We start from the raw sequence: 461,373 nt of genomic DNA, 5'->3' as shown, positions 1-461,373 counted from the left end.
TGCGTAATTCAAACAGATAATTACGCACAGTATAAGGCGATAACTGCCGCTCTGAAGTTAAGTAGCGTTCAAAGCGCGCAAATAAGCTTGTTTGTGCCATCGGCCGCCCTTGTTTGATTTAACCTTGCCTGCGTTTACAGCCCACGTCAGATTAACACTATTGCTTGGAGCATGCGCTAGAACTTAGGCAGCATGTGATCCAGTAAACGTCTTAACTGATCAAAAAATAAATTATCCATTCCTGGGTGAAAATGAGTCGAGTCAGGACTGGCGACAGCAAAAATAACCTGGCCATTCTCATCTGACAGCTTAGTCAGTGCCACAGATCCCACTTCACCGCCGAATAAGCGTTTAGACTCAGACTGAGTCAAACGGCCAAAATAATGGCCCAACGAAATACGATGACGCCAAATATTGGCCAACTCACTGTCGATATCATGCACTGTGATTAACCTAACATGGCTAAAGCCGTAGTGATGTTTTAGCCCTTCTGACAGCACTTGCCTGAGTTCACCTAAGTCTTCACAGGCCAATAATTTGTGGGATAAATCATTATTAAAATGGAATATTTTCTCGTTTTCTTGCGCGCAAACCATCAAAGAAGTGATTTCTTCCTCTAGCTGGGTAACTCGCTGACGCAGTACCTCTTGGCGACGCTCAACTAAAGAAACTGTCCCCCGCTCTTGGTGAGGTAACTGGAGTGACAATAATAACTCAGGGTAGCGATTGAAAAAGTCTGGGTTATCCAGCAAATATTCACGCACTATGTGCTCATCCATGGCGGCATCGAACTGCAAAGGCGTGCCTAGCATTTCCATCGCAGCCATGGGGTTAGCAATGCCCGCTTGGTTGCTGTTGGTGGCAAGTGCATCAGCCGCTTTGGGTTTGGCCATAAGCTTAAGTTTATCGTTAAGGCTGGCGCTTGACTCTGGAGTCAGGTGTTCTGTCATAACTGAATTTGTCCATCGTAAACGTGTTCTGCTGGGCCGGTCATCCATAAAGGCTTACCTTCGCCGTCCCAATCAATGTGCAATGTACCGCCAGGTAAATCAACCCTAACCTGACGTGAAAGCTTGTCTTGCAGCTGACCTATGGCCGCTGCAGCACAGGCACCCGTACCGCAGGCTAAGGTTTCCCCGGCGCCGCGCTCATAGACCCTAAGCTTAATGTGCCCCGGATTAATGATTTGCATAAAGCCCACATTGACCCCTTTACTGAAACGTTCGTGACGGGTCAAAAGCGCGCCAATTTCATCCACGGCCACAGTGTCAATGTCATCCACTTCGATAACACAATGGGGATTACCCATGGAAATAGCACCGCAGAGAAAGGTTTGCACTGGCGTTTGCAACAGATAAGTTTTTTCGACTTTCTTGGCCTTAAAAGGAATATTGCTAGGATCCGTCACGGGCACGCCCATGTTGACCACTACGCTACCATCACGCTCAAGCCTTAGTGTCATCTTCCCAGAAGAGGTGCTCACGCGAATTTTATTCTTCTGTGTCAAACCCTTATTGCGAACGAAGCGGGCAAAACAACGGGCGCCATTGCCGCACTGTTCGACTTCGCTGCCATCGGCATTAAAAATGCGGTAATGGAAATCTAAGTCGGGATCATAGGGGGGTTCGACCAAGAGTAGTTGGTCAAAGCCCACACCAAAATTACGGTTAGCAAGGCGACGGATCTGCTCTGGGGAGAAAAATACATTCTGGGTCACGCCATCGACAACCATAAAGTCATTGCCTAACCCGTGCATCTTAGTGAAATGGATCAAATGCGCCTTCCTTTATCAAACCTATTATTATGTGAGCGGGTGATTATGCTTTCTTGCCTAGTTTACGGCAGCAATTGCTCACCTTGCCAGAGTTGTTGACGTTTTTCTCGCTCGCGAACCACAAACGCCTGTGAACCATCGACCATGATTTCCGCCACTCGTGGGCGAGAATTATAATTTGACGACATGGCAAACCCATAAGCCCCGCATGAGCGTATTGCTAACAAATCCCCTGCCACAACAGCTAGCTGGCGATCTTTACCTAAAAAGTCACCGGTTTCACATACTGGGCCCACAATATCAAATGCTTGAGTCGCGGCATCGCTTTGCTGCACGGGAATGATTTTTTGCCAGGCACTGTATAACGCTGGTCTCAGTAAATCGTTCATGGCGCCATCGACAATGGCAAAACGCTTATTGCTATTTTCTTTAAGGTATAAGACTTGAGTCACAAAAATACCCGCATTGGCAGCAATGGCACGCCCTGGTTCGAAAATAAGGGTTAATTTTCGCTCCCCGAGACGCTCAACCAAGGCGGCGGCATACACCTGCGGCGCTGGCGGAGTTTCATTATCATAGGGAACCCCTAAACCGCCACCCACATCTAAATGCGATAATTCAATACCAAGAGCGGTTAACCTATCCACTAAACCCAGCAGTCTATCCATGGCATCCAAGAAAGGTTTAAGCTCGGTTAATTGCGAGCCGATGTGGCAATCCACTCCTTTAACGTCAATATGAGAAAGGGCTGCGGCGCGAACAAACACTTGCTCGGCCTCTTCCATAGCGATACCAAACTTGTTTTCTTTAAGGCCAGTTGAAATATAGGGATGGGTGCCGGCATCCACATCGGGATTGATCCGCAGCGATACTGGCGCCTTAGTATTCAAAGACTGAGCAACAAGGTTTAACTGCTCAAGCTCGGCGCTCGATTCGACATTAAAGCAGTAAATACCCAGTTCCAATGCCTGTTGCATCTCCTCGACCGTTTTACCCACGCCGGAGAACACCACTTTTTTGGGATCGCCGCCCGCTTCAATGACCCGCGCAAGCTCGCCCCCTGACACAATATCAAAACCACTGCCAAGCCTAGCTAACACATTGAGCACCGCCAAGTTCGAATTGGCTTTGACTGCATAACAAATTAAATGAGGGTGAGTTCCCACCGCATCATCGAAGGCACGCCAATGACGCTCTAGGGTGGCCCGAGAATAAATATATACTGGCGTGCCATGCTGCTGGGCTATTTCTGCCACAGAGCAAGATTCAGCAAACAAATTTTGGTCTTGATAAATGAAATGATCCAAGGGGGCGTCCTTTTATTAACGGCTATATTCGTGTCGGCTTTTACGCCTTAGCAATTGACTACTTAGTGGCAGGGCTCTTTTCAGCCTCTACCTCGCTAATGTGGCTTTGATTCGCCTCTGGCTCGGGGGATTTATATAAAGGTCCCTTCTGGCCACAGGCACTTAGGACTAAGCTAGCAAGTATCATTAATAAAATCAGTCTCATTTTTCTCAACATCTGTGCATCTGGTGGCTAATGGCCTTATAATCGCATTCATAACGTAGAAAGCAAAGGATAGAAATGCATGGCCATGACAGATACTGAATTTCATCAACTCGTTGATGCTATGTTCAGCCAGATTGAAACCGCAATTGAATACGCCATCGATGAGCAAGATGCCGATGTAGATATCGATGCCAGCGGCAATGTACTGCAGTTAGAGTTTCAAGATAGATCGCAAATAGTCATCAATAAACAAGAACCTTTGCATGAGATTTGGATTGCGACTCGCTTTGGTGGCTACCACTTTGCCTTTAAAGAAAACCGTTGGTTTGACGAGCGTAATCAGCAAGAGTTTATGCCGTTTGTGATTGATGCTATTCATAAACAATCGGGTATTGAGCTTAAGTTAACTGCTTAAGCTGTTATTAACTCACCAACAACATTCTATTAAGCCAAGCTTTATGTGATTAGCTCATTTGCGCTTGGCTTTTTCTTGACGCCGAAACAACTCATTCAAATTAAAATCTGCTTTGCTTCAAACATTCACTTAGGCTCGGTTACAAAAATGGCCACTCAGTGATAGCATTGTCACAATTTTGCTCTTTGATGGAAGCGTTTCACATGTCTCAACATCTTATTCGTATCGCGACTCGCAAGAGTCCATTGGCCTTATGGCAAGCTGAGTTTGTCAAAGCGGAACTCGAACGTATTCACCCTGGCTTATCGGTCGAGCTCGTCCCTATGACCACCAAAGGGGATGTACTGTTAGATACACCTCTAGCAAAAGTGGGCGGGAAAGGGCTATTCGTCAAAGAGTTAGAAGTTGCCATGTTAGAGGATCGCGCCGACATCGCCGTGCATTCTATGAAAGATGTTCCCGTGGATTTCCCCGAGGGCCTAGGCTTAGAAATCATCTGTGAACGTGAAGACCCACGTGATGCCTTCGTTTCAAACAACTTCGCCAACCTAGCCGAGCTGCCAAAAGGCGCCGTTGTGGGCACCTCGAGCCTTCGTCGTCAGTGCCAGATCCGCGCCATGCGACCAGATTTAATTATCAAAGACTTGCGCGGCAATGTGGGCACTCGTCTGGCGAAACTCGATAGCGGTGACTATGATGCCATCATACTCGCTGCAGCAGGTCTTATTCGCTTAAAACTCATCTCGCGCATTGCCAGCTATATCAGCCCTGAAGAATCATTACCTGCCAATGGCCAAGGGGCTGTCGGCATAGAATGTCGCACTGATGATGCCAGAGTGAAGGCATTGCTCGCACCACTTGAACATTTAGAGACTCGTTATAGAGTCATTGCTGAGCGCGCCATGAACACTCGCTTAGAAGGCGGCTGCCAGGTACCCATTGGCGCTTATGCTGAAATTGAAGGCGATGAACTTACACTGAGGGGCTTAGTGGGTAATCCTGATGGCAGCCAGATCATCACAGGCCAAGTCAAAGGCCTTAAGAGTGAAGCGAGTCAATTAGGTGAGCAGTTGGCTGAAATATTATTAGCCCAAGGGGCTAAAACAATTTTAGATGCTGTATATGGCAAGGCATAATGACTAAGCACGCGATATCACCTTCTTCAATAGCAAGGGTGCTAAATCATTGGCAAATAGGTAAGCAAAACTTATCATGAAAGTATTACTTACTCGCCCTGAAGGGCGCAATCAACAGATGGCCGATGCACTGACTCAACTTGGCATCGGCTACCACTTGTGTCCTTTACTTGAAATAACCCCATCGAACACCCCACCTAAAGCCAGTTTTTTTAGCGCTGATAAACTGGTGTTTATCAGTGCCAACGCGGTGTATTTCGCTGCCAACAATTTGAACAATCACTTTCCTATGCACTGTGAGTACTTTGCTGTGGGCGAGGCGACTCAGATGGCGCTAGCTGAATATCAAGTAGTAAGCCAAAGCGCGCCCAGCTCGCAACAAGACAGCGAAGGACTCTTGTCACTTTCCCAGCTGCAAGATGTGGAGTTGCAAAAAATAACGATTGTGAGGGGCGAAGGCGGCAGAGAAACGTTAGCGCAAACCTTGTCTGAACGGGGGGCAAATGTCGACTATTGGCAAGTATACCAACGTAGTAAGCCAGCACTCGATCCCAAGTCAGTTTGTCAGCAATGGCAAGACCTAGGAATAGACACGTTAGTGCTCACCAGTGGCGAAGCCTTAGCAAATTTAATGGAACTTGTGCCGAAAGAGCTATTTGCATGGCTGCGCTCATGTCATATGATAGTCCCAAGTCACCGTGTTCAAGTTCAGGCTATATCCCAAGGGTTTCATCGTGTTAGCAATGCGAATGGAGCAAGTACTCAAGCCATACTCACTGCATTGGCGCTTTAACCTCAGCGGCATTTAGTGACAAAAGTATGATAGCGCTTGGATAAATGAATAAAAGACACGGCTCGTTAATATCGATGGGCTTAAAACAATACAACACCTTTAGCTCATAAATTTTGTCATCGGGCTATAATAAGCTAGCTGATTTTTCAAGGACGGTTTCATGGAACATACTGATAAAGAAACAAAAAAAGCCGCCCCAGCAGCAGGATCTACAACTCAAGCGGCACCTGCTGATCCTAAAAGTTCACCCTCGACACATGCAGTGGAAAAAGAAGCCGTTAACACAATCAACAAGGCAGATAAAAAAATGAACAAGGCCGCGACGCCCTCTTCCCAAACGCCAAGTAAATGGCCAATGCGCTTGGGTTTATTATTGTGCTTTATCATTGCCTGTACGGCCTTGGCAGCAAGCTATTGGCTTTATAGTCAGTCGGTTTTACTCAAGTCAGAACTTGCCGCTAAACAATTGCAGGCCCAGCAAATCACAGGTTCGGTCAACACTAGCCTAAGTTACGCTAAAGCTAAGATAGAGTCTCTTGAAAAACAGCAGCAGAATAATGCGAATGCCTACCAAGAATTAACCGCAACCCAGGCCACTATTGAGCAATTACAAACTCAAGTGAACGCCTTGGCTCAACGCAGCCCAAATCATTGGATGGCTTCTGAAGCTGATTATTTGGTAAGAATGGCTGGTCGAAAAATTTGGTTAGAGTCAGATCTTCTCACTGCGGTGCAATTATTAGAGTCTGCCGATGAACGTATTGCTGCAATGCAAAACCCGGCGTTATTACCTATACGTAAAGCATTATCTCAAGATATCGCTCAGCTTAAATCCATTAAATTGTTAGACACTTCGAGCCATATTCTAGCCTTGGACAACCTAATAATAAAACTCGATAACTTACCCCTTAATGCCAACAAGACCCTTGCATCCAGCCCAGTAACAACCGATGCCAAACTTTCAGATGATATCGGCGATTGGCAAGCTAACCTGAGAAAAAGCTGGCAAACCTTTAGCAGCAGCTTAGTCACCATCAGAAAGCGAACTACAGATCTTGAACCGCTATTATCGCCTGAGCAGCAATGGTATTTAACTGAAAATATCAAAAATAAACTTTTACAGGCGCAACGAGCACTGCAAGATAAAAATAACTCTGAATTTCAGCAATCATTAGCCATGGCCAAACAATGGTTAGGCCAGTACTTCGACCTACACCAAGCAAGCACTGCAGCAGCCATTGAAACCATCAATAAACTCGCTGAAATCAAGCTCACGCCCATAACACATCAACAACTAACCGCAGCACCGCTGTTAGAGCAATTAGTTACCTTTGGTGATTTATCAGCCCCTGCTGGGGAGCCAACACTATGATCAAGGCGCTTATTATTGTTGCTATCATTTTAATTGGCCTATGTGTCAGCCCATTATTTATTGATAATACGGGTTATGTCTATATCGCAATTGGTGAATACCAGATTGAAACTAGCCTCATCGTTGCCATAACAGCACTGGTTGCCACTGTTATAATCATGCTGCTGACTAAATGGCTGCTAGGCCTCATCATTAATCTTGCCCTCAGTAGTAAGCATTTACCGCTCCGCTGGCGTCAATCTGCAGCAAAAAAGCATACCTTACAAGGTGCTATTGCCATGGCCGCTGAAGATTGGCCGTTAGCAGAAAAAAGTATGCTAAAAGGCGCGGCAAATGGTGAGTTACCGACCTTAAACCTCTTAGTGGCGGCCCAAGCCGCCCATAAACAAAAGAAAACACAAGCTCGAGATGAATATTTAGCCTCAGCAGCTGCCGAACCCACGGCTCAGGAAGCCGTGTCTATCTCCAAGATACGTTTTTTCATGCAAGATGGTGAGTTCAGCTTAGCCCGTATGGAGCTAGATAAATTAACTCCGACCAGTAAAAGTCCTGATGCAATAATACGTATTTCACTTGAGCTCTACCCTAAGCTTAAAGACTGGCAAGCATTGAAAACCTTACTACCTATTGCTCAGAAAAAACAACTTGCTTCAACTGAAATAATCAATCAATTGACGTTCGATGCTAATAGTCAGTTGGTAGCACAAGCAGCCACTAAAAATACACAAGAGTTAGATAAAGTTTGGCATTGGCTAAGTAAATCAGAGAGGCAAGATCCTTTATTAGCACTTATATATATAAAAGGTTTAATCAGTTTTGGTCTCGCAGAAGAAGGCAACAAACTACTCATTAAGCTAGTCAAACATGAACCATGTGGAACCATTTTCGAAGCTTTACCTGAACTTGTCACCGCGCAAGATAGTGAAATTCGTAAACAACTTATGCGACATGAGGCTAGTTTCGAAAATGATGCCAGTTATCAAGCATGCGTTGCAAAGCTGTGCTTGCAATCTAGGGATATCAAGGAAGCTAAAATAAGATTGCAAAGCGCCTGCCGATTAGCTCCGAAAAGCGAATATTGGTTAGCATTGGCGCAAGTCCAAGAGCAATTGGGTGAGAATACCAATGCTGCACAGTCATATCGTCACGCTTCAACATCCCCTTCAACGGCATGCAGCTTAGTTTAGCTAGTTTGTCATGAATCATTCATGACAAACCCAAGACAATGGCCCGCTTCTAGCGGGCCATTTGTTATCAATACTTTAATGCTCAAATTCACATAGGTAGTTAGCAGTATTCATGGTTCATCTCACTCAAATATTTATATCAAGTCATTGGTATAATATTTTAATTACTAATTTTCAGATAGTTAAAATAAAAATGACACACGTCAAAAAATTGACTACCCATTGCGAATGTTCTATAATTGTTGTTCTGTGGTGAATTTATCTCTTTTTTGCTGTTGCCTTAAACAACTCGGCACCCAAAATCTTAGATTCATCTTAAAAGTATTGCTTTAAATCAAAGCTGTTGGGGGCTTGTATGGGATCTGTAACTACGACTAAAAATGGTGTGCTGAGTACTGCTGAAGGAAACGTCACCTTAACCGTAAACAATGAAACACGTAATGTCCAAGCTGGGGAGACGATTCCTGCTGGCGCGACACTATTCTTTGCAGACAACCTACCTTATGTCATCACCTACAGCGACGGCAGCACAGAGACTAACGCAGCGGATTTCTTTGCCGACACTGATAATGACGACCCTGCAGCCCTTGCAGAAATTCAAGCATTACAAGATTTAATTGCATCTGGTGAAGACCCAACAGAAGACCTACCTGAAACCGCTGCGGGTACACCAACGGGTAATCAAGGCAATTCAGGCTTTGTTTCAGTAGGTCGTAGTGGTGATGAAACATTAGCCGCATCAGGTTTTGATACCACAGGCTTTACTGCAGCCCCAGCAGCCACGCCTAGCGATGATTTCATCGATACTAATGATTCCCCCTCAGTTCTAGCAAACGATAGCAATACTATTAATGAAGATGGTGTGGCCACAGGCAATGTGTTACTAAACGACAGCGACACGGACACAGTCTTGACAGTAACAAGCTTTGAAGTCGGTGGAACCAGCTTCCCAGCTGGCACATCTGTGACCTTAGAAGGCGGCGTATTAGTGCTTAATGCCGATGGGTCGTACACTTTCACTCCCAATGAAAATTGGAACGGCAGTGTTCCTGTTATCACTTACACCACAAATACTGGCTCAACGGCCACTTTGACCATCACTGTCACCCCTGTTGATGATCCATCTGTACTTGACAATGACACCAACACAATAGCTGAAGACACAGTTGCTAGCGGCAATGTACTGGATAACGACAGTGATCTTGATAACACTTTGACTGTGACCAGCTTCGAAGTAGATGGCACTAGCTATACTGCTGGCACCTCAGTAACGCTTGAGGGCGGCGTATTAGTGCTTAATGCCGATGGCTCTTACACTTTCACTCCCAATGAAAATTGGAATGGTAGCGTCCCCGTTATCACTTACACCACAAATACTGGCTCAACGGCCACTTTGACCATCACAGTCACCCCTGTTGATGACTCATCACTACTTATTAATGACACCAACACAATCGCTGAAGACACAGTTGCAAGCGGCAATGTACTGGATAACGACAGTGATCTTGATAACACTTTGACTGTGACCAGCTTCGAAGTAGATGGCACTAGCTATACTGCTGGCACCTCAGTAACGCTTGAGGGCGGCGTATTAGTGCTTAATGCCGATGGCTCTTACACTTTCACTCCCAATGAAAATTGGAATGGTAGCGTCCCAGTTGTCACTTACACCACCAACACAGGTTCTACTGCCACACTGACCATCGAAGTGACTCCTGTGGATGATCCAGCTGCGTTTGCTGGCGATGACATTGGCGCAGTGACCGAAGATGCAAGCAATCCAACTCTAGTTGACACTGGCACTTTAACTATCAATGACGCCGATACAGGACAATCTGTATTCCAAGTCGGCAATGGCACACCAAGTGTCGGCGCCTTGGGCAGCTTAACCATTGATGCAGCGGGCAATTGGACTTATAACGTTGCTAACGCAGATGTACAGTACTTGGCCGAAGGCGAAACCAAGGTTGAAACCTTTGTGGTCTTAAGTGCTGATGGCACAGAACACACCATCACCATCACCATCACCGGCACTAACGACATTCCCGTGATTGCTGGCGATGACATTGGCGCGGTGACCGAAGATGCAAGCAATCCAACTCTAGTTGACACTGGCACTTTAACTATCAATGACGCCGATACAGGACAATCTGTATTCCAAGTCGGCAATGGCACACCAAGTGTCGGCGCCTTGGGCAGCTTAACCATTGATGCAGCGGGCAATTGGACTTATAACGTTGCTAACGCAGATGTACAGTACTTGGCCGAAGGCGAAACCAAGGTTGAAACCTTTGTGGTCTTAAGTACTGATGGCACAGAACACACCATCACCATCACCATCACCGGCACTAACGACATTCCCGTGATTGCTGGCGATGACATTGGCGCGGTGACCGAAGATGCAAGCAATCCAACTCTAGTTGACACTGGCACTTTAACTATCAATGACGCCGATACAGGACAATCTGTATTCCAAGTCGGCAATGGCACACCAAGTGTCGACGCCTTGGGCAGCTTAACCATTGATGCAGCGGGCAATTGGACTTATAACGTTGCTAACGCAGATGTACAGTACTTGGCCGAAGGCGAAACCAAGGTTGAAACCTTTGTGGTCTTAAGTGCTGATGGCACAGAACACACCATCACCATCACCATCACCGGCACTAACGACATTCCCGTGATTGCTGGCGATGACATTGGCGCGGTGACCGAAGATGCAAGCAATCCAACTCTAGTTGACACTGGCACTTTAACTATCAATGACGCCGATACAGGACAATCTGTATTCCAAGTCGGCAATGGCACACCAAGTGTCGGCGCCTTGGGCAGCTTAACCATTGATGCAGCGGGCAATTGGACTTATAACGTTGCTAACGCAGATGTACAGTACTTGGCCGAAGGCGAAACCAAGGTTGAAACCTTTGTGGTCTTAAGTGCTGATGGCACAGAACACACCATCACCATCACCATCACCGGCACTAACGACATTCCCGTGATTGCTGGCGATGACATTGGCGCGGTGACCGAAGATGCAAGCAATCCAACTCTAGTTGACACTGGCACTTTAACTATCAATGACGCCGATACAGGACAATCTGTATTCCAAGTCGGCAATGGCACACCAAGTGTCGGCGCCTTGGGCAGCTTAACCATTGATGCAGCGGGCAATTGGACTTATAACGTTGCTAACGCAGATGTACAGTACTTGGCCGAAGGCGAAACCAAGGTTGAAACCTTTGTGGTCTTAAGTACTGATGGCACAGAACACACCATCACCATCACCATCACCGGCACTAACGACATTCCCGTGATTGCTGGCGATGACATTGGCGCGGTGACCGAAGATGCAAGCAATCCAACTCTAGTTGACACTGGCACTTTAACTATCAATGACGCCGATACAGGACAATCTGTATTCCAAGTCGGCAATGGCACACCAAGTGTCGACGCCTTGGGCAGCTTAACCATTGATGCAGCGGGCAATTGGACTTATAACGTTGCTAACGCAGATGTACAGTACTTGGCCGAAGGCGAAACCAAGGTTGAAACCTTTGTGGTCTTAAGTGCTGATGGCACAGAACACACCATCACCATCACCATCACTGGGACTAACGACACCCCGGTTATCGGCGAAGACAGTCAAGCCAGTGGCACTGTGATTGAAGCGGGTAATTTAGATAACGGCACCAATGTTGTCGGCACCCCAACAGCCACCGGCCTACTTGTGGCAACCGATGTTGATGCAGGCGCAGCGCTAACCTGGAGCGTGCAAGGCACGGCTGATAGCACTTACGGTGCCTTTAGCGTTGACCCTGTAAGCGGCCAATGGACTTACTCACTCGACAATGCCGCATCCGTCACACAAGCGCTGGCCGAAGGTCAATCTGCAGTGCTGACATTCACCGTGCGCGTCACGGATGAGCATGGTGCTTATGCTGAGCAATTGGTGACCATCACCATTACCGGCACCAATGACAGCCCCGTTATCACCAATGATGTCAGTCAGTTAGCGGGCTCCGTGGTCGAGGCAAGCGCCTCCGATAGCGGCACACCGACTGCAACAGGTCAATTGTCAGCGACCGATGTCGATGCCAATGCGACCCAAGCATGGAGCGTACAAGGCACCGCCGACACCACCTACGGCACCTTTAGCGTTGACCCAGCGAGCGGTCAGTGGACCTACACCCTAGATAACGGCTTACCGGCCACTCAAGCGCTGGCCCAAGGCCAAACTGAAACCCTCACATTTGTGGTGCGCGTCACCGACGATAAAGGGGCTTATGTTGACCAGACGGTCACCCTGACCATCACCGGGACTAACGACACCCCGGTTATCGGCGAAGACAGTCAAGCCAGCGGCACTGTGATTGAAGCGGGTAATTTAGATAACGGCACCAATGTTGTCGGCACCCCAACAGCCACCGGCCTACTTGTGGCAACCGATGTTGATGCAGGCGCAGCGCTAACCTGGAGCGTGCAAGGCACGGCTGATAGCACTTACGGTGCCTTTAGCGTTGACCCTGTAAGCGGCCAATGGACTTACTCACTCGACAATGCCGCATCCGTCACACAAGCGCTGGCCGAAGGTCAATCTGCAGTGCTGACATTCACCGTGCGCGTCACGGATGAGCATGGTGCTTATGCTGAGCAATTGGTGACCATCACCATTACCGGCACCAATGACAGCCCCGTTATCACCAATGATGTCAGTCAGTTAGCGGGCTCCGTGGTCGAGGCAAGCGCCTCCGATAGCGGCACACCGACTGCAACAGGTCAATTGTCAGCGACCGATGTCGATGCCAATGCGACCCAAGCATGGAGCGTACAAGGCGCCGCCGACACCACCTACGGCACCTTTAGCGTTGACCCAGCGAGCGGTCAGTGGACCTACACCCTAGATAACGGCTTACCGGCCACTCAAGCGCTGGCCCAAGGCCAAACTGAAACCCTCACATTTGTGGTGCGCGTCACCGACGATAAAGGGGCTTATGTTGACCAGACGGTCACCCTGACCATCACCGGGACTAACGACACCCCGGTTATCGGCGAAGACAGTCAAGCCAGCGGCACTGTGATTGAAGCGGGTAATTTGGATAACGGCACCAATGTTGTCGGCACCCCAACAGCCACCGGCCTACTTGTGGCAACCGATGTTGATGCAGGCGCAGCGCTAACCTGGAGCGTGCAAGGCACGGCTGATAGCACTTACGGTGCCTTTAGCGTTGACCCTGTAAGCGGCCAATGGACTTACTCACTCGACAATGCCGCATCCGTCACACAAGCGCTGGCCGAAGGTCAATCTGCAGTGCTGACATTCACCGTGCGCGTCACGGATGAGCATGGTGCTTATGCTGAGCAATTGGTGACCATCACCATTACCGGCACCAATGACAGCCCCGTTATCACCAATGATGTCAGTCAGTTAGCGGGCTCCGTGGTCGAGGCAAGCGCCTCCGATAGCGGCACACCGACTGCAACAGGTCAATTGTCAGCGACCGATGTCGATGCCAATGCGACCCAAGCATGGAGCGTACAAGGCGCCGCCGACACCACCTACGGCACCTTTAGCGTTGACCCAGCGAGCGGTCAGTGGACCTACACCCTAGATAACGGCTTACCGGCCACTCAAGCGCTGGCCCAAGGCCAAACTGAAACCCTCACATTTGTGGTGCGCGTCACCGACGATAAAGGGGCTTATGTTGACCAGACGGTCACCCTGACCATCACCGGGACTAACGACACCCCGGTTATCGGCGAAGACAGTCAAGCCAGCGGCACTGTGATTGAAGCGGGTAATTTGGATAACGGCACCAATGTTGTCGGCACCCCAACAGCCACCGGCCTACTTGTGGCAACCGATGTTGATGCAGGCGCAGCGCTAACCTGGAGCGTGCAAGGCACGGCTGATAGCACTTACGGTGCCTTTAGCGTTGACCCTGTAAGCGGCCAATGGACTTACTCACTCGACAATGCCGCATCCGTCACACAAGCGCTGGCCGAAGGTCAATCTGCAGTGCTGACATTCACCGTGCGCGTCACGGATGAGCATGGTGCTTATGCTGAGCAATTGGTGACCATCACCATTACCGGCACCAATGACAGCCCCGTTATCACCAATGATGTCAGTCAGTTAGCGGGCTCCGTGGTCGAGGCAAGCGCCTCCGATAGCGGCACACCGACTGCAACAGGTCAATTGTCAGCGACCGATGTCGATGCCAATGCGACCCAAGCATGGAGCGTACAAGGCACCGCCGACACCACCTACGGCACCTTTAGCGTTGACCCAGCGAGCGGTCAGTGGACCTACACCCTAGATAACGGCTTACCGGCCACTCAAGCGCTGGCCCAAGGCCAAACTGAAACCCTCACATTTGTGGTGCGCGTCACCGACGATAAAGGGGCTTATGTTGACCAGACGGTCACCCTGACCATCACCGGGACTAACGACACCCCGGTTATCGGCGAAGACAGTCAAGCCAGCGGCACTGTGATTGAAGCGGGTAATTTGGATAACGGCACCAATGTTGTCGGCACCCCAACAGCCACCGGCCTACTTGTGGCAACCGATGTTGATGCAGGCGCAGCGCTAACCTGGAGCGTGCAAGGCACGGCTGATAGCACTTACGGTGCCTTTAGCGTTGACCCTGTAAGCGGCCAATGGACTTACTCACTCGACAATGCCGCATCCGTCACACAAGCGCTGGCCGAAGGTCAATCTGCAGTGCTGACATTCACCGTGCGCGTCACGGATGAGCATGGTGCTTATGCTGAGCAATTGGTGACCATCACCATTACCGGCACCAATGACAGCCCCGTTATCACCAATGATGTCAGTCAGTTAGCGGGCTCCGTGGTCGAGGCAAGCGCCTCCGATAGCGGCACACCGACTGCAACAGGTCAATTGTCAGCGACCGATGTCGATGCCAATGCGACCCAAGCATGGAGCGTACAAGGCACCGCCGACACCACCTACGGCACCTTTAGCGTTGACCCAGCGAGCGGTCAGTGGACCTACACCCTAGATAACGGCTTACCGGCCACTCAAGCGCTGGCCCAAGGCCAAACTGAAACCCTCACATTTGTGGTGCGCGTCACCGACGATAAAGGGGCTTATGTTGACCAGACGGTCACCCTGACCATCACCGGGACTAACGACACCCCGGTTATCGGCGAAGACAGTCAAGCCAGTGGCACTGTGATTGAAGCGGGTAATTTAGATAACGGCACCAATGTTGTCGGCACCCCAACAGCCACCGGCCTACTTGTGGCAACCGATGTTGATGCAGGCGCAGCGCTAACCTGGAGCGTGCAAGGCACGGCTGATAGCACTTACGGTGCCTTTAGCGTTGACCCTGTAAGCGGCCAATGGACTTACTCACTCGACAATGCCGCATCCGTCACACAAGCGCTGGCCGAAGGTCAATCTGCAGTGCTGACATTCACCGTGCGCGTCACGGATGAGCATGGTGCTTATGCTGAGCAATTGGTGACCATCACCATTACCGGCACCAATGACAGCCCCGTTATCACCAATGATGTCAGTCAGTTAGCGGGCTCCGTGGTCGAGGCAAGCGCCTCCGATAGCGGCACACCGACTGCAACAGGTCAATTGTCAGCGACCGATGTCGATGCCAATGCGACCCAAGCATGGAGCGTACAAGGCACCGCCGACACCACCTACGGCACCTTTAGCGTTGACCCAGCGAGCGGTCAGTGGACCTACACCCTAGATAACGGCTTACCGGCCACTCAAGCGCTGGCCCAAGGCCAAACCGAAACCCTCACATTTGTGGTGCGCGTCACCGACGATAAAGGGGCTTATGTTGACCAGACGGTCACCTTGACCATCACCGGGACTAACGACACCCCGGTTATCGGCGAAGACAGTCAAGCCAGTGGCACTGTGATTGAAGCGGGTAATTTAGATAACGGCACCAATGTTGTCGGCACCCCAACAGCCACCGGCCTACTTGTGGCAACCGATGTTGATGCAGGCGCAGCGCTAACCTGGAGCGTGCAAGGCACGGCTGATAGCGCTTACGGCGCCTTTAGCGTTGACCCTGTAAGTGGCCAATGGACTTACTCACTCGACAATGCCGCATCCGTCACACAAGCGCTGGCCGAAGGTCAATCTGCAGTGCTGACATTCACCGTGCGCGTCACGGATGAGCATGGTGCTTATGCTGAGCAATTGGTGACCATCACCATTACCGGCACCAATGACAGCCCCGTTATCACCAATGATGTCAGTCAGTTAGCGGGCTCCGTGGTCGAGGCAAGCGCCTCCGATAGCGGCACACCGACTGCAACAGGTCAATTGTCAGCGACCGATGTCGATGCCAATGCGACCCAAGCATGGAGCGTACAAGGCACCGCCGACACCACCTACGGCACCTTTAGCGTTGACCCAGCGAGCGGTCAGTGGACCTACACCCTAGATAACGGCTTACCGGCCACTCAAGCGCTGGCCCAAGGCCAAACTGAAACCCTCACATTTGTGGTGCGCGTCACCGACGATAAAGGGGCTTATGTTGACCAGACGGTCACCCTGACCATCACCGGGACTAACGACACCCCGGTTATCGGCGAAGACAGTCAAGCCAGCGGCACTGTGATTGAAGCGGGTAATTTAGATAACGGCACCAATGTTGTCGGCACCCCAACAGCCACCGGCCTACTTGTGGCAACCGATGTTGATGCAGGCGCAGCGCTAACCTGGAGCGTGCAAGGCACGGCTGATAGCGCTTACGGCGCCTTTAGCGTTGACCCTGTAAGTGGCCAATGGACTTACTCACTCGACAATGCCGCATCCGTCACACAAGCGCTGGCCGAAGGTCAATCTGCAGTGCTGACATTCACCGTGCGCGTCACGGATGAGCATGGTGCTTATGCTGAGCAATTGGTGACCATCACCATTACCGGCACCAATGACAGCCCCGTTATCACCAATGATGTCAGTCAGTTAGCGGGCTCCGTGGTCGAGGCAAGCGCCTCCGATAGCGGCACACCGACTGCAACAGGTCAATTGTCAGCGACCGATGTCGATGCCAATGCGACCCAAGCATGGAGCGTACAAGGCACCGCCGACACCACCTACGGCACCTTTAGTGTTGACCCAGCGAGCGGTCAGTGGACCTACACCCTAGATAACGGCTTACCTGCCACTCAAGCGCTGGCCCAAGGCCAAACCGAAACCCTCACATTTGTGGTGCGCGTCACCGACGATAAAGGGGCTTATGTTGACCAGACGGTCACCTTGACCATCACCGGGACTAACGACACCCCGGTTATCGGCGAAGACAGTCAAGCCAGTGGCACTGTGATTGAAGCGGGTAATTTAGATAACGGCACCAATGTTGTCGGCACCCCAACAGCCACCGGCCTACTTGTGGCAACCGATGTTGATGCAGGCGCAGCGCTAACCTGGAGCGTGCAAGGCACGGCTGATAGCGCTTACGGCGCCTTTAGCGTTGACCCTGTAAGCGGCCAATGGACTTACTCACTCGACAATGCCGCATCCGTCACACAAGCGCTGGCCGAAGGTCAATCTGCAGTGCTGACATTCACCGTGCGCGTCACGGATGAGCATGGTGCTTATGCTGAGCAATTGGTGACCATCACCATTACCGGCACCAATGACAGCCCCGTTATCACCAATGATGTCAGTCAGTTAGCGGGCTCCGTGGTCGAGGCAAGCGCCTCCGATAGCGGCACACCGACTGCAACAGGTCAATTGTCAGCGACCGATGTCGATGCCAATGCGACCCAAGCATGGAGCGTACAAGGCACCGCCGACACCACCTACGGCACCTTTAGTGTTGACCCAGCGAGCGGTCAGTGGACCTACACCCTAGATAACGGCTTACCTGCCACTCAAGCGCTGGCCCAAGGCCAAACCGAAACCCTCACATTTGTGGTGCGCGTCACCGACGATAAAGGGGCTTATGTTGACCAGACGGTCACCTTGACCATCACCGGCACTAACGACACCCCGGTTATCGTTTCCGCAACTAATGCAACAGTTTCAGAAGAAGGCTTAATTAATGGCCTAGTGGATAATCAAGGTAATACTGACTCTACAAATGCGACTGTCGTCTCAGGAACCATTAACATTCAGGATGCTGATGGTGACGCTCTGACGGTATCTCTGTCAGGTCCTGCTGGGTTTACTTCTGGCGGCGATGCGATTGCTTGGATTTGGAATGCTTCATCTCACACTTTAACGGGTTATACAGGTACGCTCAATTCGGCCTCTTACTCAGAAGTCATGACCATAGCGCTGACTCCACCTCCAGCGGGTTCATCTGGTAACTGGGGCTATACATTGACGCTGCTTGATGTACTAGATCACCCCATTACTACAGAAGAAGACATACTGACACTTGCATTAGGGGTCAATGTAAGTGATGGCACTAACTCTACAACAGGTACGCTAACTATCGTTGTTGAAGATGATGCCCCTGTATTGTTGGAAAGCACAGCTGTTAACGTTACAACCATTGATATTCCTGACTCGTTAGTAGGTAAATTCAATTTAACCAACAAAATCGGTAATCATAACTCGCTTGATTTTGATGGCTTTACCATAACAGCCAAAGGCTTTACCTCTGCCACAAATTCAGCCTTAATTAACTCTCAAATTAATGGTTCAGAGTCTGGTATCGGGGTGAAAAGCGCCGGAGCACCGTACCATAACCTTGAAAATGAAGTTGACTTTAGGAAGTTTTCCGACGGTTCTTCTGCATCAGAAGAAGTTATTGTTAAACTCGATGCGGATACTATTGCTTACGGCGTGAAAATTGAGTTTGCTAAGATATATGGCGGCGAGCTTGAGAGTGGAGTTGTTGAATTCTGGCGTGATGGCCAATTGGTTTCGATCCAAACCTTCAACTCAGATGCTTCCAGTGGTAATTATGCTAAGAACTTCGAAGTGCTAGCTGGCGGCTTCGATACTATGATCATTCGTGCTACTGACAATGGTAAGCCTGCGAGCCATCCTGATAATAGTGATATGACCATTAAGTCTATCGAATTTATTGGTACAGCAGCTCCTATCGCAATTGCTTATGCGACAGGTACGTTAGCCCAAGAATGGGGAGCGGACGGCAAAGGCGCCTTCGAGTTTATGGGCAGTAATGAATCAGGTTTAACCACCGCAGATGGTCAAGCCATTACTATGACCTTAGTTGGAAACACTTTGGTTGGCAGAACTGATGCAGGCGATTTAGTCTTCAAAGTTGAGTTTACTCCAAGCACAGGTCAGTGGGATTTCTTCCAATACGAAGAAATGTTAACGCCTGTAGGGGATAATGACATCGACTTTAGAGTTAGGGCCACTGATGGAGATGGTGATGGTGTAATCTCAACCTTCGCTGTGAAGCCATTATTGGATACGGTTCCACCAACTGCACCTAGTGTTCTAATTCTGGATGATGTGAATAATAATGGCATATTAACCAATGCTGAAATCAACGATGATGGTGTGCAAATACAGGTTAATGTGGACCATGCGGATCTCGCTATCGGTGGCCATGTCACGCTAAATATTAATAATGCGGGTACCCCTGAAACATTACAATTAAAACTGAACTCCTCTGGTGAATTAGTCAATTTAGATGGAACGCCTCCAGCAAACACGAGCTTTAGCTACAGTAATGGTGTAATAACATGGACTGAGAGTACTCCTGACTCAGGTCAATCAATCACTGTGGATGCCACCCAAACGGATCTTTCTAATAACACGTCAATCAGTGCAACTGATACAGCGGAAGTTAGAATGACCTATGAATATGCTTCAGGTACTCATGGTGATAATACTATTGTGGGCACTGAGTCGAATGACATTATCGTCAGTGACCAAACAGGCATTCAAGTGGTTGATGGCCAGAATTACAATATCGCATTCATTGTTGATACCTCAGGAAGTGTGGGTACAAGTGCATTAAATACCATGAAAACTCAGTTAACCTCGGTATTTAATACTTTAAAAGCCAGTGCAATCGGTGTTCATTCTGGAGTGGTAAAAATACTGTTAGTGGATTTTGATACAGGACTTAAATTTGCAGTTTCTGTCAATTTAGCTGAGGCTAATGCTCTATCGACATTAACTACAGCGCTAGGCACTATGAGCTCTGGCGGCAATACCAATTACAAAGCAGGCTTTGATGCGGCCACCAGCTGGTTCACGAATGGAAGTGCCAGTACTAACCATGGCACTAACTTGACCTACTTCATCACTGATGGCCAGCCCAATACCGATGCGAATAAAGCACCAGCCGCATTTGCGTCACTTAATGCCAAATCTACTGTAGAGGCTATCGGCATAGGCAACGGCATTAATTACACCACACTTGCTGCATATGATACCGATCATACGCCAGTGACGGGTGTTAATGCCAACCAGCTTGCTGCTGTTATCTTAGGTACTGAAAATCAGTTATTACAAGGTGATGATACCGTTGATGGTGGAATTGGTAATGACATCATATTTGGCGATTTAGCCAAATTTGCAGGTATCGCAGGCCAAGGCTTCCCTGCTCTTAAGGAGTATGTCGCCTTACATACAGGTCAGAACGTTAATGACGTCGATATCAAAGCCGTTCATGCTTATATCACCAACCACATTCATGAGTTTAATTTAGCGAATGTTAATGATGGGAATGATACTTTACGCGGCGGTAGTGGTAATGACATCTTATTTGGCCAAGGTGGTAACGATTTACTAATAGGCGGCAATGGCGATGATACCTTAATCGGTGGCCTAGGTGATGACACCTTAACTGGCGGTGATGGACGTGATACGTTTGTCTGGTCTGCTGGTGAAACCGGAATAGATCACATTACTGATTTCAACATCAATCAAGATAAGTTGGATTTAAGTGATTTATTAATCGGTGAAGAAACCGGTAATTTATCTGACTATTTAAGCTTTAGCTTCAGCGGTGGGAATACCACTATTACTATCGATGCTGACGGAACAGGAGCAGGTACAGCAAATCAATTCATCGTACTCGATGGCGTGGATTTATCAGTTCAATATGGTAGCGCTAATACCGGTGACATAATTAATGGTTTGCTGGGTACCAATGGCAATGGTGCCTTGATTGTAGATACCCTAGCATCAACAGTTAATTCATCATCAGAGCAACTTATGCGTCATTTTGATGAATACAGCAAGAATGATGGTTCTTTACTACCTTAGTCTTTAACCCTTTTTATCGCTTAAACGGCTTATAGCAATATAAGCCGTTTTGATAAATACTTTGCATAATAATAATCATTCAAGGATAAGTATTAAAGGTGTCAGCAATTGCCCCTAAAAGCCAAGAACAATGGACCATATCAGCCTCTCAGAAAGTGACTGTGGATCCCCTTCTTGATTCTCTTGTGCTACTTACAGACCATTTTGGCAGTCCCTGCTCGAGTGATTCACTGACTGCAGGCTTGCCTTTAAATAGCGCAATCATTACGCCAGACTTATTACCACAAGCCGCAGCTAGAGCGGGTCTTGCGGCAAAATTATCCCGTAAAGATCTCAATCAAATGACAGGGCTGATGATGCCCTGCATTTTGTTATTAAAAGACAAAAAAGCCTGTGTGTTAAGGGCGCTGGATCTTGATGGTGATAAAGCGACTATTCAGCTACCAGAAACAGGCGGGGAAGAAATATTAACCTTAGGTGATTTAGAGTCACTTTATGTCGGTTATTTATTTTTAGTCAAGCAAGAGTATCGCGGTGATAAGAGTTTTGACGTTCACTTACATGACAACACAACTCACTGGTTATGGCAGACGGTAAAAGAGTCCGCGCCCATTTATAGAGATGCTTTAATTGCTTCTGTATTAGTCAACCTATTTGCCCTAGTGTCGCCACTGTTTATCATGAATGTTTATGATAAGGTCGTGCCTAACCTTGCATTTGAATCCTTATGGGTGTTAGCCATAGGTGCCGGGATAGCCTATATTTTTGACTTTATTATGCGGCAGCTTCGAAGCTATTTAATCGACGTGGCAGGCAAAAAAGTCGATATTATCGTCTCTTCAAAACTATTTTTTAAAGCCATTGGTATTCCTCTATCTAAACGCTCGCCAAGTGTCGGCGGTACAGCAAGGCAGCTAGGTGAATTTGATAGTATTCGTGAAATTTTAGCCTCCGCAACCATCACGACACTCGTTGATTTACCGTTCGCGATATTTTTTATCATCATTATCTATATCGTTGCCGGCGATCTAGCACTGATCCCTGTTATTGCCAGTATTTTGATTATAGGTTTCACACTGTATATTCAGCCAAAACTCAAAGCGGCCATAGAAGAAAGCAACCGCTTCGCCAGTCTTAAGCATGGTCATTTGATTGAAAGTTTAACGGCCATCGAGTCCATTAAAGCCAACGGGGCTGAGGGATTAGTTCAAAAAAGCTGGCAACAGATGATAGGCCATACCGCAAATTGGCAATTAATCACCAAAAAGCTCACTAACCATGTGACCCATGTTGCCAACTTCATCGTTCAATTCAGTGTTATTTGTATTGTCATTCTTGGGGTGTATCGAGTCGCTGATAATGAGATATCCATGGGTGGCATTATTGCTGCGGTTATCTTAGCAAGCCGTGCGATATCGCCAATGGCGCAACTGGCAGGCTTAATTACACGTGGTAACCATACAGCCAGTGCATTGAGACAACTTGATCAAATAATGACGCAAGAGGATGAATTTCAAAATAAAGGCCATCTTGCCAGTCAGTACAGGTTACAAGGGAAAATTAGTGCCGATAATATTGCATTTTGCTTCCCAAATTCAGAAAGGCCAGCCTTACACCCTATGTCCATGACAATACAACCAGGTGAACGAGTCGCCATTATTGGCCGCAACGGTTCAGGGAAAAGTACGCTCGCTAAAATGTTAGTGGGCTTATATCAGCCCACCCAAGGTAGCCTAAGCTATGATGGACTTGATTCTGGCCAAATTCACCCTAGCGACCTGCGTAGAAACTTTGGTTATTTGCCGCAGGATGTGACCCTTTTTCATGGCACCATAAGGGATAATATTTTATTTGGCACCAGGCAAGTTACCGAGCATCAGCTCATTAGAGCCGTGCAACTGTCTGGGGTTAGCATGTTCACAAACTTAGAATCTGAAGGCTTAGATCAACAGGTTGGAGAAGGCGGTTTATCCTTAAGTCGTGGCCAACGCCAAACGGTTGCATTAGCCAGAGCAACACTTAACGATCCTCCTGTACTTATGATGGATGAACCCACAGCCAGTCTAGATGCTAGGGCTGAAAAACAATTTATTCGCTCTATGCAACATGTATCAAAAGATAGGACCTTATTGCTTATCACTCATAAGATGCATTTATTAAAATTAGTTGACCGAATAATCGTCTTAGATCGTGGGCACATATTGGCCGATGGACCGAAAAAAGAAGTATTAGAGAAGCTCAATTATGGCTTACTCGCAGGAGCACAAGCCAATGAGCAATAAACTCACCAGTCAAGATCTTGAAATGGTTAATGATGTTTATGGTGCCATGCTATCAGATGCACCAACAGGCCATAGACTGATTATCTGGACGCTTACAGGCATGATGGTCAGTTTTATCATTTGGGCTTATTTTTCTGAACTAGATCAAGTCACCACGGGCACAGGTAAGGTGATCCCTTCCTCTCAAGTGCAATTAATTGACAGCTTAGATGGCGGTGTATTGCAGGAGATTTTCGTTGAAGAAGGTGTTCTGGTTACCAAAGGGCAGCCACTTGCGCGTATCGATGACACGCGTTTCCGTTCTGATTTTGCCCAACAAGAACAAGAAGTTTATGGATTGCAAACCAATGTGCTAAGAATGCGCACTGAGTTAGACAGCATACTTATCTCTGACATGTCGTCAAACTGGCGTGAACAAGTACTTATTACTAAGCAAGACCTAGTATTCCCTGTCGAACTGATAGAGCAAGAACCTGAGCTAGTGAAACGTCAGCAAGAAGAATATAACGGCCGTTTAGATAATTTAAGTAATCAACTTGAAATTTTAGTCCGTCAAATTCAACAGCGACAACAGGAAATTGAAGAGCTTGCCTCTAAAATAACCACCTTAACTAAAAGCTACCAGTTGGTGTCTCGAGAATTAGAACTGACTCGCCCCTTAGCTCAAAAAGGCATAGTCCCTGAGGTTGAGCTGCTGAAACTAGAGAGAACGGTCAACGATATTCAGGGGGAGCTTAAAACCTTAAGAATTTTACGCCCGAAGATGAAAGCCTTAATGGATGAAGCCATTCTTAAAAGACGAGAAGCTGTTTTCATTTACGCTGCTGACTTACGCGCGCAACTTAATGAATTACAAACTAAACTATCAAGAATGAACCAAGCTCAAATCGGTGCATTTGACAAAGTGAGTAAGGCTGTTATTACATCCCCGGTAAACGGGACTATAAAAACAATACATATCAATACATTAGGCAGCGTTGTTCAGCCGGGGGAGGAGATTATTGAAATTGTTCCATCAGAAGATCAATTACTGATAGAGACTAAGATTGCCCCTAAAGATATTGCATTTTTGCACCCAGGCTTGCCCGCAATAGTCAAAGTCACAGCCTATGATTTTACCCGTTACGGCGGATTACAAGGCACTGTAGAACACATAAGCGCCGATACATCTCAGGATGAAGAAGGCAATAGCTTCTACACCATAAGGGTAAGAACAAAAGAATCGAGTTTAATAAAAGACGATGGCACGCAGATGCCAATTATTCCTGGGATGTTGACTAGCGTTGATGTCATTACAGGAAAAAGATCAATACTTGAGTACATCTTAAATCCAATACTAAGAGCAAAAGATACAGCGCTTAGAGAGCGTTAGGCTAGAGAACCTGGAGGGTTTTTTACATGAACAAATACACACATACTGGTCTTAAATTAACAGCAGTAGCCCTGGCTGTTATGCTGTCATCGGCAGCACAAGCACAAACGCTTGAGCAAGCGGTTGCCCATACTTTGGATACTAATCCAGAGTTACGCATTGCCTTTAACCGCTTTAAAGCCCGAGAAGAGCAAGTTAATCAAGCTTACGCGGGTTATATGCCAACTGTAGATGTTTCTGGCGGCTACGGCTGGGAACAAACTGACAGCGTATCAACACGACGTAAAGCAGGGCAAGGGGATGTCGATTCTGACGGTAAAATCGACCTTGAACGCGGCGAACTTGGCGTCAGCATCAAGCAAATGCTGTTCGATGGTTTCTATACCAGCAGCGAAGTCGATCGCTACTCCTATGAAGCCAGTTCGGATCAGTGGGCTTTATTTGCCGCTGCTGAAGATATTGCATTGGAAGTGAGTAAGGTCTACCTAAAATTTATTCACACAGAGCAAGTGCTTACTCTTGCAGAGAAAAACTTGCAAAGCCATAAAGACATCTATGATCAAATTAAACAAAGAACCGACTCTGGCTTAGGTTCTATTGCAGATTTATCGCAGATATCGGGCCGTTTAGCGCGAGCCAATGCCAATGTAATTTCAGCCAAAAACAACATGTTTGATGCTAAGGCACAATTTGTTCGTATCGCTGCCGCTGCCCCTGAAAACCTAATCATGCCAGTACCGGATGCAGACATGTTACCTGCAGATATGGGCTTGAGCCTTAAAATGGCCCAAGATAACCACCCTATCCTTAAGTCTGCTGCCAGTGACATTGGTGCAGCAAAACATGAGCGTGAGTCAGCCCAAGCTAACTATTACCCTAAAGTAACGTTAGAGCTAAACGGTGGTTGGAATAACAACACCAATGGTGAAGACGGTTATAGTGCTTTCAATAGCCAAAACGTCAATGGTTACACCAATGACTTAGCCGCCATGGTTCGAGTGAAATATAACTTGTTTGCCGGTGGTAAAGATTTAGCTCGCGAGAAAGAAACCGCATACAAGATCAATGAAGCGAAAGAAATCCGTGAACGTGCTCATCGTCAAGTCATTGAAGGGGTCAATTTAGCCTGGAATGCCTATGAATTACTGGCACCACAAAAGCAGTACATACGCGATCATGTTGTTGCAGCCAAAGATACCCAAGTGGCTTATTCACAGCAATTTAACTTAGGTCAACGTACCCTGCTCGATTTACTCGATACTGAAAACGAGTTATTCGAAGCCCGTAAAGACTATTTACAAGCAGAATATGATGAAACTGTTGCCCAGTATCGTGTACTTAATGCGACTGGACAGCTATTGGAATCTTTACGTGTCACTCGCCCATCGGTATGGCAGGGAGAGCGTCACTATGAAGGAGGAGTAGGCGAATGAATAAATTACTAGTATTACTCATGCTTGCACTAAGCACAGGCTGCTCGATGAATGATATCAGTTCGATGGACAGCCCTACAGAGCAAAAATTTGATCTCAACGATCAAGACAGAGACGGTGTCATAGTCGCCCGTGAACGCTGCCCAGAAACGTTATCGGGGGCCACTATTAGCAACTATGGTTGTGGCCAAATTAAGCCAATTCATGAACGCCAGGAGCTTAAAATCTTGTTCCCAACTAACTCTTATGTTCTGGACCCGCAGTATTACGGCCAGATAGAGCTAATTGCCAACATGATGAAGCAATACCCAAACACTAACGTAACCATTGAAGGTCACTGCAGTAAAAAGGGAAGTTATGAGTTAAATATGGCGCTGTCACACAATAGAGCTAATGCGGTAACGCAAGTATTAACGAGCCAATTTGGCATAGCGCCAAGCCGATTAAACGCTATTGGGTATAGCTTTGATAGGCCAGTCGATATGAGCGACACTGAAGAAGCCCATAGACGTAATCGTCGTGTGATTGCCGAAATCAGTGGTGAGGATACCGCTGCCGACCTGAAGTGGAATATTTACACAGTAGATAAGCAAGTAAACTAATCTGGCCCTGCTGTTTCGTTAACAAGGAAATAGCCGTTATACTTGCGACGAAAGGCATTTGCTTTATGTCTCAGCCCTGCTGAATATAAACAAATGCCTGTTCGTCATTTAGACGCCAGATAATAAACAAAGGGCAGGGAATTATTGGTCTTATTTACCAAGCTGAAAACTAAATCTTTGAGTAGGAGAGCTTGTCAGATATCTCTGCTGACATCGGTTCTATTAGGTTCATACCTATATGCATCTCCCACTCAGGAATTAAATTCCGCAAAAATTATTTCCACCTTGACTGCACATTATGGTGAAAGAGCAGGTTTGCGTGCTAAGGCTTGGTTTCAGGTGTTAAGCAAAGCCGAACATGTCGACGAACAAGAAAAGCTAAAGATGGTAAATCAGTTTTTCAATTTATTTCGATTCGTAGAAGATAAAACCCTATGGGGAGATTCAAATTACTGGGCTACCCCGATGGAATTTATCGGTGTAAACGGTGGAGACTGTGAAGACTTCTCCATTGCTAAATATTTCACCCTGTTACAACTGGGCGTAAGTGAAGATAAATTGCGTATTACTATGGTAAAAGCAACCACTATGAATCAATACCATATGGTACTGGCTTATTACCCCACGCCAAGTTCGATACCTCTGGTATTAGATAACCTTGATCGTGAAATAAAACCCGCAACTCAGCGTAATGACTTATTACCTGTATACAGTTTCAACGGTAAACAGCTCTGGCTAAACAAAGAAAAAGGCCGTGGCGTTTTAGCAGGTTCTTCATCTCGATTAAAGAAATGGAATGACCTAAAACACAGGTTAGGTGTCGATAGACTGCGCCAACCAAAATTAAAAATGGAGTAGTGACAAAGATGACCCTGTTCCGTCAGATCTATGCGTTATTGTTCGGCCTTTTCTTGTTAACGATAACAAGTGTCGCCTATGTACAATTCCACGAAACGCAAAATTTTCTAGTTCAACAAATGGACTCAGATCTAAATAATGCCAGTAATTCGCTAGGATTAATGTTAGTCCCGGTGCTCGAGTCCGGTGATGCTGTCGGTGCCGAAACCTTGGTTAACGTTATTTTTGAGGGCGGATATTATCAACAAATTAAGCTCACTTGGCTTGTCGATGGTAAACAACAAGTTTGGAATAACGCCATTCGAGTTGAAAACGTGCCACAGTGGTTTATTGATCTTGAGATTTTTAGCACTATCACCAAACAAAGCACTATCACCTCAGGCTGGCTACAGCTTGCCGAAATAGAAATTACTGCTCACCCAGGCTTTGGTTACCACGAGCTGTGGCGCATTATTACCAATACCATCATGGTGTTTGCAGTACTGTTCTTAATTGCCATCTTATTAGCCCGTGTGGGACTCACATTAATTCTAAAACCTTTGCACAACCTCTCTGAACACGCTCAGAGAATCGCTAAGCGTCAGTTTGGGCCTGACATGCCAACTCCTAAGACTGAAGAGCTTAAAGAGCTTGTGCGGGCTTTTAACAGCATGTCATCTCAGTTAAAACAAGTATTCAATTCACTGGATGAAGAAGTCTCAGCATTAAGAAAAAAGAATTTAGTAGACCAAGTCTCCAACCTGCCAAATCGTCAGTATATGGTCAGTCGCTTAAATGGCTGGTTAACTGAACCCAGTGGTGGTGCACTCTTCCTAGCAAAATTTGATTGGCTAGAAGAAGTCCATAGCAAATATGGATATCAAGTCAGAGATGAAACTATTCATCTGTTAGCTCAAAAAATGGAACAACATTTACAAGAAATAGCCCCATCAGTTATCGCGCGTATTGCTGCGTATGAATTCGCTTTTCTCGTTGAAGATGTTGAACACGATCAGCTCAATAAATACTTACAAACGCTGATACGCACCTTAAACAAAGAAATATCTAAAGCCGGATGCAAGCCCAACGAAGGCTTCGCCTTGGGTGTGGCTGAACGATTTGGTCAAATGAAAGTTGCTGATATTATGGCTCAAGCAGACAACGCCTTGCAAAAAGCCCTATTAGAAAACAAAGTCTTCCATTGGTTTGAGACCTCACAACAACAACTCTTTAGCAGAGAAGAATGGCGAGATAACCTTACCTTAGCCATCAGCGAGAAACAATTTCAATTCAGATGGCAACCCATTCAATTTTGTGACAATCAGCAAATCAGTCAGCGTGAACTTTATTGTCAGCTCCAGTTAGGTGACAAACTACTCCACGCAGGCCAGTTTATGCCTTATATTGAACTGCTTTCTTTAGGCTCTCTGCTCGACAAGTGCCTCATTGAAAAGGTCGCTGAGTCTAAGTTATTAGAGAGAAATTATGAATCCGTTGCCATCAATTTAACCCATAACAGTATAGGTGATACTGACTTCCATCTATGGTTGAAGCAGGTATTACGCTCAACACCTCATGTGGAAAGGATGTGCTTCGAAATCCCAGAAGCCAGTGTATACAGCGATCTGGATGCCTGTGAAAAACTGTGCAGTATTATCAGAGACAGTGGTGCCCATTTTGGTATAGACCACTTTGGCAGACAATTTGGCTCTATGGCTTATTTACAGAGTTTACGTCCAAGCTATGTAAAATTAGATCAGTCTTTCGCGTATATAGACGACAACCAGCACAACAGTGAATTATGCCGCGCCTTGGTTAACGTCGCTAAAGGATTAGACATACAAGTGATAGTTACAGGTATTCAAGAAGAAGATCAGCTTGAACGTTTCAGAACCTTACGACTAGACGCTTACCAAGGTTTTATTGCACCGCCTGTCAATATTAAATCCTAGTCTTCAAAATTAAATATCTAAAACGCCAATTTTCTTAGCTAATTGGCGTTTTTTTACACCTAAATTTAAACCTATTACAGCTATATTGATGCGCTTACATGGGCCTATTTAACCTCAACTAGGATAAGAAACTGAATTAATCGCCCTCTTTGTAATCAGAACTTTCGACCAAGAAGGAACCAATCATGCAGAGGGATTATGGATAATTTAGTGGTTGTATTTTGTGATGTCGATGATTTTTGTGCTGTATTTATTCCTCACACTATGCAGTTATTTTTTCTAGTATGCATTTGTTGCTTATTAAAGTGATGAAACTTAACTCTGCTATGTTTTATCTGGCCTATACATGATTAATCTTGAACACTAGGAGCAGCAAATGGAACTTATCTATACCGCACAAGCTAAAACAACCGGTGGCCGTGAAGGTCGCTCAGTATCTTCAGATAACAAACTCGATATACAGCTAAGCACGCCGAAAGAATTAGGCGGCGCAGGTGGCTCGGGTACGAATCCTGAGCAACTGTTTGCCGCAGGTTATTCGGCCTGTTTTATTGGCGCGATGAAATTTGTCGCAGGGCAAGATAAAATCAACCTACCGACAGATTTGAGTGTCACCGCCGATGTCGGCATTGGTGGTAACACTAAGGGCGTGGGGTTTGCCATCGCAGTCGTGCTCAACATTAGCCTGCCCTCTATGGATCCCGATGCGGCTAAAGCCTTAGTCGATAAAGCCCATCAGGTTTGCCCCTACTCGAACGCGACCCGTGGCAATATAGACGTAGAGTTAATCATCAGCCACTAACTAATGAGTGATTGCACTTTAGAGAGCAATTTTAGATAAGCCAGGCCAAGAGCCTGGCTTTTTATATTTATTGATAGCTTGGGTAGCCTATTCTGGCTGATGAGTGCTAATCTTGTCGGTGTATTTTGAATTTATTGTCTTTTTTATATCACACAGCTTATTAGAGCGAACTTTTTGAGGTAACCCATGCCCATCAAAGCCGTATTATTTTGCGTTATTTTCATCTTGGGCATATCTGCAACGCCTCTGATAGCTGCAAGCTTGGAGATTAAGGTGACAGATAGCCAGCAACTGGCGATTTCTGATGCTGTCATCGAATTATTTCCCGCACAAATATCAGCAGGACAATTATCGACAGTAACTAAGCCATCAGCAGCAAAAGCTTTTGAGATGTTCCAAAAGAACCGGACGTTTGTTCCCTTTGTATTAGCTGTTCCTAAAGGCACTCACGTCGATTTCCCCAATCTTGACCGCACGCGCCACCATGTTTATTCCTTCTCGGAAGCAAAACCCTTTGAACTTAAGCTCTATATAGGCAAGACGGAATCGCCTGTTCTTTTCGACAACCCAGGTTTGGTTGCGCTAGGCTGTAATATTCACGATTATATGCAGGCCTTCATTTATGTGGCCGAAAGCCCTTTCGTTGCCGTCACAGATGAAAATGGCGAGCTAACCTTTGACGATTTACCCCAAGGCCAGTATCAAGTAAAAATTTGGCATCCGTGGCAAACCACTGTCATGCCGCTGTCTGAGCTTAAGATCAGTACAGAGCAAGCCAAATTAGCGATTAATTTGGCGATAGAGCATCAAGCTAAACCTTCAGCCCCTGCGGCAGGGTTTGGCACACAAACCAATCTTAAAGGTCCTTAATGCTAACCAGTTTTCGAGCCCGTTTAATTATTACTTTGTTGCTGGTATTGACCTTAGTGCAACTTATCACCGCAGTGGCAGTGCTCACGGCCACTCGCGAAGATAACCTTTTGCAACAGCAAAAAAGTTTGGATATTGGTGTCAACGTTTTTAATGAAGTACTTAGTAATCGTGGTAATCAGCTTAATCAAAGCTTATCCGTGCTCAGTGCTGACTTTGGATTTAAGCGCGCCATCGCCACAGGAGAGCAAGAGACAATATCATCTGTGCTAGCCAATCATGGCACTCGGATTGGCGCCCATGCGGCGGTAATATTATCCCCCAAAGGCGCACTATTAAGCTCAAGTCTTGCCGACCTCAAACAAGCAGATATCGACGCCTTATTTGAAATGTCGGCTAATAAAGGTAAGGGCTTGAATATCTTAAGCCTAGAAAATCAAAGCTATCAATTTGTGTTGCAGCCAGTTAAAGCCCCAACACTGATTGCTTGGGTCGGGATGGGCTTCTTGCTCGACAACAAAGTGGCGCAGCAGGCTAAGGCCATTACAGGTATCGACATCAGTTTTGTTAATCAAACCGAAAATAGCCTCAAGCTAGTTTCAACCTTGGCTAAAGCCGATAGTCAAAGCCTGTTATCCAAGGTCAATATTAACAGTTTGCTGAATCGCCCCTCCCTCTCCTTGCCAGACGATCATCTGTCTACTGCGATTGCCTTAGATCCCCGTCATGACAAGCTTTGGGCTGTCTTGCATCAATCTAATGCCAAATGGCAGCAAAGTTACCTGCAATTGCGCAATACCTTGATGCTGATTTTTGCCTTCACCTTAGCCTTTGCCTTGATAATTGCCACTTGGCTTGCCACAGGACTCAGCACCCCGCTTGAACGCTTGGTCCGCTATGCCAGAAAAATCGGCCAAGGCCAAACACCTGAACGCATCCAAGGTGCCCCCACTGAGTTACAAGCCTTGGCAGACAGTTTAGTGCTGATGCGTGAAGACATAGAGGCGCGTGAGAAAGACTTATTGTTTCAGTCTCAACACGATGATCTCACTGGGCTTCTCAACCGCTTTTCAGTCAAACGCCAGCTGGCGGAGCAACAAGAGTGCTTAAGCGGTAGCTTGATCTTGCTCGATATTAAGCGCTTTCGCCATATCAACGACATCATAGGCTTCAACAATGCCGATCGTTTGCTGGTATTGTTTGCCCAGCGCTTAACTCAATTAACCCCAAGCCCTGCTCGAATCGCACGATTAGATGGGGATGCTTTCCTATTGCATTACCCAAGCCCGATGGAAATTGAACTCTTGCATCTGGCACTTAATAGCCTAGAAGCGCCTTTTTCCATCGATGGCTCAAAGATTTCAATGGAAGTCAGGGCGGGTTTGGTTTCCATTGCGGCCAACGGCTACGACATAGATATACTCATTCGCCGCGGCGAAATAGCGCTCAATCAGGCGCGGGCTGAAGATGTGCGCATTCTGAGTTATCGCCAAGGCTCGGATGAGCAATATCAAAGAGAGCTCAAGATTATTCGCGACCTCCCCCTTGGACTTAAATCAAACCAGCTTTATTTAGTGTTCCAGCCTAAGGTCACGCTAGCATCAAACCAGTGCGCCGCAGCAGAAGCCCTGATCCGCTGGCAGCACCCGGAATTGGGCTTTATTGCCCCAGATGAGTTTATTCGTTTGGCCGAAAACTCAGGCAATATCAACATGGTCAGCCAATGGGTCGTCAATGAGTCCATAAAGCAGCTGGCTGCCTGGCAACAACAAGGGATAATACTGAAACTTGCCATTAACTTATCTGCCCACGACTTAAGTAATAAAGCACTTCCCAGCCAAATCGCCACTCAACTGAATGCTCAGGGCCTAGCTTATGACGCATTAAGCATAGAGGTGACCGAAGGCGCTGTGATGAAAGATCCAGACGCCGTGATTGCGGTACTGCAAGATTTTCGTGATATTGGCATCTCGATTGCGATAGATGATTTTGGTACGGGTCACTCATCCCTGGCCTATTTAAAGCTACTGCCCGTTGATGAGGTCAAAATTGATCGTAGTTTCGTCAAAGACATGTTCATCAACAAGCAAGATGCCATGATAGTTGAGACCAGCATTCAATTGATCCATGGTTTAGGCATGAGCGTGGTGGCCGAAGGGGTCGAAGAGCAAGAAACCGTTGAGTTACTCAAAGCAATTAATTGCGACATCATTCAAGGTTATGTATTTTCAAAACCGTTAAAAAATGAAGACTTTTCACTTTGGTTTCATGATTTTAATCAAGTTTAGGCGACGACTATGTTTAACTCCTCATACCTAACATCAGCCATTCCCCCTTTGCACATCAGAGGTTTGTTACTGCTAACTTGTGTATTGGCTAATAGCGCCATGGCCGATACCAGCCGCGTTATCGCCACAGGCGGTGCCACAACAATAGAAGGCAGCGCCGGCGGCGGACTGGTACCTTGGGCTGTGATCAACGGTTACAACAGTAGCGATGAATGGTCGGCAAGCGCCATGGCCACTCATGTGCAATTGAATGATTTTAGTTTGAATGTCACAGGAGCCAGCCTGAGTTTTGATAATAGCGTCGAGCTCAGTGTGGCAAGGCAAACCTTCAACCTCGATACCCTAGGTGGTGAATTAGCCCAAGATATCATAGGGCTTAAGTATAAAATTGCCGGTGAGCTGCTCTACACTCAACTGCCGCAATTGAGTATCGGCGTGCAATACAAACGCCTAGATGACTTCACTCTGCCAAGCTTAGTCGGCGCCAAGGATGACTGGGGCTTTGATGTGTATTTGGCGGCCACTCAGCTTTATTTCGATGCGCTAGCGGGACATAATCTCTTGCTCAACGGCACAGTGCGCGCCACCAAAGCCAACGAGTTGGGCCTATTGGGGTTTGGCAGCCAGACTAATGATGATTATCAGCTGGTTATCGAGGTTTCGGCAGCACTACTGCTTAGGGATGACCTTGCCCTAGGGGTTGAATATCGTCAGAAGCCCAACCAACTGGATTTTGCCCGCGAAGATGATTGGCAAGATGTGTTTATCGCCTGGTTTATCAATAAACACCTTTCTGTCACTGCCGCTTATACTCAGTTAGGATCAATTGCGGGTTTTGATGACCAACAAGGTTGGTATTTATCCTTTGAGGGCACCCTATGACCTCCGCTAACCCCAAAATACTACTCATGCTCAGCTGCATGCTATTACAGGCCTGTGTTTCGTCGTCAACAGGGGTAGGCAATACTGTGAACAAAATAGATAGTGCCGAAACAGCTAAAGACTCAAGCCTGTATTCGGCCCTAGGCAAGCAAGGGGGAATTGCCGCCATCGTCGACGGCCTCTTAGCTGGGATAGCGGCAGATCAGCGCATAGTACAGCATTTTAGGGACACGGATATCACCCTGTTTCGTCAGCGGTTGATTGAATACCTGTGTTTAGTCACGGATGGCGGCTGCGTCTACCTAGGTGAGTCCATGGCCGAAAGCCATCAAGGGCTTGGGATCACTCAGGCACATTTTGACGCCTTAGTGGGCCACCTTATCCATTCCATGAAGCAGCAGTCGGTGCCTCTAGGTACTCGTAATGCATTACTTAAACGGCTTGCATCCAAGTATGAGGACATTAGCTATCGATAATGTGGCAGGGCAGCGCTTGCTTGCTCTCGAAATCGCTAAATAGAACTCACAGCTGATGGCTTAAAAGCTCACCTTAAGGCTCATATTGTTACAAAAGCCAACTGGCATCTATGGGGTGAAATTGCCCCGCTGAATCCATTAAGGATTTAGCCGTTAAACTGGGCACCCCATAGACCTGCGTGTCTACCCCGTGTTTTTGGTAGATTTTAACTAGCAAACGATCAAAATCACCATCTCCGGACAATAGAATCACAGTATTCACATCTGCTGCCGCCTCCATCACATCGATAGTAATACCCACATCCCAATCACCTTTGGCCGAGCCATCGGCGCGCTGAATAAAGGGCTTAAGCTTGACCTCAAAACCTATGTGTTTGAGCGCATCTTGAAACTTAAGCTGGCCGTCATCCCCCTTATGTATGGCATAAGCCACCGCTTGCACTATTTCGCCTTGCTGGCTCACCAGTTGCCATAATTTTCGGTAATTAAACTGCCGACCATAGGCTTCACGGCAGGTGTAATAGATGTTTTGCACATCCACAAAAAGGGCTATTTTTTTCGATTTTGCTTCGGGCAATGAAATGGCCAAGGGAATATCCAATAGGTAAGTGCAGCTGCCATTAACAGCCACGAAATAAGCCAATATAGCACAGCCCTTCCATGATTTGTGTTACTAGAAAGCTGTAATCGACGATTAAATTACCACATAAAAACAGATAACTAGACCAATAAATGACACTTCTTGACACTTCATAAACCTTCTTTACTTTTGTGATGTTAAAGCTGGGCTAACATAAGCCTATCCTAAAATTAACGGCTCCCATCCCAATCAATCACGCCTTGCCAAAGCACATCACAAAAACTAATAACAAGCGCTCACATCAGCCCTTATAACCGCCCTTTTGCAGCAATGAATGAGTACCCAGCTTATGAAAAATACCGACAACAAACCACAGCCTCACCTAAGATTGACGCCGCTTACGCCTCCTTTAACACCAATAAAACGCACTAGCGCTCTGGCAGTCATAGTCAGCAGTTTATTGTTATCAGCGTGCGGAGGTGGCGATGATGCAACGCCAAGCGAGCCAGTCACAACACCTGTGGTGCCTAGCGTGATAAGTGCCAGCCTCAGCGCCACCAGCCAAGGGAGTGAAACTGGACCAACGCACATGATCTTTACCGTGAGCTTAACTGAAGCCAATAATAGCGGCGCCGCTATTAGCTTCAATTTAACGACGGATGCCAGCAGCACCGCAAAACAAGGCGAAGACTATCAAGCTTTTGACTCTGTTTTAGCTATTCCAGTTGGAGAAACTAACGCTAGCCTGACTATTAACGTGATTGACGACAGCGACATCGAGGCCTTAGAAACCTTAACCCTTAAGGCTAGTAGCGCAGTAAGCAATTCTGCCAGCCTCAGTGTCAGTCAAGATACAGCCACTGCAACCATTACCGATAATGATAGCCAAGGGAGCGACCCAAGTTACAGTCAAAATCTCACCCCAAGCAGTAACAACTTAAGATTTACCGCCAACATAGTGACCCAAGCTGACACCCAAGTGCAGATGCAATTTAGCACCCAAGGCATGCCTGTAAAGCTCACCCCTTTAAGTCCACTTGGTAACACTCACGACTTCAACCTTTACGGTTTGCGCCCTGAAACCCAGTACCAAGTCAGCGGTCTCATTCACTTAAGCACGGGTGACATAGTGCAAACTCAAGCGCAGACAATCACCACTGGCGCTCTGCCTGCTGGTTTACCCACAGTGCAACTTATCAGTCAAAATACGACCACCAGCGCAGGTGGCTTAACGTTCTTATCATCCACTGACGCAGAGACTGCAAGGTTTTTTGCCGTCGATGAAACTGGCGCCGTTGTTTGGTACCTCGATGATGACAGCATCAATATGTCAGCAGCGCCCACGATTAAATCCTTAGGACAGGGACAACTGCTACTGTTACTGAGCCGTGAAGCCAGGATCATAGACATGACAGGGGCGACCATCAGCAGTTTTAGCTTGCCTGCCTATCACCACGATGCTCTGCTACTGCCTAATGGCAACCTACTTGCCTTAGTTGTCCAAACTCGTACTGTGAATGGTAAAAGTTTAAAAGGCGATGAAATTATAGAAGTTAACCCGACTGGAGATATTATCTGGCGCTGGTCAAGCTTAGATCACTTAGATACCTCAAGATTTCCCGGTGCATTATCCCAAAGGGTTTTAGATAACGGTGATATCGATTGGAGCCATTCTAACGCCTTAGCTTACTTAGGACATGACGATAGTATTTTACTATCGAGTCGCTCCCAGAGCTGGGTGGTCAACATAGATAAAGCCAGCGGGAATATTGTGTGGATTTTTGGTGATAACACCGGCGCTAATAGCACCTTGCAGGACAAGTTTTTCACTTTGGAGTCTGGCAGTTGGCAGGCCAATCAGCATGCGCCTATGTTTACCTCTGTAGGGGACTTACTGATATACGATAATCGCAATGAAGCTGCACTGCCTGGAGCGAGCAACAATAGTCGTGCAGTCAAGTACAGCTTGAATACTCACCTTAAACAAGCCACTCAAATTTGGGAAGCCATAGCACCAAAATACACATCATCATTGGGTGATGTAGACGAATTAAGTAATGGCAATGTGATGTACACCTCTGGTGGACCAGGCAGCAATAGCGATACTCATATCGTCGAAGTATCCAGTGATGCTAGTGCACAAACCCTATGGGAAATAAAGCTTGCTGATACGTCTGTGTATCGCGCCGAGCGTTTGAGCTGGGATGAGTTTTTACTCAGCTCAGTGCAAACTTCTACACCAAGCACAGACCCTATTTTGAACCCAAAAATAGACACAGTGAATTGCCAAGAAGCGAAGCAATTTGTCGACACTAATAACAGTGCGAACTACATAGATTATGATATGGATGGCCGCACCAATGCCGATGTCTATGGCAGCGAACACGCGCCATCACTTGGCGTAAGCTGTGACAGCGACACCTTGTACATAGACACCAATGGCGCCACTAATTTTGACTGGGTCAATCTAGGTCAGGGCAATGGCGGGCCTCAGGCAAATAATTATCATTGGGTCATTCCTCGTAACCCTGAACTCACCACAGAGCAAGTCGCCATTCCTCTACTTGGCCCTGTTGCCGTCACTGTGACTGGAATTCAAATCTTTGGTCCCAATGAGAATGGCGCCGATAACTTTGCCGACCCTGTGACCGATGGCCTACTTAACTATTGCGGTGGTCACACCCGAGACTATCACTTTCACGAACGGGCAAAATGTTTCTTCGAATATCCCACCTTAGGGGGCGCCAGTTCATTATTAGCGCCACAAACCGCCGGTGTGGTATTGGGCTATGCCTTCGACGGTTTTCCTATCATGTCGCCTTGGGAATGCACAGACTCAAGCTGCACCAGTGTTGTCCAAGTCAACAGCAGTTACCGCTACACAGGTAGCGGGGATTACAGCAATGAAAATGCTTGGCAGAACCATGTGTATGAAGCGAGTCTCAGTCCTTTGGATCAATGCAATGGCATGATGAGGCCTGACGGTAGTTACGCCTATTATGCCACTGAAACTTGGCCCTATTATTTAAGCTGTTATCGCGGCCCGACGCACTTGGTCGGTGAAAATAATCCCAGAGGTTAAGCTGAAAATAGCCGGCTCTTGATGTAGAGCCGACAATCTTGACCTTTATAACGCCAAGTAAACAGGCAACTTTAGAATAAAAAAAGGCACCACAGATGATAACTCTCAACACGCTGCGCTCCAGTTGTTTTTCAAAACTTAAACTAGCTATAGCATTGATTTTATTGCTTTTAACAAACTTAGCGTTTGCCCATGGAGATGAAGCACTTGAGGTGATTGATTTAAGGCCCGTGAAAGTGAATTTTCATTTAAAAGCCTTAGCGACTGACTGGTTTACCCCTCAAGGCGATACTCAAGGTAAGCGTAAAAGCATCACTTTTAGTAAGGCATATTTAGCCTCTTTCAGCCTCAATTTAGTCCCCTGTTTAGTACAACAAAAGCCGCTACTCACCAATATTGACGCAGGATTTTTTCATGCCATATTCCCCAAAGCTTATGCCAATCATGGCGTTCGATTTGACATGCCAACGCAAATTCCCTTAATGCTAGGGCAAGATCTGAGTCAAGACTCGGATCAATTTGTGGGCGAATTTATGCTTCCCATTGGCCGCTATTGTGAAATCAACTACACCATGGCGCACATTACCTCAACAGCGCAGCAGCCAGCAATGACGCCTTATTCATTGTACCTAGCAGGTGAGTATCACCAATCAAGCACCACAAACGAGCGCCATCATTTAGACCACAAACAAGCCATTGAGATCAGCGCTCGCTATGCCTACGGTCAAAATGTTCCAGTAGATTTTGAAGTCACAGCCACCACAAAGTACACTCACGATGCTAACTTAACCATTACCCTAGCACCAGAAGCAGCGTTTACAGCGGCATTAAGCGCCAATAACTTAGCCAAAGCAGAACATTTAATCGCAAGAGGGTTACTGCTTGCAATTCCAAAGCAACTCAAGGCTAGCTACACGGAAGCGCCAAAAACTCAGTGATCTTTAATATCAAGGTCGCCAAACTTCTGCTAGCACACTGGTTAAATTTCCTGCTAGAGTGATCTAATCTGCTTAATGTTTATTAACAAAATCAGGGTTCTAGTATGGGTTCTAGTGTCGATGGTGGGGAATCGTTTGATCTGGTCATCATAGGTGGCGGCATCACAGGTGTCGCCATAGCTCAATTTGCTCGGGCAGCCGGTTACAGTGTCTGCCTGCTGGAGCAAGCAGAGATAGGCGCTCAGACTTCTGCCAACTCAAGTAAGCTCATTCATGGTGGGCTGCGCTATTTAGAATCCGGACAATTAGGCCTAGTTTACAAATCCTTAGCCAATAGGCGCACGCTACTCTCGCTCGCCCCTAATCTTGTCAAACCCATACCCTTCACCATACCTGTGTACCAAGACAGCCAGCGGCCTCCTTGGCTAATCCGTTTAGGATTGAGCCTGTATTGGCTGCTCAGTGGTTTCTCTGAGTTAGGCCGCTTCCGTACCATTCCACCATCGCAATGGGCTAATCTTGGCGGGATAAAACAGCAAGGGCTTAAGGCCGTATTCCAGTATTGGGATGCACAAACCCATGACAAAAAGCTCACTCAAGCCGTTGCCAGCAGCGCTATAACGTTGGGCGCTAAACTTCTCACCCAGGCCAAATGTACCCAGTTAACCCATCAGGGTATGGATGCCCCCCAAGGTTGTCATTGGTTAGTGCGCTATCAGTTAAAGCCTGAGCAATTAAAACAGGCTCAGCGACATAAGAGTCAGTTGCAAGCAGACGGCCAGGATTACTCAGAGAAACAGTACACACTGGCTGCCCGTATGGTGATTAATGCTGCAGGTCCTTGGGTCAATGAGGTGCTATCATCTCAGTCAACAACAAATAGCCTCACGCCGCTCGCCATAGATTGGGTTCAGGGCAGCCACCTAGTTCTGGACATTCCTGCGCCCGAAGGGATTTTTTATTTGGAATCACATCTGGATAAACGGGTGATTTTTGTTATGCCCTGGGAGGGCAACACCTTAGTTGGCACCACAGAAACCTTGCGATCCTCTTTGCAGACACCCATAACGCCACAAGCCGATGAAATTGATTATCTATTGCAAATTTATCAGCATTATTTTCCTAAACGCCATAGCCTCGAGCAGCTCAACAGTTTAATTATTGGTCATTTTTGTGGCGTTAGGGTCTTACCTAAGGCGAAAGGAAAACTCTTTAATCGCTCACGAGACACCCTCATTGTGCCAGGAACCTTAGGGGTGGACGGCTTTGAACCAAGATTACTGAGTATCTATGGCGGCAAACTCACCACCTTTAGGGATACGGCCAAGCAAGTGCTGGCCGACATACGCAAACAACTGGGTAGCAGAGACGTCATCGCCGATGTGGACGCCATCTCTTTAGGCGATGAGCCTTAAGCGAATGCCATGCTGCTAGGCTTAAGCCCTAGGTCATCTCCCCATTAATAAAACCTAAAATTGCCATTCATAACTTAGCAGTCGCCGCCTTTACAGGTATTGAGTCGCTCTTGGGCCGCCTTGTCTTTCGCCAGCACTTGTTTTAAGTCTTCCATCCGCTGACGCACTGCCACACCATAGGTATGATCGTCTCCCCACAGGGCGGCAAGCTCATGCAAAGAGGCATTATCATGCTGACTAAAGAGATCGCCAGCGCGCTCTGCCACTGTGCTTGAGTTCCCTAGCAAGGTTAAGGCTTCGATGCCAAGATTCACCGCAGAGTCGAACGTTTCACGCTTAAAGCTGGTCACGCCTAAGCGCAGGTATTGATAGGCGTGTCGCCTGTCGATAGCCCGGGCGACTATCTTAAGTTGAGGGTAGTGTTTGTGGGCAAGCTCGACGATTTCCAGTGCTTTATCGGGTGCATCTATGGCAATCACTAATAGTTGAGCATCTTTAGCCCCAGCGGCTTCCAGCAAGTCTTTTCTAGCCGCATCGCCATAAAAAACCTTATTACCAAAGCGGCGCAACATGTCAATTTGACTGGGGCTGTGATCTAAAATAGAGAGATGATACCCCTGAGCCGATAACAGGCGCCCCACCACTTGGCCAAAGCGGCCGTAGCCAGCAATAATGACACTGTTTGTCGCTTCAATTTCATTGTCATACTCAGGATTTTCCGGTGTTTTCTTTACTAACAAACGCTCATAAAACATCAGCAATAAGGGGGCGCACAACATGGATATGGTGACCACTAAGGTCACGACTTTGGTTTGCTCTAAGGTTAAAATCTCTAAGTTTTGCGTCAAGGACAAGAGCACAAAGGCAAACTCCCCCCCCTGAGCTAACGCTAAAGTAAACAGTAACTTCTGCTCGCCTTGCATCTTAAATCCCTGTGCCAACACAAATAACACTAGCGCTTTAACCAGCAATAAACCTAACACTAATCCGAGGACCAACAAGGACTGTTCTAACAGTAACGGGAAGTCAATCGAGGCGCCGACTGTGATAAAAAACAACCCTAGCAGCAAGCCTTTAAAGGGTTCAATATCCACTTCTAATTCGTGGCGAAATTCGCTTTCGGCCAATACCACACCAGCAAGAAAGGTTCCAAGCGCTGGCGACAATCCAATTTTTTGCATGATAACCGCAATCGCCACCACTAAGAACAGGGCTGAAATAGTGAAAATCTCCCTCAGGTGAGTCTCGGCAATATAGCGAAACAAAGGTGCACTCACATACCGGCCAGCGAGAATAATAGTGCCGATGACCCCCAAAGAAATCATCACCTGCAGGTAGCTTGGGAGGTGGGCTATCATATTGCCATGATCGGCTTGGGCGGCATTGATATCGGTGAACGCCAATAGGGGGATCAAGGCTAAAATGGGGATCACTGCGATGTCTTGAAATAACAAGACTGAGAAGGCATTTTGCCCCGCATCTTGTTTTATCCAGCCTTTCTCGGTCAAAGTTTGTAACACTATGGCAGTGGATGACAGCGACAACATCAGCCCTATGGCCAGCGCAGTTTGCCATTGAAGCTCAAACAAATAAAACCCGATGGCGAATATTAATCCAGCGCTGAGTAGCACCTGCAAGCCACCTAGCCCTATGATGGAATGCCTCAGCTTCCAGAGTCTTGAAGGTTGCAGTTCAAGGCCCACTAAAAATAGCATCATCACCACGCCAAATTCGGCAAAGTGCATCACATCTGTCTGTTCACCTACCAAGCCTAACAGGAAAGGACCGATGAGGATCCCAGCTAACAAGTAGCCAAGGACAGAACCTAAGCCTAATCGTTTAGCTACTGGGACTGCGACTATGGCCGCCGCGAGATAAATTACCGCCATTTCTAACATCATCAAATCCTTTATCTTAATTCTTTAAGCATTCAAATGTATCTGTTTACTGCAATATAAATCAACCGCTTACCACTGTGATTTATAGGATAGAATCCTATCATAGAGATTAATACCAATCGCATCGACTAATCTTATTTATTATCTGGTTATGCAGTGGGTGCGTCTTAACCCCTAATGTGAACACCACAAATACAATGCCATGCTAAGGATAAGCCTTAACTTAAGATGATGCATTTGGCCTTTATGACTCATGAACTTGCTGAGTCATTTTATTTCTCATATGCTCAATCTATCGGCTCACTCATTCAAAGGCAGCCTAGATGACCATGCTTACCTTCGCATTAGATGATATTAATCACTTACAAGAATCGGCTCAGGTTGAGTTTAAATTGGCCGGCGGCCGTGATGGCACAGGCCAGTTACCTGAAGATATGTGGGAAACCTACAGCGCATTCGCTAATACTTTAGGCGGTGAGATCATTCTTGGGGTGCGTGAAGACAAGGGCGAATTCACCATTGAGGGCATAATCAATCCTATGCCCATGCTGAGTGAAATTTGGGAAATCCTTAACAACCCGACCAAGATAAGCCACAACATACTGGCGCCAACTGATGTACAAATCATTGAAATTATGTCAAAAAAACTTATTCGCCTTCATATCCCTGCAGTAGATAAAAGCCTAAGGCCCATCTATCTTGGCCAAGATCCATTTTCTGGCAGCTATTTCAGAGTAGGAGATGCCGACATGCGCGCCAGTCATGAACAAGTGAAACAAATGCGCCAGCGTTCAGGCATAGACTTAACCTTAACTAAACGCTGCTGATATGATAAAAATTTTATTTTTATCATGGCCTTACAGCAATGATAGCATTATCCCTATGTCATTGATTATATGATCTAATGGCGATACAACATTTACAGTCTTTTAAGCATGGCAACTTTATCAGACAAAGTAATACTCGCCCTCTCTAAACAAAATAAAATGATAACGAGAAGATCCGCCTATTAGCCGTAGCTACCTTCCTGCAAATTAATAATCGTTCAGAAGTCGCCAGACGCTTTAAAAAAACTGCAATCTAATACCAATCGTATTAATTATCTGGTCATTCAGCGGGAGTTCAAAGGGGTGTAATGGTCTAATGAAACTGGAGTGATTTTCAGCTTAAAATACACAAAATCTTATCGGTATTAAACATGACCAGAAAAAGCGCAGTCCATATCAGCCCTCTTCAAAAATTAGAATATGCCAAGCTGATGGTCGAACAGGGTTACACGAACAAGCAAATTGAAGATATGTCAGGTGCCGGTAAATCTGCGGTGTCTAGATGGAAAGTGCAGTATCAAGCTGAATTAGCCGGTGAAACCCCAGAAAATGCCAAAGCATTAACTGAAGACCAACGAAGAATACAGCTTCTAGAAGCCCAACTAAAACAAGCCATGAGGGATAATGATATCTTAAAAAAGGCTGCAGCTTTCTTCATTCGAGACAATCAAAACTTAAAATGATGCGCGAAGTAAAGAAAGCAAACCCCGAGTTTAAAGTGAATGAGTTATGTCGCGCCTTCGAAATAAGTTGCAGTAGTTTCTATTACAAACCAATACCGTTAAGTATTAATAAACAGTCAGTTATGCAGTTGGTTGAGGAAGTTTTCACTGATTCTTACTCTACTTATGGCAAACGAAGAATACAGGCTGAACTACTTGATTTAGATTGTAGAGTAGGTGTTTACGCTATTTCTACGGTCATGAAAAACTTGGGGCTAAGGGCGATTAGGCCAAAGAAAAAGCATTACTATCCTAACCAAGGTGAGGAGCAAGTTTACGCCCCTAATTTGCTTAGACGACAGTTTAATCCTACGACTTATAATACTCACTGGGTTGGTGATATTACCTATATAAAATCACATCAAGGCTGGAGTTATTTAGCCTGTGTGCTTGATTTAGGAACCAAAGAGATCGTTGGGTATGCTTTATCAAGTCAACCCAATGCAGCATTAGCGACAGCGGCCTTAAATAACGCGATACAACGTAAGAGGCCCAATACACAGGCATTGATGTTTCACTCCGACCAGGGCTGTCAGTACTCAGCCAAAGTGTTTAGAGAGCGGCTAAAACACTTAGGTATCGAGCAAAGCATGAGTCGTAGAGGCAATTGCTGGGATAATGCGGTGATGGAACGATTTTTTAGGAGTTTAAAGACTGAAAGATTAAACCAGTTGGCATTTATAAAGAGGGCGTTCGAAATTCTGTGTCAGGTTAAGTTTAAATTTCTAGCACGCTGTCTAAACGCCCTTCAAAATAAATCGCTAACTGAGATAAACAAAGGCTCCAATTGTGAATGGGCATTGTCCATTTATTCGAGGCGTTCAATATGCCAGCATAAAGTAGCTTCAACAAGCTATTTTCATTAGGAAAAGCCCCTTTAGTTTTGGTTAACTTCCTAAATTGACGGTGTACCGCTTCCACCGCATTCGTGGTGTAAATTACTTTTCTGATGTGCTCTGGATACTTAAAATAGTGCGATAAATTGTGCCACTTACGGCGCCAAGAATTAATAACAAGTGGATAAGCCTCGCCCCATTTCGCTTCTAGTTCATCTAACGCTAGCTCCGCCGCTTCCTTGCTCACCGCGCGATAAACACACTTTAAATCGGCCATGAACGCCTTCTGGTTTTTCGAGGCGACGTACTTCATTGAGTTGCGAATTTGGTGAATGACGCACAACTGCGTCTCTGTATTCGGGAAGATACTGGCGATGGCTTCAGGAAACCCCGTCAGGCCATCAACACAGGCGATAAGGATGTCTTTTACGCCGCGATTATTAAGATCGGTCAGCACAGATAACCAGTAATTAGCCCCTTCATTTTCAGATAAATGCAGGCCGAGTATTTCTTTTTTTCCTTGCATATTAAGGGCTAGCAGGGTGTACACCGCTTTGCTGATGTAACGGCCATCTTCTTTGACTTTGTAATGTATCGCATCGAGCCAGACAATCGGGTAGTGGCTGTCGAGTGGGCGCTGTTGCCAGGCTTTAAGCTCAGGAATGAGCTTGTCAGTTATGGCGTTAATGGTCACGCTGGAAACATTAATGCCGTACATTTCCTCGACGTGCTGATTGATGTCACGGTAGCTCATGCCCATGCTGAACATCGACAGCACTTTGCGGTCGATTTCATCGGTGAGCGTGGTTTGGTTCTTCTTGATGAGCTGAGGTTCGAAGGAGCCATTTCTATCGCGAGGCGTTTCTAGCTCAAAGCTGCCTGACAGGTGCTTAATCGTTTTAGCCGTTTTACCATTCTTGCGGTTAGGTTGCTCATCATGAGCCAAGTGCTGCTCAAGTTCGGCTTGAAGCGCCGCTTCGGTAAGTTGTTTAATCAAGGGGCCAAGAATACTGTCTTTGCCTGTGAGGTTTTTACCCGCTTGAAGATCTTTAAGGGCTTGTTCAAAGTTAAAAGGTTGAGTCATGTGTCATTCCTGTTTTTGTACAGTTTACTGAAATGACACAGAATTATGAACACTACCTTTATAAATCACAGCGCAGTAGTGAGCGTGGTTGAGCAATATATTCAGTTCTACAATTACAAACGCAGACATTCGGCAATAGATTATAAGACGCCACATCAAAAATATAATGAGTTAAAAAAAGCGGCTTAAAATCTCTCCAGAAAAACTTGACCATTACAATAGTGGTGCTATGTCAAAAGTCTTCAACGCAGAGAAACCCCCTTTGAAACCCGCCCTTCGGGAGCGTCTCAAGCGTTCCACTTCATTGTTGCATTCCTGTGCAAGAATGAGGTTTGAAAGGGAACAACCCTTACTGCATTAATGCGCCTTGAATTGAAAAGCTTGAGGCGCTCTGATAGATCACATAATTAATGTGATTGGTATAAAGCCAGCGATATACTCCTGTCTATCTTCCTTATGATCGCGTTGATATTTGATTTTAAGATGGATGAGGCAGCATTAAAAGCAAATGTCGATAGCTACAGGCAATGATCTGATCCTTGATGGTGCTGGTTGGTATACGCAGGACCTAGCCGAAGTTAACGATATTGTTGAGCAATGCTGTACTGCATGGAATACGTTCATTGAACGTCGAAATAGGGTAAAAAGATTATGTCATAGGGATTGGGCTAAACTGGAAGTCTTTAATCGTAATGGGTATCAGTTTTTGATGTTCATTCGTAAATTTTAGATACGAAAAAGGCCTTTGCATTCCTGCAAAGGCCTTCATCTGAAGTTGGCGGAGCGGACGGGACTCGAACCCGCGACCCCCGGCGTGACAGGCCGGTATTCTAACCAACTGAACTACCGCTCCTTTAGCAATTTGCTTACGCTGCATGCTAAATTCTTTTTAAGTCGCTGATATGTCATTATCAGGAGACTTTCTCTTACGAGAAATTAGGCGCCTGGAAATGACCTACTCTCACATGGGGAGACCCCACACTACCATCGGCGATACTGTGTTTCACTTCTGAGTTCGGAATGGGATCAGGTGGTGCCACAGCTCTATGGTTTCCAGACAAAAAATTGTACGGAACAAATTTTTAACGCACTTTAGTGCGGCCCGTTAGGGTCAAATACAGGGATGTATTTGATAAATTGCTCCTATCTAACGCACTCATTTGTGCATTAAATAATAATTCGGAAAGCTGATTTCGTTTTGAGTTCGCACTTTATTAAGCGCTCTATTTCTATTACTAAGGTTATCAGTAAAACCCATCTGGGTTGTATGGTTAAGCCTCACGGGTCATTAGTACAAGTTAGCTCAACGCCTCACAACGCTTACACACCTTGCCTATCAACGTAGTAGTCTCCTACGGCCCTTTAGAGAGCTTAAAGCTCTAGGGATGACTCATCTTAGGGCTCGCTTCCCGCTTAGATGCTTTCAGCGGTTATCGATTCCGAACGTAGCTACCGGGCAATGCCATTGGCATGACAACCCGAACACCAGCGGTTCGTCCACTCCGGTCCTCTCGTACTAGGAGCAGCTCCCTTCAATCATCCAACGCCCACGGCAGATAGGGACCGAACTGTCTCACGACGTTCTGAACCCAGCTCGCGTACCACTTTAAATGGCGAACAGCCATACCCTTGGGACCGACTTCAGCCCCAGGATGTGATGAGCCGACATCGAGGTGCCAAACACCGCCGTCGATATGAACTCTTGGGCGGTATCAGCCTGTTATCCCCGGAGTACCTTTTATCCGTTGAGCGATGGCCCTTCCATTCAGAACCACCGGATCACTATGACCTACTTTCGTACCTGCTCGACGTGTATGTCTCGCAGTTAAGCTGGCTTATGCCATTGCACTAACCGTACGATGTCCGACCGTACTTAGCCAACCTTCGTGCTCCTCCGTTACTCTTTGGGAGGAGACCGCCCCAGTCAAACTACCCACCAGGCACTGTCCCTAACCCCGATAAGGGGTCCAGGTTAGAACATCAAAACTACAAGGGTGGTATTTCAAGGACGACTCCACACAAACTAGCGTTCATGCTTCAAAGTCTCCCACCTATCCTACACATGTAGGTTCAATGTTCAGTGCCAAGCTATAGTAAAGGTTCACGGGGTCTTTCCGTCTAGCCGCGGGTATACGGCATCTTCACCGCAATTTCAACTTCACTGAGTCTCGGCTGGAGACAGCGTGGCCATCATTACGCCATTCGTGCAGGTCGGAACTTACCCGACAAGGAATTTCGCTACCTTAGGACCGTTATAGTTACGGCCGCCGTTTACCGGGGCTTCGATCATGAGCTTCTCCGAAGATAACCCAATCAATTAACCTTCCGGCACCGGGCAGGCGTCACACCGTATACGTCATCTTGCGATTTTGCACAGTGCTGTGTTTTTGATAAACAGTTGCAGCCACCTGGTATCTGCGACTGCCGTCAGCTTAGGGAGCAAGTCCCATCACCAACAGCAGCGTACCTTCTCCCGAAGTTACGGTACCATTTTGCCTAGTTCCTTCAGCCGAGTTCTCTCAAGCGCCTTGGTATTCTCTACCCGACCACCTGTGTCGGTTTGGGGTACGATTCCTACTAACCTGAAGCTTAGAAGATTTTCCTGGAAGCATGGCATCAACTACTTCATCACCTTAGTGACTCGTCATCAGCTCTCAGCCTGTACATTAAAGTACGAATTCCCGGATTTGCCTAAGAATTCAACCTACCACCTTAAACGCGGACTACCAACGCCGCGCTAGCCTAGCCTTCTCCGTCTCTCCATCGCAGTTAGCAGAAGTACAGAAATATTAATCTGTTTCCCATCGATTACGCCTTTCGGCCTCACCTTAGGGGTCGACTCACCCTGCCCCGATTAACGTTGGACAGGAACCCTTGGTCTTCCGGCGAGGGGGTTTTTCACCCCCTTTATCGTTACTCATGTCAGCATTCGCACTTCTGATACCTCCAGCGTGGGTTACCCCTTCACCTTCAACGGCTTACAGAACGCTCCTCTACCGCGCACTTCTAATGAAATGCACCCGTAGCTTCGGTGACTAGCTTAGCCCCGTTACATCTTCCGCGCAGGCCGACTCGACTAGTGAGCTATTACGCTTTCTTTAAATGATGGCTGCTTCTAAGCCAACATCCTAGCTGTCTAAGCCTTCCCACATCGTTTCCCACTTAGCTAGTACTTTGGGACCTTAGCTGACGGTCTGGGTTGTTTCCCTTTTGACAACGGACGTTAGCACCCGCTGTCTGTCTCCCGAGTAGTACTCATTGGTATTCGGAGTTTGCAAAGGGTTGGTAAGTCGGGATGACCCCCTAGCCTTAACAGTGCTCTACCCCCAATGGTATTCGCTCGAGGCGCTACCTAAATAGCTTTCGAGGAGAACCAGATATCTCCGAGTTTGATTGGCCTTTCACCCCCAGCCACAAGTCATCCGCTAATTTTTCAACATTAGTCGGTTCGGTCCTCCAGTTGATGTTACTCAACCTTCAACCTGCCCATGGCTAGATCACTCGGTTTCGGGTCTACACCTTGCAACTAAACGCGCAGTTAACACTCGGTTTCCCTACGGCTCCGCTATTCGCTTAACCTCGCTACAAAATGTAAGTCGCTGACCCATTATACAAAAGGTACGCAGTCACGGTCTCAAGAACCGCTCCCACTGCTTGTACGTATACGGTTTCAGGTTCTATTTCACTCCCCTCACAGGGGTTCTTTTCGCCTTTCCCTCACGGTACTGGTTCACTATCGGTCAGTCAGGAGTATTTAGCCTTGGAGGATGGTCCCCCCATATTCAAACAGGATGTCACGTGTCCCGCCTTACTCGTTTTCATCTACGGTTAGTTTTCGTGTACGGGGCTATCACCCTGTGCCGCTGGACTTTCCAGACCATTCCACTAACACCCCATAGACTTAAGGGCTAATCCCCGTTCGCTCGCCGCTACTAGGGGAATCTCGGTTGATTTCTTTTCCTCTGGGTACTTAGATGTTTCAGTTCCCCAGGTTCGCCTCATCACGCTATGTATTCACGTTATGATGACCACTTGTGTGGCCGGGTTTCCCCATTCGGACATCGTTAGCTCAAATGCTTGTTACTAGCTCGCCAACGCTTTTCGCAAGTTACTACGTCCTTCATCGCCTCTGACTGCCAAGGCATCCACCGTATACGCTTGGTCACTTAACCATACAACCCAGATAGGTTTCTTCTTTTCGCTTGTTATTCATCTTGTTATGCATCGTTTTCAGTGTCACTCCTCAATCATGTAGCGCTGCTACACTCATTCGTCGTTCCACTTCAAGCCTTGCCTAACAAGCGATTAACTGCGCTTACCTTTTGCATAAACAAATGATAAGAAAAACACTGAGTCGTACGTCACTCAATAAAGAGTGAGACCAGCTTGGTTTTTACTTGTCTCACCTTCCGGGTAGGAAGTGGACACGCCTTAGTTTTAAAAATATTCAAGACACTTAATAAAGTGTTTTGAGAACTCATATTCGTGTTTGCACACAAATATTATTTTCGCACTAACCTAATCACACAAACGACAACGAATCGTCATTTCTGCGCCTTTTAGTTAGTACTATCAGCTTTCCAAATTGTTAAAGAACAATGCTAACCGGCTCGCGGCGCATTTCACTCTACCCTTTATTCTCATAAGAGAAGTCAGGTTAACAAGTAATCTGTGTGAACACTCAAGGTGATTTCTCACTTTCAGGTATGAGTTAGTCGTATAGGTAAGGAGGTGATCCAGCCCCAGGTTCCCCTAGGGCTACCTTGTTACGACTTCACCCCAGTCATGAACCACAAAGTGGTGAGCGTCCTCCCGAAGGTTAGACTACCCACTTCTTTTGCAGCCCACTCCCATGGTGTGACGGGCGGTGTGTACAAGGCCCGGGAACGTATTCACCGTGACATTCTGATTCACGATTACTAGCGATTCCGACTTCACGGAGTCGAGTTGCAGACTCCGATCCGGACTACGACGAGCTTTGTGAGATTAGCTCCACCTCGCGGCTTTGCAACCCTCTGTACTCGCCATTGTAGCACGTGTGTAGCCCTACTCGTAAGGGCCATGATGACTTGACGTCGTCCCCACCTTCCTCCGGTTTATCACCGGCAGTCTCCCTAGAGTTCCCACCATTACGTGCTGGCAAATAAGGATAGGGGTTGCGCTCGTTGCGGGACTTAACCCAACATTTCACAACACGAGCTGACGACAGCCATGCAGCACCTGTCTCACAGTTCCCGAAGGCACACCTGCATCTCTGCTGGCTTCTGTGGATGTCAAGAGTAGGTAAGGTTCTTCGCGTTGCATCGAATTAAACCACATGCTCCACCGCTTGTGCGGGCCCCCGTCAATTCATTTGAGTTTTAACCTTGCGGCCGTACTCCCCAGGCGGTCTACTTAATGCGTTAGCTTGGGAGCCCAGTGCTCAAGGCACCAAACTCCGAGTAGACATCGTTTACGGCGTGGACTACCAGGGTATCTAATCCTGTTTGCTCCCCACGCTTTCGTGCATGAGCGTCAGTCTTTGTCCAGGAGGCCGCCTTCGCCACCGGTATTCCTTCAGATATCTACGCATTTCACCGCTACACCTGAAATTCTACCTCCCTCTACAAGACTCTAGTTCGCCAGTTCCAAATGCAATTCCCAGGTTGAGCCCGGGGCTTTCACATCTGGCTTAACAAACCGCCTGCGCACGCTTTACGCCCAGTAATTCCGATTAACGCTCGGACCCTCCGTATTACCGCGGCTGCTGGCACGGAGTTAGCCGGTCCTTCTTCTGTCAGTAACGTCACAGCAACGTGCTATTAACACGCTACCTTTCCTCCTGACTGAAAGTGCTTTACAACCCGAAGGCCTTCTTCACACACGCGGCATGGCTGCATCAGGGTTTCCCCCATTGTGCAATATTCCCCACTGCTGCCTCCCGTAGGAGTCTGGACCGTGTCTCAGTTCCAGTGTGGCTGATCATCCTCTCAGACCAGCTAGGGATCGTCGCCTTGGTGAGCCATTACCTCACCAACTAGCTAATCCCACCTAGGTTCATCCAATCGCGAAAGGCCCGAAGGTCCCCTCCTTTCCCCCGTAGGGCGTATGCGGTATTAGCAGTCGTTTCCAACTGTTATCCCCCACGACTGGGCAGATCCCTAGGCATTACTCACCCGTCCGCCGCTCGCCGGCAAAGATAGCAAGCTATCTTCCCGCTGCCGCTCGACTTGCATGTGTTAGGCCTGCCGCCAGCGTTCAATCTGAGCCATGATCAAACTCTTCAATTAAAGTTTTTTTGAAACACCCACTCTTACATAATAAGAAGGAATGTTTCGGCTCAATGAATTCTGATTGCTTTATCAACCGAAGTTAACAAAGTCTTTTGTACATATTGCTATGGACATTCATCGTTGCATTGAGTTTAAATTTTTTGATTATCTAAAGCAGTTAAACTGATTTAAATAATTGTCGAATAACTCAATACCTGTGAGTGTCCACACAGATTTCTTGTTCGTATTGTTAAAGAACTTGATGTCGATTTTTCAGACATCGCCGTTAGACGCTAGGTCGTTGGCTTGGGCTGCGTATTCTACGCAATCCGTTGTCAGCGTCAAGTGTTTTTTCAAACTTTCTTTTCGCTTTGATTTAACCGGTTAACTCTTTCAAATCAACCTATAAACCAAACTGACTCAGCGCTGGTGTGAACCATTTGCCGTGTCAGTGGTTGCGCATTATAGGCAGATCATAATTTTACGCAAGCGCTTTTGTGTAAAAAGATCGTCTTTTGGCGATCTTTTTACATCTTATCCACTTAACTACACGATATGCACTATTTACCCCCAATGTTATCCACAATTTGGTATTTAAAGACCATTTCAACGCCCTTCTTAGTGAGTGTTATGACGATTAGAGTTGGTTTCATTCGCCGCTAAAACAAAAAGGCAGCCTAATTAGGCTGCCTTTACTGACTGGATCTTGTTTACTTGTCTTTAGAAGTATCTAAGTCGGTCATTACCATAGCGTCGATTAGCTTAACTTACCGTGACACTGTTTGTATTTTTTACCAGAACCACAGGGACAAGGATCGTTGCGGCCCACTTTGTCACCTTCACGGATCATTGTCTTAGGTGTGTTGTCGCTAGATGCTTGAGACTCATCAGTTAATGCTTCCGCTGCAGCATGTTGATAGTCACGTTGAATTTTCGCTTCTTCTTCACGGCGACGCTGCTCCATGTCATCAACATCTGATTGTGCCTGAACTTGCACTTTAGATAGCACGCTGATTACATCATGCTTTAACGAATCTAACATTTGTTGGAATAGCTCGAAAGATTCGCGCTTGTATTCCTGCTTAGGATTCTTTTGTGCATAACCACGTAGGTGTATGCCTTGACGCAAATGATCCATCGCCGCTAAATGCTCTTTCCAGAGTCCGTCTAACGTTTGCAACATGACCGCTTTTTCGAATTGACGTAGCACATCGGCTCCGACCATAGCCTCTTTAGCTTGGTATGCATCACTCCACGAAGCCACTATGCGCTCACGCAAGGTTTCTTCATGCAAGTCTTCTTCTTTCTCTAACCATTGCTGAATTGGCAATTGAATGCCAAACTCCTGGTGGAATCGCTGCTCAAGCCCAGGTACATCCCACAGTTCTTCCAGTGATTGACGTGGAATATATTGATCCACTAGATCATTTATCACATCGGCTTCGATATTTTTGATGGTGTCTTGAATGCTCGTTGCGTCCATCAACTCATTACGCTGTGAGTAAACCACCTGACGTTGATCGTTAGCCACATCATCGTATTCAAGTAATTGCTTACGAATATCGAAGTTACGTGCTTCAACTTTACGCTGTGCATTCTCAATGGCCCGCGATACCCAAGGATGTTCGATGGCTTCGCCTTCTTCCATGCCGAGTTTCTTCATCATGCCGGATACTCGCTCTGAAGCGAAGATACGCATTAAGCTGTCTTCCATGGAGAGATAGAAGCGTGATGAACCCGCATCACCTTGACGACCTGAACGACCACGAAGCTGGTTATCGATACGACGAGATTCGTGACGTTCTGTACCTAAGATATGTAAACCACCTGCAGCAATAACGGCGTCATGATGGATTTGCCAATCGGCACGTATTTTTGCTATTTGCTCATCCGTTGGATTGGTTAAGTTTTCAATCTCAACCTTCCAGTTACCACCCAAGACGATATCCGTACCACGACCCGCCATGTTAGTGGCTATGGTTACCGCGCCGGTGCGGCCTGCTTGAGCCACAATCTCAGCTTCTTTTTCATGGAATTTAGCATTAAGTACGCTATGGGGAATTTTGGCATTTTTCAGCAATGATGCCAATAATTCAGACTGCTCAATGGAAACTGTACCTACGAGCACGGGCTGACCACGTTCACGGCAACCTTCAACATCTTTAATAATCGCAGCGTATTTCTCACTGGCCGTCAAATACACCAAGTCAGCCATATCGTTACGAACCATAGGCTTATTAGTTGGTACGACGACGGTATCTAAACCATAAATGTGTTGAAATTCAAATGCTTCAGTATCAGCAGTACCCGTCATACCGGCAAGCTTTTCATACTGACGGAAGTAATTCTGGAACGTTATCGAGGCTAGAGTCTGGTTTTCATTTTGAATATGAACCCCTTCTTTGGCTTCAACCGCTTGATGTAAGCCTTCTGACCAACGACGTCCAGGCATAGTACGGCCAGTATGCTCATCGACTATGATCACTTCATTGTCTTGTACTATGTAATCAACGTCTTTTTCAAATAAGGTGTGGGCACGCAATGCCGCATTCACGTGATGCAGTAGTGAAATATTCGCCGCGGAATACAGAGAGTCACCTTCGGCTAACATGCCTGATTCAATTAACAAGAGTTCAACTTTCTCTTGACCACGTTCAGTCAAATGAACCTGCTTGCCTTTCTCGTCTATGCTGTAGTCGCCTTCGCCAACTTCATCTTCTGTGTCTTCTTTTTCTTGACGGATAAGCGATGGAATAAGCACATTCACTTTACGGTAATGCTCTGAACTGTCTTCAGCTGCACCAGAAATAATCAAAGGGGTACGAGCTTCATCGATAAGGATTGAATCCACTTCATCGATAAGCGCATAATGCAGCGGACGCTGAACGCGCTCTTGGGGTGAGAACGCCATATTGTCGCGCAGATAATCGAAACCAAACTCATTGTTGGTACCGTAAGTGATATCTGCTGCGTACGCCATTTTCTTTTCGGCTTGGCCAATACCCGCAACGTTAATTCCGACGGTTAAGCCTAAGAATTCAAATAATGGGCGGTTATTTTCCGCATCTCGACCAGCAAGGTAGTCATTCACCGTAATCACGTGAACGCCTTTACCGCTTAGACCATTTAAGTAAGCGGGCAGTGTCGCGGTCAGTGTTTTACCTTCACCGGTACGCATCTCAGCAATACGATTACTGTTTAGCACCATGCCGCCTAAGAGCTGCACATCAAACGGGCGCATCTCAAACACACGGACAGAGGCTTCACGCACAGTGGCGAAAGCTTCTGCCATAATGTCGTCTAAAGTTTCACCTTTTTCTAAACGCTCACGAAACTCAAGGGTTTTTGCTTTGAGCTCATCGTCCGACAGCTTTTGAAAGTCTGCTTCTAATGCGTTAATTTGGGTGACGATTTTGCCAAGGTTTTTTAAGGTACGGTCGTTTCGACTTCCGAATAATTTTGTCAGTAGTTTGCCTAACATCTTAATCACTATCTCTTGTAGGTTGAGTTTAATTGAGTGCGCTAACCGCTAATGCTATTAACTTGTCTTGCGATAGACATATTTTCGAGGATCGATTTGCTGACCACTACGCAATACTTCGTAATGTACATGGGGACCGGTAGACCGGCCTGAACTTCCCATATTGGCAATCTTCTCGCCTTTGGCAACCACGTCACCTACGTTTACTGACAAAGCCTTATTATGCCCATAGCGCGTGCGCAGACCATTACCATGATCTATCTCCACTAATTCACCATAACCAAACATGTTTCCGGCCCAAGTAACTACACCAGCTGCTGTTGCAATCACATCGGCCCCTTCTGTTCCGGCGAAGTCTATGCCTTTGTGCATAGTTCTCCTGCCATTAAAAGGGTCATTTCGTAAACCATAGGGCGAAGATAACCAACCTTTATAGATTGGTCGCCCTGATATATAACGCTCTTCATCTATATGGAGATTAGATGCCACTGTTTCAAGTAGAGACAGCTGAACATTATTATTATCAATTCTTGCAGCCAGCTTATCCATATCGTCGATAAGCTGGTTTAATTCAATGCTTGAGCCAAATTCGCTTGGGCCGCCTATGCCGATTTCAGTGCTGAAATCAAATTGGTCATCGAGGAGGTTGTGCTGAGCCACTTGTTGGCCAAGGGCTTCTAGGCGGGTAATTTTTGCTTGCATCTTGGCGACATGTGTCACCAAGGTCACCAATTGGGTTTCGGTTGCATTTTTAAGCTGCAGTACTTGCTGCTTCTGTTGTTCCCGCAGCTTTTGATTCTTGTCGGCTTTGGCTTGCTGGCTTTCAAAACGATCGCTACTGTATTGATACAGGCCCGTGCCTGAAGCAAGTAGAAGGATAGGCAGCAATAACCAGCGTTTGCTCGGTTGCCAACGGGTTACGCCATTTCGACCTTGGATAAAAACTGTTACACTCATAGCCTAAACCAGCCATTTTATTATTATATGAAAAAGCCCCCCCAAGACCTCAGCAACTTAGTACATCAATTCGGGAAACTGCCCGAAATGGCTGAGAAAGCAGAACTATTGAATAATCTGAATCAACATGTGAAGCAGATCCTCAATGGCCCTGTGGCGCAGGAGCTAAAAGTCGCTAACCTTCGCCAGGGTGTTCTTGTGATTGAAACCACATCTGCAGCCTGGGCCGCCAGAATAAATTTTCAGAAATCTGCATTATTAACCCAACTGCAGAATGAGACGCTTCCAATGCTTACCGCAATTGAGGTTAAAGTCAACCCAGGATTAGCCTTAGCGCAATCAAAAACCAATGTCGCACACACTCAATTGAGCTCGGTCGCCGCTGAACACTTGCAAGCACTGGCAGAAAACGTGGAAGGGTCCCTAGGTGAGAAACTAAAACGGCTGGCTGCATTGGCCAGCCGTAATAGGCAATCTTAACGCGCTATGCGAAGGCTTGAGTGCCTGGCACCATAAAGCTCACAGGCACATCGGCTTCTTTATCGAAGCTCACCAATTCCCAAGCATCTTGCTGTACTAATAAGGCTCTAACTAACTGGTTGTTCAGCGCATGGCCGGTTTTGAATGCACAAAACTCTCCGACTATCGCATGACCTGCTACATACAGATCACCGAACGCATCTAGAATTTTGTGTTTTACAAACTCGTCCTCATAACGCAGACCATCGGGGTTGAGGACGCGGTATTCATCCAACACAACCGCATTTTCCATGCTGCCACCCAGGGCGAGATTATTAGCACGCAAGTACTCGATATCGCGCATAAAACCAAAAGTACGGGCACGGCTGATGTCTTTTACAAACGCAGAGGTCGAAAAGTCCATCACCATATGCTGCTGACTACGGGCAATTTCAGGATGATTAAAGTCAATTTTAAAATTAACTCTAAAGCCTTTAAATGGCTTCAATTCAGCCCATTTATCGCCGTCTTCAACACGTATTGTCTTGTTGATTTTAATGTATTTCTTTGCCGCAGCCTGCTCTTTAATTCCCGCACTTTGCAATAAAAACACAAAGGGGCTGGCACTGCCATCCATAATAGGGATTTCAGGGGCATCGACTTCGATAACAGCGTTATCTATGCCAAGTCCAGCTAAGGCTGCGAATAGGTGTTCTATGGTTGAGATACGAATACCCGCGTCATTCACAAGTGCGGTACACATAGTAGTTTCACGCACTAACTCCGCCTTTGCAGGGATAGACACTGCAGGGCTGAGATCGGTACGTGTCAGTACTATCCCAGAATTAACGGGGGCAGGCATAATGCGCAGCGTCACCTTGTTGCCGGAATGTAATCCAACACCAGTGGTCTGTACCATTTTTTGAACAGTTCTTTGAAAAATCATTCAGTTACCCGTCGTAGTCTCAATAAAAATCTCATTTTTTGCTGCCATGACACGAGATCAAGCGGCAAACAAGAGCGATATGCTAGCATAAATTTGGCTGATCACAAAAAAATCAGTCAAAGAGACCAGTGATATCGTCACCTTTCAGAGCGCTAACTTGCTGCTAAGCCACGGGGCACTCATGCCAACTTATCGACTCGAGTGCATCGCTGGCTCATACTTAATCGGCTTGCTTACGCAGAAATGCCGGAATATCTAAGTAATCACCATCGGCCCGTGACATAGGTGTCGCCATAGGCGCAACCGCTGGCTGCATTGCCGCAGCTGTGTTGCCATTGCCTTTAGTCGACATGTAGTTTTGTACTGGCTCTTCAACCTGTTCAGCACGCACTTCCGCCACAGGCTCTGGACGAGGAGTAGGCTTAGACACTAACTGGATGTCTGGCTTCTTTTCAGCACCAATACCGGTTGCAACCACAGTCACACGTAATTCATCACTCATTTCTGGGTCGATAACCGCGCCCACTACCACAGTCGCGTTTTCAGACGCGTAAGCCTTAACATGGTTACCCACAGTTTCCAGCTCTTCGATGGTGATATCCATACCCGCAGTGATGTTAACTAACACGCCACGTGCACCGGCTAAATCGATATCTTCCAATAGAGGACTTGCCACTGCAGCTTCAGCCGCTTCTTCAGCGCGATCATCACCACGAGCGACCCCTGTGCCCATCATGGCATTACCCATTTCTGACATCACGGTTTTCACGTCGGCGAAATCGACGTTAATCAGGCCTGGACGAGTGATAAGCTCGGCAATACCTTGCACTGCACCTAGTAACACATTGTTGGCTGCGGCAAACGCATCCAGAAGTGAAGTTCCACGGCCCAATACTTTTAATAGTTTTTCGTTAGGGATGGTGATCAACGAATCCACATGCTTAGCAAGCTCGGCAATGCCTTGCTCTGCATACATCATGCGCTTCTTACCTTCGAACGGGAACGGCTTAGTCACTACAGCAACGGTCAGAATGCCTTGTGAGCGAGCAATTTCAGCTACCACTGGCGCCGCACCTGTACCTGTGCCACCACCCATACCGGCCGCGATAAAGATCATGTCCGAGCCGCGAATTGCCGCGAGGATATTTTCCCTGTCTTCTTCTGCCGCTTGACGACCCACATCTGGGTTAGCGCCAGCGCCTAGGCCTTTAGTGACATCGCGTCCCAACTGAATTGTTGAGCCAGCACTCGATTTACGCAATGCCTGAGCATCGGTATTTGTGACGATAAACTCAACACCTTCGATGCTGTGCTTAACCATATGCTCGACAGCGTTACCGCCGCCACCACCGACACCGATGACCTTGATCACCGCTTCGTCTGAATGTGTATCCATGATCTCAAACATAGTCTGATCTCCGTTAGTCTGCGTTATTAAAACTCACCCTTAAACCAGCTTTTGACCCGATTCAAAAAGCTAGTAACCCCTTGGCGCTCTGGTCGTTCGAACTGACGTTCTATGACTCGTCTAGCGCCATAATGAAGCAAACCTATTCCTGTTGAGTAAATAGGTTGATCAACATATTCGTATAATCCTTTCACTGGCAGCGGCGATGCTACCCTAACTGGCATGCCAAAGGTAGCTTCGGCGATATCCACGGCACCCGATATTGACGATGTGCCGCCTGTGAGAACTATGCCAGCGGCGATTTGATCTTCAAAACCGCTCTTCTGTAATTCTTTAAGTACTAATTCAAACAATTCTTGATACCTAGGCTCAACCACTTCGGCCAAGGTATGACGCGACATGCTGCGAGAAGGTCGCCCGCCCACTGAGGGCACTTCGATACTGTCTTCTCGGCTAACCATAGCGCTACGAGCACTGGCAAACTGCACCTTGATTTGCTCTGCATGGGTCAATGGCGTTCTAAAAATCTTGGCGATATCTGAAGTCACCTGATTACCGGCTACCGCAACGACTGCGCAGTGACGCAAAGCGCCATTGGTGTATACCGCGATATCTGTGGTGCCGCCACCAATATCGACAATACATACACCTAAATCTTTCTCATCATTGGTGAGCACAGAATCTGCCGAGGCAATCCCTGAAAACACCAAATCGTCAACTTTTAGACCACAGCGCTCAACGCTCTTAGTGATATTTTTTGCCATATCGTTAGCACAGGTCACTATGTGCACCTTGGCTTCCATACGCATGCCCGACATGCCGATGGGGCTTTTAATGCCGTCTTGCACGTCGATGGCGTATTCCTGCGGTAACACATGAAGAATGCGACGCTCCGTTGGAATTTTTACCGAACGCGCCGTGTGGATCACATTGTCCACATCTTCTTGGGTCACTTCTTCGTCGTTAATCGACACCATGCCATTTTCATTCTGACAATGTATGTGTTTACCCGAGATACTTAAATACACAGATGAGACTTGGCAATCTGCCATAAGTTCGGCCTGATCTAATGCTCGCTGTACGCTGCGCACAATAGAGTCAAGATCGTTAACCCCACCCTTGTCCATCCCTCTGGAAGGATGATTGCCTAAGCCGACAACACTAATTTCGCCGTCAGGTAGCACTTCGCCAATGATCACAGCCACCTTAGAGGTGCCTATGTCTAGCCCGACGATGAGGTTTCTTTCCTGATTTTTGATCATTTATTGTCGACTCTCTTATTTTGTCTCATTCCAGCCCACCGCAAATCCTGTGTCATAGCGTAAATCGACCTTGGCAACGGGCTTACTACTCTTCTCTAATGTCGGATAGACATTGATAAATCGTTGCACGCGGGACATCTTATCCTCGCGGCCAAGCTCAAGCAAAATGCCATTGTCTAACTGAGCACGCCAAGCGCGTCTCGGGCTTAAACTCAAACTCACCAATTTAAAACCGTTTATGGTCAGTAAATCATTGAGCTGCTTAAAACTGGTTAGCACCTCTTTGGCCATGGTTTCTGGCCCCCAGAGCACTGGTAAGGCTGCAAGCTCTGAGATCAAAGGCGCTTCGAATACTTCACCTTGCACATTAAGCCAGGCTTTATCGTTCCATCTGGCCACTGTCACTTGCTCTGTCAGGTGCACCTTAAACTGTGCCGGCCACTCTCGGCGTACCTTGGCCTTATACACCCAAGGCAGGGACTCTAAGACTTGCTGTACTTCAACCACATCGGCACTGAAGAAACTGCGTTGCATTAAATCTTGTAATGCATCTTGGATCTCATCGTCCTTGGTGAACGTTCGCTCACCTTTTACCGCTATCGCTTCTATGGGTAAGGCATCGGCATCGTTCAACAAGGCGTGCAATTGCGTACCTCCCCAACCGATGGCACCTAGCACACTCACAAGAAACACCAGACCAGAGTAAAAATACCAATTTACCCTAGATAAGGTCTTTCTGAGTTGACGCCCCTTATCGCTCCACGACACGCTATTTTCGCCCCTGAATCTGCCGCAGAAGGTGCTTCTGCCAATCGGTCATTGTATCGACCTTTATCATTAAACTAAAGCCAGTAACTAACACCAATTGATTGATTATTAGCCACTTTACAGACTGTTTTACTATTCGAAGCCTAAATTTGTACTTGCCAAGAGTTTTGACAAGGCGCCTATATTGCCAGCGCCTTGAGTCAAGAGTAAATCCCCAGCTTGTAATACATCCGGTAATACACTGGCTAGTTGATCCGGACTTGCCACAAAAATAGGGTCTATCTGCCCACGCAAGCGAATGGAGCGACATAAGGCCCGTCCATCCGCACCAGGAATTGCCGCTTCACCTGCCGAGTAGACATCCAGTAATAACAGGCAATCGACCTGAGACAAGACTTCAACAAAATCATCATATAAGTCACGGGTACGGCTATATCTGTGGGGCTGATACGCCATCACTAGGCGCTTATCCGGCCAACCGGCACGGGCGGCTTTGATGGTCGCCAACACTTCACTAGGGTGATGACCATAGTCATCCACCAACATCACTTGACCATTGGCCGTGTTGAATTCGCCCAAATGCTGGAATCGGCGACCTATGCCTTCAAACTCAGCTAATGCCTTAACGATAGACTCATCATCGATATCATCTTCGCTGGCAACGGCAATCGCCGCTAATGCATTGAGCACATTGTGCTCGCCAGGTAAGTTAAGCACTAAGGCTAAGTCTTCTTTGTCTTTTCTACGGACCACAAACTGGCTTTGATGACCAATCTGGTTAAAATTCAATGCTTGCACATCGGCATCTTGACTAAAACCATAGGTGACAATTTGACGGCCCACCCTAGGCATGATTTCACGGTTGATTTCATCATCGATACACATGACTGCCACCCCATAGAAAGGCAGGTTATGCAAAAAGTCCACAAAGGTGGTTTTTAATTTCTCAAAATCGCCGCCATAGGTGTCCATGTGGTCGGCTTCAATGTTAGTGATTACGCTCACCATAGGCTGCAGATGCAAGAAGCTGGCATCACTTTCATCCGCTTCGGCAATCAAGTAGCGACTCGTGCCTAAACGGGCATTGGTGCCTGCGCTATTAAGCAGACCGCCAATCACAAAAGTAGGGTCACGCTGTGCCTGGGCATACACGCTAGCAATTAAACTCGTGGTGGTCGTCTTACCATGGGTGCCAGCAATGGCAACCCCATGACGATAACGCATCAGTTCGGCGAGCATCTCGGCGCGGCGAACAATCGGAATACGGCGCTCTTTGGCAGCAATGATTTCTGGGTTTTCATGATTAATCGCCGTCGATACCACCACCACATCGGCATGTTCTACGCTGTCAGCATGGTGGCCAATAATCACTTTGGCTCCAAGGCTAATTAATCTGTCGGTCACACTGTTGGTGGCTATATCTGAGCCACTGATGTGATAGCCTTCATTGACTAACACTTCTGCAATACCGCCCATACCCGCGCCGCCAATACCGACGAAATGGATATGCTTGATCCGTCTCATTTCTGGGATCATGCTACGTAATTGCTTGTATTTCTCTGTATTGGTCATCTCAACTCTTTCTCGCAAGTTCGGCACAAATCTCGGCCACTTTATTGGTTGCATCTAACACGGCAACCTCTCTAGCTTGTTTGCCCATCTGCACCAATACCTCAGGGTTATTGGCGAATAAGCTCAGCTTTTCAGCTAAATTGTCACTGGTTAATATGGCTTGAGGTAATAAAAAGCCCGCGCCTGCGTCCACTAGAATGGCGGCATTGACAGTTTGGTGGTCGTCCACCGCATGGGGATAAGGCACCAAGATACTCGGCAACCCCACGGCAGCAAGCTCAGACACAGTCAAGGCTCCTGAGCGGCACACTACCACATCAGCCCAACGATAAGCCGCTTCCATATCATCAATAAACTCGGCTACATTCACATTGACGGCCTGCCCCATCTGCTGGTAACAGGCTTTAGTGGACGCTAAATTGTTTTTTCCAACTTGGTGCCAGACGGTAATCGACAGGCTGCGGCTCAGCTGAGCCACGACGTTAGGCATTACTTCATTGAGTACCTTAGCCCCCAAACTACCACCGACTACAAGCACTTTTAACGCATCATGTTGCCCTTGCTGCTTCATGCTACCCAAGAGTGCCAACTCTTCCCTAACGGGATTGCCGACCACTTGTACACTCTGGCCCGCTAACGCAAACGTATTGGGGAAGGCGCACAATACCTTAGTGGCGATACGCGCCAACAACTTATTGGTCATACCCGGAATGGCATTTTGCTCATGCAAGACTAAAGGAATACCAGCTAAACGCCCGGCTACCCCCCCTGGACCACTGGCAAAACCGCCCATGCCCAAAATAACCTGCGGCTTAAACTCGGCAATCACTTCACGGGCCTGCATGATAGAGCGCATGATTTTAAAAGGCGCGGCTAAAGTACGCAGTAAACCATTACCACGCACCCCTTGGATGTCGATAAAATCAATATCAAAGCCATGCTGAGGTACTAGGCGAGCTTCCATTCTGTCAGCTGTGCCTAACCAGCGTACTTGCCAGCCTTTTTCGGCTAGATTCTTGGCAACGGCTAAGGCTGGAAAAACATGACCACCTGTACCGCCAGCCATGATTAAAATTCTCGGCGCCATGGGATTGACTGTCATTATTTGATTCTCCCTTCTATGGCTTGAATGGCACTTAAACGGCGCTCATGATCGATACGTATAAGTAACATGGCCGCTGCCGTCATCACCCATAAACTACTGCCGCCGTAACTAATAAAGGGCAAAGTTAAGCCCTTAGTCGGTAACATGCCTATGCTTGCACCCACATTAACCACTGTCTGAAAACAGATCCAAATGCCGATGCCATAGGATAAATAACCTTCGAACGGTTTGGCATTCAGTAGGCATAAGTTGCCAAGTCGGATGGCCCTTAGTGCTACAAAAAATAACACCAGCAACACGCAAATAATGCCAATAAAACCTATTTCTTCGCCTATTACCGCAAAAATAAAGTCGGTGTGAGCCTCAGGTAAATAGGCCAGTTTCTGGATGCTATTGCCTAACCCCTGACCGAACCAATCACCACGTCCATAGGCCATCAAAGACTGAGTTAACTGATAACCACTGCCGAAGGGATCTTCCCAGGGGTCCATAAATGAGGTCACTCGGCGCATACGGTAGGGTTCAAACAACACCAAGCCGACGAAGGTGATGATGCCAAACATCACCAGCACCAAGAAATCGACAATTCTAGCACCAGCTAAAAACAACAAACTCACGGTACAAACGAACAACACCACCACAGTACCTAAGTCAGGTTGCAAGATAATCAACAAAGCAAACAAGCTGTATACACCGATAGGCTTATAGAAACCCTTGCGGTTTTCTCTCAATTCACCATGGCGCCGCACTAAATAACCCGCCATATAAATCACAAACACAAACTTTGCCAATTCTGCCACTTGGATGCGAATAGGGCCCACCGATAACCAACGCGTCGCGCCGTTCACTGTGGTGCCCACAACCAATACCGCCATTAACATCAGCAGCACCATTAATACTAAATAGGGACTGTATTCTTCCCAGCGGCTGAGCTCAGTGTTAAGCACAAAGTAAGCAATCACCACGCAGCCAAACAAATAAGCGACATGACGATAAATAAAATGAAACGGATCCCCCGTTAGCTTCTGCGCTTCTGGCATTGAGGCCGACATCACCATCACAAAGCCAAAACAAATCAGCGCGATAATGGCGCATAATAAGCTGCGGTCATAAGTCATCATGGAGGATGTTGCGCTATCACCCAGTAGTCGGTTCCAAGACACATTAATGCCGTGGCGAAGAGGCTGAGTTCTCAACTCGTTAGACACCATCGGGGAGCTGCTCCACCAATTGCCTAAAGTCATCACCCCTTGCCATAAAATTCTTATACATGTCTAAACTGGCGCAGGCGGGTGATAGCAAGACGATGTCGCCTGAATATGCCATTTCAGCGGCTTTGGCTACCGCTTCTGCCATGGTGGCAACTTCAATGGCGCCTGGCTTTAATTTTGCTAGTTTATGGCCATCCCTGCCCAAAGTAATAAGCTGCACAACATTGCTAAGCGCTTGAGTCAAAGGCCTAAAGTCAGCGCCTTTACCGTCACCTCCGGCAATTAAGTACACTTCACCAAGATGAGTGCTTAAGCCTTCTAATGCCGCCACAGTAGCGCCAACATTAGTCGCTTTAGAATCATTGATGTAAGACACGCCCTGTTTAACCGCCACCAACTCACAGCGATGGGACAAGCCGCTAAATGTCTTAGCCACTGTGACCATGGGCTCTTTTTCGACGCCGCAGGCATGCACTAACGCCATTGCCGCCAGTAGATTGCCATGGTTATGACTGCCAATTAAGGCCACATCTATGAGGTTAATGATGTCGCTATCGCCGTGATATATCTTACCGTCACCTAAGCCCCAAGCATCACCATCTGGTACCCCTAAACCAAAATGGTTTTGATTCATGGGTTCATGGGGGTAAGTCAGCTCATCATCTAGGTTATACATGATGAAACGGCTCTGATCGTATAGGCGCAATTTAGCATTGCGATAAGCGGTTAAATCACTGTATCTGTCCATGTGATCTTCTGAAATATTTAAACAGGTCGCGGCGATACAATTAAGGCTATAGGTGGTTTCTAGCTGAAAACTCGATAATTCGAGCACATAATAATCCACGTCCATGGCGAGCAAATCTAATGCTGGCGTGCCTATATTGCCGCCAACTGCAACCTTCAACCCCGCCGCCAACAGCATTTCATAGACTAAAGTGGTGACAGTGGTTTTCCCGTTCGAGCCGGTAATGCCAATCACGCAGGGCTTTTTATCGGCAATGGCGCGAGCAAACAGCTCAACATCACCTATGACTTCTATGCCCATGTCCATCGCCGCGCGCACTTCTGGGGTATCTATGGCAATACCTGGGCTTATCACTAGCTGTTGTGCCTGGACTAAATAACGGCAATCGAAACCACCAGTAATCAGCTCAATATCGGCAAACTCTTGTGCTAATACATCGGCCCCAGGAGGATTGCGTCTGCTATCCATCACCAAGGGCTTGATGCCTTGAGACACTAAATAACGCACTACAGAAAGCCCTGTGGCCCCCAGTCCTAGTACTATGTGCGTGAATTGAGTTTGCATCTCTAATTACCTTAACTTCAACGTGGCAAGGCCAAGTAACACTAAAAACAATGAAATAATCCAAAAGCGCACGATTACCCGTGGCTCTGGCCAACCTTTAAGCTCATAGTGGTGATGAATTGGCGCCATGCGGAAAATACGCTGACCACGCAACTTGTATGAACCCACCTGCAAGATCACAGACACGGTTTCCATCACGAATACCCCGCCCATGATCACCAATAGAATTTCCTGACGCACTAATACCGCGATAGCACCTAATGCGGCGCCCAAGGCCAGTGACCCCACATCACCCATGAAAACCTGCGCTGGGTAAGTGTTAAACCAAAGAAACCCAAGACCTGCTCCCACAATGGCGGTGCAGACTATCACCAGCTCACCCGCTTCAGGCAGATGAGGAATATGCAGATAATTGGCGAACTGTACGTGACCCGATAAATACGCGATCAGTGCAAACGCACCAGCCACCATCACAGTGGGCATAATCGCTAAACCGTCCAGCCCATCGGTCAGGTTCACCGCATTACTGGCGCCAACAATGGTGAAATAAGCCAGCACGATGAAGACCAAGCCCAATTGCGGCATCACATCTTTGAAAAACGGTACCACAAGTTGCGTTTCACCTGGCAAGGTTGAACTGCTGTACAAGAACACAGCAACCACAAGCGCCGCCAAAGACTGCAGAATGTATTTCCAACGGGCAATTAAGCCTTTCGTGTCTTTACGCACCACTTTTCGATAATCATCGATAAAACCAATAGTGCCGAAGCTACCCAGCACAAACAGCATTACCAGCACGTAGCGGCTCTCAAGATCGCCCCACAACAAGACGCTAACAAAGATGCCCGCTAGGATCAGCAAGCCGCCCATGGTCGGCGTACCACGTTTAGAAAAATGTGACTCAGGGCCGTCATTACGCACCACTTGTCCAATCTGCAATAACTGCAGACGGCGGATAAGTTTAGGACCACACCATAGGCTAAACACCAATGCAGTCAACAAGCCCAAGATGGCGCGAAATGTCACATAAGAAAACACATGAAACCCTGTATGAAATTGGGTTAAATATTCGGCTAGATAAACCAGCATCTACGCTAACTCCCCATGCTCGTAAGCATTTAATAAATTCTCTACCACTCTTTCCATGCGCGCACTGCGAGAGCCCTTGACTAACACAGTCACAGCGCCGCGATTGGCCTTAATCGCCGAGGTTAATTCCACAAGCAAAGCAGGCAGCTCAGCATAATGCGGGCTGCCAAAGGCTAAACTGGTATTTTCACTCAAGCTGCCACAGCAAAATAGCGCATCGATTTGTGCCTCTTTTGCTTGTTGGCCGACTTGTGCATGTAAATGGGCCGCATTGTCGCCTAATTCGCCCAAATCTCCCAGCACTAAACAACAAAAACCGTCACGATTTTTAAGCCAGTCGATGGCGGCGCTGACAGAACTAGGGTTAGCGTTATAACTGTCATCTATGACCAGCAGGCGCCCTAAGGTATGAGGCTGCATCCGGCCTTTCACTGGTGCAAGCCTTGCCAGGCCACTAACGATGTCAGTTAAGCTAATGCCTAAGGCTAAACACATGGCACTGGCTGCCAGTGCATTACTGACCTGATGAATACCGGCCAAAGGCAATTGCACAGCCAACTGCTGCCCTTGATAGTGAATAGTAAAGCCATAGCAGCCCGCAGCATTCATGTTAAGCCCAGTGGCTTGAATGTCTGCGTTAGTATTAGCTTCACGGGAAAAACTCAACTGCTTAAACGCCTTGGCCTTGGTTTTCATTAGCTCACAAAATGCATCATCGGCATTAATGACTGCTACACCATCGGCACTTAGGTGATTAAATATCTCAGACTTAGCCTCGGCTATCCCTTCTATGGAGCCAAAGCCTTCTAAATGAGCACTGCCAATGTTGTTCACTAAGGCGACTCTCGGGCGCACTAATGAAGAGGTGTAATCGATTTCGCCCTTGTGATTAGCTCCCAGCTCAAATACTCCGTATTCATCAGCTTGGCTTAATCGCAATAAGGTTAACGGCACACCGATTTCATTATTAAAATTACCGGCGGTGTAAAGCACTTGATGCCCTTGAGATAAAATACTGGCAAGCATTTCTTTTACACTTGTCTTACCGTTTGAGCCGGTCAGCGCCACGCATATTGGCGAGACAATATCTCGCACTAGCGCGCCGATTTCACCCATGGCTTTTTGGCTATTTGCCACTATGAGCTGAGGAATATCCAGCGCAAGCTCGCGCTCCACCAACAAGGCCTTGGCACCATTTTCTATGGCCGTGGCGGCAAAATCATGGGCATCGAAACGCTCACCTTTGAGTGCCACAAATAAACAGGCTGCGGGTATTGCGCGGCTGTCTGTGCTCACATTGGCTATGGTGAGGTTTTCTCCAAGGTGCTTGGCATTTAACTTTTGGGCTAATGCGTCCAAGGTTAATTCGATCATAATGTCACCTGAGATAATGTCAGTGCCAAGGCGCGTTCATCATAATCTAAACGCTGCCCAGCAATTTCTTGATAGGTTTCATGCCCCTTGCCCGCCAAAAGCACTATGTCTCCTGCCTTAGCAAGTGTGGCAACCCGTTTAACTGCGCTGACTCTGTCCACTTCCATTAAGGCATTTTCAGGCTGAGTTAAGCCCTTAAGCACATCGCCAATGATGGCGCTTGGATCTTCACTGCGAGCATTGTCGCTGGTGACCATTAACTTGTCGGCAAACCGCTCGGCAGCTTGGGCCATCAAGGGCCGTTTGCCTTTATCTCTGTCACCGCCACAGCCAAATACACACCATAATTGCCCATGGCAATGAATACGCAGCGCTTTTAGGGCTTGCTCTATGGCATCTGGCGTGTGGGCATAATCCACCACTAGGCTGGCACCTTGTGGCAGGGAAAAACGCTCCATGCGTCCAGCAACTGGCACTAATTTTGGGGTGACGGCGAGTAAATCCGCCATGGCCACTCCACTAAGGTGTAAAGCGGCAATAGCGGCTAATAAATTAGATAGATTAAATGCACCTAATAGTGGCGATACCAGCCGCGCTTTATGTTGAGAGACTGCGTTTTCGCCAAAGTCGTGATAATAAAAATCCCCTTGCACACCGGCATCATCAAAATGAAGCTTATCCGTGTAATAGCAAGCCTTGGCATTGGGGCTAACACTAAAGCCTTTACGTTTAGTGGCGGCAAGTTCCTCAAACCACTGGGCACCTGTGTCATCATCAAGGTTTAGCAATGCATATTTGAGGCTTGGGAATTGAAATAGCCGCTTCTTAGCGCTGGCGTAAGAGGCCATATCTCCATGATAATCAAGATGATCGCGCGTTAAGTTAGTAAACACTGCAATATCAAAAGGCACAGCTGTCACTCGCCCTTGCACTAAGCCATGGCTTGAGACTTCCATGGCACAAATATCTGCGCCCTTGACATCAAAGTCATGTAACTGTGCCATGACAGTGACGGCATCGGCGGTAGTGTTGCCACTATCAACTAACTGGCCCCACAGGCCATTGCCTAAAGTGCCCATAACGGCGGCTTTGCCGCCCAATAAACTAGTGAGCTGTGCGATCAATTGGCTTACAGAGGTCTTGCCATTGGTGCCAGTGATTCCAATAAGTGCCATTTTTTGTGGCGTTAGTGGATAAAACTGCGCCGCAACGGCACTAAGCTGACTGCTTAACTGAAAGAAATTCACCACAGGCCAAGGCGTGATACCGCTGCCTAGATTTTCTACCTTTCCATGGGAATCAGGGTCATCCGTATGCACCAAGGCCGCTACCGCGCCTTGGGCTTTCGCTTGTTCGATATAAGCACGGCCATCCACTTGATGCCCGGGCAAGGCAATAAATAAACATCCTTGCGTCACTTTACGGCTGTCTAAGCTCATGCTGGAGGCTGATTCAACCCCAGCGTAATGAAACCAAGGGGCTAAAATATCAGATAAACGCATCATTGAGCCCTCCTAGGTGCTGCGGCAAGTTGCACTTGCTCGCGCTCGGTTATGGGCTCCACATTTAACATTTGCAGGGCCGCCGACATTATTTTGCCGAAGGCAGGTCCTGCCACATCGCCGCCATGATAACGGTCACCCTTTGGCTCGTTGATCACTATCGCAATGGCAAGCCTTGGGTTATGCACAGGCGCAACCCCTGCAAACAGTGACATATAGTTATCACCATAACCACCGGCGACCGCCTTACGGCTGGTGCCCGTTTTACCCGCGATAGGGTAACCGTCGATATGTGCCTGAGTTGCAGTGCCGCCTTTTTCAGTCACGCCCACCAGCATTTGCATCACATCTCGAGCCACTTTCTCATCGATAACCCGCTCGCCCTGAGGCGCCTGCTTAAGTTTCAACACCGAAACAGGGTAGGAAATTCCGCCGTTGCCTAAAGTCGCATACATGCGTGCCAATTGCAGCGGGGTGGCAGTTAAGCCGTAACCGTAAGATAAGGTCGCCCGTTCAAAATCAGACCAACGGCGTCGATCATGAATCACCCCTGCACTTTCCCCCGCAAGGTTAATGCCTGAATAATTACCTAGCCCCATGGCCTGATAGGTGCCAAGTAGCTGCTCAACTGGGATAGATAAGGCCACCTTACTGATGCCGACGTTGCTGGATTTAACCAAAATTTTCGCTAACGACATGTCGCCGTAATTAACGGGGTCGCGTACCTGACGGCCGCCCACCCTCATCCAGCCTGGTGAGGTTGAAATCACATCATCGAGCTTGACGGCCCCAGCTTCTAGGGCTGCGACCATAGCAAAAGGCTTAACCGTAGAACCAGGTTCGAAGGTGTCGGTAAGGGCACGGTTGCGCATGCGATGAGATTGCAAATTGTCACGCGCATTGGGGTTGTATGAAGGGGTGTTGACCATGGCCATGACTTCGCCCGTGTGCACATCTAAGATGATCACAGAACCTGAGGTGGCTTGGTTAATTTCTGTGGCGCGCTTAAGTTCACGATATGCCAGCTGCTGTAATCGCTGATCGATACTGAGCACTAAATCATTGGAGCTCGCGCCTTCTTCCACTACATCAAGGCGCTCGACCACTTGGCCATCGCGAGATTTACGCACTCTCTGCTTGCTGGGGGTGCCCGTCAGCCAATCATTGTAGGTATTTTCTATGCCTTCGATGCCGACATCGTCAATGTTAGTGATGCCAATGAGCTGCGCCGCAGTTTCACCCGCGGGGTAATAGCGACGAGATTCAGCTTTAAGGTAAATACCGCCTATCTTTAACTGCTTGATATAATCGGCGACAGCCGAAGTCACTTGGCGTTTAAGGTAGATAAAACGTTTCTTAGGATCCCGTTTGACCTTATTGACAATCTCATCCACCGGCTCTTGCAGCACGTCGGCCAGCGCTTGCCAGCGGCGCATGTCTTTGAAGGCATTTTGATCAAAGGAATGCTTAGGATCGGCCCATACCGCCATCACAGGCACGCTAACCGCCAACATTTCTCCGTTTCTGTCGGTAATAAGCCCACGTTGAACCTGATTACTGCTGGTTCTTAGGGTACGCATATCACTTTCGTAACGTAGCTTTTCTGGCTCTATGATTTGGATAAACGCAGCGCGGGCTAGCAAACTGGTAAATAGCAGAAACACAAAACCCACCACTACGTATAAACGCCATGGAATGAGTTCTGGATTAGTCTTCTTTGTTTTTAGCTTAGCTTGTTTAGCCATTTACCCTATCTCATTGAAGCCTTATGACCACCTCTTGACTCGGCAGCGGTCTGGACATGTCCAGATCCTTGGTCGCTATCCTTGTCACTCGACTGTGTTCAGATTGCGATTGTTCTTCTAACAGCAAATTTCGCCATTCTATGTCTAGCCTGTCACGCTCTTGCAATAAAAAATCCCATTGCGAGATCAATTTTCGACTCATGTGGCTGGTATGCACCACGATCACAGCATTGAATATCACTATGATTGATAGCAAGAGCACCCATTTGTGCTGCCAAATATCCTGTAAAATCAGGCGGGATAATTTTAATGGCGACTGACTCACGACCCACTCCTGCGTTAATAATCCAGCCGTTCTGCAACCCTTAACACTGAGCTACGCGCTCTGGGGTTTTGTTCAACTTCAATCTCCGAAGGCTTCATTGCTTTGCCTAAGGTTTTGAGTTTTTTTGATTTATTAATTTCAGCTTCGGTTATAGGCAAGCCATGAGGCACACTTTCGCCTTGGCTGTGGCGGCGCATAAAACGCTTCACCATGCGATCTTCTAACGAATGAAAACTGATGATCGACATACGCCCATGGGGAGCAAGTACATTCACAGCACCCTCTAAGGCCTGATCAATTTGCTCGAGTTCGCTATTGATGTATATCCTGATAGCCTGAAACACTCGTGTTGCAGGGTGCTTGTTACGCTCTTTATTCTTGGTGATACGCGCAATTAAATCCGCCAAGTCCTTGGTGCGCAAAAACGGCGTTTTCTCTCGATCTGCAGCAATACAGCGGGCAATATGACGAGAATTTTTCTCTTCGCCGTAAGTTTTAAATACCCATGCCATGTCTTCAATTTCGGCGCGCGCTATCCACTGGGCAGCTGTTTGCCCTTGGCTATTGTCCATACGCATATCTAAAGGACCATCACGCAAGAAACTAAACCCGCGTTCGGCATCATCTAGCTGGGGTGATGACACCCCTAAATCCAGTAATACACCATCAATTTTTCCCACCAAACCCAGCTCAGCGACATAATCGGCTAGCTGACCAAAACCGCCATGGACAATTTGAAACCTGGGATCGTCGGCAAACTGCTTAGCCGCTTCTATGGCTTGAGGGTCTCTATCAATCGCAATTAAGCGACCATTGGGGCCTAAATGACTCAAGACATGGCGCGAATGCCCACCACGGCCAAAGGTGCCATCGATATAGATGCCATCTGGCTGGATATTTAAGCCATCTACCGTCTCTTTGAGTAATACGGATAAGTGGGCAAACTCTTGACTCATTTGTTTCTTCTTATTTAGTTATTGTGCTTATAGTGAAAAATCAGCCAATCTGTCTTGGCTACTAAGATCTTGGCTTTGGATCAATGTTTGACTGTCATCCATTTGCTGCTGCCAAGCGGCTTCATCCCATAATTCAAATTTATTCAATAAACCGACCAACATGGCCTTTTTATCCAACCCTGCATACTGCCTCAGCGTGGGTGGCACCAACACACGACCGTGACTATCAAGTTCGCACTCATGGGCGTGACCTAAAAGCCTGCGCTTAAAAGAGCGCTCTACAGGATTAGTGTCAGAAAGGGTTAACAACTTCGCTTCAATCAGCTCCCATTCTTGCAGAGGGTAGATTAAAAGGCATTGAGACTGGATATCTATGGTAATAACGATAACGCCTGTGCCATGGACATGCAGCTGGTCCCGGTATCGCATTGGAATCGCGATCCGCCCCTTGGCATCCATATTGATAGCACTAGCACCTCGAAACACGATATTTCATCCTTGTTTTTGCTCAAATGAAGCGAAAAGATCCACAAAAAACCACATTTCTCCACGAATGCTAAGTTTAGGGATAGTAGACAAGTATTGTCAAGCTATGTCTGGATATTATAAATCCAGTATCCAAGCGGGTTAGAAGCAAGTTATTGTGTCAATAAATGGGGGGTAAAAAGTGGCTGGAACGGAGGTAAATCAAAGAAACCATAGACATATATGGTTAAAGTTTTATCAAACCTAGGCAAAAGACTCAGGTTTTCTCGTCAGAAAACTGACTTAATCGTGCAAATTTATCGTTTTTTACCCCGACTTCGTGATAAAAAAGATCGCTAAATATAATCGACACACATCTAAATCGACGAGTGCCTTAGTTTATGTCCGTATCTCACCAAATTCGCCGAGCCCATAAATGGCTGACCTTATTTTCCGCCATTCAATTACTGCTCTGGCTCAGTTCAGGGGTTTATATGGTGGTGATGGATATCGACTTTATTCATGGCGATAGCTTAGTGGTACAGAAAAATGAACCCATAAACACTGAAACGCTCACCCTAACACTGGATGAGGTGCTGGCCCGCTACCCTGAGGCCAGTCAACTAAGCCTCTTTGCCGTCCATGGTGTGACCTATTATCGGCTCACTGTCGAGGGGAAAACCTTGCTACTCAACGCCATCACAGGCCAAGTGCCCACTCTATTAACCCAGACTCAAGCCATGGCCTCCGCCCAATCCTATTACTTAGGTGAGGTTCTCCCCACCAGCGCCACACTTTATCTGGATGAGCCGCCCGCTGAAATCAGCCCAAGGCTATTACCTTTGTGGCAGGTCAACTTCAGCCCGCTTAATACCAGCCTCTATCTCAATGCCAGCACGGGTGCCTTAGTCAGCAAGCGCCATGATTACTGGCGCTTATTCGATATCATGTGGATGTTACACATCATGGATTATGACACCCGTAATGATATCCACAACCCACTGCTTAGCATAATGGCTTTGCTTGCCTTACTCACAGCGCTTGCTGGTATAGCCCTAACCTACATCAGCTTTAGAGCAGCCCCTATTAGCGCAGATAACTTGGATGACAAGTTAGTCAGTGCTAACAATAAGGAGGGTAAATAATGATCCTGAGTTGGCAAGTACTGCACAGGTGGCTGGCGCTAATCATAGGTTTACAGCTGTTGCTGTGGATAGTTTCAGGACTCGCACTGAACCTAATTCCAAGCAGCGTATTCAATACCGAGCTTCATAGAAAGCCTATCGAGACTAGCGCCATAAGCTTAGTCAACCCCGGACAAACAAAGCTGGCGTCCTTGTCGACATTAGCCGCTAAACTCATGGATAAGCACTTAGTCAGCATTGAATTAACGCTCCTCTTCGATGAACCCATGTATCAAGTACAGCTTATAGATAAGGGGCAACTTGATGGCCCACACTTAGCCTATTATTGGGCCAAGGATCTTAACCCCGTTAGCTTGAGCTTAGACAATTTGAGCCTGCTTGCGCGCAATAGCTATCAAGCTAATGCTGAGAACGCCACTTCTCCAGCCAGTTTCGCCAAGCCCCTATTACTGCCAACTGAGGAAAGTGGTTTTCAAACTCAAGCCCCAGTATATTTAGTGGCCGTGAATGATGAGGCGCAAACGCGTATTTATCTTAATGGTGCATCTGGTGAGGTACTCGCCCACAAGAACAGCCGTAGCACAATCAAGCAGTGGTTATTCATGCTGCACTTTATGGATTATGCTCCCGAAAACGGCCTGACCTTTAATCACCTGTGGATCCAAATCATTGCCTTGTTTAGTTTATTACTTGGCGTCAGTGGCACGGCCTTAGTCATAAAGCGTCTGTATCAAGGCCATTACAGCCTAAAATCACCTTTCAGTCGTTGGTTTGGTCTTAGCAGGCAAGCAGCAAGTGCCCAAGTCATTCGTGTGTTCGATAAGCAAAACACACCTCTGAGCCGTTTGTCATTAGAGTCAGGCGCATTGCTAACAAGCTTAAACCACCCCAAGGAACGCATAAAGACTCAGTGCGGTGGGGGGGGCAGTTGCGGCTTATGTATGGTGCGCTTCATGGATACGGCACCAAAGCCACAAGAGGCTGATATTGCTAAGATTAGTCGTAGGAAGTTGGAGCAGGGTTATCGTCTCAGCTGCCAACATGATGCAGCAGATTGCCAAACACTGGCACCACAGCAGACAGAAATTAACATTGCGCTTACGACTCGTGGACAGTTAAACACATGGTGTGACTAAAAAAACCGCAATAATGGCCGATATAGAGGTATACTAGCCACATAGTCATTCAGGAGGTTTCATGGGCTTAGACAGCATTTATGCCATGCTTGCCAGACCCGTTCAGGCGCTTTACAACCGCAAGCGTAATGTGAACAAGGTGAGTCTCACTGATGACATACACCCAGACAGCCACGAGTCGCCTCAATCTCAACTCCCCCCCAGCACGGCTAAAAATCAAGAGGCAAGGATCAAACCGAATCTGGTCAAGGCTAAAGAAAAAACCGCATCAAGCATAAATCCAGACAAGGAAATGGCATCAGACATGGCTGTCGACGATGGCGCAATAGCTAACAGCAAAGAAGCAGAGGCTGATATCGTGCTACCTAATGGTGAGCACATTAAACACATAGACATAGAGGTTTAAGGCTTATCTAGTCAAGACGGCTAGCTCTGCGACTGCGCCCCTAAAGATTAGGTCATGACTTGCTTAACGGCATTTTTCCAACCCAGATAACGACTATCTCGCTCCAGTTCTGTCATATTGGCATTAAATGTCTTATCTATAGTGGTGATATTGTGCAGCTCTTCAATAGAGGCCCATACCCCAACTGCTAACCCGGCAAGAAACGCCGCCCCCATAGCAGTGGTCTCAATGTTTTTCGGTCTTATCACTGCAACATCGGTAATATCAGCTTGAAACTGCATCAAGAAATCATTTTCGACCGCGCCGCCATCTACCCGAATGTGTTTAATATCACCCCCTGAGTCCTTCACCATGGCATCGAGCACATCACGGCTCTGGTAGGCGATAGCTTCTAACGCGGCGCGCACTATGTGTTTACGATTAGCACCACGAGTCAGGCCCACCAAAGCGCCTCTTGCGTCAGCATCCCAATAAGGGGCGCCGAGTCCCACAAACGCAGGCACTAAATAGACCCCATTAGTGTCTGCTACTTGTGTTGCTAATGCTTGGCTGTCTCTGGCATGTTCAATCATGGCCATTTCATCCCTAAGCCACTGAATAACCGCGCCGCCCATAAATACCGCCCCTTCCAAGGCGTAATTTACCTGCGTTTGCGGCCCGATGGCGACGGTAGTCAGTAGCCCATGTTGAGAGGTTACCGCCTGTTCGCCGGTATTCATCAACAGGAAACAGCCAGTACCGTAGGTGTTTTTCACCATGCCTTGTTCGACACATAGTTGACCAAACAGCGCCGCTTGTTGATCCCCTGCCATACCCGCGATAGCAATCTGGCCACCGACGATGTCAGTATGGCCATATACGGCGCAGGAAGGCTTAACTTGCGGCAACAAAGAAGGAGGAATATCGAAGGCTTGCAGTAATTCTGGATCCCAGCTTTGACTATGAATATTAAACAGCATGGTACGGGAGGCGTTGGTGGGCTCGGTGACATGCACAGCCCCATGGGTCAGTTTCCAGACCAGCCAAGTGTCAATGGTACCAAATAGCAGTTCACCCGCCTCAGCTTGGGTACGGGCTCCTGGCACAGTATCCAAAATCCATTTAATTTTACTGGCCGAAAAATAGGGATCTAACACTAAGCCAGTCTTCTGACTTATCATGGTTTCAAGGCCTTGAGCTTTGAGTTGTTGGCAAATACCCTGACTGCGACGACATTGCCACACGATTGCGTTATAAATAGGTTTACCGCTGCGCTTATTCCAAATCACTGTGGTTTCACGCTGATTTGTGATACCTATTGCAGCAACATCTTGGCTTTCAATGCCGGCTCGGGCCAACACTTCGATTAAAGATGAACTTTGAGAAGACCAGATTTCCATGGGGTCATGTTCGACCCATCCTGCTTGAGGATAACGCTGAGTAAACTCACGTTGAGCGGTAGCGACAATATTGGCTTTATGATCAAACACTATCGCCCTTGAGCTGGTAGTACCTTGATCTAAGGCGACAATAAACTTAGTTGGTGTGCTTTTTTCAGCCATGATTGCAACGTCATTCCCTGTGTAAACACCCACTTAGCTTGATTAATATATGGAGACAAGGGCTCAAGCTAAGGAGTGAACTCTACGATATTGCCGCTTAATTTACCTGAGCATTAGTGGCATCGCAAACATGAGCTGGGTAATACCATACGCTAGCAATTTTATTCTGCTTAAAACGGTACACCCCAAGGCTGCATTGCATGAACCATTTACCTTCATTTTGCCATTTGACTTGTTCAACCGTGCTGATGAAATCCCCTGAGTTAACTAAGTTCACGATTTTGGCATGGGCACTGCTGTAACCGCTGAAGTAATTTTGCATCGCTTCGCCTAATTCTTCCTTATCTGAGGTCTCTAGCGCCATCGCACCTTCAGATATAGAAAACCATTTCACATCATCCGTGGTGTGACTCTGCATCGATTGCACATTCTTTTGATTAAAGCCTTCAACAAACTGCTTCACCGCTGAAACCTGCGCTTCATTGGCATGACTTATTTGGCTAAATAACATCGCAGCCAATAACACCCACATTTTATTCATTTATGCTTACCTTAGGATTAAAATTTGAGCGAATTCTAGCATGTAATTAATTCTACACCAGCAGAAGGTTGTTAAGGCAGTAAACCAAAAAGCCCTGTATAAACAGGGCTTTTAATTACAATCGATTATTCGAAGTCAATAACTTAAAACGTATAGCTCAACTGGCTACCTACTAGCCACACATCGCCACTGGCTTCACCATTAAAGCCAATTTCTGCCAGGCCCAATAAGTTCTGGCTCTCGCTGATTGGCGCATCACCGATAGAACGAATATAAGTCACAGCAAAATCAATCATTAGATTTTTTGAGACTTGATAAGCCGCACCAGTACTTAACCATAGGCGGTCTGAATCGGGAATGGTGGTGGTTCTATGGGCGTCATCCACAGCGGTTTTATCCAAGGCTACACCCGCACGAACTAACAAAGCATTGCTCGCTTGATAGCTTGAACCTAAGGCAAAGCGCCAGTTATCTTTGAAGTTTTCTTCTTTAACCAGATCTGTCTCAAGGTTGCCCACAGGCTTCACATCACCTGGGAAATGTGCCACTAAACGCTCAAATACACTCCACTGAGTCCAGTTCACACTGGTATGAATGGCAAGCTTCTCTGTCAGCTCATGGTAAGAGGCAAGTTCTGCAAAAGCGGGCAGTTCAAGGGGTAAATAACCTTCTATAGCCACATCTTGGCCACCAGTATAGCTTAACCCTGCCGCAGAACCTGCAAGCTCAAGCTCCACTCCGCTGTGATAAGCCAAGCCGAGTCTGTGACTTGGGTTAATCTGCCAGCTTGAACCTAACGTCCAGCCATAACCTATGTCATCACCTTGCATAGACTTAAGCTGAGTACCTGCTGACGGCAGACGTGCTGCAATGCTAGCAGGGACATTGGGATGACTGCCTATAGCGCTAATCCAAGCAGGGGTGCTTGCTGATATTTCACCTTCGCCATACACCAAGCGCGCGCCTGCACCTAAAGTGAACGCATCATTTACGCGGTAAGCAAGATTGGGATTGAATTCGACTGTTTTCACCGAAGTGTGACTACCAAAGATGGCGGCCGCGTGATCCGCGGGCACTTCTGTGGCTAATCCATAGTTGGAATTCACCCCAAGGCCCAGAGTCCAATCTTCATTTAGTGGATTAGCGTAGTAAAAATTAGGAACTAACGCACTGGCGGCAACGTCTTTTCCATCGGCAGGGATCACCACTTCAGCCGAACCAAATAAGGGTGAGCGTAGGGAGACATCACCATCTACGTCAACATTCGTCATCACGTAAATACCACCCAAGGAGACTTGCTGGCCTTCAAGGTAACTTAACATGGCAGGGTTACGCGCTTGAGTTGAGGCATTGTCAGCCATAGCGGCTTCGCCAGCAAAGGCTCGGCCTTGACCTGTGGCAGAGTATTCAGCCAGCTGGAAACCTGCGGCATTCACTGGCGCAGTTGAACCTACGACTAAGGCACTGATGGCCAAGGTTAACACGGTTTTTTTCATTATGATTCTCTGTGTCTATACAAATACTAGATTGCGATTACGGCCAGATATAGAGTAAAAACTCAACTCCGTGACAGCAGTGTACTGCCACAACATAAGTTTGCAACCTCTGGCCAAAAAACAGCGTATAAAACTATTATTTGTATCTTTACAGCATTTATCACTACAACGATTGAGTGATGAGATCTTCACCAATAAATTTGAGCGTACACAGAAATAGATCACAGACGTGAATAAATTTAAAATTAAAAAATAACATTGAATTTCAATAGCTTAAAGAAACATTGAAGGAGAAGAAATAGCATAACTGTTCGCTTAAACTAAACAGCATAATTCACTTCAAGCTAATATTGGAGGATTGAATACAGAAACAAATGTTTATTATCAATGTCTTAATGAGTTTTTAAAGATAGTAATTCACAGTGATAAATATCACTGATTAAAAATAAGACGAAATAACAACAACTTTTTACGACCAAATATACAAGTGTACGCTCAATAGTCTTAAGCCAGCCATTTTTAAGCTTTTGATGAAGATGAACGCTGATATTCGGACAACCACAGATAGACTTGGTTACATCGGCGGGTTAACTCACCGGCGTTAATGTGATTACGACTCACGAACTCAGACACGAATTCCCAATTCCCTTGCATATAGGCGATGGCCAAGGCTAAACATTCAGCCAGCTCACCCTGTTGATGCAATAAGGCATTATTGATTTCTGGCGCTAATGGCAGCGAGTGCAACACCTTTTCCATGGGTTTATCTAGAATGGCATCCAAGGTTGAGAATAGTCCGGTTAAAAACGCGGCATCCGCCAGTTTATTCAACTTCATCACCTTGGCGATAACTTCACACAATCTAGCCCTTAACATAGTATTTTGGATCAAGATTTGGGGTTTATCGGGATTAAGCTGCGCCATCACAATAAGACAGACAAATTTGCGTAATTGATTTTCTCCTAGAAAAATCATCGCTTGCTTTAAAGAGATAATATCTTTCACATGGGAAAAATAACTCGAATTTACAAAACGTAATAGCTTATAGCTCAAATCCATATCTTGAGTAAAATAAGCTTCCAATTTTCGATAACTAAAACTAGGCTTCATCACTTCCGTGTAAATCGACATTAAAAACGGCTGAGACAGCTCGACTTCATTGCCTTTAACAATTTCAGGTTTATAAAAGAAATAACCTTGAAAATAATCGAAACCTAGGGCTTTAGCGTGTAAAAAGTCCGCTTGTGTCTCCACTTTCTCTGCAAGCAAGCGGGTCTTTTTCTGTTTCAACTTTGGCAATATATGCGCAATAGTGTCCAAAGGAGTGGCAACAATATCAATTTTTATTAGTTTAAAAAGGGGTAAGAATCTATCCCAAGCTGGGCTGTAAATAAAATCATCCAAGGCAAGATGGTAACCTGAATCAAATAATTGCTTTAAAATCGCAAAATTATCATCGTTTGGTTCCACAGTTTCTAGCACTTCAATCACTAAATTCTTATATGGCAAGATATGAACTAAATGCTCTTTCAATAGGCTAGTAGGGAAATTAATTAAGGCAGGCTTGCCATCTGTCATATCCTCAATATCCATGCTCAAAAAGCTATTGACCAATAATTTAGCCGTAGCCACCTTGTCAGGCACATCCACAGGGAAACAGTTCTTATAACTGTCTCTAAATAATAATTCATAAGCAACAACCCGCTGCCTTCGGTTCAAAATAGGTTGTCTTGCCGTGTAAAAATGCATTTAGTCCCTCAAGCCTTGGCTATTTTTTAATCTTGACATTAATCCTCTCACTCACTAAATCAGTATGAGCGATACAATTAATTTTGCCATGAAGCAAGGCTCCCTATTTGAGTTAAATAAAAATAACCTCTTATGTTTACAAACTACTACAGCAAGAAAATGATTGTTTTTCACTCAACTTTAGCCGATTTCTGCCGATAGCCTAGGGAAGACAAAGAATAACAAGGATGATGTATGTCAGGTCTAGATAGTCTCTATGCCATGTTGGCAAGACCCGTGACGGCGAACGTAAAACTGAAACGTAAGGTGGTGCAACCCCATCAGGGCAAAGACATAGCCGAAGATAGCCATGAGTCGCCTCAATCACAATTGCCTCCTCGCATCACGCGGCCCAAATCTGAGCGGCGTAAAGCGAGTAACAATCGCTACATCAGAGCCTATGACAGGCGGCAAAAGAAAGCCCATTTAGCCTCCGATCCCGCCCCTAATATTGATATTAATGTTTAACGGCAATACACCATGACTATATTTGGTCCGAGTCTAGTTTCAGGCTAACCAAGCCGGAATATTAGCCTCATAGGCAGAAATAGCCTGCCCATGGGTTAAGGTTTCCCCTACGGCGTCCAACCCATTTAGCAATTTATGCCGCGCAGATTCGACTAAGCTAAAAGGAAATTCAGCACCGCTGGGCGATATGACTCGAAGCAATTGAAGATCGACACTCACCTGCGCGCCCAACTCCCCTTGCACTTCATCCATTAACTGCTGCACCTGAGCTTGAGTCAAGACAACGGGCAACAAGCCATTGTTAATGGCATTACCATAAAATATATCGGCAAAACTTGGGGCGATCACCACTCTTAAACCAAAATCAGCCAACGCCCAAGGGGCATGTTCACGGCTCGAGCCACAGCCAAAGTTCTCTTGAGCCAATAAGATGGAAGCGCCTTTATAACGCGATTGATTCAAGACAAATTCTGGGTTCGGTTTTTCGCCGGCATCATCTAAATAACGCCAGTCATGAAATAGGTGCACTCCGAAACCATCTCGAGTGACCTTTGACAGGAACTGCTTAGGGATTATCTGATCGGTATCGATATTAGCGCTGTCGATGGCCACGGCTAAACCGCTATGGGCTGTAAATGCTTGCATGTATTACCCCTATATTTAGTAAGGTTTACGAATATCGACAAAGTGGCCCGCAATCGCGGCAGCGGCAGCCATGGCGGGGCTCACTAAATGAGTACGGCTTCCACGACCTTGGCGACCTTCAAAATTACGATTACTGGTGGAGGCGCAGCGATCGCCAGCCTCTAACCTGTCATCATTCATGGCCAAACACATGGAACAACCGGGTAAGCGCCATTCGAAACCTGCATCGATAAAGATTTTATCTAAACCTTCTGATTCGGCCTGCAACTTCACTTGACCCGAACCCGGCACCACGATAGCCACCACGCCTTCAGCCACCTTACGGCCCTTGGCGTGAATCGCCGCCGAACGTAAATCTTCGATACGTGAGTTGGTGCATGAACCGATGAATACTTTGTTGATGCTGATGTCAGTCATCTTAGTGCCAGGCGTTAAGCCAATGTACTCCAATGCTTTCACCATGCTGCTGCGTTCTGTGCTATTGATTTCGTTAGCAGGATTGGGAACTTCACCATCGATGGCGACCACTTGCCCAGGGTTAGTTCCCCAGGTTAACTGCGGCGCAATATCTTGAGCCTCTAACACCACTTCAGCATCAAATTTTGCTTCTGCATCCGTGTAAAGTTGTGACCAAGTGGCAATGGCGTGCTGCCAGTTGTCATCTTTGGGAGCAAACTCACGGCCTTTTAAATAGTCAAAAGTCGTTTGATCTGGCGCCACCATCCCCGCTTTCGCACCCATTTCAATAGCCATATTGCACAAGGTCATCCGTCCTTCCATGGACAAAGCACTGATGGCTTCACCACAAAACTCCACCACAAAGCCTGTGCCACCATCCATGCCTAGCTTTCCTATGATGGCAAGCACGATATCTTTGGCCGTAACGCCCTCAGTCACCTTGCCGCGCACTTCCACCTTCATGGTTTTTGCTTGTAACTGCCTTAAAGTTTGCGTCGCCAGTACATGCTCAACTTCTGAAGTCCCTATGCCAAACGCCAAGGCACCAAAAGCACCATGGGTTGCCGTATGCGAGTCGCCGCAGACAATGACACTGCCCGGCAAGGTTATTCCAAGTTCAGGCCCCATGACGTGTACTATGCCTTGATTAGGGTGATGAATGTCGTACAGCTTCACCCCAAAGTCTTTACAGTTTTGCGCTAAGGTATCAACTTGAATGCGCGCCATAGGGCTTAGGGCATCTAGGCTCGCGCTCTTGGTTGAGGTGTTATGATCCATGGTAGCAAAGGTTTTTTGCGGCGCACGTAATGGCCGGCCCGCAGCTCTTAAGCCACTAAATGCTTGGGGTGAGGTCACTTCGTGCACCAGATGACGGTCCACATAAATAATCGGCGCTTCACCAGCTGGACTAGCCACTAAGTGTGCATCCCAAACTTTCTCATACAAGGTTTTTGCCCTTGCTGTTACGACTGTTTTTATGCCTTCTTTTACAATAGCTTGACCCATTACACACCTTCCCGTATTGCTGCGGCAATATAGTCGCCCATCTGAGTTGTCGACTTTGCTTGGCTGCGCTCATCCGCGCTCAATAACTCAGCGGTTAAATAACCTGCCTCTAAGGCTTTGGCTACACCGCGCTCGATGGCGCTGGCCGCTTCCTCTTGTTTTAAACTGTGACGCAACATCAACGCTGCCGATAAAATTTGTGCAACAGGGTTAGCAACTCCTTGGCCTGCTATATCTGGGGCACTGCCACCCGCTGGTTCATACAAGCCAAAGCCTGTGCCATTCATGCTCGCCGATGACAACAAGCCCATAGAGCCAGTTAGCATGGCAATTTCATCGGATAAAATATCGCCAAATAAGTTTGAACACAGCATGACATCAAACTCATTGGGGCGGCGCAGTAGCTGCATAGTGGCATTATCGATATAGATGTGTTCCAAGGTGACATCAGGATAATTCACTGCCACTTCTTCAACCACTTGACGCCATAATACTGAGCAAGCCAGCACGTTAGCTTTATCTACCGAAGTGACTTTTTGCTTGCGGCCACGGGCCGCCTCGAAGGCAATCTGGGCAATACGGCGGATTTCTTTCCGGCTATAGCGCATGGTATCGAAGGCTTCTTCTGACTCACCTTCTCCTTGGCGACCTTTAGGTTTGCCAAAGTAAATTCCGCCGGTGAGTTCTCGCACGCACAAGACATCGAATCCCCGAGCTGAGATATCACTCCTTAGGGGCGACATATGCTCCAGGCCTTGATGCAACTTAGCCGGACGTAAATTACAAAACAGTTCAAAATGGGCCCGTAGTGGCAGTAAAGCACCGCGCTCTGGTTGGCTATCTGGGGCTAAATGCTCCCATTTAGGCCCGCCGACACTACCAAAAAGAATCGCATCTGCCGCCTCACAGCCCTTAATAGTGTGTTCAGGCAAGGGGCTGCCATGATTATCTATGGCGATACCGCCCACATCATATTCGCTGTATTCGATGCTTAAGCCAAAACGTTGCTCAACTTCCTTGAGCACTTTGCGGGCCTCTGTCATCACCTCTGGGCCAATACCGTCCCCTGCTAACACTGCTATTTGATAACTCATACCCCGGCGTGCTCCCTGTTAAATTGAATTTGTGATTTGATGTCCGCAACTTTGTCGGCGCGGCAAATAAGATTCATGACGTGCACTAACGCTTGGGCCGATGCCTCGACCACATCGGTTGCCAAGCCCACACCGTGGAAAGTGCGTCCTTGATACTTGGCGGTAATATCCACTTGCCCCAACGCATCTTGCCCTTGACCTTTTGCGCTTAATTTATAACTACTGATCTCAACCTCGCGGCCACTGGCGCGAGCTATGGCCTTGTAAGCCGCGTCTACTGGACCGTTACCTATGGCAGCCTCAGTCAAGTCTTCACCCTCGACTTTGATGCGTACTGTGGCCGTGGCCACCCCTTCGCTGGAATCTGAATGCACCGACAGATGCTGCAAACGGTAGTGATCATCCTCCGCCACCTGAGTTGCCATAAAGACGATAGCCTCTAGATCATAATCAAATACTTGACCTTTCTTGTCGGCAAGTTTCAAGAACTGCTCATACAAGCTATCGATGTCAAAATCATCAGTGTGATAACCCATTTCTTCCATGCGATGCTTGATCACGTGCCTTCCGGAGCGAGACGTCATATTAAGATTATTTCTGTGTAGCCCTATGCTTTCTGGCGTCATGATTTCATAGGTGTTCTTGGCTTTTAACATGCCATCTTGATGAATACCTGAGGAGTGAGAAAAGGCATTGCTACCAACAATCGCCTTATTGGCCTGAACCGGCATATTGCACAGCTGACTGACAAGATTTGAGGTGCGGTGGATTTCCTTGGCAACGATACCCGTCTCAAGCCCTAATTTGTCTTTGCGAGTGGCTAATATCATCGCGATTTCTTCCAAGGAACAGTTGCCGGCTCGCTCACCTATGCCATTGACAGTACATTCCACTTGGCGCGCGCCTTTCTCGATAGCGCCGATAGAATTGGCCACCGACAGACCCAAATCATCGTGGCAATGCACTGAGATAATCGCCTGATCAATATTAGGCACTCGATTAAACAAGGTTTCGATAATGGTGCTAAATTCACTGGGAATGGTATAGCCGACGGTATCAGGGATATTAATGGTGCGAGCACCCGCTGTGATGGCGGCTTCAACCATGCGGCACAAATTATCAATTGGGGTGCGGCCAGCATCTTCACAGGAGAATTCAACATCATCAGTAAAGCGCCGTGCGTATTTAACGGCGTTTACGGCCATGGCCAGCACATCATCAAAACTGCGTTTTAATTTACTCTCAACATGAATGGTCGAGGTAGAAATAAAAGTATGGATGCGAAACTGTTCGGCCACAGCGAGTGCTTGCGCCGCGGCATCTATGTCAGCAGGCAAGGCCCGAGCTAAGGCACAAACGCGACTATTTTTAATGGTTTTTGCTATGGTTTGCACTGAATTGAAATCACCAGGGGATGACACAGGAAAGCCCACTTCCATCACATCGACGCCTAAGCGCTCCAAAGCTAGAGCAATTTGCAGTTTTTCTTTCACCGACAAACTCGCCGCTAAGGCCTGCTCACCATCTCTTAATGTGGTATCAAAAATAATCACTCTGTTAGGCATAGTGTCTCCAAAATAGTCAATTCATTCGCTGGGTCACTGGGCCTAAAAACAAAAAACCCGCGACGATTAGCGCGGGTTTAGTGTTAATTTTGCTGTTTTACTTGCAACACCACACACTCCGCACAAAAATGTCAGAGAGGAGAAGGAGTCCGAGTTGCAAGTAAGTGTGTTTCATTATTTTTTGGCTCAAAGTTAACCGTTAAATCAAACGGCAAACCCAAATAAAGTTTGCCTGCTGAGCCCTATTGATAGCGTGTGGCTATAAAAGTGTCAACCCATTTTTCACTCCATGAAAAACATTCACTTTGAACACGGCCATAAATTGCGTTCTTTTTTGCCGCAGATTCTCCTGAATAGATTAGCCTGCACAGAGAGTCAAACCTAGGTATACTGACACGTTTTTTACGCCTTTATGATGAGCAAAATGTCGATGAAGTTAACTGCGAATTTATCTTTTCTGTGCCTAGTTACCCTGCTGTTTACTATGGTGCCATTCGAGTTAGCTGCCCAGCATGTGGCCAGCCAAAGCGCTCACATTCGCGTCGATAATATTAATGCTTCAATTGAGGAACATTTAGACAGGATCAACCTGCTAAATCATCAATACTCAGATAAGGCTAAGTCGCAGTTAAGCCAAATAGAGCAAGCCGCCGCTCAACACCTGTTAACCGATGCTGAAACACTGCGTTTAACGCTACTGCAATGTTACAATTTATTCGAATATGGCGAGCATGATGCTACCTTACTTAAAGCTAAAGCGGGCCTGACTCAGGCAAGAGCATACAAATTGGACGCCATAAGCCCCTACTTTGTGCTCTGTGAAGCCGATGCCTTAAATTATCATGGTGAAATAGACAAAGCCCTTGCCTTAATAGATAGCGCCATTGAATTAGCCCGCAAATATCAACAGCCTCAAGCTCTTGTTAATGGTCTCTATCTAAGAGCCATCATAGACCTGCAAATTGAAAATCCAAATTCGTCCATGGAAGACTTGCGCCTCGCCTTAGAAATCTACCCTCAAGCTATGGCCCAATCGCCTGGCTGGCAATTAGTGCCTAAGGCCTATCTACTTACGGCCATGGGCAGCTTATTTTATTCTATAGGAGATATTTCGCAGGCGATTTTTTATACAGACAAAGCCAGAGAGGATGAAAATGCTGTGGGGAAAATGGAGTATTTAATATTAACTAACTCAGCAAGTTTAAGCTTGCGCAATAATGATGAACCATTAGCAGATAAATATATTAACCAGACAAAAAAGCTCATTGCAGAGATTCCTCATCCTATAGACCAAGCCATTAGTCATGACTCTTTAGCACTCATTGATTTTACCAGAAATCGGCTCGACAGCGCCGAGGCTCAAATCAAAGCCAGCATCGACATCTACATCGAATATCAGCAAGCTATACGATTAGCGCGTTCAAAACGTCTTTTAGCACAAATTTACTTTAAACAGGGCCGAGATAAAGAAGCTTTGGAAATAATCGAGCAAAGCATAGCGCTAACAAAAAACTCAGCCCGAAACTTAGACCTACAAGATATTTATACTGTACTGGTTAATTACTATGCCAATAAAAAGAACTTTGAGAAAGCTTACGAGTACCAAGTGCTTCGTTTCGCACTTGAAAAAAAAATTAGTGCTAAAATCAATCAGGCCCGCTTCTTACAATTTAAAGCCAGAGCCAATGAACAGGCTCAACCTACAAACCACAACTCCAGCGTGACGCCAAGCCAACATTATTTAACCTTAGGCCAAACCTATGGCTTAGTGGCCCTTGGCTTAATTTTTCTGCTTGTTAGCATCTTATTTTTCATCAAAAAAGAGCCCAAGCTACCGCCCTTAAGCCGACCATTTGATGAACAAGAACACGAGGTCAATGGCATCTTAAAGAGCGCTAAACGAGCGGGATATCCATTAAGCATCTTACTGCTCAACATCAGTAAAATCCGCCAGGTTGATTTAGCCGACTTGCAAACCTTGCTTGTAAACACGCTGCGAGAGCAGGATACCCTCAAGCGCCATTCCCTAGATGAAATCATTATTTTCCTGCCATATACCTCATTGGAGGGGGCAAGACGAGTTGCAACACAGGTAAATATGAGCGTGCACAGCTGGCAAGCTGACAGTAAGGTGGAGATGGGGGCTGCCAGTTTGCAGCAATTAGACAGTTTCGAGCAACTGCTTAAAAAAGCCCAATTAGATCAACTGAGTAATCTAAAGCGGCAGCAATAACGCTTAGTTAACTATTAACCATTAGCAAGATATTGGCTTATTTCATCTAAAAACTCACCCCCAAAACGGCTCAGTTTGCGCTCGCCTACCCCATTAACCGCCAACATTTCACCTGGGCTTGTGGGCAGCATGGCTGACATCTCTGCCAAGCTGGCATCGTTAAATACCAAGTAAGGCGGGATATCGTTTTTCTCGGCGATTTCACGGCGTAATAATTTAAGCCGCGCAAATAGCTGCCTATCATACTGTTGCGGTGCGCGGCTATTACTGGCTTTACGTTTACTGCTGACTAGCTGAATACGCGGCTCGGCAAGCTTCAAGGTCTGTTCGCCTCTCAGTACTGGCCTTGCTGCATCATTCAAGGTTATCGAGGAGCCACGGGTCACATCCTGACTGGCAAGGCCTAAATGAATCAACTGGCGAGTGACACTGAGCCAATGTTCCGGACTCTTGTCCTTGCCTATGCCCCAGGTGGATAACTTGTCATGGCCCCTATCCAGCACATTGGCCGCTTTTGAGCCCCTAAGTACCTCAATCAAATGATTGATGCCAAAACGCTGACCTAAGCGGAATACACACGATAAGACTTTCTTAGCATCTTCACTGCCATCGTAACGCTTAGGTGGGTTAATGCAGATATCGCAGTTACCACAAGGTTTTGATGCGCTTTCATCAAAATAGTGTAATAACACTTGGCGGCGGCAAGTTTGTGCCTCGGCGAAAGCCGCCATGGTATGCAGTTTATGAAACTCCACCTGCTGCTGCGGACCGGGTTCTGACTGCTCAATTAAATGCCTAACCCGGCCGATGTCGGCAGGGTCAAACAACATATAGGCCTCTGCATCCAAGCCATCACGACCGGCACGACCGGTTTCTTGATAATAGGCTTCCACGCTTTTGGGAATATCGTAATGCACCACAAAACGCACATTGGATTTATTGATGCCCATGCCAAATGCCACTGTGGCAACCACGATATCGAGCTGATCTTTAAGAAACTTATCTTGCACGTCGCCGCGCTCTTCTTGGCTGCGACCGGCATGATATGCCTCGGCCTTTAATCCTTGTAACCGCAGTCTTTCAGCAACCTCATCCACTCGCCTGCGACTACTGCAATAAATAATGCCGCTATTGCCCGACTGAGACGCGATAAACTGCTTCAGCTGGCTTGCTGCATTGAGCTTTTCTGCCACTGTGTAGCGAATGTTGGGTCTATCGAAACTGGATAATAAACAAAAAGGCTCGATATTCAGCCGTTCACAGATGCTCTTACGAGTCGCTTGATCTGCGGTGGCGGTTAGCGCCATTAAGGGCACATGGGGAAATAACTGTTTTAAGCGGCCAAGTTCGGCGTATTCAGGCCTGAAATCATGGCCCCACTGACTGATACAGTGCGCTTCATCGACGGCAAAGAGACTGACATGCAAATGTTGCAGCCGCTCGATAAAATCCTCGCGCAATAAGCGCTCAGGGGAGACGTACAATAATTTAATTTCACCGCTGTGCAGTTGCCTTAACACATTCATGCTCACCTCTCGAGGCTGAGATGAATTTAAATAAGCGGCGGGTACTCCGGTTTGAATTAGGCTGTCGACCTGATCTTTCATTAATGAAATCAGAGGGGAAACCACTATGGTCAAGCCTTGGAATAATAAAGCCGGCAACTGATAACAGATGCTCTTGCCACCCCCAGTGGGCATGATGACTAAGGTGTCTTCTCCCGCTAAAGTCCGCTCCATGACTTCCCGCTGGCCTTCGCGAAACGAGCGGTAACCGAATACTTGCTGCAGACGTGCACTCAACTCATCTTCCGATGACGTTAATCTTGGGTCCAAGTCTGGGCTTAAATTATTCATTTCACTTCTGCACTCGCTGTTGGGATCGACATTCTAAAACAGCTGGCGCCCTATGTCTTGGCGTAAAGGGGAAAAGCTAACAATTTACCTGTTTGCAACCTAAGCCAACTCAGGCTAGATTAATTACTCTAGCCTTACTTATCCACAGTGATGAATGAGTTAACAATGAATAACAATAAGTACAAGGACAGCTATGAGCAATAACATTAAAACCTTAGCACTCGCTCAAGTAGCCGAGGTGTTTGATAAACACGTGCCTTTCCATAACTTGCTGGGGCTCGATATCAAGCGTTACGATGAAAATGGCGTCGAAGTGGTGGTCACCATGAAGCCCGAGTTAATCGGCAACATTCACCAGCAAATTCTCCATGGCGGTGTGACTGCTACTGTATTAGATATTGTTGGCGGTCTCACCGCGTTTGCAGGCTTAGTGTCCAGCCATGATGATTGGACTCTAGAAGCACTGCAAGAAAGGCTCACCACTTTGGGTACTATCGATTTACGCATAGATTATTTAAGGCCTGGACGCGGTGAGGTGTTTACTGGCACCGGCAGCGTTATTCGCTCAGGTAATCGGGTGTCTGTGTGCCGCATGGAGCTTCATAATGAACAAGGTACTCACATCGCCTTCGGCACAGGCACCTACATGGTGGGCTAAGTGCTGTGCTGATAAAAATGCTTAGATTATCGTTTTGTTTACGCTTTCAGCTTAGTTTAAGCGTAAATGAATCATGACTTCGCCTTGAGTCTCGCAAGGCTGACGCCTACAATCGCCTCTTCATTCTCAAGGTCATCATTCAATGTCTGAACTCGAATACCGTAAAGGCGTCATTCTTGCTATCTGCGCCTACTGCTTGTGGGGCGTTGCTCCGTTATATTTTAAACTTATTCAGCAGGTTTCCCCCCTCGAAATTTTAATGCACAGGGTGTTGTGGTCTTTTGTACTCATGGTGGTACTGATGCAGTTTGTTGGAGGCTTTAGCCGCCTCAGGCAAGTCTTTAAGCAGCCAAAACAACTGCTTGTATTACTTATCACCTCCCTGCTGATAGCCGGCAACTGGTTGATTTTCATCTGGGCGATTAATAACGACCATATGCTAGATGCAAGTCTTGGCTACTTCATCAACCCGTTATTCAACGTCTTGCTGGCGATGTTATTTCTCGGTGAGCGCTTACGAAAACTGCAATGGGCGGCGGTGGCATTAGCCAGTTTAGGGGTAATTATTCAGCTGATTTCTTTTGGTTCTATCCCGCTGGTGTCTTTAGTATTAGCCGCCTCTTTTGGTTTTTACGGCTTACTGCGCAAGAAAGTTAACGTGGATGCCAAAACCGGCTTACTGGTGGAAACCGCCATCCTAGCTCCTGTCGCCTTAGGGTATTTATTACTCACCTTAGACAGTTCCAGCGCCAGCATGCTCACCAATGATTGGACATTGAATCTTACCTTAGTAGCGGCGGGGGTTGTGACCACTGTGCCCTTATTGTGTTTTGCGGGCGCTGCTGTACGTATTCCGTTTTCAATCTTAGGCTTTTTCCAATATATCGGCCCAAGCATCATGTTTATCTTGGCGATAAAACTGTTTAATGAGCCTTTCGATATAGAAAAAGCCATCACCTTCGGCTTTATTTGGGTGGCATTAATGATCTTTGTCAGCGATTTATTACTGCAGCGACGCCGCAATAAAAAAGCCAAAAACGCGTAAAACTCTCGGGGTTAATTCAAAAAACAAACATAAAAATGCCGACATAGGTCGGCATTTTTTTATGAGTAGTTTCATCTGTATTCTATCAATAAAGAGTCACAGCTACAGATCCAGCGCCAGAATTTTTGAGCGTCTGTGATAGTTATATAACTGCTTTTTCTTATTAGGCAAGGCATCAACCTCGACAATATTAAAGCCATGCTCTAAGAACCAATGAATGCTGCGGGTGGTTAACGCAAACAGACGACCATAACCCCGCACTCTTGCCTGGCCTATGATGTTATTAAGCAGCACACTGCCTCTGTCCGCATCACGGTAATCGGGATGCACCACCAAACAGGCAAATTCGCCGGCATTGTCTTCCTCAAATGGATACAGTGCCGCGCAGCCTATCACTAAATTATCCCGCTCGATCAGCATAAACTGCTCGATTTCCATTTCCAACTGCTCACGAGAACGGCGCACTAAGATACCTTGCTCCTCCAATGGACGAATGAGGTTTAAAATACCGCCTATATCGCTAATACTGGCACGGCGAAGGCGCTCGGCGCTTTCTGTAACAATTTGGGTGCCGATACCTTCACGGGAAAAGAGCTCTTGCAGTAGCGCACCATCATCGAGATAACTCACCAGATGGCAGCGAGGCACACCTCGGCGACACGCATCGACACTGGCTTTAAGGAACGCCATAGTGCCAATGGAGGCGCTGGTATCTTGAGACATGGTTTTCAACATCTCTTCCACTTGATTTGGCATCAGCTCGGCAATGACTTCGCCTTGTTCGCCCACTATGCCATTTGTGTCGCTAAAGCCGATGATTTTATCGGCCTTGAGTTTAATGGCGACCTGGGTTGCCACTTCTTCGGCGGTGAGATTAAAACTCTCGCCTGTAACTGACGCGGCAATTGGGCCCATAAGCACTATGCCGTTATTATCCAATTGGCGTCTAAGGCCTAAGGCATCGATGCGGCGCACCTTACCGCTATGGCAAAAGTCTACGCCATCTTCCACCCCTAAAGGCTGAGCAATCACAAAATTACCACTGACTAAGTTAATCTGCGCATTTTGCATCGGGGTATTACCTAAGCTCATGGATAAACGAGCCGTAATATCAAATTGCAATGCACCCGCCACTTGCTTAATGATTTTTAAGGTATCTTCATCTGTGATGCGCACACCATTGTGGTAAGCCGGTTCAATACCCGCGGCCTTAAGCCCCTCATCGATCTGCGGCCGTGCACCGTAAACCAACACCACTTCAATGCCGAGGGAATGCAGCAAGGCGACATCATTTAGAATACCGCGAAATTGAGGGTGGGCAAGGGCTTCGCCACCTAGCATGACGACAAATGTCTTGCCCCTATGTCCGTTCACATAGGGGGCGGAGTGACGAAATCCATCTACTAGTTCAGTGGTTCTCACAGGTTCATTCACCTCAAATTAAGTTGTAGAGTCTATATCACGCGGTTAATAAGCTAGTGATATGACTGATTAAATGCTCACACTCTATATTTCCAAAGCATGTGACATCAATAAAAACGCAATCCTATTGCATTTTAATGCAGTTTTAAATCATTTTATCGCAGATGTGGTTATATATCTTTCTCGACAAGTGTAGTGCATTTTATTACAGACATAAAAAAAGCCCCTCGAGAGGGGCTTTTTAAGAATCAAAAATCAATTACTTGATTTTAGCTTCTTTATACATAACGTGCTGACGAATAACTGGATCAAATTTCTTGATTTCCATTTTCTCAGGCATGTTACGCTTGTTCTTTTCAGTAGTGTAGAAGTGACCAGTTTTAGCACTAGATACTAATTTGATCTTCTCACGATTACCTTTAGATTTAGCCATTTTCTATTATACCTTCTCGCCACGGGCACGAAGTTCTTTAACAACTACTTCGATACCTTTCTTGTCGATAATACGAATACCTTTAGTAGATACACGTAATTGCACGAAGCGCTTTTCTTCTTCTAACCAAAAACGGTGGTTTTGTAGGTTAGGTAAAAAACGACGACGAGTCGAATTTTTTGCGTGCGAACGGTTGTTACCAACCATTGGCTTCTTGCCAGTTACTTGGCATATTCTTGACATGTCAATCTTCTCCAAAACAATTTTTAACGCTCGAGCATTAATGTGCCTCGTATGGCCGTCGCCCGAGGCACAAAGAGGGCGCATTTTATACACGTTCCCAAAGCTAAGGTCAAGTGGTGTTTAATTTAACCAACCTCGCTCTGCGAAGGATACTATTTCAAAATCACCAACAACCATATGATCTAACAAAGAAACATCAATAGTTGCCAATGCATTTTTTAATCGCTCAGTTATTCGCCTATCGGCCTGACTGGGCTCAGCGATACCAGACGGGTGATTATGACATATGATAACCGCCGCAGCCCTTTTTTCTAACACTAAGCTCACCACTTCACGGGGATAAACTGAGGCTGAATCTATGGTACCACGGAACAATTCTACAAATTGGATCACTCTATGTTGGCTATCCAACAATAATAAGGCGAACACTTCATAGGAGCGGTCTGCTAATTGTCTCATTAAATAGTCCCGAGTTAAATCAGGATTTGTCAAAATTTGCCCTCTTTGTAGATTTTCACGAGAAATTCGCTTAGAAATCTCGGCTGCGGCCTGTAATTGAGCATATTTTACCGGTCCAACACCTGGGATCTGACATACTTTGTCCTCAGTCGCCGTCATTAAACTGCGCAAACCACCAAAATGACTGAGCAATAATCGTCCCGTGGTGAGTGCATTTTGGCCTGAGATGCCATTTCTAATTAACACTGCCAGCAATTCTGCATCACTAAGCCGCGCCGCTCCCTGTTGCAGCAGTTTATCTCTTGGACCTTCACCTTGAGGCCAATCCTTAATGGCCATCTGCACTCCTTGGCTGAATGATGCAAAGCATACCCTGAGTATGGTCTAAATTTTCAGTTTAGAGTGTCACTAACCGCCACGCTTTATGCTATCTTAGCGGCAATTAAGACTCAGCTTAGGTGATGAATGTCATGCTAACAGGTAAGAAAATTTTACTCGGGATTGGTGGCGGAATTGCAGCCTATAAAGCCGCCGACTTGATCCGTCGTCTCAAAGAGCGCGGCTGCGACGTCCGCGTAGTCATGAGCCAAGGGGCGCAGGCCTTTATTACCCCACTGACCATTCAAGCCTTATCGGGGCACCCTGTGTCTAGCGATTTATTAGATCCCGCCGCAGAAGCTGGCATGGGCCACATAGAACTGGCACGCTGGGCCGATGCTATGCTCATCGCTCCCGCTACGGCCAACCTTATAGCACGTATTAATGCAGGCATGGCCGATGAACTGATCACCACCACGTGCTTAGCCACCAGCGCCCCGATTATTTTATGTCCCGCGATGAACCAGCAGATGTATCAAAATCTAGCCACCCAAGATAACTTAGCCAACTTGCAGCGCCGTGGTTTTCCCCTCTGGGGGCCAGCATCAGGTAGCCAAGCTTGCGGTGAAGTCGGCCCAGGCCGTATGCTGGAGCCGTTAGATATTGCGCATATGCTCGAACTATTTTTTGCACCCAAACTATTAACGGGTCATAAATTGCTGCTCACCGCTGGCCCCACCCGTGAAGCCATAGATCCTGTGCGCTATATCTCCAATCACAGCTCAGGCAAGATGGGGTTTGCCTTAGCGAAAGCCGCCGCTGAAATGGGCGCCGAGGTCACCTTAGTGGCGGGGCCGGTGAATTTAGCCACCCCTCATGGGGTCAAACGTATCGATGTAGAATCAGCCGAGCAGATGCTAGAGGCTGTCATGGCCCAAGTGGATGAACACAATATCTTTATTGGCTGCGCCGCCGTTGCCGATTATCGCATCGCAACGGTTGCCACAGATAAAATCAAAAAATCGGCTGAGCAAATGCAACTTGCGCTAGTGCGTAATCCTGATATCTTAGCCACGGTTGCTCAGCACAAGCCCAAACTCTTTACCGTAGGCTTTGCCGCTGAAACTCAAGATGTTGAGAAGTATGCTAGAGGTAAATTAGAGAAAAAACAGCTAGATATGATTGCAGCTAATGATGTTTCTATTCAAGGTTTGGGCTTTAACGCCGATGACAATGCACTTGTGGTATTCGATAAAGAATCCTGCCAGCATTTACCAGCAACCAATAAACTGACCCTAGCCCGCCAACTACTGACACTGATAGAGCAAAAATTAACAGCACAATGAAAACTCCTATAGAAGTCAAAATTCTCGACCCGCGTATAGGAACCCAGTTCCCATTGCCAGCCTACGCCACCCCAGGCAGTGCTGGCATGGATTTACGCGCCATGGTAGACACTGAGCTCACACTCGCACCCGGTGAGACTAAGCTCATCCCCACAGGTATCGCCATCCATGTGGCCGACCCAAGCCTTGCCGCGGTCATCTTACCGCGATCAGGTCTAGGCCATAAACATGGCATAGTACTGGGTAATTTAGTGGGTCTAATCGACTCGGATTATCAAGGCCCCTTAATGGTGTCTTGCTGGAATAGAAGCGATACGCCCTTCACCCTAACCTTAGGTGAGCGGCTTGCACAATTGGTATTCGTGCCTGTGGTTCAGGCGCAATTTACCTTAGTGGACGAGTTTGAACGCTCAGATCGTGGTGAAGGCGGATTTGGTCATTCAGGTACCCAATAGCCCTCTAAAGTTGTCACTGAGCCAAGGAAATAGTAATGGCCACTAGCCCAAAAATAAATCGCCGCGAACACATTTTACAGTGTCTGGCACAAATGCTGGAAACCAGCCCAGGTCAAAGGATCACTACCGCTAAGCTTGCCGCTGAAGTGGGTGTTTCTGAAGCGGCCTTATACCGGCATTTCCCCAGCAAGGCACGGATGTTCGAAGGATTAATCGAGTTTATCGAAGACGCTATTTTATCGCGGCTTAATCTCATCATGGATGAAGAGAAAGATACCATGATGCGCTGCCAATTAGTGCTGCAGTTATTACTGGTATTCTCTGAGCGTAACCCTGGCATTTCACGGGTACTTAATGGCGATGCCCTCTTAGGTGAAAACGAAAGGCTACGCAGTCGCATCAGTGTGCTGTTTGCCAAAATTGAAACTCAGCTTAAGCAAATACTGCGGGAAAAAACCTTAAGAGAAGGCCAAGGCTTTAACCTTGACGAAGCCATCTTAGCAAACCTGCTGTTAGCGGTTGCCGAAGGCCGCATCGCTCAGTTTGTCCGCAGCGAATTTAAGCAAAAACCCACACTGCACTTCGATGAGCAATGGACCTTCATTCAGCAACAACTGCTTAGAAGTTAACGCACCGAGGCATAAAGTTAACTGCTTGATAGGATTATCCTGTTAATTTTATGCTTGTTTTTGTAAAATCCCGTCAACATAATTTATTATCCACAAGGATGTATATGAAAGCCCTCATTCTCGGCGCAATAATGGCGTTGTGCTGCCAAAATGCCGCTCAAGCAAACTCACTGTTACAAGCCGAACGATTTAGCCGTGGTGCCGAATTCTCCAATGTTAAGCTGTCACCTTCAGGTGAATATTTAAGTGCTATTACCAATCATGAAGGCAAAGATACGCTCATCATTTTAAATACCAGCAACAAGAAATTGCTTAATGCATTGAACTTCCCTGGTAATGCCCAAGTTGGTGATTATGAATGGGCCAACAATGAACGTATCGTACTGCAAAAAGTGTATTTAAAAGGCTGGACCAATGTACCTCAATACTATGGCGAGTTGATGGCCGTCAATGCCGATGGCTCCCAGGTCCAATACCTGTTTGGCTACAATAGCAATGTCCAACAGACTGGTTCACATATTAAAAAGAATACTCCTATTAGGGCGACAGCTTTTATATTAGATCCACTACCTGATAATAAACAATTTATGCTGGTCAACGCCATTCCTTGGGATGGTAAACGTTCACTCGACTTTTCATTAATCCAAAGTGTTTATCGTGTTGATTTGTATAATGGTAAACGAACAAAAGTCATGAAAGCACCGGTTGGCTACGCTCGTTTTATGACAGATCATACAGGGGAAGTAAGGTTTTCCATTGGCGAAAATAAAAACAATAACACCAAAGTTTTTTATCGCGCCGATGGTAAGTGGCAAGACAGCAAAACGCTTAATCTTGGACTCAGCGATTTAACTCCTATCTCCTTTGCAGATAAACCTAACAGTATTTATGCTGCCGGTCGCGAAATGGGGCAAACGCTAGGCGTGTATAAAATCGATCTCGAAACTGGCGACAAACAAAAGATATTACAAGACCCAAAACTAGACCCCACTGACTATTGGGTAAATCAACAAACTAAACAGCTATATAGCGTCGAATATCAAGATAGCTACCCCACCTATGCCTTCGTTGATAATAAAGACAAACACAGTGTTCAACTTAAACAGCTAATTGCGTCATTTCCAGGCTACCAAGTACATATTGTCAGCGAAACTCGTGACAGCAAACAGCAGTTAATACGCACTTTTAACGATCGCAATCCTGGTGATTATTACCTATTCGATACCGAGAAGGTCAAACTTAGCTATCTGTTTTCAGAAAAGAAATGGCTAGATCCTGAGCTGATGGCTGAAGTTAAACCGATTAGTTTTACTAACCGTGATGGCATTGAAATTACAGGTTATCTCACCCTACCACACGGTCTTGAAGCCAAAAACTTGCCTTTAGTTGTTAACCCTCATGGTGGCCCACACGGGGTGCGTGATGTCTGGGGATTTGAGCCGCAAAATCAGCTTTTTGCTAGTCAAGGTTATGCAGTGCTTCAAGTAAACTTTCGTGGCTCTGGTGGCTTTGGAGAAGCATTTGAAAAGGCTGGCCACCAAAAATGGGGGCTTGATATTCAGCATGATATTATCGATGCCACCCACCATGTGATTGAGCAAGGATTTGCCAATAAAAACCGCATGTGTATCGTCGGCAGCAGCTTCGGTGGTTACAGCGCGCTGCAAAGTGCCATTATTGAACCTGACATGTTCAAGTGCGCCATAGGTGTTGCTGGTGTGTACGACTTACCACTCATGTTTGATGAGGGGGATATATCAGAGAGAAGCGCGGGTTTGAGTTTCTTAAAACAAGTACTCGGTCAAGATAAAACCATACTCAAAGCCATGTCACCGAGTTACAACACAGACAAACTCAAAGCCAAACTGCTGTTAGTGCATGGTGGCGACGATGAGCGTGCGCCTATCGAGCAGTTAGAGTCTCTGGAAGAGGCCCTCAAAGCCCGTAATTATCCCTATGAAAAAATGATAATGGATGATGAAGGTCACGGTTTCTATAACGACGACCACAGGGCGAAATACTATCAGAAGATGTTGAGCTTCTTAGACGCCAACCTTAACCTCTAAGCTTACAACTAGTATGAATGCATAAAAGAAAGCCGATATTTGAATAGGTCGGCTTTTTTATTGCCTCTAGTATTAATTTGCAGCAAATCACGCTATTCTCCCTCCCCCTTGCGGTGTAACGCCATAAAGGTTTTTAAGGTACACTCATTAGCAGTATGACAGAGTCGTTGGAGGATAAGATGGCATTAAGTGACGCCGCAATCAAAGTACAAGCTGCACTGAACGAGCGTGGGCTAGAAACCCCTATGCTGCCAAAAACTTCAACACCTGAAGAGCGTAAGATTAAGATTGAGCACCATATGCGTGAGATCTTAACCTTGATGTCCTTGGATTTAACCGATGACAGCCTGATGGATACCCCAAGACGCATCGCTAAGATGTACGTGGATGAGATTTTCTCAGGCCTAGATTATGACAACTTCCCTAAAATCACTGTCATAGACAACAAGATGGGCTTCGATGAGATGGTCAGGGTGCAAGATATTAGCCTCACTAGCACCTGTGAGCACCATCTAGTCACCATAGATGGTTTAGCCACAGTGGCGTATTTACCGCGGGCTAAAATCATAGGCCTCTCTAAAATCAACCGCATCGTGCGCTTCTTCGCCCAACGCCCGCAGGTACAAGAAAGACTGACACAGCAGATTTTAGTGGCATTGCAAACCTTGCTCGAAACCAAAGATGTGGCAGTAAAAATTGATGCGGTGCATTTCTGCGTTAAATCTCGCGGCGTGATGGACTCTACCAGCTCGACTACCACCACATCCTTAGGCGGGATTTTTAAATCCAACCCAGCCACCCGCGCCGAATTTTTACAGCAAGCCAAATTCTAGAGTACGGATTACGGATTACGGATTACGGATTACGGATTACGGATTACGGATTACGGATTACGGATTACGGTAAAAGTGTAATAAAAAGCTGCATCAATATTACTATTGTGCAGCTTTTTTAATTTTCTAATCTTAGCTAATCAGCTTGCCTAAACTAGATTCCGTATTGCTCACGGTAAGCACTGACGCTAGCAAGCTCTGCTTCCATGCCAGGTTTTGCCGATAGGTAATTGATTAAATCGGCAAGCTTGACGATAGAAACAATTTTACAGCCAAAGTCTCGCTCAACCTCTTGAATCGCCGATAACTCACCCTTGCCTTTCTCTTGCCTGTCTAAAGCAATCAAGACCCCAGCGAGCGTCGCTTGATGCGCTTGAATGATATCCATGGACTCACGAATAGCCGTCCCTGCAGTAATCACATCATCGACCAACATGACTCTGCCTGTAAGCTCGCTGCCCACTAAGCTGCCACCCTCACCATGGGTCTTAGCTTCTTTGCGGTTAAAGCAATAAGGCACATCCAGATTGTGGTGATCGTTAAGCGCCACCGCTGTGGTGGTCGCAATAGGGATACCCTTGTAAGCGGGGCCAAACAACAAGTCGAACTCTATACCTGCATCCATTAAGGCCGCGGCGTAAAAGCGCCCCAAACGCGCCAAGTCGCCACCTGTGTTAAATAAACCTGCATTAAAAAAATAAGGGCTAGTACGGCCAGATTTTAAGGTGAATTCACCGAATCTTAATACCTTACGCGCTAAAGCGAACTCAATAAACGCTACTTGATACTCTTTCACTCTGACTCCTCACTGTTTCTATTGGCTTTAAAAGGGTAAAAAAAAGGGACCCATAAGGTCCCTAACTACTGATTAATTCAATGCGCTTTTCTGCACATCGACGATCTCGCGAATGCTGTTTTTCGCCAGACCCAATAACTCGTTTAACTCTTCGTGGCTGAATGGCTCACCTTCGGCAGTGCCCTGCACTTCGATGATTTTGCCGGTTTCAGTCATCACCACGTTCATATCCGTTTCAGCCGCGCTGTCTTCTAGATATTCTAAGTCACTAATGGCTTCACCTTTATAGATGCCAACACTGACAGCAGCAATAAGGAACTTAAGTGGGTTAGACTTGATAATGTTCTTAGCGCGAGCCCAGTTAAGTGCATCAACCATAGCCACACAAGCACCAGTAATGGCCGCAGTACGAGTGCCACCATCGGCTTGAATAACATCACAATCGATAACGATAGTGTTTTCACCTAGGGCCTTCATGTCAACGGCCGCGCGCAATGAACGGCCGATTAAACGTTGAATTTCCTGAGTACGACCAGACTGCTTACCACGAGCGGCTTCTCTGTCCATACGGCTGTGAGTCGAGCGTGGCAACATGCCATATTCCGCCGTTACCCAACCTTGGCCTTGGCCCTTAAGAAAACGCGGTACGCCTTCGGTGAAGCTCGCAGTACAAAGAACCTTAGTCTCACCAAATTCCACCAACACTGAACCTTCAGCATGGGCAGTAAAATTACGGGTAATAGTGATAGGGCGAGTTTGTGCTGGCGTACGTTTACTTGGGCGCATGAAAAGTCCTGTGGGCTGTGTCGATTCTGGGCGCACATTATAGAGCTTAGTGCAGCGATATACCATGTTAGTGGGTAATTCTCTTAACGCTTATATTGGTATTAATCTTAACGCCTTAACTCTACAAGGGAAAAAGACTATAATCGGTCAAGGCTCAAACACACTTGACCGACAGCACTTACATTCGCTGACACCTAAAAGTAAAACAGCACCCACAAGGATATCCAATGATCCAAAGTATGACAGCTTATGCTCGTATCGAGCACAAAGCCCAATGGGGCACGGCCTCATGGGAAATTCGTTCAGTCAACCAGCGCTACCTAGAAACTTATCTGCGCCTCCCTGAGCAATTTAGAAGCTTTGAGCCTGTCCTTAGGGATCGTCTGCGTAAACGCCTCAATCGCGGTAAAATCGAAGTCAATCTACGTTATGATTTAACCGACAACTCCAGCAATGAGTTGCAACTGAATCAACCGCTCGCCAAGCAGCTGCTTAATGCCGCCAACTGGTTAAAACAGGAAGCCGGTCAAGGGGACGTGAGCCTCACCGACATTTTGCGTTGGCCCGGGGTACTCGCCAGTGCCGAGCAAGACATGGATGCCATAGGGGCAGAACTCATGACAGCCTTTGACTCTGCCATAGATCAATTCATCGAAGCTCGCGGACGTGAAGGCGCTGCCATAAAAGACATGCTACTTAGCCGTTTAGATGGCGTCACAGAACAAATCGCCGCCGTACGCACTCACATGCCAATGGTAATGCAATACCAGCGTGACAAGCTCACCAACCGGTTAGCCGAAATTAGCGGTGAGCTAGACCCCGCCCGCATCGAGCAAGAAATGGTGCTACTGGCACAAAAGCAAGACGTCGCCGAAGAAATGGACAGACTCGAAGCTCACGTGGTTGAAGCCCGCCGTATCCTCAAGAAAGGCGGCAGCGAAGGTCGCCGTTTAGATTTTATGATGCAAGAATTCAACCGTGAATCTAACACCTTAGCCTCAAAATCCATCAGCGCAGAAATCACCGCCGCCGCGGTAGAGCTTAAAGTGCTAATCGAGCAAATGAGGGAACAAATACAAAATGTTGAGTAATGTTTCCGCGGTCACGCTAGAACACTAAAAACCCTATAAAGCCTCAATTTTCGAGGCTTTTTTGTTTTCACCCGTTTCTGTTTGTTCGTAGTTGTTGTAGTATTTGTGGTGGGCAATACGGTGGGCAGCTACCACAAACAAAAATAGCAATGGTGGGCATGGAAGATAATGGCAACAATAACAGCAAAGCAAATACAGACTTTCGCCAATGGTGAACCCAAAAGGCACCCTATTGGTGGCGGCCTCTACTTCGTCGTAAGAAACAGTGCCACTCCTTATTGGATGCTGCGCTATACCTCCAATGGCAAGCGTAAAGAAATCACTTTGGGGCAATTCCCTTACCTTTCACTTGCCGATGCTAAAGCGGAAGCCGCCATTCAAAAGCGGGATATAAACGCTGGCTCAGATCCCCTTATTGTTCGCCAACGAATCAAAGAACAATCCATCAAAGTGGTTGATGATTTATTTAATGACTGGTACGAGTCGGACTTAGTTAAGCGGCTTAAACACCCACATATTCCACAACGGGTATACCGCAATGATATAAAGCCCGCCATCGGAGAAATCCCAATAGATCAAGTGAATGCCAGGGACATTAGGGCTATCGTTCAGAAAATTGCTCAAGAAAGGCCGACAACCGCCAATGATGCGTTAATGTATTTGAAGCAGTTATTCAGGCATGGCATCAAGTTAGATCTATTAGGAAACAATCCTGCCAGTGCATTTACTGTTTCTGACGCTGGCGGCGTTGAACTCAGCAAAGACAGAGCCTTGACCTTCCCTGAGATAGAAAAAGCGTTCAAGCTATTCAAAGCCAACGCTATGAGCTTCACCCGTGATAACTATTTAGCCTGCGCCATGCTGGTCACTTTGGGCCTTCGTAAGAGTGAGCTATGCTGCGCCATGTGGAATGAGTTTGAGTTAGATAAGGCCCTTTGGCACTTACCAGAAGGCAGAAGCAAGACAGGTGCACCTATTACCATTCCACTCCCTCGCCAGGCTATGGAATGGCTGAATGAGCTTAAAATCAGATCTTGTGGCTCTGCCTATGTCTTTCCAGCTCGCCGAACCTCAAGCAAGCCACACATGGGCAATGACACGCTTAACAGAGCTATTTCTAAGCTGTTTGGTCGTGAGCCAGGGCGTAAGGTGCAACCACCAAACCTTATGGGGGATATGCTGCTTTTTACCCCACATGATTTAAGAAGAACTTTCAGGACACTGGCTGCATCCCAAGGTGTGCCTGGTCATGTCGCCGAACGCTGCTTAAACCACAAACTCAAAGGTGTAGAGGGCATTTACGACCGCCACGATTACCTAGAAGAACGCAAGGAAGCTCACGCTAAAGTGGCTGATTTACTCGACCCAATAATCAACGGATGATGAAGATGGAAATCATATCAAGCACTGCACAATTACCAACCTGGTATACACCTGAACGATATATACATTTGAAACGTGCAAGTTACGATGTGATCCTGAATGAACTTTGGTTACGTCATCATGCCAACGAAGACATTGAACAAGGAAAGGAGTGTAAAGAACTATCTTTACTATTTAATAAGCGGTTTATAAACGACTTAGACATTCCTCCAGATGACGCATACAACGCTCTTGGATTGAATGTAAAATTAATATCATCCCCTGTTCTTAAGATATTAGCAGGAGAAGTCATGAGGGACTGTGATGCCACTGATAATAGATATGTCCATGAAATTGGGATGTGCAATCTATTTGGGGATGGTTTTGTAAGCCTGAATTTAAAGCTGGCAACTAATAGTGAAATTATTGATGAGTTCACAATTCTATTAGACAAACTCAGAAAAGAATCAAATATCCCAGAGCCTAAACGCGAGTTCAGGAGTGTAGAGAAATTCGATGCTATTTTTCAAAACCATGTGTTTGAGTATATAGACCTAACTCTTTGGGCCAAAGCCAATAACTTAAAAATTCCACCTAGAGTGTTTGCTGAGGCTATCGTCAATGCTGATAAAACCCCTGCCTTTACTGCAACTGAAATCCAAAACAAAGTTCAGAGAAATGCTCAACAAATCTTGAGTATTAGCTATTTGAAACAATTAGAGGTGGATATAAAAACCCATAGAATCTAATTTTCATCTCATCTTCTTAGGTAAGAAGATGAGCGTTTTTATTCTAATATTCCCCCTAGTATATGCCTGAACTTACCAACACACGTTGAGGCATATCATGACCATCCAATACACCCGCCCTACCCCTGAACAACGCCAGGAACTGCTTAAAGTCGCTGGCGAATCAGATCGTTTAGTTCGTGAGAATGAACGTAAGCAAATCACCACCTTGTCTCGCTCGAGAACCTGGGAGCTAGAACGCTTAGGGCTGCACCCTATCAGAACCAAGCTTGGCGTGAACTCAGTCGCCTGGCTACTCTCAGATCTACTTTGGTTTATCTATCACCCCACACTCACTCAAGCAGTATCAAGTCCCCGTACGACTAGCAAAGCCCAGTTAGGAGCACAGAAATGAATACTCTCTTTCACAATGGGCTAACACTGCCGCTTAGTGATGCACATGTATATCAAAGGCGCGGCATCATCCTCGCTTATCGCAATCAGGAACCTTTGCACTTCACTATTTTACGCTGCCAAGAAGGTAGCGAAGTTCAAACCTATTTTGGTGCGGCTAGAGTAGACAGTATCCAAGACTTTAAAACCATCATGGACTACGGCGATAAGTTCGAGATCGTTAACTCATGGTTTAACTGTCACCAACAGAGACTAGAAACCCCATGTTAAACAACAGAAACACAGACAAATCTCTATTTTCACTTAAACGAGGCTACATGGATAAGGCATGGCAAAAAGACGGCAAAGTCGCAGTGCACATAAACGCTATATCAGTATCCCGCACTGTGTATTGGATTCGACTAGCTACGCTGACCTTAATGGCAGTGCCATCAAATTGCTGACCCTAATCGTTAGGCAGTGGAATGGCTATAACAACGGCAATCTAACCTGTACTTGGGACCAAATGAAACCCTACTTCGGCGGCCAAGACACAATGAGAAGTGCCCTAAAGGCGCTCATTAAACATAGATTAATCGAAGTCACGGGCACAGGCTCAACATCGAGAAAAGGCGGATTACCACCAGTGCTATACGCAATAACCTGGGAGTCAGTAGATGAATATCGTGGACAAGGACAGATGACAACAAAACCGACATTAAGCCCGATTCGGAATGACTGGAATAAGATTAACGACCATAAGATTTCAAAATCACCTGTACTAAAAATTGGTGCAAACACCAGCTAGTCAGTCCCAATAATTGGTGTAAACCGCCTTTAATTGATAAACAGCAAACACCAATTACTGGTGTTTGGGTAACTCACAACAAACCAATTATTAACAATAACAATCAACAACTTAAATTTAACTTATACAGTTTAGAATGCGTAAGGGTTTGTCCCAAAATCTGGTGTGCTTTATATAAGCCATACCCAAACAACAAATTAACTCACTTTATGTCAGAGGAATTATAAGAATGTCAGCTAAAACATTTACTGCGCTAGAACAAATAGAAGTCAAAACCTCACAGATTAAAGCCTTAACAATTCTTGCCCAAGGGAGTCATATTGAAGAATTAAACTCAGAGGATATTGGGCATTTCTTCAACACCCTAACCGATATGACCAATGATATTCAAAACAGCCTTGCCACCTTAAATACCACTCTTAAAGCAAATAAGTAGGCTAATCATGTCAAGAGTGCATTCAGCTAGGGATCGTGACGAATTTGGAGTAATTCTTGATGCGTTGGAACGAAATCACGGACTTAAAGCCCGCTGGCTGGCAGAGTTAACCGCACTATGGGCATTAAGGATCAGCGATTTACTCGCAATTACAACCGCTCAAGTTGATGAGTCTTTTAATACTGGTGAATTCACCATTATCGAGACCAAGACTCAAAAAAATAAAGTGATCACCTTAACCCCTCATGCCATTAAATTACTTAATAAAATGAGACTGACATTCCCAAACAACATATATCTGTTTGAAAGCCGTCATGGAGGTTCGAGAAAACCATTAAGTCGTAAGACAGCTTGGCGTTGGATGTCACAAGTAGAACCTGACGTAATCAAGTGGCGGCGTACCTGTGGCCGCTTAGGGGGCGTTAATCTCGGTACTCACTCTTTGCGTAAGTCAGGCTCACGATTACGACAGCAAGCAGGTGTGACTTTAGAGGAATTACAGCAATTACTTAACCATAGTAAGCCAGAAACAACCATCAACTATCTGGACAATAACGAACAAGACTTAGTCGATACCTTTGTCGCAGGAGATATAGCGCTATTTGGTGAGGGGATCTTAGATCAAAAGAACAATTGAGACAGTTTATAAGTTGCGTCCCAAATGAAAGCTAACACACTGATTTTTATAGATTCATAAATACTAGGATTGATAAGTATTTTAAGCAACCGTTATCAAATAAATCACCGTTTAAAAAGCTGTTATATCAATCTATTACAAGAATTACTCAGTCATTTAAAAACATCGGGGGACCCTGGGGGTTTCAACTTTAACCACGGGTACGAGGCCCGCGGTATCTGGAAAATTATTGCGGCCCCTATGCAACAGCAGCAATGTTACCAGGTCACTGGAAAAAGCCTTGTCTTTACTAGGCTACAGGCTGCCGTTTGCCTCATTTTAGCTACGACGAACGGCGATAAACCGCGGTGTTGTAATTAACTTAAACAAACATCAACAGAGTAGGAGAAAATTTTGAATATAGACTCGAAAACAACAATAGCTGGACTGCCAGCAATGAACGCACGAAAGCTTGTCAGCAGTATCCCCTTTGAAACCAATGGTTTCTCTATTCAATGCTTTGCCAATCGATTTAAGATAAGCCAGGAGATCGCTAAAACCCGTATAGAAGCGTTTGAGTCTGAGGGATACTTTGAAAAAGTCAGGGATGATGGCAAGACAACCCGCTGGCAACTCACCATGAAAGCCGCCACGTTAGCCCAAGCCAGTGCCGCCAAGAAAATTAAGCGAGCAACAGCCGACAAGCACTATCAGGCGTTTCTACAACGAGTCCATGAAATCAATTGCAATGACTCATACCTGTATCGAGTAACCAAGGTAGCATTGTTCGGCAGCTACCTATCAGGGACAGGGCCTGTGAGTGATATCGACTTGTTCATTTGGGTATCATGTAAGCCGAAATTTGATACTGACTTTTCAATAATTCGAGAGCAGAGAACCAAGGAAATGCTCGCTGAAGGTCGCCGCTTTAAAAATTTAAGCGGAGAAATGCACTGGCCTGAATTGGATGTGAGAAAATATCTAAAAAACGGTTCAAGAGTCATCAGCATTCAGGGGCATAACGAAGGCTACGAGCTATTTGAACATAAAATTGTATTTGGCATAACCAACTAGAAGCGGAATGTCTATCTTGACTTAGTCAAGACATCCGAAAGTAATATGACTCATAACAGGCCTTTGGTGATAAGTGATGCTAGCATGCAAGAGAGTCTGGTAAACTCCCATCTTTACTCTACCGGACATAGTGATTTTTTGGCTATTCGAGCGTAATACCGTCAGTCCGATAAAGTACACACCATATTTTTAGTAATTAGTTGGATAGTGAAGAATTCACGGTCTCCAGAGGCTTTTTTATGTACAACGTCAATTTTAAAAAATTTTTAAGCCTTTACCAAAATCCACTGCCTTCAACCCGGTCTGGACCTTTGTTTAATGCTTTCTCTTATCCTACCAAAATTTCTCCTGAAGCCATCGCAGTATTCATAGCTTCACATACGAAGCCTGGTGGGACTGTGTTGGATACATTTGGAGGAAGTGGCACAACTGGACTTGCGGCTCTTTTATGTGATAAACCAACTGAAGGCATGAAAAAAATGGCATCAGATTTGGGTATTGAGCCAGAATGGGGGCCTCGAAATGCGCATATTTTTGAGATCGGAGTATTAGGATCTTTTGTATCCAATACACTTTGCAACCCTCCAAATCCAACTACTTTTTCAGAAGCAGTGAAATCACTAATCGAAAGAGCAAACAAAAAATTAGGTTGGATGTACAAAGCAAAAGATATGTGTGGCAATGAAGGTTTTATTCGTCACATTATTTGGTCAGATGTAGTCGTCTGCTATCACTGTAAAACTGAAGTATCGTATTGGGATGCTTCTGTCCAGAAGAGTCCTCTTGCACTCATGTCAGTTTTTAATTGCCCATTTTGTAAAAAAGAATGTGTCATTAATGATTGTGAAAGAGCATTAGAAGAGGTTGTAGATGATTTTTCAAATAAGATATTAAAACGAAAAAAACGAATACCTACTAGAATTTATGGTCAAAGCGGGAAAAGTAAATGGCAAAGAGAACCAAATCCCGAAGATTTGCAATTAATTGATCTTATTAAAATACATCCTCTTCCTTCAACTTCTCCAAATATGGAAATAGAATGGGGTGATTTATATCGTTCAGGTTACCACAAAGGAATATCTCATCTTCATCATTTTTATACCCGAAGAAACTTTATCGTAATTGCAACACTTTTTGAACTATGCAACGATTTTGAAGAGGTCATAAGAGATGCGCTTCGATTGCTAATACTTAGTTATAACGCAACACATTCTACTTTGATGACAAGAGTCGTTGTAAAGAAAACTGAAAAAGATTTTGTGCTTACTGGAGCGCAAAGTGGTGTCTTGTACGTAAGTGGTTTACCAGTTGAGAAAAACATTTTTCAAGGTATACAACGTAAATCTACAGCTTTTGAAAAAGCATTTTCACTTGTTCGCGGAAGTACGAGTAAAGTAGTTATAAATAACTCTAGCAGTGAGAAACTTAGTCTCCCTGACGGTTGTATAGACTATGTTTTCACTGACCCTCCATTTGGGGACTATATTCCCTATGCAGAATTAAACCAAATTAATGAATTATGGCTAGGTTCAACTACCAATCGCACTCAAGAAATTATTGTTAGTAAAGCTCAAGGAAAAGGAGTAGAGCAATATAGTCAAATGATGGCATCCGTGTTTTCTGAAATAGAGCGTGTTTTGAAGCCTGAAGGATTAGTAACGGTAGTTTTTCATTCTGCTAAATCAAATATTTGGCAAGCTCTGACTAATGCTTATCAAAAGGCTGGGCTTTCGGTTCGTGCAACAAGCGTGTTAGATAAATTACAAGCAAGTTTCAAGCAAGTAGTTTCTACCGTATCAGTGAAAGGTGATCCGCTCCTTTTATTAACTAAAGGGGAAGTGGAGCATGCGACAAAGTTTAATGCTAGTGACATTATGGATGAAATATTAAATAAAGCATCAATCGCTGTAGGTGTTGAACAAACTTCAGAAAGGCTCTACTCAAGGTTTGTATCTCGCTGCCTAGAGCTTGGTATCAAAGTTGATATAGATGCCAAATTATTTTATTTGAAAAAACAAGAATATTTGAAGGATAAATAGTGAGTCCAACAGAAAGTTTTGCCACAAAAGAAGGCTTTGTAGGAGAGGCTGAGCGACGAAAGAGGTTGGGACAATACTTCACTGGTGTTCGATTAGGTAAACTACTAGCTTCATTGGCAAACGTAAGTATAGCAAAATCTGTGATAGACCCTATGGCTGGTAATGGAGATATGTTAGCTTCTTGCTTAGATCTAGGTGTTCCATCGAACTCCCTCAGTGCTATTGAAATTGATCCGATTGCATACCACGGATGTGTAAGCCGAATTAAAGGTGGAGACATCATATTGGGAAACGCATTTAATCTTAAATCTTTTGAAAGTTTAAAATTAAAACAATGGGATCTAGTTATAACCAACCCCCCATATGTGCGTTATCAAAGTATGTCGTTGAAAGCTGGTGAGGAATTTTTATTACCAGACGCGAAAGAAGTTCGTAATGGCCTTTATAGCATCATAGACTCACTTACTTCTTTAGATAAAATCGACAAAACACTATTTAAAGAACTAATACATGGATACTCAGGTTTATCTGATCTTGCAGTTCCTTCTTGGATACTAAGTGCTGCTTTAGTAAAAAATGGAGGATATTTAGCATTAGTACTACCAGAATCATGGCTTTCTAGAGATTATGCATTGATCATTCACTATCTACTTCTTCGTTGGTTCAAGATTCAGTTTATTGTTGAAGATGAGCACGCTTGCTGGTTTACTAATGCTCAAGTAAAAACAACGCTTTTAATTGCTCGCAGAGAACCTCGTAAAGCATCCGCTTTTCAACCCATGAATAACGACACTTTTCTTAATATTAAAATATCAAAAAAATCAATAGGAACTAATAGCCTGTTAGATAATGTATACCCTGGTCGTGAAAATAAAGAAAAATATTTTTCAGACCAAGCAAGGAAATGGTTAAAAGAAGGTACTCAATTTAAATCAGAAAACATTGAAGTAATTCACGTACCATTTTCACATGTCATTAGAAATATTGAAGGCGTATGTAGAAAACAAAAATGGTTCCATAAAATAGAAGATGAGAGCACTAATTCTTCGAATTTTTCATACGTAAATTTACCGTTAGATTTACACAAATGGTTAGTAAATAGCATCAAATCTATACCCATTTCTTCACTAGAAGAAATGGGTATAGATATTGGACAAGGCCTGCGGACTGGAGCTAACTCTTTTTTTTACGTAGAAGCATGCGGAATTGATGGGGAAAATGTAGAGGTACAACTTTCAAAATCATTCAATTATGGCAAGATTAAAATTGATAGATCTTGTCTTCAACATGTTTTACGTCGACAATCTGAACTACCAAAACATTATGTTATTGATCAATTAGAGCTAAAAGGCAGAGCCTTATCACTGCAAAATCATGCATTATTCGATGATATAGAGACAAACGGTATTTTAGCAAAAGAATCATACCGAATTATAAATAGTGAGTTAGAGTTTTTAATTAAAAAAGCTGAAACATTGAATTTTGGAACAGATAATATACCCAAAAAGATAGTTGAACTATCGGCTGTAAAACCAAATATAAGAACATCTAAAATAAAACAAAATATACCACCCAAGTTTTGGTATATGCTTCCAGAATTTGTAAAAAGACATAAACCTGATTTATTTATACCGAGAGTAAACAATGACTCTCCAAAGACATTTTTTAATCCTGGACGTTTATGTTTAATTGATGCTAATTTTTCAACAATTTGTCTAAATGACAATTCAGTTTTTGATGTTTACGCGTTACTAGCATTACTTAATTCATCTTGGTGTAAAGCAGCTCTTGAATATACATCAAGTGTTATGGGTGGTGGAGCCTTAAAAGTAGAAGCTACACATTTACGTCGTTTACCAGTTCCAAATTTTGAACCAATAACTTGGAAAAAGTTTTCAATTCTTGGTCAAAAATTATCAACTACCAAAATATCTGAAAAGTGTAATGAAATCATTGAGCATATTGATATTGAATTCGCTAAAAGCTTTTTCTCTGAAGAAGATGCCCCCCTAGCGGTACACGAACTAAGAAAACTAATTCAAGATGCGGTTCTGCGAAGGAAAGCGCATAAATAATAAGGTATTAATATGGATATTATTTTTGATATCGAAGTGGCAAAAAATCACATTAATAATGCAATATTACTCGTTAAAAATAAAGCTTCTGAAGCCAAGGTACGTGATTCATTTTCCCAGTACCTCCCTCAAATGTTCCCTGAAGCACCTTGGTGGGTCAAATATCATGCACTGGGGAGTGAAGAGCACGTAAAATTTCATAAAAATGGAAAGGTGCGTTCAGGGTTTGTTGATACCCTTATTGGTGCGACTGTAATTGAATATGAAAAAGACCTTACTGTACAAACAATTTTTGAAGCAGGTTATGGACAAGTAAAGGATTATTGTGCATCACTTCTTAATAAAAACCACAATAAAGAAATTATTATCGGAGTACTTTCGGATACCGTTAGATGGCATGCCTATCGAATTTCTGAAGTATTACCTCTTTCATATATTGCAGGTGCTACAACATACGGACGAGAACATGTTGTACTGGAAGAATTGGAACAAGTTGATCTTTCAAGAAATGCTGATGATGCATTATCTCTCTATTATTTTTTAACACGGTATCTCGGTCGAGAGGGTGCTAGGCCTCTTGGCGCGAAAACTTTATCTTTTGACTTAGGATTCGAAAGTACTTTCTGTGCGCAACATATTAATGCTGTTCGAGACATAGTAACGCAAGCATTTGAAAGTAACAAAAAATATTCAGATCTGATTAAAAAGCTCTGGATTGATTTTGTTTCTTATATTGGTGATTCTGAAGATACAAAATCATTCGATGAAGAGTCCTATATTTCTGAACTTTACATGCTAACTCTTGCAAAATTACTTTGCGCCAATGTGTTAGAAAGCAAAGCTTTGAAAAGTGACAATGCAGAAATAGAGTCCATTTTGAATGGTTCCTTTTTTAAAGCTAAAGGCTTAACAAATCTTGTTGAATATGACTATTTCGGCTGGCTAAATGATACGCCATATGCAATTCATTTAATTCCAATAGCGAAAGACATTCAAAGTGATTTAAGAGCATATGATTTTAAATCAGTACCTGAAGAAGACTTGTTTGGTACATTGATGGCTCAATTAGCCAGAAGATCGCATCGTATATTGTTAGGTCAAGAATGGACGCCTGCTTGGCTAGCTCAAAAGGTTGTAAAAAATGTTTTTGATAAGTTACCTGAAAACGTTGATCCACTATTAGTTGATATGTGTTGTGGATCTGGGGCAATGGTAATAGAAGTTGTTAAACAGAGCAAACACCGACTCATGAAATTAGGTGTATCTGCCAGCAATGGTGGGATGATACGACTATCTAAAGCAATAACAGGGTTTGATATCGACCCTCTCGCTGTAATGTTGGCCAAAGTTAGCTGGGTATTGGCTGCTCGCGATTGGTTCGGTGGTCTAGATGCTGGTGAAATAGCAATACCAATTTACCACGCTGACTCATTATTTGCTGTTACACCTATTTCAAAAATTAATGACTTAAAAAAAGAAGAGAAATTCCACACTCTTTCACTTGATAACATAGAAATTAATCTTCCAGCATTTCTCATCACACCAGAATGTAGAATGCTGTTTGAAATGATTATCGATAGAGGTTATGAAATTGCGATGTACAGTGCTGACCAAGAAAAGTCTGCTATTACAAAAAAAATAACTGATAATATGGTCAATAAATTACTAAATGAGAGCAGTTCAGTCTTATCTTTAGCAGATATCACTTCAGTTAAAGATTTTTCTCATGATTTACTGAATGCACTAGATCAACTTCAACGTGATGGACGAAATGGAATTTGGGCATTTGTACTAAGAAATAGCTATAGACCAGGACTTGTTGCGGGTCAATTTAACGGTGTTGTTACAAACCCTCCTTGGTTAGCATTAAGTAAAGTAGCAAATAATCCATACAAAAATGCTTTACGTCAGAGAGCTGAAAACTATGGGATTAAACCTGAGGGTTCATCTCACTTACATATTGAGATGGCCACTGTATTTCTTTTACATGCCATTGAAAGGTATCTTCTAGAAAATGCTGTTATTGGTTGTATCCTCCCTGATAGTGTACTTAACGCGCATCATCACAACTTATTTAGAAAAGGAAATTATCTAAATTCACACCGTGCTGTTACTTTTGATGTTAATGAACTTTGGCGTATAGAAAAGGGAACTTTCAAAAATGAAGCTATAGTTCTTTACGGTAAAAAATGTAAGCATGAATCCAGAGAGTTTTTTGATGGAAAAATTGTGAGCCCATTAAGTTCTTCTGACTTAACATTTCATAATGTTCAACAAGGAAATAGAACTGCTTGGACAGATAAAAAAGTAATAGGGAAGGCAAAGTTTGGTTTGTATAACCCTGCTAGTTTTAATCAAGGACCTGATATCATGCCACGCACTCTCATATTCCATGATTTCACTCCAGGAACACAACATACTCCGAAATGGAAAATTAGCCCAATAGATCGGACAGTAAGTGATTTTAGATATTTAGTTACTCAAGCGAAGAAGCATAAGCATTTTACACTTAATGCAGACTCTGTTAGTGACACATTCATTTATGACATTTTACTATCAAATCATTTAACTCCATTTGGTATTTCGACTCCAGCAAAAGGTTTATTACCCATACTAAAAGTTGACAATGGAACTTGGGAATCGGTATCGGAAATTGATCTATCTTCATTTTCCTATGGCACCTATTCTGCTTTTAAAAAAATATTCAAAGAGTCTAGAACAACATCCGCTGAGTTTTTTGACAAACTAAATACAAATAGAGGAAAACTAGTCTCACAAAATATACCAACACATGGATGGTTAATTCTCTATGGTGCGGGGGGGAGTAATGTATGTTCTACTTATATTAAGTCTAATGCTTATTCACAAAACAAATTAATTATTGACCAAACTTTATATTGGTCTCACGTTCAATCAGAAGAAGAAGCTTTATATCTTACAGGTTTACTAAATAGTGAAGCTGTATGCCTGGTTATAAAGGAATTTCAACCTCGTGGGGCTTTTGGTGAAAGGCATATTCACAAACTTCCGATTGGTGCAACACCACCATACAATCCAATGGATATAGTTCACATAGAAGTTGTAGCGACAACTAAACAGCTTATGGTTGATTGGGATAATTTTAAAAAGTCTATTCCTGATGAGATTATGCAACTCCTAAATCCCAATTCATCTTCATTATCTATCCGTCGAAGAAAAATTAGAGAAAAAATAAAAAATTTACCAAGCTATCCTGCATACGAGCAAGCATGTAGAGATTTATACGGTTTATAGATAGTTGAGGTAAACCTATAGGGTCTCATAATACTTATATTGCGGCCTTTATTGTAAAAACCGGCGTAAAATAAACTTATTAAACAATGATATATGGATTGCGTTTGACTGTTGACAAATTATTCAGCATTGAAAAACTGGCTCTAATCATTTATGCGCTCCTTGCTTTGTTTATACCTACTTAGTGGTGGGCAAATAGGTGGGCAAACTACAGGGTAAGATTCAGATCACAAGTAAAATACTTGTATTTAAAGTGTTTTTAAATGCAAATCAACAAGCAAATACAAAATGTTGAGTAAATTGCCTGGAGCAATTTATCGCGGCTGAAAAGCGCCCGTGAGTATCAGGGAAGATACCAATAATCATGTTTTAGCCAATTCCAGAGAATTCTAAAAGCCGTTATAACACAGGTTGTTACGGCTTTTTTTTGTTTTTATAGGTTCGTGTTTGTTTGCTATTTTTTAAGACAAAGTGGGACTAAAATGGGAGACGGCTTGAGTAGATGTTATTAATGCAACCTGATTAATTCCCGTTTCTAAGTGATGCAGATGAACGTTCTAGCCCAGGGGTTGAGCTTAATTGAGCCTGTCATTAGTTAACTACCACACTTTCTAAGCTATGCGCTTAACTCTGTCAGTTAATCCGCTCAATATTGAATCCCGTATGTGCGCTGGAAAATCATCTGGCAGCTGCGCCTTAACCTTCACAACCACAGCCTCTACCTTGTCAGCAATGTCGTGCATCATCTCCATCATAATCCCAGTATCAAAGCCCACAGCTTTAGCGGTTTGGATAAAGTGCCGTGGGAAAATTTGGTTGATTTGATATTTCTTACCTTTCGTCGCCTTGAACCCCATCGCAAGCTTGGCATCGCGAATATTTAAGCCTTTACCGCCAATAACAGGGTACATGGATAAAATATCGTAAAAAGGCGTTAGTCGATATCCGCCATCGGCCTCAATGAACAGTGAGAAGTTTTTAGCATGGCCATCGGTTGCGGCTAAAAGCCAAAACAAAACCTGGGACTTGATGAAGTTAACTCTGTCTCGCTCTGAGTTCATCGAACCCAATAGATAAGGCATAATTTGTTCAATACCCGGGCCACCATGGCTCTCATATTTTTTCGCTGGTGGAATATTTAATGCCTGACAAAAGTCTTCTTGGGGCAGCCGCATAATCCATTGACCATCAGACGAGAGCCTGCGATCGAATCGCTCCACAGCAAGCGCTTTAATATCACCCACTTTGATTATTGAGCACTCGGGTGCATCTAATCCAAACTCTCTGACTATCATCATGCACAGGTATTCGTTTTCGACGCTGTCAGACATATTTATGCTGTGGGAGTGGCTGTTTATTTCACCTATGGGCAGCTTAATAATATGGGTCGTGGGTGTCGATTTGATAGGCAGTCGCCACTGTCCATTGAGTTTAAGTAATGCCGTCTTTTCTTGGGCACCGGCAATAGAAATCCTAAAGTCATCGTCATCGGCTAACATGCCTAAGGGGATATTTGACTGATAACCCTTGAGTACTTTTTCCAACTGCTTTTCGGATAGCGGTTTAGACTCAATCTTTTTTACATCAAAGGGAGTCTGACCATGGGGGATAAGCTGTAATGCACCCACACTGTCTTGACCAATTTTAGCCAGTAGGTCAAACGCATGGGTCGAATCAGCATTATGACGAGCAACGACTCTGTTTCTCACTTCGAGATTATCAGGTAGCAAATTATCGAAGAAGTTATAAACTTCATCACCTTTATAAGCTTGCTTGCGTAGCGGCATAGACAAAGAAATTGGGCGACTACCGGGTATCGCTAACCACTGCGGGGCATACGCAAACTGATGAGAGCCTGTGGATGATTTGGTAAATTCACCCACAAGGTAGCCATTCATATAAACATCGAGCACTGCCATTACCACTCCTCCTTCCATTCTTGCTCAGGCACTGTGGCGTTACCATGGCGGCGCTCATCCACCAGCTGTGGATTTCTAACCTTTATATCTAGCTCTAGGTTTAATGCAGAGAGGATCTTAAACAGCGTTTCTAATTTGGTCGAATCTGGGTTCAGCTCAAAGCTTGACACTGTATCCTGGCGAATACCGACCTTGCTCGCCACCTTGCTTTGCGAGAGCTGCGCATTCAGTCGCGCATCTTTTAGATACGTACTAAGCTGCTTTGCGTTGGTCACCTTCATGATAGCTTTACCTTTAAACTGTACTTAACGCTTACTGTACACGCTAAAGCAGGTAAATCAAGGTTTACACGCTTAAACCGTTAAAAACACATTCACACGCTATAGGCGTTAAATATAGTTCAACCCGCTACAGCGGGTAACCTGACCATAAAATACAAAAGAAATGAGGGAGTCATTGCCAAGGAGTGCGGAATTTAATTGAAATGCAAAAACGACACAGCTAACCAGCTAACCAGTTAACCAGTTAACCAGTTAACACTTAACACTTAACAAAATGGGACTAAAGTGTTCACACTGAGGATGTATATCGCTAATTCTTTTTCCGAAGGAAAAGTCCCATACGGATAAACACTTCAATCGTGTTGTTTGCCGTTATATAAGCCATAAACATTTTTTTATTGCTAATTTGGAGCAAATCAAACGCACGTTTTAGGTGTGTTTGAACAGAACTGCTTTCAATTGTCAGCAAAGAGGCAATTTCTTTCACTGATATATTCAGCGTTGACAGAGACAAGCACTCTACTTGCCTTCGAGTTAACTTAGTACTGAGCAGCTGTTGGATCACATCAAACAGCTTTTCAGTACTATTGGATTCTTGCTGACCGAACCGAGCATCGAAAGACGTGCCAATAAGCTGACTGATGATACTTTGAATATGAACCTTGGATGAATAACGAATAACCTTGTCCTGCATAAAAACAAAATTGGTTATTCCACTATAAATAATTGGCCTACCCGTTGCTGAAATATCAAGGAACTCCCCCAGTTGGCGCCCCTTGGCCGTCCATTCGATAATCACTTCACCGTTATGTGTAGCAACACTATTTTCCGTATAGCTTAAGGTTGGAAATGCCCGATACCATAATTTCAATGTATCGCAAAAAGATTCATAGCCGACTGACAGTTTGATCGGACTTTCTATGGTCGTATTTTGGGTCATCATATCTTTGATATGATCGGATGTTTTATCATTCCATGTCAGCTCCATCAGCGCTTGAGCCTTACGAATGCAGGTTTGTCTATGAGTAAAAATAATCACCTTCCTAGCATTATCTTTTGTCTACGCCGCTGCGCAATTTACTTGTCGTGGCTCACACTTCCCTTACATGATCAGCTGTACCAATGATCTTACCCTCTTGAGCGAAAAGGAGCCAATCAACAATCCGAACGTGATCAATGAGCAGCCTAATACTTTTTGTAAGGATATCGCTTCTTGAAACAAAATATTTGAGCCTAAAATAGCAAATATTGGCACCAGTAACGTAAACGGGGCTACCTGTGAGAGAGGATATAAAACTATCATACGATTCCAGATCCAGTAACCAAATAATGTTGTAGCGTAGGCTTGGTATAAAATAGAAAACACTGCCATCCCCGTCAGGTTATCAAGCAAGGTCGTGAAAGCAGAAGCCCCAATCTGAAAGTATGAAATTAGAAAAAGCGGGATCGGTGCAAACAACATGGACCATAAGGTAAACGCGAATGCATTTTTGGTATTTGACTTCTTAATTAAAATCCCAGAAATAGACCATGCAAAAGCGGCAACGAGAATAAGTACAACTCCCTGAACATTTACCGAACCATCCGTAACCATCAAGCCAACGGCTAGCCCACTCAAGGAAATTAACGAGCCGATTAAACGGCTCGGGGTGACCGATTCCTTAAGTAAGAACCAACCAAGGCATAGCCCAAATATTACATTAGTTTGCAGCAGCAAAGCCGCCATGCCAGGAGATAAACCGCTACTGATAGACCAAGTTGACAACCCCCAAACACCGACGCCAAACGTTAGGCCATAACCGATGAGGTAAAATAGGTGTACATCGGGCTTTTTCACAAAGAATATGGCTGGGATCACTGCCAAGGTAAACCTCAGTCCAGTCAACAACATGGGATCAATGCCATTCAGTCCCAGTTTGACCATAGAAAAATTAATTCCCCATATAGCCATAATAAAAATACACAGGGCATAGTCTTTTATATTCATTCGTTAAGTTGCCATTGAGCAAACTGCTTGGCGTAATAAGTAACAATGAGATCTGCACCTGCCCGTTTAAACCCTGTCAGGGTTTCCAGTACCGTTGCCCGCTCATTTAAGACGCCGATGTTAGCCGCGCATTTAATCACAGCATATTCACCACTAACTTGATAGGCGGCAAGTGGTAAAAGGGTGTTGCTGCGCAATGTGGATAAAATATCTAAATATGGTGTGCCTGGCTTAATCATTAATATATCGGCTCCCTCTTGCTCGTCCAGCATTGCTTCATGAAGCGCTTGTCTCGAATTGGCATAATCCAGCTGATAGGTATGCCGATCCCCCTTAAGCTCACATGCTACTGCATCTCTAAACGGACCGTAGAATGAAGAGGCAAACTTGGCCGCGTGGGCCAAGATAGCAACATGGCTGAAACCTTCCTTGTCCAAGCCTTGGCGGATAGCCATCACCTGTCCATCCATCATTGCCGAAGGGGCTAACATATCGGCACCTGCACGAGCTGCATTAATGCATTGCTTCACGAGGTTTTCAACTGTGGCATCATTATCTATGCTCTGCTGTTTCAGCACGCCACAATGACCATGGGTTGTATATTCGCAAAAGCAAATATCAGGGATCACCATCATATTCGGACACACTGTCTTAATGGTCGAAATCATCCTCGCCAAAAGCCCTTTGCTATTCCAAGTATCACTGCCACAGTTGTCTTTGTGGTGACTAATACCAAATGGCATGACGTAGCGAATCCCTAGTGCATTGAGCGCTTCAATTTCAGCGCCAAGCTGAGCTTCAGGAATCCGTACCAGACCAGGTAAACTCGTTATGGGCACTGGGTTGGTGATATTTTCCTCGATAAATATCGGATAGATTAAATCACTTAATTTGACTTCGTATTCTCTTACCAGCTCTCGCATATTAGGAGATGAACGAAGACGGCGTAATCGTTTAATTAAACGAGATCCTGAAGTGTTACTTGAATAAGGCATATGTACTCCGTGGGGATATGCGGTAATAATTAACTTTTCCATAAGTTCGCTTTAGGTCTCGTGATAAAATCGAGAGGATCCTAGCAGATCTCAACATAATTCATGCCCCCAAAAAATAGGGACAAATAATTCCTCCACACGGTTACCGTCGACGTAAAAATGCCACACTAACGGTCACGCCAGAATACTAAAACAACAGAAAATTGTATCGTGATTAGAAAGACGACCTTAAACGACTCATTTTATGAGTTGATTAAACCCCCTATTCGCATCATAGCGTGATGCGAATAATCGCTTTTCTTTTGAATCAGGAGTTGCATCAAGAGTTGAATCAAGAGTTGAATCAAGAGTTGAATCAAGAGTTGAATCAAGAGTTAAATCAAGAGTTAAATCAAGAGTTAAATCAAGAGTTGAATCAATAGATGGTTAAGCAAGGCATCTATCCTGACACTGGGGGAATACAAGCCAGTATCAACACTTAGGCAACATAAGTCGCAAAACAAGCAGCGCGACCGCTACTCGCCACCTTAGCATGCTTGTGCTGTGACCTAGAGAATGGGCTGCTTGGTGAAATCAGCCTCAGGTGGACGCTGTACCCGTTATCATTTAAAAGACTAACGAGGTATTCGGCGAAATTCCACAACGGCCTCACGATACAATTCGCCTAACCGGCGGTGAAATTAACCTGATACAGACCCTATGATCCACCGAAAAAAACTTAGATTATCCTACTGCTAATTTTGCAGCTTCATGCCACATAGCGTCCGGCATAGGCGTCATTAATTTCCAAGTAATATTCATGGGTTGAGTCCCCGAGTGCGCCATGTAAATCACTTCGCCAAAATTGACAAAACCCATGGTGCGGCCGTTTTCATCTGTCGCTTGCTCACGCACAAACAAAATCAATTTACGACCCTCTTTTTCATGCTCAATGTAACCCAGACCTCTGCCATATTCGGGCCTTGCACTATTTTGAGATTGCCAATGGAATAACGATTCATTGATCGCGTAATCATGGTACATGGTCGTTGGTGAAAATTGTTTAACTGACTTTTTCAAGGTCACAAACAGCAACTCAACATTAAGCGCTTTAAGGACTAAAACGCCTTCACGGGCAGTCGATTTTTTGCCAAAATAACTTGCGCCACTGGCTGCAAGTATCTGCTCTCTGGTATATCTTGAATGTACTTTCAAAGATGGGATTGCAGGGATAAGCATTTCAAGTTCATTATGATGTATACGCTCAATAAGTAACGATATGACATCAAGGAGTTCAGCTTGTAATTGAGCATGTCTCAACGCTGCTAAGCTTTGCTTAATGCTGGTAAAACCTAGCTCGGCGCCCGACTTATCCCAAAAATTATAATGGCACATTAGTGCAAATTGGCACTGAGTTGCATCCATATCGTCGAAGCTGAAATTATCAATAATTAGCTGCTTTAAAAACTGTAAATATGAGATAGAACTGCAAGCAAACAAATGATTATTGATCGCGCGATAATAGGCTTTAGCCAGACTCGCATCTAAATTTGGCTCATTTATTTGGTTTTTACGTGCGCTCTCAACGAGTTCTAACCAGCTCATCTTTAGCTTATAAATATCTTCTAAATTAACATTTGGATTAAAGCGTAAAAAATTAACCAAGCTTAAGGTAAGCGTACTTTGGTGCCCAAAATTGTTAATGAGCTGTCGCAGCCTGCTAGCATTCATGGTTGCACGGCTAATATTTCGTAAAATCATTGCCTGAGTCTGTTCTTCTAGCTCGATCCGACAGCCTAATGGCAAGTGAGGAAAATCATTGGTTATCTCATCTTTAATCGATTGATTCGTTTTACCAACCAGCGCGCGAAACTTTTGCGAAAAGTCATATTCATCACGAGAATTACCCACAAAGTCCAATACCGTGCAGCACTGTTTATCATCGGTTAAACGCAATCCACGCCCTAACTGCTGCAAAAAGATGGTTAAGCTTTCAGTTGGACGTAAAAACAATAATGTATCAACGTTTGGAATATCGACACCTTCGTTGAAAATATCCACCACGCATAATATGTTCACATGACCGCTAATTAAACTCTGGCGTTTTTGTTGCCTCTCGTGACTATTATCACTGGTGAGCACATCCGCACTAATACCGGCTAGGTTAAACTTACTCGCCATGTATTCTGCATGTTCTTTGCTGACACAAAACGCCAAAGCTTTTATTTGATGAATGTCAGTGACTGTATCATTCAGGCTGCTAATAATGCGCACAACTCTTTGTTCATTATGAGTATATAAATGACTTAGCTCTGCAATATCATATCGCCCTTGATGCCATTTAATTTTGCGAAGATCGGTATCATCATCAATAGCAAAGTATTGGAAAGGACATAAATAGCGCTGATTGATTGCTTCGGGTAAACGAATTTCAGCCGCGATTACGCCACAAAAGTCATCCAGAATGTTTTGCCCATCATGACGCTCTGGCGTGGCGGTTAACCCCAATAAAATCTTGGGTGAGAAATGCGCTAATAATCCTCGATAACTATTAGCAGCGATATGATGTACTTCATCGATCACAATATAATCATAAAAATCAACGGTGAGCGGTAAGCTTAATAATTGCAGGTTTAAGCTTTGTACCGAAGCAAACAAGTGCCGGTAGCTATTAGGCTTGTGCTCAGCAACCCACAATTCACCAAACTGATTATTTTTCAATACACCACGGTACGCAGACAGAGCTTGCTTAAGAATTTCTTGCCGATGAGCCACGAATAAAAAGTTGGCTTCTGGGTGCTGTTTATAAAAACGGGCAAAATCAAACGCTGAAATAAGTGTTTTACCTGTGCCCGTTGCCGCAACCACTAGATTTTTATAGCGCTGATGAACTGTGCGCTCAACATCCAGCTGTTCAAGGATTTCTCGCTGATGTGCAAAGGGTTTTATATCAAAATGAAATGCGCTGTCGTCACTGTAACCGCCCTTAGCCTCACGTAATGCTTCTTGAAGCTTGTTTTTAGATCCAATATCGCCCTTAAATAATTCAAATTCACTGGATTGCCAATATGATTCAAAGGTGTTGAGGGATTTATCTATTATGTGGGGGATTTCTTGGGTGGTTATTTTTAAATTCCATTCAAGGCCACTGGTTAGCGCAGAATGGGACAAATTCGATGAACCTATGTATCCAGTATGAAATCCTGTATTACGCAGAAATAAATAGGATTTCGCATGCAGGCGCTCGCGCTTAGTGTTGTAACTCAATTTAACTTCTGTGTTAGGCAGGCTAGCTAAAAACTCGACCGCCTTAGCATCTGTCGCCCCCATATAAGATGTGGTGATGATCCGCAGGGTTTTCCCGCTTCGAGTGAACTCTTCAAGTTCATTTTTAAAAATTCGAATGCCGGCCCACTTAATAAAAGACACTAACCAATAAATTTTATCCGCTGAACGGATCTCGCGCTTTAACTCTGTGTCCAAAGAAATTCCGGCATTGCTGCCACAAAAAAGTTCACTTTGACTTAACCCTGTTAACGGGTAAATAGCCTTAGTAAACGCTGGAAAGTCTGTCGCTATAGGATTTGTTTTATCAAATAGTGCCGTTAATATACGGCCTTTACTATCGAGTAAATTTTCAGTGATCAATTGATCATCTTGAACATGATCTTTTAACCACAGCACCAACTTATTTGCTAAGCCGATTTGCTCTGTGAGTTGATTATCGCCACTGGGAATTGCACCTATGGCACACTCGATAATCTTGCTCAAAAACCTCGACAGCCAAACACTGGCCTCCGCGCTCTCTAATGGCCGCTCACCTAGATAAAACACATCACGATTGATGCTTTTATCTATCAGCTGAGTGATGAGCTTTTCATAAATACCAACTTGTTCCATGTCAGATAGGCCTTTAAAAAGTAAAGAGGATCAGAAGCATGATATCAACGCCAGTGCATTATGACTATTAATGATATTTATCAATAGTTAAACATGTGACAAGGTACTGAATAGATGCGCCATGGCAATTTGCCAGCAGACCGTCAGCCCCATGGCCGCTCTTTGGCATCTGACTTACATGGAAGTGGGAAATGTCATTATGATGATGGGATCATCATTGACCATGCCATCGCGGCATTTATGAGTCCTTTCACATCAGACGAGGCTGTTCGACTTAAGTTTAAATCAAGTGCCATGGACGACTTTGGTTTACATAACGTTGGTTTAAATAGATGCGGTTTACACTGAAGGCGGCGTGTCAGTACTTCTTGGTTGTACTCAAGCATCATGGTCAGCCAGTACTCAGGGTTCCTGTTAAACACCCACTCGCTGTAGATAGCTATCAAGGCGAACTAAAAGACGCTACTAGCCTGTACTGCACGCCTTTAACCAACACTTTTTTACGCGTAAAAGTGCGCATGAGTAGTCCGGTTAACACCTACCAAAGCTATGAAGTTCAAAGAAATAGGACTAACCCATATCAAATGGATTTTTTGCTGTTCCGTCATTAAGTAATTCAGACGCGATGGCATTTACCTCAGCCTGAACATACGCCCAGTATTCAGGATTATCTAGGGTTCTCTCTTTAATTTGCTTAGGGATAAAGCGGCTCATTTCCATGTTGAAGTCGTTACGTACTTCATCTTCTGTCATCAGTTTGCCCAACTGTACAGACAGTGCTTGACGAAAATCTTCGGTTTGCTTCTGTCTGGCGACGAGTTTTTTTTCAACCAGTGTCTTTGATAAGTTAATGCCGCGTTGCTTGATCCAAACAATATCCCATATATCACGAGGCTTTATGCGCCTTGCGCGATACGCTAACGCGATCAGCTTATCAGCCAGTGTTTCTTGTAAAGACTGTACCGGAACCAAGATCCCTTCTGTCGGTACAACGATGTCGTAATGATTGAGTAACGGGCGCTTTTCGATATCGAATGACGGAATAGCACAGACGTCAATATGCATTTTTTGCCGAGGCAAATCAGGTCGATTAGCCTCTTTTATAATACTAATTTTCCAAGAAACTGTATCCCCCTGCTGCTCGCCGGAAGGTTTGTTGACCCAAACTTCTGTTTCATACTTGTTCTGAATATAGGTTTGGATTTCGGACTCCAACCCATCAAACTCCGAGGGTTTGAAATCATGACCGCCGTTAAAATCAAGGTCTTCCGACAGTCTGCTGCTGTTGTAGCACATACGTAATGAGGTGCCACCAATAAAGGTCAATCGCTGCATAACACCCTGTTTGATCAGCACATCCATAATGTCATGATGCAAGATCTCTTTTTCTATAACAGGTGTCACTGCTGCATAGTCAGGGTTTGCTTGGACGATTTGACGAATTTGCTGCTTCAACATACTTTCTCTCCCACACTCTGCCTCATACTTAGCTCTCCAACATATGTAGATTGCGCTGACAGTGTTTTAGGTCAGCAATCGCTTGTTCTTTGTACGCTCGGTACATTTTGATATCGGGGTCATAGTACAAATTGGGAGCAACTTGCTCGATTGGCTTTTTAGTATGGGTAAATTCGATCACGCCATAGGGCGTATCAAAACAACCACTTCGACCTTTAGTCACCACAGTAACTCTGCCCATCACGATTTGTGAAATATCGCCTGTATGACTGAGCTGGCTTTCGAGGCTGATGTAGTTCAATACGCCACTTCGCAGCTTTTTGATAATTTTATAAATGGCAGTCTCAGGCTCAGGAGGTGTAATAACGCTTTCATAGAAACCTTTAATCACTCGTCTTAGTCGTCTTTTCTTTACGCAATCTGTTAGGAACTTTCTAAAGGCTGGGTCACAAGGCACACCAAGCATAAAAGCCAGCTCAGTTGCACTGTGAATGCCGCCGCCCGCTTTAACCGCTTTTGCTAATACGTTTAATAGCTCATCTGATTTTGCCATAGGTCTACACTAAGATACCAATAGAGTAACTTAGTGTAGTCCTACGCCTGAGTTTGGACAAGATAAAAGTCTATAAAATATCATTTTTACCCTGCCATCGCGGCATTTGTGAGTCCTTTCACATCAGTCGGGGCTGTTCGACTTAAGTTTAAATCAAGTGCCATGAGTTTCTGCAGCACACCTAACAAAACACTTTTACGCGCGTAAAAGTGCCATGAATCACACTTTTATGCGCATAAAAGTGCGGATTTACACATTTTATTGCGCATAAAAGTGTGGTCATTGCTATACTCTTCGCTATAAATGCACCCTCTCGGTAAAAAGCAAAGATGCAGCGTACGTTACTAGACTCATTGATAGCATGGAAAAATCAGCCTATGCGTAAACCATTGCTGATTGATGGTGCTCGCCAAACGGGTAAAACCTTCTTACTGAAAACGCTTTTCGGTAAAACATTTACCCATATATTGCGCATAGACTTTCTGGAAAATCCTGCCTACAAAGAAGCCTTCGATGGCTCACTTTCACCAGATGAGTTATTGATGAACCTTGAGCTTATCACCAACCAATCCTTTAACCCCGAAACAGACTTACTTATTCTGGATGAGATTGGCGAGTGTGAACGCGCTGTTACTTCTCTTAAATATTTTGCAGAAAAAGCACCGACCTACTTTGTGGCGGCAAGCGGCTCAAACATAGGTTTACTTAACACCTTTCCGGTTGGCAAGGTCGAGCAATACAATTTACGTCCTTTGACCTTCCAAGAGTTTATTTATGCATCCAAAGAAGCGCCCTTGATCAAGGCATTTGATACACAAGTGAACTCACCTGCAGCGCACAGCAAATTAATGGATAAACTCACGGATTATTTTTTTACTGGCGGTATGCCTGAGGCGGTTGCCGCCTGGTATCAATTCAAAGATATCAGCATTTTGGAACGCGTTGAAAAGGTGACTAAAATACATTCTGACTTAGTCGCTGGATACCAACGTGACTTTGGTAAGTATGCCGGTAAAGTGGATGCGACCCTGATAGAATCCGTTTTTAATAGCATCCCAGCGCAGCTTTCTTTGGTGATGGATGATTCTGTTAAACGCTTTAAGTTTAAAAACGTTCACGAGCGTAAATCTCGCTATAGCGATTTTGAAACGGCTATTCACTGGCTAAGATGCTGCCGTTTAGCCCTAGCTAACTACGCCATTGAAGGCACACCCAAAGCGCCACTTGCCGCCTACAAAAAAGACAATAGGGTTAAGTTGTTTCTGTTTGATGTGGGCTTGCTTAACCATATGCTCCGCTGCAGCTATAAAGAAATAAAGCAACAAAACTACGAGTACAAAGGCTACATTGCTGAAAACTTTGTTCAGCAAGAGCTCACCGCCATGGGTTTAGACCCGAGTTACTCTTGGAATGATGCACGAGCAGAAGTCGAGTTCATTGCCTCAAATGATGAAGGTGCCATTTTCCCAATTGAAGTAAAAAGCGGTAAACGCACTCGTGCTAAATCGCTGGCATCCTATATAGACAAATGTGCACCGAGCAAAACATTCAAACTCACGGGTAGCCAGGGTTCTTCAGCATTAGAGCAAACCAATATAGTGATGCCGTTATATTACACCCAATACTTACCTTCAAAATGGTAACTGAAATCTCCATCCTAAATTTAACCAGCCACACATAGTTAAATTTTCACGCAGGCTTTTTAACGTCAGCAGGTTACGCCAATGCTGAAAAGGTGAGCCATGACGCTTCACCACGAGAAAGGTGAGACGACCATCAGCCCCATGGCCGCTCTTTGGCATCTGACCCAGTTTTTAAACAGTGCCCCAAGTAATAACAGTATTGTGGGCATGGTTGATTATTGGCTAAGCCAGTTTTGCTGAATGTTATGGATTGAGTCTTGATATGTCGACGGAATCGACACAGAAAAAAGTTATGTCGAAAAAACAACAAAAAATCGACATATCAATTTGAAGCCATACACCCTTTTTATGACGGAAATGGCCGAACGGGTCGTATTTTAAACGTTTTGTACCTTATTGAATCTGGTCTTTTAACGCTACCTATTTTGTACTTAAGTCGTTTCATCGTTCATAACAAACAAGACTATTATCGCCTTTTGAACCAAGTAACCAAAGCTCAAAATTGGGAAGAGTGGCTGTTATTTATGCTAAAAGGTGTCGAGCAAACTGCTATATGGACCTGTGAAAAAATCACAACGATTAGAGCACTTATGGAAAGTACAACAGATCACATAAAAGCACAGCTACCCAAAATATATAGCCATGAGCTTGTTCAGCTTATTTTTGAACAACCCTATTGCCGTATCAGCAACCTAGTTGAACGTGATATTGCAAAACGCCAAACTGCTTCAAGCTATTTAAAGCAATTAACTGATATTGGTGTGCTGCAAGAAATCGACTCAGGAAAGGAAAAATTATTTGTACATCCACGCTTGATGAAGCTAATGACAAAAGACAGTAATAGTATTAATGCTTTTTGAGGCGAGCAATATCCCTAGCCGCTTAACAACGACTTGCCATTGCTTAACCGCATTTAATACTTCATCGTAAATTTGAGTGGCTTAGGCTTGAGAAAGCCGAGCTGCTTGATGAAACAAATGCTGGGATCCCAAGCGACTTGCGCTTACAAAATACTGCTGAAGCAGTAATGCCAAGCTGTTTGGCTAACATGGGATCGGGCATTGTGCCTAATTTGGCCACGGCCTCAGGATTGGCCCATGTGCCTTGGTGACCGGTCCAGATAGGAATGTTGAGCTTAATACGTTGTTTCGATATCACGTTCGAGGTCACTTTAAAGCGATATGCTAGGCGCTCATCGGCCATGGTGCCCAGTAGAGCGAGGCGTTTTTTAGTCCAACGAAACGGCTTGCTACTCAACAAAGGTTTTATCTTCATTTCAATGCGTTTGTTGCGCACCGCCGTTGAGCTTATACCGATAAGTTTACCCGTTTGGGGATCAGATAATGTTCCCAACAAGGCTAATTCACTCGCCAGCCAACGTCTAGGTCCATGATGGGCAGGGATCTTGAGTGATTCGCGCTTGTGCCTCACCGCAGCGACATCACAATGCCACATTTGAGCTAAGGCTAGGTCTTCACTGCGACCTAGGGCTGACAATCTTAACGCATTCCATTCGGGCTCTGACAAAATTCGATAAGGCTTTATATGCAGCGCTTCCCGGCGGTACTTCACACTCAAAGGACTCACGGCCATCATCTTGGCAATTTCACGATCGCTCACTGTGCCTAGCAGGGCTTCCTGCTCTGGGGTCCACTTTATTTGATTTTTCCTGGGCAGTTTCGGCGCCGGTGCCAAGCCTCGAAATAATCGATTGACTCTTATGGGCCAACGACTGATATCAAACGTCTTTGCAAGCTCGACATCAGACTTGATACCCAATAGGCTCACGACGGCTGGCGGTATACTGGGCGGCGAAGGCGGATCGATAGCATTCAATGCAGGAATCGACAACAGCAGACGCTTTAAATACACAGAGGCCACGCAAATCTCAAAATATTCAGCAAAATCTTTATCCGAAATCTCGCCTAAATTATCTAGCATCTGTTCACTCCACTCGATAGTGGCGCTGCGGCGAAACGGATCTACGCCTAATTGATAGCGCCTATGAGTGACCTGCAAATGATTTATGTTGAGTTTTTCTGCGATAATATTATCAAAATCAGTCCCTAAGAGCAGATCCTCTTCCGACGTCCACTGGTGGCGCGCACTGCCTTTTCGCAATAACTCAAATATGGGGGGTACAAATGCTAAAATGTTCAATTGATCTCGACGAGCGTTAACGATAGCGCGGGTCGTCTCCAGCAAGCGGGCCACTTGGGTGTCTGGCATAGTGCCCAACAGGGCATCCGCTTGCGCCGTCCAGTCAAAGCTGCTGCGCTCAATATCCGCATGAACCGTTGGGATTTGATGCAGCACACGCAGATCCCGCACTTGATAAGGGCGAACACCAAACGTCGCCGCCACTTTAAAATCACTCATGGTGCCTAATGCGGCCAGTAATTCTTGGGATGCGTGAATAACCTCTTTCATGTTACACCGTCATATCTATTTGAATCATAGCCTTAGATTAGCAGTAGATTTCATTAACACCAGCGCCCAGTTCCTTGGCTTGTTGGCGGCGTCTCATAAAATTTAACGAACCACCCATTGCTAAATTTTGGATGTTATCTTTTAAGTCAACAGATTACGCCAATGCTAAAAAGGTGAGTCATGACGCTTCCCCAAGAAATAGGCGAGACGACAGTCAGCCAGAGCTCAGGGGCCCTGTTAAACACCCACTCGCTTTAGTAGTCATAACTATCAATCGAGCAAAAGCCGCTCATGAGTTTCTGCCCACAGCTAACAAAACACTTTTACGCGCGTAAAAATGCCACGACCAACATTTTTATGCGCATAAAAGTGTGGCCATGGTTAAGTTGTTTCTGTTTGATGTGGGCTTGCTTAACCCTATGCTCCGCTGCAGCGATAAAGAAATCAAACAACTACGCTACGGCTTTGTGTCCATGAAGAAGGCGGCTACATTGCTGAGGTTCAGCTACTAAAAACTTTGTCCAACAAGCGCTCACCGCCATGGGCGTTGACCCGAGTTACTCTTGGAATGATGCACGAGCAGAAGTCGAGTTTATTTTGGCAAATGATGAAGGTGCCATTTTCCCAATTGAAGTAATTGGCTACGTTTGTCTTTTTATTCAATCCATTTTAGCTGTGTGCGATTAATACTTGGCACAGTGGCGAGTTGATGTAGTAATTGGCTCGACCGACTTTTTGTTTCGCCAAAAAGCCGTGCTCGACCAGTTGTTCTAAATACTTGGTGGCGGTGATACGCGTGACCCCAAGCTCTTCGACAATAAAGTCAATTTTGGTGTAGGGGTGGTTAAACAGGTTATTGAGTAAATCTTGGCTATAGAGCTTTGGCAGTTGCTCACGAATACCCTGTTTGACATTCGCCATGAGGGTTTTCATTTCGGTGATCAGAGAAATGGTATTTTGCGCGGTGTCGATAATGCCATCGAGCATAAACAGTAGCCAAGGTTCCCAATTGCCACTATCACGTACCGCTTGTAAGTTGGCGTAGTAGTTCGCTTTGTGATGAATAATAAAACGGCTTAAATACAACACGGGTAAATTGAGCAGATCTTTGGTGACCAAGTACAAAATATTGATGATACGACCGGTGCGGCCATTGCCATCGTAAAAAGGATGAATAGTTTCAAACTGGTGGTGGATAATGGCCATTTTAACTAGCGGGTCGGCATCGCACAATTCATCGTTATTGATAAATTGCACTAGGTTATCCATCAAGCTGGCGATCTCGTCGGCATGTTGTGGTGGTGTGTATACCACTTCGCCGGAACGGGCATTTTTCAAGTCGGTTCCCGGTAGCTTACGTAGCCCTGCGGTGTTGTGCTCAAGGTTTTGCTGAATGGCGAGAATATCGCTCAGGCGAATGAGCTTGCTTTGTCTGGCGCTCTGAAAGCCTTGTTTTAATGCATAGGCGTAATCTTGTACTTCTTTGGTTGCGGGGTTGGTAATGGCCTCTTCAAAGAGGTTGGCTTTGTAGAGTTCATCATGGGTGGTGACGATGTTTTCAACTTCAGAGCTGTCTTTTGCCTCTTGTAAGGCCAACGTATTGATTAAAATAGCCTCATTGGGAATGCTTGCCGCCACGCCTTTTAGTTCGGCCAAGTAGCGATGCGCTTCAGCCGTTTTTTTGAGCACAGCACGGGTCTCCCATTGCTCAATGTTGGCCAGTGGTAAGGGGGCAATGGGGGTAGACATAGCTAAATTTCTTCCTTTTTTATACGCGATGATAATTTAACACATAGATTTTCCCGTAAATTATACATTTTCCATATGTAATGTATAGTTTTAGCATTTATTTATACATTTTAGCATTATGCTTGCCGCGCTTTGACACTGTTGCTTAGGCGCAGGCCTCGGCTGGCCCCTCTCTTTGTATAAACCTAGGGCCTGTTGATCTTTCAAGGTTGTTTTTGCAGCGAATTGTTGGCCATTTGTACAAGGCAGAGACTTTGAGGTGTAGTTATTCTACATAAAAAGTCGATAACGCCGTAAAAATGGCCAACAAACGCTGCCCGAAGGGTTCGGCTAAAAACGTTTTACTCTTTGTTGAATGGATTTTGCTTAGATGACTAGGCATCAATCCATTCGCCTCGATTAAAATGTCTTTAACTCGAACAAAACTCAACCAGCAAAGATCAACAGGCCCTAGGCATAAAGGTACTGCGGCCAAAGTGCGGTTTTGGCCTTCACATCGAGCAAACGCAAAGAAGAAAGAGAGCAATTGAGAGACTGCTTTATACTCGGCTAGAACGTAATAACACTTTCATGCGCATAAAAATGTAAAATTTCACACTTTTCGGCGCGTAAAAGTAAAACTCCGCGACTTGAGTACTTGCCTGCACATTTTGAGTCCACTGGGGATCCAACAATCAGAGGTCTACACAAAGTTACCTTAATTGGTAACACTCGCGTATTAAATTGTGAATTTAAAGGTTTGTGTCAACAGTGGCTGTATCTGCACTTTTCGCGGTTCGCGCGGCTCTGCAAACAACCGCTTAGGGTCGAGGGTAATAAATCCCCAAAACTGTAAAAAACGTTTCAGAAAGCGTGAATCAATACCCATGCCGAGCTGCGCTTGTGGCGTGCGGTATTTATCCGCTGGAAACTGATGCAGTAAATCAGGGAAAGCCGTGGCAACCTCATCAATTAACTCATCTACGCTGGCATGGCTTTGCAAGCGCCACAGCATAAACAACCAGAAGGTGCTCAAAACAGCATCATGCTCCCAGCTATCTAAGTATCCCCAGTTGTACTTGGTTATTGCCGCTTCCAACATAGGTAGAAAAAACGCCGTTAAACCTTGGCTTTGATACTGCTTCTGGGCGGCTTTCTTAACATGATAACTTCCGCTTTTACGGTAAATAATCCCTGAAAGCTCGGCCAGAATGCGAGTGTAATGAAGCGCGTTAAATTTATCTTCATTACTGCCAGCATACTCGCTGATACTGATATTAGTGCTAAATTGTGCCACAGCAAATTCAGGCAGCAACCCACTGGCTTGTTTTACTAATTTAGTGGGTAAGTTGCCTTTGCTCGTCGCTTTGAATGAGCCATTTTGCGCCATGGCCTCATCTAAGATCACCTCCAAATAGCGCATCACAGGGCTGCTCGATAAGTCATCGGGGGGGCTTATTGCTACACAATTGAGTTCATTGAACGGCGCATACAGCCAATTAGCCATTTGCGCTGGCGACAGGCCACAAAAGTCAGCAATGGGGCGGTTATTTTGCGCGAACGCTTTTTGTTGAAGCACAAGATCCAACTCATCATGGGTCAAGTTGGGGTTCATTGCGGTGACCTGTGAAATATCATCCAATAGCGCTGAATTCTGCTTTGAAATCGCATCCATACAACAATTTTTGTATTTTTTAGCACTGCCACAAGGGCAAGGATCGTTACGCCCAGTCTTCATTATTTTCATTCCCGTTACTTTTAAACTCTACTATTATATCAGGCACTTACTCCAAACAAAAAGCAGTTTAATCTATGATAGTCATGCACTCTAACCAATTGCAATTTGGAGTTATTGAGCCTTTTACTCCGAGATCTTTGCCGAATGATTTACGCTTTGTATTTAGCTGCGATGCAGTGAGAAGTGATGGCTATAGCCGCAAAAAACGACTGAGCCACTACACTCATAGATAACTTAGCATTGATAAACCTTATGAGGAGTACCATTGGCTGATACAGCATTTTTACAGCGTAAAATGGTGCTCTATTATGACGATAGGGGGCACGCCGACACCCTTATCCATGAGTTATCCCGCTATCAGGATGTATCTCTCGTCAAAAAGCGGCTAACGCTCGGTGATTATCAATGTCATGATTGGCTTATTGAGCGAAAAACCTTGGCCGACTTGGTTCATTCACTATGTGATGGACGCTTATTCTCACAAGTGGCTAGATTGGCAGCAAGCTCTCATCATACCGCTCTGCTCATCGAAGGCTGCGCTCAAGATATTGCCAATTACCAAATCCACCGAGAAGCCCTTATGGGGGCGATTTGCGCCATTACACTCAATTTTCACATCCCAATACTGCGAAGCCTATCACAACGTGAAACGGCAAAAGTACTGTATTTTTGCATCACTCAATTATACCGTAATGACACTGATTTGCAGCTTACTGGGCGTAAACCCAAGCGCAAAAAAGTCGCCAACTTTTTATACTACAAAGTTTGCCTGATGTAGGCCCTAAGCTTGCCAGCAGGCTTTTACATCACTTCAACAATGTTGAAGCTGTGTTCATCGCTTCAGAGGCCGCATTAATGCAAGTTGATGGCATAGGCAAGCAGAAAGCCAAAAAGATCCGTGAAATCCTAACCCACAGCTGAATTAAACAAAAAAAGACGCCGAGGCGTCTTTTTTGTGTTAGGCCTAGGTTATTTTGCTAGCCTTGGCACTTGTTTTACCCAACCTTCTGGTGCAGGGCTGTTGCCTTTTTGCAAGTCAGTGTAGAGCTTGTAGATGCGCTGAGTAAAGGGGCCTACTTTGCCATCCCCTACAGTCACAATACGGCCATCTTCAAAGATGTATGAGCCTACCGCCGATACCACGGCTGCGGTGCCAAAACCGCCGGCTTCAATGATTTCGCCAGATTCTATGTCGGCAATAAATTTATCCAACATCACGGTTTCTTGCCTGACTTCACAACCCAATAAATGCCCGAGTTCGAGTATCGATTTCGAGGTGATAGATTGCAATATGGTGTCGGTGAAGCTTGGGATGATCACTGTGCCATCTTTAAGCACATGGAAATGGTTCATGGCACCCACTTCTTCAATCTGGGTGTTGCTGGCATCGAGATACAATACCTGAGCCGCACCGTACTCGGCCGCCGCTTTACCTGCTCGCAATGACGCCGCATAGTTACCCGCCGCTTTTGAGGCGCCAGTGCCACCCGCTACCGCACGGTGGAACTTCTTACTGATAAGCAAACGAATGGCATTATTCACCCCAGTGGCATAATAAGCACCGCTTGGGCTCATGATGACGCAGAAGGTGTATTTTTGGCTTGGGCTAACAGACAATCTGTCTTCGGTTGCAAAAATAAATGGCCGAATATATAAACAGGCGCCGTCTTGCTGTGGGAACCACAGTCTATCCACATCGATCAGCGCATTAATTGCCGCAAGTTGCATCTCTTCAGGCAGATTAGGAATACAGACGATATCCGCAGAACGGTTCATACGCTCGGCATTCTTGTCCAATCTAAAAGTATAGATTTCACCGTCTTCATGCATAAAGGCTTTTGCGCCTTCAAAAATCGACTGACCATAATGCAGCGACATAGCGCCTGGGGCCATCTCAAACGGGCCATAAGGCACAATACGGGGATCGCGCCATTCACCTTCGCTGTAATCCATCATAAACATGTGATCGGTTCTTAAGCTGCCAAAGCCCAAATTACCTTCTGGAATAAAAGCTTGTGTACGACGCTCTGAAACCGGTTTTAAGTTATATTTTATGTCCATTGCATACCACCTTTAAGTCTATGCTTGCAGCCTATGGAGGCTTGATAATAAAGTCAAGCAATCGACTTAAAAGCGCAGGTTAATTAGCGTTACGCACAGTGCACAATCGGCCGCCAATCTAAGTCATTTACTATGCAATTAACTATCGGACTAGCTAAGCCACTAACTAAACCTCTAGCTAAGCATTAATTGCTGCGATCACAGATATTTCTACCCGATATTCAACTTCGGCGATAGCTGCCTCGACACAAGCTCGAGCCGGCGCGCATCCTTGTGGCACCCAAGCATCCCAAACCAAATTCATCTCATGGTAATCTTGCATGTCCTTGAGGTAGATGGTGGCCGATAGCATTTGCTCACGGTTACTGCCCGCTTGCAATAATAAGGCGTCGACCTCTTCTAGCATGGTGCGTGTTTGCTCAGTAATATCACTGAACTTATCTTTGGCAACTTGACCACATAAATAGACGGTATTGTTATGGATAACTATGCTGCTCATGCGGGCGCTAACATCAAGACGTTGGATCATGTTTTCTCCACAAAATCGGTAAATTAACAGTCTGGGATCGAGTTTATCAATGCTTTGCTAAAGGCGCCAAAGTTTATTCGAAATAGATGGATATGAAAGTGAGGAAACAAAGCCCAACAAAATATGTATGAAAAACACGCAGCAAATCACAACGACACCGCCGAAGACGGTGACTAGCAGTAAAAACACCACAAATTGAGTATTTTATTGAGTTTTTTTTACATGCGGGCCGCTAAAGGCTGTTCCTAACGCCCAAGTCACTGTTAAAATCGGCGTTCCATCCAGAAACCATAGGACTCCCCATGAGCCTCGAATTATTGTCCCAACTGGAAACCAAAATCCAGGCCACGCTTGAAAACATTGAGCTACTAAAAATGGAGCTTGAAGAAGAGAAGCAAAAGAGCACACAATTGGCTGAAAAGAATCAAAAATTACAACAAGACCTAAACTCTTGGAGTGACAAGGTTAACGGTCTTGTTGGTTTGCTTAATAGCGAAATCTAAACTGCACTCGTTTGCTGTTGGGATTCTATCAGCGCATTGAGCTCACTAATAGCCTGCTTTACTTTTGGCAGGCTTTTTTTCGGCATTAAAAAACGCCCTTTTTCAAATTCCAATCGCCCCAAATCCTGCACCCAGACGACACCCGTTAAAAATATGCGGGCATGCTTTACGATGAGCTTAGGCGCGTAAACAGGAAACATCCTCATACAACCTCCGTTTTCATATTATCTGTTTTACTCCCCTTGTTGGCTTAATTTATGTTTCACACATTCATTTATCAACACTGAGCTCAGGTGTATGAGCATCACAAAGCCGTTCAAAGGTTACCAGTCAGTTCACTATCATCCTTTTTGACCATGAAGCTTAACTGAGAGTTCATTTTTGGCTGATTATTTTTCACACTTTTTATCCATCTAAAAAACAACATAAAAATGACACTTGCCAATTTTTTGACGCTCCGCTAAATTACAATGGTTACTCAGGGTAAAAACGAGTCATTTGACTCAACACCGTATTGTCTCTTGCGAGCATACGGTTTTTTTTTGCCTTTTTTAGGAAACAAAAAAGGCGCCTAAGCGCCTTTAAAAACTAAACCAACGGCTTACTTAAGTTTTGTTAAATGGTATGCAATCGCTAACACTTCATCGAAGGATTTAACCGCACCTGTTTCAACGCGGTACTTGCCGTTAACCACCAGTGATGGCACCCCTGAGAGTTTGGCATTTTCTGTATCACGCTTCATTTTAGACATCTGTGCATTCACCATGAATGAATTCGCGGCAGAATCAAAATCTTTGCCTTCTACGCCATTTGCCACAAACAAGGCGCGCACATCATCACGATTAATTAAGCGCTTACGTTCGTCATGAATAGCGGCGAAAATAGCCGCTTCCATTTTCTCATCCACGTTTAACTGGTGAGCAACGGCGAACGCCCGTGACATCTCAACGCCCATTTCATTGCCGATAAACTCAACGTGCGATTGGCTAAATACAACACCTTCTGGCAAGGTTGTTTTTATTTTCGGGACAACTGTCTTAGAAAAATTGTAACAGTGACCGCAAAAAAAAGAGAAAAACTCGGTGATCTCTGGCTTCTCTGTGGCGGGGCCATCATTAATCACTGTGTAGTGAACGCCTTCTTTATATTCGGCGGCTACGGCTGACAATGGAGCGATTAATAGCGCAGCGGCCATAAGTAGTGCTTTTTTCATGTAACTTCCTTCTTTATTCAAGGCTATAAATTCAACAATGGGGTGTCGTTATCTTGGCAAACCTTATCATAATCCTAAACTTAAGCTAGGCTCAAATGCTAAACATGAAGCATGTTTAACAAAAGCACTAAACTTAAGCGCAACAGATTAATAGCCCAATAAACTCAGCGGCGGCTCATCGAGCGCACTTAACTGCTCTTTGAAACTTAAGGTCTGCTGCTCCCAATACTTAATGTCGCCAAACCAAGGGAAGTTCATTGGAAAGGCACCATCAGACCAGCGCTTTGCAAGCCAGGCGTTGTAATGCAGCATTCTTAAGGCTCGCAGCGGTTCAATGAGTGCAAGCTGACGCATATCAAAATCACAAAATTCTTGATAGCCTTCAAGCAATATATCCAGTTGTAACAATTGCTGCAGCCTGTCTCCGGTAACCATCATCCATAAATCTTGGATAGCGGGCCCTTGCCTAGCATCATCTAAGTCAACAAAACCTGGGCCGTCTGGGGTCCAGAGAATATTGCCTGGGTGCAAATCGCCATGTAACCGTATGCTGTTGAAATTATGCTGTTGCCAAATGGCCTGCGCTTTGGCGAGCACTTGCTCGGCGACGGTAAAAAACGCCTCTGCCATGCCCGCTGACACCATGCCTGATTGACGTAAATACGCCAAGGGTTCAACCCCCAAAATTTGTGGATTTAACCCTTCTCTGTGGGCGAATTTTTCCTTGGCGGCATATTGGTGGATGCGGCCAACAAAACGCCCTACGGCTTCAAGCTGATCTAAGTTATCCACCTCGAAGGCGCGCCCACCGATAGACGGAAACAGGGTGAACATAAAGCCTTTATAGTGGTGCAGCGTCTTACCCTCATACACACAAGGCGCTGCAATAGGAATATCTTCTGCCGCTAATGCCAGTGCATAATCATGCTCTTCTTGAATTTGAGCCTCGCTCCAGCGCTCTGGCCGATAAAACTTGGCCACATAGCGCAGGCCATCATCACAGCGAAATTGATACACACGATTTTCATAACTATTGAGTGCCAAAAGCCCGGTCTCAGGATAAATCCCTAGGCTCTCTATGCCATCGAGAATGAGCTCGGGGGTCAGGGCTTGAAAATGAAACGCAACTTCAGTCATTTTTATTCGCTCCTTTAGTGATCAACGGCTGCAACAAACCAGCAAGGTATTGCAATACATCGAACTCAGCTTCATTTTGGGTCGATAACCAGCAAATATCGCCATAAAATTCGTAATTCAGCCACAAGGGTGAACCTTCAAAATCCAATAACCATTGATGCCTGTCTGCGCCCCATTGACGCTCACGCACTTGACAGTCGAGCGCCTGTGCCAGAGGTTCGGCAAATGCCTCGAAGGCGTCAAAGTCTATGTCTGCCTCGATAAGCAAGCTCAAGGCCTGTTGGTTCAATTGTACAGACGTTATTGTGATCACTTAATCGACTTCCTTAGTTCTTTAACATCATACTTATCAGATAGATAAAAATTAATTGCTGCTCTCGCTTGTGATGACCTGTTGGCAGCGGAGGCTATTATCCGGCTCCACTCGGCATTCATTGGCACAGCGATACACCCCAGCTGGGCTTTGAGGCTGCATTTGCGCTAATTTCATCAGACCTTGCATCTTATGCAGGCATTGAGCCTCTGTCTGATAATACCCTTGAATATCTGCCACCACTAAGGTGTTTGCTGAGGCGTTGGCCGTCACATTTTGCAATGGCGTGAAAAATAGCGTCCATTTTGGCGCTTGTGTGCAAGCGGTTAACGATGAGGCTAAGATTACCCCAAGGCACAGCGCCAATAATGCCTTAGATAGCCTCACATTCTGAACCACTTGCCTCATGGCTTTAGCCCTCTTATCTGCACAAATACGACTTGTATAAATCAGCACACATCACCAGTAAAAAACCAGCCTATACAAAGCGGCGGCCATAAAAAAGGCGAACATGAGTTCGCCTTAAACGTTAATCCATTGGCGCAGTCCTTGCGGTGACATCCGCGAGCCTGCATATCATGGCGCTATTTTATAGTATTGCGGTCACTTAAGCTTGTGCTTTAGCTTTGGCTTTTTCCACTCGCGCCAGTCGGCCGGCATAGCCTGTGACTGTACCGTCATCGAGTTGATAATCTATCGCTTGCTGACACACCTTTATCGCGGCGTCAAAATCTTCGACATCATTGAGTAAAGTGGTGAGCTGCATAAACGCCCCGCCCTTAAGCTCCGACTTGAATGTGTCATCTGATTTAAGCTGCTTAAATAACCTGAGGTAATTGTCACTTAACTTGGCACCATAGGCACAATAATCCGCTTGTTTACGCAACTTATAACAATGGGCTATGACCTCTTCGAGGCACTTATGCTGAGCCTCAGGCTCAGTTTGCTCTGTATAAGCGTCCACCAGCTGAGTAAAGGTATCACTGGCCCAATTGCCGCTCAATGGCGCTAAGGCTGAACCAGTCTCTGGGGCTGTGGCCACCTGAGCCTTAGTTTGATTGTCGGCTGTCACAGCTGTGTCTGTATCTGTGGCTAAAGGGGCCGTTTCTAACGAAGCCTCGGCGCTAGTTTCAACCACAGAAAACGGTGATGGACTGACGTCCTCAGACGATGTTTCTGCAGCACTGCTTTCTGCGCTACTTTCTGTGCTACTTTCTGTGCTTAATTCTGCTTGCTGACTGTTTTCTAGGCTAATGTCTTGCACACCAATGTCTTTAATATCGGGGCTATTCTGGGGCTTGACCTTAGGAACATCTAATTCTTTTTCAGCCGTTTTTTGGGTACGTCGATAGAGATAAACGGCAATAATCACCAACACAATCACGAGAACAATTTTCATCTATTTCACCATGCTAATCGTGGGTTCGAGCACGAACCTAAGGCAATGCTACGCAGGTAACCACGTTAGCATCGGCAATGTTAAGCTGCTTTTTTAAGCATGCAAAGGTTATTAATAAGCCATTAGCCAATATAAAATCAAGTGTTTATGTGAATTTTGTCACTAAAAATCAGCCTAAGTCTCAATCTAAGCCTACTAAGGCCTGTTAGCCTTAGCTTAATGAGTTTGTCTCAGCCCCCTTTAGGCTAAGTTTCAGGTAGACTAGCACACACAATCGCAGCACTTAGTGCCCCAGAGCACAGGAGTATTACCTTGTCATTTATTTTCACTCAATCACCCCCACGGGATGGAATGAGCCGCCTTTATATTAGCCATAAGGCACGCCTGCTCTCATTGCTGCTGTTTCTTCCCTTGGTTGCCATGAGCCTAAGTGCTCACTCTGCTCAGCGCGATCATCAAATCACCATCGATGACTTTTTTGGCTTGTCGACCCTAACCCAAAGCCAACTTAGCCAAGATGGCAAGCAAGCCGTTTGGGTAGAGAGCCGCTGGGATAAGGCACTAGACAGGACTCAGACCGAGCTGTGGCATATCGATACCAACAGCCGTAAGACCACCCGGCTGACCTTCAGTGATGAGAATGAATCTAACCCTGCTTGGAGCCCAGATGGCCGTTATGTGTATTTCATCGCAAAAATAGGCGAGAAAGACCCGCTTCATCCATATCAAGGGATAGCGCAAATTTACCGCATTGCCGCAACCGGTGGTCAGCCGCAGATGATCACTAAGTCCATTACTGGCATTAATGCCTTCGAGCTCAATAAAAGCGGTGACAGCATTTATTTTTCCACCAATAAAGAAGTCACAGACAAAGACCACTTTGCCTCTTTAAGGGCCGACCACAGCAAGGTCAACTATGCCCAGGGTAAAAAAACCACCAACCCCATCTACCGTTTGAACTTGCAACACTTTAGCCAAGAATTGCTCTTAGATGATGACAAGGTGGTTTGGCAATTTAGCGTTAATGACAATGAAACCAAAATTGCTCGCATCACCACCACAGATAACGAGCTTATCTTCCTTGAGGGCCGCTCTAACATTGAAGTGTTCGATATTAAGCAAGCTAACAATATTCTCCTGGCGGATGATAAGTGGCGCGAAAAGGCACCTTCAGCCTACGGTTGGCTCCTGGGGCTAGATTGGCATCATGACAACCAAAGGCTGGCTTTTAGGATAGATTTCGATGGTTTCCCTGGGCAATTGTTTGTTGCCAATACCGCAGCCAAACAGGCTGTTATCAACCGAGTAACCCCTCCAAGCCAAGTCACTTTCTTTGGTGATGACCTCCTTTGGCGTGGCAACAGCAATGACATTTGTTATCGCGGCGCATACAAGGCCAGAGTCAAACTCTATTGCACTGAAATGAAAGCCATGACCCAAGGTAAGAGCCGCGCCGTGATTGAAGGGGATCTTGTCATAGGCAACTACAGTTTTACCGCTTCAGGCAAGCAAGTCGGGGTCAGCCACGATGGCTTAGATCATGTCAGTGACTTGTTTATTGCCGATGCCGATAGTCCAAGAGCCCAACTAAAACGCTTAACCAATATCAACCCGCAAATAGACAGCTGGAAACTGCCACAAATTTCCATCGTGAAGTGGCAAGCAACCGATGGCACCCAAGTTGAGGGCATTCTAGAACTGCCCTTTGGTTACAATAAAGCCCAAGGAAAATTACCCTTAGTGGTACAGCTTCATGGCGGCCCAACGGCTGCGACCCCCTATGCACTGCAACACAGATCCTATGGCCGCAGCACCTTTAGCGCCCAAGGCTGGGCGTTATTCTCGCCCAATTACCGTGGCTCTATCGGCTATGGTGACAAATTTTTAACTGACTTGATTGGCCGCGAGCACGACATAGAAGTCCAAGACATACTCAGTGGTGTCGATAAGCTCATTAGTGATGGCTTAGTGGATGCCGATAAACTTGCAGTTATGGGTTGGAGTAACGGTGGCTACTTAACCAATGCGCTGATAAGCAGTAGCGAGCGCTTTAAAGCGGCAAGCTCAGGGGCGGGCGTATTTGATCAGCGATTAGAGTGGATGTTAGAGGACACGCCAGGTCACGTAATAAATTTCATGCAGGGCCTACCCTGGGAGCAAGCAGAAGCCTACACTAAGGCATCGAGCCTTACCCATGCCAACAAGATAACCACCCCGACATTAATCCACATAGGTGAAAATGATGAGCGTGTGCCTTTAGGTCATGCACAAGGTTTGTATCGAGCATTGAACCATTACCTTAATGTCCCTGTCGAATTGATAGTCTACCCAGGTGAAGGCCATGGCCTAAACCAATACCAACACAGAAAGACCAAGATGGAGTGGGATCGACGCTGGTTCGACTACTATGTACTCGGTAAAGACTAGTACTAGGTAAAGAATAAGTGTATTTGGTAATAGAGTAAGTACGGAAACGAGAGTCAGAGACAACTGAATTTATTTTATAATGAAAGTGAGAATATAATGCGAAATTTCAAAGTATTAGTGAATACCACCTTGGCTTTATTCGCGCTAGTCATGGGCTCCCAGGCCGCGGCCGAGCCATACAGCAATGCCATGGCAAACTTTAAGCAAGCCGCAGAAAGCAAAGCCTTTTTCAATACGGCTTATGGCTATGCCATCTTCCCTACTGTGGGCAAAGGCGGTTTTGGTATTGGCGCCGCTTATGGTGAAGGCCGTGTGTATCGTGGTGGCCAGTTCACCGGTGAGTCGACCATGACCCAAGTGTCCATTGGTTTTCAAATTGGCGGCCAGGCTTATAGTGAAATCATTTTCTTCAAAAATGCCGAAGCTTATAACAACTTCACCAGCGGTAGCTTCGAGTTTAGCGCTCAAGCCTCTGCCGTGGCCCTTAATGCTGGCGCAAGCGCTCAAGTCGGCACTACAGGTAACTCTGCGAATGCTGGGCAGTCAGGTGGTAATCAGTCGACTAAGGCATCTTATGTCAATGGCATGGCGATATTCACCTCTGCCAAAGGTGGGTTAATGTACGAAGCCGCTATCGCTGGGCAATCTTTTAGCTTTAAGCCCAAATAACTAAGATAACCTGATAAATTAACTAGATGAGACAAGCGAGTTTTACCCTATGTAAAACTTGCCAATAAAAAATGGCCCTCACAGTTAAGCGTTAGGGCCATTTTTTAATTTTATCCCTGTGTATTATATCAATGCCCCCTAGGGGCTGCGGGCACCTCGACAGGATTAGACAAATCAAAGTCGACCCTAAACTCTCTGTCTTCACGGCTTAATCTGTAGGTGAACACCTCTGGTGACAGATACAAATGCCAAACGTTAGTCACAGACTTATCTAAGCCATTAGCCATAAAGTTTTCGATAGACTCTGCATCCACTGGGAAGGACTGCGCTATGGCGCTACCCAAAAAACCTGCTGGGGTGTCGCCACCATAAAAGGTGACCGCATCTGGGCTACCGTCTTTATGTCTATGATCATGCTTTAAGCGTAATCCGCCTGCTGTCTTAGTAATAACCCAAGTACGTGAGCTGTCATCGCCCACATGAAATGGCACCTTAAGTTCAGTGTCAGAACATTCACGCACGTGCATCACTAATCGCTGTTCACTCATGGCCTTATCTGCGCTGTCGTTTGATACCACTTTACCCACAAATGCCTTACCGCAATGGGAGGCCAAATCGGCAAAAAAATCATCTTGCACTGTCTGCGCGGTAACAGATGAACTCATCAAGGCAAGTGCCCCGACAGAAGTCCAAATCGTCTTATTTAAGCTCATGTTTAGCTTCATTATGCTTTCCATTATTGTTTTTACGTCATTTTTGGAAGGTATTTGTGCCATTTTTTTGCTGTAATTACAAATTACTGTACAAAACTACTTTCTAAGCACTATCGAAGAACATAGATTTAAGAACTTTGATTTAAGAGCTAAGCTTTAATTTAGCTATTAGCAAAAATAAAGGATATGAGTGATGTCATTACGTTGGATAGACTCACAAGAAATCGCACTGGCGTTAATTGATAAACACCCTGAAGTGGATCCCACTGCGCTACACTTTCCCGAACTGATGCAATGGATATTGGCGTTGGAGGATTTCGATGATGATCCTAAGCATTGCGGTGAAAAAGTGTTAGAAGCGGTGCAAATGGCCTGGATTGATGAAGCAGATTAGTGCGCTAGCCTAGTTAAAAAAGCCTCTACATTCATTTCAAGCACTAAGCTATGACATTTGTCACTGGTGTTTTAGTCTGAAAAACGCAAAATAGCTCGAACAGACATCAAAAGTATTCAATAAATAAGGAATCACAATATGAACGCGGGAACCTTGGCGCTACTTATCCCCATTTTAGCCATAGTAGGCAGTTTTATTGTCAGCATAATGAAACTCAGGGAAAAACAACTCAATGCCAGCACAGAACATAACAAGCACAATCAAGCCCTCCATGATGAACTCAACAAACTGCGGGAACGGGTCGAAGTACTAGAGCGTCTCGTCACGGATGACAGCTTCCAGCTCAAACGTGAACTGGATAAGTTCTAACCTAAAAGGGGCAAGCTAAGCTTTTCTTTTGCTAAACAACAGTGTCGCAGGCAACATGATGAGCAGGTTAAGTAGCAGGCCCAAAACAAGTCCAAAGCTTAACCCTGCGGGATCAAGTGGGATACCCAAGGTAAAGTTTTTACTGGTCTCAATGAGTGCATCAACCCTTTTGGGATTGAACATAAAGACCAACTGCTCAAATAGGTTGCCACGGTTGAATATATCCATGCCTAAGCTTAACTCGTCGAATAACTCGAGGGTGGCCAGTTTCTGCTTGGCATCTGTTTTAACGCTAGGTTCATCGAGCTGAAGATGGCGCGCTATCATGGCTCTAGCATTGGGGAATTGATGCATTTTAGCGGTCATCTCATAGCCATCGACTTGCCACTTAGTGGCCTGATACTGACCAGACAGATATTGTTGATAATGATCCGCCAGCAGCGGCAATTGCAGCGCAAAAATTAAGGCTATGCCAAACACTAATTTATCAATAACGTTTTTAATCACACAACCTTCCTAAGCCCTAAATCCCAATAATAAGTTACGTTCAACCTACTTCCACAGGCCATTAAACGCCAAGCACTCAGTAATAACAAGCCATATCCGCAAGCACCTAACGGTGCCAGTCACTTTAACCATATAGGGCCCGTGCATGTTTTCACTCACAGTAAAATGATGACTCTAGCCTCTAAACCACAGGTTAAGTCAGAACTTAAAAGGCAAACCATGGCGATTTGCGAGACGACCGTCCATCCCATGGACGGGATGTTCGAGCCCTCATGGACGAGTTTACGGCGTGTCGGTGAGTGAATGCCATGGCTCGCCTTAACCGCGTGGCAAGTGACGACTCACAACGAATGCTTTGCTTTATACTTTTTCCATGACTTTTGCATCAATCGAGCTTATAGATTTTAACCCGGTAAGCTCACTACGCAGAATCAAGTTTGAGCACTGTACACATCTTCGAGACGGCCATCAGCCCCACTGCGCGCCCACAAACTTGAGTCAATAGCAATATCACAGATTATCAATGCAGCAGATGCAAAAAGGCCCCGCATTGCTGCGGGGCCTTTCTGGGGTATGAGGTGAGTTGGCCTATAAGCCGGGTCTTGTCTCTCCGTGAGGAGCGACAGTCATTCATCTAGGCCTGCAATCGCTCACAGGCTCAAGCAACCTACCCGGTTCCAACGCGAGCCACGCATCAGCTTACCTAAGTAAGCACTGGAACCCTATTTGGTCTTGCTCCGGGTGGAGTTTACCTTGCTACGGACTATTACTAGCCGCACGGTGCGCTCTTACCGCACCCTTTCACCCTTACCATTTATAGCCGAAGCTTAAAATGGCGGTCTCCTCTCTGCTGCACTTGTCGTCGGTTCGCACCGCCCAGGCGTTACCTGGCACCCTGCTCTGTGGAGCCCGGACTTTCCTCCCCGTTCCGAAGAACGCGGCGACTGTCTGGCCAACTCGGCGCGGATTATAGCCCAAGCCTTAACACAAACCAATCAATTGCTGCGGTAAAGACTATAAATCTATGCTTAAACCATATTTATACAGGGCATTTTTCTTCAACCCGTGAATTTGCGCCGCTATCGCTGCGGCTTTCTTCAATGGTAATTCTTCGCATAACAAGGTTAAGGTATTTAGCGCTACGGTAGGAATGGCCTCTTCATCTTGAGTCACAAAGCCGTGACACATGAGTACAATTTCACCTTTTTGCTGATTGGGATCGTGACGGACGATGTCAAGAATTTCCTGGGCTGTGCCAGATAAAAACGTCTCGAAGGTTTTGGTCACTTCGCGGGCCATCACCATTTGCCTGTCTTCACCCAGCACTTGCACTATCGAGGCTAAGCTTTGCTCGATGCGATGAGGTGACTCATAAAAAATCAAGGTGCGCGGATCTTCACGCAGGGCTTCGAGTTTATCGCAGCGACCTTTTTCTTTGGCGGGCAAGAAACCCTCAAAGCTGAATCTATCCGAGGGCAAACCAGATGCACTTAAAGCCGTAATCGCCGCGCATGGTCCAGGCAAAGGGATCACATCGAAGCCAGCTTCACGCACATGCTTAACTAAGTGATAGCCGGGATCTGAAATCAACGGGGTACCAGCATCTGAAATCAATGCAATCGATTCACCAGCTTGGAGTTTTTCAACAATCCATTGCGCGCGGTCACGTTCATTATGATCATGCAGCGCGATTTTTCGGGTGGCAATACCAAAGTGGCTCAGGAGTTTTCCGCTGTGGCGCGTGTCCTCACAAGCAATCAAGGCGACTTGATTTAGCACCTCAATGGCACGGGAACTCATGTCTCCAAAATTACCAATTGGGGTGGGAACAACGTACAGTGCGACCCTTTGATCCATATCTTCCTCAATATTCAATATACCCAGACTTTCGCCAAACGTAAGAGCGGGTTAAACTAGTGCCAGCATCTTACCAGAGTAAAGCCAAGTGTTAAAAAGCCCAGTGATAAAAACCATGAATTCAGCAAAAATAATCGGCGCAGTCATCTTAGCCACTGTGTTGTTCGGCTGTGCTTCACAAACGCAAGTGAAACAGCCTGCGCTCAGTGCATCATTAGGTTCGGCGACTCATAAGCCTACGGCTTATCTTGCTGAAGCCTCAAATGCCAAATTGCCGGAAAAACGCGATCGCTACCGGCTATTGGCGGCTCATGCCTATATTAACGATGGCAATTATGTCGCTGCAGAAAAAGTGCTTAATGCCATGCTCAAAGACAGGGTGCAAGAACATACCCTGTTGGCCGAGCATATTTACTTAAGCGCCCGTATCGCCGAGCAAATTGCCGGCCATGATGCTGCACTCGCCTTGCTGGATTACCCGCCCCATTGGCAATTACCACAGAGCCAGAAGATCACCTATCACAGGTATAAGGCACGGCTTTATAAACAAGCTAATCTTCCCATAGATCAAGTGCGTCAATTAAGCTTGTTAAGCACTTTTTTGCCTAGCTTCGAAGCGGCTAAGGTTAGTGACACCATATGGAATATTTTACAACCTTTACATGAGGATACCGTAAAGGGCTTCGCTAAAGATGCCCTTAATCCGACGTTTGCCGGTTGGTTGCAATTAGCCTATATCGCCAAGCACTATGCGGTTGACCCCAATCAATTAGTGCTTCATTTAGGTCAATGGCAGCGTAATAACCCCTACCACACAGCAGCGGTTAAATTGCCGTCAGATCTTGAAAAAGCCCTTAATGCTAAGCCGTTTAGACCTAAGAACATTGCCGTACTACTGCCTTTGAGTGGTCCACGCGCCGCCGTTGCCGAGCCAATTCGTTTAGGGATTTTATCTAGCTATCAATCACAGTTTGATAGTAAAGCCAGCGTGAACTTTTATGATACTCAGCTAGGTATAGAGCAGGCCTATCAGCAAGCCGTCAGCGCTGGCGCCGAGTTTGTCATAGGACCATTATTGCCTGAAGAAGTGGAGAAACTGCAGAACCTGAATGATAAAGGCAAATTATTGTTGCCACAGTTGTTCTTAAATCAAACCGACAATTTCACCCCCAAAGCACACCAATTTTATTTCTCGTTATCGCCCGCTCAAGAGGCCAGTGATGCGGCCCGTAAATTATTCCAAGATGGCATAAACTTGCCGTTATTATTGGTCAGTAACGACCCTGTGGGCAAACGTATGGCTGAAAGCTTCAATCAGGCATGGTTTGGCCTGACTCAGTCCAATGCCGAGATCCACTATTATAATCCTGGCGATCAGATGAAACTGACAGTACAGGAAGCCTTAGGTGTCAAAGACAGTGTGGCACGCATCGACAGAATGAAAGCCTTACTGGGTAATAAGCTGGAAGCAGATTTTCGCTCACGTCGCGACATCGATGCCATCTACATGGTGTCAGCCGCGCAAGATTTGTCATTGCTAAAAGCCTTCTTGGACGTGAACTTCAGCGTATTTGCCAAACCTGTGGCACTGTACACCACCAGCCGCAGTCGTCTTGAAAATGACTCAGGTCAAGCGGTACAAGAACTCAATAAGTTAATGATAAGCGACATTCCTTGGTTAATGCGTGACAGCAGTGAGACCCGCATGGTCAATGAACTCTGGGCACAATGGAGTTACAGCCAAAAACGCCTCTATATCATGGGTTTTGACGCCTTAGATCTGGTGAACCGTTTAGCTCAGATGCGCGCTTTCCCAGGGTTCCAGTTTAATGGGCGTAGTGGTGCCTTGTCGGTAAAACCCAATGGTGTCATTGAACGTCAACTCAGCTGGGGACGCTACCAGCAAGGGGTATTAACGCCTCAATGACCACAGGACAGGAAGCCGAGCAATTGGCTAGAACCTATCTAGAAAAACAGGGGCTAGAGTACGTGGCACATAATGTGCGCTACCCGTTTGGTGAACTGGACTTAGTGATGCGCCACCAAGACTTTTGGGTCTTTGTTGAAGTTAAATTTCGTACTAATACACAATTTGGCGGCGCATTACAGGCCATCAGGCCTAAGCAAATTCAACGAATACGTAAAGCTGCTAACCACTACCTGCAGCTCAATAAGATTAATGCCCCGTGTCGGTTTGACGTCCTTGCCATAGATGGCTTGCAAATAAACTGGCTACAGGGCTGTTTTTAAAAACTTTATTATGACCTAGACTCAAGCCAGAGTTATGGCATGATAGCAATACTTGACCTTGTAAGGATTTTTCATGTTAGAACGTATTAAAGACAGCTTTACCGAATCCATTCAGACTAAAATCGATGCGGCTGAGGCACTGCCTGAGTCAATCGAAAAAGCGGCTGAAATGATGGTGCAATGCCTGCTTGGCGGTAAGAAAATCCTTGCCTGTGGTAACGGCGGCAGCGCCGGCGATGCCCAGCATTTTTCAGCAGAATTGTTAAACCGTTATGAGATTGAGCGTCCCCCCTTACCTGCTATTGCCTTGTCTACCGATACTTCAACCATCACCGCGATTGCCAATGACTACAGCTATGATGAAATTTTTTCTAAGCAGATTTTTGCTCTAGGTCAGCCTGGTGACATTCTGTTAGCCATTTCTACTAGCGGTAACTCAGGCAATATCATTAAAGCCATGGAAGCGGCGTTAAGCCGTGATATGACTATCGTTGCCCTAACCGGTAAAGATGGCGGCGCCATGGCGGGCCTGATGAGTGCTGGCGACGTTGAAATTCGTGTACCGTCTAATGTGACAGCCCGCATTCAAGAAGTTCACTTATTAGTGATCCATTGCCTTTGCGACAACATAGATAGAACCCTATTCCCACAGGATGAAGCATAATGAAATATGCACTAATACTGCTCACCTTAGCCCTGTTACAAGGTTGCGCTGGTGCAGTCGTGCTGGGCGCCGTTAGCGGCGCTAAAATGGCCAACGACGAGCGCAGTGTTGGTACTCAGCTCAGCGACACCAATGCGGATTTTCAAATTTCCAGCGCCCTGTCTAAACACAATGATATTAGCAATCAAACTAATATCACCGCTGTGGTGATGAATAACAATGTGCTTATGATAGGTCAATCGCCTAATTCCATGTTGCGGGATAAAGCGATTAATGCAGTGCAAGGTTTGCAACTTGGCGGCAAGATCCATAATCAAATTCGCATCGGCAACCCGACCTCTTTCACTACCCGCAGTAACGATACTTGGGTAACCACTAAAGTGAAGGGGCGCATGCTCAATGAAAATGGCATAGATGTGACCCGCATAAAAGTCATCACCGAAAACGGTGAAGTGTTTCTACTTGGATTAGTGGATCGCAAACAAGCCGATTTAGCCGTGGACATCGCACGAAATACCGCAGGTGTGCGCAAAGTGGTTAAAGTGTTTGAATATGTAGACGTATCTAAGGACTAACCTTATTCGCTCTAACAAAAAGGCCTCAATTGAGGCCTTTTTGTTGTACTTTTATTGAGTTAAACGAATGCTATACCAATAAACCTATCTTCTCGTAGACCTTCTTTAGGGTTACTTCGGCTCTCGCTTGCGCGCGTTCGGCGCCATCATGCATCACCTGGTTAAGCAGGCTTTGATCCGCTCTGAACTCGCGATATCTTGCTTGCAAAGGCTCTAGCATAGCCACAACCGCTTCACCGGTGGCGCCTTTTAAATGACCATACATCTTGCCTTCAAATTCAGCTTCTAGGCTCGCGATAGACTGACCAGTAACGCCGGACATTAGGCTAAGCAAGTTAGACACCCCAGGCTTTTGTTCCATATCAAAACGCACAACGGGCGGCTCTTCGCTATCAGTCATCGCTTTTTTTACTTTCTTTAGGATGGCTTTAGGATCCTCTAATAGGCCAATGACATTGTTACGATTGTCATCTGACTTTGACATCTTCTTCAACGGCTCTTGCAGTGACATCACCTTAGCGCCATGTTCTGGAATAAATGGCTCTGGAATGGTGAAGGTGTCACCATAGGCATTATTAAAGCGAGTGGCGATATCGCGAGTCAGCTCTAAATGTTGCTTCTGATCTTGACCTACGGGTATTTCGTTCGCTTGATATAACAAGATATCCGCCGCCATTAATACTGGATAGCCAAATAAGCCGACGTTAATGTTGCTGGCGTGCTTTTGTGATTTGTCTTTAAATTGCGTCATGCGGCTTAGCTCACCCATCTGGGTGTAGCAATTTAGCGCCCAACCCAGTTGAGTATGCTGAGGTACCTGCGACTGAATAAATACTGTGCTCTTTTTTGGATCAACGCCGCATGCCAGGTAAAGTGCTAAGGTATCTAAACAGGCTTCACGCAGGGCTTTTGGGTCTTGGCGCACGGTAATGGCGTGTAAGTCGACCACGCAGTAGAGGCAATCATGGCTGTCTTGCATGGCAACCCACTGACGGAGCGCGCCCATATAATTGCCTATGGTGAGTTCGCCTGATGGCTGCGCGCCGCTAAGTACTATGGGTTTCGACATGGGTCTGGTTGCTCCAATTAATAAAATAAGATTTGAGAATAAAAGATATCACACACAGGCTGAAGGCAAGTACTCACTAATTTGAGCCAAGTCATCACAGACCGCATTGGGTTCACTTAAGCTGATATGTTCACCGTAGTTGTAGCCATAGGTCAAGCCTATTGAGCTCACCTTGGCCGCTCTAGCCGCTAAAATATCATTCTTAGAGTCACCAATCATCAATAATTCATCAGGTTGCATCTGCCAAGTCGCTAATACATGCGCTAAAGGCAGTGGATCTGGCTTCATTTTCGCTAACGAATCACCGCCTAGCACTAAATCAAAAAACTCTATCAGCCCAAAGGCACGTAGCAGTGGCACGGTGAACTTGTGGGGTTTGTTGGTGACGAGTGCCAATTTAAAGCCTGCCTGTGTTAATGCGGTTAAGGTCTCGATAACATTGGGATAAAGGCTACTGTGCTTTTCAAGATGATACTCGTAATGGATAAGAAACGGCACCATAGCTTGTTTGAGTTCGTCTTTTGATACCTCACGACCCAAGGCATAGCTAATGGCCCTCTCCATCAGCGCCTGAGTTCCATTACCGACCCAAGACCGCACTTGAGCTTGACTCACCTCTGCGAGGCCAAGCTCTGCTAAAGTGGCGTTGGTTGCCGCGGCTAAATCTGGCACGCTGTCGATAAGCGTGCCATCTAAATCGAAGGCGATGGCCTTGATTGAATTCCATTTCGTCATAAATTTAGCATTACGCCTTGGCTAATTCGGCGCGCATCTTATCGACCACGACTTTGTAGTCTGGCTGGTTAAAAATGGCTGAGCCCGCGACAAACATATCGGCACCCGCAGCTGCAATCTCGGCGATATTATCCACTTTAACCCCGCCATCCACCTCTAGGCGGATATCAAAGCCACTGGCATCGATGCGAGCGCGCACTTGGCGTAACTTATCTAAGGTCGCAGGAATGAATGATTGACCGCCAAAACCCGGATTTACCGACATCAGTAAGATAACGTCTAGTTTGTCCATCACATGATCGAGATAATGCAATGGCGTTGCCGGATTAAACACTAGTCCCGCTTTACAGCCTGATTCTTTGATAAGCTGCAAAGTACGGTCAATATGCTCTGAGGCTTCTGGATGGAAAGTAATAATCGAGGCGCCAGCCTTGGCAAAATCAGGAATAATGCGATCCACAGGCTTAACCATAAGGTGTACATCAATATCGGCGGTAATGCCGTAATTGCGTAGCGCAGTGCAGACCATAGGGCCTATGGTTAAATTGGGCACATAATGGTTATCCATCACATCGAAATGCACCACATCGGTACCAGCATCTAATACCGCTTTAACGTCATCACCTAAGCGGGCAAAATCTGCAGATAAAATAGAGGGAGCAATTAAAAATGGGCGCATAGTCGTCTCTGGCAAATATAAGGAGGCTTAGTTTACCCTTTGGAACGCTTTGCCTCTAGCCTAGTGGAGAAAAAATCAACTTTTTCGCCATTAAAGCGTGAACCAAACACAGGTTTTAGCTCGGTTTATTAGGCTCATGGCCATCCAAGGTTCAGCAGCAAGTCGTATTTTAGCGAAACCAAGTGAAAAACTGTGTTCAATATCTAGCCAGCTTTGGTATACTCGGGTGAGAAATTACAGTGATAGGCCTAGCTTGGCTTATAAAAGGATGCTGAATTAGATGGATTTACCCAACAGAGGCACTCAACAATGAGTAACCAAATTAATAATTTATCTCAAATACCTACCCATGGCCGCCGCGCTGCAGGTTTTGTGTTCATTAAACCTCTGCTTGCATTAGCCGTCTTAGGCCTGACTATTATTGCCACCCAATACAGTTTAACTGTGCAAGCTAGTTTAGCCGCAAATAATGCCTGCCAATGCAGTGAAAACGCCAGCTATAACGCCTTACTCCCAAGTAGCCATCCCAATAACCGCTGCGCCACTGAAAATACCGACGTCAGCTGGAAAAATTGGCTTACCGGCAAGAGCCGCTCAAATCAGTTTCATTTCTTAGATTTATTAGAGCTGCTTCACGGTCATAAGAGCAATACCACAGACGACATCCCCACCAATAGTGACACCCCTCTTTAGATGCGGGTGCTATGGCAAGTTTTCACTAGTACCCTAGCGGCTTTTTTTGGGGTGCAATCCAACGACAATCGCCAGCGGGACTTTCAAAACCACTCGCCACTGGCCTATATTGCCATGGGCATTATTATGGCTGTGTTGTTAGTGGTGTCACTTATCTTACTGGTTAATCAGGTACTGGCTTAAGCGCTTTTTTAACTAAGCTGAGATTAACTCGCCACCCTGCTAATCTTCGAACCACCCAATCCTAGTAGGATTTCATTCTTCATCTTCACGGTAGTGATGATCATACAACGCCATGATTTCATCCACTTTCTTACGTGAACCACCATTTTGACTTATGTTTCTCTGCACTGAGATAGAACCCAGCTTAGCACCACGATAAAGCTCTCTGGTCAGGGGGATATCATGATTACTGATAAGCACAGGTATGCCTTTAACTAAGGCCGTATGACGGGACTCTCTTGCGAGGATAGCTTGATCATCCAGACTAAAACCTGGGCCCACATAAGTGGTGAAACTGGCCGTTGTTGAAAGTGGTGCATAGGGTGGATCGCAATAAATGACGTCATCTTTTTCAGCTAGGGCAAATGCCTCTTCATAACCAATACATTTAAATTCGGCGCGCTGGGCTTTCTCAGAAAAATAGCGAATTTCATTTTCGGGAAAATAAGGTTTCTTATAAGTACCAAAGGGGACATTAAAACCACCTTTGCGATTATAACGGCATAGGCCATTGAAGCCATGGCGATTCATATACAAAAAATACACAGAGCGGGCGAACGGATCTTGTGTCTGATTAAATTTTTCACGCACGTCAAGATAGGCCTGCTTGTCATTCATCTCTGGAATAAACAAGGCCTTCGCTGCAGTAATATAGGCTTCAGGAGTTTGCTTGATGATATTGTAGAGGTTGATCAAGTCCGGATTAATATCACACAACAGATAGTCGTCATAATCTGTGTTTAAAAAAACCGACCCTGCGCCAACAAAAGGTTCTATTAACCTTTTACCTTTAGGTAGCTGCTTTGCTAGCTCATCAACGAGTTTAAACTTCCCGCCAGCCCATTTAAGAAAGGCTCTATGCTTTTTTGTCATTAATGATACGGCCAGCAAAAATAAAGCTCATGATTATACTCTGTTTAATTCTATTTTTCATCGTCACTGTGCTCTATTCGAAGCTATACTGCTGCAAATCAGCCCAGCGCCTTAACCAAGGGTCACCCAAACCTAAGCGCTTCAACTCTGCAGCTTTATTTCTTGCCTGTGCCTCCGATGAAAAATTCCCTACAAATAACAAGAAATGCCCCGTTTGACTGGCATGTATCACCAACTCAGAACGAGGAATTTGAGTTAAAATAGGTCTCAAGGAAGCTCGCTGGGTAACGTTTGCCAATTGTAATGTATAACCATTTTTATAGGGTGCTTTGCCTAAGTTTGCCTCCGGCTTTACCTTAGCTGTGGGGCTTTGGCTTTTAACAGCGGCGACGTTATTCTGAATTCTAGAAGCAGGTACCGCTTTAGTATTTTCTGCAGCAACAGATACATTGCCGACCACTGACACTGGGGCTAATTTTGCCAACGGCGGGCTGGTTTCACTATTGAGTTGTCGCTGAGCTAATTCCTGAGCTTGTGCAATGTCTTTATCTTGCTGTGTTGCTTTCTCTTGCAGGCCGAGGGGTTGCGCCCTATCTGGACGGCCAATGGATACGCCCCCATTATCTGTCTGGTTTAGTGTGCTAGTCAAAGGCTCATCATCGTTCTGGTTAGCGTTAACAAGCTCAGTTTGCAACAGCTCGCCTGGTGATAAGTGTAAATTTAACGGGCTATTTCGTTGCCACCAATAATGGCTAAGCAACTGCTGGCCATAATCTATAAGCCAATTGTCCTGTAGACGCTCAACTTCTGAAGCAAACTTAACCTTGCTAAAGCCTAACGATTTACCCTCATTCCAAAGACTGGGATTAGTAAACAACCACCAAGCTAATATGGCTGCCAGTATGCCCATAAAGGAAATTAGCCGTGAATGACGTTTTGGCGAGTGCTTGTTTGCATTTTTGGTTTCTAATGCAGTTGCAAGTAAGCTCACCACTTCAGCTGGGGTCCCCGCTTGCTTCTCCAACAACCCAGACACTATGTTTCTTGGGGTGAAGGCATCTTGTTCACTTCTTAATAGCAAGCTTTGATATAAGGCCTCACGTTCTGCTATCGGCAAAGGCTCAATTATCACTTGCAGTACAGAATCATCTACCGCTTTACCTAACTCGGCCAACAAGGGCTGCCAAAACTTATTTTCTATGGTGAAGGTCACTGAAACATGCTTACCGCCACAGGACATTTGGCTCAGTAAAATACACTCAGCCCACAGTACCTTAGGTAAAAGATGGGCATCGTCGATAATAATATGCAGTGGTTTCGTTAAGTAGGATTGAATGCGCAACAGGGTATCGGTAAGCGGGAGTTCATCATCGAATATGGGATCTGAAATAAGTTGAATAAGGATCTTACGGCGGATTTCATTACTGTCTACATGTTGAGGGCAAACAACCAATGCTGAATTAATCTCTTCAAGCTCACTGGCAAGCGCCGCAGCAAGGGTGCTTTTCCCCGAGCCCTTAGCACCACACAAAACCAATAATTGCTCGCTATAACTAGCCATGTGTTGCAAGCGTTGGACCAGCATTTCCTGTGTTGGCAGCAATAACATATTCAGTAGCTCACTATTCGGCGTGCTAATGTTAAGACGGGTTGATAACCTGCGCTAATAAGGCTTCATCCACATCACTATAAATTCCAGCCTGGCCTATGGCTTGAGGTAATATCAGCCTAATTTTACTCGCCAGTACCTTTTTATCCCGGCGCATATGTCGCATATAGTCAGAAAACGCCATGCTTTGCGGCCCATCAATAGGTAAATCAAATGCACGAAAGAGGTTTTCTATTCTTTGCACGCTGAGAGCATCCAATAGACCCAGCGCTAAGGCAGTTTTGGCCGCCAGCACACTTCCTGCGGCAACCGCTTGACCGTGCAACCAATTACCATAACCCATTTGCGCTTCAATAGCATGGCCAAAAGTATGACCTAAATTCAACAATGCCCGCACACCTTGCTCTGTCTCATCTTGAGACACAATATCGGCCTTAATAGCACAACATTTGGCGATAGCATAAGTCAGCGCCTGCGTATCTAACGCCTTAAGTGCTGCGATATTGTTTTCTAACCAGAGGAAAAACTCGGCATCCCAAATGATACCGTATTTGATCACCTCAGCCATACCTGCGTCAAACTCCGCTTTAGGCAAACTGTGTAAACACTGGGTATCGATAATCACACATTGAGGCTGATAAAATGCCCCAATCATGTTCTTACCTAAGGGATGATTAACCGCAGTTTTTCCACCGACAGAGGAGTCGACTTGCGCTAATAAGGTTGTGGGAACTTGAACAAAAGGCACCCCTCTTTGATAACATGCGGCGGCAAAGCCTGTCATATCACCAATCACACCGCCACCTAAGGCCAGCAATGTGGTATCCCGAGCGTAGTTTTTTTCTAATAACGCCGAAAAAATCTGCTCTAAATGGGCTAAATCTTTATTTTTTTCACCATCAGGCAACACAAAAACGTCCACAGAGGCACAATCTGCCAACGCGGCTTTGACTTGAGTTAAGTACAAAGGCGCGACAACATCATTTGTGACAATGAAGACTTTCTTGGATTGAAGCGATTGAAAGGTCTGCTGCTGTTTTAACAGATCTAAGCCAATGTGTATGGGATAACTTCTGTCACCTAAATTGACTTGGATCTGTTGCATAAGAGGACCTAAAAACCGAGTTGCTCAATAATTTGATTGGCGACTATCTTTGCGCTTTGCTCGTCTGTCTTAACGATAACATCGGCAATCTCTTCATACAAAGGATTACGAGTTTCAGCAAGATTTTCAAGCACTTCTCTCGGATCGTCTACCTGTAACAAGGGGCGGCGCTTATCTCTTTGAGTACGAGCTACCTGCTTGTCTATTGTGGTTTCCAAATACACAACGATGCCGCGAGCTGAAAGATGGTTACGTATGTCTTTGCTCTGGACAGAGCCGCCACCGGTCGCAAGTACTATACCTTGCTTCTCGGATAAGTCGGCTATGACTTGAGCTTCACGACGACGGAAGCCTTCTTCACCTTCAACATCGAATACCCAAGCAATATCCGCACCTGTGCGTTGCTCGATTTCGTGATCTGAATCGTGGAATTCTAAATGCAGCAGTTGTGCCAGATGGCGACCAATTGTGCTTTTACCTGCGCCCATAGGGCCTACCAGAAAAATATTGCGTTTTTCAGCCATTTCGTATACGTCTGAATCTTATATGAAAAGTATGCCTTATCGACTTAATATCAAGCCGACCTATTATTTAACCTTGCTCTAAATGAGTCTTGACGGAGGATTATCTCAGTTATCACATGCTGCTTGCAAGCTAAGACGAGCATTAACAGCTATTTTATTAGTTCGGTCGTCACAATATGGCTAAGGAAACTTAAGTTTAGTAAGAAAGCACCGACGCCAACCTTATAATAAACAAGCTATTAATATTAAAAGCCAGCCATAAAGCTGGCTTTTGCCGGTTCTAAACTCATTTGCTTTTGTTTACAGCTTTTCTGTCACTATCTTAGGTGTCACGAAAATCAGCAGCTCTTGGCGCTCATTTTTGTCCGTGGTATTCCTAAACAAGAAGCCAACATAAGGAATATCACCTAAAATTGGCACCTTGCTGACGCGGCTAATGAGGTTCTGTTGATAAATACCACCTAACACTATGGTTTCGCCGTTATCAACCAAGACTTGAGTGCCAATACGTTGGGTGTCGATAGCCACGGCAGGCCCCGTTGGGGTATCAACGGTTTTACCCTGTGAGTCTTGGGTAATTTCAAGATCTAGGATCACTCGATTGTCTGGAGTAATTTGCGGGGTTACCCGCAGTGACAACACGGCTTTCTTAAAGGTCACAGATGTAGCACCACTGGATGTGGACTGCACATACGGAATTTCAACACCTTGCTCAATGTAAGCGGCCTTCTGATTTGACGTGGTGATTCTTGGGCTGGCAATAATTTCACCTTTATTCTCCTGCTCTAAGGCGCTTAACTCTAAATCGAGAATGGTGCCGTCAGCTAATTTGGCCACATGAAAGGCTATGCTGGTGTGGTTGCTCGCGGCGGCAGGTAAATTGACATTTAACCTGTCATCAATGCTAGGCACAACCCCATTAGCAATGTTCTGCGAGCCGGTTAACGATCCTGATGTTCCCTTAGTACCTTGTTGATCCGTTATGCCCCAACGTATGCCTAAGTCTTCTGAGACATCGTCTTTAACTGTGACCATGCGTGATTCAATCAATACCTGCTTGATCGGAATATCCAGCACTTCAATAAGGCGGTGAATATTATCTATGATGTCAGCAGTGTCTTTGACCAGCAAGGTATTGGTTCTTTGATCAACCGCAACGCTACCCCGAGTGGATAACAGGCTAGAGTCTTCACTCTTAAGCAGCTCGGCAATGTCTATGGCTTTGGCGTAGTTAATTTGTAAAAACTCAGAGTATAGTGGTGCTAGCTCTTTCACTTCTTGTTTGTTCTTTAAATCTTGGCTTTCACGAATGGCTAATTCTTCGCTTGGCGCCACCATAAGGATGTTACCTTCGATGCGCTTATCCAGCCCCTTGGCTTGTAAGATAAGATCTAAGGCTTGATCCCAAGGCACATCATCTAGACGCAGAGTAATGTTGCCTTCGACCGTATCGCTAGTGACTAAATTGAAGTTGTTATAATCGGCAATGATCTGTAATACCGTGCGCACAGAAATATTTTGAAAATTTAGCGATAATGTTTTACCGCTGTATTTTTTATCTTCTTTAGCTATGGATATCCGCTCGACTTTGTCGATATCGATTTTAAACACATTGCCTTCTTGGCGGTAGTCATAGTCATAATTACCATCAACATCGACAATAATACGCGTGGTTAAATCATCTTTAAAGGTTTCAAAACTGACCACTGGCGTCGCAAAGTCCTGCACGTCCATCACATAAAGCAACTCTGATTTTATGTCTGTGTTATACAGTTTGATTTCAAGCTTTGAACCCACTTGCTCAACATTTGCCGCAACAGAGCGATTATTTAATTGGATAGATAATTGACCACCGCCGGTTTTGCTACGGCGAAAATCAATATTACTCACGGCATTAACGAAAGGATCATCAGCTTGTTGAGGGCCAGCTTGGGCATCATTAATCGTCAAACGATAGCTATTACCGACTATCTTGCCTTGATAAGGCTTAACGCTGTTTAAGTTTAGAGTCACTCTCAATGCCGAATCATCTTGCTCTGTGATTAAAGAGTCAACCCCAACACTGTTGATGACTACTTTATCACTAGATAATTCTGACACTGTATCGGCAAAGTTGAGCATGATCTGCGCGGGTTCGGCAGATAAATCCACTTGCGGTGACATTATGTCTGACTCAAATACCAGTTCTAATTCTAATTGGTGATCCACAAGCGAATGATATTTCACATCCATTAGTCGGTTTGCGGCCAGCGCATTAGGTAAGATGCCAATACTTAAGATTATGGCGAATAGATATTTCATCACTGATTGACTCTTTTTTACTGTCGTTATCGCGGCAGAAGATTTCATCATTCCTTCATCCTTCGCTCGTTATTTACCGGATAATTCTAAGTTGCTGGATCTTTCCGTCCAGCAACCTGAACCATCAGGTATTAATTCTAATATTTCTATAAATTGCAACGTCACTTTAGCAATTCGGCCATGGTATAAACCCACAAATTCCCCTACCCCTAAACGATATACGTTTCCATCGGTGGACTCCAATAACGCCCAAATAGTGTCACCTTCACTTAAGGTCCCCCGCATTTTCAAATTATCTAGGGCGTAGGTTTCTAAGCGGCCTTTACGTCTTTGTAAATCAGGCTGTAAACAATCTTTGCTGGTGTCGACCACTTCTTCGGTCAATTCCCGCGAAGGCGGAACAAATGGGCTACGCATTAATTGAGCTTGATAAACAAAATGCTCAAATTTAGGCGGTTCTTTTAACGGTGGAATCCGGGCTACGTGTTGCGCTTTTGTGGTAGTCACAAATAACTCAAGATCGCTACGGTCACCCACACAAGCGGTTAGCAAGAATACCAAAGCCAATAAAGACAAATGTTTCATCATTATTTCCCCTTAGCCTTAGGTAATTCTTTGGGTAGTTCGGCCCCTTCTTTAAATCGATAGGTCTTGGCTAGGATATTCATTGATAATTCGCCAGACTCGTCTTTTACAATTGAAAAATCATGCAAACTGACAATACGTGGCAATTTGGCTACGGCGCTGACCATATCGCCGATTTCATGGTAATTACCATTCACTGTCATCTTAATAGGAAATTCAATATAAAAGTCACGCTCGATTTCAGCCTCCCAATCTAGGCTAGTGATCTTAAGGCCTGCATCTGTGGCAACAAAAGTAAGATCATCGAGTAATCCTGGCATTTCATTTTCCGAGGGCAACATTTTTAATAACTCAGCGAACTGCGCTTCCATTACCACTAGTTGTTCTCGGTATAATTTTAGATTAGCTGCTAATCGGTATTTATTCTCAAAATCTTGGCGTAATTTAATTTCTTCATTTTGCTCATAAGAAAGGGTATCTATGGCATCGGAAATAAATAAATAATAACTGCCCGCAAGCACCACTACCGAAAGTATGGCAGCAAAAACCAACTTAACTAATTTTGGCCAGCCACCAATGTTTTCGAAATCAATATCGTTAAACTGTTCAAGGTCGAAATTCATTTCTTCGCTCCTTGGGCGGTATTGCCACCAGCATCGAGCTCAAAACTACTCGTTTCACGAATGGCTATTCTTAACTTAAAGCGCTGTAACAAGCGAAGCTCTTCATTTTGCGCCACGATAGACTGCATACTCGGGTCGTCCAAATATTCAGAGGTCTTTACCTTACGCATCATATTGGCAACATTATTATTAGATTCACTGCGCCCTTCTATCCAAAGTACGCTGCCCTTTTTATCTATGCTTGATAAGTAAATTCCCGGCGGCACGATACGCACCAATTCATCTAAAACATGAGTGGGAAGATTCCTAGATTGCTGCAAATTGAGAATAATTTCTGTGCGCCGCTCGATGTCTTTTTTCCGCTCGGTAATTTTACTTATCTCTTCTATTTGCGCATCGAGCAAACTAATTTCGGATTTCAAGTAGGCATTGCGTGACCTTTGGTTTTCAGTCATTCCCTCTATCAAACTTAAAGAAAGATACGCCACCAATGAACTCATGAGAAAAACCAGCGCAAGTGTCCCCATATAATCACGCTTTTGCTTCTCTCGGGCTTCTTCACGCCAAGGGAGTAAATTTATATTCGCCATTGAGCATAACTCCTTAGCGCCAAACCACAGGCAACCATGTATTTATTCACATTTGGCTGTAATTGAGACTTAATGAGTTCATCCCCATGCAAACAACCTAAAAATGGATTAGCAACCACAGTGTTGATGCCCAATTCATTCAAAAGTAATGCTTCCATACCCTCTAATTTGGCCGTGCCGCCACACAGCACTATATAATCTACTTTTTCTTTACCGCTGGCGGTCGCATAAATTTGCAAGGTACGTTTTACTTGCTGCAATAATTGAGTTTGAAAAGGAGATAACACTTCGAAGGTATAGTTCCTTGGTAATTCGCCTTTAATTTTAGCGTTTTCAGCTTCATCGTAAGACATACCATAGGTAGACAAAATGGCCTGAGTAAACAGTTCACCACCAAAGGCTTGCTCTCGAGTGAATATGGTTTCACCTCGTTCAACCACAGCAAAGGTAGTCATATTGGCACCAATATCGACTAAGGCGACAGACTTTTCTTCCGCGCCAGGGGGTAACTGAGCCATGATTAGTTCGGCAGAACGCCCCAAAGCATAACCTTCTACATCGACCACTTTTGCATCTATATCTATGGCATCGAGGGCATCGACTCTAGAATCAATATTCTCAGTTCGACAAGCACTCAATAGCACGTCCACTTTAGTGGGATCGGTTTTATTGGTTTTTAAGGTTTCGAAATCTATGCTAACTTCATCGAGGGAATAAGGAATTAAGTTATCGGCTTCAATTTCAATTTGAGCTTCCATTTCCTCTTCGGTGAGTGAAGAGTCCATGTAAATAACCTTGGTCATCACAGCGGAACCAGAAACAGAAACAGCGGCAAATTTTGCCGATTTAGGTAAGCCACGTTTGACTTGCTTTAGCGCCTCAATCACGGCTGCGGAATCGCGAATATCATGATCAACTACCGCACCTTTTTTTATCGGTACGCAGCTGTGAGCTTGAATTTTATAACCGTCAGCAGTTTTGCCCAATAGGATAGCTTTGATTTCATAAGAACCAATATCTACCCCTATCATTTGCGGTGCCTGAGGACGCCAAAATTTTGAAAGCATATTCATCATCACACTATTGTTATGTGTTAAAAGAGATTAGCACAAAATCAACTTCTTATACGTATTTGCAACAAATGTTTGTGAAATACATAAATAGTCTATTTTACTTGTATGTTTTTACTTCACCTCCTTCATTCACGCTTATATACTAACGCTTCTATTTTTTGTTTCTGGGATTTCAGGTTGAAGTGGTTTAAACGATTTATCATAGCCCTATTTAGTCTAGCCTTGCTCGGTATAGGTACCATTACCGCCGCATATTTTTACGTGCTACCTGAATTGCCTGATGTAACCACACTCAAAGACATTCAGCTGCAAACGCCGCTGCGAATTTACAGCAGTGATGGCAAGTTGATCTCGCAATTTGGCGAGAAACGCCGTATCCCCCTTAAACTCGAAGAAGTGCCTAAGCCATTAATCCAAGGGTTTTTGGCCATCGAAGACACCCGTTTCTATGAGCACAAAGGCATAGACCCCATTGGCGTGCTCCGCGCCGCTTTCGTCATGATAGCGACCGGCGAGAAGAAACAGGGTGCCAGTACCATCACTATGCAAGTGGCGCGTAATTTCTTCTTAACCCGTGACAAGACCATTATTCGTAAGGTGAAGGAAATATTTATTTCTTTGCATATAGAGCAGCTGCTCAGCAAGGATGAAATTCTCGAACTTTATGTTAACCGCATTTATTTAGGTCAAAGAGCCTACGGTGTTGGCGCCGCAGCGCAGGTTTATTTCGGTAAAGAAGTGCAAAACCTAACCTTGGCTGAAATGGCGGTTATTGCAGGCTTACCCAAAGCACCTTCGACATTAAACCCTATCACCTCTGCGACTCGCGCCTTGGCAAGGCGCAACTTAGTCTTGATGCGTATGCATGAGGTGGGCTTCATTAACCAGTTTGAATACCAAGACGCGCTGTCTCAACCTATTACCGCCTCTTACCACGGCGCCGAAATTGATCTTTATGCCCCTTACATCTCTGAGATGGCCCGCGATTACATGGTGCAAAAATACGGCGAAGAAGCTGCTTACACTAATGGCTATAACGTCTACACCACGATTTCATCTGACCTACAGCTGATGGCCCAAGATGCATTGCGGGATAATGTGTTTGCCTATGATGAACGCCATGGCTATCGCGGCCCAGCTGCGACTCTATGGGCAACGCAGCAGCCGAGCACAGAAGAAATCACTAGCGTGTTGAATAAGACTGCCTCAGTTCAGGGCATTATTCCTGCTGCGGTATTGAGCGTCACTGAGCAGCAAGCTAAGGTCATCGATGCTCAAGGGCAAGAAATAACTCTTGAATGGCAAGGCCTTAAGTGGGCTCGCAAGTTTATCAACGATAAGCGTCAAGGTAATCCACCTAAAACCGCGGCGGAAATTTTAACCCCAGGTCAGCAAGTCTGGATCAGGAATAATGGCGAGTTTTGGCAGTTATCCCAACTTCCAGAAGTGTCCAGTGCCACTGTGTCTTTGGACCCTAAAAATGGTGCGATCCGCACGCTTGTAGGTGGATTTAGTTTCAGCCAAAGTCAATACAACCGTGTGACTCAGGCAAAACGTCAATTAGGTTCGAACATCAAGCCTTTCATCTATGCCGCCACCTTAGAAAAAGGCTACACCTTAGCGACCTTGATCAATAACGCGCCAATTAATAAGCCGGATACTCGTCAAGGCACGGCATGGCGCCCGAAAAACTCTCCAGATATCTACGGAGGACCGACGCGTTTACGTGTGGGTTTAGCTCAGTCTATCAACGTCATGTCTGTGCGCGCGATGCGACATGTAGGCATACCCGCCACAATAAAAAAACTCACCGAGTTTGGTTTCGATGCCAGTGATTTACCTAGCAATGAATCTTTAGCCTTGGGGTCCCCTTCGGTAACCCCACTGCAAGTGGCCGCAGCTTTTAACGTCTTCGCCAACGGTGGTTATTTGGTTGAACCTTATTTCATCGATAAAGTTACCGACGCCTTCAGTACGGTTATCGAAGAAGCGAACCCGACGTTAGCTTGTACACCAGCGGCGCCAACCTCAGACGCTAACCCGGCCTATGATGAATTTGGCGCTCAAACAAGCACCATGAACCAAGTGGATGGACAGAGCCAATGCGGTAACGACACATCCCGCTTTGCCCCTCAAGTTATCTCTGAGCAAACAGCCTTCCTCATCACCGAAGCCCTCAAGAGCGTGATTTGGGGCGGTGGCGACTGGAAGCACGGTACAGGTTGGCAAGGCACGGCATGGCGAGCGGCACGCTTAATTAAACGCCATGATATTGCAGGTAAAACCGGTACCACTAACGAAGCTCGAGATACTTGGTTCAGTGGTTTCGGCCCGACGCTCACCAGCACCTTCTGGGTTGGATTTGACGATCATAGACGTCAGCTTGGCCGCACCAGTTGGTTGGCGAATGGCCCTTCCGATCAAATATCGGCGGGAGAAGCCGGTGCTAAGACTGCAGGCCCTGGCTGGAATGACTTTATGAATAAAGCCCTGAAAGGCGTGCCAGAGGTTGCAGTGGTGCCGCCAAAGGGCATAGTCTCGGCTCGTATCGATTTAGCCACGGGCAAGCTCACTCGTAAAACCGACCACACGACAGCATTTGAGTATTTTGCCGCCGGCACCGAGCCCAAAGAATATGTCGCTGACACACCGCAACATGACACTAACTTTACAGATAATCCTGCGGAAGACTTATTTCAATAAGTTTGATTTTCACCCATAAAAAAAGCGCGATTATCGCGCTTTTTTTATGACTTCAAATTTTGTTGCTTCGAGACTGATAGCCTCCCAAAGATATTAATCCTGTTTTTTGACTGCGATGGCGGCGCTCACTTGATTAACCGCAGTGCCGCCCAGAACATTACGCTTTGAAAGACACGCCGCTATGGTGAGGTTTGGATACACGTCATCACTGATTTCTTTAGCGAATGCCTGCAACTGGGTTAGCGTAAGGTCTTCAATAGGCTGTTGCTGCGTAATGGCAAATACCACCACTTCGCCCACCACATGATGAGCCTCACGAAATGGCATGCCTTTAGCGACGAGATAATCGGCCAACTCAGTGGCATTGGCATAGCCTTGTTGTGCGGCCTGGAGTGCAGGCTCACGGTTCACTTTCAAGCCCGATAACACTAACGCCGCCATGTCTAAGCAAATGGCCCAGCTGTCTACCACATCGAACAAGCCTTCTTTATCCTCTTGCATGTCCTTGTTATAGGCCAGCGGCAAGGCTTTCATTGTGGTGAGAATACCCATTAAACTGCCATACACACGGCCGGTTTTGCCACGAATAAGCTCAAGAGCATCGGGATTTTTCTTCTGCGGCATTAATGAAGAGCCTGAAGTGACGTCATCCGCTAATGAGATAAAGTTCGCCTCCCCTGAATTAAAGAAGATTAAGTCTTCAGCCATACGGCTCAAGTGCATCATACTTATGGATGCCGAGCTGCAGAGTTCCACCACGTGATCCCTATCGGACACGCTGTCTAAGCTATTGAGGGTCGGGCGAGCAAAATTCAGCGCCGAGGCTAATGCATGTCTGTCGATGGGATAGGCGGTACCCGCTAAGGCGCCTGAGCCAAGGGGGCAAGTATCGGCGCGCTTTAGTGCATCTGTTAAACGGCTTAAATCACGCTCAAACATTTCCACATAAGCTAAGCACCAGTGACCAAAGGTAATGGGTTGCGCCCGTTGTAAATGGGTATAACCTGGCATTACCGCATCCACCTCGCGCTCAGCAAGGGCAATGAGTTCGCTGCGCAATGTATTCAAGCGCGCCAGTAATGCCGCCCCTTCACGTTTACACCAGAGCTTTAAGTCTGTAGCCACTTGATCATTTCGTGAGCGCCCCGTGTGCAACTTCTTACCTAAATCGCCCACTTTGGCAATCAATTTTTGCTCAACGAAACTATGAATATCCTCAGCGCCAGTGCTGATAATCACCTGTGGGTCATCGCCGACTTCCGCCAGCAGCTCCTTAAGTGCAGCTTTTAATTCTGTGCACTCTGCAGCGCTGATAACCCCAACGCTTGCGATAGCATCTGCCCAAGCGATGGAGCCTATGACGTCTTGTTCAAATAAACGGTAATCTACCGGTAATGAGTCATTAAACAATTTGAACAGTGCACTGGTTTCACCTTGAAATCTTCCGCCCCATAATGCCATTTCAATTTCCTCTGCTGCTTCATTCTCTACGGCTAAAACTAAGGGCGCCGTATTATTGCGCCCTATCGATTAACACTGACTAAATAATTAATATGATTAGTTACTATTCATGGCGCGAATGCGGCTTGCCAAAGAATATAAACGGATAAAGCCTTCGGCGTGTTTTTGATCGTAGACATCATCTTCGCCAAAGGTGGCGAAAGATTCTGAATATAAGCTATTGGGAGAGCGTTTTTTTACCGCCGTTGCCTGGCCTTTATAAAGCTTAATCACCACATCGCCATTAACGGCTTCGGCTAACGACTCAGATGCCGCCAATAAAGAATTACACAGTGGCGTAAACCAGCGGCCATCGTAGACCAAGTGAGCCATCTGGGCTGCAACTTGCTCCCGCCATGTGCGGCTAGTTTTATCCAGCACTAACTCCTCGATAGCACGAAGCCCAGCAAACATCACAGTGCCGCCTGGGGTTTCATAACAGCCACGAGACTTCATGCCCACTAAGCGGTTTTCGGTAATATCGATACGGCCAACACCGTGTTTGCTTGCGATATCATTTAATTTCATCAAGGCATTGTATGGAGATAGTACTTGTTCGTTCACATGGGTCACGCGGCCATGTTTGATCGACAAGGCCACATATTCAGCCTCATCAGGCGCATCTTCTGGGGCAACAGTGAGTGTCCATACGCCTTTTGATGGCTCATTCCATGGATCTTCTAGTTCACCACCTTCATGGGAAATGTGCCAAGCATTGGCATCACGGCTGTAAATTTTGGTTGCAGAGGCGCTGGTTTGAATGTCCCTTGCGGCCAAATACGCTAACAAGTCTTCACGGCTGCGCATTTCCCACTCACGCCAAGGAGCGATGACTTTAAGATCTGGCGCTAGTGCAGCAAAACAGCCTTCGAAACGCACTTGGTCATTCCCTTTGCCAGTACAGCCATGACACAGAGCATCGGCGCCGACTTTACGGGCAACTTCAACCTGAGCTTTGGCAATAATCGGTCTTGCCATTGAAGTGCCTAATAGATAAGTCCCTTCATAGATGGCCCCTGTGGCTATGGTTGGGTAGATATAATCTTTAACAAATTCTTCTTTTAAATCGACAATATGACATTCACTGGCACCTGAGGCTAAGGCTTTTTCAGTCAAGCCCACCAGCTCTTCTTCGCCTTGGCCCACATCGGCGCAGAAGGCAACGATTTCACAATCATCATAGGTTTCTTTGAGCCAAGGAATAATGGCCGAGGTATCTAAGCCGCCTGAATAGGCAAGCACCACTTTTTTAACGCCGGTTTTTTTTACTGTTGAAGACATAATTTTCCTACCCGTTATTCCTAGCTGTTATTCCTAGCTGTTAGGAATAACCGTTAATAGATGAAGCTAAAAGTTTGATGTAAATATGAATTAGGTAAGTAGACTCACCAGCAAGGCATTTTGTGCATGCATGCGATTTTCAGCCTGAACTAAGATCAAGGAGCCTTCGCCGTCTAAGACTTCATCTGTCACTTCTACGCCGCGATGGGCTGGCAAGCAGTGCATAAAATAGCGGGCGCCGGCTTTTGACATCAAGGCTTTGTTTACCTGAAACTTGGCAAACTTTTGTTTGATATCATCTAAGTTTGTACTGTCACCCATGGAGATCCAAGTATCAGTATAGATGGCATCTTGGTCAGATAACTCAGCAATATTAGTACTGAGTATTATCTTGCCGCCATGTTGTTCGGCTAATGCCTGGGCTTCACTGACTATCAAGCCATCAGGGAAGTGACCTTCTGGACACACCACTGTCATTGTCATGCCAAGAATGGCGGCGCCATACAGTAAGGAGTGAGTCACATTATTGCCATCGCCCACATAGGCAAGCTTAACTTGACTTAAATCATCAAACTGCTCGGCCAAGGTAAGGTAATCCGCCAATGCCTGACAAGGATGATACAAGTCAGACAAGGCATTAATCACAGGCACTGAGCCATATTTAGCCAGCTTTTCAATTGTGCTATGCCGGTAAGTACGGGCCACTATCGCATCGGCCCAGCAAGATAAATTAGCGGCAAAGTCTGCCACAGATTCACGCTTACCTATGTCACCATTTTGCTGATCTAAATACAGGCAGTGGCCGCCGAGCTTATTAATACCGATATCGAAACTGACTCGGGTTCGCAGTGAGGGTTTTTCAAATAACATCACTATGCTTTTTCCCGCTAGCGCATGGCGATATTGAGCAGGCTGCGCCTTGATCTCTTTTGCCAATTTAAGTAACGCTAACAACTGAGGTTGAGTAAATTCTTTTATCGATAATAAGTGCTTCATACCACTGCCCTAAATAGTCTATCTGTAATTTTACATGTGATTTATCTTGTTTACGGTTGGATTTGAGTGCCAACAGACTGACCTAATACCAGTTTTTTTAGCTGCTCTGCATCGCGCCATGAGGCCACTTGTACTGGTTTGCCCATCCACTGCGCCACTTCTAATGCCGCTTCCACTTTCACTTTCATGCCTTTCTCGATAACGCCTTGCTTTACTAAGGTTTCGATTTCGGTTTTGTTTAAGCTAGCGATAAGCTGGCCTTTACCATCCAGCACCCCAGACACATCAGAAAGTAATACCAAGTTGCCGTTAACCAGTTTAGCTAACGCCGTCGCCGCTTGGTCAGCATTAACATTAAGCATGAGTCCGTCGGCAGATACCGCGATGGAACTGCATATAGGTAACCAGCCTTGATCTAAGATAAAGTTCAGATAGGTGGCATCATTTGGACTCACTTCACCCACCAAACCTAAACGTTCATCTTTAATCTTTGCATGCACAGTATTGCCGTCACCTAAGCTCATGCCCACGCTCACAAGGCCAGCTTTAGCCGCTGCCGCTTGCAAAATTTTATTAGAGGTACCGGCTAATGCGCCCACCACAATAGGAATTTGATCCTCAGGTGTAACGCGAAGGCCATCAAGCTTAATGGTCTCTTTGCCATTGGCGGTTAGCTGTTCATCCACCAAACAACCGCCGCCATGGACCAATAATACCTTTTGCCCTGTGGCTATCATCTGGGCGGCTGCCGTCATCAAACGTGACATGCCCATCTCACACTGAAGTAAAGCCCCGCCAACTTTTAATACCAACACACTCTTGTTATCAGACATTCACTGCCCCTTAAATATGAATAATTAGAGATTGAAATGAATCTTTATGCACTGAAGCCCTTGGCTCGCCGCACCTTTCATTAAATTGTCTATGGCGCTCGCAACCACCAAGTAACCTGAATTAGCATCATACTTCCAACCTAAGTGACAGTTTGGGGTATGCACTACATCATCCACTTTGGGAAACGCATTGTGTTTCACCGTCACTAACGGCGAATTATCGTAAACTTCATAGGCCTGTTTCACTTGCTCTTCTGTGGTGCCTGGCTGTAATTGCACGGTAATTGTCGCCAAGATGCCACGTTTGAAATTGCCTAGATGCGGGGTAAAAATCACCTCTTGCCCTAATTGAGTGGCAATCTCAGGTTGATGCCTGTGACCTAGCACGCCGTAGGGGGTTAAGCTCACTTCACAGAAACTGGTATGAAGGTGTGCTTTACGACCAGCCCCAGTGACGCCACTAACGGCATTAATCACAGGGTATGCCGAGGTTAATAACGATTTTAATGGCTTAAGTGCGGTTAACGAGGCTGTTGGATAACATCCTGGTACGGCTATCATGCGCGTTTTAGCTATTTCCGCCGCATTCCATTCCGCCAAACCATAGACAGCTTCGGCCAAGACGTCAGGATGTGTATGCTCGAAACCATACCACTTAGGGTATTGAGCCACATCGGCAAATCGGTAAGCACCGCTTAGGTCAAATACGGCTAAACCTTGTTGGTAAAACCAGGCTGCAAGCTCTAAACTCACAGAATGCTCAGTGGCGAGTACCACGGCATCTGACTCGGCGACAATCTTTGCTTTGACATCATCGCTAAGTGGATTAAGCACATAAGGTAAATGGCTGTATAGCGGGTATAACTCCGATAGCTCACGGCCTTTATCTAAGCTGTTTTCAGACACGTACAGCCCTTGAACAGACAAACCCGCATCAGCATGAATTAACGAAGTGATCTGTGCGCCGGTATAACCACTAGCACCAATAATTGCGATATTTTTCATAATCTTGTTATCTTAGTCTCTGATTAAAATGTCAGCATAGTTTAGCACAGTGATCTACGGCTGATTTTCAAGGGTTTGAAAACACCCGTTTGATACCTAAGTTAAAGGGCCTGTTTTATTGACTGCGTGTGCTTTTATATTCGATTAAAAAGCAAAGCACATAGTGCCTGCTTCAAGTTTTTGCTAGACTAGCACAATCAAATTGTTATGCAATATATGTGAATACATATTTATTAATTTATTTTCAGGATACTTAAATGAGCCCGCTACCAGATTTAAAAAAGCCGCTTTATTCAGTTGATTGGCGCACCTTCCATCAGTGGTTTCGAGACTCATGAGGATATGAGTAATCATGCAGTTATCGAATTGTTGCAAAACTGGTTTAGCGAGCCGTTTGCTGGTAAAGCCGATAACCCTTGGACTCAATTAGTTGCCGAGCTCGCTGGTAGTGAGGCCGAGGTCGTCAAGTACTCCACCGAAGCGCCCTATATCAACAAGCTAGGGTGCCAGACTTTAGTCTTGGGCCCTGGCAGTATCAATCAAGCTCACCAGCCGGATGAGTTTATTGCCACTGAGTTTCTCACCCCAACTGTCGAATTACTCAAAAAACTGGTGCACCATGCCTGTATAAAATAACTATTAATGGGCTAAATGCCGCAGATGTGAAAATAAATAACGGAATAAAATTACAATAATTGCGTTCATCTATTGACCAATCGAGCCGTGACTCGCTATTGTAATTGTCCTTGTGGAATGCCACGAGCTTATAGAAGTAGGGAGATAATTCTTATGTCAGTACAGAGTAAAGCTGAGGATGCAACCGATGTGTATGCATCTTTGCGCGCCAATGTCGGTCAGCTTGGACAGATTTTAGGCGATACCATGCGCAGTCACTTAGGCGACGCATTTCTTGAAAAAGTAGAACAAATTCGTATTCTCGCCAAAAAGTCACGTCAAGGGGACGATGGCGCCAGGGAGCAAATGCTTGCCCTGTTAACCGCCTTGCCCGATGAAGAATTAATCCCCTTTGCTAAGGCCTTCAATCAATTTTTAAACTTAGCCAATATTGCCGAACAATTTCATACCATTAGCCGTAATTGTGATGAGCTAGTCTGTGTGCCCGACCCTGTTGAGCAATTGCTTGGCCGATTACTCAAGCATGACTTAGACAAGTCGCAATTACACCAATGTCTAACTGAACTGGATATCGATCTGGTGCTGACGGCTCACCCAACTGAGATATCAAGACGCACCCTGATCCAAAAATATGCCTCAGTGGTGGATTGCCTGACGTCTTTAGAAAACCCGCTGCTCACAGAGCGTGAGCACAGCCAGCTGCAATTGCGTCTGCGCCAGCTTATTGCGCAAATTTGGCATACCAACGAAATTCGCCATGAAAGACCCACCCCAGTTGATGAAGCGCGCTGGGGCCTTAGCACCATAGAGACATCATTATGGCAAGCGGTACCTGATTTTTTACGTCAACTGAACGATCAATTCGAGCAGAAAACCGGTCTGCAACTGGCTAAAGATGTGTCGCCAGTGCGTTTTTCTAGCTGGATGGGCGGAGATAGAGATGGCAACCCTTTCGTCACGGCCCGTGTCACCCAAGAAGTATTAGACAGAAACCGCCACGCCGCGGCTCGCCTGTACCTTAAAGACATAGTCACCTTGATGAATGAGCTGTCCATGGAGGAGGCCAATGCCGAACTTAAGGCGCTCACCAATAACAGCAATGAGCCTTATCGAGATGTGCTCAAAGGCCTGCGACAGAAACTGCGTAATACCATAGATTACCTAAACGAGCGCTTAGAAGGTCATCAGCCAGACATAGATTTCAATAGCATTATCTGGGAGCAGAGCGATCTTCAGGCGCCCCTTGAATGCTTATACCAAAGCCTATGTGACTCAGGCATGCGTTTGATTGCCCATGGTCTGTTATTGGATATTCTGCGCAGACTCGCCTGCTTTGGCATACACATGCTCAAGCTGGATATTCGTCAAGACGCCGAACGCCACAGTGATGTTATCGCCGAGCTGACCCGCTATTTAGGCCTTGGGGATTACCATCATTGGGATGAAGACGAAAAACAAGCCTTCTTACTCAGAGAGCTCACTAATCGCAGACCCCTGTTACCCCCCAACTGGAAACCTAGCCCTGATGTAGCCGAAGTACTTAGCACTTGTGCGCTTATCAGCAAACAATCGCCTAAAGCACTGGGTTCTTACGTCATCTCTATGGCCAGTAAGCCATCAGATGTATTGACTGTGCTCTTGCTATTGAAAGAGTCTGGCTGTACTTACCCTATGCGCGTCGTGCCCTTATTTGAGACCTTAAAAGATCTCACAGGGGCCGCGGCTTGTATTAAAGAATTGCTGCAAATCGACTGGTATCGCGGTTATACCAAAGGCATGCAGGAAGTGATGATTGGCTATTCAGACTCGGCTAAAGATGCTGGAGTAATGGCTGCGGCTTGGGCTCAATATCGCGCTCAGGAAGAACTGGTTGCCGTCTGTAAACAGGCTGGGGTCAAACTGACCTTATTCCATGGCCGTGGCGGCACAGTGGGTCGTGGCGGCGGCCCTGCTCATCAGGCGATTTTATCCCAGCCACCTGGCTCGGTGGATGGTCGCATCCGCGTAACCGAGCAAGGGGAGATGATCCGCTTTAAGTTTGGCTTACCTAAACTTGCGGTGCAAAGCCTAGCGCTTTATACCTCAGCGGTAATGGAAGCCACCCTTATGCCGCCTCCAGAGCCAAAGAAAGCCTGGCGCGAGTGTATGCAAGCCATCGCCGATGAATCTGTGCTTGCCTATCGCGGTATCGTTCGAGAAGAGCCTGACTTTGTCGCTTACTTTAGAGCGGCTACACCCGAAGTTGAGCTGGGTAAATTGCCATTAGGCAGTCGTCCAGCTAAGCGTAAAGTCGGTGGCGGCATAGAAAGCTTACGTGCTATCCCATGGATTTTTGCTTGGTCGCAGAACCGACTCATGCTCCCTGCTTGGCTTGGCGCCGGTGAGGCTCTGAGCTCGGCCATTGAACAAAGTCAGCTCAATTTATTGCAAGAAATGGAGCGTGAGTGGCCATTCTTTGAAACCCGTATTTCCATGTTAGAAATGGTCTATACCAAGGCTGAGCCGAATTTAGCTCGCTACTACGAGCGTTGCTTAGTGCCAACTGAGTTACATCATCTCGGAGATAAACTCAGAGCGAGACTGCAACTCGGTATAGATACTGTGTTATCACTGACTCAGTCTGATGAGTTGATGTCACACACGCCTTGGAGCCGCGAATCCGTTAAGCTTCGCAATCCTTATATCGATCCATTAAACTTCCTGCAAACTGAATTATTGGCACGTACCCGCAATGAAGATCAGGCATCAGAAAAGGTTCAATTGGCCTTGATGCTGACCATAGCAGGCGTTGCTGCAGGCATGAGAAATACCGGATGATGAAGCCACTAACACTGATTGGGGTAATGCTATTATTACTACTGACGGGCTGTGCCAGTCAGTACAGCATTACCGAATCTGACATTGAGCAATACTTAAATAAAGACATGCATTTTGAGGTGAAGCAAGGTAATCAGCTTATTGGCGTGTCGTTAAAGCTCAATGAAATACAAGTGGTATTGGGGCAAAAGCCCAATACCATGGCAGTCACTGCGGCAACGGTAATCAGGGTTAACAATCCTTTACTACCTATCCAAGCTAGGCTTAAAACGACCTTTGAAGCCGAACCTTGGTATGACAGCAAAACCAAGAGTGTTTACTTACGTCAGCTAAACTTGGTCAAGGTTGAATCTGAGCCTAAAGATATTGAGCGTTACATTGCCCAAGCCACGCCGCAGTTAATGGGATTCTTGCGTAATTACTTACAGACTCAGCCTGTATATACCTTAGATGTTAACGACAGTAATCAAGCCTTAATGGCGAAGATGACTAAAGCCTTAGAGGTTCATCAAGGCAAGCTAGTGGTTAAGTTTTAACAAACCTCAGCCCGCCAAGCCAGTTTTACAATGTTAAGCTGAGTAAAAACGCCTTCCAGTGGAAGGCGTTTTTTATACTGAATGAGCAGATTAATAAAGTTACTTAGCCAACCTCTGCACTGACGGATAATCCACTATCACGGCTTCGTCCAGCAGTGCTCTGCGAAGCATATCCAGTGCGATAGCCGCGGTGAGGTTTCGCACCAACTCCCGTGAACGCCGGGGCAGCTTGACCATCTGGCTATAAGTGCCAAATTTTGTCGCTAACGCGATCGCCACTGTACCAACGGGCTTATCTTCAGTGCCGCCATCGGGACCCGCGATACCACTGGTTGCTAAAGCAAAGTCACTATCAAGAATATTTCTCGCGCCAATGGCCATGGCTTCAACCGTGGCGATGGAAACTGCACCATGATCGTCTAATGTTTGCGGCAAGACACCTAATAGCTTCACCTTAGATTCATTACTGTAGGTCACTAAACCTTGTTGAAAGTACGATGAACTGCCAGGAAAATCAGTCAACTGGCTAGCTATCATGCCACCAGTACAAGACTCGGCCACACTTAAACTAAAGCCAGATTGAAATAATCGTGCATGGATCTCTGCTGCTAAACTGGTTTTGCCTTCAGCAACGACGACGGCACCTAAGGCATGTTTCACCTGACTAGTAATGGACCCTAGTTGAGCCATGGCCTTCTGACCCCGAGCAAAAATTTTCACTTCGATATAGGGCATAAATGAGCGATAGCCAAAGCTTATTCCTTCAGGTAGCAAGACTTCTGAGAGAATATCACCAATCGCCGACTCGCCTTGCCCGAGCGTCAGCAGTTTCTCGACGCTTGATTGTTCATCGAGTTCGTACTCGCTGCGAATAAAAGGAATGAATTGTTCATGCACCATGTGTTTTAATTCTGAGGGCACCCCGGGAGTGAAGAATAGCCAAGCATTATTAAGCTTAACTCGAAAGCCACAGGCGGTACCCACTGGGTTATCCACCATAATCGCTGATGCGGGCAGCATAGCTTGCTTCAAATTGCTTCTGGGCATTTCACGGTTATAGCGAGCAAACCACTCTTCCAGTGTATGTCGCCACAGGGCATTCTCAACCAAAGGTTCGCCCTTGGCCATTGCCATGGCTTGAGCGGACATGTCATCACTGGTTGGGCCCAGGCCGCCATTGACTAATATGACATCTGCATGCAAGCTTCGTTCGCGAAATACGGCCACTAAATCCTCAAGCCTGTCACCTACGGTAACCCGATATTGAGTTTCGACTCCCATGTCCATCATCACATTGGCAAACCACGCGGCATTCGTATCGAGTATTTGCCCAGATAACACCTCTTCCCCTGTGCAGATCATTTCTAATTTCATGTACGACCCTCAACAACAATTTACTCAAAAATAAGTAAAGAGTGTTTTAAATATCACTGGCTTAAGTCTAAAAACATCCTTTCTACTGGCTAACTTAAGTAACTTATAAATCAATAGCAAGCAATCGAGAACAATTTCACTCAAAAGATCTACTGGTTTAAGTTTACAACCAACAAAGTCGCTATTGTGATGCACTCACCCCTAATAACATCGACCGTCATCAATAATCCTCATTGCTAATAGCAAAACTGATTTAAACACTTTTTATTATAGGGTGAATACTTTACAGTCTTATGAGCGCCTCGATACTTACCTTGGCGATCGCTTTTTTTTGGAGAACGTTTTTGAGCAGCTTCTATCATTCTTGCCGTTATCTAGTCATGCCTATATTATTGACGGCGGTATTGCTTGGATTAATTGAACACTTTCAAAACCAATGGCTTAACTGGCAGCAAACCATAGAACAAATGCCATACTGGCTATTGGGCTGTGCGACTATTATTGCGTTGCAATTTAACCGTAGTCGACTCAGTTATATTGGCGTGTTGTTGTTAAGTTTTTATGCCCTAAGTCAAAATTCAGGTTTTGATCCCAAAGAAAATGAATTAATTTTAATTAGCGGCGGTTTAATTATTGCCGTTTTCAGCTTTATCAAAGACCGTGGCCTTATCAGTGTGCACAGTTTATTGAGGCTGGGAGTGATCTTAGGCTGCTTTTTAACCGCTTATTTATGGATACTGGTATTGAGTCATTTTTCACAGCAAATGTTGAGTCTGCATCAAAATTACCTGCCATTTTTGTCCGCCAGTCACTTCTCAAGATTACCGCTTTATCCCATAGGCTTAATTTTACTCATCAAATTAAGCTTGCAAAGCAGCCTACTGCAGACCAGCTTAGGTGTAACTTTCTTGCTGTGGGTACTGCATTTCAGTGCGCCTAATTGGCTACCCTTAGCCGTACAGCTCAATGTTATCGCCTTATTCTTCCTCGCCACAGTAATCATTGACTCCTACTTTCTTGCCTACCGTGATGAGCTGACAGGATTACCCTCTAGACGCGCCTTATTTAATTTAAGCCTCTCCTTGGGGCGTAAATACAGTGTCGCCATGGTAGATATCGATCACTTTAAAAAATTCAATGACACCTACGGTCATGATGTTGGCGATCAGGTGCTCAAGTTAGTGGCTGCAAAACTCGCCCAAGTGACCGGTGGCGGTAAAGCCTTTCGTTACGGCGGTGAAGAGTTCACCATAGTGTTCCCAAGAAAAGAAGTTAAACGCGTTTTCCCGCATTTAGATGATGTCAGAGAAAGTGTAGAAGAATACGAAATCGTATTAAGGGAAGAGAAGCGTAAGGGTAAAGAAGATAAACAAGCCAGTAAAAAACGCACTAAAAAAGCACCAGCGAAACAACGCACTGTGAGTGTCACCGTCTCGATAGGTTGTGCCCAACATCAAGCAGACCAAAGCTTTGAGCAATGCATGAAAGAAGCCGATAAAGCATTATACAAAGCCAAAGAGCGGGGTCGAAATCAAGTGTGTAGTTAACCTAAGCTATGCGGTTATTAGCCCACCCCTAAGCTTGCCAGTAACTTTTCTGGCTGATTTAGAAAAGCCTTAGTGATTTGATAATGCTCTGTCTCTTGATAAGTAATCTGTACTATCCCTTGGTTGGAGAATTGATAAATCTTCGCTCTGGGGTAAGCCAGTAAAATGGGTGAATGGGTGGCGATAATAAATTGCGACTTATTTTCCACTAGTTGATGTATTGCAGACAAAGCGGCTAATTGCCTGCTGGGTGACAACGCGGCTTCTGGCTCATCCATCAGGTATAAGCCTTGGCCTCTGAACTTATGCAGTAAGGTTGCCATAAATGATTCGCCGTGTGACTGCTGATGTAAAGAGGTGCCGCCATAGCTGCCCAAATACGCCTCTCTGCCATCCTCTTCCATATAAGAGGCTAGATTATAAAAACTCTCCGCCCGCAGGAAATAGCTGTCTTTAGGTTTCTTAAAACTTTTGATGGTTTTAAGGTAATAACCAAGGTTTGAATGACTCACCTTGGTGGCAAAATGGGTATTTTTATTGCCCCCTTCGGCGTTTAAGCCCATAGCGACAGCTATGGCTTCCAATAGGGTGGACTTTCCTGAACCATTCTCCCCCACAAAGAAGGTCACATCGGCATCAAAGTCTAGGCTATCAAAACCTGCGAGAGCAGGTATGGTAAATGGATAACAATCTTGAACCCTGACAGCGGACTCATCATGGAACTCACCATCAATGAGCGTCACCTTAGCCTCTGCCAAACCTTGATGTTTGAGGGCTATGCTACGCAGATAAGGTTTTTCATCAAAATTCATCTACGGCTCCAAAAATCCACCAATAACTGCAAAAAACAAGCTCCCTTTATCTTCATAAAAGGAGCTTATTGTTCACTTCAGATCAAAATAACCCAGTATTGCTGACGGATTATTTCTTCATTTTTGCAAAGGCATCAGCGAAGGCGTTGCCCATAGCTGCGTTAGCAGGGGCCGCTTTGGGCGCAGGCGCTTTTCTGCCGGTAGGTTTCCCGTTATTAGCGCTCGCACCTTTGTTGGTAATGCCTGTGTTAGTGCTCGTTTTATTCGCAGCACTGCCACGATTATCTTGCTTAGGCTTCACGCTGCTAGCGCTGGTATTAATGGCCTCATCCAGACGCATGCTTAGGCCAATACGGCGGCGCTCAATGTCCACTTCCATCACTTTAACTTTAACCACATCGCCAGCTTTGACTATAGTGTGCGGATCGCTAACAAATTTGTCAGTTAAGGATGAAATATGCACTAAACCGTCTTGATGTACACCCACATCAACAAAAGCACCAAAGTTAGTCACATTAGTGACCACACCTTCTAAAATCATCTCAGGCTTTAAGTCCTTCAGCTCTTCAACACCCTCTTTAAAGCTTGCAGTCTTAAACTCGCCGCGAGGGTCGCGCCCTGGTTTATCAAGCTCGGCCAAGATGTCATTGATGGTCGGCAAACCAAATTCATCGCTGACAAAATCTTCGGCTTTGATACTAGACAGTAAACCGCTATTGCCAATCAGGCTGTCTATGGCTTGCTGGGTCTTTTGGGCTATGGTTTCCACTAATTTATACGCTTCAGGATGGACTGATGAGGCATCTAAGGGGTTATCACCCCCGCGAATACGCAAGAAGCCTGCCGCCTGCTCAAAGGCTTTAGGCCCGAGGCGTGCCACTTTGAGCAGTTGCTTACGGTTAGTAAATTGGCCGTGCTCATCACGGTAATCTACGAGATTCTTCGCCAAGGTTTTATTTAAGCCCGCAACCTGTGCCAGCAATGGCGCCGAGGCCATATTGAGATCCACACCGACGCCGTTCACGCAGTCTTCGATCACCGCATCCAAGGATGATGACAACTGACTCTGACTCACATCGTGCTGATATTGACCCACACCAATAGACTTAGGCTCAATTTTGACCAACTCGGCAAGCGGGTCTTGCAGGCGGCGAGCAATAGACACGGCGCCGCGAATAGACACATCTAAGTTAGGGAATTCTTCAGCCGCAAGCTCGGAGGCCGAATACACAGAGGCGCCCGCTTCGCTGACCATAATTTTAGTTAGATTTGGGTGGGTGTCTTTAAGGCTTGCGATGACTTCGCCTGCCAACTTATCAGTTTCCCGTGATGCTGTGCCGTTACCTATGGCAATAAGCTCAACCTTGTGCATATTCACAAGATTAGCCAAGGTGCGAATGGATTTGTCCCACACATTTTGCGGCGCATGGGGGTAAATCACAGTATGAGCCACAAATTTACCTGTGTTATCCACTATCGCGACTTTGACTCCGGTTCTAAGGCCAGGATCTAGTCCCATGGTGGCTTTCGCCCCTGCAGGTGGCGCCATCAATAGATCGCCAAGATTACGGGCGAAGACTTTAATGGCTTCTTCTTCGGCGCGCTCACGCATCTGGGAAATCATTTCATTTTCCATTTGCAGCGCAATCTTGATGCGCCAAGTCGCAGTCACCACAGTTTTAAGCCAAGCATCGACACTAGTATCGCTCAACTTCAAGTTGAAATGATCGGCGATAATCACCTCGCAATAACTGCCATCGATAGCCTGAGTATCAGGGTCGGCATTCATCGATAAACTTAACATGCTTTCATTGCGGCCACGTAGCATGGCGAGCGCACGGTGAGAGGGCACCTTATGAAGGGCTTCTGTATGCTCAAAATAATCGCGGAATTTTGACCCTTCTTTTTCTTTGCCTTTCATCACCTTACTTTCCAGCACCGCATGCTGGGCAAGGTGACTACGTACTTTGCGAATAAGTTCAGCATCTTCGGCGAAGCGTTCCATCAAGATATAACGTGCGCCTTCGAGCACAGCTTTCTCATCGCTAAAGCCCGCAGCAGAATTAATAAATTCAGCGGCTTTTGCGTCGATATCTGCATTGCGATTAGCCAGCAGAAAATCCGCCAAAGGCTCCAGCCCAGCTTCGATGGCAATCATGCCCTTGGTACGGCGCTTTGGTTTAAAGGGTAAATACAAGTCTTCGAGGCGGGTTTTACTGTCCGCCTGATTTATCTCATGCTCTAAGGCTGGGGTGAGCTTATCTTGAGCTTTAATACTCGACAGCACCACTTGACGGCGATCATTAAGCTCGCGCAAATATCCTAAACGGCTGTATAAGTTACGCAGCTGAGTATCATCTAAGCCGCCGGTGGCCTCTTTACGATAGCGCGCGATAAAAGGAACGGTCGAGCCTTCGTCTAGCAAGGCAATAGTCGCCATCACTTGTTGCTCACGGACATTGAGTTCCTGAGCGATGATCTGGGCAATAGTCTGAGATGTAGAATGCATAAAATAGGTCTTATAGGACAAAGAAAATCGGAAATTATGCCAAAGATAACACAGCCAAGGATGAACCCCAAGAAGGGAGCTATCAGTAGTGAGAGGCCCACTTAAACCCCAGCGGTTCAGACGTTAAAATGAAGAAAATTTAAGCTAGCCTTGTACTTCAACGACTAGCTTATTAATTAAGCAGTTACGATTTCAAGTTAAATGCAGCAATAATCGTTATTATTGCCTAAAGGATCGAGTAACTTACACAATAAAGATTATGTCGATTACTTTATTTGCTCTTCCTTGTTAATCTTCCCATGACAAATTTAAGGCCCTGATCATATCCTGGAGCTACAACAGAATTATGATGTTCATTTTTAAATACTTTCTTTGTAACATTTAAGCTTGCATAACCTCTGGACTTCAATTTTCTAGTCATCTTCCTAACACCAGCAACACCACATAGCTCACCGTCAGAATTGCAGACCTCATCTCCCCCAACAAATAGATAAACATGCTTTTTTAAATCTACATTTCCCTCAGAAAAATCATCTTCAAGTTCAAAAATGTAATCATCATCCCACCAAGTAGTTGGACTGCCAATTACATAACGGTCAAAACTTTCTGGTTGTGAAAAAAGTGTATACAAGGTAAACAATCCGCCTAAGGAATGCCCTAATATAGTTTGATCATTTACATCACCAGAATAGGTTGAATTAATAAATGGTTTCAGCTCATCATTAAGAAATGATAAAAACTTGTCAGCACCACCACCTATCACATTTCCATTTTTTTCAATTTCAGTAGGTGTCATATCAAGAGTTCTTATTTTCCAATCATACTTCATTATTGGCTGTTCAATACCAACAACAATTGCCTTGGGGGTTTTACTAGCACCATCATCTCCGACTAATTGTTCTAAGTACATATTAAAGCCTGTCATTGGGAAATGAACATAACCGTCAAGTATATATATAACTGGATATTTTTTATCTTGATCTTGTGGATTGAACCCCGGTGGCAATATAACATCAATCACATAGTCTCGTGCTAACAAATTAGAACTGTATACATGGGATAACACGCCGGCTCTAGAAAACTCGTTATTTACTGCGGTCCCTGCGATGACTGCATATGAAGTGAAAAAACCTAACAAAACAGATATTAAAATACTTGTTTTAAGACTGATTTTTTTTGTTATTTTCAGAAAATGATTCATCATTACAAAACCTCCATTAACCATTAATAATAAAGCAAAAATCACAACATGAACATCTATTAACCAAGTTAATGTGTTGAAGTTAATTTTTATGATGTACAAATATTTTCGCATTTGTTTTTAGTGCATCTAGACGTTAGCCTAAAGGCTAAGTAAGATACATGATGGAAACATTATGGTTTCATTATTTATTAATTAAAAATGTGGCACCTACTGCATGGAAGTAATTGCTAACAACAAATTATCAACACCATTTAATCTTCGATGAACCATCTAAATCTCAAACCAACATTCACAGTTTTATTATCCCTAAACACTTTAATTTATCACATGTTAACAAGTAATTATTATCAACTGAAAAAAGCACTAATAAAATTTTATACTTTGAACTTAATTTTAACCCAGGGCCAGAACGTAAACGTTATTCGAGCGATTTTAGAAGAATATTGACCTGATCATGTGCTTGTGATCTTATACTCCTTTTTCAGGAGTTCGAAGCAGCGCTATCCACATGATAAGCGCTTATGCCTCAGCAAATAAGCAGGTACTTGGACAATTAAAAGCAGAGCAAAAAAGTAATAAAATCACAGCCATTCCAACATTATTAAAAATGCTAGACCTGCGTGGAGTACTAGGGGCAATCGATGCTCTGGGCTGACAAAACGCTATTTCAACAACGATTATCGACAAAGAGGGTGACTACCTACTGGCGGTAAAAAACAATCAAGAAAACTTGGTTAAAGCGGTAAATAAAGCATTTAGTTCGCATCGTTCCGCAGGGTTAAGTGATGACCATGTCAATACAGAAACCGGTCATGGTCGTATTGAAAACCGAACCTGCTATGTCCAGGGTTCAGCTTGACTTGACGGTGATTTTACACATTGGGAAGCACTCAAATCCATCGTTATGGTTGAAAGCTTTAGGGCTGTTAAAAGTAAGACGGCGTGCCTTGAATATCGTTACTATATTAGTTCTAAAGTATAATCAGCAGAGCAAGCCTTAAGTGCGACTCGTGAACATTGGGGGGATCGAGTCAATGCACTGTGCCTTGGATGTCTGCATGAACGAAGATGCATGCCAGATATACAAGAATAACGGCGCTGAAAATCTCGCTTTCTTAAGGTACATGTCTCTAAACATGCTGCCAAAATAACCGACAAGACTCAGCATTGTTGGTAAGCAAAAGCGTTATTTAATGAATCCTGAATTTCTAGAGAAGATGTTAATCGCCGGATTATGTACGCAGGCTAAATAATCAGCACTCATGCGATTACCCTGGATTTTAACCATCGACAAGTACGCCAAAAGTCGCTAGTTTCACTGTTAAAGCGATGACGAGTAGAGTAAGCGTGAAAACCAATCTGATCACGGCTGAAGGTTTAGCCAAGTTAACCCATGAGTTAAATTATCTTTGGCGTGAGTATCGCCCAGAAATCACCAAGAAAGTGGCCTGGGCGGCAAGCCTTGGGGATCGCTCAGAAAATGCCGACTACAAAGAAAATAAGCGTCTACTGAGACAAATCGATGGCCGAGTGCGCTTCCTGCGTAAACGCATTGAGGCGCTAAAAGTGGTGCCTTATGCAGCAGAGCAAGAGGGCAAAGTCTTTTTCGGCGCCTGGGTCGAAATTGAAAATGATGAGGGCGTAAAAAAGCGCTTTCGCATTGTTGGCCCAGATGAAATATATGGCGATGCGAAAGGTTATATTTCAATTGATTCACCCATGGCACGAGCACTGTTGAAAAAAGAAGTCGATGATGATGCCAGTGTGCTAACCCCTACAGGGGAGCAGTTTTGGTATATCAACAAAATATTTTATCAAGGTGGGCTATAGCGGTTAGCAAGCTTTACGACAGGATCCGGAGCATGGATGCCACCTCAGATTGGGGCAGCGCAAACGTTAATTGTTGAGGATACAAGGAACAACTAATTAAAACTGCGTAATCAAAGAGCAAAATATTTAGAAAATTTCATCAACATGCTTCATTTCATTACAAGTCAAAACAAGATTTACCACAAAATCCACTTGCTCTATCACTACACTTTTATGTTCATTAATAAAAAAATGACCTCCCGGTATGAGTGTTATCTTAGTCTCACGTTGAGAAAGTTCCCTCCATGCTAAAAGTTCAAGGTGCGTGACATCAATATCATCCTTCCCACCCAACACCAGAATAGGGCTTTCAATCGGTATTTTTTTTGCCCTATAATCGTGGGCGACTTTAAAGTCAGCACGAAGAGCGGGAATAAAAAAATCAATCAATTCACTATTAGACAACACCTCTTTAGGCGTGCCATTGAGCTCACCGAGTTTTTGAATAAACTCTGATTTAGGAAGGTGGTGAATACTTTCGCGGCGTGACGCTAAGTGAGGAGCTCTACTACCTGAAGCGATAAAATACTGTGGCGATGTGATACCTAAATATTGTAGATTCACTGCTAATTCAAAAGCAATTCGACTACCTAGACTATGCCCAAAGAAAATATAGGGGACATCAGCAAAGATAGATTTCTGCTCCAATAATTCACTTATGATTGACGCCATCTGGTCATGTGAGAGTTCGCTCACTCTAGAGGCTCGCCCTGGGAGAGTAATTAATACTAATTCTACGTCGTCATTAAGGCAATGAACCCAAGGAATATAAGTGGTGAACGAGCCGCCAGCAAAAGGAAAGCAAAATACACGAAGCTTTGGCGCTATTCTAGGTTTTGGTATAGTAAATATTTTAGCTTTTACCACAGTGAGTACTCGTTATTCCGTAATGATAATAAGTTGAGCCCGAATTCAGATAATAACTGCGACACTCTTAATTGAGGCGTAGAAGAAGCCAACTGCTGAAAGTGGTAGGCTTCATCTCGCCAAAGAAAAAAGAGTATCACTATGAGTTATCAGCAGTTGACTGAGGGAAGAAGATATCAGATTTCAGTCCTTTTAGACCAGGGTATTTCGATAACTTTGATTGCAAAAGCTATCAATTGTCATCGTGCGACTGTCTATCGAGAACTAAAACGTTGTCATGCCCTGCAGGGTTATTGTCCTGACAGCGCTCAAGCCAGTGCGTGTAAGATGCGGCGTCATTCAGCCAAATATAAGATCCCCGATACAAGAATAAACGTCGTCCGCTTCCTACTGCAACATGATTGGAGCCCAGAGCAGATTTCACGGGTGTTATCGGGCATGAACCAAGCGGTTAGTCATGAATGGATTTACCGCTTTGTGGCAAGGAATAAACGTCAAGGCGGCAAGCTATATCGCCATCTACGGCAAGGTCATAAGCGCTATCGCAGAGGTAAAAAAGAGAAAGCACCAGCGATTAAAAATGGCACCTCTATCGACTCTAGACCTGCCATTGTTGATACCCGTGAGCGTTTTGGTGATTGGGAAATCGATACCGTATTAGGCAAGCATGGGACAGGTTCAATCGTGACAATTTTAGAGCGAAAGACCCGTTTTTATTTAATAAAGAAAGTGGCCTCAAAATCTGCTGAAGATGTGACTAAAGCGACTATCGAATTATTGATGCCCTATAAGCAATATGTGCACACTATAACTGCCGATAATGGTCGTGAATTCGCTCATCATGAAGTCATAGCCAACGCGCTAGACACCTCGTTTTACTTTGCTCATCCGTATAGTTCTTGGGAACGTGGCGCCAATGAAAATGCCAACGGTTTATTAAGGCAGTATGTAAAAAAAGGGACTGACTTAAGGACAGTAAGCGACGACATCATCTTATTTGCCCAGAACAGGATTAATTACAGACCTAAGAAATGTTTGAAGTTTAAGCAGCCAGCTGTTGTGTTTAAACAATTAGCCGCTTAATTTGGTGAGTGTCGCACTTCGGAGTTGAATTCGGAAGCCATTGGAATGGCCATTTTTGCTTTAGGGATTATTGCCACTTGGGTTATCTAAGCTTAAACAGAATGATGAATACCCTATCCCTGAGTAGCCCAGACTGCCGGCTAATGCTTCATTAACCGCCAGTGATTCAGGACTTAAGGCAATATCACCATTTTAGGTGCAAGGGCCGTTAATTCTACCTGCTGCTTTTTAGTGGCATTCTTAGTGACTGATGTGACGGTTATCTGTATCTGTTGCTCCGTGGGGTTTGTGCCGTACAAGCCAAAATAAAATTCCACCGCCTCCTTTGTAGCCTGCAAAGTGAATTTCCCCATCACAATCAGCTGGGGTTGTGCTAATGCGTCATGGTGTGACAACTCTTCTGCGCCGTGAAGCTGCGGCGACATTATGAGCCCCTGTATTTCACGCTTGCCATCCTTATCCGTTAATTGAATCTGCGCGTTAATCGCCTCAGTGATTACCGCGCGCTGATGATTAAACTCAAGCATAGATACCTCACCATCTAAATTGGTATCTAGGCCCTCGAAGGCACTCAAGGGAAGGGATAGCACCATAAACACATCATTATTGACGATATTAAGGGTGCCATGCTGAGCCACCATTAGGTGCGCTGTGGCTGTGGATGGTACAAATAGGCTCAAGGAGCAGCCCAATAGGGCCGTTGACAAGGTATTATAGCGTGACGACATGCTTATTCCCCTTTAACGCAGCGCTGAAAAAATGGGTAGCTGTCTGTCGCATAATAATGATATATCCCCTCTGGAAACTCAGGAGTGACACCAATTCTGCCGTTACATTCATCTAAATCCCCAGAACCCGCCACATAGACCCAATCTTGCTTAAAAGTGCCTAGAGGATAGGTATCCGTTGAAGGTCTTGAGGCACTGATAGTGCTAACAAGCTGATAGCTGCCTGTCATGGACTTTACTGCTGAGCTTGCATCATCGGCTTGGCTATAACCGTAACGAGCATAAATAGGAAAGCCATCTGCCGCCCAGCCAATCAGTGTCATGGAGCTGCTATTACCACCCTGTTTAGTGATAAAGCCTTCTGGCATGCCGTGATAATGATAGCTGCCGCCAGGTTGTACATGGGCATTGTTGTCATCGGTGCCGAAGTTAAAGCTGGTCTGCCCTAGGGCTTCTATGCTCCAACCACCGCTGTTATCACTCAAGCTACAAACCGCGCCTGAATCATCACAGCTGCCGGCAGTACCGGCATCAATCTTGACACCATTGAGCACATAACCGGTGGCACCTCTTGGCCCGCCTAAGATTCTAACCGTCGACGTTTGCGTAGGTGCAAGGGCTAAGCTTGCCGATACAGACTGCCCTGAAATAGCATTAGGGTTATGGGCATTGGGAAATGTGCCCACCTCATGATCGGGTAATCCATTCGCACTGAGTTCGCGGCTTGTATCAGTACAACTCCACTGGGCAGTACTGTATGCATCTACCGAGGCTGAGTTATTGTAGGTATCATTAAAGTAGTCACACAATACCCCTGCTGTGAAGCCAACCGTTGTCGCGGCCCCCGTATCAGTACCTGTTGTTGACCCCGTATCTATGGTTAAAACTGAGTCCACAGGGACTTCGGCTGGGCTATCAGCACTGTCGCCACCACATCCTGCTAATGCGCATGTCACTAAAAGGCAAAGAAGTTGCTGAGGGGTTAAGCGATTAGATGCATGTCTATATTTCATCACAGTCTATTCCTGTCAATATGGACCATCTGAGTAGCAGGGTGGCCTAAGGTAAATAAAGCTTAGGCTTAGAATGTGCAGCAATTGTGCAAAAATTAAGAAACATACTCAGTAAGCGGTTTTTACACTAAAAATTACTCAATAGATTTCCGACAACACTTTTCCTTTGCACTATTCACCATGCGCTGTGCACAATGTTTACACATTGTGTTGCTATGCTGGTTAATAGCCCAACATAGTTCCGGGCCAACAGTCTTTAAGTTTCATTTGGAGCCATTGATTTAAAAATGAAAATTCATAACAAGCTGTTTTTAATTCTATTTAGCTTCAGCTTAATCCTAGTGATTATGTTAGTGGTACTGATGCAGTGGAGCATAGCTAAAGGCATGGTTGACTATGTAAACACCAAAGAGGTTGAAGCCTTAAAGCCTGTGATCACAGAGCTTGCTCAAATTTATAAAGAAGATCACGGCTGGCAGGCCATGACAGGCAGCCACCCTAGATTTCGCCAGCTCATTGAAACCCAGCTTCAAGGTGATGAATTTGCCCCTAGACGTCACAATTTTCCGCCCCCGCGCAGACCTCTTCGAGATAGGCCGCCAAAAGACGGGCCACATGCTTTGCACAAAGGCCCAAAGGATAAACACCCTGCAGGAAGATTACCGCCACCAGAGCACGAAGCACGCTATGCGCTATTAGATGAAAATGATGGATTGGTTGTGGGGAAATACCTAGATAACTTGAAGTACAGCAAAACCCCCATAGTACTTGATGGTGTAACGGTAGGTTATTTTGCCGTCTCCAAGCGGGAGAGATTAACCCAAGGCTATGAAGTCGAATTTATTGAGCAGCAACAGCAGTATCTCTGGCTTATCGCATTGTTAGCCATTGCCTTAGTGCTGCTTATTACCCGCCCCTTGGCTCGTCACTTAGTCGAGCCTATCAAGGTCATCACCCGTGGAATGCACAAGTTAACCCAAGGGGATTATCAACATACCGTCGATTTAAAACGACAAGATGAATTTGGCCAATTAAGTCGAGACTACAATGAGCTGGCGATCATATTGGCAGCAAATGACAGTGCTAGAAAACGTTGGTTAGCCAACATTTCTCATGAACTGCGTACGCCAGTGGCTATTTTACGTGGTGAGCTAGAAGCCATGATCGATGAGGTCCGCCCTCTGACTATGGATAATGTGGGTTCAGCCCATGATGAAGTGAAGCATCTGCAACGGCTTATCGAAGATCTACACTTACTCACCAGTGCCGATATTGGGGCCATGCATTACCGCAAACAAGAGGAAGAGCTAACTCAAGTTTTAGCTAATGAGCTGGATAAATATCGCAGTTATTTAGCAAGCGCAGGCATAACGCTAAATATAGAGCCGACCATTGAGTCAAAGGCAAGCCAGCACCCTATACTTATCTATGCTGATACCACTCGCTTATATCAATTATTTGAAAATATTATTAATAATGCAGTGAAGTATTCTTCAGCCACTGTGCTTACCCTCTCTGTAAAGCAAGAAATAAGCTCAAGCAACATAGTGTTAATCACTTTTGAGGATAACGGTGTGGGTGTAGAAGAGAAGCACTTAGCGCACTTATTTGAGCATCTGTATCGCGTCGATGATTCACGCAATCGTCAAACCGGGGGCTCGGGGCTTGGATTATCCATTTGCCGTCATATCGTCGCTGCGCATCAAGGCGAAATTTGGGCTGAAAAATCCTCCTTAGGCGGACTCGCTATTCACATCCGCCTTAAGATCATTTAAACCCTAAACACCAGCACATTAAAAAGAGCAGCCTATGTCGCAATCAATTTTGATAGTAGAAGATGAAATCAAACTGGCTAATCTATTGGCCGACTATTTTAAACAGACGGAATATCAGCCTCATCTGATCCATCATGGCGATGAAGTTATATCTTGGGTAAAGACTCACCAGCCCCAAGCCATTTTGCTCGATATCATGCTGCCAGGTAAAAATGGCATAGATTTATGTAAAGAGATCCGTCAGTTTTCCAATGTTCCAATTTTAATGGTCACCGCTAAGGTGGAAGAAATTGACCGTTTACTTGGGCTAGAGCTTGGGGCCGATGACTATATTTGCAAACCATTTAGCCCACGAGAAGTCGTCGCCAGAGTCAAAGCCGTATTGCGAAGAGGACTGGTTATTGAAAATAGAGACGATACTCTGCAACTGGATGAACATAGGTTTATGGTGAGCTTTCATCAGCGAGGCGTTAGCCTGACCGCGGTGGAGTTTCAATTGCTCAAGCCTTTGGCGACTAAACCTGAGCGTATTTTCACCCGCGAACAACTAATGCAAAACATGTACTCAGATCATCGTATTGTAAATTACAGAACCATAGACAGTCACATTAAAAAACTGCGCAAGAAGCTTGCCGATATTAGCCAAGGTAAGGACTGGATCCAATCGGTTTATGGGGCTGGGTATCGCCTAGTGCTATAAGTGAGAGAGATACTAAGTTAACTTCAGTTTTACGTCAAAAGTACATTTATTTGCACATTCTCTCATTAAGCTCTCCTTGTCGTGCCATTAGTGCCGTGCGACCCTTTAATGTGGTTTCACCGAGTTCACTTAAGGCATCAATCCAATTGAGTAAAACCATGATTAGCTCAATAAGTTCAGCAATGGCACCAGTCATGGCCAGCTTCGAGCAAGCTATCCGCGCTCGTTAATTTGCATAAAGCGTCGCTTTATAAACACAAAAAACTCACCCTAGTATCACATGGTATGGCGGCATGCTGCGCATGTACTCTTTATATCTCATGTTGGAGCGGTTATTTTCAGGCGGATAAACGAAAAAATCCCCAGCACGTAGTACTGGGGATTTTCGTTTATTTAGCGCCTGGAAATGACCTACTCTCACATGGGGAGACCCCATACTACCATCGGCGATACTGTGTTTCACTTCTGAGTTCGGAATGGGATCAGGTGGTGCCACAGCTCTATGGTTTCCAGACAAATTTTGTTCTAGGACATGACACTAGATTGTTCATGGTGCTGATACCCAGAGTCGAACTGGGGACCTCATCCTTACCAAGGATGCGCTCTACCAACTGAGCCATATCAGCAAAAATCGATATAACTGATTTTACTTACAGTAAAACTACTCATAAAGAGTAAATTAGGCGCCTGGAAATGACCTACTCTCACATGGGGAGACCCCACACTACCATCGGCGATACTGTGTTTCACTTCTGAGTTCGGAATGGGATCAGGTGGTGCCACAGCTCTATGGTTTCCAGACAAATTTTGTTTAAACAAGGTACTAGGGCGCGCGTTGCGCTGCGAGGACCTAGAACCTAGGACCTGCTGTTACCTTATTTAATAATTCGGAAAGCTGATTGCTCGTTTAGGAGCTTGAGTTCGCACTTTATTAAGCGCTTATATTCTTTACTAAGGTTATCAGTAAAACCCATCTGGGTTGTATGGTTAAGCCTCACGGGTCATTAGTACAAGTTAGCTCAACGCCTCACAACGCTTACACACCTTGCCTATCAACGTAGTAGTCTCCTACGGCCCTTTAGAGAGCTTAAAGCTCTAGGGATGACTCATCTTAGGGCTCGCTTCCCGCTTAGATGCTTTCAGCGGTTATCGATTCCGAACGTAGCTACCGGGCAATGCCATTGGCATGACAACCCGAACACCAGCGGTTCGTCCACTCCGGTCCTCTCGTACTAGGAGCAGCTCCCTTCAATCATCCAACGCCCACGGCAGATAGGGACCGAACTGTCTCACGACGTTCTGAACCCAGCTCGCGTACCACTTTAAATGGCGAACAGCCATACCCTTGGGACCGACTTCAGCCCCAGGATGTGATGAGCCGACATCGAGGTGCCAAACACCGCCGTCGATATGAACTCTTGGGCGGTATCAGCCTGTTATCCCCGGAGTACCTTTTATCCGTTGAGCGATGGCCCTTCCATTCAGAACCACCGGATCACTATGACCTACTTTCGTACCTGCTCGACGTGTATGTCTCGCAGTTAAGCTGGCTTATGCCATTGCACTAACCGTACGATGTCCGACCGTACTTAGCCAACCTTCGTGCTCCTCCGTTACTCTTTGGGAGGAGACCGCCCCAGTCAAACTACCCACCAGGCACTGTCCCTAACCCCGATAAGGGGTCCAGGTTAGAACATCAAAACTACAAGGGTGGTATTTCAAGGACGACTCCACACAAACTAGCGTTCATGCTTCAAAGTCTCCCACCTATCCTACACATGTAGGTTCAATGTTCAGTGCCAAGCTATAGTAAAGGTTCACGGGGTCTTTCCGTCTAGCCGCGGGTATACGGCATCTTCACCGCAATTTCAACTTCACTGAGTCTCGGCTGGAGACAGCGTGGCCATCATTACGCCATTCGTGCAGGTCGGAACTTACCCGACAAGGAATTTCGCTACCTTAGGACCGTTATAGTTACGGCCGCCGTTTACCGGGGCTTCGATCATGAGCTTCTCCGAAGATAACCCAATCAATTAACCTTCCGGCACCGGGCAGGCGTCACACCGTATACGTCATCTTGCGATTTTGCACAGTGCTGTGTTTTTGATAAACAGTTGCAGCCACCTGGTATCTGCGACTGCCGTCAGCTTAGGGAGCAAGTCCCATCACCAACAGCAGCGTACCTTCTCCCGAAGTTACGGTACCATTTTGCCTAGTTCCTTCAGCCGAGTTCTCTCAAGCGCCTTGGTATTCTCTACCCGACCACCTGTGTCGGTTTGGGGTACGATTCCTACTAACCTGAAGCTTAGAAGATTTTCCTGGAAGCATGGCATCAACTACTTCATCACCTTAGTGACTCGTCATCAGCTCTCAGCCTGTACATTAAAGTACGAATTCCCGGATTTGCCTAAGAATTCAACCTACCACCTTAAACGCGGACTACCAACGCCGCGCTAGCCTAGCCTTCTCCGTCTCTCCATCGCAGTTAGCAGAAGTACAGAAATATTAATCTGTTTCCCATCGATTACGCCTTTCGGCCTCACCTTAGGGGTCGACTCACCCTGCCCCGATTAACGTTGGACAGGAACCCTTGGTCTTCCGGCGAGGGGGTTTTTCACCCCCTTTATCGTTACTCATGTCAGCATTCGCACTTCTGATACCTCCAGCGTGGGTTACCCCTTCACCTTCAACGGCTTACAGAACGCTCCTCTACCGCGCACTTCTAATGAAATGCACCCGTAGCTTCGGTGACTAGCTTAGCCCCGTTACATCTTCCGCGCAGGCCGACTCGACTAGTGAGCTATTACGCTTTCTTTAAATGATGGCTGCTTCTAAGCCAACATCCTAGCTGTCTAAGCCTTCCCACATCGTTTCCCACTTAGCTAGTACTTTGGGACCTTAGCTGACGGTCTGGGTTGTTTCCCTTTTGACAACGGACGTTAGCACCCGCTGTCTGTCTCCCGAGTAGTACTCATTGGTATTCGGAGTTTGCAAAGGGTTGGTAAGTCGGGATGACCCCCTAGCCTTAACAGTGCTCTACCCCCAATGGTATTCGCTCGAGGCGCTACCTAAATAGCTTTCGAGGAGAACCAGATATCTCCGAGTTTGATTGGCCTTTCACCCCCAGCCACAAGTCATCCGCTAATTTTTCAACATTAGTCGGTTCGGTCCTCCAGTTGATGTTACTCAACCTTCAACCTGCCCATGGCTAGATCACTCGGTTTCGGGTCTACACCTTGCAACTAAACGCGCAGTTAACACTCGGTTTCCCTACGGCTCCGCTATTCGCTTAACCTCGCTACAAAATGTAAGTCGCTGACCCATTATACAAAAGGTACGCAGTCACGGTCTCAAGAACCGCTCCCACTGCTTGTACGTATACGGTTTCAGGTTCTATTTCACTCCCCTCACAGGGGTTCTTTTCGCCTTTCCCTCACGGTACTGGTTCACTATCGGTCAGTCAGGAGTATTTAGCCTTGGATGATGGTCCCCCCATATTCAAACAGGATGTCACGTGTCCCGCCTTACTCGTTTTCATCTACGGTTAGTTTTCGTGTACGGGGCTATCACCCTGTGCCGCTGGACTTTCCAGACCATTCCACTAACACCCCATAGACTTAAGGGCTAATCCCCGTTCGCTCGCCGCTACTAGGGGAATCTCGGTTGATTTCTTTTCCTCTGGGTACTTAGATGTTTCAGTTCCCCAGGTTCGCCTCATAACGCTATGTATTCACGTTATGATGACCACTTATGTGGCCGGGTTTCCCCATTCGGACATCGTTAGCTCAAATGCTTGTTACTAGCTCGCCAACGCTTTTCGCAAGTTACTACGTCCTTCATCGCCTCTGACTGCCAAGGCATCCACCGTATACGCTTGGTCACTTAACCATACAACCCGGATAGGTTTCATCTTTTCGCTTGTTATTCATCACGCTGTCGTTATTGTGAACCTCATTCGTCAGTCATGTAGCGCTGCTACACTCCTTTCTCATTCGCTTCACGGCTTAGACACCGTATCGAATCACTGCGCTTACCTTATCGAGATAAAGTAAGAAAAACTTGGGTCGTACGTCACTCAATAAAGAGTGGGACCAGCTTGGTTTTTACTTGTCTCACCTCCGGGTAGGAAGTGGACACGCCTTAGTTTTAAAAATATTCAAGACACTTAATAAAGTGTTTTGAGAACTCATATTCATGCTTGCGCACAAATATTATTTTTCGCACTAACCTAATCACACAAACGACAACGAATCATCATTTCTGCGCCTTTTAGTTAGTACTATCAGCTTTCCAAATTGTTAAAGAGCGGGCTTAAAAAAGCCAAAGATAAAATTGCGTTTATCTTTGGCATCTCTGTCCTAATGTATGTATCTCTTAAAGAGAATGGTGGAGCTATGCGGGATCGAACCGCAGACCTCCTGCGTGCAAGGCAGGCGCTCTCCCAGCTGAGCTATAACCCCTTACATACAGTCGAGAATATACGAGTACCTTCTAAGAAGGTGTTATACCAAATATTTTCTTACCAAGGCGGTAAGTGGCGACGTTTAGTTCACTAAACGAGTCACTTTCCAACGCAGGAAAGGAAAGATTTTGGTGGGTCAGAGTGGACTTGAACCACCGACCTCACCCTTATCAGGGGTGCGCTCTAACCAGCTGAGCTACAGACCCATTTATACTTGCATCTTATTTATCGCATATCGCAGTAAATAAGAGTACGTCGTCTAAATAGAGACGCATATTCTCTTTCTTTCTATCAAGTAATCTGTGTGAACACTCAAGGTGATTTCTCACTTTCAGGTATGAGTTAGTCGTATAGGTAAGGAGGTGATCCAGCCCCAGGTTCCCCTAGGGCTACCTTGTTACGACTTCACCCCAGTCATGAACCACAAAGTGGTGAGCGTCCTCCCGAAGGTTAGACTACCCACTTCTTTTGCAGCCCACTCCCATGGTGTGACGGGCGGTGTGTACAAGGCCCGGGAACGTATTCACCGTGACATTCTGATTCACGATTACTAGCGATTCCGACTTCACGGAGTCGAGTTGCAGACTCCGATCCGGACTACGACGAGCTTTGTGAGATTAGCTCCACCTCGCGGCTTTGCAACCCTCTGTACTCGCCATTGTAGCACGTGTGTAGCCCTACTCGTAAGGGCCATGATGACTTGACGTCGTCCCCACCTTCCTCCGGTTTATCACCGGCAGTCTCCCTAGAGTTCCCACCATTACGTGCTGGCAAATAAGGATAGGGGTTGCGCTCGTTGCGGGACTTAACCCAACATTTCACAACACGAGCTGACGACAGCCATGCAGCACCTGTCTCACAGTTCCCGAAGGCACACCTGCATCTCTGCTGGCTTCTGTGGATGTCAAGAGTAGGTAAGGTTCTTCGCGTTGCATCGAATTAAACCACATGCTCCACCGCTTGTGCGGGCCCCCGTCAATTCATTTGAGTTTTAACCTTGCGGCCGTACTCCCCAGGCGGTCTACTTAATGCGTTAGCTTGGGAGCCCAGTGCTCAAGGCACCAAACTCCGAGTAGACATCGTTTACGGCGTGGACTACCAGGGTATCTAATCCTGTTTGCTCCCCACGCTTTCGTGCATGAGCGTCAGTCTTTGTCCAGGAGGCCGCCTTCGCCACCGGTATTCCTTCAGATATCTACGCATTTCACCGCTACACCTGAAATTCTACCTCCCTCTACAAGACTCTAGTTCGCCAGTTCCAAATGCAATTCCCAGGTTGAGCCCGGGGCTTTCACATCTGGCTTAACAAACCGCCTGCGCACGCTTTACGCCCAGTAATTCCGATTAACGCTCGGACCCTCCGTATTACCGCGGCTGCTGGCACGGAGTTAGCCGGTCCTTCTTCTGTCAGTAACGTCACAGTAACGTGCTATTAACACGCTACCTTTCCTCCTGACTGAAAGTGCTTTACAACCCGAAGGCCTTCTTCACACACGCGGCATGGCTGCATCAGGGTTTCCCCCATTGTGCAATATTCCCCACTGCTGCCTCCCGTAGGAGTCTGGACCGTGTCTCAGTTCCAGTGTGGCTGATCATCCTCTCAGACCAGCTAGGGATCGTCGCCTTGGTGAGCCATTACCTCACCAACTAGCTAATCCCACCTAGGTTCATCCAATCGCGAAAGGCCCGAAGGTCCCCTCCTTTCCCCCGTAGGGCGTATGCGGTATTAGCAGTCGTTTCCAACTGTTATCCCCCACGACTGGGCAGATCCCTAGGCATTACTCACCCGTCCGCCGCTCGCCGACAAAGGTAGTAAACTACCTTCTCGCTGCCGCTCGACTTGCATGTGTTAGGCCTGCCGCCAGCGTTCAATCTGAGCCATGATCAAACTCTTCAATTAAAGTTTTTTTGAAGCTTTCTATTAGAAAAGACTTCGGCTCAATGAATTCTGATTGCTTTATTAACCGAAGTTAACAAAGTCTTTTGTACATATTGCTATGGACATTCATCGTTGCATTGAGTTTAAATTTTTTGATTATCTAAAGCAGTTAAACTGATTTAAATAATTGTCGAATAACTCAATACCTGTGAGTGTCCACACAGATTACTTGATTAGATTGTTAAAGAGCGTTGCTAATATAAAAAAACTTAGTTTTTTATTCAGCGGCCGTTAGACGCTAGGTCGTTGGCTTGGGCTGCGTATTCTACGCAATCCGTTGTCAGCGTCAAGTGTTTTTTCAAACTTTCTTTTCGCTTTGAAACATTCTATTTGAAGGCTTCAAACTGACTCGTTAGTTACCGCAATAATGGCCTGAGCCGCTTGCCGTGTCAGTGGTTGCGCATTATAGGGAGCTTAGAATTTTACGCAAGCGCTTTTGCAAACAATAATGGCCAAGCGCTCAGCTTTTGGCCACCGAGGTGTATTTTTGTCTAAAACGGTTGTTTTTCACACTTTAGCTATTGAGCTGATAACTTTTTTTTATCATTTGAGCTCGTTTTTTCTACAGCGCTCTGGTTAATCTTCTAATTATTCATTAGTATATGTGGGCTTTTAACAGATATTTATCATTTATTTTTTTATTAGAGATTATTTTATGCAGAAATCATTCGTGATTGTTTTAATTGCTACGCTTGTTGGGGCGTTTGCAATATTCCAATTTGCAGCTGATGTACCAGCCTATATCACTTTTGTTGCTGGAGCTGTACTCGCAAGCCTTATCCTAACCTTCGTTTCGGATACTTCATCACATTCTGACGAGCCTTATGTTGGCCCAACGATGACACTTTATGTTGGTAACCTTCCTTACCGCGTTCATGAAGGTGAAGTGAAAGAGTTATTTGGTGAATATGGACCAGTTAATTCTGTACGCTTGGTACGTGACCGCAAAACAGGCCGCCGTAAAGGCTTTGGCTTTGTTGAAATGTCTGAGTCAGGCGCCCAAAAAGCGATGACAAAGTTAAATGATTTCAGCTTTCAGGAAAGAACCTTAAAAGTTCGTGAAGCAAAATCTCAAGACAATGAGGCTTCTGAAGCTAACGCTTAAGCTGCCACTTGGAGGAACTCTCGAACGGGAGTTCCTTTATTTTCGACTTATACTATCCCCTAACTTGATGCTACCACTCGCGCGCCAGTCCCCTTCAACCACTTAACATAATCCCCATCTATAACAAGCCAGTGGTTAATCCAGCCCAATTCACATCTCATATACCGCCTATATACCTATCCTATTTAGTGACAATTAAACTGCTATCGCTGATGCCGTACTCTTGTAAGGTGATGTTAAGGCCTGCTGTTATTGCTTGGGTATAAGCGGCGTGTATAACTCCTATGCCTTTTGTTCCACTATTAGCTCCACCATGCAAAGTAGTCCCACTATGCAAAGCTTCAGACAAAGCTGCGGGTTCTAATAAGCTTGCGACTCGGTTTGCTATGGCTTCACCTGAATCCAGTAACAGTACACTTTCTCCAAGATATTGACTCAATTCCTCTTTTATCATAGGAAAATGTGTGCAACCTAAGACAAGCACATCGAGCTTTGAAGCTTTAATCGGTGCCAGTATCTTGGCTAATTGCTGATTATTGACAGGCAGCTTGGCCGCTTTTTGCTCCGCCAACATAACAAGTTCTGATGAGCCAAATAAATCCACCTGACAATCTTCAGCAAACTGACTGATCAAGCCATGGGTATAATCTCGGCTGACAGTGCCTGGCGTCGCCAAAACACCAATATGTTTACGCTTTGAGAGAAGTGCAGCGGGCTTAATAGCAGGAACTACTCCCACTACAGGTATTGTGAGTCTTTGGCGCAGCACCGGTAGCACTAAGGTGCTGGCGGTATTACATGCAACAACCACGATCTTAGCTTCAACTTGCTGTACTTGCTGACAGATAAGCTCAACACAACCGCGGATGAGTTCTGACTCGGATAAATCGCCATAGGGTAAGCGTGCATTATCAAATAAGTAGCAGTAATTCTCTGCCGGCAGTCGCTTGCGAATTTCTGCCAGTACAGACAAACCGCCTATACCTGAATCGAATACTAAAATTGGACCTGACAACACACTCTCCGATACAAATGAAGTTCACATAAATTTCATCATACAGCACGCCTAATACCATGTATCTCAATGACAAAGCGCACATCTTTATTGCAGCCAAGTTTATCATCATATTTGAAGAATGCCGCTAATTTGATTTTTACAAAAACCAGTTGGTGTGATTAAAAGCCCTGTACGTTTTAAATTTGCCGAGTTTACGTATATTATTGCGCCCTTATTTGAATGCTTAAGGTGCACACGATGAATTTAGCCGCTATGGATCCCAGTAATTACGACGCACAGTTAGCCGAGAAAAAGCGCAAGCTGTCTGAGGGTTTTGCCGAATTCGCCCCTCCTGAGCTTGAGGTTTTTGCCTCAGAACCTGCCCACTATAGAATGCGCGCTGAATTTCGCGTTTGGCATGAAGGCGATGACCTGTACTACTATATGTTTGATAAAGTGTTAGACGCTAAAGTCCGCTGCGAGCAATACCTGCCAGCCTCAACACTCATCAATGCCATCATGACCAGTTTAGTTGAAGAACTTAGGCCGAATCACAGTCTGCGTCACAGATTATTCCAAGTGGATTTTTTATCTACCTTAAGCGGTGAAATCTTAGTGTCTTTGCTTTATCACCGTCAGCTTGATGAACAATGGCAAGTTGAAGCCGCAGCATTGAAACAGCGTCTCTCTAGCCAGTTTAATGTCAATATTATTGGTCGAGCCCGTAAACAGAAAATCGATCTCGATAAAGATTTCGTCGTTGAAACCATTAAGGTCAACGGCCAAGATTTGCATTACAAGCAAATTGAAAACAGCTTTACTCAGCCTAATGCTAAAGTGTCGATAAAAATGCTCGAGTGGGCCATCGATGCCACCAAACAAAGCCAAGGTGATTTGCTGGAACTTTACTGCGGCAATGGTAACTTCACTATTGCACTGGCGCAGAATTTTAATCGCGTATTAGCCACCGAGCTCGCTAAACCTTCTGTGGGTGCCGCCCAGTACAATATCGCCATTAATAATGTCGATAATGTGCAGATCATTCGCATGTCAGCTGAGGACTTTAGCGATGCTATGGCCAAGAAGCGCAGCTTTAGGCGCTTAGAAGGCATAGATTTAGACAGTTATAACTGCAATACCATTTTTGTCGACCCGCCAAGAGCCGGCATTGATGATGAAACCCTAAAGTTAATCCAAGGTTATGAGCGTATCTTGTACATTTCATGTAACCCTGAAACCCTCAAAGATAACTTACAAACCTTAAGTTCAAGCCATAAGATCACCCGTTTTGCACTGTTTGATCAATTTCCTTATACCCATCACATGGAATCCGGTGTGCTGTTAGAACGTAAATAATCTTCATTGCTCATGTTATAGCTACAAAAAAGGCGCATTGATTGCGCCTTTTGCATTTCAAACTCAATTTATATTTATGCCTAACCTCGGCTATCCATCTTGTGCTGTAAAGCTTCGGCGCCTGTTGCCACCATACGCAATTGCAACACCAACTGGTCGGCCAATAACTTACGCTCGCTGCGCTTAAGATCCAGTGCCGTTGCGCCCGCATTAAATACTAAGATCACTAAAGCCTCGGCTTGCGCCCTTGCCAACAAAGGATTGCGCTTAGCATTCGCTTCGGTGTAATGGGCAAGTTCAGAAATAAAATGCTCAATCTCTCGTTCAACCGCCGCTCTAAATGCCGCAGAGGTACCCGAACGCTCATGAAGCAAGATCCTAAACACGTTTGGATTCGACTCTAAGACTTCCATAAAGGTGTCCACAGAAATACGGATCACGCTGCCCCCGGCTTCAGCCCGCTGGCGACCTTTACGCATCATCTGCCTTAAGGTTAACCCGCCTTCGTCGACCATGGTCAATCCAAGCTCGTTCATGTCTTTAAAGTGGCGGTAAAATGAGGTCGGCGCTATACCCGCTTCTCTTGCAACTTCTCGAAGGCTCAAACTGGAAAAGCTACGTTCTGCACTGAGCTGATTAAAAGCTGCATCAACCAAGGCGCGACGGGTTTTTTCTTTCTGCTGCGCTCTAACACCCATAAACAAGATCCGTTCAGTAAAAATTAATTCACAGATAATACCGTTTTTAAATTAGAAACACAGCCTTGTTCGCCTTGACCCAAGTGCAGTGCTAAGCTAAATTAGCTTACAGATGTACGCTCAATGCGAAATTTGGAATAATAAATGAAAAACCCCCCTATTATCTGGCTCAACACCCTCTTGTTTGCGCTCACCTTACTCGGTGCTCTGGTATTAGTACCCTGGCGTGGATTAGCTCATGGCTTCGATGCCATAGAGTGGGTCGCCTTTGTGATATTGGCTTATGCCAGTGGCCTTTCTATTACCGCGGGTTACCACAGACTCTGGTCACATAAAGCCTACAAGGCTCACCCTGCTATGCGCTTTTTATTTGCACTAGGTGGCGCATTGGCGTTACAAAACAGCGCATTACATTGGTCATCGGATCATCGGATTCACCACAAACATGTGGACAATAATGATAAAGATCCCTACTCAGCCAAGCTAGGCTTTTGGTACAGCCATATTGGCTGGATGCTACGCGAGTACCAAGCGAGCCGCTATAGTAACTACAATAACGTCCGTGACTTACAAAATGATCGCATCGTTATGTGGCAGCACAAACATTATCTCGTGTTAGTGATTCTGATGAACATCGGCTTGCCTGTTTTCTTAGGTTGGCTTAATGGTGATATCTTATCCATGCTATTGATTGCTGGTTTATTACGCCTAGTTGTAGTGCATCATTGCACTTTCTTCATTAATTCTTTGGCACACATTTGGGGCTCACAACCTTACACAGATAAAAATACCGCCCGTGACAATGCCTTCTTAGCTTTGCTCACTTATGGTGAGGGCTACCACAACTTTCACCATATTTTTGAGAACGACTATCGCAACGGTATTAAATGGTGGGATTACGACCCGACCAAGTGGTTAATCAAATTATTAAGTTGGTTTGGCTTGGCCAAAGATTTGCGCAAGGTGCCTCAAGAGCGCATCGAAAGTGCCCGCTTACAGATGCAGTTGCTCAGAGTACAGAACAAAGTCGCTCATCTGCCTAACTATGATGAAGTGGTGGCTAAGTTAGAAGCTGAGTATGAGCTAATGAAACAACATTTAATTGCATACTACCAAGCAAAAAAAGCGCTAATCGAAGCCAGAGCTAAACCGCTGGCCTACCAGCAGTTAAAATCCCAAGTTGACGAGCTTAAAGCCAACTTACTTGCCCAACAACAAAATTGGTACGCATTAACCGCAAGCTATCGATAATTTGCGCTTTATAAGCCCATATCCGCTACGGCCACCTTGCACGGTGGCCGTATCTGGTTATGATGAACGGCTAAATAGCAAACTCGGGCCAAGTTCATGACAGACACAAAAATCAAACTCACAGAATACAGCCATGGCGCAGGTTGCGGCTGTAAAATATCTCCTCAAGTCTTAAGCACTATCTTGGCTTCCAAGCTTCCTGTATTTACCGACAAAAATTTACTTGTGGGTAATCAGACCCATGATGATGCCGCTGTTTATAAACTCAATGACGACACAGGGATTATCAGCACCACCGACTTTTTTATGCCAATAGTCGACGACCCATTTACCTTCGGCCGTATAGCGGCAACCAATGCCATCAGTGATATTTATGCCATGGGCGGTACGCCCATCATGGCCATTGCTATTTTAGGCTGGCCAGTGAATAAATTGGCCCCGGAAGTCGCCCAGCAAGTGGTTGATGGTGGCCGTCAAGCCTGTGCTGATGCGGGCATTATGCTTGCGGGCGGTCACAGCATAGATGCACCAGAGCCTATTTTTGGCTTAGCGGTAACAGGTCAAATTCCACTTTCTCAACTGAAACAGAATAGTACCGCCAAAGCAGGTGATAAGCTCTATCTCACTAAACCTTTAGGAATAGGCATTTTAACTACGGCGCAAAAACAGAAAAAACTGCAAGCAGAAGATGAGCATATTGCTGTTGATGCCATGTGCACTTTAAATAAAATTGGCGTCGATATCGCAAAAATAGCTGGGGTTAATGCCCTTACTGATGTGACAGGTTTTGGCTTAGCGGGACATTTAATCGAAGTGTGCCAAGGGGCTGAACTGAGCGCTCAAATCGATGTCGATGCCCTGCCTTTGTTAGCCAAAGTGAAGCAGTATCTCGCTTTAGGCTGTGTCCCCGGTGGTACCCATAGAAACTTTGACAGTTACAGCGCTTATTTACCAGAGTTGAATGATGAGCAAAAAGCCATTCTATGCGATCCACAAACTAGCGGCGGTTTGTTGGTCTGTGTCTCTGAGGCGTCGGAAAATAGTTTAATCCAGCTTCTTGAGAGTCAAGGCATTACCGCTAGCTGCATAGGTAGCTTACAAGCGGTTAGCTCAGATAAGTTAGTGGAAATTATTCAATGACTCGCCAGATAATTCCAAGTTCAGAATTTGCTAGCCTATTTCTCCAGGCTCGGCCGCTCATCGATGTACGCGCTCCGATAGAATTTACCAAGGGCGCCTTCCCTAGTGCGATTAATTTACCCTTGATGAAAGACAGTGAGCGTGAAAAAGTGGGCACTTGTTATAAGCAGCAGGGTCAAGAGTCAGCGATTAAACTGGGTCATGCCTTAGTTAGTGGCACGGTCAAAGAGCAGCGCATCGCCGCATGGCGTAAGGCAATTGAAGCGAACCCCAGCAGTTATTTATATTGTTTTCGCGGCGGCTTACGCTCTCAGTTAAGCCAGCAATGGATTAAGGAGGCGGGTTTTGACATCCCTTATATACAGGGCGGTTATAAGGCGTTAAGGACATTTTTAATTCAGATCTTAGAGTCCAGCGCTGCACTTAATTCTATGCTCATTCTTAGTGGCAGAACCGGTAGCGGTAAGACTGACTTTCTGCAGCTTAGGGACGAAGCCGTTGACCTAGAGCAATTGGCAAATCACAGAGGATCTAGTTTTGGTAAAAACCTTGACCCACAGCCTAGCCAAATTAACTTTGAAAACCAACTGGCTATCGCAGTGTTGCAGCATCAAACTAAGCATCATAGGCACTTGTTACTTGAAGATGAGAGCTTTTTGATTGGCCGCTCAGCCTTACCTAAAGCCTTTTACAACTCGATGCAACATGCTGACATAGTGTTATTAGAAGAAGATGACGAGCAGCGCTTACAACGTTTATTATTCGATTATGTGGACAACAAACTAGCAAGCTTTGTGAGTCGATTAGGTGACGAAGCGGGTTTAAAGGCCTTTGGTGATTACCTAAATGCTAGCCTCAATGGTATAAAAAAACGCTTAGGTGGCAAATTTCTACAGGAACTATTGGACTCAGTAGCCCGCGCCTTAGCACATCAAATCAGTCAAAATGATACTAGTCTGCACCTAGACTGGATCTCACAGTTGCTCACTCGCTATTACGACCCCATGTATGACTATCAACTATCCCAAAAACAGCAAAGGGTGTTGTTTAAGGGCGACCATGCCAGCATGCATGCTTGGTTAGATGAACTAAGAAAATAAAAAAGCCTGCATTAGCAGGCTGTTTTATTTACGGACATTATTGCCTTAAGAGCCTGATATCTATTAGCTCATATACATAATTATCAATTTGGCTTGAACGAACTCCAGACTGCTCTCTGCTTCTTTTGGCTCGCTGTTGGCGATACTCATTAAATTGACTTGGCAAATGGGTATTATAGCCATAAATCATCACATACATCTTAGGATTAGTCATCCTCTCAAACTTTAACTCAATTTCACTAGGGAGACTTAATTCAGGCATAACCCCAGTTAATGGTGCTTCTACACTCCAGTCTGCAATCCCATTTTCACCAAGCCTTACAGAAAGCAGTATTTTTCCTTTACCTATTGTTGAAAAATCATAGTTCGTCGGACCATCATTAACCATGCTGCTTAGGATTACATCTGTCTGTTCCAGAAGCTGAAACTGGTTCTGCGGCAATTCTAAAAACTGCTCCACAGTTGGGTTTGTCACTCGCTTTTGAACACTTGAGAAGTAGTATAAATCGCCATACTGATTTCCCCCCATGTTTTCATCGAAATATGAGGACACAAAATTATTCGCATACAAATTTGGAAATATTTGTGGTTCGTGTTGCCATCCAAGCCAATTAATCCGACCATACTCAGTTTCAGAGTATGTTCTAAAGCGAGTATTGAATGGTTGGAATGGAACAACAGAGGCAGTCAACAAGACACCTACATTATTACTGTTACCAAATAAACTACTTGATATCAAAATAGTCTGGCTAGCATCCTTACCGTTTAGATCAAGTTCAGCTGCAAAGCCACTGACGCCAGCCTGGCTAGGCATCAGTACTATAGTCACAGGCGCATAGCGTTCATTATTCTTACAGTAAGTTTGTGTGATTGATTCATTGCTATTGATTAATGGAGTAAATCCGCCGTAAACAGCCTTGACTTCACTGACATCAAAAGTGAAGGTTTCACAACTACAGCTATTATCTAAAGAAGCTTCTCTATATCTCAAAACACCAAAATCACTAGCAACCGCATCGGTATAAGTGTTGATTTTAGTTTCACCATTAACATCCACAGCAATGGATATATGTTTAGCCTCGGCTGGCCAATCAATATTAACCTTACCATCTGCCGCACTTTTAATTTGGCTTAAAATACTGCCATCTTGACGGTGAAAAATAATATCGGCACCAGATACTGGACTGGTAATATCACACTTATACGCTTGATACTGTAACTCTAATGTTAATTTAGCTGTTGGAGTTGGTTTTGCCGTGGCTGCTGAATCCTCAGAGCCGCTAGAGCCTCCGCCACAAGCAATGAGCTGCATTACAAAACTCAACAAAATGACTATTTTTACTCGCATATATCCTCAAATTTTTTGCATCGATAACAATAAATGGAGGCAATAATAATGACAGCTTTAAAAACAAACAAGTTAGTTACACATTTTTTACAGCATTTATATTTTAAACAACTCTCCCCAACCAAGTTGAGGACTGCCCACCACCATGAAGTTAGGGTTTTCTAATGATTCACGTAGGTTATAGCTTAATGGCTGCTGGGTTAAATCCATTAAATTGCCGCCGGCTTCTTGAATAATGATCTGCGCAGCGCCTGTATCCCATTCACCCGTGGGTCCCAAACGCACATAGCAATCTGCTTTCCCTTCCGCCACTAGGCAACTTTTAAGGGCTGCACCGCCCATGATAACCAGTTCTGCATCGGCTTGAGAGTCAAACAAATTCAACACTGAGAAGGGATCTTGCCTACGACTAACAGCAAAACGCAGCCTATCACTTTGAAAGGATGTCAGCGCTTTACTGTGGATCTGCCTTTCACCCTCATGGTCACGTTTGAAGGCGCCTTTCCCAATCATGGCGTAATAGCAAGTTTGTGTCATGGGCGCATACACCACCCCCATAACTGGGCGATTATTCTCGACCAAGGCGATTATTACCGAGAAATCATCACTGCCAGCAATAAACTCACCAGTGCCATCGAGAGGGTCAACCAGCCAATAACGCTGCCATTGACTACGCACACTCAAAGGAATATCTGCCGCCTCTTCACTCAGAATAGGAATGTCTGGCGTCAATAATGCCAATTGCTGGCAAATTATTTCATTCGACGCTAAATCTGCCGATGTCACAGGCGTGTTATCAGACTTCAATTCACGATCATACTCGCCCTGTAAAAAAATATTACGGATAGCAATGCCACCCATTTGGGCAATCTTGATCACGGCTTCAATGATGTCTTCTGGCTTCATATCAACTCCAATAGCCGACTGCATCTTTGCGAGCCGTCTGCTTACTACTTTTGGTACCCAGCTTATTGGATAGGCTGAGGTTTACGAATACGTGTTAGCTAGTTACAGCTTAGATGCTAAATATTGCTGAGCAAGAAATAATGCACTTACACTACGAGATTCGGAGAAATCGGCCGTATCGAGTAGCGATTGCCAAGCGGTCAGCTTCCAAGGTATGACTTCGATAGGTTCGGGTTCATCGCCTTCTAAACGGCTTGGAAAAAGATCCTCGGCGATAAAAACCTGCATCTTACTGGAAAAATAGCCTGGCGCTAAAGATAGCTCTTTGAGTAAAGTGAGCTTATGACTGCCAAAACCTATCTCTTCTTGCAGTTCACGATTAGCAGCTTGCTCGGCAGTTTCACCAGGATCGATTAAGCCCTTTGGAAAACCTAGCTCATAATTGTCTGTCCCTGCGGCATATTCTCTCGCAAGCAGCATGTTCCCTTGATGAATGGGAACCACCATCACAGCGCCTCGGCCACTTCCACGCATGCGCTCATATTGACGCTCCACGCCATTTGAAAATTTAAGGTGTATCTGCTCGATTTGAAATAAGCGACTCTTAGCGATTAATTCCGTGTGCAGTATCTCTGGCTTTATTGGCCCCTGAGTCATTGCAACCTCATCAAATGATGTGATGTTAATAAAGGTCAATCTTATACCAAACACGGGAAATATGTGACCTGTTTTCTCGCCATTAAAATGAATAAACAACGAGAAAGAGTCACGGAATGAATAGATAGCAGTGAACCTTTGCCGGCAATAAATAACAAAAAAGGGCTTACGCCCTTTTCATATTAATACTTCACACGCTTAAGACTAAGCTTAGTGTTATCGACTCAGACTTAGAACTGGTAACGCACACTGAGCTGGTAACTTAACACATCATTTGGCGCCAAGGCATAGTAGTTAATCCCCAGCCCCATAGACCAGTGCTGAGCCAAGGCATAGTCAAAGCGCATGCCAGCGTACCAATCTGTGTCATCGAGTTTAGTGGTCAGGCGCTGACCCTGTGAGTCACTGTGTAACTCAGACTCCCAGATAAACACCCCAACTGGCACTGAGAAGCGCCAGCCTTGATGTTCCATTAAGGTAAACCTTGCACCCACAGTCACCCCTTGTGGTAACACAGGTGACACCAACTTCATCAGCTCATGGTATTGACCCGCATCTAAGCTTTCGCCACTGATTTGCGCCGAGCCTTCACCTAAATCCAGGTAGCCAAGCTCAAATGCCAGCAGTGGCGTCACTTGATAGCCCAGACTTAAGCCCACGCCTGTGTCTGAGTTATCAAAACCGCTGATTGTCCCTGCCGTGACTTCTTGCTGCAGCTCCATTTGGGTTTTATCTGTCTCGCTCACACTTAAGCTCGCGTCCAGATACCAAGGGCTCGGCGCCGCTTGGACCTGCATGACACCCGCCATGGAAAGGAGCCCAGCCAGCAACAGCTTGCCCTTAAGTCTTAGGTTAAGCCTATTGCTAACGCGTAACATCAGCGCCATTAGCAGTGCCGCTACCCAAGCCCAGCCTAGGCTACCACCAGATTGGTTATCCACCACTTGAGCTTTGTACGCTTTCACGCTGACCATCACATTGGCCGTCGCTTCACCGTCCAAACCATCGCTGATGCGGTAGCTCACTGTGTCTATGCCTTCAAAACCCGTTTTAGGGGTATAACGCAGTTGGTTGTTTTCTATCATCACACTCCCTTGCTCGGCACTGGCCGCAATAATGCTTAATGCCTGGTTGTCTGGGTCGCTGTCGTTAGCGAGGACATTCAGTATTAATACCGTCTTATCATCGGTGCTCGCCATGTCATCCACGGCGACGGGGGCACGGTTGGCCACCACGGTTACCGTGAGTTCACTGCTGGCGGTGCCACCCTTGCCATCGCTGATACTGTATACCAACACATCGGTGCCGATAAAATCAGCCGCAGGGGTATAGCTTATCTGCTGGTTATCCAGCACCACTGCCGTGCCAAACTGGCTGCTCACTTGACGAACAGTTAGGGTATCACCGTCTGCGTCGGTATCGTTCGCCAGCACATCAACCTCAGTGCTCTGGTTCACAGGTACTATCACCGCATCGGCAACCGCCACTGGTAAACTGTTGTTATTAAGCATCACAGCCACCCCGCCCGGGTCAACAATAGTGCCATTGGCAATACCGTCATCATCGTTAGGACCGCCATCTTCTATGCTTAACTGCACACACCAGTGACCTTCGGTTAATCCCGGTTGCCACTGTGCAGCGCCAGGCGGTGGGCAATAACCCGAATTACCCGCACTCGACATCACTGAATTGTTGGTATTTAACACAAAGTCCTGCCAGTTACCGCGCACAAACTTGCGATACACGGCATTGGTAGGCACGGGCCGCGCTTGAGGAATAACAACCGCAACACTGGCACCCAATCTAGGGATAGCAGTAAGTTCAAAATCGAACAGACCACCCAGGTTATCCGCTAGCGTATCCTTAATGAGGGCACTGTCTGGCACTTGAATGCCTTGGCTACCATTAAGCTGCGCCGTATTACCTAAGCGTAAACACACCCCAGACTGGCTTTCAGCTAGGAAAGTTTGTTGCGAACTAGCCTGCTCTTGCAGCACGTTACACTCGTTAATCGCATCCAAATAATCCGCAATGCCATCACCGTCTGTGTCGGCAAAGCCTTCTTGGTTATCAGGAATTAAATCGCCATCGCTATCCGCGCCAGTCAACACAGGTAGGCTGTCTTTTACCAACAAGGTTAACTGCACCTTGGTGGATAACTGCGGCGTACCATCGTCAGTCACCACTAAGCTAATGGGGTAACTGCCTGCATCGAGCGTGCTTGGGTCAAAGTAGCTGCCATCGGCATCTGTGTCTAACACCAGTGCGCCTGTGGACCAGACCTCAGTGAGGCTATCTTGCGGGTTCACATCGCGGCTTTTCGCCTTGATGTACACCTTGCCTTCCGCTTTGCTCACTTGAGTGCGCTGTTCATTCGACTGGGTCACCACTATGCTCGCCTGAGGCGCAATATTCGCTTCAGTAATTAATAACCGCGTCTCACGTTGACCACTGAGGTTCAGGCCTGAGTCTAAGCTGATAACTAACTCTTCATCCGCTTCCGTGACCCCATCATCGAACACATTAACGCTAAAGCTTGCAGATAAACCTGAGGTTATCTCCACCACACCATCGACTAAGTCATGGTCATTGCCGTCACTGCTGCCAGACACGGTATAAGGTACGCTCACAGGGTACTGAGGTGATGGGCCGTTTAAGAACACGCTTACCTTAGCTTCACTGCCTTCACTGACCACTTGATTGCGGCTAATGGATATCAGCGGTTTTACCGTCACTTTTTGTGACTTAATCGCGCTGCGACCTTGACTGTCTGTGGCTTGCCAATAGGCGACATGCTCACCCGGTGCAAACAGTTGCTTAGTGTTCACCAAAGATACCGCAAGCTTCTTGCCTGAGGCATCCACCGCTGTCGCGACGCCAAGCTTAAGCTTAGTGAACAAGCCTGTCGCATTCGCAGTAATGTCTGCAGGCACGGTAATCACAGGGGCACCAGCTGAGTTTTCACCGGTAATAAGCAATTGCACCTTGGCATTACTGCGACCCTTATGGCCATCGGAAATGCTATAACGCAGTGCCACTGGGCCAACAAACCCCGTTGGCGCTTGGTATTTAAGCTGTGAGCTAACGATTTGCACGCTGCCCACATCGGCCGCCGCGCCATCGATAGTCAAGGTATCACCATCGACGTCGGTGTCATTGTCCAATACGGCTAAGGTATAGCTGTTGTCCGTGGACAGGCTCTGGCTGATGCTGTCATCCACGGCCTTGGGTTCATCGTTAACCGGATTGACCTTGATGCTCACCACGCCAGGGGTAGAACTTAGCTCGGCATCTTTGGCAATAAAGCGCACACTGTCATCACCGTTAAAGTCCGCATCTGGGGTGTATAACCACACAGAACCGTGCTTAACTAACTTGCCCGATGTCGGCGGGGTTACCACTTCAAAACTAAGTACATCATCTTCTGCATCCGTGGCAGTAAAGCTTATGGATAAGGAAGTATCTTCATCCAAACTCACGCTGGCATTAGTCGCCACTGGCGCGCTGTTAGCACTCTGTGGGGTCACGCTGTTAGATGCAGCAGAGGCGGCACTGACACCGGCTGAATTGGTGGCCGTGACACTAAAGCTGTAAGCCGTGCCGTTACTTAGACCTGTCACTGTAAGAGGCGATGCTGCGCCCGTCGCAGTGAGTCCACCAGGGCTTGAGGTAACGGTATAAGCCGTAATCGCTACGCCGCCATTGCTAGCAGGCGCGCTGAAACTCACGCTAGCCGAAGCATCACCTGCGGTTGCTGTGCCGATTGTAGGGGAACTTGCCACCACGGCATTAACAGTGAAACTCTGACTCACTTGAGCTGCCGGTAGGTAGGCACTATTACCCCCTTGATTCGCATTAATAGTACAAGTGCCCGCAGTCACTAAAGTCAAGGCACCGCCACTGGTGATGCTACACACACCAGCAGTCGATGAGGTAAACACAGGCACTAAACCTGAACTTGAAGTTGCCGTTAGTGTTGGAGTAGTACCAAAGTTTTGCGCACCAGGATTAGCGAAGGTTATTGTTTGCGAACCCATGGGCGTAACGCTATTAGATGCACTAGAGGCTGAGCTTTCCCCAACTAAATTTGTGGCTGTTACGTTAAAGCTGTAGGCAGTACCATTAGTTAGACCTGTCACTGTGAGTGGTGAAGCCGTACCTGTGGCCGTGAAACCGCCAGGGCTTGAAGTGACGGTATAAGCCGTAATTGCTGCTCCGCCATTGCTAACGGGTGCGCTGAAACTAACACTCGCTTGCCCATCGCCAGAAGTGGCTGAACCAATTATTGGTGCACCTGGTATTGTAGCGGCATTGCTTACAGTGATGCCGTTACCAGTCAAATCCGCAATATTAAGCGCAGGATCCGCGCCTGTATTCCAATCATCTGCCGCAGCAATATTATAAGTCACGGCACCATTTGAGCTGGTGCCATTTTTATTGAGGCGACTGATCAGCTCGTTTTTATCAGTACTATTAAGGGGCACTGAAAAACTACTGCCATTGGTAATTTCAACGCTGCTTGACGTTAAGCTATAACTGCTCGCATCACCACTGAGGGTGAATTTGGAGATATCGATATCATTTGTTCCGCCAGTTTTAGACACAAGTCCGCTACCAGTGACCACTAACACTCCAGTACTGGCATCATAAGTTGCACTGCTAATGGAAGGCAAAGAAACATTCGATACTGTAATAGCATTAGAGGCATCTGCAATGTTACCGCCAGTGATCTCACTGTTCCAGTCATCGGCTGCGGCTAAATTGTAAGTCGTGCCACTAGTCGAGCTGGTGCCATTTTTATTGAAAATGGTCTCAACCACGCCATAGTCAGTGGCATTTAGGGTAACGAAAAATGAGCTCGAGCTGGTAGCTTCGACATCTGGAGACGTCAAAGTATAGGTCGCGCCACCTTCTGCCGTAAGAGTTAATAGACTAACGCTAATGTCATTGTTGGCACCGGGAAGACCAACCAAATTGGTACCTGTGGCGGTGAGTACGTGGGTGCTGCTATCGTAAGTGGCAGAGGTAATGGTGGGCGCACTCACATTACTCACAGTGATGCTATTGCCTGTTAAATCTGCTGGTGCTGATTTTGTGATATTCCAATTAGCAGCAGCGGCCAAGTTATAGGCGGTACCGTTAATCGCATCAAAACCGTTTTGATTTAATAGACCGTTAATTGCCAGTTTATCGGCAGCATTTAACGTGACAGAAAAAGCGCTTGAGCTGCTGGCTGTCACATTGGAGCTAGTAAGGGTATGAGTGGCGTCATTGCGACCAGTTAACGTCAGTTTACTCACATCTATGGTGTCACCCGTAGTCATGCTAGGTGCTGTGACCGCTAACACCCCAGTGCTGGCATCGTAATTGGCACTGGTAATACTTGGTGGGGCGGTAACAGTGAACACTAAGTTATCAAGGCCATTTCGCCAACCCGAGGCCGAGTAAGAGTAGGTTAACGATGTTACTCCAATCCAATTAGAGGGTGCATGTGTGGTAACACTGCCCGCCAGCGCGCCGTCGTTATCTGCAATGCTAAAAGGTGTGCCAACATTGGGCGTCAGCACATAATGGTTGCCTGTTGAGTTATTAGTAAACTCTGCTATTTGAATCGAAGATATGGTGATTGGAACATTGAATGTCACTGTATAAGTATCAGCTCCGTTCATGACACTGGGGTCTAAAAATCCTGATGATACACCAGCGAGATTACCGCCATCAGAACGTGTGGCCGTCAAAGTCGTAGTACCATCATCTGCTGTTGTCATTACTGTTGGCGTTCCCCCACCAGTGTATATCGACATAGTAAACTTAGCCGCCATAAGCTGATTGGAACAAAGCAACAATGGCAAGATAAGCAACCACCGAAAGAAGAGTGTAAATGGCCTCTTTTCTATTAATACATTACTTCTTTTACAGAAGCGTTCAAAACACGACCTGTAAAGGTTTTTCAACAAAATATTCATTGGCACCCTCTTAAACTTAATTTGATTATTTTTTAATGTTTATCATTTTAGAGCATAAAAAAATGTACGTCACAATATTTATCAAGTTATACACCGGCTTATCAATATAAACATTGATCAGTTTTGGTCGCTCATATACGGTTTCCCATCACTCACATTAACGATTAAAAATCAACAACCTACTTTAAAGTAGTTTTAATCAATCGTCATAGTGGATTTAATTGTTGCGCTAACAGTATTAAGACCATTTATTAATCAAAAAGTACTAGGTGCCGTTAGTGTTCGAATACACCTTTTGACTGATGTTTTTAAAAAACGTGAATATGCCACGAATCAATATTCCAGCCAAGTCACAATTATCAATATATCGTTAGACAGAAACATTAACAAATAGCCACTTTTTACCTAAGTGGCTTGCAAATAAAACAAATAGCTGGCTATAAGTAAATAGCACAAAATACTAGAAGTACAAGGTTGAAATAATTGTTATCTCTAGTCTAGCTCGTCGCAAACCATAGGATTCAAAATGTTTGATTGGAATACCATAGATACTGTGCTTTTAGACATGGACGGCACCTTGTTGGATTTGCACTTTGATACGCATTTTTGGCTTACACTAGTACCGCAACAATTAAGCCAGCAAAGGAATATACACCTGCACGCGGCAAAGACCTTAGTGGAACAGGCCTATAAAAAGGTGCAGGGCACCTTAGAATGGTATTGCTTGGATTATTGGCAGCAAGCATTAGGTTTGGATATTTTAACGTTGCATTACTCCATTGCAGAACGCATTCAGTTGCGTCAAGACAGCATGCCGTTTTTACAAGCCTTGGGGGCAGCCAATAAAAAGCGAATTTTATTTACTAATGCCCACCCTAAAAGTTTAAGCCTGAAGCTTGAGCACACTGAGCTTGCATCGGGATTAGATGCCATCCTATCTAGTCATGAAACGGGTTACCCTAAGGAACATCCAGAGTTTTGGCGTCATGGATTGGCAAAATTTAACTTAGACCCTGCTCGCTGCCTGTTTATTGATGACAGCGAAGTGATCCTCGCCGCATCGCGCCGCGCTGGTATTGGCCACCAGCTTGGCATAATGAATCCAGATAGCAAAAAGCCTAATAAACGGTTCAGCGACTTCCCTGCCATCGATGATTATCACTTACTCTTGATGGATTCACGTTCGACCCCGCTCAGCTGATAAGAAGCGAGGGGAATATCACTGAATTAGTATAGATTCAGCACATCACACTGTTCCTGAACTTGTACTTAGTGCTGCAAACAATGATCTTAGTGTCAAACAAAACAATATCATTGCTAGGGACCGTGACGAAAATACCGCTAAGCCCAGAGAAAAAAATCGTCTAACTCTTCTCGACTTTACTACCGCCAAACCCCACCACAGCCTAAGTTTCAGCAGAGAAGTTCAACTCTACACTTGCTTGCTTTCCCACTCATCACTTAAATCAAAATGCTGATATTGAACATAAAATCGGCTTTAAAATTGCTATAAGGCTGATAATATGTTCAAATAATACTTAGTGCACTAATAGTTACACTTATAATCAGATTGCTTATGTTTTTAGTAGATTATGAGTTCGTCATCATTAGTGTTGTTTTCGAGCAAAAAAGGAATACCCATGACAAAGTTAAAGAAATCTATCCTTACCCCACTTAATAAAGTCCGTAAACAAAGCCGTTACTTAGCCATTGACCTGTTACAAAAAAGCTGCTTAATCGCGGTATTAAGTACTTACGTATTTTCATTTTTAGTTAGCACTAAAGCTAATAACAAGCGTTAAGCTTAGTCATTATCTTTATGTTTGGTCTTAAGGGGTTTACGCCCCTTGACTAACCTCCTCCTCTGCTTCACCTTCAAACCTCACATACTTCAGCTAGAACAAACTCAAGCCTTTTAGAAAAGAGGCCTCTCAGATATTACCCACACCGAAATAAGCACGTTGTTAAACCGCTAACATCATGAGACAAACTCACTACTTCGTCATATAGGCTGACACATCAGCCACAGACATGGGCTCTATAATGGCAAACCCTTGCACTAGATTTATCCCCATTGATTTGGCCTTGGCCATGACTTCTTGCTTTTCAACTCTAGTGGCCACAACTGGTACATTCATCACCTCACCGATGGCTTTTAAAATAGTCGCCAGAGCTTGAGTTTTAATGTTTTTCTTATCATCCATTAGTAAACGGCTATCAATTTTTAGACTGTTCACTTTCAACTTAGTGAGTTGTTTAAGTGATAATAGCCCCTGCCCGAAGTGGTCGATATTACATAGAATCCCATGCTGGGCTAAGGCATTAATTTTAATTTCACTGCGGTTAGCATCGATTGCCAGTGTAGGTTCATCTAAGTCTATTCTCAGCCAAGTTGTCGCGACTTGATATTGCTGACTTAAAGCGCGACATTTATTTTCAATATCTAATGACAGAAATTGATCCGAACGTAAATTAATACTCACAGGAATAGACGCAATCCCCTGCCTTTGCCATTGTTGATAGTCACTAAATGTCGTCATTAGCATCCAATCGACAAATTCAGGATTAAGGTGATTTTTATCTATCGCACTGACAAATTCTTGTGCAGCAATAAACCCAAGAACTGGGTGTTGCCAACGCGTAAAAGCCTCTAAACCAACAATTTTCTTTGAACGACTGTCGATAATTGGCTGGTAAACCATCTCAAGTTCTTTATTTTCAAAAGCCCGCAATAATTGATTCCTAATGCTTTCATCGTTAGTTTTCTCTAACAACATACTAGGCTCAAAGTGTTTAAAGCCATTGCGACCACTTTTTTTCACTTCATACAAGGCTAAGTCAGCCCCTAAGAGCAGTTCAGTTTGGCTTATGGCATCGAGCGGGCAAATTGTGATACCGATACTGGCACCAATTTCAATATTTTTTCCTTCAATCAAAAAGGGTCGCTTGACCTCTTCGACCATCAACTTGGCTATTCTCTCTATATCACCTTTATTACTGATCCCCAGCTGGATGACAGCAAACTCATCGCCACCCAATCTTGCAACCATATCCTCACACCTAAGCAAGGCCTGCAACCTTTGGGTGACCTGAATGAGTAACTCATCACCAACAGCATGACCATAAGTGTCATTGACTGGTTTAAACCTATCTAGGTCAATCATATAAATCGCAAACTGCTGGTTAGCCTCCAAGGCTTGCTGTAATGCTGATTTGAGCTTTCTTTCAAACATTAATCGATTTGCGATTCCAGTAAGTGGATCTTTTAAGGCTATTATTTCTAATTGATTTTTTTCAATCAGCCGGACGAGTTCACAACGAATGTCTTCAGCCATTTCAATATCAATCAAGTTCCACGGCTTAGCTTGCCCTCCCATGACCTCGGCCCAGGTCAAGAAAGAGTTTCTCGGTGTCAACGCACTGGTAGACATGTCCTGTTCATTGTGACTTTGTGGTTTACCAGCCCAATTTACAGTCTCTATTTCTTCACGGCGAAATAGTACGATAAAGTTTTGCTGATTTAGCGGTAAAAACAGTAATCCACTGGCAAATTTGACTAAGGCTTTGTTCTGCTTAAAATCCTCAACAACTGTGTGCCTCGACATCACTTGGTGGCGATCAAATTGCGCCAACCAATTGCCTAATAAACTCAAACTCAACTCATCTGGAACTTGACCATGATAATAATCTTCCCCATCTATGTGGTGCCAAATTCCATCAGCATTGAGTAACGTTTTAATTTCAGATATTTGACTCTTGATCGCTTTAAACGCATCTATACTGCTCTGCATTGCACCTCGTATCTCGGCAAACTCCACCTTGTAGTGATAGCGCTGAAAATCAATTTCGGCTCTGAGTAATCCAGACATGTGCAAACTGGTAATTTGTGATAATTCCTCACATAGTTGTCTGGTTTCAAATGAAAGGTATTTAGCAGTCATATTATGGCAGGCTAGTAATCCCCATAGCTGGCCATTACACACAAGGGAGACACTGAAAGAGGCTTCAACAGCTAAATTTTTCAAATATTGAATATGGACAGGATGCACAGCCCTAAGTTGAGACCAAGTAAGATCTAATTCGATATTATTGTTTACAAAAACCAATGAACTGGTTGGCTCCACCACACTGGCGATTAATCTTTGTTGATTAAGGGTGTAAACCCGCCTCGAAGAGTACACGGTCAAAATCAATTAGAGTCGCAACCTTGTCCATCAATATCCGAGCACAGTCTCTTGCCTTGGTTGCCTTTTTTAATTTGTTGATAAATTCAGCCTTTTCATGGCTTGCGGCTAACTCTTGAGTGTCTTTAGCCCACTCAATCTCAACAATACAGCACTCATTTACGCTGTGATGAGCGATAATACAGGATTTTCCATTAATCTTTGCTTCGGACATCCGACTCATGGTGAGGTCTTGACCTCTGTTTATCTCACGCATTTGTGCTAAGACTATGCCCTGAAGCACGGTATCCCAATGACGGCCTAATATATTGTCACTGGTCAACGATAAAAAACGCTCCACATTGTCCGAGCAGGCAATCAAGGTATTGGTTTGTCTATCTATCACCAACATGCAGCCATAAGACTGGATTTTATCTGTCTTGTGTAGCTCTGCAATTTTACAATTCCCAAAAGGTCCATTTGCCATAAAAATCACTCCTTAATCGAAAAATGTGAATGAAAAATCTCAAAAGTCTTCTTGGCTGCGGCCAACGCTTCTTTCTTTTGGTTATCTAGAATAATTATCTGATTAATGTGGGTTATTACCTCAGGCCAAGAGTTTGCTAATTGGGATAACTGGCTAAAAAAAATTAATGTCTCCGGTGAGCTAAGCTCAAGACTTAGTTGAATTTTAGGTAATAAAAACTTTGCGCCCAAAGCACTGCCCTCCAGCACATAACGCGCACCCCAATAGTGAGCGGCTGTGGAAATTTGCAGTTGGGGGACATCATGACTACCAGGTATAGGCATGCCTAATTGCATGAGCTCATGACGTAAATTGGAAAGGCGTGCCTGGTAAGCTAAGGCCGGTTGTTTGTTCTGCGGACTAGAAATTAATGTCGTTTCTATCACCGAATAAGCCTGATAAAAACAACTAAGGCATTGGTGGTACTGTTCGCGGTCTAACTGACGACTCGCCAGCGCAACCAACAATGGGAGGTTATCTAGTTGAACATGTAACGCGCGGGTATGTTGTTTTAGATAGTCTGTAGCCATCGAGGTCACAGGACTGTTTTTTATATTTATATCAATTTCTTGACTTTGTTTGGCGGCAAGGAAAACCAAGGTGTAAGCTCCAATATCATTGGTAACAGACACAAAGTATAGCCAGCATTATTATTACCGATTAAATCTTTATCCGCTCAATACGCTAACAAAAAAGTACAAGGTAACAGTCATATCGGCTTTCCCAGCGATAGCGTTCCAAATGATGCCTCGCTTAATATATATAGCTTTTAGTTACTCATCATCACATTGCGGCCGGCCGGCGGCATAGCAACTGGGTTGCCTAGGGCAAACTCCGCCTCGAGAGCAGATAAGCCGAGCTTCATTTTTAATGCCGCGCTCTATCCAATTGATATTAAGGATTTTGGCGACACTGGTTAAATCTTGCTTAATGTTTTTCGGAATGACTACAGATCCCCCTGAATCCACACAAGCCTGTTTTAAGTCCTGAGCTATGGTGAGCGCGTCTTTACCTTGAGCTTCAATGGCGGGATTAAGATCAATTCCCGCACAAAGCACATGGGCATTACCGGCGGAATCTTCTACTTTGATTGACTCACAACAGTAAATTCTAGGCTCATTGCCCACATTCAAAATGGAAATTTGCGCCGAGGTTCCGACTGTGGGCTCATTGATCATGCGAAATACCGCCCAGTGCTGACAAGGGTCCTGCACTAAACGCATATTGCCCCAAGGCAGTGGAATACCATTGCCTCGATACACGGCCTGCAGTTTTCCTTGGGCGTAGGCATCAAAATAGTGCCAATGGGGATAAGGGGATACCACAGTCATACGCCGCATTGCCACCGACGCCGATACCTGCAATTGTTTATGCACATCGATTTCATAGCCGCAGCGATCTAAAAGCTGCCTAAAGGGCACTTTGGGGCAAAGTAAGGCTCCGGCAAAAAAGCTTGATTCAAAGTCACGCCATGCATGAAGAATATCCTGAGCATTGAGTGAGTTAGATTGAGTGCCATCATCGGCGCTATCTTCCCTACGTCCAGAGGTCATCACGCTTTTAAGGCCATCTTTATTGTGTAAAACGCAGTGACCTATATGCACGGCCAAGTCGTATTTCAGCCTGTAAGGTCTATTTTTTAGGGCTTTATTGACATAAATGGTGCTTGGAGGCTCAAAAAATGACGTGACCAGCTGACGGGAACTCAGCCCCATTTCGTCGATGACTTCTTGGGGAGTGGCATCTATCCACTTGATACGTAGGCCCATACCCTTAGCGATATCGAGCATATCATCGGCGCTCAGGGGCATGCGCTTCTGGCCAATCTCTTCTGCGGCGCGCTCGAGATCGGGGAAATGGTTTTGATGATGCTCCTGATGCGCGCGGATCAACAAATGGGCGAATTGACGACCTGTGGTCCCGGTTTGTGACAACATTTCAGGGATGGCGATTTGTAAGATATCGTTAGAAAATAAAAAACTTGGCTCTAACGCCATGCCGCTTATCCCCCCATGACGGCCCTTATCTGGGGTAATGGCAGCCTCTTCCGGTACATCATCGAGGAACCACTCTACTTCCTTTTGAAACACAGCGGCAATCACGCTAAGCATAGCGGCGCTTGGTACTCGTTTGCCACGCTCTATCATGGATAAATAGGATACCGAGGGGGCAGAACCCGCATCCATGCGCACGCAGCGCGCCGACAAGTCTTCCATGGTCAAATGGTTGCGTTTACGTAGATTACGTATCTTGGTTCCCAAAAAATGAGACTTTCGCATTAGGCTTTGATCGTTACGCATTTTGTAAAATTCACACTGTAAAATTTTTATTGTGAAATTGTAGCGAAAATTGTTTTAGACTACAAACTAAGCAATGGGAACAAGCGATATTTTAAGCCTGAGCACATACACAATTGAAAGCATCACTTAAATAATTGCATCAACAAGACTAAAAAGGATACAGCGATGAATATGTCATTAATGAATAACGTTCAGACTAATCAATACCTTGACTCTAATACAGAGACAAACAACGTCGCTGCCTTAACTCAGGGTGTGGTGGCAACGTCAACGCCGAGTGCAAAAGCAAAACAATTCCTCGACCGCCACTTCCCACTTTCACAAGGTTCGCACCTAGAAGTGATGAGTTACTTAGTGTATTACACTCACCTGATTGCCTTTATGGCCGATGGCAGCCAAAGTGGCCTTAAACGTCCTCGCCAATTTGTGGCATTAAGTGGTCACAAGAGCGAGCCAAGCTGCCTAGTATTAAAAGATGGTAAAACTCACCTTGCCATCAATATTGACCGACAGGGCCCGTTAGGTAGTCAAGATCTGGCTGGCGTCAATGATGTATTACTGCAGACCATGCCACATACCAAGCTCACTCAAGAATGGACCAGCCTGCTTAACCAAGACATGCTTACTAGGCCATTAAGTGTGACGGCTAAAGATGGCAGTGATTACTGCCTATAAGCTAGATATTTACCTAAAGCCTGAGCCAAGCCCTTAATCGAGGATTTGGCTCAAGTTTTGCCATTCCCTCTCTGTCTTATCATCATCAGCAAGGTTATACTCGGGACCTCATTCAAGGGATCATACAAGCCTACATTCACGCTTTGATCCGCGCTTTGATGGCGACTAATTTTGCCGATGAACCAATTCAATCCTATTAAACACAATGTCAGCCTGCCGTGGGTGATGTTTCTCTTATTAGCAAGTTTATGCCTAACGCCGCTGATCTCCTCTCCCATCGCCTTAGTACTTGGCTTCTCGTTAGCGAGTTTGAATTTAGTCCCAGCGAAGGTGAATTTAACGCTTATTACCAAAAAATTACTGGCAGTTTCCATCGTCGGTTTAGGCTTTGGCATTAATGTGACAGAAGCTATTTCAGCGAGTTTAGGCAATCTAGGTTTGATTGTAGGCTCTATTTTTTTCACGCTCGGCTTAAGTTTTTACCTGACTAAAGCACTTAACTTAGATAGAAAAACCGGTCATTTGATTGGTGCGGGAACGGCAATTTGTGGTGGTAGCGCTATTGCCGCTGTCGCACCGGCCATTAATGCCAAAGGCGAGCAGATTGCCGTGGCCTTAGCCTGTGTGTTTATGCTCAACTCAGTGGCCTTATTTATCTTTCCAGCCATAGGTCACTCACTGAGTTTAAGCCAATATGAATTTGGAGTCTGGAGCGCTATCGCCATTCATGACACTTCGTCTGTGGTAGGCGCCGCTGCAGCCTTTGGCGATGAAGCCCTAAAAACGGCCACCACAATCAAACTTGCCAGAGCATTGTGGATTATTCCTATCGCTTTGTTCAGCGCTTTATTGTTTGGAGGAAGTAAGAGCAAACTCAATGTGCCCTACTTTATTGTGTTTTACTGCGTCGCTATAGCTATAGCACATTATTTCCCTTCCGAGCATTACCAGATACTATTTTTAATATCTAAACAACTGTTAATATTGTGTTTATTTTTTATTGGCGCATCAATAACCCTTAAGAAAATGCAAACCGCTGGTCCGAAACCTTTGCTTTTAGGTGTATTACTTTGGCTAGCGATAGGAAGTTTATCTTTGGGCTATATACTGCTGATGAGGAATTAAAAGGGGCTGGGGACAATAGATCTATATACAGGGGGTGAAAGTCTAGTTTTGGCCACGAATGACCAAGGCCATGAGACCCAAAAATGCACTGAGTTCGATAAGTGCTTGAGTGAGTCCTGAGGTATAAAAAGAGGCAAGTAGTGCCGATATCGCGATAAGTAGTATCACACTTGCGCGTGTAGATGCCGTCATTTCCCCCTCCTTATTGATAATGCAAAAATCGTATTATCAATAAGATGAGCCGTCATATCCAAGATCTATTGCTCATAACACATAGCTAGATTAACTAAGGATAGGCGTGATCAAACCCAGCTTAATAGAAAGGAGTCGGGTCAACATCTAGCGTCCCAGGAGAGACTCCTCGTTCTATGTTCACTTCAGCCTTGCGTAAGTCGACCATAGTGACTTCGGTATAACGCTTATGCTTAAGAGAATAAAAACACTTCACCACAGGATGCAGTGCATCACGATCTTTGGCTTCCCATACTATGCCTATTCGCTCATCAGACAGCTGAACCAAGGATCCAACAGGGTAGATACCCACGCAGCGAATAAACTCATAAACCAAAGCTTGATCTAAGTGAAATGGGGTTAAGCTTATCAAGATTTTAAAGGCTGCGGCTGGGCTCATGGCCTCTTTATAACAACGTGTTGCAGTTAACGCATCGAATATATCTACAATACAACTCATGCGCCCATGGAGGGGAATTTCGTCACCTTTTAAACCTTTTGGATAACCACGACCATCAAGTTTCTCATGATGCATCAAACACACATCTTTACTGACTTGAGCTAAACCTTGGGTTTGCTCCATGATCTCAACCGCATACACTTGATGCAATTTAATATGCGCAAATTCTTCAGGGGTTAACTTACCAGGCTTATGTAAAACTTCGTTATCCACTTTGATTTTACCAATATCATGTAAAATACCTCCCACGGCCATCTCTTTGAGCATGGTTTTGTCTAAGCCCAAATGCTTGCCAAAGGTTACCAACAGAAATGCGACGTTAACCGAGTGTTCTAATAGGTAGGCATCTTTAGTGCGCAACGCCGAAATGCATTTCATCGCATCGGCATCATCCATCACAGATTCTATCATCCTATCGGCGATTTCTTCGAAGGGGGCCACCTCTACCGCCTTGCCCTCATAGGTTTCCGACAAGACTTTACGAACTAAATTTTTAGCCTCATTAAGTATGACCTTAACCTGAGCCTGCTTACTATCACGACTCGGTTTAGCTTTGCGTGCTAGGGGATTGCCTTTTGTTGGCTCAAAAGATTCTGCGGATGTTTTCTTTAATCCACAATTATCTGCAGAGCGCTCTACATCCACCCAAACACTTTTAATGCCGCTTTTCAGTAGTTTGTTAATCGCATCTTGCGTCTTTATTTGGCCCGGATTGGTAATAGATAGAGCGCCTTTAGCATTGTCGATAGCTGTAACGAACATACCTAAAGCAAGATGACTCACAGATATTTTAATCACATCATTAGACTCAAGCTCATTACTCATGGACTACACACTCCTACAAAACCACAACATCTTATAAAACGTGATCTGAGTCACGCTCAAGCCCGCTCATTCTAAGAGGTAAAGGTAAATTCACCAAAGTTATTCTGAATCCAGTCATAACGCCAAAAACTTGAATCTATGTTCCACTCGAATAGAGCTTAGCAGAGCCACAACAAAATCCAGTTTTTAGTCACCATTTGTTTTCCCTATATGATGTAAATCATCTTAGCGAAACCGGTAAAACTTGAAATTTGAATCTTTGCTTTAACTTAGCAGGCTCATACTGCTCATTATTAAAGCTTGCATCTAAAACTGGTCTCATTATAATCCCACGCCCTGACTGACAGCCGAAGGTAATATCTAGGCCAGCAGTAGACTAGAAGATGTACTCTGAGCCATGAGCTTGGTCATTTAAATACTCACTTGCGGGTTCCCTCACCCCGCCTAACCCCAATGAAAAAGGCCACAATATGTTGTTATTAACACCCACGCAGTTTAAGCGTGCACTGATCCTATTGGTCAGTTTTCATATCTTAATTATTTGTGCCAGCAACTACTTGGTGCAATTACCTTTTCAGATTTTCGGCTACCACACCACTTGGGGTGCATTTAGCTTTCCTTTTGTGTACCTAGCTACCGATCTCACAGTGCGAATTTTTGGCCAACAAGCGGCGCGAGGTATTATTTTCAAAGCCATGCTGCCAGCCTTAGTGATCTCATACCTCATGGGAGTCTTGTTTCACCAGGGACATTTTCAGGGCCTTGAAACCATAACTCAGTGGAATACCTTTGTGTTTCGTATCGCCTTCGCAAGCTTTGTGGCTTATTTAGTCGGGCAATTGCTCGATATCAGCGTATTTGCCCAATTACGCAGAGTAAAAGCTTGGTGGGTAGCGCCTGCGGCTTCAACATTGTTTGGCAATTTCATCGATACCTTGGTATTTTTCAGTGTCGCTTTTTATGCATCCAGCGACAGCTTTATGGCCGCGAATTGGCCTGAAATCGCCAGTGTCGACTACGGTTTTAAGCTCATCGTCAGCCTTGGGCTATTTTTACCTGTTTACGGTGTGTTATTAAAAGTCTTATCCGATAAAATCCTCACTGAAACGAGCGATACTGCCAAGGTATAAATCAAGATAAAGCCTGAATAAAATTGAGCTGCATAAACCGCTGCTTTGTAAAGAAAGCGATTAATGTCAAAATATAGCTTGCAAACACAAATGAGAATGATTATTGTTAACTTGCGTTCCAAAACTTGGTTATCATTTAAAGGCCTCATCATCTTTAAACCGATGCTAAGTTCGCAAGCACGACATTGCTCACACACTCTTTGTGGCCGGGGTTAGATCACCCGGCTTTTTTTGCCTGAAATTTGGCCTCGTCCCGATATTTTTATATTAGCCATCACAAATTTACCCCTTGCCTTTGACCTAAGCCCAAGCATGAGACAGACTGCAATAAACTCCCAAGAAAAGGCGTTAATTGTGGTAAATGCAGTGATTTTAGCTGGCGGCAGGGCAAGCAGAATGGGCGGGCAAGACAAAGGCTTAGTGCGATTCAACGGCCAAAGCATGGTAGCTCATACCTTAGGCCGCATTCGCCCTCAAGTTGACAGCCTAGTGATCAATGCTAACCGTAATTTAGATGCTTACCAAGCCTTAGGTTATGACGTTATCCCAGATGAAAATCAAGAATTTATGGGACCCCTTGCAGGCATATTAAGCGCCTTAAATCACTTAAATGACAGCATCTTACTGGTTGTGCCCTGTGATTGCCCTTGGCTTCCACTAGATTTAGTCTCGCGCATGCAAGCTTGTATGGGAGATAGCCAAACCGACATAGTGGTCGCCAGTGATGGCGAGCAAGAGCAACCTGTGGTGCTATTACTCAAAGCAAACCTTGCCCAATCAATTCAGGACTATTTGGATGCTGGCGAGCGAAAACTGGGTGCTTGGTATCGAAATCAGCACTTTAGCGTGTGTGCTTTTACTGATAATCCTGACGCTTTCATGAACATCAATACCCATGAGCAAATCGCTCAACTCAGTACTCGGAGCCATCTATCATGACTATCGCTTTCATCAATCCTCTGACGATACCCGTGCTAGGATTTTGCGCTTATAGCGGCACAGGTAAAACCACCTTATTGACCCAACTTATTCCTGAGTTGAATCGCCGCGGCCTAAGGCTTGCAGTGCTTAAGCATGCTCACCATGATTTCGATGTCGACACGCCCGGCAAGGACAGCTATGAGATGCGAAAAGCGGGTGCCCAGCAGGTATTAGTCGCCTCACATGTGCGCTGGGCATTAATGACCGAAGCGCCTACTGAGGGCGATCCCGATCTCGCTCACCTATTACGTCAGCTCGATGCCAGTAAAGCCGATATCGTATTAGTAGAAGGCTTTAAAAAACTCGCCTTGCCAAAAATAGAGTTACACAGAGCTGCCCACAACAAACCTTTTATTCACACTCAAGATGAACACATCATCGCCATAGCTTGCTGTGCAGATACCCAAACACCCTCAGCACTAACCCGCTTAGACATTAATAACATCAGCCAGATTGCCGACTTCGTTATTGAGTATCAAAGCGGCTATAACAAACAATAAAGCCAATACCCGTATGCATAAGTCCACTAGTTAGCTGTCATTCAAATTCAGTCTTATATTGCTGTTCCAAGGCGTTGCATCTGTGGGTACAATAAAAACACTCTACCCATGCCCCTTGGAGACCTATGGCCCTTTCTCGTAAGCAGTGGAACAACATTATTATTGGTGCCTGTGTTTTTATGGTGCTGGTGTTGTCTTTTATGAATAAGCAAACCAGCGATGTGCCCGCAGATGTTGCGCCACTGTTCGATGAACAGAATCGATTAACCCAATTACAACTCAGTGGTATCTGGCTTGCTCGTGTTCCACTCAGTCAAGGCCAACTTAACCAAGATGAACATGTCACACAAGAGTGGCAATGTGACGAGCGAGTGCTTAATTGCCAAATCTGGGCTGAGGCGTGGAGCCAAGTGCAAGTATCAGCACTGACAGAAAAACCTCAATCTAGCACTAAGCCACAAGAATTGCTGCTGAGTATTAACCAGAGTAATGAGCCACAACTATGGCTTTATTATGCCCCTGAAGGTTGGTTAGTCTCTCCCAGCAGTCAATGGTATCTTGTGCCCCCAAGCCTTCGCGGCTCATTGAACCCCAGCCTCATATTGGAAACTCAACCTTAAATGCCAGAACTCCCGGAAGTTGAAGTCACTCGTCAAGGTATAGCCCCTTACCTTGTTGATCAAACCGTCGTAGAGCTTATTGTCCGCAACGCTTCTTTGCGTTGGCCGGTGCCAGATCTTGCTCACAATATTGTCGGCCAAACCATACTCAGTGTCAGGCGCAGAGCCAAATACTTGCTGATAGATACCGAGGCTGGGATAACCATAGTGCACTTAGGCATGTCCGGCAGTTTGCGCATTCTGCCAAGAAACACCCCGGTTGAGAAGCACGATCATATTGACTTAGTGTTAGCCAATGGCCGCATGCTGCGCTTTAATGACCCTAGGCGTTTTGGTGCCTGGCTTTGGTATGAACTCCCTGAAGAAGCTCACCCCTTACTGGCAAAGCTCGGCCCTGAGCCACTAAGCGAGGCTTTTAATCCACTGCAGTTGCTAACAGCCCTAAAAGGCAAGAAGAAAGCCATTAAACTTTGCCTGATGGATAACCATATTGTAGTGGGCGTCGGTAATATTTATGCCAATGAAGCCTTGTTTGCAGCTGGCATACATCCTGAATCCGAAGCGGGAAAAATAGATATTGAAAAGCTGACGCTACTGGTGGTTGAGGTAAAACAAATTCTGGCTCAGGCCATCAAGCAAGGCGGCACCACCTTGAAGGATTTTACTAATGCTGATGGCAAACCCGGCTACTTTGCCCAAAAACTGCATGTCTACGGTCGAGGAAGTAAAAGCTGCACTCATTGTGGCAACCTGCTCAGTGAAATTCGCCTTGGCCAACGCACCACAGTCTTTTGCGGCCTGTGCCAAACAAAATAGTGTAATAGTTTCGAGTTCAACAAAAAGGCTTCACTGTCACCAGTGAAGCCTTTTTTGCTCATCAAGCTAACTCAAGGTCGCTGTTAAAATTTATACTCGTAAGTACCAAAGATAGAAGCATTAGTTTCATCTTTCTCAGTGACAAATTTAGATTGAGAGACTGTACCGCCAACCGTGACCATGCCCTTGAGCATAGGTAAGCGATAAGAGACTTCTGCCATGGTTAAGTCTTCTTTCAATGGCTGTGGCGCCCAATTCCCACCACGATTGCTTCCGTCATCATTGAGTTTGGCGTAACGCAGCAAGGCGGTAAAGCCTTGGCTATTGGCAAATTGGCCAATAAGGCCCAGTACATAGGTGTTGGCATCACTGTCATAAGTGCTACCTAAGGCGCGGCCATAATGACGATTACCACTCAAATAAGTGCTATGTTCATAGAAACAGTTAAAGCTATTAGCGTCCGCACCGCAATACACTAAGGTATCCGTGTATTCTGCGAATAACTTATATTGCTGTTTTGCAAAGTTAAATCGAGTGTCTACCCCGACCATTTTACCGCAGTCGGTAATTTGCCAAGGGTCGCCCAAGGAGTCTTCACAGGTACGCTCAAGGTATATGCCCACGGGTACATCAAACCAAATATCACCGTAACGCACATCGAAACCTGCCATCTGGTTTCCATAATTGGTACAACCAAAAACATCGGCACTATCTGCTCGGCAATCACGCTGACCTGTGATGGATTTTAGTGCTACATCCCAATCACATTCCTGGCCTTTACCACAAAACTGCGTGGTCCAAGAGAGGCCAATTTCCAATTGCTGCACAGGTTTTACCGAGGCGCGCATGTTCCACAACAGCATTCGCGGTGCAAAACGCTCTTTTTCCGCGACACTTATGCCCGCAGTCAAGTTCCAACTGCCCATCCAAGACAGCCAAGGGGTTTCAAATGCATTGGCATTATTACGACTCATCATCAACGATGGCATTGGCCGCGCGTTAGTCGACTTGTGCAGCGCAGTATCAAAACCTGGGCCCCACCATTGCTCAATGGCTCCTGCGGTAAATACCCAGTTACCTAAGATCATGGCGATATAAGAATTATCTAAACGCAGGTTTTTATCATCATCGGGATGATAATTCATCGATGCCGAAGCCTTAAAGGCAAAGCGCTCACCTAGGTACTCAGTGGAGCCAGAAAGCGCGGCTTTTTCACGATAATCTGAACCAAAATGCTGGAAGCGCGCCGACTCACTGGCGGTTGCCAGTTTCATGCTTCTATTGCCACGGTTATTGATGGCATTTTGGTAATAAAAATTCACTCTGGCAAAGGCATCCATCAGTGCAGGGCTCATCAAAGAAGGCTCAACTTTGGCCAAATTCTCTCCGATCCCCGACCACATTAACGGGTAGGTATTCACAGGCACCTTGATAAAACCCGCATCCGCTAAGGCCTGAATGTCGGCGCGTAAATATATATCGCTGGCGTCGACCCAAGGTGCAGCCTGAGCGCTAGATACCATGCCTAATGCTGCCAGTAAACTTGTGACTAAAAATCCTTTTTTCATACTACTTATTACCTTTATTCGCTTTCATTGCTGCTATTTTTTCTTTAAGGGCCAAGGCCACTTGTGGATGAACAAATTGACTAACATCACCGCCATGTAAGGCGACTTCCTTGACTAAGGTTGACGAAATAAATGAGTTTTCTTCTGCCGGTGTGAGAAACACACTTTCAAGATCTGGGCTTAGCCTGCGATTCATATTGGCCAGCTGAAACTCATACTCAAAATCAGACACGGCCCTGAGACCACGCACTAGCACACTGGCCTTTTGATCTCGGGCAAAGTCCACCAGCAAGCCACTAAAACCAACCACCTCAACATTATCAAGGTGCGCAGTGACTAGGGTGAGCTGTTCGACTCGCTCCTCTAGGGTGAATCTAGGTTGCTTAGAAGGGTTAGCGGCGATGCCGATAATGACATGTTTAAATAGCTTTGCGGCCCGTTCAATGAGGTCCGCATGACCATTGGTCACAGGATCAAAGGTACCCGGATAAATGGCTCTTCTGTGCATAATCAACGCTCCTTGTTTATTTAGTCTTTGCTTGTTTGACTAGGCTTTGAGGTAAAGCACCTAGGCGACCACGATGTAACAGCAAATTCAATTCAAATTTGGCTTTCTGCCAAATACGGGCAAATTGGCGCTTATCCACCTGACGTCTATCGGTCACCTGATTAATTTCACTGCCAAAGTCGCCATTTAAAATCGGGAAAGGGCGTACCACGAAGCTTCGCAAGGATTTTTCATACCAAAACTGAATGTCTATATCGATAGGCCTAGCGATAGGATAAGCATGCTGGAGTAATTTTTTGGCCCCCGTTTGAGAGACAAACTGCCCTGTGGTGGTGGAAGGTAGCTTAATGCACTGGCCTAAAGACAAGCCATCACCCAAGTCGATGGCATTAAGAATATTCTTAGGTTTACGGCCATGGGACAGCTTAATGTAATCCCATTCCGAGGTGGAATCGGCAAGCTTGGCGATATAGGCAGTAATCTCAGGCGTAAGGATCGCGTCATCCTCTAGAATCAATGAATAATCCAGTTTTTGAATAAGGATTTGCTCCCAGCAGCGAGCATGGCTCATGTAACAGCCGATTTCACCGTCATTAAGCTCTTTATCATATTTAGCCAAGTTCACATCGCGGTTATACACGGCCGCTTTTTCAGCGCTTGATAAATTTTTGCCTCGCACGGCAGATACACGCTCAAACTCTATGCCCAATTTGCTGCATTGAGCCTGCATATTTTCAATTCTATCGACACTGGAATCTAAGTTAATGACAAAAATCTTAAAGCTCATGGAAGCCAACCACAGTTAATTTTGCAAAGGCGCATTTTAACACAGTTTTTTGCCATAGCTCAGTTTTGAGATCATAAGTTCCGAGCAATCAAATAGCCTAGTATCACCCAACAAGTAATGGCTTCATAAATAAGCGCTATTTGCTATAATCGTCGTCTTATTTGCTAACTATTAAGCCATCATCCATGACATTACCTATCAGTGTATTCATCATCACCAAAAACGAAGAGAAGCACATAGCGAAAACCCTAGCTAGCGTCAAAGACATGGATGAAGTGATATTGGTGGATTCTGGCAGCACAGATAAAACACTTTCGATCGCGCAGCAATTTGGCGCGACCATTTTCAGTCATGAATGGCAAGGCTATGCTAAGCAAAAGCAATATGCCATGTCTTTGTGCCGTAATGAGTGGGTATTGAATCTAGATGGTGATGAAGCCATTAATCCACAATTAATTGCCGCCTTTAAAGAGATTATCGAGCAAGACAAGGCTGACAGTGTGCGGTTCTGGCGTAACGATATTTTTATTGGCAAACCATTATCTAGCTTAAGCAAAAAGCCCAACAATCACAGGCTCTATAAGAAGTCTAAATCCTTCTTCGATGACTCACGTCTCGCCCATGAAAGCGCCACAGTGGATGGCAAGGAAATCTTCATCAATCAAGTGTTCGACCATTACGGTTATGACTCCATTGCCGCCATCACCAATAAAAACAACACGTACTCGACCCTAAAAGCCGATGAGAAATTTGTTAAAGGTAAATCTTTTTCTCACCTTAAGCTGTTCCTTATCTTCCCCTTGGTCTTTATCAAAGAGTACCTGTTGCAACGTAAACTATTCTCAGGTCGCCGCGGCTTTATCTTGGCGGTCATGGAAGCCTATTACGCCTTCCTCAAAGAAGCTAAACTGTTTGAAAATCATCAAAACAAGCCTAACTGAAAACCTTTGTCCCATAAAAACGCCCTCATTTGAGGGCGTTTTTATTTGGTCATAACTAAAGATGTTAGATACCCAAAAGCTGGCAGGCTTTTGCTTTAATACGCTTCCAACCTACTGAGAAATCTTTCGCCAGTTTACTTTGGCCCACTTTATAACGTATGCCTCTGTGGTAGCCGATATGGCGCACATAACCCGTTGGAAATATCGCCCCTTTAAAGCCATGTTGGAAATAAATTTCGTTCATGGCATGCTCCCCCCCCATCTCACCTATGGGTGCGATGAGTTGGTAATCCTTAGTGCGGCGAAGACCTGGATTTAAAGTAAAGCCATGCCACAGGGCTGAGTTAGCCCGGCGTTGGTGATTGCGCTGCATAATTTGATAACTGCGCCCTTCTGGGTCCTTACATTCAAATAGCTCAGCTTCCACCGGATGCTCGTTAGTATCATCTTGCTCACGCAGCCACACAGTGACCACTTTCTCATCCGTGTCTAATACTTTAAAAGAATCTTCAATAAAGCTTTTGCGGTAAAACTCCCAATCATCTTCGCAATGGAAGATATAGTCAGAAGTCACCTTACTATAAGCCCTGTCTATGCTTTTCATTTGACCCAGCTGCGGCTCATTATTGAGCACCACAAAATCCACATCAGGAAACTTAGCCAGCACCTTGTTGAGCTTATCGAGATTATGGCTGTCCTCAATAATAATGTATTGGGCAATAGGGTAAGTATTAAACTTAAAAAAGCTGATTAAGGTTTCTTCTAATAAATCAAATCGATTACAGCTAGTTAGTACAAATGAGACACTTTTAGTTTCCACGCTTTCACCTTACTTTTGTATGCTTACAACCCATGCTGAAGACGAGTCTATGTGAGCCTTTGTACTAGAGCAAGGCAAGATAGCCTTATTTTGCACAAAATTGTTACGCTAGGTGGCACCGTTAATCACCCCTTTCGAGATTCGCCATTAACCAAATGCTTAATATTACAACCAAGATTCAGTCGCTTTTAGTTCATGTTTAAGCTGTGTTTTCGTCGCTGTAACTTTGTACCTAAGGCTTTTATTTGCTGATGGAAATAAATCGCGCGCCGGTACAAGCGTCGTCAGTAAAGTTATGCACCCTGACTTTTTTATCGCTACTCAGGGCCGTTAATGCGATGGAAAATGCTTGTGAATAGGTAGCCGCAGACGCGGCACTGTCCTCCAAAAAGTATATCCAGCCATTGCAAGGCCCTACACCACCTTCAACTTTGATGGCAAAATTCTTACCGCTACCGGTCGCATTGGTAGCCACTTCCAGCACCGTCGCGCCTATTGTTAACTCACCCGCCGAGGCAAAGCTTGGCAGCAAGAGACAAGTAACGGCTAATAATTTTAGATATTTCATTTTTAAATCCTCAAATGTTTGAATTCAAATAATAAGTGCATGGCTTGATGCCAATTTTAAATTGGGGCCGCGATAAGCTGGACTATAACCATAAGCTTATTTGATATAGAACCGGCCCCACTCATGTTAATCCGTGATCCATAATGTATGTACTATTGGACATGTGAATCGTCAATCACACATTACTGTGCATTTATTAACTAAAGCGTTTGTCCATAAGTCCTAGTCTAATTCGATGTACTGGTTAACCAAGCCATAGCCGTTACTGTCGGCACAATAGCCAACAGTAATCCTTTGTGCCGCCGTTTTCGCTGCCAATAAGCTTGAGTATGCCAACTGCAACATGGTGTCATCGGTAATTAACTGACAGCCCGCCGCATTTCCTGAGCCTTCTCTTACATATAACCATTGGGTGACGCCTGCTGGCATGGGGTTCATCTTAAAATACAGTGTTTTCTGCCCATCCATAGTGGTTCGCAGCACAGTCACAGTGCCCGAACTCACCTCTGCGTTAACAGCAATGCTCGTAGCGAATAGCACTATTGCGCTAAGTATTATTTTAATAAAATTCATATCCTTGCGACCTTTTAGGGATGTTCTGCATCATGGTTTCTTGGTTAAAAACATTACGGTCTCGATTAAGGCAATCCACTTCGCAGCCTACGGTGTCTTTCAAGGTATATATTCAAAAAGACCTTCACAAAAAAACTCAAGTGTGCAGCCGTTAACCGAATACGATTTATTGTAAGTATCCAGACTTATTTTTAAATTTGGCTTCTTAATAAATTTATCAATTCTCCTTAAAATAACGTGAATTATCTTTTACGGATATAGGGTAGCCAGTCGGCTGCTCACCAAAAGCTTCAATCGGCGGCTCTTGATCCTCATTTAAAACGTATAAATCACCATTTTTATTTAGTTGAACACGTAATGTACCATCGAAATAAGGCCCATCAACACCACCATTAGGAATATTTCTTGGGTATACCCAATTGCCTAGCTCTGAACTAATTTCGAACTGCTCACCAGTCATTCTAAATCTATCTGAATTAGCAGGGGCTATGATTTTAGTTATACCCGAAGATGAAACCTCAATAGTTGTTCCTGAATAATTATATATCTCCACATACGCAAACCGCGGACAGCCGCTTAATGCTAATGTGATCACTAAAAAAATAAACATTCTAAATTGCTGTAATAAGTTCATATAGATCATAATCAATTACCAAGGCCAAGGATTTTTTCCACTTTCCGGCCCCATCTCTAACAGATTTTTGTTATGCGTCCCGCCACCAGTAAGTTGCGAAACACCCATCGCCATGCCATGTAAAGGCAGATATAAAGGACCAAGTATTTCTGATTGTCTAGTATGCAAGGTTTCCTCTGTTACAATCGGAGAATCAAACCTATTTACAACATAACTGCCATTTGGATTCTTGTAAGAATTTTGGCCATATACATGAACATGACCAAAAGACATTGCTGAAGGCATCATCCATTCAGGCATATTAGTAAAATGCAAAATCCCCTCACTCCCATCCCACACAGGTGTAGCGCCGAACATCATTCCAATACCACCATAACCCAACCCTATAAGAGTGTTAGGAAGTGACCATATTCTTCCCATAACATCGCCTACGACACCTAGAGCCTTAGTTATCCCTGATAGCTGTGATTGAGAATCACTTGCAACAGCGGCTGAATCTTGGTTTGAAGCTCCTCCAAACACAGCTCTTGCAAATCCGGCTGTAACCGCTCCATTTGCAAATTTACCTCCTGTCAGTTTAGAAATAGTTCCTCCAATAACGGCAGCCACAATGACATTTGCATATTGATTACCTACCTCTATCCGCCCTCCAAATGCTGCACCTATACCCGCGGAGATAAAACCATGTCCAAAATCACCTCCTTGCAACTTCGAAGAGAGTCCTCCTATAGCCGCACTTGCAAGTACTCCACCAGCACTTCCTCCCCCCGGCATAATTGCCGTTGTAAGACCAGAGGTGAAGGTCGATTTTAGACTACCCGTCACCGAATAGGTCGACATCGCATTATAAGCAACTAAGCACGCTTGGCAGTAAACAGCAAAAACTACTGAAATTACTGCATTTAATATCGGAATATCAGCTATCGCTCGAAACAGCCCCTTAAAAAAGTAACCACTCGGATCCGTATAAGTCAGCGGATTATTGAGCACATAGCTATAACGGTTATAGTTCTGTAGGTTAGTCGGTGCCTGTATGTTGGGGTCTGCCTGTAAAAAACGCGCCAAGTTAGGGTCGTAGATACGGCCACCCATCTGGATCACGTCCAGATTGGGTAACATCTCATGGCCAGTATAGCCGCGCTCCATGGGCGTGATGGCCTGCACTAGGCTGGAGCCAGCAAGCTTCATCGGTTTGCCAAATGCGCTATAGAAGTACTGCTCGAGTATGTTGCCGCGCTCATCGGTGATGCTTAAGGTTGAGCCTTGATGATCGCCATGCTGATACTGTACCTGTTCACTGTTGCCTAAGGTGGCATTTTGGTTGCGCACCACCATGATATTACCCAACATATACTTGTGACGGGTATTTTCCAGGTTGCTGCCTATGGCTGCACTGCCCTTATAGCGGCGCTCTTGCTGGTACAACTGTCCGATATAATCGGTATTAAAGGTTTTCCACTCGCCCGCCTCTTGGCGATAATCGCTGCGGCTCAATACTGCGCGACTACTGTCATAGCGATAGGCGCTGTATTGGCTGCCTAGCTGAATGCGACTGGCCTTATCGAAGGCATTGTAGCTAAAGCTGCGGCTGCCATCTGAGGTGATATTGCCGTTGGCATCATAGATAAACTTGCTATAGCTTTTGCCATCGACATTGGCGCTGTCGAGTCGGTTGACACTGGTGCTTTGCAGGTAATTATAACTGGCGAGATTGACCGAATAACTGCCGCCCGCATAGCCTTTACGGCTGTTGATATTACCGAAGCCATCGTAGCTGTATTGCTCATCATAGCCATAGCCCGTGAGGCTGCCAGTGCCAATACTGAGATCGCGGGTTTCGATGCGGTTTAAGCTGTCATAGGTGAAGTTTTCACTGAAGCCCAAGGTTTGAATGCCGCTGCCATTGTAATAGCTGTGGGAGCGATATTCGACATTGCCTTTGGCATCAAAAAGACCATAACTTAGCTGATGAATGTAGCTATTGCCTTTCTTGAGATCGATACTGTCTATGCGGCCCGTGCGCTGGTTAAAGCGGCGCGCCTCACTGGTGCCATTGGCAAAGCTTTGCGCCGTGATATTCCCGAGGGCATCCATGGCGGTTATTCTGCGTAACTCACGATCCGCGCTGTCTTTTTGCAAGTAAAGGTAATGGTTAGCGTTATAGTAAAAGTTAACGTAAAACACCCCATTATTAGAAGGGTAATGCTGGCAATCAATAAATCTAGCCAGCCATTATGAAACAATCACACAATAAATCTAGCCTAACAATAAATCTAGCCAGCCATTATGAAACAATCACATAATGCACTTTCGGCGTGTGCTCAAGCAAGACTAAGGGATTTCCCTGCTAGAAGGTTAATGTGACATGGATTTATCTAAGCCGATTAGTTAAATAGACTGATTTCATTAAGAAACTGTGATTTTTAACCGCTCTACCCCAACCCGTTGATTTTGGCAGAGTAGGGAGTCATGAAAGAATCTTTTTACTTAGAGGCGCTGGTCAACTAGCCATTAAGTGCTGACAACAACTGGCGAAATGTCGTCGACGCTTTTCTAGATGCTCGCAATAGCTTGTGAGTTCTTGAAGCGTGCCCACTGGGCCGTGAAATAACTTACCAAATTCTGTGGTAAGTTTGAGCCAATTTTCTTGAAAGATATTCAATCTTGTGAGTAACTTAGCGCTATTGGTGCTGATGGCACCGTGCTTGTCATTGCGAATAATACGTCCCGTATCATCAACCAGCTCAAGATAATCTTGCAGCGAAAACGCAATCCCTTTAGGTTGGTTTTTTCGCTCGTTTCCAATGAAAGGTAATAAGCTGATAGGTTGCTCACCTCTTAAAGCCGCCTGAATCCGCAGCTGGATGCTGGTGTGGTCTGATTGCTCAGGGGTGCTTGCCATCTTGGCCCTAATTGGATTTAGATCGACATAGGCCATACAGGCTAACACTGCGGCCTCATCTAGCAGGGCCTGCGATTTAAAGCGACCTTCCCAGAAGCGGCCTGTACAGCTATCTTCTTGATTTGCTTGCCGTGCAATCGGCTCATTAAGACAGCGCATGAACCAGCTGATGTCGCACAGTCTGCTTCGATAAGTGGCGATGGAATGCTTTAATCTGAGCACTTCATGGGTTTCAACGACTTCACCTTTAACAAATTTCTGGGTTATCTCATCGCCATTAAACAGCTTGTGCCACTGCTCGAGGACTTCTCGGTCTGTCCAGCAATTGGCAGTCTCAATGTCAATACGTAACACCACATGAAGGTGGTTAGACATCACTGCAAAGGCGGCCACATCGATTGCAAAAACGGCTTCGAGTTCAAACAGTCGCGATTCGACCCAGCCACGACGATGGTCAAAATTCTTACCCGACTCACCCAATAAACCAGCGCATCATCACCGCAGACTTTTTATTGGTAAAGAATGCACGGCGAATAACACGACTGTTGCAGTGGTAGAAAGGACTGATGTTAAACAAGAAGCTCAACACTCACCTGACTTCTTCTAGGGCGCGGCATAACAAGCTCCAACATCGACAACTTTTTTGAGTTTAGTAGAAGGAGCTAAATCATGTTATTTTTTGTGGGTGATGAGATGGACGCTCCCTAATACGGCGTCAATGCGCCAAACTGATGTTGAACCATACAGTTACTTAAGGAGCGTCCACCATGAAAGTTAGCACTATTTCGATTGATTTGGCAAAAAATGTATTTCAACTATTGGGGATGGATAAACACGCCAAGCAAGTGTTCAGCAAGCGCTTAAATCGCACACAGCTGAGCGAGTTCATGTCGCAGCAGCCAGTCTGTGATGTGGTCTTTGAGGCGTGTTATTCTTCCCATTACTGGGGGCGTAAGTTTCTTGCCATGGGGCATAACGTTAAGCTCATTCCAGCCCAGCATGTCACGCCCTTTGTACGCGGCAGCAAGAACGATAAAAATGATGCCATGGCGATTTATGAAGCCAATTTTAGGCCCAACATTCGCTTTGTGCCGATTAAAACCGAAGCCCAACAAGAGATATTGATGCTGCACCGCGTCAGAGAGCGCTTGGTAAAACAAAGAACGGCCTGCACCAATCAAATTCGTGGTGTGTTAGTGGATTTCGGTATTTGTTTTCCACAAGGTCACAGTGCGTTTGAGCGAGCCATGTGGGACATCATTAACGATGAGTCACAGCGGCCTATCATCAAGTTAATGGCCAATGATTTCTGGGATGAATACCAGACTGTGAGTACCCGCTTAGACCGCATTAACCGCCTGATAAAACAGCTGGTAGAGCAAGACCCTAATGGCAAAATCTTATTAAGTATTCCAGGTGTTGGCCCCATTATCGCTTCAGCGTTTGCCGCTGCCATTGGTGCAGGGCAAGCCTTTAATAGCGCTAAAGAATTAGCAGTCTGGCTAGGGTTAACCCCACAACAATTCGCCTCAGGCAATAAGAGTATTAATGGCAGTATCACCAAACGCGGCGACGGCTACTTACGCAAACAACTTATTCACGGTGCCAGAACCGTAGTCAGCCATGCAAGTAAGAAAAATGATGATTTAAATCAGTGGATAACCCAATTAAGAAACCGTAAAAGCATCTGCACAACTGTGGTTGCCACCGCTCATCGACTCGCTAGGCTGATGTGGATTTTATTGCACAAGCAAGTGCCCTATGCGCCGCAATACGGCGCTTATCAAGGCATAAGCCATGAAGCCAATTAACCCTGTTATCGCTATCTTGCTCAGCTCGGTCGTGCCAAGGGCTTATAGCCCGTCTGGATGATAAGAGCGGCAAGATAGCACCTAATACTCAAGGTTGTTGTTAACGATGAAGAAATGGCTCAGTCCAACCAGTGTAAGCCCGAACAGGCCAAGGATGGGGTAACCCAATCCGTATGGGTGTTTCACATTTACAGGCGCAGTGGTACGGATTTAATTAGGGGCAGCACATTCAGACGAATGCGTGCATAGCCCGTATATATGGCAGTACAACCGCTTTTAGCGGAAATGAGTCGCATCAATAACAATGGCAGGAGTAAAGCAGTTGAACAGAAAACTAAGGCCCAAAAAGCCTTAGGTGAGCAGATTATTGCCTTGACTCACCGGGAGCGTCCATATATGGCCGAATTTTTCTCTGAGCCTTCTCTGACATATAACCATTGGGTGACGCCTGCTGGCATGGGGTTCATCTTAAAATACAGTGTTTTCTGCCCATCCATAGTGGTTCGCAGCACAGTCACAGTACCAGAACTCACCTCTGCGTTAACAGCAAAGCTCACAGCGAATAGCACTATTGCGGTTAGCATTATCTTAATAAAATTCATATACATTGTGACCTTTTAGGGATGTTAAGCATCATGGTTTCTTGGTTAATACACATTAAGACTATCCACTTCGCAGCCTACGGTGTCTTTCAAGGTATATGACACAAAATGACCTTCACAAAAAAACGTCAAGCGTGAAGCCGTTAACCGAATACGATTTATTGTAAGTGTCCAGATTTATTTTTCCATACGTCGTGATAATGTTAGACGTTTAGGGTTTATTCTGACTTGTTACTTAGAGCCAAGTTCTACAACTTAATGGATTTCCACCGTCATCGAATCCCCATGATTTTATAATATATGTCTTAGGGTCTACTACATAATAAATTAAACATTTACCGACCCAGTCTTTAGTTTTGATGTTTGACAATACTTCTTGATGACTAAAGTGATAAATTAAAAACCCATTTTCATCTGACGTAATATCCGTCAGCCCTTGGCCGCCAATCAGAAAATCACTCCTAATTATCTTTCCTGCATCAGTGGGCTGATAAGGTTCTTTGTAGGGCATTTTACTCCCAAGGCTACTATTTAGATAATTAACGTAATCGTCATGACCAACAGCACATCCACTCAATAAAAATAGTAAGACTGTGCTCATTACCCAAGCAAAAAAAACTCTCATCATCTTTTACCTTCTCTCATTAAATCTAAAGAATATAAGTGTGAATATGGTCGCGCAGCAGCAGCTACTGTAAGTACATATGAAGGGGGCATTGTAAGAATAAGAGATGCAGAATTATCGGATAAAAATGCATAACTACCCAAAGAGTCATGTAAATATTCATGCAACCCATCATGAAATTCCGCAAATGCATCCATGTAAGGGCCTTTTGCAATTGACTTCATTAATCCTGCCTGATCTGATTGCCCCCAAAAATGAGGTTCATGAATTACTCTAGCCTGCTTTCCAACATCGCTTATACCTTCTTGTAGTAAATGCGGTTCTCCTGTTTTGTTATATTGGCTACTTACTTTTCGATATAACTCACCAGCTCCCATAGTTATCGCCTGTGATACCGCAGCCAACTTAGCCCCCTGGCTACAAGAACCACCAGAAGCTTTACCTGCACCACATCCACCTGCAGCGGCCACTGCGATACGTTTGGCCGCATCTCCCCAACCACTCACAGCACCTGCATTTGCATAGCCACCAGCTGCCCCTGAAATGGCACCTGTTAAGGCCCCACGAAACGCCCCTTTAAGGCTACCTGTCGCTAAAGCTCCTCCAACAAACCCACCCGCGGCCCCCGCAATAGCTCCAGTAGCGACAGCTCCTGCGGTCGTTAATGTTGCTGATGTAGCCGCTGTTGCCGCACTTCCAAACGCCCCAGTAGTGCCCCACGATGCAACCCAACTAGTCGCAGCGCCATAGGTCACAACAACTACCACTACTGCCACTATCACTTTCCAGTACTTCTTAACGAAATCAAATATTTTGTCAAAAAAGTAACCACTCGGATCCGTATAAGTCAGCGGGTTATTGAGCACATAGCTATAACGGTTATAGTTCTGTAGGTTAGTCGGTGCCTGTATGTTGGGGTCTGCCTGTAAAAAACGCGCCAAGTTAGGGTCGTAGATACGGCCACCCATCTGGATCACGTCCAGATTGGGTAACATCTCATGGCCAGTATAGCCGCGCTCCATGGGCGTGATGGCCTGCACTAGGCTGGAGCCAGCAAGCTTCATCGGTTTGCCAAATGCGCTATAGAAGTACTGCTCGAGTATGTTGCCGCGCTCATCGGTGATGCTTAAGGTTGAGCCTTGATGATCGCCATGCTGATACTGTACCTGTTCACTGTTGCCTAAGGTGGCATTTTGGTTGCGCACCACCATGATATTACCCAACATATACTTGTGACGGGTATTTTCCAGGTTGCTGCCTATGGCTGCACTGCCCTTATAGCGGCGCTCTTGCTGGTACAACTGTCCGATATAATCGGTATTAAAGGTTTTCCACTCGCCCGCCTCTTGGCGATAATCGCTGCGGCTCAATACTGCGCGACTGCTGTCATAGCGATAGGCGCTGTATTGGCTGCCTAGCTGAATGCGACTGGCCTTATCGAAGGCATTGTAGCTAAAGCTGCGGCTGCCATCTGAGGTGATATTGCCGTTGGCATCATAGATAAACTTGCTATAGCTTTTGCCATCGACATTGGCGCTGTCGAGTCGGTTGACACTGGTGCTTTGCAGGTAATTATAACTGGCGAGATTGACCGAATAACTGCCGCCCGCATAGCCTTTACGGCTGTTGATATTACCGAAGCCATCGTAGCTGTATTGCTCATCATAGCCATAGCCCGTGAGGCTGCCAGTGCCAATACTGAGATCGCGGGTTTCGATGCGGTTTAAGCTGTCATAGGTGAAGTTTTCACTGAAGCCCAAGGTTTGAATGCCGCTGCCATTGTAATAGCTGTGGGAGCGATATTCGACATTGCCTTTGGCATCAAAAAGACCATAACTTAGCTGATGAATGTAGCTATTGCCTTTCTTGAGATCGATACTGTCTATGCGGCCCGTGCGCTGGTTAAAGCGGCGCGCCTCACTGGTGCCGTTGGCAAAGCTTTGCGCCGTGATATTCCCGAGGGCATCCATGGCGGTTATTCTGCGTAACTCACGATCCGCGCTGTCTTTTTGCAAGTAAAGGTAATGGTTAGCGTTATAGTAAAAGTTAACGTAAAACACCCCATTATTAGAAGGGTAATGCTGGCGGCTCAACTGCCCCTTGGTATTATATTCACTGCGAGTGCTGTAACTTGCGCCATCGATAGTGTAATCAACCTGAGCCGGACGGCCAAAGGCATCGTAATGGTAAGTTTCACTGCTCTGCACCGCGCTCGTGGTGGTGCAACTGGTTTGCGCCGCCCACTGCTTAACCCCTGTGGGTTTACCGACATTGCCTTTAGTGGCATCGCTGCCATAGCTCCAACAGGAGAGATCGCTATTATCTCTGCGCCACAGCATGCGCCCCATGGCATCGTATTCTGTGGTGGTGGTTTGACTCTTGGCGTCTGTCTGGCTGATTAGCTCACCAAAACCATTGTAGCCATAGCTCCAGCTCCCCTTATCTGGGTCGTTGGTGGCCATTTTGCGGCCGTATGCATCGAAGTTTGTGGTGATTGATTGCGTCTTCCAGGCATTATTCTTATCTTTTGCCTTAGTGGTGACTTTACGGGCATTGCCAAAGGCATCGTAATAGTAGCTAATCGTTTGATCTTGCGGATCAATACGCGTAATTAGCTGACCGTCGGCGCTGTGGATATCTTTATATTGCAGCCCTTTTTCATCTATTGAAGTGGTCTCTAAGCCATCAATCTTACTGTAAACCGTGACTGTGCCGGTTTCGGTGAGTTTAGTCTGCTTATAGACTCGCCCTAGGGCATCATAATATTGCTGTGACTTAACCGCGGACGCAGTGTCATAGTTAGGCACACTGCTATGGGTGACACGGCCTAACTTGTCGTAGCTTGAGGCTGTGACTATCCAGGCGCCATCGAAACCTTTAACGCGCTGCTGGCGCTGGCGACCAAACTTATCGAAGTAATTCACCGTTTGCGGTTTATTGCTACTGCTGTTGGTTTCGGTAATGTAATTTTCAACGCAACTTTCACAGAGGGTCTTACTGGTTTCTGAGTAGTTACCGTCCGCCAGCAGTTGGCGCACTACTTGGCCCTGAATATCGAAATAGCTGGTTGAGGCTAATTTATTTGGCCCTGTGGTGGTTTTGCTGTAAATAAGCCCCAAGGTGGCCGTGCTGGCTGATTTACCGTTAAGCAGATAGGTTTCAGACTCGCCATTTTGATTCATCTGCCTTGCTAGGTACTGGCCGCGACTGTCATAAAACCAATACTGGCCGCGCTTTTGATAGCTAACCGCATTGTGTTTAGCATAACTTTGCTCGGCTACCTTGTTACCGTATTTGTCGTAGAAAAAGGCAGTATTCAGGCCATCAACAAAGGATTCGCGCAACATGCCGTTCGGGTAATAGCTAAACTTAGTGTTACGTGTTTGTGATTCTGCCGTACCACTGGCGGTATCTTTATAGCGGGTCTTCTTCACTTGGGTGGTGTACAGGCGGCCAAATTGCTTGGCATCGGGCTGAGTGCCCGCCTGAACATCTTGCTGACTGTGGCTGCGCTCTAACGCTATGGCATCTGTGCTAATAATCCCATAGGCCGAACTTGAATAGGTGTTATCCGTTTGAGTTTTGTGTACTAGGCTACCCGCCGCATCTTTGACGTCCACAATACTTTGAGTCAGGTTATTCCAGCTGTCATGGGTATTGGTAGTAATGGTTTCTGCGACTTTTTTATGATCTGTAGCTGTGATGCCGTCGGTAGATAAATCGATACTGTAGCTGGCTTCGGTTGAGCTCTTTAAATATACATGTCGGCCACCATTAGCACTGGTGCCTTGTGCATAAGTGTTAGTTGCACTGCTCAGTAGGTTATCTTGGTACTTACGAGTCGTGGTTTTCGGCATGCCTGTCAACGGATGCAATTGATGATATTGAGTTGTGGTGACGACACCCGATTGTGGGTCAGTGGTTTTTACTGTTTCGAACCCTAAAAAGCCACGGCCTTTCTTATGGGCTAAGGGGCCACCATAGGCATATTGCACTAAGACAGATTCAGTACTGGTTGACTGAGTCGCCGCTTCGGTCACCACGTACATTCCCGCTATCGGGGTAATGTAATCCTTATCATTTGGCTTTTGGCTTGATTCAAGATTAATCAAGGGTACGCCACTGTTTAATGGTGCATAGGCTATTTTAGTCTGCACCCCAAAGGCATTGGTGATCTTAGTCAGCACATGTTCTTTGATATATGGACGAGTGGCTTTTTGCACCTTCCAAGTGCCAGTGCTCGATGATGCGGTTAGCAAATCTAACTTTGCATCGCCATCGACATCCGCAAGACGCAAGGCGGTCTCTTCAGGGGTGGTACTGGTACCAACGGGCAGCGTGCCACGCTTGATAAAATTCGCGCTTTCTGTGGTTTCACTGGGACCTGAGAGAAAAATTGTATAATTTTTGCTTGTCGTAGCCGCTAGTATATCGCTTCTTCCATCGGCATCTAAATCAACAAACTGGTGACGGTTATAGATGCTTTCCGTTTTAGCATCTATTCCGTTGAGCGCTTTTGGACTGGTAAAAATGCCGTTGCCTTTTGATAAACGGTAATACCATCGGTCGGAGGCAATATATGCAATATCCGTTAAGCCATCACCATTAAAATCGGCCACTCTCATGGCTTTTAATGTGGCACCTAGGTAGCTGTTGTCTGTGGCTGTGTAGCTAACCTGCCCCGCATTTACCGAAGCGATGAATGCATAGGTTCCGTAATCTACTGTGATGGTTTCTCTGCACCTTTCTGCGGCTTCATCATCTTCTACCGCTGCGACCGCAAGCATTCTAGGATCATAACAGCCTGGTGGCGGTGGATTTGTGGTAATTTTACGCATTTTTATCACAATGTCGGTAAGGCCATCACCATTAACATCAATCATCGCCGAATTTTTTATATTGGCCGACGTTCTGACAATATCATTACCATAGGCCTCATAAGCGGTTGCGCCACTAAAGCTTGCTGGCATGTCTAGGGATATAGACTTTGCAGCTGAAAACGAGCCACCTAAGTTATGGTAATAGCTAAGCGAAGATCCAGAATTGAAGACGATATCTTGCAGCCCGTCACCATCGACGTCAGCGACTACGGCATTTTCATAATCTTTAGCTAATATACCTAAGGATGTATAGGTGAACTTATTAGTTATCGTATGCGTATCGCAGATAGGCGGAGCGGGGTAAGGTTGAGGCTCACATGTCGTTTGCTCACTAGTGCTAGAGTCTGAACTGAGAATATGCCAATAACCTGAGGCAATAGGGATTAGTAACTCTTGTTTGCCATCGCCATTGTAATCAATCACTCTGGCATAGCCTTTTTCACCTATGCTGGCACCGCTGATCACTTGGGTGCTATTACTAATAGTACTGGTCTTAATACTTCGCGTAGTGGGGTCACTAGAAAGGTAATTCTTCTTAAACCTTTCAGGGATGTTAATCAAAGATTCGGTCGTGGTCACTTGCCAATCTGTAGTGTAATAGTGCCATTTGCCATCCTTGGGGAACAGCATATCGGCATAGCCATCGCCGTTAAAATCTAAGACTTGGGCATAATATCTATCAGCGTTACTCGCAGCAGCACCGTATGAGGCACTCTCAAAAGGCGCTATATCTGGCGTATTATAGTTAACCTCACACCAGCCACCGGACCCGTTACTAGTGGCATCACAATAATTAACACTAGTACAAATAGCTTGTTCTGCCGGTGCATTTATCCTGCACATTTTATAAGTGGAAGTTGGTATTTTTCTTGCTGGTTGTTCAAATTCAAATTTAGTAGCAGGGAGACAATCTGTATTACTTTCATTGAAACATTCTTGTATCCCAGTGACGTAATTTCGTTCTTCAGGGATAGAGGTAAGCAGCCAAGTAAAATTATACGAGCGGAAAACGTCGGAGTCTTGTTTGACTATGACCTGCTTTAATCTTTTATTATTAGTGAGAATACCGCCGTCAGAATAACCTTCGAGCGAACGTGCGACATCGGTATAGATAAATTCAATCCTATTGTATGGTGCAGTGGCTAATGTTTCATTTCCGCCATAGGCAATGCTATTGAGTATATGACTGCCTTTGGTCACATTTTTTATGTAATCATAGCGAATGTAGTTACCCTTATTATCGACAATCGCTTTAAGCGCCCATAGCTTTGCCGCCGATTTAGCAGCATAACCGCCACGTTCTACATAGGCATCCTCAGAGGTAGATATATTGTTAGGGGCTTTACCATAATAGTGTGTTTCATTAGATTGAGTGGTTACCGTGAAGTATTCAGGACCATTGGTGCCATTAAATGCAGTGATGACACTAAAATTGTCAATTTCGGTGTGATACTCATTTGTACTGTTGGCATTTAACATTAATCTTTGGCCATTAAAACAAAGCGCATCACTGGTGTTATATTTAATCCCTTCGATTTTCCCATCGATTGCGATACTTTTTGGGCAACGCGCAATAGCTGATAACCCAGAGATATTCCAGCCCATACCCAATATGCCTTCCCCGCCCTGGCTGTTATAGGACAAACCAACTTGCGGCATTACACCTGCTGTCGCTGGGGGGAGGTTTAAGGGAATACTGTAGGTCGCAGCCCCTGATTCTGTCACTTTAAATTGACCAGCAGTTAAGCCTATAACGTTACCTGGATTTGTAAATGCATCAGTGCCCGAAGTATCGATGAGGCGGCCTGAACGTGAACCTAAATACGTGGTTGCAGAACTGGTATTCTCATCCTTTATAATGTCCTTTATCCCATCGCCATTGATATCTTTAAACGACAGTGCACTACCTTGAGATAGATCTATGCCATTGCGCGCTAAACTGTAGGCATCAACATTGGCTGTACCAGTTAAATTACTGACGATAAAACTGTCTCTATTGCCACTCACATCGCGAACAATCAGGTCATTAACGCCATCCCCATCGATATCCTGAAACTCTAATCGAATATGACTTGCCGCTGTTAATGATAAATTGTCGAACTCACCCTGGGTCATGGGTATTAATGACCAAGTATTGCCGTTTTGAATGAGTTTAAATACCCCATTTTTAGGAGTGATATTGAGTGGAATATTGATATCGGAAGCAATGAGAACAAAAGTCGCAGGGACTCTTAATACCAGATTACCGGCTTGATCTGTGAACACCTGATAGTTTCTATAATCACTATTCAAGTCCGCTTTAGTGAAGCTGCTAAATAATAAAAAGAGTGCTGTAATAAACACAGTCCATTGCTTACACATAGAGAAAAATGTCCATATAAAGGAGGGATCAATTTGTCACGAATTATGCACATAATAAACCACGGCTGTACATTTTTGCAACACTTGTCGTCATTGAGCGAAATTTAAGGTTATTTAATCTAGTGATCAAATTAGCATTATTGGTGCTAATAGCACTACGCTTGTTAGTGCGAAAATACACCCTATGTCATCAACTAATACGTGATTATCATGCATGATGCCTAATTCCAGTTAAGGTCCACTAATACAGCCTTTGACACGCAATGAAATTAAAATCAGATTTTAAAATGCAGGTTGTTACTGCAATGTTTTTGAAATACTCGAGTGGATTTTAAATTTTCAGCCTCAAATTTTAGGCATAAAAAAACCGAGCCTAAGCTCGGTTTTTTAAACTTTGTAAAATTAATTACTCAGCAGCTTCAACATCAACAGCTTCAGCAGCTTCAGGACGACCTACTAGCTCGATGTAAGCCATTGGGGCTTTATCACCGGCGCGTAAACCGCACTTTAGAATACGAGTGTAACCACCAGGACGTTCCTGGAAGCGTGGACCCAATTCTGTAAATAACTTACCTACGACTTCAGCGTCGCGAGTACGAGCGAAAGCTAAACGGCGATTTGCAACGCTGTCTACTTTAGCAAGTGTTATTAGAGGTTCAACTACGCGGCGCAGTTCTTTCGCTTTAGCTACAGTTGTCTTGATAATCTCATGACGAACTATTGAGCAAGCCATGTTACGGAACATAGCTTGGCGATGACTGCTGTTGCGGTTTAGTTGACGACCACTCTTACGATGGCGCATGACCTAAATCCTTATAACCAAAAAATCTGTACAAAACTGAGACTTATAGGTCGTCTACTAAACTAGCTGGAGGCCAGTTTTCAAGACGCATACCTAATGAAAGTCCGCGAGACGCTAGAACATCCTTGATTTCAGTAAGAGACTTCTTACCTAGGTTAGGAGTTTTAAGCAATTCCACTTCAGTTCGTTGTACAAGATCTCCGATGTAATGAATCGCTTCAGCCTTCAAGCAGTTGGCTGAACGTACAGTTAGCTCTAAATCGTCGACAGGACGCAGCAGAATCGGATCAAACTCCGGTTTCTCTTCTTTCTGCTCTGGCTCAGTCACATCACGTAATTCAACAAACGCATCTAGCTGTTCAGCTAAAATTGTTGCAGAACGACGTATTGCTTCCTCAGGATCGATAGTACCGTTTGTGGTCATATCGATAACGAGTTTGTCTAAGTCAGTGCGCTGTTCAACACGAGCCGCTTCAACATTGTATGCAATGCGAGCAACGGGTGAGAAAGAAGCATCAACCAACAAGCGGCCGATTGGGCGATCATCGTCTTCGGTCTGTGCACGAGCAGATGCTGGCACATAACCGCGACCACGCTCAACGCGGATACGCATGCTGATATCATTGTTACCTGTTAAATGACAGATAACATGATCAGGATTCATGATGGTAACATCGCCATCATGTGTGATGTCTGCGGCAGTAACAGGGCCTGTGCCGGACTTGCTTAACGTAAGCATAGCCTCGTCTTTACCCTCGATTGTTACTGCTAAACCTTTAAGATTGAGCAATATCTCAAGGATATCTTCTTGCACGCCTTCCTTGCTGCTGTATTCGTGCAGCACACCGTCGATTTCGACTTCTGTAACTGCGCAGCCTGGCATAGACGACAATAGGATGCGACGCAACGCGTTACCTAAGGTATGGCCAAAACCACGTTCGAGTGGCTCTAGTGTAACTTTGGCGCGTGTTGGGTTAACCTGCTCAATGTCGACGAGTCGCGGTTTAAGAAATTCTGTAACAGAACCCTGCATTGTGTCCTCTCTTGTTTGTTAGCCTTACTTAGAGTAAAGCTCGACGATCAGCTGTTCGTTAATATCCGCAGACAAATCACTACGTTCTGGTAGACGCTTGAAAGCACCTTCCATCTTAGTGTTATCTACTTCAACCCATGTAGGCTTCTCGCGTTGAGCTGCCACTTCTAAAGACGCTTTAATACGTGCTTGAGTGCGTGACTTTTCGCGGATGCTTACAACATCATTCGCAGACACTTTGAACGACGGTATGTTAACAACACGGCCGTTAACCAACACAGTTTTGTGGCTAACTAGCTGACGTGATTCTGCACGAGTCGCACCAAAGCCCATACGATAAACAACGTTATCTAGGCGTGTTTCTAAAAGTTGCAACAAGTTTTCACCTGTATTGCCTTTTAGGCGTGCAGCTTCTTTGTAGTAGTTACGGAATTGCTTTTCAAGCACACCATAAATACGACGAACTTTTTGTTTCTCGCGTAACTGAGTACCATACTCAGACAAACGTGGCTTACGTGCGCCATGTTGTCCAGGTGCAGTTTCCAGCTTACACTTCGAATCGATTGCTCTCACACCGCTTTTTAGGAAAAGGTCTGTACCTTCTCTGCGGCTGAGCTTGAGCTTGGGACCCAAGTATCTTGCCATGATCTTTCTCCAACTATCCTATGAAACGACGTTATACACGACGCTTTTTAGGTGGACGACAGCCATTATGAGGGATAGGCGTCACATCGGTAATGTTGGTAATTTTATAACCAACAGCGTTCAGCGCACGAATGGCTGACTCACGACCTGGACCTGGTCCCTTCACGAAAACTTCAAGGTTCTTTAAACCGTAATCTTGAGCAGCAATACCTGCACGCTCCGCAGCAACCTGCGCAGCAAATGGGGTAGATTTACGTGAACCACGGAAACCTGAACCACCAGAGGTAGCCCATGACAACGCATTACCTTGACGATCTGTAATGGTGACAATAGTGTTGTTGAAAGACGCATGGATATGAGCCATGCCATCTGCAACCTGTTTACGTACGCGCTTACGCGGAGAACGTGACGGAACTTTAGCCATTTTGGTTTACCTTCCCGTTACTTTCTGATTGGTTTACGTGGACCTTTACGCGTACGCGCATTGGTCTTAGTACGTTGCCCACGGAGAGGCAGGCTACGACGATGGCGGAGACCACGATAACAACCAAGATCCATAAGACGCTTGATGTTCATTGAAATCTCACGACGTAAGTCACCCTCTACAGAGTATTTGGCGACTTCTTCGCGTAGGATATCTATTTGAGCTTCGCTCAATTCCTTGATCTTAGCAGTTTCAGCGATAGCTGTAGACGCGCAGATTGCTCTTGCACGTGTACGGCCGATACCGAAGATAGCAGTCAATGCAATGACTGTATGCTTTTGATCAGGAATGTTAATGCCAGCGATACGGGCCACTATGCACTCCTTAAGTTAAAGGTCATCTGGGAAAAGCCCGAAAGGATACTCGACAGATGACAAATTTGCAAACAATATTTGACCAGCCCAAATTTGAGCTGGTCAAAGTTTTTTTTAGCCTTGACGCTGTTTGTGTTTTGGTTCAACACAGATAACGCGTACAACACCACTACGCTTGACGATCTTGCAATTACGGCAGATCTTCTTCACGGAAGCTCGAACTTTCATTTCATCACTCCGTAAAGCTAACTTATCGACCAAAGCGATCTAAATTCGCTTTGTTCACTAAGTTTGCTTTCTTCATCACAGACTCATACTGATGTGACATCATATGGGTCTGAACCTGAGCCATGAAGTCCATGATCACGACTACTATAATTAGTAGCGAAGTACCGCCAAAATAGAACTGTACTTTCCACGCAATTAACATGAACTCCGGAATTAAGCAGATAAAGGTAATGTATAACGCACCTGCCAATGTCAGGCGAGTCATCACTTTATCAATGTAACGCGAAGTCTGTTCTCCAGGACGAATCCCGGGAATGAACGCACCACTCTTCTTCAAGTTATCAGCTGTCTCACGTGGGTTAAACACCAACGCAGTGTAGAAGAAACAGAAGAAAATAATTGCTGTCGCATACAATAATGAGTACAGCGGTTGTCCTGGTGACACAGCCAAAGCGAAATCGCTTAACCATGACATGGACTCATTTGCACCAAACCACTGAGCCAGTGTGCCTGGGAACAAAATAATGCTGGACGCAAATATTGGTGGAATCACACCAGCCATATTCACTTTCAAAGGTAAATGTGTACTTTGTGCAGCGAACACCTTGCGGCCTTGCTGACGTTTAGCATAGTTAACGACGATACGACGCTGACCACGCTCAACAAACACTACCAAATAAGTGACGGCGAATACGATTACCGCAAGTAGCAATAATACGAGTACATTCAAGTCACCTTGACGCGCCTGCTCGGCTGTTGAGCCGATAGCAGATGGTAATCCAGCAACAATACCTGCGAAAATTAATATCGAGATACCGTTACCTATACCACGTTCGGTAATTTGCTCACCTAACCACATTAGGAACATAGTTCCTGTGACTAAGCTGACAACTGCGACAAAGTAAAATCCGAATCCTGCGTTGGCCACAAGGCCTGGCATAAGATTAGGTAAACCTGTTGCAATACCGATCGACTGGAGAGTACCCAGCACGAGCGTTCCATATCTCGTGTACTGACTGATTTTCTTACGTCCTGATTCGCCTTCTTTTTTCAATTCAGCGAGTGCAGGATGCACGACAGTCAATAATTGCATGATAATCGATGCCGAAATATACGGCATGATACCTAATGCAAAGATAGAGGCACGCTCTAAAGCACCACCCGAGAACATGTTAAACATGCCCAGGATGGTATCTTTTTGCTGAGCAAATAGCTCTGCTAATACAGCTGCGTCAATACCAGGAATTGGCACAAACGAACCGGCTCTAAAGACGATAATTGCGCCAATCACGAACAGGAGACGTGTTTTCAGTTCAGATAAACCGCCTTTCGCGCTTTTTAAATCAAGTCCTGGTTTTGCCATCGACGTATTATTCCTCGATCTTACCGCCGGCAGCTTCAATAGCTGCACGTGCACCTTTGGTTACCTTCAGACCTTTTACAGTCACAGGGCGCTCAATGGTACCTGAAAGAACGATTTTCGCAAACTGGATGTTGCGAGTAAGAACGTTCGCATCTTTCAGCGTGTTTAAGTCGATAACATCACCGTTAACTTTTGCTAGTTCGAGTAAACGAACTTCAGCAGTTACCAAAGCACGACGCGAGGTAAAGCCAAACTTAGGTAGACGGATCTTAAGTGGCATTTGACCACCTTCGAAACCGACGCGAACGCCGCCGCCGCTGCGAGACTTCTGACCTTTATGGCCACGACCCGCTGTCTTACCTAAACCTGAACCAATACCACGGCCTACACGCTTAGGAGCAGATTTAGAACCTGCTGCTGGAGATAGAGTATTTAGACGCATTATCTTATCCCTCCACCGAAACCATGTAGTAAACCTTATTGATCATACCGCGAACAGAAGGAGTATCTTCTAATTCAACAGTGTGACCAATACGACGTAGACCTAAACCGGTTAAGGTTGCACGGTGCTTTGGTAAACGACCAATGCCGCTTTTAGTCTGTGTAACTTTTAAAGTTTTAGTAGCCATTATGCATTACCCCCGAATTTCATCAACATTCAGGCCACGCTTGGCTGCGATTTGAGCTGGTGACTTCATGTGCACCAACGCATCGACAGTAGCGCGAACGATGTTGATCGGGTTAGTAGAACCGTATGCTTTTGACAGAACGTTATGAACGCCTGCTACTTCCAATACGGCACGCATTGCGCCACCGGCAATAATACCGGTACCCTGTGATGCTGGTTGCATATAAACTTTAGAACCAGTATGGCGACCTTTAACTGGGTGATGCAAAGTACCTGCATTCAACTCCACTGTTACCATATTACGACGGGCTTTTTCCATTGCTTTTTGAATAGCAGCTGGAACTTCACGCGCTTTACCATAGCCATAGCCGATCTTACCGTTACCGTCACCCACTACTGTTAGTGCAGTGAAGCTAAAGATACGACCGCCTTTAACTACTTTAGAAACACGATTAACTGCAATCAATTTCTCTTGCAGATCGTCTTTTTGCTGAGCTTCTAATTTAGCCATTTTATAACCCCTTAGAACTTCAGGCCAGCTTCACGAGCAGCGTCTGCTAATGCAGCCACACGTCCGTGATACTTGAAACCAGAACGGTCGAACGCAACTATTGCTACGCCCTTCTCGATCGCACGCTCAGCAACAATTTTACCTACTGCTTTTGCCGCATCTACGTTACCGGTACTCTTTAGTAGCTCTTTAACCGTTTTTTCAACGGTTGAAGCAGCTGCCAACACCTGAGCTTCAGGACTGATCACCTGAGCATAAATGTGACGCGGTGTACGATGTACAACCAGACGGTTCACGCCTAGCTCTTGGATCTTCTTACGTGCACGTAAAGCGCGACGTAAGCGAGATGTTTTCTTATCCATATCGCGTTACCTACTTCTTCTTAGCCTCTTTACGGCGTACTACTTCGTCGTCATAGCGAACACCTTTGCCTTTGTACGGCTCTGGTGGACGATATCCGCGAATCTCAGCAGCAACCTGACCAATTAACTGTTTATCAACGCCCGAAAGCACGATTTCAGTTTGGCTAGGACACTCTGCAGTGACGCCAGCGGGGAGTTTGTGTACCAACGGATGTGAGAAACCTAATGTTAGGTCTAAGTCACTACCAGCGATTTTCGCACGGTAACCAACACCTACTAATTTCAGTTTCTTCACAAAACCTTGTGAAACACCAACAACCATGTTGTTTACTAGTGCACGTGCAGTACCAGCCTGTGCCCAAGCGCCATCGACGCCTTCGACAGGAAGAAACTTAACTTGTGCATCTTCGATAACAACATTTACCGCACTGTTGATTACTCGAGTCAGACTACCCTTACTGCCTTTGACGGTAAGTGTCTGTTCGTTTAAAGTCACCTCTACGCCTGCAGGAATAGTGACTGGTGCTTTTGCAACACGAGACATATCTAGCTCCTTTACGCTACGTAGCAGATAACCTCGCCACCCGTGCCATTTTGGCGGGCGGCACGATCAGTCATCAAGCCTTGAGAAGTGGACACAATTGCGATACCCAGACCGCCCATCACCTTAGGAAGTTCGTCTTTACCTTTGTAAATACGAAGACCTGGGCGACTTACGCGCTGGATAGTCTCAACGACTGGTTTGCCTTGGAAATACTTTAAAGTGATTTCTAATTCAGGCTTAGCTTCATCTGCTACGGCGTATCCAGTAATAAAACCTTCATCTTGAAGTAATTTCGCGATTGCTACTTTTAACTTTGCTGAAGGCATCTTTACAGATACGTGGTTAGCAGCTTGGCCGTTACGAATACGGGTTAACATATCCGCAATAGGATCTTGCATGCTCATATTAGCTTACTCCGTGACAAGTGCTTACCAGCTGGCCTTACGTAGGCCAGGAACTTCACCACGCATGGTAGCTTCACGTAATTTAATACGGCTTAAGCCGAATTTACGTAGGAAACCATGTGGGCGACCAGTTTGACTACAGCGATTACGCTTGCGCGAAAGGCTAGAATCACGTGGTAATGCTTGCAACTTAAGCACAGCATCCCAACGATCTTCTTCAGAAGTTGCTGGTGCGCTGATGATAGCTTTAAGTGCTAGACGCTTTTCAGCGTACTTAGTCACGAGCTGTGCACGTTTTGCTTCACGTGCTTTCATTGATGTTTTTGCCATTATGCTACCCTTATTTCTTGAATGGGAAGTTAAAAGCGGTCAACAAGGCATGACCTTCTTCATCAGTCTTCGCAGAGGTAGTGATAACAATATCCATACCGCGAATTTTATCGATTTTATCGTAATCGATTTCTGGGAAGATGATCTGCTCACGCACGCCCATTGCGTAGTTACCACGGCCGTCAAACGCTTTAGCGCTTAAGCCACGGAAGTCACGAATACGTGGGATTGCTATGTCAACTAGACGCTCTAAAAATTCCCACATACGCTCACCGCGCAGGGTCACTTTACAGCCAATAGGGTAGCCTTCACGGATTTTAAAACCAGCAACTGATTTGCGAGCAACAGTTACAATTGGCTTTTGGCCAGCAATTGCAGTCATATCACGGAGCGCGTGCTCCATAACTTTCTTGTCTGCTACTGCTTCGCCCACACCCATGTTCAGGGTGATTTTTTCAATCCGAGGGACTTGCATGACACTGCTATAGCCGAACTTTTTTGCTAGTTCAGCGACGACAGTCTCTTGATATTTATCATGCAGTTTCGCCATCGTTTACTCCAATTACTTAATGAGTTCACTATTCGATTTAAAGAAACGGACTTTTTTGCCGTCTTCGAATCGGAAACCAACACGATCTGCCTTGCCTGTGGCTTGGTTAAAGATCGCTACGTTTGATGTTTGTATCGGTGCTTCTTTCTCGATAACGCCGCCAGTCACGCCCAATTGTGGGTTTGGCTTCTGGTGCTTTTTAACTAGATTGATGCCTTCAACAATTAATTTACCAGTTGGTAGGACTTGAGAAACTTTTGCGCGTTTACCCTTGTCTTTACCTGCTAGTACAATTATTTCGTCTTCACGACGTATTTTTGCTGCCATTTTGAAGCTCCTTACAGTACTTCTGGTGCCAATGACACAATCTTCATGAATTGCTCAGTACGCAATTCACGTGTCACTGGTCCAAAGATACGAGTACCAATCGGTGCAAGGTTCGCGTTAAGCAATACCGCTGCATTCCGATCGAAGCGAATGACAGAACCGTCTGGACGACGTACGCCTTTCTTAGTACGGACTACCACCGCGTTATATACATCGCCTTTCTTCGCTTTAGCGCGAGGAATCGCTTCTTTTACAGAAACTTTGATGATGTCGCCGATGCCGGCATAACGACGATGAGAGCCACCCAAGACCTTAATACACTGAACTCTACGAGCGCCACTATTACATGCGACGTCTAGAGTCGATTGCATCTGGATCATTTAAAGTGCTCCGCTATCGTTACTATACAATTCCCACTATGGGAGTATATTTTAGACCCGAAAAGACTAGGTTTTAGTCGATTTGGGCGCGCAAGTATAACACCACATATTTTGAATGCATAGCAAAATAAAACAAACGGCTCCAGTTACTGGAGCCGTTCACGATAAACCTAATAAAATTAGGCTTTAGTTACTACTTCAACCAGGGCCCAAGACTTAGTCTTAGAAAGAGGACGGCACTGACTAATAGTCACTACGTCGCCTTCGTTACACTGATTTGTTTCGTCATGTGCATGGATCTTAGTCGTACGCTTAATGTATTTCCCATAAAGTGGGTGTTTCACTTGGCGTTCGATAGCAACAGTAATGGACTTGTCCATTTTGTTACTCGTTACTCGACCTTGCAAAGTACGGATTTTATCAGACATTACGCACCTGCCTTAGAAGTAATAATGGTCTTAACACGTGCAATGTTACGACGCACTAATTTCAACTGATTCGTTTGAGTCAATTGACCAGTAGCGTGTTGCATACGCAGGTTAAACTGCTCACGCAGCAGACCAAGTAATTCAGTGTTAAGTTCTTCAACACTCTTTTCTCTTAGTTCGCTCGCTTTCATTACATCACCGTCTTAGTTACGAAGGTAGTCTTAATAGGAAGTTTGGCAGAAGCCAAAGCGAAGGCTTCACGAGCCAACGACTCAGGAACACCATCCATCTCATAAAGAACCTTACCAGGTTGAATCTGACATACCCAGTATTCAACGTTACCTTTACCTTTACCCATACGCACTTCAAGAGGCTTAGAGGTAATTGGCTTGTCAGGGAAAACTCGAATCCAAATTTGTCCTTGACGCTTTACGTGACGTGTCATGGCACGACGTGCAGATTCGATTTGACGTGCAGTTAAACGGCCACGGCCGACTGCTTTCAAACCGAAAGTACCAAAGCTAACTTCAGTACCGTTCGCTAGACCACGGTTGCGGCCCTTGAACATCTTGCGAAACTTCATACGTTTAGGTTGCAGCATTAAAGTTTCTCCTATTTAGCACGAGGCTTACGCTTAGGTTGCTGCTTAGGCTCTTCGATCTGTGGTACTAAACCGTCTAGAACTTCACCTTTGAAGATCCAAACTTTAACACCAATCACACCGTATTGCGTGTGACTTTCAGAAGTCGAATAGTCGATATCAGCACGTAGAGTATGCAAAGGTACACGACCTTCACGATACCACTCAGAACGCGCGATTTCAGCACCACCTAAACGGCCGCTAACTTCAACTTTGATACCTTGAGCACCAATGCGCATTGCGTTCTGTACTGCACGCTTCATAGCGCGACGGAACATAACACGACGCTCTAACTGCTGAGCAATAGAGTCAGCAACGAGCTTAGCGTCTAATTCAGGCTTACGGATCTCAGCGATGTTGATTTGAGCAGTAGTGCCAGTGATTTTAGCCACTTGAGCACGTAATACTTCAACGTCTTCACCTTTCTTACCAATCACAACGCCTGGACGGGCAGTGTGAATCGTAACGCGGATGCTTTTCGCTGGACGTTCGATAACAATCTTAGATACCGATGCGGCTTTTAACTTTTCAGTTAAATATTGACGCACTTCCCAGTCGCTGTTCAGATTATTTGCATAATCTGATTTATCGGCGTACCAGGTCGAGATCCAAGGCTTGGTGATACCCAGACGGATACCATTAGGATGTACTTTCTGTCCCATTGCTCTCTTCTCCTAGCGATCTGCTACAACCACAGTGATGTGACTGGTACGCTTCATGATACGATCAGCGCGGCCTTTAGCACGTGGCATGATACGCTTCATTGTTGGGCCTTCATCTACGAAGACGGCTCCAACTCTGAGTTCATCAATATCCGCACCTTCGTTGTGTTCGGCGTTTGCGATAGCTGAGTCAAGTACTTTTTTAACTAGTACGGCGGCTTTCTTTGGGCTGAAGGTCAAAATCTCGAGGGCCTTAGAAACAGGCAATCCGCGGATCTGATCAGCAACTAGACGGGCCTTCTGCGCAGACGTACGAGCAAAACGATGTTTAGCTAAAACTTCCATCTTATTCCTCCCGTATTAACGCTTCTTCGCTTTCTTATCTGCAGCATGGCCGCGATAAGTGCGAGTTGGTGAAAATTCACCAAGCTTGTGACCGATCATTTCGTCAGTTACGAACACAGGTACGTGCTGACGACCATTATGGACAGCGATGGTCAACCCAATCATATTAGGGATGATCATTGAGCGGCGAGACCAAGTTTTAATTGGCTTTTTATCTCCCGCTTCCATCGCTTTCTCTACCTTCTTCAGCAAGTGCAGGTCAATGAAGGGACCTTTCTTGAGAGAACGTGGCATGGCGAATCCTCTTACTTATTTATTACGACGACGTACAATGTACTTGTCAGTGCGCTTGTTACTACGAGTTTTATAACCCTTAGTTGGCACACCCCATGGACTCACTGGATGACGTCCACCAGAAGTACGACCTTCACCACCACCGTGTGGGTGATCTACCGGGTTCATTGCAACACCACGAACTGTAGGGCGTACGCCTCTCCAGCGCTTGGCACCTGCTTTGCCTAACTGGCGTAGCATGTGCTCGGCATTACCAACTTCACCAAATGTCGCGCGGCAATCAACTGGAACTTTACGCATTTCGCCAGAGCGAAGACGTAGAGTTGCATATGCGCCATCACGAGCAATAACTTGCACGTATGCACCTGCAGAACGCGCGATTTGAGCACCTTTACCAGGCTTCATTTCGACAGCGTGAACAACAGATCCCACAGGGATGTTGCGCAGAGGCATAGAGTTGCCAGTCTTGATTTCTGAACCAACGCCTGATTGGATTGGATCGCCTGACTTCATGCCTTTAGCAGCAAGAATATAGCGACGCTCACCATCGGCGTACAGTACTAACGCGATGTGCGCTGTACGGTTTGGATCATATTCAATACGTTCAACTTTTGCAGGAATACCATCTTTATTGCGTTTGAAGTCAATTAGACGGTAATGCTGCTTGTGACCACCACCAACGTGACGGACAGTGATACGGCCAGTATTGTTACGGCCACCACTTTTAGATTTTTTCGCCAACAGCGCTGCAAAAGGTTTACCCTTATGCAAGTCTGTATTCACCACTTTAACTACGTGGCGACGACCTGGAGAGGTTGGCTTACACTTAATAACTGCCATGATAATTCTCCTTTGCTTACTCAGCGCCGCCGACGAAATCGATGTCAGCACCAGCAGCTAAAGTAACATAAGCTTTTTTCCAATCGCTACGACGACCTACACGGCCACCGGTACGCTTAGTTTTGCCTTTGTTTACTAGAGTGCGAACTGAATCTACTTCAACTTCAAATAGCTTCGCAACAGCAGCTTTAATCTCTGCTTTAGTCGCATCGATTGCTACGCGGAAAACAACAGTGTTTGTCTTCTCAGCAACCACAGTGCTCTTTTCAGAGATGTGCGGAGCTAGAATAACTTTTAGCAAACGTTCTTCGCGGATCATGCTAGCATCTCCTCGATTTGCTTCACTGCATCAGCAGTAACAAGAACAGTGTTGAACGCAATTAGACTTACTGGGTCTAGACCCGCTACGTCACGAACGTCAACCTTGTATAAGTTGCGAGCTGCTAAGAATAAGTTCTCATCAACTTCAGCAGTAACAATTAGAACGTCTTCTAAGTTCATTGCTTTCAGTTTAGCTTTCAGCTCTTTAGTTTTAGGAGCTTCAACACCGAACGATTCAACAACAACTAAACGCTCTTGACGTACCAATTCAGACAGAATGCTCTTAAGAGCACCGCGGTACATCTTCTTGTTAACTTTTTGGCTGTGATCTTGTGTTTTAGCAGCGAATGTTACGCCACCGCCACGCCAGATTGGGCCTTTAACACTACCGGCACGAGCGCGGCCTGTGCCTTTCTGGCGCCATGGCTTTTTGCCAGAGCCAGTTACTTCCGCACGAGTCTTTTGAGCACGAGTGCCCTGACGCGCGTTTGCAGCGTAAGCTACAACTACCTGATGAACCAGTGCCTCGTTAAAGTCACGGCCGAAGGTAGTTTCGGAAACTTCAAGAGCGCTCTGCGCGTCTTTCAATACCAATTCCATTACTATCTCCTCAGACCTTAAGCTTTAACTGCTGGCTTGATAATCAAGTCACCATTGGTAGCGCCTGGAACTGCGCCGCGTACTAGAATCAAGTTACGCTCTGAATCAACACGTACTACGTGCAGATTTTGAGTTGTTACTTGCTCAGCACCCATATGGCCTGACATTTTCTTGCCTTTGAATACACGACCAGGCGTTTGGTTCTGACCGATAGAACCATTCGAACGGTGTGCCAAAGAGTTACCGTGAGTCATATCTTGAGTACGGAAGTTCCAACGCTTAACGCCGCCTTGGAAACCCTTACCTTTTGATTGACCGGTAACGTCTACTTTCACAGTTTCTGCGAAAATATCAACATTAAGCTCAGCACCTACTTCAATGCCTTCGCCTTCACCATCTGCCAAACGCATTTCCCACAAACCACGACCGGCTTCTACGCCGCCCTTGGCAAAGTGACCTGCTTCAGCTTTAGTGATGCGATTGGCTTTTTTGGTACCAGTAGTCACTTGAAGTGCACGGTAACCGTCAGTTTCTAAAGTTTTCACTTGAGTAACACGGTTGCCAGCAACTTCAATTACTGTTACTGGGATCGACACACCATCTTCAGTGAAGATGCGAGTCATACCCACTTTACGACCGATAAGACCGATAGCCATCTCTCAAACCTCTTCTAAGGATCTCAATTAACCTAAGCTAATCTGAACGTCGACACCAGCCGCAAGATCGAGACGCATTAACGCATCTACTGTCTTTTCTGTTGGCTCTACGATGTCAACTAAACGCTTGTGAGTACGGATTTCGTACTGATCACGAGCATCTTTATTAACGTGCGGAGAGATCAAAACGGTAAAACGCTCTTTGCGAGTAGGTAGTGGAATTGGACCACGGACCTGCGCGCCTGTACGCTTAGCAGTTTCAACGATTTCCGCTGTAGACTGATCAATCAAACGATGATCAAAGCCTTTCAAGCGGATACGGATTCTTTGGTTCTGCATTGACCAGAGCTCCTAAAATGGACATATAAAAAATCACCCTCTAGCGATTTTCCCTAAGGAAAAGCAGAGCGAGATGATTTAACCGTTTGACTCCCAATCGGAGTCACTATGATAATGTTTAGCCCTAAGGCTTCAACATATTAACGCTGCACGAGTCAGCGAGTGGGCAATTATACAGATCTTTATTGCCAGATCAAGCCCATTGAGTAAAAATTCTGCTTACAGATTTGATACGTCTTAATAGCGCGGCATTTTACAGCTTTTATTGTATAAAGCTAGCCATAAAACAAAAAAGGAAGCCGAAGCTTCCTTTTTTTATGTGTGTTATAAAATCAGCAATTAAGCGATGATTTTAGCAACAACACCTGCACCAACAGTACGGCCACCTTCACGGATAGCGAAACGTAAACCGTCGTCCATCGCGATTGGGTAAATTAGAGTAACAACCATCTTGATGTTGTCACCAGGCATAACCATTTCTACACCTTCTGGCAATTCGATAGTACCAGTTACGTCCGTAGTACGGAAGTAGAACTGTGGACGGTAGCCTTTGAAGAATGGAGTGTGACGTCCGCCTTCTTCTTTTGACAACACGTATACTTCTGATTCGAAAGTAGTATGTGGGTTGATAGAAGCAGGCTTCGCTAATACTTGGCCACGTTCTACGTCATCACGCTTAGTACCACGTAATAACACACCACAGTTCTCGCCTGCACGACCTTCGTCAAGCAGTTTACGGAACATTTCAACACCAGTACAAGTTGTCTTAGTCGTTGCTTTAACGCCTACGATTTCAACTTCGTCACCAACGCGAACGATACCACGCTCAACACGACCAGTCACAACAGTACCACGACCAGAGATCGAGAATACGTCTTCGATTGGAAGTAGGAACGGCTTATCGATGTCACGCTCTGGCTCAGGAATGTAAGTATCTAAAGCTTCTGCAAGCTCAAGGATCTTAGCTTCCCACTCTGGCTGGCCTTCAAGCGCCTTAAGAGCAGAACCTTGGATAACTGGTAAGTCATCACCTGGGAAATCGTATTCAGAAAGAAGTTCACGAACTTCCATTTCTACTAATTCTAGTAATTCTTCGTCATCAACCATGTCACACTTGTTCATGAATACGATGATGAAAGGAACACCTACTTGACGAGAAAGTAGGATGTGCTCACGAGTCTGTGGCATTGGGCCATCAGTCGCAGCAACTACTAGGATTGCGCCGTCCATCTGTGCAGCACCAGTGATCATGTTTTTAACATAATCCGCGTGACCTGGACAATCTACGTGAGCGTAGTGACGTGATGGCGTGTCATATTCGATGTGAGAAGTATTAATAGTAATACCGCGCTCACGCTCTTCAGGAGCGTTATCGATTTGAGCAAAGTTACGCACTTCGCCGCCGTATGTCTTAGACAATACAGCAGAGATAGCAGCAGTAAGAGTTGTTTTACCATGGTCAACGTGACCAATTGTGCCTACGTTTACGTGAGGCTTTTTACGTTCAAATTTAGCTTTTGCCACGATATATTCCTTTCTTTTCAGAAGTGTTCGAACTCTTCGAACTATATAACATTATTTCGTAACTATAAATTAGCTACGAGACTCAATAATAGCTTTTGCTATGTTTTGCGGTGCATCAGAGTACTTCAAAAACTCCATAGAGTATGAAGCACGTCCCTGAGTAGCAGAACGCAAATCAGTCGCATAACCAAACATTTCAGCTAGAGGCACTACTGCATGGATGAGTTTAACACCACCGATGCCATCATCCATACCATCAATTAGACCACGGCGACGATTTAAATCACCAACCACGTCACCCATGTAGTCTGCAGGAGTAGTCACTTCTACTTTCATGCAAGGTTCGAGCAAGGAAGGATTCGCTAGTAGCGCCCCTTTTTTAAAGCCCATAGAACCTGCAATTTTGAAAGCCATTTCGTTTGAGTCCACATCATGATATGAACCATCAAACAACGTCACTTTCACGTCAAGGACAGGGAAGCTGGCTAAAACGCCATTCTTCATCTGTTCTTGAATACCTTTGTCCACTGCAGGAATGTATTCACGAGGAATAACACCACCTACAACTTCATTGACAAACTCGTATCCGGCGCCTTCTTCTAGTGGTTCCAGTCTTAACCATACATGGCCAAACTGTCCGCGACCACCAGACTGACGTACGAACTTACCTTCTACTTCAACCGTAGAGCGGATGGTTTCGCGATAGGAAACCTGAGGTTTACCTACGTTACACTCGACACCAAATTCGCGACGCATACGGTCAACGATAATGTCTAAGTGTAATTCACCCATTCCAGATATCAGTGTTTGAGCCGAGTCTTCATCGGTTTCGACGCGGAAAGACGGATCTTCAGCTGCAAGTTTTTGCAGTGCGATTGCCATTTTATCCTGGTCGGCCTGTGATCTTGGCTCAACGGCAATGGTAATTACCGGTTCAGGAAACTCCATGCGCTCTAAAATCACTCTGTGATCGTTATCGCAAAGAGTATCACCTGTTGTTACATCTTTAAGCCCGATAGCCGCAGCGATATCACCTGCACGTACTTCTTTTAGCTCGGTACGATCGTTAGCATGCATTTGCACGATACGACCAACACGTTCACGTTTCTCTTTAACAGAGTTGTAAACACCTGAGCCCGATTGCAGTACGCCGGAATACACACGGATAAAGGTTAATGTGCCAACAAAAGGATCAGTCGCTATCTTAAATGCTAATGCCGCAAAAGGGGCATTATCATCAGATGGGCGCTCAACTTCTGCGTCGTGCTCATCGATACCTTTAATGGCAGGTACATCGATGGGCGCTGGCAAATAGTCGACTACAGCATCTAAAACCGCTTGCACACCTTTGTTCTTAAAAGCAGAACCACAAGTGGCGAGTACAATTTCATTATCGATGGTGCGCTGACGTAGTGCTTGCTTAATCTCAAGTTCTGATAGATTACCTGTTTCTAGGTATTTATCCATCAATTCTTCAGAGGCTTCAGCAGCAGCTTCCACTAAATACTCATGCATTTCAGCAGCCTTAGCCGCCAAATGAGCAGGAATTTCTTCATAAGAGAAGGTCATGCCCTGATCTTCTTCAGACCAGTTTATGGCTTTCATCTTAATAAGATCAATCACGCCCTTAAACTCTTCTTCTGCACCTATATTCATTTGAATCGGTACACAAGTTGCGCCTAGGCGAGTTCTGATCTGGTCAACGACACGGTCAAAGTTAGCACCTGCACGGTCCATCTTATTCACAAATACCATGCGCGGGACGCGGTACTTGTCAGCTTGACGCCATACAGTCTCAGATTGAGGCTCTACGCCAGATGAACCGCAAAAAACCACTACGGCACCATCTAACACACGAAGAGAACGCTCAACTTCAATCGTGAAGTCTACGTGACCTGGGGTATCGATGATATTAATTCGGTGTTCAGTGAACTGAGCATCCATACCACGCCAGAAAGTCGTTACAGCGGCCGAGGTGATAGTAATACCACGTTCTTGCTCCTGTACCATCCAATCCGTCGTAGCGGCGCCATCGTGCACCTCACCGATTTTGTGAGACAAGCCGGTATAGAACAGAACACGTTCTGTCGTGGTAGTTTTACCTGCATCCACATGAGCGACAATACCGATATTACGATAACGCTCAATTGGGGTTGTACGAGCCACTATTTATACCCTCTCAACTAAAACCTCAGTTTTAGCAATATCAACAACAGAGGTGTGAGCCAGGCCCACACCAACAAATTACCAGCGGTAATGAGCAAAGGCTTTGTTAGCTTCAGCCATGCGATGCACGTCTTCACGCTTCTTAACAGCAGTACCTTTGTTTTCAGACGCATCTAGCATTTCACCTGCTAGACGTAGAGCCATAGATTTTTCACCACGTTTGCGAGCAGCTTCAACTAACCAACGCATCGCTAGTGCGTTACGACGCACTGGACGAACTTCACATGGTACCTGGTACGTAGAACCACCAACGCGACGAGATTTAACTTCGACTGATGGGCGAACATTGTCCAGGGCTGCTTCAAGGATAGATAAATGTGCTTCGCTTTTCTTTTCAGCGACAACATCTAGTGCCTTGTAGATAATTTTTTCTGCAGTCGACTTTTTGCCGTCCTGCATGATGACGTTGATGAACTTAGCCAACAACTCACTGTGAAACTTTGGATCTGGTAGGATTTTACGTTGTCCTACAACGCGACGTCTTGGCATAACAATTCTCCGTATGCTTCAGGTATTTCCAAAACTGGAATATTTACAAAAACAAGCTTGGCCTTACTTAAACGGGCAAGTTAAGACTTAGGACGCTTAGCACCGTACTTAGAGCGACCTTGACGACGTGTATTCACGCCGGCACAGTCTAGTGCGCCACGAACTGTGTGATAACGCACACCTGGTAAGTCTTTAACACGACCACCACGGATTAGGATAACACTGTGTTCCTGCAGGTTGTGGCCTTCACCGCCGATATACGAAGTAACTTCGAAACCGTTAGTTAGACGCACACGCGCTACTTTACGTAGTGCAGAGTTAGGTTTTTTAGGGGTAGTAGTGTACACACGAGTACAAACACCACGCTTCTGTGGGCACGCATTCAACGCTGGCACATTAGTCTTTTCGACTTTTGGCGCGCGTGGCTTACGTACCAACTGGTTTACAGTTGCCATGTAATAGCTCCGATCAGTTGAACAATCTCAACAATTAGGTGTGAAAAATCTATATCCCACAATGGTGGGACGCGGAATTTTAGAAAGGTAAGGGCCAACTGTCAAGAAATAGCCAACTTTTCGTGCAAATTCCAATAAAAAAGGCGCCAAAGGCGCCTTTTGATAACAAACTGATTACTTATTCTTCGCCACCGGCCAAGTTTAGTAGGTCTGCTAGGTTCTGCTCAGCTTCGCTGGCAGTGGTTACTGCAGGTGCTATTTTAGCTGCCGCTTTCTTGGCATCTTCTGTAGCACGAAGCGCGTTACGCTTCTTATGGTAAGCATAACCGGTACCCGCGGGGATCAAACGACCCACGATTACGTTTTCTTTCAGACCACGTAATTGATCGCTCTTTCCGCCAACAGCCGCTTCAGTTAACACGCGAGTGGTTTCCTGGAACGATGCTGCAGAGATGAATGATTCAGTCGCCAAAGAGGCTTTGGTGATACCGAGTAATTCACGTTCGAAGGTTGCAGGTGTTTTACCTTGAGCGATGAGCTCACGGTTAGCAATCTTAACCCGCGCGACTTCTGCTTGTTCGCCCTCAAGGAACTCAGTGTCCCCTGCTGAGGTGATTAAGCACTTACGTAGCATCTGACGAATGATAACTTCGATGTGCTTGTCGTTGATCTTAACGCCCTGTAGACGGTAAACATCCTGTACTTCGTTCACAATGTAGTTTGCTACGTTGTGGATACCACGAAGACGTAAGATGTCATGTGCCGCTTCTGGACCGTCAGCGATGACTTCGCCACGTTCAACTTTTTCACCTTCGAACACGTTCAAGTTACGCCACTTAGGGATCATCTCTTCGTAATGTTCACTACCATCAGCTGGAGTGATCACTAGACGACGCTTACCCTTAGTTTCCTTACCGAACGAAATAGTACCTGAGATCTCTGCAAGAATTGCAGGCTCTTTCGGCTTACGCGCTTCAAATAAGTCAGCAACACGTGGTAGACCACCTGTGATATCGCGTGTTTTAGACGATTCTTGTGGAATACGTGCTAATGCGTCACCAACGTTGATCTTAGCGTTATCGTCTTTAGCAACAATCGCGTTACCCGGTAAGAAATACTGAGCCGGTACATCAGTACCAGGGATCATTAAGTCATTACCATCGGCGCCAACTAAGCGAATAGCAGGACGCAGTTCTTTACCGGCTGAAGTACGAGCACCTACGTCTAGTACCACAACAGAAGAAAGACCGGTTAACTCGTCAGTTTGACGCGTCATGGTCACGCCGTCGATCATGTCAACGAACTTCACGCTACCGGCAACTTCAGAGATAATTGGGTGAGTATGTGGATCCCAGTTAGCGATGATTTCGCCTGCTGTAACTTCACTGTCTTCCAATTTCTCAAGCACAGTACCGTAAGGCACCTTGTAACGCTCTTTCTCACGACCTAGCTCATCGATAATGGCAAGTTCAGACGAGCGAGACACAATAACCAGTTTGCCGTCGATGTTAGAAACATGCTTAGCGTTGTGTAACTTCAGAGAACCCGCGTTCTTAACTTGAACGTTGTTTTCTGCAGAAGCTCGCGATGCCGCACCACCGATGTGGAAGGTACGCATGGTTAACTGTGTACCTGGCTCACCAATTGACTGAGCAGCTACAACACCAATCGCTTCACCGTGGTTAATGATATGACCACGAGCCAAATCACGACCATAACAAGCAGCACACACACCAAAGTCTGTTTCACAGGTGATAACAGAGCGCACGATAACTTCGTCAACACTGTGTTCTTCTAAGATGTCACACCATGCTTCATCGAGCAGAGTGTTACGTGGAGCAAGAATTTCTTCACTGCCTGGCTTGATAACATCAATAGCCACCACACGACCCAGTACGCGCTCACGCAACGGCTCAACAACATCACCACCTTCAATTAGCGGCTTCATTGTTAATCCGTGCTCAGCACCACAGTCATCTTCAATGACGACTAAGTCTTGAGCCACGTCTACTAAACGACGAGTCAGGTAACCCGAGTTCGCTGTCTTCAATGCGGTATCGGCAAGACCTTTACGTGCACCGTGAGTAGAAATAAAGTACTGGAGTACGTTTAGACCTTCACGGAAGTTAGCCGTAATTGGGGTTTCGATGATAGAACCATCTGGTTTTGCCATCAGACCACGCATACCCGCTAACTGACGTATCTGTGCAGCACTACCACGAGCGCCCGAGTCAGCCATCATATAGATGCTGTTAAACGAAGCTTGCTTCTCTTCTACGCCATCACGGTTAATCACTGTCTCAACCGACAGGTTTTCCATCATAGCCTTAGAGACTTTTTCGTTAGCGCTTGCCCAGATATCGATAACCTTGTTGTAACGCTCACCGGCAGTTACTAGACCAGACTGGAATTGCTCTTGAATTTCAAGAACTTCCGCTTCCGCATCGGCAACTAAGGTGTATTTCTCGTCAGGAATAACCATGTCATCGATACCCACAGAGGCACCTGAAATGGTTGCAAAACGGAAACCGGTATACATCAATTGGTCAGCAAAGATAACCGTATCTTTAAGGCCTAATTGACGGTAACAAGTGTTGAGCAATTTAGAAATCTGCTTCTTACCCATGTTCTGGTTAACCAAATCATAAGATAAGCCTTCAGGCAGAATAAGCGACAGTAAAGCACGACCAATCGTGGTATCTACAATACGCGTTGCTTTAGTTTTTTCACCATCAGCATCTATGCTCGTTTCTGTAATACGTACTTTAACGCGAGCATGTATTTCAGCTACGCCAGTGGCATAAGCTTTCTCTACTTCAGACACATCAGCGAAGACCATGCCTTCTCCGCGGCCATTGATGCGCTCACGACTGGTGTAGTACAAGCCAAGTACAACGTCCTGAGACGGTGTAATAACAGGCTCACCGTTAGCAGGTGACAGAATGTTGTTAGTCGACATCATCAGCGCGCGAGCTTCTAACTGAGCTTCAAGCGTTAATGGTACGTGAACAGCCATTTGGTCACCGTCGAAGTCGGCGTTGTATGCCGCACAAACTAACGGGTGCAATTGAATTGCTTTACCTTCAATCAGCACAGGTTCAAATGCTTGAATACCTAATCTGTGAAGTGTTGGTGCACGGTTAAGCATGACTGGATGTTCACGAATCACTTCGTCTAGCACATCCCATACTTCTGCCTGCTCACGTTCAACCATTTTCTTAGCCGCTTTGATGGTAGTAGCTAAGCCACGACCTTCTAACTTGCCATAAATGAAAGGCTTGAACAGCTCAAGTGCCATCTTCTTAGGAAGACCACACTGGTGCAGACGCAAAGTTGGACCTACGGTAATTACCGAACGGCCTGAATAGTCAACACGCTTACCAAGTAAGTTCTGACGGAAACGACCTTGCTTACCCTTGATCATATCGGCAAGAGATTTAAGCGGACGCTTGTTAGAACCGGTAATAGCACGACCGCGACGACCGTTATCCAATAGCGCATCAACTGACTCTTGTAACATACGCTTTTCGTTACGTACGATAATGTCAGGCGCAGCTAAATCTAACAGACGCTTTAAACGGTTGTTACGGTTGATCACGCGGCGGTACAAATCGTTAAGATCTGACGTCGCGAAACGACCACCATCTAACGGCACTAATGGACGTAGATCAGGTGGCAGAACCGGTAATACTTTTAAGATCATCCACTCTGGCTTGTTGCCAGAAGTGAAGAATGCTTCCATCAGCTTAAGGCGCTTAGTGACCTTCTTGCGACGGGTTTCAGAGTTGATTGACGGCAACTCTTCACGCATTTGCTCGATCTGCTCTTCTAAGTTGATAGCACGTAGCAATTCTAACACTGCTTCGGCACCCATCTTAGCTTCGAACTCATCACCGTATTCTTCTAACGCATCAAGATACGTTTCTTCAGTCAGCATTTGGCCGCGCTCAAGCGTGGTCATGCCAGGCTCGATAACGACAAATGATTCGAAATACAGTACGCGTTCAATATCACGCAACGTCATATCCAGCATTAAGCCGATACGTGACGGAAGTGATTTCAAGAACCAAATATGGGCAACTGGGCTTGCAAGATCAATGTGACCCATACGCTCACGACGTACTTTAGTCTGGGTAACTTCTACGCCACACTTTTCACAGATCACACCACGGTGCTTCAAACGCTTGTACTTACCGCACAAACATTCGTAATCTTTCACTGGACCGAAGATACGCGCACAGAACAAACCTTCACGTTCTGGCTTGAATGTACGGTAGTTAATGGTTTCTGGCTTTTTAACTTCACCAAATGACCAAGAACGGATCAAGTCTGGCGAAGCCAAACCGATTTTTATACCGTTAAATTCTTCAGTCTTACTTTGCTGTTTAAGAAACTTTAATAAGTCTTTCACGTTTCTCTCCTGAAGGAGTTAAACCAGGTGCTTTGCTGGGCAAAGCACCCTTGGTTACCAAACACTGCTTAAGAGCGATGCTTACTCTTGATCCAACTCGATATTGATACCGAGTGAACGAATTTCCTTCAACAATACGTTGAAAGACTCAGGCATGCCTGGTTGCATCTGATGATTGCCGTCTACGATGTTCTTATACATCTGTGTACGACCATTAACGTCATCTGACTTAACCGTTAGCATTTCCTGCAGAGTATATGCAGCACCGTATGCTTCAAGTGCCCACACTTCCATCTCACCGAAACGCTGACCACCGAATTGAGCTTTACCGCCCAATGGTTGTTGAGTCACTAAGCTGTATGAACCCGTAGAACGAGCATGCATCTTGTCATCAACTAAGTGGTTCAGTTTGAGCATGTACATGTAACCAACGGTTACTTTACGCTCAAATTCGTTACCGGTACGGCCGTCACATAAGGTCAACTGGCCAGACTCTGGTAAGCCTGCAAGAGCAAGCATTTGCTTGATCTCTTTCTCTTTAGCACCATCGAATGCTGGTGTTGCGATTGGAATACCACCCTTAAGGTGAGTCGCCAAACGGACAACTTCATCATCGCTGAATGAATCGATATCAACGCGCTGTAGCACGTCATCACCTAACTCATACACTTGCTTGATGTAACCACGAAGCTCGGCAATTTCACGCTGCTCTTCGAGCATAGCAGTGATCTTATTACCTATGCCTTTAGCGGCAGCACCCATGTGGACTTCAAGTACCTGACCTATGTTCATACGCGATGGTACGCCCAACGGGTTAAGCACGATATCTACTGGATTACCTTCTTCATCGTATGGCATGTCTTCAACAGGACAAATCTTAGAGATTACACCCTTGTTACCATGACGACCGGCCATCTTGTCACCAGGCTGGATAGTACGTTTAACTGCAAGGTAAACCTTAACAATCTTAAGTACGCCAGGTGCCAAGTCATCACCTTGAGTGATCTTGCGACGCTTGATTTCAAATTTCTTATCAAAGTCAGCTTTAAGTTCTTCATGTTGCTCGGCTAATTGCTCAAGCTCAGTTTGCTTAGCTTCATCGTCAATCACTTGGATTAGCACGTCTTTACGTGGTAATTCAGCAAGTTTAGCTTCTGAGTAACCCGCAGACAGTAGCAAGTTACGTGCACGGCTTAATACGCCTTCTTCAAGGATCTTAAACTCTTCACCTAGGTCCTTACGGGCCTGAGCAACGTGCATTTCTTCGATTTCTAGGGCACGCTTATCTTTCTCAACGCCATCACGAGTGAAGACTTGAACGTCGATAATCGTACCTTTCACTGAGTTAGGAACGCGCAATGAGCTGTCCTTAACGTCAGAAGCTTTCTCACCAAAGATAGCTCGGAGAAGTTTCTCTTCTGGGGTCAACTGTGTTTCGCCTTTTGGCGTCACTTTGCCCACTAGAATATCGCCACCCTTAACTTCAGCACCAATGTATACGATACCTGACTCGTCTAACTTAGACAGAGCAGATTCACCTACGTTTGGAATATCGGCAGTGATTTCTTCGCTACCCAACTTAGTATCACGAGCAATACATGAAAGCTCCTGAATGTGGATAGTCGTGAATCTGTCTTCCTGGGCTACGCGCTCAGAGATTAAGATCGAATCTTCGAAGTTGTAACCGTTCCAAGGCATGAACGCGATACGCATGTTCTGACCTAACGCCAACTCACCTAAATCGGTAGAAGGACCATCGGCCAATACGTCACCACGAACCACAGGCTCGCCAACGAAACAACATGGACGCTGGTTGATACAGGTGTTTTGGTTAGAGCGGGTGTACTTAGTCAGGTTATAAATGTCGATACCCGCTTCGCCTGGGCGTAGCTCATCTTCATTAACCTTAACTACGATGCGACTCGCGTCAACATAGTCAACCACACCGCCACGCTTAGCCACAACCACAACACCTGAGTCGACAGCAAGCGTACGTTCAATACCAGTACCTACTAACGGCTTATCAGCACGCAGTGTAGGAACGGCTTGACGTTGCATGTTCGCACCCATCAATGCACGGTTAGCATCATCGTGTTCTAGGAACGGAATCAAGGACGCTGCCACAGAAATAATCTGCTGTGGCGATACATCCATGTACTGGATGTCAGCTGCGCGCATAAAGGTAGATTCACCTTTGTGACGACAAGCAATTTGTTCTTCAACCATGCGGCCAGTGCTATCAACTTCGATGTTAGCCTGGGCAATCACATAGCGGCCTTCTTCGATGGCTGATAAGTACTCAACTTCATCGGTGATCACGCCTTCAACCACTTTACGGTAAGGTGTTTCTAAGAAACCGTAAGAGTTAGTGCGGGCGAAACTCGCAAGCGAGTTGATCAAACCAATGTTTGGACCTTCAGGCGTTTCGATTGGACATAAACGACCGTAGTGAGTTGGATGTACGTCGCGGACTTCGAAGCCAGCACGTTCACGTGTCAAACCACCAGGACCAAGCGCAGAAATACGACGCTTATGCGTCACTTCTGATAATGGGTTGTTCTGATCCATAAACTGAGACAGCTGCGAAGAACCAAAGAATTCTTTCACTGCCGCAGAAATAGGCTTAGCGTTGATTAAGTCTTGTGGCATTAGCTCGTTTAGATCGCCTAAAGATAGACGTTCACGAACGGCACGCTCAACACGGACTAGACCAACACGGAATTGGTTTTCAGCCATTTCACCTACGCTACGAATACGACGGTTACCTAAGTGGTCAATGTCGTCGACTTCATCATAACCATTACGGATTTCGATGATTTTCTTCATAACGCAAACGATGTCATCTTTTGACAATACGCCGTTACCTTCGTCTTCAGCAATCTCAAGACGACGGTTGAACTTCATACGACCTACTTTAGATAAGTCATAACGTTCTTCACTGAAGAACAAGTTCTGGAATAATGCTTCAGCTGCATCTTTGGTTGGCGGCTCACCAGGACGCATCATACGGTAGATTTCAACTAAGGCTTCTAAGCGGTTAGTTGTTGAATCTATGCGTAGTGTGTCAGAAATATAAGCACCGTGATCAAGATCGTTGATGAACAGGGTGTCAATTTCTTTAATGCCAGCAATCGATAACTTAGCTAAATCTTCTAAGCTAATTTCGTTGTTAGCAGAAACTAATACTTCACCTGTATCTTCATCGATATAGTCTTGAGCAGCATACTTGCCAACGATGTAATCTACTGGCACTTCAAGCTCAGTAGTGTTGGATTGTTCAAGCTGCTTAATGTGACGGGCAGTAATACGACGGCCAGCTTCAACTAATACACTGCCATCAGCAGCCTTAATGTCATAGCTTGCAGTCTCGCCACGGAGGCGATCTGGCACAAGTGCCATCACTAAAGAATCTTTCTTGATCTTGAACTGAATGCGTTCGAAGAATAAGTCTAAGATGTCCTGAGTCGAATATTCTAGTGCACGTAGCATGATAGTCGCTGGTAACTTACGGCGACGGTCGATACGAACGAACAAGGCGTCTTTAGGATCGAATTCAAAATCGAGCCATGAACCACGGTAAGGAATAATACGTGCGTTATACAGCACCTTACCTGAAGAGTGGGTTTTACCACGGTCATGGTCGAAGAACACGCCTGGAGAACGGTGTAACTGAGACACGATAACACGCTCAGTACCGTTGATAACGAAGGTACCGTTATCAGTCATCAATGGGATATCACCCATGTAGACTTCTTGTTCTTTAATATCTTTTACTGTGCCGGCTGCGGCTTCACGATCGAATAACACCATACGCAATTTAACGCGTAATGGAGCCGAATACGTAACACCACGGATCTGACACTCTTTCACATCAAATACTGGCTCACCTAGCTTGTAGCTGACATATTGCAGCTCAGAGTAACCAGAAAAGCTCTTGATAGGAAAAACGCTACGGAAAGCGGCTTCAAAACCACGCTCACCGGTAGGGTCTTGATCGGTGAATTTCTTAAAAGAGTCTAGTTGGATAGACAATAGATAAGGGATATCCAACACCTGTGGACGCTTACCAAAGTCTTTGCGAATACGCTTCTTTTCAGAATAGGAGTAAACCATGGGTTTCCTCTGCTTACGGAATGTGACCAAGACTGAAATAAATTTAATTAAATCAGCACGTTTGCCTATCACCCTTGTTGACAAGAACCTAACCAGTAATCTCTGCTAGGGACTGTTAAAACTGGCGAAAAAAGGTGAAAAAAATCGCCTGCGCATAAAGCGCAAAAAAGGCCGACGGTTAAAAAACCGCCAGCCTTCACCCAATTGCTTGGGTGATCAAATAAGCTAAAGCTTACTTGATTTCAACAACAGCACCAGCTGCTTCTAAATCTTTCTTAAGTGCTTCAGCTTCTTCTTTAGAAACGCCTTCTTTGATGGCGATTGGAGAAGATTCAGCCATAGTCTTAGCTTCTTTCAGGCCTAGACCTGTAGCGCCACGAACGGCTTTAATTACAGCAACTTTGTTGTCACCGTGTGAAGTCATAACTACGTCGAATTCTGTCTGCTCTTCAGCAGCAGCGCCAGCGTCACCGCCAACAGCAACAGTAGCAGCAGCGGCAGAAACGCCGAACTTCTCTTCCATTGCTTCGATTAGTTCAACAACGTCCATTACAGACATAGCTGCAAAGGCTTCTAAGATTTGGTCTTTAGTGATAGACATTAGAAATATTTCCTATTGTTCTGAATTCAATTTTATTAAGCTGCCAGCTTGAAATTAAGCGGCTTCTTGTTTTTGATCGCGAAGGGCGGCCAATGTACGTACGAACTTGCCAGCAGATGCTTCTTTCATAGTCATCATCAACTGAGCTAGTGCTTCGTCGTAAGTTGGTAGTTTCGCTAAACGATCAATGTCAACTGCAGGGATAAACATCCCTTCAAAAGCTGCACCTTTAACTTCAAATTTTGCATTTCCTTTAGCGAAGTCTTTTAAAAGACGCGCTGCAGCACCTGGGTGCTCGTTAGAAAAAGCAATTAAAGTTGGGCCAGTGAATGTTTCAGCTAGGCACTCAAAAGCAGTACCTTCAACCGCACGCTTGGCTAGAGTGTTACGTACAACACGTACATAAACACCATTAGCGCGAGCAGCTTTACGCAGAACAGTCATAGCACCTACAGTTACGCCACGTGAATCGGCAACAACTGCAGAAAGCGCACCTTTGGCAGCTTCGTTGACTTCAGCAACAATTGCCTTTTTGTCTTCGAGTCTTAATGCCATTAGGCTTTACTCCTGGATTCTACCTAGGGAAATCCCTAGAATTTACCAAACCAAACACAACATGCATTTGATTACTTACGGTGCAGATTTCCAGTAAAAAAATTTAGCTGGGGCCTGACACCGTCTACGCAGGAAATTAAGTATGTCTGTTGACAACACCTGCGGTCTTGGACGGAAGCCGGTCTATTAGTCAAATCAAAAAGTTAACTTTAAGAAATCACACTAATAACGGCTTCAACCCACAAAGTGCGCGCATTATAGACTAATGCCCGCTCTTTGTAAAATTAGTTAGCAGTTTCAAGCGTAGCCTGATCAACCGCAACACCTGCACCCATAGTGGTAGAGATGCTAATTTTCTTCACGAAAACGCCTTTTGCAACAGCTGGCTTAGCTTTCTTCAGTGCTGACACTAAAGCTTCTAAGTTTTCTTTCAACTGTTCAGTCGTGAAATCCACTTTACCGATAGTAGTGTGGATAATACCGTTCTTGTCATTTCTGTAACGAACTTGACCGGCTTTGGCATTCTTAACTGCTTCAGCAACGTTTGGCGTTACTGTGCCAGTCTTAGGGTTAGGCATTAAACCACGTGGGCCTAAGATTTGACCTAACATACCAACAACGCGCATTGCATCTGGAGATGCGATAACAACGTCAAAGTTCATTTCACCGGCTTTGATTTGCTCAGCCAGTTCTTCCATACCTACAAGTTCAGCGCCAGCAGCTTTTGCAGCTTCGGCATTGGCACCCTGTGTGAACACAGCAACACGAACATCACGACCAGTACCGTGTGGAAGTACAGTAGCACCACGCACGTTTTGATCAGATTTACGTGGGTCAATACCAAGATTCACAGCAACATCAACACTTTCAACGAATTTAGCAGTAGCCAATTCTTTTAATAGTGCCACAGCTTCGTTTATATCGTAGCTCTTCATTCCATCCACTTTGTCGCGGATTACACGCATACGCTTAGTTAGCTTTGCCATTATCTTAGTCCTCTACTACCAAACCCATTGAACGTGCAGTGCCTTCAATTGTGCGAGTCATCGCTTCAACATCGGCGCCAGTCATATCAGCTGCTTTCAGCTCTGCAATTTCTTGCACAGCGTTACGCTTGATAGTACCTACTTTTACTGTGTTCGGACGAGCAGAACCAGACTTCAAGTTCGCTGCTTTAAGCAGTAAGTAAGATGCTGGAGGCGTCTTAGTTTCGAACGTGAATGAACGATCGCTGTATACAGTGATTACCACTGGAATTGGCATGCCCTTTTCCATTTTTTCTGTACGTGCGTTGAACGCTTTACAGAATTCCATGATGTTCACACCTTTTTGACCCAAAGCTGGACCAACTGGTGGTGAAGGGTTAGCAGAACCAGATTTAACTTGTAGCTTAATATAAGCTTCAATTTTCTTTGCCATGTCGACATTTCCTCAGTTTGGGTTCAAACGCCTATTGACGACATGCCAATATGCTCCCCGTGAAACAACGGGTGCGGATTATACAAAACTCCATACCCGCAAACAAATGGTTTTTGTGGTTATTTTAATCAGCTTTTTTCAACTTGATGAAAATCTAATTCCACTGGAGTCGAACGACCGAAGATCATTACCGACACCTTAACGCGATTCTTCTCGTAATCCACTTCTTCAACGGTACCGTTAAAGTCAGCAAATGGACCGTCACAAACGCGAACAACTTCACCTGGCTCGTAAATGATACGGTGAGTAGGCGACTCAACAGTGTCTTGTAGACGCTGCAGGATTGCATCGGCTTCTTTATCAGAAATCGGTGCTGGACGATCTGAAGTGCCACCAATGAAACCCATTACACGCGGGATACTTTTCACTAAGTGCCAGCTGTCATCGTTCATTTCCATCTGAACTAATACGTAACCAGGAAAGAACTTACGCTCACTCTTGCGGCGCTGACCTGCACGCATTTCAACCACTTCTTCGGTAGGAACTAAAATCTCACCGAAATAGTCTTCCATGTTGTGCATTTTGATATGTTCAAGCAGGGTTTTAGATACACGACCTTCATACCCAGAAAAAGCTTGGATCACATACCATCTTTTCTTAACTTCTTTAGCTTCAGTCATTTAAGATGCCTATACGCCAGTGATTAAATTTACGAGTCGTAACAATACCGCGTCAAATCCCCACAGGATCAGCGCAACGATAGCGGTAGCAACCAGTACTATAAAGGTGGTGTTTAACGCTTCTTGACGCGTTGGCCAAACAACCTTGCGTACTTCAATATGAGCTTCTTGAGCAAAAGCTAGCGCTATCTTGCCCTTTACAGTCTGAAGTGCAATCAAACCAGCAATCACAAACGCGACGATTACGCCTAAAGCGCGAACGACAACACTTGCCTCGCCAAACATTTGGTTGCCAATAATAGCAGCAGCGAGTAATACAATTACTATGCCCCACTTCACGATATCCAGAGAGTTAGTCTGGTTTTCAGTATTAGTTGTCATCGGTTTATTCCGTTACTTACAGCGACCTAAGCTTATGGCTTGAAAGATATTTATATCTTACAAATATGCATTTCCGAGTTTTCCCTTAGAAATGCGTCAGCACAGGGTCAAAAATTCGGCCATAGATTGTATTCTTATTCAGCTTTGTTAGCAAGACAGTGTGCTTGGCTTAGGGGCAAAAAGCCGAAATCTTAAAGCGCATTTTGCTCCCCCCATCAAAAGTGAAGCTTAATTGCACAACTTCGCATGTATTTTGAATATCATCGCTGAAAAATAAAAAACAGAAAAAACCTGAGCCAGGCGTTTTTTATTAATGAGAGAAATAAATCGAATAAAACAAGAAGTGACGTTTGAAAAGTTGGAGCGGACAGCGGGAATCGAACCCGCGTTATCAGCTTGGAAGGCTGGAGTAATACCATTATACGATGTCCGCGCACTAACTCGCCTGATGGCAAATTAGTATATAAAGTGGTGGAGGGAGAAGGATTCGAACCTTCGAAGGCTGAGCCGTCAGATTTACAGTCTGATCCCTTTGGCCACTCGGGAACCCCTCCACAGAAATATGGTGCCGGCACCAAGAGTCGAACTCGGGACCTACTGATTACAAGTCAGTTGCTCTACCAACTGAGCTATGCCGGCGCATCATTTCGGGGACGGATATTATGGAAATGTGCCTTAGAGTGCAAGTGTAAAATGTAAAAAAAGCTAAAAAATTCGCTTAAGCGTTGCTTTTTTATCCTTAATGGCTTTTTTTGGCTAAAAACTCGCCGAGACAGCCAAGATGACATTGCAAATACCTGTGTGACTATTGTTCCCACTAACACCTTGGTGTACTGTGCCAAACCAAGCTAAGAGAAAGGTTAAGATAGTGGCAAACTCAATACAAGACGCCCTTTATTTATCGTTTGAGCGCGAACAGTGGGCTGAACTTAGAAAATCAGTGCCGCTCACCTTGAGTGAAGCCGAGCTAACCCAGCTTAAAGGCATGAATGAAAAGCTGTCCCTCGATGAAGTCACAGATATTTATCTGCCTCTAAGCCGCTTACTGAATCTTATTGTCGGTGCCAAACAGCAGCGCGGCCTGGTTATCGATAAGTTTTTGTCCCAACAAGCGCCCAAAAGCCCCTACATCATCAGCATTGCAGGCAGCGTGGCCGTTGGAAAGAGCACCACAGCCCGTATACTGCAAACTTTGCTGCAACGCTGGCCCGAGCATCCTAAAGTCGATTTAGTCACTACAGACGGCTTCTTATATCCATTAGCCGAATTAAAGCGCAAAGGCTTACTGCAACGCAAAGGCTTCCCCGAAAGCTATGATACTAAGCTGTTAGGCGAATTTATTTCCGCGGTGAAGTCTGGGGATAATAATGTCAAGGTGCCGCTCTATTCCCACATCACCTACGACAGATTAACTGACCAGCATCAAGTGATAGCACAACCCGACATCATCATACTCGAAGGTTTGAATGTGTTACAGACAGGGCTCGATACCTTAGTAGAGACCCGTAGACCCTTCGTGTCTGACTTCGTAGATTTCTCTATCTATGTGGATGCCGATGAGAGTTTATTAAAAGATTGGTATCAACAGCGTTTCTTGCAGTTCCGTCACGGCGCTTTTAATGACCCTAGATCTTTCTTTCATCATTACGCGACGCTTTCTGATGGTGAAGCCAATGCCATCGCCGCCAATATTTGGGACACCATTAACGGCCCAAACCTGCAGTTAAATATCCAGCCGACCCGTGAGCGCGCCAAGCTTATCTTGAAAAAAGGCAAGGACCACCTTATCAGCCAAGTGTTAATGCGCAGATAATGCTTTCACAGGCCAGAGGTAAACTATGAATACCATCCTAGTCACTGATATTTTTGGCAAAACAGCAGCATTAGATGAAATCGCTGCAAACATTGCACATGAGGTCGAAGTACTAGACCCTTATAATGCAAAAATCATGAATTTTAATGATGAAGCTGAGGCGTATCGTTATTTCGCATCTGAAATAGGATTAGAGGCTTATGCGGCACTCCTTTTGGAGACAATAACGGCCAAGACTGGCCCAATTATGCTGATAGGTTTTAGTGTTGGCGCTGCTGCCATATGGAAAATATCCGACCTTGCAGCCGCGAGTAACATCGCTTCCGCAATCGGTTTTTATGGCTCGCAGATCCGTTATTCAGCAGATATAGTCCCTTTATTCCCAGTGAAACTGATATTCCCAGCGGCTGAACCGTACTTTTCAATTTCTGAACTAATTGCCACTCTGTCGAACACAGATAACGTGCAAATACAGCAAGTGACTTCACTACACGGATTTATGAATCGTCACTCACAAAATTTTGATACCGCAGACTATGAGCAATTCATGAAGGAATTGAGTGCTATCTAGCCCTAGCTTACACCCCTTAAGCCATCTTATTAGTCGCTCTCAAGCTTATCTCGCCGCCGACAAACGCCTGAAGCCCTTGTGCTGTTTGCAGCAGCACTGCGCCTTGCTCATCTATGCCTTTATAAATCCCAGTCACTTCATTAGGTGCCATCAGTAAACTCACTTCCCGGCCCATAAAAATATCATCCGCCTGCCAGGCATCAATAAAATCCTTAAGGCCCGCGGCTTCAAAGCGTTTAAGATCCTGTTTTAGCTGCTTATGCACCGCAATTACCAACTCGGTTTTGTCGGGCATAGACTCGAGGGTAGACAAGTCGCTCCAAGGTTGGTCGATAAGCTCACCTTGACTGGCAGACATGCTCATATTAATCCCAAAACCTATCACCAATTGGCACGCCTGCTCTGCACTATTAATAAGCTCAATGAGAATACCGGCCAGCTTCTTGTCATTAAGGTAAATATCATTCGGCCATTTAAGCCCGAGTCCGCTCACCCCCATTTGTTTGAGCACAGTCACAATCGAGCACGCTACCACTAGGCTTAAGCCCATGGCCTGAGGCATGCCCTGCTCCAAGCGCCAGTACAATGAAGCATAAATATGGTGACCATAAGGAGATAACCACTGACGGCCACGGCGGCCACGGCCAGCAGATTGATATTCTGCCAAGCAAATATCCCCACTTTTGAGTTCTTGGCCGTGAGTGAGCATAAAGGCATTGGTGCTAGGTATGTCGTTAAAGTAAAAACAGCGGTTAGATAACTGCTGCAATAACTGAGTTTCATCTAAGAGACAGATGGGCGTTGCCAGCTTGTAGCCCTTGCCCTTCACAGAATAAATATCTATACCGAACTCGCCCATGGCTTCGATCTGTTGTTGAATCGCCGAGCGTGATATAGCTAATTCTTGGGCTAATTGCTCGCCGGAAACAAAATGATCGGAAGATAATAATGCTAAAATTTGTCTTTTGTTATGCCACTGTATACTCATAAACTTATCTCTCCCTGCCTTCCCATGATCCTAGGTTCAGCGGCTAGTTTTACCCCGAATTTTGCTTCAACCTCTGCCATGACTTTCTTGGCTAAGTCGCAGATGTGCTCACCTGTTGCATTATCTTGATTAATTAACACCAATGCTTGGGCCTTGTGCACCGCGGCGCCGCCGACACTCATGCCTTTCAGGCCCGCTTGGTCAATCAGCCAAGCTGCGGCAAGCTTTATCTGACCATCCTCTTGGGCATAACCCACGATATCGGAATGCTGCTTCATCAATTCAAGGTATTGCTGCGCCGAAATTAGCGGGTTTTTAAAGAAGCTACCCACATTGCCTATCACTTGCGGATCGGGCAGTTTTTCCTGGCGCACTTGGCAGACACAGTCAAAAACGTCCTGAGGCGTAACGCTATCGGCTACTAGATGTTGCAGCGGACCATAATTGAGCACCGGCTGCCAATGTTTGGCTAACTTAATTTGTAATTGGGTAATGACGGCACGGTTTTTAAGCTGCTGCTTGAAAATGGACTCGCGATAATCAAACTCGCAAGCCGCATTATCAAGCCTTATTAGTGTCGCTGTTGTTAAATCTTGATACTCGACCCAGTCACACACTTGGTTAAATTCGACGCCGTAGGCACCGACATTCTGGATTGGCGCGGCGCCAACCGTACCTGGGATCAAGGCTAAATTTTCAAGTCCCGGCATATTGTGAGCTAGGCAATATTCCACCAGCCCATGCCAAGACTCTCCTGCTTGTACGCTAAGATAGAAATAGTCCTCATCTTGCGTTACCGCTATGCCCTTAGACAGCACCTGTATTACCACGCCATCGAAATCATCGGTGAAGACTAGGTTCGAGCCACCGCCCAACACCAACATAGGTTTAGCCCCATCGAAGGCCTGTTGGCTTAATTGAATAAGCTGCTCGGTGGTACGGGCCTCTAGCAAGGTATGGCAAGTTTGCGCCAAGCCTAAGGTATTGTGCATCTTGAGTGAATGCCAAGGTTCAGAAACAGTCATAGGGTTAAATCAAAAAATTACCAGTAACAGATAACTCATTGTAACCACTCGCGCCTAAGAAAGCTGCTAGCAAAGATGCAAAATCTATCTCTTAGGCTAAGTCCGGCATTTATACCAATCTCATTACTTTGCCATGATCAGTAATGTGGTAGGAAGTAGGGATTTTTGTATGCCATCACTGACGCTGACTTGCAAGGTATACCAACCTGGTAGATCCGGTGTAAATTCGGTCACTGGCTGAGTAGGAGCACTAAATGTGCCATTAGTGCCAGGATCTTTATCCACCAAACGCCACTCAAAAGTCATAGGTTGACCTTCAGGATCCGTTGCAAGTGCTTCAAGCTTAGTGGGGGAGCCCGCTGTTACCTGAATGTCGTATAGCACCTTAGTGATCACTGGTGGATGATTAACGGCCACACTAATTTTTTTAGTGGCGGGCTCTGACGTTAACTCATTATCTGTGGCAATCAGTGATACTAGATAATCCCCTTTGGCATCTAGGTATAACTGAGTATTCTGCTGGGTTGGGCTGGAAAATTCGCTGCTACTATCACTAGGTTTAGACACTAAGCTCCACGTATAACGTAAGCTATCATTGTCAGGGTCGACTCCCACGCCTTGCAAGTTAATGGTTTCACCTTGCTTAGGTGAGTTTTGGTTTAGATTAATGCTGACAACAGGGGCTCGATTAGTCGATGTCACCTGTAATTTCAGTTGTTTTTTACCTTGTAGCTTACCATCACTGACAGTCAGCTCCACATGATACTCACCTAAAGAACTCGCGCTAAACTTAGCTAGCTGCGTTGTTGCCTGTTCCAGTTTGACATTGGCATTGTCCGGTTTTTGAATCACCTGCCAGCTGAAACTTAACGTATCGCCATCAGCATCAGTACTTTGAGCCGCAGACAAAGTGAGCTCTTCATTAACTTTAAGCACTGTACTCGCAGCTGTAATCGATGCCACTGGAGCCGTATTACTAGTAACGCTAGTGGCGGTGATCACACTTTGAGCCACATCGGTATTATTATCTTGATCTTTCAGGCTTAATTGCACCTTATATTCGCCCAACTTGTCGGCGGTAAAATACGTTTCCACTGTATCTATACTAGTCAGCACTGCCTCACTGGCTGCAGGTTTTTCTAACAAACTCCAGCTAAAGCGAGTGTCTGTTTTTAGCCTACTGCTTTCCCCTGAAAGCGTCACACTATTGCCCTGTTTTACCGTTGCAGCAGCAGAAATAACAGCGGTAATCGCTTTAGCCCCTGCAACTTTCAGTACTAAACTTGCCTTGTCATTTGCGCCTTTACCATCGCTGACCGTCAAGCTTACTTGATACTCTCCAGCCATGACTACGTTAAAGCTTAGCTGTTTATTACTCGCATCATTTAAGGCCAACGTCGCGCCTTGAGGATCGGTAACCTGCCACAGGTAACTTAAGCTATCACTATCAGGGTCACTACTTTGACCACCTTGAACTAATACAAGATCGCCCATGTTAACTGAAGTGTTGTCTAATGAAACTCTAGCTGTCGGCGCATTATTCTCGGCTATGGATACAGCTGGCGTGCTGTCACTGGATCCGCCACCGCAAGCGATTAAACTAAGCGAGATAAAAGGAAATACTAGATAAGATGTTATTTTCATGACACGTCCTTGTTATTGTTGAAACTCCATTTACCCAGCTACCCTATTGTATTTATTGATTATAATAAAGATAAAAATGTTACATAATATTAATGTACTAACCTGTATAAATTCAACTCATCAATGCAACATCCATTCATGGCTAACTGTTTGCCTGTGATCGAGCAATAATACTCACTTAGTTTTCGAACATTGCTTCCAGTCAAAACAGAGTAAAATCGCGCCGAGAAAAAAATCATCGACAAAAAAGCCTGCATTAGATGCAGGCTCTTGGTTTAACTGTTTATTTCAATATGCAGGGATTAGCTGCGCACTTGACCTGTGCCGTTAACTAGGTATTTCTCTGCCGTCAATGACTCAAGCCCCATGGGGCCGTAAGCATGCAGTTTCGAGGTGGCAATACCAATCTCGGCGCCTAAACCTAGCTCGCCGCCATCGGAGAAGCGTGACGAGGCGTTTACCATAACCACAGAGGCATCCACTGTGCGTTGAAAACGCATCGCCGTGGCGTCATTTTTGGTCGAAATCACTTCGGTGTGATGACTGCCAAAGGCGCGGATATGATCTATTGCATGGTCAAAGTCATCGACAATGCGAATGGCGATTTCAAGATCTAAATACTCTTGGCCAAATTCGCTGTCATCCAGCACAGTGCAGCCTGTAAAGTACTTAGCAGCACGTGAACAAGCATTAATTTTCACCTTGTGGCTTGCAAGCTCAACAGCCGCTTTTGATAGGAAAGCCTCCGCCACATCTTGATGGACGATTAAGCCTTCGAGCGCATTACACACCCCGGTACGCTGAGTCTTGCCATTAAGCAGTAATGCCATGGCATTATCTAAATCGGCATCTTTGTCCACATACAGGTGGCATACACCTTTAAAATGCTGAATAACCGGGATTTTGCTGTTATCTGTGACGAAATTAATCAGCCCTTCACCGCCTCTGGGAATGATAACGTCGATATAGGCTCTCTGCTGCATCAGCTCCATCATTAGGCCGCGGTCAGGATCGGGAATTACTGTGATAAGCGCTTTTGGTAGCTTATGCTGTTGCAATACCGCTTGCAGCACTTTGGCGATAACTAGGCTAGATTGCAGTGCTTCTTTACCACCACGCAATACCACGGCATTGCCTGACTTAAAGCACAAGGCACCCGCATCGGCCGTCACATTTGGGCGTGCCTCATAGATCATGCACACCACCCCTAGAGGGATGCGCATTTTTCTAATTTTAATGCCATTAGGGCGCTCGCTTAAATCACGAGTAATCCCCACAGGATCCGGCAGTGAGACAATAGTTTCTATGCCTTGTGCCATGGCTTCGATTCGCTCCGGGGTCAGCAATAATCTGTCTAACATGGCTGAGCCTAAGTTATCTTCCTCGGCGCGGGTTAAATCTTGCTGATTCGCCGCTAGGATTTCTGCAGTGCTAGCTCGTAATGATTTCGCCATATCAAGCAGCACAGTATTCTTGGTCTGCTCATCTAATACCGCTAAGGTTTGCGCCGCTGTTGCAGCATCACGAGATAAGGTTTCTATTAAACTTAAAGATTGATTATTCATTAAATTTTCCAATTAAGTATTTTCTAAGATGGCGATATGTTTATCAGAAATTATCGAGCCAGTCTTTTGTTGAAATTCGTCGGCAAAGGCGCCATCGTCTTGGTCGGCAATAAAATTAAGCAGGCAACTACTGTAATTTGATTGGGCCTTGGCCAACTTAGTGCCATCGTCTCTACGGACTAAAATGGTATCGCCAACGGAAAATTCGCCATTGACCGCCATCACATCATCGCTAGTCAGTTGGTTGGGCAATCCATCGAGGGCGCCATCAAAATCATTTTCTACGACTAACTCCCCTTGCACCTGCGAGGTGTGCGTCATCCAATGCAAGTGTTCCTGCATAGGTTTGTCGAAGGGCGTAAACAAGGTGCCAGGGTTTTCACCCTTGAGCAAGCGGTTAAAATTATCCGCCTCAAAACCATTAACAATCACTGTTTCTATACCGTGTGATATGGCTTTTTCCGCCGCTTGGATCTTAGTATGCATACCGCCAGTACCCACGCCGCCAGCGGTAGCACCGCCTGCCATGGCATAGATCTCGGCATCGATATGGTTGACTTGCTTGATAAGCTTAGCATCGTCATGTTGCTGTGGATTCTTAGTATAGAGTCCAGCCACATCTGAGCAGATGATCAGCGCATCGGCGTCTGCAGCTGCTGCTACCATGGCCGATAGATTATCGTTATCACCCACTCTCAACTTGTCCGTGGTTACTGCATCATTCTCATTGATGATGGGCAATAAACCGTGTTCAAGCAAGGTTAAGATGGTGTCTTTAATGCTGACGTAACGCTCTCTGTCACGCAAATCACCGTGAGTCACTAACAGCTGCGCCGAGGGGAAGTCAAATAACCTGTCCCAAATCGCCATCATGTCAGCTTGACCTGCCGCCGCCATGGCTTTTTTCAAGGTAACATTAGGTTCAGCGACCTCGCTAAAATGGTGTCTACCCGCAGCTACTGAGCCCGATGACACTAATACCACTTGTATACCTTGAGCGCGACAATTTGCAATAAACTGCGCTATGCCCAATAAATAATGACTACTACAGCCCTGTTTGTTAGGCGCTATAAGAGCACTGCCGACTTTGACGACAATGCGTTTCCAATTTAACTTTGACATCTAAATCTAAATCCCGTTATTTTTGCTCGGCCATGACACGGCCGGCTTCATGAAACAATTCTGTGGTTTGTTCGCAAGGTGCACTATCTAAGTATGAAACTACCCAAATCACTACGCTGCTGACTACAAATCCTGGGATCATTTCGTACATTATGCTGGTTAAACTATTGCCATCGGCAAGCACTGGGGCGTAGATCCAAAACAGTACAGTCACTGCACCCGATATAATGCCCGCCATCGCCGCCTTGTGGGTTAAGTTCGCCTTGTAGAGGCTAAATAACACTAGCGGACCGAAGGCGGCACCAAAGCCTGCCCAAGCGTTACTCACTAGGGATAAAATGCTATTGCTGCGATCAAGCGCTAACAGACTGGCGACAATACCCACCCCAGCCACACCGAAACGCCCTAGCTTAACCATGTCTTTTTCACTGGCTTCTTTATTAGACATCACGCGGTAGATGTCTTCTGTCAATGAGCTCGATGACACCAATAACTGGCTGGAAATCGTGCTCATGATGGCCGCTAGAATGGCTGCCAATAAGAAGCCACTAATCAGTGGGTGGAACAACAACTCAGAAAATACAATAAAGATGGTTTCTGGGTCGGTTAAGGTCATTTCAAATTTGTTGGCGTAGGCTATGCCCACAAGACCCGTCGCTAACGCACCGACTATGGTCACTGTCATCCAGCTCATGCCTATGCGTCTGGCAATTTTCACATCGCTCACAGAACGAATAGCCATAAAGCGCACTATGATATGTGGCTGGCCAAAATAGCCAAGGCCCCATGACAGGCTTGAGATCAATCCCAACATGGTGACATTTTGCATGCCTTCAGAGAAATGCGGAATCGACTGATACGCAAAATCCATCATCTTATCCGCACTGCTAAACTCTTGAAAGGCCACCACAGGCACTAAGATGAGGGCAACAAACATGATGCAACCCTGAACAAAGTCCGTCAGGCTCACGGCTAAGAAGCCGCCTAGCAAGGTGTAAGACACCACCACGCCTAAGGTCACGATCAAACCCAGCTCATAATTCAGATTAAAAGCAGATTCAAACAACTTGCCGCCAGCCACTAGGCCCGCTGAGGTATATAAAGTAAAGAACACTACGATAATGACCGCCGCCACTATGCGTATATTGCTGTTAGGCGCGTTGAAGCGCTTGGCAAAAAACTCAGGGATTGTCAGCGAGTTATGAGCAACCTCTGTGTAGACCCTAAGTTTAGGGGCAACAATAAGATAATTCACCAAGGCACCAATAAGCAGGCCAACGGCGATATAAATCGTCTCAAATCCCACCAAGAACATGGCACCAGGCAGACCCATCAACATCCAGCCGCTCATATCAGACGCGCCCGCCGACAATGCAGTCACTTGTGGGCTCACCTGACGGCCGCCAAGAATATAGCCAGACACGTCACTGGTAGAACGGCGATAAGCAAATAAACCTATGGCCAACATGACCACGAAATACAATCCTAGGGATACATAAGTTAACATCGGCATAAATTACGCTTCTCCAATCGCTTTGTTATTTTGAATCACATTTGGTTTCAACATGACAAAAAGATAGGTGCTTAATAGTGTGCCTAAGCACAAGAGTTGAAACGCTTCTTTAAGTGATAAACTCAGACGGGCTAACCCCTGAGTGATGATAATTTCTTCGGTTGCATTGTCAAATGACATGCTTCCCTCCAGTTTATTTTTGACAAAAAAAAACACCAACATAGTTAGTGCTGTAACTATTGTACCTCATTTTGCTAGTCACTTTCTACCCACTGACAGTATTTAAGCCGTTTAATCATGGTTTACACAAGTTAATCAGCACTAAAACATGATTCGAACTATTAGTAATTATCGCTGTTTTATCGAGTGTACCCCTTAACCCTAAAGGCCATTGCTGGGCCATGAAATAAACATTAAAAAAGCCCTGAACCGTTAGGCTCAGGGCTTGATATTCATGATGAAGGCTTGAGAAAATGTTAACTTAATAAGAGGTATCTAAAGTCACGTATGCCAGTTCACAGGTCGGATGACCCTCTTTCACTCGCAACATGATTTTCTTGTTCGACATGTGCGCGGCTAACACACTAGCATACATCTCTTTGGCGTTGCCTGCTGTGGGATTGAGGGTAAAAAACGCCCCAGAAACCGAGGTGCAGTTAGCTAAGGATTCATCCAACGGGGTGCCGACATAGATGGCACCATCGGCATTGGTATACAAGGTGGAAACGGTTGAGATACAGCCCCAACTGGTGCATTTATCCTCCGCCAATGCCGCCGCAGAGCAAGCCAGTAGTGCCAACCCCAATAATACCTTTATCTTTTTCATATCCCTTCCTTTATTTATACGCTTCAGTGCATTTTTTTAGCCTGAAGGCGAATTGAGCATAGTATTTTCATAGCGATAGACACAACAGGATTTAATGAATAAATATTATCACTACCTATAACAGTGATTCCCTATAATAGAATATGGCTGCAAAAACTCATTACACGATTTAGATACTCATAATACAAACCAATATTAAAGGATTTAGACCATGATTAAAGGATTAAGTGTTGCTATTGCACTGCTAATATCAACATCAGCACTCTCACAAGAGTGGGTTGAGGTAGAGGACGCCAGCAAGCTCCTGTGGCAGATGTCAGCCAATGGCACAGTCTGGTTTAGAAACCTAAATGAATTTGATGCGAAACAAGCTGGCTGTTGTTATTCCTACGCCTTAGACACGACTACGGCTGGGGGTAAATCCATTTGGAGCACAATATTGGCCAAAATGGCAGCACATAAACGCATCACATTGGGATTTCCTGCGGTTGGAACTAATGCAAACTTACAATTACTTAACTATATCGGCCGTCATTCCCATGCTTCAAATGAATAAGTAATTAATTGCTCATTTATACAATAGGGATGCGGCCGAATAGTCCAATCAATTACTCAGCGGGATCAATTTGTCCTACCTCGCAGAATGAACTGGCACGCTCCTTGGTATAGACAGTGAATGTCTTCTTACCAGACATCCACATTGCCAGAGTCACGGAAATCATCACTGTATGCTCTTGCTTGATTAACATCCAATTATAGGGTGTGCCTTCACAATTGCCTGGTACTCCAGTATCTAGCATAATTAACATGCCTTGCTCTACCGCAGTAATGTTAACGATATTTCCAGTTAAATAGCTCTCCGCACCATGAGAAAAAGTTGAAAAAAACAAACTTATGGTCAACAACATCATTCTTAAATTCACTGTATACTCCATATACAAATCTGGTTTTTTAATTAAACAATCATAAAAACATGCTTCAGCTACTGCCTTCCACCCAGTTCAACTTCACCAATTCGACAAGTGCTATCGGACAGCCAGACCGCAATGGGTTTATCTGCCATAAATGCCGCCAGCACGATTGAATGAATCTTATCTAGTCCGGGGTGATCCGGATACAGTGAAGCATAGCGTTCACCATAGCCGCTTTGCGAAGTGCAACCTGAAAGCGCTGGGGAAAGCGCAATATTAACGCCACCATTTGCTGTGACTACTACTTTTGTTACTTTCGCGTAAGTTATCCATTCTGGCCCTGCTGCAATAGATTGATGGCTAGATAGAATCAATGCACTTAGCATCAATGTGGCTATTATTTTTCTCACTGTCGTAATCCTAAATTAATGTAGTAAATTTTATCCAGCCCTAAGTTTGTACTCAAGACACTTGCTTGACGACACAAAGCCATGTTGTTGGCACTCTCGTTATGGGGCGGTCGTTATATACACATGCCTTAAATCTTCAGAACCACCGGCCACAGTGCAAGTGCCTTTACCGCCAATTGTTATTAATTGTTTTGAAAGTTGCGCCGCCAGTATAATTGACAACATATTCTTCCCTTCAGCGGTAGTGCCAACAAAACTATAATGCCAACCGGATGTCGCGCATGCAGCCAAATTCACAGTGCCATTCATGGACACATGACAGACTGGCGATACACTTGCATCGTGGCAAACCATTTGTTTAATAGTCCCCGTAGTATCAGCATACGAACACCTACTGATAAATAAAAAGGTTATCAATAATAACCATAACGCTGACCTCATAACGTACTCCATATTCATTCAGTTAAGAAATATTCTAATTCATCCAGTCGATGCTAATTATTATTGTTTTACACCACTCCAATGATCACTTGTGGCTAAGCTTCGGCTTTACAACACGCCAATCAAGCCAAATCAACAATTAATATCCCCTACACAGATACCGAACATGGCACTCAAGGAGTGACTGAAGTTTTTTAGCCATCTATTCTTATGTGATAAAAACCTATTTTATCCAGCTCCATCCAGCTTTGAGTGCAATGATTAAAGCTAGCGGATTGAAACCATAGCGTCGCATTTTTTTGCATCGCCGAACCTGACAATAATAGAGACAGCAACCCCTTACAGGATTCGCCATTATAGTTCCCTACGCTTTTGTTCAGATTGCAAAACACGACATCCGTAAATTTTGTGCTGCCACCATTTGATACTGACGCATATACACTGCCACTAGCTGAGATCGATACACCTGATACTTTTCCATGACAGGTTGGATTTGCTACTGCACTTAAACTAACCGAGAGTAACAATATTATTGAGCTGAGCTTGTTCAACATTACGAGTACATCCTGTAGATAATAGAGCACTGTTAAAAATAATAATTATGTAATCAAGAAGCCTTTAAAAATTACATGCTAATTGCAGTCCAAGGGGTTATGAATCATAAACGGTAAACAATAAGCTCCACTTACGATCTCATAGCCCAGAAGCTTTAATTGGTTACGATATGCTTTAATGTTTCTATTCCAGAATAGACATCACATTGATCGCTTCCAGCTAACCAAACATTCTTCCCTGAAGCATATGCAGTAAGAACCACGCTTAAGGTGATTTGTCCAACTTCTGTGCTGGCATCAAATACATAATTATACCCAGGGTTAGTTTGGCAAGCTGGGACTTGGGCTGGCTTGTTACTGATGGTTAAAATAACGTTAGTCCCATAGTTAGGCCCAACCAAGACGCCAGTAATTTGAGTCGGATTGACACTACTTGCCTGCGCAGAAGAAACCATCATTGCTAGAAAGATAAATAAGACACTTATTATGTTTTTTGCACCCATAAATATTTCTCGCCTCTTTATTCAAGAATAATTGTATTAATGTCTTCGCCATCGCCCCAGCGAGAGCAGGTACCATTACCATTAATGGTTACCTTTGATTTACTGGCATACGCCGTTAGTAACATAGAAAACTGACTCTTACCGTATACTGAGTTTTCATCTTTAATCATCCAATACTCATGCTGAGCGCTACAAGCTGGACGCTCGCTGCGTGCACCCTCAAGGTAAAACCAATGTAGGCCATCAGTCCTGACAAGCACTTTTTTCACTATGCCAGTCTGATTGCTGGCCAATACAGTCGTGGGCGCCATTAATCCAACGGCAGACACTAGTAATAGTGTTGATAAACATTTCATTTTCTTAATCATTGTTTCATCCTTTAAAAATCCGTCCATTTACTTACTAGATACACTATTACATTTACTCGCTAAATTAACATCTTACCAGGGCATGTCGCCCATTTTTATGCCGGCTATATCTTCGGCATTACCCCAGTAATTGCAACTGTCATTCACTAGAATATCGACCTTAGTATCCGCCTTGGCATAGGCCATTAGAGCTATGGCGACCAGTTATTTAAACTGTGGCGTGCTGCTATCAATAGCGAGTCGCTTGGTCGTTGCACAAGCTGTCATGCCAGCTTTATCACCGATAAAATCAACAAACAAAATGCTCTTACCGCCACTGCCATATATCCCTGCACCTGTTATGGTCACATTGCGGTAGTAGTGGTCGGCATTAGCATTAACGCAAAAACCAAGTAATAATACGATTAATAATTTTTTCATTACGCTCTTTCCTGAGACTGAATCGATTAAAAGTTTAAGGTGTGGTTTGTTCGAAATAACGCTGCCACATGGCCTGTATCGCCGCTTGCATCAGCTTATTTGCAAGCTTGCCATCGGTACGCAGCTGCGCTAGTGGCGCATTGGGGGATAGTTCAAAGTCATTGGGATAATGGATCTGCTGCAGGGCATGGTTATTGTCATGCCACTGGATTATTAACTCAGCACTAGTGGCATCATTTTCACCTGGGACAATTTTATAGCCAAAGCGCACTAACTGTAGCTTGGGCACCTTGGCCGCATCTTCAATAGAGAGTTCAGTCGAGGGCTCAGTCGTGTGTTCAGTTGAGAGCTCAACCGCAGGCTCATTTTCAGAAACGGAACTAGGCTCAGCAGCACTGATCTTAAGTTGGTAGTCTTGGGTGGTTGCGGCGCTTAAACCCTGTTGTAACATGGCGTCAATATCAAAACCTTGTTGCATTGATACCGTGCCTATGTCCTTAGCAATACCCGCATCGATTGCCACCCCAACGGCAATCCCCACCGGCCCCATGGCGGACATTAATGCAATACCGGCACCCGCGCCTTTACCCTGAAACACTATCTGCTTAGGTTCAGTAAAACCTATTTCAATTTTCGGCTGTGTTTGTGCTGACGCTTTAGCCAATTCGGGGGCCGACTGACAGCCACTCACCAACACAGCGCCAAACACAAATGTGCAGCCCAAACCCAAGCGTTTTATCGCTTTAAAGCTGTTAATCATAGTAGTCACAGCTCCTATTGAATGTGCTCGATTGCATACAGCTTGCACCAAAAGCTACCAGTGCCTTGCCATTTTTGATCGTTAAGGCCATGAACCCGCACTGGAGCTTTGGCGTGATAGGCGGCTAAAATCATACTCATATTGGCATCGAAACCAGGATCCGCCTTGTTAATCCAATAACCATCACAACCAGCAGATGGATGCACAACAGTAAATGCTACATCGCCACCGCCGTATTGGTTGTAAGATATCAACCGATTTATACTGGTGGTTGCAGTTGTTTCAGTCGCTGAAAAGGCGGAAAAACTGCTTACCAATAAACCACACAAGGATAATAAAATAGTAACGCGCACAACAATCTCCTTAAAATGATCCTTCATGACGCCGGTTTAAACAAACAGTTCAAACGCATTCGCCAATCCCAAGCGTTCACTGAACCCTATTTCATTATCACCCAGTAACCTTCTAGGCTGCGATTATGCTCCCAACCATCTTTGCAAGTTGTGACATCTGTGGCCGCCCAATACAAAGACACGGGTTTGTTGGCTGCAAACGCCATCAATGCCATGGCTTCATCTGTCTTAGTCGGCATATTGATCCATTTATTTGTGGAACTTAACATGATCGACACCCGCTCCATACTGTTCCACTTATAGATTTGATCTACGGTGCCAGTACAAGTTACCGCCGCGCTCGCGCTGTACGAGGTTAGTAATAGGCTTAACAATAGTATCGTTACAAATTTGAACATCTTATCTCCACAGGGTAAAAAGTATTAATCGTTTAATTGAGGGTCAAAATACCAACCCGTTAACGCCAACCATGTTGGATGACTGGCGGTGCTACAATCTTTGCTGTCGTTAAACCACAGGGCTAATTTTTTATAGAAGGATAATAACTGCAGACAGGAAAGGTAGTGACAGCACCAGTAATGGTGCTGCAATTATTTACTAATGGAAATAAATCGCGCCCCAGTACAAGCGTCGTCAGTAAAGTTATGCACCCTGACTTTTTTATCGCTGCTAAAGGCCGTTAATGCGATGGAAAATGCTTGTGAATAAGTAGCCGCTGACGCGGCACTGTCCTCCAAAAAGTATATCCAGCCATTGCAAGGCCCAATGCCACCTTCAACTTGTATGGCAAAATTCTTACCACTGCCTGTCGCATGGTTAGCCACCTCTAAAATAGTGGCACCTTTCGTCAACTCACCCGCCGAGGCAAAGCTTGGCAACAGGAGGCAAACAACGGCTAATAATATTAAATATTTCATTTTTAAAACCTTATAGGCTTGGATTCAAATAATAAGTGCATGCCTTGATGCCATTTTATTCAATTACGGCGCTTTACGCTGCACAATAACCATAAGCTTATTTGATATAGAGCCATTTGATATAGAACCAGCCCTAATCATGTTAATCCGTGATCCACAATGTATGAATTATTGGACGAGTGAATCGTCAATCACACATTACTGTGCATTTATTGACTAAAGCGTTTGGCCATAAGTCCTAGTCTAATTCGATGTACTGGTTAACCAAGCCATAGCCGTTACTGTCGGTACAATAGCCAACAGTAATCCTTAGTGCCGCCGCTTTCGCTGCCAATAAGCTTGAGTATGCCAGCTGCAACATGGTGTCATCGGTAATTAACTGACAGCCCGCCGCATTTCCTGAGCCTTCTCTTACATATAACCATTGGGGACGCCTGCTGGCATGGGGTTCATCTTAAAATACAGTGTTTTCTGCCCATCCATAGTGGTTCGCAGCACAGTCACAGTGCCCGAACTCACCTCTGCGTTAACAGTAAAGCTCGCAGCGAATAGCACTATTGCGGTTAGCATTATTTTAATAAATTTCATATACATTGTGACCTTTTAGGGATGTTAAGCATCATGGTTTCTTGGTTAATACACATTAAGACTTCAATTAAGACTATCCACTTCGCAGCCTACAGTGTCTTTCAAGGTATATATACAAAAAGACCTTCACAAAAAACTCAAGTGTGCAGCCGTTGAACAGAAAACTAAGGCCAAAAAAGCCTTCGGTGAGCAGATTATTGCCTTGACTCACCGGGTGCGTTCATATATTTCCATATTTCCACACAGTTCGAAGCTGACTAACTCATCGACTTTGCTATTTTTGAGCAATCTGGCCAAATATTTCTTATTTTATTTATGAAGAATGCGCTTTAAGTAACACTGATAATCAGGTTTTGGCGCCCTTGTTTTGTAATTAAATGATCCTTCCGCTAAAGCTAAAACTGTTTCGCTTGCAGTGATTTTTTTAATTTTGGTAATCAATAGATTATTAGATAATCCATTTCTACCAGCATAACCTAAAACACCTACACCACAAAAATCAAGATGTTTATATTCGTTATAATCACTTTTTGTCAATTCAACATAGACAAACTTTCTACCCAAAATGAAGTCGGAGATGTTTTCGTATAAATACGCAACTTCTGACATTCCACTTTCAAATAAAATAAAACCATCAACTACAATATACTGCCCTGACAAATCATTTTCAGAATCATCCAATATATCACCAACCATGTATCTGTTTGGATGTTTAATTGCCTCGGCAGTTGACTGAGAAATATAAAAAACAAACAGGAATGTGATTATCTTACATAAATAATGATTAACCCTCATCTTAAAATTCCTTTGTAACAGCTGAGAAACCGCTTTGAGTTGTATAAAACCATCTTAAATTATATCCGGCCTGCGCCATTTGATTTGATACGTAAGTATCAGCCTTTATATTTGTATTATAACCAGCACCATGAGAATGCCAGTTTGCTTTCCAAGTCCAACCTTTAGCGGTACCAATGTTAGCAGCAATTACATTAACTCCATGACGGTTATAACTAGTTCCTATACCATCGATAGCCCATAAGCCGTTTGTCGCTTGGCTTAAATTGGCGTTAATCTCTACATCATATTTGACCGCTAACTGGTGAACTCTTTTTTCTAAAAATTTTGTCGCTTTGTCTAATCCGCCTTTACCACTAAAGGATTTCAAATTTCGTACTTCCTTTTGCATTTCTTTAAATTCACTTTCAAAGGCAGCTCTTTTTTCACCAATGAGTTCACTTTCACCATCATAATCACTATCAGATGTAACTGTCTTCGCACTCTCAGCATTAAACAAGTGTGCAAAGCCAGCTGTTGTGGCGCCGTTAGCAAACTTACCCCCAGTCAACCTAGAGATTGTGCCACCGGCTATCGCCGCAATTAAGGTGCGTACTGGCATGTAGGCTTCGGCGCCGCCACCTATGCCCATGATATTACCAGAGACTACGCCGCCGAAACCGGCACTGAGGAAGCCATGGCCTAACTCGCCCCCTTGTATGCCATTAGTAAAGGCGCCGACGACACCCTTCGCGAACACATTGGCAACCGGACTAGAATCAAAGGGTAGTGAGCTGCCTATTTCGCCGAAAGCACCCGCAGAAAAGGCCCCCACAAATGCACCTATCACTATGTTGCCCCCATTCGCGGCAGCCCCTGCGGCGCCAGCTAAAGCGCCAATCATAGGGGCGGTACACCCGCCGCAAAAAGCACCTAACGCAACGCCGACTATCACACCAACGAAAGGCTTAATGTTATCCCACAGCTTACTGAAGAAGTAGCCACTGGGATCTGTGTAACTCAAAGGGTTATTAAGCACATAGCTATAGCGATTTAAATTTTGGCCATTTTCAGGTGCTTGCACCATAGGATCGGCTTGCATAAAACGGCCAGTATAACTGTCATATATTCGGCCATTCATGTGGATAATGTTGGCATGGTCCACATGCTCGTGCCCGGTAAAGCCACGAATGCTTATCGCTCTAAGCTCGCTGATCTTATTCGAAAATTGCGCCGCTGACCAAGGTGACCAATTCTCTGCGGCTCGGCGCTCACCAAATGCCCCAAAGCTCATGGCTCCCACAATGGCATTGCTGTCATTTAACACCACATCGATAGAGCCTAAATGGTCTTTAAGCAAATACTGTAATTGCTTTACCCCTGTCGACGCATAGTGGGTTTGCAAACCATAGCCTGCAATATAGCGCTTTAGATCATAGCCGGTACCGAGTTCATTTTGATTAAGTTCAATGTTACCAAAATAGAAACTCGTGCGTGTTTTACCCTCTTTGATATTCTCGCGTTTATAACGATTGCGATCGGCACCATAAGTAAAGCGGGTGGTCTCATTATTGGCAGTGATAGCAGACACTTTATCGAAGCTGGTATAGCTTACTGCTCTGGTTTGGTTTGTGCCGCTAAAGGTGCGAGTTTGATTACCGTTGGCATCATAGCAGTAGCTTAATTGCCCCACTTGCGTTAATGCATGGGGGCCTGCTACAACATCCGTTGTGGCATTACATTGTGCCGCTTGTGTTGCATATTGATAGCGTGCACCAGCTTCAACATTGGATTTAGACAGAATATTGCCATTACCCTCATAGGTTAATCCTAACGTCTCAATGCCATTTAACTGCACGGTTTCTAAGCGATTAAGGCTGTCGTAATCAAACTCTTCGGTTAGGGCCTGACCATTAACAGTGCGATTATAATTAATTCGCTGCTTTAAGTTGCCTAGGCCATCGAAACTATAGGTTTGATTTTGATGACTTCCAGCCAAGCCATTTAGCTTACCGGTTAGGTTGCTGTAATTTTTAACAACATGGGCGCCATTACCTAGGCTTTCATCGGTGATTTGTCCCAGGGCATTTATGGCATTGATGGTGTAATACACTTCACCATTCATGCCCTCTCGAGCCTCTTGATGCTTAAATACGTACCCGCGGTCGTTGTAATGATAACGTATACCTTGGAAGTCACCGCTGGCATCAAATTTTTGGAACACTCGGCCAAACTGATCGTAAGTCTGCGATTCAACGAAAAATTGCTGCTCTGCGTTTAATACCAGTTGGGTCTGTATTTGCCGTCCAAAATCATCATATTGATATTGTTTAACATAGCCAGTGGTAGTTTCTTGCTTCAATAGATGTGGTCGGGTGTCGATAAAACGCCACTGAGCCGTCCCCTCTGCGTCGGTACGAGACAGGGTTCTGCCCAAGGCGTCATAGGTGTAACTTATACTCTGCTGCTTGGCATCGGTCTGGCTTACCAATTCACCCAGGGCGTTATAACTATAATGCCACTCCCCCGAATCAGGATCATTCATCCACTCTTTTTGGTAGCCTTTGGCATCATACTGATTGGTCGTCACTTGCTGGTCGACACCTGTCACAGTTAATAAATTACCCATAGCATCATACGTGTAATCCAGGCGTTGATTATCGTTATCTATGACATAGAGCAGCCGGCCTTGTGCATCAATTTGTTTGCTAGAGCTTTGACTAAAGGTATGAATCGCCCCTGCAGCGTTGCTGACAGTAGAACTTGTCACGCGGTTGTCGTAGGTAAATTGAGTGACTCGCTCTGGCGTGGTAGTAGAGATAACCCTATCGAATACATCATAGCCAGTACGAACCCATACTGGACCATACAGAGCAACACTCAACGTGCTGGGTATAGATTCATGAGTCTTACGCCCGTATGCATCGTATTTATGGCCTTGATAAATATCCTCAGAGAAACCTTGGCTAACTTCGGCAATCATTTGCCCATTATCGTTGATGTACTGCCACTTACTCGGTGCACCTTGAGCACTAATGCCAATGACATAAAAATAATCTTCCGCGATTGATGGGGCCGCAATCGAAGCTGAATCGCTAGACCATGCCTTAGTTGTGTGTTGACTTGAACCGGTACCATCCCGTTTGAAATACTCATTGCCAAAGTCGTCATAGCGTACATCGGCGGCTTTATTATTAGCATCTAAGATTGTTTGAGGTTGGCCAAATGCATTGAAATTTTTGAACCTTGCCTCAATAAAGAGATCATTGCCACTACTGATAAGGTAGCGCCCTTGGGCATCATAATTGTTCACTGTACTACGGTGTATTGATAATGGGTCATTAGTATTCTGTTGCCCTGCACCACATGTGGTTTCAAAATGCTTAGAACAGACAGAGGTTTTAATCACATTCCCTAGCGAGTCATAGTTATAATGTGTTTGAAGATAAAGCTCATTCCCGCCATTTGGTTCTATAATTTCATTTTCTAATAATAGATTGCTCAGGTAAGTAAATTCACTCTCGCGCATGATAGTATTTTGACCAGTCACCCCGTGAGTCACCGTGGTCTTAGTTAAACGACCAAATCGTTTATACTCATCTGTACTGCCATACTCGTTATCTACAACCTGAGTCGTCACTTGATTACTATTAGCATAATCTGTCGTCGTGACCTGTTCTTGGGTGATATTGCCAAACAAATCGTATTGACGCTGAGTAATTTTCTTACTGAGTGATTGAAGCAAAGAAGCGCTGCTGATGCTGCTATTATTTTCTGTCACTTTTTCTATGACAGGTTGAAAAGGCGCAATGGTTCTTTCTAGCTTTAGCTTATTTATCACAGAGCCTAAACTGATATCACCATAGTAACGAAAAGTCACTTCAGCCATTCCGGTAAAGGGGAAATCTTGTCTATATGATGTTGTCGTTTTAAATTCCGAGCCTGATTTATAATACCTTGACTCTATGTGTCCAAAGCCAAGAAAACCTCTACCGCCACCCTGTAGCAAGGCTTTATAGTATTTATAATTAACTCTTTGCTGACGATTTTCTGTAGAAGCCACCAGAGACATTGGTGACAAAAGATTGAAGATACGACTGCCACGACCCCAATTAAGTAAATTCAAATTTTCCGGCGTGTAAAAGGGCGAGTCTTGCGCTTGTGAAACCTGGTAGACAGTCTTATCCAACATAGTACGGTATTTTATTGCCGTAGATTGACCATAACCATCTACTATGCTTGATACTTTGTTAACTTCATTATCCGGTTGTGATTGACCTCTAATAATCTTCAATGATTTAGCACTGATATCCACATAAGAGATATCGTTGAGCCCATCGCCATTAATATCAACAACAAACACTTGATCGACATTGGTCCCGGCGCTTACTGAGGCATCGAGCAACTCACTGTCACTGAATCCATTGGCTGTTGATAAATGGTATTTAAAGCGTCTTGTGCTGGGAATGTAATAAACAAGATCGGCTCGACTATCCGCATTAATATCGACTAGTTGTACATGCTTGAAACCTTCCTCTAAGGACAGTGTCTCACCATCAGTAAATCCTTTGCCTGTTGCATATCGAGTTCTAATTTTATTATGGACACCATATTCATACACAAGATCAGATAAACCATCACCATTGATATCACCGACGACAACATTGATCATGTTGGTGGATATAAAGCTCCCATTTAATCGCCAATCTACGGTACAGGTTCTGCCCGGATCGCACTGAGTATAATTTGGTCTTGATTTATATATGCGATCGACTTTGCCATCACCATTAAAATCTCCATATATCGACTTATCAAACTCCACCTGATTACGTGAACTGCCATTAACATGCAAGGTAACAAAAGCATCAAAACCATTACCGTTGTTTTTTCTATAGCCATAGGTAGTACCGTCTTTACGACCAGCGATAACATCAGCGAGTCCATCACCATCGTAATCATAGACAGCAACAACTAGGGCTTTATTTTCAAAGGTGGGTAAATCAAACTCTACAGGAGTAAATAATCGTTCTCTATGATCCGTTTTGCCGGAATTTTGATATAAGAACCATTGTTCTGGATTAGCTTGGCTTGTATATTTTGTCGTTCTTTTACGCTTTAGCAAAACATCCTGATAGCCATCACCGTTAGCATCTATGATGTGCCATTCGGGGGTATTATCATTTGAGAAATATAAGCGTTCACTGGAATTCGAATGCGGAGCATTTTCCCCAGTTAATACACCGTTATTATTAAGCAAGAAGTTTAAATAATAATAACTCCCTTCAGCGACCAAATAACTTAAATCAACAAAACCATCGGCGTTGAAATCAATGGGTTTTGCCCCGTAAAATGTACCATCCGTCTTAGGTAATTTACAGGTGCCGGTATCGGAAACATAGGGATTGGGATCAGTGCTAAAACACCTACCGGTAGACATTAAGTATGGGTTTGCAGGTTTCCAATTAAACCTTATGGGCTGCAGGCAACTATTTCCAGAACCATTACATTGTACCAAAGAAAGCAACTGACTGAACCCACTTGCAACATTATAATCATAAGACGTCAGATATTTTGTTAAGGGCACATTATTATGATTTTTAACAAGAACATCTTCCAATCGCAGTGTTTGCTCTTTTAATGTCCCTAGCGAATACCCCTGACTTACGTCGGTACGATGTTGATAATTAAATTCAACTGTGTTGCCGCTATAACTAATGGTATCGATCAAAATCTCATTATTACCAGCCAACATTGAAGTTGAACGACAATTAAGGCCACCATTGATATAACAATAGCTGATCTTGTTGTCATCTAATTTTAGGTTATCTTGCTGGCTTGATAGATACCAAGTCTCTATGGTATCCCCATCAAATCCGAATAGTTGACTATTACCAGCTTGACCATATGTTTCAAAACGGCCATCTTTATGTGTCACTTCAAAATGATCCGGACCGTTACCACTACTGCCTACTGCAACGACAGAAATAAAGCTGTCGACTTCAGTCGCGTATTCCGAGCCCGCTGCACCATACTCGCCAGTATTTTTCTTTAACACCAACTTTCGTCCATTGATGCAAAATCTATCAGCTTTGGTCAGTGTTAATGTTCCTGAAACACCATCTTGCTCAAAGGTTGAGCGGCAACGAGTAATGGAACTCAGCCCAACAATGCTGCTGCCAATGCCTAATTCACCATTACCTGAATTGGAATTATAAGATAAGCTCATTTGCGGTGTAACACTGGCAATTCCGACAGGGAAACTCAGCGGCATATTAAATGTAGCCGCACCTGACTCGTCGACTCTAAAGTCCCCCGATGTGATACCTACACTTGATGAAGCAACATTGATACTTGGTATAGGCGCTACTTGTACTGCAGGCACAGCCTCAGGAGAACCTGCTACAACACAAACACTTTCGCTACAATCCCAATACGTAGCCTCATGAGTTGTTGCATTGATATCATTGACTACAATGCTATCTGCGAAATTGCCACTTAGCGAAATGATGAGGTCAAGGCTGGTATTACCGGTTAAATTTTCGTATCGCACTGAAGCTTCACGAACGATATTAGTTTGTAAAGCGATAAACTCCTCATAGGTAATTTCTGTTAATGACCAAGATGCACCATTCTTAGTCATTACAATCACATTGCCTTTATCGGCAATAAAAAGAGGAATGAAAATATCACCCGATATCGGAATAAATGTAGCAGGGCGGACAAGATAGATATTGCCGTTAGCATCTTTATGAATGCTATAATTTAATTGTTCAATCGTGCCGCCACTTCTGTTAATACTGTTCGATAACGCATAATCACTACAGCTAGCAAAGCTGCATGTTTTAATTCTAAACTGATATTGCCCAACAGATGTTGGTAAGATTATTGAAGTTTGTTTGCCCACATAAACTTTAGTCCAAGCTGCACCATTAACACTTTGCTCAACGACGCTATCTTGATCTCTCAATGAAATTCTATTCGGCAAACTCCATGTTAATTCAACACTGGAATTGGAAGGGGTTTGCAACAACAGTTGCTCTGGTTTGGTTATCGGTTGAACTGTAATAGTTAGCGGGGTTGAATATCCTTGGCAATACCCAGATGCAGTGCAGCTTTGATAACGGTATTGATATTCACCTAAATCTAATAATCCTTGGGTAATGCTGTTATTGCTTCCTGCCAACAACTCGCCCGGTATAGGCGTAAGAGTCGCGACTTTTGTACGGTACCATTTTGTGGTTCCACAATTATCTATCGGGTAGTTACCATCAATAGGTAAAGGCACTGCACGGTTAATCGAAATCGATGTGCTTACAAGCTTATTGCTCTGGGTTTCAACATCGCAGGGGGCAACTGCCATAGGTTGGTTTGTGAAGGGATCGGAATAAATGCTCAAAGAGAACTTACCTTCCCCCATATATACTTTTGAAATGCCACCATCGCTAATCGCATTCGCCTTAAAGGATATCGCCTCAAGTAAAAAACACACAGAAATGAAGGCTAGTTTTTTGAACATGTTATTCATCCTTAAACGATGCTGAGGCCGTGAAATCCTTTTCGGATATACCAGATCACCAAAAAACAAAATGTTAACACGCGACTCAGTTATGTAACACTGTTTTTTCTCAAGATGATATTATTGAATAGATTTAAATCAACAGCTTAAAACCCGTAATAATAAAAAGCCCTGACCGATTAGGCACAGGGCTGGATGAAGGCGGTTCAGAGTGTAACGACCCAATATTGGGCTGTATATATTTACATCAGGTGACTACTGTTAATAAATCAGGACGACCATAATAAAACAGCTAACAAGTAACGAAAATGCGTCAGAATGGTTTGCCTTGTTAATATTAGTTACCGAGTATATTAAGAGAGCCTCCTGGCGTTAAAGTGTTAAACGTTATATCAGGAGTTACATACCAGCCTCTAGTTTTACAAGAATGCACATAAGGCTGTACTCGTTTTCCCGACATATATGCAGCCAATACTATTGCATAAATTTCATTGTACTGTGGGTGCTCTTTTTCAACAAATACCTTATCAGCTATCGTACAGTTACCAGGGTTACCGAATGCTCCATAAATCATGAAACCACCTCCTTGGACAACATCAATTCTTATAGGAACAGCTGGTGTTGCCCAGCCTCCGGCAAATGTAGCAGAACTGACTAGCGTCAATATTATTGCTAAATATTTCATTTTCTTCCTAGTTTAAAAACTTAAATAGACATTACAAACTGATAACATGAAGCAGTTTCGATATGCACTTAGAACCTAAATCCGGGAAATAAGAAGTTCGATACTAATCTGAGATTTAAGAGGACGTGACCATAATTAGCTGACCACGACACCCACATCGACAATTTTCTTGCGCTTAGTGGAAGATGCATACTTTCAAGTGCAGTTGATATTTAATTCTTCGCCATTTCTACATACTTCCTATCCTAGGATTGTATAGGTGAATTCCCTCGCAATACCCTGGAGCTCTTTCGGCAATTCTAATCTCTTTACCTGCCATAAGGGCTGCTAGCACTCTAGACATATAAAGATTATAATTCGCGTTATCCCTGCTCATCCAAAACCAGGTGCCGCCACATGACGTTGGGGATTCGATTTCCACTTTAGTAAATCCAACATCCCATTCATCAATAAATTTCACTTTAGTGACTGTCACGCCATCAAATGCGAAAGCACTAAACGAAAGTAGTGAATAGACAACTGTACTCAACCATATAGTTTTTTTCATTCTCGATCCTATTTGTGTATTAGGCACTAACACTTTCGCATTTATGAGTTTTGATGTTTGCGGTACATCAATCCCTTGTTGGACTTGGCCAATGCCATGCCTAACGTAAATTAGTATGCTTTATGTTAAAGGAATTTTTCGATAGTGGTATTTTACCCCAAATCTAGCCAGCCATATTAAAACAATGCCACGAATCTGACCAGCCATGTTAAAACAATAACATAGTGCCATTATTGTTTACGATAAAATAAGGGGAGTAACTTAACAGCAAAATGACCGATAAACCGCGGTTCAAATGGATGATGAGAAGCAAAATAAGCAAATATCAGCGAAAAGTAGGAGTTTCAGGCAACAGTATGCCAACCCATGCAGTTTCAGGGGCCTAAGCAGTCATTGGTGCGATTAATTTAAGTTAGCCCACTTTTAAGTGCTGACAACAACTGGCGAAATGTCGTCGACGCTTTTCTTAATGCTCACAGTAGTGAGCTCTTGAAACGCTATGCCTTTGGGTTCAACGATTTTCGAGGCCCTCTGACGTTCTTGACAAACTTTCTACAAAAAATCATCGGCTGCACACTCTGCAAGGTTCATGTATAGCCCGCTTATTTTATAAACATCAGGGCAGTACAACCGCTTTTAGCGGTACATGAGTCGCATCAATAAACAATGGCAGGAGTAAAGCAGTTGAACAGAAAACCAAGACAAAAAAGCCTTCGGTGAGCCTCTGGTGGACAAAGCGATGCCTTGACTCACCGGGAGCGTCCATATATGGCCATGTTTATTCTATGCCCTTTAACTTTCATTTTTTTCATTCTTCTTAAAATATTTATCTAATTTAAGGCTCTTAAAAATATAAACAACAATCCAAAACCACATAATAAATGTCGCGTATTGAGGGAACAAAGTCCCCAAAAAAGATATCATAAATGAAAATATCAGAAAAAATAAAATATGATCATTAAACTCTTTAGAATCATTTCTCATTGATTTAACTTGAGGAACAAAATTAACATAAGCAATGATGGTAAGAAATACAAACACTCCAATCACTAGTTCCCCTACTAGCAAAGTAACTGTCGACACGGCTAATAAAAACAGGTATAAAACCCATAAAAAATACTTCATATTGAACCTTGTGGCTGTAATATCATAATTTTGTATTCCAATACTAACATTTATATGGTGAATAGCACTTAGTCATCATATCTGAAGACAAATCACCTGCTTGAATAATGGTACCAAAAGCACCCAATATATTTGAAACTGGTGCTATTGGGGTAAAACTAGCCCCCATGATAACAGTATCAAAAGCAGTACCAGAAAATGCATTCACGTCACCACTACCTCGGTATCCATGATAACCAGCCCCCGCACCAAGACCTAGGGAAAAAGGTGCTGATATTGGTGCAACAACAAGTGAAGCAATTGCTAGAGCACGATTCCATTCAGCATCAGTCGTAATATTATAATCAGGAACAGACGTGGCGCCAGCCGCTTCAGCTAATAATCCCTCGGCAGTTCTTCTAGGCATACCACCTCGAGATGAAGAGCTATAGTTTTGCTTTGAAATCATATCTTTAAATTTATTCCAGTTATTAGCAAAGTACTTATCCCAATTTTTTTCACTTTGTGATTCAGTTTTATTACTCCCAACTCTCTCAGCATTAAACAAGTGTGCAAAGCCAGCTGTTGTGGCACCGTTAGCAAACTTACCCCCCGTCAACCTAGAGATTGTGCCACCGGCTATCGCCGCAATTAAGGTGCGTACTGGTATGTAGGCTTCGGCGCCACCACCTATGCCCATGATATTACCAGAGACTACGCCGCCAAAACCGGCACTGAGGAAGCCATGGCCTAACTCGCCCCCTTGTATGCCATTAGTAAAGGCGCCGACGATGCCTTTCGCGAACACATTGGCAATCGGACTGGAATCAAAGGGTAGTGAGCTGCCTATTTGCCCGAAAGCGACAGCAGAAAAGGCACCCACAAATGCACCTATCACTATGTTGCCCCCATTCGCAGCCGCCCCCGCGGCGCCAGCTAAAGCGCCAATCATAGGGGCGGTACACCCGCCGCAAAAAGCACCTAACGCAACGCCGACTATCACACCGACGAAAGGCTTAATGTTATCCAATAAAATAAATCTGGCCAGCCATTATGAAACAATCACATAATGCACTTTCGGCGTGTGCTCAAGCAAGACTAAGGGATTTCCCTGCTAGAAGGTTAATGTGACATGGATTTATCTAAGCCGATTAGTTAAATAGACTGATTTCATTAAGAAACTGTGATTTTTAACCGCTCTACCCCAACCCGTTGATTTTGGCAGAGTAGGGAGTCATGAAAGAATCTTTTTACTTAGAGGCGCTGGTCAACTAGCCATTAAGTGCTGACAACAACTGGCGAAATGTCGTCGACGCTTTTCTAGATGCTCACAATAGCTGGTCAACTCTTGAAGCGTACCCACTGGTCCGTGAAATAGCTTGCCAAATTCAGTGGTGAGTTTGAGCCAGTTATCCTGTGGAATGTTCAATCGAGTGAGTAACTTAGCGCTGTTAGCACTGATTGAACCGCGCTTGTCATTGCGAATAATACGCCCTGTATCATCGACCAACTCGAGATAATCCTGCACCGAAAACGCAATCCCTTTAGGTTGGTTTTTTCGCTCGTTGCCAATGAAAGGTAATAAGCTGTTAGGTTGCTCACCTTTTAAAGCCGCCTGAATCCGCAGCTGGATACTGGTGTGGTCTGATTGCTCAGGGGTACTTGCCATCTTGGCCCTAATTGGATTGAGATCGACATAGGCCATACAGGCTAACACTGCAGCCTCATCTAGCAGGGCCTGCGACTTAAAACGCCCTTCCCAGAAGCGGCCTGTACAGTTATCCTCTTGATTTGCTTGCCGTGCTATTGGCTCGTTTAGGCAGCGCATGAACCAAGAAATATCGCTTAATCGGCTGCGATATAACGCAACTGTATGACTAAGCTGCAACTGTTCATAATCTTCAAGCGTTTCACCCTGAGCAAATTTTCGGGTTATGTCAGTACCCTTAAACAACTGATGCCAATGGCTTATTACCTCAACATCAGACCAGCTGTTAGCTTGATAGATGTCGATTCTGAGCACAACATGCAGATGGTTACTCATCACTGCATAGGCCGCAACATCAATAGCGAAAACCTCTGATAATTTAAGCAGTTGAGCTTCTACCCAAGCACGTCTGTGGTCGTAGTTTTTACCGGAAAACATATCATCGCCGCAGAGAAAGGCGCGGCGAACAACGCGGCTACAACAATGGTACATGGGAGTGTCTTCCACACTCACCTGACTTCTTCTAGGGCGTGGCATATGCTCACCTTCGTCAATGTCTGTTCAGATTTTAAGCTTAGTTTAAAATCTTAAGACTCTCCACTAACATGGATGGCTCCTTATTTATTTCTACAAGAGTGCAAAGGCGGCTACATCGATTGCAAAAACGGCTTCGAGTTCAAACAGTCGCGATTCGACCCAACCACGACGATGGTCAAAATTCTTACCCGACTCACCCAATAAACCAGTTCATCATCACCGCAGACTTTTTATTGGTAAAGAATGCACGGCGAATAACACGACTGTTGCAGTGGTAGAAAGGACTGATGTTAAACAAGAAGCTCAACACTGATTTGAGTTCTTCTAGGGCGCGGCATAGCAAGCTCCAACTTCGACAACTTTTTTGAGTTTAGTAGATGGAGCTATATCATGCTATTTTTTGTGGGTGGCCACATTTTTATATTTATAACATTTTTATAGTGGGTGGCCACATTTTTATAACATTTTTTCTTCGGGTGGCCACATTTTTTCTTCCCGCAGACGATGTAATAAATGCAGCTTAATATTTAAGCAAAGAGTGACAACTACCTTGAAAAACACCGATTTTCAGCCATCATGAATTAGCCAGCTCATTCATAAATCCCATAAAACTCTTTAATTAATGACTCGTTGTCATCAGGTATTAAAGTATCTCTTTGGTAGATAATCAGATCTCCACCTGCCAAGTAGGTATCCGGATAATAAGCGAAATTACCATCTAAAAAAACCCCGCAATTTATGCACTTCATATTTACTACTTTTTCGTCCAATGGCGGACCAATATAAACCTCTTTAACTACAGTTACCGCGTACAACTCACCGCAACTTTTGCATGTTATCAATTCGTGACCACTATTATCTTCTGGGTAGGTAATCAAAATGTGGTCAATGGCGCTCGCACCTGGCCGATAATTTTCAATTTCCCAGCATCTTACTGAAACTTTATTCATGGCAATATCTCTGTCGCTCTAGCTGAACCATTAAGAACATTCGTATTTATTGTTCCTGGTGCTCTTACTGAAGGAGCAGAAATACTGTTCACATTCAGAGGGAGTTGATCTACGTAATTCTGCGGAGCTACAACCGCGTTCGCATTAGTGCCAGGATTGTAATTAACCTTTAAGACTTTTGGTGTAACTCCAGGGTTATGATGAGCAAACTCAGCAATTGCACCCTCTGGCGTGTTATTTACATATGTTCCGCCAGAGCCTAATCGGCCGGGCTTAGTCCCTTTCCTGAAACCACCTTGTAAAATAGCTTCGGCAGCCTCGGGATGAGTAGCGTGATACCCTCCCTTTACAACTCCAAATTTTCCGTTGGATCTCGCAATACCTAAAAGCATACTTAATGAGCTAAGTTCACCTAATTGCAACTGCTGGAACATTTGCTCTTCGACGATACGTTGACCTAAACTGACTCCTTCTAAAAAATTATAGTTATAAACAGAATTCTCAAATGTCGCAATTAAATTAACATCTTCAGCATTGAAACCTATCCCTACTGAAATACCTGCAACATATTCTTCGTTGTTTCCTGTAGGATCGATATATTTATATGGGTTATTATTTGCATATGCATAACGATTAAAGCTATGTACTCCTCTATATGAGATGGGGTCATTAGAGTAAAATCGCCCGATAAGTGGATCATAGTATCGTGCCTGCATATAGGTAAGACCTAAGTCTTTATCCTGCAAATGCCCAGTATAGCCGATACCTGCTTTGTCGCCCCCAAGGCGCTTACCGAAAGGTTCATAATGACTGCGACTGATGATATTACCCGCCTCATCAGATTCGGCCACTACAGAACCTAAAATATCTGTGTGCTGATAAATGACCCTAGTCGTGATCGTTACCGTGCCAGCTAGGTATCTTATGCCACATTGGTTATAAGCATTACAGGCCTGTACTTCAACCTTGTTATTACCCAATGGTAAGCCTGCCAGCACATAGTCGGTATCTGTGGTCTGAAAAATGCGCTGCAGGCCATGCTCATCAGTAATGATAATTTGGTAGTAACTGGCATTGCTAACAGCAGACCAGCTTAAGTTGTGACTGCCGCCTGTTGTTGATATCTGGGCAGTACTTGCGGTAGGCATGATCGGGATAAAGGTGGTGATATCCCCCACCGCAATGGGGATAAATACAGTACTTCCTTGCGCCGCTTGAGCTGGCATACTCGTAAGCCCAACAACTAACAGTAATGTGGCGACTAAACGAATTATAAACTGACTCCGTGCGATGAGTGTCATAGCAACTTTTTCACATCCTTGCTTGAAAGCATGAGCATTAGCTCCAAATACGCTTTTTATTGTTCTAGGGTTTTGAGTGAAGCCCATTTTTGGAGTCGGATTCATGACCCTTGTCCCCTCGACCGCGAACGCTAGGAAATGCTTATTCCAATCCAGCACAGCTGTAGTTTTTGCATGGGTTGCCTTACTCAAGATCAACTTAAGCCGTAAGCCAAAACGAATCAATGTATCCACTAGCTGTACTCCTTTACATTTCATTTGGCAAACCTACACCACTCAGAATACGCTGAGCAGTGGATTGCCCACCCGCGCCAACACAAGTTAAATTGATAGTGTATACTGTTCCATTAGCTGGATAGCTAAGCTTACTCGCTGTACCCGATATCGAAATAGAGCCTAGAGGGAAAGCATCTGGGTTTCTAACCACATTACCAGTGCAACTTGTGGCATTTTCCGTCGTCCAGCGAATATTGTGATAAGTAATACCATTGGTCGCACAGACCATTTTGGGGGGGCAGCTACTGCCAACCGTATATTGGGTAATATTAAAGTTGATTGATGGTTTAGCAACTGATGGATCGGATGTCACCAGCGAGCTATCACCGTTTTCAACCTCAGCAATAAGTTGTTTACCTAAATAGACACTGTCTGTATGACTGCCATGCTCCACTTTACGATGTAACAATTGCCCAGCACTACTATAAACGGAGTAATGACTGCCCTCAGGCTTTGTTTGTTTCACTCGGCGATTGTGACCGTCATACACATAAGGTATCCCCTTCGCTTCACTGACTTGATTAGCACGGTTGAAAGTTAAGCCATAACGGCCATTATGAGACACATTGCCACGGCTATCATATTGATAACTATAACCATAGGCACCGTTGAGTTTATTTAAACGATTCAGATTGTCATAACTGTAGTTGATGGCCGCACCACTTATACTGCGGCTTGTTATGTTACCTAAACCATCGTAGCTGTAACTGCCTTTGCCCCAACGACCATCCGCCGATTTAAGCCTATCCAAGCCATCATAGGCTAAGTTACTAATGTTATTAGCGGTATCGACGCCATCTATCAAGCTTGCTAAGTTATCGTTGTAGTCGTAACTTGGGGCGAGGCTAGTTTTCAACACACCACTCTTGCTATCTTTGAGCAAATCCATGCGCCCAGTGCTATCTAAGGTCACATTGCGCACTATGCCGTTACCATAAGTGAATTGCTTAATTTGACCATTGGCATGGTAGCTAACGTTTGAAGCATAACTGCCTGCCTTGGTAGGTTGCCCTAAAGCATTAGGAGCATAATCAATGATAATGCCCGAAGGATACTTAAGTGAACTGGCAGATCCTAGACCATCGTAGGTCCAGTCGAGTTCAAAAGACTTTCCATCCAAAGATAATATTTCATTTTTCAATCGATTCTGGCTGTCATAGAGATAATTCCAGCTGACAGATCCTGCTTGCAAGAATATCAAATTACCATTGGCATCATAGCTATAGGTTTTACTTGGTGTATTATCAGGAAAGACTTCTGTGCGAAGTTGACCTAAATTGTCATAATTGAGCCTAGTTTTATGACTTTCTAAAACAGAATCTGCATCACAGGCATTAAGATCGCCGGCAGTCGCTTCAGCTCGCCATACGAGCTGATTTTGTGAATTATATTTGAAAGCTGTCTGTCCAGTTTCAGGTCGTACTTGTTTGCATAATTTATTCTGGGAATCATAGTAACGCTTTTCGGTTATATTGCCTTGAGTAATGGTATCAACCTGATCAAATAGACTATAAGAAATAACCGTATCTTCTGCATCGTTAGCTTGAATTAAAATTGGCTTATCGTAGCTAGGTTTTCCATAGGATAAATATTTCGTAGTGACGTTATTTCCCTCAGGATCTTTAACTACGACTTGATTCATCGCCAGATACTCGTGAGTCAGTTTAGCATTATCAGTTGTACGCGTTATGGATTCGGTTCTACCGAGAGAGTCGAACTCAGTAAAAACCCCTAAATTATTTGAAGCTATGGCACTAGGGAATGATTCAAGCACTATTCTATTATCACTATCATACTCGAACATTTTATAAACCACAGAATTCTCTGACGATTTATCTTTCACGCTAGTAAATTCACGTCTAAATAATCCATCAAAATAGCTGCGCTGCTCATAATTACCACGGGTAATGACTTTCCTTAATTGACCTAGAACGATTCCGCTTCCTAATACTCCATCATCGGCATTGGTTACTTTATCAAAGGTAATAACTTGCTTCGTCACTTTTGGATCTGAATATTCGACTCCTGTTAGCCATCCGATGGAGTTGTAACTAAATGCAGTTGAATTACCATTGAAATCTTTTTCTGCTTTTATCGTTCCATCCCAGTTAATCTCTTTGCTCGCTACAATGGTATTTACAGTACTACCATTAACTTTATTACAAGCATTAGCAATAGAACATGGCATAGTTACTTTTTTAGGTTCACCACGAAAATAATCATCAAATAATACATAATTATTTGAACCCGTATAAGTTATTTTTTTTACATTACCATCAGGGTGATAACTATACGCCATCACCTTTTTCCCATAAGAAAACTGTTCTTCTGGAAGATTTAAATCATTAAAATTAAGGTTGTAAATTTTAGACCAGCTTATATTGTCTGAAGATATACTAATATTTTTTAGTCGTCCTACATACCAGTTTAATGGGTCATAATGATAAGTATACTGGCTGTACCTAACACTCTCATCTTCAGATGTGGATTCTTCTTTTACACTTAAATTATGATAACTGTCATAAGTAAATTTTTGACTATAAGATACGCTATCCTGTTCCTGTTTAACCTCTGATAATTGTCGAAAAGTTTTCTCTACATCAAGATCATTACCGCTTACAACATAAATTTGATCACAACGCTTTTCAGAAAATGGGCAATGGTTTCCAGCCATTCCCTGATCATCGTAGACAAAAGTCGAGACCACTGACCAGCTATTTCCATAGTACACTTTTGACTCAACCAGTTCACCATAGCTTTTACCTTGTCGCTGGTTATACTTATTTTGATATATGCCTGATGGACTCGTTGTTTTTATGACGCGAAATTCTGGGCCTTGCCACCAATTTGATTTTGACCAATTCCAACGTGAAGGGGCATTCTCAGAATTAACCAAACCATCAGTAATTTTATAGCTCCAATCATAACTTTGATTTTCAGATACAGATATTTTAACTTTTGATAAGAATGGTATGTTCTTTTTCCCTAAATTAAAGTCAAAGTCACTATAGCTACCAGAAAAATTATATATACAATCAGAGAATTCAAGCATCACCCCTAATTCAACAAATACTCCATTGCACATATCATACTTAGAGAAGTCCATTCTTAACTTGGCGCCGAGAGGATTTGTTACTTCATAAAATGGAACGGTATCTTTAATTCTTTTCGTATCATCAACCAATTCTTCACTAGGTAAGTAAGAATAAGTCAACCCTTCTGGATCTTTCGCTGATGTTAGGTAATTCAAAAAATCTGATACACTCCAAGAAACACGACCCAAGCTACCTGAAATAATTATTTTCTTGCTTTCATAACCATAACTCCAAGTTTTGTCATTTGCGGTAATAGAGTCAATTGAAAATATATTAAATCCACTAAAATCACTAAATATGTAGGGATATACCCCACCTTTTCTCGATGATGCGATGGTTATTACTCTACCATCATTCGATTCAATCCTTTTTAAAATACCATTATTAAACTCATACTTAACCCAGTTACCAAAACTGTCTTCGACTTTTGAAGCATAATATCGTGTATAGGGATGATCTTTATCTCTCCATCTAACATCGAAAGTATACTTATCACCATTAGGTGACTGTACTAGAAATCCAATATTTTTATTAGGGTTATTTTCATCGAAAATACACTTAGACACCCAGTTATCTTTTGTAACAAACTTAGTATCAGCCGGAAATGGTGCTGTTCCCTCCTCAATTTTATAAAGTGGCTTGCTGATACCGTTTACTCTTAGTGTCGGCCATTTTATAGCCCTATACATGCCTAAATATTCTTCAGCATTATACCCAATTGGAAAATTTTCAGAACAGGCATTGTCAGGATAGACATACCACCGTTCTGCATATTTGTAGTTGCCTGAATAACTATTTTCTCTACTAGTCACAGTTCTCATCATAATAACGGGAACATCTACATCCCAATCTCGCATCTGATTGCCGCTATTTCTACTTGGCTCTAGCTCAGACCTGATACGTGTAAACCTGACTGGAAGTTTTGAGTTACCAGGTATATCAACATCTGTATGAGATAGGTAAACTTGACCTGAATTGATATCATGTCTGACACCGAAACTATCTAAAGCAGAATTTGTTCCTCCACTTTCCAAAGAATGTATTTTTTCATTTTCACCCTTTATCGCTTCTTTGAACTCAGCACCATTCAAGCCAAAAGTTATAAAGAACACGCTAAACAAACAAAATCCCTTTATCATTTCCATCTCAATACCTTACAAATATTATCAATATTATTTTACAGTAATCGTTTTTTATAAAAAACTACAAGCTTATTCAAACACACGAATTTAATCTTAATATCTCTATTCATTAGTCTATTCTTATAAGTTATTTCTTTGAAAATCACCTTACTTGGGCCAAACTTATATGAACATCAATTTTTATTTATGGGTACTTTATTATAGCCAACTCAACGTAGCACACACGCCAACACATTACAAATCAAGCACTTAAGAAACATAAATTTCTTTTACATTAAGCAGATTTATCCTACTTAAGACTGATGATTAACAACATGGTTATCAAAGAGGTAAAAATAGTTATTGTTTAATATTAGCCTAAGCTTTATGTATAAATGAATTCACGTTATTACACTAATTTTGAATCTATATTAAATAAAAAGCCCTGACCGATTAGGCACAGGGCTGGATGAAGGCGGTTCAGAGTGTAACGACCCAATATTGGGCGGTATAATTCATAACGAGTTACTCAGGTTGAAGAACTGCCTCAGTTACAAGCCAGGTATGCGGCCTTGGTAGTTAACTGGGTAGTAACCTTGACTGTCGGGTTTACCTAGATAGGCCAGAGAATTGCGCATATCTTGGGGCTGGCCGTCGGTGGCTTTGACTTTAGCCGTGACCTTGATGCTGTTGTCGCTGCCAAGCAAGATGATACCGCTGATCCCAAGCTTGTTGTCTGCCTCTAACATGCTGATGGCCACTTCCCCGCCTTGACAGCTCAGGGTGAGCGCCATATTCCCCAGCGGGTATTCACCAAACTGATTGCGCATATCGGTATGATTTAAAAATAATTTACCCGATAACTGCTCACACAAAGGTTTGCCTTGAACAAAGTCAGGCACCATCAGGCTTATCTCGCCCTGCACTTGGGTGGCAAAAGGTAATTTAGCCCCGGCAATCAAGAAGCTGTCGGGGGCATCGAAACGCAAGCCTTGCACCTTAATACCCGATAAAGACCAGCTAATGTCGGCTTTGGCACTCACTGCAGTGGCGCGATTACCTATGTTAATGTCGACATTGGCTTGCCCCAGCAGTAACGCCCAAGGGTTTAGGCTCCAGTTCACTTGCTCAAGTTGTCTTGGGCCAAACTGCACCAAATCGGCTTGACCTTCCCACAGGGTGCCGCTCACTCCAGCTAGGCTGATATTGGCTGGCATAGGTAAGATGCTGGCTAGCCACTTTACCGGCATATAGGCCAATAAAAACACTAAGTACAGTAAGACAGCTAAGATAATTTTTTTACTCAAACTCACGATTTACCTACTTATTGAGACAACTGAATGCGTCTAACTTTGACTATGCCTTGGGCATCGGATTCTGCCAAATCTAGGCTATCCAAGGTAAGGCCTTTATCTTGTACCAAAAAATGTAAATAGCTTAACAGTGCCTCGAAGGGCACATCATCCATCCACAACTGGACCTTATCGCCCTGGGGCTGCATGCGAGTAATGACCAAGCCAAACTGGCTGGCCGATTGATTGACCACGGCGCTTAAGCTACCGCTCACCTTGGCGGTCGCCCCCGCTTGCTGCAGACCAACTAATTTATTGGCGGATTGCTTAACATAGTTCAGTGTTTTCACCGCAGCATTATGGTTACGCTCTGCATCTTGCTGAGCCTGGCTGATGGGGCTCCAAATGCCCCAATAGAGCAGGCCTATCACCAAACACACGCCCGCCACGCTGACCAATTGTTGTTCACGCTGGGCCAAGCCCTGCCACCAAATACGCAAATTTTCCATGTTATTTGCTCCTCACAGTCACAGTGCTCGTCACCTTGTCTTCGTTGCTATTCATGGCACCTGTGTCTATTTCAAAATCTTTACTGACCAGGTCTTTAAACTGCTCGATTTGGCCGTAGGAGTTAGCTGTGATCTGCATTCTTATCTCATTGCGATTAGCATCAAACCTTAAGCTATTGGGTTTCAGATCGGGGATCTGTTTAAAGGCCGTCTGCAGGCCGCTGAGCATTTCAAAAAATGCCACGCCGCCGCCCTGGCCCTGCATGCTTTTTAGCATGGCGCCCATTTGCGAGTGTATGTTAACCACTCTTTGGGTGCTGGGGCTGACGCTCTTAAAGATACTCTCGCTCTGTTGGTTCAGCTCCATGGTGGCTTGATTGAGCTGGCGAATATCTAAGCCTTTATTCACTAAGGCAAGCACTATGGCAAGCACACAAATAATGGCGCTATTTTTCCACAATAACAGCTGCTTACTGTATTCACGCTTCGGCTTATAGACACCACTGAGTAAGTTAACCGGTGCATTGAGTATGCCCTTAGCAAACACTAGCATGGGCAGCTCTAAGGGCTTGTGCTCTATATTGGCACTGGCAAACGCAAGTTCTTGACTGTAGCTGGCGACATTAATGCTTTCATCCCCCGTCGGGGTCGATGCCATTAACTTAGGCAAGGCAAAAGATTGCCAAGCCTCTGGCAAGCTCACCCCAGTGCCTTGACCTGTGCGAATCACCAACTCATCACCACAACGTATGGCGGCCCATTGGCACTCATCTAAGGGAAGCGCCAAGCAATCGGGCACTAGACGCTTGGCTTTAAGGCCAGCGTCGCTAAGCCAGGTTAGCCAGTCTTGCATCTGCTGATGGGCCACGGCTATTACACTGAGCTTTTCACCAGTGCGAGGACCCACCACAAAATGCATATCTTCGATACTTGTGGCTAAGGATTCTTCCATCAGGAAAGGCAGTGCCCTTAAGGCTTGACGCTGGCCTTTTTCTGGCAGATTGATGTCGGTTAACATCATGCTGGACGTCGGCACTAAGATATCCACAGGCCGATTGCCGACTCTGTCTTTGAGGCTCGCTAAACTGGCCGCATCACTCAACTCACCTGAGGCGATAATCTCTTGTTCTTGTTCCGACCACACCAACCAAGAGCAAGCTTGCTCCTGATGGGATCCTAATCGAATAAATAAGCGTTCTGACACTGTTATTCTCCAGCAAGCGGTTTAGAGTGAGGCGACAGAGTCTGCCTAGCGCTTGTTATTGTTTTCATTTGTGTTATTCGAGTTATTATTGGTGCTGCGCTCGCTGCTACTATTTGTACTGCTACTGGCATTTGGGCTGGCATAAAAATCTTGATTGCCATACTGACGTGTTAACACGTCCATGGAATTACCAGAGCCTTTTTTCAGCACAGACTCCATTCTAAAAATGGCTTCGTTCACCTTAGCACCCGCTTTTAGCAAGAAATAGTCACTGTCGATAACAAAGCTCGATTTTGCATCGGCATCCACCTTCAAGCCCACAATAGATGAGTTTTGCCAAAACTCATCTATCTTCTCATAACCACTGGCAGGCACTTGGCCTATGATATTCTCGGCTTCGCCTAAGGATATTTGGTTATCAAACATGGCCATTAACAAAGGTGCCTGTTCAATTTCTAAGGTATTTACATTCAATAATTGCCTGTCGTTACCTGGGATGGCGCACACTAATGGCCCTAAATGCCGGTACACTTCTTTGGTAAAACCTAATACTGCCCTGAGCTCACTTTTATGATTCATCAAGGTATTAGCGGCACGATAAGGCACATTTCGTGACTCGTACTCCGCATCTTCGGCGCCATAGGGGCTATTGATGCTGTCGGCATCCACATAATCCTTTAGGGTGTGAGTCAAGCGCTCGGCGGCAAAATCATCCATGCCCAACCCCACTAGCAGGGCTTTAAATTGCTTAGCCGCTAAGGGTAACTTTGGCTGACCATTGTCATTACTTTTTGATACCGCCGCCAAGGCATTAAGATTAAAGCAGGCGCGCATATCACTCACCTGGCCGACAATTTCACCGTATTCGGCAGGGAACACCACATCGGCCAAGGCCCAAAACTGTTGCCTATGGACTATGCCTTTGCTGTCGTCTAAATCTTGCTTTAATACTTTTTTGGTTAGCTCTTCTGCCGATAAGGCATACCAATAGGCTTGATCATATTGGGTTAAGTTCATAGTGCGGCGCATGGACAGCTGGTTACGAGCACTGATGTTAGTGGCTATGATAACCACCATGGCCACTATCAATATCACAGTGATTAACGCGACGCCGCGCTGCTTACTCGGGCCCATTAATCACGCTTCCTTTGATCTTCATCACCATCATCGCGTTTGTCTCGACCATCTCCATCGCCCGGCTTAATGTCTTGTCCGTTATCTGGATTTTTAGGGTCGTTCGGATCATTTGGCGAACCCGAAGCACTGTCTACAACTGCTGCGCCCTTAGGCAATAAAAACTTACGTTCGATAAAGCCTAGACCCTCCACTTCCACCTTAATGGCGATACCTTCTGGCAGTTGGGTGTTCGCCACTTGTTTCTGCCATTTGTCGCTGCTGAAAAACGCGTATTCCACCGACAAGACATTATCGATAATCACGCTTTTTAGTGGCTCGGCGCCACTGTCAGGCTCTGGATAAGGATGATACCAGCGCTCCAAGCGCCCTTCTTGCACCACATAAGCCACAGACTGCAGCGTGCCCCGTGGCAAGATGCCGGCGGGATTAAGCCAACCTAGGCGGTAAAAAACTAACGACTCTGATTCAGAATCTAAAATATCGCTGCCATATTGAAACACTGCGGTGGCACGACTCCCATCCAGTAGCCTTGGTGTGCGGGCCACAATCTGTCCCAAGTCCCGCTCTATGGCGCCAAAACCTTGTTGCAAGGATTTAAGTCGCTTAGCAAAATCTGCGGTGACTTCATCGTTACGCATTACAGTGGACAGCACGCTGTTGGCCGCAACCCCTAGCATGGCAAAAATCGCCACCGCAATGAGCATTTCTAATAAGGTAAAGCCGCGGCTGCCTAAGTTACTTTTGATGTACATAGCTGCTCAACTGGGCTTGGATACGTTTATACCTGTCGTCATCGCTGACACTAATGCGAATTTGGCGAAACTTATCGTCTGTGGTTTTGACCACATTCTGGCGCCAATACCATTGCTTACCGGCAAGCTCCACTTGGCCTTCTTTCTGGCCAATATCTGGGAATTCGCTAGTGAGTCTGGCTTCGACCATCTGATTACTGGCAACCCATTGTGCCAAGGTGCGCTCTTCCAAGATGGGCATATTAGCCATCTGTTCACCCAAGCTTTTAGTCACGGCCACAGCGGCGATGGAAAACACCGCCAAAGCAACGATGACTTCTAATAAGGTCATGCCTTTAGTACGTTTCATCGGCGCGCCCCAAATGTAAACGTCCCATGGCATCGCCACTGATAAACACATCTACGACTTCGAGCTTGTCGTTCTTAGCACTGACTCTTAACTCGAAGGCGGTAATTTCGCCACTGGGGAACAATAAAATTTGCGGATCGGGGCGTTGTCTCTGTGTCTTAGTTAACTCGGTTTCGGCTTCTATAAAGGGCTCATCGAACCAAGATTCATCCTCTAGCTCATCTTCTTGCACTAACGGCAAACCATCTATGGTGAGATCTAGCGTGACAAACTCAGGCAACTGACGCAAGGCCAGCAGTCTGTCATCTTCTATGGGTAGCCATTTTTCTTCTTTATAATAAACAAACTCGTAGCTGTTCTCTTCCACCACTATGCCGACAAACTGACCGCTGAGGACAGTTTCATCTAACACCACCTCAGTGGCGGCAATAAATTGCTGCGCCGCACGTTTGAGTTCCTTCTCTGGGCCAGCGTCACCCATGGTCATGGTTACCGCAGCCGCAGTAAGCCCCATAAGCAAGGCCACGAGTAACACCTCGAGCAAGGTAAAGCCCCGTTGGCGGGAGTGCTGCATAGTATTCAACTCAGTGTCATGCTTTATTGAAAGTCTTGCAGGTTCCAGCTGCCAATATCATCTTCTGTGCCCGGCTGACGATCCGGTCCTGCACTGAAAATGTCTATCTTACCTTGCTCGCCTGGGCTAAGTAGCAAATAGGCATTATCCCAAGGGTCCTGTGGCAGACGCTTCACATAACCACCTTCACGATAATTACGGGCTTCAGGTGACGAGGTTGGCGCATTGACTAAGGCATCTAAGCCTTGATCTGTAGTTGGGTAATAGCTGTTGTCTAACTTGTACATGTCTAAGGCATTCTCTAATGCCACTATGTCTGACACGGCTTTTTGTTGGTCAGCCTTGTCTTTGTTACCCATAAGGTTAGGCACTACCATAGAGGCCAAAATACCTAAAATCACGATAACGACCATGACTTCTAATAGGGTAAAACCTTGTTGTTTGCGATTCTGTTTCATTGAGACTATCTCCGTTAAATAATTTGATGACGCTAAAGAGGGTTAATGTATTTGCATACTCGCCAGTGAGATAAACACGCACTAGCCACTGATCAAGTTGTTCAATTCTAATATGGGCTGCAAGATGGCCATGACAATAAACAAGACCACAGCTGCCATGCTGACAACCAGCATAGGCTCAAACACCCCTAAGGCGATATTGACGTTGGCTTCAAATTCTCTGTCTTGGTTATCTGCGGCGCGCTCGAGCATGTTTTCCAGCTGACCACTCTTCTCACCTGAGGCGATCATATAGAGCATCATGGCGGGAAACAGTTTGGTTTGCGTGAGTGCAGCCCCGAGGCTAGTACCTTCGCGAACCCTAGCGGTGGCTTCATCCACAGCGGCGCGCACTTTCACATTTTGCAAGACTTCGCTAGCGATACGCATGCCATCCAATAAAGGCACTGAGCTTGCCGATAGAATACTTAACGTTCGAGCAAAACGAGCCGTATTTAGGCCCTTACTGACTTTACCTATCACAGGCATGCTTAGCAGCAGGGTATCCCATTTCATTCGGTATAAGGGTTTGGTGAGTAACCGTTGCAAACCAATTGATAACAGCACAATCAGGCCTATGACTAAGACACCATAACTTTGAACAAAGTCCGATGCCAAAATCAAAAACTGTGTGGTGCCCGGCAACTCTTGGCCCATGTGCTCGAACTGGCCGACGACTTTGGGCACCACTGCGGCTAAAAGTACCCCAATCACACCTATGGCGACCAGAGTTAATACCACAGGATAAATCATGGCTTGGGTGAGTTTAGATTTAAGCTGTTGGCGTCTTTCTGTGTAATCGGCAAGACGATTAAGCACCACTTCGAGATGGCCCGACTTCTCACCGGAGGCCACCATCGCGCGGTAAAGATCGTCGAAAATATGCGGAAACTCGGCCAAGGAATCGGCTAAGCTATAACCTTCTACCACCCGTGAGCGCACCGCCATGATCATGCTGCCGAGACGGTCTTTCTCAGATTGCTGACCCACGGCTTTTAAGGCCTCTTCAATAGGTAAACCGGCCGCCACTAAGGTGGCAATTTGGCGAGTGATCAAGGCTAAGTCGGCCACGGGAATGCCGCGCTTAAATAGGCTAAAGCCTTGACCTCCGGCCTTAGACTCTTTTTCATTGACTTGGCTAAGCTCTAGGGGCATTAACTGCTGATCCCTAAGCTGGCTGCGAGCGTGTCTGGCGGTATCGGCTTCGATAACGCCTTTTTGCTGCTTGCCCTGTTTATCTAAGGCTTTATATTCGAAGGCTGCCATGTTTACTCCTCGCGGGTCACACGTAGCACTTCTTCAAGTGTGGTCACCCCGGCGAGCACCTTGCTCATGCCATCGTGACGTATGCTAGGCACGCTTTGACGAATATAACGCTCGATAGCAAGCTCGCCCTTACCCCCATGGATAAGTTCACGCACGCTGTCATCCACTGTCAGTAATTCATGAATACCCGTACGGCCACGGTAACCGTTATTACCACAAGCCTTACAGCCATTGGCACGGTATATATGCCTTGGGTCACTGTCACTAATCCCTAACAGCTCACGCTCTCGCATATCGGGCTCATGCTCTACCTTACAACTTGGGCACAAGGTTCTGATCAAGCGCTGGGCTAACACCCCTAAGAGACTCGAAGACACCAAGAAAGGCTCGACCCCCATGTCTTGCAGACGGGTAATGGCACCAGAGGCAGTATTGGTATGCAGGGTTGATATCACTAAGTGACCGGTTAATGAGGCTTGCACCGCAATTTGGGCGGTTTCTAAGTCACGAATTTCACCTATCATGACCACATCGGGATCTTGACGTAGAATCGCACGCAGACCACGGGCGAAGGTCATATCAGCCTTGATATTTACTTGCGTCTGGCCGACCCCATGAAGTTCATACTCGATGGGGTCTTCAACGGTTAATATGTTGGTATCTTTAGAGTTAATTTCGGTAAGGCCGGCATACAAGGTAGTACTCTTACCCGAGCCTGTGGGGCCTGTGACCAAGATAATGCCGTGAGGTCTGCGGATAAGCGCATCAAATTTCTCACGTATGCCTTGCGTCATGCCTAACTGTTTAAGATCTAAATTACCGGTGTTTTTATCCAGTAAACGCAGCACCACCCGCTCGCCATGACTCGATGGCATGGTCGATACCCGCACATCCACTGCACGACCCGCGATGCGCAGCGAGATACGTCCATCTTGGGGCACACGTTTTTCGGCGATATCCAGGCGGGCCATGACCTTAATGCGCGATACCAGTAAGGAGGACAGTTTGCGATTAGGCTTGAGCACTTCTTTGAGCACACCATCAATGCGAAAACGCACGATTAATTGCTTTTCATAGGTCTCGATATGGATATCTGAGGCTTCTTCTTTGATGGCTTCAGATAACAAGGCATTAATCAGCTTGATGATAGGCGCATCATCGTCCCCTTCTAATAAATCTTCGGTCTGAGGCATTTCTTCGGCAAGGGTGAATAAATCCATCTCGTTGCCTATGTCTTCCATCAGCTGCTGTGCTTCGGAGGAATTCGCCTGATAAGCTTGAGTGAGTTTAGACTCAAACTTATTCACCTCAAGCTTAATCAAAGGCAGCTCGGCGGCGGTATAGCGGCGTACTTCTAGCATGGCATTGAGCGGAGTATTGTCAGTATAAAACAGACTTAACACCCCCAGTTCCTTAGCCAGTACCAATTGAAAACGCTGAGAAAATGCAAACGGCAAGCGCTCCTTGCTATTGGAGTGAAACACCTCATCGGCATCTTCAAGCTCTAAGGTTAAGTCGTTGGACACTTGTGCCAATTGATCAGTCATCAGTGCCTCACTCATCGGCCGATGCTTTATTGTCTGAAATGGCCTTTAGCGCCGCATCGCTATTGCGTAAGTCTGTATCTAGGCCTTTGCCATCCTTGTATCTGTCAAGCACACGATTAACGTCTTCAGGGATATACGCATCCTGGTTCCACTCTTCCAGCACTGGCACTTCGGTATTTGGCATTAAGTTAACGCCGCGCACCTGCTGCTCAAGTTGTAGAGCTCTGAAATAATTGTATTTACGACCCGCGATACCTTCCATAATCACACCATCACGAATAATGGTGGGCTTGATAAACACCATCAAGTTTTTCTTTTTCTTACTGCTAGACGACGACTTAAACAGATGACCAATAAAGGGAATGTCGCCCAAGAAAGGCACTTTCTGGATGCTTTCTTGCACTTCTTCGTTAATCAAACCGCCTAAAACAACAATTTGACCCGAATCTGCCATTACCGTAGTCGTAAGACGGCGAGTCGCGAAGGTGACATCCACCCCGGTCTTACCATTGATACCTGACACTTCTTGTTCAATGGTGAGCTTAACCGCCGTGCCTTCGTTGATCTGCGGTGTCACCTTAAGCTTAACGCCGACCTCTTTACGCTCAACCGTCTGGAATGGGTTAGCATTGCCATTACTGGAGTTCTGGCTGCCAGTTAAGATAGGCACTTCGTCACCCACGATGAAAGAAGCTTCTTGATTATCTAAGGTGGTAATCGAAGGTGTGGCTAATACGTTAGAGTTAGTATCGCTGGACACGGCTTGGATAAGCGCGCCAAAATCGCCGCTTGCCACACCCCAAGCCATACCGTTAACCTTGCCTAACGCTTGGGCTAGCAAGGTGTAGTCCCCTTCGGTTTTAGGATTATTACTCACTACAGGCTTATTATTCGCATCAATCGTAGTCACCTGAGCAACGTCTTTTTCACGGGCAGCCCACACACCCGCACCGACTTCACCTATGGTGGCGCCTAAGTTGTTAAACTGAGTGCCGCCGCCAGCCATGCTGGCCCATTGAATGCCAAAACCAACATCATCATTCTCGGCAACTTCAACAATAATGGCCTCAACCAAAACTTGCGCACGGCGAATATCTAGCTGATTAATCACGCTTTCTATGGTGCGCATCTGATCAGGCTCGGCGCTGATAACCAAGGCATTGGTGTCCACATGGGCCATGATATTGATATCATTACGACGCTTAGCGCCGCCCTGCTGGGCACCCTTATCACCGCCTTCTTGTAAACGCTCGGCAAAACCGGTTAACACTTCGACTAAATCTTCGGCCTTGGCATAGTGCAAGTAACGCACCTTGGTATTGCCGGTACTGGCTTGCTCGGCATCCAGTTTACGAATAAGTGACACCACCCGCAGGCGACTCTTCTCATCACCACTGACAATCACAGCATTGAGACGCTCATCGGCGACCACTTTCGGTGACTGACCCGGCATTTGCGATTGGTTGGCTGTGGCGCGGTAAAGGGTGTCGATAATACGCACCATCTCGCCGGCTGAAGCATATTCGAGTGGGACGACTTGAACTTCAGTGTCCCCTTGTTTATCGACTCGGCGAATGATTTCAACGATCTTATTCACCACGGCGGCACGGCCGGTTATCATCATCACGTTCGATGGGTCATAATTAACTACGTTACCGCCGCCAGCGTTATCGTTAAGTTGGCGCAGTAATGGCGCAAGTTGCTTCGCCTCTGTGTTGTAAAGCGCCACGATACGAGTGACCATTTCATCGCCAACCCCAGGGACTTTATCATCGGCAATACGGATTGCCGACACTTTAGCGTCTTTATCTTTGATAACCTTAATGATGTTATTTTCCATCTCAACAACCGCATAGCCATAGACTTGCAATACGTTGAGGAAGAAACGATAGTATTGATCATCATTGAGCAGATCATAACTGCGGACATTGATTTTACCGCGAATAGTGGGGTCGACCACTATGGTCTTATTGAGGTTTTTACCTACAATATTAATGAATTCTTGAATGTCTGTGCCTTTAAAGTTGGCAGCATATTGTTCCGACCACGCTAGTTGTGATGTGAGTAATGCAGCGCCTGTCAACGCACTCAGCAGTAGCTTACGGCGGATCCCTTTGTTATTCATTATGCTTTTATCCCCTAAAACCAGTATTATTCTGGCAAACTAAACATGATTTCGACCAGCTGCCCATCGCGCTCAACCATGACTGCGATTTCGGTCAACTCAGATAATCCGGCCATCACTTCTAATGCCTGACTCATTTCGGTCAGATCAAATCCATTAATTGATTTGGCTAAGTCATTAGCCTGAAAACCCGCCTGCTTAAACAAGGCGGCATCTCTGCCAGCATTGAGGCGATAACCCGCGAGTGAGTCACCATTTCGCACTGGCGAAATGGCTAAGAAGTCTGTAATTTTGCTTGGGTCTGCCAATAACTCATCACGGGATTGGCGTAATTCCTGTGAGACTTGCTGATTATTGCGTTGATCGACCCGAGACACGTCTTGGCTTTGCTTGGCCTGCTGTAATTGCTGATTAACTTGCCCATTGGTTGTGTAAGGCAGGCCGTCTAGCATCAAGGTTTCATAACGACCCGCATTAGTGATAATAATGCGATCCGCATACACCTCTTTTAATGAGGCCGACGTCCCACTGATTTTATCCCCTAGGCTATAGGTATCTTGTACGCCGCGAGAATCGATGACGGCTAAACCTTGAGTCTCTGTTGTCGACGCGACAACGCCTGTCAACAAAATTGATAAGCTGGTCTTAGGGGCGTCGGTTATGGTTTCAACCACTGGGGCCCGACTCACTTGGCTGGCATCATGATTGCCAAATAAATGTAAATTATGCACACCTTGAAGGTTAATCGACTTTGCGGTAGTTGAAGCAATAGCTGACGCCTGCCATGTTGCAAGCGGCGCATTGGCAGGTATTAACTTCCATGTAACTTGTGCTGCCAGTAATGACACAATCACAAATAAAAACCAAAAAACAAACAAACTCAGTTGCTTATGAGGTATTCTGGCGGCTTTTGCTAATAAGTTATCTAATACATCCATATTAATTCGGGCCCTCTGCCAGGCCTCTGTTCTGATTATGTTAATTTATTGAACCCGTCTAATGCTAACCCAGCCAGCTTTCAGCAACAAGCCCACTGTATAAGGATTGGCGAAAATAGCCTAAATATGCTATGTTGACGGCCCTTAAATGGCGATAAAGCCACCACAAGTTAACAATTAATAGTGGCAATATCACAGTACTTTTTCATCCGTTTGTGAACTCATACTTTCTTGGAGAAAAAATGAGCGACGACCAAGACGAAAACAACAAGATTCGATTAGACAAATGGCTATGGGCAGCACGTTTTTATAAGACCCGCGCAATAGCCAAAGAGATGATTAATGGCGGTAAAGTACATTACAACGGCCAGCGGGCTAAATCCAGTCGCAATGTCGAATTGGGTGCCCATTTAAGAATACGCCAAGGTATGGAAGACAAACACATAGTCATACTGGGTTTATCGGAACACAGGCAAGGCGCGGCCCTAGCTCAGACACTCTACCAAGAAACCCAAGAGAGCCAGCAAAAGCGCGCCGTCAATGCCGAGGCTCGACGTCTAAACATCTTACTTAATCCGGCTCCTGTGCATAAACCGGATAAGAAACAGAGACGTCAATTGCTAAAAGTTAAACAATATTAGCCCGCAAGAGTTCATCTGCGAGTTAACTTAAATTACAGAACACCAAACCACGAGATAGTCATGAGTAGAGATATTTTACACCGTTACCTGTTTGATAATGCCGATGTTCGCGGCCAATTAGTCCAGCTTGAAGACAGTTTTCAAGCCATGTTAGCCGCCCAAGACTACCCTAAAGCGCTGCAGGTATTGTTAGGCGAGCTGATGGCTGCCACTTCGCTGCTCACTGCAACCATCAAATTCAGTGGTGATATTAGTGTTCAACTGCAAGGTGATGGTCCTGTGTCATTGGCGGTTATCAATGGTAATAATGAACTGCAGCTGCGCGGTGTTGCCCGCTGGAAAGGCGAACTTGCTAAAGATGCCAGCTTGCCGACTTTACTGGGCAAAGGCTATATGGTGATTACCCTGACCCCAGATGAAGGTGAGCGATATCAAGGCATAGTCTCTTTAGAGCACGGTACCTTGGCCGCCTGTTTAGAAGAATATTTCAATCAGTCCGAACAATTGCCGACCCAAATCCACTTATTCGCCACAAACGCGCAAGCCGCCGGCATGCTGCTGCAAGTTTTGCCGAGCAAGCAAGAGCAAAATGATGATTTCAGTCATTTGTCAGTGCTGACTCAAACGATTAAGCCTCAAGAGTTATTCGACCTAGGCGCTGAAGAAGTATTGCACCGCTTATATCATGAGGAAGAGGTCAGGTTATTCGAGCCCATGGATGTCAGCTTTAAATGTACTTGCTCACGAGAGCGCAGTGCTGGCGCCCTTAAAACCTTAAGTCTTGTAGAGCTTGAGACCATATTAGCCGAAGAAGGCAAAATCGACATGGGCTGTGAGTATTGCACCGCAAGCTATAGCTTCGACGCCATCGACATTGCCGCGCTTTTTAGTGATAACGCAGACACCAGTCAGACTAAGACCCAATAGTCTGCCAATCCACTCAATAAAAAAGGCGCCAATAGGCGCCTTTTTTATTGTCTTCCAAACCCGCACTGCGTCCCAAATCTAGAACACACATATCACGACAAAGGCTGTTACAGCTGAGTTTCCATAAGATACAATAGCCGCCATAAAAATCAGGCCATGTTCACAAACCTTGGCAGCTTTTACTGAATACAAACTCAACCAGCAACAGACTGGTACTCTGACCTAAAGACATGGAGATTTTATTTATGACAGATGGAGCACCTCGCACTTTCCTTAACCCAACCAGCGCCGAGTTAGTTGAAATTGCACTTCAACGTGGCGAAGGCCGACTCACTGCCAATGGCGCACTGGTAGCGTTAACCGGTGCTCGCACTGGCCGCTCTCCTGCGGATCGTTTTATCGTTAAAGAGCCTAGCTCAGAAGCTGATATCGAATGGGGTCCAGTCAACAAGCCATTCGATGCCGGTGCCTTCGATGCACTCTGGGGCAGAGTTGAAGCCTATCTTTCTGAAAAAGAATTATTTGTATCAGAACTCGAAGTCGGCGCCGATGACGAACATTATCTACCCGTTCGTGTCACCACTGAATACGCTTGGCACCAGCTATTTGCCCGTAACTTGTTTATCACTCCTGAGCACTTCAATCGTGGTGACAAAGGCGTGTGGCAAATTATTAACGCCCCAGGCTTTGTCTGTGACCCAAGTCGAGATGGCACCCATTCTGATGCGGTGGTGATTTTAAACTTTGCCGAGCGCAAAGTGCTGCTTGCTGGCCTTAAATATGCTGGTGAGATGAAAAAATCCATGTTCTCGGTACAGAACTTCCTCTTGCCAGCCAAAGGCGTATTGCCTATGCACTGCTCGGCCAACGTAGGTCAAGATGGCGACACCACGTTATTCTTTGGTCTATCGGGCACAGGCAAGACCACCTTGTCAGCCGATCCAAAACGTTTTCTTATCGGTGATGACGAACACGGCTGGGCCAAGGGTGGGGTATTTAACATCGAAGGCGGCTGTTATGCCAAGTGTATCGACTTAAGCCAGAAAAATGAGCCGGTAATTTGGGATGCGATTCGTTTTGGTACTGTGCTTGAAAACGTTATGCTCGATGAAAACCGCGTGCCGAACTATAAAGACAGCAGCTTAACAGAGAATAGCCGCGCGGCTTACCCCCTTGAGCATATCGCTCAGCGTAAGGTAGAAAACCGTGGCAATGAACCTCATGCCGTGGTGTTCTTGACCTGTGACGTGTCTGGGGTACTGCCTCCTGTGTCAATTTTGACTAAAGAGCAAGCCGCCTATCACTTCTTGTCGGGTTACACGGCCAAAGTGGGTTCCACTGAAATGGGCTCAACCTCAGCCATACAATCAACCTTCTCCACTTGTTTTGGTGCGCCATTTTTCCCACGTCCAGCCGGTGTTTACGCTGAGCTATTGATAGAACGCATCGAGTCATTCAACAGCCAAGTGTACTTAGTCAACACAGGTTGGACTGGTGGTCCCCATGGCGTAGGCAAGCGTTTTGACATCCCAACAACACGTGCCATCGTCGATGCTATCGTGTCTGGTAGCTTAAAAGATGCACCGACTGAGCACTTAGCCACATTAAACCTTGCCGTGCCATTAGCCATTGAAGGGGTGGATAGCACACTGCTTAACCCTATCAATACCTGGGCAGACAAAGACATGTACGCTAAGTATGCTAAGCAATTAGCCCAGGAGTTCAACAGTAACTTCGCTAAGTATCAAGTCTCTGAGGCGATTAAGCAGGCAGGCCCAAAAGCCTAATCTGTTAAGTTGTTAATGGCTTAAATGCTTAAGAGAATAAGAAACCTCAAAACATTCATTGTTTTGAGGTTTTTTTTAGCTTAATCCAAAGCTCAGGACGATCGACTAAGCTGGCTGGCAAACTTGGATTAACTAACTCGAATATCCGGCTATTATGATAGCGACTCAAGGGGAAGATGCCTTGAGTCACCTTATGGCTCAAGATATATTTTTTTAGTTCCCCAGAAGCCACCATGGCCTCCAATCCTGAAGTCAAGCGCTGCTCCAGTTGAACATTTTCCTGACTAACGAAAAAGTACATAGGCATAGAATAGCGCAGCAAGATGCCTTCAAACGCCATTAACTCATCTCGTTCTGGGCCATCGAGTTCGGAAAATACCTCGTTTATTCCTCGAGGGAAATAATCACAGCGGTCATGATTCAACATGGTATACATGAGTTCGAACATGATAATCCGCTCAACCTTGTAACCGTTGGCTTCTAGTATGTCAGAGTCTGGCCATTGTGAGCCTTGGCAGGCGGTGAGTTTTTTAAGTTGCTCTGGCATACGAATGGCTTGAAATTCGGCTAACCGAACTCGCTTAATCACTGGGACTCGCATGCCTAATAAGCCACCAACCAATGGAATACGTATGGGAGTATAGCGCTGCTCTCTTTCTATATTTGTGCCTGCCCAGATGATATCAATGAGACCAGAATTGAGTGAGCTTAAGCCACGGGATTGAGATAGAGCGCTCGGAAGCGTTTCCAATATCACAGGGCCATATTCGGCCTGAGTTTTTATCAAAATCAATTCAAGCAAGTCATAAAAATAATCATAACTGGATGCCATATTTAATGGCGGCGGAGGCAGTCTTATCCGCTGAGAAGCGAGGGGGATGTGTTGATGCTCATGCCCCCCTTCGATTAGCTCCTGCGGGGCGGCTTTCGCACTTTGTTCCACACTGGTTATGGTTGAAGCTTTTGTTTCAGTTAAGGAAAAGCTACTAAGTAGGGTTAACCAAAGCCATGAAGGCAAGCATAAATATCCCCTAGACTTGCGGGGTGAGGATGAAGCTTGGGTATGCGAGACCAGTTGCATGAGATTATTGATGTCCATTAATCAATTGCAGTTTTTGTGCCCGTGTGAGTTTTTTAATCATTAACTCACGTTTTAATGCTTGGCTTTGGCTACCAACAAGCTCTTGATAAACCAAGGTTAACGGCCCTTTTCCTTTTAAAAATTTTGCGGCCTTGATGCCACCTTGCTGATGCTCGCTAAAGCGCCTAGCGACATCTTTAGTGATCCCTGTATATAGATGGCTATTGGCACATTGCACTAGATATAAATACCAAGGCGACTGTTTTTCATTTTCCATACATTATTTCTGATATTTTTATGTCGTTATTTAAACCTAAAATAGCCAAAGCATTGCCGAGATCATAGTTATCTACACTCAGCATGGCATAATAACTCATCTATCATGAAGTTATGCTTTATGTTTGCAATTTAAAGCCTACGAGGATGCTTGTATGACTAACCCAATCGATGCCTGTGCCCAGCCCGCCTTACTCCATCCTGTGGATGCCATTAAGTTATTGTTAGCACAAGTGAAACCTGTAGCTGATACCGAAGTGCTGAGTTTAAGCCAAGCAGTAGGCCGGGTGTTGGCAGAAGATCTCGTTTCTTGCATCGACCTGCCTCCTTTTGATAACTCGGCCATGGACGGTTACGCCTTTCGGTTCGATGAACTAAGTGGCCAAGACACTCACCGCCTTACCTTAGCAGGTCGCTCATTTGCCGGACACCCTTTCCAAGGCCAAGCTGGGGCTAACACTTGTATCAGGATCATGACTGGGGCGCCCATGCCTGCAGGTTTTGATACCGTGCAGATGCAAGAAAAAACCCAGCAAGAGGGTGATAAAGTTTATATCCAGCCCCCTAAAATGCGCGGCGCCAATGTGCGCCTTAGGGCTGAAGAGCTGACCTCTGGTACTAAGGTACTTAAAAAAGGCATCACCCTAAGGGCGGCAGAACTTGGGGTATTGGCCACCATAGGCGTGAGTCATGTGCGTGTCAGCCGCAGGCTTAAAGTGGCATTTTTCTCCACCGGAGATGAATTAAGACCCGTCGGCAGTGAGCTGGCAGCTGGGCAAATTTATGATTCTAATCGATACTCTATCCATGGTTTATTGCACAGAGCCAATGTGGAATTAGTCGATTTAGGTGTGATTTCCGATGATAAAGAAGCCATTCGCGCTGCATTTCGCACCGCCGCGAGCGCTGATATGATTTTAACCTCAGGCGGCGTTTCTGTCGGAGACGCCGACTACATCAAGCAAGTGCTCGCCGAGGAAGGGGAAATTAACTTTTGGAAGCTAGCCATCAAACCCGGCAAACCCTTCGCCTTCGGTAAAATAGGTTCAGCTGTCTTCTGTGGCCTCCCTGGAAACCCTGTCTCTTCTATGGTGACCTTCTACAAGTTGGTGTGGCCCTTACTGCAAAAGATGCAAGGCCTTGAATTAGTGCCCAGCTTAACCTTTCCCGCTAAGCTCACTAGCCCAATACGCAAGCAGCCTGGGCGGGTGGAATATCAAAGGGGGATCCTCTCCTATGATGCGGGTAACCAGCCCTGCGTTGCCATCACAGGCGGCCAAGGTTCTGGTATGTTGACCTCCATGAGTCTTGCCAATTGCTTTGTTTTATTAGAGCAAGAGCAAGGTGATCTAGATGCTGGCACCATGGTCAGAGTCGAGCCTTTTAACTCAGTACTATCCTGATAGTATGCTGGCTGTATACATCTGATAATAAACGATAAAAGGTAGCCGTTAATGTTTGAAGCCGAGATCCTATCCCATACTGAGATGATGCGTTACAGCAGGCAAATCTCCATTAAAGGGGTGGACTTAGAAGGTCAAGAAGCCCTAAAGCAAGCCAAAATATTAATGATAGGGCTGGGCGGCCTAGGCTGTGCAGCCAGCCAATACTTGGCCGTAGCCGGTGTGGGTGAACTCACTCTAGTGGATTTTGATACGGTTGAGTTATCTAATCTACAGCGACAAGTATTACACCATGATGAGAATATAGGTCAAAACAAGGTCGATTCGGCTAAGCAGAGTCTGCAGCAGCTTAACCCCCATATCAAATTGAATAGCATCAATGGCAAACTTAACCAAAACCAGTTAACTGAGTTAATTCAGTCCCATGACTTAGTATTAGATTGTACCGATAACCTGGCCATCAGGCAGGACCTAAACCTGAGCTGCTTTAATCACAAAACGCCCTTAGTGTCAGCAGCTGCTATTCGCATGGAAGGGACTGTCACTGTGTTTGATTATCAAGCAAGCAGCCCTTGCTACCATTGCTATAGTTCACTCTTTGGTGAGCAAGCCCTGAGCTGTGTCGAGGCGGGGATTTTAGCCCCCGTGGTTGGCATAGTCGGCGCCATTCAAGCCACCGAAGCCATCAAGTACATAACTCAATTGGGTCAAGGTCTGCAGGCTAAGGTGCTGCTGATTGATGCCATGACCATGGAGTTTAGGCAGATGAAATTATTAAAAAATCCTGCCTGCCCTGTATGCGGTGCTAGCAGAAATTAGCAGCTAATAAAGCGAGCAAGGCTGAGCAAGGTATACACAGGCGATACCGGTTTGAGCTTTGGTGCTAATCGACCTCTGAGCCCACTTCAACTCCCACGCTATCATTGGCTTCCACAGAAGCATTCGCTTGCTCTCTATCTGCTTTAGCTATGTATTTTGGCTTATTGGCAGGTATGCCGGCTTTTTTAGCATTGGCTTTTTTCGCTTTTGCCTTTAGGGTTTGGTTTATTTTCTTCTTGCGATTCATAACAGCCTCAATACGCCGATCCGCTCGAGGTTTATTACACTCGAATAAGCGAACATTATAACCACGCCGCCAGCGTAAGTCTTTATTGGCATAACCTCTTAGTGCATACGGTACAGCTAATCATCTTTCATCTAGCGTGCAGCCCAAGATAATAATTCAGGGTGAGACCACTGTTGAGTAAGCTGTTGCTGCACAGCTTGCATCTCAAAAATATTGCCTTGAGTTGGCATGCAAAGATAATGAAAGGCTTTACCTTGATAGCTAAAATCCAAGCAATAGGCGTGTAAGTAGCATCTGTCATGCTCCGCCGAGTTCACGCCGTAGAGCTTATCCCCTAAAATGGGCACGCCAATACTGGCTAAGGCCACCCTAAGTTGATGTGTCTTGCCCGAATGAGGTTTAAGCAGATATAAACGTAATCCTTCGACGATGGAATGGGAGAAAAACTGTGTTACTGCAGGATTCTCAGTGCTGCGAAGCAGCTTAAACATACTGCGGCGAGCCTTAGCCATATCCCCTATTACCCAGCCCTGTTTCTTCTTAGGTTTACCTTGGGCTATGGCTAGGTAGTATTTCTGTACTTTATGCTCAGTGAACATTTCAGTAAAACGCCGCGCCGCTAGAGGATTTTTAGCCAAGATAAGCAGTCCCGATGTGGGCGTGTCTAATCTGTGTACTGCAAACAGCTTAATTCCTAAGTCAGCTTCTAATTGCGCGACCACGCCGGCGCTGCCATCCTGGCTATGAAAATGCACACCAGCATACTTATCTATGACAATAAAGTCGGATTCATCACTGATTATTTGATACATATATCCACTTAACGAATTGATGCCTGTTGGCCTTGAAGCTCAATGGTACTGCTGCGACTCTAGAATTGAATTTCGGCTCTGAGCCCAGGGTGATTATCCAAGAGTGTAATGCGCGCTTGATGGCGCATCAAAATAGCTTTCACCATAGATAAACCTAACCCTGTGCCCTTAAGGTGGCGACTGGGATCTAATCGCACTAGACGTTCGAACACCCGCTCCTTATCGCTGTCGTCGATGCCAGGGCCATTGTCACTGATGCTAATTAATTTACCTTGCTGCCTAAGCTCAATATCAGCACCGATTGGGGAATAGTGTATGGCGTTATCCACCAGATTAAATAGCGCTTGGAACAGCAAATGTTTATCCCCGGCTATGCTAATGTCCTCAGCCAAATGCAGGCTTAATCGCTGAGATTTCGCTTCGGCCATGGCTTCGGCCATTTCGAACAAGTCCTCACATAAGCCTTGCAGGGAAACTTGCTGCAAATCTAAGCTTTGCTGGCCCTCTTCGATACGAGTGAGCGACAGCATGGCATCGAAGGTGGCAAGACAGTGATCTAACTCCTCCAGCAAATCCGCACTGGCGCCAGCTAGCTCAGCACTAGGTTTAGCCTCCAGCCTCTCTATGCCTATACGCAGATGTGACAAGGGGGTACGCAGATCGTGGGCTATATTATCTGTCACACCGCGCACGGCCATTAGGTTGTGCTCTAAGGTATCCAAGACCCGATTAAATTGCTTAGCCAGCATGTCGAATTCATCATTTTTGTTGCTCAGGGGTAAGCGAGTGTCATATTGGCCCAACTCAATTTGCTCACTCAAGCGATTGTAATGCACTAAGCGGCGTAAAATGGCCTTAGAAAATATGTAACCTAAGGCTAAGGTTAAGCCTAGGGTTAATCCCACAGCCCAGAGCGCCGCACTAATAAATTTATCAATCAAGGTGGCGAGATGATCCGTACGGGTAGCAATAAGCACAGGGCCATAGCGGGTCATCACTAGGCCGCCGGTCAATATATGCAGCTTATCCGGCCCGCCGGTAAAAATGGGGAAATCCTTGGTTTCTGGTAGCACAGGCATGTTGTCAGGCACAAAGGTTAACGCCCCTACCATGTCGACGCTACTGCGCCATGCGATAAAGGCGGTTTTAGGATCCGCGGCGCGAATTTGCGCCGCAAAACTGCGACGATTGACGGTTAATGACAACTGCTGATAACGCTGATTTTCCGACGCCAAGTGGCTAGCCACTTGATTTTGTTGCTCTATAATTAGTTGTCTATACAAGCTAGCTACCAGCAATACAATCAAGAGCGTCACTAATATTGAGAAGATGATCGTGATGCGCCAGGTGCTACTCTGGGAGGGTCTAATGCCCTTTGCTGAGGCGATAACCGGCTCCTCTGACTGTCTCTATCATCTCGGGGAAGCCAATTTCCTCAAACTTGCGTCTGAGCTTAGCAATATGCACATCGATGACATTGGTTCTGGGATCGAAGTGATAATCCCACACGGCTTCAAACAATAAGGTACGACTAATCACCTTATTCGGGTGTTCCATTAGGTATTTAAGCAATTGAAACTCCTTAGGCTGCAGCATAAGTTCATGCTCAGCTAAGGTCACCACTCGTGTTAATAACTCCATTCTGAGCTGACCGACAACCAATTCAGCCGGTGCTGCTATACCTTGATTTCTTTGGGTCAGTTTCTCTACCCTGACTAACAGCTCAGCGAAGGCGAAGGGCTTAGTCATGTAATCATCGCCACCGGCCCGAAGACCTTTGACTCTTTCATCCACATGGTTAAGCGCCGAGAGGATCAACACTGGGGTGCTGTTGCCACTGCTGCGTAAGGCGCCTAACAAGGTCAAACCATCAAGCTTTGGCAACATGCGATCTAACACGATTAAATCGTAACTATTGTGCCTAGCAAGGTGTAAACCTTCTTGGCCGTCGGAGGCGGTGTCAGTGGCAATATTCTGAGCCGCAAACCCTTCGACTAAATAGCTTTGTGTGGTGGCATCATCTTCAATGATTAAGATTTTCATGTCAGAACCTTAAGGTTAGTCCCATTTGAGCAGAGGTAATGGGCGCAAATTGTCGATATCGAAGGCGACAGTGTGTTTACTCATTTCAGTGAGCAATTTAAGCTCTAAGTAGCTTATCGCCAAATCATGATCTAATTCGGCTTCCAATAAAAACCCTGGCTTGTCTTTCATGGCCATACTGACCAAATCAGAAAAACTAAGCTGCTTCCTTTGCAACATTTTCACCGCTTGCACTTGGTCTAAATCATCGGCGGCAATAGTTTTACTGCTGTCTTTGAGTTTAGCGCCATCTTTGGCCCGTATTCGAGTCTCAATCAACTGCTGCTTCACTAAATTGACTATCACGAATTCATATATTAATTCATCCGCTTCGATTTCCATGTCAAACGCAACGATCATGTCACCTTTATTGGCCTCTAGCTGTTTCATCACTGAAATAGGCGTTTGGTATTCCCCCTCAGAGAGCACCTGGTACATGCTGGGCGCCGCCAATACGTTGAAGGAGTTAATGGAAAAGGCGAGAAAAATAAACAGATTACGAAACATGAATGGCCCCATAAGATTAATCATTGCCACTACTTTACCTAAGCTGTGGGCAAGTCCCAAGCATTGAAATATTAAACATTGATCATGAAGGGATGAGAATAAGCCTCCAAGGGTCGACGGCTAACTGTCTTCGCTGGTTTGGCTGTATATTCAATAATCTAGACCCCGGCAAGCCAAACTCAAGATTTAAGCCCGGCTCAAGTATGAGTTCAAGCATGCATTCACTCTGTTCAAGCATGAGTTCAACCCGCACGGCGCCAGCAATAACGCGAACCTGAATGACCCTAACCCATAGCCAATGTTCGGCTGTATCCCCCAGTTGATTAACCTCTAAGGGCATAAGCCTAAGACTTGCTTGATTAAAAATACAGCCGAATTGGGTACCAAGTTCAATCCCGGTAGCCGATGGCAGCCGCAGAGTTTGTCCCGCTAGACTAAACTCGGCGTCTGACTGAGTGAGACCGATACACTCTACAGGCAAAATATTCTTATGCCCCATCTGCCGCGCCACCAGCTCATTCACTGGCTTTGCCCAAATTTCAGCGGGAGCGCCGCTTTGGAGCATTTTCCCTTGGTGCAGTAGTAGCATCTTATCCGCCAATAAAAATGCCTCTTGAATATCATGAGTCACTAAGATGATGGGAATGGCGAGTTCATCGATAAGTTGAATAAGATGTTGATATAAACCATCGCGGGTTTGCACGTCTAGGGCCGAGAAAGGCTCATCCAGCAACAAGACCTTAGGCTCACGGCTCAACGCCCGAGCAAGGGCAACCCGCTGTTTTTGACCACCAGAAAGCTGCCTAGGTAATCTGTGGCCATAGTCGCCTAAGCCAACCCGCTGTAACCAAGTTAGGCCGTGTTCTCGCCGCTGGGACTTGGGTAAATGATCTAACCCGGCCAGCACATTCTCTAACGCTGTTAAGCGCGGAAATAAGCCAAAATGCTGTGGTACATAGCCGATATGACGCTGCTGGGGTGATAAACATAAGTGCTTTTCACTATCAAACCACACTTCCTCACCTAAGCTAATCTCCCCCTCTTGCGGTTGACTCAAACCCGCCAGCATGCGCAGTAAGCTGGTCTTACCGCCACCCGATGGCCCTACTATGGCGAGGATCTCTCCACCTTGGCAGCTAAAGTCCAATTGCAAGGGAATAGGAGTCTGTTGACTTATCTGGCAACGAAATTCATCAGGGTTATTGGCCATTAGCAGCCACCATACGCCGTGACAAATGACTGGTCAGGGCTAACACGCTCACCGCAAACACCAATAAAAATAATGACATTGAGCCTGCGGCTGCTAAATCGAAGGCTTGCACGCTGTCATAGATGGCGATAGACAGCGTCTTGGTCTCACCGGCAATATTACCGCCCAGCATCAGCACCACACCAAACTCACCCAATACATGTGAGAAGCACAAGACTATGGCAGTCAGCACCCCGGGCCATACCATGGGCAGTTCAATCTTATATAATCTCGCCCAAGGTGACATGCCGCAGCACAGCGCCGCATCGCGCACATCCATGGGGATGGCTTCGAATGCTCTTTGAATAGGTTGCAAGGCGAAGGGAATATTAATCAGAACTGAGGCCAGCACTAACCCGGAAAAATTAAACACTAAAGAGGTGCCTAAGTAAGTGGCTAACCATTGCCCCACTAAGCTTTGGCTTCCTAGCCCCACCAGCAGATAATAACCCACCACAGTGGGCGGCAGCACTAAGGGCACCATGACTAACGCTTCTAGCCAAGGTTTAGCTTTAAAATCATGATATGCAAAAAATTTTGCCGCAAACATTGCCAGCGGGATCAGGATAACCACAGTCATGCTGCTGAGCTTAATGGACAACCAAAATGCTTGCCAATCCATTAATTGTCCCCCGTTACTGCGGCAGCAAAACCAAACTCGGTGAAGGTTTGTTGAGTCGATGGTAATAGCAGATATTCATAAAAGTCTTTGGCTTGAATACTGGCATGCTTTATCAAGGCCATGCGCTGCTTAAGCGGCTGATGCCAAGTCTCAGGCAAGGCGATGTAGCGACCGTGTTCTTTAAACTCAGCATGTTGCGCCAAGGACAGTGCCACTATGCCTCCTTGAGTCGAGCCACTTAAGGCAAACTGCAAGGCTTGAGAGACATTCTCCCCTAGGATGAGTTTATGTTTTATCTGCGGCCAATTTCCGCTGGCAGTTAACACTTCAACAGCCCGCTCGCCATAGGGGGCATGCTTTGGGTTGGCAATGGCAAAATGTGTTAAGCCTCCCGTTGCCAATAGCTGCTTAAGGCCATGGAGATCGGCATCTAAACTCATTGGGGAGTGATGGGGTGCGACCAGTGCTAATCTACCTATGGCATAGATGCGGCCTTGGCCTTGAATTAGGCCTAATGCCGCCAGTTTGTTCACATAGAACTCATCGGCGCTGAGGATCAACTCATAGGGTGCACCTTGCTGAATTTGCGCGACAAAATTACCCGATGAGCCATAAGACACCCGAACATTCGCCCCTGTGTCGTTATGGTAGTCCGCAATAATTTTATCCAGTACCAGCTTCACATTGGCTGCAGCAGCAATTAAGGGACCTTTATCATTGGCCATTGCCTGAGTGGTGATCCCAAGGCTTAAGCTCAGCAGCAACAAGCAGATACTCATGACAAGCCATTTGCGGCTAATGCTCACACTAACCCCATGACCCATTTGGCAAATCAATGCTCGCCTAACCACGGCTTGACTGCCAACAAACCTCGACCCCATTAAGCTTCTCCTTGTTGCCAAGTGTTTGCGGCGACTTCATCCGTGTCCCTGGCATCTAACCAACGCTCTCCTTGATGAGTGGCTTCAAGTTTCCAAAAGGGTGCCTTGGTTTTTAAGAAGTCGATAAGGTATTCACAAGCGGCGAAAGCATCCCCTCTGTGGGCACTGCTCACCCCAATAAAGACAATTTGTTCACCTAAATCTAGGCTGCCGACACGGTGGATCACAGTTAAATGGTTTATCGACCAGCGCTGCAGGGCCTGCTGACAAATCTGCGCGAGTACAGACTCTGTCATACCTGGGTAATGCTCTAGGGTAAGTCGAGTAATCTCATTGCCCTCGTTAAAATCACGCACCTTGCCGCAAAAGGTGACGACGGCGCCATCATTATTGTCCTGTGCAATACGGGCATACTCCTGGGCATGGTCAAAATCTGCCTCTTGTACCGCGATTTTTACCTTAGCTGTCATCATTACCCCCCAGTCACAGGAGGAAAGAAAGCCACTTCATCGCCATCTGTAATACAGGCGTCCCAAGTGCTCATGGTTTGATTAATGGCCACCAGCAACTTATCGGATGCCATCACCTTGGCCCATTTTTCATCTGTACTTGCCAACAGCGCCCTCAATCCCTCGGCCGTGATGCTGCCACTCTCTACTGCTAGCTCGAGACTCGATGCGCCCAGTAATTCACGAATTTGGGCGAAAAATAAAATCTTTACCATGATGAATGTCCTTAAGCCCCGTTATGCCTTGGCTTTAAAATAACCCGACTTACCGCCGCGTTTTTCAAGCAAGCTTATACCGGTAATAGTGATGTCTTTCTGCACCGCTTTACACATATCGTAAATGGTCAAGGCTGCCACACTGGCCGCCGTTAGCGCTTCCATTTCAACCCCTGTTTTCCCCGCCAGTTTGCACAGGCTGGTTACCCTGACGCGATTAAACTCAGGCTCAGCAATCAGTTCAAGCTCAACTTTAGTGAGCATCAAGGGGTGACACAAGGGGATAAGATCTGAGGTCTTCTTCGCGGCTTGGATCCCCGCGATCCTGGCGGTCGCAAACACATCGCCCTTATGATGCTGGCCATTGATTATCATCAGCAGTGTCTCTGGGGCCATCTCGACGAACGCTTGAGCCCGCGCCTCACGCTCTGTCACGGTTTTTGTAGTGACATCCACCATATGAGCATGGCCTTGGGCATTAATATGAGTGAAATCTGACATTGAATTACGTTACCTAGAGCTAATAAATAAAATGAATCCCATGGGTTATGCTGAATGCCCTGCCTTTTAGCGAACATGCTACACAGGAACCGATACTGCCTTAGCCGCCAATGGAGGCCAAATGTGTGGTCACGCCAGTAATGCCTTGGTGCAGTGAGTGCGCCGCCGTCTTAAAGCCTAACTGCTGCTGCAAACGCGCCATCAACTCAGGGGTTTGGCTTTTGTCTTGCAACAAATCTTTCAGGTTAACCCCGTTCTCAGTAAACAGGCATAAATGTAATTGACCTTTGGCGGACACCCGCAAGCGATTACAACTGACGCAGAAATTTTTCTCATAGGGCATGATAAGACCGATACGGCCTTGATAATCACTGTGGCTAAAGTTTTGTGCCGGGCCATCGAGAATATCCGCTTTATCCAGCTGCCAACCATCACGAATAAGCTGCTGCTTTACTTGAGTCCCAGCGAGGTGATGCGCCTTAAAATACTCACGCCCAAGGCCCGTCTCCATCAATTCGATAAAACGCAGATCCACTGGCATGTGTTTTATCCAGTGCAAAAATCTCGGTAAGTCTTGGCTATTAAGCCCCTTTAGCAGCACGGCATTAATCTTGACCCGCTCAAAGCCCGACTCCAATGCCGCATCGACACCACGCATCACTTGATCGAAGCGGTTTTCACCTGTGATTTGATAGAACATTTTTGGATCTAAACTATCAATGGACACATTAATCCGCCTAAGGCCGGCGTCATACCAAGCTTGGGCATTTTTCGCTAAGCGGTAACCATTGGTGGTGGTGGCGACAGTCTTGATATTGGGGGTATTAGCAGCAAGGCCGATAATGTCGATAAAGTCTTTGCGCAGGCTAGGTTCACCGCCGGTAATGCGCACTTTTTGAGTGCCCATTTGAGAAAATGCCCCCAATAGCAGCTCTATCTCACTTAAGGACAAAAACGGGCTATTTCCTTGGCTTTGATAGCCATCGGGTAAACAATAGGTACATTTAAAATTACAGGCATCGGTAATAGACAGACGCAAATAGTGAAACCGTCGACCAAAATTGTCTTGTAGTTGAGACATGTTAACCTTTCCAAGTGCGGGAGGTGAGTGCATTTCTTTACTCACCCCGGTGGCATTATTACCACGGCTAATGACCCGTATCTAAAGACTTAGGATAAGAAGCTCGGAGAACCGTCAATGCTTATTATAGGCATGTCTAATTTAAATCAAACAGCCTATTTTTGCGTTTACCTTGTTATAGACAGTAAATAAACGACTTTTGTGACACAGCTCACCTCATGAATAACATACTTGCCACTGTGCCAGCGCTGATTTTTAAGGTAAGGTAAACCCATAAAAATAATGACAACACCCGCCCATAGTCGGGGAATAACTAAAGGTGAAAACATGGAACGCGAATCAATGGAATTCGACGTCGTTATCGTCGGTGCAGGTCCTGCTGGTTTAGCCACGGCCTGCCGTTTAATGCAGATATCCAAAGATGCTAACAAAGAGATCACTGTCTGCGTCGTTGAGAAAGGCTCTGAAGTCGGTGCCCACATACTTTCTGGTGCGGTTTTTGAGCCCCATGTGCTCGATGAACTCTTCAGCGACTGGCGTAACGATGCCCCCCTGAAGACCAAGGTCACAGATGATGAAATCTATTTACTCAATTCTGACGCCCACTCTCTGCACATACCCAATGCCTTTGTGCCTAAAACTATGCACAACCATGGCAACTATATTATCAGTGTCGGCAATCTGGCTCGCTGGATGGCCGAACGCGCCGAAGCCTTAGGGGTTGAAATTTTCCCAGGTTTTGCCGCCAGTGAAATGCTATTTAACGAAGATAATAGCGTCAAAGGCATCTTGATTGGCGACATGGGTGTTGGCGCCGATGGCAAGCCTAAAGACAGCTATATGCCAGGCATGGAGCTGCACGCAAAATATACCGTACTGTCTGAAGGTTGCCGTGGCCACTTAGGGAAGCAGTTGATTGAAAAATACCAACTGGATGCCGGTAAAACCCCTCAGCATTATGGTTTAGGCTTTAAAGAAATTTGGAAAATCCCCGCCGAACAACATACAGAAGGCAAAGTGGTTCACACCGGAGGCTGGCCCTTAAATGAGGGTTCATCGGGTGGTGGCTTCCTTTATCATATGGAAGACAATCAAGTGGCGGTCGGATTGATTATCGACCTTAACTATAAGAACCCACATTTAAGTCCATTCGATGAATTCCAACGCTATAAGACCCACCCGCTTATTGCCCGTATCTTAACTGGTGGTGAGCGCTTGAGCTATGGTGCTCGTGCTATCGCTAAAGGCGGACTGAACGCCTTGCCCAAAATGAGCTTCCCTGGGGGCTTGTTGATAGGTTGTGATGCTGGCACATTGAATTTCGCTAAAATCAAAGGCACTCACACGGCAATCAAGAGTGGCTTAGTGGCTGCCAGCACCTTAGGCGAAGCCTTAATTGCAGGGGTTGAAGGGGGCAAAGACTTAGATTGCTTCGGCCAACGTATTAGTGAGAGCTGGTTGCATGAAGAACTGTACCAGTCACGTAATTTCGGACCAGCGCTGCATAAATTTGGCACTTGGATGGGCGGCGCTTTCAACTACATCGACCAAAATTGGTTTGGCGGCAACATGCCCATTACCTTAAAAGATGAAACGGCCGATCACGCTCAAATGGGGCTTGCCAAAGATTTTAAGGTCATTAACTACCCTAAAGCCGACGGTAAGCTGAGCTTCGATAAGCTGTCCTCTGTGTATTTGTCCAATACCTTCCATGAAGAAGATCAGCTGTGTCATTTGCGCTTGAAAGATGCCGGCATACCTATTTCTGTCAATTTGGCCAAGTTTGATGAACCGGCGCAGCGTTATTGCCCTGCTGGCGTGTATGAAGTCGTCGAGGAAGCCGGTGAAAAGAAATTTGTTATCAATGGTCAGAACTGCATTCACTGCAAGACTTGCGATATTAAAGACCCTAGCCAAAACATCACTTGGGTGACCCCCGAGGGCGGCGGTGGTCCAAACTACCCCAATATGTAATCTAGAGCTCAAATTGAGAAATTTTATAAAAACGCACTCGAAATGAGTGCGTTTTTTTATCATATTCGACTAATATTGGCGCTGTACTTCTTAAGACAGCCGAGTATTACAGCTTAGTTGTAAACTTGCTATTAAGTTGATCTTACTGTGTTTATATTATGCTTTTGGTAAATTATTTTGCCTTGCGGCCGATAAACCCTGAGAAACCCACAAAGGTAGTTTATAGATGAATTATTTCAACTCGCTCACCATTAAACAGAAGATATTAATGACGGTTGCCTTCGCGGTATTACTGTCGACCATTTTAGTCGGTGTTTTGAGCCAGCGCAGCGCTAAAAACGTAATTGAACAACGTATGCTGGGATCGGAACTTCCCAGTTTATTAGTGCAAATTCGCAACAAGGTTGAAATGGACATCAGCAGCTTAATGAACGCTGCTGAACAACTGGCCAGCAGTCGTATGTTATTACGCTGGCTGCAAGACGGACGCCCCAGTGGACAAGAAGCCTTAGTCACATCCCAACTCAAAGACTTAACCTTGCAGTATGGTCTAGCTCAAGCCTCTTACGCCGACAGGGAAACGGCCGCCTATTACACTCAAGATGGCTTTCTTCGAATACTCAATCCAGAACAAGATGGCTGGTTCTTTGGCTACCGTGATAGCCGCCAAGAAAGAATGCTCAACGTCTTCACCGAAGCTAATGGTGAAGTCAAACTGTTCGTCAATTACCAGCAACCTAATGGCCGTGGCTTAGTGGGGCTAGCTAAATCCCTAGATGATATGGTGACTTTACTGGCCTCATTTAAAATTGAAAAGTCAGGTTTTGTGTATCTGGTTGATAAAACAGGCGCGGTGACCCTACATCAAAACAAAAGCTTAATAGGTAAGGCAAAACTAAATCTACTCTACCCCAACATTCAGACCAATCAACTCTTAAGCCAAAACAACTTTAATTTAGTTAAAGCCGATGTCGATGGCCAACATATGTTGGTGGCTTCAAGCTATATCCCCTCTATGGACTGGTATTTAATCGCCCAAGTCCCTGAGGCTGAGGTGTTTGCTCTGCTTGAAGAGTCATCCTACCAAATTCTAATTTTAACCATGTTAGTTGCTGGGGCGTTCATCTTCTTAGCCTTGTTTGTGGCCAGCTCAGTGAGCCGCCCTATTACCGTTGTGGCGGAAATGTTCCGTAACATAGGCGAAGGTGAAGGTGACTTACGCCAACGTCTGCCGGTGAAAGGCGATGATGAATTAGCGCAACTTGCCAAGGGATTTAATAGCTTTATCAGTAAGATCCAAGAGTCTGTTATCGAAGTGGCACAAACCAGTGAAGAGCTTGGCCTGTCCGCTAAAGATGTCTCTGCCCAAGCTCATCAAACCTTGGATGACAGCCAAATTCAAAAAGATCGCACCATGATGGTCGTAACCGCCATCAATGAAATGGGCGCCACCGTAAATGAGATTGCTAGCAATGCGGCCCAAGCTGCTGTGACAGCCAGAGAAGCTGATAAAGGCTCTAGCGAAGGCCAGAGCGTGGTGATCCGCGCCCGTACGACCATTAATCAACTGTCTAAAGACGTTGAGTCTGTGGGTGAAGTGATTGAATCTCTCGCCACCCACACTAAATCCATTGGCAGCATCTTAGATGTGATCAGGGCGATTTCAGAGCAGACTAATCTATTAGCATTGAATGCAGCCATTGAAGCCGCAAGGGCTGGAGAAGCGGGCCGAGGCTTTGCCGTGGTCGCCGATGAAGTACGTAGCTTAGCATCACGTACCGCCGCATCGACCAATGAAGTTCAGACCATGATAGATAAATTACAATCTGAAGCCAGCCGCGCCGTCGATGCCATGACCCAGAGCCGTTCACGCTCTCGTGAAGGTGTCGCCGCTGTGGATGAAGCGAGTCAATCACTCAGTGGTATTAGTGAGCAAATTGGTATGATAAGCGACATGAATATTCAAGTCGCTGCAGCGACCGAAGAGCAATCTACTGTAGTTGAGGACATTAATCGCAACGTCACTGAAATTAATGATATTACTCAGCGCACAGCTGAAACTGCCGAAGCTGCTGCTAAAGCGAGTCAGTCTCTCAACCAGTTAGCCCTCAGGCTAGATACTTTAGTGGCACGCTTTAAAGTTTAAGCTAATCAGCTGATTGCTTAACCTTTGGCTAGACTCGAATTAACTAGCAAAAAGCCGTTAACTTAGGTTAACGGCTTTTTTATCGCGACCAGATTTTAAGAACCAGAATAGAATGAGTTTAGGCAGGTTTTGCGCCTAAATACGCCTTCAGACCCATGCCAGGAATTGAACTTGGGGTTTCCACCGCAAATGCGGCCCAGCGAGCCCCTGCTTCCATGGCTTTGAGAATATTATCACCTGAGCACAAACCGTGGATCACCCCAGCGGCATAAGCATCCCCCGCTCCCGTGGTATCCACAACATTCGCACTCACCGCCGCGACTTGTTGCACCTCTTCATGGCTGTAAACCAAGGCGCCAGCGTCACCATCGGTAACAATAAAATACTTAAGGCTTTCACCTGCCAATTGCAGAGCAAACTCCCATGGGCTTAGTTCGCTTCGTCCTGATAGATCGCTTTTTGAGGCAATAAGCACATGGCACGGTCTGGGCCTGTCATCTTTTGCTAATTGAGCCACCACTAAGGTACGCGCTAACGCAGATTCCGCCCACAGCTCTGCACCTTGAGCCGATGAATTGATGTAAAATGCCTGCCAATCATCCCACTTAGGAGATGATGTTAAGGTAAAAGTTGGCCGCTGAGGCCGAATAATGGTTCGTTCACCATCCGGGGTCATGACCAATAACATCTCACAAGTGTTACCTTCGAATCGTTGCACTAGGCGGCAATCTAAGCCGTAAGTACTGGCCTTAGCCAAAATCCAATCACCGATATCATCACTGCCGACCTGACTCACTATGGCCACTTGATGTTGGGCCCAAACTAGGCCAATCCCAGTGTTAGCCCCGCCACCACCTAAGCGCAGCCCGCCATCTTGATAATGAAATCGGCCACCTGTTTTTAGCGGTTTGTCTAAACGTAAAATTCTATCGCAGTTTAAATTAGCTAAAATCAAAATATTAGCCATTGAGGACCCCTAAGTTAAACCAAATCTAAAGCAAATATTAATCAAGTGCTAATCGAGTGTTAGCCCGTTCATATTAACGCGATTGATCACGCAGCTTGGCCCATGCTTGCCGCTGAGAAAGACTGAGATAACTCCATGCCAAAATACGGGTAATTTTATTGCCTTGATGCATCTCTATGGTTTTCACTTCGCTAGTCCCTTGTTTGGCTAACTGCGCATAACAAGGTTTCAAGTTTTCTGACTTTGAGACTAATGAGGTAAACCATAGACACTGAGCCGCAAAGCCTTTGCTCTCAGAAATCATATTAGCTAGAAATGCGGCTTCACCGCCTTCGCACCAAAGCTCTGCTTTTTGGCCACCAAAGTTAAGTGCAACCTTAGCTTGAACTGCTTGCTGTTGTGACTGGCCTCTATTCTTAGCAAGATTACTAAGTTTACGCTGAGTGCCGGCGTTGGCATCGGCTAATGAACGATGAAAAGGCGGATTACACAAGCTGACATCGAAGTATTCGTCCTTCTCAATCACGCCGTTAAATATCGCCTTGGGATTGAGCTGCAGCCTGAGGCTAAGCTTGGCAGCTAGCTGCGGATTCTTTGCAAGGATTTCATCCACATTATCCAATGAAACCTTGTCGATATCACTGGCGACAAATTGCCATGAATAGCTTTCTATCCCCAAAAGCGGATAGATACCATTAGCACCTGTGCCTATATCCAGCGCACGAATGTTTCGATTAGCCTTGCCCTTATGAGGGGCACTCAATAAATCGGCTAAATAATGCAGATAATCCACTCGCCCTGGAATGGGTGGGCACAAATAGCCATGAGGTATATCCCAGTCACGTATGCTGTAATGGTGCAGCAAGAGTGCGGCATTAAGCTGTTTAACTGCATCTGGATTGGCAAAATCAATTGAGATATTGCCGTAAGCATTGGGGCCCACAAAAGGGGTCAGCGCAGGCAATGTCTTAGATAAGGCAGCAAAATCATAGCCATACTTATGCACGTTACGTGGGTGAAGGGCCTTAGTGAGCAGTTTAGCCGTCTCGGTATTTGCGTTTTTGGACGCGGAAGACTTTTTCGATGTAGAGGGCTTGGCAAGCCCGCTCTGAGACAGTGCAGGCCGTTTGCCCTGCTTACTGATAAGTTTTGACATAGAGATTAATCGTACAAATATCGGGTAAACAAGAGATTAACCACGAATCCTCGACCTGTTTCCTGCTCCATCAGCCGATTGATCATTTCATAACATTCACGGCGAATTTCTTCACGGCCAGTCAAAGACTTCACTTTATTTTCAGCTTGATTACCTAAGATTTCCACCATAGCAGCACGTAATAAAGGATCATGATGTTCAAGGGCAATAAGATCATCAGGATTCTTCACCATCAGTTCAACGCTTATGCGCACAAAACCCATTTTTTTCTTACTTGATATATAGTTAGTAACGATTTCCGGCTCAAATCCATAATAAGCATAATCAGGAACTGCATCTTTCCCAGCACCTTCGGTATCGAAAGCTAATGTCAGCAATACCAATAGCACCGTGGCGATTCTTTTCATAATAAAATGCTCTCCTAAAATTGTTATGGGCTGGTCTGAGTTTTCATATCCACTAGCGCATCCACTGGGGGCGCTCTACCCGCACAGTGAGTGACATGATAAACTCAAACGCTTTTAAACCATATTGTAGCGAGTAATTGATGAAAGTGACTAGTCTTAGCTTCCCTTATGGTGAATCAATTCAGTGGTTTTCACCAGAAAGAGCCGATTCTATTCAAAATGCTCAATTAAAAGACTGGTTATTGGCCACTGGCAGTTTGACTCTCAAGCTAAAAAACCTCTGTAACGACTTTGAAGTGAAAGTGCTAGGAGAGCAATTAACCTCACCTTTAGCAACAGATACTATGATTGAAGAAACAGTATGGATGCGTGAAGTCTTGCTTTGTCTAGATGGTACACCTTGGGTATTTGCCCGCACCTTAGTGCCTCAGTCGCTACTCGATTTTAAATCCCAAGCCTTTACTCAATTAGGCAATAAGCCCTTGGGAGAGCTGTTATACACTAGCCCTGAAATTATCCCAGGGAAAATAGAGCTGGCAAAGTTTGATACCTGTAGCAGGTTGGCAAAATTAGCCACATCATTAAAACAAGAGATTAGCGACCCCCTTTGGGGTCGAAGACGCCATTTCAGTATTGATACACGTCATCTTACCGTTAGTGAGATATTTCTTCCCGCCGCAGTCGCACACATGAAGCTGCATAATAAATAAAAAAGAGAGGTCAAAGCCTCTCTTTTATCATTCTGGCTAATTTAAACGAATCGTCTGCGCCAAGCCAATAATCCCAGTCCCACAAGAGAAAGCCAAGTTAAACTACCGCCACCGCCTCCCGCATCAGCCACTGGTGTCACTATTGGTGTAGGTCTAGTAACAGTAACTGTTTGTGTACTGCTGTGGCTCTTGCCCAAGCTATCAGTGACGGTCAGATTCACAGTATAAGTCCCTGTCACCGCATAGGTATACTCAGGATTCATTAATACGCTGGTGGCGTTAGCCGTACCAAATTCCCATAAATAGCTATAAACACCACTGCCGCCAGACACGTTTGCTACAAAGTTAACCTTGTTGTCAGTAATAGTGGTACTAAAGCTCGCGACTATTGCAGCTGGTTCTGGAATAGTGCCATCGGTCTTTTTCAAGCGAATAAGTGCACTACTGCTGTCCGCAGTTTGGTTGATGACTTCCATGGTAAAACCTAACTCGTCAAGCTTGATGCCTGCCATGGGCTTTAAAGGTGCACTATAGTCATGGCTATCATCAAAAAGTGACGAGCCCGCCAAATGCGCATCCCCAGAATAGGTTTTTTGGTTATAAAGGCTGAATGCCGCATCCCTAATTTGCACGTTTGTGTCGGTGGTAGTAGCATCACCGATGATTTCTTGGTCCGCATCGATCACGGCGATCAGGGCTTCACCTTCATGATTAAACACATTGTTGTCACTTTGGTCTAAATTCTCTAACCAGAGTAAAACGCCTGGCTCATAGCCCCTATTCTTAAGCCCAGAATCTATGCCGCTATGGTTTCTTAATTGAATTAAATAACGGCGTGCTTTGCCGGGGCGAGTATCAGTCACACGGCTAAAACCATTTAACAATAAGTCATTGCTTGATGTGGATGATTCAGCACCATCCATATAGAGCTGGTTGGTATTATTCAATAACCGAATATCATCTATTGCCATGCCGTACTCTATGCTCGCCTCATCTGTGACATACACTAAGCTTATCCGCTTGGTTTGCCCTGCATAAGGAGTAAGATCATAGCTAAGTTCAACCCAGGCATCTGTGCCTGTGGCCCCCGCAATAGCAGCCGACGCGCCTGAAATATAATTATTTATACCTGAGTACTTAGAATTACTGGCTTTAGTGTGATTGCCTGCAATGGCGACACCATCCACTTTAAGCTGCATATAGTCATAATCTTGTTCTATGTTCCAATGAGCCTTAAAGTTTAAGGTCAATGGGCTAGTGATTGGCAAAGTAAGATCAAATGACATGGCATTATTCAGCAAGTTTCCTTGGCCCGAGTAATACTGATATTGGCCACTAAAAGGCGCCTTAAACGCCACCTGGCTAGGAGGCAAGGCGATAGAAATTTGATTAACATCATCGCTATCCACAGCTCGATTTAGGGGTAAATCTACACCAGTTGCGTTTAAGCTATCAAAAGAAATGCTTTGTTCATTGACCCACTTACCTTTATAGCGTTGTTGTAAATAAGATTTTGCATAGGGACTGAAACCTGAGGGTTGAGTACCGGCTAATGGTTTAGTGCCCGCGAGTGTTCCCACCCAGCTGCCGCCGGCCATCAATGACCACAGGCCCACTGGTGCTCCTTGAGTATCTTTCGAGGTGTCATACTCATCAGGCAAGCCTAAGTCATGGCCAAACTCATGGGTACACACCCCAGTCGCAGCATCGATTGGCTGTATGGTATAGCCAAACAATTTCTTAGACTTACCTGGAATGGTATAGCCACCCGACCCTTGGTCGAGAAAATGCCTGTGTGACCAGATAGCGTCGTCTTTAAGCACACCGCCACCGGCTTCTTCACCTATGCTGGAATGAAACACCATCACATGATCGATAATGCCATCACTTTCATCAAAATTTTGGTCTCCATCGAGATCATAAGGGTCTTCGATGTCATAGGAATTCAGCTCGGCACTTGTCATAGAGGCTACGGCCTGAGTCACGGCTTCTTTAATCAAATCCGGCACGGCTTTATCACTGTCATCATTGGCAGCATCATTACCGCCATAGAAAGCCGCATTGTTATTGGCGCGATACCAGCCTTTGACATCGCCATTAAAGAAAAAACTGCCCCCAGATGCGGCTTGGAAATATTGATAACCCGATTGCAAATTTTGGCTCTGAGGTCCGCTAAAACCTGTAGTCGAGAACAACAAATTCTTGTAATGACTGGGTGGGTAGCTGCTATAGAACATATCGGTATCACCAGCTTTTAACCCATTAGCGTTATAAGGTAAGTCGGGGAAGTCTATCAGCACAGCCAAGACCTTAACTGTCTTAGTGATTTCAGAGTCAGCGACAACTTGAGCAAGTATTTCATGCTCTGGGCGAGCTGAAGACTTAGCGGCATTAACCCGTTTGGCTCTATTATGCTCGGCCTGAGCCTCTACTCGCGGTAACTTAAATTGATGGCGGCCGCTGCGTTCGATAAATGCCTGTACCGCCGCCTGTTTGACTTCGTCACTGTCATCCAGGCTTACATCACCATGGTGAATCAACCAGTAGAGTACCCGCTCTTTATTAACAATCGCCCCATCAGCTGGGCTACCATTAATTGGCGCACTCAGACAAGTTGCGGAAGTTAAACCACAAAACATCAGCAAGACTACCCATGCCGATATTTTATTAACCCCAAATCTTGTAGCCATAGCTATTGTCCTTTATTGCAATTTTTAAAGGCTTGCTGACGCTGGTAAATATATTCATCCACCTTGGCATCCGCTTCTTGTTCTGTCATCTGCGCATTGATGTAGCCTTTTTCCAGCAGATTCTGCTTAAGCTTAGTCGTGTCTTTGAGGGGCGGTGGCGCACTGCACACTAAGGTGATTTTCTTGCCCTTAATCGTTGTAATGCCAGCCGTCGGTTCAGCTATTGGAGTCTTTGTTTGCGAAATAGTTTCTTGATTGGCATCTTGGCTGCTCATTTCAGCTTGAACAGGACTCACAGTTTGATGACTGCAGGCTTGAAAAGACAGCATCAACAACACACTCAGGCTCACTATGCTTGGTTTCATTTTAATCACTATTACCTCAAACTCGGGATAACAAAGGCTGCAAAGACGGTAACTGGCAGCAATCCCTACTGACAATGATAATCCCAGTCTAGCGTTTCAAAGCAACAAGAGTAAGTGACTTAATAAAAAACTGAGCCACTTGGGCTCAGTTTTTAGGGTGGTCCTATACAGCCGACACTGATTATTGTGCTGTTTTTATATAATTAGAAATGCCATCTAGCAGCATTTGTACCGAAATCATCACCAAGACCATGCCCATGAGCCGCTCGACCGCAATTAGGCCTTTTTCGCCGAGGATTTTGGTAAATATCTTATAAAACATAAGAATAACAGCACTCAAGCCCCAAGCTGAGACCAAAGCTATGGTCCAGTCCGTCATCCGGCTAGGGTCCGTATGGGCCAATAAGATCAGCGCAGCCAGAATAGAAGGGCCAGCCATTAGTGGGATAGCCATAGGCACAATAAAAGGCTCTTCTCCGGCGGCAAGCCCCGCTACACCACCGGGTTGGGGGAAAATCATCTTAATGGCAATTAAGAATAAAATAATGCCACCGGCAATGCTGACAGATTCGGAACGTAAATTTAAGAAGTTCAAAATCGCTTCGCCAGCATATAAAAACATCAACATAATGATTAGAGCAAATATAAGCTCTCTTATCAGTACTTTACGACGTTTTTTAGGGTCTATATGCCGCAGAATAGAAGCAAATATGGGTAAATTGCCTAATGGATCCATGATCAAAAACAACATTACCGCAGCAGAAAAAATATCCATAAACACGTTTTTCCCATGATAAACAGAGACTAATATTGTATACGTAAAGCGAGATTAAGGGTAAGCAATGACACAAAATATTCCCAAACTTAATACCAATCGTAATAAATACCTTGTCATGTGACGGGAATAAAAAGGGGGGGTTAATTAAGCCGCAGGCTTGGAAGCATAGTGGTGCTATGTGGAAAGTCTCCAACGAAGAGTAAATAATCGAGGCTTTCGCGTTTTACCTATGCTGCAAGTATTAAGTTATTCCTGAGACTAAGATATACTGCATTGTTTTTTCACAGCCAGCCTGAGATCCATGCTTTATCTAATTGCCAGTTGTATCGCACTGTTATTCGGCCCGCTATTTTACCGCTTCTTTTCTACCGGTAATGGGCTGCAAAAAGGCCTAGACGGATTTATTTTCGTTTCTCTAGGCGGACTTGTGCTTATCCATATTTTGCCTGAGTTGTTAGAGCACGGCGGATTTCTCACCTTAATATTTGTCATGTTAGGCCTATGGGGCCCCACTGCCAGCGAACGGATTTTTCACCGTTACTCTGAGATTACCCATAATGTCACCCTGACGTTAGGTATTGCAGGCTTACTCTTGCATACCGTCACGGACGGTGGCGCCATGGTGCTGGCTCAACAAGAAGGTAATTCCATTTTATTGGCCCTGGGGGTAGTGATGCATCGCCTGCCTGTAGGCTTTGCTGTTTGGTGGTTATTAAAACCACACTTGGGTGCACGTTGGACTTGCGTCATTCTCGGCGCCATTATGTTTTTTACCGGCGTGGGTTACTTTGCCGGAGAGCAATTACTTGACCAATTAAGCTTAGATAATACCGTTTATTTACAAGCATTTGTCACAGGTTCCATCTTGCATGTGGTGCTGCATCAGCCCCATGGCCATCAAAAACAAGATAAACAAGGGCGTTACGAATACCAGGCAGGGATAGGCAGCTTGGTTGGCCTTGCTTTACTGGCGGTGTTGCTACTCATGGATACCGGCGGCCAAGATCATGCTCATCACGAACACAGCACAGAGCAATTGATAACTTGGTTGCTCACCCTAAGTCCAATTCTGCTACTCAGTTATGCCGTGGCCACATTACGCTTTAAACTTGGCCTGCAACCTGAGCATAAAAACTTGAGTTTACGTTGGCTACAACGCCTCACAGGACCTGAGTCCTTGATTTTAACTTTCTTCTTGCTCGGGCCAAACTATGCGCTATTTCAGGTCGCCAGCCAGTTACTGATAGGTCTTGTAATGAGCCTAAATAAGGTGGAGATCACCGACCCCCACCATCAGGTCCCGAGTTCCCCCCTAAGGTTTGGCTTTGCCCACCTTGTTGATCGCAGTGCGCCATGGATAATCCTCAGTCTTATTTTAGCGAATTTGATTGGCCATCCCTCGATGGCATTAGATCATCCGGCAATCCAATTGTTGGTATTAATCTTAGTATTTTTACCCATGCGCTTTTGCAATTTAGGTGCTGCCGTGCTCGCCTTAGCGCTAGCCTACAGCGGTTGGCACCCTATGGCCGTCGCCTTGACCTTGATAGCAGCCCCAGTTCTCAGCATTAGCCAGTTGCGTTTAATGAAGCCATTAGCCTTAGCCTTGTTGACGATTTCATTAACCTTAAGCCTAGGCGCAGCGGCTTGGCTATTAACACCTGGACACGCCTTATTCACAATGAATGAACCGCTACAAATGAGTGCACTGGTTATTATCAGTTTATTGTTCGCGGCGAGCCTATTAAGGTTGGGACCAAGAAAATTCCTACGCCGCTTGCTGATAAACTTACCGGCGGCTCATGCTCACGAGCATAATCATGGTCATAGCCATAATCATCAACAGGACCATAGTCATGGCCACACTCGCCAAGGTCATGCTCATAACCAAGATCACACTGACAGCCATAGTCATAGCCATTCTCACGCTCATAAACATAAGAATGATGACTCGAACCAATAAAATCAGGCTAATATAGACTCATACCCTCAAGTGGATGAGTCTATGTGCATTTTATTCCTCGCGGTGAATGTTCACCCACAATTTCCTGTTATCGTGTGCGCCAATCGGGATGAATTTCACCACAGACCCACCATGCCTGCCCATATCTGGCAGGATAACGCCATCATAGCGGGTAAGGACTTACAGGCTGGTGGCACTTGGTTGGGATTGGCACAGGATGGCAAGTTCGCTGGCTTAACCAACCTAAGAACCCAGACAAGCAATCAAGATGGCGTACGTAGCAGAGGCGAGTTAGTGGTAAAAGCCCTGTCTGTGGAAGGCCTGACACCGGATTGGCTTAAGAGTCATGCTCACAACTACAACCCATTCAATTTAGTCTTTAGCTTTCAAGGCAGGCTGCACTGTTTTAATAGCCTGCAAGGACAAAGCCTACAACTCAGTGATGGATTTCATGCCATCAGTAATGGCGCTTTAGATGAGGTCTGGCCAAAAATGGCCAAGGGGCAGCAGGCGCTTGAAGCGCATTTATCCCAACCAAGCGAGCCCGAAGTGAGCAAGTTAATCGCCATCATGAGCGACGAGTCTCAGGCCAGTGACGACTTGCTTCCCGCCACAGGGTTAAGCTTGGAATGGGAACGTAGACTATCGGCAATTTTTATTCGCCATGACGAATATGGCACTCGCTCCACCAGCATAGTACTGCAAGATCTCCAAGGGAAAACCCACTTCACTGAGGTGCGCTTCGATGGTAAAGGCCGCAACTTAGGCCAACAAGATTTTGAAATAGTTGTCACTAATCCGTCGAGTGATCATGGGTGATTTGCCAGCGGTCATTTATCCTCTGAACCAACACAGTGAAGATACCATTGGGGTTATCTTTGGCCCGCTTCAATTCCCAACGACCAGAAACGAGCGCGGCATTGTCACTCAAGACCTTAATATCGAGCTGATTAAAATCCAATTTGCCCATACTGGCAACATCGGGATAACTGCGCTGATAGCTTTTGAGGAGATTAGCCCAACCATGATTAAATTTTCCTTTTGAAACAAAGGTTAACTTGTCATCTTGCCAATAGCCTTGCAAGTAAGCTTGAATATCGCCATTATTCCAATCCACCTCTTGCTGATTAAGCAGCAGATTAATCTCGTCCTTTGGGGTCGCCATCAGGCTAAAGCTAGTGCACAAGAGTAATACCCAGAGCCAATTTTTCATCATGTTGATCTCACTTAGCGACTTAATGTGGATTGTTAAAAGACCTAGCTTCAACTCAATGAAGCAAACAAAATTCTTCAGCCTTAATGGAACAATGCTATAAGACTTAAAGATATTTATAGCTTAGTCCTACAAAAAAGATACTGTATATACAACAAATTAAATGGAACGCAGCTCATGTTTAATCGATTTTGTACTTTCTTATTTGCACGCTTTGGTTGGCAATTAGAAGGTGAACTGCCTAGTTCGGCACAATTCATTATGATCGTCGGCCCACACACCAGCAATTGGGACTTTGTGCTTGGCATAGTCGCCAGAGGCGCCATGGGGATCAATATTCACTTCTTAGGCAAGCACCAACTCTTTTTACCCCCCTGGGGCTGGATATTTCGTGCCCTAGGCGGCAGTCCAGTAGACAGACGCAAGCACAACAACTTAGTCGATGCTGCAGTACAATTGTTTAAACAAGACGCCAATTACAAGCTGGCACTGGCACCAGAAGGGACTCGCAGCCCAGTTAAGCGCTGGAAAACAGGCTTTTACCATATCGCCAAGAAAGCCCATGTGGCTATCGTGCCAGTGGGTTTCGACTTTAGCCGCAAACGTGTGGTGTTCCACCCTGAATTAATGCCAACCGATGATATCCAGCAAGACATGCAATACATCATAGATTTTTACCGCAGCATTAACGGTCGTCATCCTAAAACCATCCCAGATTTCAAGCAGGACTGAACTCGGGCATTGGTCTAACGTCATCAGTGACGCCTATTCTTAACGGTAAAAAGTGCTCGACAGTAAAAGGTATCAATGGGCTCAAGGGCAGCATTCTTGCTGCCAAACTCAACAGATCAACTCAAGCTATTTAGCCCAACACCCTCTATTAGCTAGAGTGTTACCATTGAGCGGTAAAATCAGTGCATTTCGGTACCTGCATCATGATTAAGTGCTGACACATCTTTACCCTCAAAGTTAGACAATGAATGTCCAAACTTCGTTTGGATTAAAGTCGCAGGGTTCCACTCTGCACTGGCCAAGAGGGGAAAACAACAGCATTCTCCCCTCTTGGCCCCCCCCTGTGCCGCCCGCGAAGTTGTTGTTCCTCATATGACGAAGAAAATACCTAACGGCTCGACGGCACGTCCTTGTGCCCTACGAGCCTTAACCATCATCCCTGATGGTTCCACGGTATTTTAATCGCCCTATTTCGGCAACTTCGAGGGGAGTTGGTGCAACCTGTGAGTGCACTGTTAGGCTTAACATAGGCATGGGACTAGATTTTAAAAGCTAACAGATTGCACGAATGCTAAAAAGGTGAACCATGAGTGTTTGCGAGAAGACCGTCCATCCCATGGACGGGATGTTCGAGCCCTCATGGACGAGTTTACGGCGTGTCGACGAGTGAATGCCATGGCGAGCCTGTATATTAAAGTTCAAGTTAACTTGTTTTTGCCGCAAAGTTTGCTAGCAAGATGTCCAAAAAATAACATCCATATTAAAAAACCAGTTCGGCATTCTTGCCTCTCGCTCATAAGCACAATCACCCAAGGTGATTATTCACCGTTTAGGTCAAAGTCGCAGAGTTCCACTTCCTACTTATTTTACAAAGAGTGGCCAAGAGGAGAAAACTCCAGCATTCGGGCATCCTGCTCGTTCTATCTCCTGCATCCATGCAGTCATCGGCAACTTCGAGGGTAATGGCTGCAATCTGTGACAGTTGTGTCAATTGAGAGTGAGCTCTGTTCATTTTATGAATTAATAGACCAAAGCTGATGTGTAAGACCAAGTGAGTAGCGTAAGGTAATAAAGCTAGAACAATATCAAGTCATTAGCCGTCAAATAGTCTAAAAACGACTACCCCAGAAAGCAAATTCCTTTAGCATGATGCATACCATTTAATCTGGATGTGGTATCGGCCGCGATTTATGCCTTGCAAACAACGCAAGGCATGAATACTAAGACGCTTGAACTCCAAAAACTCACAACTGTCCTAAATATGTCCTATAGTTGTCTTTTTTCTAAGGTATAGAAGCCTTAAGAGTTTCCTCCTAAACACAATATACTCGCCGTGCCTTCACAACTAAATAAAGGTTAAGAATATAAATGAAAATTAATGCTGAATTAGTTCTTAAATTGAGAAACCAAAATTCGTGGACTCAAGAAGAATTGGCTATTGCGGCTGGTCTTAATCTGAAAACCATACAGCGGATAGAAAAGAAGGCATCCGCATCGCTTCAGTCTAAGAAAGCACTAGCAGCTGTATTCAATATTGATTTCCAAGACCTTGACTACGAGGAACTACAAATGAAACCATGTTCTGAATGTAAATCAAATAGAGTTTACCAGTACAAAAAGCATATGGAGTTTGGAGGATTTGGAGGAGAGCTACTACCAGGGTTGGCACCAAGCATGTTTTCCCTCGCCAAATTCCTTCCAGTGGTATGCTTCGATTGTGGCCATATTAGGTTTTTTGCCTCTAAAGAGGCCAGAGATAAGCTTGAGGCTTCAGATAATTGGGAGGAAATTTGAGCGCTAACAAGGCCATGGACGGGAAGCGTTAATGTTGTAATCAAACTACGGAGTGTAAAATGGAATTAGGTGCATTTTCAGTAAGTTTATCGGTTAGTAACATCGAAAAGTCGAAAGTTTTTTATCAAAAATTGGGTTTCGAAATAGTTGGTGGTGATCAATCTCAAAACTGGTTGATACTTCGAAATGGCGATCACTCAATTGGATTATTTCAGGGGATGTTTGAAGGTAATATCATGACTTTCAATCCTGGCTGGAGCAGCAAATGTCAGCCATTAGAATCTTATACCGATGTTAGAGAGCTTTTAAAAGAGTTTGAAGCTCAAGGTGTCAATATAATACAAGAATCTATTTCGGGTGAAAGTGGTCCTTCGAGTTTCTCTATTAAAGATCCTGATGGTAATTCAATCCTAATAGATCAGCATGTGTAAACAACACTAACGAGTTTTATTTGATTACTGTGGCGAAGCCTTACAAGTAGTTAAAGTCAGGATCGTAATCTTTTAAGGTTAACAGAGACGCAATTACTGAAAAGGTGACCCATGGACGCTTCACCACGAGAAAGGCGAGCCGACCGTCCATGGCAAGCCTGCAGAAGGAATTCAACTGACAGGCTTTTCAGCATTTACCCCCCAGTACAGGCTCTACTACTCACTTCTGCCCAAAACTGAGTTATACCAATCGTATTAATTATCTGGTCATTCAGCGGGAGTTCAAAGGGTATTAATCAAGGCGAAGGCTTGAAGGCATAGTGGTACTATGTCAAAAGTCTTCAACGCAGAGAAATACCCTTTGAAACCCGCCCCCGGGAGCGTCTCAAGCATTCCACTTCATCGTTGCATTAATTTGAAAGGGAATAACCCTTACTGCATTAATGCGCCTTGAATTGAAAAGCTTGAGGTGCTCTGATTGATCACATAATTAATGTGATTGGTATTATAAAATGCTCAGACTTTATTTCCCGCCATCAAGGCCAAGGCTCACACTTTTAAGGCTGCGAATGTCATTCCCTGTGGGGTTTTGGAACGCCCGCAGGCCAAACTCAGGCAATATGGCGAACACATGGTCGAATATGTCGGCCTGAATCGCTTCATAATGGGTCCAGCGCACATCATTGGTGAAGATATACAGCTCTATGGGTAGACCCTCTGTGGTGGGTGCAAGCTGGCGCACCATCAAGGTCATGTCTTTATGAACTCGCTCATGATGGTTCAAATATTGCTGCAAGTAGGCCCTGAAGGTGCCTACATTGGTAAGCCTGCGGCCATTCACCGGCATATCGATATCACTCACGCTGGCGTTGGCTTCGGAAATCTCTGAAAATATCTTAGGCAAATACTCTTTAAGATGATTCACTTTACCGAGGCGAATTCTTTCATCATCGGTTAAAAACTTAATGCTGTTGACATCAATATTGACCGAACGCTTGATCCGTCTGCCACCGGATTCAGACATACCGCGCCAGTTTTTGAAGGCATCAGACACTAGAGCATAAGCTGGGATCATTGTGATGGTGTTATCCCAATTGCGCACTTTAACGGTATTTAATGACACTTCCTCGACGGCACCATCGGCGCCGTATTTGTCCATCTGGATCCAATCACCTTTGCTCACCATGCGGTTTGCTGCGAGCTGAATCCCCGCGACAAAGCCCAGAATAGTGTCGCGAAACACCAACATCACAAAACCGGTTGCTACACCTAAGCCACTTAAGAAATACACCGGGCTCTGGTCCGCAAGGATAGAGATACAAATAATCAAGCCAATGAAAAACAAGAATAATTTAGTGAGCTGAACAAAGCTCTTTATCGGTAAGCGCCGATTAACTAAATTGATATCGGCAATTTCATTGATGGCATCCAGGGCTGCATAGATAGCCCGAATAATTAAAATGGCGAGCACCATACTGAGTATTCTATCGAAGAGGTGCGCCAATACCGCTTGCTCTTTTATGGCGACAGGAATAAACAAGTTTAGCACGACTGCAGGCACTAAAATAGCCAGTTTTTCCAACACCCTAAAGCGAACAAATACATCATCCCAGGTTGCTTTGGATCTCAGTATGATGATGTTGACGCCTTCGATAACCACCCGCTTCACGATAAAGTACGCCAGCATAGCCGCCAAAAAGCACAATGAAAGCAGCAAAGACGTCGCTAATCCGTCTGTAGGCTGACTATTGATGCCAATCTCTTGTAACCATGACACTATTTGCATTCGTAAATCTTGATCCACAACCCAACCCTCTGAAATCGCCCAATCGCATTAACTAGCAGTATCCTACACTAATACCATTTCACAACGAACACTTAGCTTCCCTCAGCATAACCTCTCAAACCACCTCCAGCCTTCCCTCACTCGACCAGCCCTTCCTGCCAACCTTAGTGCAGGACAAAATGACTTAACCTATGTTATAACAAGCTTTTTATCGTGCTATCAGTACTGACAGACATAAGCACTCATATTGAACATTCAATGCCAAAGGGAATAACAATGACAACTCTTTTACGTCTCGGAGCCGCTTCGCTGCTGGCGCTTGCCATGACAGCACAGGCCGCCGACATAGGTAAATTTACCCTAGAAAATGGCGCAGAAGTCTTACTGAAAGATGACTTCACATGGGAGTATATTGTGGTTGAGCAGGCCAGCCAAACCTTAGCCCCCATAGTACTGGCGCAGCCAGAGCTACTGACGACCACAGCCAAAGATGGCATCAAAATCAGCCTAGCCAGCAGCACCTGGGATGGCGACCGTCTTGGATTAACCTTGAATTTGTCCAGCAGCAGTAGTGACCATATAGTGTTCGTCGAAGTGGCCGCCAAGTTTTTCTCAGACTCAGGCCAAGTGCTTAAAACAGAAACTTTGGAAGCTTGGAAGGCCACCTTCCGTCAGCCAGAAACCTACCTTCGTAAAGGTGAACAACGTCAGAGCCGTACCCTTTGGGTAGAAGGCATAGATAAATCCCAGTGGCAGAAGCAATTGCTCCAGCTGAGCATTAGCGAATTGAAATCTCGCTAACCTTAGGCTAAGACATAAAAAAAGGACCTCGCGGTCCTTTTTTGTTTTAACTAGCAAGTGGAAAATGCGTCTTAGAAGCTTGGCATTAATCCAGCAGGCAAATAAGCGTTGAAGCTGGCGCTATACAAAAGCTCAGCAGCGCTTTCGATGTCAGGCGCAAAAAATCTGTCCTTATCGTAAAAGGTGACCAATTCACGCAGCTCGGCTTTAGCACTCGCCACCGCCTCACTGGGTGCTAGAGGCGCTCTAAAATCTAACCCCTGCGCCGCAGCAAGCAATTCAATTGCCAATACGCCGCGGGTGTTTTCACTCATATCACGCAATCTGCGGGCGGCAAAGGTCGCCATAGAGACGTGATCTTCCTGATTGGCCGATGTCGGTAAGCTGTCTACCGAGGCGGGATGGGCATAGGTTTTATTTTCAGAAGCCAGTGCTGCTGCCGTTACCTGGGCTATCATAAAGCCCGAGTTAACCCCGCCGTTATTCACTAAGAATGGCGGTAAGTGCGATAAGCTTGAATCGATAAGCAAGGCAATGCGACGCTCGGCAATGGAGCCAAGTTCGGCAATGGCTATGGCTAAGTTATCCGCCGCCATGGCCACAGGTTCAGCGTGGAAGTTACCGCCTGAAATAATATCGCCCGTGTCTTGGAATACTAACGGGTTATCTGTCACGCCATTGGCTTCGACCCCTAAGACATCTGCCGCATGGCGAATTTGAGTTAAACATGCGCCCAATACCTGTGGCTGACAGCGCAGCGAATACGGATCTTGCACTTTAGTGCAGTTAACATGACTTAGGCTGATTTCCGATGTTTCACCTAATAAATGACGGAACACGGCAGCCGAATCGATTTGACCTTTCTGGCCACGCGCCGCATGAATACGGGCATCGAACGGGCTACGACTGCCCATGGCCGCTTCCACACTCATAGACCCTATCACTGAACTTGCCGCAAACAAGTCTTCGGCATTAAATAAGCCTTCGAGCGCCAGTGCAGTGGAAGCTTGGGTGCCATTTAGCAGGGCTAAGCCTTCTTTGGCAGCAAGCTCTAACGGCTCAAGGCCTGCGATTTCAAGGCCTTCTTTAGCAGAAATAATCTGCCCTTCGTAGCTCATCTCGCCTTCGCCCAATAGTGGCAAACACATATGAGCCAGTGGCGCTAAATCGCCCGATGCGCCTACTGAGCCTTTCTCAGGCACACAAGGATAAACACCGGCATTAACCAACTGAATCAAAAAGTTAATCACTTCCAAACGAATACCAGAGAAGCCTCGGCTTAAGGAGTTGATCTTAAGCACCATCATCAAGCGAACTGAGGCATCTTGCATGTATTGACCAAAACCTGCAGCGTGGGACAACACAATCGAGCGCTGCAGTAACTGTAAGTCTTCAGGCGCAATTTTAGTGTTCGCCAATAGGCCAAAACCTGTGTTGATACCATAAACAGTACGGCCTTCACTCAACACTTGCTGCACTATGGCGGCACTTTGATTGATTTCGGCGATAGCCGAGTCGGCTAAGTGCAAGTTCACTTTGTTACGGCTGATCTGGCGCAGCTGAGCTAGGCTCAAGGTGCCTGGTACTAATTCAAATGACATCATGATTACAACCCCTTCTTAGGTACATCTAGCATAGGCAAGTCTAAGCCCTGCTCTCTGGCACAATTTTTTGCTATCTCATAGCCTGCATCGGCGTGACGCATCACACCTGTGGCTGGGTCATTCCATAGCACCCGCTCGACACGCTTAGCTGCGGCATCAGTGCCATCACAGACGATAACCACACCAGAATGCTGACTAAAGCCCATACCTACGCCGCCGCCATGGTGCAATGACACCCAAGTAGCGCCGCTGGCAGTATTCAACAGCGCATTGAGTAATGGCCAGTCAGAAACCGCATCCGAGCCATCCATCATAGATTCAGTTTCACGGTTTGGGCTGGCAACCGAGCCGCTATCGAGATGGTCGCGGCCAATCACCACAGGCGCCGATAACTCGCCATTTTTAACCATTTCATTGAACGCCGCCGCAAGGCGTGCCCTGTCTTTTAGGCCAACCCAGCAAATACGGGCTGGCAGACCTTGGAAGGCAATGCACTCACGGGCCATGTCTAACCAGTTGTGCAGGTGCTTATCGTCTGGGATAAGTTCTTTCACTTTGGCGTCTGTCTTGTAGATATCTTCTGGATCGCCAGAAAGCGCCACCCAGCGGAACGGGCCTATGCCTTCGCAGAATAAGGGTCGAATATAAGCTGGCACGAAACCTGGGAAATCGAAGGCGTTTACTAGACCGACATCTTGGGCCATTTGGCGAATGTTGTTGCCGTAATCGAAGGTCGCAGCACCTGCGGCTTGCAAGTCCAACATGGCCTTCACTTGTACTGCCATGGAAGCTTTAGCCGCCTTAACCACGGCTGCTTCATCGGATTTACGCATAGCGGCGGCTTGCGCTAAGCTCCAGCCCTGTGGCAAGTAACCGTTTAATGGGTCGTGTGCTGAGGTTTGATCTGTCACTACATCTGGCGTAATACCACGCTCGACTAGTTCGGCAAACACATCGGCAGCATTGGCCAGTAGCCCAACAGACACAGGCTTACCCGCTTTATTGGCCTCATCTATCATGGCCAATGCTTCATCTAAGGTATTGGCTTTTTTGTCCACATAACGGGTACGTAGGCGAAAATCGATACGAGTTTCATCCACTTCACAGGCTAATACAGAAAAACCTGCCATGGTGCCCGCTAAAGGTTGCGCGCCGCCCATGCCGCCAAGGCCGCCAGTGAGTACCCACTTACCCTTTGCGACACCGTCAAAGTGCTGTTTCGCCACAGACACAAAAGTCTCGTAGGTGCCTTGCACTATGCCTTGGGTACCAATGTAAATCCAAGAACCTGCGGTCATCTGGCCATACATGGCCAAACCTAACTTATCTAACTCGTTGAAATGCTCCCAATTAGCCCAGTGGGGTACTAAGTTAGAGTTAGCAATCAAGACCCGCGGCGCATCCGCGTGGGTGCGAAACACACCGACAGGCTTACCCGACTGAACCAATAAGGTTTCATCATCTTCTAAGCGCTGCAGCACTTCGATTATCTTGTCGTAGCTTTGCCAATCACGGGCCGCACGGCCAATACCGCCGTATACCACGAGATCTTCAGGGCGCTCGGCCACATCTGGGTGCAAGTTATTCATCAGCATGCGCATCGGCGCTTCGGTTAACCAGCTTTTACAGCTAAGTTTGCTGCCGTGAGGGGCGATAATGCGGCGGCTAGGGTCGTGCCTGTTATTGTTAGTATCCATAATGTCCTCGACAAAAATGTTAGTGTGTCTTGTTGGTTATATATTTATCATGCTGATTTATTGAATTTAATCCGTGACACATAAACTCACGCGATTGCCCTACAGCAAAATAATTTGCGTTGCTTAAATTACTTAGAAAACTTTAAGTGGCCGCCTAAACGGAAACGGCTACCTGGGTGGATCAAACGAGAAAAACTCACCACGCCTTGGCGTGACCAAGTGCGTCTCAGCACCTGCAGGCAAGGCTCGCTGGCTTCAATGTTGAGTTGCTGCTGAAATTGGCTATTGGCCGATATCGCCTCCACCGTATGCTTGGCTTCGGTGAGTGGTGCCACCTTAGATAAATACTCATGGGGCGTTTGCAGGCTGAAGTCTTGGGCTAAATAGTCTGGCACCAATTTAGGGTTAACAAACCGCTGCTCAAGTTGTAGCGGCAGGCCTTGCTCGCAATGCACCAGCACAGAATAAAACACTGGGCTACCCACCTCTAAATCTAATGCATTAGCAATGGAGGCGGCAGCAGCGATTTCAGTCAAAGCCAATTGCTGCACACTATAGCCGTGGCCCCGTTCTTTAATTTCATCGGCGATATTGCGTATGGTCAGCAGTGACGACTGGGACTTAAGTCCTGAAACAAAAGTACCCAGTCCTTGGCTGCGCTCCAAAATACCTTGCTCAACCAACTCAGTCACGGCGCGTCTTGCTGTCATGCGGCTACAGGAAAACTGGCTCGCGAGCTGGTTCTCTGATGGGACTTTATCATCTTCTTGCCAGGCGCCATTTTCAATATTGGCTATGATATGTTGCTTGATCTGAGCAAAAATCGGCGCTGTCATAATAAGTCCCGTGTAGGTTAGTCACCTTGAATAGGTGAAAGCTGCTTCAATTATAGGCTATAATCCTACCTTGTATATACAAGCCAAAACAAGTGGCTTTCGAATTTTACTTTTCATCTACGCCTAGTCGTTGATATCACTACAAAAGGTAAGTTTATGTCTTGGGATCAAGTTTGGATTGACATCAATATCGCCACCATGGATGCCAACATTGGCGAGCCTTATGGTGCTATCACACAAGCTGCTATGGCAGTCAAAGACGGAAAAATTGCCTGGCTTGGCCCAAGAAGTGAGCTGCCAGAGTTTGATGTGCTGGCAACACCGGTTTACAGAGGCAAAGGCAATTGGGTCACGCCTGGACTCATAGATGCTCATACCCACTTGGTCTTTGCCGGCAGTCGCGCCAATGAATTTGAATTACGCCTTAAAGGCGCCAGCTATGAAGAAATTGCCCGCGCTGGCGGCGGCATCATATCCACAGTAAAAGCTTGCCGTGAAGCCGATGAAGCCGAATTATTTGAGCTTGGACGTCAGCGCCTAAATGCGCTGGCCAAGGAAGGGGTGACTACGGTCGAGATAAAGTCAGGTTATGGGTTAGATATTGAAACTGAGTTAAAGCTACTGCGGGTCGCCCGCGAGCTTGGCAAGCATCATCATGTAGACATTAAAACGACCTTCCTTGGCGCCCATGCTATCCCATCTGAATACAAAGACGCGGCCAACAGCACAGAACGAAGTGATGCCTATGTGGATCTGGTGGTCAATGAAATGTTGCCCGCAGTAATGGCAGAGAACTTAGCCGATGCGGTCGATGTATTCTGTGAAGGCATCGCCTTTAATCTAGCGCAAACCAAGCGCGTGTTTACTGCCGCCAAACAAGCGGGCCTTGATATCAAATTACACGCAGAACAGTTATCCAATATTGGTGGTAGCCAGCTTGCTGCCCAGATGGGCGCCCTGTCGGTGGATCATATAGAGTACTTAGATGAAGCTGGCGTTAAAGCCTTAAGCGAAAGCGGCACCTGCGCCGTACTGCTACCCGGGGCTTTTTACTTCTTGCGGGAAACTAAGCTGCCACCGATAGATTTATTACGTCAATACAAGGTGCCTATGGTGGTCGCCAGCGATTACAATCCGGGCTCCTCACCCATATGCTCTAGCCTCTTGATGCTCAACATGGCATGTACCCTGTTTAGGCTTACCCCAGAAGAAGCCCTTGCAGGCATGACAGTTAATGCTGCTAAGGCGTTAGGCATTGGCGATAATGTTGGCCACCTTGCGGTGGGCATGCAGGCTGATTTCTGTTTGTGGAACATTAGCTCAGCGGCAGAGCTTGCCTACAGCTATGGCGTCGACCGATTAATAGACGTGGTCAAGACGGGTAAATTAGTGCATCAGTAATCGAAGAAAATTGACATATTTTTGATTATATAAATATCAATAAAATCGCCCAGCTTTATGGCTGGGCGATGAAAGTCAAAACGCTTGAATAACTCAGGAAAGCTAGAGTTTATTGGCCGGAGTTTTTAAGTAGACGACTTGATCGGTTGCTTTAGCCAACTTACATTGCTTAATATTGTCCATCCCTTTAGCATTATCAACATGCTCTAAACTGGCACCACCGACGAATACGCCCATTTTTATGTGCTGCTCAACGAAATACAACTGACCAGCCTCAACGGGTAAGTTGATATCGTTTTCACTAAATTCAGACTCGGTGGAAATTGAGTGATTACCGGGTGCTAACTCTTTATAAAAGTAAACCTTGTTTGCCGTTTCACCGAGGAGCTGCCCGTTGACATAAACATTCTTTTTTAAAGCTTGGCCAACGAATGAGTTCCTATAAATATATAAACCCGCGTTACCATTTTTTGGTTGTTGAAATTGCTTTAACGCAGAGTCTTGCTCCGACGATGCCATAGGTACTGAAGCACAACCTGAGAAAAATGAAACTGCGATTAACGATAAAGCCAAATAGATATTTTTCATGACGATGACTCTTTTTATTAATTAAGTTAATTGAAACCTTCATGTGACTGAAATAAAAAGAGAAAAGATAAACACAGTCATCCTAACCATTTCAAAACTGTCCATAACTTTAGTAAATCCATTACCATGGCGTAATATATTTTAGCGATTCGAGTTAATCAACAATTAAATCGTTAACATAGAAATACTTTGATCAAAGTTAAATTCAGCATAAATTTATCATTAAACCGCTTAACTTTCTTTTACAGCGTTCCTTTATATTCCCCCAGCAACTGACCCCAGCGGTTCAAATAAAATGGATGCGTGGTCAGGCTCATCGCCAGTGTTAATTCAGTGATAGCAGCTGACGATTGTCCAACTGCGGCCAAAGCCGTTGCTAACCCATGATGGGCATGAGCATTGTTTGGATACTTAGCCACACAAAACTCATGCACCGCTAAGGCCTGCTTAGGATCTGCTTTTGACTTGGCTAAACTTAATAGCGAGTTGACTGCCGACACCTCAAAACCATAGCGTTGACTCAGCCCTTGATAATACTCATAAATAGCCTGCGGCCCTTGCTTGCCTAAGGCAGACTCTGGCTCAACCGATTTATGGATATCATCGAAGAACATTTCAATGGCATAAATGGTCGCTAATGCTGGCTGAGACATGTAATAAGAGCCTTCGAATAACTGACTGCGCCAGATTAAATCCTTAGGAGCCTTAAGCTTGAGCACTTCAATTAACTTATCAAAATCGGCATATTCAATCCTTGAACTAAATTTAACGAAATTTAAGTGAGTTTAAGCCAATTCATCCAGTGGCAACCAAGTCACCTTAACCCCAGCTTGTAAGAACATTTCTTGGCTTATACTGATTTTGTCGCCCCAACGGGAGAGAAAATCGGCATTTTGTTCTGGGCAAAACACCCCAGTGATCCCTGTTTGAATGATCTTGGCGGCGCAATTGGGGCAAGGAAAGTGAGTGACCCAAATATCACAGCCGTCGAGATCTCGCTTAGCAAAAAGAATCGCATTTTCTTCTGCGTGCAAGGTTTTAAGTAGCTTCATATCACGATCATCGGTTTCTGCACTGTCAGAAATACCGTGAGGGTAGCCATTAAAGCCCACAGAAACGATACGATTATGTTTAGTGATCACAGCTCCCACTTGGGTCGAAGGATCTTTACTCCAAGACCCCACCAGCTCTGCCATTTGAAAGAATCGTTTTGCCCACTTGGAAATCATAGAGGTACACCTTAAATATAAAATACTGCCAGCAAGGCTATTGATTTATATTAATTAATTTGGTTTAAAAAATAAATACTTATCAAGCGTACCGAGTCTTGCCCTGCTTCACAATAAAAATGTGACTTTGCTTACATCGATTAACTTTTCGACTAGCCAATGAGGTGAATAAAGCATAGGATCCTTGTGGGATAAATTTAACCACGGAGCAATAGGACGTTATGAGTATTAAAGCCATTGTCGTCGACACAGCAGGCACCACCACTGACCTCAACTTTATTCAAGATGTGTTGTTTCCCTATTCTCATCAGGTGATGGCTAGTTTTTTAGCGCAAAATCAGCAGCAGGTGTTGGTGGAATCTTGCATTAACGATGTGCGTGATATCGCCCTAGAGCCCAGTGCTACGGTGGCCCGAGTGGCTGAAATCCTTCAAATTTGGATAACCGAAGACCGTAAGCTTGCGCCCCTTAAAACTTTGCAGGGTCTGATTTGGAAGCAGGGTTACTCAAGCCTTGCCTTTCAAGGGCAAATTTACCCCGACTTTATTGAAGCCATAAGCCGTTATCGCCAACAAGGCGTTGCCATCTATAGTTTTTCTTCAGGCTCAGTCGAGGCGCAGAAATTGCTTTTTAGCCACAGTGAGGTCGGTGATTTAACCCCTATGTTTAGTGGTCACTTCGATATGCGCATGGGCAACAAGCTAGATAAGCAAGCTTACCTAAATATTCACAACACCTTAGGATTACCACCAAAACAAATCCTGTTTGTATCTGATACCCAAGAAGAGCTGACAGCAGCACAAGCCGCTGGCATGATGACTTGCCTGATGAGCCGAGGCGATGCATTTGCACCCACAGAGCATAAGCAAGTGGGCAGTTTTACCGCCTTGAATATATAATCCCTAGCGCCAAAAATGCCCCATAATTTAAACGACCTAATAGGTCGTTTTTTTATTGCCCCCCTAACACTCCACAGCCTCAAAACCAAACTTGTAACCATCTGATTAAAAATGAAATTAACTTACGTTGACCGAATCTAACCAGTTTAATGTGTCCCGCCGATTTTGGTCTATACTCAGCTAAACACAGGCAATAGATGCCTGTTTTAATAGCGACACCTTCAACACGTTATTTTATTTCTTTAAACTTAGTCATTGGATTTACTATTTGAAAAATGTCAAATTGGCAATCGCCTTGAGTATTCTGCTGGCCTTATTGGCTACGCTCACCCTGACGGTGACGCAAGGCATCGCGGCCAAAACCACTCAAACTGTGGCAGCTACTAGCACGGAACTCGGTGTGCAATTAAATGCTGTGACACTCACCGACATGCCGGCAACCCATTATCTCCCTCTCACTAAAGAAGAACGTCTCTGGCTGGACAATAACCAGCCCATTAGGGTCGGCGTCGATGGTAATTTTCCTCCTTATAGTTTCCTCGATGAAAATAATCAGCCCGTGGGCATTGCTATCGATACCTTAGAACTTATCGGCAAGAAACTCGACATTGAGTTTGTCATAGATAAACAATCAAGTTGGCGAAAGGTCATCTCTAATTTAGATGCGAAAAAAATCGATGTGATACTGACCATGGTGCGAACCCCTGAGCGGGAAGTGAACTACCTATTTACCTCCCCAATAGTCTATAAGTCACTGGTTATTATTAATAATAAAGACAGTTCCGCCATAGAAAACCGGGGAGACATTGCCAGTAAAACCATAGCGTTAGTTAAAAATTATCACTATGTCAGTAAAATTCTCAATGAGTTCCCAAGTGTGGTGCCTTTTTATGTTGATACTATGCGTGAAGCCCTAGAAGCGGTAGAAGCCAAAAAAGCCGATGCCGCCATTACTTTCTTCGCTGGGGCTAATTTCTTACAACAGAAATACTTATTCAGTAATTTGGAATTTGCCGCTTTCTATGAAAGAAACAGCGCCAATGATGCCATTGCCATTAGGCAAGACCAGCCCATGTTGGCGGCCATAATGCAGAAAGGTTTAGACGTTTTAAGTGCAGATGATAAATTGAAAATTAATGAGAAATGGCATGCTAACATCACGCTGCCAACTAACCATCAAGTTGTGATTGAAATTGCCTTAGTGGCAGGGCTGTTAATCAGCTTATTACTGCTCTGGCTAGTGCGAGAAAAACGTCACAACAGAGTGCTAGTGTCAGCACAAGTTGATACAGAGGATGCCAACAGGGCCCTTAATAGCTTGCGGGAAAAACTAGAAATAATCGTCAGTGAGCGCACGGTACAACTTAAAAATAGTGAAAACAGGTACCGAGGCTTAGTGGAGTCATTACAAGATGAATACATCTTCTATCAACACGATATTCAAGGCGAGATACAATATGTAAGCCCTTCAATTACTCACATACTTGGGCATAAGGCGCTCAATTTCAGGGGCAGCTATAACAAGTACCTAACCAGTAATAAGAATAACCTTGCCATTCCAGAACTGATACTGCGCTGCATTAAGGGAGAGCATGTCCCACCTTTTGAGATAGAAATCATGGATATTAAGGGCGCTTACCATACCTTTGAAGTGTTAGAGCGCCCCATGTACAACGAACAAAACGAGTGTATAGGTTGTGAAGGCATAGCCCATGACATTACTGAAAGAAAACAGCATCAACGCAAACTCTATCGCTTGTCCCATTTTGATAAGCTGACCAATCTCGCCAATCGCTACCTATTTACCTTGTCATTGGGGCAAGCCATCACCTCGGCGAAAGCCTTAAACCAAACGTTCGCCTTACTGTTTCTCGACCTGACTCGCTTCAAAATCATCAATGATAACCTAGGCCACAGCGCTGGGGATAAACTATTACAACAAGCCGCACTTAGGCTCACTGAGCAATTAAATAGTCAAGATATCCTAGCCCGCTTCGGGGGGGATAAATTTTGTATTTTGCTGCCTGAGAGCGATGAAAAACAAGCCGAAGCTGTGGCATTAACACTGATCAAAATCTTAGCTCAACCATTTGAGGTGTATGAGCAGTCGTTTATTTTGGGTTGCCGCATCGGAATTAGCCTCTTTCCAACCAATGGCCACGACCCAGAGACCCTATTGAAACAAGCCGATGCAGCGCTTTATGTGGCCAAGAAGCGCCCCGCTGGTTTTGCCTTCTGCAGTGAAGAGCAAGCAGTCTACAATCAGCGCCGCCTTAAGTTAGAGCAAGGTTTAAGGCTGGCGTTAAGTAAGTCAAGCTTCGATGAGAGCTTTGAGCTGTCAGCCGTCTACCAGTCTTTAAATCAACTACCTGATGCTGGACTTGCGGGTTTTGAAGCCTTAATTCGCTGGGTTCACCCTGAATTGGGGCCAATATCGCCGATGGAATTTATTCCTATCGCCGAAGAAACGGGACTTATTTTCGAATTAAGCCGTTGGATGCTGACTAAGGTTTGCCGTCAGCTTAAAGAATGGCACCAGCTAGGTTTTGACTTTAAACGTGTTTCGGTAAATTTGTCAGCCCTAGATCTTATCAATATCAATCTTGCAGAAGAAATCATCAATCTAATAGAAGAAGCAGGTGCCGAACCCCGCTGGCTTAAAATAGAAATAACAGAAACTGCCTTAATGGCAGCCCCTGAACAATCCATCAGTACACTGCAGCAGTTAGTAGGAAACGGCATTCACGTGGCTATCGATGATTTTGGCACTGGCTATTCATCGTTGGCCTATTTGAAGTCCCTGCCTGCGACGTCGTTAAAAATCGATCAGTCTTTTATTCGCAATATTATGACCTCCATCGAAGATCAAGCAGTAGTCAAGGCTGTCATCAGCATGGCTCATTCTCTAGGGAAAAAAGTCACCGCCGAAGGGGTTGAAACCCAAGAACAGCTGGATTTTCTCATCACGCGTCACTGTGACTTAGCCCAGGGTTACCTGTTCGCTAAACCCTTAATCGCCCAGGACTGTGTTAAAAAATACGCGGCCAACAATAATCAAAATAAAATTGTGACCTTCAAGCGCTCGCTAAAATAGCCTTAACTAACGCAGAGGAAATGCCACCGAGACACACTTTTTCACTTCGAAGTGATAACCAAACTTCGCCTCTTGGTCCTTGGTTATTTCTAAAATCTCATAATCATTGAGTTCAACCACGCTGGAGTCTTTGGCTTTCTGACAGCGGGAACGACTGTCGGCTTCTAAATTAAAAGCAAAAATGGCAATCATTTCTCGCACTTTCTGCTGATAAAACCCTCTCACTATGGCGTAGTTTCGTTCTAAATTGAGCTGTTCTAATTCTTCTTTTACAACTTCTTTTTTGGCCGCTGCGGTGAGTATTGGCGTCTCAGTAGTTTCAACCGTCTTAAGATTTAAAACGTCCGACACTTGATCCTTCGCCGCTGCCTCTAAGGAATCACCCAGTTGACGCGTCGGCGATGCATTCATGTTCAACACCTCAACCCCAGCTATCTCCACTATGCCGCCATCGGGCATGTCGACAACATGCTCAACGTCTATCAATAAGAACAAGTGATACAAGACTATAGCGGCTAAAATAAGCCTCACAAATGCCGTCGATTTTCTGAAACGATCATGCTGGGTAAAACGAAACGCTGTAATACCAAGGGGCTTAAGCATGAGTAATAACAACAAATAGAAGGGGATAATTATTTGCATCGCCAACAGCACTAGGGCTGTCATCACCACAAACCAAGCCGGAATGTAGAGCAACAAAGCAAAATTATGAGTGTAGTTTAAGTGGCTGGCTGAGACCCCAACCACCTCATTAACAATAGCAGCAGAGGTCGACAGAGCAAAGTTGGCAATAATTGCATAGAAGAGTAATAGCACCGCCTTACCCGCAAGGCTATGCCAAACCCGCTCAAACAAAGGCCAAAATTCTAGTCCCATAGCGATCACGCTGAGCAAGGCCACCCAGCCTAATTGGTCACCAAAGCATAAAATAACAAAGGCAAGGCTATAGAGTTTTTGTGCCGTACTTAAATTTAAAAATCCTTGCTTGAGTTTATTGGCGAGTCCCAAAACGGGTTCAGACTTCGCCTTAATTGCCCTAGGTATTAGAGATATACTCGATAATGACAGCACTGGACTTCCTTATGATTAAAATACTGAGCCATTGAAACCTCAGAGCGAGCCACACAGCTAAACACAAAGGTCATACTAGATAGAAAAGCTTAAATAAAGTATTGAACAATCATTGAAATGAACGAAATAGTAAGGCGGTTCAGATTTTGTAGCAAGCGTCTTGTACAAAGTGAAGCTGACTGCTAGGCTAAATTTTTATACCAAACGAGCGTTTAAATATGGATAAGTTTTTACAGCAGTTTCCCATAGTGACCGAAATTCCAGTGGCTTGGGGAGAAATGGATGCACTGCAACATGTGAACAATGTGGTGTATTTCCGTTACTTTGAAACCGCTCGCATCGATTTTTTTAGGCAAATCAATTTACTCGATGACCTACAAACAACCGGTATTGGCCCGGTTATTAGTGAAAACAGTGCCCGTTATAAACGCCCTGTGACTTTCCCTGACACCTTGCTGGTAGGGGTGACCATCAGTGATATCAAGTCAGATCGTTTTATGATGCACTACCAAGCGTTTAGTAAAAGTCAGCAAGCCGTCACCACCTTAGGCGCTTCTCAAGTGGTGATGTTCAACTTTAAAACGGGCCAAAAAGCCCAACTATCAGAACAATTACTGAGTGCATTAAGAAAATATGATGGATAAGTCAGAAGCAGTCACTCATTTGAGCCACAGCGCAAAACCTACAGATACACGCCAGTTGTAGCTAGGTGCAGAAGTTTTTAAAGGCTTAAACTGCCTAGGTTATTAAACCTGGCCGCTTAACAGCCCCAGCAGTTGCTTAATATCTGTTGGGATTGGCTGGCTTTTATCATTGGCGTAATCGAAGTGCACTAAGGTCGTCTTACCTTCGGCGGTGAGCTTATCGCCCTGCCAACTCTGCTGGGCAACCTCAAAACTGCTGTTACCTATGCGGCTTATCCAGGTTTTTATCCTGACGGCTTGGCCGTATTGAGTTGGCGAGGTAAACGCCACATTAAAACCTGCCACAATCAAGTTCCACTTATTTAAATCCAATTCTGGATTAAAAATAGCAAACACAGGCTCACGAGCTGCCTCAAACCACACAGGGATCACGGTATTATTGATGTGACCTAGGCCATCGGTTTCGTTAAATCTTGGCGAAATATCCATTTCCAGCAATGTCTTTTGCATCTGTTGTGCACCCTATTATTTGGTTATTTGTATTGATGAATAGACTAAGTGATTTATCTGTGTGGATAAAGAAAAGACTGCCAGGCAGCCTTTTTTCAGTTACTTGACCTTAGCTTAACCAGCATACATGGCCGTTATCTCTGGGGCGTATCTTTGATATATCGCCTTACGGCGTAGCTTCAATGTCGGCGTAATCAAGCCTGCTTCTATGGTGAAAGCTTCTGGCAATAGGCTAAATTTCTTTATTTGCTCAAACGCCGCTAAATCGTGCTGCAGATGAATTAAGCGCTGCTCAAAATGGGCCAAGACTTCAGCACGTTCCAGCAAGGAGGCTAACGAGTCAAACACTAACCCTTGCTCTTTGGCCCAATATTCTAATGCCTCAAATGACGGCACGATTAACGCCGACACAAAATTACGCCCATCGGCTATGATGGCAACTTGCTCAATAAAGGGGCAAGAACCCACTTTACCTTCGACTCGCTGAGGCGCTATGTATTTGCCATTGGAGGTTTTCATCAATTCTTTGATGCGGTCAGTAATAAACAAGTTACCCTGCTCATCGAAACGCCCCGCATCGCCGGTTTTTAACCAGCCATCTTCAAATGTGGCAGCCGTGTCGTCGGGACGTTTGTAATAACCGCGCATCACAGCATCGCCACGCACCATGATCTCATCAAAAGCACCAAGCTTTACTTCTGTCTCAGGCAATGGCTTACCGTTAGAGCCTGGCACTCGGTTATTAAGTGTGTTCATGGTCACTGTGGCATTAGTCTCTGTCATGCCGTAACCACACAGCACAGGCAAGTTAATGCCATGAAAGAAGTTACCCACTGTCATGTCTAAGGCGGCGCCGCCGCAAGGCATAAATTTAAGCCTCCCACCTAAAACGGCTTGTAACTTACTGAACACCAATTTGTTAGCCACGACCCATTGCAGACTCAAGATGGCACTGGTTTTTGCGCGACCTTGATTGACCTCGAATTGCCGCTGGCCCGCAGCCATGGCCCAGTGAAATAATCTCTGTCTGGATTTGGGGGCTTTAGAGACCTTGTCTTGCACTGCGCTATAGACTTTTTCTAAAAATCTTGGCACCACACACAAGGTATGAGGACGCACGGCCACTATGGCTTCTTTGATTTTCATCGTATCTTTCAAATACACATTTCGGCCACCACGACATAAGGCAAAGAAGCTCCAACTGCGCTCAAACACATGGCTTAACGGCAAGAAGGCTAGCGAAGTGTCACCGGGATTGAAGTTCAAACAGGTATCGTGCTGGCGTATGGTCGAGGCCATATTACGATAATCTAGCATCACGCCTTTGGGATCCCCCGTGGTACCAGAGGTATAAATCAGGGTTAACAAGTCATCCAGATTGGCCGCCTGTAAACGCTCAGTTAACGCCCTGTCTTGGGCGCTTAAATCTTCGGTTATTAGGCTGTCAAAATGCAAGTGATTTGGGGTGTCTAGCAAGGGCACATTGGCATCGAATACCACTAGGTATTCAACACTTGGACACACAGCCTGTAATTTACACGCCATATGATATTGTTCGGCATCATCAACAAATAGCACCTTAGCGCCAGCATCATTGATGATGAAGCTTGCCTGCTCTTGGGTACTGCTTGGGTACACAGGCACGACTATGGCGCGCGCCTTTAGCAAGCCGATGTCGGCGCAGGTCCATTGGGGGCAATTTTGCGACAGGATAACGGCGGTATCTTGTGCTTGAAGACCAAACTTTATCATGGCTTTGGCCACTTGATGGCTGATGCTATCAAAAGCTTTCCAACTTACCCTGTCCCAAGGCGCAGCCAATTCAAACCCCTCAAGCGCTATGCTATCTGCACGCTGTTGGCTCTGCTGCTGTAGGAGTTGAACGAGATGATATTGCGCTAATGACATTGGTTGCTACCTTAAGCTTACACTTGTACCTGATAACAGAATTCTACCTGAAAAATGACTGACACCTCACTGTTTTAGTGCAAATACACTATCTCTCTTGTGTCATTAGTGTCAGGTTATTTTTACTCTGGCAAAGCTGGCACTGCCCCAAGACAACAAAGCCAATCCCAACAGACTAAATATCCCACTGGCAACTAAGGTATAAGAATAGCCATAAAAAACCGTGTCGACTGAGGTGCTCAAAAGATAACCAAACTCCTTAAGGCACACAGAAATTAACACCACCCCGAAGGCGATGCCTATAAAGACCAAGGCTATCTGCCTAACCGTACGACACAGACTGCCTAAGCCCAAGCTCAAGGCACACAAGCTAACGTTGACTAAGTTCGGGGTTAACCAAGCAGCTAGACTGGCTTGGGCGGAATGAGTCACGGCAGTCACCAGCGCGAAGGTGACACAGATAAGCATGAGCAACTTTAATTGACTGCGATACATTAATTGCGCGAAACCTTGCCAACCATGGAAAATCGGCAACAGATATAAAGTCTGCATCCCCTGCCAACGCATGATGCGGCTCCAATGCAGCAATATGCACAAGATACTATTGAGATAAATAAATACAAATAAGCTTGAATGCTGTGGATCTGCATCACCAAACCAATGAAGGCCAAGAAAAGTCAGCGGGATAAGCACCAGTGGCATTAAAAACATTGGCCCAATGAAGAAATTAATTGGCATGAAAAATTTCTGTATTGCTTGGGTCACCTTACCTTGGGCAAAGCTAGGTAACCACATCCAGCCGGTTTCCGTGCTATTCAAATACACAGATTTCGCATCGGCATGCCAAGCGATACCTTTCACACTCAAGCACAAATAAACGCCTGCTAACACATTGAAAACCATCAATAGTGTGCTGGGAATAAAAGCCGCAATATCAGTTGCCACTATCCCACTCAGATACAGCAGAATTGAGAGATTAAAGGCGTTTGGTCGCTTCTGACACAAGGCAATAAAAGTGCCACTCGCGGCCAGCATTAAGCTGAGTGACGCTAACAACTGCCATGCATCCAGCAAGTATATACAAGCTAAACCCAAGCCCAAAAAACTAAAGCCAATCAATGCCATTTGACTGAAGATATGCTCGCGATAGTGAGGCACTAATACGGCCCACTCACTGGCCTGTAGCCGCAGTCCTTGCCAAGCGATGGCGCAACTGGTGGAAACTATCCCCATATTGAGCATCAATGCAGCCACTTGCAGGGCTTTTTCACCTTCTAGGCTAAGCCCAATCGCTAACGCAACTGGCAGACTAAGTAGCCCTGTGACTAAAAAGCTGACGCTGCCTAAATCTTTAAACCAAAACTGCCACAAGCCTTGCAATAGATTGCGCTTTGGAGCTGAAGTGGCAAGGTGCGAAAGGCTATTCATGAATGCAGCGCCACGAAAAGCTGCTCTAGATTAAGGCTCGTAACCGCCTTAACCCCTTCGATAACTTGCCCTTGATAGTTATCCACCAGCACAGCATTGCCTTGGCGCTGCAATACCCTAAGGCTCGCAGGCAGCGGGGTATTTTCTGCCAAACTAAGGGATTTCACTTCTTCTCTTAGGCTATCAATCTCTTTAAATAGCAATAATTCACCCTCTTTTATAAGGGCTAAGTGGCTGGCGACCCGCTCCAGATCTGAGGTGATATGAGAAGAAAACAGCACTGCAGAACCAGACTCTAAGGCTAAATCGAATAAGTCGGCCATAAATTTACGTCTGGCGATGGGATCAAGACTAGCAACCGGTTCATCCAGCAGTAGCAACTTAGGGCGATAGGCCATTGCCATTATCAATGCCAAGGATTGTCTCTGCCCCACAGACAAGCGCTGTACTTGTAACTTGGAGGTTAAATTAAATCGCTTAAGCCAATCTTGCTCTAACTCAAGATCCCAACTGGGGTAAAAGCTTCGATGCAATGCCAAGGCAGCCCCGACCGTAAAACCTTCATAACCGAACGGCTGCTGCGGCACAAAACCTATCTGAGCCTTAGTTTGCAGACTCAAGTTAGCGGCATTATCAGCTAAAATATGCGCTTCACCTGCGTCCATGGCTAATATCCCCAGCGCACAATGCATCAAGGTGGTTTTTCCAGCGCCGTTAAGGCCCAGCAATCCCACCACCATGCCTGGATACAAGTCCATGGTTAGATTATTGAGCACTGACTTACCATCGAAAGACTTAAGTAATCCTTTAATGGATAAAATGGGTTGTTCTTGCGTCATTATTATCTAGGTCCTGTCGTCTGGCTGATGCCAATGTGCTGCCAATAAGGCCTGTACATCTTCTAAACTGAGCCCAAGTTGAGTCGCCTGATCAATTAAATTCTGACATTGCGGGGCCAGTAAATCATGGGTTGCATTGCTGTCGTCTTGAGTTCGAATGGCGACCCGAGTCGCCTGGCCTCGGCGTCGCTCCAGCCAACCCTGTTCCACTAAACCTTGGATGGCCCGTGAAACTGTCATGGGATTCACCGCCAATGCTTCGGCAATTTGCCTCACTGACGGCAGCACCGCTTCGGCCTGCAGTTGTCCGCCCACAATCAAGCGCACGATTTGCTCGTGTAATTGGCGATAAATAGGTTCGCCACTATTGGGGTTGACATTAATCAGTTCTAACATTAGCCTCTATACACTGTATTAATTCATTGATACACCGATACGGTTAACATTAACACAATGAACCTAAAATGCAAAAAGGAAAATACCATGGCAATAAGGAACCTAGCGCCGGCTCAGGGGCTAGTTAATATGCTCCACAGCAGTGTGCCTGCAATAGTCACGGCATTGACTGTGTTAGCGGTGCTCACTGTGGCGGCACTGGCCGCGCCCAAGGCAAATGCACCAGACATAAAGCTGGGTGAAACTCACAGCTGTTATCTTGACGACTTAGATGAAAACTTGCGCTGCGGCGCTATCCAAGTGCCTGAAAACCCTAACAAGCCTGAAGGCCGAAAAATTGCCATACACTACGCCATCCTGCCTGCAATCAAGAATGGCCACGAAAAACAAGCCTTGCTGGCCATTGCTGGCGGACCGGGGCAATCGGCAATTGAGCATGCAGCAGGCTTTAATCGCATGCTCACTAAGGTCAGGCAAAATAGAGACATTTTACTTATCGATCAGCGCGGTACAGGTCAATCTAACCCACTTAACTGTGAAAATATCGGTGATATTTTTGCCTTCGATGATGAGCAAGTAGATTTCAGCGCAGAAACAAAAGATTGCCTAGACAAGATCACGGCTGACGGTACAGATGTCACCCAATACGGCAGTGTTAATGCGCTCAATGACTTTGAAGCCGTGCGTCGGCATTTGGGCTACGATAAATTACACCTCTACGGAATTTCCTATGGCAGTCGCATGGCCCAGCTGTATATGCGCCATTTCCCCGAGCCGCTGCTTACGGTAACCTTAGATGGTGTTGTGCCCATGCAGCAAAGCGTGCTCGCCATAGGTGATGCCATTGAAAGGGCGCAGAGTTTATTACTCACAGAGTGCGACGCTACCCTGAGTTGCCAACAGGCGTTTCCCAACTTAACGGATGATTTTGCACGTCTTGATGCCAAATTAGCCCAAGGCGCCATTATTGAGCAGAGCCGCGATCCACTGACCAATGAAGTCATCAGCTTTAGGCTGACACGGAGCAAATACTTAAACAGCCTGCGCATGGCCATGTATACCCCCAGTCTGCGCGCCCTGCTACCTCACACAATACACCAAGGTGCCATAGGTAATTATCAACCGCTACTCGGCCTTTATGGCTTAACTGCCGACAGTACAGGCATAGCACTGGGCATGCACTCATCTGTCGTCTGCGGTGAAGACCTCCACAGAGTCACAGAAACAATGCGTCAAAGCGCTAAAGACTCTTATTCCAGTCGCACCATGCTAGAAGGTTTAGAGGCAGGCTGCTCAGTATGGCAAATGCCAACAGAGCCAGAGGATTTTAGCCAAGCCATAGACAGCGATATTCCTACCTTGTTGTTATCCGGCGAGTTAGATCCTGCGACTCCACCTAGTTGGGGCACCTTGGCCCAAGAGAAACTGTCCAATAGTCAGCACTTTGTTGCCCCCTATGCCACTCATGGGGTTGCCTATCAATCTTGCGCTAATGACTTAATCGCCAAGCTGGTCAGCACAGGCTCAGTCAAGGAAATTAATGGTGAATGCTTGAATAAAGATGTGCGCCGCAGTTTTTATCTCAACGCAAACACAGTTGAACCTGTGACTCAAGTTTCCAGCGCCACAGACACCAGCAAGGACGAGGAATAATCATGATTAGCGTCAATAATTTATCTAAAAAAATCGGTACAGTACAAGCCTTAGAGCAACTGAGCTTTAGCGCCGAAAATGGGCAAATCACCGGCCTACTCGGCCCCAATGGTGCAGGTAAAACCACCTGTCTTCGTACCCTATTCGGTTTACTTAAACCCGATGAAGGCTTTTGTGAAATAGAAGGCATAGATGTCGCCAAAAACCCCATTGCCGCCAAGCAACAACTGGGCTTATTTCCCGATCCTTTTGGTCTTTATGAGCGCCTAAGCCCAAGAGAATACATCAGTTATTTTGCCGAACTGAGTGGTATGAGCCGCCCACAAGCCAAAGCAGCCACCAGCAAGGTGATAGCCCAGCTTAAGCTTGAGGATATTGCCGATAGACGCTGTAAAGGCTTCTCCCAAGGACAAAAAATGAAGACAGCACTGGCCCAGGCCATAGTGCACCAACCTAAAAATATCATCTTAGACGAACCCACCCGCGGCCTAGATGTGATGAGTACCCGGCTATTGCGAGACATTTTAGTTGAGCTGAAAAACCAGGGCCATTGCGTGCTGTTTTCAAGCCATGTGATGCAAGAAGTCGCCGCACTGTGCGACAAGGTTATCGTCATGGCCCAAGGAAAAGTGGTCGCTGTGGGCAGTCCGGACGAGCTCTGTCAGCAAACCGGTAAGGACTCCCTCGAAGATGCCTTTATTGCGCTTATCGGTACGGATGAAGGAATAGCTGCATAATGAAAAACTTAATACTTTCTATGGTTCGTAAAGAACTTATCGATGCCGGCCGAGATAAACGCTCTGTGATGGCAGGCCTCTACTACGCAATCGGCACGCCTATCATAATGTGCGGCTTGTTTATGGTGCTGATCACTCAGCTCTCAAGCCCAGATACCTTGGCGATTAAGATAGAGCAGCCCCAAAACGCCCCCGATCTCGTGCGCTATTTAGAGCAAGCCGGCATTAGTCACAGTGATGGCGATGATGTCAAAGCCATAAGCCTGATTATCAGTGATGATTACGCCGAGAAAATGGCTAAGGCGCAGCCCGCTGTGGTGACCCTGATTGCCGATAAATCCAATGAGAAACTGCAAAACTCCATTCGCCGGGTCGAGACCAAGCTGCAAGCCTATAGCGGTGAGATGGGTAGCCTGCGCCTTATTGCCCGCGGCATAAGCCCACAAGTGATGCGGCCCTTAAAAATCAAAGTAGAAGATCAGGCCACTGCTGATTCAAAAGGCGGCGTTATCTTAGGCATCGCGATTTTCACCATGATTTATTCGGTATTTATATCTGGGATGAATTTGGCTATCGACACCAGCGCTGGGGAACGCGAGCGTAACTCGCTGGCGTTGTTGCTCAGCCACCCTATTACCACCAGACAGTTGGTGATGGGAAAAGTGATTGCCGTCACTTGCTTCGCACTGCTTGGCCTTGCGCTTATCTTGCTGGTATCAAAAATCGCTTACCCCTTCGTGCCTTGGCAAGAGCTAGGTTTTAGCGTCAACATCAGCAATAGCTTTATGGCACTCATGTTTGTCATTGGTATTCCGCTGGCCATCATGGCGGCAAGCCTGCAGTTGTTTGTGTCTTTTATGGCAAAAAGCTTCAAAGAAGCCCAATCCTATTTAACCATAGTGTTATTTGTGCCCTTGGCACTTTCTATGGCTGCCAGTTACAACATAGCGCCGGATGTATTGGAGTGGCTGCCAGTCTCAGGCCAACAGCAAGCCTTAATGGACTTTATTAAGGGCCGTGATATGTCATTACTGCAATTGGCCGTGTCATCCTTCACTACCTTAGCCATTTCGTTGGGATTAATTTGGGGATTAGAAAAGTCCCTGAAGAGTGAAAAAGTCGTCTTTGGTCTTTAATCAGCGTTAATCAACAGAGTTAAACAAGGAGCTACAAATGGAAAATGATCTCTTTAAACTGACTTTAGTCGTGGTGATAGGTGTTAGCGTGATGGCATCGGAAATGTATAAGCAATACCTGCGTGCCAAGAGGCGGCAACCAGCCTGTGATGGCCAAAGCCATTTGAATACGACTAGTGTCGATAGCCAGTTAAAAACCGAGCTAATGGCACAAAATCAGGCACTAAAGGCACGTATCGAAGTGTTGGAAAGGCTAGTCACAGAAGACAGCTACGAGCTAAAACAGCAGTTTAAGCACTTATAGTCGAAGATAACAACGCTGATATAAATGCTTAATCCCTTCCTCTAAAGTCACCATCAATAGATATTATGGTGGCTTTAGTATTTCTTACTATAGAGGTTACTTAATAAATGACTCCTTGTATCATGCTTTAACTCCTCTTCGTTATCAGCCACGGTTCCCATACTGGCTGCCGCATCGACAAAAAAACGACTTAACACATCAATAATAGATTTAAGCTCTGAAGCTTCTTCGAATGCTTTCGCCTCATTAAGATAACTATTCATTTTTTTCTTATCATTCTGAACAAAATTTATAAGCGCATGGGCAATTGAAGATATGCAAGTAGGCGCTATTTGCCATACTAAATATGGGCACAATAAATATAAAATATGCTTAAACTCTCCTAAAGACAAATGAACACAAGCAAGCTGTAAACGTGCTACTTCATTATCTGGATTACTATCTAAGAGGCTAAAAAAGCTCTTCTTAGCCTCCGACAACTCTTGGTTATCGACTTGATAACATGCGACTAAAAAAAGCCAGTCTGGATCTAATTTAACTGTTGAAGAGGCATTTTTAAGCTTTTCTAATACTTGCGCCGGTGGTAATGAAGAAATCTCATCCATCAAGCTAATTAATTCAGTGTTCATTTAATTATTTCTCTCACATAAAACTTTGCACTAAAGATCCAGTGATTAATGACCAGCCATCAATAAGCACAAAAACCATAATTTTCAATGGTAATGATACTGTAATCGGCGGGACCATAATCATACCCAGAGCCATCAAGCAGCTAGCGACGAGTAAATCTATCATCAAAAAAGGAAGAAAAATGAGGAATGCCATCTTAAAAGCTAATGTTAGCTCCGATAACATGAACGCAGGGACTAAGTGCGTCAAGGATACATCCGCTGAAGATTGTGGCACTGGCACTTTTGCCATATCCAATACTCTAATGAAATGAACCTCATCCGTTTGCGACAACATAAACCCCTTCAGTGGTTCAATGCCGTTACTCACAGCAGCACTTAACTCAATGGAGCCGTTAGCATAAGGAAGCAGTGCTTTATTATTAATCTGTTCAAATACGCCACTCATAGCAAAAATAGTTAAAAATAAACTAAGAGCAATTAAGACACTGTTTGGCGGAGTTTGCTGTAAACCTAATGCTTGCCTGACTAATGACAGCACTATAATAATCCGTGTAAAGGCGGTCATTGCGATGACAAAAACAGGAATCAATGTCAAGCTACTAACAGCAAGAACAATTCTTAGTTCTGGTGCCAAGCTATCTAACCAAGGTTTATCCAATAAGTGTGGCAGCCATTCATTTAATGTTTGAGTTGCTACCATTTAACTCACCTGACTTTTAGTTTTTTGACAATCAACAGCCAATTGAACAAGCCCCCGAGGTGTTTCATATAATTTATACGTATTTCCGTCAGACTGTATTGAAATAAGATAACATTGACCACCTAAAGGAAAACGTTGATGAGAAATCGATGAATTCGACTGGTCCAAATTTTTCCGTTTAACATACAACCAAATAATAATCATGGCTAAGCACAAAAATCCAATAATTAGCCAGCTGACTGGATTAATAGGATCTTCGGCTCGCAGTCCCAACTCACTGCTCATTTGAGGTGACCTGTGTAATCTCTAATGCTAGATATTCATCAACCGCAACTAACCTTCCTTTTGCAATTACAACATCTTTCCATTTAAGTTCAAACTCTGAATCAACTTTCTGAGCTAATTTAACAATACTATTTTCTTTTAATTCTTTAAGCTCAGAAATACTCATTGATACATCACCAATATTGACATTCAATTCAATTTTAGTTTGCTCGAGTATAGCCAAATCCAACGGTGTCTCTACAGACTTTCCCCTAGGTAAATCAACGACTTCCGTCAATTCGAACGATGCTACTTCTGACATTGTATTCCTCATTTTATAACAATAGATCTGTGGCCCATGAAACTAGCCAAAAAACCTTTAATATTCGTGTGGTATGACTTATCAGATAATGTGATCTCTGAGTCAAACCTATGCTTTAATCGCACTCGGTCACCTGTTTTAAGTGAGTAAATTTGCTCTAGAGTCATAGGCAAACTATCCAAGTGACATTGCAAAGATAAATGACAGTCACCGATCATTTTCTCAATGAGTCCACTCGATATTGGTTCGGTGGGAACGACCACTTGAGTAGGCATGCACTGTATTGGTATTGGGATGCATACAATAAGATTTGAATGCAGTCTTATCTCTAATACAGCTGCGCACTGTTCCGAGTCTGCGGCCTGTATTTCACATAATTGCTGCAACTCGTTTTTCATCTGCTCTGCAAGTAAGCTCAGCTTTTTCGTTACTTGCACATGACTGCACTCTCCTGTCATTGCAAAATGAGCAAGTTCTACCCATTGCAATTCATTCATACGAACTTTCTGCTTCGCACAAGCAAAAAGCGTGCTATTCCAGTGCCAGTTGACTTCATCAGCAGACTGTAAAAGCCATTCAGATAACCAAGCGATGACTTTTTTTGTGACTTTAGTTTCAAGGTCAATACGTTGAAGTTCAGACCAACAATTAGGTAACTTAACCCCTACCATTAGCGACCTCTGGTATTTTCATATAACTGTTCTATCATCTGATTTGCGACATTCAAAATTCTTGAGCTAGCCTGATAACCTCTTTGAATAACGAGCATGTCGGCAAATTCTTGAGACAAATCGACATTCGACATCTCTATACTCGAAGTCGCCAGCTGCTTAAATCGTCCCTCTCCAGCCTTACCAAGCACCCGACTCTCTAAATCACTAGCTTTAAATACTGTGCCAGATTCAATGGATAATGTGCTGATATCATCAAAATCTACCATAGCAATGGTAAATGGTGTCACCTTATCCCCATTACTATAATTTAGTGTAACCCTTCCTTGTGGATCAAAACTACGCTTGACCAATTGACCAACACCTTTACCATCAACAGCATGTAATGTCACATTTGAATCAACACCTGTTGCACTCGTTTGAGTCACAGCTGAAAAATCGCCAATGGTTCCGACAGTAATGTCTATTGGTGTTGTATTTCCGCTGCTATCTGCCAGATTGAAAATGAATGAACCACTGCCGACTTCGGGTGTACCATCTGGGCCAAACTTGACTGAATCGCTGTGAAGCACAATGCCTTTATCATCAAGTATCTCTACTTTCCATTGATTAGGGAATGTAGCCTTTTCATTAGTAAACTTAATACTTAGATCAACTTCTTCCCCTAATGAATTAATCATTTTGGCACTGCTGATTTGATGCACATCATCTAATGGCGATAAGTTACCTGTGAGAGATAGCTTTGTCGTTGCTGTAGGTTTAATTGCCTGATAACTCAGCAGATTGATTTCACTTAATTGACCATTACTATCAATGCCTGCCACCTTAAAACCGGTATTTTTATCGACGAGTACATTATTCTGATCAAACTCAAACTGACCCGTTCGAGTGTAGAAAACCTTTTCACCATCCAATAAAGCAAAAAATCCTGTACCTGTAATGGCTAAATCAAAATCATTGCCAGTCTGTCTGATATCTCCCACTGAAAATCGATATCCAAGACCCGAGATTTGCGCACCTAAACCCGGTTTATCACTATCACCGCCCAATGCTTGATAAAAGCTGTCCATTCCACGATAACCAGCAGTATTCATATTTGCGATATTATTACTCACATTATCTAAATTTTTAGAGTAACTATTAAGTCCAGATAATCCAGTATAAAAAGCCTGTAACATGTTAATTCCCTTTTTTATTTAACTACAGTAATTTGACCTAGTTTGATATCAGTTAGAAGCGAGTCATCAGCCCCTTTTACCGTTAACATAGGTCCCTGTTGAGTAAAGTTCACTCCTGTTACATCACCAATAAATGCTTGACCACTTTGCGTGTTAACTTCAACACTTCGCCCTATTAATCCCAAGGCTTGATCTGATGAACCAATAGCCAAGAGAGATAATGAATTATCATTACTCTGGCGATTTATCTCAAGTGACGAAAATTGCGCTAACTGCGCCAAAAACTCACTATTATTGACTGGCTCTAGCGGGTCTTGATAATTTAATTGCGCAACAAATAGCTGTAAAAAATCATCTAGTTTAATATTTGTCTGTGGATTCGTCGTCGCATATGAATTACCACCAATAGATTGAATATCCATTTACTTTCTCTCCCATTGCAAATATCCATTTATCATCAGTCTATCTACATTTGAGTATGACAACATTTCCGCATACTCAAGCTTTGCATCCGTAGAGAAATAATCCCTCACTCTCATTGTTCGTGTGCCTAAATGTTCCCCAAAAGTGACTCGTCTAGACTGGGTTTGCTCAGCGGTTTTCCATAATGGAGCATTGATGCTCGCAATTTCAGTCATTTTATATTGGTCACTCAATTTAAATACGACATTTCTTACACTGCCACTATCGACAGCTTTAGATAAGGTATTATTTGAGCCTATCTCTAGCATAGGTGCCTGAACAGCCTGAAAAGCTAAGTTAGCGTCATGAACATGACTAAAAACAAATCCTTCCCCTTGGTAAGATGTTGCCTCTTGAGCACTATTCAGTGTATTCAGTGTATTCAGTGTTTGAACTTGATAGCTACCGATAGCAAGCCAATCAGGCGTTTGTTTGATCACATTAGCACCATTAGCACCATGATTATTTCCACCATACTGAGGCAATACCATTTGCTCTTCATATAAGCCATGGGAAATCACTGATGACGCAATATCTGCAGATTTTTTCCACAGTGAAAGAAAATCCGTCGTCAAAGGGCTTACTGATTCAGACGTCTTATTACCCTCTTGGTATAGCTGGTTTTTGCTATTCAAAGTACCATCAAATGCTTCACCATTGAGGTGAGACAAAAATAACGCCTCGTTTTCATTAGGCTCAGTTAACGCTTTGTTTGGTAATTTTATTGATTGATGGATAGATTCAAATTCAATCATTTTGCCTCCTAGCCAAGCTTTCGCATAAACTAGCTTGAACTTGCTTATCCTTTATCTTCATCCGCATGATCGCCCCTCCCTTAGACTCAAGAGTAATCAACTCCCCTACTTTCTCAATAACCTGAGCATTACGGGATAGTAATTTCTCTTTAGCGCGCTTATCTAAATTAAATTCCGCTAATGTTAGCTCTAAGTCACTTTTCTCTTGAGCAAGACGATCCAACCAAGCTAAATTAATGGAAGCAAGCTGTAAACTCGCATGGTCTTGAATCTCAAAGCGCACTAAGGATTGCTCTTGCACAGATAAAACCCCTAGCTCTCGCTTATTTTTATCAATATCAGCATTCAAATTTTCAAGTTCAACATGTGTGCGCTGATGTTGTTGCTGCTTCTTTAATTGCCAAATTTGATTAAGAGTCATACTAAGTTAACCTTCTATGATATCCATCAGTTGTAGCTCTAATTCCTGAGTTGTTTTCGAACTTAGCTCGTCTTGTTGCAACCATAGATTCAACAAGTCATGCTTTTTCTTTAATTGCTGAAATTGGCCTGTCAATGTCCCTTCTGCGTCAGCAAGATCTATCATCATTTTTTTCTGTTTATATTCTGATAATAAGATTCGACCGGCACGAGACAATTTTATTTTTTTAGCATCGAATAAATTCGTTGTCAGCCTGCTAACACTTCTTAACACATCTATCGCGGGAAAGTGCCCTTGTTCTGCAAGAGCTCTATCTAACACTATGTGACCATCTAAGACAGCCCTTAATGTATCTACGATAGGATCGTCAAAATCATCAGTTTCAACTAACACACTAAATAACGCGGTTATCGATGCTCGATGACGAAATGCACCGCAACGCTCTACGATGCGCTGTAATAAAGAGAAAACTGAAGGTGTGTAACCTTTAGCTGTTGGCGGTTCTCCAATGGCCAAACCTATCTCTCTTTGGGCCATCGCCACTCTAGTGAGTGAATCAACAACAAAAATAACTTCCTTACCCTCAGCAGATAAGGACTCAGCCAGTGCTAACCCATACTTAACCGCAAGGACCCTAGTGACAGGCATTTCTTCCGCTGTAGCAGCAACGAGCACTGCACGACTTCGCAATCTTTTAAACATTTTACCATTAACGAACTCTTCAACTTCTCGGCCTCGTTCCCCCACAAGTACAATGACAATAACAGCATTTTGTTGGGCACAGCTATCACTCATCATGGCAAGTAAAGTACTTTTACCGACACCACTCCCTGCAAGTATCCCCACCCTTTGACCTTTACCGATAGGAATAAAGCTATCAAGCGCTTTAATTCTTGTGGTTAACGGCTCGTCAATTGCCGCTCTCGTTAATGGATTAATGTGTGAGGCTAGAAAAACACACTGAGTCTGTACAACCCCAAGCTCTTGTTCATCTAGAGGCTGACCAAACGCATCAACAACATGCCCTAACATGCCAGAACCCATTGGCAGCCTTATAGAAGTCCCACTGCCAATTAATTTATCCCCAAAACTAATCCCACTAGCAGATTGAAAAGGCATTAACTTAACTTGTGTCTCAGAGATTGAGATGACTTCAGCTGAGATATCAGGCAGGGTTTCATCAGCACGCCTAATGGTACAAAGCTCACCAACAAATGCTTGCGGTAAAGAGGCCACCAGCATAAGCCCTTCACTGCGTAATACAGAACCATAATGGTACTTGGTCGTCACTTGCTTTAATTGGGTAAGACTAATCACAAGCGCGCTCACTTAACCAAGCTTGCAACTGAGTTAATATTGCCAGTGAATCATGACCGCTCTGACCATAAATAGACTCCAGTTCAAAACTGAAGTGAGCAACATCTTTAATCTTAATTTCAGAAACTTTCTCACTAAGTTTAGTAATTAAGTCAAATTCTAATAATAAATTATAGTCTTGTTGGTTAATATTAAGGATGGGTAAATTGTGCCCCCGAGTTGTGCCTAATATGCTGTCAACCCATGAATCATAACAAGGTTTCGATGCTATTTTTTGAGCTAAAATTTTCTCAACGATCACTAACGCAAAAGCAAGGACTTGCTCAGCGTCACTTGTTGCGCCCGTTATTTCAGGAGACATAATATGAGCAATTAATTGTTCAATTTTTTGCTTACGCTGCGCCTCTTTGTGTTCAACATCTTCCTTTACTTTTATGACAGCAAGCTCAATTTCCACTTGTAATTGTTTATCTAGCTTACTATTCATTTCCTTGGTAAGGCGAGCTTCTAAATTAGCACGATGCAATGCCAGCTCATCTTCAATAAAGGGCGCTAAAAGCGATTTTCGCTCCGCCGGAGTCATCTGCTTCAAGGCTACTTCTATATGTGCTGGGTTAACTTTTTCCGGATGTTTCCCAGCATGATGCTCACTATCGACCTTGTGAATAGGTTTAATCGCCCAAGGAAAACTCTGAATTTTTTCCATTATCTAAGCCCTTCATCAAGAGCCAATAACTGTAAAAAAGCAGTTTTCACCTTAGCTTTTGTCTGTAAATGATCTTGATCACTAACATGAGAACGTAACCAATTAACCTCATTTATTGACTCACAAGAAAATACAGAAATGGGTAGCTTCAACCGAGAAAAATCATCAAGCGTTAGACCCAAACTCGTCAGTTTGTCAAAAGCCTGCTCAATCTCTGCCGCACGAGCAGCATCGATTTTCTTCAGTAATCGATAGCGCTTAGCTTTATTAACTGACAATAATAAAATCGACGCCTTACAAGCTGCTTCATGCATTTTCTGGCGCCTTTTGCTCATTATCAAACAAATAGTTTATTTGATTAAGTAACTGCTGCTCTGTGCTATCCCTTTTATTCGCCAAATAAAACATACCTGTAGATAGGCTAAATAACGTACCTAAACCAATAAGTAAAAAAGGCCACCAGGTATTACTTTCCACCGTTTTCACTACAACGGGTTCTACAGCCATCGGAGTGACGGGTAGTGGTTCTACTTTGGGCAGATAAAAGAAACTAACTGAAATACTGTCATCACGCTGACTATCAAAACCTATGGTGTTCTTTATTAATTCTGAAATCTGCGCCTGCAACTCCGGGGCGACTTCAGCATTAATCGAAACCGCAGCCGTTAATCTCAATATTTGCCCTGGAGCTTGCTCAGTTTCCTGTGTCAAGGCTCCGTGGGCATAAGTAACCTCATTTCTGAGAGTTTTAGAGCCCGGCTTATTGTCGTCACTTAAGTGGGTTTCTTCAAACTTAGTTTCAGAGCTAATCAAACCTTGACTGCCATCCCCTTTTATTGCCTTAGTCTCATGTATCTTAACTGTGTCGGTATTCAGCTCAACCGCAACGGCAGCAGATATACTAGACGCTGAAAAATATGCCACTAATACTTGCAACACCTTCTGCTCTAAATATGATTCTGTACTTCTACGCAGTGCTAAATTGGGGGAGCTAAGATCACCTTGAGGTTCAAAAACACCCCATTGACCAGCCCCGTCAATCACAACAACTTGATCTATTGTCAAATCTTCAACCGCTGACACAACTAGCTGTTTTATCGCTTCTATGTCTATAGTTCTTGGTTGATAATGGTCGACGGTGAACAAAGTAACCGAGGCTTTTGTTAATTGATTTTGACTCATGAAAAGGCGTTTTTGTGGCAACGTCAGATGAACTCGAGCTTTCTTAATGTAATTAAACCCAGTTAAAGTCCGCTCAATTTCCCCTTGGAGTGCCCGCAGATAATTTGCATGCTGCGCTCTTTCTGTAGCACCTAAATCACTATTTTCATACAGTTCAAAGCCAGTCACATTATTGCTCTGGATACTATCTTCCATGGCCACAACTCTGGCCTGATTGCTGTCAGAGCTAGCAACAAAAATAGATGTACCTTCCACTTGATAGCCTATTCCACTGGCCTCTAACTTGGCAGTATATTCCGTCAGTGTCGCTTGCGACAAACCAGAAAAAAGCACTTGCTTAGAATCCTGAATAACCCACCACAATGTTATCAAGGTCAGCAACATTAAGCTGATGCCAGCGATAAAGAACCGCATTTTCTTTGTTATTTTTTCCATACTGCTCATCTCTTATTTTTGGAACTAAACCTGCATCCTGAATAATTCCTGGTACGCGGCGGTCAGTTTATTTTTAACTTCTACGGCCAGCTTTAGCGATAACTGGGCTTGCTCCATGGCAACCATGACCTCATCGACTGCGATCGGTTCTCCACGAGCAAACTTCTCAACCAACTCATTTGCAACATTCATATCATTACTGACTTTATGCACCCCATCACCCAGCATTTCAACAAATGAAACTTCAGGTAATTGAGAGGGGGCTAACGGTATATTACCCGTTACTTCTAAGGCTCTTATTGCTTCAATTTCCATTATTACTTCCCTATTTCCAATGCCTTAGCTGACATTTCTTTATAACTGTTATAGACTTTAATGTTGGCTTCATATGCGCGTTTTGCACTACTTAAGGTCACCATTTCATGGGCTAGATCGATATCTGGCATATAGATAAAGCCTTGTTTATCCGCTAATGGATGAGCGGGTTGGTAAATAGCCTTACTTTTCATGTAGCCAGTCAGCTTAACATTCCCAGGCTGGAGCTCCTCACCTGACAGTGCCGCCATAAAAAGGGGTTCAACTTGAGCTGCAGTTGAAGAAACAACATTTGCACGCGCTATATTTAACGATGCCGCTTCTATTCTGTTTCTTTCAAATGCCATTCCGGTCTGCGCTACAGCCCTTACATCTAGTTCTGCCATTACTTCTCCTGCCCACTCACTGCAAGTGACATCATTCCAAATCTACGATTAAGCATTTCAGTTAACACTTTATATTTCCCGCTTGCATCTAAGGCTTCGGCAGTTAGCTGATCTAGAGAGATGTTGTCACGACTTACTAATTCACTGTGATTGACAACCAAATTATTAATATTTTGACGATCGAGATTTAAGGAATCCTGCAACACGCGTTCAAAATTAACTCGTTCCAAATGCTCCACTTGAGGATTGTTATATTGCGCTATTTGTTCAGCAGTATGATGATGCTGAGCTTTAGCCACCTTCATGGCATCAAATACAATCTGATTAACTGTCATTCTTAATTCCTTATTGAATTACAATTTCTGCATGTAACGCACCACTGCGTTTTAATCCTTCCAATATAGAAATCATATCTCTAGTCGGGATATTGAGCTTCTGTAATGAAGACACAACTTCTGCAATAGTCGTAGTATCTTTATTGATGTAAACAGCTTGCTGTTGCTCATTCACTTCTATTTCTGTCTCTCTAACTGTCACGGTTTTTATATTTGATTGATCGCCAAATACAACATTATAAGGTTGTGATACTCGAGGTGATGAACTGATTTTAAGATTAATATTTCCGTGGCTGATAACCACACTTGAAACAGGTATATCTGAACCAGAAACAATAATACCCGATCTTTCATTCACCACTATCCGTGCTGATTGGGCCACGTTAATGCTAACTTGCTCTATTTTAGCCAAATGACTAAAAGATAAATCACGACCATGAATATCCAACTTACCGGCATGTGCTGGACGTATATCCAGTGACGGGAACTCATACCTTAGTGCAGTTGTGATATTATCCAGCATGGTAAAATCTGGGGTATTTAAAATTAAACTCACCGAACCATCTTCTGCAAAAATGTTGGCCACCACAGAACGTTCAGTGGTGGCGCCACGAATAATACTGCCAACCGTGGCATGATTTTTCGCAACAAGATTTTGATCTTGTTCAAAACGATAGCCACCAACAGTAATTTGCCCTTGAGCCAAGGCATAGACTTCATCATTAGGCGCCTTTAAAGGGCTTAACAATAAGGTGCCCCCAGCTAAGCTCCTCGCATCTCCCAAAGAGCTCACTTGCACATCCAATTTATCCCCTATCTCTGCAAACGCTGGAATTGAAGCTGTGACAATAACGGCAGCCACATTTCGGCTTTGCACTTCTTTATCTTCAATATTGACATTAAAGGAACGTAATACACTTTTTAAAGACTGAGAGGTAGATGAGAATCGTGCAGAATCTCCACTGCCCGCAAGACCAGTGACCAATCCATATCCCACTAAAGCGGTATCTCTGACACCATTAATCCTCGCCACATCCTTAACGGTTACCTGACTCACTGCGCTTAATGCAGGCACAGAGCATAAGACCAATAAAACGGTTAACACTAACTTAATACGATTAATCATTACAATATTCCAAACCAGCGAAACAAACGACTAAAGAGATTAGAGTCATGACCTGTACTCACTGTTCCTTGCCCAGTAAAGCTAATACTCGCATCTAATAATCTAGATGACAGCGCGGTATTATTGGCCGCAATATCATCTTTGCGAAGTTTGCCGCTCACAGAGATAACTTGTTCTTCACCATTAATTTGCAGTTTCTGTATTCCCTGAACCACAAATAATCCATAGTCATCCACACCTTGGACCAGAACGGTAACATGGGCTTTGATAAAGCCATTTCTCTGTGTTGCCGCATCCCCCTTATTAGAAGACATCCCTCCCAAGCCATACTGCCAATTGAGATCACTTCTTCGCGCCCCCGCAGACATTTCAAACTCACCTTGTTCTTTTAAGTTTGCACTTGACCCCGCTTTTGCATCCTCAAAAACCAATAGGGTGACAACATCACCAATACCTACAGCTCTTTTATCCGCAGTAAGGGCCCTTAACTTATCGATTTCAACTAGGTCCGTTGCTGAACAAGTGAAACAAAAAAGCAATAATAACAATATTCTAGGTACCAATTTTCACGACTCCTTTCTGTACAATAACCCCTTTAACAGGGGCCTTAGCCCCATCGACAAGGATAAAGACTTGCTCACCTAAATACCCCCGCTCCAATGCCCTTCCTGTGGTATCAATGGTTAATGAACCATTAAAAAGAACGATCATCACTTCATCTCCAACTTCTACCGTTGATGCCTGTAATAGCATGCCACGAGAAATTTTTTGCTCAGTTCGAATTGGTCTACGGGCCTTCCAATCAAGTTCAAAATCCAAAGTTAAATCAACTAAATTAACGCTATTGACTAAAGGTTCCCAGCTCTGTGTTAATTGACTCTGGTATAACGGGCTACCTGCTTTAAGCGGCACGCTAGCCCGCCAGGTACGGTATTTCGCCGTTAACTCTAGCGCTAAAACTTGCGAAGGTTCACTTTGATTAATCAAAACTAATGCGCTATTTATATATTGCGAATTAAGTAGCGAAAATCGCGAAACTTCGAGCCACTCCCGACATATTCTTTTATCGGCTAGACTCACTTGAGTCACTTCCAATCCCTTTGACCAGGGCTGTGCCAGTAACCAAGCCCTCACGTTATCAGCTAAGATTTTTTTATCTGCTTGTTCGCATTTATCAATCCAAACAGTGGTATTTTTTGGCACCGAATAACGTGTTAACTCCTCTGGAGTCAGGTATTCATCTAAGCGGACCCATTGCTTTATAGGTTCACTCAGTACTCTTCTATCTTGCCCTTCCAGCGTTGGGATCAGCTCTGATAACATCAACGGGGTATAGCCACGCACAGTCCTCTCTACAGCTTGTGTCTGAGAGTGGAACAGTAAAATGAAAAATAGAAAAATAAGCCTCATTTATCGTCTTAAGTTATTGAGTGTTTCTAATATTTGATCTGATACTTGGACGAGCCGGGCATTGAGCTGGTAACTACGTTGAGCCATCATCATATTCATCATTTCTTGGTTCATAGAAACATTTGAAGACTCCAACATCCCTTGCTGTAGCACCCCCATCCCACTTTCACCCACAGAGCCGTAATAGGCTGTATTAAGTGCTTCTTGATCGACTTCAAATAAATTATTACCAACGGCCTTTATCGCTGACATATCAACAAAGTTAACCAGCTGAACTTGACCGATTTCAATGACCTCATTGCCAGGCAATTTAGCACTCAACATTCCATCGGTGGCAATCCTAACATCTTCAGCATCTGGGGGGATTTGCAGCATTGATGTCAGCCTTAAGCCATTTTCAGTGCTCAAATAACCTTGTGCATCAGTGATCAATCGACCGCCTCTAGAATATAAAAGCTTGCCATTCCCTTGTTCGACCTCTAAAAAACCAGCCCCATTAATCGCAACATCTAACGGACGTCCGGTCTGCTCCATTTTGCCTACAGACATATCAAGCGGAGATTGTTGCGCCATGACACCTAAGCCTTGAGAGCTAACAATTTGACCTGAATTATCGCGATCTTCCTGCACCACAGTCATAAAACTCATTTGACTTGTTTTGTAGCCTGGAGTCGATACGTTAGCTATATTATGAGCAATGGCATCAAGTTGTTTTTGCTTTGCATCTAATCCTGACTCTGCAATGTATAATGCATCTATCATTTTCATCTTCTCCCTAATTCTGAAATCCCATAACCTATCGCAGCGTCATAAGTCTGATAAGCTTTCTGCAGGGATTCTACAGAACGCTGTATTCGCATCATCTCGAGCACATCAGCAGTTGCATTATGTTCGGTATAATTTAATGCCTGTGCCAAAACCTTACTATCATCATTTGTCTTCCAGTCATCCCAATTGGCAAGATAAAGTCCCATTTCTGCAGGCTGTAAATTTGTATACGACTCTGAAGTAGAAACTGTCCAAAGGCGTGCTGCAATCTGATCTGTTTCTGTATTTGCAGCTAAAGGCCCCTCTGATGTCATTGCCATAGCACCTGAGATATGAACCAAGTCACCAGCCTCATTTAAATGAAAACGGCCATCTTGGGTTAACCTAAGCTCTCCCAGCAACTCAACCACAAACAAACTTTTCCCTAGCACGGCAAAATCATATACATTGCCCGTTTGCTTAATGGCCCCTGACAATTGTTTACTGCTGACTTGTGTTTGCGTTTGAATTTGAGCATCCAATACTTGAGTAAAACTTGTTTGTCTCAAGTACCCAGGGGTATTAGCATTCGCCACATTATTACTCGTCGTTGCTAGGCTTTGTAATTGTGTATTTATCCCTTCAGTAATTACAGCTTCTATCATAATTAAGCAACCTGCTGATTGTAAGCTTGAATAACACCTAGGCTATTCAGCTTAATATGATGTGGGACTTCGTTCACTGAGATCACATGTAACAATGGAACGGTGCGATTTAATAACTGCCATAAAGGTCGACGAATCGTGGGGTTCACTAAAAGCACAGGTTCAGCACCTAATGAAATGGCTTTTTCGACAAATAATACAGCCTGCTTCACTAAACTATCCAAATCAGTCGGTGAAATTTGCAGGCCTTTAGTGATGACATTAGCCGCACCATTTAACAAGGCTCGTTCCAGCAATGGCGCTATAGAAATAATATTGAGTGTTCTATCATTATCCAGTAGTAAACTGGTTAGTTGATTCCGTAATCTCTGCCTAACAAACTCAGTTAACAACTGAACATCTTTTTCATGTCGTGCTTTATCGGCAAGAACTTCAAAAATATGGTTAGCATTATGCAAACAAACTTTCTCTTGAACTAAATGAGTAAATATCTGCTGCACATCAGCAATAGCTAACTGTGTGGGAATAACCTCCGACACAAGCACTTCGTTAATCTCGCGCTGCTCTGCAACAAGCTGATCCACGAACTGACGAGTGACAAATTCTGCAGAGTGAGATTTAACAAATTCTGTTATATGTGTCATCAAAACTGAAATGGGTTCAACAACCGTCATTCCACCCTGCTTAATGTCTTTCGCTTTGTCAGCATCTACCCACAAAGCATTCAAACCATATGCCGGTTCAACCGCTGCTAGTCCCATTTTTTTGTCGAGTTTATTCTGTGGATCAATCACCATCATTTTATCGGGATGGAGCACCCCCGACGCAAACTCAATATTTGAAAGACGAATGGAATATTCATCGGCTTTCAAAACCGATTCGGCTTTCAACAATAACTCAGGTAGAAACAAACCATACTTACTTTCAAACTCAGATTTAAAACGACTGAACTGACGCTGAATTTCAGTTTCTTCAGCCAAAATTTGCGGCCAAATTTGCGATGAAAAAGCGACCTGCAACAAACTTTCTTGAGTAGATGTTTTTTTAGTATTTTCAAATTCCCTAAAAGTTTTTTCAATCAATTTAAGTTGTTTTTTCTTGTGGGCAAAATACCCAAATAGCGCAAAAGTGATGCCAACCAGTATTAATGTGAGTGAAGGTAATCCTGGTAAGAATGCTGCTGATGAAATCACTACAGCAACTAAGGTCAAAGTAAAAGGATGGGTGACAATTTGACCAAACAATTGATCTGCAAGATTACCTTGAGTCGCAGCCCTTGTGATAATAATACCGGTGCCCACGGCAATGATTAAAGATGGGATCTGAGTCACGATTCCATCACCCACAGTTTGCAGGGTATAGATATGAAGTGCTTGTTGCCATGGTAAGCCCGCCTGTGCAACCCCAATTGCAAGACCACCAATAATATTAATTAAAATAATGATAATACTAGCAATTGCGTCCCCTTTAACAAACTTGGTTGCCCCGTCCATTGCGCCATAGAAGTTAGCTTCTTTCTCAATATAAGCTCTTCGCTCTTGAGCTTGCTTCTCATCGATAATCCCCATGTTCAAATCAGCATCTATGCTCATTTGTTTACCGGGCATTGAATCTAAGGTAAAGCGAGCTGTCACCTCCGCAACTCGTTGCGCCCCATTGGTGACCACCAAAAATTGCACCACAACAAGAATAAAGAAAATAACTAAACCGATAACATAATTACCAGCAACCACATATGACCCGACAGCGGAGATCACTTTCCCGGCATTGCCATCAGTTAAAATGAGTCGAGTAGAAGCAATATTCAATCCAAGTCGAAACAAGGTTGCTAGCAATAGCACCGATGGTAACGTAGAAAAATCCAGTGGCCGCTCAGAATAAAAGGTGAGCAATAAAATAAGTAATGCAAAACTAATATTGAGGATAATCAGCACATCTAATACTGTGGCCGGAATTGGAACAAACAACAGCATCAAAATTGCAATAACGCCTACAGCAAAAAAAACGTCACCCCTGAGGCCATAATCTCTTAATTTATCAATCATTTTTTAGAATCCATGCCAAGAATTTTTCGGTAAATAGGGGCCAGCTCATCAAAATACTCTGCTGGGAGTGGCTGCCCAATAGCAAGCTGTTTATACAAGCGACGAGCAAGGGAAATATTAGTAACCTGCAATAGACTGTGTTTAACCGCAATACGGCGTATAAACTTGCCTAACACACCACTTCCAGATGCCACAACAATTGGAGAGTTCATAGTCAGGGGATCAAATTTTAACGCGACTGAAATATGAGTCGGGTTATTGATAATGACATCAGCCTCTTTAACCTTCCCTAACGCAATTAATTTTTTTGCCAGTTCTTTTTGTACTTCTTTACGCTTAGATTTTATCTGAGGATCACCCTCTTTCTTTTTATACTCTTCCCTAACTTCTCTATGGCTCATCATCATTTGTTTCTTAAAGTCCCATCGAGTGAATAACACATCGAGTGCGATTAAAGGGAAAATTGTTAGCAGTAGATAAAAGCTCAATCTGAGTGTTTCTTGCGACAAAGCCATGCCGAGTAAGGATGAAACATGTGATTGACTAGCAATAATCAGCCTTTCCACAACACCATAAAATAATAAATAGCCACACAGTGCTACTAAAAACAATTTAATCGTCTGCTTTATAAATTCAAATAAATTTTTCTTTGAAAAAATCTTCTTTAAGCCCTTGACTGGATTTAATTTTTCGAACTTTGGCGATAATGGTTCAAAACTAAACACAAACCCATTTAGCAGCACGTTAATCACTATGCTAGCAACAACTAAAATAGAGAAAAAGGGAACGAGTAATACTGCCAGAGGATAAAATATATCGAAAGCTATGAGCATGAAGTTATTTCGAATATCTACAGAGCCTAGAATTTGCAAGTAGCGGCTGATAACAGACATTAGTTCTTTGGCTAATGACTCAGAAAACAAATAGAAATAAGCAAGTGAGATCAAAACTAAAACCCAAGCATTAAGCTCCATACTTTTTGCTAGCTGCCCACGCTTGCGAGCCTCATTAAGCTTATATTGTGAAGCCTGTTCTGACTTATGCTCATCTGACATAGCTAAAGCCCTACCAAAAATTTAACAGGAAACCTAACTAGCATTTCAAAATGCGAAGCTAAATTCGTTAACGTGATGGTCAAGACAATAAAACCTATCATTATTTTCAATGGCATAATGACAAAATAAATACTCATCTGCGGCATGCTTTTAGAAATGATCCCGGAACAAATATCCACAATAAAAAGCATAATGATCACGGGGGCAAAAAGGATCAAACCAAGTACGAATGCTGTAGAAAAGTATTCAATAAAAACCATTGCTTCTACATTTCTCGTTTGACCAAGAGGCAGTACTTTAATACTTTCTATCAGAATTTTAAGTACATCCAAATGCAAGCCCAGAGACCAAAATAATGTCAATGCTGCAAATGAAAATAACACCCCAAGAAGCGAATCTTGAGTTTGGCTTGTTGGATTGAAAATCCCTGAAGCACCGAGACCAATTTGCATATCAATCGCGCGACCAAAAAAAAGCAACACCACGGCCGGGACTGCCAATATAAGAGAAAAAGTAATGCCAGTGATAAACTCGATTGCCAGCAGGGTCAAATATGAGCGGGTATTTAAATCTACCTCTATGACTGCTGGCGCTCCCTGTAGAGAAAACAACGCGATAACGATCACATTAACTATGATAAAGCGGATGCTAGTAGGTATCCTGGACATAGGGCCAACTAAAGGCAACCAAAACACAATACCAACTCTGCAGTAAAATAGGCCAAGTACTTTTAAATACTGTTCCATATCCCTAAAACTCAGCAATTTTGCTAATAGTCGTAATGGCATATGTTTGTATTGTCTCTAACAACCACCCCGACAACATGCCAACAACAATTAATACCACGATCAATTTAGGTACAAATGTGAGTGTCATTTCTTGAATTTGTGTAACGACTTGAAAAATGCTGATGAGCAAGCCAACCACAAGCGCAGTGGCAAGTATCGGCATTGCAAGTTTTGAGGTGACCCAAAAAAATTCTGAGAGGTAACCCAGCATAGAGACACTTTCCACTATGGGGTTACTCTTGAGGAATTACATCCGTTTAAATACAAGATAACATCCTTTTTACAACTTATTTAGGGTTCAATTCCCTGCCGGTGTCTAGAGCGTTTAGATGGTCAACAATGCTTAAATAACTAACTCACCACAAATTACTCAAAAAAAACACCACAATATTAACCCCCAGGTAAATACATGTCTACACATTAAACACCTCCATTACAACTTTCAGGTGGTATAGATATTGCTGTACAGCCCCCTAATCAGAGAAATACCCATGTTCAGGAGGCTGATAATATTGCCATTGTCTTAAAGATTAGTCATAACTAATAATCAGTATGTCCTCCACTACCATTCCATTCACATTTCTGAACATCTGTTCTGCTTAATTTAAAGAATGCTTTATTGGAAATGTTGATCTCTGCAAAATTTGAGTTCCATGACACATTACCAGGCTCGTAGCAAGCATAAGGTCGTGTGCTCGGCGCCAAGGCAAGCTCTTTCATAGTGATCTTGATAAACTCACCATTAATCATACCAAGCAGCTGTTGCCTTAATTCCCAGCCAATATCAATACCTTGATATACATATTTATATGCTGGAACAACCTTATCTAAACTATACATGGTTTGGTAGCCATCATAGCTAGCAATCATTTTTTCTGAAATAATATCTATCAAATAGTTTCCTAATTCAGTAATAAAAAAATTAGAAGTTGGCATTAAATATTTAATTGTTGAATCAAAATCAAAATTGAACTTACTGTGCAATGTCAAATTTTTCACTTTACCCGTAGCCAAATCTATCTCACCAGAAGCATAGGCATTATTCATCGTCAGCGTGCCGTAAACATTCAAATACCAGCTTTTTTCGGCTTTAACTTGTCCACGTAGGCTAAATTTACTCAGTTCTAATTTTATCGCACCACTTGCAGTGCCACTGAGTTTAACTTCTATAGGTCCTGTTACATCGAAATTAAACCAGCGATAGTGCAGGCCGGTTCCATCAAATAACCTTTTTATTTCTGGCTCAAGCTGGCTCTTAAGGGCACGTAAATCAGTAAAAGACTTAAGTAGCTTTTGATGTGTTCTGTAAACATTGCTATTCAAGTGATCATCAGAAACTTTCAATGACCCACGGTAGTCCTGATATTTCGACATTTCTAAGATATAATCACTATCAACGATAGTGGTATTATACTTTGGTTGGTTATTCACTGCGGAAACAGCACTAAAGCTACAGGCAATCATTGCCAGCAGTGCAAAGGGTAAGATACTTCTTTTCATGTTATTCATCCATTAACTACATTAAAATTTCTATATATAAATACCTGAGACCGATATTCATAGTGCAGAATTATCAAGCTAACATATCACTACTAGCTAAAGCACAGATACATTGACAACCTGATAAAAAACACCTCACCATCATATTGGCAACAAAATAATTGTCAATAGTTAACATAAATTTAGGACCTGCTTTAAATTATAGTATTGCACCCCATAAAATCAGGGTGCAATTAATTATTAAATGCTAATTAAACGGCACATACTTACCATTTATAGGCAATGTGCCGGTATTGGGAAGTAACAGTTTTTTATTGGTTAAATCGCCTAAATATACTTTAACTTCTTCCCCACCATCAGCATCAACATCTGCCAACCCTTCAGACCATAACACTCTAAATTTAGATGTAGAATTGTGTACGCTGCGAACATAATTTGCTGTTTTACCAGCTGTAAGTGGAACTGAGTATTTCGAATAAACTTCATTCCAACTCCCTTTAGCTCCAGTAGTATTTTTAAGCACTTTAACTTGGCGTTGACCTGCATAACCATCCCGCTCCTGTGATGCAGGAGTAATAATATAGCTAGCGCCATCCACAATGGTTAGTGTACCGGATGAATAATTATGATCGACGACATCTTTGCCGCTTGCATCTTTAACTCTTTCAGTTTGCCAGCCAAGAGCATTATCTTTATTATAAAAAGCTCTGGCTAAGTAGATATCATTTTCAGCTATTTCAGGACTGGGATAAGGGCCAAACTCCTTAGAGACATTATTAATCGTACTATATTCAACCGAACGATTAGCGACATATAATATTTCTACCCGATTTGGCTTACCCTGCGCATCAATTGTAAAATCTATGTCTTTCAAATAGACTCTTCTGCAAACATATTTACTAGGGCTGCTTTTTCCCAAAACAGCATGTCGATCATCACACCACGTTGTTTCATTGGTCTCACCTGTAACAGGATTGTGATATTCTTTGACAGCAATAGAAGACAGCTGTGATGGCTTGGTAATACCTCTATTAGAAGTACCTCTATCTAGCATTCCAGAAGCAACTTCTTCTCCCTTTATATTAAACCAATCATTACCATTTTTTGAATACATAAAATAGAGATTAGTTCTACTGTCATGAGGTGCTACAGCTTTGCCTTTCCAAGTTGTTTCATCATCGACATGAAGATTAAATGCTAGTCCTATCGTGCCATTTTTCTCTTTGCTAATAGAATAATGACCTTTAGTATAATCGCCTTTAACAGCAACTAATTTACTCGGGCTTGATACTGTAACACCGCCTGAAGTTGGAGTAACTGTTGAAATATAAGTTGCTCGCATATAACTAGGGTTAGCTGCGGGATCGTCGTAGGTCAAAGGTAAATATATAGTATGTAATAGAACAAATTTATTACCTGTCCACCACGCCTGTGGATAGGTAAAGCCTCTGTATTCATTTCTACATAACTCCCATCCGTTAGGTGCATAATTTGGATCACAATCTAAATCTAACGTTTCAATACTGTGCTTCCCGCTATATACCAGCTTAAAAGACTCTATGCTATTAGCAGAATTACTTTTATATATTAACCCGCCACGTACACCACTACGGCCAGACACAAAAACATACAAAAATCCGTCACTATCAACATTTATTGACGCGTTATCATGTGAATCAGTCGTACTTTTTACATGTACTGTTGTCGGTGGATAAAGTGTGCCAGTAACATTATCATATTTCCCAACCATCATAGATATTGGGCTGATTTTATGACTAGTATTATAACTCGCTGCCGCTTGCCTAGGCGTATAAGGATATTCCTCTTGTTGGCCATTAATGATGAAATAAGTAAATTTACCTTTTTCAACGGCCAAAGGGGCATGCTTAGCGGTATAGGTTGATGTGGGGCCAGAATATTTATAGAGAGAGTTTTGATAATGCTCTTTAATCCCATTTGCATGCCAAGAGCCTTTATACTTATCTGTATTTTTCCAGTTTACCCCTCTTGATTCTGCATAAAAATTATACAGATCATCAACGGCATTGGCATTATATTTACCAGCTTGTGCCGTGGTAGAAGGTGTGTACATGCTTATACATAACATGACAATCAGAACAAATATTTTTACATTTATATTCACTATAACTCTCCTTGTGTAAGGTAAAATCACCTTAAGCCCGAATTCAGATAATAACTGCGACACTCTTAATTGAGGCGTAGAAGAAGCCAACTGCTGAAAGTGGTAGGCTTTATCTCGCCAAAGAAAAAAGAGTATCACTATGAGTTATCAGCAGTTGACTGAGGGAAGAAGATATCAGATTTCAGTCCTTTTAGACCAGGGTATTTCGATAGCTTTGATTGCAAAAGCTATCAATTGTCATCGTGCGACTGTCTATCGAGAACTAAAACGTTGTCATGCCCTGCAGGGTTATTGCCCTGACAGCGCTCAAGCCAGTGCGTGTAAGATGCGGCGTCATTCAGCCAAATATACCATCCCCGATACAAGAATAAACTTCGTCCGCTTCCTACTGCAACATGATTGGAGCCCAGAGCAGATTTCACGGGTGTTATCGGGCATGAACCAAGCTGTTAGTCATGAATGGATTTACCGCTTTGTGGCAAGGAATAAACGTCAAGGCGGCAAGCTATATCGCCATCTACGGCAAGGTCATAAGCGCTATCGCAGAGGTAAAAAAGAGAAAGCGCCAGCGATTAAAAATGGTACCTCTATCGACTCTAGACCTGCCATTGTTGATACTCGCGAACGTTTCGGTGATTGGGAAATCGATACCGTATTAGGCAAGCATGGGACAGGTTCAATAGTGACAATTTTAGAGCGAAAGACCCGTTTTTATTTAATAAAGAAAGTGGCCTCAAAATCTGCTGAAGATGTGACTAAAGCGACTATCGAATTATTGATGCCCTATAAGCAATATGTGCACACTATAACTGCCGATAATGGTCGTGAATTCGCTCATCATGAAGTCATAGCCAACGCGTTAGACACAACATTTTACTTTGCTCATCCGTATAGTTCTTGGGAACGTGGCGCCAATGAAAATGCCAACGGTTTATTAAGGCAGTATGTAAAAAAAGGGACTGACTTAAGGACAGTAAGCGACGCCATCATCTTATTTGCCCAGAACAGGATTAATTACAGACCTAAGAAATGTTTGAAGTTTAAGCAGCCAGCTGTTGTGTTTAAACAATTAGCCGCTTAATTTGGTGAGTGTCGCACTTCGGAGTTGAATTCGGGAGCCATCCCTAAATTAATCGTTATTAATGTTAAAATTATCTTCACTAATCTTAAATTTATTCTACAACTATTCTTCAGCACCGATGGTATATGAAAAGTTCCAACCTGACTACCCTAGTGCTTTAATTAGAACTCCTATACCTACATACAAAAAATTAATACAATTAATTAAATTTACCACAATGGCAACTAAAATATCATCAACAGAATTATATGGTTACGATCTGATTCCACACCTTACCTTGCGACTAAACAATCATACCAATTAGAATTGAAGTGTGATCTAATTACGATACAACATTTAATACCTTTTTAAGAATGACAACTTTATCGTACCAAGAAATACTCACGCTCACTAAACAAGAGAAAAATGCTAACAAGAAGATCCGCCTATTAGCCGTGGCTACGTTCTTGCAAATTAATAATCGCTCAGAAGTCGCCAGACGCTTTAAAAAAACTGCAATCTAAAGCGATCGATATATTCCCAGTCTATATTCGTTGATATTTGGTTTGAAGATGGATGAGCCAGCATTTATACCCCCGAATTCAACTCCGAAGTGCGACACTCACCAAATTAAGCGGCTAATTGTTTAAACACAACAGTTGGCTGCTTAAACTTCAAACATTTCTTAGGTCTGTAATTAATCCTGTTCTGGGCAAATAAGATGATGGCGTCGCTTACTGTCCTTAAGTCAGTCCCTTTTTTTACATACTGCCTTAATAAACCGTTGGCATTTTCATTGGCGCCACGTTCCCAAGAACTATACGGATGAGCAAAGTAAAATGTTGTGTCTAACGCGTTGGCTATGACTTCATGATGAGCGAATTCACGACCATTATCGGCAGTTATAGTGTGCACATATTGCTTATAGGGCATCAATAATTCGATAGTCGCTTTAGTCACATCTTCAGCAGATTTTGAGGCCACTTTCTTTATTAAATAAAAACGGGTCTTTCGCTCTAAAATTGTCACTATTGAACCTGTCCCATGCTTGCCTAATACGGTATCGATTTCCCAATCACCGAAACGTTCGCGAGTATCAACAATGGCAGGTCTAGAGTCGATAGAGGTACCATTTTTAATCGCTGGCGCTTTCTCTTTTTTACCTCTGCGATAGCGCTTATGACCTTGCCGTAGATGGCGATATAGCTTGCCGCCTTGACGTTTATTCCTTGCCACAAAGCGGTAAATCCATTCATGACTAACAGCTTGGTTCATGCCCGATAACACCCGTGAAATCTGCTCTGGGCTCCAATCATGTTGCAGTAGGAAGCGGACGAAGTTTATTCTTGTATCGGGGATGGTATATTTGGCTGAATGACGCCGCATCTTACACGCACTGGCTTGAGCGCTGTCAGGGCAATAACCCTGCAGGGCATGACAACGTTTTAGTTCTCGATAGACAGTCGCACGATGACAATTGATAGCTTTTGCAATCAAAGCTATCGAAATACCCTGGTCTAAAAGGACTGAAATCTGATATCTTCTTCCCTCAGTCAACTGCTGATAACTCATAGTGATACTCTTTTTTCTTTGGCGAGATAAAGCCTACCACTTTCAGCAGTTGGCTTCTTCTACGCCTCAATTAAGAGTGTCGCAGTTATTATCTGAATTCGGGCCAATCGTATTAATTATCTGGTCATTAAGCGGGAGTTCAAAGGGTATTAATCAAGGCGAAGGCTTGAAGGCATAGTGCTGCTATGTCAAAAGTCTTCAACGCAGAGAAATCCCCTTTGAAACCCGCCCTCGGGAGCGTCTCAAGCATTCCACTTCATCGTTGCATTCCTGTGCAAGAATGAGGTTTGAAAGGGAATAACCCTTACTGCATTAATGCGCCTTGAATTGAAAAGCTTGAGGCGCTCTGATAGGTCACATAATTAATGTGATTGGTATTAACGCAAATATCAGAAGCCACAGCCAATGATCGCTATCTACTCGTGATCCTTGATGGTGCTGGTTGGCATACGCAGGACCTAGGCGACGTTAACGATACTGTTGAGCAATGCTGTCGTGCATGGAATACGTTCATTGAGTGTCGAAATAGGGTGAAAAGATTATGTCGCTGGGATTGGGCTAAACTGGGAAGTCTTTAATCGTAATGGGTATGAGTCACCTGCACATATTGCTTAGGGTCATCTGATATGATGCGTTAACTTTGTAAACTCCGAACGCAAAAAAGCCACCTTATTCAGGTGGCTTCTCTACTTAATTGGCGCCTGGAAATGACCTACTCTCACATGGGGAGACCCCACACTACCATCGGCGATACTGTGTTTCACTTCTGAGTTCGGAATGGGATCAGGTGGTGCCACAGCTCTATGGTTTCCAGACAAATTTTGTTTAAACAAGGTACTAGGGCGCGCGTTGCGCTGCGAGGACCTAGAACCTAGGACCTGCTGTTACCTTATTTAATAATTCGGAAAGCTGATTGCTCGTTTAGGAGCTTGAGTTCGCACTTTATTAAGCGCTCTATTTCTATTACTAAGGTCAGTTCCAACGGAACATCTTCATGTACGACCTCCATGGACGGAGGAAGTGCTAGAAAATGTCGGGAACATTTTCAGTAAAACCCATCTGGGTTGTATGGTTAAGCCTCACGGGTCATTAGTACAAGTTAGCTCAACGCCTCACAACGCTTACACACCTTGCCTATCAACGTAGTAGTCTCCTACGGCCCTTTAGAGAGCTTAAAGCTCTAGGGATGACTCATCTTAGGGCTCGCTTCCCGCTTAGATGCTTTCAGCGGTTATCGATTCCGAACGTAGCTACCGGGCAATGCCATTGGCATGACAACCCGAACACCAGCGGTTCGTCCACTCCGGTCCTCTCGTACTAGGAGCAGCTCCCTTCAATCATCCAACGCCCACGGCAGATAGGGACCGAACTGTCTCACGACGTTCTGAACCCAGCTCGCGTACCACTTTAAATGGCGAACAGCCATACCCTTGGGACCGACTTCAGCCCCAGGATGTGATGAGCCGACATCGAGGTGCCAAACACCGCCGTCGATATGAACTCTTGGGCGGTATCAGCCTGTTATCCCCGGAGTACCTTTTATCCGTTGAGCGATGGCCCTTCCATTCAGAACCACCGGATCACTATGACCTACTTTCGTACCTGCTCGACGTGTATGTCTCGCAGTTAAGCTGGCTTATGCCATTGCACTAACCGTACGATGTCCGACCGTACTTAGCCAACCTTCGTGCTCCTCCGTTACTCTTTGGGAGGAGACCGCCCCAGTCAAACTACCCACCAGGCACTGTCCCTAACCCCGATAAGGGGTCCAGGTTAGAACATCAAAACTACAAGGGTGGTATTTCAAGGACGACTCCACACAAACTAGCGTTCATGCTTCAAAGTCTCCCACCTATCCTACACATGTAGGTTCAATGTTCAGTGCCAAGCTATAGTAAAGGTTCACGGGGTCTTTCCGTCTAGCCGCGGGTATACGGCATCTTCACCGCAATTTCAACTTCACTGAGTCTCGGCTGGAGACAGCGTGGCCATCATTACGCCATTCGTGCAGGTCGGAACTTACCCGACAAGGAATTTCGCTACCTTAGGACCGTTATAGTTACGGCCGCCGTTTACCGGGGCTTCGATCATGAGCTTCTCCGAAGATAACCCAATCAATTAACCTTCCGGCACCGGGCAGGCGTCACACCGTATACGTCATCTTGCGATTTTGCACAGTGCTGTGTTTTTGATAAACAGTTGCAGCCACCTGGTATCTGCGACTGCCGTCAGCTTAGGGAGCAAGTCCCATCACCAACAGCAGCGTACCTTCTCCCGAAGTTACGGTACCATTTTGCCTAGTTCCTTCAGCCGAGTTCTCTCAAGCGCCTTGGTATTCTCTACCCGACCACCTGTGTCGGTTTGGGGTACGATTCCTACTAACCTGAAGCTTAGAAGATTTTCCTGGAAGCATGGCATCAACTACTTCATCACCTTAGTGACTCGTCATCAGCTCTCAGCCTGTACATTAAAGTACGAATTCCCGGATTTGCCTAAGAATTCAACCTACCACCTTAAACGCGGACTACCAACGCCGCGCTAGCCTAGCCTTCTCCGTCTCTCCATCGCAGTTAGCAGAAGTACAGAAATATTAATCTGTTTCCCATCGATTACGCCTTTCGGCCTCACCTTAGGGGTCGACTCACCCTGCCCCGATTAACGTTGGACAGGAACCCTTGGTCTTCCGGCGAGGGGGTTTTTCACCCCCTTTATCGTTACTCATGTCAGCATTCGCACTTCTGATACCTCCAGCGTGGGTTACCCCTTCACCTTCAACGGCTTACAGAACGCTCCTCTACCGCGCACTTCTAATGAAATGCACCCGTAGCTTCGGTGACTAGCTTAGCCCCGTTACATCTTCCGCGCAGGCCGACTCGACTAGTGAGCTATTACGCTTTCTTTAAATGATGGCTGCTTCTAAGCCAACATCCTAGCTGTCTAAGCCTTCCCACATCGTTTCCCACTTAGCTAGTACTTTGGGACCTTAGCTGACGGTCTGGGTTGTTTCCCTTTTGACAACGGACGTTAGCACCCGCTGTCTGTCTCCCGAGTAGTACTCATTGGTATTCGGAGTTTGCAAAGGGTTGGTAAGTCGGGATGACCCCCTAGCCTTAACAGTGCTCTACCCCCAATGGTATTCGCTCGAGGCGCTACCTAAATAGCTTTCGAGGAGAACCAGATATCTCCGAGTTTGATTGGCCTTTCACCCCCAGCCACAAGTCATCCGCTAATTTTTCAACATTAGTCGGTTCGGTCCTCCAGTTGATGTTACTCAACCTTCAACCTGCCCATGGCTAGATCACTCGGTTTCGGGTCTACACCTTGCAACTAAACGCGCAGTTAACACTCGGTTTCCCTACGGCTCCGCTATTCGCTTAACCTCGCTACAAAATGTAAGTCGCTGACCCATTATACAAAAGGTACGCAGTCACGGTCTCAAGAACCGCTCCCACTGCTTGTACGTATACGGTTTCAGGTTCTATTTCACTCCCCTCACAGGGGTTCTTTTCGCCTTTCCCTCACGGTACTGGTTCACTATCGGTCAGTCAGGAGTATTTAGCCTTGGAGGATGGTCCCCCCATATTCAAACAGGATGTCACGTGTCCCGCCTTACTCGTTTTCATCTACGGTTAGTTTTCGTGTACGGGGCTATCACCCTGTGCCGCTGGACTTTCCAGACCATTCCACTAACACCCCATAGACTTAAGGGCTAATCCCCGTTCGCTCGCCGCTACTAGGGGAATCTCGGTTGATTTCTTTTCCTCTGGGTACTTAGATGTTTCAGTTCCCCAGGTTCGCCTCATAACGCTATGTATTCACGTTATGATGACCACTTATGTGGCCGGGTTTCCCCATTCGGACATCGTTAGCTCAAATGCTTGTTACTAGCTCGCCAACGCTTTTCGCAAGTTACTACGTCCTTCATCGCCTCTGACTGCCAAGGCATCCACCGTATACGCTTGGTCACTTAACCATACAACCCGGATAGGTTTCATCTTTTCGCTTGTTATTCATCACGCTGTCGTTATTGTGAACCTCATTCGTCAGTCATGTAGCGCTGCTACACTCCTTTCTCATTCGCTTCACGGCTTAGACACCGTATCGAATCACTGCGCTTACCTTATCGAGATAAAGTAAGAAAAACTTGGGTCGTACGTCACTCAATAAAGAGTGGGACCAGCTTGGTTTTTACTTGTCTCACCTCCGGGTAGGAAGTGGACACGCCTTAGTTTTAAAAATATTCAAGACACTTAATAAAGTGTTTTGAGAACTCATATTCATGCTTGCGCACAAATATTATTTTTCGCACTAACCTAATCACACAAACGACAACGAATCATCATTTCTGCGCCTTTTAGTTAGTACTATCAGCTTTCCAAATTGTTAAAGAACAACACTTAACCGGCTCGCGGTGTGTTTCACTCTACCCTTCCAAAGAAGGTTAACAAGTAATCTGTGTGAACACTCAAGGTGATTTCTCACTTTCAGGTATGAGTTAGTCGTATAGGTAAGGAGGTGATCCAGCCCCAGGTTCCCCTAGGGCTACCTTGTTACGACTTCACCCCAGTCATGAACCACAAAGTGGTGAGCGTCCTCCCGAAGGTTAGACTACCCACTTCTTTTGCAGCCCACTCCCATGGTGTGACGGGCGGTGTGTACAAGGCCCGGGAACGTATTCACCGTGACATTCTGATTCACGATTACTAGCGATTCCGACTTCACGGAGTCGAGTTGCAGACTCCGATCCGGACTACGACGAGCTTTGTGAGATTAGCTCCACCTCGCGGCTTTGCAACCCTCTGTACTCGCCATTGTAGCACGTGTGTAGCCCTACTCGTAAGGGCCATGATGACTTGACGTCGTCCCCACCTTCCTCCGGTTTATCACCGGCAGTCTCCCTAGAGTTCCCACCATTACGTGCTGGCAAATAAGGATAGGGGTTGCGCTCGTTGCGGGACTTAACCCAACATTTCACAACACGAGCTGACGACAGCCATGCAGCACCTGTCTCACAGTTCCCGAAGGCACACCTGCATCTCTGCTGGCTTCTGTGGATGTCAAGAGTAGGTAAGGTTCTTCGCGTTGCATCGAATTAAACCACATGCTCCACCGCTTGTGCGGGCCCCCGTCAATTCATTTGAGTTTTAACCTTGCGGCCGTACTCCCCAGGCGGTCTACTTAATGCGTTAGCTTGGGAGCCCAGTGCTCAAGGCACCAAACTCCGAGTAGACATCGTTTACGGCGTGGACTACCAGGGTATCTAATCCTGTTTGCTCCCCACGCTTTCGTGCATGAGCGTCAGTCTTTGTCCAGGAGGCCGCCTTCGCCACCGGTATTCCTTCAGATATCTACGCATTTCACCGCTACACCTGAAATTCTACCTCCCTCTACAAGACTCTAGTTCGCCAGTTCCAAATGCAATTCCCAGGTTGAGCCCGGGGCTTTCACATCTGGCTTAACAAACCGCCTGCGCACGCTTTACGCCCAGTAATTCCGATTAACGCTCGGACCCTCCGTATTACCGCGGCTGCTGGCACGGAGTTAGCCGGTCCTTCTTCTGTCAGTAACGTCACAGTAACGTGCTATTAACACGCTACCTTTCCTCCTGACTGAAAGTGCTTTACAACCCGAAGGCCTTCTTCACACACGCGGCATGGCTGCATCAGGGTTTCCCCCATTGTGCAATATTCCCCACTGCTGCCTCCCGTAGGAGTCTGGACCGTGTCTCAGTTCCAGTGTGGCTGATCATCCTCTCAGACCAGCTAGGGATCGTCGCCTTGGTGAGCCATTACCTCACCAACTAGCTAATCCCACCTAGGTTCATCCAATCGCGAAAGGCCCGAAGGTCCCCTCCTTTCCCCCGTAGGGCGTATGCGGTATTAGCAGTCGTTTCCAACTGTTATCCCCCACGACTGGGCAGATCCCTAGGCATTACTCACCCGTCCGCCGCTCGCCGGCAAAGGTAGTAAACTACCTTCCCGCTGCCGCTCGACTTGCATGTGTTAGGCCTGCCGCCAGCGTTCAATCTGAGCCATGATCAAACTCTTCAATTAAAGTTTTTTGAAACCCGAAGGTTTCGGCTCAATGAATTCTGATTCGAACTCATCTTTCGATGTGTTCTATGTACATATTTCTATGAACACTCTTTGTTGCATTGAGTTTAAATTTTTTGATTATCTAAAGCAGTTAAACTGATTTAAATAATTGTCGAATAACTCAATACCTGTGAGTGTCCACACAGATTTCTTGTTCGTATTGTTAAAGAACTTGATGTCGATTTTTCAGACACCGCCGTTAGACGCTAGGTCGTTGGCTTGGGCTGCGTATTCTACGCAATCCGTTGTCAGCGTCAAGTGTTTTTTCAAACTTTCTTTTCGCTTTGAAGGATTCAATTTGAAGCCTCCAAACTGACTCGTCATTGGCGTGAGCCGCTTGCCGTGTCAGTGGTTGCGCATTATAGGGAGCTTAGATTTTTACGCAAGGGCTTTTTATAGATAATTGTTGTTTTCTTGCTGTTTGTTGTCTTTTTGAACTGAAAGCCATATTTTTAGCTATTTTTTATCCAGATCTTAGCTTGATAAAGCCTTATACTTAGCAAAACACTTTATTTAGGATTCTCTATGTCGAGCCATTTACGTACTTATCAAGGCATCTGCCCCACTTTAGCTGAGGGTACTTATGTTGATTCTGCAGCTATATTAGTGGGTGATATCCATTTAGATGTGGATTCAAGTGTTTGGCCTTTAGTTGCCGCCCGTGGTGATGTTAATCATATCCGTATCGGTAAGCGCTCTAATGTGCAAGATGGTTGTATTTTGCATGTTACTCGTAAGTCAGCGGCCAAACCTGATGGTCACCCACTTATTATCGGTGATGATGTCACTATTGGTCATAAGGCGATGTTACACGGCTGTCAGCTAGGTCATCGAATTCTAATTGGCATGGGCGCTATCATACTGGATGGCGCTGTCATTGAGGATGATGTCATTCTAGGGGCTGGGTCGCTTGTGCCTCCTAATAAGGTACTGCAAAGCGGCTACCTCTATGTCGGTAGCCCTTGTAAACAGTCGCGCCCGCTTACTGCTGCAGAACTGGCTTTTTTACCACAGTCTGCCGAAAACTATGTGGTACTTAAGAATGAGTACCTTGCTGATTTAGCCTCTCGCTCAGATTAACGCTTCTAGCTAAGCTATCTTTATACCTAAACGATGGGCGGTCACACACCGTCCATTGTTATCTCTACTGCTTACTCGTTAATAAAATTGCACCTTGTTCATTAAAAGCCTCTTGAGCAATTAGCGACTCAGCCCAATCTTCTATATCGAAACGGTATTGTTCAAATAGCACCTTAGCATTAGCCGCATGACAGTTGACCTCTTGGGCCAATACGCCCAATTGACTAAAGCTGATACAACAAGTGATGTTTTGTCCTTGCAGCTGAGCATAAAAACTGACGCCTGCATCTGTTACATCTATAAGGTCGGTGAAGATCACACTTTGATTCATTGGCTATCTCAATTAGCTATCGATTAAATGACGAGTTAACGACCCAGTGCATCACGCAGCTGTTGCATCACAGTAGTGGCATCTGGATGGACATTTCGCCATAAATAAAAACTTTGCGCCGCCTGACCGACTAACATCCCCAAACCATCACAGCAATGGCAAGCACCCGCTGACAGGGCCCATTGATTAAACAGGGTCGTATCACTGCCATAGCTCATATCATAGCAATAAGTAGTGCCATCAATAATCGTGCTCGGCAAGCTAATAAGTTGGCCTGTTAAGCCTGCTGAGCTTGAATTAATAATGACGTCATAGCCAGAAGCAAGCTCTGTAAGCGTTAGCGCCTTGATATTGCCATAGCGACTAAATAACTGAGCTAACTGCAGAGCTTTGTCATGAGTGCGGTTAGTGATATCGAGCTGAGCAACACCCGCCTGTAGCAGAGGTAATATACACCCTCTTGCAGCGCCGCCCGCTCCCACTAGCAGGACCCGTTTATCCTTGAGCGAAGTCAATCGCCGCTCAATATCGGCGACTAAACCTAGACCATCGGTATTGTCCCCCCTGAGCCTACCATCTTCTAAACGCACTAAGGTGTTCACCGCCCCCGCGAGTTGCGCTAATTCACTGAGCTCATCACACAAGCTAAAAGCTTGCTCTTTAAATGGTGCTGTGACGTTGGCCCCACGACCACCAGAGGCAAAAAATGACTTAATACTGGCTGCAAACCCTTCCACAGGAGCCAGCACTGCCGAATAGCTCATGTTTTGCTGAGTCTGTTTGGCAAACTCAGTGTGGATCATGGGCGATTTACTTTGGGCTATGGGGTTGCCAAAGACGGCATACTTATCTGTCATTTCGTTACTCTATGGTTTGCGTTTAACATATTCTGCGACTGTTTATTCTATGGCTCACGACTTACCCTAGCCGCTCCGCCTTGATTATACGCTTTTGGCAGAATTGACTGACTCATGTAGCGGTCACGCAATTTATCCTGACGGCTTTCAAGTTGCTGCTCCTTGCCGTCTATCCATAATTTTTCCACACGAGTACTGTATTCGAATGGATCGCCACTCCAAAGCACTAAATTAGCATCTTTACCCACCTCAATTCGGCCAGAATTTAGCTGAAACACATCGGCGACATTAGCCGTCAGTGCTTTTAAGGCCGCTTCAGCGGGTAAGCCATTAGCCACGGCATTGCCTGCTGTGAAACGCAAACCATAAAGTCCATGACTATCCCCCGGTATTGCTAAGATTATCTTAACCCCCGCCTGATTAAGCTTAGCCGCATTATTCATGGCATTATTAAGCGAATCGAAGCTGTCTGGCAGATTGTCCATGGCATTGATAATGACTGGCACTTGGGCATCCACCAGCTGCTGCGCCACTAACACTGCGTCGGCGGCGCCACTTATCACGAGTTTCAACTGATATTGTTGCTTTAACTTAAGTAACGCTAAAATATCACTGCCGCGATGGGCTTCTGCAATCAAAGTTTTGTTGCCTTTTAGTAACTCGATTAATACCAGCTGATCTCGGCTTGGCTCATCTTCGTCACTATCGTCTTTTTTATGTTTAGCACTGGCTTTGTTATTCGCCTTAATTTGTGCCTTTTGAGCATCGTCTAATTGTTCAGCAAGCTCCTGCAGTGACATGGCTCGTGAGCCTTCATCTTTAGCCCCCAAGTTAACCACTAACGGACCTTGGGCAGAAATCATGCTATCCCACTCTCCCGATAAGGAGACCACAAACCCTTGTCCGGCAAATATACTTTCACTGGCGCTGCTGACCACCAGGTTAGTGGTCACGCCGCCTTTTCTAGCAAAAGCTATAGTGCTGGCCTTAGGGTTAAAACCTAGGCTGGGATCGAAATTAATGCTGGCTTTCTTGTCTGCACTGTCATTGGCCGAACCCACCATGCCTATTTCGACGAGTCCTAGCGGATTCATTGAGCCAATAAAACCTGGAGTTAATATCTTTCCTTCTGCATCAAACTCTGCATCTGCCTGATACTCTTTTGGGTTAATTTTGATAATTTTATTATCTTCAATTAATACCGTGGCCCCAGTTAGCACACCTTGGGCTGTCGCGGTATGTACTGTGGCGTTTTTGATGGCTAAGGTTTGCGCCGACAGTGAACCTGTGAACAACAAGGCGCAGGCGATACTCAATGCTAATCTTTTATTTGTTTTCATCTTACTTCCCTATTCGCCTACTCTTGCCCAAGCATAAAATCGCTCTGTGCCTGATAGGCTGGATCTTTGCGATCATAGACCTTGGCGCCATCAATAAACACTTGTTCAGCCAAGGCATAAACACTAAACGGATTATTGTCCCATAAGACCAGATCGGCATTCTTACCCACTTCTATCGAGCCTGTTTTGGCATTAATGCCTAAGGATTTAGCAGCATTTATGGTTATCCAAGCAATAGCATCTTCTTCTTTAAGCTTGAAACCTTGCTCATTAGCACGATAGAGAATTTTAGCCGCTTCTTGATTCAAACGTTGAATCGTCACTGCAGAGTCTGAATGCACTATGGCGCAGGAGTTTTTCACCGCATCCACCATGGCGACATTCTCTAACACCATGTCATAGGCTTCCATCTTAAAGCCCCACCAATCTGGCCACATGGCGGCACAATTTTGGTTTTGAGCCAAGAGATCGGCGATTTTGTACGCCTCAATCGCATGATGAAAGGTGCCGGAGTGATAATTAAACTCTTTGCCCAAATCTATCATCATCGCCATTTCTTCGGCTTTATAGCAATGATTGTGGATAAGAATGTCACCGTCCAATACGCCAACGAGCGTGTCTTTCATCAAGTCACGTTTCGGTGCTTGTGGATTTTTACCTAAGTTATAGTCGGTCTCATATCTATCCCAAGCGCGCTTATATTCAGTGGCTTCGATAAACGCTTGTCGGTAACCGGCCATATTGCCCATTCGCGTCATGGGAAGCGTTTCACGGCTGCCATAGAGTGACTTAGGGTTCTCACCACAGGCCATCTTGAGGCCATAAGGTGCGGCGGGAAACTTCATTGCTTGCATGGTCTGAGTGGGCACATTTTTTAAGGTGACCCCTCGACCACCAATAAGATTGGCTGAACCTGGTAGTATCTGCATTGTGGTCACGCCGCCTTCTCGGGCGCGGTTAAAGCCAGGATCTTGCGGCCAAACGCTGTGCTCTGCCCACACTTCTGCGGTGACAGGCGCTGTCATTTCATTGCCATCATTGTGGGACTCCACCCCAGGGCTTGGATACACCCCAAGATGGGAGTGCACATCGATAATGCCTGGCGTTAACCATTTCCCGCTAGCATCCACTTGCAATGCATCAGTGGCGACCAATTGGGTGCCAATAGCCGTTATTTGGCCTTCAACCACCAGCACATCTGTGTTCTCTAACTTTTGACCCGTTGCCGTTAATACTGTGGCATTTTTCAGTAACAAGGTGTCACTGGGCATAGCCTGATAGGTGCTCGGATAAGGATTTTTATTGATGGTCACTTTAGGAGCTTGCTGAACTGGACCACAAGCTACTAAGGTACAAGATGCTATTGCCGCAGAAACAGCAACAAATACCAATGACGGCACGGAACCTGCCATATGTTTTTCTCCTATATTTTTGTCCAATCTAACCAAGTTTTACGATAAAGAACAGCATCTAACTGTAAATATAAAGTTTTTAGAGTTAACACAAAACCGTTCTGACCTCTTTCAAGTCTTAGTAAATGACGTTAATACAGGGAAACTTGCCATCCAAGACTAGGCAGACGATATAATGCTCGCAATAGAAACACCACAAATGAAAACTGAGATGAATTGGCTTAAAAAAGTATTTTCAAACCCCAAGGTCGATGATGACAGAGATGTCAGCCAATCCAATGCCTATGACTTAATCGGTGGCGACAAGGTGATAAAGGCGATTGCCCATGAGTTTTATCAGCAGATGCAAACAAGGGAGGATACCCAGGCACTACTAGCCATCCACAAGGCACCGATAGCAGAGTCAGAGCAAAAATTGTATGAGTTTTTATCCGGTTGGCTCGGTGGGCCGCAGCTTTACCAGCGAAAACATGGCAATCCAGCATTAAGAGCTAGGCACATGCCCTTTGCTATCGATGAGTCCATGCGCGATCAATGGCTGACTTGTATGCAAGCCGCCATTGAAACACACATAAAAAAGCCTGAACATCGCCAAGCGATTATTCAGGCTATTTCCACCTTGGCCGATCACATGCGCAATCAATAATGCTGTATTAAGCCTGCTGCAACCAATCTTGAGGTTTTAAATATACCTCATACAATTCAGCTTCCACTGAACCGGCTGCCGGAGTAAAACCATACTCCCAACGCACTAATGGCGGCATGGACATCAAGATTGACTCGGTTCGACCGCCGGTTTGCAAACCAAACAGTGTACCTCTGTCATAGACAAGATTGAACTCCACATAGCGGCCACGGCGGTATAATTGGAACTGGCGCTCATGCTCACCAAAGCTAAGCGCCTTACGACGTTCAACGATGGGCGCATAAGCTTGAATAAAGCCTTCACCCACGGCGCGCATAAAGGCAAAACTCTGCTCAAAACCCGCCTGATTGAGATCATCGAAAAATAATCCACCCACTCCACGCGTTTCGTTTCTATGGGGCAAGAAGAAATAGTCATCACACCACTTCTTATACTTGGGATACACCTCTTCACCAAAAGGCGCACACAAGTCTGCCGCCGTCTGATGCCAACTGAGTACATCCTCTTTGAAGGGATAATAAGGCGTTAAATCGAAACCACCGCCAAACCACCACACAGGATCGGCACCTTCTTTACTGGCAATAAAGAAGCGCACATTGGCATGAGTCGTTGGTATGTATGGGTTATTAGGGTGAATAACTAACGACACTCCCATGGCTTCAAAGCTGCGTCCAGCCAGTTCAGGTCTGTGGGCCGTGGCAGAAGCTGGCATAGCCGCCCCTTTCACATGGGAGAAATTTACCCCAGCTTGCTCAAACAACTTACCCTGAGTTAACACTCGGCTGGTACCACCGCCACCTTCGGCGCGCTGCCATGATTCAGCCTTAAAGCTCGCTTCACCATCGAGTTGTTCTAATTCAGCGCAAATATTCGTTTGCAGTGCCAACAAAAACTGTTTGACCGCATGGGTATCGGGGCCTGTCATTAAAAATCCTTTATTGTCCGTTACGTAAAACTAGCCCGCTGCGGGCATCAATTATGGTGGAAGGTTGCGCTTGTTGACCTAAATCCCCTAACACGAGTGCATCAATTTTATCAGCAAAGTCAGTCAATATTTGGCGACTTGTAAGCACAGGATCTTGGCCTGCCAAGTTAGCACTGGTGGACACGAGCGGCTTATTCAAGCTATCGCACAGCTCACGCACTATGGGGTGAGCCGAAACGCGCACCGCGATGGAGTCAAACTCGCCGCGCAATTTGTTAGATACGTGTGACTTTACCGGCATCACGAAGGTAAAGGGGCCTGGCCATTTGCTGTGAGCAAAGTCTAATTGAGCTTGAGTTAACTGAGCGACATCGACATAAGGTAATAATTGCTCAAAAGAACTGGCGACTAAGATAAGCCCCTTCTGCCAAGGCCTCTGTTTGACTGCCAATAGCTTTTCTATGGCTTGGTCGTTATCAGGATCGCAACCTAAACCATAAACCGCCTCCGTAGGGTAAGCGATAACACCACCCTGAGCTATCACAGGGGTAACTTGAGTAGAGGACAGTTGCAGCATTAAGATTCCTTGAACACTAATATGGATGAGTTGGGCCTGTAAGCCACGATTATACAGGCTCTAGAATGGGGAACAAATAACCTTTATCTCAACATTTGTGAGAACAAATTATATCGGCCGTTTGTACTTGCAGGCCTTTTGTGGACATTCTAAGCGTAAACCCGCTGCGCCTTTTCGTTCGACCAAGATGCCAAAACCACAATCGGGGCAGGCTTCATCGTGAGGCGGGTAATTGACAATGAATTTACACTTAGGGTAATGATTGCAGGCGAAAAAAGTTTTACCGAAGCGGCTAGTGCGCGACTCAAGTTGGCCTTTATGGCATGAAGGACACTCGATAGGCGCCTTAGCCACACTATGATCGGTTTTTTCTATGTGATTGCATTCAGGATAATGGCTACAACCGATAAAAATACCGAATCTGCCAGATTTAACCGCCAATTCATGGCCACATTTCGGACATTGTGAGCCCGCAATCAATTGGGTATCTATGGCCTCATGTTGTACTAAGGGCCTTGTATAATCACAGCTTGGGTAATTATTGCAGCCGACAAAACCACCATGTTTACTGTGCCTAATCGATAACTCGCAGCCGCACTTAGGGCACTGTTCATACTCTTTTTCCAACGCATGTTCATGGGCATTAAACAGCTGTTGATCGATTTTAGACATGGGACTCTCTGTTACTTAAGCATTATTTATATTGGATTGGCGATCAAAAAAGGAGGCTAAGCCTCCTTTCATTTTATCTCATTTAAGAGTGTAAGCGTCCTTCCGGTTGCTCGAAGATTAAGTCTTCCATCTGTTCATAGGCAGACTCATTACCCGGTACGTTAAATAGTACCATAAGTATTACCCACTTAAGATCATCTAAGATAAGGCTAGCCTCATCTAATTCCATGACTCTGTCGATCACCATTTCACGGGTCTCGACGCTGAGCACTTGGATTTGCTCAAGGAATAATAAAAAACCACGACTCTCAACATCTAATTTAGCCATTTCATCTTTGGTATAGATACGAAATGACTGCTGAGCATGATTGCAAAGGTATGGCTTGTCACTTTCTTGCAGATCAGCCAAACGCTCAAGCCAAGAAAGCGCTTTTAAAATATCGGCTTGGTGAAAACCAGCCCGAGTGAGTTCTTTGGTTAGTTCATCTTCATCAACTAACAACTCAATTTCACTATGAACATAGTTTTCAAATAGATACATGAGGATATCAAACATACCTAGCTCCTCTTTAGTCTGACGTAACCGCCGGGGACCGCAGCCACCCAACCCTGTAACTCAAGTTCAAGCATTTGCACTAACACCAGATCTATCGTTTTTCCACTATGCTCAACCACAGCATCAATACTTGTGGTCTCATATCCTACACTAGCTAACAGCGGAGGAAATGGCAAATTACAATTATTATCAGCTTGTATATGGTGACGACTACACACATCTTCAAGGTGAAAGTCGATTAAACTGACTAATTCTTCCATTATATCGGCCGCAGACTCAACAAGCTTTGCCCCATTTTTAATTAAATCATGACAACCTTGATGATAACCCCCGATCACTGAGCCTGGAACAGCAAACACTTCGCGGTTTTGCTCCATAGCAAGCCGGGCACTAATGAGCGAGCCACTTTTACGACACGCTTCCACCACTAAGGTGCCCACACTCAAGCCACTGACGATTCGATTGCGCCGTGGAAAGTTTGCTGCGAAGGCTTTAACATCTGGCCAATACTCACTAAGCACACAACCTGATTGCTGAATTTGATGATATAAATCCAGATGCCGTTTAGGGTAAATTTGTTCTATGCCTGTGCCTAAGACTGCGTTTGTAGTGCCGCCTTGGGCAAGTGCCCCCTTATGGGCCGCACTGTCTATGCCTGTTGCCATACCGCTGGTAATGGCTAAACCTTGATACGCCAGTTGCCCTGCTAAGGTGTGAGCAATTTCAAGCCCAGCGGGAGATGCGTTGCGGCTACCGACAATCGCCAATGAAGGTAACAGCAGTTTATGAATATCCCCCTTAATAAATAACACACTAGGAGGGTCACTGATTTGCGTTAAAAGCGTTGGATATTGGTCATCACTGAGAGTTAATATATGATGATTATCAGCTGATGCTAGCCAAGCGAGTGCTTGTTCGACTTTGGGGAAATTAACGTGAAGGGTAGCGAGGGTTTGACTGGGTAAGGGCAAGCTGTGTTTTTCATGTTCGAGGCGCTGCCTCAGCTCCCCCACATCCATGTGGGATAATAATTGTTGGATCCGAGTGGGCCCTAACCCAGATACAGCCGCAACAATTAACCAGTCGACCAAATTATCAGAAATTAAAAACTCCGCAGTGCCTTAGGATCTGGCGTCATAAGCTTATCTTTAACTCTCACTGGATGAGCATTAGACATAATCAGTGCCATGCTTGTTTTATCAAACACTTTGAACACCATAATATTACCGTTGAAAACATCGGGGACTTTATAGACTCTGTCATCGGAAAACTTAGCCACTAAGTTATCGTATGATGATCTGTCGATTTCTCGCACCGGTAAGCCATCTTTGCCAATGACCACTCGCTCTCCATCGCGATAAATGGCAAACACATGTCCAGGCTCAACCCCATCGACCTTGCCCCTGTCCAGATACACCACATCCAGCTTACCCACTTCGCGGATGTCTTTCTCGATTGCAAGTACCTCTGTGGGTTCGGCCAGTTGAGCCGCTTTAGGCATAAACAGCGCCGACATCAAGGCTTCATCTTCAACAGGTGCAACCCTAAAACCCACTTTTGTTTCCTGTAGGTTAGTTAACAATTTAACTTTAGAGATTTCGCCAGACTCCACCACTCGCCCGCTAGCGCTGAGGATAATCTCCTGCCCTAAGGATTCATTTGTGCTCGCCTGAAAAAACTCTCGGCCAGAAACGTAAATGGCAACCTTCTCACCGAGTGGCATATTAGTATCGACATAGACGATATCGCCAACAATATGATGCTTAGAAGGGCTTTCGCCGCCAAGTACCATAGGTAGAGCTTCTAACCAGGCTTTCTCGACAATACGATTTTGGGCTAAATATGGCTGTATCAAAGATAACGCTACCGCTGGGATAGCGGCATTCTTCGATTTAACCCTACCTTCTACCGACTTCTTGAGCAGGGTTTTATTCCGCACCAATCTAGGTTGACCATCAATAAATACTAAGGTCAATTGGTCGCCAGGGTAAATCAGATGGGGATTGGCGATATGAGGATTTACACCCCACAAGGTGGGCCAGCGCCAAGGGTCATTTAAGAAATACCCTGAGATATCCCAGAGGGTATCGCCTTTTTTAACCACATAAGTATCAGGATGCCCAGATTTTAAAACCAAAGTGTCAGCCTGTAATTGCGGCACGCCCAACGTTAGAAATAGTAATAAAAGTATGCGTTTCATGGTGGCATCCATGTTGTTTAGCTCTTTATTAGAGCTTTTTGCTGTTATTGAGAGTCAGTAGGGATTAAAATTAACCTATTAGCAATAGCCAGTATAGTTAACTGGTTATAAATTGACATATTTCTACGAGTTTATATATGCCACTATTAAATGTATTACGCTTTCCAGACGAACGCTTACGAACGATTGCCGTGCCTGTAACTGATTTCGGACCGCAACTACAAGCCCAAATCGACAGCATGATTGAAACCATGTACGCAGAGAAAGGCATAGGACTCGCCGCTTCTCAGGTGGATTTTCATCAACAGCTTATCGTGATGGATCTGCAAGATGACATTGAGCGCCCAAAAATATTCATCAATCCTGAGATAGTCGCCAAGAGCGGCGAGTTCAGTAACGAAGAAGGTTGCTTATCCGTACCCGGCGTCTATGCCAAAGTGGATCGCGCCGAGTTTGTGACTTTGAAAGCCTTAGACAGAGACGGCAAGCCCTTTACAGTGGAAGCCGACGAGTTATTTGCTATCTGTATTCAGCATGAAATGGATCACCTTAAAGGCAAGTTGTTCGTGGATTATTTATCGCCACTTAAGCGCCAGCGCATCAAGACCAAGCTTGAAAAAGAAGCCCGATTAGAAGCAAAAGGCAACTAAGCATCAATGAAACCATTAAATATTATCTTTGCCGGTACACCGGATTTTGCCGCTAGACATTTACAAGCCTTACTCGACTCTGAGCACAATGTCATTGCCGTTTACTCGCAGCCAGACAGACCGGCTGGGCGCGGTAAAAAACTCAGTGCCAGCCCAGTAAAAGAGCTAGCCTTGAGCCATGATATCCCGGTGTTTCAACCCGCCTCCTTAAGGGCTGTTGAAGCCCAAGCTGAGCTCGCCACACTGAATGCCGACATCATGGTGGTGGTGGCTTATGGCTTAATCTTACCTCAGATAGTATTAGACACCCCACGCTTAGGTTGTATTAACGTTCATGGCTCTATCTTGCCTCGTTGGCGTGGCGCGGCGCCTATCCAAAGAGCACTTTGGGCCGGTGATACAGAAACTGGCGTTACCATAATGCAAATGGATCTCGGCCTCGATACCGGCGATATGTTACTTAAAACCTCCTTGCCTATCGAAGACGCTGATACCTCAGCGAGCCTCTATGAAAAGTTAGCCGTCCAAGGGCCCCAGGCCTTGCTCGAAGCACTCGATGGCTTAAATGCAGGCAAGCTTAAAGGTGAGCCACAAGACCCAGCATTAGCCAACTACGCAGAAAAACTTTCCAAAGAAGAAGCAAGACTCGACTGGAACAAGAGCGCCAAACAGTTATGGCAAGAAATCCGAGCCTTTAATCCCTGGCCTGTGAGTTACTTTGAATACCAAGACAGCACCATTAAAGTCTGGCAGGCAAGCTATAATCCACAGCCTAATAGCGCACTTGCAGGTAGCATTATCAAAGCAGATAAACACAGCATAGAAGTCGCAACCGCCGAAGGCAGTTTGCAGCTAGAAATTATACAGCTGCCGAACAAAAAACCACTCGCGGTTGCCGACATTTTAAATTCTCGCGCCGATTGGTTTGCTCAAGGCCTTAGCTTGCTGCCAGAGGCGAGTTCATGATGAATTTGCGTGCCTTAGCGGCCAAAGCTATTTTTGATGTGCTCGAGAAAGGTCTTTCACTCTCGGTAGCCTTACCTTTGCAGCAGCAACATGTGCAAAATGGCAAAGACAAAGCACTTTTAGCCGAGCTTTGCTATGGCGTGATGCGCCAACTACCTCAGCTAGATAAATGCGTGAGCGACTGTTTAGCTAAACCTTTCAAGGGTAAGCAGCGTATTCTGCATCAATTACTGCTCGTCGGGTGTTATCAGCTGTATTTTACCCGTATCCCTAGCCATGCTGCGGTATCTGAGACTGCTGAAGCCTGCAGGCAACTGAAATTCGATGGTCTAGTCAAGGTGGTCAACGGCGTACTTAGAAACATCCAGCGCCAAGAACCTGAACTCAATACCGACTCCGACACCTTAAAGTACAATACCCCTGCATGGTTAATTAAGCGCTTGCAGCAAGCTTATCCACAGGATTGGCAGCAAGTGATAGAACAAAGCCATGAGCGCCCTCCTATGTGGCTGCGCAACAATCGCCTAGTGCAAACTCGTGATGCCTACCTCGCTAGCTTAACCAATGAAAATATTGAAGCCAGTGCAGGCTTAAGCCCAGATGCTATCTTGCTTGAGAGCCCCACAGATGTACTGCAACTGCCAGGTTTTATGTCAGGTAGCGCGTCGGTTCAAGATGGTGCCGCACAATGGGCCGCGACGTTATTAGCCCCACAAGCCAATGAAGTTGTGCTTGATGCCTGCGCCGCCCCGGGTGGAAAGACCTGTCATCTGTTAGAAATCGCCCCAAACATTAGCCTGACGGCGGTGGATTTTGATCTAAAACGTCTTGAGCGAGTACAGCAAAACCTAGACAGATTAAAATTAACAGCACAGGTTATTCATGGTGATGCCGCCAATATTGATAGCTGGTGGCAAGGTGACAAATTCGATCGTATTTTGCTCGATGCCCCCTGCTCTGCAACTGGGGTGATTCGCCGTCATCCAGATATCAAATGGTTACGCAAGAATAGTGATATCGATGAACTTGCCACGCTGCAAATGCAAATTTTAGATCACTGTTGGCAATGGTTAAAACCGGGTGGTACCTTGCTCTACGCTACCTGCTCAATTCTGCCAGAAGAAAACAGCCAGCAAATCAATGCATTTTTAACTCGCACTGCTGACGCTTCATTGGTTGCCATCAGTGAACAGAAAAACCCTGCTGATATCGGCTGGCAAATTTTGCCAGGACAAGACAATATGGACGGCTTCTACTACGCTCGTCTCGTTAAAGCACGCTAATAGGGATACACAGGCTAGATGAAAATCATCATTTTAGGTGCAGGGCAAGTTGGCGGAACCTTAGCGGAAAACTTAGTCGGTGAGAATAATGACATCACCTTAGTGGACAGCGACAGAGACCGTCTGCGGATCTTGCAAGACAAGTTTGATTTGCGTGTAGTCGTGGGACATGGCGCCCACCCTAGTGTATTAAGAGATGCCGGCGCCGAAGATGCCGACATGTTGATTGCGGTTACCAACAGCGATGAGTGTAATATGGCGGCCTGCCAAATTGCCTACACCTTGTTTGGCACCCCAACCAAAATTGCCCGGATCCGCTCGGAAGCCTATCTAGATATTCAAGATAAATTATTCATCAATAGCGAGATAAAAAATAGCGATGCCAAACCTCGAGGGGGCTTTGTTATTGATGAGTTAATTGCTCCCGAGCAACTGGTGACTAATTATATCCAGCGCTTAGTAGAGTACCCCGGTGCGCTGCAGGTGCTGCAATTTGCCGAAGGCAAGTTAAGTTTAGTTGCGGTAAAAGCCTATTATGGTGGTCCACTCGTGGGTAACGCCTTGGCGACCCTGCGTGAGCACATGCCCAATATTGATACCCGAGTCGCGGCTATTTTCCGTCAAGGCCGGCCCATTATGCCTAGGGGCACCACGGTAATTGAAGCCGATGATGAAGTCTTCTTCCTTGCTGACACCCGTCATATCCGTGCAGTAATGAGCGAAATGCAAAAGCTCGATGGTACCTATCGCAATATTATGATCGCCGGCGGTGGTAATATCGGCTTTGGCCTAGCTAAAAAACTGCAACGCAATCATTCGGTGAAGTTAATCGAGCACAGACAAGAGCGCGCCGAAGCACTGTCTGAGAAGCTAGAGAAAACCACAGTATTTTGCGGTGACGCCTCAGATCAAGAGCTGTTAATGGAAGAGCATATCGACCAAATCGATGTGTTTATTGCTGTCACCAACGACGATGAAGCCAACATAATGTCAGCGCTACTCGCTAAGCGGATGGGTGCCAAGAAAGTCATGGTACTTATTCAACGCGAAGCCTATGTGGACATAGTACAAGAAGCCAATATCGACATCGCCATTTCACCTCAGCAAGCCACTATTTCTGCGCTACTGACTCATATCCGCCAAGGTGATATCTGTAACGTCTATTCACTGCGCCGCGGGGCTGCTGAAGCGATTGAAGCCATCGCCCACGGTGATTCCAGCACCTCTAAGGTGATAGGCAAACAAATTGGTGAAATTAAGCTGCCGCCAGGCACCACTATAGGCGCGGTAGTACGTAATGATGAAGTCTTGATGGGCCATGATAGAACTGTGATTGAACAGGGTGACCACGTCATTTTATTCTTAGTCAATAAGAAGTTTATCAGTGATGTAGAAAAGCTTTTCCAGCCGAGTGCGTTTTTCTTTTAATGATAAGGGACCAAGATGCAGCCAGAAATCGATGTCGACGTCATGCTCAACAATGCTCAAACCGCAGCTAAGTGGCTCAAGGCTATCGCCAACCCTTATCGTTTGATGATTTTGTGCTTGTTGCTAGATAAAGAGCTCAGCGTTACTGAGCTTAATGAAACCGTGCCCTTAAGCCAGTCTGCACTTTCCCAACACTTGGCCGTATTGAGGACAGAAGATTTAGTGGCGACACGCAAGAGTTCGCAGATAGTCTATTACAGTCTTAAAAACGCCGAAGTCACTGACATTATTTCAATATTACATCGACGCTACTGTAGTTAACTCCTCACTGCTTCACAAAGGATCCGGCAAACTCATCGACCTTATTCCAATCGGTAAACTCAAATGTCCCTTTGGTGTCCGTCGGGCCTTTGGTCATCCACATGATAAAACGTATCATAAAACGGTCAAATGGGCCGTATTTTGGATAGGCTATTTTACCGGCAAACACGCCTAATACCTTAGGCTGCCAAGCCGATAACTGTAAAAACTTAATCATATAGGGGTTTGTTGCTGGGGTGTTTTTCTCCGGCTTTCTGGCGACAACATTAACAGTAAAAAAGCCATTCATTTTACTGTTGAGTAAATCTTGATGCGTGTTAGTAAAACTCAACAACTCAGGCCTATGCTTGCCATAACGTATGCTAGCACCAATCAAGACTCTATCCACTTGGGTCAGTGCGTCGCCGCTACAATCGTTTAAGCTCAGCAATTCAACCTGCTCACCGGCCTGCGTCATAACCGTTTGCATCCGCTGGCAAATTGCCAAGGTTTGTCCATCCACAGTCGAATATAAGAGTAACGTCTTAGTCATTAGTTTTTCCAGAATGTCGGGGTGAATAGCACTAATAAGGTGAACACTTCCAAGCGGCCAAATAACATAGCCGTGACTAACACCCATTTGGCGCCATCACTGATACTGGCATAATTATTGGCCACATCACCTAGCCCTGGGCCTAAGTTATTTAAGCTGGCCGCAGTAGCACTAAAGGCGGTTATTGCATCCATTTCCATCATCATCAAGGCCAACATGCAGACAACAAACACTAAGGCGTAAGCCGAGAAAAAGCCCCACACCGCATCAATGATTCTGTCCGGCAAGGCCGAACCTGCGATCCTAATGGAATACATGGCCTTAGGGTGCACCAAGCGTTTTAACTCACGTGAGCCCTGCAGTAGCAACAAGATAAGTCGAATAACCTTCATGCCGCCCCCCGTAGAGCCGGCGCAACCACCAATGAAACTTGAAAATATCAGTAATATGGGCAAAAACAGTGGCCAAGTATGGAAACTCTCGGTACCAAATCCTGCGGTGGTAGAAATAGAAACCACCTGAAAGAAGGCATAATCTAAGGTTTGTTCAGGCGAGTCGTAAACCCCAGTGGAATAGAGAGTCACAAAGCAGATAGCGGTTAATATCAGCTGGATAGCAATTAAAGCTTTAAATTCGGTATCTTTAAAGTAGACCTTGAAATTAATGCCCCTCAAGGAGAATGCAGCAAAGTGCAGACTAAAATTCACCGCAGCAATAAGCAAAAACACAGCGCAAATAGTGTTAATCATAGGGCTATTAAAGTAACCAATACTCGCGTCATGAGTTGAAAACCCACCTATGGCTATGGTGGAAAATGAATGACAAATGGCGTCAAACACACTCATGCCCGCAAAATAGAATGCCGTCGCACAAGACACGGTCAGCAATAAATAAATATACCATAAGGCCTTGGCTGTCTCGGCAATGCGCGGGGTCATCTTACTGTCTTTCACCGGCCCTGGCACCTCGGCCTTATACAACTGCATACCACCAATACCCAGCAGTGGCAGGATAGCCACAGCGAGCACAATGATACCCATGCCGCCCATCCATTGCAGTAAGTGGCGATAAAACAGCACAGCCTTGGGCAAGGTATCTAGGCCAACAATGACGGTAGCCCCAGTGGTCGTCAGCGCAGAGAAAGACTCAAAGAAGCTGTCAGTCCAGCTTAAATCTGGCACCTTTGAGAAAATAAACGGCAAGGCGCCAATGGAGCCCAGTACAGTCCAAAACAGCACCACAATGAGAAAGCCTTCGCGGGTTCTTAATTCGGCTTTTTGATGACGGTTCGGGTACCAAAGCATTAATCCCAGCAAGATACTGACAACAAACGCCTTAATAAATGCTGTACCGCCGCCATCACCGTAAAATACGGCAATTAATGCAGGCGGAAGCATAGTGATAGAGAATAACCCCATCAACAAACCTGTGATCCTTATTATTGTTTTATATTGCATTTATCAGTTTCAGTCAGTTTGTTAATTAGGATAAGAATGCCATTTTGGCACAGATATGCAGCCCATCAAACAGCAAACTCAGGGATTAAACTTCCTTGACTCATGGCTGCCAATTCTAAAATAAAATTGTCTTGATGACTCAGGGCGAGTTCAAAGTCTAGCTCAATGGTTTCTGTAAATTGTCTGTCGACAATCACCCCTTGGTATTTATGAATAACATGCTCAACGTCCGCCAATTGATTGTAGTGGCATTTGAGCGTGGCAGCTTTACGGATAAACTTAACTTGAGTCGTTAGCTTGCTCAGTCCTTGCTTGATACCGGAAGAGTAAGCCCTCACCAACCCGCCAACACCTAACTTAGTGCCGCCAAAGTAGCGCACCACCACAGCACCGATTTCACCTAACTCGACGCCCTGTAAGCTGGCAAGCATAGGGCGTCCTGCACTGCCAGCAGGCTCACCATCGTCACTCGAGCCCATATCCACAGTATTATTGGGCATGCCGGCGATAAAGGCATAACAATAGTGGCTGGCACCGGGGTAATCGATTTTCGCTTGGGCGAGCACTTGCTTCATCACCTCAGCATCTGGGCAATGAAACAATAAGGAAATAAAGCGGCTGTGCTTAATTTCCTCTTCAATGACTAAGGTCTGTGATGGGACTGTATATTGTTCAATCAAACCTTGGCTCAATCAATCAGGCCAAACTCACGGGTCATGTTCTCATTTCTGTCTTGATGCACTATGACATTGTCTTCTATGCGTATGCCGCCGAAGGGACGAAAATGCGCGACTTGGTCCCAATTGATTTGTTGCTTACGACTGTCTTGCTTAAGTTCGTCCAGCAAAGAGTCAATAATGTACAAACCAGGCTCTATGGTCAGCACTTGATTGGCTTCTAATGTTCGGGTACAGCGCAAATAAGGGTGTGCTTCTGGTGCTGGAATATGAGTGCCACGCTCATCATGGAGATAACCGCCCATGTCGTGCACTTGCAGCCCAAGCATATGGCCCAAACCATGGGGGAAGAATACGTTAGTGATCCCCTGATCGACCAAACCTGCGGCATCGCCTGTGGCCAGATTAAAATCCAGCAGTAATTGAGCAATATGATGATGGGTTTCTATATGTAAGTCTGTGTATTTAACCCCAGGCTTTATTCTGTCTATTATGGCAAGCTCAACAGCATTTAATGCACTGATAAGATCGCAAAAGCTATTTTTCTCAAAGGCATAGGTTCGGGTAATGTCCGAAGCGTAACCATGAAAGTTAGCCCCTGCATCCAATAAGAATGACAAGCGCTGCGCAGGCTTAGTGTGCTCTAACGCCGTATAGTGCAAAATCGCGGCGTTTTGATTGAGGGCAACAATATTACCGTAAGGCACTTCGTTTACAGTCTGGCCAACACTTGACAGATATTGCTGCTGAATTTCAAACTCGCTGCCACCGTTATAGAAGGCATTTTTAGCCGCTTGATGGCCTTTAACGGCGATTTTATTGGCTTGACGCATACACTCAAGTTCATATTGAGTCTTGCTCGCTCTGTGATAATGCAAATAGTTCATCACAGCGTCTGGATTGCGAGACGTGAAACCTAATACATCCGCAACATCTAAATGTTCGCCTAAATAAGCCCAATTGGTGATGTCTTTGGGTAAAAACTCCGCCACCCTATCGGCCTTAGTCAGCAATTTAATATCTACATGTTCAGTCCAAAAGGCATCAGGGACGTCGCTGACTTTATGCCAAAAATCCACAGGACGATAAAAGACTAAGGTGGGCTTGTCACGGCCATTAACGATCAACCAACAGTTAGGGTTATCAATTACGGGCACCCAAGCTTTGAACTGAGGATTCACCTTGAACGGATAATTCATATCATCCAAAAATTGCCTATGGTGCTGCCCCGAATGGATCACTAATCCCGATAGTTTTTCTCTTGCAATAATCTCTGCAACGCGTCGATTAAGTTCTACAATATGTTCACTAAAGTGATGAGCCAGTTGATCCATGATTATTCCCTGCTGTGAATGGTTTGCAAACCTAGTGAGTCTATCACAAAGATGAAATTTCACTCTAGTCGATAAAAAATTAAACGGCCGTTTAAATTGGGTGTTGTAATTTCTGTCATTTAGTCGCACACTGGGTATAACTGGTCAAATGATGGCCGACACTGCTGTAAAACAAGCTACTGTGTATCTATGTGGAAGTCGCTTTTTAGCAATAAGGAAGCAAGCAATGATCTACCAAAGCCCCACAATTCAGGTTGAGTTACTTGAAGATAATATTGCCAAGCTGTGCTTTAACGCACCTGGCTCGGTTAACAAATTCGACAGAGAAACTCTTGCCTCGCTAGACGCTGCATTAGACAGCATCAAACAGAACGCTAGCATACAAGCGCTGGTGTTAACCTCAGCAAAAAGCACCTTTATCGTGGGTGCGGACATCACCGAATTTTTAGGTCTATTTAAGCAAGATGATGCCACCTTGCTCACTTGGGTTGAACAAGCAAATGCCGTGTTCAATAAATTAGAAGACCTGCCGTTCCCGACTATCTCCGCCATCAATGGTTTTGCTCTGGGTGGCGGTTGTGAAACCATTTTAGCCACAGACTTCCGTGTTGCTGATACCAATGCGCGCATCGGTCTGCCTGAAACCAAACTGGGACTCATTCCTGGATTTGGCGGCACAGTGCGCTTACCTCGCGTTATTGGTGCTGACAACGCGCTAGAGTGGATCACCACAGGTAAAGAACAACGCCCAGATGATGCCCTGCAAGTGGGTGCCATCGATGCGGTTGTTGAACCAGAAAACTTATTAGCCGCTGCGCTACAAATGCTTAAAGATGCCCTAGCTGAAAAGCTAGACTGGCAAGCACGCCGTAAGCGTAAGCAATCACCATTAGCACTGCCAAAACTTGAAGCCATGATGTCCTTCACCACGGCAAAAGGCATGGTGTATGCCGTTGCTGGTAAACATTATCCGGCGCCTATGGCTGCTGTCAGTGTTGTAGAACAAGCGGCAACGTTAGACAGAGCCGGTGCATTAAAAGTTGAAAACCTCGCCTTCATCAAGCTCGCTAAAACCGAAGTAGCTACGGCTTTAATCGGTATTTTCTTAAACGATCAATTCGTTAAAGGCAAAGCTAAGAAAGCCGGCAAGCTAGCAAAAGACGTTAATAGTGCTGCGGTATTGGGTGCAGGTATCATGGGCGGCGGTATCGCTTACCAGAGCGCCAGCAAAGGCACACCAATAGTAATGAAAGACATTGCCCAGCCAGCCCTAGAATTAGGTTTGAATGAAGCCGCTAAGATTTTAGCCACCCAAGTGGCTCGTGGTCGTTCAACACCAGAAAAAATGGCCAAGGTACTTAACAACATTACTCCATCATTGGACTACGCTGCCATTAAGCATAGCGACATTGTGGTTGAAGCAGTAGTTGAGCATCCAAAAGTGAAGGCTACAGTACTGGCAGAAGTTGAAGATTATGTCGCAGAAGATGCCATCATCGCCTCTAACACTTCGACGATTTCTATCAATTTATTAGCCAAAAGCCTTAAGAAGCCTGAACGCTTCTGCGGCATGCACTTCTTTAACCCAGTGCATAAAATGCCATTAGTTGAAATCATCCGTGGTGAGCACAGCTCAGAAGAGACCATCGCCTCTGTTGTGGCCTATGCCAGCAAAATGGGCAAGACGCCAATCGTCGTTAACGATTGTCCAGGCTTCTTCGTTAACCGCGTGTTATTCCCCTACTTTGCTGGTTTCAATGGTCTGCTTGCCGATGGCGCTGACTTTGCCGCTGTCGATAAAGTCATGGAAAAACAGTTCGGTTGGCCAATGGGCCCAGCATATTTACTTGATGTGGTTGGCCTTGATACGGGTCATCATGCACAAGCGGTAATGGCTGAAGGCTTCCCTGACCGCATGGGTAAAAATGGCACTGACGCGATTGATATAATGTTTGAAAACAAACGCTTAGGGCAGAAAAACTCAAAAGGTTTCTATGCTTACTCTGTTGACCGTCGTGGCAAACCGAAGAAAGATATCGATGCCACTAGCTACCAGTTATTAGGTGCAGCTTTTGGTGAATTAAAAGCATTTGAAGCGGATGACATTATTGCCCGTTGTATGATCCCTATGATCATTGAAACAGTACGTTGCTTAGAAGAAGGCATCATAGCTTCTCCTGCTGAAGGCGATATGGGTCTGGTTTACGGTCTAGGTTTCCCACCATTCCGTGGTGGTGTATTCCGTTATATAGATACCATGGGCGTAGCAAACTTCGTCGCTCTGGCAGACAAATACGCACATTTAGGTGGCTTATATCAAGTGACTGATGCGATGCGTGAACTTGCAGCCAATAACGGTAGCTACTACCAAGCCTAATTCAGTGGGAAAGGAAATAATCATGAAACAAGCTGTTATCGTAGACTGCATTCGTACCCCAATGGGCCGCTCTAAGGCTGGGGTATTTAGGAATGTACGTGCAGAAACTTTGTCTGCCGAATTAATGAAAGCCTTACTTATTCGCAACCCACAACTGGATCCCAGTCTGATTGAAGATGTGATCTGGGGTTGTGTGCAGCAAACATTAGAGCAAGGCTTTAACATAGCCCGTAATGCGTCACTGCTGGCTGGCATTCCAAAGACAGCCGGTGCTGTCACAGTAAACCGCTTATGCGGTTCATCTATGGATGCCATTCATCAAGCGGCACGCGCCATTATGACAGGCATGGGCGACACCTTTATCATTGGTGGTGTTGAACACATGGGCCACGTACCTATGAATCACGGCGTGGATTTCCACCCAGGTTTAGCTAATCGTGTTGCTAAAGCCTCAGGCATGATGGGCTTAACCGCCGAAATGCTAGGTAAAATGCATGGCATTAGCCGTGAGCAACAAGATGCGTTTGCAGTGCGCTCACATCAGCGTGCTCATGCTGCTACTGTTGAAGGCCGCTTTGCCAAAGAAATTTGGGCTATGGAAGGTCATGACGCCAACGGTGCCTTGATCAAAGTGATGCATGATGAAGTCATCCGCCCTGAAACTACCATGGAATCACTTGCCGGACTTCGCCCGGTATTTGATCCTGCCAATGGTACTGTGACAGCCGGCACTTCGTCTGCCCTGTCTGATGGTGCATCAGCCATGTTAGTGATGGAAGAATCTAAGGCTCGTGCTTTAGGTTTACCAATCCGTGCACGCATCCGCTCAATGGCGGTTGCCGGTTGTGATGCGGCTATCATGGGTTATGGCCCTGTACCTGCAACTCAAAAAGCATTAGCTCGCGCTGGCTTAACCGTTGCCGATTTAGATGTCATCGAGCTTAATGAAGCCTTTGCCGCTCAGTCACTGCCTTGCGTTAAAGACTTAGGTCTTCAAGATGTGGTTGAAGAGAAAATCAACCTTAACGGTGGTGCGATTGCACTCGGCCATCCACTGGGTTGTTCTGGTGCACGTATTTCTACGACCCTGATTAACTTGATGGAAGAGAAAGATGCCACCATAGGTCTAGCGACTATGTGTATCGGTCTTGGTCAAGGTATTGCGACTGTGTTCGAGCGCGTTTAATTCCCTAGCGCTTAAGCAATAAAAAACGAGTTCAATGTTAAATTGGACTCGTTTTTTTTATTTCTAACTTTTCCTGATTAGGATTATACCAATCGTATTAATTATCTGGTCATTCAGCGGGAGTTCAAAGGGGATTAATCAAGGCGGAGGCTTGAAGGCATAGTGGTGCTATGTCGAAAGTCTTCAACGCAGAGAAATCCCCTTTGAAACCCGCCCTTGGGGAGCATCTCAAGCGTTCCACTTCATCGTTTCATTAATTTGTAAGGGAATAAAACCCTTACTGCATTAATGCGCCTTGAATTGAAAAGCTTGAGCCGCTCTGTTTGATCACATAATTAATGTGATTGGTATTATGTTCCACGTGAAACAACTTTGAAGAAAATTTGTTTTTAAACAAATCATCTTTTCTCACACTCTGTAAACTGAATTAACCTAAGTTTTATCCCAAGCAAACTTGGCAAGGCTAGATCACAGGAGTAACATTAGCCCAATTTAATTTTTAAGAAGTTAATTCGAATGACTGATGTTTTCTCACAGGCCCAACACCAACTCGACGCACTTGGCTTACGTTGCCCTGAACCTGTAATGATGGTAAGAAAAACCGTGAGAAAAATGGCTGATGGTGAAACCTTACTTATCATCGCCGATGATCCAGCCACTACCAGAGATATTCCTAGTTTCTGCGAATTTATGGATCACACCCTAATCGCCAGTGACACCAGTAAAACACCTTACCAATATCTGCTTAAAAAAGGCCGCTGAAAATGACTGTCGCTTTAGTTTCTATTGCTTATAAAACCGTGAAACGCGGTCCAATGAATGAAGTGATAACGGCTAACGTGACCATAGATAAGGGGGTTGAAAATGATATTTTGGGCCGTCCAAGCAAGAGACAAGTAACAGTGTTATCCGAGCAACAATGGGATAAAGCCTGCGCTGCAATTAATGCCGACTTAAGCTGGCTCACACGCAGAGCGAATCTATTGATAAGCGGGCATGAATTTAGCGCCGCCGATGTCGGTAAGATTATTCAGATTGGTGATGATTTACGCTTATTAGTTACAGGCGAAACCGATCCTTGTCGCAAGATGGAGCAAAGCCATCCAGGTTTAGAGGGGGCACTTACCCCAGATTGGCGCGGAGGTGTTACCTGTAAAGTGTTGCACTCTGGGCTCATTTACCAAAATGATACTATTGTCATCGGCAAAAGTTAGATCTCTTTATCAGCTAATTTAATCGAGCACTTTGACTCGAATTCTAACTTGCCCACAAAACATACAAGCTGCAATTGCCTGTCATTATTTGAAACAGATTTAGGGTGTTACTTTACCTGTGAATATGGGATAAAGGGTAACTAAAAAAACACTCGACTGACTCAAGCCACTCGAGATACAAGACTTAGAAATGACACCAGATCCATTCAAAAACCTCCATTATTAAAAACACAAAAATTGGAATGCTAATGTTATCAATCAAATTTACCCCACTATATACGGCCATCGCATTAACACTTGGATGCTCATCATTAGTATATGCAGAAGATGAGGCACCGAAATGGCAAGTTAATGCCCCAGAACACGCACCATTAGAAAAGGCCTCCATTGATGTCAATGAAGGTACTTGGATGAATGTGAGTGTGTCTCCCGATGGAGAACATATAGTATTCGACCTACTCGGTGATATATACCAGATGCCGATTTCTGGAGGAGATGCCAAACCATTAGCCAAAGGTATCGCTTGGCAGATGCAACCTGTGTATAGCCCAGATGGTAAATATATTGCTTTCACCTCAGATGAAGATGGCGGTGACAATATTTGGGTAATGAATGCCGATGGTAGCAACCCACATCCAGTGACCAAGGAAACATTCCGCTTACTAAACAGTCCTGCATGGAGCCCAGACTCACAGTACTTAGTCGCTCGTAAACACTTCACCGCTAGCCGTAGTTTAGGCGCTGGTGAGGTCTGGTTGTACCATGTGGCTGGTGGTGAAGGCGTTAAACTTACCGAACGTCCTAACGATCAAAAAGATTTAGGTGAACCCGCATACTCACCGGATGGTCGCTATATTTACTTTAGCCAAGACGACACTCCAGGAAAAACCTTCCATTATTCAAAAGATTCCGTCAGTGGTATTTACAAGATTAAACGCTACGACACTCAAACGGGTGATATTGAAATTTTAGTTGAAGGTACAGGTGGTGCCATTAGACCCACACCTAGCCCTGATGGTAAAAAACTGGCTTATATCAAACGTGATGGTTTCCAATCCTCTCTCTATTTACTGGATTTGCAATCTGGTGAAACCAACAAACTGTATGCTGAACTCGACAGAGACATGCAAGAAACGTGGGCCATTCATGGTGTGTATCCAAGCATGGCTTGGACTCAAGATAATAGCAGCATTGTCTTCTGGGCCAAGGGTAAGATTAATAAACTCAAGCTTAAAGACTTATCGGTCAGCGATATTCCTTTTAAGGTCAAGGCGCAATTAGATATTCAGCCATCGGTGCGTTTCACACAAAACTTAGACCAAGACAAGTTTGATGTAAAAATGCTGCGTATGGCACAAGTATCACCAGATGGTAAGAAGGTGGTATTCGAAGCTCTAGGTAAGTTGTGGATCCGTGACATAGAAAATGACACTCAAGAACGTTTGACTCGACTCGATGATGATATCAACGAGCTATTCCCCCAGTGGTCACGTGATGGCAAGCAAATAGTGTTCACCACTTGGAATGATCAAGACCAAGGTACAGTCAGCCTGATAAGCGCCCGTGGTGGCAAAGCGACAAGGTTAACTAGCGAACCAGGTAAATATGTTGAACCAACGTTTGCTCCCAATGGTCAGTTTGTTGTGTACCGCAAGGCCAATGGCGGCAACATCACACCGAGAACTTGGTCTCAGGAAACTGGACTGTACAAGGTCGATGTCAAGGGTAAGCAGAATACTAAAATTACAGCTGAAGGTTATCAAGCACAGTTTGGTGCAGATACAGACCGAATCTTCTTTATGGAGCAAGGTGAAACGCCGCAGCTGTCTTCAATTCGAATCGATGGCTTTGACAAACGGGTGCATTACACCAGTGAGCATGCCACTGAATTTAGGGTTTCTCCCGATGGCGAACACTTGGCCTTTGCTGAACGCTTCCGTGTCTATGTCACTCCCTTTGCTAAACACGGTGAAACCATAGCCATAGGCCCTAAAGCCAGTAACCTTCCTGTGATCCAACTGAGCACCAGAGCAGGTGAAAGTATTAGTTGGGGCAATAACAGTGACAATCTATATTGGACACTGGGCCCTGAACTTTACCAAGCCAAAGTTGATACCCAATACGGCAAGAAAGATGATAAAAGTCAAGCAAAAATCACCAACATTGGCTTTAAACAAGATGCCTATGTTCCACGTGGAACCATAGCCTTCGTCGGTGGCACTGTTATTACTATGGAAGAAGATAAAGTCATAGATAAAGGCGTTGTCATCATCAAAGATAATAAAATTATTGCTGTCGGTGATGCTGCTACAAAAATACCTAATGGCGCTCAAGTGATAGACATCGCTGGTAAGAGTATCATGCCAGGTTTATTCGATGCCCATGCTCACGGTCCTCAGGCGGATGAAGAGATTATTCCACAGCAAAACTGGACCTTATACTCGGGCCTCTCTCTTGGGGTTACCGCTATTCATGACCCATCAAATGACACCACTGAAATCTTTGCCGCTTCAGAACAGCAGAAAGCCGGTAGCATAGTTGGGCCACGCATCTTCTCTACTGGAACCATACTCTACGGGGCCAATGCGCCAGGTTACACCTCCCACGTCGACTCCCTTGATGATGCAAAATTTCATTTAGAACGCTTGAAAAAAGTCGGCGCGTTTAGCGTTAAAAGCTATAACCAGCCACGACGTAATCAACGCCAACAAGTGATTGCCGCAGCCCGTGAGTTAGAAATGATGGTAGTGCCGGAAGGTGGAAGTTTGCTTCAGCATAACTTATCTATGGTGGTCGATGGTCACACTACCCTAGAGCATTCATTACCTGTTGGGGCTATCTATTCTGATATCAAACAATTATGGAGCCAGACTAAGGTGAGTTATACCCCCACCTTAGTGGTCGCCTATGGCGGTATCTCAGGGGAAAACTATTGGTACGATAAGACGGATGTCTGGGCACATCCAAGACTATCTGCTTATGTACCCGCCGATATTCTCCAAGCCCGCTCTATGCGTAGACCCACAGCACCAGATGGCCACTACAATCATTTCAATGTCGCCAAAGTTGCTAAGGCACTAAATGATGTTGGCGTTAAGGCAAATATAGGTGCTCATGGTCAGCGTGAAGGTTTAGCTGCCCATTGGGAAATGTGGATGTTCGCTCAAGGTGGCATGAGTAATCAAGAAGTGCTTAAGACTTCTACCATCAACCCAGCCACTACTTTTGGCATGGACCATCAACTCGGCTCGATTAAAACTGGTAAGCTTGCAGATCTGATTGTTATCGATGGCAATCCATTAGAGGATATTCGAGTGACTGATAAAGTTGTCTATACCATGACCAATGGCCGTTTATTCAATGCCGAGACCATGAATGAACTGAATGGTGACAAGCATCAACGTAATCCCTTCTTCTTTGAAAAGGCAAATAAACAATAACCCTCTGTTTATTCAACTTTTTGTTGAATAACGAGAGAGTATCTATACTTGTCTAGTACCTGCTATACAAGCTAGAAAAAAAGGTGTTCCACGTGGAACACCTTTTTTATTATTCATTCTATATTAATTTATATTACAACCCATTTTCTACTTCTCAGTTGCACAAAAACAATCTTGAGTATGATCGTTCACCATACCTACGGCTTGCATAAAGGCATAGCATATCGTCGGGCCAACAAAGTTAAAACCTAACTTTTTAAGTGCCTTAGACATGGCTTCAGACTCAGGGGTTTGTGCTGGCACATCTGCCATGGAGGAGAAATTATTTAGCTTAGGTGCGCCGCCAACAAAGGCCCATAGGAACTGGGAAAAATTAATCCCTTGTTGCTCCATGGCCAAATAGGCTTTGGCATTACGAATAATGGAATTCACTTTAAGACGATTACGCACTATACCTACATCTAACATTAACTCTTCAACTTTGGCATCATCAAATTCAGCGATTAACCTAGGGTCGAAGTTAGCAAATAGCCGCTCATAGTTTTGTTGTTTCTTTAGAATAGTGATCCAAGATAACCCCGCCTGTTGACCATCCAAGCAGAGTTTGGCGAATAATTGCTGACTATCGTACTCTGGCCTGCCCCAAACCTTGTCATGATAGTCTTGATAAAGCGGGTCATCACTGACCCAAGCACAGCGATTCACTTGCATGATACGGTATCCATTGGCGTTTTTAGTTATGCATTAAAAAATAACCTACATCTAGCCTGATCTACAAGGTATAATCAAAACCATTTTCTAATAGCCCGACAGCAGTAGACATGACGATGAAACACGACGTAAAGACATTTCAGGGATTCATACTGACCCTGCAAGAATATTGGGCGCAGCAAGGTTGCGCAATCGTTCAACCCTTGGACATGGAAGTAGGTGCTGGAACATTCCACCCGCAGACCTTCTTACGTTCATTAGGCCCAGAGCCAATGAGCAGCGCCTATGTTCAGCCTTCACGCCGCCCAACTGATGGCCGTTATGGTGAAAACCCTAATCGTCTACAGCACTATTATCAGTTCCAAGTGGTCCTTAAGCCATCACCGGATAATATCCAAGAACTCTATTTAGGTTCTTTACAAGCCTTAGGCATAGACACTCAAGTCCATGATATTCGTTTCGTTGAAGATAACTGGGAATCGCCAACATTGGGCGCCTGGGGCCTTGGCTGGGAAGTCTGGTTAAACGGCATGGAAGTGACACAGTTCACTTATTTCCAGCAAGTGGGTGGCATCGAATGCAGCCCTGTTACCGGTGAAATCACCTACGGTCTCGAGCGTCTGGCTATGTACATTCAAGAAGTCGACAGCGTCTATGACTTAGTCTGGACAGATGGTCCTATGGGCCGTGTTACCTATGGTGACATTTTCCATCAGAATGAAGTTGAGCAGTCGACCTATAACTTCGAGCACGCCGATGTAGACTTTATGTTTACCCTGTTCGATCAGTGCGAAAAAATGTGTCAGCACCTATTGAGCTTAGACAAACCACTGCCGCTGCCCGCCTACGAGCAAGTCATGAAAGCCTCACACGCATTCAACTTACTCGATGCGCGCCATGCCATTTCAGTTACCGAACGTCAGCGTTATATCCTTCGCGTTCGAGCCATGTCTAAAGGTGTTGCTGAATCATATTATCAAGCACGTGAAGCGCTTGGCTTCCCTTTGTGTAAGTAGAGGTCACAGATGAAATTTGAAAACTTACTCATAGAAATTGGTACCGAAGAGTTACCGCCGAAATCACTGCGTACCTTGGCCGATTCTTTCCTCGCTAACTTCAGTGATGAACTGGTAAAAGCCGATTTGCCGTTTACCGCAGCAACTTGGTATGCGGCCCCTCGCCGCCTAGCATTAAGCATCACAGGTCTAGCCGTAGCTCAAGCCGACAAAGTGGTTGAAAAACGTGGCCCAGCTGTGAGTTCAGCATTCGATGCAGACGGCAATCCAACTAAAGCAGCCCAAGGTTGGGCCCGTGGTAATGGCATTACTGTCGAGCAAGCTGAGCGCTTAGTAACAGATAAAGGCGAATGGTTAGTACATCAAGCTAAAGTGGTGGGTGTTCAGACTAACAGCCTGATTGCCGCTATGGCCCAACGTGCATTAGACAAATTACCTATCCCTAAGCCAATGCGCTGGGGTGCCAATAGCACCCAATTTATTCGTCCAGTACACACAGTGACTATGCTATTAGGCAGCGAATTAATTGGCGGTGAACTATTAGGTATTAAATCGGACCGTATCATTCGTGGTCACCGCTTTATGGGGCAAGCCAGTTTTCAGCTAGATCACGCCGATAACTATTTAAGCGCCCTAAAAGAGCAAGGCAAGGTACTGGCTGATTACCAGCTACGTAAAGCTATCATTAAAGCTGATGCTGAAGCGGCAGCGGCTAAGATAGGCGGTGTGGCTGATATTCAAGAAGACTTGTTAGAAGAAGTCGCCTCCTTGGTTGAATGGCCAATCGTGCTCACGGCAAGCTTTGAAGAAAAATTCTTAAATGTGCCTGCTGAAGCCTTGGTGTACACCATGAAGGGCGATCAGAAATACTTCCCAGTATTTGATAAGTCAGGCAAATTACTGCCTAACTTTATCTTCGTGACCAACATTGAATCAAAAGATCCACAGCAGATTATTTCTGGCAATGAGAAAGTGGTTCGCCCTCGTCTTGCCGATGCCGAATTCTTCTTTAACACAGATAAAAAGCACAGCTTGGCATCACGCCTTAGCAGCTTAGAAACTGTGGTATTCCAAAAACAACTGGGTACGCTAAAAGCGCGCGCCGAGCGTATATCACAGCTCGCAGGATTTATTGCGACTGAGTTAAATAACAATAATCTTGCCAGTAGTAGTGTCGACGCCGCTCGAGCAGGCTTGTTATCCAAAGCCGATTTAATGACTAATATGGTGATGGAGTTTACCGATACTCAAGGCACCATGGGCATGCATTATGCGCGCCTAGATGGTGAAACTGAAGCGGTAGCCATTGCCATTGAAGAGCAATATAAACCTAAGTTCTCTGGCGATACTGTGCCAACAGCGAGTGTCTCTTGTGCGGTCGCCTTAGCCGAAAAACTTGATACCTTAGTAGGTATTTTTGGTATTGGTCAAGCACCTAAAGGCGCTGCGGATCCGTTCGCACTTCGCCGCGCCGCCATTGGTATCTTACGTATTATTGTTGAGAACAAACTGCCGCTAGATTTAGTCGACCTTATTGCTAAGGCGCAGGCGCTTCACGGCACTAACCTCACCAATGGCAATACCAGTGAAGATGTACTGGAATTTTTAATGGCACGTTTCCGTAGCTGGTATCAAGATAAAGGCATTCAAGTGGATGTTATCTTGGCAGTATTGGCTCGTCGCCCTACGCGTCCAGCGGACTTTGACAGCCGCGTTAATGCGGTATCACACTTCCGTGGTTTAGAAGCCTCTACCGCACTTGCAGCAGCAAACAAACGCGTGTCTAACATCTTGGCTAAGGTTGAGGGCGAATTGCCTGCTAACGTGACCCCAAGCCTGCTAACCGAAACTGCAGAGAAAGCCCTAGCCGAGCAATTAGCAAGCTTGCAACCTAAGCTAGCGCCTTTGTTTGCAACAGGTGATTATCAGCAAGCACTGACATTATTGGCAGAGCTTCGTGAAAGCGTCGATCAATTCTTCGAAGATGTAATGGTAATGGCAGATGATGAAGCCTTAAAGAACAACCGTTTAGCTTTGTTAAACAACTTGCGTGAGCAGTTCTTGCACGTTGCCGACATTTCATTGTTGCAATAGGCTAAACACTAAGCCATTTTTGTACTACAAATAAAAAACGCGCCTAAATGGCGCGTTTTTTTGTTAGAGATTAAAACTATTATAGGACTGTTAAGCGGCTATTTTATTGCATCGACGCCTTATGCCTAAGCCGGCTAACAAGAGTAAACTCAAACTGCCTAAGCTACCACCACCCGAACTGGGTTCTACAACTTTCACCTCAGGGAGAGCAACCACTGCGGCTTTCACAGTTATCGTCACGCTGGCTTGAGTGCTACTTTGCAGCGCATCCGTAGCTGTCACAGTGAACACTAAACTCGCATCCATCGCTGGGGCAACAAATTGAGCACTCGCCGTATTAGCATTACTCAAGGTCACACTTTCACCGCTAGTTTGCTGCCATGCATAGCTAATGGCATCATTTTCAGCATCCGTTGCTTGTGCTGTTAAGGTCACGGTTGCCCCCCCATTAACCTCACGGTTCTCCCCCGCACTGACTGTGGGCGCAGTGTTAAGTCTATCGTTATCGGTTAGGGTTACGGTTAAGCTCGCAGTGGAGATTTGGCTACCCGCTAAACTTCCCAGTGTAACCAAAAAATCCTCATCAGCTTCGATATCAGTATCTTCTAGGGTGTTAACTTGGATGTGCTTCACTTGGCTATCACCATCGCCCCACACCAACTCACCGGAAAGCGCCTCTACGTCTTGACCTACTATAGCCGTGCCACTTTCAAGGCCATAGGCAAGCCTAAGCTCGCCAGCACTGCCGCCACTTCTTAATACAGCAACACTCAGACTCGCCCCCTCAACCACAGAGGCTGTAGCACTGGCAAAGCCCAAACTGCCTGCTTGAGGCACATCCTCACCAATATTAAGTTGATGATAACTTGGGCTCGCAAGCGTTAGACCGCCTCTAGGATCAAATAAGCGCACAAACGCCAATAGCGCTTTATTCTGGCCGCTATCTAAGGTTGTGATACTGATTTGTTTGGCATTATGATCATCAGCCGCCCAAGATAATCTGCCATTCACAGCTTCAAAATCACGCCCTGCTACGGCGGTTGCCGACAAAGTTTCAAAACCGACACTCACAACGCCACTACCTTGAGGGCGCTGCACGCTAATATTCATCACATCGCCAGCATTACTGGCAGATGCGGCAGCGACAAAGGAACTTGAACCTTGAGCACTATTTAAGCTTTTGTCCCTAAGAATATACAGGCCACTGTTAATATCACTGGCAAGCACTAAGCCTGATGGTAAATAGGGATACACCCCCCACACTCCATTAAACGCATTACTATCGGAGGCGGGAAAGGTATCGAAATAGCCTACTTCCTTAGGATCATCGGCTTGGCTAATATCCAATATGGTTACCCCACGCTGATAGTTAGACATGTAATAACGATTGCCTCTGACAAAACCGTTGTGATCTATGGCTTTAGTCGGCCCACTCCAAACTTTGACTAAATCTGGCGCACCTAAGTCATCGACGTTAAATACCCTTAGGGTGGTATTCAGACCAGCTCTTTGCTCATCGAGCTCATCATGAACAAACACATAGCGTTTATCTTCACTCCACCAACCAGAGTGAACATATTCGGCATTGGCATAGGTGACGTCTGATAAGGTTTTACTGCTGGCAGGAGTGGTGATATTCCACAACCTCATGCTAGTTTCATTGAAATCCATCAGCACGGTACAAATTTGCGTCTGACAACTGGCCTGTGCCCTCGCATCGTCCACCACCATAGAACTGACATCGTGGGTATAATCGGCTCGCGTTGCACCGCTATGGCTAAAACTTACACTCAACTTTGCGGGGTTAGTTAAGGAATAACTCTTAAATGCGCCGCCTGCACTATTTTGACCCACAATGTGCAGTTGGGGAGTTAAACCCGTTAATGCTGTGTTAGTCGTGTAATCAAGATTACTGATATAGACATTGTGCGCAGAGCCTTCGACCGTGTCGGTCGCCAGCTTAGATATCGAGTGAGGTAACTGACTTAAATCGATAATTTGTATATTATCTGAACCTTCAGATGTCACATAGGCATTGGCTTTCCAGCGCGAAACACTGGCATCGAACCATTGGTAAACCTTGATATCACGCCAAGTGGTACGACTCCCAGTAACTGTACCCACTTCCACTGGGTTGGCAGGATCACTAAGGTTCATTACCACAGTGCCATTCACTAACCCTATGATGGCGTACTCAGTGCCAGTATTAAGATCAACATGGCCCCAAATATCATTGGCAGCATTGGGCTTTGAAGAAAAGCTGCCTAAGGCAATATGAGAGACTAAATCTATGGCATTACAATTAAAGCCTGCCGCTTTGCCTGCTGTACAAGTTGCGCTGGCATGATCTTGTTGTAAGCCTTGCTGGGTTGCCAGCATTTCATCGAGTTCAGTGCCGTACTGACCGATACCATCACTTATCACCCTAAAGCCTCTCGCTTCCAGGCGCTGTGCAAACTCAGAAGGCACCCCCGTTAAAACTGTGGTATTGAGCTGTGGAGCTTGAGACAAGTAATGATCGTAACGATTGAATCCCCCCATTACCGGGACGATTTCACTGGTGAGCAAAAACAACTCATCGATATCGCGAATTTGATAATAACCATCGGCCACTAATACCCTATCCCCTTTATTAGCGTGAGTTACCGCATAAGCAATCGTTTGGCATGGGCGCAAGGCGTTGTCACAGAAGCCAACATCTTGACCTTTTTCACTCACAAAGCGCGCCTTGTCATGCTCAGAATGCGCAAAAGCGCCTTGGCTCAGAAAGCCTGCCAATGACAACAAACCTATGCCAAAAGTATATGGCTTAATTAATAGGGTAAACGCCATCTGAAACTCCATTTTTAGCGCACCATTTTGCTAACAGCATGATAAGCGTTACACAAACAGTGCATTTAGCGTGGTATATTTGTAGGATGCCTAAAAGTAACACATAAACAACAAGACACTAACATGCGATTTATCACTTTTGCCCTTAACATCCTGACTTCAAAGGGCCGTACACTAGGCTTATTATCACTGTTATTATCCTTAGCAGGCCTATTAACGGCCTGCTCAAAAAAACCAAACCAGCTCACAGTGCAGCTCCTGTGGCAAGGGCAGCCAATGGGTTGCCATTCAAGCATAAAACCCCACTGGCAATTAGAGCAAGTTCAGCTCTTTTTAAGCAATTTCAGCCTAGATGGACAGCCCCAGGCATTGAGTAAAGAAACTGTAGGCGCGAGTAAATATCAGCAAGCCAGTGTCGCCTTATTAGGCAGTGACTGCCAAGGCGAGCAAAACTGGCTGCTTAGTTTTGATAAAGCATTAAAACCTGGGCTGATGACTTTCGAGCTGGGGGTGCCGTTTGAGTTAAATCATGGCAATCCGTTATTGGCTGAAACGCCATTAAATCAAAGTGACATGTTTTGGACTTGGCAGCAAGGCCATAAATTCCTGAGAATTGATCTCGCTAAGACCTTATTAACTGAGCCTGCTGTTGGCAAGCAAACGGGCTGGCAATTCCATTTAGGCTCTGTGGCTTGTCAATCCGCCAGTGTAATGCGCTCACCGACTCAAGCTTGTAAACAGCCAAATAGAGCCAAATTTAGCTTAGATTACCAAGGGCAACATCAGTTAAATCTCGACTTAGCAGTCCTGCTTGCCCCGCTGCTCGATGACCCCCAATTATCTCAGCAATCTTGCATGTCCGACTCAGCAAGTAAAACTTGTCAGTTACTATTTTCCCGCCTAGGCCTAGGTCAGGCGTTACCGTTTGAGACACAGCAGCTGAGTATTAATGCCATTGAGCCTGTGGCGCCTCTTTGGTGGTTTAACTAATGCCATTTAAAAGCCAGAAAAGTAGACTAGGCACCTTAAGCATCTGCCTTTTAGTTATCACAAGTTTAGCGGCCTGTGACCAAGCAGCTACCGTGGTAAAACATGATGCTTATCAATGGTCCATTCCTGCAGGATTCCCAAAACCCACAGTGCCGCAAGATAACCCTATGTCGACGGCGAAAGTCAGCTTAGGTCGCTATTTATTTTATGATAAAAACCTTTCAATGGATCAGTCTCAAAGCTGCGCCAGTTGTCATCTTCAGTCACAGGCTTTCGCCGAAAAACTTGTGGTTTCTATTGGCAGCACAGGGGAGCACCATAGGCGCAATGCACCGGCACTGGTTAACATTGCCTACAATAAGACATTAACTTGGGCCCATGATGGATTGACTGAGCTTGAGCAGCAGATTTTACTGCCGCTATTTGGCGAGCAGCCCATTGAACTAGGTGCTGGCGGCAATGAAGCGCAGATCTTGAGTCGCCTGCAACAGGGACCTTACCCAAAACTGCTACAAGATGCCTTTCCCGAGCATCAAGGTCCAATGAACTTTGTGCATGTGACTCAGGCATTAGCCAGTTTTGTTCGCAGCCTGATTTCATTAAACTCCCCCTTCGATGATTATGCCTACCGCGGCCAAGACTCGGCGCTTTCAGAGACACAACTTGCCGGCATGGGATTATTTTTTTCTGAAAAATTCGAATGTCATCATTGTCATGGCGGCTTTAATTTTACTCAATCCACCAGTCATGAGAAACAGCCGCTAGATAGAAGACCCTTTCACAACACAGGCCTTTACTACACCAAGAGAATAGGATTAACAACAACAAAGGAAGTAAGCATTCACTACGGCTATCCAGAAATTGACCGCGGTTTAGCTGAAGTTAGCACAAACCCTAAGGATGATGGCAGGTTTCGCGCCCCAAGCCTTAGGAATATCAGTTTAACCGCCCCCTATATGCATGATGGCAGTGTGGCGACACTGGCGGAGGTCATAGATATTTACGCCGCTGGTGGCCGTAATGTCACCACTGGCGAGCATCAAGGCGATGGCCGAAACAATCCACTGAAAAGCCCTTTCATCAAAGGTTTTGACATAAGTGAGCAGGAAAAAATACAGCTGTTGGCCTTCTTAGAAAGCTTAACAGACAGTGACTTTATCACGGCGCCACCACTGAGTGACCCTTGGCCAGAAGCGGAAAAATAAAAGTGACAAGATCAAAAAAGGGAAAGCCTAGGCTTTCCCTTTTTATTTGCAGCGATGGGATTAAGCCGGAAGGCTTAAAGCGCTAATATTTAAACGTCCATTTTTATACATCTAGGTTAGCCACGTTCAAGGCGTTAGCCTCGATAAACTCACGTCGCGGCTCTACCTGATCGCCCATCAATGTGGTGAACAGTTGATCTGCACCCACAGCATCTTCAATGGTAACCCGTAGCATACGGCGAGTCTCAGGGTCCATTGTGGTTTCCCACAATTGCTCAGGGTTCATTTCACCCAAACCTTTGTATCGCTGAATGTAAAGGCCGCGCTTAGCTTCGCTTATCATCCAATCTAACGCTTCGAGGAAGGTCTCAACTTCTTTAACCTTCTCACCGCGCTGAACATAACCGCCTTCTTCAACCATACCATCCAGAGCTGCACCTAACTTAGCGATGCGCTGATAATCCAGAGAGTGGAAGAAGTCATAGCCAAACAAGTATTCGGTATCAATACCGTGCTTACGAATAACCATCTTAGGCAGGTAAACTTTACGCTCCATATCAAACTCGGTCACCATGTCGTAGATCACGCCATTGGTTTCAAGCTCTATTAGATCCGCCACAAACTCTGCGCACCAAGCTTTCATCTGAGTCTCATCCGCCAACATAGCGCCGGTAACCTCTGGGTGATACAGCATGCGGTTAAGCACTATGCTTGGATAGCGTTTCTCTAAGCGAGCTATGATAGTTTCAACTTCACGATACTGGGCCACTAAACGCTCTAATGGCTCACCTGTCATACCTGGCGCACCCTGAGTTGGGTAGATTCGAGTACCATCTAACGCCTGAGTGGTTAAGTATTCAGTTAAGGCTGGCTCATCTTTAAGGTACTGCTCTTGCTTACCCTTTTTCACCTTGAATAACGGTGGCTGAGCGATATAAATATAACCACGCTCGATAAGCTCAGGCATTTGACGGAAGAAAAAGGTCAACAGCAAGGTACGAATGTGCGAGCCGTCGACGTCAGCATCCGTCATGATGATGATGTTATGATAACGGGTCTTTTCTGGGTCGTATTCATCACGGCCGATACCACAACCTAATGCTGTGATAAGGGTTGCCACTTCTTGAGAAGATAACATCTTATCAAAACGAGCTTTTTCTACGTTTAGAATTTTACCTTTTAGTGGCAAAATTGCTTGGTTTTTACGGTTACGTCCCTGCTTGGCGCTACCGCCAGCAGAGTCCCCTTCCACTATGTAGATTTCTGAAAGACCTGGGTCTTTTTCTTGGCAATCCGCAAGCTTTCCTGGCAAACCACCTAAATCTAACGCGCCTTTACGGCGGGTCATTTCACGGGCTTTACGGGCCGCTTCACGGGCACGAGCTGCATCGACAATCTTGCCAACAATCAGCTTAGCATCGGCAGGGTTTTCCAATAGGTAATCATTAAGCTGCTCACCCATGGTTTGTTCAACCGCACTTTTCACTTCGCTAGAGACTAGCTTGTCTTTAGTTTGTGAGCTGAACTTAGGATCTGGGACTTTAACCGATATAACCGCAGTTAACCCTTCACGGGCATCATCACCTGTGGCACTGGTTTTACCTTTCTTATTGAAGCCTTCACGCTCCATATAAGTATTTAGGTTACGAGTTAACGCACCTCTAAAACCGGCTAAGTGAGTACCACCATCGCGCTGGGGAATGTTATTAGTGAAGCAATAAATATTTTCTTGATAACCGTCATTCCACTGCATCGCCACTTCGACGGTAATGCCATCTTCACGCTCATGAGCAAAATGGAATACGTCTTTGTTAACTGGTGTCTTGTTGCGGTTCAAATAAGTCACGAATGCGCTGATGCCGCCTTCGTATTTAAAGAATTCGTTTTTGTTGTCGCGCTCATCAATCAGGCGAATACCTACACCTGAGTTAAGGAAAGACAGTTCGCGAACACGCTTAGCCAAGATATCGAAATGGAACTCTAGATTAGTGAAGGTTTCACCACTGGGCCAGAAACGAATTTCAGTACCGGTTTTAATTGCATCACCAATCGCAGCGATAGGCGCATCGGGCACGCCCATGGTATAAAATTGCTCATAAATCTTGCCGCCACGACGAATAGTCAGCTGCAGCTTGTGTGATAGTGCGTTAACAACCGACACACCCACACCGTGCAAACCACCGGACACTTTATAAGAGTTATCATCGAACTTACCGCCGGCATGCAATACCGTCATAATAACTTCGGCAGCTGAGACCCCTTCTTCCTCATGGATAGCGACAGGAATACCACGGCCATCATCTTGCACTGACACTGAGCCATCTGTATGTATGGTGATGGTGATATCACTACAGTGGCCGGCCAAGGCTTCATCGATAGAGTTATCGACTACTTCGAACACCATGTGGTGAAGACCCGTACCATCATCAGTATCACCAATGTACATACCAGGTCTCTTGCGTACTGCATCAAGGCCTTTTAATACCTTGATACTCGAAGAATCGTAACTATTCTCAGACATATTTCTCTCTCGTTATTATTCAATTACCGTCACTCGCCCTTGTTCCACATGAAACACTTTATTAGGAGGGCTAGCTAACGAATCGACTATTGCCGCAGGTTCGATGGCGGTGACAAATATTTGTGCACCAGTCTCGGTTAACTGCTTGAGCAATAGCTGCCTATGCTGTGCATCCAATTCGGATGGCAAATCATCCACTAGGTAAATGCTCTGCTTATCTTTTTGTTGTTTAAGCAACTTTCCCTGTGCAATACGCAGCGCACAGACTAACAATTTTAACTGTCCACGGGACAAGGCATCCTGCACGGGTAAGTTTCCGACACGCAGTCTTAAATCTGCTTTGTGCGGTCCACTCACTGTATGGCCTGTGGCTAAATCTCTAGAATATTGGCTTTCGAGTAATAGGGCTAAATCCGTTTTACTGTCCCATCCTCGTGTAAATGAAATGCTGATATTCACTTGAGGTAAAAACTCTTCGATTATACCCTTAAGTAGCTCATTTAACGAGTCTACATAGTGATTTCGTATCTGGGTAACCTGTTCAGCATAACGCACCAACTCCTTATCCCAAAATAGAATATTCCCATAGGAAGAACCATTTCTAAGCAGTTGATTTCTCTGCTTTAATATTCGCTTTACATTGGACCAAGCCGTGTAGAATTGCTCATCCGAGTGAAATGCGCCCCAGTCGACAAACTGACGCCTAGCCTTAGGGCCTTCAAATAGCAGCGAAAAACTCTCAGGGGTGATCACTTGTATGGGTAAAGTTTCGGCCAATGTGGATAACCGCTTAACCCTGTCACCATCAATTTTGACTTCAATTTCGCCATTTCGGTGGCGACGTAAGCCGACCTTGCTCTCACCATTATGATGACTGAGTTGTGCAAATAGGGTGAGTTTGTCCTCATCATGGCGGATAACGCGCTGGGACAAATGGCTGCGAAAAGAGCGACCCATACCGAGGAAATAAATCGCTTCAAGCACGCTAGTTTTACCACTGCCATTGTGGCCATAAATTAAGTTCAAGCCTTCACTTGGCAACAGGTTAGCCGCGGCAATATTACGAAACGATTCTATGCTAATCCGCTGTAAACTCATGCAAACCTATTTTGAGAAAACCAAGTGGGAAAACCAAGGGGAACAAGAGACAAAGAAGGTGCCAAAGCACCTTCTTTTATGGGCCTTGCGGTTACGTATTATAAACGCATCGGCATCACCACATACATGGAATCTTCTTCCTTGTGGTTTTCTATCAAGGCGCTGGAATTACCGTCTATAAGAGTAATACGCACATCTTCGCTGGCTAAATTATTAAGCACATCTAGCAAGTAACTGACGTTAAAACCAATCTCAAGATTTGCCGAATCATAGTCAACGTCTATGATTTCCTCGGCTTCTTCTTGTTCAGGGTTATTAGCCGTTATCCGCAATAAGCCTGGTTCCAACTGAATACGCACACCGCGAAACTTTTCATTAGACAAAATAGAGGCGCGAGTGAGTGCCTGTTTAAGTTGCTGACGACTGGCGACCACCACTTTATCACCGCCTTTAGGTAATACGCGGCGATAATCAGGAAAACGGCCATCCACTAGCTTACTGGTGAACACTGCAGTGTCGGTAACGGCACGAATGGCGCTCTCGCCAATGGCAATGCTGATGTCTTTATCATCGCTATCTAATAAACGTGACATTTCAACCACACCTTTACGGGGCACAATCACTTGTTTCTCGGGTAAGCTGACGTCTATTTGTCTATGACTTAATGCCAATCTGTGACCATCTGTGGCAATGGCTTTTAAGGTGTTACCTTCGGTTTCAAACAATAAACCATTGAGGTAATAACGCACATCTTGGTTAGCCATGGAAAACTGGGTCGAATCTATGATCGACTTAAGCACGCCTTGCTTAATGGTGAATTCAATTTCTGCTTGAAAGGCTTCCACATTGGGATAATCTGATGCTGGCAGCGTCGCCAAGGTAAAACGGCTGCGACCCGAGCGCAATAACCAACGGTTATCTTGCTGTTCCACATGCAGTTCACTTTGCTCTGGTAATGATTTGACGATATCGAGTAACTTTTTAGCTGGCACTGTGGTGTTACCAGGGACTATGTCCCCATGAATAGCGGCTTGACCCACGAGCTCAACTTCTAAATCTGTCCCGGTAAGACTAATTACGTCTTGGCTAACCTTAACCAGCAAGTTAGCTAAAATAGGCAAATTATGACGACGTTCGACAGCACCTGTAACCAATTGAAGTGGTTTTAATAGGGCGTCCCTATCGATAGAAAATTTCATTTGGTCTAAATTCCCTAGATTAAGAAGATAAAGTTCTAATCAAATTAGCATAATCTTCTTTAATGTCATGACTTTCTTCACGTAATTGTGCAATTTTGCGGCATGCATGCAATACAGTCGTATGGTCGCGACCACCAAATGCATCACCAATTTCCGGTAAACTTTGATTGGTGAGTTCCTTTGAAAGCGCCATGGCAACCTGTCTTGGTCTTGCCACACTACGTGAACGTCGCTTAGACAACATATCAGCCATCTTGATCTTATAATACTCGGCGACAGTCTTTTGTATATTGTCTATTGTTACTAATTTTTCTTGTAGCGCTAACAAATCTCTTAAGGCTTCACGGACAAAATCTATGGTAATAGGTCTGCCAGTAAAGTTTGCGTTAGCGATAACCCTATTTAATGCCCCTTCTAATTCGCGCACATTAGAGCGCAAACGCTTAGCGACGAAAAAGGCCACTTCATCGGGTAAATTAATGCCGCTCTCTTGGGCTTTACGCATCAAGATCGCCACACGGGTTTCTAATTCTGGTGGCTCGATAGCCACTGTCAGTCCCCAACCAAAGCGAGACTTTAATCTATCTTCAACGCCGTCGATCTCTTTTGGATATCTATCAGAGGTTAAGATGATCTGATGATTACCTTCTAATAACGCATTAAAGGTATGGAAGAATTCTTCTTGGGATCTGTCTTTGTTGGCAAAGAATTGAATGTCATCGATAAACAAGGCATCAACACTGCGATAATAACGCTTAAATTCTTCGATGGCGTTATTTTGTAGGGCTTTAACCATGTCCTGCACAAATCTTTCTGAGTGCATGTACACCACTTTGGCATTAGGATTATTCTTAATAATGCCATTACCCACAGCATGTAATAAGTGGGTTTTACCTAAACCAGTACCACCATACAAAAATAATGGGTTGTAAGCGCCGCCTGGATTCTCAGCCACTTGCATCGCTGCAGCTTTACCTAATTGGTTTGATTTACCTTCAACGAAGTTATCAAACTGGTAAGTGGGGTTGATGTTACTACGATGATTAGCATTGGCCATAGGCTCGGCTTGGATATTAAATGCCGTGCCAACGCGGGCTTTAGTCTGGGTGTGGCCTGTTGTAGGTCTAGGAGCGGCTGGGGCTGGCTGGACAGTGCGAGCAGAAGGACGACTACCAATATCGAAACGCAGTTTAGGGGCATTACTACCCATCTGCTCAGTAAAAAACTGATTGATAATATTGATGTACTTATCCCTAACCCAATCGAGTACAAAACGATTAGGTGCATATAGCACTAGAGTATCGCCATCCATTTCAGCTTGTAACGGACGGATCCACATACTGAACTGCTGAGCCGATAACTCATCTTGTAGTCTTCCGATACATTGTTGCCAAAGTGAAACCGCCACTTAACTCTA

Annotated in this window: 400 protein-coding genes, 7 tRNA genes, 10 rRNA genes, 1 other RNA gene, 10 pseudogenes and 1 riboswitch (1 of these 429 only partly in view); of the genes and pseudogenes, 135 read left to right on the top strand and 293 right to left on the bottom strand. The window is 45.2% G+C overall.

Going from position 1 to position 461,373, the window contains the following annotated elements; all coding sequences use genetic code 11:
- The 5 genes from SDEN_RS02080 to lptM all read right to left on the bottom strand — a co-directional run.
- Positions 1 to 100, bottom strand: the beginning of a protein-coding gene (locus SDEN_RS02080) for a tyrosine recombinase XerC (protein WP_011494855.1). Its footprint begins 866 nt before the window's first position; 100 of the gene's 966 nt are visible here — the first part of the coding sequence; it begins with the start codon at positions 98 to 100; the stop codon falls past the left edge of the window.
- Positions 101 to 176: 76 nt separating this feature from the next.
- Positions 177 to 827, bottom strand: coding sequence for a DUF484 family protein (locus SDEN_RS02075; protein ID WP_041405968.1), 651 nt, complete (start codon positions 825 to 827; stop codon positions 177 to 179).
- Between the two features lie 119 nt (positions 828 to 946).
- On the bottom strand, positions 947 to 1,774 hold the full coding sequence (gene dapF / locus SDEN_RS02070; RefSeq protein WP_011494853.1) for a diaminopimelate epimerase: 828 nt from the start codon (positions 1,772 to 1,774) through the stop codon (positions 947 to 949).
- Between the two features lie 62 nt (positions 1,775 to 1,836).
- Complete coding sequence (gene lysA, locus SDEN_RS02065) at positions 1,837 to 3,081, bottom strand: diaminopimelate decarboxylase (RefSeq protein WP_011494852.1); 1,245 nt, start codon at positions 3,079 to 3,081, stop codon at positions 1,837 to 1,839.
- 58 nt (positions 3,082 to 3,139) lie between these two features.
- Positions 3,140 to 3,298 carry an LPS translocon maturation chaperone LptM gene (gene lptM, locus SDEN_RS20110; RefSeq protein ID WP_232279920.1) on the bottom strand — a complete coding sequence of 53 codons (159 nt, stop codon included), beginning with the start codon at positions 3,296 to 3,298 and terminating at the stop codon, positions 3,140 to 3,142.
- A gap of 67 nt (positions 3,299 to 3,365) precedes the next feature.
- On the opposite strand from lptM, the gene cyaY reads away from it, so the two are divergent.
- From cyaY to SDEN_RS01980, 17 genes are all read left to right on the top strand, one after another.
- Positions 3,366 to 3,701, top strand: a complete 336-nt coding sequence (gene cyaY, locus SDEN_RS02060) for an iron donor protein CyaY (protein WP_011494851.1) — start codon at positions 3,366 to 3,368, stop codon at positions 3,699 to 3,701.
- Positions 3,702 to 3,904: 203 nt separating this feature from the next.
- Entirely contained in the window at positions 3,905 to 4,837 is a 933-nt protein-coding gene (hemC, locus tag SDEN_RS02055; protein ID WP_041405641.1) for a hydroxymethylbilane synthase, read from the top strand.
- A 76-nt stretch (positions 4,838 to 4,913) separates the two neighbouring features.
- Positions 4,914 to 5,630, top strand: coding sequence for a uroporphyrinogen-III synthase (locus tag SDEN_RS02050; RefSeq protein ID WP_011494849.1), 717 nt, complete (start codon positions 4,914 to 4,916; stop codon positions 5,628 to 5,630).
- A gap of 160 nt (positions 5,631 to 5,790) precedes the next feature.
- Positions 5,791 to 7,002 (top strand): uroporphyrinogen-III C-methyltransferase, encoded by a 1,212-nt coding sequence (locus SDEN_RS02045; protein ID WP_011494848.1) that lies wholly within the window; start codon positions 5,791 to 5,793, stop codon positions 7,000 to 7,002.
- The gene (locus tag SDEN_RS02040; protein WP_011494847.1) at positions 6,999 to 8,189 is read left to right on the top strand and encodes a heme biosynthesis HemY N-terminal domain-containing protein; all 1,191 of its coding nucleotides are present in this window, start codon (positions 6,999 to 7,001) and stop codon (positions 8,187 to 8,189) included. The genes SDEN_RS02045 and SDEN_RS02040 overlap by 4 nt, the downstream gene beginning before the upstream one ends.
- A gap of 355 nt (positions 8,190 to 8,544) precedes the next feature.
- On the top strand, positions 8,545 to 21,390 hold the full coding sequence (locus SDEN_RS20445) for a VCBS domain-containing protein (RefSeq protein WP_041405640.1): 12,846 nt from the start codon (positions 8,545 to 8,547) through the stop codon (positions 21,388 to 21,390).
- 98 nt (positions 21,391 to 21,488) lie between these two features.
- Positions 21,489 to 23,672, top strand: a complete 2,184-nt coding sequence (locus SDEN_RS02030) for a type I secretion system permease/ATPase (protein ID WP_011494845.1) — start codon at positions 21,489 to 21,491, stop codon at positions 23,670 to 23,672.
- Positions 23,662 to 25,044 carry an HlyD family type I secretion periplasmic adaptor subunit gene (locus SDEN_RS02025; RefSeq protein WP_011494844.1) on the top strand — a complete coding sequence of 461 codons (1,383 nt, stop codon included), beginning with the start codon at positions 23,662 to 23,664 and terminating at the stop codon, positions 25,042 to 25,044. Before SDEN_RS02030 ends, SDEN_RS02025 begins: the two co-directional genes overlap by 11 nt.
- A gap of 26 nt (positions 25,045 to 25,070) precedes the next feature.
- Entirely contained in the window at positions 25,071 to 26,477 is a 1,407-nt protein-coding gene (locus SDEN_RS02020; protein ID WP_011494843.1) for a TolC family outer membrane protein, read from the top strand.
- A complete protein-coding gene (locus SDEN_RS02015; RefSeq protein WP_011494842.1) occupies positions 26,474 to 27,079 on the top strand; it encodes an OmpA family protein in 606 nt (201 codons plus the stop codon). The genes SDEN_RS02020 and SDEN_RS02015 overlap by 4 nt, the downstream gene beginning before the upstream one ends.
- Before the next feature lie 177 nt (positions 27,080 to 27,256).
- Entirely contained in the window at positions 27,257 to 27,937 is a 681-nt protein-coding gene (locus SDEN_RS02010) for a transglutaminase-like cysteine peptidase (protein WP_232279944.1), read from the top strand.
- 8 nt (positions 27,938 to 27,945) lie between these two features.
- Entirely contained in the window at positions 27,946 to 29,868 is a 1,923-nt protein-coding gene (locus tag SDEN_RS02005; protein WP_011494840.1) for a bifunctional diguanylate cyclase/phosphodiesterase, read from the top strand.
- Between the two features lie 376 nt (positions 29,869 to 30,244).
- Positions 30,245 to 30,670: an organic hydroperoxide resistance protein gene (locus SDEN_RS02000; RefSeq protein ID WP_011494839.1), complete on the top strand. Its 426-nt coding sequence runs from the start codon at positions 30,245 to 30,247 to the stop codon at positions 30,668 to 30,670.
- A gap of 186 nt (positions 30,671 to 30,856) precedes the next feature.
- Positions 30,857 to 31,540, top strand: a complete 684-nt coding sequence (locus SDEN_RS01995; protein ID WP_011494838.1) for a hypothetical protein — start codon at positions 30,857 to 30,859, stop codon at positions 31,538 to 31,540.
- Entirely contained in the window at positions 31,540 to 33,828 is a 2,289-nt protein-coding gene (locus SDEN_RS01990) for a bifunctional diguanylate cyclase/phosphodiesterase (protein ID WP_011494837.1), read from the top strand. The genes SDEN_RS01995 and SDEN_RS01990 overlap by 1 nt, the downstream gene beginning before the upstream one ends.
- A 99-nt stretch (positions 33,829 to 33,927) precedes the next feature.
- Positions 33,928 to 34,710: a DUF3034 family protein gene (locus SDEN_RS01985; RefSeq protein ID WP_232279943.1), complete on the top strand. Its 783-nt coding sequence runs from the start codon at positions 33,928 to 33,930 to the stop codon at positions 34,708 to 34,710.
- Positions 34,707 to 35,186 carry a group I truncated hemoglobin gene (locus SDEN_RS01980; RefSeq protein ID WP_011494835.1) on the top strand — a complete coding sequence of 160 codons (480 nt, stop codon included), beginning with the start codon at positions 34,707 to 34,709 and terminating at the stop codon, positions 35,184 to 35,186. Before SDEN_RS01985 ends, SDEN_RS01980 begins: the two co-directional genes overlap by 4 nt.
- Before the next feature lie 88 nt (positions 35,187 to 35,274).
- On the opposite strand, the gene SDEN_RS01975 is transcribed toward SDEN_RS01980, so the two are convergent.
- Positions 35,275 to 35,769, bottom strand: a complete 495-nt coding sequence (locus SDEN_RS01975; RefSeq protein ID WP_083759674.1) for an NYN domain-containing protein — start codon at positions 35,767 to 35,769, stop codon at positions 35,275 to 35,277.
- A gap of 331 nt (positions 35,770 to 36,100) precedes the next feature.
- Between SDEN_RS01975 and SDEN_RS01970 the strand changes: the two genes are divergently transcribed.
- From SDEN_RS01970 to SDEN_RS01960, 3 genes are all read left to right on the top strand, one after another.
- Positions 36,101 to 38,848, top strand: coding sequence for an aryl-sulfate sulfotransferase (locus tag SDEN_RS01970; protein ID WP_011494833.1), 2,748 nt, complete (start codon positions 36,101 to 36,103; stop codon positions 38,846 to 38,848).
- A gap of 164 nt (positions 38,849 to 39,012) precedes the next feature.
- Positions 39,013 to 39,786: a hypothetical protein gene (locus tag SDEN_RS01965; protein ID WP_198134623.1), complete on the top strand. Its 774-nt coding sequence runs from the start codon at positions 39,013 to 39,015 to the stop codon at positions 39,784 to 39,786.
- A 104-nt stretch (positions 39,787 to 39,890) separates the two neighbouring features.
- Positions 39,891 to 41,201, top strand: coding sequence for a glycerol-3-phosphate dehydrogenase/oxidase (locus SDEN_RS01960; RefSeq protein ID WP_011494831.1), 1,311 nt, complete (start codon positions 39,891 to 39,893; stop codon positions 41,199 to 41,201).
- Between the two features lie 74 nt (positions 41,202 to 41,275).
- Here the strand turns inward: SDEN_RS01960 and SDEN_RS01955 are convergent, their stop codons facing one another.
- Complete coding sequence (locus tag SDEN_RS01955) at positions 41,276 to 43,099, bottom strand: monovalent cation:proton antiporter-2 (CPA2) family protein (protein ID WP_041405638.1); 1,824 nt, start codon at positions 43,097 to 43,099, stop codon at positions 41,276 to 41,278.
- A 323-nt stretch (positions 43,100 to 43,422) separates the two neighbouring features.
- Here SDEN_RS01955 and SDEN_RS01950 point away from each other — a divergent pair, with 323 nt between their 5' ends.
- Together SDEN_RS01950 and SDEN_RS20025 are read left to right on the top strand one after the other, a co-directional pair.
- Positions 43,423 to 43,926, top strand: coding sequence for an AlbA family DNA-binding domain-containing protein (locus SDEN_RS01950; RefSeq protein ID WP_011494829.1), 504 nt, complete (start codon positions 43,423 to 43,425; stop codon positions 43,924 to 43,926).
- Between the two features lie 371 nt (positions 43,927 to 44,297).
- A pseudogene (locus tag SDEN_RS20025) lies at positions 44,298 to 45,340 on the top strand (IS3-like element ISSde8 family transposase); the annotation flags it as partial.
- A gap of 25 nt (positions 45,341 to 45,365) precedes the next feature.
- Here the strand turns inward: SDEN_RS20025 and SDEN_RS01940 are convergent.
- Positions 45,366 to 46,568 (bottom strand): IS256-like element ISSde5 family transposase, encoded by a 1,203-nt coding sequence (locus SDEN_RS01940; protein ID WP_011494826.1) that lies wholly within the window; start codon positions 46,566 to 46,568, stop codon positions 45,366 to 45,368.
- Positions 46,569 to 46,622: 54 nt separating this feature from the next.
- Between SDEN_RS01940 and SDEN_RS20440 the strand changes: the two are divergent.
- A pseudogene (locus SDEN_RS20440) lies at positions 46,623 to 46,757 on the top strand (IS3 family transposase); the annotation flags it as partial.
- 587 nt (positions 46,758 to 47,344) lie between these two features.
- Here the strand turns inward: SDEN_RS20440 and SDEN_RS01930 are convergent.
- From SDEN_RS01930 to SDEN_RS01905, 6 genes are all read right to left on the bottom strand, one after another.
- Positions 47,345 to 47,421, bottom strand: a tRNA-Asp gene (locus tag SDEN_RS01930).
- An 89-nt stretch (positions 47,422 to 47,510) separates the two neighbouring features.
- A 5S ribosomal RNA gene (gene rrf, locus SDEN_RS01925) occupies positions 47,511 to 47,626 on the bottom strand.
- A gap of 209 nt (positions 47,627 to 47,835) precedes the next feature.
- A 23S ribosomal RNA gene (locus SDEN_RS01920) occupies positions 47,836 to 50,740 on the bottom strand.
- Positions 50,741 to 51,292: 552 nt separating this feature from the next.
- Positions 51,293 to 52,837 (bottom strand): 16S ribosomal RNA (locus SDEN_RS01915).
- Together the 16S, 23S and 5S rRNA genes with 1 tRNA gene alongside form the textbook arrangement of a ribosomal RNA operon.
- A 739-nt stretch (positions 52,838 to 53,576) precedes the next feature.
- Complete coding sequence (gene secA, locus SDEN_RS01910) at positions 53,577 to 56,300, bottom strand: preprotein translocase subunit SecA (protein ID WP_011494825.1); 2,724 nt, start codon at positions 56,298 to 56,300, stop codon at positions 53,577 to 53,579.
- A gap of 57 nt (positions 56,301 to 56,357) precedes the next feature.
- Entirely contained in the window at positions 56,358 to 57,257 is a 900-nt protein-coding gene (locus SDEN_RS01905; RefSeq protein ID WP_011494824.1) for a M23 family metallopeptidase, read from the bottom strand.
- A gap of 27 nt (positions 57,258 to 57,284) precedes the next feature.
- Here SDEN_RS01905 and SDEN_RS01900 point away from each other — a divergent pair, with 27 nt between their 5' ends.
- Positions 57,285 to 57,737 carry a DUF721 domain-containing protein gene (locus tag SDEN_RS01900; RefSeq protein ID WP_011494823.1) on the top strand — a complete coding sequence of 151 codons (453 nt, stop codon included), beginning with the start codon at positions 57,285 to 57,287 and terminating at the stop codon, positions 57,735 to 57,737.
- Positions 57,738 to 57,741: 4 nt separating this feature from the next.
- On the opposite strand, the gene lpxC is transcribed toward SDEN_RS01900, so the two are convergent.
- The 15 genes and pseudogenes from lpxC to mraZ form a co-directional block, all read right to left on the bottom strand.
- The gene (lpxC, locus tag SDEN_RS01895; protein WP_011494822.1) at positions 57,742 to 58,662 is read right to left on the bottom strand and encodes a UDP-3-O-acyl-N-acetylglucosamine deacetylase; all 921 of its coding nucleotides are present in this window, start codon (positions 58,660 to 58,662) and stop codon (positions 57,742 to 57,744) included.
- Positions 58,663 to 58,882: 220 nt separating this feature from the next.
- Positions 58,883 to 60,070 carry a cell division protein FtsZ gene (gene ftsZ / locus SDEN_RS01890; protein WP_011494821.1) on the bottom strand — a complete coding sequence of 396 codons (1,188 nt, stop codon included), beginning with the start codon at positions 60,068 to 60,070 and terminating at the stop codon, positions 58,883 to 58,885.
- 26 nt (positions 60,071 to 60,096) lie between these two features.
- The gene (ftsA, locus tag SDEN_RS01885) at positions 60,097 to 61,332 is read right to left on the bottom strand and encodes a cell division protein FtsA (protein WP_011494820.1); all 1,236 of its coding nucleotides are present in this window, start codon (positions 61,330 to 61,332) and stop codon (positions 60,097 to 60,099) included.
- Positions 61,277 to 62,100: pseudogene (locus tag SDEN_RS01880) on the bottom strand (cell division protein FtsQ/DivIB). Before SDEN_RS01880 ends, ftsA begins: the two are co-directional and overlap by 56 nt.
- Before the next feature lie 132 nt (positions 62,101 to 62,232).
- Positions 62,233 to 63,672 carry a UDP-N-acetylmuramate--L-alanine ligase gene (murC, locus tag SDEN_RS01875; protein WP_011494818.1) on the bottom strand — a complete coding sequence of 480 codons (1,440 nt, stop codon included), beginning with the start codon at positions 63,670 to 63,672 and terminating at the stop codon, positions 62,233 to 62,235.
- A 1-nt stretch (position 63,673) separates the two neighbouring features.
- Positions 63,674 to 64,774, bottom strand: a complete 1,101-nt coding sequence (gene murG, locus SDEN_RS01870; protein ID WP_011494817.1) for an undecaprenyldiphospho-muramoylpentapeptide beta-N-acetylglucosaminyltransferase — start codon at positions 64,772 to 64,774, stop codon at positions 63,674 to 63,676.
- Positions 64,774 to 65,988: a cell division protein FtsW gene (gene ftsW / locus SDEN_RS01865; protein ID WP_011494816.1), complete on the bottom strand. Its 1,215-nt coding sequence runs from the start codon at positions 65,986 to 65,988 to the stop codon at positions 64,774 to 64,776. The genes murG and ftsW overlap by 1 nt, the downstream gene beginning before the upstream one ends.
- The gene (murD, locus tag SDEN_RS01860; RefSeq protein ID WP_011494815.1) at positions 65,978 to 67,300 is read right to left on the bottom strand and encodes a UDP-N-acetylmuramoyl-L-alanine--D-glutamate ligase; all 1,323 of its coding nucleotides are present in this window, start codon (positions 67,298 to 67,300) and stop codon (positions 65,978 to 65,980) included. The genes ftsW and murD overlap by 11 nt, the downstream gene beginning before the upstream one ends.
- Positions 67,301 to 67,306: 6 nt before the next feature.
- Positions 67,307 to 68,389 (bottom strand): phospho-N-acetylmuramoyl-pentapeptide-transferase, encoded by a 1,083-nt coding sequence (gene mraY, locus SDEN_RS01855; RefSeq protein WP_011494814.1) that lies wholly within the window; start codon positions 68,387 to 68,389, stop codon positions 67,307 to 67,309.
- Positions 68,390 to 69,763: a UDP-N-acetylmuramoyl-tripeptide--D-alanyl-D-alanine ligase gene (gene murF, locus SDEN_RS01850; RefSeq protein WP_011494813.1), complete on the bottom strand. Its 1,374-nt coding sequence runs from the start codon at positions 69,761 to 69,763 to the stop codon at positions 68,390 to 68,392.
- On the bottom strand, positions 69,760 to 71,268 hold the full coding sequence (gene murE, locus SDEN_RS01845) for a UDP-N-acetylmuramoyl-L-alanyl-D-glutamate--2,6-diaminopimelate ligase (RefSeq protein WP_011494812.1): 1,509 nt from the start codon (positions 71,266 to 71,268) through the stop codon (positions 69,760 to 69,762). The genes murF and murE overlap by 4 nt, the downstream gene beginning before the upstream one ends.
- Positions 71,265 to 73,010, bottom strand: coding sequence for a peptidoglycan glycosyltransferase FtsI (locus SDEN_RS01840; protein ID WP_011494811.1), 1,746 nt, complete (start codon positions 73,008 to 73,010; stop codon positions 71,265 to 71,267). Before SDEN_RS01840 ends, murE begins: the two co-directional genes overlap by 4 nt.
- Positions 73,011 to 73,020: 10 nt before the next feature.
- Positions 73,021 to 73,335, bottom strand: coding sequence for a cell division protein FtsL (gene ftsL / locus SDEN_RS01835; protein ID WP_011494810.1), 315 nt, complete (start codon positions 73,333 to 73,335; stop codon positions 73,021 to 73,023).
- A 14-nt stretch (positions 73,336 to 73,349) separates the two neighbouring features.
- Positions 73,350 to 74,291: a 16S rRNA (cytosine(1402)-N(4))-methyltransferase RsmH gene (gene rsmH, locus SDEN_RS01830; protein WP_011494809.1), complete on the bottom strand. Its 942-nt coding sequence runs from the start codon at positions 74,289 to 74,291 to the stop codon at positions 73,350 to 73,352.
- A gap of 27 nt (positions 74,292 to 74,318) precedes the next feature.
- The gene (gene mraZ, locus SDEN_RS01825) at positions 74,319 to 74,777 is read right to left on the bottom strand and encodes a division/cell wall cluster transcriptional repressor MraZ (RefSeq protein ID WP_011494808.1); all 459 of its coding nucleotides are present in this window, start codon (positions 74,775 to 74,777) and stop codon (positions 74,319 to 74,321) included.
- Positions 74,778 to 75,157: 380 nt separating this feature from the next.
- Here mraZ and SDEN_RS01820 point away from each other — a divergent pair, with 380 nt between their 5' ends.
- The 3 genes from SDEN_RS01820 to SDEN_RS01810 all read left to right on the top strand — a co-directional run bounded on the left by SDEN_RS01820 (position 75,158) and on the right by SDEN_RS01810 (position 77,443).
- The gene (locus tag SDEN_RS01820; protein ID WP_011494807.1) at positions 75,158 to 75,901 is read left to right on the top strand and encodes a hypothetical protein; all 744 of its coding nucleotides are present in this window, start codon (positions 75,158 to 75,160) and stop codon (positions 75,899 to 75,901) included.
- Entirely contained in the window at positions 75,901 to 77,037 is a 1,137-nt protein-coding gene (locus SDEN_RS01815; RefSeq protein ID WP_011494806.1) for a PepSY domain-containing protein, read from the top strand. Before SDEN_RS01820 ends, SDEN_RS01815 begins: the two co-directional genes overlap by 1 nt.
- Positions 77,038 to 77,098: 61 nt before the next feature.
- Positions 77,099 to 77,443, top strand: coding sequence for a hypothetical protein (locus SDEN_RS01810; protein WP_011494805.1), 345 nt, complete (start codon positions 77,099 to 77,101; stop codon positions 77,441 to 77,443).
- A gap of 47 nt (positions 77,444 to 77,490) precedes the next feature.
- Here the strand turns inward: SDEN_RS01810 and glpK are convergent, their stop codons facing one another.
- The 4 genes from glpK to SDEN_RS01790 form a co-directional block, all read right to left on the bottom strand.
- A complete protein-coding gene (glpK, locus tag SDEN_RS01805; protein WP_011494804.1) occupies positions 77,491 to 78,984 on the bottom strand; it encodes a glycerol kinase GlpK in 1,494 nt (497 codons plus the stop codon).
- 97 nt (positions 78,985 to 79,081) lie between these two features.
- Positions 79,082 to 79,525 carry a nuclear transport factor 2 family protein gene (locus tag SDEN_RS01800; protein WP_011494803.1) on the bottom strand — a complete coding sequence of 148 codons (444 nt, stop codon included), beginning with the start codon at positions 79,523 to 79,525 and terminating at the stop codon, positions 79,082 to 79,084.
- Between the two features lie 143 nt (positions 79,526 to 79,668).
- Complete coding sequence (locus SDEN_RS01795) at positions 79,669 to 81,021, bottom strand: outer membrane protein transport protein (RefSeq protein WP_011494802.1); 1,353 nt, start codon at positions 81,019 to 81,021, stop codon at positions 79,669 to 79,671.
- A 519-nt stretch (positions 81,022 to 81,540) separates the two neighbouring features.
- Positions 81,541 to 82,770 (bottom strand): EAL and HDOD domain-containing protein, encoded by a 1,230-nt coding sequence (locus SDEN_RS01790; RefSeq protein WP_011494801.1) that lies wholly within the window; start codon positions 82,768 to 82,770, stop codon positions 81,541 to 81,543.
- Positions 82,771 to 83,004: 234 nt separating this feature from the next.
- On the opposite strand from SDEN_RS01790, the gene SDEN_RS01785 reads away from it, so the two are divergent.
- A complete protein-coding gene (locus SDEN_RS01785; protein WP_011494800.1) occupies positions 83,005 to 83,277 on the top strand; it encodes a hypothetical protein in 273 nt (90 codons plus the stop codon).
- A 39-nt stretch (positions 83,278 to 83,316) separates the two neighbouring features.
- Here the strand turns inward: SDEN_RS01785 and leuD are convergent, their stop codons facing one another.
- The 4 genes from leuD to leuA are packed head-to-tail and all read right to left on the bottom strand — an operon-like array spanning position 83,317 to position 88,045.
- Positions 83,317 to 83,922 (bottom strand): 3-isopropylmalate dehydratase small subunit, encoded by a 606-nt coding sequence (gene leuD / locus SDEN_RS01780; protein WP_011494799.1) that lies wholly within the window; start codon positions 83,920 to 83,922, stop codon positions 83,317 to 83,319.
- 15 nt (positions 83,923 to 83,937) lie between these two features.
- Entirely contained in the window at positions 83,938 to 85,386 is a 1,449-nt protein-coding gene (gene leuC, locus SDEN_RS01775; protein WP_011494798.1) for a 3-isopropylmalate dehydratase large subunit, read from the bottom strand.
- Entirely contained in the window at positions 85,386 to 86,480 is a 1,095-nt protein-coding gene (gene leuB, locus SDEN_RS01770; protein WP_011494797.1) for a 3-isopropylmalate dehydrogenase, read from the bottom strand. The genes leuC and leuB overlap by 1 nt, the downstream gene beginning before the upstream one ends.
- Positions 86,477 to 88,045 carry a 2-isopropylmalate synthase gene (gene leuA / locus SDEN_RS01765; protein WP_011494796.1) on the bottom strand — a complete coding sequence of 523 codons (1,569 nt, stop codon included), beginning with the start codon at positions 88,043 to 88,045 and terminating at the stop codon, positions 86,477 to 86,479. Before leuA ends, leuB begins: the two co-directional genes overlap by 4 nt.
- A gap of 424 nt (positions 88,046 to 88,469) precedes the next feature.
- On the opposite strand from leuA, the gene SDEN_RS01760 reads away from it, so the two are divergent.
- Positions 88,470 to 90,278, top strand: a complete 1,809-nt coding sequence (locus SDEN_RS01760) for a tetratricopeptide repeat-containing diguanylate cyclase (protein ID WP_157599813.1) — start codon at positions 88,470 to 88,472, stop codon at positions 90,276 to 90,278.
- Positions 90,279 to 90,292: 14 nt separating this feature from the next.
- Here the strand turns inward: SDEN_RS01760 and recQ are convergent, their stop codons facing one another.
- Positions 90,293 to 92,134 carry a DNA helicase RecQ gene (recQ, locus tag SDEN_RS01755; protein WP_011494794.1) on the bottom strand — a complete coding sequence of 614 codons (1,842 nt, stop codon included), beginning with the start codon at positions 92,132 to 92,134 and terminating at the stop codon, positions 90,293 to 90,295.
- A 193-nt stretch (positions 92,135 to 92,327) separates the two neighbouring features.
- Between recQ and SDEN_RS01750 the strand changes: the two genes are divergently transcribed.
- Together SDEN_RS01750 and rarD are read left to right on the top strand one after the other, a co-directional pair.
- A complete protein-coding gene (locus SDEN_RS01750; protein WP_011494793.1) occupies positions 92,328 to 92,792 on the top strand; it encodes a thioesterase family protein in 465 nt (154 codons plus the stop codon).
- A 142-nt stretch (positions 92,793 to 92,934) separates the two neighbouring features.
- The gene (gene rarD, locus SDEN_RS01745) at positions 92,935 to 93,837 is read left to right on the top strand and encodes an EamA family transporter RarD (RefSeq protein WP_011494792.1); all 903 of its coding nucleotides are present in this window, start codon (positions 92,935 to 92,937) and stop codon (positions 93,835 to 93,837) included.
- A 102-nt stretch (positions 93,838 to 93,939) separates the two neighbouring features.
- On the opposite strand, the gene argA is transcribed toward rarD, so the two are convergent.
- From argA to radC, 4 genes are all read right to left on the bottom strand, one after another.
- Positions 93,940 to 95,259 carry an amino-acid N-acetyltransferase gene (gene argA, locus SDEN_RS01740; protein WP_011494791.1) on the bottom strand — a complete coding sequence of 440 codons (1,320 nt, stop codon included), beginning with the start codon at positions 95,257 to 95,259 and terminating at the stop codon, positions 93,940 to 93,942.
- 259 nt (positions 95,260 to 95,518) lie between these two features.
- Positions 95,519 to 95,692: a 50S ribosomal protein L33 gene (rpmG, locus tag SDEN_RS01735; protein WP_011494790.1), complete on the bottom strand. Its 174-nt coding sequence runs from the start codon at positions 95,690 to 95,692 to the stop codon at positions 95,519 to 95,521.
- Between the two features lie 6 nt (positions 95,693 to 95,698).
- The gene (gene rpmB / locus SDEN_RS01730) at positions 95,699 to 95,935 is read right to left on the bottom strand and encodes a 50S ribosomal protein L28 (RefSeq protein WP_041405635.1); all 237 of its coding nucleotides are present in this window, start codon (positions 95,933 to 95,935) and stop codon (positions 95,699 to 95,701) included.
- A 120-nt stretch (positions 95,936 to 96,055) separates the two neighbouring features.
- A complete protein-coding gene (radC, locus tag SDEN_RS01725; RefSeq protein ID WP_011494788.1) occupies positions 96,056 to 96,733 on the bottom strand; it encodes a RadC family protein in 678 nt (225 codons plus the stop codon).
- A gap of 122 nt (positions 96,734 to 96,855) precedes the next feature.
- On the opposite strand from radC, the gene coaBC reads away from it, so the two are divergent.
- From coaBC to folE, 5 genes are all read left to right on the top strand, one after another.
- A complete protein-coding gene (gene coaBC, locus SDEN_RS01720) occupies positions 96,856 to 98,058 on the top strand; it encodes a bifunctional phosphopantothenoylcysteine decarboxylase/phosphopantothenate--cysteine ligase CoaBC (protein ID WP_041405634.1) in 1,203 nt (400 codons plus the stop codon).
- Positions 98,055 to 98,513, top strand: a complete 459-nt coding sequence (gene dut, locus SDEN_RS01715; RefSeq protein WP_011494786.1) for a dUTP diphosphatase — start codon at positions 98,055 to 98,057, stop codon at positions 98,511 to 98,513. The genes coaBC and dut overlap by 4 nt, the downstream gene beginning before the upstream one ends.
- A gap of 35 nt (positions 98,514 to 98,548) precedes the next feature.
- On the top strand, positions 98,549 to 99,142 hold the full coding sequence (gene slmA, locus SDEN_RS01710) for a nucleoid occlusion factor SlmA (protein ID WP_011494785.1): 594 nt from the start codon (positions 98,549 to 98,551) through the stop codon (positions 99,140 to 99,142).
- A gap of 104 nt (positions 99,143 to 99,246) precedes the next feature.
- Complete coding sequence (locus tag SDEN_RS01705; RefSeq protein ID WP_011494784.1) at positions 99,247 to 101,208, top strand: alpha/beta hydrolase family protein; 1,962 nt, start codon at positions 99,247 to 99,249, stop codon at positions 101,206 to 101,208.
- A gap of 179 nt (positions 101,209 to 101,387) precedes the next feature.
- Positions 101,388 to 102,041, top strand: a complete 654-nt coding sequence (gene folE, locus SDEN_RS01700; protein ID WP_011494783.1) for a GTP cyclohydrolase I FolE — start codon at positions 101,388 to 101,390, stop codon at positions 102,039 to 102,041.
- 154 nt (positions 102,042 to 102,195) lie between these two features.
- Here folE and pyrE read toward each other — a convergent pair whose 3' ends face one another.
- Together pyrE and rph are read right to left on the bottom strand one after the other, a co-directional pair.
- The gene (gene pyrE / locus SDEN_RS01695) at positions 102,196 to 102,837 is read right to left on the bottom strand and encodes an orotate phosphoribosyltransferase (RefSeq protein ID WP_011494782.1); all 642 of its coding nucleotides are present in this window, start codon (positions 102,835 to 102,837) and stop codon (positions 102,196 to 102,198) included.
- 72 nt (positions 102,838 to 102,909) lie between these two features.
- Complete coding sequence (gene rph, locus SDEN_RS01690) at positions 102,910 to 103,623, bottom strand: ribonuclease PH (RefSeq protein ID WP_011494781.1); 714 nt, start codon at positions 103,621 to 103,623, stop codon at positions 102,910 to 102,912.
- Between the two features lie 227 nt (positions 103,624 to 103,850).
- On the opposite strand from rph, the gene SDEN_RS01685 reads away from it, so the two are divergent.
- The 12 genes from SDEN_RS01685 (at position 103,851) to SDEN_RS01630 (ending at position 117,518) form a co-directional block, all read left to right on the top strand.
- Positions 103,851 to 104,714 (top strand): YicC/YloC family endoribonuclease, encoded by an 864-nt coding sequence (locus tag SDEN_RS01685; protein WP_011494780.1) that lies wholly within the window; start codon positions 103,851 to 103,853, stop codon positions 104,712 to 104,714.
- Between the two features lie 168 nt (positions 104,715 to 104,882).
- Positions 104,883 to 106,097 (top strand): tyrosine-type recombinase/integrase, encoded by a 1,215-nt coding sequence (locus SDEN_RS01680; protein ID WP_011494779.1) that lies wholly within the window; start codon positions 104,883 to 104,885, stop codon positions 106,095 to 106,097.
- Positions 106,098 to 106,102: 5 nt separating this feature from the next.
- Positions 106,103 to 106,825, top strand: a complete 723-nt coding sequence (locus SDEN_RS01675; protein ID WP_157599812.1) for a DUF6387 family protein — start codon at positions 106,103 to 106,105, stop codon at positions 106,823 to 106,825.
- A gap of 97 nt (positions 106,826 to 106,922) precedes the next feature.
- Entirely contained in the window at positions 106,923 to 107,219 is a 297-nt protein-coding gene (locus SDEN_RS01670) for an AlpA family phage regulatory protein (RefSeq protein ID WP_011494777.1), read from the top strand.
- Positions 107,216 to 107,488 carry a hypothetical protein gene (locus tag SDEN_RS01665; RefSeq protein WP_011494776.1) on the top strand — a complete coding sequence of 91 codons (273 nt, stop codon included), beginning with the start codon at positions 107,216 to 107,218 and terminating at the stop codon, positions 107,486 to 107,488. Before SDEN_RS01670 ends, SDEN_RS01665 begins: the two co-directional genes overlap by 4 nt.
- 58 nt (positions 107,489 to 107,546) lie before the next feature.
- Complete coding sequence (locus SDEN_RS19695; RefSeq protein WP_011494775.1) at positions 107,547 to 108,005, top strand: hypothetical protein; 459 nt, start codon at positions 107,547 to 107,549, stop codon at positions 108,003 to 108,005.
- A 229-nt stretch (positions 108,006 to 108,234) separates the two neighbouring features.
- Entirely contained in the window at positions 108,235 to 108,441 is a 207-nt protein-coding gene (locus tag SDEN_RS01655; RefSeq protein WP_041405633.1) for a hypothetical protein, read from the top strand.
- 7 nt (positions 108,442 to 108,448) lie between these two features.
- Positions 108,449 to 109,078 carry a tyrosine-type recombinase/integrase gene (locus SDEN_RS01650; protein ID WP_011494774.1) on the top strand — a complete coding sequence of 210 codons (630 nt, stop codon included), beginning with the start codon at positions 108,449 to 108,451 and terminating at the stop codon, positions 109,076 to 109,078.
- A 435-nt stretch (positions 109,079 to 109,513) separates the two neighbouring features.
- The gene (locus SDEN_RS01645; protein WP_011494773.1) at positions 109,514 to 110,131 is read left to right on the top strand and encodes a nucleotidyltransferase domain-containing protein; all 618 of its coding nucleotides are present in this window, start codon (positions 109,514 to 109,516) and stop codon (positions 110,129 to 110,131) included.
- Between the two features lie 239 nt (positions 110,132 to 110,370).
- The gene (locus SDEN_RS01640; protein WP_011494772.1) at positions 110,371 to 112,170 is read left to right on the top strand and encodes a DNA methyltransferase; all 1,800 of its coding nucleotides are present in this window, start codon (positions 110,371 to 110,373) and stop codon (positions 112,168 to 112,170) included.
- Positions 112,170 to 114,245 carry an Eco57I restriction-modification methylase domain-containing protein gene (locus SDEN_RS01635; RefSeq protein WP_011494771.1) on the top strand — a complete coding sequence of 692 codons (2,076 nt, stop codon included), beginning with the start codon at positions 112,170 to 112,172 and terminating at the stop codon, positions 114,243 to 114,245. The genes SDEN_RS01640 and SDEN_RS01635 overlap by 1 nt, the downstream gene beginning before the upstream one ends.
- A 12-nt stretch (positions 114,246 to 114,257) precedes the next feature.
- Positions 114,258 to 117,518 (top strand): Eco57I restriction-modification methylase domain-containing protein, encoded by a 3,261-nt coding sequence (locus tag SDEN_RS01630; protein WP_011494770.1) that lies wholly within the window; start codon positions 114,258 to 114,260, stop codon positions 117,516 to 117,518.
- A gap of 611 nt (positions 117,519 to 118,129) precedes the next feature.
- On the opposite strand, the gene SDEN_RS01625 is transcribed toward SDEN_RS01630, so the two are convergent.
- The 6 genes from SDEN_RS01625 to SDEN_RS01600 form a co-directional block, all read right to left on the bottom strand.
- Positions 118,130 to 119,437, bottom strand: coding sequence for a type II toxin-antitoxin system HipA family toxin (locus SDEN_RS01625; protein WP_011494769.1), 1,308 nt, complete (start codon positions 119,435 to 119,437; stop codon positions 118,130 to 118,132).
- On the bottom strand, positions 119,437 to 119,718 hold the full coding sequence (locus SDEN_RS01620) for a helix-turn-helix domain-containing protein (RefSeq protein WP_011494768.1): 282 nt from the start codon (positions 119,716 to 119,718) through the stop codon (positions 119,437 to 119,439). The genes SDEN_RS01625 and SDEN_RS01620 overlap by 1 nt, the downstream gene beginning before the upstream one ends.
- Before the next feature lie 310 nt (positions 119,719 to 120,028).
- Positions 120,029 to 120,757: an ester cyclase gene (locus SDEN_RS01615; protein ID WP_011494767.1), complete on the bottom strand. Its 729-nt coding sequence runs from the start codon at positions 120,755 to 120,757 to the stop codon at positions 120,029 to 120,031.
- A gap of 63 nt (positions 120,758 to 120,820) precedes the next feature.
- Complete coding sequence (locus tag SDEN_RS01610; RefSeq protein WP_041405631.1) at positions 120,821 to 121,705, bottom strand: EamA family transporter; 885 nt, start codon at positions 121,703 to 121,705, stop codon at positions 120,821 to 120,823.
- Positions 121,702 to 122,700 carry a porphobilinogen synthase gene (hemB, locus tag SDEN_RS01605; protein ID WP_011494765.1) on the bottom strand — a complete coding sequence of 333 codons (999 nt, stop codon included), beginning with the start codon at positions 122,698 to 122,700 and terminating at the stop codon, positions 121,702 to 121,704. The genes SDEN_RS01610 and hemB overlap by 4 nt, the downstream gene beginning before the upstream one ends.
- Before the next feature lie 723 nt (positions 122,701 to 123,423).
- Entirely contained in the window at positions 123,424 to 126,579 is a 3,156-nt protein-coding gene (locus SDEN_RS01600) for a DUF3427 domain-containing protein (protein WP_011494763.1), read from the bottom strand.
- A 332-nt stretch (positions 126,580 to 126,911) separates the two neighbouring features.
- Here SDEN_RS01600 and SDEN_RS20435 point away from each other — a divergent pair, with 332 nt between their 5' ends.
- Positions 126,912 to 127,190 carry a hypothetical protein gene (locus tag SDEN_RS20435; RefSeq protein WP_157599810.1) on the top strand — a complete coding sequence of 93 codons (279 nt, stop codon included), beginning with the start codon at positions 126,912 to 126,914 and terminating at the stop codon, positions 127,188 to 127,190.
- Here SDEN_RS20435 and SDEN_RS01590 read toward each other — a convergent pair.
- Together SDEN_RS01590 and abiEi are read right to left on the bottom strand one after the other, a co-directional pair.
- Positions 127,150 to 128,037, bottom strand: coding sequence for a nucleotidyl transferase AbiEii/AbiGii toxin family protein (locus SDEN_RS01590; protein ID WP_011494762.1), 888 nt, complete (start codon positions 128,035 to 128,037; stop codon positions 127,150 to 127,152). The genes SDEN_RS20435 and SDEN_RS01590 overlap by 41 nt on opposite strands.
- A 28-nt stretch (positions 128,038 to 128,065) precedes the next feature.
- Positions 128,066 to 128,590 (bottom strand): type IV toxin-antitoxin system AbiEi family antitoxin, encoded by a 525-nt coding sequence (gene abiEi, locus SDEN_RS01585; protein ID WP_011494761.1) that lies wholly within the window; start codon positions 128,588 to 128,590, stop codon positions 128,066 to 128,068.
- 329 nt (positions 128,591 to 128,919) lie between these two features.
- Here abiEi and SDEN_RS01580 point away from each other — a divergent pair, with 329 nt between their 5' ends.
- The 3 genes and pseudogenes from SDEN_RS01580 to SDEN_RS01575 form a co-directional block, all read left to right on the top strand.
- Positions 128,920 to 130,233 (top strand): ATP-binding protein, encoded by a 1,314-nt coding sequence (locus SDEN_RS01580; protein WP_011494760.1) that lies wholly within the window; start codon positions 128,920 to 128,922, stop codon positions 130,231 to 130,233.
- 99 nt (positions 130,234 to 130,332) lie between these two features.
- Positions 130,333 to 130,473: a hypothetical protein gene (locus tag SDEN_RS20430; protein WP_157599809.1), complete on the top strand. Its 141-nt coding sequence runs from the start codon at positions 130,333 to 130,335 to the stop codon at positions 130,471 to 130,473.
- A 74-nt stretch (positions 130,474 to 130,547) separates the two neighbouring features.
- Positions 130,548 to 131,093 (top strand): annotated as a pseudogene (locus tag SDEN_RS01575) (Fic family protein); the annotation flags it as partial.
- Between the two features lie 61 nt (positions 131,094 to 131,154).
- Here SDEN_RS01575 and SDEN_RS01570 read toward each other — a convergent pair.
- Positions 131,155 to 132,663 carry a hypothetical protein gene (locus SDEN_RS01570; RefSeq protein ID WP_011494758.1) on the bottom strand — a complete coding sequence of 503 codons (1,509 nt, stop codon included), beginning with the start codon at positions 132,661 to 132,663 and terminating at the stop codon, positions 131,155 to 131,157.
- Positions 132,664 to 133,022: 359 nt separating this feature from the next.
- On the opposite strand from SDEN_RS01570, the pseudogene SDEN_RS20425 reads away from it, so the two are divergent.
- A pseudogene (locus SDEN_RS20425) lies at positions 133,023 to 133,299 on the top strand (DUF4143 domain-containing protein); the annotation flags it as partial.
- A gap of 33 nt (positions 133,300 to 133,332) precedes the next feature.
- On the opposite strand, the gene SDEN_RS01565 reads toward SDEN_RS20425, so the two are convergent.
- The 3 genes and pseudogenes from SDEN_RS01565 to SDEN_RS01560 form a co-directional block, all read right to left on the bottom strand.
- Positions 133,333 to 134,412, bottom strand: a complete 1,080-nt coding sequence (locus SDEN_RS01565) for a Fic family protein (protein ID WP_011494757.1) — start codon at positions 134,410 to 134,412, stop codon at positions 133,333 to 133,335.
- A 145-nt stretch (positions 134,413 to 134,557) separates the two neighbouring features.
- A pseudogene (locus SDEN_RS20765) lies at positions 134,558 to 134,794 on the bottom strand (hypothetical protein).
- 336 nt (positions 134,795 to 135,130) lie between these two features.
- Entirely contained in the window at positions 135,131 to 136,129 is a 999-nt protein-coding gene (locus tag SDEN_RS01560; protein ID WP_011494755.1) for a YecA family protein, read from the bottom strand.
- A gap of 265 nt (positions 136,130 to 136,394) precedes the next feature.
- Between SDEN_RS01560 and SDEN_RS01555 the strand changes: the two genes are divergently transcribed.
- Both SDEN_RS01555 and SDEN_RS20760 read left to right on the top strand, forming a co-directional pair.
- Positions 136,395 to 136,907 carry an ERCC4 domain-containing protein gene (locus SDEN_RS01555; RefSeq protein WP_011494754.1) on the top strand — a complete coding sequence of 171 codons (513 nt, stop codon included), beginning with the start codon at positions 136,395 to 136,397 and terminating at the stop codon, positions 136,905 to 136,907.
- A complete protein-coding gene (locus tag SDEN_RS20760; RefSeq protein WP_011494753.1) occupies positions 136,895 to 137,050 on the top strand; it encodes a helix-hairpin-helix domain-containing protein in 156 nt (51 codons plus the stop codon). The genes SDEN_RS01555 and SDEN_RS20760 overlap by 13 nt, the downstream gene beginning before the upstream one ends.
- A gap of 48 nt (positions 137,051 to 137,098) precedes the next feature.
- On the opposite strand, the gene SDEN_RS01550 is transcribed toward SDEN_RS20760, so the two are convergent.
- Together SDEN_RS01550 and SDEN_RS01545 are read right to left on the bottom strand one after the other, a co-directional pair.
- Positions 137,099 to 138,190, bottom strand: coding sequence for a branched-chain amino acid aminotransferase (locus SDEN_RS01550; protein ID WP_011494752.1), 1,092 nt, complete (start codon positions 138,188 to 138,190; stop codon positions 137,099 to 137,101).
- Positions 138,191 to 138,368: 178 nt separating this feature from the next.
- Positions 138,369 to 138,719, bottom strand: a complete 351-nt coding sequence (locus SDEN_RS01545; RefSeq protein WP_011494751.1) for a RidA family protein — start codon at positions 138,717 to 138,719, stop codon at positions 138,369 to 138,371.
- Between the two features lie 302 nt (positions 138,720 to 139,021).
- Between SDEN_RS01545 and SDEN_RS01540 the strand changes: the two genes are divergently transcribed.
- The gene (locus tag SDEN_RS01540; RefSeq protein ID WP_011494750.1) at positions 139,022 to 139,222 is read left to right on the top strand and encodes a cell division protein ZapB; all 201 of its coding nucleotides are present in this window, start codon (positions 139,022 to 139,024) and stop codon (positions 139,220 to 139,222) included.
- On the opposite strand, the gene SDEN_RS01535 is transcribed toward SDEN_RS01540, so the two are convergent.
- The 6 genes from SDEN_RS01535 to SDEN_RS19690 all read right to left on the bottom strand — a co-directional run bounded on the left by SDEN_RS01535 (position 139,219) and on the right by SDEN_RS19690 (position 143,284).
- Positions 139,219 to 139,428, bottom strand: a complete 210-nt coding sequence (locus SDEN_RS01535) for a DUF1107 domain-containing protein (RefSeq protein ID WP_041405629.1) — start codon at positions 139,426 to 139,428, stop codon at positions 139,219 to 139,221. The two genes, SDEN_RS01540 and SDEN_RS01535, sit on opposite strands and share 4 nt — an antisense overlap.
- Positions 139,429 to 139,823: 395 nt before the next feature.
- The gene (locus SDEN_RS01530; RefSeq protein WP_011494748.1) at positions 139,824 to 140,435 is read right to left on the bottom strand and encodes a thiol:disulfide interchange protein DsbA/DsbL; all 612 of its coding nucleotides are present in this window, start codon (positions 140,433 to 140,435) and stop codon (positions 139,824 to 139,826) included.
- Between the two features lie 147 nt (positions 140,436 to 140,582).
- Positions 140,583 to 141,572, bottom strand: a complete 990-nt coding sequence (locus SDEN_RS01525; protein WP_011494747.1) for a serine/threonine protein kinase — start codon at positions 141,570 to 141,572, stop codon at positions 140,583 to 140,585.
- Positions 141,565 to 141,885: a DUF3630 family protein gene (locus tag SDEN_RS01520; RefSeq protein WP_011494746.1), complete on the bottom strand. Its 321-nt coding sequence runs from the start codon at positions 141,883 to 141,885 to the stop codon at positions 141,565 to 141,567. The genes SDEN_RS01525 and SDEN_RS01520 overlap by 8 nt, the downstream gene beginning before the upstream one ends.
- 51 nt (positions 141,886 to 141,936) lie before the next feature.
- Complete coding sequence (locus SDEN_RS01515) at positions 141,937 to 142,293, bottom strand: hypothetical protein (protein ID WP_011494745.1); 357 nt, start codon at positions 142,291 to 142,293, stop codon at positions 141,937 to 141,939.
- A 199-nt stretch (positions 142,294 to 142,492) separates the two neighbouring features.
- Positions 142,493 to 143,284, bottom strand: a complete 792-nt coding sequence (locus tag SDEN_RS19690; protein ID WP_011494744.1) for a hypothetical protein — start codon at positions 143,282 to 143,284, stop codon at positions 142,493 to 142,495.
- A 351-nt stretch (positions 143,285 to 143,635) separates the two neighbouring features.
- Between SDEN_RS19690 and SDEN_RS01505 the strand changes: the two genes are divergently transcribed.
- Positions 143,636 to 145,711, top strand: coding sequence for a S9 family peptidase (locus SDEN_RS01505; protein ID WP_011494743.1), 2,076 nt, complete (start codon positions 143,636 to 143,638; stop codon positions 145,709 to 145,711).
- A 150-nt stretch (positions 145,712 to 145,861) separates the two neighbouring features.
- Positions 145,862 to 146,380, top strand: a complete 519-nt coding sequence (locus SDEN_RS01500) for a YSC84-related protein (RefSeq protein WP_408640233.1) — start codon at positions 145,862 to 145,864, stop codon at positions 146,378 to 146,380.
- Between the two features lie 128 nt (positions 146,381 to 146,508).
- Here the strand turns inward: SDEN_RS01500 and SDEN_RS01495 are convergent, their stop codons facing one another.
- Complete coding sequence (locus SDEN_RS01495) at positions 146,509 to 147,105, bottom strand: hypothetical protein (RefSeq protein ID WP_041405628.1); 597 nt, start codon at positions 147,103 to 147,105, stop codon at positions 146,509 to 146,511.
- A gap of 181 nt (positions 147,106 to 147,286) precedes the next feature.
- On the opposite strand from SDEN_RS01495, the gene iscX reads away from it, so the two are divergent.
- Complete coding sequence (gene iscX, locus SDEN_RS01490; RefSeq protein WP_011494740.1) at positions 147,287 to 147,487, top strand: Fe-S cluster assembly protein IscX; 201 nt, start codon at positions 147,287 to 147,289, stop codon at positions 147,485 to 147,487.
- 138 nt (positions 147,488 to 147,625) lie between these two features.
- Complete coding sequence (locus SDEN_RS01485) at positions 147,626 to 147,856, top strand: hypothetical protein (protein ID WP_011494739.1); 231 nt, start codon at positions 147,626 to 147,628, stop codon at positions 147,854 to 147,856.
- 15 nt (positions 147,857 to 147,871) lie between these two features.
- On the opposite strand, the gene SDEN_RS01480 is transcribed toward SDEN_RS01485, so the two are convergent.
- The 3 genes from SDEN_RS01480 to rsmI form a co-directional block, all read right to left on the bottom strand.
- Positions 147,872 to 148,363, bottom strand: a complete 492-nt coding sequence (locus tag SDEN_RS01480; protein ID WP_011494738.1) for a DUF2937 family protein — start codon at positions 148,361 to 148,363, stop codon at positions 147,872 to 147,874.
- 575 nt (positions 148,364 to 148,938) lie between these two features.
- An RNA gene (gene rnpB / locus SDEN_RS20005) (RNase P RNA component class A) lies at positions 148,939 to 149,323 on the bottom strand.
- Positions 149,324 to 149,377: 54 nt separating this feature from the next.
- Entirely contained in the window at positions 149,378 to 150,220 is an 843-nt protein-coding gene (gene rsmI / locus SDEN_RS01475; RefSeq protein ID WP_011494737.1) for a 16S rRNA (cytidine(1402)-2'-O)-methyltransferase, read from the bottom strand.
- Positions 150,221 to 150,323: 103 nt separating this feature from the next.
- Between rsmI and SDEN_RS01470 the strand changes: the two genes are divergently transcribed.
- The 4 genes from SDEN_RS01470 to dolP all read left to right on the top strand — a co-directional run bounded on the left by SDEN_RS01470 (position 150,324) and on the right by dolP (position 153,709).
- The gene (locus SDEN_RS01470) at positions 150,324 to 152,147 is read left to right on the top strand and encodes a penicillin-binding protein activator (protein ID WP_041405951.1); all 1,824 of its coding nucleotides are present in this window, start codon (positions 150,324 to 150,326) and stop codon (positions 152,145 to 152,147) included.
- Entirely contained in the window at positions 152,144 to 152,470 is a 327-nt protein-coding gene (locus SDEN_RS01465) for a YraN family protein (protein WP_011494735.1), read from the top strand. The genes SDEN_RS01470 and SDEN_RS01465 overlap by 4 nt, the downstream gene beginning before the upstream one ends.
- A gap of 73 nt (positions 152,471 to 152,543) precedes the next feature.
- On the top strand, positions 152,544 to 153,134 hold the full coding sequence (locus SDEN_RS01460; RefSeq protein WP_011494734.1) for a phosphoheptose isomerase: 591 nt from the start codon (positions 152,544 to 152,546) through the stop codon (positions 153,132 to 153,134).
- Complete coding sequence (dolP, locus tag SDEN_RS01455; protein WP_011494733.1) at positions 153,134 to 153,709, top strand: division/outer membrane stress-associated lipid-binding lipoprotein; 576 nt, start codon at positions 153,134 to 153,136, stop codon at positions 153,707 to 153,709. Before SDEN_RS01460 ends, dolP begins: the two co-directional genes overlap by 1 nt.
- 70 nt (positions 153,710 to 153,779) lie before the next feature.
- On the opposite strand, the gene trpS is transcribed toward dolP, so the two are convergent.
- The 3 genes from trpS to rpe are packed head-to-tail and all read right to left on the bottom strand — an operon-like array spanning position 153,780 to position 156,192.
- Positions 153,780 to 154,778, bottom strand: coding sequence for a tryptophan--tRNA ligase (gene trpS, locus SDEN_RS01450; protein WP_011494732.1), 999 nt, complete (start codon positions 154,776 to 154,778; stop codon positions 153,780 to 153,782).
- A 48-nt stretch (positions 154,779 to 154,826) separates the two neighbouring features.
- Positions 154,827 to 155,513: a phosphoglycolate phosphatase gene (locus SDEN_RS01445; protein ID WP_011494731.1), complete on the bottom strand. Its 687-nt coding sequence runs from the start codon at positions 155,511 to 155,513 to the stop codon at positions 154,827 to 154,829.
- Between the two features lie 10 nt (positions 155,514 to 155,523).
- Positions 155,524 to 156,192 carry a ribulose-phosphate 3-epimerase gene (rpe, locus tag SDEN_RS01440; protein ID WP_011494730.1) on the bottom strand — a complete coding sequence of 223 codons (669 nt, stop codon included), beginning with the start codon at positions 156,190 to 156,192 and terminating at the stop codon, positions 155,524 to 155,526.
- A 309-nt stretch (positions 156,193 to 156,501) separates the two neighbouring features.
- On the opposite strand from rpe, the gene SDEN_RS20640 reads away from it, so the two are divergent.
- Both SDEN_RS20640 and SDEN_RS01430 read left to right on the top strand, forming a co-directional pair.
- The gene (locus SDEN_RS20640; protein ID WP_011494729.1) at positions 156,502 to 156,885 is read left to right on the top strand and encodes a hypothetical protein; all 384 of its coding nucleotides are present in this window, start codon (positions 156,502 to 156,504) and stop codon (positions 156,883 to 156,885) included.
- Positions 156,886 to 157,068: a DUF2970 domain-containing protein gene (locus SDEN_RS01430; RefSeq protein WP_011494728.1), complete on the top strand. Its 183-nt coding sequence runs from the start codon at positions 156,886 to 156,888 to the stop codon at positions 157,066 to 157,068.
- A 72-nt stretch (positions 157,069 to 157,140) separates the two neighbouring features.
- Here SDEN_RS01430 and SDEN_RS01425 read toward each other — a convergent pair whose 3' ends face one another.
- The 9 genes from SDEN_RS01425 to SDEN_RS01385 all read right to left on the bottom strand — a co-directional run bounded on the left by SDEN_RS01425 (position 157,141) and on the right by SDEN_RS01385 (position 166,384).
- Complete coding sequence (locus SDEN_RS01425; protein WP_011494727.1) at positions 157,141 to 157,980, bottom strand: Dam family site-specific DNA-(adenine-N6)-methyltransferase; 840 nt, start codon at positions 157,978 to 157,980, stop codon at positions 157,141 to 157,143.
- 73 nt (positions 157,981 to 158,053) lie between these two features.
- The gene (locus SDEN_RS01420; RefSeq protein WP_232279915.1) at positions 158,054 to 159,541 is read right to left on the bottom strand and encodes an AAA family ATPase; all 1,488 of its coding nucleotides are present in this window, start codon (positions 159,539 to 159,541) and stop codon (positions 158,054 to 158,056) included.
- Between the two features lie 79 nt (positions 159,542 to 159,620).
- A complete protein-coding gene (gene aroB / locus SDEN_RS01415; RefSeq protein ID WP_011494725.1) occupies positions 159,621 to 160,694 on the bottom strand; it encodes a 3-dehydroquinate synthase in 1,074 nt (357 codons plus the stop codon).
- 8 nt (positions 160,695 to 160,702) lie between these two features.
- Positions 160,703 to 161,218: a shikimate kinase AroK gene (gene aroK, locus SDEN_RS01410; RefSeq protein ID WP_011494724.1), complete on the bottom strand. Its 516-nt coding sequence runs from the start codon at positions 161,216 to 161,218 to the stop codon at positions 160,703 to 160,705.
- Positions 161,219 to 161,518: 300 nt separating this feature from the next.
- Positions 161,519 to 163,567, bottom strand: a complete 2,049-nt coding sequence (locus SDEN_RS01405) for a type IV pilus secretin PilQ (RefSeq protein WP_041405950.1) — start codon at positions 163,565 to 163,567, stop codon at positions 161,519 to 161,521.
- A 21-nt stretch (positions 163,568 to 163,588) separates the two neighbouring features.
- Complete coding sequence (locus SDEN_RS01400) at positions 163,589 to 164,104, bottom strand: pilus assembly protein PilP (protein WP_041405949.1); 516 nt, start codon at positions 164,102 to 164,104, stop codon at positions 163,589 to 163,591.
- A 2-nt stretch (positions 164,105 to 164,106) separates the two neighbouring features.
- Positions 164,107 to 164,727 carry a type 4a pilus biogenesis protein PilO gene (locus SDEN_RS01395; protein WP_011494721.1) on the bottom strand — a complete coding sequence of 207 codons (621 nt, stop codon included), beginning with the start codon at positions 164,725 to 164,727 and terminating at the stop codon, positions 164,107 to 164,109.
- Positions 164,724 to 165,317 carry a PilN domain-containing protein gene (locus SDEN_RS01390; RefSeq protein ID WP_011494720.1) on the bottom strand — a complete coding sequence of 198 codons (594 nt, stop codon included), beginning with the start codon at positions 165,315 to 165,317 and terminating at the stop codon, positions 164,724 to 164,726. Before SDEN_RS01390 ends, SDEN_RS01395 begins: the two co-directional genes overlap by 4 nt.
- Complete coding sequence (locus SDEN_RS01385) at positions 165,305 to 166,384, bottom strand: pilus assembly protein PilM (protein WP_011494719.1); 1,080 nt, start codon at positions 166,382 to 166,384, stop codon at positions 165,305 to 165,307. The genes SDEN_RS01390 and SDEN_RS01385 overlap by 13 nt, the downstream gene beginning before the upstream one ends.
- A 183-nt stretch (positions 166,385 to 166,567) precedes the next feature.
- Between SDEN_RS01385 and SDEN_RS01380 the strand changes: the two genes are divergently transcribed.
- Positions 166,568 to 169,093: a penicillin-binding protein 1A gene (locus SDEN_RS01380; RefSeq protein ID WP_041405627.1), complete on the top strand. Its 2,526-nt coding sequence runs from the start codon at positions 166,568 to 166,570 to the stop codon at positions 169,091 to 169,093.
- A 93-nt stretch (positions 169,094 to 169,186) separates the two neighbouring features.
- On the opposite strand, the gene argH is transcribed toward SDEN_RS01380, so the two are convergent.
- From argH to argC, 5 genes are all read right to left on the bottom strand, one after another.
- Complete coding sequence (gene argH / locus SDEN_RS01375; RefSeq protein WP_011494717.1) at positions 169,187 to 170,554, bottom strand: argininosuccinate lyase; 1,368 nt, start codon at positions 170,552 to 170,554, stop codon at positions 169,187 to 169,189.
- Positions 170,555 to 170,650: 96 nt separating this feature from the next.
- The gene (locus SDEN_RS01370) at positions 170,651 to 171,874 is read right to left on the bottom strand and encodes an argininosuccinate synthase (RefSeq protein ID WP_011494716.1); all 1,224 of its coding nucleotides are present in this window, start codon (positions 171,872 to 171,874) and stop codon (positions 170,651 to 170,653) included.
- Between the two features lie 90 nt (positions 171,875 to 171,964).
- Positions 171,965 to 172,870 carry an ornithine carbamoyltransferase gene (locus tag SDEN_RS01365; RefSeq protein ID WP_011494715.1) on the bottom strand — a complete coding sequence of 302 codons (906 nt, stop codon included), beginning with the start codon at positions 172,868 to 172,870 and terminating at the stop codon, positions 171,965 to 171,967.
- Positions 172,871 to 172,920: 50 nt separating this feature from the next.
- Complete coding sequence (argB, locus tag SDEN_RS01360; protein WP_011494714.1) at positions 172,921 to 173,703, bottom strand: acetylglutamate kinase; 783 nt, start codon at positions 173,701 to 173,703, stop codon at positions 172,921 to 172,923.
- 24 nt (positions 173,704 to 173,727) lie between these two features.
- Complete coding sequence (gene argC, locus SDEN_RS01355) at positions 173,728 to 174,708, bottom strand: N-acetyl-gamma-glutamyl-phosphate reductase (protein WP_011494713.1); 981 nt, start codon at positions 174,706 to 174,708, stop codon at positions 173,728 to 173,730.
- A gap of 384 nt (positions 174,709 to 175,092) precedes the next feature.
- On the opposite strand from argC, the pseudogene SDEN_RS01350 reads away from it, so the two are divergent.
- From SDEN_RS01350 to SDEN_RS01340, 3 genes and pseudogenes are all read left to right on the top strand, one after another.
- Positions 175,093 to 175,344 (top strand): annotated as a pseudogene (locus SDEN_RS01350) (M20/M25/M40 family metallo-hydrolase); the annotation flags it as partial.
- Between the two features lie 153 nt (positions 175,345 to 175,497).
- Positions 175,498 to 178,161 carry a phosphoenolpyruvate carboxylase gene (gene ppc, locus SDEN_RS01345; RefSeq protein ID WP_011494711.1) on the top strand — a complete coding sequence of 888 codons (2,664 nt, stop codon included), beginning with the start codon at positions 175,498 to 175,500 and terminating at the stop codon, positions 178,159 to 178,161.
- Positions 178,161 to 178,697: a DUF1439 domain-containing protein gene (locus tag SDEN_RS01340; RefSeq protein ID WP_041405948.1), complete on the top strand. Its 537-nt coding sequence runs from the start codon at positions 178,161 to 178,163 to the stop codon at positions 178,695 to 178,697. Before ppc ends, SDEN_RS01340 begins: the two co-directional genes overlap by 1 nt.
- Before the next feature lie 99 nt (positions 178,698 to 178,796).
- On the opposite strand, the gene SDEN_RS01335 is transcribed toward SDEN_RS01340, so the two are convergent.
- On the bottom strand, positions 178,797 to 180,071 hold the full coding sequence (locus SDEN_RS01335; RefSeq protein WP_011494709.1) for a CinA family nicotinamide mononucleotide deamidase-related protein: 1,275 nt from the start codon (positions 180,069 to 180,071) through the stop codon (positions 178,797 to 178,799).
- Positions 180,072 to 180,415: 344 nt separating this feature from the next.
- Between SDEN_RS01335 and SDEN_RS01330 the strand changes: the two genes are divergently transcribed.
- Positions 180,416 to 181,618, top strand: a complete 1,203-nt coding sequence (locus tag SDEN_RS01330) for a GGDEF domain-containing protein (RefSeq protein WP_049762915.1) — start codon at positions 180,416 to 180,418, stop codon at positions 181,616 to 181,618.
- A gap of 17 nt (positions 181,619 to 181,635) precedes the next feature.
- On the opposite strand, the gene SDEN_RS01325 is transcribed toward SDEN_RS01330, so the two are convergent.
- From SDEN_RS01325 to SDEN_RS01315, 3 genes are all read right to left on the bottom strand, one after another.
- Positions 181,636 to 182,430: an AAA family ATPase gene (locus SDEN_RS01325; RefSeq protein WP_011494707.1), complete on the bottom strand. Its 795-nt coding sequence runs from the start codon at positions 182,428 to 182,430 to the stop codon at positions 181,636 to 181,638.
- 109 nt (positions 182,431 to 182,539) lie between these two features.
- Positions 182,540 to 184,939 (bottom strand): Tex family protein, encoded by a 2,400-nt coding sequence (locus tag SDEN_RS01320; RefSeq protein ID WP_011494706.1) that lies wholly within the window; start codon positions 184,937 to 184,939, stop codon positions 182,540 to 182,542.
- Between the two features lie 271 nt (positions 184,940 to 185,210).
- Complete coding sequence (locus SDEN_RS01315; RefSeq protein WP_041405626.1) at positions 185,211 to 186,254, bottom strand: alpha/beta hydrolase; 1,044 nt, start codon at positions 186,252 to 186,254, stop codon at positions 185,211 to 185,213.
- 379 nt (positions 186,255 to 186,633) lie between these two features.
- On the opposite strand from SDEN_RS01315, the pseudogene SDEN_RS01310 reads away from it, so the two are divergent.
- Both SDEN_RS01310 and greB read left to right on the top strand, forming a co-directional pair.
- Positions 186,634 to 187,396: pseudogene (locus SDEN_RS01310) on the top strand (ISAs1 family transposase); the annotation flags it as partial.
- Between the two features lie 94 nt (positions 187,397 to 187,490).
- Positions 187,491 to 187,973 carry a transcription elongation factor GreB gene (gene greB / locus SDEN_RS01305; protein WP_041405625.1) on the top strand — a complete coding sequence of 161 codons (483 nt, stop codon included), beginning with the start codon at positions 187,491 to 187,493 and terminating at the stop codon, positions 187,971 to 187,973.
- A gap of 126 nt (positions 187,974 to 188,099) precedes the next feature.
- Here greB and SDEN_RS01300 read toward each other — a convergent pair whose 3' ends face one another.
- Positions 188,100 to 188,879 carry a thioesterase II family protein gene (locus tag SDEN_RS01300; RefSeq protein WP_011494703.1) on the bottom strand — a complete coding sequence of 260 codons (780 nt, stop codon included), beginning with the start codon at positions 188,877 to 188,879 and terminating at the stop codon, positions 188,100 to 188,102.
- Positions 188,880 to 189,020: 141 nt separating this feature from the next.
- Here SDEN_RS01300 and SDEN_RS01295 point away from each other — a divergent pair, with 141 nt between their 5' ends.
- Positions 189,021 to 189,962, top strand: a complete 942-nt coding sequence (locus SDEN_RS01295; RefSeq protein WP_011494702.1) for an IS30-like element ISSde3 family transposase — start codon at positions 189,021 to 189,023, stop codon at positions 189,960 to 189,962.
- Between the two features lie 173 nt (positions 189,963 to 190,135).
- Here the strand turns inward: SDEN_RS01295 and SDEN_RS01290 are convergent, their stop codons facing one another.
- Together SDEN_RS01290 and SDEN_RS01285 are read right to left on the bottom strand one after the other, a co-directional pair.
- A complete protein-coding gene (locus SDEN_RS01290) occupies positions 190,136 to 190,690 on the bottom strand; it encodes a hypothetical protein (RefSeq protein WP_011494701.1) in 555 nt (184 codons plus the stop codon).
- A gap of 2 nt (positions 190,691 to 190,692) precedes the next feature.
- A complete protein-coding gene (locus SDEN_RS01285) occupies positions 190,693 to 191,703 on the bottom strand; it encodes a YHYH protein (RefSeq protein ID WP_011494700.1) in 1,011 nt (336 codons plus the stop codon).
- Positions 191,704 to 191,990: 287 nt separating this feature from the next.
- Here SDEN_RS01285 and SDEN_RS01280 point away from each other — a divergent pair, with 287 nt between their 5' ends.
- Together SDEN_RS01280 and SDEN_RS01275 are read left to right on the top strand one after the other, a co-directional pair.
- On the top strand, positions 191,991 to 193,478 hold the full coding sequence (locus tag SDEN_RS01280) for an ATP-binding protein (protein ID WP_011494699.1): 1,488 nt from the start codon (positions 191,991 to 191,993) through the stop codon (positions 193,476 to 193,478).
- Positions 193,479 to 193,512: 34 nt separating this feature from the next.
- Positions 193,513 to 194,178: a response regulator gene (locus SDEN_RS01275; RefSeq protein ID WP_011494698.1), complete on the top strand. Its 666-nt coding sequence runs from the start codon at positions 193,513 to 193,515 to the stop codon at positions 194,176 to 194,178.
- Positions 194,179 to 194,224: 46 nt separating this feature from the next.
- Here the strand turns inward: SDEN_RS01275 and SDEN_RS20635 are convergent, their stop codons facing one another.
- The 8 genes from SDEN_RS20635 to SDEN_RS01240 all read right to left on the bottom strand — a co-directional run bounded on the left by SDEN_RS20635 (position 194,225) and on the right by SDEN_RS01240 (position 200,540).
- Positions 194,225 to 194,374, bottom strand: coding sequence for a hypothetical protein (locus SDEN_RS20635; protein ID WP_198134622.1), 150 nt, complete (start codon positions 194,372 to 194,374; stop codon positions 194,225 to 194,227).
- A 202-nt stretch (positions 194,375 to 194,576) separates the two neighbouring features.
- Positions 194,577 to 194,692, bottom strand: a 5S ribosomal RNA gene (gene rrf, locus SDEN_RS01270).
- 36 nt (positions 194,693 to 194,728) lie between these two features.
- A tRNA-Thr gene (locus SDEN_RS01265) sits at positions 194,729 to 194,804 on the bottom strand.
- A gap of 59 nt (positions 194,805 to 194,863) precedes the next feature.
- Positions 194,864 to 194,979 (bottom strand): 5S ribosomal RNA (gene rrf / locus SDEN_RS01260).
- A gap of 182 nt (positions 194,980 to 195,161) precedes the next feature.
- Positions 195,162 to 198,066: ribosomal RNA gene (locus SDEN_RS01255) — 23S ribosomal RNA — on the bottom strand.
- 496 nt (positions 198,067 to 198,562) lie between these two features.
- A tRNA-Ala gene (locus SDEN_RS01250) sits at positions 198,563 to 198,638 on the bottom strand.
- A 131-nt stretch (positions 198,639 to 198,769) separates the two neighbouring features.
- A tRNA-Ile gene (locus tag SDEN_RS01245) sits at positions 198,770 to 198,846 on the bottom strand.
- Between the two features lie 149 nt (positions 198,847 to 198,995).
- Positions 198,996 to 200,540: ribosomal RNA gene (locus SDEN_RS01240) — 16S ribosomal RNA — on the bottom strand.
- A gap of 694 nt (positions 200,541 to 201,234) precedes the next feature.
- On the opposite strand from SDEN_RS01240, the gene SDEN_RS01235 reads away from it, so the two are divergent.
- Positions 201,235 to 201,684, top strand: a complete 450-nt coding sequence (locus SDEN_RS01235; protein WP_011494697.1) for an RNA recognition motif domain-containing protein — start codon at positions 201,235 to 201,237, stop codon at positions 201,682 to 201,684.
- A 181-nt stretch (positions 201,685 to 201,865) separates the two neighbouring features.
- Here the strand turns inward: SDEN_RS01235 and murI are convergent, their stop codons facing one another.
- Positions 201,866 to 202,699 carry a glutamate racemase gene (gene murI / locus SDEN_RS01230; protein ID WP_011494696.1) on the bottom strand — a complete coding sequence of 278 codons (834 nt, stop codon included), beginning with the start codon at positions 202,697 to 202,699 and terminating at the stop codon, positions 201,866 to 201,868.
- A gap of 240 nt (positions 202,700 to 202,939) precedes the next feature.
- Here murI and trmA point away from each other — a divergent pair, with 240 nt between their 5' ends.
- The gene (gene trmA, locus SDEN_RS01225) at positions 202,940 to 204,037 is read left to right on the top strand and encodes a tRNA (uridine(54)-C5)-methyltransferase TrmA (protein ID WP_011494695.1); all 1,098 of its coding nucleotides are present in this window, start codon (positions 202,940 to 202,942) and stop codon (positions 204,035 to 204,037) included.
- An 80-nt stretch (positions 204,038 to 204,117) separates the two neighbouring features.
- Here trmA and fabR read toward each other — a convergent pair whose 3' ends face one another.
- Entirely contained in the window at positions 204,118 to 204,735 is a 618-nt protein-coding gene (gene fabR / locus SDEN_RS01220; RefSeq protein ID WP_011494694.1) for an HTH-type transcriptional repressor FabR, read from the bottom strand.
- Positions 204,736 to 204,879: 144 nt separating this feature from the next.
- On the opposite strand from fabR, the gene SDEN_RS01215 reads away from it, so the two are divergent.
- From SDEN_RS01215 to mnmH, 3 genes are all read left to right on the top strand, one after another.
- The gene (locus SDEN_RS01215; protein ID WP_011494693.1) at positions 204,880 to 205,986 is read left to right on the top strand and encodes an acyl-CoA desaturase; all 1,107 of its coding nucleotides are present in this window, start codon (positions 204,880 to 204,882) and stop codon (positions 205,984 to 205,986) included.
- 96 nt (positions 205,987 to 206,082) lie between these two features.
- Positions 206,083 to 207,126 carry a selenide, water dikinase SelD gene (gene selD, locus SDEN_RS01210; RefSeq protein ID WP_011494692.1) on the top strand — a complete coding sequence of 348 codons (1,044 nt, stop codon included), beginning with the start codon at positions 206,083 to 206,085 and terminating at the stop codon, positions 207,124 to 207,126.
- Entirely contained in the window at positions 207,123 to 208,226 is a 1,104-nt protein-coding gene (mnmH, locus tag SDEN_RS01205; RefSeq protein WP_011494691.1) for a tRNA 2-selenouridine(34) synthase MnmH, read from the top strand. Before selD ends, mnmH begins: the two co-directional genes overlap by 4 nt.
- A gap of 37 nt (positions 208,227 to 208,263) precedes the next feature.
- On the opposite strand, the gene SDEN_RS01200 is transcribed toward mnmH, so the two are convergent.
- The 4 genes from SDEN_RS01200 to SDEN_RS01185 form a co-directional block, all read right to left on the bottom strand.
- Positions 208,264 to 209,574 (bottom strand): hypothetical protein, encoded by a 1,311-nt coding sequence (locus SDEN_RS01200; protein WP_011494690.1) that lies wholly within the window; start codon positions 209,572 to 209,574, stop codon positions 208,264 to 208,266.
- 96 nt (positions 209,575 to 209,670) lie between these two features.
- The gene (cysQ, locus tag SDEN_RS01195; RefSeq protein ID WP_011494689.1) at positions 209,671 to 210,480 is read right to left on the bottom strand and encodes a 3'(2'),5'-bisphosphate nucleotidase CysQ; all 810 of its coding nucleotides are present in this window, start codon (positions 210,478 to 210,480) and stop codon (positions 209,671 to 209,673) included.
- A gap of 102 nt (positions 210,481 to 210,582) precedes the next feature.
- Positions 210,583 to 211,137 (bottom strand): ADP compounds hydrolase NudE, encoded by a 555-nt coding sequence (nudE, locus tag SDEN_RS01190; protein WP_011494688.1) that lies wholly within the window; start codon positions 211,135 to 211,137, stop codon positions 210,583 to 210,585.
- 230 nt (positions 211,138 to 211,367) lie between these two features.
- Positions 211,368 to 216,905 (bottom strand): Ig-like domain-containing protein, encoded by a 5,538-nt coding sequence (locus SDEN_RS01185; protein ID WP_049762913.1) that lies wholly within the window; start codon positions 216,903 to 216,905, stop codon positions 211,368 to 211,370.
- Positions 216,906 to 217,629: 724 nt separating this feature from the next.
- Between SDEN_RS01185 and yrfG the strand changes: the two genes are divergently transcribed.
- Both yrfG and SDEN_RS20415 read left to right on the top strand, forming a co-directional pair.
- Positions 217,630 to 218,304, top strand: coding sequence for a GMP/IMP nucleotidase (gene yrfG / locus SDEN_RS01180; protein WP_011494686.1), 675 nt, complete (start codon positions 217,630 to 217,632; stop codon positions 218,302 to 218,304).
- A gap of 439 nt (positions 218,305 to 218,743) precedes the next feature.
- Positions 218,744 to 218,905, top strand: coding sequence for a hypothetical protein (locus SDEN_RS20415; protein WP_157599808.1), 162 nt, complete (start codon positions 218,744 to 218,746; stop codon positions 218,903 to 218,905).
- Between the two features lie 192 nt (positions 218,906 to 219,097).
- Here SDEN_RS20415 and SDEN_RS01175 read toward each other — a convergent pair whose 3' ends face one another.
- From SDEN_RS01175 to SDEN_RS01160, 4 genes are all read right to left on the bottom strand, one after another.
- The gene (locus SDEN_RS01175) at positions 219,098 to 221,284 is read right to left on the bottom strand and encodes a bifunctional diguanylate cyclase/phosphodiesterase (RefSeq protein ID WP_198134621.1); all 2,187 of its coding nucleotides are present in this window, start codon (positions 221,282 to 221,284) and stop codon (positions 219,098 to 219,100) included.
- A complete protein-coding gene (locus SDEN_RS01170; protein WP_011494684.1) occupies positions 221,253 to 221,753 on the bottom strand; it encodes a bacteriophytochrome-like protein in 501 nt (166 codons plus the stop codon). Before SDEN_RS01170 ends, SDEN_RS01175 begins: the two co-directional genes overlap by 32 nt.
- Before the next feature lie 5 nt (positions 221,754 to 221,758).
- The gene (locus SDEN_RS01165) at positions 221,759 to 222,424 is read right to left on the bottom strand and encodes a biliverdin-producing heme oxygenase (RefSeq protein WP_041405624.1); all 666 of its coding nucleotides are present in this window, start codon (positions 222,422 to 222,424) and stop codon (positions 221,759 to 221,761) included.
- Positions 222,425 to 222,565: 141 nt separating this feature from the next.
- Positions 222,566 to 224,092 (bottom strand): DUF3612 domain-containing protein, encoded by a 1,527-nt coding sequence (locus SDEN_RS01160; protein WP_011494682.1) that lies wholly within the window; start codon positions 224,090 to 224,092, stop codon positions 222,566 to 222,568.
- Positions 224,093 to 224,257: 165 nt separating this feature from the next.
- Between SDEN_RS01160 and SDEN_RS01155 the strand changes: the two genes are divergently transcribed.
- Both SDEN_RS01155 and SDEN_RS01150 read left to right on the top strand, forming a co-directional pair.
- A complete protein-coding gene (locus SDEN_RS01155) occupies positions 224,258 to 224,767 on the top strand; it encodes a malate synthase (protein WP_011494681.1) in 510 nt (169 codons plus the stop codon).
- 177 nt (positions 224,768 to 224,944) lie between these two features.
- Positions 224,945 to 225,892 (top strand): YeiH family protein, encoded by a 948-nt coding sequence (locus SDEN_RS01150; RefSeq protein WP_011494680.1) that lies wholly within the window; start codon positions 224,945 to 224,947, stop codon positions 225,890 to 225,892.
- A gap of 42 nt (positions 225,893 to 225,934) precedes the next feature.
- On the opposite strand, the gene SDEN_RS20410 is transcribed toward SDEN_RS01150, so the two are convergent.
- Together SDEN_RS20410 and SDEN_RS01145 are read right to left on the bottom strand one after the other, a co-directional pair.
- Entirely contained in the window at positions 225,935 to 226,084 is a 150-nt protein-coding gene (locus SDEN_RS20410; protein ID WP_157599807.1) for a hypothetical protein, read from the bottom strand.
- Positions 226,085 to 226,205: 121 nt separating this feature from the next.
- Positions 226,206 to 227,408: an HD-GYP domain-containing protein gene (locus SDEN_RS01145; RefSeq protein ID WP_011494679.1), complete on the bottom strand. Its 1,203-nt coding sequence runs from the start codon at positions 227,406 to 227,408 to the stop codon at positions 226,206 to 226,208.
- Between the two features lie 470 nt (positions 227,409 to 227,878).
- Between SDEN_RS01145 and SDEN_RS01140 the strand changes: the two genes are divergently transcribed.
- The 5 genes and pseudogenes from SDEN_RS01140 to mutM all read left to right on the top strand — a co-directional run bounded on the left by SDEN_RS01140 (position 227,879) and on the right by mutM (position 231,455).
- On the top strand, positions 227,879 to 228,538 hold the full coding sequence (locus SDEN_RS01140; protein WP_011494678.1) for a 7-cyano-7-deazaguanine/7-aminomethyl-7-deazaguanine transporter: 660 nt from the start codon (positions 227,879 to 227,881) through the stop codon (positions 228,536 to 228,538).
- Positions 228,539 to 228,850: 312 nt separating this feature from the next.
- A complete protein-coding gene (mobA, locus tag SDEN_RS01135; RefSeq protein ID WP_011494677.1) occupies positions 228,851 to 229,477 on the top strand; it encodes a molybdenum cofactor guanylyltransferase MobA in 627 nt (208 codons plus the stop codon).
- Positions 229,474 to 230,007: pseudogene (gene mobB / locus SDEN_RS01130) on the top strand (molybdopterin-guanine dinucleotide biosynthesis protein MobB); the annotation flags it as partial. The gene mobA and the pseudogene mobB, both read left to right, overlap by 4 nt.
- Positions 230,008 to 230,144: 137 nt before the next feature.
- On the top strand, positions 230,145 to 230,639 hold the full coding sequence (locus SDEN_RS01125; protein WP_011494675.1) for a hypothetical protein: 495 nt from the start codon (positions 230,145 to 230,147) through the stop codon (positions 230,637 to 230,639).
- Positions 230,640 to 231,455, top strand: a complete 816-nt coding sequence (gene mutM / locus SDEN_RS01120; RefSeq protein ID WP_011494674.1) for a bifunctional DNA-formamidopyrimidine glycosylase/DNA-(apurinic or apyrimidinic site) lyase — start codon at positions 230,640 to 230,642, stop codon at positions 231,453 to 231,455.
- An 83-nt stretch (positions 231,456 to 231,538) separates the two neighbouring features.
- Here mutM and SDEN_RS01115 read toward each other — a convergent pair whose 3' ends face one another.
- From SDEN_RS01115 to SDEN_RS01105, 3 genes are read right to left on the bottom strand one after another with little or no spacing between them, the layout of a single operon-like run.
- A complete protein-coding gene (locus SDEN_RS01115; RefSeq protein WP_011494673.1) occupies positions 231,539 to 233,023 on the bottom strand; it encodes a capsule assembly Wzi family protein in 1,485 nt (494 codons plus the stop codon).
- Between the two features lies 1 nt (position 233,024).
- Complete coding sequence (coaD, locus tag SDEN_RS01110; protein WP_011494672.1) at positions 233,025 to 233,531, bottom strand: pantetheine-phosphate adenylyltransferase; 507 nt, start codon at positions 233,529 to 233,531, stop codon at positions 233,025 to 233,027.
- 16 nt (positions 233,532 to 233,547) lie between these two features.
- The gene (locus SDEN_RS01105; protein WP_011494671.1) at positions 233,548 to 234,318 is read right to left on the bottom strand and encodes a glycosyltransferase family 25 protein; all 771 of its coding nucleotides are present in this window, start codon (positions 234,316 to 234,318) and stop codon (positions 233,548 to 233,550) included.
- A 185-nt stretch (positions 234,319 to 234,503) separates the two neighbouring features.
- On the opposite strand from SDEN_RS01105, the gene SDEN_RS01100 reads away from it, so the two are divergent.
- Positions 234,504 to 235,259, top strand: a complete 756-nt coding sequence (locus SDEN_RS01100) for a glycosyltransferase family 2 protein (protein ID WP_011494670.1) — start codon at positions 234,504 to 234,506, stop codon at positions 235,257 to 235,259.
- A 64-nt stretch (positions 235,260 to 235,323) separates the two neighbouring features.
- Here SDEN_RS01100 and SDEN_RS01095 read toward each other — a convergent pair whose 3' ends face one another.
- The 6 genes and pseudogenes from SDEN_RS01095 to SDEN_RS01070 all read right to left on the bottom strand — a co-directional run bounded on the left by SDEN_RS01095 (position 235,324) and on the right by SDEN_RS01070 (position 241,373).
- Positions 235,324 to 236,079: a glycosyltransferase gene (locus SDEN_RS01095; RefSeq protein WP_011494669.1), complete on the bottom strand. Its 756-nt coding sequence runs from the start codon at positions 236,077 to 236,079 to the stop codon at positions 235,324 to 235,326.
- A gap of 241 nt (positions 236,080 to 236,320) precedes the next feature.
- Positions 236,321 to 236,647, bottom strand: coding sequence for a DUF5992 family protein (locus tag SDEN_RS01090; protein ID WP_011494668.1), 327 nt, complete (start codon positions 236,645 to 236,647; stop codon positions 236,321 to 236,323).
- A 222-nt stretch (positions 236,648 to 236,869) separates the two neighbouring features.
- Positions 236,870 to 237,220 (bottom strand): hypothetical protein, encoded by a 351-nt coding sequence (locus SDEN_RS01085; protein WP_011494667.1) that lies wholly within the window; start codon positions 237,218 to 237,220, stop codon positions 236,870 to 236,872.
- Positions 237,221 to 237,437: 217 nt separating this feature from the next.
- Positions 237,438 to 237,854, bottom strand: coding sequence for a hypothetical protein (locus SDEN_RS01080; protein WP_157599806.1), 417 nt, complete (start codon positions 237,852 to 237,854; stop codon positions 237,438 to 237,440).
- Positions 237,855 to 237,869: 15 nt separating this feature from the next.
- On the bottom strand, positions 237,870 to 240,038 hold the full coding sequence (locus tag SDEN_RS01075) for an RHS repeat-associated core domain-containing protein (protein ID WP_011494665.1): 2,169 nt from the start codon (positions 240,036 to 240,038) through the stop codon (positions 237,870 to 237,872).
- Positions 240,039 to 240,354: 316 nt separating this feature from the next.
- Positions 240,355 to 241,373 (bottom strand): annotated as a pseudogene (locus SDEN_RS01070) (transposase).
- Positions 241,374 to 241,523: 150 nt separating this feature from the next.
- Between SDEN_RS01070 and SDEN_RS01065 the strand changes: the two are divergent.
- Together SDEN_RS01065 and SDEN_RS20630 are read left to right on the top strand one after the other, a co-directional pair.
- The gene (locus SDEN_RS01065) at positions 241,524 to 242,567 is read left to right on the top strand and encodes an IS110-like element ISSde11 family transposase (protein WP_011494663.1); all 1,044 of its coding nucleotides are present in this window, start codon (positions 241,524 to 241,526) and stop codon (positions 242,565 to 242,567) included.
- Positions 242,568 to 242,825: 258 nt separating this feature from the next.
- On the top strand, positions 242,826 to 243,188 hold the full coding sequence (locus tag SDEN_RS20630) for a hypothetical protein (protein ID WP_011494662.1): 363 nt from the start codon (positions 242,826 to 242,828) through the stop codon (positions 243,186 to 243,188).
- A gap of 216 nt (positions 243,189 to 243,404) precedes the next feature.
- Here SDEN_RS20630 and SDEN_RS01055 read toward each other — a convergent pair whose 3' ends face one another.
- The 45 genes from SDEN_RS01055 to SDEN_RS00840 form a co-directional block, all read right to left on the bottom strand.
- Positions 243,405 to 243,770 (bottom strand): hypothetical protein, encoded by a 366-nt coding sequence (locus SDEN_RS01055; protein ID WP_198134620.1) that lies wholly within the window; start codon positions 243,768 to 243,770, stop codon positions 243,405 to 243,407.
- 23 nt (positions 243,771 to 243,793) lie between these two features.
- Positions 243,794 to 251,035 (bottom strand): toxin TcdB middle/N-terminal domain-containing protein, encoded by a 7,242-nt coding sequence (locus tag SDEN_RS01050; RefSeq protein ID WP_011494661.1) that lies wholly within the window; start codon positions 251,033 to 251,035, stop codon positions 243,794 to 243,796.
- 406 nt (positions 251,036 to 251,441) lie between these two features.
- Positions 251,442 to 251,837, bottom strand: a complete 396-nt coding sequence (gene rplQ / locus SDEN_RS01045; protein WP_011494660.1) for a 50S ribosomal protein L17 — start codon at positions 251,835 to 251,837, stop codon at positions 251,442 to 251,444.
- A 43-nt stretch (positions 251,838 to 251,880) separates the two neighbouring features.
- Positions 251,881 to 252,870, bottom strand: a complete 990-nt coding sequence (locus SDEN_RS01040) for a DNA-directed RNA polymerase subunit alpha (RefSeq protein ID WP_011494659.1) — start codon at positions 252,868 to 252,870, stop codon at positions 251,881 to 251,883.
- A gap of 24 nt (positions 252,871 to 252,894) precedes the next feature.
- Positions 252,895 to 253,515, bottom strand: coding sequence for a 30S ribosomal protein S4 (gene rpsD / locus SDEN_RS01035; protein WP_011494658.1), 621 nt, complete (start codon positions 253,513 to 253,515; stop codon positions 252,895 to 252,897).
- Positions 253,516 to 253,546: 31 nt separating this feature from the next.
- Entirely contained in the window at positions 253,547 to 253,939 is a 393-nt protein-coding gene (rpsK, locus tag SDEN_RS01030) for a 30S ribosomal protein S11 (RefSeq protein ID WP_011494657.1), read from the bottom strand.
- A gap of 17 nt (positions 253,940 to 253,956) precedes the next feature.
- Entirely contained in the window at positions 253,957 to 254,313 is a 357-nt protein-coding gene (gene rpsM / locus SDEN_RS01025) for a 30S ribosomal protein S13 (protein WP_011494656.1), read from the bottom strand.
- Positions 254,314 to 254,427: 114 nt separating this feature from the next.
- Positions 254,428 to 254,541 (bottom strand): 50S ribosomal protein L36, encoded by a 114-nt coding sequence (gene rpmJ / locus SDEN_RS20015; RefSeq protein ID WP_006083579.1) that lies wholly within the window; start codon positions 254,539 to 254,541, stop codon positions 254,428 to 254,430.
- A 22-nt stretch (positions 254,542 to 254,563) separates the two neighbouring features.
- The gene (gene secY, locus SDEN_RS01020) at positions 254,564 to 255,904 is read right to left on the bottom strand and encodes a preprotein translocase subunit SecY (protein WP_011494654.1); all 1,341 of its coding nucleotides are present in this window, start codon (positions 255,902 to 255,904) and stop codon (positions 254,564 to 254,566) included.
- Positions 255,905 to 255,911: 7 nt separating this feature from the next.
- Entirely contained in the window at positions 255,912 to 256,346 is a 435-nt protein-coding gene (gene rplO, locus SDEN_RS01015) for a 50S ribosomal protein L15 (protein WP_011494653.1), read from the bottom strand.
- 4 nt (positions 256,347 to 256,350) lie between these two features.
- Entirely contained in the window at positions 256,351 to 256,533 is a 183-nt protein-coding gene (rpmD, locus tag SDEN_RS01010) for a 50S ribosomal protein L30 (RefSeq protein WP_011494652.1), read from the bottom strand.
- A gap of 6 nt (positions 256,534 to 256,539) precedes the next feature.
- The gene (gene rpsE, locus SDEN_RS01005) at positions 256,540 to 257,043 is read right to left on the bottom strand and encodes a 30S ribosomal protein S5 (RefSeq protein ID WP_011494651.1); all 504 of its coding nucleotides are present in this window, start codon (positions 257,041 to 257,043) and stop codon (positions 256,540 to 256,542) included.
- An 11-nt stretch (positions 257,044 to 257,054) separates the two neighbouring features.
- Complete coding sequence (rplR, locus tag SDEN_RS01000; protein ID WP_011494650.1) at positions 257,055 to 257,405, bottom strand: 50S ribosomal protein L18; 351 nt, start codon at positions 257,403 to 257,405, stop codon at positions 257,055 to 257,057.
- A gap of 10 nt (positions 257,406 to 257,415) precedes the next feature.
- A complete protein-coding gene (gene rplF, locus SDEN_RS00995; protein ID WP_011494649.1) occupies positions 257,416 to 257,949 on the bottom strand; it encodes a 50S ribosomal protein L6 in 534 nt (177 codons plus the stop codon).
- Positions 257,950 to 257,960: 11 nt separating this feature from the next.
- On the bottom strand, positions 257,961 to 258,353 hold the full coding sequence (gene rpsH / locus SDEN_RS00990) for a 30S ribosomal protein S8 (RefSeq protein WP_011494648.1): 393 nt from the start codon (positions 258,351 to 258,353) through the stop codon (positions 257,961 to 257,963).
- Positions 258,354 to 258,377: 24 nt separating this feature from the next.
- Positions 258,378 to 258,683, bottom strand: coding sequence for a 30S ribosomal protein S14 (rpsN, locus tag SDEN_RS00985; protein WP_011494647.1), 306 nt, complete (start codon positions 258,681 to 258,683; stop codon positions 258,378 to 258,380).
- A gap of 10 nt (positions 258,684 to 258,693) precedes the next feature.
- Positions 258,694 to 259,233 (bottom strand): 50S ribosomal protein L5, encoded by a 540-nt coding sequence (gene rplE, locus SDEN_RS00980; protein ID WP_011494646.1) that lies wholly within the window; start codon positions 259,231 to 259,233, stop codon positions 258,694 to 258,696.
- Between the two features lie 12 nt (positions 259,234 to 259,245).
- Positions 259,246 to 259,560 (bottom strand): 50S ribosomal protein L24, encoded by a 315-nt coding sequence (gene rplX, locus SDEN_RS00975; protein ID WP_011494645.1) that lies wholly within the window; start codon positions 259,558 to 259,560, stop codon positions 259,246 to 259,248.
- Between the two features lie 11 nt (positions 259,561 to 259,571).
- Complete coding sequence (gene rplN, locus SDEN_RS00970; RefSeq protein WP_011494644.1) at positions 259,572 to 259,940, bottom strand: 50S ribosomal protein L14; 369 nt, start codon at positions 259,938 to 259,940, stop codon at positions 259,572 to 259,574.
- A 179-nt stretch (positions 259,941 to 260,119) separates the two neighbouring features.
- The gene (gene rpsQ / locus SDEN_RS00965) at positions 260,120 to 260,368 is read right to left on the bottom strand and encodes a 30S ribosomal protein S17 (RefSeq protein ID WP_011494643.1); all 249 of its coding nucleotides are present in this window, start codon (positions 260,366 to 260,368) and stop codon (positions 260,120 to 260,122) included.
- Positions 260,368 to 260,559, bottom strand: a complete 192-nt coding sequence (gene rpmC / locus SDEN_RS00960) for a 50S ribosomal protein L29 (RefSeq protein WP_011494642.1) — start codon at positions 260,557 to 260,559, stop codon at positions 260,368 to 260,370. The genes rpsQ and rpmC overlap by 1 nt, the downstream gene beginning before the upstream one ends.
- Complete coding sequence (rplP, locus tag SDEN_RS00955; RefSeq protein WP_011494641.1) at positions 260,559 to 260,969, bottom strand: 50S ribosomal protein L16; 411 nt, start codon at positions 260,967 to 260,969, stop codon at positions 260,559 to 260,561. The genes rpmC and rplP overlap by 1 nt, the downstream gene beginning before the upstream one ends.
- A gap of 11 nt (positions 260,970 to 260,980) precedes the next feature.
- Positions 260,981 to 261,670 (bottom strand): 30S ribosomal protein S3, encoded by a 690-nt coding sequence (gene rpsC, locus SDEN_RS00950; RefSeq protein WP_011494640.1) that lies wholly within the window; start codon positions 261,668 to 261,670, stop codon positions 260,981 to 260,983.
- Between the two features lie 12 nt (positions 261,671 to 261,682).
- The gene (gene rplV, locus SDEN_RS00945; RefSeq protein WP_011494639.1) at positions 261,683 to 262,015 is read right to left on the bottom strand and encodes a 50S ribosomal protein L22; all 333 of its coding nucleotides are present in this window, start codon (positions 262,013 to 262,015) and stop codon (positions 261,683 to 261,685) included.
- Positions 262,016 to 262,030: 15 nt separating this feature from the next.
- Positions 262,031 to 262,309 carry a 30S ribosomal protein S19 gene (rpsS, locus tag SDEN_RS00940; RefSeq protein WP_006083596.1) on the bottom strand — a complete coding sequence of 93 codons (279 nt, stop codon included), beginning with the start codon at positions 262,307 to 262,309 and terminating at the stop codon, positions 262,031 to 262,033.
- Positions 262,310 to 262,324: 15 nt separating this feature from the next.
- A complete protein-coding gene (gene rplB, locus SDEN_RS00935) occupies positions 262,325 to 263,149 on the bottom strand; it encodes a 50S ribosomal protein L2 (protein ID WP_011494638.1) in 825 nt (274 codons plus the stop codon).
- A 16-nt stretch (positions 263,150 to 263,165) separates the two neighbouring features.
- The gene (gene rplW, locus SDEN_RS00930) at positions 263,166 to 263,468 is read right to left on the bottom strand and encodes a 50S ribosomal protein L23 (protein ID WP_011494637.1); all 303 of its coding nucleotides are present in this window, start codon (positions 263,466 to 263,468) and stop codon (positions 263,166 to 263,168) included.
- Complete coding sequence (rplD, locus tag SDEN_RS00925) at positions 263,465 to 264,070, bottom strand: 50S ribosomal protein L4 (protein ID WP_006083599.1); 606 nt, start codon at positions 264,068 to 264,070, stop codon at positions 263,465 to 263,467. The genes rplW and rplD overlap by 4 nt, the downstream gene beginning before the upstream one ends.
- 17 nt (positions 264,071 to 264,087) lie before the next feature.
- Complete coding sequence (gene rplC / locus SDEN_RS00920; RefSeq protein WP_011494636.1) at positions 264,088 to 264,726, bottom strand: 50S ribosomal protein L3; 639 nt, start codon at positions 264,724 to 264,726, stop codon at positions 264,088 to 264,090.
- A gap of 27 nt (positions 264,727 to 264,753) precedes the next feature.
- Positions 264,754 to 265,065, bottom strand: coding sequence for a 30S ribosomal protein S10 (gene rpsJ / locus SDEN_RS00915; RefSeq protein WP_011494635.1), 312 nt, complete (start codon positions 265,063 to 265,065; stop codon positions 264,754 to 264,756).
- A gap of 339 nt (positions 265,066 to 265,404) precedes the next feature.
- Entirely contained in the window at positions 265,405 to 266,589 is a 1,185-nt protein-coding gene (gene tuf, locus SDEN_RS00910; RefSeq protein ID WP_011494634.1) for an elongation factor Tu, read from the bottom strand.
- 69 nt (positions 266,590 to 266,658) lie between these two features.
- Positions 266,659 to 268,755, bottom strand: a complete 2,097-nt coding sequence (fusA, locus tag SDEN_RS00905; protein ID WP_011494633.1) for an elongation factor G — start codon at positions 268,753 to 268,755, stop codon at positions 266,659 to 266,661.
- A 78-nt stretch (positions 268,756 to 268,833) separates the two neighbouring features.
- Positions 268,834 to 269,304 carry a 30S ribosomal protein S7 gene (gene rpsG, locus SDEN_RS00900; RefSeq protein WP_011494632.1) on the bottom strand — a complete coding sequence of 157 codons (471 nt, stop codon included), beginning with the start codon at positions 269,302 to 269,304 and terminating at the stop codon, positions 268,834 to 268,836.
- 80 nt (positions 269,305 to 269,384) lie between these two features.
- Entirely contained in the window at positions 269,385 to 269,759 is a 375-nt protein-coding gene (gene rpsL, locus SDEN_RS00895) for a 30S ribosomal protein S12 (RefSeq protein ID WP_011494631.1), read from the bottom strand.
- Positions 269,760 to 269,937: 178 nt separating this feature from the next.
- Complete coding sequence (rpoC, locus tag SDEN_RS00890) at positions 269,938 to 274,170, bottom strand: DNA-directed RNA polymerase subunit beta' (RefSeq protein ID WP_011494630.1); 4,233 nt, start codon at positions 274,168 to 274,170, stop codon at positions 269,938 to 269,940.
- An 81-nt stretch (positions 274,171 to 274,251) separates the two neighbouring features.
- Positions 274,252 to 278,283 carry a DNA-directed RNA polymerase subunit beta gene (rpoB, locus tag SDEN_RS00885; protein ID WP_011494629.1) on the bottom strand — a complete coding sequence of 1,344 codons (4,032 nt, stop codon included), beginning with the start codon at positions 278,281 to 278,283 and terminating at the stop codon, positions 274,252 to 274,254.
- Positions 278,284 to 278,515: 232 nt separating this feature from the next.
- A complete protein-coding gene (gene rplL, locus SDEN_RS00880) occupies positions 278,516 to 278,884 on the bottom strand; it encodes a 50S ribosomal protein L7/L12 (RefSeq protein WP_011494628.1) in 369 nt (122 codons plus the stop codon).
- A gap of 54 nt (positions 278,885 to 278,938) precedes the next feature.
- The gene (gene rplJ, locus SDEN_RS00875) at positions 278,939 to 279,439 is read right to left on the bottom strand and encodes a 50S ribosomal protein L10 (RefSeq protein WP_011494627.1); all 501 of its coding nucleotides are present in this window, start codon (positions 279,437 to 279,439) and stop codon (positions 278,939 to 278,941) included.
- A 284-nt stretch (positions 279,440 to 279,723) separates the two neighbouring features.
- Positions 279,724 to 280,425 (bottom strand): 50S ribosomal protein L1, encoded by a 702-nt coding sequence (gene rplA, locus SDEN_RS00870; protein WP_011494626.1) that lies wholly within the window; start codon positions 280,423 to 280,425, stop codon positions 279,724 to 279,726.
- 4 nt (positions 280,426 to 280,429) lie between these two features.
- Complete coding sequence (rplK, locus tag SDEN_RS00865; RefSeq protein ID WP_011494625.1) at positions 280,430 to 280,858, bottom strand: 50S ribosomal protein L11; 429 nt, start codon at positions 280,856 to 280,858, stop codon at positions 280,430 to 280,432.
- A gap of 128 nt (positions 280,859 to 280,986) precedes the next feature.
- Entirely contained in the window at positions 280,987 to 281,538 is a 552-nt protein-coding gene (nusG, locus tag SDEN_RS00860; RefSeq protein ID WP_011494624.1) for a transcription termination/antitermination protein NusG, read from the bottom strand.
- Between the two features lie 9 nt (positions 281,539 to 281,547).
- Positions 281,548 to 281,919, bottom strand: a complete 372-nt coding sequence (gene secE, locus SDEN_RS00855) for a preprotein translocase subunit SecE (RefSeq protein ID WP_011494623.1) — start codon at positions 281,917 to 281,919, stop codon at positions 281,548 to 281,550.
- 359 nt (positions 281,920 to 282,278) lie between these two features.
- Positions 282,279 to 282,352: transfer RNA gene (locus tag SDEN_RS00850), tRNA-Gly, on the bottom strand.
- Positions 282,353 to 282,388: 36 nt separating this feature from the next.
- Positions 282,389 to 282,473 (bottom strand) — tRNA-Tyr (locus SDEN_RS00845).
- A 9-nt stretch (positions 282,474 to 282,482) separates the two neighbouring features.
- A tRNA-Thr gene (locus tag SDEN_RS00840) sits at positions 282,483 to 282,558 on the bottom strand.
- A 229-nt stretch (positions 282,559 to 282,787) separates the two neighbouring features.
- Here SDEN_RS00840 and coaA point away from each other — a divergent pair.
- On the top strand, positions 282,788 to 283,732 hold the full coding sequence (gene coaA, locus SDEN_RS00835) for a type I pantothenate kinase (RefSeq protein WP_011494622.1): 945 nt from the start codon (positions 282,788 to 282,790) through the stop codon (positions 283,730 to 283,732).
- A gap of 25 nt (positions 283,733 to 283,757) precedes the next feature.
- Positions 283,758 to 284,303, top strand: a complete 546-nt coding sequence (locus tag SDEN_RS00830; RefSeq protein WP_011494621.1) for a hypothetical protein — start codon at positions 283,758 to 283,760, stop codon at positions 284,301 to 284,303.
- Between the two features lie 16 nt (positions 284,304 to 284,319).
- Here the strand turns inward: SDEN_RS00830 and birA are convergent, their stop codons facing one another.
- From birA to SDEN_RS00790, 8 genes are all read right to left on the bottom strand, one after another.
- Positions 284,320 to 285,291: a bifunctional biotin--[acetyl-CoA-carboxylase] ligase/biotin operon repressor BirA gene (gene birA, locus SDEN_RS00825; protein WP_011494620.1), complete on the bottom strand. Its 972-nt coding sequence runs from the start codon at positions 285,289 to 285,291 to the stop codon at positions 284,320 to 284,322.
- The gene (murB, locus tag SDEN_RS00820; protein ID WP_011494619.1) at positions 285,288 to 286,316 is read right to left on the bottom strand and encodes a UDP-N-acetylmuramate dehydrogenase; all 1,029 of its coding nucleotides are present in this window, start codon (positions 286,314 to 286,316) and stop codon (positions 285,288 to 285,290) included. The genes birA and murB overlap by 4 nt, the downstream gene beginning before the upstream one ends.
- Positions 286,317 to 286,439: 123 nt before the next feature.
- Positions 286,440 to 287,960 (bottom strand): PKD domain-containing protein, encoded by a 1,521-nt coding sequence (locus SDEN_RS00815; RefSeq protein WP_011494618.1) that lies wholly within the window; start codon positions 287,958 to 287,960, stop codon positions 286,440 to 286,442.
- A 302-nt stretch (positions 287,961 to 288,262) separates the two neighbouring features.
- The gene (locus SDEN_RS00810; protein ID WP_011494617.1) at positions 288,263 to 289,525 is read right to left on the bottom strand and encodes a glutamate-5-semialdehyde dehydrogenase; all 1,263 of its coding nucleotides are present in this window, start codon (positions 289,523 to 289,525) and stop codon (positions 288,263 to 288,265) included.
- Positions 289,526 to 289,537: 12 nt separating this feature from the next.
- Entirely contained in the window at positions 289,538 to 290,647 is a 1,110-nt protein-coding gene (gene proB / locus SDEN_RS00805; protein ID WP_011494616.1) for a glutamate 5-kinase, read from the bottom strand.
- A 16-nt stretch (positions 290,648 to 290,663) separates the two neighbouring features.
- Positions 290,664 to 292,160 carry a sodium/proline symporter PutP gene (gene putP / locus SDEN_RS00800; protein WP_011494615.1) on the bottom strand — a complete coding sequence of 499 codons (1,497 nt, stop codon included), beginning with the start codon at positions 292,158 to 292,160 and terminating at the stop codon, positions 290,664 to 290,666.
- A 3-nt stretch (positions 292,161 to 292,163) separates the two neighbouring features.
- Positions 292,164 to 292,340, bottom strand: coding sequence for a hypothetical protein (locus SDEN_RS20625; protein ID WP_198134619.1), 177 nt, complete (start codon positions 292,338 to 292,340; stop codon positions 292,164 to 292,166).
- 301 nt (positions 292,341 to 292,641) lie between these two features.
- On the bottom strand, positions 292,642 to 292,986 hold the full coding sequence (locus SDEN_RS00790; RefSeq protein WP_011494614.1) for a hypothetical protein: 345 nt from the start codon (positions 292,984 to 292,986) through the stop codon (positions 292,642 to 292,644).
- 211 nt (positions 292,987 to 293,197) lie between these two features.
- On the opposite strand from SDEN_RS00790, the gene SDEN_RS00785 reads away from it, so the two are divergent.
- Positions 293,198 to 293,542: a hypothetical protein gene (locus SDEN_RS00785; protein WP_011494613.1), complete on the top strand. Its 345-nt coding sequence runs from the start codon at positions 293,198 to 293,200 to the stop codon at positions 293,540 to 293,542.
- 52 nt (positions 293,543 to 293,594) lie between these two features.
- Here SDEN_RS00785 and SDEN_RS00780 read toward each other — a convergent pair whose 3' ends face one another.
- The 35 genes from SDEN_RS00780 to gspC form a co-directional block, all read right to left on the bottom strand.
- Positions 293,595 to 293,909, bottom strand: a complete 315-nt coding sequence (locus tag SDEN_RS00780; RefSeq protein WP_198134618.1) for a hypothetical protein — start codon at positions 293,907 to 293,909, stop codon at positions 293,595 to 293,597.
- Positions 293,910 to 293,968: 59 nt separating this feature from the next.
- The gene (locus SDEN_RS00775; RefSeq protein ID WP_011494611.1) at positions 293,969 to 294,307 is read right to left on the bottom strand and encodes a hypothetical protein; all 339 of its coding nucleotides are present in this window, start codon (positions 294,305 to 294,307) and stop codon (positions 293,969 to 293,971) included.
- A gap of 99 nt (positions 294,308 to 294,406) precedes the next feature.
- A complete protein-coding gene (locus tag SDEN_RS20930) occupies positions 294,407 to 294,532 on the bottom strand; it encodes a hypothetical protein (protein ID WP_269571448.1) in 126 nt (41 codons plus the stop codon).
- A gap of 410 nt (positions 294,533 to 294,942) precedes the next feature.
- Positions 294,943 to 295,302 carry a hypothetical protein gene (locus tag SDEN_RS00765; protein WP_041405619.1) on the bottom strand — a complete coding sequence of 120 codons (360 nt, stop codon included), beginning with the start codon at positions 295,300 to 295,302 and terminating at the stop codon, positions 294,943 to 294,945.
- A 155-nt stretch (positions 295,303 to 295,457) separates the two neighbouring features.
- Positions 295,458 to 295,805: a hypothetical protein gene (locus tag SDEN_RS00760; protein WP_041405618.1), complete on the bottom strand. Its 348-nt coding sequence runs from the start codon at positions 295,803 to 295,805 to the stop codon at positions 295,458 to 295,460.
- Positions 295,806 to 295,822: 17 nt separating this feature from the next.
- The gene (locus tag SDEN_RS00755) at positions 295,823 to 296,173 is read right to left on the bottom strand and encodes a hypothetical protein (protein ID WP_232279914.1); all 351 of its coding nucleotides are present in this window, start codon (positions 296,171 to 296,173) and stop codon (positions 295,823 to 295,825) included.
- Between the two features lie 204 nt (positions 296,174 to 296,377).
- A complete protein-coding gene (locus tag SDEN_RS20755; protein ID WP_011494609.1) occupies positions 296,378 to 296,593 on the bottom strand; it encodes a hypothetical protein in 216 nt (71 codons plus the stop codon).
- Between the two features lie 34 nt (positions 296,594 to 296,627).
- Complete coding sequence (locus SDEN_RS19680) at positions 296,628 to 297,353, bottom strand: hypothetical protein (protein WP_011494608.1); 726 nt, start codon at positions 297,351 to 297,353, stop codon at positions 296,628 to 296,630.
- Between the two features lie 14 nt (positions 297,354 to 297,367).
- Positions 297,368 to 297,706 (bottom strand): hypothetical protein, encoded by a 339-nt coding sequence (locus SDEN_RS00740; RefSeq protein WP_232279913.1) that lies wholly within the window; start codon positions 297,704 to 297,706, stop codon positions 297,368 to 297,370.
- A gap of 86 nt (positions 297,707 to 297,792) precedes the next feature.
- Positions 297,793 to 298,104 (bottom strand): hypothetical protein, encoded by a 312-nt coding sequence (locus tag SDEN_RS00735; RefSeq protein WP_011494606.1) that lies wholly within the window; start codon positions 298,102 to 298,104, stop codon positions 297,793 to 297,795.
- A 192-nt stretch (positions 298,105 to 298,296) separates the two neighbouring features.
- Complete coding sequence (locus tag SDEN_RS00730) at positions 298,297 to 298,623, bottom strand: DUF5992 family protein (protein WP_011494605.1); 327 nt, start codon at positions 298,621 to 298,623, stop codon at positions 298,297 to 298,299.
- A gap of 238 nt (positions 298,624 to 298,861) precedes the next feature.
- Complete coding sequence (locus SDEN_RS20925) at positions 298,862 to 298,984, bottom strand: hypothetical protein (protein WP_269571447.1); 123 nt, start codon at positions 298,982 to 298,984, stop codon at positions 298,862 to 298,864.
- A 50-nt stretch (positions 298,985 to 299,034) separates the two neighbouring features.
- Entirely contained in the window at positions 299,035 to 299,211 is a 177-nt protein-coding gene (locus SDEN_RS20400; RefSeq protein ID WP_157599803.1) for a hypothetical protein, read from the bottom strand.
- A 309-nt stretch (positions 299,212 to 299,520) separates the two neighbouring features.
- Positions 299,521 to 300,006: a hypothetical protein gene (locus SDEN_RS00725; RefSeq protein ID WP_011494604.1), complete on the bottom strand. Its 486-nt coding sequence runs from the start codon at positions 300,004 to 300,006 to the stop codon at positions 299,521 to 299,523.
- A gap of 1 nt (position 300,007) precedes the next feature.
- Positions 300,008 to 307,501, bottom strand: coding sequence for an RHS repeat-associated core domain-containing protein (locus tag SDEN_RS00720; protein WP_011494603.1), 7,494 nt, complete (start codon positions 307,499 to 307,501; stop codon positions 300,008 to 300,010).
- A 337-nt stretch (positions 307,502 to 307,838) separates the two neighbouring features.
- Complete coding sequence (locus SDEN_RS00715; RefSeq protein ID WP_041405617.1) at positions 307,839 to 308,186, bottom strand: hypothetical protein; 348 nt, start codon at positions 308,184 to 308,186, stop codon at positions 307,839 to 307,841.
- A 229-nt stretch (positions 308,187 to 308,415) separates the two neighbouring features.
- On the bottom strand, positions 308,416 to 308,733 hold the full coding sequence (locus SDEN_RS00710; RefSeq protein WP_041405616.1) for a hypothetical protein: 318 nt from the start codon (positions 308,731 to 308,733) through the stop codon (positions 308,416 to 308,418).
- Positions 308,734 to 309,525: 792 nt separating this feature from the next.
- A complete protein-coding gene (locus tag SDEN_RS00705) occupies positions 309,526 to 309,858 on the bottom strand; it encodes a hypothetical protein (protein WP_041405615.1) in 333 nt (110 codons plus the stop codon).
- 43 nt (positions 309,859 to 309,901) lie between these two features.
- A complete protein-coding gene (locus SDEN_RS00700; RefSeq protein WP_011494602.1) occupies positions 309,902 to 310,867 on the bottom strand; it encodes a hypothetical protein in 966 nt (321 codons plus the stop codon).
- Positions 310,868 to 311,104: 237 nt separating this feature from the next.
- Positions 311,105 to 312,082, bottom strand: coding sequence for a hypothetical protein (locus SDEN_RS00695; protein ID WP_011494601.1), 978 nt, complete (start codon positions 312,080 to 312,082; stop codon positions 311,105 to 311,107).
- A gap of 590 nt (positions 312,083 to 312,672) precedes the next feature.
- Positions 312,673 to 313,032, bottom strand: coding sequence for a hypothetical protein (locus tag SDEN_RS00690; protein ID WP_041405614.1), 360 nt, complete (start codon positions 313,030 to 313,032; stop codon positions 312,673 to 312,675).
- Positions 313,029 to 314,567 (bottom strand): RHS repeat-associated core domain-containing protein, encoded by a 1,539-nt coding sequence (locus SDEN_RS20750; protein ID WP_232279912.1) that lies wholly within the window; start codon positions 314,565 to 314,567, stop codon positions 313,029 to 313,031. Before SDEN_RS20750 ends, SDEN_RS00690 begins: the two co-directional genes overlap by 4 nt.
- Positions 314,568 to 314,580: 13 nt before the next feature.
- A complete protein-coding gene (locus tag SDEN_RS00680) occupies positions 314,581 to 318,849 on the bottom strand; it encodes an RHS repeat domain-containing protein (RefSeq protein WP_011494598.1) in 4,269 nt (1,422 codons plus the stop codon).
- 527 nt (positions 318,850 to 319,376) lie between these two features.
- Positions 319,377 to 320,138: a type II secretion system protein N gene (locus SDEN_RS00675; RefSeq protein WP_011494597.1), complete on the bottom strand. Its 762-nt coding sequence runs from the start codon at positions 320,136 to 320,138 to the stop codon at positions 319,377 to 319,379.
- 11 nt (positions 320,139 to 320,149) lie between these two features.
- Positions 320,150 to 320,626 carry a type II secretion system protein M gene (locus tag SDEN_RS00670; protein ID WP_011494596.1) on the bottom strand — a complete coding sequence of 159 codons (477 nt, stop codon included), beginning with the start codon at positions 320,624 to 320,626 and terminating at the stop codon, positions 320,150 to 320,152.
- A 1-nt stretch (position 320,627) separates the two neighbouring features.
- Positions 320,628 to 321,830, bottom strand: a complete 1,203-nt coding sequence (gene gspL / locus SDEN_RS00665; RefSeq protein WP_011494595.1) for a type II secretion system protein GspL — start codon at positions 321,828 to 321,830, stop codon at positions 320,628 to 320,630.
- Between the two features lie 45 nt (positions 321,831 to 321,875).
- A complete protein-coding gene (gspK, locus tag SDEN_RS00660) occupies positions 321,876 to 322,964 on the bottom strand; it encodes a type II secretion system minor pseudopilin GspK (protein WP_011494594.1) in 1,089 nt (362 codons plus the stop codon).
- Positions 322,964 to 323,719 (bottom strand): type II secretion system minor pseudopilin GspJ, encoded by a 756-nt coding sequence (gspJ, locus tag SDEN_RS00655; RefSeq protein WP_011494593.1) that lies wholly within the window; start codon positions 323,717 to 323,719, stop codon positions 322,964 to 322,966. Before gspJ ends, gspK begins: the two co-directional genes overlap by 1 nt.
- Positions 323,703 to 324,068 carry a type II secretion system minor pseudopilin GspI gene (gspI, locus tag SDEN_RS00650; protein WP_011494592.1) on the bottom strand — a complete coding sequence of 122 codons (366 nt, stop codon included), beginning with the start codon at positions 324,066 to 324,068 and terminating at the stop codon, positions 323,703 to 323,705. The genes gspJ and gspI overlap by 17 nt, the downstream gene beginning before the upstream one ends.
- Positions 324,055 to 324,642 carry a type II secretion system minor pseudopilin GspH gene (gspH, locus tag SDEN_RS00645; RefSeq protein ID WP_011494591.1) on the bottom strand — a complete coding sequence of 196 codons (588 nt, stop codon included), beginning with the start codon at positions 324,640 to 324,642 and terminating at the stop codon, positions 324,055 to 324,057. Before gspH ends, gspI begins: the two co-directional genes overlap by 14 nt.
- Positions 324,643 to 324,665: 23 nt before the next feature.
- Positions 324,666 to 325,100, bottom strand: a complete 435-nt coding sequence (gene gspG, locus SDEN_RS00640; RefSeq protein WP_011494590.1) for a type II secretion system major pseudopilin GspG — start codon at positions 325,098 to 325,100, stop codon at positions 324,666 to 324,668.
- Positions 325,101 to 325,181: 81 nt separating this feature from the next.
- Positions 325,182 to 326,405, bottom strand: a complete 1,224-nt coding sequence (gspF, locus tag SDEN_RS00635) for a type II secretion system inner membrane protein GspF (protein ID WP_011494589.1) — start codon at positions 326,403 to 326,405, stop codon at positions 325,182 to 325,184.
- 2 nt (positions 326,406 to 326,407) lie between these two features.
- Complete coding sequence (gene gspE / locus SDEN_RS00630) at positions 326,408 to 327,952, bottom strand: type II secretion system ATPase GspE (protein WP_011494588.1); 1,545 nt, start codon at positions 327,950 to 327,952, stop codon at positions 326,408 to 326,410.
- 7 nt (positions 327,953 to 327,959) lie between these two features.
- Complete coding sequence (gene gspD / locus SDEN_RS00625; RefSeq protein ID WP_011494587.1) at positions 327,960 to 330,077, bottom strand: type II secretion system secretin GspD; 2,118 nt, start codon at positions 330,075 to 330,077, stop codon at positions 327,960 to 327,962.
- 26 nt (positions 330,078 to 330,103) lie between these two features.
- Positions 330,104 to 331,015 (bottom strand): type II secretion system protein GspC, encoded by a 912-nt coding sequence (gene gspC / locus SDEN_RS00620; RefSeq protein WP_011494586.1) that lies wholly within the window; start codon positions 331,013 to 331,015, stop codon positions 330,104 to 330,106.
- Positions 331,016 to 331,257: 242 nt separating this feature from the next.
- Between gspC and hslR the strand changes: the two genes are divergently transcribed.
- The 3 genes from hslR to SDEN_RS00605 all read left to right on the top strand — a co-directional run bounded on the left by hslR (position 331,258) and on the right by SDEN_RS00605 (position 334,370).
- A complete protein-coding gene (gene hslR, locus SDEN_RS00615) occupies positions 331,258 to 331,656 on the top strand; it encodes a ribosome-associated heat shock protein Hsp15 (protein ID WP_011494585.1) in 399 nt (132 codons plus the stop codon).
- Positions 331,657 to 331,716: 60 nt separating this feature from the next.
- Positions 331,717 to 332,583, top strand: a complete 867-nt coding sequence (hslO, locus tag SDEN_RS00610; protein WP_011494584.1) for an Hsp33 family molecular chaperone HslO — start codon at positions 331,717 to 331,719, stop codon at positions 332,581 to 332,583.
- Between the two features lie 245 nt (positions 332,584 to 332,828).
- Positions 332,829 to 334,370, top strand: a complete 1,542-nt coding sequence (locus SDEN_RS00605; RefSeq protein WP_011494583.1) for a phosphoenolpyruvate carboxykinase — start codon at positions 332,829 to 332,831, stop codon at positions 334,368 to 334,370.
- A gap of 55 nt (positions 334,371 to 334,425) precedes the next feature.
- Here the strand turns inward: SDEN_RS00605 and SDEN_RS00600 are convergent, their stop codons facing one another.
- Together SDEN_RS00600 and SDEN_RS00595 are read right to left on the bottom strand one after the other, a co-directional pair.
- Positions 334,426 to 335,313 (bottom strand): hypothetical protein, encoded by an 888-nt coding sequence (locus SDEN_RS00600; RefSeq protein WP_157599802.1) that lies wholly within the window; start codon positions 335,311 to 335,313, stop codon positions 334,426 to 334,428.
- 142 nt (positions 335,314 to 335,455) lie between these two features.
- Positions 335,456 to 335,728 carry a GIY-YIG nuclease family protein gene (locus SDEN_RS00595; RefSeq protein WP_011494581.1) on the bottom strand — a complete coding sequence of 91 codons (273 nt, stop codon included), beginning with the start codon at positions 335,726 to 335,728 and terminating at the stop codon, positions 335,456 to 335,458.
- Positions 335,729 to 335,882: 154 nt separating this feature from the next.
- Here SDEN_RS00595 and glp point away from each other — a divergent pair, with 154 nt between their 5' ends.
- On the top strand, positions 335,883 to 337,130 hold the full coding sequence (glp, locus tag SDEN_RS00590) for a molybdopterin molybdotransferase MoeA (protein ID WP_011494580.1): 1,248 nt from the start codon (positions 335,883 to 335,885) through the stop codon (positions 337,128 to 337,130).
- A gap of 51 nt (positions 337,131 to 337,181) precedes the next feature.
- Positions 337,182 to 337,949 (top strand): molybdopterin-synthase adenylyltransferase MoeB, encoded by a 768-nt coding sequence (gene moeB, locus SDEN_RS00585; protein ID WP_011494579.1) that lies wholly within the window; start codon positions 337,182 to 337,184, stop codon positions 337,947 to 337,949.
- A gap of 64 nt (positions 337,950 to 338,013) precedes the next feature.
- Here moeB and SDEN_RS00580 read toward each other — a convergent pair whose 3' ends face one another.
- The 12 genes from SDEN_RS00580 to moaA form a co-directional block, all read right to left on the bottom strand.
- The gene (locus SDEN_RS00580; RefSeq protein WP_011494578.1) at positions 338,014 to 338,196 is read right to left on the bottom strand and encodes a DUF2986 domain-containing protein; all 183 of its coding nucleotides are present in this window, start codon (positions 338,194 to 338,196) and stop codon (positions 338,014 to 338,016) included.
- Between the two features lie 131 nt (positions 338,197 to 338,327).
- On the bottom strand, positions 338,328 to 339,008 hold the full coding sequence (locus tag SDEN_RS00575; RefSeq protein ID WP_011494577.1) for a TIGR01621 family pseudouridine synthase: 681 nt from the start codon (positions 339,006 to 339,008) through the stop codon (positions 338,328 to 338,330).
- Positions 339,009 to 339,067: 59 nt separating this feature from the next.
- Positions 339,068 to 340,303, bottom strand: a complete 1,236-nt coding sequence (locus tag SDEN_RS00570; RefSeq protein ID WP_408640232.1) for a sensor histidine kinase — start codon at positions 340,301 to 340,303, stop codon at positions 339,068 to 339,070.
- A 70-nt stretch (positions 340,304 to 340,373) separates the two neighbouring features.
- Positions 340,374 to 341,051, bottom strand: a complete 678-nt coding sequence (locus SDEN_RS00565) for a response regulator transcription factor (protein ID WP_011494575.1) — start codon at positions 341,049 to 341,051, stop codon at positions 340,374 to 340,376.
- Positions 341,052 to 341,066: 15 nt separating this feature from the next.
- Positions 341,067 to 341,597, bottom strand: a complete 531-nt coding sequence (locus SDEN_RS00560; RefSeq protein ID WP_011494574.1) for a hypothetical protein — start codon at positions 341,595 to 341,597, stop codon at positions 341,067 to 341,069.
- Between the two features lie 82 nt (positions 341,598 to 341,679).
- Entirely contained in the window at positions 341,680 to 342,807 is a 1,128-nt protein-coding gene (locus SDEN_RS19675; protein ID WP_011494573.1) for an ABC transporter ATP-binding protein, read from the bottom strand.
- A complete protein-coding gene (gene modB / locus SDEN_RS00550) occupies positions 342,797 to 343,468 on the bottom strand; it encodes a molybdate ABC transporter permease subunit (RefSeq protein ID WP_011494572.1) in 672 nt (223 codons plus the stop codon). Before modB ends, SDEN_RS19675 begins: the two co-directional genes overlap by 11 nt.
- Positions 343,468 to 344,349: a molybdate ABC transporter substrate-binding protein gene (gene modA, locus SDEN_RS00545; protein WP_011494571.1), complete on the bottom strand. Its 882-nt coding sequence runs from the start codon at positions 344,347 to 344,349 to the stop codon at positions 343,468 to 343,470. The genes modB and modA overlap by 1 nt, the downstream gene beginning before the upstream one ends.
- Positions 344,349 to 344,819, bottom strand: a complete 471-nt coding sequence (moaE, locus tag SDEN_RS00540) for a molybdopterin synthase catalytic subunit MoaE (protein ID WP_011494570.1) — start codon at positions 344,817 to 344,819, stop codon at positions 344,349 to 344,351. Before moaE ends, modA begins: the two co-directional genes overlap by 1 nt.
- A gap of 2 nt (positions 344,820 to 344,821) precedes the next feature.
- Positions 344,822 to 345,073 carry a molybdopterin synthase sulfur carrier subunit gene (moaD, locus tag SDEN_RS00535; RefSeq protein ID WP_011494569.1) on the bottom strand — a complete coding sequence of 84 codons (252 nt, stop codon included), beginning with the start codon at positions 345,071 to 345,073 and terminating at the stop codon, positions 344,822 to 344,824.
- A gap of 21 nt (positions 345,074 to 345,094) precedes the next feature.
- On the bottom strand, positions 345,095 to 345,574 hold the full coding sequence (moaC, locus tag SDEN_RS00530; protein ID WP_011494568.1) for a cyclic pyranopterin monophosphate synthase MoaC: 480 nt from the start codon (positions 345,572 to 345,574) through the stop codon (positions 345,095 to 345,097).
- 100 nt (positions 345,575 to 345,674) lie between these two features.
- Positions 345,675 to 346,655 carry a GTP 3',8-cyclase MoaA gene (gene moaA / locus SDEN_RS00525; RefSeq protein ID WP_041405611.1) on the bottom strand — a complete coding sequence of 327 codons (981 nt, stop codon included), beginning with the start codon at positions 346,653 to 346,655 and terminating at the stop codon, positions 345,675 to 345,677.
- Positions 346,643 to 346,776: riboswitch (molybdenum cofactor riboswitch) on the bottom strand. (Overlaps the previous gene by 13 nt.)
- A 206-nt stretch (positions 346,777 to 346,982) precedes the next feature.
- Here moaA and SDEN_RS00520 point away from each other — a divergent pair.
- Positions 346,983 to 348,629, top strand: coding sequence for an electron transfer flavoprotein-ubiquinone oxidoreductase (locus SDEN_RS00520; protein ID WP_011494566.1), 1,647 nt, complete (start codon positions 346,983 to 346,985; stop codon positions 348,627 to 348,629).
- A gap of 226 nt (positions 348,630 to 348,855) precedes the next feature.
- Entirely contained in the window at positions 348,856 to 350,775 is a 1,920-nt protein-coding gene (locus SDEN_RS00515) for a methyl-accepting chemotaxis protein (protein ID WP_011494565.1), read from the top strand.
- A 118-nt stretch (positions 350,776 to 350,893) separates the two neighbouring features.
- On the opposite strand, the gene SDEN_RS00510 is transcribed toward SDEN_RS00515, so the two are convergent.
- The 3 genes from SDEN_RS00510 to SDEN_RS00500 all read right to left on the bottom strand — a co-directional run bounded on the left by SDEN_RS00510 (position 350,894) and on the right by SDEN_RS00500 (position 353,305).
- Positions 350,894 to 351,742 (bottom strand): PfkB family carbohydrate kinase, encoded by an 849-nt coding sequence (locus tag SDEN_RS00510; RefSeq protein WP_011494564.1) that lies wholly within the window; start codon positions 351,740 to 351,742, stop codon positions 350,894 to 350,896.
- Between the two features lie 73 nt (positions 351,743 to 351,815).
- Positions 351,816 to 352,898 (bottom strand): 23S rRNA (adenine(1618)-N(6))-methyltransferase RlmF, encoded by a 1,083-nt coding sequence (rlmF, locus tag SDEN_RS00505; protein ID WP_011494563.1) that lies wholly within the window; start codon positions 352,896 to 352,898, stop codon positions 351,816 to 351,818.
- A 5-nt stretch (positions 352,899 to 352,903) separates the two neighbouring features.
- The gene (locus SDEN_RS00500) at positions 352,904 to 353,305 is read right to left on the bottom strand and encodes a flagellar basal body-associated protein FliL (protein ID WP_011494562.1); all 402 of its coding nucleotides are present in this window, start codon (positions 353,303 to 353,305) and stop codon (positions 352,904 to 352,906) included.
- A 140-nt stretch (positions 353,306 to 353,445) separates the two neighbouring features.
- On the opposite strand from SDEN_RS00500, the gene SDEN_RS00495 reads away from it, so the two are divergent.
- A complete protein-coding gene (locus SDEN_RS00495; protein WP_011494561.1) occupies positions 353,446 to 354,015 on the top strand; it encodes a chorismate--pyruvate lyase family protein in 570 nt (189 codons plus the stop codon).
- A 41-nt stretch (positions 354,016 to 354,056) separates the two neighbouring features.
- Here SDEN_RS00495 and SDEN_RS00490 read toward each other — a convergent pair whose 3' ends face one another.
- The 3 genes from SDEN_RS00490 to SDEN_RS00480 all read right to left on the bottom strand — a co-directional run bounded on the left by SDEN_RS00490 (position 354,057) and on the right by SDEN_RS00480 (position 357,845).
- Positions 354,057 to 356,705, bottom strand: coding sequence for an immune inhibitor A domain-containing protein (locus tag SDEN_RS00490; protein WP_041405610.1), 2,649 nt, complete (start codon positions 356,703 to 356,705; stop codon positions 354,057 to 354,059).
- Between the two features lie 2 nt (positions 356,706 to 356,707).
- Complete coding sequence (locus tag SDEN_RS00485; RefSeq protein WP_011494559.1) at positions 356,708 to 357,070, bottom strand: hypothetical protein; 363 nt, start codon at positions 357,068 to 357,070, stop codon at positions 356,708 to 356,710.
- A gap of 181 nt (positions 357,071 to 357,251) precedes the next feature.
- On the bottom strand, positions 357,252 to 357,845 hold the full coding sequence (locus SDEN_RS00480; RefSeq protein ID WP_011494558.1) for a YhgN family NAAT transporter: 594 nt from the start codon (positions 357,843 to 357,845) through the stop codon (positions 357,252 to 357,254).
- Positions 357,846 to 358,149: 304 nt separating this feature from the next.
- On the opposite strand from SDEN_RS00480, the gene SDEN_RS00475 reads away from it, so the two are divergent.
- Entirely contained in the window at positions 358,150 to 359,811 is a 1,662-nt protein-coding gene (locus SDEN_RS00475) for a hypothetical protein (protein WP_011494557.1), read from the top strand.
- Positions 359,812 to 359,853: 42 nt separating this feature from the next.
- On the top strand, positions 359,854 to 360,630 hold the full coding sequence (locus SDEN_RS00470) for an NRDE family protein (protein ID WP_011494556.1): 777 nt from the start codon (positions 359,854 to 359,856) through the stop codon (positions 360,628 to 360,630).
- Here SDEN_RS00470 and SDEN_RS00465 read toward each other — a convergent pair.
- The gene (locus SDEN_RS00465) at positions 360,605 to 361,027 is read right to left on the bottom strand and encodes a YybH family protein (protein ID WP_011494555.1); all 423 of its coding nucleotides are present in this window, start codon (positions 361,025 to 361,027) and stop codon (positions 360,605 to 360,607) included. The genes SDEN_RS00470 and SDEN_RS00465 overlap by 26 nt on opposite strands.
- Before the next feature lie 174 nt (positions 361,028 to 361,201).
- On the opposite strand from SDEN_RS00465, the gene SDEN_RS00460 reads away from it, so the two are divergent.
- The 3 genes from SDEN_RS00460 to SDEN_RS00450 all read left to right on the top strand — a co-directional run bounded on the left by SDEN_RS00460 (position 361,202) and on the right by SDEN_RS00450 (position 363,981).
- The gene (locus tag SDEN_RS00460) at positions 361,202 to 361,756 is read left to right on the top strand and encodes a lysophospholipid acyltransferase family protein (RefSeq protein ID WP_011494554.1); all 555 of its coding nucleotides are present in this window, start codon (positions 361,202 to 361,204) and stop codon (positions 361,754 to 361,756) included.
- 1,368 nt (positions 361,757 to 363,124) lie between these two features.
- Positions 363,125 to 363,550: a helix-turn-helix transcriptional regulator gene (locus SDEN_RS20010; RefSeq protein ID WP_083759629.1), complete on the top strand. Its 426-nt coding sequence runs from the start codon at positions 363,125 to 363,127 to the stop codon at positions 363,548 to 363,550.
- Between the two features lie 59 nt (positions 363,551 to 363,609).
- Positions 363,610 to 363,981 (top strand): VOC family protein, encoded by a 372-nt coding sequence (locus SDEN_RS00450; protein ID WP_011494553.1) that lies wholly within the window; start codon positions 363,610 to 363,612, stop codon positions 363,979 to 363,981.
- A 523-nt stretch (positions 363,982 to 364,504) separates the two neighbouring features.
- Here the strand turns inward: SDEN_RS00450 and SDEN_RS00445 are convergent.
- Positions 364,505 to 365,785 (bottom strand): mechanosensitive ion channel family protein, encoded by a 1,281-nt coding sequence (locus SDEN_RS00445; protein ID WP_011494552.1) that lies wholly within the window; start codon positions 365,783 to 365,785, stop codon positions 364,505 to 364,507.
- Between the two features lie 258 nt (positions 365,786 to 366,043).
- Here SDEN_RS00445 and SDEN_RS00440 point away from each other — a divergent pair, with 258 nt between their 5' ends.
- The gene (locus tag SDEN_RS00440) at positions 366,044 to 366,568 is read left to right on the top strand and encodes a DUF3157 family protein (protein WP_011494551.1); all 525 of its coding nucleotides are present in this window, start codon (positions 366,044 to 366,046) and stop codon (positions 366,566 to 366,568) included.
- Between the two features lie 71 nt (positions 366,569 to 366,639).
- Here the strand turns inward: SDEN_RS00440 and hutH are convergent, their stop codons facing one another.
- The 3 genes from hutH to hutC form a co-directional block, all read right to left on the bottom strand.
- Complete coding sequence (gene hutH / locus SDEN_RS00435; protein ID WP_011494550.1) at positions 366,640 to 368,172, bottom strand: histidine ammonia-lyase; 1,533 nt, start codon at positions 368,170 to 368,172, stop codon at positions 366,640 to 366,642.
- Positions 368,173 to 368,174: 2 nt separating this feature from the next.
- On the bottom strand, positions 368,175 to 369,869 hold the full coding sequence (gene hutU / locus SDEN_RS00430) for a urocanate hydratase (RefSeq protein WP_011494549.1): 1,695 nt from the start codon (positions 369,867 to 369,869) through the stop codon (positions 368,175 to 368,177).
- Positions 369,870 to 369,997: 128 nt separating this feature from the next.
- The gene (hutC, locus tag SDEN_RS00425; protein WP_011494548.1) at positions 369,998 to 370,705 is read right to left on the bottom strand and encodes a histidine utilization repressor; all 708 of its coding nucleotides are present in this window, start codon (positions 370,703 to 370,705) and stop codon (positions 369,998 to 370,000) included.
- A gap of 156 nt (positions 370,706 to 370,861) precedes the next feature.
- Between hutC and hutI the strand changes: the two genes are divergently transcribed.
- Complete coding sequence (gene hutI / locus SDEN_RS00420; protein WP_011494547.1) at positions 370,862 to 372,106, top strand: imidazolonepropionase; 1,245 nt, start codon at positions 370,862 to 370,864, stop codon at positions 372,104 to 372,106.
- A gap of 102 nt (positions 372,107 to 372,208) precedes the next feature.
- Here hutI and SDEN_RS00415 read toward each other — a convergent pair whose 3' ends face one another.
- The 3 genes from SDEN_RS00415 to SDEN_RS00405 all read right to left on the bottom strand — a co-directional run bounded on the left by SDEN_RS00415 (position 372,209) and on the right by SDEN_RS00405 (position 373,923).
- Positions 372,209 to 372,694 (bottom strand): DUF2846 domain-containing protein, encoded by a 486-nt coding sequence (locus SDEN_RS00415; protein ID WP_011494546.1) that lies wholly within the window; start codon positions 372,692 to 372,694, stop codon positions 372,209 to 372,211.
- A gap of 242 nt (positions 372,695 to 372,936) precedes the next feature.
- Positions 372,937 to 373,347: a hypothetical protein gene (locus SDEN_RS00410; protein ID WP_157599801.1), complete on the bottom strand. Its 411-nt coding sequence runs from the start codon at positions 373,345 to 373,347 to the stop codon at positions 372,937 to 372,939.
- A 132-nt stretch (positions 373,348 to 373,479) separates the two neighbouring features.
- Complete coding sequence (locus SDEN_RS00405; RefSeq protein ID WP_011494544.1) at positions 373,480 to 373,923, bottom strand: dCMP deaminase family protein; 444 nt, start codon at positions 373,921 to 373,923, stop codon at positions 373,480 to 373,482.
- 221 nt (positions 373,924 to 374,144) lie between these two features.
- Here SDEN_RS00405 and mtnC point away from each other — a divergent pair, with 221 nt between their 5' ends.
- Positions 374,145 to 374,822 (top strand): acireductone synthase, encoded by a 678-nt coding sequence (mtnC, locus tag SDEN_RS00400; protein WP_011494543.1) that lies wholly within the window; start codon positions 374,145 to 374,147, stop codon positions 374,820 to 374,822.
- 268 nt (positions 374,823 to 375,090) lie between these two features.
- Entirely contained in the window at positions 375,091 to 377,916 is a 2,826-nt protein-coding gene (locus SDEN_RS00395) for a bifunctional diguanylate cyclase/phosphodiesterase (protein ID WP_011494542.1), read from the top strand.
- Between the two features lie 6 nt (positions 377,917 to 377,922).
- Here SDEN_RS00395 and SDEN_RS00390 read toward each other — a convergent pair whose 3' ends face one another.
- Positions 377,923 to 378,987: a hypothetical protein gene (locus SDEN_RS00390; protein WP_011494541.1), complete on the bottom strand. Its 1,065-nt coding sequence runs from the start codon at positions 378,985 to 378,987 to the stop codon at positions 377,923 to 377,925.
- Between the two features lie 218 nt (positions 378,988 to 379,205).
- On the opposite strand from SDEN_RS00390, the gene SDEN_RS00385 reads away from it, so the two are divergent.
- Positions 379,206 to 379,631 carry an acyl-CoA thioesterase gene (locus SDEN_RS00385; protein WP_011494540.1) on the top strand — a complete coding sequence of 142 codons (426 nt, stop codon included), beginning with the start codon at positions 379,206 to 379,208 and terminating at the stop codon, positions 379,629 to 379,631.
- A 102-nt stretch (positions 379,632 to 379,733) separates the two neighbouring features.
- Here the strand turns inward: SDEN_RS00385 and SDEN_RS00380 are convergent, their stop codons facing one another.
- From SDEN_RS00380 to SDEN_RS00360, 5 genes are all read right to left on the bottom strand, one after another.
- Positions 379,734 to 380,141 (bottom strand): acyl-CoA thioesterase, encoded by a 408-nt coding sequence (locus SDEN_RS00380; RefSeq protein WP_011494539.1) that lies wholly within the window; start codon positions 380,139 to 380,141, stop codon positions 379,734 to 379,736.
- A 114-nt stretch (positions 380,142 to 380,255) separates the two neighbouring features.
- Positions 380,256 to 382,049: an AMP-dependent synthetase/ligase gene (locus tag SDEN_RS00375; protein ID WP_011494538.1), complete on the bottom strand. Its 1,794-nt coding sequence runs from the start codon at positions 382,047 to 382,049 to the stop codon at positions 380,256 to 380,258.
- Between the two features lie 111 nt (positions 382,050 to 382,160).
- Positions 382,161 to 383,477, bottom strand: coding sequence for a hypothetical protein (locus SDEN_RS00370; RefSeq protein WP_011494537.1), 1,317 nt, complete (start codon positions 383,475 to 383,477; stop codon positions 382,161 to 382,163).
- Complete coding sequence (locus SDEN_RS00365; protein ID WP_011494536.1) at positions 383,474 to 384,316, bottom strand: ABC transporter ATP-binding protein; 843 nt, start codon at positions 384,314 to 384,316, stop codon at positions 383,474 to 383,476. The genes SDEN_RS00370 and SDEN_RS00365 overlap by 4 nt, the downstream gene beginning before the upstream one ends.
- A gap of 6 nt (positions 384,317 to 384,322) precedes the next feature.
- On the bottom strand, positions 384,323 to 384,712 hold the full coding sequence (locus SDEN_RS00360) for a GntR family transcriptional regulator (RefSeq protein ID WP_011494535.1): 390 nt from the start codon (positions 384,710 to 384,712) through the stop codon (positions 384,323 to 384,325).
- 87 nt (positions 384,713 to 384,799) lie between these two features.
- Between SDEN_RS00360 and SDEN_RS00355 the strand changes: the two genes are divergently transcribed.
- Genes SDEN_RS00355 through SDEN_RS00340 form a run of 4 tightly spaced genes read left to right on the top strand, consistent with a single transcriptional unit; the run spans position 384,800 to position 388,542 of the window.
- Complete coding sequence (locus SDEN_RS00355; protein ID WP_011494534.1) at positions 384,800 to 386,365, top strand: alpha/beta hydrolase; 1,566 nt, start codon at positions 384,800 to 384,802, stop codon at positions 386,363 to 386,365.
- Positions 386,366 to 386,367: 2 nt separating this feature from the next.
- Positions 386,368 to 387,102 (top strand): ABC transporter ATP-binding protein, encoded by a 735-nt coding sequence (locus tag SDEN_RS00350; protein ID WP_011494533.1) that lies wholly within the window; start codon positions 386,368 to 386,370, stop codon positions 387,100 to 387,102.
- Positions 387,102 to 388,238, top strand: a complete 1,137-nt coding sequence (locus SDEN_RS00345) for an ABC transporter permease (protein ID WP_011494532.1) — start codon at positions 387,102 to 387,104, stop codon at positions 388,236 to 388,238. The genes SDEN_RS00350 and SDEN_RS00345 overlap by 1 nt, the downstream gene beginning before the upstream one ends.
- A gap of 37 nt (positions 388,239 to 388,275) precedes the next feature.
- Complete coding sequence (locus SDEN_RS00340; RefSeq protein ID WP_011494531.1) at positions 388,276 to 388,542, top strand: hypothetical protein; 267 nt, start codon at positions 388,276 to 388,278, stop codon at positions 388,540 to 388,542.
- Between the two features lie 74 nt (positions 388,543 to 388,616).
- Here SDEN_RS00340 and SDEN_RS00335 read toward each other — a convergent pair whose 3' ends face one another.
- The 26 genes from SDEN_RS00335 to SDEN_RS00210 form a co-directional block, all read right to left on the bottom strand.
- On the bottom strand, positions 388,617 to 389,171 hold the full coding sequence (locus tag SDEN_RS00335) for a hypothetical protein (RefSeq protein ID WP_011494530.1): 555 nt from the start codon (positions 389,169 to 389,171) through the stop codon (positions 388,617 to 388,619).
- Positions 389,172 to 389,184: 13 nt separating this feature from the next.
- Positions 389,185 to 389,874 carry a flagellar type III secretion system pore protein FliP gene (gene fliP / locus SDEN_RS00330; RefSeq protein WP_011494529.1) on the bottom strand — a complete coding sequence of 230 codons (690 nt, stop codon included), beginning with the start codon at positions 389,872 to 389,874 and terminating at the stop codon, positions 389,185 to 389,187.
- 274 nt (positions 389,875 to 390,148) lie between these two features.
- Positions 390,149 to 390,460 (bottom strand): FliM/FliN family flagellar motor switch protein, encoded by a 312-nt coding sequence (locus SDEN_RS00325; RefSeq protein ID WP_011494528.1) that lies wholly within the window; start codon positions 390,458 to 390,460, stop codon positions 390,149 to 390,151.
- 8 nt (positions 390,461 to 390,468) lie between these two features.
- Positions 390,469 to 391,131, bottom strand: a complete 663-nt coding sequence (locus SDEN_RS00320) for a hypothetical protein (protein WP_011494527.1) — start codon at positions 391,129 to 391,131, stop codon at positions 390,469 to 390,471.
- The gene (flgF, locus tag SDEN_RS00315) at positions 391,131 to 392,309 is read right to left on the bottom strand and encodes a flagellar basal-body rod protein FlgF (protein WP_011494526.1); all 1,179 of its coding nucleotides are present in this window, start codon (positions 392,307 to 392,309) and stop codon (positions 391,131 to 391,133) included. The genes SDEN_RS00320 and flgF overlap by 1 nt, the downstream gene beginning before the upstream one ends.
- Positions 392,310 to 392,323: 14 nt before the next feature.
- Positions 392,324 to 392,731, bottom strand: coding sequence for a flagellar hook assembly protein FlgD (locus tag SDEN_RS00310; RefSeq protein WP_011494525.1), 408 nt, complete (start codon positions 392,729 to 392,731; stop codon positions 392,324 to 392,326).
- Entirely contained in the window at positions 392,732 to 393,526 is a 795-nt protein-coding gene (locus tag SDEN_RS00305; RefSeq protein ID WP_011494524.1) for a hypothetical protein, read from the bottom strand.
- On the bottom strand, positions 393,519 to 393,947 hold the full coding sequence (locus SDEN_RS00300) for a hypothetical protein (protein ID WP_011494523.1): 429 nt from the start codon (positions 393,945 to 393,947) through the stop codon (positions 393,519 to 393,521). Before SDEN_RS00300 ends, SDEN_RS00305 begins: the two co-directional genes overlap by 8 nt.
- A 6-nt stretch (positions 393,948 to 393,953) precedes the next feature.
- Positions 393,954 to 395,264, bottom strand: coding sequence for a FliI/YscN family ATPase (locus SDEN_RS00295; RefSeq protein ID WP_011494522.1), 1,311 nt, complete (start codon positions 395,262 to 395,264; stop codon positions 393,954 to 393,956).
- A complete protein-coding gene (locus SDEN_RS00290) occupies positions 395,257 to 395,970 on the bottom strand; it encodes a hypothetical protein (RefSeq protein WP_011494521.1) in 714 nt (237 codons plus the stop codon). The genes SDEN_RS00295 and SDEN_RS00290 overlap by 8 nt, the downstream gene beginning before the upstream one ends.
- Entirely contained in the window at positions 395,970 to 396,284 is a 315-nt protein-coding gene (locus tag SDEN_RS00285) for a hypothetical protein (protein ID WP_011494520.1), read from the bottom strand. Before SDEN_RS00285 ends, SDEN_RS00290 begins: the two co-directional genes overlap by 1 nt.
- Complete coding sequence (locus SDEN_RS00280) at positions 396,277 to 397,587, bottom strand: flagellar M-ring protein FliF C-terminal domain-containing protein (RefSeq protein ID WP_041405609.1); 1,311 nt, start codon at positions 397,585 to 397,587, stop codon at positions 396,277 to 396,279. Before SDEN_RS00280 ends, SDEN_RS00285 begins: the two co-directional genes overlap by 8 nt.
- A gap of 24 nt (positions 397,588 to 397,611) precedes the next feature.
- Complete coding sequence (fliE, locus tag SDEN_RS00275) at positions 397,612 to 397,902, bottom strand: flagellar hook-basal body complex protein FliE (RefSeq protein WP_011494518.1); 291 nt, start codon at positions 397,900 to 397,902, stop codon at positions 397,612 to 397,614.
- Positions 397,903 to 397,904: 2 nt separating this feature from the next.
- Entirely contained in the window at positions 397,905 to 398,288 is a 384-nt protein-coding gene (locus SDEN_RS00270; protein ID WP_011494517.1) for a flagellar basal body rod protein FlgC, read from the bottom strand.
- Positions 398,288 to 398,623 carry a hypothetical protein gene (locus SDEN_RS00265; protein ID WP_011494516.1) on the bottom strand — a complete coding sequence of 112 codons (336 nt, stop codon included), beginning with the start codon at positions 398,621 to 398,623 and terminating at the stop codon, positions 398,288 to 398,290. Before SDEN_RS00265 ends, SDEN_RS00270 begins: the two co-directional genes overlap by 1 nt.
- Before the next feature lie 10 nt (positions 398,624 to 398,633).
- The gene (locus tag SDEN_RS00260; protein WP_011494515.1) at positions 398,634 to 399,749 is read right to left on the bottom strand and encodes a flagellar basal body P-ring protein FlgI; all 1,116 of its coding nucleotides are present in this window, start codon (positions 399,747 to 399,749) and stop codon (positions 398,634 to 398,636) included.
- Positions 399,749 to 400,312: a flagellar basal body L-ring protein FlgH gene (locus SDEN_RS00255; protein WP_011494514.1), complete on the bottom strand. Its 564-nt coding sequence runs from the start codon at positions 400,310 to 400,312 to the stop codon at positions 399,749 to 399,751. Before SDEN_RS00255 ends, SDEN_RS00260 begins: the two co-directional genes overlap by 1 nt.
- Complete coding sequence (locus tag SDEN_RS00250) at positions 400,302 to 401,093, bottom strand: flagella basal body P-ring formation protein FlgA (protein WP_198134616.1); 792 nt, start codon at positions 401,091 to 401,093, stop codon at positions 400,302 to 400,304. The genes SDEN_RS00255 and SDEN_RS00250 overlap by 11 nt, the downstream gene beginning before the upstream one ends.
- 66 nt (positions 401,094 to 401,159) lie before the next feature.
- Positions 401,160 to 401,921 carry a flagellar hook-basal body protein gene (locus SDEN_RS00245; RefSeq protein WP_011494512.1) on the bottom strand — a complete coding sequence of 254 codons (762 nt, stop codon included), beginning with the start codon at positions 401,919 to 401,921 and terminating at the stop codon, positions 401,160 to 401,162.
- A gap of 2 nt (positions 401,922 to 401,923) precedes the next feature.
- On the bottom strand, positions 401,924 to 402,571 hold the full coding sequence (locus SDEN_RS00240; RefSeq protein ID WP_011494511.1) for a flagellar hook-basal body complex protein: 648 nt from the start codon (positions 402,569 to 402,571) through the stop codon (positions 401,924 to 401,926).
- Positions 402,572 to 402,573: 2 nt separating this feature from the next.
- The gene (locus SDEN_RS00235) at positions 402,574 to 404,616 is read right to left on the bottom strand and encodes a flagellar biosynthesis protein FlhA (protein WP_011494510.1); all 2,043 of its coding nucleotides are present in this window, start codon (positions 404,614 to 404,616) and stop codon (positions 402,574 to 402,576) included.
- Entirely contained in the window at positions 404,613 to 405,671 is a 1,059-nt protein-coding gene (locus SDEN_RS00230) for an EscU/YscU/HrcU family type III secretion system export apparatus switch protein (RefSeq protein WP_011494509.1), read from the bottom strand. The genes SDEN_RS00235 and SDEN_RS00230 overlap by 4 nt, the downstream gene beginning before the upstream one ends.
- 2 nt (positions 405,672 to 405,673) lie before the next feature.
- Positions 405,674 to 406,417, bottom strand: a complete 744-nt coding sequence (locus SDEN_RS19670; RefSeq protein WP_049762887.1) for a flagellar biosynthetic protein FliR — start codon at positions 406,415 to 406,417, stop codon at positions 405,674 to 405,676.
- Positions 406,418 to 406,421: 4 nt separating this feature from the next.
- The gene (locus SDEN_RS00220) at positions 406,422 to 406,685 is read right to left on the bottom strand and encodes a flagellar biosynthetic protein FliQ (protein ID WP_408640230.1); all 264 of its coding nucleotides are present in this window, start codon (positions 406,683 to 406,685) and stop codon (positions 406,422 to 406,424) included.
- Positions 406,686 to 406,999: 314 nt separating this feature from the next.
- Complete coding sequence (locus SDEN_RS00215) at positions 407,000 to 407,959, bottom strand: hypothetical protein (RefSeq protein WP_041405607.1); 960 nt, start codon at positions 407,957 to 407,959, stop codon at positions 407,000 to 407,002.
- Positions 407,960 to 408,206: 247 nt separating this feature from the next.
- Positions 408,207 to 410,102 (bottom strand): hypothetical protein, encoded by a 1,896-nt coding sequence (locus tag SDEN_RS00210; protein ID WP_041405606.1) that lies wholly within the window; start codon positions 410,100 to 410,102, stop codon positions 408,207 to 408,209.
- A gap of 139 nt (positions 410,103 to 410,241) precedes the next feature.
- On the opposite strand from SDEN_RS00210, the gene SDEN_RS00205 reads away from it, so the two are divergent.
- On the top strand, positions 410,242 to 411,183 hold the full coding sequence (locus SDEN_RS00205; RefSeq protein WP_011494504.1) for an IS30-like element ISSde3 family transposase: 942 nt from the start codon (positions 410,242 to 410,244) through the stop codon (positions 411,181 to 411,183).
- A gap of 609 nt (positions 411,184 to 411,792) precedes the next feature.
- Here SDEN_RS00205 and SDEN_RS00200 read toward each other — a convergent pair.
- From SDEN_RS00200 to SDEN_RS00185, 4 genes are all read right to left on the bottom strand, one after another.
- Positions 411,793 to 412,734 (bottom strand): IS30-like element ISSde3 family transposase, encoded by a 942-nt coding sequence (locus SDEN_RS00200; RefSeq protein ID WP_011494503.1) that lies wholly within the window; start codon positions 412,732 to 412,734, stop codon positions 411,793 to 411,795.
- Positions 412,735 to 413,433: 699 nt separating this feature from the next.
- Positions 413,434 to 413,549 (bottom strand): 5S ribosomal RNA (gene rrf / locus SDEN_RS00195).
- Between the two features lie 253 nt (positions 413,550 to 413,802).
- A 23S ribosomal RNA gene (locus SDEN_RS00190) occupies positions 413,803 to 416,707 on the bottom strand.
- A gap of 535 nt (positions 416,708 to 417,242) precedes the next feature.
- A 16S ribosomal RNA gene (locus tag SDEN_RS00185) occupies positions 417,243 to 418,787 on the bottom strand.
- A gap of 567 nt (positions 418,788 to 419,354) precedes the next feature.
- Between SDEN_RS00185 and SDEN_RS00180 the strand changes: the two genes are divergently transcribed.
- Positions 419,355 to 419,909 (top strand): gamma carbonic anhydrase family protein, encoded by a 555-nt coding sequence (locus SDEN_RS00180; RefSeq protein ID WP_011494502.1) that lies wholly within the window; start codon positions 419,355 to 419,357, stop codon positions 419,907 to 419,909.
- A gap of 64 nt (positions 419,910 to 419,973) precedes the next feature.
- On the opposite strand, the gene SDEN_RS00175 is transcribed toward SDEN_RS00180, so the two are convergent.
- Genes SDEN_RS00175 through SDEN_RS00160 form a run of 4 tightly spaced genes read right to left on the bottom strand, consistent with a single transcriptional unit; the run spans position 419,974 to position 423,849 of the window.
- Positions 419,974 to 420,240: a DUF1488 domain-containing protein gene (locus SDEN_RS00175; RefSeq protein ID WP_011494501.1), complete on the bottom strand. Its 267-nt coding sequence runs from the start codon at positions 420,238 to 420,240 to the stop codon at positions 419,974 to 419,976.
- A gap of 35 nt (positions 420,241 to 420,275) precedes the next feature.
- Positions 420,276 to 421,097 carry a shikimate dehydrogenase gene (gene aroE, locus SDEN_RS00170; RefSeq protein ID WP_011494500.1) on the bottom strand — a complete coding sequence of 274 codons (822 nt, stop codon included), beginning with the start codon at positions 421,095 to 421,097 and terminating at the stop codon, positions 420,276 to 420,278.
- 47 nt (positions 421,098 to 421,144) lie between these two features.
- On the bottom strand, positions 421,145 to 422,437 hold the full coding sequence (locus SDEN_RS00165; RefSeq protein ID WP_011494499.1) for an amidohydrolase family protein: 1,293 nt from the start codon (positions 422,435 to 422,437) through the stop codon (positions 421,145 to 421,147).
- Positions 422,438 to 422,454: 17 nt separating this feature from the next.
- On the bottom strand, positions 422,455 to 423,849 hold the full coding sequence (locus tag SDEN_RS00160) for an amidohydrolase (protein ID WP_011494498.1): 1,395 nt from the start codon (positions 423,847 to 423,849) through the stop codon (positions 422,455 to 422,457).
- A gap of 211 nt (positions 423,850 to 424,060) precedes the next feature.
- On the opposite strand from SDEN_RS00160, the gene SDEN_RS00155 reads away from it, so the two are divergent.
- The gene (locus SDEN_RS00155) at positions 424,061 to 424,495 is read left to right on the top strand and encodes a group II truncated hemoglobin (protein WP_041405925.1); all 435 of its coding nucleotides are present in this window, start codon (positions 424,061 to 424,063) and stop codon (positions 424,493 to 424,495) included.
- Positions 424,496 to 424,502: 7 nt separating this feature from the next.
- Here SDEN_RS00155 and hemF read toward each other — a convergent pair whose 3' ends face one another.
- The 6 genes from hemF to SDEN_RS00125 all read right to left on the bottom strand — a co-directional run bounded on the left by hemF (position 424,503) and on the right by SDEN_RS00125 (position 429,437).
- On the bottom strand, positions 424,503 to 425,420 hold the full coding sequence (gene hemF, locus SDEN_RS00150) for an oxygen-dependent coproporphyrinogen oxidase (protein ID WP_011494496.1): 918 nt from the start codon (positions 425,418 to 425,420) through the stop codon (positions 424,503 to 424,505).
- 10 nt (positions 425,421 to 425,430) lie between these two features.
- Positions 425,431 to 425,997 (bottom strand): L-threonylcarbamoyladenylate synthase, encoded by a 567-nt coding sequence (locus SDEN_RS00145; protein ID WP_011494495.1) that lies wholly within the window; start codon positions 425,995 to 425,997, stop codon positions 425,431 to 425,433.
- A 108-nt stretch (positions 425,998 to 426,105) separates the two neighbouring features.
- Positions 426,106 to 426,669: a DNA topoisomerase family protein gene (locus tag SDEN_RS00140; protein ID WP_011494494.1), complete on the bottom strand. Its 564-nt coding sequence runs from the start codon at positions 426,667 to 426,669 to the stop codon at positions 426,106 to 426,108.
- A gap of 82 nt (positions 426,670 to 426,751) precedes the next feature.
- Positions 426,752 to 427,225: a DUF494 family protein gene (locus SDEN_RS00135; protein WP_011494493.1), complete on the bottom strand. Its 474-nt coding sequence runs from the start codon at positions 427,223 to 427,225 to the stop codon at positions 426,752 to 426,754.
- Positions 427,226 to 427,227: 2 nt separating this feature from the next.
- On the bottom strand, positions 427,228 to 428,244 hold the full coding sequence (gene dprA, locus SDEN_RS00130; RefSeq protein ID WP_041405924.1) for a DNA-processing protein DprA: 1,017 nt from the start codon (positions 428,242 to 428,244) through the stop codon (positions 427,228 to 427,230).
- Positions 428,245 to 428,327: 83 nt separating this feature from the next.
- On the bottom strand, positions 428,328 to 429,437 hold the full coding sequence (locus tag SDEN_RS00125) for a LysM peptidoglycan-binding domain-containing protein (protein WP_011494491.1): 1,110 nt from the start codon (positions 429,435 to 429,437) through the stop codon (positions 428,328 to 428,330).
- Between the two features lie 125 nt (positions 429,438 to 429,562).
- On the opposite strand from SDEN_RS00125, the gene def reads away from it, so the two are divergent.
- The 5 genes from def to SDEN_RS00100 are packed head-to-tail and all read left to right on the top strand — an operon-like array spanning position 429,563 to position 434,073.
- Positions 429,563 to 430,075 (top strand): peptide deformylase, encoded by a 513-nt coding sequence (gene def, locus SDEN_RS00120; protein WP_011494490.1) that lies wholly within the window; start codon positions 429,563 to 429,565, stop codon positions 430,073 to 430,075.
- Positions 430,076 to 430,081: 6 nt separating this feature from the next.
- A complete protein-coding gene (fmt, locus tag SDEN_RS00115) occupies positions 430,082 to 431,041 on the top strand; it encodes a methionyl-tRNA formyltransferase (protein WP_011494489.1) in 960 nt (319 codons plus the stop codon).
- Positions 431,041 to 432,324 (top strand): 16S rRNA (cytosine(967)-C(5))-methyltransferase RsmB, encoded by a 1,284-nt coding sequence (gene rsmB, locus SDEN_RS00110; protein WP_041405923.1) that lies wholly within the window; start codon positions 431,041 to 431,043, stop codon positions 432,322 to 432,324. The genes fmt and rsmB overlap by 1 nt, the downstream gene beginning before the upstream one ends.
- An 18-nt stretch (positions 432,325 to 432,342) precedes the next feature.
- Positions 432,343 to 433,752: a Trk system potassium transporter TrkA gene (trkA, locus tag SDEN_RS00105; protein ID WP_011494487.1), complete on the top strand. Its 1,410-nt coding sequence runs from the start codon at positions 432,343 to 432,345 to the stop codon at positions 433,750 to 433,752.
- A 15-nt stretch (positions 433,753 to 433,767) separates the two neighbouring features.
- Positions 433,768 to 434,073, top strand: coding sequence for an ArsR/SmtB family transcription factor (locus SDEN_RS00100; protein ID WP_011494486.1), 306 nt, complete (start codon positions 433,768 to 433,770; stop codon positions 434,071 to 434,073).
- Positions 434,074 to 434,077: 4 nt separating this feature from the next.
- On the opposite strand, the gene hemG is transcribed toward SDEN_RS00100, so the two are convergent.
- The 4 genes from hemG to pepQ all read right to left on the bottom strand — a co-directional run bounded on the left by hemG (position 434,078) and on the right by pepQ (position 438,073).
- A complete protein-coding gene (gene hemG / locus SDEN_RS00095) occupies positions 434,078 to 434,605 on the bottom strand; it encodes a menaquinone-dependent protoporphyrinogen IX dehydrogenase (protein WP_011494485.1) in 528 nt (175 codons plus the stop codon).
- Positions 434,605 to 436,062, bottom strand: a complete 1,458-nt coding sequence (locus SDEN_RS00090; RefSeq protein ID WP_011494484.1) for a TrkH family potassium uptake protein — start codon at positions 436,060 to 436,062, stop codon at positions 434,605 to 434,607. Before SDEN_RS00090 ends, hemG begins: the two co-directional genes overlap by 1 nt.
- 65 nt (positions 436,063 to 436,127) lie before the next feature.
- Positions 436,128 to 436,742 (bottom strand): YigZ family protein, encoded by a 615-nt coding sequence (locus SDEN_RS00085; protein WP_041405922.1) that lies wholly within the window; start codon positions 436,740 to 436,742, stop codon positions 436,128 to 436,130.
- Between the two features lie 8 nt (positions 436,743 to 436,750).
- On the bottom strand, positions 436,751 to 438,073 hold the full coding sequence (gene pepQ / locus SDEN_RS00080; protein ID WP_011494482.1) for a Xaa-Pro dipeptidase: 1,323 nt from the start codon (positions 438,071 to 438,073) through the stop codon (positions 436,751 to 436,753).
- A gap of 226 nt (positions 438,074 to 438,299) precedes the next feature.
- Here pepQ and fadB point away from each other — a divergent pair, with 226 nt between their 5' ends.
- The 5 genes from fadB to SDEN_RS00055 all read left to right on the top strand — a co-directional run bounded on the left by fadB (position 438,300) and on the right by SDEN_RS00055 (position 446,290).
- Positions 438,300 to 440,450, top strand: coding sequence for a fatty acid oxidation complex subunit alpha FadB (fadB, locus tag SDEN_RS00075; RefSeq protein WP_011494481.1), 2,151 nt, complete (start codon positions 438,300 to 438,302; stop codon positions 440,448 to 440,450).
- Between the two features lie 22 nt (positions 440,451 to 440,472).
- A complete protein-coding gene (gene fadA / locus SDEN_RS00070) occupies positions 440,473 to 441,636 on the top strand; it encodes an acetyl-CoA C-acyltransferase FadA (RefSeq protein ID WP_011494480.1) in 1,164 nt (387 codons plus the stop codon).
- A gap of 516 nt (positions 441,637 to 442,152) precedes the next feature.
- Positions 442,153 to 442,398, top strand: coding sequence for a sulfurtransferase TusA (tusA, locus tag SDEN_RS00065; protein WP_011494479.1), 246 nt, complete (start codon positions 442,153 to 442,155; stop codon positions 442,396 to 442,398).
- A 2-nt stretch (positions 442,399 to 442,400) separates the two neighbouring features.
- The gene (locus tag SDEN_RS00060) at positions 442,401 to 442,850 is read left to right on the top strand and encodes an MOSC domain-containing protein (protein WP_011494478.1); all 450 of its coding nucleotides are present in this window, start codon (positions 442,401 to 442,403) and stop codon (positions 442,848 to 442,850) included.
- 248 nt (positions 442,851 to 443,098) lie between these two features.
- Entirely contained in the window at positions 443,099 to 446,290 is a 3,192-nt protein-coding gene (locus SDEN_RS00055) for an amidohydrolase family protein (RefSeq protein ID WP_041405605.1), read from the top strand.
- 147 nt (positions 446,291 to 446,437) lie between these two features.
- On the opposite strand, the gene SDEN_RS00050 is transcribed toward SDEN_RS00055, so the two are convergent.
- Positions 446,438 to 447,001 (bottom strand): DNA-3-methyladenine glycosylase I, encoded by a 564-nt coding sequence (locus SDEN_RS00050; protein ID WP_011494476.1) that lies wholly within the window; start codon positions 446,999 to 447,001, stop codon positions 446,438 to 446,440.
- A 110-nt stretch (positions 447,002 to 447,111) separates the two neighbouring features.
- Between SDEN_RS00050 and glyQ the strand changes: the two genes are divergently transcribed.
- Both glyQ and glyS read left to right on the top strand, forming a co-directional pair.
- Positions 447,112 to 448,017, top strand: a complete 906-nt coding sequence (gene glyQ / locus SDEN_RS00045) for a glycine--tRNA ligase subunit alpha (protein WP_011494475.1) — start codon at positions 447,112 to 447,114, stop codon at positions 448,015 to 448,017.
- A gap of 9 nt (positions 448,018 to 448,026) precedes the next feature.
- Positions 448,027 to 450,111 (top strand): glycine--tRNA ligase subunit beta, encoded by a 2,085-nt coding sequence (gene glyS, locus SDEN_RS00040; protein ID WP_011494474.1) that lies wholly within the window; start codon positions 448,027 to 448,029, stop codon positions 450,109 to 450,111.
- 90 nt (positions 450,112 to 450,201) lie between these two features.
- Here glyS and SDEN_RS00035 read toward each other — a convergent pair whose 3' ends face one another.
- A complete protein-coding gene (locus SDEN_RS00035) occupies positions 450,202 to 452,943 on the bottom strand; it encodes a choice-of-anchor B family protein (RefSeq protein WP_011494473.1) in 2,742 nt (913 codons plus the stop codon).
- 123 nt (positions 452,944 to 453,066) lie between these two features.
- Between SDEN_RS00035 and SDEN_RS19665 the strand changes: the two genes are divergently transcribed.
- On the top strand, positions 453,067 to 453,933 hold the full coding sequence (locus tag SDEN_RS19665) for an MbnP family copper-binding protein (RefSeq protein WP_049762884.1): 867 nt from the start codon (positions 453,067 to 453,069) through the stop codon (positions 453,931 to 453,933).
- Entirely contained in the window at positions 453,933 to 455,138 is a 1,206-nt protein-coding gene (locus SDEN_RS00025) for an MbnH family di-heme enzyme (RefSeq protein ID WP_011494471.1), read from the top strand. Before SDEN_RS19665 ends, SDEN_RS00025 begins: the two co-directional genes overlap by 1 nt.
- A gap of 103 nt (positions 455,139 to 455,241) precedes the next feature.
- Here the strand turns inward: SDEN_RS00025 and gyrB are convergent, their stop codons facing one another.
- The 4 genes from gyrB to dnaA form a co-directional block, all read right to left on the bottom strand.
- On the bottom strand, positions 455,242 to 457,659 hold the full coding sequence (gene gyrB / locus SDEN_RS00020; RefSeq protein ID WP_011494470.1) for a DNA topoisomerase (ATP-hydrolyzing) subunit B: 2,418 nt from the start codon (positions 457,657 to 457,659) through the stop codon (positions 455,242 to 455,244).
- A 15-nt stretch (positions 457,660 to 457,674) separates the two neighbouring features.
- On the bottom strand, positions 457,675 to 458,757 hold the full coding sequence (recF, locus tag SDEN_RS00015; RefSeq protein WP_011494469.1) for a DNA replication/repair protein RecF: 1,083 nt from the start codon (positions 458,755 to 458,757) through the stop codon (positions 457,675 to 457,677).
- A gap of 98 nt (positions 458,758 to 458,855) precedes the next feature.
- Positions 458,856 to 459,956: a DNA polymerase III subunit beta gene (gene dnaN / locus SDEN_RS00010; protein WP_011494468.1), complete on the bottom strand. Its 1,101-nt coding sequence runs from the start codon at positions 459,954 to 459,956 to the stop codon at positions 458,856 to 458,858.
- A 19-nt stretch (positions 459,957 to 459,975) separates the two neighbouring features.
- Entirely contained in the window at positions 459,976 to 461,364 is a 1,389-nt protein-coding gene (gene dnaA / locus SDEN_RS00005) for a chromosomal replication initiator protein DnaA (RefSeq protein WP_011494467.1), read from the bottom strand.
- Positions 461,365 to 461,373: the final 9 nt, after the last annotated feature.

The sequence above is a fragment of the Shewanella denitrificans OS217 genome (assembly GCF_000013765.1).
Classification (GTDB): Bacteria; Pseudomonadota; Gammaproteobacteria; order Enterobacterales; family Shewanellaceae; genus Shewanella; species Shewanella denitrificans.
This window is presented reverse-complemented; position numbering and strand designations above follow the sequence as displayed.

What these genes read in the sequence shown, in the direction of transcription:
- SDEN_RS02075 (WP_041405968.1), bottom strand. Translation starts at nt 827, where the DNA reads ATGGCTGCGATGGAAATGCTAGGCACGCCTTTGCAGTTCGATGCCGCC.
- lptM (WP_232279920.1), bottom strand. Translation starts at nt 3,298, where the DNA reads ATGTTGAGAAAAATGAGACTGATTTTATTAATGATACTTGCTAGCTTA.
- cyaY (WP_011494851.1), top strand. Translation starts at nt 3,366, where the DNA reads ATGGCCATGACAGATACTGAATTTCATCAACTCGTTGATGCTATGTTC.
- hemC (WP_041405641.1), top strand. Translation starts at nt 3,905, where the DNA reads ATGTCTCAACATCTTATTCGTATCGCGACTCGCAAGAGTCCATTGGCC.
- SDEN_RS02050 (WP_011494849.1), top strand. Translation starts at nt 4,914, where the DNA reads ATGAAAGTATTACTTACTCGCCCTGAAGGGCGCAATCAACAGATGGCC.
- SDEN_RS02045 (WP_011494848.1), top strand. Translation starts at nt 5,791, where the DNA reads ATGGAACATACTGATAAAGAAACAAAAAAAGCCGCCCCAGCAGCAGGA.
- SDEN_RS02040 (WP_011494847.1), top strand. Translation starts at nt 6,999, where the DNA reads ATGATCAAGGCGCTTATTATTGTTGCTATCATTTTAATTGGCCTATGT.
- SDEN_RS20445 (WP_041405640.1), top strand. Translation starts at nt 8,545, where the DNA reads ATGGGATCTGTAACTACGACTAAAAATGGTGTGCTGAGTACTGCTGAA.
- SDEN_RS02025 (WP_011494844.1), top strand. Translation starts at nt 23,662, where the DNA reads ATGAGCAATAAACTCACCAGTCAAGATCTTGAAATGGTTAATGATGTT.
- SDEN_RS02020 (WP_011494843.1), top strand. Translation starts at nt 25,071, where the DNA reads ATGAACAAATACACACATACTGGTCTTAAATTAACAGCAGTAGCCCTG.
- SDEN_RS02015 (WP_011494842.1), top strand. Translation starts at nt 26,474, where the DNA reads ATGAATAAATTACTAGTATTACTCATGCTTGCACTAAGCACAGGCTGC.
- SDEN_RS02005 (WP_011494840.1), top strand. Translation starts at nt 27,946, where the DNA reads ATGACCCTGTTCCGTCAGATCTATGCGTTATTGTTCGGCCTTTTCTTG.
- SDEN_RS02000 (WP_011494839.1), top strand. Translation starts at nt 30,245, where the DNA reads ATGGAACTTATCTATACCGCACAAGCTAAAACAACCGGTGGCCGTGAA.
- SDEN_RS01995 (WP_011494838.1), top strand. Translation starts at nt 30,857, where the DNA reads ATGCCCATCAAAGCCGTATTATTTTGCGTTATTTTCATCTTGGGCATA.
- SDEN_RS01990 (WP_011494837.1), top strand. Translation starts at nt 31,540, where the DNA reads ATGCTAACCAGTTTTCGAGCCCGTTTAATTATTACTTTGTTGCTGGTA.
- SDEN_RS01985 (WP_232279943.1), top strand. Translation starts at nt 33,928, where the DNA reads ATGGCCGATACCAGCCGCGTTATCGCCACAGGCGGTGCCACAACAATA.
- SDEN_RS01980 (WP_011494835.1), top strand. Translation starts at nt 34,707, where the DNA reads ATGACCTCCGCTAACCCCAAAATACTACTCATGCTCAGCTGCATGCTA.
- SDEN_RS01970 (WP_011494833.1), top strand. Translation starts at nt 36,101, where the DNA reads ATGAGTACCCAGCTTATGAAAAATACCGACAACAAACCACAGCCTCAC.
- SDEN_RS01960 (WP_011494831.1), top strand. Translation starts at nt 39,891, where the DNA reads ATGGGTTCTAGTGTCGATGGTGGGGAATCGTTTGATCTGGTCATCATA.
- SDEN_RS01955 (WP_041405638.1), bottom strand. Translation starts at nt 43,099, where the DNA reads ATGTTAGAAATGGCGGTAATTTATCTCGCGGCGGCCATAGTCGCAGTC.
- SDEN_RS01950 (WP_011494829.1), top strand. Translation starts at nt 43,423, where the DNA reads ATGACCATGCTTACCTTCGCATTAGATGATATTAATCACTTACAAGAA.
- SDEN_RS01940 (WP_011494826.1), bottom strand. Translation starts at nt 46,568, where the DNA reads ATGACTCAACCTTTTAACTTTGAACAAGCCCTTAAAGATCTTCAAGCG.
- secA (WP_011494825.1), bottom strand. Translation starts at nt 56,300, where the DNA reads ATGTTAGGCAAACTACTGACAAAATTATTCGGAAGTCGAAACGACCGT.
- SDEN_RS01905 (WP_011494824.1), bottom strand. Translation starts at nt 57,257, where the DNA reads ATGAGTGTAACAGTTTTTATCCAAGGTCGAAATGGCGTAACCCGTTGG.
- SDEN_RS01900 (WP_011494823.1), top strand. Translation starts at nt 57,285, where the DNA reads ATGAAAAAGCCCCCCCAAGACCTCAGCAACTTAGTACATCAATTCGGG.
- lpxC (WP_011494822.1), bottom strand. Translation starts at nt 58,662, where the DNA reads ATGATTTTTCAAAGAACTGTTCAAAAAATGGTACAGACCACTGGTGTT.
- ftsZ (WP_011494821.1), bottom strand. Translation starts at nt 60,070, where the DNA reads ATGTTTGAGATCATGGATACACATTCAGACGAAGCGGTGATCAAGGTC.
- ftsA (WP_011494820.1), bottom strand. Translation starts at nt 61,332, where the DNA reads ATGATCAAAAATCAGGAAAGAAACCTCATCGTCGGGCTAGACATAGGC.
- murC (WP_011494818.1), bottom strand. Translation starts at nt 63,672, where the DNA reads ATGACCAATACAGAGAAATACAAGCAATTACGTAGCATGATCCCAGAA.
- murG (WP_011494817.1), bottom strand. Translation starts at nt 64,774, where the DNA reads ATGACAGTCAATCCCATGGCGCCGAGAATTTTAATCATGGCTGGCGGT.
- ftsW (WP_011494816.1), bottom strand. Translation starts at nt 65,988, where the DNA reads ATGGTGTCTAACGAGTTGAGAACTCAGCCTCTTCGCCACGGCATTAAT.
- murD (WP_011494815.1), bottom strand. Translation starts at nt 67,300, where the DNA reads ATGCAAACTCAATTCACGCACATAGTACTAGGACTGGGGGCCACAGGG.
- mraY (WP_011494814.1), bottom strand. Translation starts at nt 68,389, where the DNA reads ATGCTGGTTTATCTAGCCGAATATTTAACCCAATTTCATACAGGGTTT.
- murF (WP_011494813.1), bottom strand. Translation starts at nt 69,763, where the DNA reads ATGATCGAATTAACCTTGGACGCATTAGCCCAAAAGTTAAATGCCAAG.
- murE (WP_011494812.1), bottom strand. Translation starts at nt 71,268, where the DNA reads ATGATGCGTTTATCTGATATTTTAGCCCCTTGGTTTCATTACGCTGGG.
- SDEN_RS01840 (WP_011494811.1), bottom strand. Translation starts at nt 73,010, where the DNA reads ATGGCTAAACAAGCTAAGCTAAAAACAAAGAAGACTAATCCAGAACTC.
- rsmH (WP_011494809.1), bottom strand. Translation starts at nt 74,291, where the DNA reads ATGAGTCAAGAGTTTGCCCACTTATCCGTATTACTCAAAGAGACGGTA.
- SDEN_RS01820 (WP_011494807.1), top strand. Translation starts at nt 75,158, where the DNA reads ATGTCCGTATCTCACCAAATTCGCCGAGCCCATAAATGGCTGACCTTA.
- SDEN_RS01815 (WP_011494806.1), top strand. Translation starts at nt 75,901, where the DNA reads ATGATCCTGAGTTGGCAAGTACTGCACAGGTGGCTGGCGCTAATCATA.
- SDEN_RS01810 (WP_011494805.1), top strand. Translation starts at nt 77,099, where the DNA reads ATGGGCTTAGACAGCATTTATGCCATGCTTGCCAGACCCGTTCAGGCG.
- glpK (WP_011494804.1), bottom strand. Translation starts at nt 78,984, where the DNA reads ATGGCTGAAAAAAGCACACCAACTAAGTTTATTGTCGCCTTAGATCAA.
- SDEN_RS01800 (WP_011494803.1), bottom strand. Translation starts at nt 79,525, where the DNA reads ATGAATAAAATGTGGGTGTTATTGGCTGCGATGTTATTTAGCCAAATA.
- SDEN_RS01795 (WP_011494802.1), bottom strand. Translation starts at nt 81,021, where the DNA reads ATGAAAAAAACCGTGTTAACCTTGGCCATCAGTGCCTTAGTCGTAGGT.
- SDEN_RS01790 (WP_011494801.1), bottom strand. Translation starts at nt 82,770, where the DNA reads ATGCATTTTTACACGGCAAGACAACCTATTTTGAACCGAAGGCAGCGG.
- SDEN_RS01785 (WP_011494800.1), top strand. Translation starts at nt 83,005, where the DNA reads ATGTCAGGTCTAGATAGTCTCTATGCCATGTTGGCAAGACCCGTGACG.
- leuD (WP_011494799.1), bottom strand. Translation starts at nt 83,922, where the DNA reads ATGCAAGCATTTACAGCCCATAGCGGTTTAGCCGTGGCCATCGACAGC.
- leuC (WP_011494798.1), bottom strand. Translation starts at nt 85,386, where the DNA reads ATGGGTCAAGCTATTGTAAAAGAAGGCATAAAAACAGTCGTAACAGCA.
- leuB (WP_011494797.1), bottom strand. Translation starts at nt 86,480, where the DNA reads ATGAGTTATCAAATAGCAGTGTTAGCAGGGGACGGTATTGGCCCAGAG.
- leuA (WP_011494796.1), bottom strand. Translation starts at nt 88,045, where the DNA reads ATGCCTAACAGAGTGATTATTTTTGATACCACATTAAGAGATGGTGAG.
- SDEN_RS01760 (WP_157599813.1), top strand. Translation starts at nt 88,470, where the DNA reads ATGTCGATGAAGTTAACTGCGAATTTATCTTTTCTGTGCCTAGTTACC.
- recQ (WP_011494794.1), bottom strand. Translation starts at nt 92,134, where the DNA reads ATGAATAATTTAAGCCCAGACTTGGACCCAAGATTAACGTCATCGGAA.
- SDEN_RS01750 (WP_011494793.1), top strand. Translation starts at nt 92,328, where the DNA reads ATGAGCAATAACATTAAAACCTTAGCACTCGCTCAAGTAGCCGAGGTG.
- rarD (WP_011494792.1), top strand. Translation starts at nt 92,935, where the DNA reads ATGTCTGAACTCGAATACCGTAAAGGCGTCATTCTTGCTATCTGCGCC.
- rpmG (WP_011494790.1), bottom strand. Translation starts at nt 95,692, where the DNA reads ATGGCTAAATCTAAAGGTAATCGTGAGAAGATCAAATTAGTATCTAGT.
- rpmB (WP_041405635.1), bottom strand. Translation starts at nt 95,935, where the DNA reads ATGTCAAGAATATGCCAAGTAACTGGCAAGAAGCCAATGGTTGGTAAC.
- radC (WP_011494788.1), bottom strand. Translation starts at nt 96,733, where the DNA reads ATGGCCATTAAGGATTGGCCTCAAGGTGAAGGTCCAAGAGATAAACTG.
- coaBC (WP_041405634.1), top strand. Translation starts at nt 96,856, where the DNA reads ATGAATGTCATGCTAACAGGTAAGAAAATTTTACTCGGGATTGGTGGC.
- dut (WP_011494786.1), top strand. Translation starts at nt 98,055, where the DNA reads ATGAAAACTCCTATAGAAGTCAAAATTCTCGACCCGCGTATAGGAACC.
- slmA (WP_011494785.1), top strand. Translation starts at nt 98,549, where the DNA reads ATGGCCACTAGCCCAAAAATAAATCGCCGCGAACACATTTTACAGTGT.
- SDEN_RS01705 (WP_011494784.1), top strand. Translation starts at nt 99,247, where the DNA reads ATGAAAGCCCTCATTCTCGGCGCAATAATGGCGTTGTGCTGCCAAAAT.
- folE (WP_011494783.1), top strand. Translation starts at nt 101,388, where the DNA reads ATGGCATTAAGTGACGCCGCAATCAAAGTACAAGCTGCACTGAACGAG.
- rph (WP_011494781.1), bottom strand. Translation starts at nt 103,623, where the DNA reads ATGCGCCCAAGTAAACGTACGCCAGCACAAACTCGCCCTATCACTATT.
- SDEN_RS01685 (WP_011494780.1), top strand. Translation starts at nt 103,851, where the DNA reads ATGATCCAAAGTATGACAGCTTATGCTCGTATCGAGCACAAAGCCCAA.
- SDEN_RS01680 (WP_011494779.1), top strand. Translation starts at nt 104,883, where the DNA reads ATGGCAACAATAACAGCAAAGCAAATACAGACTTTCGCCAATGGTGAA.
- SDEN_RS01675 (WP_157599812.1), top strand. Translation starts at nt 106,103, where the DNA reads ATGGAAATCATATCAAGCACTGCACAATTACCAACCTGGTATACACCT.
- SDEN_RS01670 (WP_011494777.1), top strand. Translation starts at nt 106,923, where the DNA reads ATGACCATCCAATACACCCGCCCTACCCCTGAACAACGCCAGGAACTG.
- SDEN_RS01665 (WP_011494776.1), top strand. Translation starts at nt 107,216, where the DNA reads ATGAATACTCTCTTTCACAATGGGCTAACACTGCCGCTTAGTGATGCA.
- SDEN_RS19695 (WP_011494775.1), top strand. Translation starts at nt 107,547, where the DNA reads ATGGCAAAAAGACGGCAAAGTCGCAGTGCACATAAACGCTATATCAGT.
- SDEN_RS01655 (WP_041405633.1), top strand. Translation starts at nt 108,235, where the DNA reads ATGTCAGCTAAAACATTTACTGCGCTAGAACAAATAGAAGTCAAAACC.
- SDEN_RS01650 (WP_011494774.1), top strand. Translation starts at nt 108,449, where the DNA reads ATGTCAAGAGTGCATTCAGCTAGGGATCGTGACGAATTTGGAGTAATT.
- SDEN_RS01645 (WP_011494773.1), top strand. Translation starts at nt 109,514, where the DNA reads ATGAACGCACGAAAGCTTGTCAGCAGTATCCCCTTTGAAACCAATGGT.
- SDEN_RS01640 (WP_011494772.1), top strand. Translation starts at nt 110,371, where the DNA reads ATGTACAACGTCAATTTTAAAAAATTTTTAAGCCTTTACCAAAATCCA.
- SDEN_RS01630 (WP_011494770.1), top strand. Translation starts at nt 114,258, where the DNA reads ATGGATATTATTTTTGATATCGAAGTGGCAAAAAATCACATTAATAAT.
- SDEN_RS01625 (WP_011494769.1), bottom strand. Translation starts at nt 119,437, where the DNA reads ATGGCAGTGCTCGATGTTTATATGAATGGCTACCTTGTGGGTGAATTT.
- SDEN_RS01620 (WP_011494768.1), bottom strand. Translation starts at nt 119,718, where the DNA reads ATGAAGGTGACCAACGCAAAGCAGCTTAGTACGTATCTAAAAGATGCG.
- SDEN_RS01610 (WP_041405631.1), bottom strand. Translation starts at nt 121,705, where the DNA reads ATGAATATAAAAGACTATGCCCTGTGTATTTTTATTATGGCTATATGG.
- hemB (WP_011494765.1), bottom strand. Translation starts at nt 122,700, where the DNA reads ATGCCTTATTCAAGTAACACTTCAGGATCTCGTTTAATTAAACGATTA.
- SDEN_RS01600 (WP_011494763.1), bottom strand. Translation starts at nt 126,579, where the DNA reads ATGGAACAAGTTGGTATTTATGAAAAGCTCATCACTCAGCTGATAGAT.
- SDEN_RS20435 (WP_157599810.1), top strand. Translation starts at nt 126,912, where the DNA reads ATGCGGTTTACACTGAAGGCGGCGTGTCAGTACTTCTTGGTTGTACTC.
- SDEN_RS01590 (WP_011494762.1), bottom strand. Translation starts at nt 128,037, where the DNA reads ATGTTGAAGCAGCAAATTCGTCAAATCGTCCAAGCAAACCCTGACTAT.
- abiEi (WP_011494761.1), bottom strand. Translation starts at nt 128,590, where the DNA reads ATGGCAAAATCAGATGAGCTATTAAACGTATTAGCAAAAGCGGTTAAA.
- SDEN_RS01580 (WP_011494760.1), top strand. Translation starts at nt 128,920, where the DNA reads ATGCAGCGTACGTTACTAGACTCATTGATAGCATGGAAAAATCAGCCT.
- SDEN_RS20430 (WP_157599809.1), top strand. Translation starts at nt 130,333, where the DNA reads ATGACGCTTCACCACGAGAAAGGTGAGACGACCATCAGCCCCATGGCC.
- SDEN_RS01570 (WP_011494758.1), bottom strand. Translation starts at nt 132,663, where the DNA reads ATGAAAGAGGTTATTCACGCATCCCAAGAATTACTGGCCGCATTAGGC.
- SDEN_RS01565 (WP_011494757.1), bottom strand. Translation starts at nt 134,412, where the DNA reads ATGTCTACCCCCATTGCCCCCTTACCACTGGCCAACATTGAGCAATGG.
- SDEN_RS01560 (WP_011494755.1), bottom strand. Translation starts at nt 136,129, where the DNA reads ATGAAGACTGGGCGTAACGATCCTTGCCCTTGTGGCAGTGCTAAAAAA.
- SDEN_RS01550 (WP_011494752.1), bottom strand. Translation starts at nt 138,190, where the DNA reads ATGGACATAAAATATAACTTAAAACCGGTTTCAGAGCGTCGTACACAA.
- SDEN_RS01545 (WP_011494751.1), bottom strand. Translation starts at nt 138,719, where the DNA reads ATGATCCAACGTCTTGATGTTAGCGCCCGCATGAGCAGCATAGTTATC.
- SDEN_RS01540 (WP_011494750.1), top strand. Translation starts at nt 139,022, where the DNA reads ATGAGCCTCGAATTATTGTCCCAACTGGAAACCAAAATCCAGGCCACG.
- SDEN_RS01535 (WP_041405629.1), bottom strand. Translation starts at nt 139,428, where the DNA reads ATGAGGATGTTTCCTGTTTACGCGCCTAAGCTCATCGTAAAGCATGCC.
- SDEN_RS01530 (WP_011494748.1), bottom strand. Translation starts at nt 140,435, where the DNA reads ATGAAAAAAGCACTACTTATGGCCGCTGCGCTATTAATCGCTCCATTG.
- SDEN_RS01525 (WP_011494747.1), bottom strand. Translation starts at nt 141,572, where the DNA reads ATGACTGAAGTTGCGTTTCATTTTCAAGCCCTGACCCCCGAGCTCATT.
- SDEN_RS01515 (WP_011494745.1), bottom strand. Translation starts at nt 142,293, where the DNA reads ATGAGGCAAGTGGTTCAGAATGTGAGGCTATCTAAGGCATTATTGGCG.
- SDEN_RS19690 (WP_011494744.1), bottom strand. Translation starts at nt 143,284, where the DNA reads ATGAAAATTGTTCTCGTGATTGTGTTGGTGATTATTGCCGTTTATCTC.
- SDEN_RS01505 (WP_011494743.1), top strand. Translation starts at nt 143,636, where the DNA reads ATGAGCCGCCTTTATATTAGCCATAAGGCACGCCTGCTCTCATTGCTG.
- SDEN_RS01500 (WP_408640233.1), top strand. Translation starts at nt 145,862, where the DNA reads ATGGGCTCCCAGGCCGCGGCCGAGCCATACAGCAATGCCATGGCAAAC.
- SDEN_RS01495 (WP_041405628.1), bottom strand. Translation starts at nt 147,105, where the DNA reads ATGAAGCTAAACATGAGCTTAAATAAGACGATTTGGACTTCTGTCGGG.
- iscX (WP_011494740.1), top strand. Translation starts at nt 147,287, where the DNA reads ATGTCATTACGTTGGATAGACTCACAAGAAATCGCACTGGCGTTAATT.
- SDEN_RS01485 (WP_011494739.1), top strand. Translation starts at nt 147,626, where the DNA reads ATGAACGCGGGAACCTTGGCGCTACTTATCCCCATTTTAGCCATAGTA.
- rsmI (WP_011494737.1), bottom strand. Translation starts at nt 150,220, where the DNA reads ATGGATCAAAGGGTCGCACTGTACGTTGTTCCCACCCCAATTGGTAAT.
- SDEN_RS01465 (WP_011494735.1), top strand. Translation starts at nt 152,144, where the DNA reads ATGACCACAGGACAGGAAGCCGAGCAATTGGCTAGAACCTATCTAGAA.
- SDEN_RS01460 (WP_011494734.1), top strand. Translation starts at nt 152,544, where the DNA reads ATGTTAGAACGTATTAAAGACAGCTTTACCGAATCCATTCAGACTAAA.
- dolP (WP_011494733.1), top strand. Translation starts at nt 153,134, where the DNA reads ATGAAATATGCACTAATACTGCTCACCTTAGCCCTGTTACAAGGTTGC.
- trpS (WP_011494732.1), bottom strand. Translation starts at nt 154,778, where the DNA reads ATGTCGAAACCCATAGTACTTAGCGGCGCGCAGCCATCAGGCGAACTC.
- SDEN_RS01445 (WP_011494731.1), bottom strand. Translation starts at nt 155,513, where the DNA reads ATGACGAAATGGAATTCAATCAAGGCCATCGCCTTCGATTTAGATGGC.
- rpe (WP_011494730.1), bottom strand. Translation starts at nt 156,192, where the DNA reads ATGCGCCCATTTTTAATTGCTCCCTCTATTTTATCTGCAGATTTTGCC.
- SDEN_RS20640 (WP_011494729.1), top strand. Translation starts at nt 156,502, where the DNA reads ATGAGTAACCAAATTAATAATTTATCTCAAATACCTACCCATGGCCGC.
- SDEN_RS01430 (WP_011494728.1), top strand. Translation starts at nt 156,886, where the DNA reads ATGCGGGTGCTATGGCAAGTTTTCACTAGTACCCTAGCGGCTTTTTTT.
- SDEN_RS01425 (WP_011494727.1), bottom strand. Translation starts at nt 157,980, where the DNA reads ATGACAAAAAAGCATAGAGCCTTTCTTAAATGGGCTGGCGGGAAGTTT.
- SDEN_RS01420 (WP_232279915.1), bottom strand. Translation starts at nt 159,541, where the DNA reads ATGGCTAGTTATAGCGAGCAATTATTGGTTTTGTGTGGTGCTAAGGGC.
- aroB (WP_011494725.1), bottom strand. Translation starts at nt 160,694, where the DNA reads ATGCAACAGATCCAAGTCAATTTAGGTGACAGAAGTTATCCCATACAC.
- aroK (WP_011494724.1), bottom strand. Translation starts at nt 161,218, where the DNA reads ATGGCTGAAAAACGCAATATTTTTCTGGTAGGCCCTATGGGCGCAGGT.
- SDEN_RS01405 (WP_041405950.1), bottom strand. Translation starts at nt 163,567, where the DNA reads ATGAAATCTTCTGCCGCGATAACGACAGTAAAAAAGAGTCAATCAGTG.
- SDEN_RS01400 (WP_041405949.1), bottom strand. Translation starts at nt 164,104, where the DNA reads ATGAAACATTTGTCTTTATTGGCTTTGGTATTCTTGCTAACCGCTTGT.
- SDEN_RS01395 (WP_011494721.1), bottom strand. Translation starts at nt 164,727, where the DNA reads ATGAATTTCGACCTTGAACAGTTTAACGATATTGATTTCGAAAACATT.
- SDEN_RS01390 (WP_011494720.1), bottom strand. Translation starts at nt 165,317, where the DNA reads ATGGCGAATATAAATTTACTCCCTTGGCGTGAAGAAGCCCGAGAGAAG.
- SDEN_RS01385 (WP_011494719.1), bottom strand. Translation starts at nt 166,384, where the DNA reads ATGCTTTCAAAATTTTGGCGTCCTCAGGCACCGCAAATGATAGGGGTA.
- argH (WP_011494717.1), bottom strand. Translation starts at nt 170,554, where the DNA reads ATGGCATTATGGGGCGGAAGATTTCAAGGTGAAACCAGTGCACTGTTC.
- SDEN_RS01370 (WP_011494716.1), bottom strand. Translation starts at nt 171,874, where the DNA reads ATGTCTTCAACAGTAAAAAAAACCGGCGTTAAAAAAGTGGTGCTTGCC.
- SDEN_RS01365 (WP_011494715.1), bottom strand. Translation starts at nt 172,870, where the DNA reads ATGAAGCACTTATTATCGATAAAAGAATTTACTCAACCTCAGTTGTTA.
- argB (WP_011494714.1), bottom strand. Translation starts at nt 173,703, where the DNA reads ATGTCTGATAACAAGAGTGTGTTGGTATTAAAAGTTGGCGGGGCTTTA.
- argC (WP_011494713.1), bottom strand. Translation starts at nt 174,708, where the DNA reads ATGAAAAATATCGCAATTATTGGTGCTAGTGGTTATACCGGCGCACAG.
- ppc (WP_011494711.1), top strand. Translation starts at nt 175,498, where the DNA reads ATGTCAGTACAGAGTAAAGCTGAGGATGCAACCGATGTGTATGCATCT.
- SDEN_RS01340 (WP_041405948.1), top strand. Translation starts at nt 178,161, where the DNA reads ATGAAGCCACTAACACTGATTGGGGTAATGCTATTATTACTACTGACG.
- SDEN_RS01335 (WP_011494709.1), bottom strand. Translation starts at nt 180,071, where the DNA reads ATGAAATTAGAAATGATCTGCACAGGGGAAGAGGTGTTATCTGGGCAA.
- SDEN_RS01325 (WP_011494707.1), bottom strand. Translation starts at nt 182,430, where the DNA reads ATGAATTTTGATGAAAAACCTTATCTGCGTAGCATAGCCCTCAAACAT.
- SDEN_RS01320 (WP_011494706.1), bottom strand. Translation starts at nt 184,939, where the DNA reads ATGCATTCTACATCTCAGACTATTGCCCAGATCATCGCTCAGGAACTC.
- SDEN_RS01315 (WP_041405626.1), bottom strand. Translation starts at nt 186,254, where the DNA reads ATGCGAAAATATTTGTACATCATAAAAATTAACTTCAACACATTAACT.
- SDEN_RS01295 (WP_011494702.1), top strand. Translation starts at nt 189,021, where the DNA reads ATGAGTTATCAGCAGTTGACTGAGGGAAGAAGATATCAGATTTCAGTC.
- SDEN_RS01290 (WP_011494701.1), bottom strand. Translation starts at nt 190,690, where the DNA reads ATGTCGTCACGCTATAATACCTTGTCAACGGCCCTATTGGGCTGCTCC.
- SDEN_RS01285 (WP_011494700.1), bottom strand. Translation starts at nt 191,703, where the DNA reads ATGAAATATAGACATGCATCTAATCGCTTAACCCCTCAGCAACTTCTT.
- SDEN_RS01280 (WP_011494699.1), top strand. Translation starts at nt 191,991, where the DNA reads ATGAAAATTCATAACAAGCTGTTTTTAATTCTATTTAGCTTCAGCTTA.
- SDEN_RS01275 (WP_011494698.1), top strand. Translation starts at nt 193,513, where the DNA reads ATGTCGCAATCAATTTTGATAGTAGAAGATGAAATCAAACTGGCTAAT.
- SDEN_RS20635 (WP_198134622.1), bottom strand. Translation starts at nt 194,374, where the DNA reads ATGACTGGTGCCATTGCTGAACTTATTGAGCTAATCATGGTTTTACTC.
- SDEN_RS01235 (WP_011494697.1), top strand. Translation starts at nt 201,235, where the DNA reads ATGCAGAAATCATTCGTGATTGTTTTAATTGCTACGCTTGTTGGGGCG.
- trmA (WP_011494695.1), top strand. Translation starts at nt 202,940, where the DNA reads ATGAATTTAGCCGCTATGGATCCCAGTAATTACGACGCACAGTTAGCC.
- fabR (WP_011494694.1), bottom strand. Translation starts at nt 204,735, where the DNA reads ATGGGTGTTAGAGCGCAGCAGAAAGAAAAAACCCGTCGCGCCTTGGTT.
- SDEN_RS01215 (WP_011494693.1), top strand. Translation starts at nt 204,880, where the DNA reads ATGAAAAACCCCCCTATTATCTGGCTCAACACCCTCTTGTTTGCGCTC.
- selD (WP_011494692.1), top strand. Translation starts at nt 206,083, where the DNA reads ATGACAGACACAAAAATCAAACTCACAGAATACAGCCATGGCGCAGGT.
- mnmH (WP_011494691.1), top strand. Translation starts at nt 207,123, where the DNA reads ATGACTCGCCAGATAATTCCAAGTTCAGAATTTGCTAGCCTATTTCTC.
- SDEN_RS01200 (WP_011494690.1), bottom strand. Translation starts at nt 209,574, where the DNA reads ATGCGAGTAAAAATAGTCATTTTGTTGAGTTTTGTAATGCAGCTCATT.
- cysQ (WP_011494689.1), bottom strand. Translation starts at nt 210,480, where the DNA reads ATGAAGCCAGAAGACATCATTGAAGCCGTGATCAAGATTGCCCAAATG.
- nudE (WP_011494688.1), bottom strand. Translation starts at nt 211,137, where the DNA reads ATGACTCAGGGGCCAATAAAGCCAGAGATACTGCACACGGAATTAATC.
- SDEN_RS01185 (WP_049762913.1), bottom strand. Translation starts at nt 216,905, where the DNA reads ATGACAACAGCAGATGATGGTACTACGACTTTGACGGCCACACGTTCT.
- yrfG (WP_011494686.1), top strand. Translation starts at nt 217,630, where the DNA reads ATGTTTGATTGGAATACCATAGATACTGTGCTTTTAGACATGGACGGC.
- SDEN_RS20415 (WP_157599808.1), top strand. Translation starts at nt 218,744, where the DNA reads ATGACAAAGTTAAAGAAATCTATCCTTACCCCACTTAATAAAGTCCGT.
- SDEN_RS01170 (WP_011494684.1), bottom strand. Translation starts at nt 221,753, where the DNA reads ATGGCAAATGGACCTTTTGGGAATTGTAAAATTGCAGAGCTACACAAG.
- SDEN_RS01160 (WP_011494682.1), bottom strand. Translation starts at nt 224,092, where the DNA reads ATGCGTAACGATCAAAGCCTAATGCGAAAGTCTCATTTTTTGGGAACC.
- SDEN_RS01155 (WP_011494681.1), top strand. Translation starts at nt 224,258, where the DNA reads ATGAATATGTCATTAATGAATAACGTTCAGACTAATCAATACCTTGAC.
- SDEN_RS01150 (WP_011494680.1), top strand. Translation starts at nt 224,945, where the DNA reads ATGAACCAATTCAATCCTATTAAACACAATGTCAGCCTGCCGTGGGTG.
- SDEN_RS20410 (WP_157599807.1), bottom strand. Translation starts at nt 226,084, where the DNA reads ATGACGGCATCTACACGCGCAAGTGTGATACTACTTATCGCGATATCG.
- SDEN_RS01145 (WP_011494679.1), bottom strand. Translation starts at nt 227,408, where the DNA reads ATGAGTAATGAGCTTGAGTCTAATGATGTGATTAAAATATCTGTGAGT.
- SDEN_RS01140 (WP_011494678.1), top strand. Translation starts at nt 227,879, where the DNA reads ATGTTGTTATTAACACCCACGCAGTTTAAGCGTGCACTGATCCTATTG.
- mobA (WP_011494677.1), top strand. Translation starts at nt 228,851, where the DNA reads ATGAGACAGACTGCAATAAACTCCCAAGAAAAGGCGTTAATTGTGGTA.
- SDEN_RS01125 (WP_011494675.1), top strand. Translation starts at nt 230,145, where the DNA reads ATGGCCCTTTCTCGTAAGCAGTGGAACAACATTATTATTGGTGCCTGT.
- mutM (WP_011494674.1), top strand. Translation starts at nt 230,640, where the DNA reads ATGCCAGAACTCCCGGAAGTTGAAGTCACTCGTCAAGGTATAGCCCCT.
- SDEN_RS01115 (WP_011494673.1), bottom strand. Translation starts at nt 233,023, where the DNA reads ATGAAAAAAGGATTTTTAGTCACAAGTTTACTGGCAGCATTAGGCATG.
- coaD (WP_011494672.1), bottom strand. Translation starts at nt 233,531, where the DNA reads ATGCACAGAAGAGCCATTTATCCGGGTACCTTTGATCCTGTGACCAAT.
- SDEN_RS01105 (WP_011494671.1), bottom strand. Translation starts at nt 234,318, where the DNA reads ATGAGCTTTAAGATTTTTGTCATTAACTTAGATTCCAGTGTCGATAGA.
- SDEN_RS01100 (WP_011494670.1), top strand. Translation starts at nt 234,504, where the DNA reads ATGACATTACCTATCAGTGTATTCATCATCACCAAAAACGAAGAGAAG.
- SDEN_RS01090 (WP_011494668.1), bottom strand. Translation starts at nt 236,647, where the DNA reads ATGAAATATCTAAAATTATTAGCCGTTACTTGTCTCTTGCTGCCAAGC.
- SDEN_RS01085 (WP_011494667.1), bottom strand. Translation starts at nt 237,220, where the DNA reads ATGAATTTTATTAAAATAATACTTAGCGCAATAGTGCTATTCGCTACG.
- SDEN_RS01080 (WP_157599806.1), bottom strand. Translation starts at nt 237,854, where the DNA reads ATGAACTTATTACAGCAATTTAGAATGTTTATTTTTTTAGTGATCACA.
- SDEN_RS01065 (WP_011494663.1), top strand. Translation starts at nt 241,524, where the DNA reads ATGAAAGTTAGCACTATTTCGATTGATTTGGCAAAAAATGTATTTCAA.
- SDEN_RS20630 (WP_011494662.1), top strand. Translation starts at nt 242,826, where the DNA reads ATGGCAGTACAACCGCTTTTAGCGGAAATGAGTCGCATCAATAACAAT.
- SDEN_RS01055 (WP_198134620.1), bottom strand. Translation starts at nt 243,770, where the DNA reads ATGAGCACAGTCTTACTATTTTTATTGAGTGGATGTGCTGTTGGTCAT.
- SDEN_RS01050 (WP_011494661.1), bottom strand. Translation starts at nt 251,035, where the DNA reads ATGTGTAAGCAATGGACTGTGTTTATTACAGCACTCTTTTTATTATTT.
- rplQ (WP_011494660.1), bottom strand. Translation starts at nt 251,837, where the DNA reads ATGCGCCATCGTAAGAGTGGTCGTCAACTAAACCGCAACAGCAGTCAT.
- SDEN_RS01040 (WP_011494659.1), bottom strand. Translation starts at nt 252,870, where the DNA reads ATGCAGGGTTCTGTTACAGAATTTCTTAAACCGCGACTCGTCGACATT.
- rpsD (WP_011494658.1), bottom strand. Translation starts at nt 253,515, where the DNA reads ATGGCAAGATACTTGGGTCCCAAGCTCAAGCTCAGCCGCAGAGAAGGT.
- rpsK (WP_011494657.1), bottom strand. Translation starts at nt 253,939, where the DNA reads ATGGCTAAAGTTCCGTCACGTTCTCCGCGTAAGCGCGTACGTAAACAG.
- rpmJ (WP_006083579.1), bottom strand. Translation starts at nt 254,541, where the DNA reads ATGAAAGTTCGAGCTTCCGTGAAGAAGATCTGCCGTAATTGCAAGATC.
- secY (WP_011494654.1), bottom strand. Translation starts at nt 255,904, where the DNA reads ATGGCAAAACCAGGACTTGATTTAAAAAGCGCGAAAGGCGGTTTATCT.
- rplO (WP_011494653.1), bottom strand. Translation starts at nt 256,346, where the DNA reads ATGCGTCTAAATACTCTATCTCCAGCAGCAGGTTCTAAATCTGCTCCT.
- rpmD (WP_011494652.1), bottom strand. Translation starts at nt 256,533, where the DNA reads ATGGCTACTAAAACTTTAAAAGTTACACAGACTAAAAGCGGCATTGGT.
- rpsE (WP_011494651.1), bottom strand. Translation starts at nt 257,043, where the DNA reads ATGGCTAAATTAGAAGCTCAGCAAAAAGACGATCTGCAAGAGAAATTG.
- rplR (WP_011494650.1), bottom strand. Translation starts at nt 257,405, where the DNA reads ATGGATAAGAAAACATCTCGCTTACGTCGCGCTTTACGTGCACGTAAG.
- rplF (WP_011494649.1), bottom strand. Translation starts at nt 257,949, where the DNA reads ATGTCTCGTGTTGCAAAAGCACCAGTCACTATTCCTGCAGGCGTAGAG.
- rpsH (WP_011494648.1), bottom strand. Translation starts at nt 258,353, where the DNA reads ATGAGCATGCAAGATCCTATTGCGGATATGTTAACCCGTATTCGTAAC.
- rpsN (WP_011494647.1), bottom strand. Translation starts at nt 258,683, where the DNA reads ATGGCAAAAACATCAATGAAAGCACGTGAAGCAAAACGTGCACAGCTC.
- rplE (WP_011494646.1), bottom strand. Translation starts at nt 259,233, where the DNA reads ATGGCGAAACTGCATGATAAATATCAAGAGACTGTCGTCGCTGAACTA.
- rplX (WP_011494645.1), bottom strand. Translation starts at nt 259,560, where the DNA reads ATGGCAGCAAAAATACGTCGTGAAGACGAAATAATTGTACTAGCAGGT.
- rplN (WP_011494644.1), bottom strand. Translation starts at nt 259,940, where the DNA reads ATGATCCAGATGCAATCGACTCTAGACGTCGCATGTAATAGTGGCGCT.
- rpsQ (WP_011494643.1), bottom strand. Translation starts at nt 260,368, where the DNA reads ATGTCTGATAAAATCCGTACTTTGCAAGGTCGAGTAACGAGTAACAAA.
- rpmC (WP_011494642.1), bottom strand. Translation starts at nt 260,559, where the DNA reads ATGAAAGCGAGCGAACTAAGAGAAAAGAGTGTTGAAGAACTTAACACT.
- rplP (WP_011494641.1), bottom strand. Translation starts at nt 260,969, where the DNA reads ATGCTGCAACCTAAACGTATGAAGTTTCGCAAGATGTTCAAGGGCCGC.
- rpsC (WP_011494640.1), bottom strand. Translation starts at nt 261,670, where the DNA reads ATGGGACAGAAAGTACATCCTAATGGTATCCGTCTGGGTATCACCAAG.
- rplV (WP_011494639.1), bottom strand. Translation starts at nt 262,015, where the DNA reads ATGGAAGTTTTAGCTAAACATCGTTTTGCTCGTACGTCTGCGCAGAAG.
- rpsS (WP_006083596.1), bottom strand. Translation starts at nt 262,309, where the DNA reads ATGCCACGTTCTCTCAAGAAAGGTCCCTTCATTGACCTGCACTTGCTG.
- rplB (WP_011494638.1), bottom strand. Translation starts at nt 263,149, where the DNA reads ATGGCAGTTATTAAGTGTAAGCCAACCTCTCCAGGTCGTCGCCACGTA.
- rplW (WP_011494637.1), bottom strand. Translation starts at nt 263,468, where the DNA reads ATGATCCGCGAAGAACGTTTGCTAAAAGTTATTCTAGCTCCGCACATC.
- rplD (WP_006083599.1), bottom strand. Translation starts at nt 264,070, where the DNA reads ATGGAATTGGTATTGAAAGACGCGCAGAGCGCTCTTGAAGTTTCCGAA.
- rplC (WP_011494636.1), bottom strand. Translation starts at nt 264,726, where the DNA reads ATGGCTATCGGTCTTATCGGTCGTAAAGTGGGTATGACTCGCATCTTC.
- rpsJ (WP_011494635.1), bottom strand. Translation starts at nt 265,065, where the DNA reads ATGCAGAACCAAAGAATCCGTATCCGCTTGAAAGGCTTTGATCATCGT.
- rpsG (WP_011494632.1), bottom strand. Translation starts at nt 269,304, where the DNA reads ATGCCAAGACGTCGCGTTGTAGGACAACGTAAAATCCTACCAGATCCA.
- rpsL (WP_011494631.1), bottom strand. Translation starts at nt 269,759, where the DNA reads ATGGCAACTGTAAACCAGTTGGTACGTAAGCCACGCGCGCCAAAAGTC.
- rpoB (WP_011494629.1), bottom strand. Translation starts at nt 278,283, where the DNA reads ATGGTTTACTCCTATTCTGAAAAGAAGCGTATTCGCAAAGACTTTGGT.
- rplL (WP_011494628.1), bottom strand. Translation starts at nt 278,884, where the DNA reads ATGTCTATCACTAAAGACCAAATCTTAGAAGCCTTTGCAGCTATGTCT.
- rplJ (WP_011494627.1), bottom strand. Translation starts at nt 279,439, where the DNA reads ATGGCATTAAGACTCGAAGACAAAAAGGCAATTGTTGCTGAAGTCAAC.
- rplA (WP_011494626.1), bottom strand. Translation starts at nt 280,425, where the DNA reads ATGGCAAAGCTAACTAAGCGTATGCGTGTAATCCGCGACAAAGTGGAT.
- rplK (WP_011494625.1), bottom strand. Translation starts at nt 280,858, where the DNA reads ATGGCAAAGAAAATTGAAGCTTATATTAAGCTACAAGTTAAATCTGGT.
- nusG (WP_011494624.1), bottom strand. Translation starts at nt 281,538, where the DNA reads ATGACTGAAGCTAAAGAAGTTAAGAAAAGATGGTATGTGATCCAAGCT.
- secE (WP_011494623.1), bottom strand. Translation starts at nt 281,919, where the DNA reads ATGACAACTAATACTGAAAACCAGACTAACTCTCTGGATATCGTGAAG.
- SDEN_RS00830 (WP_011494621.1), top strand. Translation starts at nt 283,758, where the DNA reads ATGAATACCATCCTAGTCACTGATATTTTTGGCAAAACAGCAGCATTA.
- birA (WP_011494620.1), bottom strand. Translation starts at nt 285,291, where the DNA reads ATGAGTATACAGTGGCATAACAAAAGACAAATTTTAGCATTATTATCT.
- murB (WP_011494619.1), bottom strand. Translation starts at nt 286,316, where the DNA reads ATGACTGTTTCTGAACCTTGGCATTCACTCAAGATGCACAATACCTTA.
- SDEN_RS00815 (WP_011494618.1), bottom strand. Translation starts at nt 287,960, where the DNA reads ATGAAAATAACATCTTATCTAGTATTTCCTTTTATCTCGCTTAGTTTA.
- SDEN_RS00810 (WP_011494617.1), bottom strand. Translation starts at nt 289,525, where the DNA reads ATGAATAATCAATCTTTAAGTTTAATAGAAACCTTATCTCGTGATGCT.
- proB (WP_011494616.1), bottom strand. Translation starts at nt 290,647, where the DNA reads ATGTCAAAGTTAAATTGGAAACGCATTGTCGTCAAAGTCGGCAGTGCT.
- putP (WP_011494615.1), bottom strand. Translation starts at nt 292,160, where the DNA reads ATGCCGATGTTAACTTATGTATCCCTAGGATTGTATTTCGTGGTCATG.
- SDEN_RS20625 (WP_198134619.1), bottom strand. Translation starts at nt 292,340, where the DNA reads ATGTCATTTGACAATGCAACCGAAGAAATTATCATCACTCAGGGGTTA.
- SDEN_RS00790 (WP_011494614.1), bottom strand. Translation starts at nt 292,986, where the DNA reads ATGAAAAAGATAAAGGTATTATTGGGGTTGGCACTACTGGCTTGCTCT.
- SDEN_RS00785 (WP_011494613.1), top strand. Translation starts at nt 293,198, where the DNA reads ATGATTAAAGGATTAAGTGTTGCTATTGCACTGCTAATATCAACATCA.
- SDEN_RS20930 (WP_269571448.1), bottom strand. Translation starts at nt 294,532, where the DNA reads ATGTTGTCAATTATACTGGCGGCGCAACTTTCAAAACAATTAATAACA.
- SDEN_RS00765 (WP_041405619.1), bottom strand. Translation starts at nt 295,302, where the DNA reads ATGTTGAACAAGCTCAGCTCAATAATATTGTTACTCTCGGTTAGTTTA.
- SDEN_RS00760 (WP_041405618.1), bottom strand. Translation starts at nt 295,805, where the DNA reads ATGGGTGCAAAAAACATAATAAGTGTCTTATTTATCTTTCTAGCAATG.
- SDEN_RS00755 (WP_232279914.1), bottom strand. Translation starts at nt 296,173, where the DNA reads ATGATTAAGAAAATGAAATGTTTATCAACACTATTACTAGTGTCTGCC.
- SDEN_RS20755 (WP_011494609.1), bottom strand. Translation starts at nt 296,593, where the DNA reads ATGAAAAAATTATTAATCGTATTATTACTTGGTTTTTGCGTTAATGCT.
- SDEN_RS19680 (WP_011494608.1), bottom strand. Translation starts at nt 297,353, where the DNA reads ATGATTAACAGCTTTAAAGCGATAAAACGCTTGGGTTTGGGCTGCACA.
- SDEN_RS00735 (WP_011494606.1), bottom strand. Translation starts at nt 298,104, where the DNA reads ATGTTCAAATTTGTAACGATACTATTGTTAAGCCTATTACTAACCTCG.
- SDEN_RS00730 (WP_011494605.1), bottom strand. Translation starts at nt 298,623, where the DNA reads ATGAAATATTTAATATTATTAGCCGTTGTTTGCCTCCTGTTGCCAAGC.
- SDEN_RS20925 (WP_269571447.1), bottom strand. Translation starts at nt 298,984, where the DNA reads ATGTTGCAGCTGGCATACTCAAGCTTATTGGCAGCGAAAGCGGCGGCA.
- SDEN_RS20400 (WP_157599803.1), bottom strand. Translation starts at nt 299,211, where the DNA reads ATGAAATTTATTAAAATAATGCTAACCGCAATAGTGCTATTCGCTGCG.
- SDEN_RS00725 (WP_011494604.1), bottom strand. Translation starts at nt 300,006, where the DNA reads ATGAGGGTTAATCATTATTTATGTAAGATAATCACATTCCTGTTTGTT.
- SDEN_RS00720 (WP_011494603.1), bottom strand. Translation starts at nt 307,501, where the DNA reads ATGTTCAAAAAACTAGCCTTCATTTCTGTGTGTTTTTTACTTGAGGCG.
- SDEN_RS00715 (WP_041405617.1), bottom strand. Translation starts at nt 308,186, where the DNA reads ATGAAATATTTAGCAATAATATTGACGCTAGTCAGTTCTGCTACATTT.
- SDEN_RS00710 (WP_041405616.1), bottom strand. Translation starts at nt 308,733, where the DNA reads ATGAAAAAAACTATATGGTTGAGTACAGTTGTCTATTCACTACTTTCG.
- SDEN_RS00705 (WP_041405615.1), bottom strand. Translation starts at nt 309,858, where the DNA reads ATGAAGTATTTTTTATGGGTTTTATACCTGTTTTTATTAGCCGTGTCG.
- SDEN_RS00695 (WP_011494601.1), bottom strand. Translation starts at nt 312,082, where the DNA reads ATGCCACGCCCTAGAAGAAGTCAGGTGAGTGTGGAAGACACTCCCATG.
- SDEN_RS00690 (WP_041405614.1), bottom strand. Translation starts at nt 313,032, where the DNA reads ATGAATAAAGTTTCAGTAAGATGCTGGGAAATTGAAAATTATCGGCCA.
- SDEN_RS00680 (WP_011494598.1), bottom strand. Translation starts at nt 318,849, where the DNA reads ATGGAAATGATAAAGGGATTTTGTTTGTTTAGCGTGTTCTTTATAACT.
- SDEN_RS00670 (WP_011494596.1), bottom strand. Translation starts at nt 320,626, where the DNA reads ATGGAAAATTTGCGTATTTGGTGGCAGGGCTTGGCCCAGCGTGAACAA.
- gspK (WP_011494594.1), bottom strand. Translation starts at nt 322,964, where the DNA reads ATGGGCCCGAGTAAGCAGCGCGGCGTCGCGTTAATCACTGTGATATTG.
- gspJ (WP_011494593.1), bottom strand. Translation starts at nt 323,719, where the DNA reads ATGTACATCAAAAGTAACTTAGGCAGCCGCGGCTTTACCTTATTAGAA.
- gspI (WP_011494592.1), bottom strand. Translation starts at nt 324,068, where the DNA reads ATGAAACGTACTAAAGGCATGACCTTATTAGAAGTCATCGTTGCTTTG.
- gspH (WP_011494591.1), bottom strand. Translation starts at nt 324,642, where the DNA reads ATGCAGCACTCCCGCCAACGGGGCTTTACCTTGCTCGAGGTGTTACTC.
- gspG (WP_011494590.1), bottom strand. Translation starts at nt 325,100, where the DNA reads ATGAAACAGAATCGCAAACAACAAGGTTTTACCCTATTAGAAGTCATG.
- gspF (WP_011494589.1), bottom strand. Translation starts at nt 326,405, where the DNA reads ATGGCAGCCTTCGAATATAAAGCCTTAGATAAACAGGGCAAGCAGCAA.
- gspE (WP_011494588.1), bottom strand. Translation starts at nt 327,952, where the DNA reads ATGACTGATCAATTGGCACAAGTGTCCAACGACTTAACCTTAGAGCTT.
- gspD (WP_011494587.1), bottom strand. Translation starts at nt 330,077, where the DNA reads ATGAATAACAAAGGGATCCGCCGTAAGCTACTGCTGAGTGCGTTGACA.
- gspC (WP_011494586.1), bottom strand. Translation starts at nt 331,015, where the DNA reads ATGGATGTATTAGATAACTTATTAGCAAAAGCCGCCAGAATACCTCAT.
- hslR (WP_011494585.1), top strand. Translation starts at nt 331,258, where the DNA reads ATGAGCGACGACCAAGACGAAAACAACAAGATTCGATTAGACAAATGG.
- hslO (WP_011494584.1), top strand. Translation starts at nt 331,717, where the DNA reads ATGAGTAGAGATATTTTACACCGTTACCTGTTTGATAATGCCGATGTT.
- SDEN_RS00605 (WP_011494583.1), top strand. Translation starts at nt 332,829, where the DNA reads ATGACAGATGGAGCACCTCGCACTTTCCTTAACCCAACCAGCGCCGAG.
- SDEN_RS00595 (WP_011494581.1), bottom strand. Translation starts at nt 335,728, where the DNA reads ATGGAAAATGAAAAACAGTCGCCTTGGTATTTATATCTAGTGCAATGT.
- glp (WP_011494580.1), top strand. Translation starts at nt 335,883, where the DNA reads ATGACTAACCCAATCGATGCCTGTGCCCAGCCCGCCTTACTCCATCCT.
- moeB (WP_011494579.1), top strand. Translation starts at nt 337,182, where the DNA reads ATGTTTGAAGCCGAGATCCTATCCCATACTGAGATGATGCGTTACAGC.
- SDEN_RS00580 (WP_011494578.1), bottom strand. Translation starts at nt 338,196, where the DNA reads ATGAATCGCAAGAAGAAAATAAACCAAACCCTAAAGGCAAAAGCGAAA.
- SDEN_RS00575 (WP_011494577.1), bottom strand. Translation starts at nt 339,008, where the DNA reads ATGTATCAAATAATCAGTGATGAATCCGACTTTATTGTCATAGATAAG.
- SDEN_RS00565 (WP_011494575.1), bottom strand. Translation starts at nt 341,051, where the DNA reads ATGAAAATCTTAATCATTGAAGATGATGCCACCACACAAAGCTATTTA.
- SDEN_RS00560 (WP_011494574.1), bottom strand. Translation starts at nt 341,597, where the DNA reads ATGTTTCGTAATCTGTTTATTTTTCTCGCCTTTTCCATTAACTCCTTC.
- SDEN_RS19675 (WP_011494573.1), bottom strand. Translation starts at nt 342,807, where the DNA reads ATGGCCAATAACCCTGATGAATTTCGTTGCCAGATAAGTCAACAGACT.
- modB (WP_011494572.1), bottom strand. Translation starts at nt 343,468, where the DNA reads ATGGATTGGCAAGCATTTTGGTTGTCCATTAAGCTCAGCAGCATGACT.
- modA (WP_011494571.1), bottom strand. Translation starts at nt 344,349, where the DNA reads ATGGGGTCGAGGTTTGTTGGCAGTCAAGCCGTGGTTAGGCGAGCATTG.
- moaE (WP_011494570.1), bottom strand. Translation starts at nt 344,819, where the DNA reads ATGACAGCTAAGGTAAAAATCGCGGTACAAGAGGCAGATTTTGACCAT.
- moaD (WP_011494569.1), bottom strand. Translation starts at nt 345,073, where the DNA reads ATGGTAAAGATTTTATTTTTCGCCCAAATTCGTGAATTACTGGGCGCA.
- moaC (WP_011494568.1), bottom strand. Translation starts at nt 345,574, where the DNA reads ATGTCAGATTTCACTCATATTAATGCCCAAGGCCATGCTCATATGGTG.
- moaA (WP_041405611.1), bottom strand. Translation starts at nt 346,655, where the DNA reads ATGTCTCAACTACAAGACAATTTTGGTCGACGGTTTCACTATTTGCGT.
- SDEN_RS00520 (WP_011494566.1), top strand. Translation starts at nt 346,983, where the DNA reads ATGGAACGCGAATCAATGGAATTCGACGTCGTTATCGTCGGTGCAGGT.
- SDEN_RS00515 (WP_011494565.1), top strand. Translation starts at nt 348,856, where the DNA reads ATGAATTATTTCAACTCGCTCACCATTAAACAGAAGATATTAATGACG.
- SDEN_RS00510 (WP_011494564.1), bottom strand. Translation starts at nt 351,742, where the DNA reads ATGGCTAATATTTTGATTTTAGCTAATTTAAACTGCGATAGAATTTTA.
- rlmF (WP_011494563.1), bottom strand. Translation starts at nt 352,898, where the DNA reads ATGTCAAAACTTATCAGTAAGCAGGGCAAACGGCCTGCACTGTCTCAG.
- SDEN_RS00500 (WP_011494562.1), bottom strand. Translation starts at nt 353,305, where the DNA reads ATGAAAAGAATCGCCACGGTGCTATTGGTATTGCTGACATTAGCTTTC.
- SDEN_RS00495 (WP_011494561.1), top strand. Translation starts at nt 353,446, where the DNA reads ATGAAAGTGACTAGTCTTAGCTTCCCTTATGGTGAATCAATTCAGTGG.
- SDEN_RS00490 (WP_041405610.1), bottom strand. Translation starts at nt 356,705, where the DNA reads ATGGCTACAAGATTTGGGGTTAATAAAATATCGGCATGGGTAGTCTTG.
- SDEN_RS00485 (WP_011494559.1), bottom strand. Translation starts at nt 357,070, where the DNA reads ATGAAACCAAGCATAGTGAGCCTGAGTGTGTTGTTGATGCTGTCTTTT.
- SDEN_RS00480 (WP_011494558.1), bottom strand. Translation starts at nt 357,845, where the DNA reads ATGGATATTTTTTCTGCTGCGGTAATGTTGTTTTTGATCATGGATCCA.
- SDEN_RS00475 (WP_011494557.1), top strand. Translation starts at nt 358,150, where the DNA reads ATGCTTTATCTAATTGCCAGTTGTATCGCACTGTTATTCGGCCCGCTA.
- SDEN_RS00470 (WP_011494556.1), top strand. Translation starts at nt 359,854, where the DNA reads ATGTGCATTTTATTCCTCGCGGTGAATGTTCACCCACAATTTCCTGTT.
- SDEN_RS00465 (WP_011494555.1), bottom strand. Translation starts at nt 361,027, where the DNA reads ATGATGAAAAATTGGCTCTGGGTATTACTCTTGTGCACTAGCTTTAGC.
- SDEN_RS00460 (WP_011494554.1), top strand. Translation starts at nt 361,202, where the DNA reads ATGTTTAATCGATTTTGTACTTTCTTATTTGCACGCTTTGGTTGGCAA.
- SDEN_RS20010 (WP_083759629.1), top strand. Translation starts at nt 363,125, where the DNA reads ATGAAAATTAATGCTGAATTAGTTCTTAAATTGAGAAACCAAAATTCG.
- SDEN_RS00450 (WP_011494553.1), top strand. Translation starts at nt 363,610, where the DNA reads ATGGAATTAGGTGCATTTTCAGTAAGTTTATCGGTTAGTAACATCGAA.
- SDEN_RS00440 (WP_011494551.1), top strand. Translation starts at nt 366,044, where the DNA reads ATGACAACTCTTTTACGTCTCGGAGCCGCTTCGCTGCTGGCGCTTGCC.
- hutH (WP_011494550.1), bottom strand. Translation starts at nt 368,172, where the DNA reads ATGATGTCATTTGAATTAGTACCAGGCACCTTGAGCCTAGCTCAGCTG.
- hutU (WP_011494549.1), bottom strand. Translation starts at nt 369,869, where the DNA reads ATGGATACTAACAATAACAGGCACGACCCTAGCCGCCGCATTATCGCC.
- hutC (WP_011494548.1), bottom strand. Translation starts at nt 370,705, where the DNA reads ATGACAGCGCCGATTTTTGCTCAGATCAAGCAACATATCATAGCCAAT.
- hutI (WP_011494547.1), top strand. Translation starts at nt 370,862, where the DNA reads ATGTCTTGGGATCAAGTTTGGATTGACATCAATATCGCCACCATGGAT.
- SDEN_RS00415 (WP_011494546.1), bottom strand. Translation starts at nt 372,694, where the DNA reads ATGAAAAATATCTATTTGGCTTTATCGTTAATCGCAGTTTCATTTTTC.
- SDEN_RS00410 (WP_157599801.1), bottom strand. Translation starts at nt 373,347, where the DNA reads ATGTCTCAGCCAGCATTAGCGACCATTTATGCCATTGAAATGTTCTTC.
- SDEN_RS00405 (WP_011494544.1), bottom strand. Translation starts at nt 373,923, where the DNA reads ATGATTTCCAAGTGGGCAAAACGATTCTTTCAAATGGCAGAGCTGGTG.
- mtnC (WP_011494543.1), top strand. Translation starts at nt 374,145, where the DNA reads ATGAGTATTAAAGCCATTGTCGTCGACACAGCAGGCACCACCACTGAC.
- SDEN_RS00385 (WP_011494540.1), top strand. Translation starts at nt 379,206, where the DNA reads ATGGATAAGTTTTTACAGCAGTTTCCCATAGTGACCGAAATTCCAGTG.
- SDEN_RS00380 (WP_011494539.1), bottom strand. Translation starts at nt 380,141, where the DNA reads ATGCAAAAGACATTGCTGGAAATGGATATTTCGCCAAGATTTAACGAA.
- SDEN_RS00375 (WP_011494538.1), bottom strand. Translation starts at nt 382,049, where the DNA reads ATGTCATTAGCGCAATATCATCTCGTTCAACTCCTACAGCAGCAGAGC.
- SDEN_RS00370 (WP_011494537.1), bottom strand. Translation starts at nt 383,477, where the DNA reads ATGAATAGCCTTTCGCACCTTGCCACTTCAGCTCCAAAGCGCAATCTA.
- SDEN_RS00365 (WP_011494536.1), bottom strand. Translation starts at nt 384,316, where the DNA reads ATGACGCAAGAACAACCCATTTTATCCATTAAAGGATTACTTAAGTCT.
- SDEN_RS00360 (WP_011494535.1), bottom strand. Translation starts at nt 384,712, where the DNA reads ATGTTAGAACTGATTAATGTCAACCCCAATAGTGGCGAACCTATTTAT.
- SDEN_RS00355 (WP_011494534.1), top strand. Translation starts at nt 384,800, where the DNA reads ATGGCAATAAGGAACCTAGCGCCGGCTCAGGGGCTAGTTAATATGCTC.
- SDEN_RS00350 (WP_011494533.1), top strand. Translation starts at nt 386,368, where the DNA reads ATGATTAGCGTCAATAATTTATCTAAAAAAATCGGTACAGTACAAGCC.
- SDEN_RS00345 (WP_011494532.1), top strand. Translation starts at nt 387,102, where the DNA reads ATGAAAAACTTAATACTTTCTATGGTTCGTAAAGAACTTATCGATGCC.
- SDEN_RS00340 (WP_011494531.1), top strand. Translation starts at nt 388,276, where the DNA reads ATGGAAAATGATCTCTTTAAACTGACTTTAGTCGTGGTGATAGGTGTT.
- SDEN_RS00335 (WP_011494530.1), bottom strand. Translation starts at nt 389,171, where the DNA reads ATGAACACTGAATTAATTAGCTTGATGGATGAGATTTCTTCATTACCA.
- fliP (WP_011494529.1), bottom strand. Translation starts at nt 389,874, where the DNA reads ATGGTAGCAACTCAAACATTAAATGAATGGCTGCCACACTTATTGGAT.
- SDEN_RS00325 (WP_011494528.1), bottom strand. Translation starts at nt 390,460, where the DNA reads ATGTCAGAAGTAGCATCGTTCGAATTGACGGAAGTCGTTGATTTACCT.
- SDEN_RS00320 (WP_011494527.1), bottom strand. Translation starts at nt 391,131, where the DNA reads ATGGTAGGGGTTAAGTTACCTAATTGTTGGTCTGAACTTCAACGTATT.
- flgF (WP_011494526.1), bottom strand. Translation starts at nt 392,309, where the DNA reads ATGTTACAGGCTTTTTATACTGGATTATCTGGACTTAATAGTTACTCT.
- SDEN_RS00310 (WP_011494525.1), bottom strand. Translation starts at nt 392,731, where the DNA reads ATGGATATTCAATCTATTGGTGGTAATTCATATGCGACGACGAATCCA.
- SDEN_RS00305 (WP_011494524.1), bottom strand. Translation starts at nt 393,526, where the DNA reads ATGATTGAATTTGAATCTATCCATCAATCAATAAAATTACCAAACAAA.
- SDEN_RS00300 (WP_011494523.1), bottom strand. Translation starts at nt 393,947, where the DNA reads ATGACTCTTAATCAAATTTGGCAATTAAAGAAGCAGCAACAACATCAG.
- SDEN_RS00290 (WP_011494521.1), bottom strand. Translation starts at nt 395,970, where the DNA reads ATGGAAAAAATTCAGAGTTTTCCTTGGGCGATTAAACCTATTCACAAG.
- SDEN_RS00285 (WP_011494520.1), bottom strand. Translation starts at nt 396,284, where the DNA reads ATGCATGAAGCAGCTTGTAAGGCGTCGATTTTATTATTGTCAGTTAAT.
- SDEN_RS00280 (WP_041405609.1), bottom strand. Translation starts at nt 397,587, where the DNA reads ATGGAAAAAATAACAAAGAAAATGCGGTTCTTTATCGCTGGCATCAGC.
- fliE (WP_011494518.1), bottom strand. Translation starts at nt 397,902, where the DNA reads ATGGAAATTGAAGCAATAAGAGCCTTAGAAGTAACGGGTAATATACCG.
- SDEN_RS00270 (WP_011494517.1), bottom strand. Translation starts at nt 398,288, where the DNA reads ATGGCAGAACTAGATGTAAGGGCTGTAGCGCAGACCGGAATGGCATTT.
- SDEN_RS00265 (WP_011494516.1), bottom strand. Translation starts at nt 398,623, where the DNA reads ATGACAGTTAATCAGATTGTATTTGATGCCATGAAGGTGGCTAAAGCT.
- SDEN_RS00260 (WP_011494515.1), bottom strand. Translation starts at nt 399,749, where the DNA reads ATGATTAATCGTATTAAGTTAGTGTTAACCGTTTTATTGGTCTTATGC.
- SDEN_RS00245 (WP_011494512.1), bottom strand. Translation starts at nt 401,921, where the DNA reads ATGATAGATGCATTATACATTGCAGAGTCAGGATTAGATGCAAAGCAA.
- SDEN_RS00240 (WP_011494511.1), bottom strand. Translation starts at nt 402,571, where the DNA reads ATGATAGAAGCTGTAATTACTGAAGGGATAAATACACAATTACAAAGC.
- SDEN_RS00235 (WP_011494510.1), bottom strand. Translation starts at nt 404,616, where the DNA reads ATGATTGATAAATTAAGAGATTATGGCCTCAGGGGTGACGTTTTTTTT.
- SDEN_RS00230 (WP_011494509.1), bottom strand. Translation starts at nt 405,671, where the DNA reads ATGTCAGATGAGCATAAGTCAGAACAGGCTTCACAATATAAGCTTAAT.
- SDEN_RS19670 (WP_049762887.1), bottom strand. Translation starts at nt 406,417, where the DNA reads ATGGAACAGTATTTAAAAGTACTTGGCCTATTTTACTGCAGAGTTGGT.
- SDEN_RS00215 (WP_041405607.1), bottom strand. Translation starts at nt 407,959, where the DNA reads ATGAAAAGAAGTATCTTACCCTTTGCACTGCTGGCAATGATTGCCTGT.
- SDEN_RS00205 (WP_011494504.1), top strand. Translation starts at nt 410,242, where the DNA reads ATGAGTTATCAGCAGTTGACTGAGGGAAGAAGATATCAGATTTCAGTC.
- SDEN_RS00200 (WP_011494503.1), bottom strand. Translation starts at nt 412,734, where the DNA reads ATGAGTTATCAGCAGTTGACTGAGGGAAGAAGATATCAGATTTCAGTC.
- SDEN_RS00180 (WP_011494502.1), top strand. Translation starts at nt 419,355, where the DNA reads ATGTCGAGCCATTTACGTACTTATCAAGGCATCTGCCCCACTTTAGCT.
- SDEN_RS00175 (WP_011494501.1), bottom strand. Translation starts at nt 420,240, where the DNA reads ATGAATCAAAGTGTGATCTTCACCGACCTTATAGATGTAACAGATGCA.
- aroE (WP_011494500.1), bottom strand. Translation starts at nt 421,097, where the DNA reads ATGACAGATAAGTATGCCGTCTTTGGCAACCCCATAGCCCAAAGTAAA.
- SDEN_RS00165 (WP_011494499.1), bottom strand. Translation starts at nt 422,437, where the DNA reads ATGAAAACAAATAAAAGATTAGCATTGAGTATCGCCTGCGCCTTGTTG.
- SDEN_RS00160 (WP_011494498.1), bottom strand. Translation starts at nt 423,849, where the DNA reads ATGGCAGGTTCCGTGCCGTCATTGGTATTTGTTGCTGTTTCTGCGGCA.
- SDEN_RS00155 (WP_041405925.1), top strand. Translation starts at nt 424,061, where the DNA reads ATGAATTGGCTTAAAAAAGTATTTTCAAACCCCAAGGTCGATGATGAC.
- hemF (WP_011494496.1), bottom strand. Translation starts at nt 425,420, where the DNA reads ATGACAGGCCCCGATACCCATGCGGTCAAACAGTTTTTGTTGGCACTG.
- SDEN_RS00145 (WP_011494495.1), bottom strand. Translation starts at nt 425,997, where the DNA reads ATGCTGCAACTGTCCTCTACTCAAGTTACCCCTGTGATAGCTCAGGGT.
- SDEN_RS00140 (WP_011494494.1), bottom strand. Translation starts at nt 426,669, where the DNA reads ATGTCTAAAATCGATCAACAGCTGTTTAATGCCCATGAACATGCGTTG.
- SDEN_RS00135 (WP_011494493.1), bottom strand. Translation starts at nt 427,225, where the DNA reads ATGTTTGATATCCTCATGTATCTATTTGAAAACTATGTTCATAGTGAA.
- dprA (WP_041405924.1), bottom strand. Translation starts at nt 428,244, where the DNA reads ATGGATGTGGGGGAGCTGAGGCAGCGCCTCGAACATGAAAAACACAGC.
- SDEN_RS00125 (WP_011494491.1), bottom strand. Translation starts at nt 429,437, where the DNA reads ATGGATGCCACCATGAAACGCATACTTTTATTACTATTTCTAACGTTG.
- def (WP_011494490.1), top strand. Translation starts at nt 429,563, where the DNA reads ATGCCACTATTAAATGTATTACGCTTTCCAGACGAACGCTTACGAACG.
- fmt (WP_011494489.1), top strand. Translation starts at nt 430,082, where the DNA reads ATGAAACCATTAAATATTATCTTTGCCGGTACACCGGATTTTGCCGCT.
- rsmB (WP_041405923.1), top strand. Translation starts at nt 431,041, where the DNA reads ATGAATTTGCGTGCCTTAGCGGCCAAAGCTATTTTTGATGTGCTCGAG.
- trkA (WP_011494487.1), top strand. Translation starts at nt 432,343, where the DNA reads ATGAAAATCATCATTTTAGGTGCAGGGCAAGTTGGCGGAACCTTAGCG.
- SDEN_RS00100 (WP_011494486.1), top strand. Translation starts at nt 433,768, where the DNA reads ATGCAGCCAGAAATCGATGTCGACGTCATGCTCAACAATGCTCAAACC.
- hemG (WP_011494485.1), bottom strand. Translation starts at nt 434,605, where the DNA reads ATGACTAAGACGTTACTCTTATATTCGACTGTGGATGGACAAACCTTG.
- SDEN_RS00090 (WP_011494484.1), bottom strand. Translation starts at nt 436,062, where the DNA reads ATGCAATATAAAACAATAATAAGGATCACAGGTTTGTTGATGGGGTTA.
- pepQ (WP_011494482.1), bottom strand. Translation starts at nt 438,073, where the DNA reads ATGGATCAACTGGCTCATCACTTTAGTGAACATATTGTAGAACTTAAT.
- fadB (WP_011494481.1), top strand. Translation starts at nt 438,300, where the DNA reads ATGATCTACCAAAGCCCCACAATTCAGGTTGAGTTACTTGAAGATAAT.
- fadA (WP_011494480.1), top strand. Translation starts at nt 440,473, where the DNA reads ATGAAACAAGCTGTTATCGTAGACTGCATTCGTACCCCAATGGGCCGC.
- tusA (WP_011494479.1), top strand. Translation starts at nt 442,153, where the DNA reads ATGACTGATGTTTTCTCACAGGCCCAACACCAACTCGACGCACTTGGC.
- SDEN_RS00060 (WP_011494478.1), top strand. Translation starts at nt 442,401, where the DNA reads ATGACTGTCGCTTTAGTTTCTATTGCTTATAAAACCGTGAAACGCGGT.
- SDEN_RS00055 (WP_041405605.1), top strand. Translation starts at nt 443,099, where the DNA reads ATGTTATCAATCAAATTTACCCCACTATATACGGCCATCGCATTAACA.
- SDEN_RS00050 (WP_011494476.1), bottom strand. Translation starts at nt 447,001, where the DNA reads ATGCAAGTGAATCGCTGTGCTTGGGTCAGTGATGACCCGCTTTATCAA.
- glyQ (WP_011494475.1), top strand. Translation starts at nt 447,112, where the DNA reads ATGACGATGAAACACGACGTAAAGACATTTCAGGGATTCATACTGACC.
- glyS (WP_011494474.1), top strand. Translation starts at nt 448,027, where the DNA reads ATGAAATTTGAAAACTTACTCATAGAAATTGGTACCGAAGAGTTACCG.
- SDEN_RS00035 (WP_011494473.1), bottom strand. Translation starts at nt 452,943, where the DNA reads ATGGCGTTTACCCTATTAATTAAGCCATATACTTTTGGCATAGGTTTG.
- SDEN_RS19665 (WP_049762884.1), top strand. Translation starts at nt 453,067, where the DNA reads ATGCGATTTATCACTTTTGCCCTTAACATCCTGACTTCAAAGGGCCGT.
- SDEN_RS00025 (WP_011494471.1), top strand. Translation starts at nt 453,933, where the DNA reads ATGCCATTTAAAAGCCAGAAAAGTAGACTAGGCACCTTAAGCATCTGC.
- gyrB (WP_011494470.1), bottom strand. Translation starts at nt 457,659, where the DNA reads ATGTCTGAGAATAGTTACGATTCTTCGAGTATCAAGGTATTAAAAGGC.
- recF (WP_011494469.1), bottom strand. Translation starts at nt 458,757, where the DNA reads ATGAGTTTACAGCGGATTAGCATAGAATCGTTTCGTAATATTGCCGCG.
- dnaN (WP_011494468.1), bottom strand. Translation starts at nt 459,956, where the DNA reads ATGAAATTTTCTATCGATAGGGACGCCCTATTAAAACCACTTCAATTG.